The following is a 461,373-nucleotide window of genomic DNA, read 5'->3' on the forward strand; positions in this document are numbered from 1 at the left end:
AGAACGGCGGGACCGAGAACGGCGGGACCGAGAACGGCGGGACCGAGAACGGCGGGACCCAGAACGGTGGCACCGAGAACGGCGGGACCCAGAACGGCGGGACCCAGAACGGTGGCACCGAGAACGGCGGGACCCAGAACGGTGGCACCGAGAACGGTGGCACCCAGAACGGTGGCGGCAACAACGGCGGTGGGAACAACGGCGGTTCGACCGGGTCCACGACCACGGGCGGCACGCACTCCGACGGCAACGGCAACACCTGCACGCTGACCGGTGAGAGCGTCGACTGCGGCAACGACACCAGCACCGACAACACCCAGCCGGTCGCGCAGGGCGACACCACGAGCCAGCTCGCCGAGACCGGCTCGAACGGCACCACGTTCCTGCTGATCGGCGCCGCGACCCTGATCGCGGGCGGCATCGGCTTCCGCCTGACCCCGCGTCTGGCGGCCGGCCGCCGCAACGCGGTCTGACACACCGAAGGGGCGGGGCCGGAACGCATCTGCGTTCCGGCCCCGCCCCTTTGCCTCGCGCTCGCTAAGGCGCGGGGGCCTGCGGCGGTACGAGCACCGTCAGATCGTCGGTGATCGTCCGCGCCACCGCTGCGTAGCCGTCGACCGACAGGTTGACGTGGTCACCCGAGTCGAAGTCCAGCGGCGCGGCCTGGTTGCTGAGCTGCTGCTCCGGGGGCGTGGCGGTGCTGGCCGGATCGTCCACGGCGACGCCCGCGTTGGCGTCCACGTAGGTCTGTCCCGGCGGGTTGCCTGCCGATACCCCGCTGATCCAGTCGTTCACCGTCTGCCGATAGGCGTCCACGGTGTCCGTGCAGGGCGCGTACCCCTCGCAGGGCGTCAGCGTCATGATGACGGTCCTGATCCCCCAGGCCTGCAACTGGTCGAGGAGCAGTTGGTAGGCGCTGGTCAGAGACGTGTCGTCGCTGCCGCCCACGATGTCCTGAAGCCCTTGGGCGATCACCACTGTCGTGACACCGGGATCGGACAGGACATGGTCGTCGAGACGCGACAGCAGCGAATTGCCGCCCCAGCCCTGTGTCATATCCGTGGCTATCCGATTGGTCGCGAGGTCGGCAGCCAGGACACCGAGGTTCGGAACGCCTTGAGTGTTGGTCTGGAGGGCGCGTGCAGTCCTACCTCCCAACCGCCATGAAGCGCCCAGCGCGTTACCACCGCCCACCCCGGTAGTGCCTGTGATGTTGGTGTCGATCAAACCGTCACCAATGGTGACGACGGTGGGCTGGTTGCCTGGCGAGACAACGTCCAGGCCGGTGACCACGTCGGTGAAGTAGCCCCACGTCACTCCCGTGCCGGTGAACGCGGTGTTTGCCACGTCCTCCGTGTGATCACCGCTGCCCACTGCGCTGATGTAGTTCACCGCCTCGGAGGCCCACGCGTGCTCGGGGATGTAGTGCACCGTGTCGGCCAGGTGGAAGCTCACCAGGACCGGTTGGTTCGCGGTGACCGACGCGCCCAGCGGATCGCTGAACAGCTCGCCTCCGGACGGAAGCACCACGCTCGTGGAGCCGCCGAACGTCATGGTGGCCGGGGTGTCGGCAGCCGCAGAACCGGCACTCCGCTGGGCAAAGGTCACGTGGTCGATGGTGAGCGGCGTCGAGTTGCCTCGATTCGACAGCTTGACCCGCACACTGGCTCCGCCGACACTCGGCGTGACCGCGAGCCTGAACGTCTGGTCCCTGTAGTCCTGACCGCCGATGAAGTTGTACGGCAGGTTCATGTTCGGCGAACTCCACGCCCCCGTCCACGAGGCCCCGCCCCCGGCGGACGTCGTGTCGCGTACCGCCATCGCCAGGATGTGCAGGCCGGGCACGAAAGCCTGCGCCTTGCTGCTCAGGTCGGGGAGGGTCACCGACGACACCTGGGCGCCCGGGGCCAGCGGGACCGCGAAGGCGTAGATCTTGTGGTTGGTCGTCGTGACCTGGCCCGTGGGGGAGTTGAGCTTGACGAAGCCGGTCGCCCCCAGCGACGAGGGACCCGTGCTCCAGTCCGGCACCGCCAGGTAGTACGACTGGGGCGCCGTGTCGCCGGCGTACGTGATCGTGCCGGAGGCCTCGCTGCAGTCGCTGTAGTGCTCGTTGTCGTAGCCGTACGAGCAGTTGGTCGCGCTGACGTCCGTGCCGTCGGGTACGTACGGGCTGCTGTGGTCGGCGGGGGCGTGGTCCGCTGCGCTGCCGCCGTATGTGGAGGTGGCCAGGAAGACCAGGGCGTTGCCCTGTTGACCGCTCATCGTGATGGTCTGGTTGGCCGCGAGCACGTTGTCGGCTGCGCCGGTGCCGAAGTCCGGCAGGGTGAAGGTCGCGCCGTCCACGGTGATCTTGCCGCCGGGCTGCCAGCCCTTGGACTGCAGTTCCTGCTTGGACAGCGAGTAGCCCTTGCCGTCGATGTCGGCGGCCGTCGGGGCCGCGTCGTCGGAGATCGCGGTGTTGTTGAAGGCGGCGGCCAGGTTCGGGTAGGTCTGTGCGGCGTGTCCCACGGACGTGAAGTGGTATTCGTGCATGGGGGATTCGTTGCCGGCCGAGTCCAGCGCGTAGACGAACAGCGTGTGCGTGCCGGGCGCGACCGGGGTCGCCGTGTACGTCGCGGTGCTGTTGGTCGCGGTCTTGGTCTGGCTCGCGGGCGCACCCGTGGTCGGGGGAGCGACGTCGAGGCCGAAGACGAACTTCGCCGCGGCGTTCTGCGTGGAGCCCGGGTCGACGTGCGCCGTGAAGGTGCCGGGGGTGCCGGCGGGGGCGCCGGGGCCGCCGTCCTTGTCGAGGTCGGGGTAGACGTCGGCGGTGACGTCCGGCTCCGCGGGGGCGCGCTGGTCGACGGTGAAGTGGCAGGTCGAGGTGCTGGCCTTGGTGTCCTTGCCGTCGGTCACCGACACCTGCCAGTTGACGGTGCTGCCGTCGGCGAGGCCCTTGATGTAGGTGAGCGGGAAGGTGGCGGGGGCGGACTGCCCGCTGGAGACGTCCTTGCTCTTGATCGTGGCCTTGGCCGCCGAGCCGACCCAGTAGGTGTACGTCGCCTGGAGTGCGTCCTTGTCCGTGTCGGAGACGACGGAGGTCAGCGAGGGCGGTGTGGTGGCGACGGTCTTGCCGAGGATCGGGTAGGGCGTCGCGGTGGCGCAGCCGTACGTCGAGGAGTTGAGCTTGACGGTCGGCGTGGCCGGCGGGTTCGGGACGTGGTTGTAGGTGATGCTCACCGACGGGTTCGCCGCGAACCGCTTGAAGTGGTAGCCGTTGGACTCGCTGCCGTTGATGAGCACGTAGGTCAGCGACGACCAGTGCCCGGCCGCCGCGCTGGCGACGGTCGAGGTGGCCGCGAAGCCGCCGGAGACGTAACTGCTGCACGCGGGTGCGAAGGAGTGGCTGTCGATCTTCGTGCCGGCGGCGGGCTTGGCGTTCCAGGTCGTCTTGGAGCTGATCGCCGAGGTCAGGTACATGGTGACGGTGCTGGTCGTGTCGCACTGCGCCGCGTACGTCTCGGTGGTGTTGATGACCGCGCTGACGATGTGCGTGCCCCAGATCCCGGAGGGAATGCCGAGCTGGAAGTACGAGCGCTCGATGCCGACGCAGCCGGAGTAGACGTTGTCGCCGACGCCCGGGTCGCCGTACTTGGTCGAGTCGTAGTTGGACGTGGTCGGGCAGCCGGACTGGACCTCGGCCCAGTGCTGGCGCGAACCGGACGCCGGGTGCGGGTTCCATGTGGGGTCGATGTAGACCGGGTAGACCGTGTCCTTGCCGGTGAGCAGGGCGCGGTCGGGGGTCAGGGCGAGCGCGCCGGCCGCCACCCGTACGCCCAGCGGCGCGGTGTGCGCACCGGGCTGCGGGGCCGCGGCGGAGGGCAGGACGGCGGATCTGGCGTGCGCGGCGGGCGACATCGTACGGGCCGGGGTCGCGCCGGCCGCCCGCGCCGAGTCCCACATGAGGGGGGCGGGGGCGCTGAAGGCGACGGCGCCGTCGGCGGTGACCGCGGCGAGGCCGTCCCGCCCGGCGTTCCTGACGGTGACGCCGGTGCCGGTGGTGGCCAGGGTCAGGGTGCCGAGCCGCGGGTCGGCCGCCGCGGCGGGTGTCTTGACGACCAGCACCTCGGAGAAGCCGCCGAGTGTGGTCGCGGTGACCTTGAGGTCCACGTCCGGCAGCACGCCGGCGTAGGTGAGGGCGTCGCCTGCCGCGGTCGGCGCGGGCAGTGCGGGCAGCGACGTGGGCCAGCCGAAGGCCAGGCGCTCGGCGCCGGAGCCCATGGCCGCCAGCGGCGCGGACGTCCCGCCGCCGGAGAGCCGGAGCGCGCCGACCGCGGCGGCCGGGCTGTAGGTGCCGTCCGCGTTGCGTACGAGGGTCGCGTCCACCGGCGTCCAGGCGCCGTTCTTGCGGACCCTGGTCGGCAGCAGGCTGGCGTTGTACGTCGTGGTGCCGGAGGGGTTCGCGGTCGTCGTGGACGTCCCGGTGGTGAGCGCGTCGACGGTGACCGGCGTGCCGTCGGCGGCGGCGCGGTCGTGCGCGGCCTGCAGGGCCTTGCGCTGCGCCGCCGTCAAGCCGTCGGCGTCGTCCCTTGGCGCCAGCGGTACGCCGGGTGTGCGGGCGGGCTCGTCCGGCAGCGGCGCCGCGGTGCCCTGCCCGCCGGACGCCGGCGGCGTGCTCGCGCTGTCCGCCGCGGCCGGTCCCGCGCCCGCGAGCGCGAACCCCGGCATAATTCCCACAACAAGAACGCCGGCAATGAAAACGGACTTCCAGCGTCCGCGCTTCCCTGAATTTTTGCAGCGCAAACTCATTCGTTGACGCATTTCCCCCACCCCTGGCCCGAGCCGTTATCGAGAGACAACCCGGAGCAAGCTAGCTGCTGTCTGTTCGATTCCACAAGTAGTCGCAAGGACGTGACGCCCAGTCACATCACGCCGATGGCCAGCGGCCTTGTGAGCCTTGTGTGACCGGCGTTGCCCCGGTGAATCGGATATGTCGCTCCTGGGCGTAAAGGGCCGCATCCCATGATTTACCCGGCAACGTCCTGCACATTTGACCTGCCCATGGTTTTTCGAAGGCCAAACCTTTGCCGTTTGTTCTCCCCGGGAAATCCCGTTCCGGGGTGCGGGTTGCTAGCTTCTGCCTTCTGCTGGTCCACGCCTTGGGGGGTTGCGGTGCGCAGTCATATCGGCATGCCTATGCGTCGTCGTTCGGCGGCGGGTGCGCGCAAATCGTGGGCCTGGGGCCTGTGGGCCGCCCTGCTCGCGCTGGTCGTGCCGTTCGTGACGGGCGGCCCCGCCGCCGAGGCCGCCGCGCCGCACTACGACGTCAAGCCGAAGAAGGAGCGGGTCGTACCCGTAGAGCCGGTCGCCCACCGCAGCGTCAAGGTCCCCGCGATGCCGGCGTGGGACCCGGCGGCGGCGCACCGCAGCTGGCCCGCCGCCGGCAGCGCCGACGTCGCGGTCACGCCGGCCGCCGCACGGGCCGCGGCCCTCCCGGTGCGCCTGGCCCAGGCGCCCCCGAGGACGCCGGTAAAGGCGCAGGCCAAGGCCCAGGGGAAGGCCGCCGCCCGGACCCCCGTCACCCCCGTCACCCACGCCCGCGTCACCGTCGCCGACCAGAAAGCCGCCCAGCGCCTGCACCTGGGCGGCCTGGTCCTGCAGGTCGCGCGGACCGACGGCGCCACCGGCACCGGCGACGTCCAGGTCAGCCTGGACTACGGCGCCTTCAAGGACGCCTACGGCGCCGACTGGGGCTCCCGGCTGCGGCTGGTGTCGCTGCCCGCGTGCGCGCTGACCACCCCCGACCTGCCCTCCTGCCAGACGGAAACCCCGCTGGCCTCCACGAACGACAGCGGCACACACGTGGTCTCCGCCGTGGTGCCGCTGTCCACGACCGCGGTGCTGGCCGCCGCCGCGGGTGCCTCGGGCGGCGGTGGCAGCTTCTCGGCCACGTCGCTCTCGCCCTCGGGCCAGTGGTCCGGCGGCGGCGCCACCGGCGACTTCTCCTGGTCGTACCCGATCGGCGTGCCCGACGTCCCCGGCGGCCTGCAGCCGTCCGTCGGGCTCTCGTACAGCTCGCAGAGCATCGACGGCCGCACCTCCACGACCTCGCCGCAGGCGTCCTGGATCGGCGACGGCTGGGAGTACTCGCCGGGCTTCGTCGAGGAGTCCTACACCGGCTGCGCCGACGACACCGCGGGCGGCAGCCCCAAGACCGGCGACCAGTGCTGGTCGGACGCCGCCGACACGGTCACCCTGTCGCTCAACGGCGCCTCCAACACCCTGGTCCACGACGACGCCACCGGCACCTGGCACCCGCAGGGCGACTCCGGCGAGATCGTCAAGGTCGCCACCGACACCGTCAACGCCGACCAGGAGCACCGCTACTTCACCGTCACCACCACCGACGGCACCACGTACTACTTCGGCCGCAACCAGCTGCCCGGCTGGTCCGACCACGGTACCGCGGCCGACGACCCGGTCACCAACTCGGTGTGGACCGCCCGCGTCTACGGCAACGACACCGGCGAGCCCTGCCACGCCTCGACCTTCACCGCCTCCGCCTGCAACCAGGCCTACCGGTGGAATCTGGACTACGTGGCCGACGACCACGGCAACGCCGTCAGCTACTGGTACACCCCGGAGACCGGCTACTACGGCCCCGACAACACCACGTCCCCCGCGCCGTACACCCGCGGCGGCTACCTGACGAAGATCCAGTACGGCCAGCGGGCCGGCAAGGTCTACGACACCGCGGGCACCCCGGCCGCCGCCCAGGTCTTCTTCGACACCGCAGAACGCTGCCTGCCCGGCACCGACTTCGACTGCGCGCCCGCCAAGCTCACCGCGGCCAACGCCGCGCACTGGCCCGACGTGCCCGCCGACCAGATCTGCGCGTCCACCGGCACCTGCAACAACCACGGCCCCGCGTACTTCACCACCCGCTGGCTCACCGGCATCCGCACCCAGGTGCTGGTCGGCACCGGCTACCAGAACGTCGACTCCTGGGCGCTCACCCACGCCTTCCCGCCGCCCGCCGACGCCAAGGACACCACCACGCCCACCGCGTGGCTGACCGGCATCACCCGCACCGGCCTCGACGGCGGCACCCTGGCCACCGAGCCCGTCACCTTCGCGGGCCAGGCGATGGTCAACCGCGTCGACGGGCTCGACGGCTACCAGCCTCTGGCCCGCTACCGGTTGACGACGATCACCACCGAGACCGGCGAGGTCGTCCAGGTCCAGTACACCGTCCCGCAGTGCCACCGGTCCGGCACCACCGTGCTGCCCGGCGCCGCGGACGACAACCACCTGCTGTGCTACCCCGTCTACTGGACGCCGCCCGGCCAGGTCGAACCGCAGCTCGACTGGTTCAACAAGTACCTGGTGCACGCCGTCACCGAGCAGGACCCCACCGGCGGCGGCCAGCCGATGGAGACCGTCTACTCCTACGTCGGCGACCCGGCCTGGCACTTCGCCGACGAGCCCGGCACCCCGGCCAAGTACCGCACCTGGAACCAGTGGCGCGGCTTCGGCCAGGTCGAGACCCGCACCGGCTCCGACACCACCGGCACCACCCTCACCCGGCTGAACTACTTCCGCGGCATGGACGGCGACAAGACGTCCGGCGGCACCCGCAGCGTCTCCCTGACCTCGGCCGGCGGCGACGTCACCGCCACCGACAAGGACTGGTACGCGGGCCAGGTCTTCGAGGCCCGCAACTACGACGGCGACGGCGGCGCCCTGCTCTCCGACGCCGTCACCGTCCCGTGGGCGAGCGCCGCGACCGCGACGCAGACCCGTACCAAGGCCGGCCTCGGGCCGGTCAGCGCGCACATCCTCGGCATGGCCCAGGAGCGCGCCACCACCACCAAGGCCGACGGCACCGCTATCACCGACGAGACCGACTACACGCACGACGCGGACACCGGCCTGGTGCTCGCCGTCGACGACAAGGGCGACCTGTCCACCACCGCCGACGACCGCTGCGAGAAGACCGCCTACGCCACCGGCGGCAGCGGGCAGCTGCTGCCCGCGCCGCGCCGCATCACCTCGCTCGGCGTCGGGTGCGGAGCCACACCCGCTTACCCCGGCGACCTGCTCAGCGACGACGTGATCTTCTACGACGGCGCCACCGACAGCACCGCCCCGGTCACCGGACCCGCCGACGTCACCAAGGTGCAGAAGGCCGACTCCGCCGCCGCCGACGGCACACCGCACTACGTCACCGCGAGCACCACCACGCTGCCCGGCACCAACACGCCCGACTACGACATCTACGGGCGGCCGCTGAGCCAGACCGACGCGCTCGGCCACCGCACCACCACCGCTTACACCCCGGCGACCGGCGCCGCACCCACCAGGATCAAGACGACCGAGCCGCAGGTCACAGGGCAGCTGCAGGGCTTCAGCTCCACCACCACCTACGACCCGGCGCGCGGCCTGCCGCTGGCCACCACCGACGTCTCCGGCTACACCACCAGCAGCACCTACGACCCGCTGGGCCGGATCACCGCCGGCTGGGACGCCGGCTTCTCCCAGTCCCTCGGCGCCCAGCCCAACGTCACCTACACCTACGGCCTGTCCAACAGCGCGCCGTCCACCGTCACCACCAGGACGCTGGTCGACAACGGCAGCGCGACCACGTACCAGACGTCCGTCAGCATCTACGACGCGCTGCTGCGCCCGCGCGAGACGCAGACCGCCACCGTCGACGGCGGCCGGGTCATCAGCGACATCGCCTACGACGACCACGGCTGGACGGTCAAGGCCAACGGCCCCTACTACACGAAGGGTTCGCCGGACGGCACGCTCGTCTACGCCCCCGACGACCAGGTCGCGAACGAGACCGCCACCTTCTACGACGGTGCAGGACGCGTCACCGCCTCGGCCGCGTACACCTTCGGCTCCGAGACCTGGCGCACCACCACCGCCTACCCCGGCTCCGACCGCACCGACGTCACCCCGCCCGACGGCGCCTCGCCCACCTCGACCTTCACCGACGGCCGCGGACGCACCGTCAAACTGCTGACCTACCACGGCACCACGCCCAGCGGCTCCGCGGACACCATCACGTACACCTACGACAAGTCCGGCCACCAGACCGGCCTGAAGGACGGCGACGGCAACGTCTGGTCCTCCGGCTACGACATGCTCGGCCGCAAGACCTCGCAGACCGACCCGGACACCGGCACCAGCACCAGCAGCTACGACCTGACCGGGCAGCAGCTCACCGCGACCGACGCCCGCGGCAGGACCGTCACCAGCACGTACGACGAGCTGGGCCGCCCCACCGCGACGTACGACACCACCGGCGGCGCCGCCCCCGGCACCGGCAACCGGCTCGCCTCCTGGACGTACGACACCCTCAAGAAGGGCCTGCCCACCTCGTCCACCAGCTACGACGACGGGCTCGCGTACACCAGCAAGATCCTCGGCTACGACAGCCACGGCTGGACCGGCTCCACCGAGACGATCATCCCGGCCGGCGACGGCAACCCGGCCGGCACGTACATCACCGACCGCACCTACACCCCGACCGGCAACCTGCACTCCTACACCGAGGGCGCCGCCGGCTCCCTCCCGCAGGAGACCGTCAGCTACGGCTACGACACCTTCGGCCGGCCCACCTCCGCCGGCGGCGACGTCGGCAGCTGGGACTACGTCGACAAGCTGGCCTGGACCGAGTACGACGAGCCCGAGCAGTTCACCTTCGGACCCTCGGGCAACTTCGCCCAGACCACGTACTCCTACGACGAGCAGACCCGGCGGCTGGCCGGCCAGCTGACCGTCACCCAGTCCGGGCACGTCCGCGCCGACAACACCACCTACACCTACAAGGCCGCCGGCCAGGTCACCCGGATCAGCGACCAGCTCGACACCGGGCAGACCGACACCCAGTGCTTCCGCTACGACGGCGCCCAGCGGCTGTCCGCCGCCTGGACCGCGACCGACGCCTGCGCGGCAACCCCGGCCGCCGGCTCCGCCGCCACCATCGGCGGCCCCGCACCGTACTGGCAGTCCTGGACCTACGACGCCATCGGCGACCGCGCCACCCAGACCGACCACGACCTCGCGGGCGACGCCGCCCAGGACACCGTCGCCACCTCCACCGACGCCAAGGCCACCGGCGGCCCCGCCCACGCCCTCGCCCAGGTCGCCACCCACGCGCCGGCCGCACCCGTCACCGACGCCGTCACCTCCTACACCTACGACCAGGCAGGCAACGTCGCCACCCGCACCACCCAGGCCGGCACCGACACCTTCACCTTCAACACCGCCGGCAAGCTCGCCAAGCTCCAGCAGACCGGCACCGCAGGCGACACCACCTACGTCTACGACGCCGACGGCAACCTGCTGGTGCGGCGGGACGCCACCGGCGCCACCGCCTACCTCGGCGACGAGGAGATCACCCTCAAGGCCGGCGCCACCGGCATCACCGGCGTGCGCTACATCTCCATCGCCGGCCAGCCCGTCGCCGTCCACTCCTCCGACGGCACCTTCGCCTACGTCGTCTCCGACCGGCAGGGCACCGGGCAGCTGCAGATCGACGCCGCCACCCAGACCCTCACCCGCCGCCAGTACCTGCCCTTCGGCCAGACCCGCACCGCCACCAGCGGCTGGCTCGGCACCCGCGGCTACGTCGGCGGCCAGCAGGACGACACCACCGGCCTGACCAACTTCGGCGCCCGCGAGTACGACGCCACCACCGGCCGCTTCCTGACCCCCGACCCGCTGCTCGCACCAGGCGACCCGCAGTCCCTGAACGCCTACGCCTACGCCGACAACAGCCCCGTCACCCTGTCCGACCCCAGCGGCAACCAGCCCGAGGACTGCCGCTACTACGAGTGCCAGATGTACAACGGGCACTTCATCTTCGGCAACAAGCGCCCCCAGCAGCCCGGCGGCGGCTCCGGCAGCAGCAGCCCCGGCAAACCCGACGCGTCCTCGACCACCAAGAAGGCCCAGGACGACGCGGCCGCCGCCCAGCGCGCAGCCGACACCGCCAGCCAGGTCGCAGCCGCCGCCCGGGCACACAAGGAAGGCCTGGTCAGCAAGATCGTCCACCTGGTGGGCGACCTGATCGGCGTCAACGACGCCATCAGCTGCTTCACCGAGGGCAACGTCATGGGCTGCATCAACACAGCCCTCGGCAGCGTCCCCTGGACGAAGGTCTTCAAGGCCTTCAAGGTCGGCATCAAAGCCTTCAAGGTCTGGCGCGAGGTCGAAAAGGCCGAAGGCCTGGTCAAGGACACCCAGGAAGCCCTGAACGTCGCGGAAGACGTCCTGGCCGCCAAACGCGAGGCCTCGTCGGCGGCAGCGATGAACGACGCGAAGGCGGCGGCCGACGAGGCCGCCAAGGAGGCCCCGAGCCCGGCGCCGACGTGCCACAGCTTCCTCGCGCAGACCCCGGTCGCCATGGCGTCAGGCGACCCGAAGGCCATCTCCGATCTGAAGGTGGGCGACGCGGTTCAAGCCACGGATCCTCAGACCGGGTTGACCCGCCCGGAGAAGGTCCAGAAGGTCATCGTCACGCACACCGACGAGGAGTTCACCGACCTCACCCTGACCACCGACGACGCCCACCCCAACGCCCCGCCGGCCCACCTGACCACCACCTGGCACCACCCCTTCTGGGACGCCACCCACCACCGCTGGACCGAAGCCCACGCCCTGACCCCGGGCACCCACCTCCGCCGGCCCGACGGCACGACGGCCACCGTCACGACAGTCCGCAACTACCACCGCCAGGCAGTCACCTACGACCTCACGGTCACGGACCTCCACTCGTACTATGTCCTGGCGGGCACCACCTCGGTGCTGGTCCACAACTGCGGTACCGGACCCACTGAGGCGGATGCAGTTGCGGCGCGAGGGCGAGCCGAAGAGCTTCAATCGCAGCGCAACGACTATCCGCATGCTGCTCAGCACGGCACTACCGCTGTCATCGGAGTGTTCAACACCAAGACGCGGCAGTGGGTCAATAAGGTGGCCATCAACGGTGATGGAGCGGCCCCCTGGGCTCTGCGAAGCGGTGAAGAGTTTGTTCAAGGGGCTGGCCACGCAGAGCAGACGATCCTGAATAGCCTGGGGTCTCACGAGGTCGTGGGATTCGGAGGGACGTCGCGTAATATCTGTAGGGATACTTGCTATGCCCTGCTGAACAGCAGGGGTATGCGCTTTGGCGGCGCAGGGTATTTCGGCGGCCGAGCGGATAAGACGCCGTTCTCGTACTTCTGGCAGGAAGGCTCGTAGGTGATGGAAAGCGTCCAGCTGACGTCAATATTCGGCTACGCCGTCGGAGACCTGGTGCGCATCTCGACCGAGGCGCTTGACGCGCAGGTCCGAGAAGTGCTCGCGCGCCGTGTTCTTGTGAATTGGTCGTGGCGTCAGGTGGATCCGGATTCGCAAAACAGCTGGGATGGCGCCATCGGTTTCCCTCGTGACCCCGATGCCTACGATTGGTGTAACACTCCGTGGCGACTCGAGCCCGACTCGTCAGAACTGAAGGTCGGTGATACATGTCTGGTAGGGATTCCGCCGACGGAGGTTCGGATTACGGGAATCGGGAAATTTGATCCGCCTGCGGACTTCGGGTTCCTGCCACGCCCCGAATATTTCCTGGAGCTTGTGCCAATCGACATGCTCGACGACGAAGAGGCCGGGTATGTTCTCTACCTCAACGGAGAGGAGCCGATCGAGATCGAGGTCCTGGAGCATGGTGAATGACCAACGCGGTGTCGGCGCGATGGTCGAGCAGGAACCTTTTCGTGGGCACGTTTGATCAGGCCTCGCTGTTTTGTAGTGGGACCGTGCCGCCCTGGTGGCTGGTCGTCGCCTCCGGCGGCTACGCCAACCCGAGTTGGACGCCCTGGACGAGCGTTTCCGCCTGGCAACGGCACCTGTCCCGTCCTCCGGTATGAGCGAGCGCGCGACGTCACCACCAGCACGGTGGTGGCGGTCCCGCTACCCGCGGCTCGTGACCAGGGATTCGACCGCGGACTTGCCGGCGACCTGGTCCCCGGCACCCACGTACATCGGCTGACGACAACCGTGGTCCACGAGGCTAGGGTCGTGGGAATGACGTACAAGGGTGTGGATCCGGCGACGATCACGCCGGAGATGGCCGTTCGGATTCGCGTATGGCGAGTCGACGAGGAGTTGTCGTGGCGCGCCGTGGCCATGGCTGCGTCCGACCTGTGGAACGCGGAATACGGAAGCAACCAGCTCTACGGCAAGGACCTCTGCGCGGCCGCGGCGAAGGTGCTGGGTGAGGACCCTCACCGGGAACCGTGGAACTGACACCCCGCCTGCGATGAATCGGAGCGAAGGGGCTGCGCTGCTGATCGAATGTGCAGTGCAGGGGCTGATTGACATCAGGACGATCGGGCGGGATGTGTCACGGGGTCTGGACGCCGACGGCTCGGCTCATGCCTGGGCCGGGGCGGAGGAGATCGGGGCGCTACTGGATGGCGAGGAAGTTCGCAAACTCCGGGCGCGGGTGGGCTGTGGAAGACGTTGACGTATCGGTCGGTCAGTACGTGGATCGCGCCGGCTTCCTGCCGTTGGTCGCAAGGTCGCTGCGATCGCCGACGTGTGCCATCGCATCCCGTTTCCCCCGGGGAACACTCCAGGCGTGAACTCGATCCAATTCCCTCGGCGTATCTCGAACGGCTGGGGTCGTAACTCGCCGGAGGGACGCGAGTGGTGCCGCCGACGGTCCGGCGCACTGTCCTACGAGACGCCCCGTTCTGTCCGTCGCGTGCTGGACAGGTAAAGGGCGAGGAGCCGTGATGGCAGGGGTCGGGCGGGATCGGGTCTTTCGCAACTGTCGAGCGGCCGATGTGAAGGTCGGTTGCGCTGCGGACGGTGATAGGGGAGGCTCGCGCGCATGGTTTCGGTAGTGCAGAACATCGCGATCGACTGTGCGGACGCCTATGGGCTGGCCAAGTGGTGGAGCGGGGTCACCGGGCGGCCGTTGCATGCGGAGGACTTTCCGGGGGATCCGGAGGCGCAGGTGCTGCTGTCGGAGGACGGACCGGTGCTGCACTTCAACCAGGTGCCGGAGGGGAAGACGGGGAAGAACCGGATCCATCTGTGCCTGCGGCCGGAGACCTCGCGCGACCAGGAGGTGGAGCGGCTGCTGGCGCTGGGCGCCGGGTTTGTCGCGGACCGGCGCAATCCCGACGGCTCGGGCTGGGCGGTGCTCGCGGACCCCGAGGGCAATGAGTTCTGCGTACTGCGCAGCACGTCCGACCGTGCCGCCGGAGGTCACTCAGGGTGACTGCGAGGTCACGCCGTGGCGTGTTCCACGACGAGGACGACGGCCAGGAGGGCCACCAGGAGGGCGATCAGGGCCGCGGGGGATATGGAGGACCAGCCGGGCTCCTGCTGCATGCGGGCGCGGTTGGCGCGGCATACGGGGCAGCGACCCTCGGCCACCGGGCCGGAACAGTTCGCGCACACCAGCCGGTCGACTGTCATCGTGGTCTCCTCACTCCGTCCGGTGAACGCTCCCGGTGGGTGAATCGTTCCCGGGAGGGACGCTCGCCAGTCCTGGGGTCGGCACTGCGTACGCACTCTCCACTGTGCCAGGTTCTGGGGAGCGGTGCGCCCGGGGAGCACAGAAGCCGTGCCGGGGCGGTAATGGGACGGCTTACCCCGTTATGCCCTGTGGGACGGCCCACCAACCCACTCCGACGACTGCGCGCGGCTTGACCCGTCGCGTAGTGTCGCCCTCATCCCCTGTCCGCTCACCCCGCAAACCCCTGGTGCGAACGTGATCCGATTCGACAACGTCACCAAGACCTACCCCAAGCAGAACCGCCCCGCGCTGCGGGACGTGTCGCTGGAGATCGAGAAGGGTGAGTTCGTCTTCCTGGTGGGCTCCTCGGGCTCGGGCAAGTCGACCTTCCTGCGGCTGATCCTGCGCGAGGAGCGCACCGACACCGGCCTCGTACACGTGCTGGGCAAGGACCTGAACCGGCTGTCGAACTGGAAGGTCCCGCACATGCGGCGCCAGCTCGGCACGGTCTTCCAGGACTTCCGGCTGCTGCCGAACAAGACGGTCGCCCAGAACGTCGCCTTCGCCCTCGAAGTGATCGGCAAGCCCCGCGGCACCATCCGCAAGACCGTTCCCGAGGTGCTGGACCTGGTCGGCCTGGCCGGCAAGGAGGACCGCATGCCGGGCGAGTTGTCCGGTGGTGAGCAGCAGCGCGTGGCCATCGCGCGGGCGTTCGTGAACCGGCCCATGCTGCTGATCGCGGACGAGCCGACCGGAAACCTCGACCCGCAGACGTCGGTGGGCATCATGCGGCTGCTGGACCGCATCAACAGGACCGGCACCACCGTGGTGATGGCCACCCACGACCAGAACATCGTCGACCAGATGCGCAAGCGCGTCATCGAACTGGAGAAGGGGCGGCTGGTTCGCGACCAGTCGCGCGGTGTCTACGGCTACCAGCACTAGCGGCCTGCCGACACGACACCCGTCCCCTTCCGAAAGGAAACCCGACCCCCATGCGCCTCCAGTTCTTCCTGTCGGAGATCGGCGTCGGCCTGCGCCGCAACCTCACGATGACCTTCGCGGTGATCATCTCCGTGGCGCTCTCGCTCGCCCTCGCCGGCGGCGCCCTGCTGGCCAACAAGCAGGTCGACTCGATGAAGGGCTACTGGTACGACAAGGTCCAGGTCACCGTCTACATGTGCAACAAGAGCGACGCGACGTCGACGCCGAGTTGCGCCAAGGGTGCGGTGACCGACGACCAGAAGAAGGCGATCCTGGCGGACCTGAAGAAGCTGCCGATCGTCGAGAAGGTCTACTTCGAGACGGCGGAGGGCGCGTACAAGAACTACGAGCAGCAGTTCAAGAACTCGCCCATGGCGGCCTCCATCACCCCGGACCAGATGCAGGAGAACTACCGGGTCAAGCTCAAGGACCCGACGAAGTTCACCGTCATCGCCAGCGCCTTCCAGGGCCGCCCCGGTGTGCAGTCGGTCGAGGACCAGCGGGCGGTGCTGAAGAACCTGTTCTCGCTGCTGGGCGGCATGACCAAGGCCGCGTACGTGGTGCTGGCCTTCATGCTGACCGTCGCGATGCTGCTGATCATCAACACCGTGCGGGTGTCGGCCTTCAGCCGCCGCCGGGAGACCGGCATCATGCGGCTGGTCGGCGCGTCCAGCTTCTACATCCAGATGCCGTTCATCATGGAGGCGGCCTTCGCCGGCCTGGTCGGCGCCGCGGTCGCCTGCGTGATGCTGCTCGGCGGGCGGTACTTCATGATCGACGCCGGCCTCAAACTCCAGGACAAGATCCCGCTGGTGTCCTTCCTCGGCTGGGACTCGGTCGTCCAGGTGCTGCCGCTGGTGCTGCTGATCGGCTTCCTGATGCCTGCCACGGCCGCATTCATCGCGCTGCGGCGGTACTTGAGGGTCTGACGCGGGCCGCCGGCGTACGGCGCAGGCGCGAAGGCCGGGTTGCCGGCAGACGACCGCCGGGGGTGTCCACGGGACCCGCCGGCGGTCGTCGTATCTTTCCGTACGACGCCGGATTCTCGCCTAGACTTCCCGCCATGTCCGGCCCGTTGCTGTTCGGGACGCCCCGCCGCATCCGCCGCGGGGCCACCCTGACGTTGGTGTTCGGCACGATGCTCGCGACCGGTGCCGCCGCAGGCAGCCTGACGGAACCGCAGCAGCGCGCCAGGCCCCGTGTCGCCGCGGCCCCCGCCGCCGACGCGCAGCGGCAGTCCGCGGACCCGGCCGGTACGGCACAGGACGCGGGCGGCGACGGCAAGAGCGGCGCCGCGCACCCGAAGGGCACGGCCGCGCAGAAGGCCGACAGCGAACGCATCGCCCAGGAGATCGCGGCGGGCAAGGTCGGCCCGCAGGCCGTGCAGCGGTTCGTCAGCCGCAGCGGCGACCGCTGGTCCTCCTTCTACACCGCCCAGGAGTACGCGGGCCTCCAGGAAGCCCTGGACGGGCGCTACGTCGGCACCGGCCTGTGGGTGCGGCGGATCGACGGCGGGCGCATCCAGATCGCCCGCGTCCAGTCCGGCAGCCCCGCCCAGCGGGCCGGCATCCGGGTCGGCGACGTGCTGGACTCCATCGACTCGGTGCGGTGCACGGGCCTTGCCGTCACCGAAGTCGTGGCGGACCTGCGCGGCGACAACGTACCCGGCAGCACGGTCACGCTCGCCGTGCAGCGCGCCGACCGCGACTGGACGGTCACCATGCAGCGGGCCACGCTCGCCACCGAGGCGGTCACGGTGAGCCACCCCGACGGCCCGGACGGCCCGACCGACATCGCCATCGACGCCTTCACGCTCGGCACCGGCGAACAGGTGCGGGCCGCGGTCGCCGCCGCTGAGCACGGTGTGCTGCTCGACCTGCGCGGCAACTCCGGCGGCCTGGTCGAGGAGGCCGTCGCCGTGGCCTCCACCGTGCTGGACGGGGGACTGGTGGCCACCTACGACGTCCACGGCAAACAGCAGGCGCTCTACGCGGCAGCCGGCGGCGACACCGCCAAGCCGCTGGTGGTCCTGGTCGACGGCGGCACCATGAGCGCCGCGGAGATGCTCGCGGGCGCGCTCCAGGACCGCGGCCGGGCGGTCGTCGTCGGCTCGCGCACCTTCGGCAAGGGCTCGGTGCAGATGCCCAGCACCCTCCCCGACGGCTCGGTCGCGGAACTGACCGTCGGCCACTACAGCCTGCCCGACGGCCGCGGGGTCGACGGCCACGGCATCGAACCCGACGTCCAGGTGTCCGGCGGCCAGGACGCGGCGGCCGAGGCGCGCGAGGTATTCGCTGGCCTCGGCACCCCCTCCTAGTGGGACAATGACGGGGCTATGGCAAAAGAGACCGGTCGCAAGATCATCGCGCAGAACAAGAAGGCGCGACACGATTACCTCATCCTCGACACGTACGAGGCGGGCCTGGTGCTCACCGGCACCGAGGTCAAGTCGCTGCGCCTGGGCCGCGCGTCGCTCGTCGACGGCTTCGGCCAGCTCGACGGCGGCGAGGCGTGGCTGCACAACGTGCACATCCCGGAGTACGTCCAGGGCACCTGGACCAACCACTCGGCGCGCAGGAAGCGCAAGATGCTGCTGCACCGGGCCGAGATCGACAAGCTGGTCCACAAGACCCAGGAGACCGGCCACACCATCGTGCCGCTCGCCCTGTACTTCAAGGACGGCCGGGTGAAGGTCGAGATCGCGCTCGCCAAGGGCAAGAAGGAGTACGACAAGCGGCAGACCCTGCGGGAGAAGCAGGACCGCCGCGAGTCCGACCGCGCGATCTCCGCGGCCCGCCGCCGCCAGCGCGCCTGACAGGCCCGGGGCACCCCCGGGACCCCGGGGAGTACGCCCCAGGGGGGAATACGCTGGCCGCGCCGCGCGCTGATCACGTACGATGGGGCCAGCGGCATCGGACCATGGTGAGTCCGGTGTGCACATTGAAAAAAACACATGGGGATGATCGGTTTCGACTGGGGATGTCGAAGCAGGGGAAGCGAGCCGAGGAAGCGGCAATGATCTCGTTAACCATATGTCGCAACCAATAATCGCCAACACCAAGCGCGATTCCTTCGCCCTCGCTGCCTAAGTAGCGACTTGCGAAGTGTCAGCCCGGGGGTGATCCCGACCCGGATCCTGGCATCATCAAGGGATCTAAACTTCCAGGACCGGTCACGGGTCCTGGGAGGAAACCAAACAGTGACTGGGCCCGTCGGCGGCTTGTCCGCGTGACTGCCGGGGCCGAGAAAAGCACAGCGGACTGCGCTCGGAGAAGCCCTGGTTCCGCACCACAGGACGCGGGTTCGATTCCCGCCATCTCCACTCATCCCATGCGCCGGACGGCGCCTCCCAGCCGGGAGGCGCCGTTCGGCGTTTCCGGGGGCTCACACCGGGCGGGTCGGGGGAATGAGAGCACGGTTGCGCCCGCGTGACCTGGTGGCACGGAGCGGTAACCCGGTGTTCCTAGGGTCGGGGCGACACCCGGCAGAGCACACAGGGAGGCGCCATGAGTCGGTGGGCGGGGCGGTGGATCGAGAGTTGGGATCCCGAGGACGAGCGGTTCTGGAACGAGGGCGGCGGCCGGCGGGTCGCGCTGCGCAACCTGGTCTACTCCGTGCTGTCCGAGCACATCGGCTTCTCCATCTGGAGCCTGTGGTCGGTCATGGTGCTGTTCATGGGGCCGGAGTACCACGTCGACCCGGCGGGGAAGTTCTTCCTGGTCGCCATGCCGACGCTGGTCGGCGGGGTGCTGCGGGTGCCGTACACCTTCGCGGTGGCCAGGTTCGGCGGCCGCAACTGGACGATCTTCAGCGCGCTGCTGCTGCTGGTCCCGACGGTGACCGCGTCCTTCGTCATGAAGCCCGGGGTCTCCTACACCACGCTCATGCTGGTCGCGGCCCTCACCGGCGTCGGCGGCGGCAACTTCGCCTCCTCCATGACCAACATCAACTCCTTCTACCCGCTGCGCGAGAAGGGCTGGGCGCTCGGCCTCAACGCCGGCGGCGGCAACGTCGGCGTGGCCGCGATCCAGCTCGTCGGCCTGCTGGTCATCGCCACCGCCGGCGCCACACACCCGCGGGTCGTCCTCGCCGTCTACATCCCGCTCATCGTGGTCGCCGCCGCACTCGCCGCGCTCTACATGGACAACCTCACCGCGGTGAAGAACGACACCGGGGCCGCGATCGACGCCGCCAAGGACCCGCACACCTGGATCATGTCGGTGCTCTACATCGGCACCTTCGGCTCCTTCATCGGCTACAGCTTCGCCTTCGGGCTGGTGCTGCAGAACCAGTTCGGCCGCACCCCGCTGCACGCGGCCTACCTCACCTTCATCGGGCCGCTGCTCGGCTCGCTGGTACGGCCGCTCGGCGGCCGGCTCGCCGACCGCTTCGGCGGCGGGCGCATCACCCTGTGGAACTTCCTGGCCATGGCCGCCGCCACCGGGGTGGTCGTGGCCGCCTCCGAGCAGAAGTCGCTCGGGCTGTTCCTGCCCGGCTTCATCGCGCTGTTCGCGCTCAGCGGGCTCGGCAACGGCTCGGCCTTCAAGATGATCCCCGGCATCTTCCACCAGAAAGCCCTGGCCAAGGGCCTGACCGGGGAGGCCGCGGCAGCACACGGGCGGCGCCTGTCGGGCGCGTCCATGGGCCTGATCGGGGCGGTCGGGGCACTCGGCGGCGTCGGCATCAACCTGGCCTTCCGCGAGAGCTTCCTGAACAGCCACTCCGGCACCCCCGCCTTCGTGTCCTTCCTCGCCTACTACGCGGTCTGTTTCGCGGTCACCTGGGCCGTATACCTGCGGCGCCCCGCCCGCACCCGCGCAGGGGAGGAGCACAGCGCCCCCACCGGTGCGGCCGCATACGCGGAGGTGTGAGCGCCTGATACGTACGTAACACCCGGGAAATCCCGGCGAACCGAACCCGTCACCCCGCCTTGGGACGATGCCGGAACCCGGCGGGGTGGCGGGACGGAACGTGGAACCTCAGCAGCAAGGTGGGCGGAGCGATGCAGGCGCAACAGGCGAGCGGGAACGGCGGACCAGAACCTGTGGCACCGCTGGCGGGCTTCACCGTCGGCGTGACGGCGGCCCGCCGCGCCGACGAACTGGGCGCACTGCTGGAACGGCGCGGCGCCACCGTACTGCGCGCACCCGTCCTGCGGATCGTGCCGCTCATCGACGACGCGGAGTTGCTCGCCACCACCAAGCAACTCCTCGACGACGCACCCGACATCGTCGTCGCCACCACCGCGATCGGCTTCCGCGGCTGGATCGAGGCGGCCGACGGGTGGGGCCTCGGCGAAGCGCTGCTGCGGCGGCTCGGCGAAGCGGAACTGCTCGCCCGCGGCCCCAAGGTGCGCGGCGCCGTCCGCGCCGCCGGGCTCACCGAAGCCTGGTCGCCCGCGTCGGAATCCATGGCGGAAGTGCTCGAACGGCTCCTGGAAGAAGGCGTCGACGGGCGGCGCGTCGCCGTCCAGCTGCACGGGGAGCCGCTGCCCGGCTTCATCGAGTCGCTGCGGGTCGCCGGCGCGCGCGTCGTCGCCGTCCCCGTCTACCGGTGGCTGCCCCCCGAGGACATCGCCCCCGTCGACCGGCTCCTCGACGCGGTCGTCGCGCGATCGATCGACGCGGTCAGCTTCACCAGTGCGCCGGCCGCCGCGTCGCTGCTCGACCGCGCCGGGCAGCGCGGGCAGCTCGACGCCGTCCTCGACGCCTTCCGGCGCGACGTGCTCGTCGCCTGCGTCGGGCCGGTCACCGCGCTGCCCCTCCAGGCGCACGACATCCCCACATTCCAGCCCGAACGCTTTCGGCTCGGGCCGCTCGTGCAGGTCATCGCCCGGGAGCTGCCCGGGCGGGTACGGCCGCTGCCTGTCGCCGGGCACGAGGTCGAGATCCGCGGGCAGGCGGCGGTCGTCGACGGCCTCCTGCGGCCGGTGCCGCCGGCCGGTATGGCGCTGCTGCGCGCTCTCGCGCGCCGGCCCGGGTGGGTCGTCTCCCGGGCCGACCTCCTCCGGGTCCTGCCCGGGGCCGGGCGCGACGAGCACGCCGTGGAGACGGCCATGGCCCGTCTCCGCTCAGCCCTCGGGGCGCCCAAGCTCATCCAGACCGTCGTCAAGCGAGGCTACCGCCTCGCCCTCGACCCCCACGCCGACAAATACGCCCCGGGCGCCGCCCTCTAACCCCCGGGGTGCCCCCGCCCCCGGCCCGGGACCTTCCCCCGGTGGTGGGCTGTTCTCGCAGTTCCCCGAGCCCCTGGGTGACTGCCACTTGCTGTGGCGTTGCCTTCTTTCCCCCCGCTGGGGCGGGGCGCGCAGTTCCCCGCGCCCCTGAAAAACGCTCACCCTCGCAGGCAGAGGGCACCCACCTGAAAAACGCCCACCCTGCAGGCAGAGGGCACCCACCTGAAAAACGCCCACCCTGCAGGCAGAGGGCAACCATCAGGGGCGCGGGGAACGGCGCGCGCAACCACCGTGGACCGTTGTGTGGGGACGGGCGATCACCACCCCAGGGGCGCGGGGGACTGCGCGCCCAGCCCGAGCGGGCGGGAAAAAGGCAACGCACCGCAAGGGGCAGGACCTCGGGGGCGCGGGGAACGGCGCGGCCAGCTACGACGGCGCTGAGGTCGAGCGCGTACCGCAAGGGGGAGGGTGGAGGGAGCCCGGGGGAGCCGGGGGTGTAAGGCTCTAGCCCCCGACGGGAGGAAACCGGCACTCTAAGGGCGAGCCGTCCGTACGGAGGGAGGGGGCGATGGGGGAGTTGAGGTTCGACGGGGGGCGGGTGTGCCTGGACCTCGTGGCGACCCGGGTGGCCCGGCCGGTGGGGGAGCGGCTGGACCGGGCCGAGCGGGTGGTCGAGTGGGCGTACGGCACCGGGCTGGTCCCGCCGGGGACCCCCGTGGACGCCGACGCCGGCTGGACGCAGGGCCTCACCGACCTCCGTACGCTCCTGGAGGCGCTGGTGGGCGCCCAGCTCACCGGCGCACCGCCGCCGCAGGACGCGGTGGCCCGGCTCAACGACCTGGCGCGGGTCGCCCCGCCCGCCCCGCGGGCGGTGCTGGCCGAGGACGGCACCCTGACCAGGGCACTCGCGGCGCCGCCGGATGCGGCAGCCCTGCTCGCGGCGGTGGCGAGGGACGCGGTGGACCTGTTCACCGACCCGGTGGCCCGCTCCCAGCTGCGCCGCTGCGAGGGCGAGAACTGCGCCCTGGTGTACCTGGACACCTCCCGGGGCCGGCGCCGCCGCTGGTGCAGCAGTGAGGTGTGCGGCAACCGCGAGCGTGTCGCCCGGCACCGCAGGCGTACCGCACCGGCGTTGCGCAACGCCTGACCCGGGGTGCCGGGTGGGCAGAAGCGCGCAGGTCGCGTACGGTTGCAGGCTGCCCCTCGCGCGGAACGGTAACCCGCGGGGCGGCGCACGACGTACACAGAAGGGGGTCCTGCGTGGCCGCGCAGACCGCAGTTCAGGACCGGCAGGGCGGCGGCGGGGTCCGGGAGCGTGAGATCGCCGTCGAGCAGCAGCATCTCGACCGGGTCTACCGCCGTCTCGAGGAGAAGATCCACGAGGCGGAGTTCCTGATGAGCGACGCCGCCAAGAAGGGCCAGGCGGGCACGCCCGGCGCGCTCGCCGAGCGGGACGCGCAGGTCTACCGGGCCGGGGTGCACCTGAACCGGCTGAACAGCGAGTTCGAGGACTTCCTCTTCGGCAGGATCGACCTGCTGCGCGGCAAGGACGGCAAGAAGGGCGTGGACGGCGCCTTCACCTCCGTGGACCCGGCCGACGACGCCATCCGCGACGACGCCACCGCGGACATCGCCGAGACCCTGCACATCGGCAGGATCGGCGTGCTCGACACCGACTACGCCCCGCTGGTCATCGACTGGCGGGCGCCGGCCGCCGCGCCCTTCTACCGTTCGACGCCGGTGGCACCCGGCCGGGTCGTGCGGCGCCGGGTGATCAGGTCCAAGGGGCGCCGGGTGCTGGGCGTCGAGGACGACCTGCTGCGCCCGGAGCTGACCACAGGGCTGCCCGTTGTCGGCGACGGCGCCCTGATGGCCGCGCTCGGCCAGGCCAGGACGCACACCATGCGGGACATCGTGTCCAGCATCCAGGCCGAGCAGGACATGGTGATCAGGGCGCCCGCCGCGTCCGTCACCGAGGTCACCGGCGGCCCGGGCACCGGCAAGACCGCGGTGGCCCTGCACCGGGCGGCGTACCTGCTCTACCAGGACCGGCGGCGCTACTCCGGCGGCATCCTCTGCGTCAGCCCGACGCCGCTGCTGGTGGCGTACACCGAGGGCGTCCTGCCCTCGCTCGGCGAGGAGGGGCAGGTCGCGATCCGTGCGGTCGGCTCCCTCGTGGACGGCGTGACCGCGGACCTCTACGACGAGCCGGCCACCGCCCGCGTCAAGGGCTCCCTGCGCATGCAGAAGGTGCTGCGCAACGCCGCACGCGGCTGCCTCGACCTGGCGGGCGGCGCCCCCGCCACCCTGCGGGTGGTGGCCTTCGGGCGGCGCATCGAACTGTCCGCGGGCGAACTGGCCGACCTGCGGCACAGCGCGCTCGGCGGCACCGCCCCGCTCAACCTGCTGCGCCCGCGAGCCCGCCGGCTGCTGCTCGACGCGCTGTGGCGCAAGACCGGGCGGCGCTTCGACGACGCGGAACTGGCCGCCGAGGAGCGGCAGGGCTTCGACGAGGACATCTCCACCGAGCAGGACTTCACCGACTTCCTCGACGCCTGGTGGCCGGTGCTCGAACCCCGCCGGGTGCTGGCGGCGCTCGCCGACGAGAAGCGGCTGGCCCGCTGGGCGCGCCGGGTCCTCACGCCGCCCGAGGTGCGGCGGGTGGCGCGGTCCCTGCGCAGGGACGGTGCGACCGCGCACGACGTGGCGCTGCTGGACGAGCTGGACACGGTGCTCGGCCCCGTGCCCAAGCCCAAGCGGCGCGAGGCCGACCCGCTGGACGAGCTGACCGGGCTCGACGAGGTCACCACCTACGCCGACCGCATGCCGGGGCGGCGCGCCCGCTCGGAGCGGCTGGACGAGGAGCGCACCGAGTACGCCCACGTCATCGTGGACGAGGCGCAGGACCTCACGCCCATGCAGTGGCGGATGGTCGGCCGCCGCGGCCGTACGGCCACCTGGACGATCGTCGGCGACCCCGCGCAGAGTTCCTGGTCCGACGTGGAGGAGGCGGCCCGCGCCCGCGACGAGGCACTCGGCAGCAGGCCCAGGCGGCGCTTCACCCTCACCGTCAACTACCGCAACCCGGCGGAGATCGCCGAGGTCGCCTCGACGGTCCTGGCGCTCGCGATGCCCGGTACGCAGTCGCCGCGGGCGGTCCGCTCCACCGGCATCCTGCCGCGCTACGAGGTCGCAGGCGACGATCTGGGCGCGGACGTACGGGCCTCGGCCGAGCGGCTGCTCGCCGAGGTCGACGGGACCGTCGGGGTCGTCGTGGCCATGAACCGGCGGGCGCAGGCCCGCGGCTGGCTCGAAGGGCTCGGCGAGCGGGTCGTCGCGCTGGGCAGCCTTGAGGCCAAGGGGCTCGAATACGATGCCACGGTGGTTGTGGCGCCGGCCGAGATCGCGGAGGAGTCCCCCGCGGGCCTTCGCGTGCTGTACGTCGCCCTCACGCGGGCGACCCAGCGGCTCACCGTCCTCGCAGGCGACCGCGACGCCCCCGACCCCCACGGCATCCCCGACCTCCTCACCCCCCTGGCCTGACCCCTGCCGTCCACCTGCGGCCGGTCGCGCAGTTCCCCGCGCCCCTTAAAAACGCTCACCCTCTCTGCGGAAGGGGGCACCCCCCCAGGAGGCGCTGGGGGTACCCCCAGGCGAAGCTCTGGGGGCGGAACTGCGCGCTCAGCCTGAGCGGGCGGGAAGAAGGCAACGCACGGCAAGGGGCAGGACCTGAAGGGGCGCGGGGAACTGCGCGACCAGCCACCGCGGACCGGCAGACGCACCGCCACAGCAGGTGGCACCCCGGAAGGCGCACCCCCCCGCCGGGGGAAGGAGGCCCGGGGCGCGCGGGGGCGCGGGGGTGGGGGTCGTGAGGCGCGGCAGGCGCCGGTGGGGGCTGCGTACAACGCAGGATTGATGAGGTTGGTGACACCGACCCGCCATGCTCGCCTCGCGGCAAGTGGGCGCTCGAAGCGCCTAAGGTTGGGCCCGGGGGCTTGGATCGGGCCGGTGCCGTACCCAGGCTAACAAACGGTCGGCGGAAGCTCTTCCCGTGCCGGGCAAAACCGGGGTGTTGCGGTGTCTTCACATCGTGGAAGTAGTCTTCCACGGGTACGAACACCCTCAGGCAGGAACCGGAAGAAGGTCGTCATGGCAACGGCGCCAAGCGTCTCTTACTCGATCACGGTGCGGCTGGAGGTCCCCGCAGGGGGGACCGCGGTCAGTGCGCTGACCACCGCGGTGGAGTCGTCCGGCGGGTCGGTCACGGGTCTGGACGTCACCGCGTCGGGGCACGAGCGGCTGCGGATCGACGTCACGGTCGCCGCCAGCTCCACCGAGCACGCCAACGAGATCGTCGGCAAGCTGCGCGGCATCGAGGGTGTGGCGATCGGCAAGGTCTCCGACCGTACGTTCCTGATGCACCTCGGCGGCAAGATCGAGATGCAGTCCAAGCACCCGATCCGCAACCGCGACGACCTGTCGATGGTCTACACCCCGGGTGTGGCGCGGGTGTGCATGGCCATCGCGGAGAACCCGGAGGACGCCCGGCGGCTGACGATCAAGCGCAACAGCGTCGCCGTGGTCACCGACGGCTCCGCGGTGCTGGGCCTCGGCAACATCGGGCCGAAGGCCGCCCTGCCGGTCATGGAGGGCAAGGCGGCGCTGTTCAAGCGGTTCGCCGGGATCGACGCATGGCCGCTGTGCCTGGACACCCAGGACAGCGACGAGATCGTGGCGATCGTCAAGGCGATCGCCCCCGGCTTCGCCGGGATCAACCTGGAGGACATCTCGGCGCCGCGCTGCTTCGAGATCGAGGCCAGGCTGCGGGAGGCGCTGGACATCCCGGTCTTCCACGACGACCAGCACGGCACCGCGATCGTGGTGCTGGCGGCGCTGACGAACGCGCTGCGGGTGGTCGGCAAGCAGATCGGCGACCTGCGGGTCGTCATGTCCGGTGCGGGCGCGGCCGGTACGGCGATCCTGAAGCTGCTGATCGCGGCCGGGGTCAAGCACGCGGTGGTCGCCGACATCCACGGCGTGGTGCACGCGGGCCGCGAGGACCTGGTCGGCGCGCCCGCGGGCTCGGCCCTGCGGTGGATCGCCGACAACACCAACCCCGAAGGCGTCACGGGGACGTTGAAGCAGGCGGTGGCCGGCGCCGACGTCTTCATCGGGGTGTCGGCGCCCAACGTGCTGGACGGCTCGGACGTCGCGGCGATGGCGGACGGTGCGATCGTGTTCGCGCTGGCCAACCCCGACCCGGAGGTCGACCCCGCGGTCGCCCGGCAGACGGCGGCCGTGGTCGCCACCGGGCGCAGCGACTTCCCCAACCAGATCAACAACGTGCTGGTCTTCCCCGGGGTCTTCCGCGGCCTGCTGGACGCCCAGTCGCGCACGGTCAACACCGAGATGATGCTGGCGGCGGCCCGCGCGCTGGCCGCGGTCGTCGGGGACGGCGAGCTGAACGCCAACTACATCATCCCCAGCGTCTTCAACGACAAGGTGGCCGGTGCGGTCGCCGACGCCGTGCGCGACGCGGCCAGGGCGCAGGGCCCCGCGGTGTCCGCCGCCGCGTCCGCCACGGCGGGCCAAGGGTTGTAGGACGGGAAAGAGCCGGATTCGTATTCCGAGCGTCGAGCAGCGGACGACAATCCGTCATCCCCGCCGTGCCGCAACGGTTTTTCCGCGACTCGCGCGGGCGGGCGATTGGCTTTCCGCCCATATATGGGGGCAGGATGCACACCTGGGCAGTGAGGCACACAGCAACAGCTTCGAGCTCGCGCCCCCATGGCAGAAAGAACACGGGAGTACAGATATGAACCGCAGTGAGCTGGTGGCCGCCCTGGCCGACCGTGCAGAGGTGACCCGTAAGGACGCCGACGCCGTTCTGGCCGCGTTCGCTGAGACCGTCGGTGAGATCGTGGCCAAGGGCGACGAGAAGGTCACGATCCCCGGCTTCCTGACCTTCGAGCGCACTCACCGTGCCGCCCGCACCGCCCGCAACCCGCAGACGGGTGAGCCGATCAACATCCCGGCCGGGTACAGCGTGAAGGTCTCCGCGGGTTCCAAGCTCAAGGAATCCGCCAAGGGCAAGTAAGTCCCCGAGCGCACAAGGGCGGCCTCCCCGGTGCGGGGGAGGCCGCCCTTGCGTTGCGGCGTCGCTGGTGGCGGCGTCAGGCGACCGCCGGGGTCTTCGCGTGCTGCGCGGGCACACCGGGCAGTTCGGTGTGCGCGCCCAGGCTCTCCAGCTTGGCGAGGAAGTTCTCGTAGCCGCGGTTGATCAGGTCGATGCCGTGCACCCGCGAGGTGCCCTGCGCGGCCAGTGCCGCGATCAGGTACGAGAAGCCGCCGCGCAGGTCGGGGATCACCAGGTCGGCGCCCTGCAGCTTGGTCGGCCCCGACACCACCGCGGAGTGCAGGAAGTTGCGCTGCCCGAAACGGCACGCGCTGCCGCCCAGGCACTCGCGGTAGAGCTGGATGTGCGCGCCCATCTGGCCCAGCGCGGAGGTGAAGCCGAGCCGGGACTCGTAGACGGTCTCGTGCACGATGGACAGCCCGGACGCCTGGGTGAGGGCCACCACCAGCGGCTGCTGCCAGTCGGTCTGGAAGCCGGGGTGCACGTCGGTCTCCAGTGCGATGGCGTTCAGCGGGCCGCCCGGGTGCCAGAACCTGATGCCCTCGTCGTCGATCGCGAAGGCGCCGCCGACCCGCCGGAAGGTGTTCAGGAACGTCATCATCGAGCGCTGCTGGGCGCCGCGGACGTAGATGTTCCCCTCGGTCGCCAGTGCCGCACTCGCCCACGACGCGGCCTCCAGGCGGTCGGGAATCGCGCGGTGCGTGTACCCGCCCAGCTTGTCGACACCGGTGATCCGGATCGTACGGTCGGTGTCCATGGAAATGATCGCGCCCATTTTCTGCAGGACGCAGATCAGGTCCTCGATCTCCGGTTCGACCGCCGCGTTCGACAGCTCCGTGACGCCCTCGGCCAGGACCGCGGTCAGCAGCACCTGCTCGGTGGAGCCCACCGACGGGTACGGCAGCCGGATCTTGCAGCCGCGCAGCCGCTGCGGCGCCTCCAGGTACTGGCCGTCGGCGCGCTTCTCGATCGTCGCGCCGAAGCGGCGCAGCACGTCGAAGTGGAAGTCGATCGGCCGGCCGCCGATGTCGCAGCCGCCCAGGCCCGGGATGAACGCATGGCCCAGCCGGTGCAGCAGCGGGCCGCAGAAGAGGATCGGGATACGCGAGGAACCCGCGTGCGCGTCGATGTCCGCGACGTTCGCACTCTCCACCCGGGTCGGATCGAGCACCAGCTCGCCCGGCTCCTCACCGGTGTTGACCGTCACACCGTGCAACTGGAGCAGCCCGCGCACCACTCTGACGTCGCGGATGTCGGGCACATTGCGCAGCCGGCTGGGTTCACTGCCGAGCAGGGCGGCGACCATGGCCTTGGGCACGAGGTTCTTCGCGCCTCTGACCCGGATCTCGCCTTCGAGGGGGGTTCCGCCATGGACAAGCAGTACATCGGCGATGTCGGTCATGGATCTCGCGATCGTCGGAACGGGTAGTGCCAGGGAGAACAGAGGAAATGGTAATGCGCCCCGCGACCCCCGCCGCGGGGCACGCACCACCGCGTACGCCGCGCCCCGGGCACGGGTCCCGCGCACGACCCCCCGCGGCGGCCCGGCATGCGGGATCATGTGGACCATGACCGAGGTGTCCTCGCTCACCGGACGACTGCTCGTCGCCACCCCGAAACTGGCCGACCCCAATTTCGACCGGGCAGTGGTGCTCCTCCTCGACCACGACGCGGAGGGGTCGCTCGGCGTCGTCCTGAACCGGCCCACCCCGGTCGGCGTCGGCGACGTCCTGCAGCACTGGGCCGCACTCGCCGTGCTGCCCCAGGTCGTCTTCCAGGGCGGCCCGGTCTCGCTGGACTCCGCACTGGGCCTGGCCGTCGTCCCCGGCGAGCCGCGGCCCGCGGAAGGCGTCGAGCTGCTGGGCTGGCGCCGCGTGCACGGGGCGATCGGCCTGGTCGACCTGGAGGCCCCGCCGGAACTGCTCGCCGCGGAACTGGGCTCCCTGCGGATCTTCGCCGGGTACTCCGGCTGGGGTCCTGGCCAGCTGGAGCGGGAGCTGGTCGACGGCGCCTGGTACGTGGTCGAGTCCGAGCCCGGCGACGTGTCCGCACCGGACCCGGAAAGACTGTGGCGCTCGGTGCTGCGCAGGCAGCGCAACGAGCTGGCCATGGTGGCCACGTATCCCGACGATCCGTCTCTCAACTAGTCTTGACTCTTATGAGCACTCTTGAGCCCGAGCGCGGGGCGGGCACCGGCACCCTGGTCGAGCCGACTCCGCAGCTCTCCCACGGTGACGGCGACCACGAGCGCTACGCGCACTATGTCCAGAAGGACAAGATCATGGCGAGCGCGCTGGAAGGCACGCCCGTCGTCGCCCTGTGCGGCAAGGTCTGGGTCCCCGGCCGCGATCCGAAGAAGTATCCGGTCTGCCCGATGTGCAAGGAGATCTACGAGGGCATGCCGCTCGGCGGCGGCGGAGACAAGGACAAGTCCGGCAAGGGCAGCGGCGGCAACGCCTGACGCCCTTCCGGCGGACAGGGGAGGCCCGTGGAAGGCGACGAGGGTGACGGAGGCGTGTTCGGTACGCCGGACGCGCCCGACGACGACTCGACCAGCGGCGAGCGCGTCCACGCGCTGGTCGCACAGGGCCGCTTCGCGGAGGCGCACGCCGTGGTCGGCGACGCCTTCGTCGAGCGCAACGGCAGCGCGGGCTACCTCCTGCGCGCCTGGGTCCTCGCCCAGGAGAAACGCGGACCCGAGGCCCGCGAAGCGGTCGACTGGGCGCTGGCCCTGGCAGGGCCAGCCGAGGCCGCGGACGTCTTCGTGCTCGCCGGTGTGGTCCTTCTCTCACTCGACGAGGCCCACGACGCGCTGATCGTCGCGCTGCGGGCCACCGGGGCCGATCCGGACGGCTGGGAGCCGGCCGTCCTGCTCTCCGACGTCTACCGGCGGCTCGGCCGCGTCCCCGACGCCGTCGCCGCCGCACGGCGGGCCGTCGACCTCGCACCCAGGGAAGCCGAGGCGCAGGTCGCACTCGCCCGCTCCCTCAGCGCCGGCCGGTCCGTCCTCGGCCGCATACCGCGCCGGCTGCGGCCCGAGCACCGCGCCGCCGTCGAGCGCTCCCTGCTGCTCGGCGCCGACCCCGGGCAGCTCCAGGCCCCCCGGGCCGGGGTGCTCACCGGCGGGCTCGCCGTCGCCGTGCTCTGGGGCATCCAGCTCTACCGCATCGAAACCGGCGACGACTGGCAGTTCATCGCCGCCGGCGTCGTCCTGCTCGCCACCGCCGCGCTGCTCGCCGTCGTCGTACGCGTCCACGCCAGGCGCACCGGCACCAGTGCGCGGGCGCGGCTGCGCGGAATCCGGGCGACCGTGCGCACCGAGCTGGCAGCCGACGACCGGCTGTGGCATGTGCGCGCCGCGCACGTCGGGGCCGCCATCCCCGTCGCACCCCTGCTCACCACAGGGCTCATCGCCGACCGGGCCTGGCGGCGCGAGCTGTGGCCGCTGTGGGCCGCGGTGCCGGTCACCGCGGCCGGGGCCGCAGGAGTCGCCCTCGCCGTGGCCGGCGTCCACTGGTGGTACGGGCCGGAATTCGCCCGCCGCGCCTTCCTCTTCTCCTGGTACGGGCGGCTCCAGATCATCCTGCCCGCGCTGCTGCTCGGGGGCACGCTTGCTGCCGCGGTGGCCGGCTCCGCCGCCCGCTCCACCTGGCGCGACCTCGCCATCGCCCACCTGGCATGGCTCGTCCTTTCCGCACTGGCGGCGGCCGCCTTCTCGTCGAGAGCCCGCTCGCTCCGAGCCCGAGCGCTCTGACCGCCCCCCGGGCGCGCCCGTCCCGACCCTGCCCCTTGCGGTGGGCGTGCACCTTCCGGTGCGTCGTGGCTGGGCGCGCAGTTCCGCCCCCAGAGCTTCGCCTGGGGGCACCCCCAGCGCCTCCTGAGGTCCTGCCCCTTGCGGTGGGCGGTCGGCTTTCCCCGGGTGGGGGCTGGGCGCGCAGTTCCCCGCGCCCCTGGTGGGCGACCCCTTGCCGCAGAGCTGGCGTTTTCAGGGGGTGCCGTCTCGCTGGGAGGGGGAGCGTTTTTCAGGGGCGCGGGGAACTGCGCGCCCAGCCATGACGCACCGGGAGGTGCAAGCTCACCGCAGGTGGCAATCACCTGCGCACCCCCCGCCGGGGGAAAGGTGACCGCGCACCGCAAGGGGCAGCTGCGGGGGCCTTCGCGCACCGGGGGAAGATGGGGGGATGGATCTCATCCCGAGGGTGCGGCGGGGGCAGGTGGCGGGAGGCCGGGCCGAGTTGGGGGCCGGGCCCCGGCTGGTGGTGGGCGCGGGCGCCGAGGGAGCCGCCCGCTGGATGCGTACGGTGCTCGCGCCGGCGACAGGTGTGGAGTTCGACGGCGAACCGGACGGCCCCGCCGTCCACCTGGCGGTGGACGAAGCGCTCGGCCGGGAGGCGTACCGCCTGACCGTCACGCCCGGCGGCGTGCGGCTCACCGGCGGTGACGCCGCCGGCGTCTTCTGGGCCGCACAGACGATGCGCCAGCTCCTCGGCCCGGGGGCCTTCCGCAAGGCCCCGCTCCCAGGGGCGGCCCCCTGGACCCTGCCGGTCTGCGACATCGAGGACCGGCCCCGTTTCCACTGGCGCGGCTTCATGCTGGACGTCGCACGCCATTTCATGCCCAAGGACGGTGTGCTGCGCCACCTGGACCTGATGGCCGCGCACAAGCTGAACGTGCTGCACCTGCACCTGACCGACGACCAGGGCTGGCGGCCGGAGATCGCCCGCTACCCGCGGCTGACGGAGGTCGGCGGGTGGCGGCACCGTACGAAGGTGGGCCTGCGCGAGTCCCCGCTGTGGGACGAGCGCCCGCACGGCGGCTGCTACTCGCAGGACGACCTGCGGGAGATCGTGGCGTACGCGGCGGCCCGGTTCATCACGGTGGTGCCGGAGATCGACATCCCGGGCCACTCGCAGGCGGCGATCGCCGCGTATCCGGAACTGGGCAACGCCGACGTCGTGGACACCGCGGCCCTGCCGGTGCTGGACCACTGGGGCGTCAACCCCAACGTGCTGGCGCCGACCGAGGCGACGGTGCGGTTCTACGAGAACGTCCTGACCGAGCTGCTCGACGTCTTCCCCGGCACCTTCTTCCACATCGGCGGCGACGAGTGCCCCAAGGAGCAGTGGCGGGCCTCGCCGGCGGCGCAGGCGCGGATCGCCGAGCTGGGGGCGGGGGACGAGGACGGGCTGCAGAGCGCGCTGATCCGGCACTTCGACCGCTGGCTGGCGGACCGCGGGCGGCGGCTGATCGGCTGGGACGAGATCCTGGAGGGCGGTCTCGCGCAGGGCGCCGCGGTGTCGTCCTGGCGGGGCTACGCGGGCGGGGTCGCCGCGGCCAGGGCGGGGCACGACGTGGTGATGTGCCCGCAGAGCCAGGTGTACCTGGACTGGCGGCAGGCCGACGGACCCGACGAGCCGGTGCCGATCTCCCATGTGCGCACCCTGGAGGACGTCTACCGCTTCGAGCCCGTGCCGGCGGAGCTGACCGCGGCGGAAGCGGAACACGTCATCGGCACCCAGGCCAACGTGTGGACGGAGGTCCTGGACTCACCGCGGGCGGTGGACTACGCGGTCTACCCGCGGCTGGCCGCGCTCGCCGAGGTCGCCTGGTCGCAGCTGCCGCCGCCCGCCGAGCGGGACTGGCCGGACTTCGAGGCGCGGATGGGCACGCACTACGCCCGGCTGGACGCCCTGGGCGTGGAGTACCGCCCGCCGGGCGGGCCGCGGCCCTGGCAGCGCCGCCCGGGCGTCCCGGGGCGGCCGCTGGAGGGTCCGCCCCCGATCGTGTGACCAATTCCGCAACTTCCGCACCAGGCCGCGGCGGACCTGGCACCGTGGACCCGTAACCGCCGTAACACACACGAAGGATGGCAATTCAGGCACTGTGCCGTTTTCCCCGGGAGACGTACGATCGCACGCGTGGCGGACGGATCGGTACTTCGTGGACCCTCGCGCCGACCCCGGGGGAAGATGTGCCAGAGTTGCCACGTCCGGGCGCTCAGCACGTACGGTACGGCTACCGCGTGACGGAGGAAGGCCGGGAAGGGGCAGCTGCGTGAGCACGTATGCACAGCAGACCGCGGAGAATGTCACGTTGCCGACCTCGCTCGACGAGGCGGTGGCGGCGCTCGCCGCCATGCCCTCCGCCGTGCCCGTCGCGGGCGGCACCGACCTGATGGTGTCGGTGAACGCCGGGCTGCTGCGCCCCGCCGCACTCGTCGGCCTCGGGCGGATCGCCGAGATCCGCGGCTGGCAGTACGCCGACGGGGCCGCGCTGCTGGGCGCGGGCCTGACCCATGCGCGCATGGGGCGCCCCGACTTCGCCGCGCTCATCCCCGCACTGGCCGCCGCCGCGCGCTCGGCGGGACCCCCGCAGATCCGCAACGCGGGCACCCTGGGCGGCAACATCGTCTCCGCCGCGCCCACCGGTGACGCCCTGCCGGTGCTGGCCGCGCTGGAGGCGAGCGTCATCCTCGCGGGGCCCGAGGCTGACCGGGAGATCCCGGTCAGCCACCTGCTGACCGGCATGGACCCGCTGCGGCCCGGCGAACTGCTGGCCTTCGTCCGCATCCCGCTGCTGCACGCCCCGCAGACCTTCCTCAAGGCCACGGGGCGCACCGGGCCCGGCCGCGCGGTCGCCTCCGTCGCGCTCGTGGTGGACCCGGCAAGACGCCAGGTGCGGTGCGCGGTCGGCGCGGTCGCCCAGGTGCCGCTGCGGCCGCTGGAGGCCGAGCAGTGGGTGGCGGGGCTGATCGACTGGGACGGCGAGCGCACCCTGGCACCCGAGGCGTGCACCGCCTTCGGGGAGTACGTGGCCGCCGCGTGCATCCCCGACCAGCCGGGGGTGGAACTGCCCCCGGCCGCCGTCCAGCTGCGCCGTACGGTGGCCGCACTGTCCCGCCGAGCGCTCGGGAGGGCACTGGCATGACCGACCAGCCGCAGCAGCCGGGCCGGCCGCCCGGCAACTCCGGGGCGTGGCAGCCCGTCCCGGGCGGCGGGGACTACGACCCCGACCAGACCATGCACGTCTCCTTCGCCGCCCAGCTCCCGCCGGAGCCGCTCCCCGGCGAGGACCCGCTGATCGCGCACGGCCCGGTCGGCGACTCCGACCCGGCCACGCAGTGGACGATCCCGGTGATAAGGGACGAGGCCGAGGGGGATTCGGGCGAGTACTCGGTCGGCGCCTTCACCTCCTCGTGGGACCGGGCGCCCTCGCCCGCCGCGCCCACCCAGTCCTTCCCCGCCGGGATGTTCGGGCAGGGCGCGGCGGCGCAGGCCGCAGCCGCCCAGGCGCCCGCACCGGAGGCGGAGCAGCCCGCCGCGGAGCCGGAGGAGGGGCAGTGGGCCGCGTTCTCCGGCGGCGAGGCGCTGCCCTGGCAGCCGGTCGACCAGGCGGCGGCCGAGGCGGCGTGGTCCGCGGTCGTGGACGAGGTGCCGGACGCGGGCGCGGAAGAGGCCCCCCCGGCGGCCGAGGACGAGGAGCAGCCCGCCGCACTCGAGGACGAGGCCGAGCTGGAGCCGGAGGCAGAACCCGAGCCCGAAGCCGAACCCGTCGAGGAGACCCGCAGCGAACACCCGCTGGCCTCCTACCAGTTGCGGGTCAACGGCACCGACCGGCCGGTCACCGACGCCTGGCTCGGCGAGTCGCTGCTGTACGTGCTGCGCGAACGGCTTGGCCTGGCAGGCGCCAAGGACGGCTGCGAACAGGGCGAGTGCGGTGCCTGCTCGGTGCAGGTGGACGGGCGGCTCGTCGCGTCCTGCCTGGTGCCCGCCGCCACCGCCGCGGGCAGCGAGGTCCGCACCGTCGAGGGCCTGTCCGCCGACGGCCGGCTCTCCGACGTGCAGCAGGCGCTGGTGGAATGCGGCGCCGTCCAGTGCGGCTTCTGCATCCCCGGCATGGCGATGACCGTCCACGACCTGCTGGAAGGCAACCACCGCCCCACCGACCTGGAGACGCGGCAGGCCCTGTCGGGCAACCTGTGCCGCTGCTCCGGCTACCGCGGCGTGACCGAGGCGGTCCGCAAGGTCGTCGCCGACCGCGACGCGGAGGAACCGCAGCCCGCGCCCCGCATCCCCACCCAGTCCGGCCCCCCGGAGGCCGCCGTATGACCCCACGAGCCGCGCGCCCGTCCCGCCCGCACCTGACAGGGGGAGGCGCGCGATGAGCGTCATCGACGGGCCTGGGGCCGTCGCAGAGAGCCTGGCCGGCGGGGGCACCCCGCACGGCATCGGCAGCTCCCTGCCGTCCGCCGACGCGCCGGCGAAGACGCAGGGCACCTATCCGTACGCGGCCGACCTGTGGGCCGAGGGCCTGCTGTGGGCCGCGGTGCTGCGCTCGCCGTACCCGCACGCGCGGATCGTGCGGATCGACACGGCGGAGGCCGCCGCGATGCCCGGCGTGCGGGCCGTCGTCACGCACGAGGACGTGCCGGGCGACGCCATGCACGGGCGGCGGGTCGCCGACCGCCCGGTCTTCGCCAAGGACATGGTGCGCCACCACGGCGAGCCGATCGCCGCCGTCGCCGCCGACCACCCGGACACCGCACGGCTGGCGGCCGCCGCCATCCTGGTCGAGTACGAGGTGCTCGAACCCGTCACCGACCCGGAGAAGGCCTTCGCGGCCGAGCCGCTGCACCCCGACGGCAACCTGATCCGGCACATCCCGCTGCGCTTCGGCGACCCCGACGCCGTCGGCGAGGTCATCGTCGAGGGCCTCTACCGGGTCGGCCGCCAGGACCCGGCCCCGATCGGCGCCGAGGCGGGCCTCGCGGTGCCGCGCCCCGACGGCGGCGTGGAGCTGTACGTCGCCTCCACCGACCCGCACGCCGACCGCGACATCGCCGCCGCCTGCTTCGGCCTGGAGGCCGACCACGTCAAGGTCGTCGTCACCGGTGTGCCCGGCGCCCTCGGCGACCGCGAGGACTCCGGCATCCAGCTGCCGCTCGGCCTGCTGGCGCTGCGCACCGGCTGCCCGGTGAAGTTCGTCGCGACCCGCGAGGAGTCCTTCCTCGGCCACGCCCACCGGCACCCCACGCTGCTGCGCTACCGCCACCACGCCGACGCCGAGGGGCGGCTGGTCAAGGTCGAGGCGCAGATCCTGCTCGACGCGGGCGCCTACGCCGACGCCTCGTCCGACGCGCTCGCCGCCGCCGTGGCCTTCGCGGCCGGCCCCTACGTCGTCCCGCACGTCTTCGTCGAGGGCTGGGCCGTACGCACCAACAACCCGCCGTCCGGGCACGTACGCGGCGAAGGCGCCCTCCAGGTCTGCACGGCCTACGAGGGCCAGATGGACAAGCTCGCCGCCAAACTCGGCCTGGAACCGGCCGAGATCCGCATGCGCAACGTGCTGGCCACCGGCGACCTGCTGCCCACCGGGCAGACCGTCACCTGCCCCGCGCCCGTCGGTGAACTGCTCAAGGCGGTCCGCGACGCCGACCTGCCGCCGCTGCCCGACGGCGACGACGAGTCCCAGTGGCTGCTGCCCGGCGGCACCTCGGGCGCCGGCGAACCCGGCGCGGTGCGCCGCGGCGTCGGCTACGCGCTCGGCATGGTCCACGTGCTCGGCGCCGAGGGCACCGACGAGGTGTCCACCGCGACCGTCCGCGTCCACGACGGCCGCGCCACCGTCATCTGCGCCGCCGTCGAGACCGGCCAGGGCTTCACCACGCTGGCCCGGCAGATCGTGCAGGAGGTGCTGGGCGTCGAGGACGTCCGCGTGCTGCCCTCCGACACCGACCAGCCGCCCGCGGGGCCAGCCGCCCGCGGCCGGCACACCTGGGTCTCCGGCGGTGCCGTCGAGCGGGCCGCCAAGATGGTGCGCACCCAGCTGCTGCAGCCGCTCGCGGCCAAGTTCGGCATGTCGGTGGAGCTGCTGACCATCGCCGACGGGAAGATCACGTCCTACGACGGCGTGCTGTCGACCACCGTCGCCGAGACGCTGGACGGCAAGGAGCTGTGGGCGACGGCGCAGTGCCGTCCCCATCCCACCGACCGGCTCGACGACACCGGGCAGGGCGACGCCTTCGTCGGCCTGACCTTCTGCGCGATCCGCGCGGTCGTCGACGTCGACATCGAACTCGGCGCGGTGCGCGTCGTGGAGCTGGCCGTCGCCCAGGACGTCGGCCGCGTCCTCAACCCCCGGCAGCTCGCCGCCCGCATCGAGGCCGGCGTCACCCAGGGCGTCGGCCTGGCCCTCATGGAGGACCTGCGCGCCCCCCGCGGCGTCGTCAAACGCCCCAGCCTCACCGGTTACGCCCTCCCGACGGCACTCGACGCGCCCGACGTGCGCATCGTCAAACTCGTCGAGGAACGCGATGTCGTCGCCCCGTTCGGGGCCAAGGCGGTCAGCGCCGTGCCCGTCGTGACCGCCCCCGCCGCGGTGGCCTCCGCGGTCCGCGCGGCCACCGGCCGCCCCGTCTCCCGCCTCCCCATCCGCCCCCAGGCGGCCATCGTCAAACCCCAGACCTGACCCGCCGGTGGCTCGGCGGGGGGCTCCCCTTCCGCAGGTGGGCACCTGACCTGCGGCTGCCGCCGCGCGGGCTGCCTCTTCGGCGGAGCCAAGCCCACACCGGGGCGCGGGTCGTCTCCGTCCGAAGGGGGCTGTTCGGTCCGTGCCGGACCACCGGCCGGTGGTGGGCTGGTCGCGCAGTTTCCCGCGCCCCTGAAAAACGCTCACCCTCTGGCGGCAGAGGGCACCCCCTCGCGGGCGCGCGGTCACATGGCGACGGACCGCCACCACATCAGGGGCGCGGGGAACTGCGCGCTCAGCCCCCACCCACGCGCGGGTCGTCTCCGTCCGAAAGGGGCTGATTCTGTCGGAGACGGACCACCGGCCGGTGGTGGGCTGGTCGCGCAGTTCCCCGCGCCCCTGCCGGGGCGCCGTCCTGCGTAAGGGTGCTGCGGGGCGGTCAGAGGGCGAGGCCGGCGGCCAGGGAGCGTACCGAGGCCAGGGCCTCGGTGTGGAGGGCGCCGCCGAAGGTGATGCGGGTGGCGCCGAGGACGCCGAGCTCGCGCGGCGAGAGGGTGCCCGGTTTGCACAGGGCGTTCAAAGGAACGCCCACCGCATCGGCGAGGATCCCCAGATGCGTCGCCGGCGCAAGGATCGGATACACGCAGTCCGCCCCCGCGGCAGCGTAGAGCCGGCCCCGGTCGACGGCTTCTGCGGGCGTCCGCCCGCCCCGCAGATACGTGTCGACGCGCGCGTTCACCACGAGCGCGGAGCCGGCCGCGGCGCGCACCGCCGCGAGGCGGTCGGCCTGCCGCGCGGGTTCGACGAGCGCGCCGGTGGCCGGGTCGGAGTCCTCCAGGTTGCACCCGGCGGCCCCGGCCTCCAGGAGGCGTTCGACCAGCTCCGCGGCGGGCAGGGCGTAACCTGCCTCGACGTCCGCGGTGACGGGCACGTCGACGGCCCGCGTGATGCGGCGGATCGCCGCGAACATCTCGTCGGGCGGTGTGCCCTCGCCGTCGTCGTAGCCGAGCGACGCGGAGACCCCCGCGCTGGGCGTGGCCAGCGCGGGAAAGCCCGCGTCCGCGAAGACCCGCGCGCTGGCCGCGTCCCACGGCCCGGGCAGCACGAGCGGGTCGCCCGGCTTCCGCCCGTGGTGCAGCGCCCGCAGCACGTCCGCGCCCGTACCGACCGGTGTGTGTTCCGTCTCCTGCGTCATGTGCCCGACGGTACGGGCTCGGGAGCCGCCGCGGCTGTGCCACTCGGCGGCCGGATATGTGGGCCAATCCTGGAGGCCGTGACCGGATTCGAACCGGTGTGTCTCGCTTTGCAGACGAGTCCCTGAACCACTCGGGCACACGGCCGTGTGCGTCGTGGTTCGACGATGGCGGGTGCGGGGCGGCGCCGTCAACGGTGCGGGCAGGCGTGCCACATGACTGCCATACGCCGTTCACAAACGGCGGAGGTCGTAGGACGGAAGGCCGACCGGGGTACGGTCTCGCGGCAGGGGTGAAATGCCGTGTTGCCCCTTACGCTGGGCCGGTGACCGTAGCTGATGAGGAGACCGCGAAGCGCCTGCTGCCCGAGGAGGGGACGGGCGGCATCCTGGACCGCGAGTACCGCGCGCTGACCCTCGGGATCGTGTCGGTGGTGCTGCTGGTGGCGTTCGAGGCCACCGCCGTGAGCACCGCGATGCCCATCGCGGCCCGCGAACTGCACGGCCTGGGGCTGTACGCCTTCGGCTTCTCCGGCTACTTCACCACCTCGCTGCTTGCCATGGTCGTCAGCGGCCAGTGGTGCGACCGCAGCGGGCCGCTGGCGCCGCTGACCGCCGGGATCGCCGCCTTCGCGGCCGGGCTCGTGGTGAGCGGAACGGCCGGCGCGATGGGGGTGTTCGTCCTGGGTCGCGCCGTGCAGGGCTTCGGCGGCGGGCTGGTGATCGTCGCACTGTACGTGGTGGTGGGCCTGGCCTACCCCGAGCGGCTGCGGCCCTCGGTGATGGCCTCCTTCGCCGCGTCCTGGGTCGTGCCGTCGATCGTCGGGCCGCTGGTGTCGGGCACGGTGACCGAGCAACTCGGGTGGCGCTGGGTCTTCCTGGCGATCCCCGTGCTGGTGGTGCTGCCGCTCGCGGTCATGCTGCCCGCGGTGCGCCGCACGGTGGCCGGGCCCGGGCGCGAGGCCGCCGGGCCGCGGCCCGGCATGGACGGGCGGCGGCTGTGGCTGGCCGTCGCGCTCGCCGGGGGAGCGGCGCTGCTGCAGTACGCGGGCCAGGACCTGCGGCCGCTGTCCGCGGTCCCGGCAGCGGCCGGGGCCGCGCTGCTCGTGCCGGCCGCGCGCCGGCTGCTGCCCGCAGGCACCTTCCGGGCGGCCCGCGGGCTGCCCGCCGTGGTACTGATGCGCGGGCTCGCGTCCGGGACCTTCGCCGCCGCCGAGACCTTCATCCCGCTGATGCTGGTCACCCAGCGCGGGCTGTCCGCGACGATGGCCGGCCTGTCGCTGGCCGGCGGCGGGCTCACCTGGGCGCTGGGCTCGTACCTGCAGGCCAGGCCGCGGTTCGCGCCGGTGCGCGAGCGACTGGTGCCGGTGGGGATGGGGCTGACCGCCACGGCCATCGCGCTGGTGCCGCTGGTCCTGGTGCACGCGGTGCCCGTGTGGGTCGTGGCCGCCGGATGGTGCCTGGCCGGCATGGGCATGGGCATGGTCATCGCGACGCTGACGGTGCTCATGATGGGCGTGTCACGCCCGCAGGACACCGGTACGAACTCCGCGGCGCTGCAGGTGTCCGACGCGCTCGGCCAGGTCGTCTTCGTCGGCGCGGCGGGAACGGCCTTCGCCGCGCTCGGGGGCGGCTCCCTCGCCTCTTCCGCCCACGCGGCCGTGACCCACCACCCTGTTGCCTTCGCCGGCGTCTTCCTCCCGGCCGCCGCACTCGCCTCGGCGGCGGCCCTCATAGCCACCCGCCTCCGTCCCCAGGGCGCCATTGCCCCCGAGGGCGAGCGTTTTTAGGGGCGCGGGGAACTGCGCGCTCAGCCCCCACCCACGCGCGGGTCGTCACTGTCCCGAAGGGGCTCTTCGGTCCGTGCCGGACCACCGGCCGGTGGGGGCTGGGCGCGCAGTTCCTCCCCCAGAGCTTCGCCTGGGGGTACCCCCAGCGCCACCTGGATGTGGTGGCGGTTTCGTCGCGACACGACGGCCGGTGGGGGCTGGGCGCGCAGTTCCCCGCGCCCCTGATGGCTGGCCCAGCCGCGGAGGCGCCCCGCGCGCCTGGTGGTTCGGTCCAGCCGCGGAGGCGCCCCGCGCGTGCACGCGGCGTCAGCCGCAGATCAGGTGCGGCCCCGCGCGCCTGTGGGTTCCCCCCTTGCCGAAGGGGAGCCGTACAGCCGCCGCGGGCGGCGGAAGTGCGACCTCTGCGGAAGAGGGGCCGTGTGAGATGCATCGCAGCCCCGCCGAGGCGGGGCGCGGCGGCGGGCCTTGCGGCCCGCTGCCGGTAGGCTGAGGCGGTTTTCGTACGGGCCGTGCCGCCGGGACGTGGGGGCGGCCGCCGCCCTACCCTCACCGGAGACCGTGACTACCACCGCCTCGCACCCCCACCATTTGTCTCCCGCCTTCCCGGGCCGCGCGCCCTGGGGTACGGCCAACAAGCTGCGGGCCTGGCAGCAGGGGGCCATCGACGCCTATGTCGCGCGCCAGCCGCGGGACTTCCTGGCGGTGGCGACCCCTGGCGCGGGCAAGACGACGTTCGCGCTGTCGCTCGCGTCGTACCTGCTGCACAACCACCTGGTGCAGCAGATCACCGTGGTCGCGCCGACCGAGCACCTGAAGACGCAGTGGGCGGATGCGGCGGCGCGGATAGGGATCCGGCTGGACCCGCAGTACAGCGCGGGTCCCGTGGGGCGCGAATACCACGGCGTCGCGGTGACGTACGCCGGCGTGGGGGTGCGGCCGATGCTGCACCGCAACCGGTGCGAGCAGCGCAAGACGCTGGTGATCCTGGACGAGATCCACCACGCGGGGGACAGCAAGTCGTGGGGTGAGGCGTGCCTGGAGGCGTTCGACCCGGCGACGCGGCGGCTGGCGCTGACCGGGACGCCGTTCAGGTCGGACACCAACCCGATCCCGTTCGTGGCGTACGAGGAGGGCAACGACGGCATCCGGCGCAGTTCCGCGGACTACACCTACGGGTACGGCAACGCGCTCGCGGACGGTGTCGTCCGCCCGGTGATCTTCCTGTCGTACAGCGGCAACATGCGCTGGCGCACCAAGGCGGGCGACGAGATCGCGGCCCGGCTCGGCGAGCCGATGACGAAGGACGCGACCGGCCAGGCGTGGCGCACCGCGCTGTCGCCGACCGGCGACTGGATCCCCAACGTGCTCAAGTCGGCCGACCAGCGGCTGACCGAGGTCCGCAAGGGCATTCCGGACGCGGGCGGCCTGGTCATCGCCACCGACCAGGACTCGGCCCGCGCGTACGCGAAGCTGCTGCGGGAGCTGACCGGTCACAAGCCGACCGTGGTGCTGTCGGACGACACGGGCGCGTCCAAGCGGATCGAGGAGTTCAGCGCCTCGGACGACCGCTGGATGGTCGCGGTGCGGATGGTCTCGGAGGGCGTGGACGTACCGCGGCTCGCGGTCGGGGTGTACGCGACGACGATCTCGACGCCGCTGTTCTTCGCGCAGGCGGTGGGCCGTTTCGTACGGTCGCGGCGGCGCGGCGAGACCGCGTCGGTGTTCGTGCCGACGATCCCGATGCTGCTGGAGTTCGCCAACGAGATGGAGGTCGAGCGCGACCACGTGCTCGACAAGCCGAAGAAGGGCGGCGAGGAGGACCCCTTCGCCGAGGAGGACCAGCTGCTGGCCGACGCGGAGAAGGCCGAGGACGAGGCCACAGAGGACGACCAACTGCCCTTCGAGGCACTGGAGTCCGACGCGGTCTTCGACCGGGTCCTCTACGACGGGGCCGAGTTCGGCATGCAGGCGCACCCGGGCAGCGAGGAGGAGCAGGACTACCTCGGCATCCCCGGGCTGCTGGAGCCCGACCAGGTGCAGATACTGCTGCAGCGGCGGCAGGCCCGGCAGATCGCGCACAGCAGGAAGAAGCCGGACGAGGAGGCGGACCTGCTGGAACTGCCCGCGGACCGGCGCCCGGTCGTCTCGCACCGCCAGCTGCTGGAGCTGCGAAAACAGTTGAACACCCTGGTGGCCGCGTACAACCATCAGAGCGGCAAGCCGCACGGCGTGATCCACACCGAACTGCGCCGGGTCTGCGGGGGACCGCCGAGCGCCGAGGCGACCGCGGGGCAGCTCGGCGAACGGATCAAGAAGGTGCAGGAGTGGGCCACCCGAATGCGGTGATTTCCGCTGTGTTACACGGATATGACAGGCGACCACGCGTCACCGGACCGCCCGGATTGTGGACGGCCTCTTCCGCTGAGCGGTACATCCTCGCTACCGTGCCGATCACGCACGCGCCGTGGCAGAGCCGCCGCGGAGCGCAGCCGGTAAGCCGACAACCGGCGGCCTCTCCGCGCACTGCCGCGGGACCGGTGGTGCGTCGTCTCCGTGACAAGCGCCGCCGATTCTATGAGGAGGGGGCGTCGTGACCGCGGAGACGTCTCAGACACTGGACCGGGGCCTACGGGTCCTGAAACTGCTCGCCGACACCGATCACGGCCTGACCGTGACCGAGTTGGCGGCCAAACTCGGGGTGAACCGGACGGTCGTCTACCGGTTGCTCGCCACCCTGGAGCAGCACTCGCTGGTCCGCCGCGACCTCGGCGGCCGGGCACGGGTCGGGCTCGGGGTGCTCGGACTCGCCCACCAGGTCCACCCGCTGCTCCGTGAGGCGGCGCTGCCCGCGCTGCGCTCGCTCGCCGAGGACATCGGCGCGACCGCCCACCTGACCCTGGTCGACGGCAGCGAGGCGCTGGCCGTCGCCGTGGTCGAACCGACGTGGACCGACTACCACGTCGCCTACCGCACGGGCTTCCGCCACCCGCTGGACCGGGGTGCGGCGGGCCGGGCGATCCTGGCCGGCCGCGGAATGCAGCCGACGCCGGACGGCAGCCGCTGGGAGCGCTTCGCGGACGCCCACGACGGCACGGGCGACGACCTCGACGGGCGCGACGGGCGCGAGGGCACCCAGGACGTGCTGGAGGACGACGGCCGCTCCACGGTCAGGATCGGCACCGCGTCGGTCGCCACGAGCCTGGCCACCGACCAGGTCCGCTACGTCCTGACCCACGGCGAGCTGGAGGCCGGCGCGAGCGGCGCCGCAGCCCCGCTGCTCGGGGTGCCGGGAGTGGAGGGCAGCGTCGGTGTGGTGATGCTCGCCGAGGCCGTACCCGAGCGGGTCGGGCCGCGGGTGGTGGAGGCGGCCACCGAGGTCTCCGACGCACTGCGCTGAGCGGGCGGGGGAACCCGCGGTTTCCGGGCGGGGCCGGCGGTGAAATAGGGTCGGGCGCATGCCTACGCTCTCCCGCCGGTCCCTGACCCTCGCCGTGTGCGCGGCGGTCGTGGCCGCAACCCTGGCCGTGGCCGCCTTCGCGCCGCTGCCGGTGTCCATCGTCCAGCCGGGGCTGACCGCGAACGTGCTGGGCTCCAACGCGGGCACCCAGGTCATCACGATCAGCGGGACACCGGTGCGCGCCACCAGCGGGCAGCTGCGCATGGTCACCATCCAGGCGACATCACCCGACACCACCGTGCACTTCATCGACGTGGCCAGGGCCTGGTTCAACACCAAGGAGGCCGCGATGCCGCGCGACTCGGTGTACCCCAGCGGCGGGTCGGTCAAGGAGATCGAGAAGGCCAACCTCAAGGAGATGACCGACTCGCAGGAGGCGGCCACCACCGCGGCCCTGAGCCATCTCGGCCTGTCGCCGCAGAAGGTGAAGGTCGACCTGCGGCTCGCCGACGTCGGCGGCCCGAGCGCGGGCCTGCTGTTCACCCTCGGCATCATCGACAAGATCCAGGGCAACGGCCGCGGCGGCGACCTCACCGGCGGCCGGAACATCGCCGGGACCGGCACCATCGACGGCAAGGGCAACGTCGGCGCGGTCGGCGGCGTACCGCTCAAGGAGCTGGCGGCACGCAAGGACGGCGCCACCGTCTTCCTGGTGCCGCGCGCCGAGTGCTCCGACGCCACCGCCCAGCTCCCCGGCGGCCTCCGGCTCATCCCCGTCGAGACCCTCGACGGCGCCCTGGCGGCGCTGTCCGCACTGGACGCGGGCAAGAAGACCCCGACCTGCTGACCGCGTCCCTCAGGTGCTGCTGGGCGCCGCCACCCGGGGAGCGGGGGCCGCGGGGGTGTCCCAGGAGCGGAAGGCGGGCAGCACCAGCGGGCTCAGCGTGGTCAGCAGGTAGACCGCGCTGACCGCTGCCATGCCGGTGCGCAGGCCCGCGTACTGCACGACGTAGCCGCCGAGCAGGCCGCCCAGCGGCACCGCGACCAGCACGCCCGAGGTGACCGCGCCGAAGACCCGGCTGCGCAGCCGCTCGGGCACCAGCCGGACCATCTCGGTGCCGATGATCGGGTTCAGCACCCCGGCGAAGACCCCGGACACCGCGCACACCGCGATCAGCGGTGTCAGCCCCGGCAGGAAGGCGGCGACCGCGGACTTGGGGAAGCCGCAGGCCAGGAAGGCGCCGATGAACAGGCCGCGCTGCGGCAGCCGGTGTCCGAACACCCCGTAGAGCAGCGAACCGGTCAGCGCCGCTGCGGCGAAGGTCCCGGTGACCAGGCCGATGCTCGTCGCACCGCCCAGGTGCTCGCGCGCGTCCACCGGCAGCATCACCGCCGACCACGCCTGGTCCAGCGCGTTGGTCACCATCACCATCACCACGACGGCCAGCAGCAGCCGGGCGCCCAGCAGGTAGGCGTACCCCTCGCGCAGCTCCGCCAGGTAGCCGCGGCCCGTGACGGGGGTCCCCGGGCGCTCCGGCGCGGGCTCGCCGCGTACGCCCAGGCCGATCAGCAGCGCCGACGCCGCGAAGGTGCCCGCGTCCACCAGCAGCGCGTCGGCGGCGCCGGTCAGCGAGATGAGCAGGCCCGCGAGCGGCGCCCCCAGCATCCTGGCGCCGCGCTGCGCGCTCTCGTACCCGCTCGACGCCCGCGCCACCGTGGTGCCCGCGCGGGCCGCGAGCCGCGGCATCAGCACCTCGCGGGCGGTCTCGCCGGGTGCGTGGAAGAGCCCGCTGACCGCGACCAGGGCCAGCAGCGACCCGTAGGAGAGCGCGCCGGCCATGTGCAGCACCGGGATCGCGCCGACCGCGGCCGCGCACACCGCGTCGGACACGACACTGCTGACGGTCTGCCCGAGCCGGTCGATGAGCGGCCCGCCGAGCAGCGCGGCCAGCACGATCGGCAGGGTCGCGGCGAAGGCGACCAGCCCGGCCCTGGCAGGGCTGCCGGTGGTCTGCAGGACGAACCAGGGCACGGCGACGGCGGTGAGCATGTTGCCCGTGACGGATATGACGTTGGCGGCCAGCAGGACCGCCAGCGGGCGGCGGTCGCGTGCGGTGTCGGACATGGTTTCCCCCCGTGGGAAGTCGTGCGGGCGGCGGCGTGCGGGATCAGTCCGCGCGGCGCGGGAAGGCGTGCAGGTGGATGCGGACCCGGGCGGCGGAGTCGGTGGGCTCCGGCAGCCGGTCCCGGTAGGACTGGATGAGTTCGTGCACCCGCCGGTCCAGTTCCCGGGCCAGCTCAGGGGTCAGCCGGATGGTGAAGTCGCTCATGTCCCAGGCGCTCTGCCACTCCTGCGGCCACTCGTGCATGGTGCCGAGCCAGGTGGCGACCTGTTCCGCGTGCGCCGCCGCGTGCTCGTAGAGGAAGGCGGTGAGCGCGCCGCGCACCTCGGGGTCGGGGTGCCGCAGGAACTCCTCCATGCTGTCCACCCGGCTGCCCCGGTGCACCGACTTCCACCAGCGCTCGCGGCCGGTGCCGCGCTCGGGGTCGTCGGTGACGAAGCCGTAGGCGGCGAGCTGGCGCAGGTGGTAGCTGGTGGCGCCGCTGGACTCGCCGAGCCGGGCGGCCAGGCCCGAGGCGGTGGCGGGGCCGTCCTCGCGCAGCGCGGCCAGCAGCCGCATTCGCAGCGGGTGCGCCAGGCCTCGCAGGGTGCGCGGGTCGAGCGGTGTGACGTCGGGGACGTCCGGTACGTCGGGTGCGTCCGGGTCGTCGGTGGGATTCTCGGGCTTCTTGTCGGGCACGGTTGCAGCCTATGAATGCAAAGCTTCCTTTGCAACGGTTTTTGCAAAGGAAGCTTTGCATTCATGGCGGTGGGCGGATTCAGACGTCGCGCGCGGCCTGCTCCACGAGCGGGATGATCCGCAGCGGCACCGGGTTCTCCATCACGATCGCGGTCGCCGCCCGCACGATCCCCTCGAAGCCCACCACCTTGTCGATCACCCGCTGCAGGTCCGCGTTCGATCTGGCCACCAGGCGGCACAGCATGTCGCCCTCACCGGTCGTGGTGTGCAGCTCCAGCACCTCCGGCACCGACGCCAGATGGGCGCGGACGTCCGCGCCCAGGCCCTGCTTGATCTCCAGCGTCGCGAACGCCGTCACCGGGTAGCCCAGCGCCGCCGGGTCCACCTGCGGCCCGAAACCGCGGATCACCCCCTGCGCCCGCAGCCGGTCCAGCCGGGCCTGCACCGTGCCGCGCGCCACCCCCAGCCGGCGCGACGCCTCCAGGACGCCTATCCGCGGTTCCCGGTCCAGCAGAGTGATCAGCCGCCCGTCCAGCGCGTCGATGCCCATCCCCGCCCGCCCGCCCTTCACCATGGTCATCCTGCACAGATTGACCCGTCGATCGTCACCCTGGCTGGGCAGTCTGTCCAGCGAAAACCGGAACTGTTGCGCACCCTGAGCGGCAGGGAGACGCTTTTGCCATGACTGAGACCAAGGACGCCAAGGACGCTTTCCCCGTCAAGGGCATGGACGCCGTCGTCTTCGCGGTGGGCAACGCGAAGCAGGCCGCGCACTACTACTCGACCGCGTTCGGGATGCGCCGGGTGGCGTACTCCGGGCCGGAGAACGGCAGCCGCGAGACCGCCTCCTACGTGCTGGAGTCGGGCGGCGCGCGCTTCGTCTTCACCTCCGTCATCAAGCCCGCCACCGAGCACGGCCGCTTCCTGGCCGACCACGTGGCCGCACACGGCGACGGCGTCGTCGACCTGGCCATCGAGGTCCCCGACGCCCGCGCCGCCTACGCCTACGCCGTCGCCCACGGCGCGCACGGGCTCGCCGAGCCCTACGAACTCAAGGACGAGCACGGCACGGTGGTGCTCGCCGAGATCGCCACGTACGGCCAGACCCGGCACACCCTGGTCGACCGCACCGGTTACGACGGCCCCTACCTGCCCGGCTACGACGCGGTGCAGCCGGTCGTCGAGCCCCCGGCCCACCGCTACTTCCAGGCCATCGACCACTGCGTCGGCAACGTCGAACTCGGCCGCATGAACGAGTGGGTGACCTTCTACAACCAGGTCATGGGCTTCACCAACATGAAGGAGTTCGTCGGCGACGACATCGCCACCGAGTACTCCGCCCTGATGTCGAAGGTCGTCGCCGACGGCACGCTCAAGGTGAAGTTCCCGCTCAACGAGCCGGCGGTGGGCAAGAAGAAGTCCCAGATCGACGAGTACCTGGAGTTCTACGGGGGGCCCGGCGTCCAGCACATCGCGCTGGCCACCAACGACATCGTCGCGTCGGTGCGCGCCATGCGGGCCGCGGGCGTCGAGTTCCTCGACACCCCCGACTCCTACTACGACACGCTCGGCGAGTGGGTCGGCGACACGAGGGTGCCGCTGCACCAGCTCCGCGAGCTGAAGATCCTCGCGGACCGCGACGAGGACGGGTACCTGCTGCAGATCTTCACCAAGCCGGTGCAGGACCGGCCGACGGTCTTCTTCGAGATGATCGAGCGCCACGGGTCCATGGGCTTCGGCAAGGGCAACTTCAAGGCGCTCTTCGAGGCCATCGAGCGAGAGCAGGCCCTTCGCGGCAACCTGTAGCCCCGGGCCTGGGGCTTCCCCTCTGCAGGGGGGTGCCCGCCGCGTCGGGCGGCGCTTTTAGGGCGCCCCTGCGGCGGGGCCGAGCCATCAGGGGCGCGGGGAACTGCGCGCTCAGCCCCCACCGGGGGCGCGGGTCGTCACCGGCCCGAAGGGGCTGTTCGGTCCGTGCCGGACCACCGGCCGCGAGCGAAGCGAGATGGGGGCACCCCCAGGCAAAGCCCTGGGGGAGGGCTGGTCCCGCCGTTCCCCGCGCCCCTGTGTGCTCGGCCCCGCCGAAGAGGCACCCACGCGGCGCCAGGCGCGGCCCCGCGCCCCTGGTGGGGGCACCCGGGAGGGTGCCAAGGTGGGGGGATGGGTGATGTGGTGGAGATGTTGGGGGCGGGGCTGGCCCCGGGGGTCGTGGTGACCGACCCGGAGGTCATGGCGGCCTACGCCAGGGACATGGCGAGCTTCTCCGCGGTCGGCGACCCCCTCGCCGTCGTGATGCCGCGGACCGTCGAGGACGTGCAGCACGTCATGCGGACCGCGACGGCCGCGCGCGTGCCGGTCGTGCCGCAGGGCGCGCGGACCGGCCTGTCCGGCGGCGCCAACGCCGTGGACGGCTGCATCGTGCTGTCGCTGGCGAAGATGGACCGCATCCTGGAGATCGACCCGGTGGACCGTGTCGCCGTGGTCGAGCCGGGGGTCGTCAACGCGGTGCTGTCCCGCGCGGTCGCCGAGCGCGGGCTGTACTACCCGCCGGACCCGTCGAGCTGGGAGCAGTGCACCATCGGCGGCAACATCGGCACCGGCGCCGGCGGCCTGTGCTGCGTCAAGTACGGCGTCACCGCCGAGTACGTGCTCGGCCTGGACGTCGTGCTGGCCGACGGCCGGCTGCTGAGCACGGGGCGGCGTACGGCCAAGGGCGTGGCCGGCTACGACCTGACGCGGCTGTTCGTGGGCTCCGAGGGCACCCTGGGCGTCGTGGTGAAGGCGGTCGTCGCGCTGCGGCCCGCCCCGCCGCAACAGCTGGCGCTGGTCGCCGAGTTCCCCTCCGCGTCCGCCGCGTGCGCGGCGATCTGCACGATCATGGAGCGCGGCCACGTACCGTCGCTGCTGGAGCTGATGGACGGCACCACCATCCGCGCGGTCAACGCGATGGCGCAGATGGGCCTGCCCGAGTCGACCGAGGCGCTGCTGCTTGCCGCCTTCGACACCCCCGACCCCGCGGCCGACCTGGCCGCGCTCGGCGAGCTGTGCACCGCGGCCGGGGCCACCGAGGTGGTGCCCGCGCAGGACGCGGCGGAGTCGGAGATGCTGCTGCAGGCCCGGCGGCTGTCGCTGACCGCACTGGAGCGGGTGTCGACCGCCACGATGATCGACGACGTGTGCGTTCCGCGCGGGCGGCTCGGCGAGATGCTCGACGGGGTCGCGGCGATCGCGGCCGAGTACGACCTGACCATCGGGGTGTGCGCGCACGCGGGGGACGGCAACACCCATCCCGTGGTGTGCTTCGACGCGCACGACCCCGACGAGTCCCGGCGGGCCAGGGAGTCCTTCGACGCGATCATGGCACTCGGCCTGGAGCTGGGCGGCACGATCACCGGCGAGCACGGCGTGGGACTGCTCAAGAAGGACTGGCTGGCGCGTGAACTCGGCCCCACCGCCCTGGAGTTGCAGCGCGGCGTGAAGGCCGTCTTCGACCCGCTCGGGCTGCTGAACCCGGGCAAGGTGTTCTGACCGCCGCAGCGGCGGCTACGCACTGGCGTCCGGGGTGTCCTGCCCGGGCGCGGGCTTGCCCAGCCACAGCTCGTCGCCCGCCGCGGGCGCCAGCAGCCGGCTCAGCCCGTCGTCCATGCCCAGCTGCTCGTGCTCGCTGCCCGGCGGCACCACCCGCAGGGTGCGCTCCAGCCAGGCCGCGACCGGCGAGCACGGCGCTTCCAGCAGCGCCTCGCCGTCGGGTGAGCTGAGCGCCATGCACAGCACGCTGCGGCCGCCCACCTTCGTCGGCCAGATCCGCACGTCGCCGTGCCCGCACGGTCTGAACACCCCTTCCACGATCAGCTCCCGGGCGAACGTCCAGTTCACCGGCGCGTCGGAGCCCACGTGGAAGGTCACGTGCACGGCGAACGGGTCGTCCGCGCGGTAGACCAGCTTCGCGGGTACGGGGATGCTGCGTTCGGGCGACAGCACCAACTGCATTTCGAGTTCGCGTTCCACCACGGTCTGCATCGAGTCGACGTCCTTTCCTTGGCGCGGCGGCCCCTCGTTGCGGGTTTCGCGATCGGGGCCTGCACCTGGAGAGAGCGCGTGCCTCTCCCACCATTACGCGGCTTCGCGGGATTGGGTTCAAATTTCCCGAAGAGGGGGCGCACGGGCGGAGGGGAGGGTAAGGACGTGGGGGAGAGTGGTGTGCGGCGGCGCGGTCCCGCCGGGTCCGCCGGTCTGGTATTCCTGGACGCTGCACCCCCGGCCGAGCAGATACGGAACCTGTGAACCATGAGCGCACCTCCTTCTGGCTCCTCCGGTTCTTCGTCGTCCGCGTCCCCGGCGCCGGGCTACTACCCGGACCCGTCGATCCCGAACTACATCCGCTACTGGAACGGCTCCGCCTGGGTGCCCGGCACAAGCCGACCCGCGCCCGAGGGCGTGCAGACCGCGCCAGCGCAGGCGGTGGACGAGTCGGGGCCGATGTTCCTGGACGCCGATCCCGGTGCGCCCGCCGCGGTGCAGGGCGTCCCGGAGGTGCCGGCCCCCGCGCCGGCCCCCGCGCCGTCGCCGGCCCCCGCGCCTGCCCCCGCGCCGCCGCCGGCCGTGGAGGCGCCGCCCGTGTGGCCCGCGCCCGCCCAGGCCGGCAGTGACCTGCCGCCGATCTCCTGGGGTGCGCCCCCCGAGGCCGGGCAGCGCTCCGCGCCGTACCAGCAGCCTCGGATCACCCCGCAGCCGGCGCCCCCGCCGGTGCCGTCCTGGACCCAGCCCGCGCCGCACGGCGAGCCGCCCGCGCCCGCCCCCGTGCCCCCGCAGTCCGGGCCGCCGCAGCCCGCGCCCTGGGCCGAGCAGGTGCACGAGCTGGCCCGCGAGGGCGTCACGCCCTGGCGCCCGGTCGCCGACGACCCCTTCGGCAGCGCCCGGGCGCAGGACCGGCCCGGCGGGCTGCTGCGGCGGTTCGCCGCGCGGGTCGTGGACACCGTCGTCTTCGCCGCGGTCACCGGCGCGGCGGCGCTGCCGCTGGGGTCGGCCGCCTACCACCACGCCAAGGACAAGGTGGACGCGGCGAAGCTGACCGGGGAGACGGTCAAGGTGTGGCTGCTCGACGCCACGACGGGACTCGAACTGGGTGCCGTGCTTCTGGTGGCCGTCGTCGCCGGCGTGCTCCTTGAGGTGCTGCCCACCGCCAAGTGGGGGCGCACGCTCGGCAAGAAGCTGACCGGGCTCAAGGTCCTCGACATCGAGGCCCAGCAGCCCCCCGGCTTCGCCGCGAGCCTGCGCCGGTGGCTCCTGCGCTCGGTCCTCAACCTGCTGGCCGTCGGCCTGATCGGGGTGGCCTGGGCCGCCTTCGACCGGCCGTGGCGCCAGGGCTGGCACGACAAGGCCGCACGCACCTTCGTCGCGGCGACCTGACCTCGCCCTTGCGTCTGGCCGCCCCCTCCACCGGCCCCGGTGGCTCGGGCGGTTCCCCTTCCGCAAGGGGGTGCGTTTCCGCGGCCGCGGGCTGGGGGTGCCTCTGCGTCGGGCGGTGTCTTCCGCGGGCAGCGGTGGCTTGGGCGGTTCCCCTTGTGCAGGGGGGCAACCATCAGGGGCGCGGGGAACTGCGCGCTCAGCCCTCCCCCAGGGCTTTGCCTGGGGGTGCCCCCACTAGCTTCGCTCGCCGGCCGGTGGTCCGGTACGGACCGAAGAGCCCCTTTGGGTCGGTGACGACCCGCGCGCCGGTGGTGGGCTGGTCGCGCAGTTCCCCGCGCCCCTGAAAAGCACCGCCCTACGCAGAGGCACCCCCTCAGCCCCCGCGGCCAGCCGATGGCTCGGCCCCGCCGCAGATTAGGTGCAGCCCCGCGCCCCTGGGGGTTGGCCCCTTACCGAAAGGGGGGTCGGGTCGCCCGGATGGACAGGGGTGGGGGGCGCTCGGGTCGTGGGGGGGATTAGCTCGGGGTATGACCAGTGATCAGACGCCGCCCCCCGGGAACCCGTACGGGTCTCCGCCGCCTCCGCCGGCCGGGGGGAATCCGTACGACCCGGGCTTCGGCGGCGGAGGCGGCGGACAGGACCCGCTGGCGGGGATGCCGCCGCTTGCCGCCCCGGGCAAGCGCGTGCTGGCCCGGATCATCGACCTGGTCATCGTGCTGGTCCCGGCGGGCCTGCTGGACTGGGCGGCGGGCGGGGTCAACGGCAACGACTTCAGCTACGGCCGGTCGGCCATCGGCGGCGTGTTCACGGCCGCGCTGGGCTTCCTCTACGAGTGGTGGATGACGCAGTCCACCGGCCAGACGGTGGGCAAGAAGCTGATGGGCCTGCGGGCGGCGATGCTGTCGGACGGCAGTGTGCCGCCGCAGAACGCCGCCGCGGCGCGGGCCGCGATCCTGTGGGTCCCGGCCTTCTGCTGCAGCTGCTTCTGGTTCCTGATCATCGGGATCACCGTGGCGTTCGACAAGCCGTACAAGCAGGGGCTGCACGAGAAGGCGGCCAGGACCGTGGTCGTGACCGCCGTCTGATGGCCCGCACCGGGGCGTCAGCGCCGCAGCGAGCGCTCACCGACCCGGGTCGGGGTGCCGCCGGACACGCGGGAGCGCGGGACGGGCACGGCGGCGGGGGGCAGCGGGGCCGGGCCGAGGGAGGCGCGGCGGCGGGCGGCTGTCGGGGCGCTCAGGCTCAGGGCGACCAGCAGCCCGAGCAGCAGCCCGCCGGCGGCCACGGCAGCGACCGCGGCGCCGGAGCGTACGTCGGCCAGCAGCAGCGTGGCGAGGGTGAACAGGACGACGGTCAGGGAACCGTAGGCGAGTTGCGGGGTCGTCGGACGTGGCATCGGGGGAACCGTCCTCGGGTACGTCGAAGCGGGGGCACGCTGACGGGTGGTTCGTGTTCGGCATGCCCGGGCCGAACGCCTGGTAAGCGTGACCTAACCCACGGTGCGGTGCACGAGGGGGCGCACGGGGTCGCACGCGCGTCCGGTTGCCGCTGTGCGGCCGTACCGCCGTGGCACGTCAGGGCACTGACGTCCGGTCAGCGGAGCCGGGAAACCGGTAAACGTACTGTCCTGCCATGCTCAAGTCAAGGTCTGTTTTTTCCTGCGTCACTCCGATGCAATGGCCTTTCCCAAGGGGAGGTCAAATAATCTTGAGATATCAGCGGAGGTTCACCAAACCCGCCGCCCTGGCCGTGGCAGTCGCCGTACTCGGCGTGCTTCCCACCGCCACCGCGGCGGGCGCGTTCGCGGCGGAGCCGGGCCACACGCCCGGCACCGTACCCGCGGCCACCTCGCACGACCCGGCCGAGAGCCAGGCGCACGACCTGCCGGGCCCGTTCACCAAGCAGCAGGACGCCGAGCGTTCCGCCGCGCTGCAGCAGGTCGTCGCGGGCCAGGCGCAGGTCCAGCAGATCGGCGCCTCGAAGGTCGTCCAACTCGGCTCGGGCAAGGGCAAGAAGAGCAAGTACGTCGAGCTGGGCCGGGAGAAGACCGACAAGATCTTCACCATCCTCGCCGAGTTCGGCGACCAGGTGGACAGCACCACCACCTACGACCCGGACGGCCCCGACGGCCCCGAGGCCCCGGTGACCAAGTACGGCGGCACCGCGGGACCGGCGCACAACACGATCGCCCAGCCCGACCCGGCCGCCGACAACAGCACCGCCTGGCAGGCCGACTACAACCAGCAGCACTTCCAGGACCTGTACTTCTCGCACAAGGCGGGCCAGGACTCGCTGGCCACCTACTACGAGAAGCAGTCCTCGGGCCGCTACTCGGTCGACGGCGAGGTCTCCGCCTGGGTCAAGGTGCCCTGGAACGAGGCCCGTTACGGCTCCAACTACTGCGGCAGCACCATCTGCTCCAGCGCCTGGGACCTGATCCGCGACGCCACCACGGCCTACGTCGCCGACCAGAAGGCGCAGGGCCGCACCGACGCGCAGATCAAGGCGGACCTGGCGCAGTACGACCAGTGGGACCGCTACGACTTCGACGGCGACGGCAACTTCAACGAGCCCGACGGCTACATCGACCACTTCCAGATCGTGCACGCCGGCGAGGACGAGTCGGCCGGCGGCGGCGTCCAGGCCACCGACGCGCTGTGGGCGCACCGCTGGTACGCGTACGGCACCGACGCGGGCCGCACGGGTCCGGCCGACAACAAGGCCGGCGGCACCCAGATCGGCGACACCGGCATCTGGGTCGGCGACTACACCCTGCAGCCGGAGAACGGCGGCCTGGGCGTCTTCGCGCACGAGTACGGCCACGACCTCGGCCTGCCCGACGAGTACGACACCACGTACATCGGCGAGAACAGCACCGCCTTCTGGACGCTGATGTCGTCCGGCTCGTGGATGGGCACCGGCAAGAACGCCATCGGCGACCGCCCCGACGACATGAACGCCTGGGACAAGCTGCAGCTGGGCTGGCTCAACTACGGCACCGCCAAGGCGGCGACGCGCTCGACCACCAAGCTGGGCGTGGCCGAGTACAACACCAAGGACAAGCAGGCGCTGATCGTCTCGCTGCCGGACAAGACCGTCACCACCACCGTCACCGCGCCCGCCGAGGGCAGCAAGCAGTGGTGGTCGGGCAGCGGCGACAACCTGTCCAACACCCTGACCCGCTCGGTCGACCTGACCGGCAAGTCCTCGGCGTCGCTCACCCTCAAGGGCTGGTGGGACATCGAGGAGAACTACGACTACCTCTACACCGAGGTGTCCGCCGACGGCGGCGCCAGCTGGACCGCGCTGGACGGCACCGCGAACGGCAAGTCGCTGCCCAGGGACGGCGGCGACGCCCCCGCGCTGACCGGCACCAGCGGCGCGTACGAGGACCTGTCCTTCCCGCTGGACGCCTACGCGGGCAAGCAGATCCAGCTGCGCTTCCGCTACCTCACCGACGGCGGTGTGGCGCAGAAGGGCTTCACGGCCGACGCGATCACCGTGACCGCCGACGGCGCAGCCGTGGTCACCGACGGCGCGGAGACCGACGACAACGGGTGGACCGCCAAGGGTTTCACCCGCATCGGCGCGTCCTTCACCAACGACTACCCCGAGTTCTACATCGCGGAGAACCGGCAGTACGTCAGCTACGACCAGACGCTGAAGACCGGCCCGTACAACTTCGGCTGGCTGAACAGCAAGCCCAAGCAGGTCGAGCACTTCTCCTACCAGAACGGACTGCTCGTGTGGCTCTGGGACACCTCGCAGGCCGACAACAACGTCGGTGTGCACCCGGGCTCCGGTGAGATCCTGCCGGTCGACGCCCACGCCACGCCGGAGAAGTGGTCGGACGGCTCGGTGATGCGCAACCGCATCCAGGCCTACGACTCGCCCTTCAGCTGGTACCCGACGCAGGGCTTCACCCTGCACAACAACGGTGCCGCCGCCAAGCTGGCCCCGAAACTCGGCTCGCCGGTCTTCGACGACCACTACGGCACCTACTGGTACGACAGCAACCCGTACGGCAGCGTGCAGGTGCCCGACACCAACACCAGGATCACCATCCTGGCCGAGCCGATCGACGGCAGCACGATGACCGTCCAGGTCGGCCCGTCGCACCGCTGACGCAATCTGCTGTTCGACCTGCGGTAATGCTGCGTTCGGCCGTCGCCTGCTGGTGGGCGGCGGCCGGACCGCCGATGATGTGACCATGGCGGTCGGAGGCTTCACCAAGCTGCCGAGCGGAACGGTCGTGGTGGCCCTCGCGCTGCCCCACCCTGCCGACCCGGCGCACACCGTACGGGTCGTGGTGCACGCCCTGAACCGGCAGCGCGCGCTGACCCGGCTGAGCAACCTCGGCTTCCGCGGCACCCGGCTGACCGGCAATGCCGAGCCGCCCACCCCGGACGAGATCACCGCGGTGCTGCACCACCCGGACGGCCTCATATGGCGCGACTACCACGCCAGGTCGTCCGACCCCTGGCACCCCATATCGACCCTGAACCGGGTCTAGGCGCCCGCCTAGGCGCCCACGACCTCCACGCCCGCCGCGCTCATCTCCTCCAGCGCCCGCTGCGTGGTCTCCCGCGCCACCCCCGCGGTCAGCGGGACCAGCACACGGGTGGTGAAGCCCGCCTTGGCCGCGTCCAGGGCGGTGGCGCGCACGCAGTGGTCGGTGGCGATGCCCACCACGTCCAGCTCGCCGACGCCGCGCCCGCGCAGCCAGTCCGCCAGGCCCGCGCCGTTCTCGTCCTGGCCCTCGAAACCGCTGTAGGCCGCCGCGTACGCGCCCTTGTCGAAGACCGCGTCCACCGCGCCCGAGGCCACCGCGGGGGCGAAGTTCGGGTGGAAGCCGACGCCCTCGGTGCCCGCGACGCAGTGCACGGGCCAGGAGGTGACGAAGTCGGGGTCCGCCGAGAAGTGGTCACCGGGGTCGATGTGGTGGTCGCGGGTGGCCACCACGTGCCGGTAGCTGCCGGCCGACTCACCGATGAGGTCGGTGACCGCGGCGGCGACGTCCGCGCCTCCGGCCACCGCGAGGCTGCCTCCCTCGCAGAAGTCGTTCTGGACGTCGACGACGATCAGTGCGCGGTGCATGGTGCCCTTCCGGCGGATGTGTGGATACGGCCCGAGCGTAGGGATTCTCCCCCCGCCCGGGAAGCCCTGCACGCCCCCGCGTGCACCAGCGTCCCCTTCCGCGGGGGCTGCACGGCTCCCTTGCGCCGGACGGCGCCCCTCAGGGGCGCGCGCCCCTGAGGGGCGCCGTCCGGCGCAAGGGGAACGTCACAGAATCTCCGTGGGGAGCACCGGCTCGCCGCGGGAGAGCTGGGTGGCCGACAGCGGCAGTCCCGCGCGGGCCTCGATGTGCCGCAGCCGGGCGGCCTCCAGCGGTTCGCGGCCGACGATCTCGCCGCCGCGCACCAGCGGCACCAGCAGCCTTCGGCCGGCCAGGTCGTCGGGGACCGGCCCGCTGCCGACGACCTCCGCAGAGGCGACCCCGTCCTCGTCGACCCGGCGGGCGGCCCACTTGCGCCCGCCGACACTGGTCTTGCCGCCCATCGACTTCTTCGCCACCGGTACGAGTGAGCCGTCGTCCGCCTCACGGGCGACCAGCTTGTAGACCATCGAGCAGGTGGGGTGCCCGCTGCCGGTGACCAGCGAGGTGCCGACGCCGTAGGAGTCGACGGGGGCCGCGGCGAGCGAGGCGATCGCGTACTCGTCCAGGTCGGAGGTCACCACGATCTTGGTGTTCTTCGCCCCCAGGTCGTCCAGCTGCTGGCGCACCCGGTGGGCCAGCAGCAGCAGGTCGCCCGAGTCGATGCGGACCGCGCCCAGTTCGGGTCCCGCGATGTCGACGGCGGCCTTCACGGCGGTCGCCACGTCGTAGGTGTCGACCAGCAGCGTGGTGCCGCGGCCGAGCGAGTCGACCTGCGCGGTGAAGGCGTCCCGCTCGGTGTCGTGCAGCAGCGTGAAGGCGTGCGCGCTGGTGCCGACGGTGGGGATGCCGTAGCGGAAGCCCGCCGCGAGGTTGGAGGAGGTGCGGAAGCCGCCGACGTAGGCGGCCCGGGAGGCGGCGACCGCCGCCAGCTCGTGGGTGCGCCGGGCGCCCATCTCCACCAGCGGGCGCCCGCCGGCGGCGACGGCCATCCGGGAGGCGGCGGCGGCGATGGCCGAGTCGTGGTTGAGGATCGACAGGACCACCGTCTCCAGCACGACAGCCTCGGCGAAGCTGCCCTCGACCCGCAGGATCGGGGAGCCGGGGAAGTACACCTCGCCCTCGGGGTATCCCCAGATGTCGCCGGTGAAGCGGTAGCCGGCCAGCCACTCCAGCGTCTGGTCGTCCACGACGTGCTCGCGGCGCAGGAAGTCCAGGACGGGCGCGTCGAAGCGGAAGTTCTCCACCGCGTCCAGCACACGGCCGGTGCCGGCGACGACGCCGTAGCGGCGGCCCTCGGGCAGCCGGCGGGTGAAGGCCTCGAAGACCGAGCGGCGCTGTGCCGCGCCGCTGCGCAGGGCCGCCTGCAGCATGGTCAGCTCGTAGCGGTCGGTGAAAAGCGCGGTGGAGGGCACGTCCACCGGCAGTCCCAGCTCTGCTGTGCTCATGACCGGGATGCTACCCGCTATCTCGTCAAACTGACGAGATGTGGTGGGTGTGCGCGCCCTCACACCGCGCCCCCGCACCGCGGCCCGCCCGTCGGTACTCCTGCGGCACCCCCCGTGTGCACGCCCATTTGTGCGAGACCCCACAACAGCGGCAGCATGGAACCTGTGAGTGTCGCCCCAGTGGAGCCTGTCGAGACCGAACGCACCGAGTCGAGCGAAGCGCCCTCCGCGGTACCCGAACCGGACGTTCCGTGGGTGACGATCGTGCACAACGACCCGGTCAACCTGATGAGCTACGTGACGTACGTCTTTCAGACGTACTTCGGCTATTCGAAGGGCAAGGCCACCAAACTGATGGAGGACGTCCACTACAAGGGCAGGGCCGTGGTCTCCAGCGGCACCCGCGAGGAGATGGAACGCGACGTGCAGGCCATGCACGGCTACGGCCTGTGGGCGACCCTGTCGCAGGACCGCTGATGGGCCGCAGGCGGAGCCGCCCCGGCTCCTTCGAGGCGGTCAAGGGCGGCGGCGCCAGCATCGAGCTGGACGCGGGCGAGATCTCCATCCTGCGCTCCCTGGTCGTGCAGCTGCTCGAACTGGTCGGCCCGGGGCCGGGCGCCGCCGACGCGGACGCCGACCCGCTGGCCGAGCTGTTCGCGGAAGGCCCCAGCAAGCCGCCGGAGGACCCGGCGCTGGCCCGGCTGTTCCCCGACGCGTACGAGGAGCAGGCCGACGCCTCGGAATTCCGCCGCTTCACCGAGAACGACCTGCGGGCGCGCAAGCGCGACGACGCCCTGGCCGTGGTGCGCTGCCTGGACCGCGGCGGCCCGGTGCTCGACCTGACGCCCGAGGAGTCGCGGCAGTGGCTGGGCACCCTCAACGACCTGCGGCTGACCATCGGCGCCTACCTCGACATCACCGAGGAGGACGACCACGGCCTCTACCACCTGCCCGACGACGACGAGCGCAAGCCGATGGTCGTCGCCTACCTGTGGCTCGGCGCGCTCCAGGAGTCGCTGGTCGAGACGCTGATGCCCTGATGCCCTGATGCCCTGATGCCCTGATGCCCTGATGCCCTGACGCCCTGCGGTCCTGCGCCGCCCCTCGGGTGGCGCAGCCGGGATTTCGGGGCCGCGCCCGCGTGGTACGAATCCGGGCATGACGGACGTGAAGGGCGCGACGCCCGAAACCGGCCCGGAAAGCGGTCAGGCAGCCGGCTCCGACGCGGACTACCAGCGGGGCCTGGGCAGCCGGCAGATCCAGATGATCGCCATCGGCGGCGCCATCGGCACCGGCCTCTTCCTCGGCGCGGGCCGCGCCATCCACCAGGCGGGCCCCAGCCTGATCCTGATGTACGCGGTCGCCGGCGTCGCCGTCTTCGCGATCATGCGCGCGCTGGGCGAACTGCTCACCTACCGCCCGGTGTCGGGCTCCTTCGCCGACTACGCCCGCGAGTTCCTCGGCCCCTTCGCCGGCTACGTCACCGGCTGGACGTACTGGCTGATGTGGGTCGTCACCGGCATGGCGGAGGTGACCGCCGCGGCCACCTACCTGGCGTACTGGTGGCCGCAGGTGCCGCAGTGGAGCGCCGCGGCCGGCTTCCTGCTGGTGCTGTTCGCCGCCAACCTGATCTCGGTCAAGCTCTTCGGCGAGGTCGAGTTCTGGCTGTCGATGATCAAGGTCACCGCGATCCTGGGGATGATCCTCATCGGCGTCGGGGTGCTGACGCTGGGGCTGTCCGCGGCAGGTGACACCGCGTCGGCCGGCCACCTGTGGCGCGACGGCGGCTTCTTCCCCAACGGCGTCGGCCGCTCGCTGCTGACCCTGCAGATCGTGATGTTCGCCTATGTCGCCGTCGAACTCGTCGGCGTGACCGCGGGGGAGGCGCAGAACCCCCGCGAGACGCTGCCGCGCGCCATCAACACCCTGCCCTGGCGCATCGCGCTGTTCTACGTCGGCGCGCTGACGGTGATCCTGTGCGTGGTGTCCTGGACCGAATTCCGGCCGGGCGTCAGCCCGTTCGTGGCCGCCTTCGCCAAGATCGGCATCCCCTTCGGCGCCGGCATCGTCAACTTCGTGGTGCTCTCCGCCGCCCTGTCCTCGTGCAACTCCGGGATGTACTCCACCGGCCGGATGCTCCGCGACCTCGCCGTCAACGGCCAGGGGCCGCGCGTCTTCGGCCGGCTCACCGGGCGCCGCACCCCCGCCGCCGGCATCCTCGCCTCCGTCGCCGTCATGGGCATCGGGGTGTGGCTCAACTACGTCGACCCCGAAGGGGCCTTCACCTACATCACGGCCTTCGCCACCGTCGCGGGCGTGTGGACCTGGGGCGTCATCCTCGGCTCGCACATCCGCTACCGGGCCGCCGTCCGCGCCGGACGTGCCGCCCCCGCCTGGTTCACCGCGCCCGGCGGCGCCGCGGCCAGCTGGGCCGCCCTGGCTTTCCTGGCCGCGGTGCTGGTCCTGATCGGCGCCGACAGCCAGGCGCGGATCTCGCTCTACGGGGTACCGGTGTGGTTCGCCGTGCTGGCCGCCGGCTACCGGGTGCTCAAGCGGCGCGATCCGGCCGCCTTCGCCCGCCGCGCCCACCTGCCGCCCGAGCCGGCCGGCCCCGTCCCCGGCGGGCCGCAGGCAGCACCCGACGCCGCCGCGCTGTGAGGGGAAGGGCCCCTGTTACTTTTCCCGCATGCTGACCATCACCCAGGAGCTGCACGACGCGATCGTCGCCCACGCCCGCGCCGACCACCCCGACGAGGCCTGCGGGATCGTGGCAGGGCCGGAGGGCAGCGACCGCCCGGAGCGGTTCGTGCCGATGCAGAACGCGGCCCGCTCACCCACCTTCTACGAGTTCGACTCCACCGACCTGCTCAGGCTCTACCGGGAGCTGGACGACCGGGACGAGGAGCCGGTGGTCGTCTACCACTCGCACACCGCGACCGAGGCCTACCCCTCGCGCACCGACATCAGCTACGCCAACGAGCCCGGCGCCCACTACGTCCTGGTCTCCACCGCGGAGGATCTCCCCGAGCCGCAGTTCCGCTCGTTCCGCATCGTGGACGGGACCGTCACGGAGGAACCGGTCAAAGTAGTGGCTTCGTACGCATGACGTCCCGGATGCCGAGACGGGCGCCTCGGCCCGGTTCGGGGAATCGATACGATGAGCCCATGGTTCCCTCCGACGTGAGCGACAAGGCGCCGGGCACGCTGCTCGTGGCGCGGCTGCACGTCGACCTGTGCCGCCGCACCAGTGCCGCGTGTACGCACGCCTGACGCACCCGCCCGCACAGCACCGCAGCCCCGCCCCGCGGCACGGACCCACCCCGGGTCCGCGCACGCCCCCGCAACCCCCGCACCCACGCACTCACTGGAGCGCAGACATGGCCATCGAGGTCCGCATCCCGACCATCCTCCGCACCTACACCGACGGCGAGAAGTCGGTCCACGGTGCGGGCAGCACCCTCGACGAGCTGCTCGCCGACCTCGACACCCGGCACACGGGCCTGCGCGAGCGGGTGGTCGACGGCGGCGAGCTGCGCCGCTTCGTCAACGTCTACCTCAACGACGAGGACGTCCGCTTCCTCGACGGCATCTCCACCAAGGTCGCCGACGGGGACAGCATCACGATCCTGCCCGCCGTCGCCGGGGGCATGGCCTGATGCGCTACGACAGCCCGCTGGCGGCGGTCGGCAACACCCCGCTGGTCCGCCTGCCGCGCCTGTCACCGTCCGACGCCGTCAGCGTCTGGGCGAAGCTGGAGGACCGCAACCCCACCGGTTCCGTCAAGGACCGCCCGGCCCTGCACATGGTCGAGCAGGCCGAGGCGGAGGGGCGGCTCACCCCCGGCTGCACCATCCTGGAGCCCACCTCGGGCAACACCGGCATCTCGCTGGCGATGGCCGCCCGGCTCAAGGGCTACCGCATCGTCTGCGTGATGCCGGAGAACACCTCCTCCGAGCGCCGCGAACTGCTCACCATGTGGGGCGCCGAGATCATCTCCTCGCCCGCGGCCGGCGGCTCCAACACCGCCGTGCGGGTCGCCAAGGAGCTGGCCGCCGAGCACCCGGACTGGGTCATGCTCTACCAGTACGGCAACCCCGCCAACGCCGGCGCCCACTACGCCACCACCGGCCCCGAGATCCTCGCCGACCTCCCGACCGTCACCCACTTCGTCGCAGGCCTCGGCACCACCGGCACCCTCATGGGCGTCGGCCGCTACCTGCGCGAGAAGGCCCCCGGCGTCGCGATCGTCGCCGCGGAGCCGCGCTACGACGACCTGGTCTACGGGCTGCGCAACCTCGACGAGGGCTTCGTGCCCGAGCTGTACGACGAGGCCGTGCTCACCACCCGCTACTCCGTCGGGTCGCAGGACGCGGTTTGCCGCACCCGCGAACTTCTGCAGCAGGAGGGCATCTTCGCCGGTGTCTCCACCGGCGCCGCACTGCACGCGGCCCTCGGCGTCGCGGCCAAGGCCGAGCGGGCCGGCGAACGGGCCGACGTCGTCTTCGTCGTCGCCGACGGCGGCTGGAAGTACCTGTCGACCGGCATCTACACCGCGCCCAGCACCGAGGCCGCGGTCGCCGCACTGCACGGCCAGCTCTGGGCCTGAGCCCTTCGGGCCTGAACCCTCGCTGCGGACGCCGGACGGACACCTGCCCGTCCGGCGTACCGCTGTTCGCACCGGCAGGCCGCACGGCGACCACAAAGCGCCAAGTGCGGCCGAAGGGGCCGTAAAAGACCCCCCGGACTGGTGATTCCGCCCACAACGGGGCGCCGTGGAGGCCCAGCACACCGCCTTGCGCTTTACCCTCGCAAGACACGGCGGACAGCTATCCGCCAATCCCCCCACCCCACCAGGAATGGGGTGGATGCGGCCTGCCCACGGAGGTGTTTCCAGCAATGAAGCTCACCGTCGTCGGCTGCTCGGGGTCGTTCCCGTCCGCGGACTCGGCTTGTTCGAGCTATCTCGTCGAGGCCGACGGCTTCCGGCTGCTGATCGACATGGGCAACGGAGCCCTGGGCGAACTGCAGCGCCACGTAGGGCTCTACGACCTGGACGCGGTCGTGCTGAGCCATCTGCACGCCGACCACTGCATCGACATGTGCGGCTACTTCGTGGCCCGCTACTACCGGCACGACGGCGGCCCCGCCGCCGCGATCCCCGTGTACGGCCCGGCCGGCACCGAACGCCGGCTCAACATCGCCTACGGGGACGTACCCGACGAGAAGTGCATGAGCGAGGTCTTCGACTTCCGCACCCTGCAGCCGGGCACCTTCCGGCTCGGCCCCTTCGACATCGCCACCGACCTGGTCAGCCACCCCGTCGAGGCCTACGGCTTCCGGCTCGGCTACCAGGGCCGCACCCTGACCTACTCCGGCGACACCGGCCCCTGCCAGGCACTCGACACCCTCGCAGAAGGCGCCGACCTCTTCCTGTGCGAGGCGTCCTTCACCGCGGGCAAGGAGGACATCCCCGAGCTGCACCTCAACGGCCGCGAGGCCGGCGAGGTCGCCGCCCGCGCAGGCGCCGGCCGCCTGGTCCTCACCCACATCCCCCCGTGGACCAGCCCCTCGGCCAACCTCCGCGACGCCCGGGCCGCCTTCGCCGGTCCGGTCGACCTGGCGACGGCGGGCGCGGTCTACGAGCTGTGACCGCGGAAGGCCCGGGAGCCCGGGCGCTTTCGCGCCCGGGCTCCCGGGGCCGACCCGCCGGACGCGGACTCAGCGAGTGACGTCCTCGACCTCTTCCTCGGGCTCGCGGCCCGGGGTCTTAAGGTCGAACTTCGTGATCGCGAAGCGGAAGACGACGTAGTAGATCACCGCGAAGCACAGGCCTATCGGGATGATCAGGTACGGCTTGGTGGCCAGGTTCCAGTTCATCGCGTAGTCGATGAAGCCCGCGGAGAAGGTGAAGCCCGCGTGCACGCCCAGCGCCCAGGTGACCGCCATCGATATCGCGGTCAGCACCGCGTGGATCGCGTACAGCAGCGGCGCGATGAACATGAACGAGAACTCGATCGGCTCGGTCACACCGGTGACGAACGAGGTCAGCGCGAGCGAGATCATCATGCCGAGCACGGCCTTGCGGCGCTCGGGACGAGCGGAGTGCGCGATGGCCAGGGCGGCGGCCGGCAAGCCGAACATCATGATCGGGAAGAAGCCGGACATGAACTGGCCGGCGCCCGGGTCGTGGGCGAAGAAGCGGTTCAGGTCGCCGTGCGCCACCACGTGGTGGGCCGTGTCGTTGAAGTCGCCGATCTGGAACCACGCCACGGTGTTGACGAACTGGTGCATGCCGATGGGCAGCAGACCACGGTTGATCAGGCCGAACAGTGCGGCGCCGAACCAGCCGAGCCCGGTCATCCACTTGCCGAAGTGGGTGATCTGGTCGCCGATCGGCTCCCAGCCCGCGACGACCAGCACACCCAGCGCGGTGCCGGTGAAGGCCATGATGATCGGCACCAGGCGGCGGCCGTTGAAGAAGCCGAGCCAGTCCACCAGCTTGGTGCGGTGGAAGCGCTGCCACAGCACCGCCGTGAGCAGGCCGAGGATGATGCCGCCGAGCACGCCGGGGTTCTGGAAGCTGGCAGTGACGACCGTGTCGCCCTTCTGCCAGAAGCCGCCGCCGAGCCCGCTGCCCGTGTACGTCATGCCGGGCGTGCCCGGGTCGATCGGGAACTGGTGGATCACGGCGTAGTACGTCAGGAAGCCGACGATCGCGGCGAGCGCGGTGGAGCCGTCCGCCTTCTTGGCGAAGCCGATGGCCACACCGATGCAGAACAGCAGTGGCAGACCGAAGGAGGCGTCGAGCAGCGCGCCTCCGGCGCCGGCGAAGACCCGCGTGACGTCGGTCGGCAGGTGGAGCTTGTCGTGGATGTCCGACTGGCCCAGCCGGAGCAAGATGCCTGCCGCAGGCAGGACCGCGATCGGCAGCTGCAGGCTGCGGCCGACCTTTTGCAGGCCCTGGAAGAGGCCGGAGCCCCGCTTCTTTGCGGGCGGCGCCGGAATGGCGTCGGTGGCCGTGGCCGTTGTCATCGAAATCCTCCGTGGTCTATACCACTCAGTGGTGTAGACCTGTTGTAGCACGTCAGGTACGCGTAAAGGAATCCGCGATTCCGCGTGCGCTGCGTCACACCGCTCACGCACAGCGAAGACCCCCTGGTTCACTGGCCAGGGGGTCTTACGTACGGTGGGCGCGGCCGCTACCGTGGGTGGCGGCTACTTGATGTTCTCCTTCTCCATCTCCTCGCCGAGTTCCCCTGGCTCGCGGCCCGGGGTTTTCAGGTCGAAGAAAAGGATCACGAAGCGGAAGAGCAGGTAGTAGAGCAGTGCGAAGCCCGCGCCGACCACGAGGATCAGCCAGGGCTTGGTGGCCAGGTTCCAGTTGATGACGTAGTCGATCAGGCCCGCCGAGAAGCTGAAGCCGTCCTTGATGCCCAGCGCCCAGCACAGCGCCATCGACACACCCGTCAGCAGCGCGTGGATCGCGTACAGCGCGGGCGCGATGAACAGGAACGAGTACTCGATCGGCTCGGTGATGCCGGTCACGAACGAGGTCAGCGCCACCGACAGCATCATGCCGCCGACCTCCTTGCGGCGGTCGGGGCGTGCGGTGTGCGCGATCGCCAGTGCCGCCGCGGGCAGCGCGAACATCATGATCGGGAAGAAGCCGGTCTGGAACTGGCCGGCCGTCGGGTCGCCGGCCAGGAAGCGCGGGATGTCGCCGTGCACGACCGTGCCGTCGGGCTTGGTGAAGTCGCCGAACTGGAACCACACGAAGGTGTTCAGGAACTGGTGCAGGCCCACCGTGAGCAGCGCCCGGTTGGCCACACCGAAGATGCCCGAGCCCCACGAGCCCAGGTCGACCAGCCTCTTGCTGAAGCTGGTCAGGCCGTCGCCGATCGGCGGCCAGATCCACAGGCACACGATCGCGAAGACGATCGCGACCCCGGCCATGATGATCGGCACCAGGCGGCGGCCGTTGAAGAAGCCCAGCCAGTCGGGCAGCTTCGTGCGGTGGAAGCGCTGCCACAGGTAGGCGGTGAGCAGGCCCATCACGATGCCGCCGAAGACGCCGGGCGTCTGGAACTCCGCCAGCGTCGTCGTGCCGTCCTTGAGGGTGCATGCGCCGGCCAGCTGCCCGAGCTGGGTGAAGGTCGCGCCCTGCGGGCACTCCTTGGGGAAGCGGGTGAGGATGCCGAAGAAGACCAGGTAGCCGGCCACCGCGGCCAGCGCCGTCGAGCCGTCGGACCTCTTCGCCATGCCGATGGCCACGCCCACGCAGAACAGCAGCGGGAGGCCGAAGTTGCCGTCGAGCAGTGCGCCGCCCGCGCCGACGAAGACCTTCGACAGGCGGTCCCAGCCCAGGCCGTCGCTGCCGAAGACGTCCGGCTGGCCGAGCCGGTTGATGATGCCGGCCGCCGGCAGGACGGCGATGGGCAGCTGCAGGCTGCGGCCCATCTTCTGCAGGCCCTGGAAGAACCGGCTGCCCCAGCTGCGGCGCGGCCGCCCGGCGGTGGCCTCGGCGGCGCTCACCCGGGGCCGCCGCGGGTGGACTGGTCGCGTACAGTGGTGTAGACCACTTGGGGGTGCGGGAGACCGGCGTCCATGATCGACATGGTGGTCCACCGGGCGGCTGACCGCCCGTGAAGTTGGGCCAACCGTGGGTTACCGTGACATAACGGACCCGCGGTGGGTCGGAGACACAGGGAGACTCAGATGGCCACCAAGGCAGAGAAGATCGTCGCCGGGCTCGGCGGACTCGGCAACATCGAAGAGGTCGAGGGCTGCATCACCCGGCTCCGCACCGAGGTCGTCGACCCCTCCCTCGTCGACGAGGCCGCCCTCAAGGCCGCCGGCGCCCACGGCGTCGTCAAGATGGGCACCGCCATCCAGGTCGTCATCGGCACCGACGCCGACCCGATCGCCGCCGACATCGAAGACATGATGTAGCCACCGGGGGGCGGAGCCGGGGCCGGGTCACCCGGATAGGCTCGGGGGATGTCACGTTTTGACGGCCGCAGGCCGGATCAGCTCCGCCCCGTCACCATCGAGCGCAGCTGGAGCAAGCACGCCGAAGGCTCCGTCCTGGTGTCCTTCGGCGACACCAGAGTGCTCTGCACCGCCAGCGCCACCCAGGGCGTCCCCCGCTGGCGCAAAGGCAGCGGCGAAGGCTGGGTCACCGCCGAGTACGCCATGCTGCCGCGCGCCACCAACACCCGCGGCGACCGCGAGTCCGTCCGCGGCAAGATCGGCGGCCGCACCCACGAGATCTCCCGGCTCATCGGCCGCTCCCTGCGGGCCGTCATCGACTACAAGGCCCTCGGCGAGAACACCGTCGTCCTGGACTGCGACGTCCTGCAGGCCGACGGCGGCACCCGCACCGCCGCCATCACCGGCGCCTACGTCGCCCTCGCCGACGCCGTCGGCTGGATGCAGGCCAACCACTTCATCAAGGCCAAGTCCCGCCCCCTGACCGGCACCGTCGCCGCCGTCAGCGTCGGCATCGTCGACGGCGTACCGCTGCTCGACCTCGCCTACGAAGAAGACGTCAAGGCCGAGACCGACATGAACGTCGTCTGCACCGGCGACGGCCGCTTCGTCGAGGTCCAGGGCACCGCGGAAGGCCAGCCCTTCGACCGCGCAGAACTCGACGCCCTGCTCGCCCTCGCGGTGGGCGGCTGCACCGAACTCACCGCGGCACAGCAGGCCGCACTGGCCGCCACCCAGGCCTGACCGCCCCGGCCGGGGTGCCCGGGCAGGGCACCCCGCCGGGATAATCGGCCCATGACCCGCCGCCTCGTACTCGCCACCCGCAACGCCCACAAGGTCACAGAACTCCGGGCCATCCTCACCGGCACCGGGCTCGACGTCGACCTCGTCGGAGCCGACGCCTACCCCGACATCCCCGACGTCAAGGAGACCGGCGTCACCTTCGCCGAGAACGCCCTGCTCAAGGCGCGCACCCTCGCCGAGGCCACCGGACTCCCGGCCGTCGCCGACGACTCGGGCCTGTGCGTCGACGTCCTCGGCGGCGCCCCCGGCATCTTCTCCGCCCGCTGGGCCGGCCGCCACGGCGACGACGCGGCCAACCTCGCCCTGCTCCTCGCCCAGCTCGCCGACATCGACCCCCCGCACCGCGCAGCCCACTTCGCCTGCGCGGCCGCCCTCGCCCTCCCCGACGGCACCACCCGCGTCGCCGAAGGCCACCTCCGCGGCACCCTCCGCCACACCCCCGCCGGCACCGGCGGCTTCGGCTACGACCCGATCCTCCAGCCCGACGGCATGACCCGCACCTGCGCCGAACTGACCCCCGCAGAAAAGAACGCCATCAGCCACCGCGGCAAGGCCTTCCGCGCCCTCGCCCCCTCAGTGGCGGAACTCCTCGCCTGACCACACCGAAGGCCCGCGCCCCCAGGGGAAATCGCGGGCCTTCACCGTGCGGCGGAAGGGATTCGAACCCTCAAGCCCGATCAAGGGCCACAGATCCTAAGTCTGCTGCGTCGCCATTGCGCCACCGCCGCTGGTCGCACGCGCCATCGTACCGGTGCGCCGCGCCGCCGTGCCGCGGGATTTGCGGGGCCTCAGACCTTGAGGTCGCGGAGGAGTTTGGCCACATGGCCGGTGGCGCGGACGTTGTAGAAGGCGTGGGCCACCTTGCCGGACTCGTCGACGACGATCGTGGAGCGGATGACGCCCATGATCTTCTTGCCGTAGTTCATCTTCTCGCCGAAGGCCGCGTAGGCGGTCAGGGTCGTGCGGTCCGGGTCGGAGAGGAGGGTGACGCGCAGGGACTCCTTCGTGCGGAACTTGGCGAGCTTGTCGGGGGAGTCGGGGGAGATGCCGAGAACGTCGTAGCCGGCGGCGGCCAGCTGGTCGAGGTTGTCGGTGAAGTCGCAGGCCTCCTTGGTGCAGCCGGGGGTCATCGCCGAGGGGTAGAAGTAGACGATGACCTTGCGGCCGCGGTGGTCGGCGAGGGAGACCTGCTTGCCGTCGGCGTCCAGGAGGGTGAAGTCGGGGGCGGGGTCGCCGGGTGACAGGCGCTCGGCCATGGGAAAGCTCCTCAGTCAAACGGGGGTGCCGACGAGGCGCGGGCCGCGTCGTACTGACAGACTGTCCGAACGCTACCTAATCAGGCGATGGAGGAGACGCGGTGTCGGACGACGTCAGGACGCCCGCTCAGATCGAGGCGGAGATTGCCCGCAGGCGGCAGGACCTCGCGGAGACGCTGGACGAGCTGGCGGTCCGGGTGCACCCTGCGACGATCGCGCGGGATACGAAGGCCAAGGCCGTCTCCGCGGTGGACCGCACGGTCGGGCAGGCGTATGTCGCGGTGAACCGCGCGGTGGGCCGGGCCAGGTCGCAGTTCGTCACCGCGGAGGGTGCGCTGCGCCCCGAGCGGGTCGCGCCCGCGGCGCTCGCGGTGGTCGGGATCGTCGCAGCGGTGGCCAGTCTCTCGGTCCGCAGGCGCCGCCGGTAACGTCGTGCGGGTGAGTTCGAACAGTGAGCACGACAAGCTGCCCATCCGGATGCTGCACGACCGGGTCCTGGTGCGGCACGAGGCCGGCGAGGGCGAGCGCCGCAGCGGCGGCGGCATCCTGATTCCGGCGACCGCCGCCGTGGGGCGGCGGCTGGCCTGGGCCGAGGTCGTCGCGGCGGGGCAGAACGTGCGGACCGTGGAGGTCGGCGACCGGGTGCTGTACGACCCGGAGGACCGGGCCGAGGTCGAGGTGCGGGGTGTGGCGTACGTGCTGATGCGCGAACGCGACCTGCACGCGGTGGCTTCCGAGCGCCTCAAGGGCACCGACGACTCCACCGGCCTGTATCTCTGAGGCCGCCCGCGCTTCCGGCTATCCGCCGCCGGGGCCGCCGCCTCCGCCGGGTCCGCCGGTCGCCGCGCCGGTGAGGCCGCCGAGCGGGTCGAAGGTCTGGGTGGGCTCACCGGTCGGTTCCGTGGTGGGCGGCTCGGACGTCGGCCCGGTCGGCGTGGTCGGCTCGGTGGTGGGCGGGCTGCTGGTCGGCGGCCGGGTGCTGGTCGGGGGCAGGCTGGTGGGCGGCTGGGACGTCGTGGGCGTGTCGGTGGTGGGCTCGTCGCTGGCCGGGGAGGTCGGCGGCAGGTCCTTGCTGACGTCGAGGTCGAAGTCCTGGACGGGTACGCCCCGCAGGGCGGCCGCGGTGTAGTCGGCCCAGACCTGGCCGGGCGGGCCGCCGCCGTTGATCCGGTCCTGGTGCAGGGCGTGGTAGAGCTTCTCCTGCTTGCCGGTGTCGGGGTTCATGCCGAGGACCGCGACCACGCTGGCCAGTTTCGGGGTGTAGCCGGCGAACCAGGCGGCGATGTCGTTCTCCGCGGTGCCGGTCTTGGCGGCGGAGGGCCAGTCGGAGTCCTGGGCGACCCGCGCGGTGCCCTTGGGGCCTTCGACGACGCTGCGCAGCACCGAGGTGACGGTGTCGGCGGTGTCGCGGGGCACGGTCTGCTTGGGTTCGCGCTTGGGCAGCGTGAGGTCGTTGCCGTCCTTGGTGACCTTGAGCACCAGGGTGTAGGGGACCTGCTTGCCGTGGTTGGCGAGGGTGGCGTAGATCTGCGCCATGTCCAGCGGGCTGGCGCCGAAGGAGCCGAGGGCCATCGCGGGGGTGGTGGGGATCTTGACGTCGTCGGGCATGCCCAGTTCGTGGGCGGTGTCGATCACCTTCTGGGTGCCGACGTCCTGCGCCATCTGAGCGTAGACGGCGTTGACGGACTGGTCCATGGCCTCGGTGACGTTGATCCGGCCGAAGGTCCTGTTGTCCTCGTTCTCCGGGGCGTAGCCGACGGGGCCGTCGGGGCCGACGACGGGGCGCTTGTTCTCGCCGTCGTAGACGGTGGAGGGGGTGATGTCCTCGCCGTCCTGGGTCTGCGAGTGGTGCTGGAGCGCCGCGGCGAGCACGACCGGCTTGAAGGTGGAGCCGGGGGGATAGGTGCCGTTGGTGGCACTGCTGACGTACTGCTTGGTGTAGTCGATGCCGCCGTAGAGGGCGACGACGTCACCGGTCGCCGGGTCGATGGAGGCGCCGCCCGCCCGTACGTACTTGTCGGCAGCGGTGTCGCCGAGCTTGGCGTAGATGTCGTTCTGGGCGGCGGTGACGAAGGCGTCCTCCTTCGGCTTCTGGATGCTGGTGACGATGCGGTAGCCGCCGAGCCGCAGCGAGTCGGAGTCGACGATGTGGTTCTCGTCGAGGTACTGGTTGACGGCCTCGATGATGTAGCCGCGCTGGCCGGCCTTGCTGGCGACCGGCTTGGGCTTGCCGATGGCGGGGAACTGCGTGGCATTGCGCTCCGAGGCGGTGAGCCAGCCTTCCTTGACCATGCCGTCGAGCACGTAGTTCCAGCGGGCTTTGGCCGCGGGTGCGTTCTCCGGGTGGGCGGCGAGGTCGTACTCGCTCGGCGCGTTGAGCAGGGTGGCGATGTACGCGCCTTCGGCCGTGGTCAGCTGTGCGGCGTTCTTGTCGAAATAGGCCTGCGACGCGGCCTGGATCCCGTAGGCGTTGCGCCCGAAGTAGCTGGTGTTGAGATAGCCCTCGAGGATCTGGTCCTTCGACTCGTTGCGATCGAGTTTGATCGCGATGAAGAATTCCTTGACCTTGCGGGACGCGGTCTGGTTCTGGTTGAGGTAGTAGTTCTTCACATACTGCTGCGTGATGGTCGAACCGGACTGCCTGCCCTTGCCGGTCGCGGTGTTCCATGCGGCGCGCAGCATCGCCTTCGGGCTGACCGCGGACTCGTGGTAGAAATTGCGGTCCTCTGCGGAGAGCACCGCGTGCTGCGCGGTTTCCGCGACCTCGGACAGCGACACGTTCTGCCGGTTGACGGCGCCGTCGCGGGCCAGTTCGGTCTTGCCGTCGGCGTAGTAGTAGACGTTGCTCTGCGCGACGGCCGCCGCATTGGGGTCGGGGATGGACACCAGGGCGTAGCCGAGGAAGAAGCCGCCGAGCAGCAGCACCAGCACGGCGAGCACCGTCCCGGTCACCACCCGCCAGCTGGGCACCAGCCGCCGCCACCCGGTCCTGCGGGGCCGGTCGCCCCCGCTGCCGCCGCCGGCCGCCCCGTACTGCACGTCGCTCATATCTGTAGGGACTCCTCATCCGCCGCCAGGGTTGGGTCCGCGGCGGAAAAACCGGGCCGATCGGCACGGACACGCACGTAGGCGGAGGTACACCCCATGCGTGTCCACCTTCCACACTGTCGCATCATCCGCCCGCCCGGATCAGGCGGCGCGCATCCGTGACAGGGCTGTGACAGGCCGGACGGCCCACCCGCGTCACCCGGCGGGCGGAAAAGCAGTGGAGTCCGCCGCGTGCCGCGCACTAGGCTCGGCCGCTTGTGTTCCGGGCGGTTACCGGGGTTCCGGACGGCTGTTCCAGACCGTGGTTCCGGGCAGTGGTTCCCGGCGGCGGTCCGGGATTCCACCCGGGATTCCCGGCAGAGAGGCGGTGGGAATGGGCGGCTTCTACGCTGCCGTCGCGGTCCGCGGATTCCGGCGCTATGCGACATATCGCGTGGCGACCGCGGCCGGCGTGTTCACCAATACGGTTTTCGGCCTGATCATCGCCTACACCTATATCGCCCTGTGGGACCAGCGCCCGCACCTCGGCGGCTACACCGAGGCGCAGGCGCTGACGTACGTGTGGGTCGGGCAGGCGCTGCTGGCGGCGATGGCGCAGATGGGCGGCGGCTTCGAGACCGAGCTGATGGGTCGGATCAACTCCGGCGCGATCGCCGTCGACCTCTACCGGCCCGCCGACCTGCAGGCCTGGTGGCTGGCCGCCGACCTGGGCAGGGCCGGCTTCCAGCTGCTGGGCCGCGGGGTGCTGCCCATGGTGGCCGGCGGGCTGGTCTTCGACCTGGCGCTGCCCGCCTCCCCGCTGGCCTGGCTGCTGTTCGCCGCCGCGGTGTGCCTGGGCACGGTGGTCAGCTTCGCGATCCGCTACCTGGTGGGGCTGAGCGCCTTCTGGCTGCTGGACGGGACGGGGGTGGTGCAGATCTCGTGGATCGTGGGGCTGTTCTTCTCCGGGATGCTGCTGCCGCTGAACGCCTTCCCCGGTGCGCTCGGCGACGTGGCCCAGGCGCTGCCCTGGTCGGCGATGCTGCAGGTGCCGGCCGACGTGCTGCTCCAGCGCCGGCAGGGCGCCGACGCGCTGCTCGCGCTGGCCTTCGAGGCGGGCTGGGCGGCGGCACTGCTGGCCGCGGGGCGGCTGGTGCAGAACCTGGCCACGCGCAGGGTGGTGGTGCACGGTGGCTGAGGCGGCGGCACAGGCAGAGCCGCGTACGCCCGCGGAGCGCACCCCCGGCACCCTGGCCGAGTCGGTACGCGCCTACCGGCTGGTCGTCGGCATGTGGATGCGGTCCACGACGGTCTACCGGGCGTCCTTCGTGATGACCGCGGCCGGCAACTTCGCCGCGACCGCACTGGACTTCGTCACGATCATGCTGATGTTCTCGCACATCCACGCGCTCGGCGGCTTCACGCTCAGCGAGGTGGCCTTCCTCTACGGCACCGCCAGCACCTCCTTCGGGCTCGCCGACCTGCTGATGGGCTCCATGGACCGGCTGGGCGAGCGGGTACGCGACGGCACGCTCGACACGCTGATGCTGCGCCCGGCGCCGGTGCTGGCCCAGGTGGCCGCAGACCGCTTCGCGCTGCGCCGGCTCGGCCGCCTGGTGCAGGGCCTGCTGGTGCTCGGCTGGTCGCTGCCGCGGGCCGGGGTGGACTGGACGCCGGTCAACCTGGCGCTGCTGCCGCTGACGCTGCTGGTCGGCGCCGCGATCTTCGGTGCGGTCTTCGTCGCGGGCGGCGCCTTCCAGTTCTGGGCGGGCGACGCGGCGCAGCTGCAGAACTCCGTGACGTACGGCGGCGCCACGCTGCTGCAGTACCCGCCCGCGCTGTTCTCGCGCGAACTGGTGCGGGGCGTCACCTTCGTGGTCCCGCTGGCCTTCGTCAACTGGCTGCCCGCGCTGCACATGATGGGCAGGCCCGACCCGCTGGGCCTGCCCGGCTGGGTGGACTTCGCGGGGGCGCCGGTCGCCGCCGCGTGCTGTGCGCTGTCCTGGCTGGTCTGGCGGGCCGGCGTCCGTTCCTACCGCAGTACCGGGAGTTGAGGGCACGTGACCGTGAACGGCAGCGCAGAACCCGTGATCGCCGTCGAGGGCGTGGAGAAGGTCTTCGACGTACGCCGCAAGGCCGCGGGCACTCTGCGCAGGGAGCGCCACCAGGTCAGGGCGGTCGACGGCATCTCCTTCACCGTGCCGCCCGGCGAGATGGTCGGCTACATCGGCCCGAACGGCGCCGGCAAGTCCACCACCATCAAGATGCTCACCGGCATCCTCACCCCCAGCGGCGGCCGGGTACGGGTCGCCGGCATCGACCCGTCCCGCGACCGCACCCGGCTGGCCCGCAGGATCGGCGTCGTCTTCGGGCAGCGCACCACCTTGTGGTGGGACCTGCCGCTGCGCGACTCCTACCAGCTGGTCCGCAGGATGTACCGCATCGAGGACGCCCGCTACGCCCGCAATCTCGATGCGTGCGTCGACCTGCTCGACCTCGGGCCGCTGCTGGACGTGCCCGTACGCCAGCTCTCGCTCGGCCAGCGGATGCGCGGCGACATCGCCGCGGCCCTGCTGCACGACCCCGACGTGCTGTACCTGGACGAGCCCACCATCGGCCTCGACGTCATCAGCAAGGCCAAGGTCCGCGACTTCCTGCGCACCGTCAACGCCGAACGCGGCACCACGGTGCTGCTCACCACCCACGACCTCACCGACATCGAGACGCTGTGCAGCAGGGTCATGGTCATCGACCACGGCAGGCTCATGTACGACGGCGGCCTCGACGGGCTGCACGCCGTCGGCGAGTCGGAACGCACCCTCGTCGTGGACTTCGCCGCAGAACTGCCGCCCGTCCAGGTGCCCGGCGCCCGCTGGGTGCGCAGCGAAGGCCCGCGCCAGTGGCTGGCCTTCCCCGCAGGCGACAGCGCGGCGCCCCTGGTCACCGCGCTCGCCGCCAGCCACCCGCTCGTGGACCTGTCCGTACGCGAACCCGCCATCGAAGATGTCATCGCCCGGATGTACGGGGCGGCGTAACATCCCCGGAACAACCGGGGACCCGAGACAAGGAGTTCACGTGCGGGAGGACTTCACCGTCGCCGAGGCGACAGCGGCGGACTGGGACGAGGTCGTGTCATGGACCGAGGCCGAGGGCTGGAACCCCGGCCACGGCGACGCGGCCTGCTTCCGGCCCACCGACCCGGCCGGCTTCCTCGTCGGCCGGCTCGACGGCCGCGTCGTGTCGGCCTGCTCCGTCGTGGCCTACTCACCCGACTACGCATTCCTCGGCTACTACCTCGTCCACCCCGATTACCGCGGCACCGGCCTGGGCCTTGCCACCTGGAAGGCCGCGCTGCCCCACGCGGAAGGGCGCGTCATCGGGCTCGACGCGGTGCCCGCGCAACGCGACCTCTACATACGGTCCGGCTTCACCCCGGCCTACGACAACGTCCGCTACACCGGCACCCCGCGGACGCTCCCGGCGGCGGACGGCGCCGGCACCGTCGGCTCCGTGACGCCCTACCACCTCGACGCGATCAGCGCGTACGACAGCGGGTGCTTCCCCGCCGAACGGCACGCGTTCCTGAGCCGGTGGCTCACCGCGGACCGGCACACCGCGCGGGTCCTGCTCGACGACAACGGGCACGTCACCGGTTACGGGGTCGTCAGGCCCGCGCACCACGGGGTGCGCATCGGGCCGCTCTTCGCCGACACCGCCGAGGGTGCCGGTGCGCTCTTCGCCGCGCTCGCCGCCGGCTTGCCGGCGGACGTCCCGCTCTCCCTCGACGTCCCCTCCCACAACGACGCGGCCACGTCCCTGGCGGTCGCCGCCGGCCTCACCGAGTCCTCCCGCTGCACCCGCATGTACTCGGCCCCGCCGCCGGCGACGCGTTCCCAGGCGGTCTTCGCCACCACAACCCTGGAACTGGGCTGACACCCGCCCTCCGACCCGAGCCCGTTCGCCTTCCCCCCGGGCGGAGGACGCAAGGTGATTGCCACTTGCTGTGGCGTTGCTGTCTTTCCCACTCCTCGGGCTGGGCGCGCAGTTCCCCGCGCCCCTGATGGTTGCCCTCTCAGCGAGAGGGTGAGCGTTTTTAAGGGGCGCGGGGAACTGCGCGCGCAACCCGCCACCGGGGGGGCCGACCGCCCGCCGGGAGGGGCAGGGACCTGCGGGGTCACCGCAAGGGGGAGGCGGCCGGCCTGGCGAGGGCGTCGCGGAGGGCGGTGAGTCGCGAGATCTCCGCGGTGAGAACCGCGATGCGGCGGTCCACGATCCCGCCGGGCGCACAGGCAGGGCGCGGCACCGCCAGAAGCATGGGAAGCCGCGCAGCGCACTCGCGGAGGTCCTCCACCGTCAGGCCCTGCGCCAGCAGTTCACGGATGAGCCGGATCACGGCGACGTCCCGGGGCGTGTAGAGCCGCTGCCCGGCGGCCGTCCGGGCGGGCGCGGCAAGCAGCCCCCGCGCCTCGTAGAAGCGCAGCGCCCGCGGCGTCGTACCGGCCGCCGCCGCGGCTTCACCGATCTTCATCGTGCCCCCTTGCTTCCTACGGTTCGACCACGACCGTCCCGACGTGCCTGCCCTCGATCAGGTCCTGCAACGCCTGGGGTGCCTCGGTGATGCCCGCGACCGCGGTGTGCGGGAAGCGGATGGCGCCGGAGCGCAGCCACTCGCCGAAGCGGGCGGGCCATTCGGCGGCGACGTCGGGGTGGTCGGCGCCGGCGTAGCCGCGCAGCGAGATGCCGCGCAGGACGACCTGGAAGGCGTCGATCTCGACGGATGCACCGCCGGCCCGGTTCCGGGAGAGCTGTCCGGAGAGCGTACCGACGAGTGCGAAGCGGGCGCCTTGCCGGGCCGCGCCGAGAGCGGCGGTCAGCTGGTCGCCTGCGACGTTGTCGACCAGGACGTCGATGCCGTCGGGTGCGGCGGCGGCGAGCTGGGCGGCGAGCGGTTCCGCGCCGCGCAGGACGACCGCGTCGTAGCCGAGTTCCGAGGTGAGCCGGTGGGCCTTGGACGGGGACCCGGTGCTGCCGATGACGCGTGCGGCGCCGAGGAGCCGGGCGATCTGCCCGGCGAGCGAACCGACGCCGCCTGCCGCGCCGGTGACGAACACGGTGTCGCCCGGGCGGACTCCGGTGAGCCGGGTGAGCGCCCCGTAGGCGACGGAGCCCTGCGAGAGGTGGGCGACGGGGTCGGGCAGCGCGTCGCCCAGCGGGGTGCAGGCGTCGGCGGGGAGGAGGGCGTGGTCCCGCCAGCCGGCCATGTGCCGTACGAGGTCGCCGGGGCGCAGGGCGCTGCCGGGGGGTGCGGCCAGCACGTCGCCGACGGCGGGGCCGAAGAGCGGGTCGCCCGGTTTCAGCGCGGGCAGCGGCATGTCGTCGGCGCCGCCGATGAGGCTGCACAGGGCGGCGAAGACCAGGAACGCGCGGTTCCTGACCAGCACCTGGCCCGGCCCGGGCGCGGGCAGCGGGGTTTCGACGACACGGAAGTCGGCGCGGGTGGGCAGCCCTGCGGGCAGTGCGGAGAGCACGACCTGCCGTGCGGTGCGCGGCAGGGAGCTGGGGGTGGCCATGCGGAGTCCTTCGCGGAAGTCGGGGAGCCGCGGCAGCCGGACGCCGCGACGGCCCGGTGACGCTAACCCCTGCCCCGCACGTCAGGGTCAACTCCCGACCCGTGCCGAAGAGACGCGGGCGGTCGACGCCCAAGTCAGCCGCACGGAGTCGGCGCGGGCCGCTGAGTCCCGTTCAGTGCGGGGATCCCGGGGCCGGGTTGGTCCGTCGCGGAGGCGTGCGAGGGCAGCGGCACGGAGTCGGCGCGGGCCGCTGAGTCCCGTTCAGTGCGGGGATCCCGGGGCCGGGCTGGTCCGTCGCGGAGGCGTGCGGGGAGGCCGCAGACAGTGGCGGTCGGCGCCCGTTCAGTGCCGGGGCTGCAAGGCCGCGGTGGTTCACCGGGGACGGCCGCGGAGGGGGCGGCGCCCCCGGTCACCGCAGGGAATCCAGGGCCGCCGCGACCTGGGCCACCGTTGAGGTGGGGGTCGAGGCGTGGGGGGAGAGGCGGAGGGAGTCGGGGCGGACCGTGGGGGTGATCGCGTGGGCTTGGAGGGCCTTGGCCACGGTCGCCGTGGGGATGCCGGGGAGGCGGAAGGAGACGATGCCGGCCCGGCGGGCGGGGGCGGTCGCGGAGAGGATCTCGCCGCCGCAGCCGCGTACCGCCGTGATCAGGCCGTCCACCAGCGCGGCCACCCGCGCCTCGATCGCGGCGACCCCGACGCTCTCGACGACGTCGAGGGCCGCGGCGAAGGCGGCGGCGGCGACCGGGCTGAGGTTGGTGATGCTCAGCCGGGCCGCACCGGCGGCGGCGGGGTGCTCGGCGTCGTCGAAGAGGGCGACGTCGTCCACCCCGGTCCACCCGGTGAGGGTGGGCGCGAGGCGTTCCAGCGCCCGGTCGGAGAGCGCCGCGAACCCCGTGGACCAGCTGGCACGCAGCCACTTCTGGCCGCCGGTGACGACGACGTCCGCCGCCTGCCAGGGCAGTTCGGCCACGCCGAAGGCCTGCATCGCGTCGGTGACGAGCAGCCGGTCGGGGCCGATGACGTCCCGCAGCGCGGCGAGGTCGGCGCGGTAGCCGGTGCGGAAGTCGACCGCGCTGATCGAGAGCGCCACGACGTCGTCGGTGAGCGCGCCCCGTACCGCCTCGGGCGTGGGCGGCCCGGGCAGCCAGCGCGGCTGCGCGAGGCCCGCGGCGGCGGCCCTGCGCCAGGGGTAGTGGTTGGCGGGGAAGTCCGCCGCGGGCACCAGCACGGTGCCGGCGGGGATGCCGAAGGCGGCCTGGAAGAGGCCGGTGGAGGCGTTGGGCAGCAGCACGGTGTGCTCGGCGTCGGTGCCGGCCAGCCGGGCGGCGGCCTGCCGGGCGCGCAGGTCGGCGCGCATCAGGTCGTTGACCGTGTCGTGGTCGGCGCGCGCGGAGCGGCCGAGCGCGTCCGCGGTGGCGGCCAGCACGTCGCGCGACGGGGGGCCGTAGCGGGCGAAGTCCAGGTAGCCGGGGGCGGCCTCGAAGTGCTCGGCGTAACCGGGCAGCCCGCCGTCGTCCCCACCGCTGTGCGCCATGCCGCTCCTGCCCGCGGGACCGCGTCCGCGCCACCGGGAGGCGCCGGGAACCCGCCGTACGTTCCAAGATTGTCAGCGGCGGCAACAATACGCAGGTGGATATGCGGGTGAAGCAGGTGGAGGCGGGACCGGCCGGCGCCCCGGGGGCTGTCGACCCGGATGCGGAGCGGCGCCGCGGGGTGCGCCGGATGAAGCTGATCGCGACGGGCTTCCTCGCCGTCGCGACGGTCGTCTACGTCCTGGCCAAGTGGGCGGACTCGCAGGACGCGGGCGCCTGGGCGGCCTACGTGGCGGCCGCGGCCGAGGCGGGCATGGTCGGCGCGATGGCGGACTGGTTCGCGGTGACCGCGCTCTTCCGCCGCCCGCTGGGCCTGCCCATCCCGCACACCGCGATCATCCCGACGAAGAAGGACGCGCTGGGCGCGAGCCTGGGCGACTTCGTCGGGGAGAACTTCCTGTCGGCCGACGTGGTGCGCACCCGGCTGCGGGCCGTCGGCATCGGCTCGCGGCTCGGCACCTGGGTGGCCGAACCCGCCAACGCCGACCGGGTGACCGAGCAGGCCGCGGCCGCGCTGCGCGGCATGCTCACCGTGCTGCGCGACTCCGACGTGCAGGCGGTCGTCAGCGAGGCGATCACCCGGCGGGCCGAGGCCCAGGAGGTCGCGCCGGGCCTGGGCAAGCTGCTGGAGAAGGTCGTCGCCGACGGCGGCCACCGCAGGCTGGTGGACCTGGTGTGCGTACGCGCCCACGACTGGCTGGTCGAGCACGGCGACTCGGTGATGGTCGCCGTCCAGGGCGGCGCCCCCGGCTGGACCCCGCGGTTCGTGGACCGCAAGGTCGGCGAGCGGGTCTACAAGGAACTGCTGCGCTTCGTCACCGAGATGCGCGACTCGCCCGGCCACCCGGCCCGCGGCGCCGTCGACCGCTTCCTCGGCGACTTCGCGGCCGAGCTGCAGTCCGACCCCGACACCCGGCAGCGCGTCGAACGCCTCAAGAACGACCTGCTGGCCCGCCCCGAGGTCCAGGACCTGATCGCCTCGGTGTGGGGTTCGGTGCGGGCGATGATGGTGGCCGCGGCCGAGGACGAGCGCAGCGAGCTGCGGATGCGCACCCGGGCGTCGCTGCTCAGCCTCGGCGCCCGGATGGCCACCGACACCCGCCTGCAGGCCAAGGTCGACAGCTGGCTGGAGGACGCGGCCACGTATCTGGTCACCACCTACCGCGACCAGATCACCTCGCTGATCAGCGAGACCGTGGCGGGCTGGGACGCCGAGCAGACCTCCCGCAAGATCGAGGCGCACGTGGGCCGCGACCTGCAGTTCATCCGCATCAACGGCACGGTCGTCGGTGCGCTCGTCGGTTTGCTGATCTTCACGGTGTCCCGCCTCGCGGGCAGCTGACCGCCCGTGCCGCTCCGACCTCTGCGGTACGGGCGAGGCGCCCGCCCGCCGGAGACCGGCCGAGTCCACTGACTGAACAGGGCTTGCGCCGCGAGGGGCTGCGATTGGAGGATCGGACAGACATCCGATGACATCCGTGGACCGTCCGCCGCGGATCACTGACGTACGGAGTACCACGTGAAACTGCTGCGAGTCGGCCCCGCAGGGGCGGAGCGCCCCGCCCTGCTCGACCAGGACGGCGTCGTACGGGACCTCAGCGGGCTCGTCACCGACATCGACGGCGCGACTCTCGCCGACGCCGGCGCCATGGCCCGGATCGCCGCGGCCGCCGCCGACGGCTCCCTGCCCGCCGCCGACGCCTCCCTGCGCGTCGGGCCGCCGCTCACCCGCATCGGCAAGATCGTCTGCATCGGCCTCAACTACCACGACCACGCGGCCGAGACCGGGGCGCAGGTGCCGGGCGAGCCCGTCGTCTTCATGAAGGCGCCCGACACGGTCGTCGGCCCCACCGACACCGTGCTGGTGCCGCGGGGCAGCACCAAGACCGACTGGGAGGTCGAACTCGCCGTCGTCATCGGCCGGGAGCTGCGGTACGCGGCCGACGCCGACGAGGCCATGGCCGCCGTCGCCGGGTACGCCGTCGCGCACGACGTCTCCGAGCGCGAGTTCCAGATCGAGCGCGGCGGGCAGTGGGACAAGGGCAAGAACTGCGAGACCTTCAACCCGCTCGGGCCGTGGCTCGTCACCGCGGACGAGATCCCCGACCCGCAGGCGCTCAGCCTGCGGCTGTGGGTGAACGGCGTCCTGCGCCAGGACGGCTCCACGCGCGACCAGATCTTCCCGGTCGCGGAAGTCGTCCGCTACCTCAGCCACTTCATGACGCTCTACCCGGGTGACGTGATCAACACGGGGACCCCTGCCGGGGTGGCTCTCGGGCAGCCCGAGCCCCGTCCCTACCTCCGCCCGGGCGACGTGGTCGAACTCTCCATCGACGGCCTGGGCCGCCAACGCCAGGAGCTTGCCGCAGCGTAAGGGGGTACGCCCCCTGGGGTGCCCTTTGCGGCGGGCGGCGCGTCTTTCCCCCGGCGGGGGCGCGTCAGGTGGTTGCCCGTTGCGGTGGCCGGTCGCCGTTCCCCCGGCGGTGTGTTGCGCGCGAAGTTCCGCCCCCAGAGCTTCGCCTGGGGGTACCCCCAGCGCCTCCTGAGGTCCTGCCCCTTGCGGTGCGTTGCTTGCCTGCGGCTGCGTCGTGGCTGGTCGCGCAGTTCCCCGCGCCCCTGATGGTCGCCCTCTCCCGCAGAGCGGGCGCTTTCAGGCGGCGCCCTCTGCGCAGGAGGGTGAGCGTTTTTCAGGGGCGCGGGGAACTGCGCGACCAGCCACAACGTACCGAAGGAAAGCAACGCCGCAGCAAGTGGCAGTCACCCCAGAAAACGGCTGAGGGCACGCACGACGAGGGCGTGGTCCTCTGTCTGGGGGAGGCCGGAGACGGCCACGACGCCGATGACGCCGGCCCCGGCGACCCGCAGGGGAAACGCCCCGCCGTGCGCGGCGTAGAGCGCGGGGTCGAGAAAGGACGCGGCCTCGAAGGTCGTGCCCTTGGCGCGGAATCGCTCCCCGACGGCGAGCGACGACGCACCGTAGCGCAGGACGACCCGCGCCTTGCGGTCGAGCCACGCGTCGTTGTCGGGTGTCGTGCCCTCAAGGGCGTAGTGGAAGAGCTGCTGCCCGCCGCGGCGGATGTCGACCGTGACGGCGGCACCCTGCTCGCGGGCGAGCTCGACCAGCAGGCACCCGAGCCGCCAGGCGTCGTCGTGGGTGAAGCGGGGGAGGACGAGGTCCCGTTCCTGCTGGGCGAGGACTTCCGGGTCGGCGAGCCGGCCGGGGGTGGCGGCGCTGGTCACAGGACCACCGTCCGCCCGGTCGTCGCGGACTGCCTGGCCGCCTCGATGACCTCGACCGCGGCGGCGGCCTCCAGCGCGGTGACCGGCGGTGGCGTGCCCTCGCGCAGGGCTGTTTCGACGGCCGCGTAGAAGGCGGGGTAGTCGCCGGGCAGCGAGGGGACGGGCCGTACGTTCTCGTCGGTGCCCGCGGTGCCCCACGCGGATTCGGGTTCCGCGCCCCACGCCGCTCCTTCGCCGGGCCGCAGGCCTTCGCGCAGGGCGGCTTCCTGCGAGTCGAGGCCGTAGCTGACGTAGCCGCCGGTGCTGCCGAGCACCCGGAAGCGCGGCCCGAGCCGGGAGGCGGTGGCGCTCATCCACAGGTGGGAGCGGACGCCGCCGGCGTGGGTGATGGCGATGAAGTCGTCGTCGTCGGCTGCGGCGCCGGGCCGCCGTACGTCGGACTCGGCGTAGACGTGGTGGGCCGGGCCGAAGAGGGTGAGGGCCTGGTCGACGAGGTGGCTGCCGAGGTCGTAGAGGAGGCCGCCGATCTCCGCGGGGTCGCCGGACTCGCGCCAGCCGCCCTTGGGCTGGGGGCGCCACCTCTCGAAGCGGGACTCGAAGCGGTGGACCTCGCCGAGTTCGCGGCGTTCCAGCAGGGCGCGCAGGGTGCGGAAGTCGCTGTCCCAGCGGCGGTTCTGGAAGACGGTGAGCAGCAGGTCGCGCTGCTCCGCGAGTGCGGCCAGCTCCCGGGCTTCGGCCGCGGTGGCGGACAGCGGCTTGTCGACGACGACGGGCAGGCCGGCCCGGAGTGCGGCGGTCGCGAGCGGGATGTGGGTGCGGTTGGGGGAGGCGAGGACGACGAGGTCCAGGTCGCCGGTCCGCGTCCACAGCTCGTCCGCGGTGCCGGCGAAGGCGACGCCGGGGTGTTCCGCGGCGGCCTGGGCGCGGCGTTCGCGGTTGCCGGTGACGATGGTGTCCAGGGCCAGGCCCGGGGTCGCGGCGATCAGCGGTGCGTGGAAGAAGGAGCCGGCCGGGCCGTAGCCGACCAGGGCGACGCGGAGGGGTGGCGTACCGGTAGGGCTCATGCGCCCTACTTTGGCAACAGTGTTGCCAAAGTGCAAGCGCGCGGGACAATGGCCGAGTGACCCCGCCTACCGCCGCCCAGGAACCGCACCAGGCCCCCGTGCCGGGACCGGGGGTCAACCTGCCCGGTCTGCGCAGCCACAACGCGGCGCTGGTGCTCGGCCTGCTGCGGGACGCGGCCGGGGCGGCGGACAGCGGCGGGATCAGCCGGCCCGAGCTTGCCGAGCGGACCGGGCTGACACCGCAGGCGGTCAGCAAGATCACCGCCCGGCTGCGCGCAGAAGGCCTGGTGGAGGACGCCGGGCGGCTCGCGTCGACCGGGGGCAAGCCGCGCACCGAACTGCGGCTCGCGGCGGGGGCCAGATGTGCGGTCGGCGCGCACCTGGACGGGGAGGTGCTGACCGCGGTGGTCGCGGACCTGGCCGGGCGTACGGTCGCCGAGCACGCGGCGCCGCTCGACCTGGCACTGCCGGTCCGCGAGGGCGTGGCCGCGATGGTCCGCGAGCTGCGGACGGCCGTCGGCCTGGCGCCCGCACCGGTGCTGGGCCTGGGGGTGGGCATCCGCGGCCCGCTGGACCACCGCACCGGCACCCTGCACGAGGTGACCGGCTTCCCGCACTGGTCGGGCTGCCCGCTGCGGGACGAGCTGACCGCTGCGCTCGGCCTGCCGGTGGCCGTCGACAAGAACACCAACGCGGCGGCCCTCTCGGTCCTGGCCGAGCCGCACACCGACCGGGCCGCCGGCTCCTTCGGCTATCTGCACCTGGGGACGGGCCTGGGCGCGGCGCTGGTGCTCGGCGGCCGGCCGCACCGCGGCGGACGGGCCGGGGCGGGGGAGTTCGGGCACCAGGTGGTGCAGCTCGACGGGCCGCCTTGCAAGTGCGGCAAGCGCGGCTGCCTGGAGGCGCTGTGCCTGGCGGCGGTGGCCCGCGGCGACACCGCGGGCGCGGCCCGCCTGCTGGGCGTGGGCGCCGCGAACCTGGTGGCGCTGCTGGACGTCGACCGGATCGTGCTGGGCGGGCGCACCGTGCTCGCCGATCCCGGGGTCTTCCTCGACGGGGTCGGGGCGGCGCTCGGCCCGGTCCCTGTGGCTCTTGCGGCGGCGGGCGCGCACGCGGTCGCCGAGGGCGCCGCCCTGCTGGCGCTGGCCCCGCTGTTCGCCCGCGCGGCCCTGGGCTGACAGCCGGCGCCCAGCACGCGAGACGGCCGGGGCGGGGCAACTCCGCCCCGGCTACGCTGGGGCACACGCCCAGGTACGGGCGCCAGGCACGACGACAGGAGAGCGACCGGTGTCGACCCGCAGGCCCATCGACTCGTGGCTGACCGACATGGACGGCGTGCTCATCCACGAGGGCACCCCGATCCCCGGCGCCGACGCCTTCATCAAGGGCCTCAAGGACTCGGGCAAGCCCTTCCTGGTGCTCACCAACAACTCCATCTACACCCCGCGCGACCTGCATGCCCGGCTGTCCAGGATGGGCCTGGACGTGCCCGTCGCGAACATCTGGACCTCGGCGCTGGCCACCGCCAAATTCCTCGACGACCAGCGCCCCGGTGGCACCGCCTACGTCATCGGCGAAGCCGGCCTGACCACCGCGCTGCACGACGTCGGCTACGTCCTCACCGACGCCGACCCCGACTACGTCGTCCTCGGCGAGACCCGCACCTACAGCTTCGAAGCCCTCACCAAGGCCATCCGGCTCATCCGCGGCGGCGCCCGCTTCATCGCCACCAACCCCGACGAGACCGGCCCGTCCCCCGAGGGCGTCCTGCCCGCGACCGGCTCGGTCGCCGCACTGATCACCAAGGCCACAGGCCAGGAGCCCTACTTCGTCGGCAAGCCCAACCCGCTGATGATGCGCGCCGGTCTCAACGCCATCGGCGCGCACTCCGAGACCAGCGCCATGATCGGCGACCGGATGGACACCGACGTGCTCGCCGGGCTCGAATCCGGCATGACCACCTTCCTCGTCCTCACCGGCCTGACCGCCGTGCCCGACATCGAGCGCTACCCCTTCAAACCGTCCCGGGTCGTGGAGTCCATCGCCGACCTGGTGGCCGAGATCTGATCACCCTCCGTAGCGGGCACGTCACCCTGATGGGTCACCGAGCGTGCACGCCGGGCCGGTCACGGGGATCTTCGTAAGCACCGGGAGCGAGTCCCCGCCCCGGCCGAGCGGAGGTCCCCATGTTTGGTCTGAAACTCCCCGTCATCGCCGCGGCCGGCGCCCTCGGCGTCCTCGCCGTCGGCGGGGTGACCGGGCTGCCGAAGCAGGCACTCGCCGACGAGGGGGGCGGTGGATCGTCCTCGTCCAGCTCGTCCTCCTCGTCGTCGGCCTCGTCCAGCTCCGGCATGGACATCTCACCCGCGACCGTCGCCCCCGGCGGGGTGGTCAGCCTGCACCTCAAGGCCTCCTGCAAGTCCGGAGCCAAGGCCAAGGCCAGCGCCGAGGTCTTCGTCGACGCGGTCACCCTCGCACCCTCGGGTGACGGCTCCGACGGCTGGGACGGCACGGCCTTCATCAAGTCCGACGCCGTCGACGGCTCCTACGCCGTCTCCGTCGAGTGCAACGGCTCCACCAGCTCCGCGTCCGCCACCGTCACCGTGACGTCGGGCAGCACCCCGCTCGTCCCGGTCAACCCCGTCCCGGCCGGCGGCGGCGGCACCGCACAGCTCGCCGCAGGCCCCGCAGCCGCCGGCACCAGCACCGGGCCGCTGCTCGCCACCGGCGGCGCCGCCGCAGCCGGCCTGGCCGGCCTGGTCATCCGCCGCCGCACCGCCGCCCGCGGCTGACCGGCATGGCGGTGGGGGCCGAAGAACCAGGCGCCGACAGCGGTGCCGGCACCGGCAGGACCTGGGCGGCCGTCGTGGTCGGCCTGGTCCTGCTGGCCGCGTACCTCCTCGGCCACGGCGGCCACCTGCCCGCCGCGCCGCCCCCCGGCGCCCGCAGCCTCGCCGCCGCGGCCGCCGACCGGCCGCCCCAGGTCTACGCCCCCCACGTGCCGCTGCGCGACGCCGTACCGCTGCACATCGACATCCCGTCGGTGGGCATCCACGCGCCGCTCGTCGGCCGCGGCCTCAAGGACGGGGCGGTCGACCCGCCCCCCTACTCCACCCCCGACGTCGCCGGCTGGTACCGCGACGGCCCGCCCCCAGGAGCGTCCGGCGCGGCCATCATCGTCGGCCACGTCGACACCGAGACGCGGGCCGCGGTCTTCTACGGCCTCAGCACGATCCGGCGCGGGGCGCTGGTGGAGGTCTCCCGCTCCGACGGCACGGTCGCGGAATTCTCCGTCGAGGCGGTCGAAGTCGTCGAGAAGGCCCACTTCGACGCCAACCGCGTCTACGGGTCAGCGGGCCGACCCGAACTCCGCCTCATCACCTGCGGTGGGGCTTTCGACAAACAAGCGCAGGCCTACTCGGCCAACGTGGTGGTCTTCGCCGCACTCACGGGTTCCCACCCCGCCCCCTGACTCCCCTTGCGCGGGGCCGCCGCCCTTCCCCGGCGGGGGCCCCGCGCAAGGGGGGGAGTCAGGGGGGCGGGGGGAGGGTGGTGGAGCCGGAGAGGATGGAGGTCGCCAGATCCGCGATGCGGATCTGGTGGTGGCGGGCGTGCGCCCGCAGGAGGGCGAAGGCGTCGTCGAGGCTGACGTGCCAGCGCTCGGCGAGAACGCCCTTGACCTGCTCAACGGCTATGCGCGAGTCCAGCGCGGTCTGCAGCTGCGCGGCCAGCAGCTGGTGCCGCCGCCGGGTGCGCCGCTGGAGGACCCCGATCGCGGCGGCGTCGGCGAGTGAGCGTGCGACCGCGGCGGAACGTTCTGGCAGCGGCCCGGGCGCAGCCCGGTAGAGGACGAGGGCGCCGAGGACCTCTTCGCGGTGCCGCACCGGCACCGCGAAGACGGCGGCGTAGCCGCTGGCCCGCGCGCGGCGGACGAAGTCGCGGGGGAGGGGGCCGCGGTCGCGGCCGAGGTCGGCCACGGCGACGTCCGTGCCGCTGCGGAAGCAGTCCGGGCCAGGACCCACCGCCGAGAGCAGGCGGGCCGGCTCGCAGGACGCGCCGACCACCCGGATGTCCCCGCCCTCCTCGGCGAGCAGCAGCCCGGCCGCGGCGACGCCGGTGAGCCGTACCGTACGGCCGGCGAGCCGCCGCAGCGGCGCGTCGGGCTCGCCCTCGTCGCCGAGGGTGTCGGCCAGCTCGACCAGAGTGTCGGCCAGCAGCCCTCCTGCGGCTGTTGACCCGTCCGGCAGATCCCCGTGCACGCCGTTCCCCTTCCCCCGTCGGACCGGCTCCTGCCGTGAAGTATTGCCGGTGACCGGCGGCTTTCGCCTCCGTCGCAAGTCGGAGAAGATCGCCCGGGAGCCGCCGCGGGGCGTAGGGCGGCAGGCGGAGCACCGCGCACCGCCACCTGCTGGGGCATAGGTTGGCGATCGGTATGTTTCTCCGCCAGGTCTGGCCCCCCGCCCGCGGGGGACCGCCGCCGAGGAGGTCCCGATGCCTGTGCACGATCCGAAGGGCGGTGCCGCGCTGCGGCCGGTACCCGCGGGGGAGGCCGCGCCGGACCGGGTGGAGGAGACCAGGGCGGGCGGCACGCCTGCCGCGCTGCGGACGGGTCTGGTGCGGCTGCTGGGCGCGGACCGGGTCCTGGGCGACCTCACGGACCTGGTGCGCTACGCGTCGGACGCGAGCCCGTACCGCTTCGTACCGCAGGCCGTGGTGGTGCCGCAGAGTGTGCAGGACGTGGTGCGGCTGCTGGCGTACGCGCGGGCCGAGCGCCGCCACCTGGTCTTCAGGGCCGCGGGCACCAGCCTGAACGGGCAGGCGCAGGGCGAGGACATCCTGGTGGATGTGCGCCGCCATTTCAGCGGCGTGGAGGTCGAGGCGGGCGGCGCCCGGGCGCGCATCCTGCCCGGCACGGTGCTGGCCCGGGCGAACGCGGCCCTGGCCCGGCACGGCCGGGTGCTCGGCCCCGACCCGGCCAGTGCGGTGGCCGCGACCGTCGGCGGGGTCCTGGCCAACAACGCCTCCGGCATGACCGCGGGCACCACGAGGGACTCCTACCGCACCGTCGCTTCGCTGACGGTGGTGCTGCCGTCCGGCACCGTCGTGGACACCGCGGACCCGGACGCCGACGCCGGCCTCGCCGCGGCCGAGCCGGACATCTACCAAGGGCTGCTCGACCTGCGGGACGAGATCGAGGCGGACCCCGAGCTGACCGCCAGGATCCGCGCGAAGCACGCCATCAAGAACACCAACGGCTACCGGCTCGACGCCTTCCTCGACGCGGACAGCCCCGCCCAGATCCTGCGCGGGCTGATGATCGGCTCGCAGGGCACCCTCGGCTTCGTCGCCGAGGCCGTCTACGACACGCTGCCGGTCCGCCCCGCCGCCACCGCGGGGCTGCTCTTCTTCCCCACGCTGCCCGCCGCCGCCGCGGCCGTACCGCACTTCGCACAGGCCGGCGCCGAGGCCGTCGAGCTGATGGACGGCAACGTGCTGCGGGCCGCGACCGCCGTACCCGGGGTGCCGGGGGAGTGGGCGGACCTGCCGGAGACCTGCGCGGCCCTGCTGGTCGAGTTCAGGGCCGCGGACGACACGCAGCTGGCGGCGTACGAGCGGGCCGCCGAGCGGATCTGCGCCGACCTCGGCCTGATCACCCCGCCCCCCGCAGGCGAGGGCTACGGCGGCCTCACCCGCGACCGTGAGCGGATCGCCGCACTGTGGCGCATACGCAAGGCCTTCGTGACCGCGGTCGGCGGCGCCCGGCCGCCCGGCACCACCCTGATCACCGAGGACTTCGCGGTGCCGCCCGACCGGCTCGCGGAGGCCTGCACGGAACTGCTCGACCTGCAGCGCAGGCACGGCTTCCAGGCCGCCGTGGCCGGCCACGCCGCCCACGGCAACCTGCACTTCCTGCTCACCTTCGACGCCGGGCGCGCCACGGACGTCGAACGCTACGCCGCCTTCATGGCGGACTTCTGCCGCACCGTCACCGAGCGCTTCGACGGCTCCCTCAAGGCCGAGCACGGCACCGGCCGCAACATCGCGCCCTTCCTGGAAGCCGAGTGGGGGCCGGCCGCCACCGCCCTGATGTGGCGGATCAAGGCACTGCTCGACCCGGACGGCATCCTCGCCCCGCGCGTCGTCCTCGACCACGACCCGCGCGGCCACCTGCGCGGCCTGAAGACCATCCCGGTCATCGAACCGGTCGCCGACCCCTGCATCGAGTGCGGCTTCTGCGAACCCACCTGCCCCAGCCGCGACCTGACCACCACCCCGCGGCAGCGCATCGTGCTGCGCCGCGAGATGCTGCGCCAGCCGGCCGGCTCCCCCGTGCTGCGCGAACTGCTCGACGCGTACGGCTACGCCGCCGTCGACACCTGCGCCGGCGACTCGACCTGCAAACTCGCCTGCCCCGTCGGCATCGACACCGGCGCGATGATGAAGGACTTCCGGCACGCCCGGCACTCCCGCACCGAGGAGCGGGCCGCCGGCTCCGTCGCCACCCACTGGCGCGGCGCCGAGCGCGCCGCCCGCGCCGCTGTCGCCACCGCCGACGCGGTACGCCGCCGGGCCGGCGACCGGCCGCTGACCGCCGCCACCGGGCTCGCCCGGCGGGCGCTGCGGCCCGAACTCGTCCCCGACTGGCTCCCCGAGATCCCCGGCGCAGCCCCCCGCGCGCTGCCCCGCACCGAGCAGGACGGCGCCGCCGCCGTCTACTACCCGGCCTGCGTCAACCGCATCTTCGGCCCGCCCGAGGGCCGTTACGGCTGGGTGCCGCAGTCCCTGGTCACCGTCTCCGCCCGGGCAGGCCTGCCGGTGTGGATACCCCCCGACGTCACCGGCACGTGCTGCGCCACGATCTGGCACTCCAAGGGGTACGAGGCCGGCAACGCGGTCATGGCCAACCGCATCGTCGAGCACGCCTGGGGCTGGACCGGCGGCGGGCGGCTCCCCCTGGTGGTCGACGCCACGTCCTGCACGCTCGGGCTCGCCCGGGAGGTTGTGCCCTACCTCACCGACGCCAACCGCGAACTCCACGGCGAGCTGACCGTCCTGGACGCGACCGTATGGGCCGCGGACCACGTCCTGCCCCGGCTCACCGTGACCGACCCCGTCCCCTCCGCGGTCCTCCACCCCACGTGCTCCGCACACCACCTCGGCCGGCCCGACGCCGCACTCGCCGAACTCGCGGCGGCCATCGCCGAGGACGTCGTCGTGCCCGACGACGCCGGGTGCTGCGGCTTCGCCGGCGACCGCGGCATGCTGCACGCGGAACTCACCGCCGCGGCCACCCGCCCCGAGGCGGAAGAGGTCGCTGCGCGGGGCTTCTCGACGTACCTCTCTGCGAGCCGCATGTGCGAAGTCGCGATGGCGCGCGCCACGGGCGAACCGTACGAATCCGTTATCACGGCGCTGGAACGCGCCACCCGCTAGGCCGTGTTTTGGAAGTAGGGCCGTCCGCCCACGGGGCGGGCGGGACTTCCAAAACACGGCCTAGCCCGGTGGGGGCGCCCCGTTGTGACGTCAGCCATGAACGCCGGGGCCGGTCGAGTTCTTGCTGTCCTTGACCGAACACGCGGAGGACCCGCGTCCTCGGGGGGAGGGAGGACGCGGGTCCCTGTGGGGTCAGTGGGGTGACCCCGGTGGGCGGGTCAGCAGGCGCCGAGGTCCTGCCAGACGCCCCATTCACCGGTCGTGCCGGGCTCCTCGTTGGTGGTCCACCACTTGGCGTTCCAGTTGTGGCCCTTCCAGGAGACCTGGTTGCCGCCGACGTAGACCGCGGAGGCGGACCAGGACGGCAGGGTGCAGGTGCCGCCGGGCGGGGTGGTGGGCGGAGTGGTCGGGGGCGTCGTCGGCGGGGTGGTCGTCGGCGTCGTGGGCGGGGTGGTGGGCGGAGTGGTCGGCGGGGTCGTGGGGTTGCTGCAGCTGGACGCCGAGCCGTTGGTCGCGGTCACGATCTTGTTGAAGAGGGTGGCCGCCGGGTCCAGGTCGAGCAGCGAGTACATCATCGAGCCGCCGAGGCCGTGGCAGTGCGCGTAGTCGGCCTTGGCCTGGATGCCCTGGGCGCCGAGTCCGGTCCAGAACTCGTTGCCGTTGTAGAAGTAGTTGGACTGCGAGGCGGAGTCCCAGAAGGTCGTCGAGGCGTTGTCGACGATGCCGCTCAGTTCCTTGTAGTACGCCGTCCCCGCGACCTGGCTGATGCCGCGGGCCTGGGCGGCGCCGGTGGCCGGCTGGTAGAGGCCGTGGTTGCTGCCGGCCTGGACCCCGCTCCACCCGCGGTAGTACAGCGGGTAGCCCATGGTGATCTTGCTGGCCGGGAAGCCGCCGGGGATGCCGTAGGCCGGGTCACCGGTGGTCCACGCCTTGATCGCCTCGTCGGTGCTGTACTTGGCGCTGCCCGGGGCGATCGGGTTCGACGGGTCGTTGGGCGACTGGTACGTCGGGTCCTGGTTGTTGGTCGGCCCTGTGGCGTCCCAGGCGCCGTGCATGTCGTACGTCATGATGTTCGCGTAGTCGAGGTACTGCCCGAGCTTGTCGGTCTCGACGGTGGCGATCTTGTCCTGGCCGGACGGCAGGGCCGCGGTGAGCAGCATCTTGCGCCCGCCGTTGGCGGCGCCGTAGGCGTCCAGCTCGGTGCGGAACTCGGCGGCCAGCTTGGTGAAGTTGGCCTTGTCGTTCGGGCTGTAGTGGTTGCCCGTGTGGCCGTTGGGCGAGCCGGGGTACTCCCAGTCGAGGTCGAAGCCGTCGAAGATGCCGGCCGCGGCGCCGGTGCCGCCGAAGCCGCCCTGGACGGGCAGGTTGCCCTTGATGAACATGTCGATGCAGGAGCTGACCAGCTTCTTGCGGCTGGCGTCGGTCGCGGCGGCGTCGGAGAAGTACTTCGAGTACGTCCAGCCGCCGATCGAGGCGACGATCTTGAGCTTGGGGTACTTCGCCTTGAGCTGCTTGAGCTGGTTGAAGTTGCCGACCAGCGGCTGGTTCCAGGTGTCGGCGGTGCCGTTGACGCTGATGTCGGCGCCGAAGGACTTCTGGTAGTCGGCGAAGGCGTCGCCCGCCCCGTCGCCGGCGTTGGGGTTGGACTCGTTGGTGGAGTCCGACGCCTTGGTGGCCTCGAAACAGGTCAGGTTGACCGGGTCGATGTTCTCGAACGAGTAGTTGAGGATGTCCAGCTTGCCGGCGATGCCCTCGGTGTCGAGGTTCTTGGGGTAGAAGGCGTTGCCGTAGATGCTCCACTGGTCGTAGTACGCGATCTTGACGCCGCCGCTGCTCGCGGTGGCGGCCGCTGCGGCCGGTTTGGCAGCGGCGGTCTCGGCCTGGGCGGTGCCCACGCCCGCGACGAGCGCGGTGAGGCCGCCGATGGCGAGCGCGGCGCTCGTGGCGGCGGCCACGAGCGCTCTCTTCCTGGACTGCACAAGAACCTCCGGGGGGAGAGGGAGGAACAACAGGGGGCTGTGGGGTATGGATAGCCCTCTGATCAAGTGCACGTCAATGGTCTGAACCAAAGCCAGGACTAGACCAATTTGCGGCTCCTGGCGGCCCGCCGATCGTTCACGACGTGAGCAAAGCCGCTCGTCAACCGGGTGACGAGCGGCTTTAACCCCTGGTTAAGGCATGGCCCGTGGTCGGTCCAAGGTTGGACCACCGGGTGCCGGGAAACGGGTATTTAACCGGCGGCGACGTCCTTGGGGAAGCCGTAGGCGTCGGCGATCAGGTCGTAGGAGCGCAGCCGGACGGCCGGCGTGTGCGCGTTGGCGGTGATCACCAGCTCGTCGGCGCCGGTCCTGCCCACCAGTTCGTCCAGCCCCGTCCTGACCGTCTCCGGGTCGCCGTGGACGATGTTGGCCAGCCACGAGTCCACGAAGTCCCGCTCCATCGGACTGAAGGGGTGGGCCGCGGCCTCCTCCGGCGTCGGGATCAGCCCGGGGCGGCCGGTCCGCAGCCGCAGCATGCCCAGCGCCCCCGCCATCACCTGGCGCCGCGCCTGCTCCGGGTCCTCCGCGGCCAGCGCGGCCACCCCGATCGAGGCATACGGGCGGTCCAGCACCGCCGAGGGGCGGAAGGACTCGCGGTAGAGGGCCAGCGCGGGAACGGTGTTGGCGGCCGAGAAGTGGTGCGCGAAGGAGAAGGGCAGCCCCAGCGCACCCGCCAGCCGGGCACTGAAGCCGGACGATCCGAGCAGCCAGATGCTGGGCCTGGCCGCCGACTGCACACCGCCCGCCGTGCTGCCCTGCACAGGCCCCGGCACCGCGTGGATACGGGCGTAGCGGTGTCCTTCGGGGAAGTCGTCGTCCAGGAAGCGGGTCAACTCGGCCAGCTGCTGCGGGAATTCGTCGGCTCCCTCGTGCAGGGACTCGGTCCTGCGCAGCGCCGCGGCGGTCGCCCCGTCCGTGCCGGGCGCGCGGCCCAGTCCCAGGTCGATGCGCCCCGGCGCCAGCGCCTCCAGGGTGCCGAACTGCTCGGCGATCACCAGCGGCGCGTGGTTGGGCAGCATCACACCGCCGGAGCCGAGCCGCAGGGTGCGGGTGAAGGCGGCCAGGTGCGCCAGGATGACCGCGGGCGAGGAACTGGCCACGCCGGGCATGGAGTGGTGCTCGGCCACCCACATCCGGTGGTAGCCGCGCGCCTCCGCGGTCCTGGCGATCTCGACGCTGTTGCGCAGCGCGTCCCCCGCCGTCAGGCCGGCGCCGACGCCCGCCAGGTCGAGCACCGACAGCGGTACGGGAGCGCTGCCGCGGACGGTGCCGCGGATCCCGTCGCCGGCGCTGCCGCCATTGCCGCTGCCGCCGTCCCGAGCCACGTCGTCACCCACAGCTAGCGCCTCCTTGATCGTTCGCCCGCGTGCCCGGCACGCGGAATATTCCGGGAATGCACAACCGGAGCGGGCGTCCGCTTATTCCCGTGGTCAATTCGGCGGTTTTCCCAATCGGGCAGTGACCTTGGCATATGCCAGAGTGGCCCCTTCCTGCATATACGCCTGCGGCGCCCGGAAGAAGTGCTCAACCGCCTCTACCGGCAACGGTATTGGGGCTATCGTGGAATCCGGTCAAGCTGCCGGTTGGGACCCTACCGAGCCCCAACCGTGACCAGCAGCGACAACCGGGACGCAAACGGTCACACCTGCAGGGGGCTACCGTGGCGCTAGAGCACCGTCAGACCGCGCCGGTCTACGCGGTCCAGCATGCACTGCGCGTGCTGGAATCCGTCGACTCACACCGGCACGGCGTCTCCGCCGAGCAGCTGGCCCGGGAGATCGGGGTACCCGTCGGCTACCTCTCCCAGCTCCTGACCATGCTGCAGCAGGAACGCTATCTGGGATTCCTGCCCGGCGGCGGTTACGTGCTCGGCGAGACCCTGGTGCTGCTCGGCGCCGCCAACCACGACGACGCCCTGGCCGAAAAGCTGCGCACCATTCTGGTGGAGCTGCGCGACGAGGTCGGCGCCGCGGTGTATTTCAGCCGCTACGACGACGGCGAGGTCCGCATCATCGACTTCGCCGACGGGCCGAACGCGCCCAAGGTCAACGAGTGGGTCGACTTCCGCTCGGCCGCGCACGCCAGCGCGGTGGGCAAGTGCCTGCTCTCCCAGCTCGACCACAACTCGCGGCTGGAGCACCTCTCCCGGCACCGCCCGGCCCGGCTCACCTCCCGCACCGAGATCGACGACCGGGCGCTGCTGACCAAGCTCGAACGCCAGCCGGCCAGCGTCCCCACGCTCGACCTGCAGGAGTACGCGGTCGGCACGGTGTGCGCGGCGATCCCGGTCACGATCGGCAAGACGGTCGCCTGCCTGGCCCTGTCGATGCCGCTGGCCCAGGCCCACCGCCTCAAGCCGGCCGTCGACACCCTCAACCAGCGGGCCGCGCCGGTGCTGCTCTCGATGAGCATCTGACCAGGCACCCGGACCCCCGGGGGGGGTGCCCCCGGGGTGGTCACGAGCACCCGCTCGGAGGCCGTATAGTTGTGCACGCAGGCGCCGCTAGCTCAGTTGGTTAGAGCAGCTGACTCTTAATCAGCGGGTCCGGGGTTCGAGTCCCTGGCGGCGCACCTCGCAGGGTGAGAAGGCCTCCCACGGCATGTGGGGGGCCTTCTTCGTGTCCATCTTCATGTCCGCCGCCACGATCGTGTCCTTCGTCACGTCCAGTGGCCCGGGCGGGCCAGGCCCGCCGGGAGGCGGGTGGCTCCGTCGCCGGCCGCCGCGGCCAGCTGCGGGGCGGTCAGGAAGAGCGCACCGCGCAGGTCGGCGCCCGCCAGCCGGGCGCCGCGCAGGTCCGTGCCCAGGAGGTCGGCGCCGCGCAGGTCGGCCCCGCGCAGATCCGCGCCGATGGCCAGGGCGCCCCGCAGGTCCGCCCCGCGCAGGTCGGCGCCGCGCAGCCGGGAGCCCATCAGGTCGGCGCCGCGGTGGTTCCTGCGCCGGGGGAAGCCGGCGCGGGCCAGCGCGGAGGCGGCCAGCAGCAGGTCGCCGACCCGGGCGCGCTCGGCGGCGACGTCCAGGGCGAGCAGCTCGTCGCCGCTGCCCAGGCTCAGCGCCTCGATGTGCGCGGCGGCCTCGGCGGCGGCCCCGTCCAGCTCGGCCGCGGCCGGCAGGGCGCGGACCTCGGCGAGGTGGCGGAGCAGTTCGTGCAGCTGCCGGACGACCGGCAGCACCGCGAACATCGCCCGGCCGCCGTCCGCCGCCTGCCGCCAGTCCTGGCCCGCGAAGGTGTGCCGGGAGACCTTCTGCCCGGCGCCGAGGCAGTCGTAGACGGTGCAGCCGGCGTACCCGCGCTCGCGCAGCCGGTCGTGGATGCCGCAGCGGTGGTCGGCGCCGAGGTGGCCGCAGGGCTCCCCCGCGGCCTTGTCCCGGGCGAAGTCGGCGGACCGGGTGAAGGCGAGGGCGACGCAGCACAGCCCGAAGCAGTTGCCGCAGTCCGCGCGCAGTTCGCTGTCCGTCATCGGTGGTCGTCCTCCCGGCTCCGCCCGGGTCCATGGTGCCGTATCAGCCGGGCGTCACCCGCCGGGGAGTACGGCGGGCTTGGCCGGGGTGTACAGCCAGGTCTGGAAGAAGCCGCCCAGGTCCTTGCCCGACAGGCGCTCGGCCAGGGCGCGGAACTGCGCGATGGTGCCGTTGCCGTAGCGGTGCTGCGCGGGCCAGGCCTTGAGCAGCGCGCGGAAGGCGGGCTCCCCGACGGTGATGCGCAGCGCCTGGATGGCGACGGCGCCGCGGTCGTAGACGGCGTCGTCGAACTGCTTGGCCGGCCCCGGGTCGCCCGGCTCGACCGTCCAGAAGGGGTCGTCGGCCGGGTGGGCGTCGTAGGTCTGCCGGGCGATCTGCTGCACGGTCGCGGTGCCCTGGTGCTCGGCCCACAGCCAGCTGCCGTACGTCGCGAAGCCCTCGTTCAGCCAGATGTCGGACCAGCGGGCGAGCGAGACGTCGTCGCCCCACCACTGGTGGGACAGCTCGTGCGCGACGGTGCCGATGCCGTCGGTGGTGGCGAAGACCGCGGGGCTGTAGAAGACCCGGGTCTGCGCTTCGAGGGAGAAGTGCGAGGGGACGTCGGGGACGTAACCGCCGGCCGCGTCGAAGGGGTAGGGGCCGAACCAGCCGCTGAGGAAGTCGATGATCTCGCCGGTGCGCTCGACGCCGGCCCGCGCGTTGGCTGCGGTGGCCGCGGGCAGCGCCGTGCTGTAGGCGTTGATGACCGGCACGCCGGTTCGGGTGCGGCTGCGGGTGATGTCGAAGTGCCCGAGGGCGAGCGTGGCCAGGTAGGTGGCCTGCGGCCGGTCCTGGTGCCAGTGGTAGGAGCTCCAGCCGTCCGCGGTGTGCTGCGAGACCAGCAGGCCGTTGCTGATCGCCTGCTCGCCCGCCGGGACCTGCACGTCGACGTCGTAGGTGGCCTTGTCCAGCGGGTGGTCGTTGCTGGGGAACCACCACCAGGCCGACTCGGGCTCGTTGGCCGCGACCCCGCCGTCCGCGGTGCGCTGCCAGGAGGTGAAGCCGTAGCGCTCGACGCTGGAGGGCACGCCGGAGTAGGTGACCGCGACGGTGATGCGGTGGCCGCGCGGGATCGCCTTCGCCGGGGTGACGACCAGCTCCTGTTCGCCGCTGGTGGCGAAGGCCGCGGGGCGGCCGTCCACCGTCACCTTGCTGACCGTCAGTGCGAAGTCCAGGTCGAAGCTGGTCAGGCCCTGGGTGGCGGTCGCCTGCAGGGTGGCGGTGCCGGACAGGGTGTCGGTCGCGGGCTGGTAGCGGAGGTCGAGGTCGTAGTGGGAGACGTCGTAGCCGCCGTTGCCGTACGTCGGGTAGTACGGGTCGCCGATGCCGGGTGCTCCCGGTCCCGCGTCGGCGGCGGCTGCCGGGATCACCAGCAGGAAGCCGAGGGCGGCGGCAGCGGGTGCGATCAGTCTGAGGCGCACAGGGTCCTCCAGCGCGGGGCGGTCCGCCCCATGGGTGGCAGGTACACGACGACCCTAGGAAGATCCGGCCGCCACAGCCACCCCGCGGCCCCCCGCTGTCGCAGAAACTTCACCCGGCGCAACAGTCGCGGCGAAACCTTGCCGCGACACCCCGCCGCAGCACTCCCGCCGGCACCGGCCGCGCACACCGGGAACGCCGCCGCGGGCCGGACCGTTTCCCGCTCGGACGGAGTCGATCACCCGGGCGAGCGGCTGACGCGACGGGTGCGGGCGGATAGGTTCACCATGTGAAGAATGTCTGGCTGACCAGAGCCCTCCAGCGGGTGGAGGGGGAGTATCTGGCGCGCATGGGCCTGTCGCTGCCGCTGGCATCCATCGCCCTGGTCATCATCGCGGACCTCATCGCGGGCCGGGACCACTTCCTCACCCCCGGCATCGTGGTCGCGCCCCCGCTCGCCGCGATCACCGTGACCTGGCGCAAGACGCTCTTCATCGGAGTGTTCGGCCTCTTCGTGCAGGCCGCACTCGCCCCCTACGACGGCATCACCGACATCCCCGACCACGACGTCTTCTTCGGCCAGGCCTTCGCCTACGCCCTCGTCACCCTCTTCAGCGTCTACATCGCCTGGCGCCGCGAGACCGGGGCCAGGGCCTTCACCGCCATCGCCTCCGTCGCCGAGGCCGCCCAGCACGCCCTGATGCGCCCGCCCGACCCGCGCGTCGGATCCGTACGGCTCGCCGTGCGGTACGTCTCCGCCGCCGACGCCGCGCAGATCGGCGGCGACCTCTACGCGGTCATCGACACCCCGCACGGCGTAAGGGCGCTCATCGGCGACGTCCGCGGCAAAGGGCTCGCCGCGGTGCAGACCTCCGCGGTCGTCCTGGGCGCCTTCCGCGAAGCGGCCTTCGACGAGGGCGGGCTCGACACCGTCGCCCGCCGCGTCGACACCAGCGTCGGGCGGCACGTCACCACCGGCGACTTCATCACCGCGCTCTTCGCACAGTTCGACGAGCCCGGCAGCGTCGAACTCCTCCACTACGGCCACGTCGCGCCGCTGCGGGTCTCCCGAGACGGCGCGGTCGAGACGCTCGACCCCGCCGAGCCGTGGGTGCCGCTCGGGCTCGCCGACCTCGTGTCGGGCGGCCCGACCGCCTGGCGCGTGCCCATGCTTCCCGGGGACGTGCTCGTGCTGTGCACCGACGGGGTCATCGAGGCGCGCAGCCCGCTCGACAACACGTTCTATCCGCTCGGGGAGCGGGTCGGCCCGCTCGTGGCCGGAGCGGGCCGTGACCTCGACGCGGCGGTCGAGCGGGTCTACGAGGACCTCCTCCGGCACGCCGGCGGTTCCCTCTCGGACGACGTCGTCCTCCTCCTGCTGTCCCCCCAGCCCGAGGCCCTCCCGGCCCACCCCCAGGACCCGCCCCTCCTCGGCGACGCCATCTGAGAGGTCATTCAGCCAAATCTGCCAAGAATTGCGCTAGGCGTTCCGGGCAACCTTGACACCGGTGGGCCCGTCACCAAGGATGACCCTGCCATATAGGCGCCTGGTTTACGTGGGGGGATTTGATGGGTGGGGTTCGGCATGGGCTGCGTCGCGGGATTTGCGGATTACTGGCTGCTGCATTCTTAACGGCGGCACTGCCCGGGGCCGCCGTTGCCTCCGACGAGAAGGAAATCCCAAAAACGAAGACGGCAATAGGTCAGGATTCTGGTGGAGTACGGCCCTTGAAACCTGCGAAACCGATGACGCTCAAGGAGCGGCATGACCAGGTTCAGAAGGACGACTTCATCCGGAGGTTGCCGCTTGGTCTCCGCCGTTCTGTGGAGAAGTCTCCGCGGTTGACTCTGCCCGCAGGCAAGCGGCCGGCCAGCACATCACGGAAGACGCCGATGACTTCACTCTCGGCGGCCGATCCGTTCGAGGGAGCCATCTGGGGATCCACCTACGAGAATTTTCCACCGCCTACTGACGACGGCAAGGTGACAGACGTTTCCGCCGGCGTCCCCGTCTCGCCTCAGCTCTTTGTTGATGCCCAGCCCGGCGAGACCACGTGGGAGGTAAACGCCAGTGGATCTTTGACCTTCCCGCCCTCCTATACCCGGATCGAGCTGTACAACGCTTCGACGAACGCCCTGGTGTCCACTCGCATCACCAACCACCAGACCTCCACGGACGGGGATACGCTGGGCGTCTGCCTGCAGTGGCTGTACAGCGGCCTCATGAATCAGTGCGCCTGGATCGTCACGGATGGTGCGATAGCGGGAACCGCTGGAACGAAGTACTACGCGAAATTATCCTTCGCAACACAGCAGACCCTTCATTACTACCAAATCTCAGACACCATATATCAGGAGTACTGGCTCCCGACGGCCTGGACGACTCCGGTCACGACGGCCTCGGGACCTGCTGTGCACACACCAGGAATCCCTGGTGGCATGGACGGTCAGTGTTCGTGCTCTCACCAGACAAACCGTGCTGATCCGGTGAACACCGCGACCGGGACGGTGACGGAAACGGTGACAGATGCAGCGGTTCCGGGGAAGGGTGTGCCGCTCACTCTGCAGCGGTCATACCGGTCCGATGCCTCGGCGGCAACCGGGTTGCTGGGGAAGGGTTGGTCGCTCGGGCTCGAGTCGTCGCTCGCTCCGGCCAGTGATCAGGCGACGCTGATCGACGCCGACGGCGCGAAGGTGGTGTTCACCAAGAACTCCGACGGCACCTTTTCGGCACCCAAGCCCGTTCGGTACATTCTGTCGGCCGTTTCCGGTGGATTCACGGTCACTGCCCTTGACCACAGCACTCGCACTTTCGACACCGCCGGGCGACTCACCGCGGTGAAGGACAGCGACGGGAGCGGTCTTTCACTCGGTTACGCTTCTGGTGTACTCAGCAGTATCACCGATGCCGCGGGCCGCACCGCTTCCCTTACGGTCGACAGCGCGACGGGCCGGCTCACAGCGGTCACCTTGCAGGACGGCCGGAGTGTCGGATACGCCTATACGGGCGGTCAGCTGACGAGCGTGACCGGCATGGACGGCGGGGTGACGAAGTACACCTACGACGGTACCGGCCGACTGGCGACGATTGTGGACGCCAACGGCAACACGGTCACGCAGAACACCTACGACGCGACGACCGGCCGGATCGCTAAGCAGATCGACGCGGGCGGCAAGGAGATCCTCTTCGGTTGGACGCCCACGGAGGGTGCACCCGGCGGTTCCGGGGAGTCGGATATGACAGCCCCGAATGGCGGCATCTGGACGGATGTCTATCAGGCGGGTGTCCTGATGAGCAGCTCGGACCCGCTCGGCCACGGTCCCAGTCGCAGTTACGACCCGTCGCTGAACATCGCCGAGCAGGTCGACGCCAATTTCGAGTCGGCGGACATGACATACGACGCTCATGGCAACGTTCTCACGGCGACCGCGGGTGGGAAGACCGAGAAGTGGCAGTACGACAGTGCGGACAGGCTGACCAACCACACCGACGGCCTGGGACATACCACGACGTACACCTACGACGGCGACAGCGCCCGGCCTCTGACGGAGAGCGGGGCCGCGGGGACCACCACCTACACCTACAACTCCAGCGACCTGGTGGAGACCGAGACGTCACCTGGCGGGAATGTCACCACCTACGGCTATGACGCCGCCGGCAACCTCACATCGACCACCACGCCCGAAGGCAACACATCGACGACCACGTACGACGATGCGGGCCGGGTGACCAGCGAGACCGACCCCCGCGGCAACCTGCCAGGGGCTGATCCCTCCAAGTTCACCACCACTTACGACTACGACGCCCAGGGGCGGCTGAAGACCCAGACGGATCCGCTGGGGCACACCACGTCGTACACGTACGACGGCAACGGGAACCAGCTGACCGTCACCGACGCCTTGGGGCAGGTCACCACCTACGGGTATGACACGTTCAACCGCCGCACCTCGGTAAAGGGTCCGGACGGAAAGACGTCGACGACCGAGTATGACGCGGCGGGCAACGTCACCGCGACTGTCGACCCATTGGGCAACCGCACCACGAGCACCTACGACACAGCCAAGCGGCTGATCTCGACCACGTCTCCCCGCGGCAATGAAACGGGGGCCGACAAGGCGAAGTTCACCACGACCTACGCCTACGACGGCGTGGGAAACCGCACCGACGTCGTAGACCCCGCGGGCGGCGAAACCGTCACAGAGTACGACGGCTTGAGCCGCGTGACCTCGGTGACCGACCCGCTGGGCCACAAGACGCTGACCAGCTACGACGATGACGGGAACATCGCCACGACGACGGACGCGCTGGGGAAGGTCACGACGTACACCTACGATGCGGCGGATCGGCAGAAGACGGTCACGGATCCGCTCGGCAAGGTCACGTCCTACGGGTACGACGCCGAGGGCCACCAGACGTCCCAGACGACGCCGCTGGGATTCACCACGTCCTGGACGTTCGACGATGACGGCCGGATGATCACGCAGGTCGACCCGCGCGGGAATGTCGCCGGGGCGGACCCGTCGAACTTCACCACGACCTTCGGCTACGACGCTGCCGGCAACAAGACCACGGTCACGGACGCACTGGGCAAGACAACCACCACCGCCTACGACGCCAACGACGATGCGACGTCGGTGAAGGACCCCCTCGGGCGGGAGACGACGACGCGCTACGACGACCTGGGCCGGATCGACAAGGTGACCGCTCCGGACGGCGCCGCGACCATCTACTCCTACAACGTCACCGGAACCTTGGCTACCCGCGAGGATCCCAACGGGCACACCACGACCTACGGGTACGACGATGCCGGACGGCAGACCTCGGTGACCGACCCGCTGGGGCGCGTACGGACCGTGGGCTACGACGCGGACGGCAACGCCGCCACGGTCACGGACGCGCGCGGCATCACCACCACCACGGCATTTGACGGCCGAGGGCTGCCGTCGGGAACGGCGTACAGCGACAACACTCCGGCTGTCGGCTACTCCTACTTCGGGGACGGAAAGCAGAAGACCATCACCGACGGAACCGGCACACGCACCTTCGGATACGACGCGGACGGCCGACTGGCCTCGGTGACCCCGTCGGCCGGCAAGGGCGCGTTCTCCTACACCTACGACGACGACGGCCGGATCACCAGCCGTACTGAGGACTACAGCGACGGCGCTCCCCTGGACTGGTCAGGCGCAGTCCAGACCGTGAGTGCAGACCTGAACGGCGACGGCACGACGGACGTAGTCCGAACCGACTCCAAGGACGGCATCCGCACCTACCTCGGCCACCCAGACGGCACCTTCACGCCTGGAAGCACGCTGACCGGCACTGGGACCGGGTTCACCCAGGTCGTGCCCATCGAACTCACCAGCGACGGCAAGACCGACCTGCTCACCATCGACAAGTCCACCGGCCACATGCTCCGCTACAACGGCGACGGCTCCGGTGGATTCGCTGCAGCGGCCAACGTCGGCGCAGGCTGGAGTGCGATGACCCTGACGCCGGGGGACTTCACCGGCGACGGCAAGCAGGACTTCCTGGCGTTCAACTCGTCCGAAAACCAGATGTACCTCTATCCCGGCAAGGGCGACGGCACCTTTGGCACCCGCAGCGTCTTCGGCTCGGGTTGGGCGACGTACCGGCCGATCTCGCTGGACTTCAACGGCGACGGCAAGATCGACCTCCTCGCCATCAACGATGCCGACGGGAAACTGTACTTCTATCCCGGAAAAGGCGACGGCACCGTTGCCACCCGCGTCCAAGTCGGCACCGGATGGACCACCTTCCACATCGCCCCCGGCGACTTCAACGGCGACGGCAAACTCGACCTCCTTGGCCGGGACACGGTGGGCAACAAGCTCTACGTGTACCCCGGCACCGGATCAGGCACCGTGAGCGCTCGGATCACCGAAGCCGATTCCTGGACCGGCTACGGCGACCCCGTCATGGGCCGCTTCGACAACAACGCCACCCTCGACATCGCCGCCACCGACACCACCGGCCACCTGCGCGTGTGGACGAACGACGGCGCCGCCCACCTGACCGGCGCCGTGCCCGCCGCAACGCCGGCCTCGGGCCAGAAGACCACCTACGGCTACGACGACGACTCCCGCCAGACCTCCCAGACCGGACCCACCGGGACCGTTGCCTACGCCTACGACCCGGCCGAGAACCTCACCACGACCACCCTGCCCGCAGCCAACGGCTATACCGAGAAACGAGGCTACGACGCGGATGGCCGCTTGACGTCGATCGGCAGCACCAAGGACTCCAGCACCCTGGCGGACTGGCAATTGAGCCTCGACGCCGTGGGACAGCCCACCCGCATCGACGCCACCCGTACCGGCAAGGCGACCGCCTACCAGTACTACACCTACGACAACGCCGGCCGACTCCTGACCGACTGCACCTCGGCAGCCAAAACCACCGCCTGCCCCGCAACCGACCTCGCCGCCGGAACGACCTATACCTATGACGGCGTCGGCAACCGCACCACCGCCACCACCAACGGCGCCCTGACCACGTACTCCTACGACGCGGCCGACGAGCTCACCGAGAGCCTCACCGGCACAACCACCACCAGCTACAGCTACGACAAAAACGGCAACCAGACCGGCGACGGCACCAACACCTTCAGCTACGACGCCGGCAACCACCTCACCACCCTCACCAGCGGAAGCACCACCTACACCTACGGGTACGACGCCGCCGGCAACCGCACCACCGCCGCCAAGAACGGCACACGCCAGCGCAGCACCGTCTGGGACACCAACTACCAACTCCCCCAGGCTGCAGCCGAATACGGGGCCTCGGGCGCCCTGACTGCCGACTACCAGTACAACCCGCTGGAGCAGATCCAGTCCCAGACCACTCCGACCGGGAGCGCCGTCTACTACCACCACGACCAACTCGGGTCCGTCACCGACCTCACCGACAACACAGGCAACCTCCAAACCAGCTACGCCTACACCGCCTACGGCCAGACCACCCGAACCAACACCGGCACCAACCCACCGGCCAACCCCTTCACCTACACCGGCCAGTACGAAGAACCCACCACCGCAGCCGCCGGCCTCTACCTCCGCGCCCGCAACTACGACCCCACCACCGGCCGATTCACCGCCACCGACCCGCTGACGATCCAAACCGGCACCCCAGTCACCGCGCCCTACGTCTACGCCAGCGACGCGCCCACCCGGCTCGTGGACCCATCGGGCAAGTGCTCCGTGTGGGAGGCCGCCAGCTGGCCAGGCTGTGACCCCAAGAACCTGACGGGAGGGCTGCTCGAAACCATCTCCGAAAACTTGGAGTGCCAGTACGAGAATTTCGTAGGGCCGTCTCAAGGGCGGCTCGCAGGCGAGGCGAGATTCGCTAAGGAGGAGAGCTTTATCTTCGGCGAGATGATGCGGAATGTGAATTCCCCTGTAGTGAAATCAATTAGAGCCGTTAATTCCACAACGCTCGACGTCTTCGGAGTTCCGCTGGGGTCTCCTCAGAGTGGGTGGCCCTTCACCACGGCTGGCGCAGCCGCCACTTGGGCTGCGATGGTCAGGCCCGGCGGCCCTTGGGACCACAAGGGGGTTCTCCAGCAGATCGCCGGTGGCAAACTCTGGAGCCAGGTGCCCGGTAAGGAATTGGAAGTATTCTACGACATCTGGTCCAACATCCATTACGGGTATGTTGGCCGAAGTGCCAAATTCAGCCGACTTGAACTCAAGTACGGTCAGCAACTGCCCGGCACCGGCCATACCGACAAGGGTGACATCCTCACCTCCGGGCTGGGAATGGATCTGTGGGAAGCGTTCGGCTCAGGACTGACTATCCGCGCATTCCACCAGTCCACGGAGCGCCTCATCGGACGAATGTCCAAAACGGCGGATGTATCACAAGTAAGGTATGCGGCATGGTAAAAGAACCCGCGATTCGGATAGTCAACTGCGCTGCAGTGTGCTTCGTCTCGCTGTGCCTCACGGCATGTGGGAATGAGATGGGTGGCGGACAGCAGCCGCCCACCATGCTGATAATCGACGGTCCGCGGGGGGCGGGTGAATGGCATCCAATTCGCCTGAGCGGGCAGGACAACGGCTCGGAAGCTTCGAGGAGATGGCTTCAGCGGATCGATGACTTCACGGAGACGGTCCGCATCTACCCCTCCGACAAGGTTGCTGCAAACGCATTCAGAACAAGCTCGCCAGAGAAGACGACGGACACCTACGTGGGGGCCGAGGAGTACTCCATAGGGGCGCGGCTGATGGGTGCGGACCAGGTTGACTACAAGTGCGGGACCTGGGACGAGCGGGCGCAGTGCATCACATGGTGGGCCTGGGCGCGCTACGGTCGGTACACGGTGGAATTGACCTACCGGCGTGCCGACGGCAGCACGACCAGCCTGACGGACCCCCAACTGGCAGTGATGGTCACCAATGCCGGAACTGACGTAGCGGAGAAATACCGCGCGATCAGCTGATCCGGGCGCCGGCTGATGGGCACTCGGAAGTATCCGAGGATTCACGTTCCGCGGCCCGAGGCCGGGTCAGGCCAGCAGGCCTGAGATCGCGTCAGGTCCCACCGGGCGGGAGTAGTGCCAGCCCTGGCCGGTGTCGCAGCCGATGCGGCGCAGGCGCTCGGCCTGCTCGGCGTTCTCCACGCACTCGGCCGTCACCGTCAGGCCGAGCCGGTGGGCGAGGTCCACCAGGGCCTCGACGATGGTCTCGTCGGCCGGGTTGGGGTGCTCGGCCGAGCGGAAGCCCTGGACGAAGGAGCCGTCGAGTTTGAGCGCGGAGACCGGCAGCCGGCTCATGTAGGCCAGGTTCGAGTAGCCGGTGCCGAAGTCGTCGATGGCGATGCGTACGCCCATCTCGTGCAGCGCGTGCAGCGCCTGCAGCGGCCGCCCCGCCGAGCCCATCACCGCCGACTCGGTCAGCTCCAGCTGCAGCAGCCGCGGCGGCAGCCCGGTCTCGGCCAGGATCCCGGCGACGTCCGAGACCAGGTCGGAGTCCCACATCTGGCGGACCGCCACGTTCACGCTGACCACCAGCGGGGCCGCCGGGTGGGCCAGCTGCCAGGCGCGGGCCTGCCGGCAGCCCTCGGCGAGCACCCAGCGGCCCAGCTGCACGATGGAGCCGTCCTCCTCGGCCAGGCCGATGAAGCGGTTGGGGGCCAGCCGCCCGAAGTGCGGGTGCTCCCAGCGCACCAGCGCCTCGACCCCGCGCAGCTCGCCGGTGTCCAGGGCGACCAGCGGCTGGTAGTCCAGCACGAACTCGCCGCGCTCCACGGCCTGCCGCAAGGTGCGCGACAGCGCCTGCCGGGTCATCCGGTGCTCGTTGCGCTCGGGGTCGAAGAGCGTCCAGCGGGCCTTGCCGTCGGCCTTGGCCCAGTACAGCGTGGTGTCGGCGGCCTGCATCAGCCCGGTGGCGGAGCTGCCGGGCGCCTCCCGCTCCACCACCCCGATGCTCGCCGAGACCGCGAGGCGCTGCCCGGCCACGTCGAAGGGCTGCTGCAGCGCGGTCAGCACGGACTCGGCGAGCGCGGTGGCCTGCCCGGTGCCGGTGGAGTCCCGTACCAGCAGCGCGAACTCGTCGCCGCCGAGCCGGGCCACCAGGTGCCCGCCGGGCTCGGCGCAGGCCAGCAGCCGGCGGGCGACGGCGGCCAGCAGCTCGTCGCCGACCCGGTGGCCGAGGGTGTCGTTGACCGCCTTGAAGCCGTCCAGGTCGAGGTAGCACAGCCCGATCCGGCCGGTGCCCCGGCCGGGCGCGCTGTCGCACGCGTCGGTGAGCCGCTCGAAGAACAGCGCCCTGTTGGGCAGCTTCGTCACCGGGTCGTGCATGCGCAGGTGCCGCAACTGCTCGCGCAGCGCGTCCCGTTCGCCGACGTCCTCGACGGTCAGCAGCAGCGGGCTCGCCCCGGTCCGCGACAGCGTCACCTCGGCAAGCAGGGCCGCGCCGTCCTGCCGGGTGATCCGCCGGGTGCAGCGCAGCCGGTCGCGGCGGCCGGTGAGCACGTCGTGGAAGGCGGCCCTGGCGTGCGGGTCGCCTGCCAGGCCGAGCAGCGCTCCCGCGCCGACCGCCGCGAGGCGCTCGGGTGCGGCTCCCAGCAGGGTCGCAAGCGCCGGGTTGGCGGCCAGCACCTCGCCCTCGGGCGACAGCAGCGCCATCGCGGACCTGGCCACCGCGAAGGCGGCCCGGTAGTCGCGCAGCTCGGCTTCGTCGCGTGCCCCCGTGCCGCGCGGGCGCGGGGCAGAGCTGTGACTCTGTGTGATGACCTGTGCTGTGCTGTCGGGGTCGACGCCGGGGCCGCCCGCGGGTCCGCCCATGGCCTGCTCCCCGTGTCGCGCTCGTCTCGCACGCGATCATATGGGCTGGCGGAGCAGGCGATCCAGCGTCGCCGTGGTGATTCTCCGCACGGCCCCCCGGTGGCCGACCGATTCTGCGCGAATGGGCACCGGTCCTGATCGCCTCACCAGTGCCGCTACGGAACGTAATGTCGTCGCCCGTCCAGGTGTTCGCCGTGCCCCGGGGTGCCGGAACCACCCGGGCGGAGCAGCCGAACTCCGCATACCACCGCAATCCATAGCAAGGTGGTTGAGGTGTCCCGAACGGGCTCGCGAACCCTCCCCGGAGGTCCATGTGCGGCGGTCAGGCATCTCGGCAGGTGATACGCGGGGCGCTGGAGGCGTTCGGTACGCGCGTGGCGCCGGCGCCGCGCCCGGGCGCCCGCGCGGGGGGCGTTCAGCGGCGTCCGGGGCCTTCGTGCTGGGTGCGCTGGTCGCCTGGACGCTCGCCACCGGGCCGACCGCGCACGCGGCGCCCGCCTCCGCCGCCTGCCTGCTGCCGCGCACCCAGGTGCATCACTCCGAGGGCGTGGACACCGCCCCCGCCGGCTACGCCAAGGCGCAGGGCGACGTGCAGGCGCTGATGGTCTTCCTGTCCTTCCCCGACACCCCCCCGGCGCTGACCCCGCAAGAGGTGGCGGCCGACCACTACCCGGCCACCTCCGACTTCTACGACCAGGCCTCCTACGGGAAGTTCCGGCTGCACCTGCACACCGTGGACCGGTGGGTACCGATGCCGCACTCGGCGACCTCGTACGCCATCAGCCGCGACTGGGCGGCCGCCGACCGCACCGCCTACCTGCGCGACGCCCTGACCGCGGCGGACCCCGTGGTGGACTTCCGCGGCTACGACGTGGTCTACCTGGTGGCCGACCCCGACGCGCCCGGGGTGGACTCCGACGCCACGAAGGTGGTCAACCTCGCCTCGCCCGTCACCCTGGACGGCAATCCGCTGGCCCGCATGGTGACGGTCTTCGAACGGCACCCCCCGGACCGCAACGTGCTCGCCCACGAGACCGGCCACGTCTTCGACCTGCCCGACCTCTACTACCGCCCGCCGGTGGGCAGCACCGCCGACTGGGACACCCACGTCGGCGACTGGGACCTGATGGGCAGCCAGTTCGGCCTGGCCCCCGAGCCCTTCGCCTGGCACAAGTGGAAGCTCGGCTGGCTGGAGCCCGGCCAGGTCGGCTGCATCACCGGCACCGGCACGACCTACCACGACCTCAGCCCCGACGAGACCCCCGGCGGCACCAAGCTGCTGGTCGTGCGCACCGGCGCGGACAGCGCGCTGGCCATCGAGGCCCGCAGCGCCACCGGCAACGACGCCACCGCCTGCCGGGAGGGCGTGCTGCTCTACCGGGTGCGCTCCGACCGCGAGTCGGGCGACGGCCCCATCGACGTACTCGACGGACACCCCGGCCACTCCGCCTGCGCCGCCACCTCGGTCTACCCGCCGCTGGCCGACGCGCCGCTGGGGGTGGGGGAGTCCTACGCGCTGCCCGACGGCACCACCCGGGTCACCGTCACCGGGCACGAGCCGGACGGCGCCTGGGCGGTCAAGATCACCGAGAGCGCGCCGGGCGGTGACGGTGCGGGCCGCCCGGGGTAGCGCGGCAGGACGGCCCGGCCACCTGCGGCGGTTCGCCGCCAGGGGTGCCAGGACGGCGGCGATCGGCGCGGCCGGGCTGCTGGCCGTGGGCAGTTCGGTCTCCGCGGGCTCCGGGCCGCCCGCGCTGCCCGCCAACCCGCCCGCCGCCCGGCCCTGCGCGCTGCGGGCCGTGCCCGGCGTCGCCATGTCCGAGGGCTTCTCCGACACCACCGCCCGCGGCCCCGACGCCGAGTTCGCCCCGAGCGTCGGCACGGTCCACGCGCTGACCCTGCTGATCGACTTCCCCGACGCGCCCGCGCCCTACAGCGCCCGCGAGCGGTACGCCGAGTTCTTCCCCGCGGTCAAGCAGTGGTACGCGGCGGCCTCGTACGGCAAGCTCGACTACGAGTCCACCCCGGTGCTGCGCTACATACGCATGCCGCGGCCCTTCAGCGCGTACGGCATAGGCCGCGGCTACGGCTGGGACGCGCACACCGCGATGATGCGCGACCTGCTCAAGGCCGCCGACGCCTCCATAGACTTCCGCGGCTACGACCTGGTCAACGTCCTGGTCACGCCGAACGCGGGGCCGCCCGCCGACGAGGCGGTGCTGTCGGTCACCTGGACCGGGGCCTCCGCCGCGACCACCGACGACGGCGCCCACCTGAACAAGGTCTCGCTCATCTACGGCCACGACCAGTCGGGTTCACGGGTCCTCAGCCACGAGAACGGCCACGCCTTCGGACTGCCCGACCTCTACTCCGCCGACGACTTCCAGCGCACCGACGGCCTCGCCGGGCAGTGGGACACCATGTCGCTCGACTGGGGCCTGCAGGGCGACCTCTTCGCCTGGCACAAGTGGCGGCTGGGCTGGCTGACCGACCGGCAGATCGCCTGCGTCACCTCGCGCGGCAGCGCCACCTACCACCTCAGCCCGGTCGAGACACCCGGCGGACGCAAGGCCGTGATCATCCCCTACGGCCCCACCCGGGTCTTCGTGATCGAGGCCAGGGCCGCCGTCGGCGACGACCACGACGCCTGCCGCCAGGGCGTCCTGGCCTACACCGTGCGCACCGACATCGACTCGGGGCAGGGTCCCGTCACCGTCGTGGACGGCCACCCGGGCAGCTCCGCCTGCGACTTCAGCAGCGGCGCCTTCAACTCCCTCAACGACGCGCCCTTCACCGCAGGGCAGACCTTCACCGACGACGCGGCGCACGTGGCCTTCACGGTGCTGGGCCGGGACGCGGCGGGCGACTGGTCGATACGCGTCACCCGCCGCTGACTTCCAACGGCTGCGATCAGCTGAGCAGTTCGGCCTCAAGGGTGATGTTCACGCCCGCGAGCGCCTTGCTGACCGGGCAGTTCGCCTTCGCGTCCTGCGCCGCCGCCTCGAAAGCCTCGGCGGTCAGACCGGGCACCCGGGCCTTCACCGACAACGTGATGCCGGTGATGCCCTCACCGGGCTGGAAGGTGACGTTCGCGACGGTCTGCACGGTCTCCGGCGGGGTGCCCGCACCGGCCAGGCCGTGCGAGAGCGCCATCGAGTAGCAGGAGGAGTGGGCCGCCGCGATCAGCTCCTCGGGGCTGGTCTTGCCGTTGGCCGCCTCGGCGCGGGACGGCCAGGAGACCTCGTAGGTGCCGACACCCGATGTGTCGAGCGAGACGGTGCCGGCGCCGCCGATCAGCGCGCCCTTCCACTGGGTGGTCGCGGTGCGGGTGGTTGCCATGGTGAAAGCCTCCATCGAGTACGTACCGTCGGTCCGCGGCTCCCGCCGCTCTCCGAACGCTACCCGGTCCGGTCCCCTGCCCGGCGCCGCCCACCGCCCCGCGCCCCCGGCCCGGTTGCCGTCCGGGCTGGGCCGTGTTTTGGAAGTAGCGCCGTCCGCCCACAGGGCGGGCCCCGCGGCGTCTGGTGCGTGCGATCGCAAGGCGGAGGGTCGTCCTCGTAGTGGGCCTGCTCGGACGACTCCGACAACGCAGCGAGCGTGCGTGCCAGACGCCGCGGGGCAGGCGGGACTTCCAAAACACGGCCTAGCCCAGGTGGCCCGTGTCGTTCCAGCGCTCGATCGCCGGCTCCCCGTACGCCCAGCCGAGGACCGACAGCGAGGCCGGGTCAAGACGCAGCGACGCGCCGAAGGACGGCGGCAGGCCCAGCCAGCGGGCGCCCAGCGTGCGCAGCACATGGCCGTGCGCGAAGACCAGCACGTCCCGCGGCGCCGAGCGCGCCCAGGCCACCACGTCGTCGGCGCGCACCGCCACGTCGTCGGGCGACTCGCCGTTCGGGACGCCGTCCCGCCAGATGTTCCAGCCGGGCCGCAGCTCCTGCAGCTGCGCCGGGGTGCGGCCCTCGTAGTCGCCGTAGTCCCACTCCAGCAGCGCGTCCCACTCCTTGGCGCCGGCGAAGCCCGCGGCGCGGCAGGTGTCGGCGGCCCGCCGCAGCGGGCTGGTGCGCACCTCGGCGTCCCGCAGGCCCTCCCACGCCGCGCCCGCCAGCCGCTCGCCCAGCAGCACCGCCGTCCTGCGGCCCTCGTCGGTCAGCGGGATGTCGGTACGCCCGGTGTGGCGGCCGGACAGGGACCATTCCGTCTGGCCGTGCCTGACCAGAAGGATGCGCGCAGCCATGCAGGGCGGCCTCTCGTGCGGGGACGGGAAACCCCCATCATCGCTCAGACCTGCGCCGTACCGCCCAGCAGCCCCCGCAGCAGCCCGTCCAGGCCGTACTCGAACTGGCCCGAGCCCTCGCTCTGCGTGCACAGCAGCTCGGGCGCCAGCGCGACCAGCGCCGGGTAGGCGTCGCTCGGCAGCGCCGCGATCCTGGCCCGCACCCGGTCCCGGGCGCCCTCCTGGCACAGCGCCCGGGCGCGCCGGGTGTTCCACAGCGCGGAGCCCACCGTGTACTGCATGAGGGCGACATGCGCGTGCGCGGCGTCCGCGGGGGTGAGCCCGGCGCTGCGCAGCAGCCCCAGCATGCGGTCGATCAGCGCTATCGCGTCGTCGCCGCGCAGCGGCCGGTCCGCCAGCAGCTCCAGCGCCGAAGGATGCTCGGTGAACAGCCGGTACACCCCGACGCACACCTCGCGCAATTCACTTTGCAGATCGCCCGAACCGCCCGGCGGAAGCTCTATCGTGTCCAGCAGCCGCTGGGCGACGGCGTCACTGATCTCGTCCTTGCCCCGGAAGTGCGAGTAGACGGCCATCGTGCCGACACCGAGCTGCTGGGCGAGGCCGCGCATGGTGAAGGCCTCGGCGCCGTCGCGGTCGAGCAGGGTCAGTGCGGCATCGAGGATACGGTCGGGGTTGAGCGAGTTGCGCGGGGCGCGGCGCCGTGGGGGGCGGACCGGCTGGGTCACGGACATCCGATTCTCTTGTTCTCGTCCTTCGCTGCTGTGCGCGGCCTGCTGCTGCGGTGCGGTGTGTGCCGGGTACGAGGCAACCCGGGGCGGTGCCCCGGGCGTCCTTCGCCTTGCATACCCCCACCACGGGAAGGTTGAACACCGTACGAGCGTTGAACACCGGGGAAAATCGGGGTTCGCGCGCTACCGCAGGGGTGGTGTGCGTACGGTTTAGCGTACGTCGTACGGTAGAGGGTACGCGACAAGTCCATGACCGCCACCTGCGGCCCGCGGAGAACCTGGAGAGACGCCCGCATGACGATCACCGCCACCGCGCCGCGAGCTGCCGCCTACCGTGGCAAATTGCGCTGGTGGACCGAGCTGCCGCTGATTGCCGTGGTCTATGGCCTGTACTCGGGCGCGCGGCTGCTGGTGCGCGGGGACGTGGACGACGCGGTGGACACCGGCGCGGACATCCTGCACTTCGAGCAGCTGACCCACCTCGACCCCGAGCGCTGGTTCAACCACCTGTTCACCGAGCACGCCTTCCTCGGCGTGCCCGCCGACTTCGCCTACGCCTCGCTGCACTACATCGTCACCCCCTCGATCCTGGTCTGGCTCTGGCTGCGCCGCCCCACCCACTACCGGCAGGCCCGCACCTGGCTGCTGATCTCCACCCTCATCGGCCTGATCGGCTTCACCCTGGTGCCCACCGCCCCGCCCCGGCTGCTGCCCGGCGCGCACGGCTTCATCGACACCATGGCGCAGTACGGCTCCTACGGCTGGTGGGGCACCGACGCGAGCGCCCCCCGGGGCCTGGGACACCTCACCAACCAGTACGCGGCCATGCCGAGCCTGCACGTCGGCTGGTCCCTGTGGTGCGGCATCATGCTCTTCCGCTACGGCCGCAACGTCGTCGTCCGCACTCTCGGGGTGCTCTACCCGCTGACCACCGCACTGGTCGTCATGGGCACCGCCAACCACTACCTGATGGACGCCGCGGCAGGCGTCGCCACCATGGGCGTCGGTTTCCTGCTCGCCGCGCCCGCGCTGCGGCTCGTCGACCGGGTCCAGGCCCGCGTCACCGGCGCGATCGCCGCCCGGCGCGGCAAGAGCGGCGGCCAGACCGTCGTCGCGTCGAACGTCGCGAACGGTGCGAACGCGGCCGGCGGTGCCAAGGTCGCGAACGGTGCCAACGGTGCGAACGGTGCCGGCGGTGCGAAGGTGCCGTCGCCGCGGACCGTCCCGGTGCCCGACGACGCCGACCGCGACCCCGGCGCACCCGGCGGAAACGCGGCAGGGCGCGGCGAGCGCAGCCGGATGTCCTAGCCGGGTGCCACACTTTCGCGGGTGAGCACTACGCACCACACACTGCGGGAGCAGCTGGCCGCCCTCCGCGGCCAGGACACGCCGCCCCGCCCGCTCGACGCGCGCGCACTGGCCGCACTCGCCGCCAACCCCGGCTGCCGGCGCCGCGCCCTCCTCGACGCCGCCGGCGTCGACAAGGGCGCGGTCGCCGAAACCCTCGGGGCGCCCGCCCGCTTCGGCCAGTCGCGGTTCGCCTTCTCCCGCGGCCACGCCTTCGAGGCCCGCGTCAAAGCCGACGGCTGCGCCGAACTGCTGCGGCTGCTGGGCGCCGACGGGGCGCACGCGGAGGTCCCCGACCTCGCCGCGGCAGGCCCCGAGGGGCGGGCCGCCCGCACCAGGCTCGCCCTCGACCAGGCCACACCCGGCGCCTGGACCCTGCTCGACCACCCGCTGCTCACCCTCGACGTCGCCGGGTCCACCGTCTTCCTCGAACCCGACGCCGTCGCCGTCGCGCCCGACGGCGCATGGACCGTCGCCGAGATCAAGTCCTTCCCGATCCTGGACGGCGGCGCCGACGCGATGAAGGTCGGGGCGGCGGCCCGGCAGGCCGCGGTCTACGTCCTCGCCCTCGACGCCCTCACCCCCGGGCGCGCCCGCACCGACGTGCTCCTGGTCTGCCCCAAGGACTTCTCCAACCTCCCCACCGCCGAACGGGTCGACGTCCGCAAACAGCTCGCCGTCACCCGGCGGCAGCTCGCCCGGCTCACCCGGATCGAGGAGATCGCCGCCACCCTCCCCGATGGCACGTGCTTCGACCCCGGCGCACCCCGGGAGGCGCTCACCGCCGCGGTCGACTCCGTCCCGGCCGCCTACGCGCCGGAGTGCCTCGCGGACTGCGAACTGGCCTACCACTGCCGGGACCGCTCCCGGGCCGCGGACTCCGTCGACGCGCTCGGCCGCGGCCTGCGGTCCGACCTCGGTGCGCTCACCACGGTCGGCTCGGTCCTCGCGGCCTCCGCCGCCCCCTTCACGCCCGACGCGGACCCGGCGGTCGCGGCTCTCCGCCGTGCGGCACGCCTCCGGGCGGAGGCCCTGGCCCTCCCCCCGACCTCATGACCCCCCGCCCTGCCCAACCCCGCAGTTCCCCGAGCCCCTTGCGGCGGTCGGTCGCCTTTCCCCGGGCGGTGGGTTGCGCGCGCAGTTCCCCGCACCCCTTCAGGCCCTGCCTCTTGCGGTGGGCGGTCGCCTTCCCCCCGGTGGTGGGCTGGTCTCGCCGCTCCCCGAGCCCCCGGGTGGGTGCCGCGTCCTGTCGCGTTCACAGTCCCGGTGCGTGGTGGCTGGCCGCGCAGTTCCCCGCGCCCCTGAAAAACGCTCACCCTCCTGCACAGAGGGCAAGCCAAAAGGGGCGCGGGGAACTGCGCGGCCAGCCCGAGGAGTGGGAAAGAAGCAACGCCACGGCAAGTGGCAATCACCTGGGGGCGCGGGGAACTGCGCGACAAGCCCACCGCGAGGGGTACTCACCGGGGATGGAGGGTGACGCGTGAGCGTCATGAGTGTGTTGGCCAGGGCGGAAGCCGTGGCCCGGGGGCGGGCCGTGCCCGCGGCGACGGTGCGGCACCGTTGGGTGGCGCCCCGCCCGCTCGTTTTCGTGCCGCTCACCACCGCGGGTGAGGCCGGCGCCCCCCTGGGCGCAATGATCGGGACGGACCGGGCGGAGCCCACCGTCCTGGTGGTGCCGCAGCCACTGGACCGCACCCTGCGCTTCGACTTCTTCGCGGGCCTGGCCGCGGCCGTTCTGCCCGTGGTGGAGGAGTACGCCGACGCCGTCGAGACGGAGCCGGCCACGCGCAACCGCGAGGAGACGGAGGTCTGCTCCGACGCACCGCAGGTGATCGTGCCGAACGGCGCCGCCCTGGAGTACGTGCGGCTGCTGGGCCGCTCGACCCGGTACCTGCGCACCGTCGAGGACCCGGACGCCCCGCACCCGGTGCCGGTCCCGGTGCCGCTGCTGGGGCGCTGGCTCACACACTGGGCCGAGCGGGCGCGTACTCCGGGCAGTGCGCTGCTGGTGGCGATGACCGATCTGCTGACCCGGCACTGGGCGACGGGGCAGAGCGCGATGGAGGACCAGCACCTGGGCGGGCTGCTGGGGTGGATCGACCCGCCGCAGGGGTGGGACGGGGCGGCGGCCGCGGCCCGGGCGCAGACGGGGCGGGACCGGGACGGCCTGCTGTTCAGCCCGCCTGCGGGTCCGGCGACGGACCCGGTGTTCGACAACCGCGTGCTGGCCCCGGCGCTCGAGCGCTACGACGCGGCGAAGGCGGCGGGCGCGACGGGTCCGCTGCGGGTCGCGGAGGCGGATGTGCGGCGGCTGGTGGCGTCGCAGTTGCAGCCGACGTGGGACGACGTGTGGCACGGTGTGGACCTGCTGCGGGCGCTGCCGGAGGGCGCGCATGTCGCGGAGCGCTGGAAGCGGGACCGCTGGTCGTTCACCGGCCACCGGGACCGGGTGCGTGCGGGGGAGCCGCCGCAGCCGAAGCGGGACGACGCGGTGACCGCGGCCCAGAAGCTCGCGGGCCGGGAGACGGCCCAGGCCAGGCTGCTGGCCCAGGAGGCGCTCGACGACCCGCTGGTGATGGCGGGCCGGCGGCTGGCGGGGGAGGCGTTCGCCGGCACGGTGCTGGCGGTGGAGATGACGTACTCCGAGGGCCGCCGGCCGATGCCGCGCCCGCTGCTGACGCTTGCCACGTCCGACATCCCGCAGGCGGAGCCGGGTACGAAGGCCTACCGGGCGGTGCCGGATGCGAAGTCGGCGCAGACGGCGGAGGTGGTCTCGGTCGCGGAGGCGCCGGGCAGCGGTGTGCTGCCTGCCCAGCGGGGCGGTGACGAGCCGGGGCGGACGGTGGTCGTCAGGCTCACCGGCGGGATGGGTACGGGGAAGGTGCCGCGGGAAGGGTCTGTGCCGGAGGTGGGGGAGCAGGTGCTGTTCACGTTGTTCGCGCACGAGCCGCGCAGCGGCCCCGCGCTGCCCGACCCCGAGGAGACGCCGTGGACGCACGGCGGCCCGCCGGGGGCCGCCGTGGCGGACGTACCGGACACCGTGACCGCGGAGGACTTTCTGTGACGCAGGACGGTTTCGACCCGGGGGCGGAGGCCACCGCGGCGACCGAGGCGATCCTGGCCAGCACCATGCACGGCACCGCACGCGGTGTCGTCGTGGACTCGCCGCCCGGCGCGGGCAAGTCGACCCTGGTGGTGCGGGCGGCCCGCGAACTGGCGGCGGCCGGTGAGCGGTTGATGATCGTCGCGCAGACCAACGCCCAGGTGGACGACCTGGCCGACCGGCTGGCGACCGCCGACCCCGCCTTGCCGGTGGGCCGGCTGCACGGCGCAGACTCGCCACCCGACCCGGTGCTCGACCGGCACCCGGAGGTGGCCAAGTCCGCGTCGGTGGCCGATCTCAGGGACCGCGCGGTGGTGATCGCGACGGCGGCGAAGTGGGCGTACGTCAAGGACGTCGAGCCGTGGCGGCACGCGATCGTCGACGAGGCGTACCAGATGCGCTCCGACGCGCTGCTGCAGGTCGCCGGGCTCTTCGAGCGGGCGCTGTTCGTGGGCGACCCGGGCCAGCTCGACCCCTTCAGTGTGGTGGGCGCCGAGCAGTGGGCGGGGCTGAGCTGGGACCCGTCGGCGAGCGCGGTGGTGACGCTGCTGGCCCACAACCCGGGTCTGCCGCAGCACCGCCTGCCGGTGTCCTGGCGGCTGCCCGCCTCCGCGGCGCCGCTGGTCTCACGGGCCTTCTACCCGTACACCCCGTTCAGGAGCGGCACGGGCCACGGGGACCGGCGGCTGGCCTTCGGGGTGCGGGGGGACGGCGGCGGGGTCGACCGGGTCCTCGACGAGGCCGCCGCGTCCGGCTGGGGCCTGCTCGAACTGCCCGCCCGGCACACCCCGCGCACCGACCCGGAGGCGGTACGGGCGACCGCCGCGGTCGTACGGCGGCTGCTGGACCGCGGCGGGTCGGCGTACTCCGAGCGCGGCGCGGACCCGGCGCCACTGACCGCGGACCGGATCGCCGTCGGCACCGCGCACCGCGACCAGGCCGCCGCGGTCCGCAGCGCACTGGCCGACATCGGGGTGCCGGCCGGTGCCGGCGGGGTCGCGGTGGACACCGCGAACCGGCTGCAGGGGCGGGAGTTCGACGTCACCGTGGTGCTGCACCCGCTGTCGGGGCGCCCGGACGCGACCGCCTTCCACCTGGAGACCGGCCGGCTGTGCGTCCTGGCTTCCCGGCACCGGCACGCCTGCATCGTGGTGTGCCGGGCGGGCGTGGCCGACCTGCTGGACGAGCACCCGTCGTCGGAGCCGGTGCGCCTCGGCGTCACGGTGAAGTTCCCCGACGGCTGGGAGGCCAACCACGCGGTGCTCGCGCACCTCGCGGAGCACCGTGTGAGCTGGCGCCCCTGAGCTGCGGTTCCACCTGCGCCAAGGGGGACTTGCGCGGGCGCGGGACAATGGAAGGCGGAACCGACCCCGGAGGTACCGCATGTCCGAGCCGCAACCGGCTCGCCCGTCCCGCGAGTCCCGTGAACAGCACGGGTCGCGCGCCGACCGGCCCAAGCGCCCCGCACCGCTGCTCTTCGAACCCGGTATGCCCTTCGACGCCGACGGCGACCGCTTCTTCGAGCTGGAGTCGATGGACGACCCGCGGCAGCTGCTGGCCCGGGCCACGGAACTGGAGCAGGCCTTCCGCACCGCGGCGGACCGGGCCGGCGAGTTCCAGGCCATCGCCGCCGCCCAGCTCACCGACCCGCGCCGCTTCGACCGGCTCACCGCGGCCGACCTGGCGGAAGCGGCCGGCTGGACCGAGGACTACGCGAAGAAGATGGCCGAGTACGGCCAGGGCCTGATCGCCGGCGGCGGTGTCACCCCGTAGCGGTGCCGTCGCCGTGGGTGCGGAAGGGTACGCCTCCGCTTGTCCGCTGTCCCGTCTTCGACGGATTTACCGGGACGCCCCCCGTACGCCGAGTACCTGTAGATGCCATGGATGAATGGCAGGGGAGCACCAGCGTCGTGGGCATTGTCACCGAGGCCCAGCGACGGCAGCACACTGCGTTTGTCACGGCAGAAGGCGCCGCCTGGCTCGCCTCCGCGAGCGCCTTCCCGCGCAGCGTCGAGGCCCTGTGGTCGGCCCGCCCGGCCGCCCCGAGCGTCCTGCCCTGCGGCAGGGCCTTCGACGTGGTCAACCTCACGGCCCTCTTCGGCCGCCGGGTGCTGGAGCAGCTGTGGTCGGCGGGCCCCGGCAGCGGACCGGTCGCCGTGCACCACGGCAGGGTCCTGCTGCTGGTCGCGCCCGGCACCGCCCAGCGGCTGCCCGCCCTGCTCGGCTGGGAAGAGTGGGCCGACGCCGTACCGCCGATGCTGTGCCACGGCAGCGGCGACGCGGTCACCGTCCCCGCGCTCTACCAGGACCCGTCGGCCGCGCCCCGGGACAGCGCGGGCATGTCCCGCTGGGTCGTCGCCCCCGACACCCGGCACCCCTGGCTGCCGGGCGCGGACGTGCTGCTGTGGGCCTGCCTGCGGGCGGTCAGGAGCGGCCCCGCGCCGGCCCGCACGGCACTCGCCGGGGTGCCGGGAACGGCCTGACACCAATCGATTTTCCAGGTCGCGGGGGTGGGTGCTAATGTCTACGACGTCAGCCGGCGCCGCTAGCTCAGTTGGTTAGAGCAGCTGACTCTTAATCAGCGGGTCCGGGGTTCGAGTCCCTGGCGGCGCACCTGAGACGAAGGCCCTCCGTGATCCACGGGGGGCCTTCGGCGTGTGACCGCGGCGCGGCCGTACGGCGTGCCGCGCCGTCCGGCACCGCCGCGACCAGCACCCTTGTCCCATGGGGCACTGGTCGCTGACCGACGCGGTCCGGGTGGAGATCTCCGGCACCGGCGGGCGCACACCGCTGTTCCTGCTGCTCGCCGGGCTCCTCGGGTCCTTCCTCTTCATCCGGCTCAGCACCCGGATGATCCGCGCCCAGGTCTCCTGGTGGCCGGGCAACGTCCAGCCCGGCGGCCTGCACATCCACCACGTCGTCTTCGGCCAGGCCATGATGCTGATCGGCGGCGTCGGCTCCTTCGCCGTCCATGGCGGCCCGCTCGCCCACAACATCCTCGCCGTCGTCTTCGGTGTCGGCTGCGGCCTGGTCCTGGACGAGTTCGCGCTCGTCCTGCACCTGGAGGACGTCTACTGGCGCGAGGAGGGCCGGCAGTCCGTCGACGCGGTCATCCTCGCCGTCTCCGTGATCGGCCTGCTGCTCATCGGCCAGGCCCCGCTCGGCGGTTACGTCGGCGGCACCAAGTGGACGACTTACGTCGTCGCCGCGGTGATCCTCGGCTTCGTCGTGCTGTGCATGGCCAAGGGCAAGATCTGGACCGGGCTGCTCGGGGTGATGCTGCCCTTCCTCGCCGTCGTCGGCGCCCTGCGGCTCGCCCGCCCCGCCAGCCCCTGGGCGCGCTGGCGCTACGGCAGCAGGCCGCGCCGGATGGCCCGCGCGGAACGCCGCGAGGAACGCATCCACCGGCGCATGGTCGACATGAAGACCCGCGCCATGGACGCCGTCGCCGGCGCCCCCAGCCCGGTCTCGCTCACCAAGCAGCCGGCCGCCCGCCCCACCATCGTCGACCTGCCGCCCTCCCGGCTCGAAGTGCTGCTCGGCCGGGTGCTGCGCCCGCTCCGGGACCCCGGCGCCGCCGCCGCCGTCTGGTACCTGCGGCTGGCCACCGCCGTGAACGTCGTCACCGGCCTGATCGCCCCCTTCCGCGACCGGGTGCGGGCCGCCACCGACGGCGAGTACGTCACCGCCTTCCTGGTCAGCCCCGGCTTCACCGGCGCCGCCCTCGCCCTGGTGCTCTCCATCAGCCTGCGCCGCCGCAAACGCGCCGCCTGGATCGTCACGACCGTGCTCGCCGCCGGCTACACCCTCGTCGTCGCCGGCACCCTCTCCGCGGTCCGCGAGTCCCGCGGCCACCCCTTCAACTGGGTCTCGCTCGGCCTCACCCTGCTCTTCGTCACCGCCCTGCTGGTCTCCCGGCCGCTGTTCAACGTCCGCGGCGAACGCGGCAACGTCGCCCTCGGCCTGACCAGCCTGGTCATCGGCGCGGTCGTCGCGGTCGGCGTCGGCACCCTGCTGGTGCACGCCACCGACCAGGCACCGCCCCGGCAGTGGAGCGCCAGCCTGCGCTACGCCTCCGTCCGCGTCCTGACCGTCTCCGGGCTCTTCGACCTGCCGGGCGTCACCGTGCCCGGCTGGACCGACCTCGCCATCAACGTGCTCAGCGTCGCCCTCATGCTCGTCGTCCTGCTGGCCTTCTTCCGCCCGCCCCGCGGGCGGGCGCGCCTCCTGCCCGCCGACGAGCAGCGGCTGCGCGCCCTGCTGCGCGCCGACGGCCGCCGCGACTCGCTCGGCTACTTCGCGCTGCGCCGCGACAAGTCCGTGTGGTGGACGGGGGAACGGGACGCCGCGATCCTCTACCGCGTCGTCGGCGGTGTCGCGCTGGCCACCGGCGACCCCCTCGGCCCGCGCGCCGCCTGGCCCGCCGCCGTCAGCGGCTGGCTCGACCACGCCCGCACCCACGCCTGGGTGCCCGCCGTCGCCAACGCAGGACCCGACGCCGCCGTCGCCTACGAGTCCGCCGGCTTCCACGGCCTGTCCTCCGGCGACGAGGCCGTCGTCGACGCCGCCGCCTTCGCCGCGGGCGGCGGCCACGCCCTCGACGCCCACCGCATGGTCGCCGACGCCGGCTACGCCACCGCCTTCCGGCGGCAGCGCGACATCGACCCCGGCGAGCTGCGCCGGCTCGGCCAGCTCGCCGACGCCTGGCGCCGGCACCCCGCCGGGCTCCCGGCCGGGCTCGGCCGCATCGGCGACCCCGCCGACGGGGACTGCCTCCTCGCCGAGTGCCGCGACCCCAACGACCGCACCTGCGCCCTGCTGCTCCTCGTGCCCTGGGGCGCCGACGGCCTCACCCTCGACCTGCTGCGGCACGACCGCGACTCCGGCCGCGCGCCCGTCGACCACCTGCTCACCGACCTGCTGCTGCGTGCCGCTGGTGGCGCCGACCCCGCCCTCGCCGGTGTCGCCCGCCTCTCCCTCAACATCGCCCCCGCCCGCCCCTGGCCCGCCGCCACGGAGCGCCGCCGCCTCCTCACCGCGTACGCGCCCCGCTGGTACCCGCGCTTCCTGCTGTACGAGCGCCGGCTCGACCTGCCGCGGGTCGCCGCGGCCGCGCTGCGGGGGTGAGGCTGGGGGGCTGGTGCGCTCCGGCGCTTGGCTGCTGGTGCGCTGCGCGCTTGGCTGCCGGGTGCCGGGGTGCCGCGCTTGGCTGCTGCGGTGCCTGATTGCTTGGGCTGCTGCGGTGCTGCGGTGCTGCGGTGCTGCGGTGCTGCGGTGCGCGGTGCTGCGCTGCCGTGCCTGGCTGCTGCGGTGCCTGACTGCTTGGGTGCTGCCGCGGTGCCGTGCATGGCTGCAGTGGTGGGGTGCCGTGTTTGGCTGTTGCGGTGCGCGGTGCGCGGGGTGCTGTGTGCGCCTCAGCACACCGCCTTCGTGGGGGGCATCGCTCCGTCGATCAGGTACGCCTCCACCGACTTCACCACGCATGGGTTGTGCGCGAAGTACGCCCCGTGGCCCTCGCCCCGGTACGTCAGCACCCGGCTGCCGTTGCCGAGCGCCGCGGCCATGTGCGCCGCCCCCGGGTACGGTGTCGCCGGGTCCGCCGTCGTACTGACCAGCAGCGCCTCCGGCGCCGTCGGTGCCGCCACCCGGCGCGACGCCGCGTCTCCCGGCGGCCACCCCGAGCACGACAGCAGCGTCGCCTCGATCGACGAGCCGAACACCGGGGACGCCGCCGCGAAACGCGCGTCCAGCGCGTGCACGCCCGCCGCGGTGTGCCGTTCCGGGGTGTCCCGGCAGTCGATCGCCAGCTTCGACATCTCGTAGTTGTCCGGCGTCGACCACGAAGGGCCGCGGGCGGGGCCCGAGGCCACGCCCAGTTGCCCCGGGTAGGCCAGCTGCATCATCAGCTCGCCGTCACCGTCGCGCAGCGCACTCAGCGCCTCCCGGAGGAAGGGCCAGTTGTCCTTGGAGTACAGCGCGTTCTGCACGCCCTGCAGGTAGCCGGCCCGGTCCAGTTGCCCCGACACCGTCGCCAGCCCGCCAGCGTCCAGGCCGCGGCCGGTCGCCCCGATCCCCGCCACCACCTGCGCCGCCGTCCGGCCGGGCACCGGGCAGCCGCGGGCCGCGCAGTCCGCGGCGAAGTCGTTCAGCGCGTGCTGGAAGGCTGCCGCCTGGGCCAGCGCGGTCTGCGTGTCGTCCAGCGTCGGGTCCGGTACGCCGTCCAGCACGACGCGGCCCGTGTGCTGCGGGAACTCGTGCGCATAGACCGAGCCGAGGCGGCCGCCGTAGGAGAAGCCCAGGTACGCCAGGCGGTCGTCGCCCAGCGCCGACCTCACCACGTCCAGGTCCCTTGCGGCATTCGGGGTGCCCACCCAGGGCAGCAGGGCGCCGGAGTGCTCGCGGCACGCCTGCGCCACCTGGCGCGCTTGCGCCACCGGGTCCGTGGCGGTCACGTCCGAGAGGTCGCCGCAGTCGACGGGGGTGCTGCGGCCGGTGCCGCGGGGGTCGAAGCCGATGAGGTCGTAGCTGCGGTTGAGCCGGGACAGCTCGCCGGCCGCGGTGCGTTGCGCCAGTTCGGCGATGCCGGGGATGCCGGGGCCGCCGAAGTTCACCACGAGCGAGCCGAGGCGCGGGCCTGGGCCCGTCGCCGGTATCCGGCTGACCGCCAGGTCCAGGTCGCCGTGCCGCGGCTCGGCGTAGTCGTGCGGCACGGTGAGCGTGCCGCACTCCATCGACGCCGGCCCCTGCACACCCGAGCACCCGGTCCAGTCGATGCTCTGCCCGTACGGATCGGCGGCGGCCGACCCCGTGGCGTGCGGCGGAGCGGCCAACGCGGTGCCTGCGAGCACCGCCACAACGGCGGCAGCGGTTCTCATCCGGGCCATGCCCTTAACGTAAGCGCGCTTCCCCCGGTGCGCCTGCCGTGCGTCTGTGGGGTCGGTGCCGCTTCGGGGGTATCTCCCCGGCCTGCGCGCCTTACCTCTTCCCGAACGAGGCGGCGGGAGTCGCGCGCATGCCTGCGGGGACACCCGAATCGTCCCCTCGGCCCGGTTTGGCGGCTTGCGGTGAGCTGTCAGTCCTGCGCAGGCATCCTCGTCGTCGCGTAGGCCGTGTCGGCGGCTTGCGGTTGTCGTCTGCGGGGTGGGCTTTGGTACGTCCTCGGCTGCGGTAACCGCTGGCGGTTCGCCGGGGGGTATCGGCGCGCAGCCGCCGATGGCGGGGCACCGGCCACGGGGAGGCCTGCACACGACATCGCATCTGCACGGGTCTGGGGGCACCCCCACGCGGAGCTGTGGGGGAGGGTGGGGAAACGAACCCGCGCCGGCAGGCGCGGGGGCGGGGGTCAGAGGGTGGTGAGCATCGTGTGGACGCGGGTGGAGCGGAGGGTGGGGAGGAGGCGGCGGGCGGAGCCCGCCACGGTGGCCGCCTCGGCGCGGGAGCCGGCCCGGTGCAGGTTGATGGCCAGCTCGGCCTGGTAGAGCGCGAGGTTGCGCACGAAGTGCGGGTCCTGCAGGCGCACCGCGTGCCGGGCGGCCCCGGCAGCCCTGGCCGGTCGGCCCAAGGCCGACCAGGCCTGCGCTTCGAGCCCCGCCAGCTCCGCTTCGCCGAAGAAGCTCATCCACCCGGGATCGGCGTCCCGGGCACCCTGCCCGAAGAGCGTGTGCGCCCGTGCAAGAGCGAGTTCGCAGCGCCGCCGCTCGCCGAGCCCGGCGAGCCCCCCGGCTTCCCGCAGCGCGAGCAGCGAGAGCAGCCGCGCGGACCCGAGGTCGCGGGCGAGGACCTGCGCGGCCTGGGCGGCGCGCACCGCTTCGCGGTGCCGCCCGGCGTCGCGGGCGAGGAAGGAGGTGTTGCAGAAGGCGTGCACTTCGAGTGCGGGGTCCCCGGCCATGCGGGCGGTGGCGAGCGCTTCTGCGTAGTGGGAGCGGGCTTCGGGCAGCCGCCCGGAGTCGTGGGCGAGCCATCCGACGGAGATGGCGAGTTCCCCGGCCCCGGAGGCCAGCCCGGCTCCGGTCGCGGAGCTGTGGCTGGTGTCGTCGAGGAGCCGGTAGGCGCCGCGGAGGGCGCCTGCGGCCTGGGTGTAGAGGCCGTCGCCGCCGTGCCGGTCGTCGTGCAGCCGGATCTGCCGTACCGCGTCGTGCACGGCGGCGACCTCCGCGGCGCCGGCCCTGGCGGGCGCCTCGGCGCGCTGCTGCGGCAGGAGTGCGGTGGCGAAGGCGGCCGGGCCGCCGGTCATGAACGCGCGACGCTGCACGTCGCTCTCCTCGTACGTCGGTTCGAGCGGGGCGGCAGGCGGTGCGGTGGTGCGCCGGCCGCGCACCGCCTGCCGGGGTGCGAAGCCGAGGTCCGCGGGGGTGAGCCCGGGGAACATGTGGCGGAAGACCCGCTCGTAGGCGTAGTTGGGGCAGCGGATCTCACCGGATTCGAGCCGTCCGACGTAGCGGGCGTCGCAGCTGACCTGTTCGCCGATCTCGCGGGCGGCCCTCCGTACGGCCGCGGCGAACTCGGCCGGCGAGCGGTCGCCGCGCAGCCGCCGGATCGCGGTGTTGGCGGGCGGGGCTGTGGAGGCAGGGGACGGCAGCATGGCGACTCCCACGACGGTCGGTACCGCTCGGCGGCGGGACGAACGTACCGGCCGCAAGGAAGCTCCATATGCCGAATTTGGCTACAAACCGGATATCTCACGCACTATCCGCCATGAAACGCCACCCCTTACGGCGTGAAACGCACGTAGCCGTTGACGCCGTCCCGCGTTGTACCGGTGTGGCACAAGCACAGCGTGCGCCGATCCCATCGTGAGGAGCGTTTGCCTTGTTGGACACCAGCGGTACGCATACGTCGGGTCCGAGCCGGGAGTGCAGCGAACTGCCGCCACCGTGCGATCTGGTGACCGTGCCGACCCGGCAGGGTCTCGAAGCGGTCGACCTGCTGCGGCACGGCAGCGGGGTCGGCCCGGTGCTGCACGACAACACCGGCGCCAGCCTGGGCTTCCTCGTACCGCCCGGCACCGCCGACTGCTGGGACGTGCCCGGCAGCTCCTGTACCAGCACCGACGGCCGCGGCCTGGTCCTGGACGGTGCGCCGCCGGTCGCCGACACCGGGTGGCTGGTGCCGCCGCACACCGACACCGAGGTGACCGACCCCGCGGTGCTGCGGGCGGCACTCGGCCAGGCCGCCCGCACCATCGAACTGGTCGACGGCTACCAGGGCCTGCGCGCGGTCTAGCCGCTCTGCCCCGATAATCGGCGCATGGCAGGCAAGAGACAGCGCGGCGGCCGCGCCCGCACACCCGACGCGGTCACCGCGCAGGTCGCGGGCGGCGCCGCGGCCCTCGTACCCGACCGGGAGCGCCCCAAGGCCTGGGCGCTGGTCGTCGAGGGCGCCCCGCAGTCCCATGTCGACCTGGCAGAGCCCGACCACCTCGGCTTCTCCTACCAGCGCAGGCTGGGCCACGTCATCGACCTGGTCGCGCCGCCCGGCATGCCGCTGCGGGTCCTGCACCTCGGCGGCGGCGCGCTGACCCTGGCCCGCTACACCGCCTACACCCGGCCCCGCTCCACCCAGCAGGTCATCGAACTCGACTCCGCCCTGGTCGACCTGGTCAGGACCCACCTGCCCTGGGACCGCGGCTGGCGCATCAAGGTACGCAGCGGCGACGCGCGCGCCGGGCTCGCGAAACTCCCCGACGGCTGGGCCGACCTGGTGATCGCCGACGTCTTCGGGGGTGCCCGCACCCCCGCGCACCTGACCAGTGCGGAGTTCCTCACGGACGTGCGCAGGGTGCTGAGGCCCGGCGGCGACTACGCCGCCAACCTCACCGACGGGGGTGCGCTCACCTTCCTGCGCGCGCAGGTCGCGACGGTACGGGCCGCGTTCGCGGAGGTGTGCCTGGCCGCGGATCCCGCGGTGCTGCGGGGGAAGCGGTTCGGCAACGCCGTGCTGTGGGCTGCCGACCACGACCTGCCCGTCGCCGATCTCACCCGGCGGGTGGCGACCGACCCCCACCCTGGTCGCGTGGACCATGGCCACGCGCTCTCCTCCTTCGCCGCGGGCGCCCCCGTCACCACCGACGCGACGGCGACCCCGTCCCCGCCTCCACCCCCTCACGCCTTCGGCTGACCGCGCCCCCGCCTCCGGCGAGAGGTGACTGCCACCTGCGGTGAGCGTTCGCCTTCCGGCCGGTGGTGGGCTGGTCGCGCAGTTCCCCGCGCCCCTGAAAACGCTCACCCTCCGCCCCAAGGGCGAGGCCCCTGGCCGGGGCCATTGCTGAGCGGATGAGGACGCAGGCCAAAGGGGCGCGGGGAACTGCGCGCCCAGCCTGAACGGCCGGGAAGCAAGCAACGCCACAGCAAGTGGCAATCACCTCAGGAGGCGCTGGGGGTACCCCCAGGCGAAGCTCTGGGGGCGGACCTGCGCGCCCAGCCACGAGGGCGGGAAAGGCGAGCGCCCACCGCAAGGGGCAATCACCTGGTACCCCCCCCGGCGCCGCAGGGCTATTCCTCGTAGGTCTGGACGGACGGCGCGTGTCCGTTCCATGTGGAGATCACCGTCGAGGCCGACCCGCCGGAGGCGGAGGTGAAGGTGACCCGGAGCCACCCCTGCTCCGGCCACACCTGCATCTTCCAGCCGGAGTTGGGGACCGCGGAGACGAGCGTGGCCGCGGTCGGGCCGAGGGCGAGGACGACGCGGCCGCCGCGGAGGGTGTAGCCGTGCACCGTGGAGGACGGGTGCGGGCGGGGGGTGGGGGAGGAGCGGGCGGGGGCGCGGTGCGCCGGGGTGGGGGCCGGGGGGCGCGAGGTGGGTGCGCCCACCGCGGGCGCGGTGACGGGTAGCGCGTGCGGCGGGTCGTACGCGGTGCCGCGCAGCACACTGTGGACGCCGAACCAGGACAGCGTCGCCGCCGCCGCGGTGGTCAGCGCCCAGGCGCAGATGTGGAGCAGCCCTCGGTGCACAACGGCCATAGTGCCGCACCACGCGGCGGCGTAACGCGCTAGGTTGCCGCGCATGGCAAGTGTGCTCGTGGTCGAGGACGACCAGTTCGTGCGCTCGGCCCTGATCCGGCACCTGACGGACGCCTCGCACACGGTGCGCAGCGTGGGCACGGCGCTGGAGGCGCTGCGGGAGGTCGCGCAGGTCGGGTTCGACGTGGTGATCCTGGATCTCGGGCTGCCCGACCTGGACGGTTCCGAGGCGTTGAAGATGCTGCGCGGGCTCAGCGACGTACCGGTGATCGTGGCGACCGCGCGGGACGACGAGGCGGAGATCGTCCGGCTGCTGAACGCGGGCGCTGACGACTACCTGGTGAAACCGTTCTCCGTCGAGCACCTGTCGGCCCGGCTGGCGGCCGTTCTGCGGCGGTCCCGCAGCCGGTCGGCGGCGTCGTCGGTGGACGCGGTGATCGCGGTGGGCGGGCTGACCATCGATGTGCGGCGCCGCCTGGCGGTGCTGGACGGGGTGGCGCTGGACCTGACGCGGCGGGAGTTCGACCTGCTGAGTTTCCTGGCGGCGCGGCCGGGTGTGGTGGTGGCGCGGCGCGAGCTGCTGGCGGAGGTGTGGCAGCAGTCGTACGGGGACGACCAGACGATCGACGTGCATCTGTCGTGGCTGCGCAGGAAGTTGGGGGAGACGGCGGCCAGGCCGCGGTATCTGCACACGTTGCGCGGGGTGGGGGTCAAGCTGGAGCCGCCGGTATGAGGTGGTCCCTGATCCGGGTCTCGCTCGCGGTGACGGCGATGGTGGTGATCGCCTTCGCGGTGCCGCTGGGCCTGGTGGTCAGGGAGCTGGCCAGGGACCGTGCGCTGACGAACGCCGAGCGGCAGGCCGCGGCGATCGCCCCGGCGCTGGCGATCACCACGGACCGCGGGCAGTTGGAGGGGGCGGTGGCCACGACGCAGGCGGGGGCGCTGAAAAGGATCGCGTTGCGCATCCCGGCGACGCCGGGCCGTGCGGAGGTGCGGATCGGGCAGCCGCATGCGGACGCGGCGGCGCTGGCGGCGGCGTCGGCCGACGGGGAGGCGGCGACGGTGCGGGTCGCGGGCGGCTATGCGCTGCTGCGGCCGACCGCGGTGGGGGCCGGGACGATCGCGGTCGTCGAGGTGTTCGTGCCGGACGGCGATGTCACGCGGGGGGTGGCGACCGCGTGGCTGGTGCTGGCGGGGGTGGGGCTCGGGCTGATCGTGGGGTCGGTCGCGGTGGCCGACCGGCTGGGCAGCCGTATGGTGCGGCCCGCGGTGCAACTGGCGGGGGCGGCGCACCGGTTGGGTGAGGGGGACCTGGGGGTGCGGGTGCCGGAGGCGGGGCCTGACGAACTGCGGTCCGCGGCGGCCGCCTTCAACGCCATGGCCGACCAGGTGGTGCAGCTGCTGGCGGCGGAGCGGGAGTTGGCGGCGGACCTGTCGCACCGGCTGCGTACCCCGCTGACCGTGCTGCGGCTGAACACCGCCTCGCTGGGCGAGGGTCCGGCCGCCGACCAGACCAGGGCGGCGGTCGCCCAGCTGGAGCGGGAGGTCGACCAGATCATCAGGGCCGCGCGGGAGCAGCGCGTACCGGCGACGGCGGCCGGGTGCGACGCGGCGGAGGTGATCAGGGAGCGGATGGCGTTCTGGTCGGCGCTGGCGGAGGACGAGTCCCGCGAGGTGCGCACGGCGGGCGCGGACCGGCCGGTACGGGTGCCGGTCGCGCGCGGTGAACTGGTCGCGGCGCTGGACGCGATGCTCGGGAACGTCTTCCGGCACACCCCCGAAGGCACCGCCTTCGCGGTGGACGTGCACCGCGCGGACGACGCGGTCATCGTGCTGGTCTCGGACGCGGGGCCGGGTGTCGCGGACCCGGCGGCGGCGGTGCGCAGAGGGCACGGCGACGGCGGGCAGGGGTCGACGGGGCTCGGCCTGGACATCGTGCGCAGGGTCGCGGAGTCCACGGGCGGCGACATGCGGGTGGGCCGCAGTGTGCTGGGCGGTGCGGAGATACGGCTGTGGCTCGCGCTGGGCGGCGCCCCCGCCCCGGTGGCGGCGGGCCACAAGCGGCGCGGCAGGGCGGCGGGCCGCGGCCACCTGTGAGGGCCGCCCGCGCACAGCCCGGTGCGCGGGCCATCTTTAACGGGTCCCTTGCCGTTGCTTAAGCGCGCCATAAGAAGCCGCCCCGGCGCCCTGAACAGGGCTTTCGTCCGACCGCCGGCGGTTAGCGTGCAGCGCGTCACCACCTCCCCCAACACCGAGGCAGGCAGCACATGGCACGCACGCACCGCCGCCGTCCCAGCCGCAAAGTCCAGTTGACCGTCGCCGTCGCCGTCGCGGCGGCACTCGCGGGCGGCGGTTTCGCCCTCGCGGGTTCCGCGAGCGCGGCCACTGTCGGGGCCGCGTACTCCAAGACAAGTGACTGGGGCAGCGGTTACACCGGGCAGTACGTGATCAGCAACGGCACGGGCAGCACGCTCGACGGCTGGACGCTGACCTTCCAGCTGCCCGCGGGCACCACGATCAGCTCGCTGTGGAACGGCACCTTCACGGTGTCGGGGCAGACCGTCACGGTGAAGCCGGAGAGCTGGAACTCCTCGATAGCCCCCGGCGGCATAGTCCAGGTCGGCTTCGTCGCGGGCGCCGGCGGGACCGCGGGCGACCCGACCGGCTGCCTGATCAACGACAGCAAGTGCTCGGTGGACAGCGGCCCGACCGCGACGCCGACCGGCCACCCCACGGCCACGCCCACCGCGACCCCCACCGCGACGCCGACACCGACCGCCACCCCGACCGCGACCACCGACCCGGGCAGCGGCTCCGCCACAGGCGGCGGCTTCTCGCCCTACGTCGACACCTCGCTCTACCCGGCCTACGACCTGGTCGGCGCTGCCAAGGCCGGCGTCAAGCAGTTCAACCTGGCCTTCGTCGTCTCCGGCGGCGGCTGCGTCCCCAAGTGGGGCGGCGTCTCGGACCTGGGCAGCGACGCGGTGGCCGCCCAGATCGGCGCCCTGCGCGCGGCCGGCGGCGACGTCCGGGTCTCCTTCGGCGGCGCCAACGGTACGGAGCTGGCCGCGGCCTGCTCGTCTGCGGGCGACCTGGCCGCCGCGTACGGCAAGGTGATCGACCAGTTCGGCCTGACCAAGGTGGACTTCGACGTCGAGGGCGGCGCGCTGCCCGACACCGCCGCCAACACCCGCCGCGCCCAGGCGATCGCGCAGCTCCAGCGCGCCCACAGCGGCCTTGAGGTCTCCTACACGCTGCCCGCGATGCCGACCGGGCTGACCCAGGACGGCATCGACCTGCTGTCGAACGCGAAATCCAACGGCGTGGACGTGCACGCGGTCAACATCATGGCGATGGACTACGGGGCGTCCTTCTCCGGCGACATGGGCCAGTACGCGATCGACGGTGCCACCGCGACCCAGGCGCAGGTCAAGAGCGTGCTCGGGCTCTCGGACGCCGCCGCGTGGCACAAGGTCGCGGTCACCCCGATGATCGGCGTCAACGACGTCAGCTCCGAGGTGTTCACCGTCGCCGACGCCTCGCAGCTGGCGGCCTTCGCCAAGACCAAGGGCCTGGCCTGGCTGTCGATGTGGTCGGCGACCCGCGACAGGAGTTGCGCGGGCGGCGCCCAGAGCTGGGCGGACGCGAGCTGCAGCTCGATCACCCAGAGCGCGGGCGCCTTCGCCCAGGCCTTCGCCGGCTACACCGGCTGATCCCCCCGGGGCACGGTCCTCTCCCACCCCCACGGGGGAGGAACGTCAAGGAGCGGTACGGCAGCACCCTCGAACTGCCGTACCGCTCCTTTTTCTCCGTCCCTTCAGGACTTCCCGTCCTCCTCCGGGAGGTCCTGGAGGACGTTCGCGCGCGCCACCGAGGCGTACCAGTGCGCGCTTTGCTTGGGGATCCTGCGCTGCGTGCCGAAGTCCACGTAGACGGCGCCGAAGCGCTTGCTGTACCCGTAGGCCCACTCGAAGTTGTCCATCAGCGACCACAGGAAGTAGCCGCGGACGTCGGCGCCCGCGCTCACCGCCTGGTGCACCGCGGACAGGTGGCCGTGCAGGTACGCGATCCGCTCGGGGTCGTTGACCTGGCCCTCGGGCGAGATGTAGTCGTCGTACGCGGCGCCGTTCTCGGTGACCATCATCGGCAGGCCCGGGTGCTCCCTGGCGATCCGCTGGATCAGGTCGCGCAGGCCCGTCGCGTCGACGGCCCAGCGCATCGCGGTGGTCTCGCCGGGCGGCAGGTGGAAGGCGACGTGCTCGGAGCCGGGCCACGGCGAGAAGTCGCTCGCCCCGTGCCCGTCGTTGCGCGGCGCCGCCGGACCGTCGGTCTGCACCCGCCCGTCGGAGACCAGCGTCGGGGTGTAGTAGTTCAGGCCCAGCAGGTCGATCGGGCGGCCGATCTCGGCGAGGTCGCCGTCCTTGACCAGCGACTCCCAGTCGACCAGGTGGGCGGTGTCGTCCAGCAGGTCGGCGGGGTAGCCGTCGCCGAGGATCGGGCCGAGGAAGACCCGGTTGCCGACCGCGTCGATGCGGCGGGCCGCGTCCAGGTCGGCGGCGGAGTCGGTGAGCGGGCGGATCTGGTGGAGGTTGAGGGTGATCGAGGTCTGCGCTGTAGCGGGGAGAACGGAACGCAGAACCCCGATCGCCCGGCCATGGGCGAGGTTGAGGTGGTGCACGGCCTTCAGCGCCGACTCGGGCTCGGTGCGCCCGGGGGCGTGCACCCCCGAGCCGTAGCCGAGGTAGGCCGAGCACCACGGCTCGTTGAGCGTGGTCCAGTACGGCACCCGGTCGCCGAGCGCGCCCGCCACGATCTCGGCGTACTCGGCGAAGCGCTCGGTGGTGTCGCGTACGGTCCAGCCGCCGACGTCCTCCAGGTCCTGCGGCAGGTCCCAGTGGTAGAGCGTGGCCACCGGGGTGATGCCCTTGTCGAGCAGCTCGTCGGTCAGCCGGCGGTAGAAGTCGAGGCCGCGCTGCACGGCGGGGCCGCGCCCGGTCGGCTGGACCCGGGACCAGGACACCGAGAAGCGGTACGCGCCCAGGCCCAGGTCCGCCATCAGCGCCACGTCGTCGCGGAAGCGGTGGTAGTGGTCGGCGGCGATGTCGCCGGTGTCCCCGTTGCGGACTCGGCCCGGGGTGTGGCTGAAGGTGTCCCAGATCGAGGGCGTACGGCCGTCCTCGGCTGCGGCGCCCTCGATCTGATAGGCGGCGGTGGCCGCCCCCCAGACGAAGCCGGGGGGGAAGCGGAGCGAGGCCGAGCTGGCAGAAAGCTCAGTGCTCTCTGAACGGACAGCTGTCATAACGGGGGACTCCAGGGGAATCAGGGGGTAGTCGGGGGAGAAGGGGGCTCCCTTATCAGGCGGTCTTCCTGTTCACTCGCTGCGCGGACGGCTTCGTTCCTCAGCCGCCCACTTCGCGAGCTCAGGCGTCAGCCCGCTCCGCTGACCCGCGCGGCACAGGGGTTGCGGCCCCGCGGGCAGGGAGTTCAGCTCTTGACGGCACCCGCGGTGATACCGCCGACGATGTGCTTGCCGAGGAAGGCGAAGACCAGCAGCAGCGGCAGCGTCGCGACCAGCGCGGCGGTGACGACCGCGGCATGGTCGATGGTGTGGTTGCCGGCCCCGACGCCCGCCAGGGCGACCTGGACGGTCGGGTTCTGCTGGTTCAGGGCGATCAGCGGCCAGAAGAAGTCGTTCCAGGCCTGCACGAACACCAGCATTCCCAGCACGGCCATCGCGGGCCTGGCGATCGGGAAGACCACGTGCCACAGGATGCGCAGGCTGTGCGCCCCGTCCACCCGCGCGGCCTCGATCAGCTCGATGGGCAGCGCCTCGGAGAGGAACTGCCGCATGAAGAACACACCGAAGGCGGCGACCAGTGAGGGCAGGATGACGGCCTGCAGGTGGCCGAACCAGCCGACCTTGGTGATGATCTGGTAGAGCGGGATCACGCTGAGCTGCGGCGGGATCGTCATGGTGGCGACGACGATCATCAGCAGCGCGTTGCGCCCGCGGAAGCGCAGCTTGGCGAAGGCGAAGCCGGCCAGGGTGGCGAACAGCACGGTGCTGATGGCGACGCAGCCGGCCACCACGGTGGAGTTGATCAGGGCCGTGGTCATGTCGACCTCGTCCCACACCACCTTGATGTTCTCCACCAGGTGGCTGCCGGGCAGCAGGGGGGTCGGCGGCTGGGTGATGTCGGTGTCGGTGTGCGAGGCGGCGACGACCGTCCAGTAGAGCGGGAAGAGCGAGATCGCCGCGGCGATGATCAGCAGGATGTACGCGATGGGTCCCGCGTGCTGCTGCTTGCCCGCGCCGCCTGCCTTCACGCGCCGGCGGCGGGCCGGCGCAGCCGAGGAGTGCCGCGGTCCCGCGGTCTTGGCGGCCTGAGTGAGTTGCGCCATGGTCAGGCCCCCAGCTTCCGTCGGTTGGAGCGTGCGATCAGCAGGTTGACGGCGCCGATGAGCAGCAGGATGAGCAGCATCACCCAGGCCACGGCGGAGGCCTGGCCGAGTTCGCCGACGTTCCAGCCCTTGTCGTACATGTAGAGGCTGAGCGTCTGGTACTGGTGGTCGGTGCCGCCCGTGACGCCGACGCCGCCGCCGAACATCAGCGGCTCACCGAACAGCTGGGTCGCGCCGATCGTGGACACGATGATCGTGAACAGGATCGTCGGCCGGATCGACGGGATGGTGACGTTGACGAACTGCCGCCAGCGCGAGGCGCCGTCCAGCGCCGCGGCCTCGTAGAGGTCGGCCGGCACGGCCTGCATCGCGGCCAGGTAGATCAGCGCGTTGTAGCCGGTCCAGCGCCAGGTCACGATGGTCGAGATGGCTATCTGCGCGGGCCACTTGGACGATTCCCAGTCGACGTGGCCGAACCCGAGGTGGCCGAACAGCTGGTTGATCATCCCGTAGTCGGGGTTGAACATCTGGATGAAGACCAGGGTGGCGGCGGCCACCGAGGTCGCGTACGGCGCCAGCACCGCGACCCGGAAGAAGCCCCGGCCGCGCAGCTTGTAGTTGAGCAGGTGTGCGAGGCCCAGCGCCATCAGCAACTGCGGCACCGTGGAGAGCACGCCGAGCGTGAAGGTGTTGCGCAGCGCCTTCCAGAAGAACTCGTTGTCCCACAGGCCGGTGTAGTTGTCGAAGCCGACCCACTTGGCGTGGGAGCCCAGCTCGACCTGGTGCAGCGACAGCCACCCGGTGTAGATCAGCGGGAAGAGGCCGAAGGCGGCGAAGAGGATGAAGAAGGGCGCGACGTAGGCGTACGGGGAGGCCTTGGTGTCGAACCGGTAGAGCCGGGTGCGCCAGCCGGGAGGGCGGCTGCCGCGCTGGTCGGACGTGCTGGGGGCGGGCCGGGACGACGGCGGGCTGCCGTCGGACGTCGCCCTGACGGAGGTGGCCACGAGTGGCGTCCTTCCCGTAGGGGTGCGGGCGGTGGACCGGGGGAGGGGGGGAGGGTTGGTTCACAAGTTGTAGGGGCCTGGGTCCGGTGCGTTCACTTCTCGCAGCGGACCCTGAAACGGGCCGCCCGGCAGGTGGGAGACACTGCCGGGCGGCCCCGCCTGGGTACTACTCGACGACGGTGTCCTTGATCTGCTTCACCGCGTTCGACCACGCCTTGTCCTTCGACGTGCCGCGCTTCTCCATGTCGAGGATGCCGTTCTTGGTGATGATGTCCTTCACGTTGCCGTCCCACGGGCCGATGGGCGCCGGGGTGATGTTCTTGGCGGCGGTCGCGAAGATCTTGCCCATCGGGGTGTCAGGGAAGTACGGGTTGACCAGGTTCTGCACGGCCGGGTCGTCCAGGGCCTTGGTCGAGGACGGGATGTTCCCGAACTTCTGGAAGACCTTGATCTCCTGGGCCGCCGAGGTCAGCCACTGGGCCAGCTCGGTGGCCTCCTTGACGTGCTTGCCGGACTTCGGCACGGCCAGGAACGAACCGCCCCAGTTGCCGACCTGCGGGGGCGCCGCGACGTCCCACTTGCCCTTGCCCGCGTCACCGGAGTTGGTGGCCACCAGGCCGACCATCCAGCTCGGGCAGGTGACGGTGGCGAACTTGTTGGTCTTGAACGCCGCCGCCCACGCGTTGGCCGGGTCCAGCTGCTGGTAGCCGGCCGTCAGGCCCTCCTGCACGGCCTCGGTGGCGATGTTCCACGCCGTCTGCACGCCCGCGCTGGTGTCGTAGATCAGCTTGCCGCTCGCGTCCGAGTACTGCGTCGGCTGGCTGGCGAGCACCGCGTTGAACAGACCGCTGCCGGAGTCGGAGAACTTCATGCCCTTGGGCGCGGTCTTGCTGGCCGCGAACTGCTTGCCCAGGTCGATGAACTTCTGCCAGTCGCCGTTCCAGTTGGCCGCGAGGGTGTCGCGGTCGGTCGGCAGGCCGGCCTTCTGGAAGGCGTCCTTGTTGTAGCAGATCGCGGTCGGACCCGCGTCCGTGCCCACACCGATGACCTTGCCGTCGGAGGTGGTGGCCTGCTTCTCCTTGTACGGCAGCCAGTCGTCGGCGTTGAAGCCGGCGACCGTCTTGAAGTCCACGAACTTCGACGCGAGGTTCGGCTGGATGGCCAGGCCGATGTAGCCCACCTCGATGGCCTGGATGTCGTCCAGACCGCTGTTCTGCGTCAGGTGGAGCTTCAGCGAGTTCCAGTACTGCTGGCCGTCGGAGACGGCGTCCTCAACGATCGTGATGTTGGGGTGCAGCTTGTGGTACTCGGCGTAGAGGGCTGCGCCCGTCTTGTCGTCGTAGCCGAACGAGCCGAAGTCGCCGACGTGCAGGGTGATCTTCTCGGTGGACGACGAGCCGCTGGAGGTGCTCTTCGGGTCGTCCTTCTTGTCGCTGCTGCAGCCGGTGATCAGGGTCGCGCAGGCTGCGAGACCCGCGACCGCGATGACGGCGGCCTTGCGGGTTCTGCCGGAAGTGCGCATTCCACTCTCCTTGTCAGGGTGGGTCAGCGTGCGGGTGGTGCGTGGGTCCCCGGGGGCGTACGAACGGATGGCGCTGTGGGAGCGCTCCCACGTAGGCTTTCCGGAACATTCACGCCTAGGAGGGGTCAGTGTCAAGATGTGAAGTCCATTTCGTTGCCGGAACGTGTCCGGAGCTGACTCTTGATTACTTCTTGAACGGAAGCTCCTGCCTGGGGCTTGTAGTGTGGGAGCGCTCTCAAGAACCGCTCCTGCTGGGAAGGACCGGGCGCTAAGGTGGCGCGAAATGAGTACTGGAGGCGGCAGTGGCCATGAACGGGCGGCACAGCGGACGTCCCACCCTTGAGGAGGTGGCGCTGCGCGCCGGAGTCGGGCGGGGAACGGTCTCCCGGGTGATCAACGGATCACCCCGGGTGAGCGACCGTGCGAAGGCCGCCGTCGAGGCCGCCATCGCCGAACTGGGGTACGTCCCCAACCGGGCGGCCCGGGCGCTCGCGGGCAACCGCACGGACGCCATCGCGCTGGTCATCCCGGAACCGGAGACCCGGCTGTTCGCCGAGCCGTACTTCTCCGACATCATCCGCGGCATCGGCGCGGAGCTGGCAGACACCGACATGCAGCTGCTGCTCACGCTGATCCGCACCCCCAAGGAGCGGGCGCGCTTCGCGCAGTACCTGGCCGCCCACCGGGTCGACGGGGTGCTGCTGGTGTCGGTGCACGAGGACGACCCGCTGCCGGACCTGCTGGAGCAGCTGGAGATGCCGGCGGTGCTCAACGGCCGGCGCAGCGACCTGGAGTCGGTCTCCTACGTCGACGCCGACAACGTCGGCGGGGCGCGGGCCGCGGTCGCGCATCTGATCGCCCGCGGGCGGCGCCAGGTCGCCACCATCACCGGGCCGCCCGACATGTACGTGGCGCGCAGCCGGCTCGACGGCTACCGGCAGGCCGTGGAGGCCGCCGCGGGCGGCCTGGACGCCGGCTTCGACACCGCGCTGGTGGCCCGCGGCGACTTCACCGAGGAGGGCGGCAGGCGGGCCATGCGCGAGCTGCTGGTGCGCCGCCCGGGCATCGACGCGGTCTTCGCCGCCTCCGACGTGATGGCCGCGGGCGCCAGGGCGGTGCTGCGCGAGAGCGGCCGCCGGGTGCCCGACGACGTCGCGCTGGTCGGCTTCGAGGACTCGGCCATCGCCCGGCACATGGACCCGGCGCTGACCAGCGTGCGGCAGCCCACCGAGGAGATGGGCCGCACCATGGCCCGCGTGCTGCTGGAGGAGATCGCGGAACGCGAGTCGGTGCGCCGCCACGTGGTGCTGGCGACGGAACTGGTCCAGCGGGACTCGGTCTAGGGCCGGTCTGGCCGCGCCGCGCCCGGAGCCGGATGCGGTCGCGCCGCCCGCTGGGAGCGCTCCCGTGCCCGGCGGGCGGACGTCCGAACGCCCGCGCCCGGGGAACCGGGGTGCGGGCGCCGGGCGTTGCAGGGGCATGCGGAACTCCCGGACCGGCCTGCTGACATACGCCGCCGTCGTCATCGCCTCCCCCGTCCTGCTGGTCGCCGGCGAGCCCCTCGCACAGGCCGCTCTGCGCCGCGCACGCGCCCGGGCGACCCCGATGCCCGGCGGGGGCTTCGTCACCCGCCACAGCGGCCCTCGCGGCCTCCTGGACGCCCATACGTTCTTCTTCAACCCCCTCGCCATCGCCCTGACCGCCCCCAGCCGCTGGGTCGGCGACCGGCTGCGCCGCTGAGGCCGCCGCCGGGAGCCGGGGAGGGCGTGGGGAGGGCCGCCGGAAAAGCACACCGCCGGGGGCGGGAGCCGGTGCGCGTGGGGCGCGTACCGGGTCCGCCTCCGGCGGTGCTGTGGGGGGATGTGGGGGGATTCCGGGGAAGCTCGGGGAAGCGCCGGCGCTCAGAAGCCGACGGCGACCTCCATCCACTGGGGGTTCTGCTGCGAGGCGTAGGCGGCCTGGCCGGCGACGTCGTCGTACGGGAAGCCGTAGGCGAGGTGGTTGATGCCGTGGTCGTGCCAGTACTTGGCGTACCAGTTGGCCGGGTCGCCGCCGTAGAACTTGCTCGGGTCCTGCTGCTGGTCGGTGGGCAGGGTCGCGGTGTGCCGGTTGAGCGCCGCGCACTCGGCGGCGTCGGCGGCCAAGGAGCCGGCGCAGCCGAAGATGTTCGAGGTGGGCTCGTTCACGCCGACCGACTGGGCGTATGCCGTGTAGTAGTCGGCGTTGACGCCGCCCGCACGGAAGCTCGGGTCGCTGCCCGGGGCGATGATCCGGTAGGGCGCCTGGGTCTGCGCGAGCACCTTGAACTGCTGCGGCACCGCGTTCTGGAAGGACTGGAAGACCTGGTCGCGGCTCATCGTGAACAGGTCCTGGCTGTCACCGAGCTGGATGTCCTCACCGCTGTGCGAGTGCAGCCGGATCGCCAGCGGCAGCGCCCAGGCGTCCACCCGGGTGGTGTTGCCGTTGAAGACGGTCGCGCCGATGGTGAACTCGATGAAGTCGTTGTACTGGCTGTTGGGCGAGCCGACGTAGAAGTACATGCGGCCCGAGGAGTTGGCCGGCATGTCGAAGTACGGCTGCTCGGCGATGGAGTGCACCTGGCCGTTGAAGCTCCAGTAGACCTGGCTGTCCGGGTAGGCGCCGTTGGTCCTGTTGAGGATCTTCAGCTCCATCACGTTGTGCGCGGCCGGGATGTCGTCGGTGGTGCCCCAGAAGGAGTCGGGCGGGTTGGTGGTGCCGCCGGTCGTCCCGCCCGTGGTGGTGCCGCCGCCGGCGGTGTGCACCTGGAACTCCCACAGCGAGTCGCCGTAGGCGGTCGCGCGGGCGGTGGCGTAGACGCGGATGTAGCGGCCGGTGCCGTTCACGTCCAGGTTCTGTACGCCGCCGGTGCCGGTGGTGGTGGAGTAGACGGTGGTCCAGGTGCCGCCCGGGTTGTCGGTGACCTGGATCTGGAAGGCGGTCGCGTAGGCGGCCTCCCAGTTCAGGCCGACGCCGCAGACCTGCTGCGAGGAGCCGAGGTCGACCTGCAGCCACTGCGGGTCGCCGAAGGCGCTGGACCAGCGGGTGCCGGTGTTGCCGTCGACGGCGGCGGATGCGGGGGTGCCGGCGTTCTCGGTGGACGAGGCGGTGGCCGTCTTGCCCTGTGCGGTGTTCGCGGTGCCGCACGCGGCGGGGGAGGTCGAGCCGCCGGCGCCGTAGACCTGGAACTCCCACAGCGAGTAGCCCCACTGGGTGGCCCGTACCGTCCCGTTGACCCGCACGTAGCGGCCGGAACCGTTTACGGCCAGGTTCTGCACGCCGCCGGTGCCGGTGGTCGTGGAGTAGACGGTGGACCAGGTGGTGCCGTTGTCCGAGGTCTGGATCGTGAAGGCCTTGGCGTAGGCCGTCTCCCAGTTGAGCGTCACCTGGCTGATGGCCTGGCTGCTGCCGAGGTCGACCTGGATCCACTGGGGGTCGGCGGCGGCGCTGGACCAGCGGGTGCCGGTGTTGCCGTCGACGGCCGCGGATGCGGGGGTTCCGGCGTTCTCGGTGGAGGACGCGGTGGCCGGCTTGCCCTGCGAGAGCAGGGTGCCCGCGGCGCGCGCCGGGGACTGCGAGGTCACCACGAGGACGAGCCCCGCGAGCAGGGCGAGCAATGCGGTTAGGACCAGATACGGCTGGCGTCCGCGGTGGCGCCCTGGCCGTCGGCGCACCAGCAGGGAAGTGCTGCCTGACATGTGTTCTCCTCAACCGGGTGGGGGTCCGTGACGGAGGCCGCCAGAGCGCGGTGAGAGCGCTCTCTTGGCGAGGTGATGTTTACAAGGCGCGTACTTCCGCGTCAATAAGTTGTTCAATAATGGCCAGTTGAGACTTCGAGCGACTACGAGACTCGAACGGACCTGCACCCGCCCGCCGTGCGCTCAGCCCCTGCTCAGACGCCAGATCACGAAGGAGGGGCGGGCCCGTGCACGCCATCCATGCACGGGACCGCCCCCGTTCTCGGGGTGCCGCCGGGTCAGCCAAGCGACGCCAGGTGGTTCTTCAGGCCGAGGCCGTAGTTCGTCGCGGTGCCGTCGTAGGAGGAGATCAGCGAAGGCCCGGAGGAGCAGTCCCAGGTGTTCCAGGTCCACCCCAGGTAGGACAGCTGGTGGCTGTCCAGCCAGCTCATGAAGCTGTCGGTGAAGGAGTGGGCGCAGGTGTTCTCGCCGATCTCACCGGCCACCAGCGGCACCTTCGCCGCGACCGGCGCCAGCTGGGAGTCCCAGCAGGAGCTGTTGGCGCATGAGTTGAAGTTGTATACGTGAACGGCCGCCGCCAGGTTGCCCGTCGGGTCGGTCGGCTCGTGCGCCGGCCACCCGGTCAGGTCGTTGGAGTAGGCCAGGCCGCCCATCAGGACGACGTTCTGCGCACCGGTTCCGCGCACCGCGTCCAGCATGTCCTGCATACCCGCCACCTGGTAGCCGATGCCCGGGCAGGTGCCGCCGTCCCGCCAGCAGGACCAGGCCTGGTCGCTGGTGGAGGTGGCGCGGTCCGGGTACGGCTCGTTGAACAGGTCGAAGACGATCGAGGTGTTCGACTTGAAGGTGTTCGCCACGCTGGTCCAGAACGGGATCGCGTACTGCGCGTCCGGCATCGGCTTCTGGCAGGTCGCGTTGACGTCCGTGCAGCCCGCGGAGTTGCCGGTGTAGGTGCCGTGCGACCAGTGCAGTTCGACGATCGGCGTGATGCCGTGCGCGACCAGCCGGTCGACCCAGCCGGTGATCGCCGCGATGTAGTTGGCCCCGCCGTCGGCGGAGGGAACGTAGCTCAGGCCTTCCCAGCAGTCCTCGTTGAGCGGGACGCGGACCGCGGTGACGCCCTTCCAGCTCTTGATCGCGTCGATGGCCGCGTCGTCGACCGGGCCGTCGAAGATCCCCTTGCCCTGCGCGCAGGCGAACTCCGTGCCCGAACGGTTCACACCGTGCAGGACCACCTGCTTGCCGGTGGAGTCGACCAGCTTGTTTCCGGCCACGTGCAGCTTGGGCGGCGCGGAGTCGCCGGTGGGCGGCGTGGTCGGCGGCGTCGTCGGCGGGACGGTCGGCGTCGGTGTGGTGGGCGGGGTCACCGGGGTGCTCGGCGGAGTCTCGGTCGGCTCGCCGACCTGCGCGCAGGCGGCGCCGTTGAGGGTGAAGCCGATCGGGATCGCGTTCTTGCCCGACCAGCTGCCGAGGAAGCCGGCGCTGACGGTGCCGCCGGTCGCGATGGCCCCGTTGTACGACATCGAGGTGGCGTGCACGGTCGTACCCGACTGCGCCCAGGTGGCGTTCCAGCCCTGGGTGACCTTCTGGCCGTTGGCGAAACTGAAGCTCAGGTCCCAACTGGTCGTCGGTGCACCGGTGTTGGTGATGACAACGTTGCCCTGAAAGCCCGCGTCCCACTGGTTGGTGACGGTGTAGAGGACCGAGCAGGTCGGCGCGGCCCCGGCCGCGGCGCTGCTCAGCGCGGGGAGCAGCGCCGCGGCAGCGGCCGCCGTGGTGACGGCGGCGATGGTGACCGCCACGGTGCGCGTGGGTCGTCGCATGTGCGACTCCTCGTGTGGTGGGGGGATCGAGAAATCGAGTGAACGAGAAGAGTGGACGCGCTCCCACTGGTCCGCCGCAGACCTTAGCGCCAAGTCCGGTCCGACGGTAGAGGGGCTGTCGCGCCCGCGGGCGGGCTCCATCGACTTCTGCAGACGAGGCCCCGTCAGCAGGCGGTTCTGATTCACCTCTTGACAGTTCTTCGTCAACGCCTTGATGGTGGGAGCGCTCCCACTGGTTCACAGCTGAATCGCAGGACCCATCCCCCCACAAGAACCGCGAGGAGGACCTCTCGCATGCCCAGAGGAAGACCGTTCGCAAAGCGGACCAGGCGACTGCTGACGGCGCTGGCCGCCGCACTCGCGCTGCCGCTCGGCCTGACCGTGGCCACCGGCGGCGGCGTCGCGCACGCGGCCGGACTGCAGTGCAGCGTCGACTACTCGACCAATGACTGGGGTTCCGGTTTCACCGCGAACGCCAAGATCACCAACCTCGGCACGGCCGCGATCGACGGCTGGACGCTGACGTACTCCTACACCGGCAACCAGACGCTGCAGAGCGGCTGGAACGGCACCTGGTCGCAGTCGGGCAAGGCCGTCACTGTCAAGTCGTTGGACTGGAACAAGACAATCGCGCCCAACGCGAACGTCACGTCGAGTGCCAACTTCAACTACAGCGGCACCAACACCGCACCGACCAGTTTCAGCGTGAACGGCACGGTCTGCGGGGGTGCCCACCAGCCTCCGCTGCCGGTGCTCACCAGCCCGTCGGCGGGTGCGACCTTCAGCGCGGGCGCCACCATCCCGCTGGCCGCGACCGCGGTCGCCGCGGACTCGGCGACCATCACCAAGGTGGAGTTCTACAGCGACACCACGCTGCTGGCCACCGACACCACCTCGCCGTACTCCTTCGACTGGAGCGCGGTCCCGGCGGGTGACTACTCGGTCTACGCCAAGGCGTACGACAGCCTCGGCGCGTCCGCAGAGTCCACCCCGGTGGGCGTGCACGTCGCGACCGGCCCGGCGATCGTCGCCTCGCCGACCACCGTGTCCGTGCAGCAGGGCAAGACCGGCACCTTCGGTGTGAAGCTCTCCAGCGCTCCGTCGTCGAACGTGACGGTCGCCGTGGCGCGCACCGCGGGCAACACCTCGCTGAGCGTGCAGTCCGGTTCGAGCCTGACCTTCACCCCGTCGAACTGGTCGACCGCGCAGACCGTGACGGTCGCCGCGGCGTCCACCGGCTCGGGCTCCGCGACCTTCTCGGCCACCGCGACCGGCTACAGCACCGCGGCTGTCACGGTGAACGAGATCAGCGCGACCGGCGGCGACTACGCGGCCCGGTTCCTGTCGCTGTACGGGAAGATCACCGACCCGTCCAGCGGCTACTTCTCGCCCGAGGGCATCCCGTACCACTCGGTCGAGACGCTGATCGTCGAGGCGCCGGACTACGGTCACGAGACCACGTCCGAGGCGTACTCGTACATGATCTGGCTGCAGGCCATGTACGGCCAGGTCAGCGGCGACTGGAGCAAGTTCAACGCGTCGTGGGCGACCATGGAGAAGTACATGATCCCCACGCACGCCGACCAGCCGACGAACAGCTTCTACAACCCCAGTTCGCCGGCCACCTACGCCCCCGAGCACCCGCTGCCCTCCGACTACCCGTCGCAGCTCGACAGCAGTGTGAAGTCCGGCGTGGACCCGATCGCGGGCGAGCTGAAGTCGGCCTACGGCACGGACGACATCTACGGCATGCACTGGCTCGAAGACGTGGACAACATCTACGGCTACGGTGACACGCCCGGTGGCGGCTGCGAGCTCGGCCCGACGGCCGACGGCCCCTCGTACATCAACACCTTCCAGCGCGGTGAGCAGGAGTCGGTGTGGGAGACCGTGCCGCAGCCGACCTGCGACGCGTTCAAGTACGGCGGCAAGAACGGCTACCTGGACCTGTTCACGGGTGACTCCGCCTACTCGCAGCAGTGGAAGTACACCGACGCCCCCGACGCCGACGCCCGCGCGATCCAGGCCGCCTACTGGGCCGACCAGTGGGCCACCGCACAGGGCAAGAAGTCGGACGTCGCGGCGACCGTCGCCAAGGCCGGCAAGATGGGCGACTACCTGCGGTACTCGTTCTTCGACAAGTACTTCAAGAAGATCGGCAACTGCACCAGCCCGACCGCGTGCCCGGCCGGCACCGGCAAGGACAGCGAGCACTACCTGCTGTCCTGGTACTACGCCTGGGGCGGCTCGTCCGGCTCCGGCGGCGGCTGGGCCTGGCGTATCGGTGACGGCGCCTCGCACTTCGGCTACCAGAACCCGCTGGCGGCCTACGCGCTGACCACCGACACGGCCATGGCGCCCAAGTCGGCGACCGGCAAGCAGGACTGGACCACCAGCCTCGGCCGGCAGCTGGAGTTCTACCAGTGGCTGCAGTCCTCCGAGGGCGCCATCGCCGGTGGTGCCACCAACAGCTGGGGCGGCGCCTACGGCCAGCCCCCGGCCGGCACGCCCACCTTCTACGGGATGGCGTACGACTGGGAGCCCGTCTACCACGACCCGCCGTCGAACCAGTGGTTCGGCATGCAGGCCTGGTCGATGGAGCGCGTCGCGGAGTACTACCAGCAGACCGGTGACGCCAAGGCCAAGGCCATCCTCGACAAGTGGGTCGCCTGGGCGATCTCCGAGACCACCATCAACGCGGACGGCACCTTCAAGATCCCGTCCGACCTCCAGTGGACCGGTGCGCCGGCCACCTGGAACCCGACCAGCCCGGCCCAGAACACCGGGCTGCACGTGACGGTCTCGGCCTACGGCAACGACCTGGGTGTCGCGGCGGCCTACGCCAAGACGCTGTCCTACTACGCCGCCAAGTCCGGCAACACGGCGGCGAAGACCACCGCCAAGGCGCTGCTCGACGGCATGTGGGGCAACTACCAGGACCCGCTGGGCATCGCCACCCCGGAGACCAGGACCGACTTCAACCGGTTCGACGACCCGGTGTACGTGCCGTCCACATTCTCCGGCACGATGCCCAACGGCGACAAGATCAACTCCAGCTCGACCTTCATCGAGCTGCGGTCCTTCTACAAGAACGACCCCAACTGGTCCAAGGTGCAGGCCTACCTCGACGGTGGGAACGCGCCGAGCTTCACCTACCACCGCTTCTGGGCGCAGGCCGACATCGCGATGGCGATGGGAGCCTACGGTCTGCTCTTCGGCGAGTGATGAGGTGATCCGCACCACCGGCGGGAGCCGGGGCGGGGGATGACCCGGGTTTCCTGACAGTCACCCGGCCCGCCCCGTGCCCCCGCCGGACCCGGGCCGCGGCCCCGCACCCTCCAGGCACTCGGAGGGCGCGGGGCCGCGGTATGCGTGCTGCGGGCCTGCCTTTACGCAGGCCGTCCGCCTCTTCGCGCTGGCCTCAGTGGGGGATGGCCTCGATGATCTCCGCCGCGCCCTGCCGCAGCAGTTCCGCGCAGGCGCGTGCGCCCAGCGCCGCCGGGTCCTCGCCGGGCTCCCCGCGAAGGCGGGCCTCCACGAAGGCCGAGCCGTCGGGCGTGAAGACCATGCCGCGAAGAGACAGCAGCCCGTCCTGCCCGGTCGCGCAGTAGCCCGCGACAGGGCTGTTGCAGTGGCCGCGCAGGCCCTCCAGCATCGCCCGCTCGGCCGTCACCTCGGCCATCGTCCGCTCGTGGTTGAGCCGCCCCAGCAGCTCCGCCACCGGCCCGTCGTCCTCGCGGCACTCCAGGGCCAGCACCCCGGCGCCGACGGCCGGCAGCAGCTCGTCCACCGAGAAGACCTGGCGGCCCCGGTGCGAGAGCCCGAGCCGTTCGAGCCCCGAGGCGGCCAGGACCGCCGCGTCCGCCGCGGTGTCGCTCTCCCGGGTGCCGTCGAGCTTGTCGATCCGGGTGCCGACCGCGCCGCGGACCCGTACCACCGCCAGGTCCGGCCGCACCCGCTGCAGCTGCGCCCTGCGCCGTACGGCCGAGGTGGCCACGGCTGCGCCCACCGGGAGGTCGTCGAGGGTCTGCAGGTCCGAGCCCTGCGGGAAGACCAGGACGTCCCGCACGTCGTCCCTGGCCAGGACCGCGGCGAAGACCAGCCCCTGCGGCAGGGGAATGTCCCCCGGCACGTCCTTCATGCAGTGCACCGCCATGTCCACGGAGCCGCCCTGGACCATGGCGTCGATCTGCTTGACGAACAGTCCCTTGCCGCCGACCTGCGCGAGGTCCCCGTGCCACCGGTCGGCCTGCGTGGTGACCGGCACCAACTCCACCCGTATCCCCGGCTGCTCCTTGCGCAGCAGCCCGGCCACCATGGTGGCCTGCGCCATCGCCATCGGGGAGCTGCGGGTGCCGATCCGCAGGGTCCGGTCGGCCGGGAAGTCGCTCATCTGCCAGCAGTCCTCTCGTCACAGCGAAAAGGCCCCGCCCCTGGTTTCCCGGGGGCGGGGCCTCTTCCACGAGGGTGAGTGACGGGACTCGAACCCGCGGCATCCTGGACCACAACCAGGTGCTCTACCAGCTGAGCTACACCCACCATGAGCGGCGCTTTCCCGGCTGATCATGCTGCTGGGGTGGCGCCGCCTCGAAAAGTGTACAGGGTGGCGGGGGGTGGTCGCGCCCTCGATTACCGCACGACGTGGCGGGCCGCGATCGTGCGGGCCGTGTCCGTGTCGGGGCCGGGCTGCGGCACGAAGACCGCCTCCCGGTAGTAGCGCAGCTCGGCGATCGACTCGCGGATGTCGGCCAGCGCCCGGTGGTTGCCGTTCTTCTCCGGGCTGTTGAAGTAGGCCCGCGGATACCAGCGGCGGGCCAGCTCCTTGACCGAGGAGACGTCCACGATCCGGTAGTGCAGGTGCTGCTCCAGGGTCGGCATGTCGCGGGCCAGGAAGCCGCGGTCGGTGGACACCGAGTTGCCGCACAGCGGCGCCTTGCGCGGCTCGGCGACCTGGCCGCGTACGTAGTCGAGCACGATCTGCTCGGCCTCGGCGAGCGCCACCCCGCCGGCCAGCTCCTCCAGCAGGCCGGACGCGGTGTGCATCGCGCGGACCACGTCCGGCATGGTGTCGAGCGCCTCGGCGGGCGGGCGGATCACGATGTCCACCCCGTCGCCGAGCACGTTCAGCTCGGAGTCGGTGACCAGGGCCGCCACCTCGATCAGCGCGTCGTGCGCCAGCGACAGGCCCGTCATCTCACAGTCGATCCACACCATCCGGTCGTTCATGTGTCTCACCCTACGGGGCGATCGCGCGGGCCCGGCAGTGCGGCGCCCAGACCGCGCCCCGCACGCAGCCTGCTGCGCCCCTGGGCGTCCGCGTCGCCGCCCCTGCCGGGCTGCTCGGGCACCCGGGAGGCGAAGGCGTCGCCGTCGGGCTTGCCGGGCGCCGTCAGGATCTGCGAGACCGGCCCGTGCGCGGTGACCGGCACCCCCGTGGTGCGGCGCAGCGCCGCCAGGTCGGCAGGCGCCGGCGGCCGCTCCTGCTCGTCCTGCGGCCTGCGGGCGCGGTAGGCCGCCCGGTAGGACGCGGGGGAGGAGCCGAGCTGCCGCCGGAAGTGGCCGCGCAGCGCCACCGGGGAGCGGAAGCCGCAGCGGCCCGCGACCTCGTCCACCGAGTAGTCCGACGTCTCCAGCAGCCGCTGTGCCTGCAGCACCCGCTGGGTGATCAGCCACTGCAGCGGTGCGCTGCCGGTCAGCGACCTGAAGCGGCGGTCGAAGGTCCGCCGGCTCATGTACGCGCGCGCGGCCAGCGCCTCGACGTCGAACTGCTCGTGCAGGTGCTCCAGCGCCCAGGCGACGACCTCGGCCAGCGGGTCGGCGCCGATCTCCTCGGGTAAAGACCTGTCCAGGTGCCGCTGCCCGGTCTGCCAGTCGGCCCGCCGCGGCGGTACGACCAGCCGCCGGGCCAGCGCGGCCGCGGCCTCGCCGCCGTGGTCGGTGCGCACCACATGCAGGCACAGGTCGATTCCGGCCGCGGTGCCGGCCGACGTCAGGACGTCGCCGTCGTCCACGAACAGCTCCCTGGGGTCCACGTGGACCGACGGGTAGCGCTTGGCGAGGGTGGGCGCGTACATCCAGTGCGTGGTGGCCGGCCTGCCGTCCAGCAGGCCTGCCGCCGCCAGCACGAAGGCGCCGGTGCACAGGCCGATGATCCTGGCGCCCTCCTCGTGCGCCCTGCGGATCGACTCCAGGGCCTCGGGCGGCGGCGCCTGGGAGATCGAGCGCCAGGTCGGCACGACCACCGTGCCGGCCCGGGAGAGCGCCTCCAGGCCGTAGGGGGCGGTCAGTTCGAGGCCGCCGGTGGTGCGCAGCGGCCCGTCCTCGCCGGCGCAGACCAGCAGCCGGTAGCGGGGGACTCCCGCGTCCTGGCGGTCTATGCCGAAGACGGACAGCGGTATGGAGCTCTCGAAGATCGGGCCACCGCTGAAGAGCAGCACGGCCACCACTTCGGGCCGCCGGCGCGCGGAGAGCTTACGGATGGCGCGAGGTGATGCCGATGCTGCTTGCGACGGGCTCTCCGTCGCCGTACCGGAACCGGACTCCTGGCTCATGGAGCTCAAGCCCCCCTCGAATCGACGCGTCGTCACCTCGGTCCTGCACGTTTCCCCCGCGAGGCCACCCATGATCAAATCTACTGCGTCAGGTGGGGCGTCAGTGACACCTTTGGCACCTGACGCTAAGTCGACAAGACAACGTGGCGTAAAGCATTCGATCACGAAGCGTTTCACTCGTGGCGCCCGGAGGGAAGTACGCCTCCCGTCACTTCGGCCACGCAGTGCGTCATCCGCGACACGCCGCATCGTAGAACCGCAGGTGGCAGAGGTGTTAGCGGGCGGGAATCCGAACGGGGGCGCAGGGCCGAGAAGTTGGCCGAAAAACGCCGTTCAGGAGCTGGATGCGCGTAAAAGGCGCCGGGGGGTGCGCCGGGCGTCCGTACGGTGGTCGCACAATCGTGCGGCCGAAGGGTTCATTCCGGTGGATATCCCGTGGTCGCAGTGGGTATGAGCCGGTTGCGGCGCGCGGCCGCCCGCGGGTGACTCCGATGCGCCCCCGGGATGCTCCGGTGCGCCGCGGCGTGCAGCCGGTTGGCGGGATGGCGTTGCGCTCTCGCCGCCGCTCCGGCATTCTCCTGGGAACTCCGGGTACGCGGCCTGTGAAGCGACCGCCGGATCTGTGCAGGCGGACGTGGCAGCCGTACTCTGGAGGGAGTGGGACGGGAAGTGGCGAACTGGCCCAAAACGGCCGATCCGGCGTCCCGCCCCGCACGCACCGTCCTGTCCGCTGCTCGGCGCGTCAGCGCCGCCCTCGCCGAGAATCCGCATCATGGCCGGTCATGACTTCCCCGAGCCCGCCGATCGCAGGCCGCTCGCCGAATCGGCGGCTCTGCCCGAGCAGGCCCCAGCCCTGAGCCACGCGTGTGACCCGGCGTTCCGGCACGGCGTGGTGGTGGGCTTCGACGGTTCCGTTTCCAGCGAGCGCGCGCTCTCGTACGCCATCGGCATGGCCCGCAGGACGCGTTCCGCGCTGATCATCGTGCATGTCGCCAACCGGCTGCCGGCCACCGTGTGGGCGGGCTGCGAACCGCCGGTCTTCGTCGACGTCCCCGACCACCGCACCGAGGTGCTGGGCCTCGAACTGGCCTGCGCCGACCACCTCGCCGAGATCTCCTGGGTGCTGGTCGAGCGCGGCGGCGACATCTGCCACGAGCTGGAGGAGGTCGGCCGGGAGTACGAGGCCGACGCCATCGTCGTCGGCGGCACGCACGGGCTCGCGGGCCGGATCTTCGGCTCGGTCGCCGGGCGGCTGGCCCGGCGGGCGCAGCGGCCCGTGGTGGTCATCCCGTAGCGGGCCGTTTCTTCTTCGGAAAGTGAAGGGTGGGGGCCGGTCCTGAGACCGGCCCCCACCCTTCGGTGCGGCTGCTCGTCCTCGGCTGCGCCGAGGTGCCCTACTCGACCGTGACGGACTTCGCCAGGTTGCGCGGCTTGTCGATGTCGCGGCCCAGGGCGAGGGCGGTGTGGTAGGCGAAGAGCTGCAGCGGGATGCCCATCAGGATCGGGTCCAGCTCGTCCTCGTTCTTCGGCACCACGATGGTGTGGTCGGCCTTCTCCTGCTCCTGGTGCGCCACCGCCAGGATCCGGCCGCTGCGGGCCTTGATCTCCTCCAGGGCGGCGCGGTTCTTCTCCAGCAGGTCGTCGTCCGGCACGATCGCCACCGTCGGCATCGACGGGTCGATCAGCGCCAGCGGCCCGTGCTTGAGCTCGGAGGCCGGGTAGGCCTCGGCGTGGATGTAGCTGACCTCCTTGAGCTTCAGCGACGCCTCGCGGGCCACCGGGTAGCCGCGCACCCGGCCGATGAAGAGCATCGAGCGGGCGTCGGCGTACGCCTTCGCCAGCTGCTTGATCTCCGGCTCGGTCTTGAGGATCTCCTCGATCTGGGCCGGCAGCTTGCGCAGCCCCTCGATGATCCGCTTGCCGTCGGTGACCGACAGGTCACGCACCCGGCCCAGGTGCAGCGCCAGCAGCGCGAAGGCGACCACGGTGTTGGTGAAGCACTTGGTGGACACCACGCACACTTCGGGGCCCGCGTGCACATAGGTGCCGCCGTCGGCCTCGCGGGCGATGGCGGAGCCCACGACGTTGACCACGCCCAGCACCCTGGCGCCCTTGCGCTTCAGCTCCTGGACGGCCGCCAGCACGTCGTAGGTCTCGCCGGACTGGGACACGGCCACGTAGAGGGTGTCCGGGTCGACCACGGGGTTGCGGTAGCGGAACTCGGACGCGGGCTCCGCGTCCGCGGGGATACGCGCCAGCTCCTCGATCAGGCCCGCGCCGATCTGGCCCGCGTGGTAGCTGGTGCCGCAGCCCAGGATCTTGATCCGCCGCACGCTGCGCGCCTCGCGCGCGTCCAGGTTCAGCCCGCCCAGGTGCACGGTCGCGAAGCGGTCGTCGATCCGCCCGCGCAGCACCCGGTCCACGGCCTCGGCCTGCTCGAAGACCTCCTTGTGCATGTACGTGTCGTGGCCGCCCATGTCGTACGACTCGGCCTCCCACTCCACCGTGGTCGGCGTCGCCGTGGTCTGCGAGCCCTCGGTGGTGTACGTGCGGAAGTCGTCGGCCTTGAGGGTGGCCATCTCGCCGTCCCCGAGGGTCACCACCTGCCGGGTGTGGGCGACCAGCGCGGCCACGTCCGAGGCGACGAACATCTCCTTCTCGCCGATGCCCAGCACCACCGGGGAGCCGTTGCGGGCGACGACGATCCGGCCGGGGAAGTCCTGGTGCAGCACCGCGATGCCGTAGGTGCCCTCGACCGACCGCAGCGCCTCGCTGACCTTCTTCTCCAGCGTCTCGGCGGCGGACCTGGCGATCAGGTGGGCCAGCACCTCGGTGTCGGTCTCCGAGGCGAAGACGACGCCCTCGGCGGACAGCCGGATACGCAGCTCGGAGGCGTTGTCGATGATGCCGTTGTGGACGACGGCGACCTTCTCGTCCGCGTCCAGGTGCGGGTGCGCGTTGAGGTCGCTGGGCGCGCCGTGGGTGGCCCAGCGGGTGTGGGCGATGCCGGTGGTGCCGGCGAAGCGCTTGGGGATACGCGACTCCAGCTCGCGCACCCGGCCCTTGGCCTTGACCGTACGCAGCTCGCCCGACTTGCCGGTGATGACGACGCCGGCCGAGTCGTAACCGCGGTACTCCAGTCGCTGCAGCCCTTCGAGCAGCAGCGGCGCCACGTCACGCTTGCCGATGTATCCGACGATTCCGCACATGTGCCGTCCGTCCCTCTCCGTCGTCCTCTGGCGGCCCGTAGGCCGGGTGTGCCCTGTCCTGCTGTCCTGTCCTGCTGCCCTGCGGCTCTTGTGCTCCTCAGCCGTAGACGATGCGGCGCAGCTGCCGCTGGGAGAGCGCGGCGGGGGCGACCGCCCGGTGCGGCAGCTCCTCGCCGATCCGCTCGAAGATCTCCGCGTTGACCAGGCCCTTCGCCTGGAGCTCGCGGTGTCTGCGGCGGACGTACTCCTCGGTCGTCTCGTCGAAGTACGCCAGGACGTCCAGCACCACCCGGGATGCCTCGCCGCGGTGCAGCGGCGTGGTGCGCACCAGGTGGTCGATCAGGTCTTCGTAGGAGGTCCGGCGTTCGAGCACCCGTTGATACTGGTGTGATGATCTTCGGTTTGCAAGAATCCTGCCCGATTCCGGGCAGGACGACAGGTCAAGAACGGCCAAAGGGGTGACGCCCCGCTCGCGGCGCTGGGCGCTGCGGGCGGGGCGTCGGGCGGTTCGGGTACGGCGGTGGGGGTGCCGGCCTGGGGTGGGCGGGGCCGGCCGGGGTGGGCCGGGGTGGGCCGGGAGCGGTCAGCCGGTGAGCCCCAGCTCGCGGGCGATGAGCATCCGCTGCACCTCGCTCGTGCCCTCGCCGATCTCCAGGATCTTCGCGTCGCGCCACATCCGGGCCACCGGATACTCGTTCATGAAGCCGTAGCCGCCGTGGATCTGGGTGGCCTCGCGGGCGTTGGTCACCGCGATCTCCGAGGAGTACAGCTTCGCCACCGCCGCCTCCTTCTTGAACGGCTCCCCGTGCACCAGCCGGGAGGCGGCGTCCCGCCAGGTCAGCCGGGAGGTGTGCGCCCGCATCTCCATGTCGGCCAGCTTGAACTGGATCGCCTGGTTCGCGCCGATCGGCCGCCCGAAGGCCTCCCGGCTCCTGGCGTACTCCAGCGACTCGTCAACGCAGCCCTGCGCGAGACCGGTGGCCAGCGCCGCGATGGCGATGCGCCCCTCGTCCAGGATGCGCAGGAACTGCGCATAGCCGCGGCCCATCTCGCCCAGCAGGTTCGCCGCGGGCACCCGGCAGTCGGTGAAGGACAGCTCCCGGGTGTCCGAGGCGTTCCACCCGACCTTGCTGTACTTCTTCGACACGGTGAAGCCGGGGGTGCCCGACGGCACCATGATCGACGAGATCAGCGGGCGCCCGTCGTCGGTGCGGCCGGTCACCGCCGTCACCGTGACCAGGCCGGTGATGTCGGTGCCCGAGTTGGTGATGAAGCTCTTGGTCCCGTTGATCACCCACTGGCCCGCGGCCTCGTCCAGCCTGGCCGTGGTGCGGGTGCCGCCCGCGTCGGAACCGCAGTCCGGCTCGGTCAGCCCGAAAGCGCCCAGCATCTCGCCCGAGCACAGGCGCGGCAGCCACTCCCGCTTCTGCTCCTCGGTGCCGAACCTGAACACCGGCATCGCGCCCAGTGACACCCCCGCCTCCAGGGTGATCGCCACCGAGGAGTCCACCCGGGCCAGCTCCTCCAGGGCGATGCACAGCGCGAAGTAGTCGCCGCCCATCCCGCCGTACTCCTCGGGGAAGGGCAGCCCGAACAGGCCCATCCGCCCCATCTCCCGCACGATCTCGTACGGGAACTCCTCCTGCTCGTAGAACCCGCCGATCTTCGGCGCGATCACATCCCGGGCGAACTCCGCCACGGTGGCGCGCAGCGCCTCGTACTCCTCGGACAGACGGTGGTCGATCGGCATGGCTACTGCTCCCGGTGGGTGAGGGCGCGGACGGTACGGGACGGGCTGGGCCGCCCCAACTGCTCCGCCATCCAGACGCTTGTGGCGCTGAGGCGGTGGAGGTCGACCCCGGTGTCGATGCCGAGGCCGCTGAGCATCCACACCAGGTCCTCGGTCGCGAGGTTCCCGGTGGCGCTCTTGGCATACGGGCAGCCGCCGAGCCCGCCGGCCGAGGCGTCCACGACGGTCACACCGCGCTGGAGCGCGGCCAGCGTGTTGGACAGCGCCTGCCCGTAGGTGTCGTGGAAGTGCACGGCCAGGTGCTCCACCGCGATGCCGCCGCCGGCCGCGGCATCGGCCGGGCCGCCGGTCAGCTCGTCCAGCAGCGCCGTGACCTGCCCGGGCGTCGCCACCCCGATGGTGTCGCCCAGGCTCAGCTCGGTGCAGCCCATCGCGTACAGGCGGCGGGCGACCGCCGCGACCTGCCCGATCGGCACCGGCCCCTCCCAGGGGTCGCCGAAGCACATCGACAGATAGCCGCGGACCGTCGCTCCTGCCGCCCTGGCCCGCGCCACCACCGGCTCGAACATCGCCAGCGACTCGTCCACCGTCCGGTTCAAATTCGCCCGCGCGAAGGACTCGGTGGCGCTGCCGAAGACCGCGATCTCCCGCACCCCCAGCTCCAGCGCCCGGTCCAGGCCCCGCTCGTTGGGCACCAGCACCGGCAGCCGTACGGCGGCGCCTCCTGCCCCCTCGCCGATGCCGGCGAGGTCGGCGAGCAGCGGCATCAGCTCGGCGGCGTCCGCGAGTTGGGGCACCCACTCGGGGTGCACGAAGCTGGTCGCCTCGATCGTCGTCAGCCCCGCGTCGGCCAGCCGGTGCACGAACTCCGCCTTCACCGCGGTCGGCACGGTCTGCTTCTCGTTCTGCAGCCCGTCGCGCGCGCCCACCTCGTGGATACGCACCCGCCGCGGCAGCCCGTCCGCCGGCACGGCCGCGGGCAGACCCAGGCCGAGCACCTCGGGCACGTCGGTGCCGCCGGCTGTCCCGGCCGAGGCGGCGGTCGCGGCCCCGGTCTGCGCCCCGGTCCGTGCCGCGGTCATGACGCCTCCCCGGGGGTGCCGCCCGCCGGGTCCTGCATGGCCGCGCCGGGCGGGTCCGCGGGGGTGACCACGGCCAGCACCTGGTCCATCGCCACCGTCGACCCCGCGCTGACGTCGATCTCGGTCACCGTCCCGTCGTGCGGTGCGGTGATCACGTGCTCCATCTTCATCGCCTCCACCACCAGCAGGCTCTGCCCGGCCGTCACGTCGTCGCCCTTGGCGACCTTCACCACCGTGACCGTGCCCGGCATCGGCGCGGTCAGGGCGCCGCCGCCCGCGCCCAGCGCCGCACCCCGCAGGGCCGCGGCCACCGGGTCGTGGGGCTGCACCCACCAGCTCTCGCCGTCCCGGCCCAGCCACTGGCCGGCCCGGAAGAAGGTGTGCACCAGGTCACCGGTGTGCAGCTGCGCCCGCGGCCCGTCCAGGGTGATCCGGGCGGCTATGGCGGGGGCGTCGCCGATCCGCACCTGGCCCTGTCTGACCCGCACCGCGACCGGCTCGTGGCCCGGCACCCGCAGGTGGTGCACCGTCCAGGCCGCCTCGCCGCCGAGCCGCCAGCCGCTGGGCACCGAGAAGGGGTCGGTCCAGCCGCCTGCCCCGGGAGCCGGGGCCAGCGCCTCCTGCCGCAGCAGCGCAGCGGCCGCGTAGACCTCGTCGGGCACGCCGTCCGGCAGCAGCGCGGCGGCCTCCCGCTCGATCAGCCCGGTGTCCAGCTCGCCCGCCTCGACCGCCGGGTGCTCCAGCAGCCTGCGCAGGAAGGCCGTGTTGGTGTCGAGCCCCAGCACCACCGTTCCGGCCAGCGCGGCCCGCAGCCGCCGCAGCGCCGTCGCCCGGTCCGGCCCGTGGGCGATGACCTTGGCCAGCATCGGGTCGTAGGCGATGCCGACGTCGGTGCCTTCCCGCAGCCCCGAGTCGACCCGCACCCCCGGCCGCCCCGCCGGCTCGTGCAGCGCCAGCACCGGCCCCGCCGAGGGCAGGAAGTCCACCCGCCCGTCGGCCGCCCTGGCGGTCTCCGCGCAGATCCGCGCCTCCACGGCGTGCCCGTTCAGCCGCACGTCCTGCTGGCCGAAGTCCAGCCGCTCGCCGGCCGCCACCCGCAGCTGCCAGGCCACCAGGTCGAGTCCGGTGACCAGTTCGGTGACCGGGTGCTCGACCTGCAGCCGGGTGTTCATCTCCATGAAGAAGTACGCCGACGGGTCCGCCCCCGGCACGATGAACTCGACCGTCCCCGCCCCGGTGTAGCCGCAGGACCTGGCCGCCTGGACCGCCGCCTCGCCCATGGCCGCCCTGGTCGCCGGGTCGAGCAGCACCGAGGGCGCCTCCTCGATCAGCTTCTGGTGCCGCCGCTGCAGGGAGCACTCCCGCTCGCCCAGGTGCACCACCTGGCCGTGGGCGTCGGCCAGCACCTGGATCTCGATGTGCCGCGGCCGGTCGATCCACCGCTCGACCAGCAGTGTGTCGTCGCCGAAGGACCCCAGGGCCTCGCGCCGGGCCGCGGCGATCTCCTCGGGCAGCGCCGCCGGGTCCCGCACCAGCCGCATGCCCTTGCCGCCGCCGCCTGCCGACGGCTTGAGCAGCACCGGCAGCCCGATCTCCCGGGCGGCCTCGGCCAGTTCGGCGTCGGACAGCCCGCTGCCGCTGGAGCCGGGCACCACCGGCACACCCGCGGCCCGCACGGTCTGCTTGGCCCGGATCTTGTCGCCCATCAGCTCGATCGCGGCGGCCGGCGGCCCGACGAACACCAGTCCCGCCTCGGAGCAGGCCCTGGCGAAGCCGGCGTTCTCGGCCAGGAAACCGTAGCCCGGGTGGACCGCTCCCGCGCCGGCCGCCACGGCGGCCCGCACCAGGTCGGCGGCCGACAGATAGCTTCCGACCCGCACCGCGGTGTCGGCCTCCCGTACGTGCCGCGCGCCGGCGTCGGCCTCGGTGAAGGCGGCGGCCGAGCGCACGCCCAGCTCGCGCAGGGTGCGGATGATCCGGACGGCGATCTCGCCGCGGTTGGCGACCAGGACGGTGCCGAAGGGGGCGGCCCCCGTGGTGGGTGTACTGCTGGTCATCACGGCCCTCACATCCGGAAGACGCCGTAGCCGGGCGCGGCGGGATCGGCGGTGGGCAGCGGCGCGTTGGCGCAGGCGGTGAGCGCCAGGCCCAGCACGGTGCGGGTCTCCAGCGGGTCGATCACCCCGTCGTCCCACAGCCTGGCGGTGGCGTAGTAGGCGTTGCCCTGGGTCTCGTACTGCTCGCGGACCGGCTGTTTGAAGGCCTCCTCGGCCTCCTCGCTCCACTTCTCGCCGGCCGCCGCGAGCTGGTCGCGCTTGACGGTGGCCAGCACCGAGGCGGCCTGCTCGCCGCCCATCACCGAGATCTTGGCGTTGGGCCACATCCACAGGAAGCGCGGGCTGTAGGCCCGGCCGCACATCGAGTAGTTGCCGGCCCCGTAGGACCCGCCGATCACCACGGTGAGCTTGGGCACCCGGGCGCAGGCCACCGCGGTGACCATCTTGGCGCCGTGCTTGGCGATGCCGCCCGCCTCGTACTGCCGGCCGACCATGAATCCCGAGATGTTCTGCAGGAACAGCAGCGGGATGCCGCGCTGGTCGCACAGCTCGATGAAGTGCGCGCCCTTGAGGGCCGATTCCGCGAAGAGGATGCCGTTGTTCGCCACGATCCCCACCGGGTGGCCCTGCAGGTGGGCGAACCCGGTCACCAGCGTCGTGCCGTACTCCGCCTTGAACTCCGCGAAGCGGCTGCCGTCGACCAGCCGGGCGATGACCTCGCGCACGTCGTAGGGGGTGCGGGAGTCCACCGGCACCGCCCCGTAAAGACCCGCGGGGTCGACCGCCGGCTCCTCGGCCGGCTGCAGCGTCCAGGGCGGGGCGCCGCGGGCGGGCAGGGTCGCCACGATGTCCCGGACGATGCTCAGGGCGTGCGCGTCGTCCTCGGCGAGGTGGTCGGTGACGCCGGAGATCCTGGAGTGCACCTCGCCGCCGCCCAGCTCCTCCGCGGTGACGACCTCGCCGGTGGCGGCCTTCACCAGCGGCGGGCCGCCGAGGAAGATCGTGCCCTGGTTGCGCACGATGACCGCTTCGTCGCTCATCGCCGGGACGTAGGCGCCGCCCGCGGTGCAGGAGCCGAGCACCGCGGCGATCTGCGGGATGCCGCGGGCCGACATGGTGGCCTGGTTGTAGAAGATCCGCCCGAAGTGGTCGCGGTCGGGGAAGACCTCGTCCTGCCGGGGGAGGAAGGCGCCGCCGGAGTCGACGAGGTAGACGCACGGCAGCCGGTTGTCGAGGGCCACCTCCTGGGCACGCAGGTGCTTCTTCACCGTGATCGGGTAGTAGGTGCCGCCCTTGACGGTGGCGTCGTTGGCGACCACGACGACCTCCCGCCCGGCGACCCGGCCGATCCCGGCGATCACCCCCGCGGCCGGCGCCTGCCCGTCGTACATCCCGTCGGCGGCCAGCGGTGCCAGTTCGAGGAAGGGGGAGCCGGGGTCGAGCAGCCCGTCCACCCGGTCCCTGGGCAGCAGCTTCCCGCGTGCGGTGTGGCGGGCTCTGGCCTTCTCACCGCCGCCGAGGCGTGCGGCCGCCAGCTTGTCGCGCAGTTCGGCGCTGAGCGCGGTGTGTGCCTGCGCGTTGACACGAAACGCCTCCGACGCCGGGTCCGCGGCGCTGGACAGGGCGGGTGCTGCCATGGTTCGGCCCCCCGGTGGTGCGAGTGAGGATGTTAGCGAGCGTTAACTGATGACACTACGTTAACGCTCGCTAACCGGATTGTCTAGACTTGATCTCATGAACTCGACGAACACGGCGGTCAGCCGGCGCGACCAGATCCTCAGGGAGGCCGCCCGGCTGTTCGCCGAGCGCGGTTTCCACGGTGTGGGGGTCGACGAGATAGGCGCCGCGGTCGGCATCAGCGGCCCGGGGCTCTACCGGCACTTCGCGGGCAAGGACGCCATGCTCGCCGAGCTGCTGGTGGGGATCAGCGGCCGGCTGCTGACCGCGGGCAAGCGGCGGGTGGCGGAGGCGTCCGGCCCCGAGGCGGCGCTCGACGCGCTGATCCGCGGCCACATCGACTTCGCGATCGACGACCGGCCGCTGATCACCCTGCACGACCGCGAGCTGGACCGGCTGCGCGAGTCCGATCGCAAGCTGGTCCGCCAGCTGCAGCGGCAGTACGTGGAGGAGTGGGTGGCCGTGGTCGGCCGGGTCCACCCCGGCGCCACCGAGCGCGAGGTGCGGGCCGCTGTCCACGGCGTCTTCGGCCTGCTCAACTCGACCCCGCACCTGGGCGCCCAGTCCAGCCTGCCCGGCCGCGCGGAGATGTCGGAGCTGCTGCGCCGCCTGGCCCTCGGCGCCCTGGGCGCCCTGGACAGCGCGGCGGACTGGCGGGTAACTTACTGAGCGCTTGCTTACCAGCAGGGAGCAGCGGTCAGTCACCACTCGCCGACGGGAGGCGCGCTGTGCGTCGTACGGTGTTCAACGAGGACCACGAGGCATTCCGCGAGACGATACGCGCCTTCATCGAGGCCGAGGTCGTCCCCGTCTACGACGAGTGGCTGGCGGCAGGCCAGGTGCCGCGCGACTTCTACCACAAGCTCGGCGAGCTGGGCGTCTTCGGCATCGAAGTGCCCGAGGAGTACGGCGGCGCCGGCGAGGAGAGCTTCAAGTTCCAGGCCGTCCTCAGTGAGGAGTGCGCCCGCGCCGGGGTCACCTTCGGCGGCAGCAGCGTGCACGCCGGACTGTGCCTGCCGTATGTGATGGCCTACGCCACCGACGAGCAGAAGAAGCGCTGGCTGCCCGGGTTCGCCAGCGGCGAGACCATGTTCGCGATCGCCATGACCGAACCCGGCACGGGCTCCGACCTGGCCGGCATGAAGACCACCGCCAAGCTCTCCGCCGACGGCACCCACTACGTGCTCAACGGCGCCAAGACCTTCATCACCGGCGGCGTCCACGCCGACCGCGTCATCGTGTGCGCCCGCACCGCGCCGGCCACGCCCGAGGACCGCAGGGCGGGCATCTCGCTCTTCGTCGTCGACACCGCGTCCGAGGGCTACGCGATCGGCCGCAAGCTGGACAAGCTCGGCCTGAAGGCGTCCGACACCGCCGAGCTGTCCTTCTCCGACGTGAAGGTGCCGCTGGAGGACCTCCTCGGCGAGGAGGGCAAGGGCTTCTCCTACCTCGGCCAGAACCTCCCCCAGGAGCGGCTGGCCATCGCGGTCAGCGCCTATGCGCAGGCCGCGGCCGCGATCCGGTTCGCGCAGGAGTACGTGCAGGAGCGCACCGTCTTCGGCCAGACCGTCGCGTCCTTCCAGAACACCAAGTTCGAACTGGCCGCCTGCAAGGCCGAGGTCGACGCCGCCCAGGCCGTTGTGGACCGGGCGCTGGAGGCCCACGACCTGCGCGAGCTGACCGCCGCCGACGCCGCGTCCGCGAAGCTGTTCTGCACCGAGGTCGCCGCCCGGGTGATCGACCGCTGCCTGCAGCTGCACGGCGGATACGGTTACATGAACGAGTACCCGATCGCGCGCCTGTACGCCGACAACCGCGTCAACCGCATCTACGGCGGCACCAGCGAGGTCATGAAGTCGATCATCGCCAAGTCGATGGGCCTGTGAGCGAACTGAACGAGCCCCTTGAAGCCCTGCTCGCCCTGCTCGACCTGGAGCGGATCGAGCAGGACATCTTCCGCGGGATCAGCCGCACGGCGGTCGTCCCGCGGGTGTTCGGCGGCCAGGTGGCCGCACAGGCGCTGGTCGCGGCCGGCCGCACCGTGCCCGCCGACCGCGGCGCGCACTCGCTGCACGCGTACTTCCTGCGCCCCGGCGACCCCGGCGCGCCGATCGTCTACCAGGTCGACCGGATCCGCGACGGCCGCTCCTTCACCACCCGGCGGGTCGTCGCGATCCAGCACGGCCAGCCGATCTTCCACCTCTCGGCGTCCTTCCAGACCGCCGAGGAGGGCCTTGAGCACCAGGAGCCGATGCCGCAGGCGCCCGACCCGGAGACCCTGCCGGAGGCCGCGGAGCTGCTGCCCGTCCACGCCGACAAGTTCCCCGACCCCCGCGTGATCGACCGGCTGCTCGAAGCCCGCGCCGCCGTCGACCTGCGCTACGTCGAGGACCCGCCGTTCCTGACCGCGGGCACCGCGCGCGAGCCCCGCTCGCAGGTCTGGTTCCGCACCCGCGGCAAGCTCGCCGACGACCCGCTGCTGCACGTGTGCCTGGCCACGTACGTCTCCGACATGACGCTGCTGGACTCGGTGCTGCTCGCCCACGGCCGCGGCGGCTGGGCGGTCGGCGACGTGGTCGGCGCCAGCCTGGACCACGCCATGTGGTTCCACCGGCCCTTCCGCGCCGACGAGTGGCTGCTGTACGACCAGCAGAGCCCGTCCGCGTCCGGCGGCCGGGGCCTGGGCACCGCCCGCATCTACACCCAGGACGGCCGGCTGGCCGTCTCGGTGATCCAGGAGGGCCTGGTCCGCATCCCGCGCACCTGACGGGCGGGTGCCGCCGGGACGACCCGGCCGTGGCACGTCTCCAGGTTCGGCGGCGCGACCCCGCCACCGATCGGGCCGGGACCGGACCGTCAGGGCGGGGAAGGCTGCGTCCCTGACGCCCGCCCGCGCACCTGAGGGGCAGGCGCACCGCGGGGACGACGCGGGGCCGTGCTCCAGGACGGGCAGGCTGCGGCATGGCGCCCGGAATCGCGTTCAGGCCGCCTCGGTCGCCGGGGTGACCGGCAGGGTGGCACGGACCAGGAAGCCGCCGGAGGCGGCAGGCAGCGCGTCGAAGTCGCCGCCGAGCTGCACCGCCCGCTCGCGCAGGCCCGCCAGGCCGTGGCCGCCGGACGGCAGCGCGGCGGGGGCGGCCTGCGAACCCGGGCCGTTGCGCACCTCGACCAGCAGGACGCCGCCGGCCCGCCGGACCAGCACCCGGGTCCGCGCGCCAGGCGCGTGCTTGCGCACATTGGTGAGCGCTTCCTGCACGATGCGGTAGGCCGCGTGCTGCACCTCGGCGGGCGGCGCGTCTCCCGCCTGCCCGTCGGCCAGCCCGGCCAGCTCACCGCGTGTCTGCGGCCCCGCCGCGGCCACCAGCGCCGGAATTCCGGCGAGCCCGGGACCGGCGGCCAGCTCCTGCCCCGAGGTCACCGACAGCCGCAGCAGGCCGACCATGCGGCGCAGCTCGTCCAGCGCGTCCCGGCTCAGCTCGCGCACCGCCCCGGCCGCGGCCCGCGCCCGCGGGCCCTCGGCCGTCACCTCCAGCGCGCCGGACTGCACGGCGATCAGGCTGAGGTGGTGCGCGACCGTGTCGTGCATCTCGCGGGCCAGCCTGGTCCGCTCCCGTACGACCGCCTGGTCGGCCGCCAGTGCGTGCTCCCGCTCCCTGCTGGCCGCCAGTTCGTCCAGCCGCCCGCCCAGCTCGCGCCGGGAGGCGGCCAGCAGCCCCAGCGCGGTCGGTGCGACCGCGAGCAGCGCGGACAGCATCACCGCCAGGATCGTGTCGGACAGGGTCCAGGAGACGGGGTCGCGGAAGGGCCAGGGGACGAAGTTCACCACCGCGGCGACCAGCGCGCAGCCGCCGGTCAGCGCCGCCCGCGCGGTCACCCGCCAGGAGGCGGGCCACCGCGTATGCGCCGGGGAACGGCCCGTGCGTCCCGCGGCGATCTCGTAGAGCGCGCCCATCGGCGAGAACCAGATGTAGCCGAGCGCCAGGGCGGGCAGCGTGGCGGCGAAGGCCGCGAGCGGGAAGCGGTGCCGGACCGGGAGCGCGGCCGTGCCCAGGCAGGCGAAGCCGAGGGCCACCGGGCCGCCGAAGGAGCGGGTGGCCCACACCTCGGTCGCGGACAGGGCGAGCAGCGCGGCGTCGGGGGCCGTGGAGCGGAGCTTCACGGGCGCTCCGGCAGCCGGGCCAGACCCGTCTGGTGGGCGACGACGGCGGCGGCCACCCGGTTGGGGGCGCCGAGTTTGCGCAGCACGGAGCGGACGTGGTCCTTCACCGTGCCCACGGATATCCGCAGCTCGTCGGCTATGGCGGCGTTGGGCTCGCCCGCGGCGAGCAGCCGCAGGACCGAGCGCTCGCGGTCGGTGAGCGTGGCTATGGCGGCGTCCCGCGCACCGGTCACCGCATCCGGCGCGGCATCGGCAGGCCCCTCGCCCAGGTAGCCGTCGACCACCGCACGGCCGACCGTCGGAGTGAAGACCGTGCCGCCGGCCGCCAGGATGCGCACGGCGTCGATCAGCGTGCCGACCGCCGTGTCCTTGAGCAGGAAACCGCTCGCCCCCGCCGCCATCGCGGCCCGCAGATGCGCACTGGTGTCGAACGCCGTGAGCATGGCGACCGCCGGCGGGTCCTGGAGCGCCCGCAGCGCCCGCAGCACGCTCAGCCCGTCGTCAGGCCCCGGCATCACCGCGTCGAGCAGCACCAGGTCCGGGCGGGCCGCGGAGACCGCTGCCAGTGCCTGGTGGCCGTCACAGTCCGCGACGACCCGGATGTCGCCCGAGGATTCGAGGATGCTCCGCAGGGCGGCCCTGACCAGCGCTTCGTCGTCGACGATCGCTACCTGGACCACAGTGCCCCTGCCTTCCTCGGCTTCCTTCACTGATCGTAACGAGGGATCGGGGACACGTCAGGTCCGCGCGGACCCGCGGGGGACCTCAGGCGGGCAGCGGCAGGCCCGCGGCGGCCAGCAGATACGCCGTCATCGGCGCGTAGTGGTGCGGCGGCACATTGTCGTCGAGGGGCACCGTCACCAGGAGGCTGCCCTCGGCCTCGCCGACGAAGAGCGCCGGGTCGTTGCAGTCGGCGAAGCCGACCGTGTCGATGCCGCGGCCGCCCGCGCAGCCCGCCCAGCCGTGGTCGGCGACCACCAGGTCCGGCGGCGCCTGGCCGTCCCGCTCCAGCGCGGCAAGGATCTCCCGCATCGGGTCCGGCGAGTGGGTGTGCACCAGGCCGCCCGCCCGGTGCAGCATGGAGACCGCCCCAAGGTGGCGGATCTCGCCGCCGTCGGCGTAGAGGTGTTCGGCCGGTGTGATCAGGGTGCAGCCCGCCGCCCGCAGCGCGGCGGCCAGCGCATGGTGCACGGCGTACAGCCCGGCGGGGTGCCCGGTCGCCAGCAGCACCCGGGAGCGGTTCTCCACCGCCTTGTGCAGCACGACGGCCATCCGGTCCAGCGCGTCGACCGTCAGTTCGGGGTCGATCGTGTCCTGCCCGCTGCGATGCCCCGCGTCCGGCACCACACCGCAGCGCTCGGCCATCAGCTCCAGCACGTCCGCCCGGTCGGTCCAGCGGCTGCCCAGGTCGAGCCCGAACCAGTAGTAGCGGTTGCCCTCCGCCAGCTCGCGATAGTGGTCGAGGTTGTTCTCCCGGCTGGTGGCGACGTCCCCGGCGATCCGGGTGCGTATCAGGTGGGAGACGAGGGCGCGGCGAGTGGGCGCGGCAGCGGCGGCATCCTTGGGCATGGGGACATTGTCCCGCCCCGGCACGCCCACGTGCGACGTCCCGCGGATCGACGCCGAGGCGTAATAGACACCGCCGATGCGCGGAAACGTACATTTCGGGGACTTCCGGCGGCGGCGTACGGTCGGCCGGAGCCGCACCGCACCCCGGTGAGCCAGGCACGAGCCACGCACAAGCCACGCATCAAGCCACCACGAAAGGCAGCCACCATGAGCAGCGCAGAGCCGCGCGGCCCCGTCGACTCCTCGCGCATCCCGCGCTACGCAGGCCCCGCGACCTTCGCCCGCCTGCCGCGCCTGGACGAGGTCGGCGCCGCCGACGTCGCGGTGGTGGGCGTCCCCTTCGACAGCGGGGTCTCCTACCGGCCGGGCGCCCGCTTCGGGGGCAACGCGATCCGCGAGGCCTCCCGGCTGCTGCGGCCGTACAACCCGGCGCAGGACGCGTCGCCCTTCGCGCTGGCCCAGGTCGCCGACGCCGGCGACATCGCGGTCAACCCGTTCGACATCGGCGAGGCGGTGGAGACGATCCAGGGCGCGGCCGACGACCTGCTCGGCACCGGCGCCCGGCTGATGACGCTCGGCGGCGACCACACCATCGCGCTGCCGCTGCTGCGGGCCGTCGCCCGCAGGCACGGCCCGGTGGCGCTGCTGCACTTCGACGCCCACCTGGACACCTGGGACACCTACTTCGGCGCTGCCTACACCCACGGCACGCCCTTCCGGCGGGCCGTCGAGGAGGGCATCCTCGACACGTCGGCGCTCAGCCACGTCGGCACCCGCGGCCCGTTGTACGGGCGCCAGGACCTCGACGACGACGAGCGGATGGGCTTCGGCATCGTCACCTCAGCCGACGTCATGCGGCGCGGGGTGGACGAGGTCGTCCAGCAGCTCCAGGAGCGCATCGGCGACCGGCCGCTGTACGTCTCGGTCGACATCGACGTCCTCGACCCCGCCCACGCGCCCGGCACCGGCACCCCGGAGGCGGGCGGCCTCACCTCGCGCGAGCTGCTGGAGATCCTGCGCGGCCTGGCCGGCTGCCGGCTGGTCTCCGCCGACGTGGTCGAGGTCGCACCGGCCTACGACCACGCCGAGATCACCTCGGTCGCGGCCTCGCACACCGCCTACGAGCTGACCACGATCATGTCCCGGCAGATCGCCGCCGCCCGCTGACACCGCCGCCGGATCGGGCGCCGGCATCCGTCGGCGCCCGCCGGCACCGAATCACCCGAAGGGATTACGACCAATGTCGCACTCGTGTGCGACCTTGGTCGTTGGTTTGTTGCAGGAGGATGAATCGTGCGGCCGGGCGCGTTGCAGCGTCCGAGCGGGACAGCACCAGGTTCCGGGCAGCGAACGCAGCGAGCACACAGTGACGGACGACCGACGATGGGGTGGGAGGACCGCGTGACGACGGCGAAGCCGGTGACGGCGGCGAGGGACGGCGGCCAGGAGCAGGGGTGGCTCCGACGGCTGACGGCGTACTGCTGGCGGTACAGAAGCGCCGTGCTGCTCTCGCTGGGCGCCTCGCTGGCCGGCATGGCGGTCACCGCACTGGTGCCGCTGGTCCCCAAGCTGATCATCGACGACGTGATCGTCAAGCACGACAAGCCGCTCGCCCCCTGGGCCGTCGCGCTGATCATCGCCGCGGTCGTGGTCTACGCGCTCACGTACATGCGCCGCTACTACGGCGGCCGACTCGCCCTCGACGTGCAGCACGACCTGCGCCAGGAGATGTTCCGCACGATCATGCGGCTCGACGGCCGCCGCCAGGACGAGCTGAGCACCGGGCAGGTCGTCGGCCGCGCCACCAGCGACCTGCAGCTGATCCAGGGGCTGCTGTTCATGCTGCCCATGGTCATCGGCAACCTGCTGCTGTTCGTGCTCTCGCTCGTGGTCATGCTGGTGCTCTCGCCGCTGCTCACCCTCGTCGCCCTGGCCGTGGCGCCGGCCCTGTGGTTCATCGCCGACCGCTCCCGCAAACGGCTCTTCCCCGCCACCTGGTACGCCCAGGGGCAGGCCGCCGCCGTCGCCGGGATCGTCGACGGCTCGGTCACCGGCGTCCGGGTCGTCAAGGGCTTCGGCCAGGAGCAGCAGGAGATGGGCAAGCTGGCCGCGGTCAGCCGCCGGCTCTTCGCCGGGCGGCTGCGCACGGTCCGGCTCAGCGCCCGCTACACCCCCGCCCTCCAGGCGGTGCCCTCGCTCGGGCAGATCGGGATGCTGGCGCTCGGCGGCTGGATGGCGGCCCGCGGGCAGATCACGCTGGGCACCTTCGTCGCCTTCTCCACCTACCTGGCCCAGCTGACAGGCCCGGTGCGGATGCTCACCATCGTGCTGACCGTCGGCCAGCAGGCCAGGGCCGGCGTGGAGCGGGTCTTCGAGCTGATCGACACCGAGCCGACGCTGGAGGAGGGCAGCAAGGAGCTGCCCGCGGACGCCCCCGCCACCGTCGAGTTCGACCACGTCACCTTCGGCTACAGCAAGGACCGCCCGGTCCTCGACGGCTTCGACCTGTCCCTCGCCCCCGGCGAGACGGTCGCCGTCGTCGGCGCCTCGGGCTCGGGCAAGTCCACCGTCTCGCTGCTGCTGCCCCGGCTCTACGACGTCACCGAGGGCGCCGTCCTGGTCGGAGGCACCGACGTCAGGGAGCTGACCTTCGACTCGCTGCGGTCGGTCATCGGCATGGTCCCCGAGGACAGCTTCCTGTTCTCCGACACCGTCCGCGCCAACATCGCCTACGGCCACCCGGACGCGACCGAGGAGCAGATCCTCGCCGCCACCCGCGCCGCCCAGGCGCACGACTTCATCACCGAGCTGCCGGACGGCTACGACACGGTGGTCGGCGAGCAGGGCCTCACCCTGTCCGGCGGCCAGCGGCAGCGCGTCGCACTGGCCCGCGCGATACTCACCGACCCCCGGCTGCTGCTGCTCGACGACGCCACCTCGGCGGTCGACGCCCGGGTCGAGGCGGAGATCTTCGACGCGCTGCGCGAGGTCATGCGCGGCCGTACGACGCTGCTGATCGCCCACCGCCGCTCCACCCTGGCGCTCGCCGACCGCATCGCGGTCCTCGACGCGGGGCGGCTGTCCGACATCGGCACCCACGAGGAGCTGCAGGAGCGCAGCGCCCTCTACCGCGCCCTGCTGACCGACCCGGACGCGCTGGGCGCCGACGTGGTCGAGATCGACCCGGCCGGGGCACTCGCCCGCGCCGCGGAGCCGTCAGCGGCCGACGCGGAGACGGCGGAGGGCGACGTCACCCCCGAGCTGTGGCCGGCCGACCGCCGTCCCGCGGACGACGAAGGGGCCGGCGCCCCGCCGTCGGGCGCCGCCGCGCAGCCTCGCCCGGTGGCCGGACCCGGCGCGATGGCCGGCGCCCTGGCGGGCATGCCCGCCACCCCGGAGCTGCTCGCCAAGGTCGCCGCCCTGCCGCCGGCCGACGACACCCCGCGGGTCGACGAGGAGCAGGCCGCGCAGGCCGACCACGGCTTCGGCCTGCGCAGCCTGCTGCGCGGCTTCCGCACCCCGCTGCTGCTGAGCCTGCTGCTGGTCGCGGTCGACGCGCTCGCCGGGCTGCTGCTGCCGGTGCTCATCCGGCACGGCATCGACGCCGGTGTCCGGCGCCAGGCGCTCGGCGCAGTCTGGGTGGCGTCCCTGCTGGGCCTCGGCCTGGTGCTGGCCCAGTGGGCGGCGGAATGGGGCTCGACCCTGCTCACCGGGCGCACCGGCGAACGGGTCCTCTACACGCTGCGGGTCAAGATCTTCGCGCATCTGCACCGGCTCGGCCTTGACTACTACGAGCGCGAGCTGACCGGCCGCATCATGACCCGCATGACCACCGACGTGGACGCGCTGTCCACGTTCCTGCAGACCGGCCTGGTCACCGCCCTGGTCAGCGTGCTCACCTTCGGCGGCATCCTGGTGGCGCTGCTGGCCATCGACGTCGAACTGGCCCTGCTGGTCTTCGCCACCCTGCCGATCCTGGTGGTGGGCACCTGGGTCTTCCGCCGCAAGTCGGTGCAGGCCTACGAGCTGGCCAGGGAGAAGGTCGCGGTCGTCAACGCCGACCTGCAGGAGCACGTCGCCGGGCTGCGCGTCGTCCAGGCGTTCCGCGGCCAGCGGCGCGGCGCCGAGCGCTTCGCGCAGCGCAGCGACGAATACCGCAGGGCGCGGGTGCGCGGGCAGTTCCTGATCTCGGTGTACTTCCCGTTCGTGCAGCTGCTCTCCAGCGTCGCCGCCGCCCTGGTGCTGATCGTCGGCGCGCACCGGGTGAGCGCGGGCACCCTGACGGCCGGCGCGCTGGTGGCGTATCTGCTCTACATCGACCTGTTCTTCTCGCCCGTGCAGCAGCTCTCGCAGGTCTTCGACGGCTACCAGCAGGCGTCGGTCTCGCTCGGCCGGATCCGCGAGCTGCTGCGGGAGCCGACCACCACCCCGGCGGCCGCGGAACCCCGCGAGGTCGGCCCGCTGCGCGGCGAGATCACCTTCCGCGACCTGCACTTCCGCTACGGCGGGCCGCAGGCGGACAACCCCGAGGCGCTGAGCGGGATCTCGCTGCGGATCCCCGCAGGCCAGACGGTGGCCTTCGTCGGCGAGACCGGCGCGGGCAAGTCCACGCTGGTGAAGATGGTCGCGCGGTTCTACGACCCGACCGACGGTGCGGTGCTGGTCGACGGCGACGACATCCGCGAACTCGACCTGACCGGCTACCGGCAGCGGCTCGGCGTCGTCCCGCAGGAGCCGTACCTCTTCCCCGGCACCGTGCGCGACGCCATCGCCTACGGCAGGTCGGACGCGACCGACGCCGAGGTGGAGGCCGCCGCCCGGGCGGTGGGCGCGCATGCGATGATCGCCACCCTCGACGGCGGCTACCTGCACCAGGTCGCCGAGCGCGGCAGGAATCTGTCGGCAGGACAGCGGCAGCTGATCGCGCTGGCCCGCGCCGAACTGGTCGACCCCGCGATCCTGCTGCTGGACGAGGCGACGGCCGCGCTGGACCTGGCGACCGAGGGGCTGGTCAACCAGGCCGCCGACCGGCTCGCGACCCGCCGCACGACCCTGGTGGTCGCCCACCGGCTGAGCACCGCCGCACGCGCCGACCGGGTCGTGGTCCTCGACCACGGCAAGGTCGTCGAGGACGGCACGCACGAGGCGCTGCTGGCCCGCGGCGGGCGGTACGCCGAGCTGTGGCGCACCTTCACCGGCGAGGTGCGGGCGGCCGCCTGACCAGCCGTCCGCCCGCATCTGCCGCCCTGTCAGTAGTCGAGGCCGTAGCCGATCGGGTAGAGCGGTGTCGCCGGGTCGTCGGCCCGCGGCACCGCGACCGGCAGCCGGCCGGCCGGTCGCGCCTTGCCGGCGATGACCCGGGCGACGGCGCGCATCGAGACGTCGGTCCAGCCGTAGGTGGCGAGCGAGGCGGACACCTGCGGCAGGTAGGCGATGTCGTAGGGGTTGCGGATCGCGACCGTGACCACCGGGACCGATGTCGCGGCCAGTGCGGTGACCAGGGCGATCTGCGAGGGCGAGGCGGACGTCACGTTGTAGGTGCAGACGACCACCGCGTCCTTGCCCGCGGCTGCCGCCACCGCCTGGGCGATCACCGCCTGCGACGGCGCGGTGCCGGTGGACAGCGCCGTTGCGGGGTGGCCGAGGTCGGTGAGGGCCTTGGCCAGCACACCGGTGGGCGGGCCGCCGGTGCCCGAGGGCGCCGCCGGGTCGGCGCCGACCACCAGCAGGTTGCGGTGCGAGCGGCGGGGCAGCGGCAGCGTCCCGCCGTCGTCGGCCAGCAGGGTGATGCCGCGTTCGGTGATCCGGTCGGCGGTCGCCAGATGCGAGCGTGTGCCGACCACCCGGTCGACCCCGGCGTGGGTGACGAACGGGTTGCGGAAGAGGCCTTTGCGGAACTTCAGTGCGAGGATGCGCTCCAGCGACACCTCGATCCGCTCCTCGGTCAGCTCGCCCGAGGCCACGGCGTCCATGACGCCCTGGTAGGCGACGGGCAGCAGCGGCGGGTTGAGCAACTGGTCGACGCCCGCCTTGAGCGCGAGCACCGGGACCCGGTCGTCGCCGTACTTCTCCCGCACCCCCGCCATGTCGAGCGCGTCGGTGACCACGACGCCGTCGTAGCCGAGCTGTTCGCGCAGCACCCCGGTGAGGATGGGGTACGACAGCGTCGCGGGGTCGCCCGAGTCGTCCAGGGCGGGCACCAGGAGGTGCGCGGTCATGATCGAGTCGATGCCGGCCGCGATCGCCGCGCGGAAGGGCGGGGCGTCGATGGTCTGCCACTGCTCCAGCGAGTGGGTGATGACCGGCAGTGAGAAGTGGCTGTCGGTGCCGGTGTCGCCGTGCCCGGGGAAGTGCTTGGCAGTCGAGGCGATGCCGGCGCTCTGGTAGCCCTTGACCTGGGCGGCGGCCAGCGCGGCGACCGCGGTGGGGTCGGCGCCGAAGGAGCGCACCCCGATCACGGGGTTGGCCGGGTTGATGTTGACGTCGGAGACGGGGGAGTAGTTCTGGTTGACGCCCATGGCGGCCAGCTCGGTGCCGATCACCCGGGCGGCGGTGCGCGCGTCCGAGGTGCTGCCGTCGGCGCCGAGAGCCATGCCGCCGCCGAAGAGCGTGCCGGGCGCGCCGATCCTGGCGACGGCGCCCTGCTCCTGGTCGGTGGAGATCAGCAGCGGTACGGGGGTGCCGTGCGAGAGCGCGGCGCGCTGGATGCCGTTGGACAGGTCGGCGATCTGGTGCGGGTTCTGCGTGTTGTGCGCCCACGCGAAGTAGATGATGCCGCCGACGTGGTAGGTGGCGAGCAGCTCCGCGGCGTTCGCGACGCCGATCTCGGCCTGGTTGGCGGCCACGTCCGCGGGGTCGGGGTCGGTGGCCGAGGCCCCGTAGATCCGCATGACGAAGAGCTGGCCGACCTTCTCCTCCAGGCTCATCCGCTGGATGATCGCGCGGATTCTTCGGCGGTCCGCGCTGCTCAGGGCGGACCCGGAGCCGGCGGCGACGGCGGGCGCCGCGCCGGCCACGGCGACGGAACCGGCGGCGGCTGCGGTGATGACACTGCGGCGGGACGGGTGGTGGTGCAAGACGGACTCCTTCTGGACGGAGGAGAGTGCACACGATGAAAGTAATTTCCAGATGTACACGGATAGCGTGGAAGTTTTCGCCAGTCAATGGCCTGGGCGAACCCTTCGCACGAGCCGCCCTGCGGTATCTGTCCTTCCGCCCGGCCGCCGCTCGGCAGCCGACCGCCCGTCAGCCGAAGACGGGCTGCGCCGGCATGCGCTCCTTCGCCACCCGGAAGACCACCGAGACCCGGAAGGCCATCACGCACTCCGGGGGCGGCTTCGGCTGGCTGACCTGCAACGCGACCCGGTCGCCCGACACGGTGAGCGCCGCGGAGGTGGCCGCGCTGCACCCGGTCGTCGCCGTCCAGCCGACCAGCACCTGCCGCGTGAAGTCGGTGGCCCGCCCCGCCGCCGCGATCTGCGCCTGCGCCTGCGGGTCGCGCGCCGCGAACCGCGCGGCGTACCGGTCGGCCTCGGCCCGGTCGTGCAGCACCTGCTGATCGTCCGTCGGACCCTTCGGTGTGGTGGAGAAGTACACCACCCGGTCACCCGCGGCCCCGCCGCCTGTGCCCGCCGTGCCCGGCCCGGAGCCCGGCGACCCGTCCGGCCCGCCCGTTCCCGACTGGCCCGCGCACCCGGCACCCAGCCCCCCGAGCGCCGCGGCCAGCGCCGTCCCCGCGACCGCCCTGCCCACCGCCGTCATCCGTCCCATGCCCCTGGGACGGACGTCAGCCCGCTCCGGTTCCGTACGCCCGCACGGCGGCACCCGTCCGGGTCGACCCGCCCCCACACCCCGTCAGCCGTCCGCCGGCCAGTGCGCCCGCAGCGTGTCCACCGCCACCCCGATCGACGGCCTGCGGGAGGCACCCGCCCGCCACAGCGCGTACAGCCGCCGCACCGGCGCCGGTTCCAGCCGCAGCACCCGCACCCCCGCGGGTATCTCCCCGCGGCCGAGCCTGGGCACCAGCGCGATCCCGAGGCCGGCCTCCACCAGCGCCACCTGGGTGCGGTACTCACCCACCTGATACGCCATGTCGGGCTCGGTCCCCGCCTCCCGCAGCGTCCTGACCAGCCAGTCGTGGCAGACCGAACCCGGCGGCTGGCAGATCCACCGCTCCCGCGCCACGTCGGAGCGCAGCAGCCCCTCCCGGTCCGCCAGCCGGTGCCCGGCCGGCACCAGTACGTCGCACCGGTCGTCGCCGACGACCGCCCGCTCCACGCCCTCGGGCGCCGGAAGCGGGGCGATGTCCCAGTCGTGCGCCACCGCCAGATCCACCACACCGCGGGCCACCAGGTCGACCGACAGATGCGCGTCCACCTCGACGAGCCGCAGGTCGAGCGACGGGTGCTTGGCCGCCAGCTCCGCCAGGACCGGCGGCAGCAGCCCGCAGGCCGCCGTCGGGAACGCCGCCACCGTCAGCCGCCCCGACGGCCTGCCGCGCTGCTCCTCCAGCGCCACCTCCGCCCGCTCCACGATCGACAGCAACTGCTCCGCCGTGGTGACCAGCAGATGCGCGGCGTCGGTGAGCGCCACCCCGCGGCCCTGCCGCTCCAGCAGCACCGTGTGCGTCTCCCGCTCCAGCTTGGAGATCTGCTGCGACACCGCAGAGGGCGTGTAGCCGAGCGCGGTGGCCGCAGCGCCGATCGAGCCATGGGTGTGCACCGCGTGCAGCGCCTTCAGGCGCCCCAGATCGAGCATCCGCCCCTCCTCCTCGCTCTCCTCGCCCCCGGCAGGCCTGTATGACCGCGGCCGCCCCTGACCCGCGCCGGCCCGGACGACCGCCGCTCGGCCCCCGCGCCGGGTCAGGTCGGCCCGGGTAGAGCCGACCTGGCCAGGTCGGCCTCCCTCAGGCCGACTCCGTCAGCAGCCGCGTCAGGTGGTCCCGTGCCGGCCCCAACAGCGCCGGCAGCTCCGCGGCCTGCGGATACCACCGCTTCTCGTACTCCCAGCACAGCCAGCCGTCCCACTCGGCCCGGCTGAGCACCTCGACGGTCTCCGCCAGCGGCAGCACTCCCGCCCCCAGCGGCAGCGGCGTCGTGTCGGCGGCCGAGGCGATGTCCTTGACCTGGACGTAGCCGAGATAGGGCGCCAGCGCCGGGAAGGTCGCCGACGGCTGCTCGCCGGCCAGCCAGGTGTGCATGACATCCCACAGCCCGCCCGCGGCGACATGCCCCACCCGCCCGAGCACCCGCGCCACGTCCGCGCCGCCGCGGTGCGAGTCGTGGGTCTCCAGCAGCACCCGCACCCCCAGGTCCTCGGCCGCCGGCGCAGCGGCGGCGAGCCGCCGCGCGGCCAGCCCGTCGGCCTCCTCCCGGCCGAGCCCGGCGCCCCCGGGGAAGACCCGCACGAACGGCGCCCCCAGGTCATGGGCGAGCTGCACCGCCGCGCCGATCTCGTCCAGCACCGGCCCGTCGTCACCTGCGGCGGCGACCTTGGCGTAGCCGGCGACCGTCAGGATCTCGACCCCCGCCTTGTGGAACCCCGCCGCCACATCGGCGCGTTCGTCGGCGGACAGCCCGGTGTGCACCGGGCCTTCCGGGCTCGCGCGCAGCTCGACGCCGTGGAAGCCGTTGTCCGCCGCGAGCCGGGCCACCTGCTCGACGGGCAGTTCGGGAACACCGAGGGTGGAGAAGGCGAGTCTCATTCGCCGGACACTAGGCACCCGATCCGACCAGGTCAACCGCGATCCGCCCGGTGCCGCGCCTCGTGCACGCCCCGCCGGCAGGGCTGCCGGCTACAGCGCCAGCCGCCAGTCCTGCCCCACCAGGTCCTTGCCGAAGCTGTGGTGCGGGCGGCTTTCCACCAGCTCGAATCCGGCCCGCTGGTAGATCGACCGGGCGCCGGCGAGGACGTCGTTCGTCCACAGCACGAGATCGCTGTAGTCCGCCGATCGGGCGAAGGATATGACCGTCTCGACCAGTTGCCTGCCTATGCCGTGCCCCCGTGCGGCCGGGTCGACCAGCAGCAGCCGCAGCCGCGCGGTGCCGGGTGCCTCGTCGCGCACGCAGAAGACGCAGCCAGCCCTGAGCCCGTCCAACTCCGCTATCCACACGGCCTCCCGCTCCGGGTCGTGCTCGGCGGCGAAATCGGCGACGATCCGGGCGACCAGCGCCTCGTATTCCTCGTTCCACCCGAACTCCTCGGCGTAGACCGCCGCGTTGCGCTCCACGACCCACCCCAGATCGCCCGGGCGCGGCCCCCGCAGGGTGACCTCGCCGGCGGCAGGGTGGACCGGCCGCCCGTCGCGCAGTATGTCCTGCACGGTCCGCATGGCGGCGGTCAGCCGCGGCCGGTCGCCCGGCGCTATCCGGCCCACGAGCGAACCCACGGCCTCCTGCGACCGCTCCTCGAGCAGGCCCGCGGCCTCCCGCCCGCGTGTGGTCAGCTCTATCCGCTGCCGCCGTGCGTCTTCCTCCGAGGGCCGCCGCGTCACCAGTTGCTTCTGCTCGAACCCGGCGAGCATCCGGCTGAGGTGGCCCGCGTCGATCGACAGCGCCGCCCGCAGGTCGGCCGCGTCGGTGCGGCGGCTGTGCGCGAGCTCGTACAGCACCCGCGCCTCGGTGAGCGTGAAAGGCGTGTGCAGGTGGCGGCTGTAGTCGAGCGCCCCGATGAGGTTGGTGTAGAAGCGGTTGAACTCGCGGATCTCCCTGACGGCCATGGTCCGCCCCCCGTTCTGCCGTTCGTCGAATCTTTGCCTGAGTCAAAGGTAGGCCGACGGCGGCGCCGGAGGGAAGGGGGATTCTCCGGCCTGTGGATAACTTTTCCGCCCACCGTGGGCGTGCGGTTGATCGGGACCGGTGGTGGGCGCGTGGCGAGGAGAGGGCCACGGCATGGCGTTCTCCGGCGCTGCGTTGTACCGTTCGGTACAGTTGCTGTACCGAACGTTCCATTGATGCCGAGGAGCAGCCATGACGTCCACCCCCTCATCCCCTGCCGGCGGCGGCTCCGGGCGTGGCGGCGAGCAGCAGGACGTACTCGTCGAGCTGTACGCCGGGCCTCGCGGGGACCTGCGGGACCTGTTCGAGCTGGCCGAGGACTCGGCGGTGCAGCTGGACGCCTACCTGGACGAGGGTCGGGTCCTGGTGGCGGCCGTGCCGGGCGTCCGGGCGGCGGGGCACCTGCAGCTGGTGGACGCAGACGGTGCCGGCACTTTCGAGCTGAAGAACATGGCCGTACGCGAGGATCTGCAGGGCCGCGGTATCGGCCGGCGGCTCGTCGAGGCGGCCGTGGAACTGCTCACCGGCGAAGCCGCCACGATGCTGCTCGTGGCGACGGCCGCGGCTGATATCGGGAACCTGCGCTTCTACCAGCGGATGGGTTTCCGGATGCGCTCGGTCGAGCGCGACGCCTTCACCCCGGCCACCGGTTATCCCGACCCCGTCGTGATCGACGGCATCGTGTTGCGGGACCGGGTCTGGCTCGACCGGCCCGTCGGGAGCGCGGAGTGACGGGCCGGCCCTCGCCGCCCGGCGGTGCGGCGGCAAAGGAAGCCGCCGGCGCGGCAATGGAGGCCGCCGACGCGGCGCAGGAGGCCGTAGCGGGACCGGCGTACCATCGCGCCATGAAGTCGGTCCCCGCCACCGATCGCGGACGTGCGTCGCTGGAGCGCATTCTGGACACGGCCTGCGAGTTGTTCTACGTGCAGGGCGTAAGGGCCACGGGGCTCGACCAGATCGCCAAGGCGTCCAAGACCGGCAAGGGCCAGATCTACCACTTCTTCACGGGGAAGACCGATCTGGTCCTCGCCGTCGTCGAGCGCCAGACCGAGCACGTGCTGACCGCCCAGCAGCCGTATCTGTCCGCGATGTCGACGGCGGGTGACCTCCTGGGCTGGGCGGACTTCCTGGTCCGGTCCCACGGTGCCGACGACGCCCCGATCCGCTGCCCGCTCGGTGCGCTCGCGGCCGAACTGACCGAGGACGAACCGGCGCTGCGGTCTGCCCTGGCGAACGCGTTCAGCCGATGGCGCGACGCCATCGCCCAAGGACTGGCCGGTCTGGCCCGCGGCGGAGTTCTCCCCGCCGACTCGGACGTGACAGCTCACGCCGAACTGCTCCTGGGCGCATATCAGGGCGGTGTGCTGCTCTCCCGGGTCCAGGGCAACACCGAACCCCTGCGCCTGCTGCTGCAGGGCGCAATTTCGCAGGTGCTCGACCGGAAGGAAGAGCACGGGCTGTCACCCGGACTCGCCTGACGCGTTCCCCGGCCTCCCGTTTCCGCACGGCAGACGGACCACGACGGACGCGGGCCACCCGCCGGCCATGCCGGCGGGTGGCCCGTCTCGCTGGGGCGGTGTCAGCTGGTGAAGACGCCCAGTTGCCGGCCGGGGAGGGTGGTCCAGGCGGTGGAGGGCGGGGTCGGGACGACCGCGTCGATGGTGCCCCCGACCCTGTCGGGAACACTGTTCCGCAGGACGCTGCCCGCCGAGTTCGTGCCGATCATCTGGACAGCCCCGCTGCTGCCGGCCTCGTTGCCGACGGCGATGTGGCGGATGCCGGCCGGGACCTGGCCCCAGTGGGTGAAGTCGGCGTCCGAGAAGGTGTCGGTCAGCTTCATCGCCTCGAACAGCTGGAAGCTGTCGGTCAGGCCGGCGAGGAAGAGCGCCCTGCCCGTGGCCGGGGCGGTGGTGACCGAGATCTCCCGCAGGTGCGCGGGAGCGTGGTTGACCGGCGCCCACTCGCTCCAAGTGCCCGCCGTCGAGGGGTCCGTGGCGTTGGGCTTCAGCTGCTGGCGCTGGAAGAGCACACCGCCGATGCCGAGTCCGAACAGCTCGATGCGGCCCAGGCTGTTCGTGGCGGCCGCGACCTGGCTGATCCAGCCGTTCGTCAGCGCCGCCCAGGGGGTCCAGGTGTCGACTGCCGGCTTGGGGTTGGCCGGAGTCGGGAAGGTGTCGCTGCTGAGGACCTGGGTGCGGGTGAAGACCTGGCCGGAGGCGTTGGAGGCGAACACCTGCAGCGCGCCGTTCTGGTTGCGGGCGACGGACACGCTGACGAAGGCGGAGCTGTCGAACTTCGCCCACGGCGAGAAGCTGGAGTCGGCGCCCGCGACGATCTGGAACCGGTGCCACAACTGGCCGATACGGTCGATGGCGAAGACCTCGACCCGCCCGTCGACGTTCACCCCGGTCGCCATCGACCTGAACTCGTGCAGCGTGTCGAAGCCCGTGAACGGGACGAAGACCGCATTGCCCGGATGCGCGGCCTCAGGGTTCAGATGCGCGCGGAAGGCGTCGCCCGGCCCGTTCGTCCCGACCACGCCCAGCGGCGCGCCCGCCTGGTTGGCGGCGGTCTCGGCGGTCAGCGCCACCGGTGCGCCCTGCAGGGGTTCGGCGTGTAGACGCCGCACGTGGGCGTGAGCCGCTGCACGATCTTCTGGTTCGCCGCGATGATGTCCGCGCGCAGGGTGGTGGTGGACTGGCCGGCCTTCGCGGAGGCCGTCAGGGCGATCGGGCCGATGATGTTCAGGTCGAAGGCGAGTTCGTCCACGGACGCCGGCGACGACACGTTGTTGATCTGGGCCTTGGCCACCTCGACGACATCGACGGCGTCACGTACGAACGCCTTCAGGGCGTCGCCGTCGCCGAGGGTGTCGAAGCTCTCGAACTGCTCGATGACGGTGCCTGCGTGGCCGGTCGTCTCGGCTGCGGCGTCGGCGTCGACCTGGTTCTTGATGTCCGTGGACGACGCCTGGATCAGCGCCTGGATCTGCTGGATCAGGGCGGGGTCGTGCGCGCTGAACACGTACTTGTCGGCCAGGCCGTAGGCCGTCTGGGCGTAGCTGACGAACGGGATGATCTTGCCCAGGACGCCGAGCACCGGCCCGGCCGGGGTGTCCGCCCGGGCCGGCTGCGCGGAGGGCAGCGACGCCATCGTCATCGCGGCCGTCGCGGCCAGGGCCACTGCCGTGGCCCGGGCCTTGAAGCCCCGTGGCGGAGCCCGCAAGGACCCTCCGGGCGGCAACTCGATACCTGCACTCATGCTTCTCCTCGCGCACCACATATGTCAAAGCTCATGATTTCGGACAAGATCCACGAAATCTGCTGTCCACAGGTGATACGTGCCGGGGTTACGCCCCGACGGCTCTCTGGGCGCCGTCGGGGCGTAACCTGGGTGTTCGCGCAGGTCGGAAGGGTGCGGAGGATCAGGCGACAGGGGCGCCGTCGATGTGGAAGGGAACCTGCACCACGTCCGACGCGATGCCGAGGCGCTGGAGGTCGGCGGCGTTGACCACGCCGTCGTGGTTCGCGTCGGGAACGACACCCGGAGCGTCGTCGTAGACACCGTCGTGGTCGAGGTCGTCGACGACCGCCACCGTGAGGACGCTGTCGGTGTCCGTGCCCGCGATGGGGTTGCCCACGATCCAGGTGTCCGAGATCCGGGTCTCGTGCGCCGTGCGGTGCGTCACCCCGGTCAGGTTGAAGAGGTTGGCGAGGTTGGTGCCCGGGCCGGCGAAGGGGGCCTGGGAGGTGACCGTGGAGTCCAGCACCACCAGACCGGGGAGCGACTCGTCCTGGCCGGGTGAGAAAAGGCCGGGGAATGGCGCCGTGTTGTTGTGCGCTCCGGGACCGGTGAGCTGAGGGGCGGTGAAGCCCGTCCGGTGTATCGCCTTGTCGTGGAAGACCAGCTCCAGGTCGACGAACCATCCCTTGCCCTCGGCACCGGTGTTGTCGCGCCGCTCGGGCGACAGCACATGGACGGTGACCGGCTGGGAGCGGTGGCCGCGGTCGGCGGGAGAGGAGGCGTTCGCGCTGGGCAGGGCCGTGACCGTGAAGGCGGCGGCCGCAGCGAGGGCACCTCCGGCGAGCAGCCAGCGCTTGGTGGTTTTCCTGGCCTGATGCATCGAGTACTCCTTCGTCCTTCGCAGATGCGCCCGCCCACCGGTACGAGGGGAGGGCGCGGACCGTTCGACGTTTCAGGAGTGCCGGTGGAAAGGCATGAGTGGGGCGGTGTGGTCTCGACAGGGGATGTGATGAACCACACCGCCTTGCCCGCGTGTTCCTCCGCTGGCAGGAACAGTGTGCGGCCGCGACGGCGCCGGTTTCGCGAGTAATGGGTACTCAATAAGGCTGCGCTCCGCAGCAACCCGTCCATCGTCGTCAACGCCTCATGAACCGGCCGCACCGCCGCAGGCGTAACCTGTCCGGCTATCTTCCTTTACCGAGATCAACCACGCCGGCCAGCGGCTGCTGGTCCACGGCGGGAAACGATCGTGAAGGACGCCTCTCATGAACGACAGCCGGACCTCCCTCTTCTGCGACCTCGACCTGGCCGCCCGGATCGAACGCGCGGAATCACAGTTCATGGCGGAGTGCACTCGCGCCGTCGGCGGCCGCACCGGCGGAAACAGTTTCTCCATCCCCCTCGCCGGTGGTGTCGCCTCCTTCGCCGAGGCCGACTCGCCGTACAACAAGGTCGCCGGTCTCGGCTTCGACGGAGTGCCCACCGCCGCCGAGCTGGACGAGGTGGAGCGGGCCTACGCCGCCTGCGGCGCACCCGTCCAGGTCGAGCTGTCGAACCTCGCCGACCCGGAGACCCTGGACGTCCTCACCGGCCGGGGCTACCGCCTGGTGTCCTTCGAGAACGTCCTCGGCAGGGCGCTGGCCGGGGGTGTCGAGCCGGCGGTGCCGCTCGGGATGGAGGTCCGGCGAACCCGTGAGGAGGAGTTCGAGGACTGGCTGGACGTGGTGGTGCGGGCCACGCTGCACCCCGACACCCAGGGGGTTCCCTGGTACGAGGACTTCCCGCGGCACATTCTGGAGAACGCGGAGCGGGACGGCGCGGCAGCCGGTGTCGTCCACTACAGCGCACTGCGCGACGGGGTCATCCTCGGCGGCGGCGGGCTGCGGGTCGCGGACGGCATCGCGCAGATGGCGGGGGCGGGGACCGCGCCCGAACACCGGCGGCAGGGCGTCCAGACCGCGCTGACCACGGCCCGGCTCGCCGACGCCGCGGCGGCAGGGTGCGACATCGCCGTCGTGACCACGCAGCCGGGCTCCAAGTCCCAGGAGAACGTGCAGCGCCAGGGCTTCGGTGTGCTCTACACCCGCGCGGTCCTGGCCAAGCAGCCCTGACGCCGGCCGCGCGGTCAGCGCGGCCGGTCCACCCTGCGCTCGTCCCAGACGGGCTCGCTGGTCTCCCTGACCGTGCCGTCCGATCCGAACACGAGATAGCGGTCGAAGCTCCTGGCGAACCAGCGGTCGTGCGTGACAGCGACGACCGTTCCCTCGTAGGCCTCCAACCCCTCCTGCAGCGCCTCGGCGGAGTCCAGGTCCAGGTTGTCCGTGGGCTCGTCGAGCAGCAGGGCCGTCGCACCCGACAGCTCCAGGAGCAGGATCTGGAAGCGGGCCTGCTGGCCGCCGGAGAGCCGGTCGAACGGCTGGTCACCCTGGCCGTCCAGTTCGTACCGGCGCAGGACCGACATGGCCCCGCCCCGGTCCTTGGCGTACTCCGACCACAGAACGTCCACCAGGGCGCGGCCCTGCAGTTCCGAGTGGTCGTGGGTCTGGGCGAAGCGGCCGGGCACGACGCGAGCCCCCAACTTCCAGTGACCGGTGTGCGTTACGCCCGTGTCGCCGGTCAGCAGCCGCAGGAAGTGCGACTTCCCCGACCCGTTCGACCCCAGGACGGCAACGCGCTCACCGTAGAAGACCTCCAGCGAGAACGGCTTCATCAAGCCGGTCAGTTCCAGATCCTCGCAGGTCACAGCTCGTACGCCGGTCCGCCCACCGCGCAGCCGCATCCGGATGTCCTGCTCGCGCGGGGGCTCAGGCGGCGGGCCGGCCTCCTCGAACTTGCGCAGCCGCGTCTGCATCGCCCGATACCGCGACGCCATGGCGGGACTGATGGCCGCCTGCTGCCGCAGCCTGGCCACCAGTGCCCTGAGCCGTTCGTGCTCCTCGTCCCAGCGCCGTTTCAGCTCCTCGAAGCGGGAGAACCGCTCCCGTCGCGCACCGTGGAACGTCGCGAAGCCCCCGCCGTGCACCCATGCCGTCGAGCCGGCGGGACCCGGCTCGACGGCGACGATCCGCTGGGCGGTCCTGGCGAGCAACTCCCGGTCGTGTGACACGAAGAGCACGGTCTTACGCGTCTGCTGTATGCGCTCCTCCAGCCACCGCTTGCCGGGGACGTCCAGGTAGTTGTCCGGCTCGTCGAGGAGCAGGACCTCGTCGGGACCGCGCAGCAGTGCTTCGAGGACCAGGCGCTTTTGTTCACCGCCGCTGAGTGTGTCCACCGCACGCAGACGCGCCGAGTCGTAGGGCACACCCAACGCCTCCATCGTGCACATGTCCCAGACGGTCTCGGCCTCGTAGCCCTGCACCTCGGCCCAGTCGCTGAGCGCCTGCGCGTACCGCATCTGCGCCTTGGCGTCGTCGACCGTCATGATGAGGTGCTCGGCTTCGTCGACAGCCCTCGCCGCCTCCTGGATCCGCGCAGGTGCCACCGAGACCAGCAGATCGCGGACCGTTCGGCCGTCACGCACCGAACCGATGAACTGCGGCATCACACCGAGCCCTCCGCTGACCGTGACCGTGCCGGCGTGCGGCCGGAGTTCGCCGGAGATCATCCGCAGCAGCGTCGTCTTGCCCGCGCCGTTGGCACCGACAAGGGCGGACACGGCACCCTCTCCCACACGGAAGGAGATATCCCCGAACAAGGGCCTTCCGTCGGGCAGGTAGTACTCCAGGTGTGCGACCTCGACATGTCCCATGACCAGAATCCTCGGATCGAGAACGGCGAAACGCAAACCTTTTCTCCGGTATCGGATGAGTAGCAATTACTCTTCCCGGCGCGGCTGCTCACTTTTCCGTCAGCGAGCGGTGTGCGGGGCCAGAACCGTAAGGTTTCCGTAGGGTTTCAGTGCCTGCGCGGTGTCCCCCTTCGCGTTTCCGAGAACGTGGTCGAGGAAAGCGAGGGTGGCCCCGGCGGTGGTGTGCAGGCTTCCCGTCCGGCCGAGTCCGCCCACGATCGGGGAGTACGGCGGCAGGTACAGGGGCGCGTCGGTGAAGGTCAGATGGGACGAGCCCGGTATGACGAGGCGGTAGCCGGTCGTGGTGCTGAGCCCGAGCACTTCGGTGATACGGGAGTGGTAGTCGGCGGTGCTGCCGCCGATGGTGTGGATGAGCGCGAGGGCGGGCTGGTGGTAGGGGGCCGGCGCCGGGTCGTGCGGGTAGCCGTCCAGATCGATCACGGCGGCAAACCGGGGATCCTGCCGGGCCGCCTGCAGGGCCGCGCTGCCACCGTAGGAGTGGCCGGTGACCGCGGCGCGGGTGACGTCCAGGCGTCCCGCGAGCGGTCCGGGGACCTGGCCTCGCGTCATCTTGCCCAACTCCGTGAGGACGAAACTGAGGTCGGCGGCCCTGATCGCCGTCGCTGCGGCGGCCGCCTTCGCGCCTTCGGCGGCATCGCTCGTCGAGGCGAGCTTGGATCGGACGACCCGCCCGTCGTCGAGCAGCACGGCCGTGGAGTCGTAGGGATGGTCGAGACCGGCGACGACGTAGCCGTGGCTGGCGAGTTCCTCCGCCCAGGCGGTGTTCTGGGTGCGGACCCCGCCGGCGCCCGGGGAGAACAGCACGACGGGAAAATGCTGGTGGCCGGGAACCGGCGGGACGTCGAGGTAGGCGCGGCTCCGCGCCTGCGGCAGTCCGTCCAGCACGAATCCGGGAACGCCGACGGAGCCGGCCAGGGCGTCGGAGACGGTCCGCGACTCGGCTCGCGTGCGTCCCAGATACGGAGCGCGCCGTGCGTGCGGGGTGTTCCGCGCGGCGGGGTACCAGAGTTGGACCACCACGACGCGATGGTCGCGGGGATCTGCCGTGGCGGTTTCCGGGCGGGACATGTCGGTCCACTGCACGACCGTGGTGCCGACCGGGTAGCGGCCCGACGGGGCGGGGAAGTCGGGCCTGGGCAGTGCCCAGGCCGCGGCGGGACCCGCCGCTATCAGGCCCAGGCACACGGCCGATCCCGGAAGGGCGACCCACCAGCGGGCACGGCGGGCCTGCCGGCCGCTGCGCCTGGGCAGCAGCGGAGCGACCGCGAACGGCAGCGCGAGGAGTCCCCCTGCCAGGACCGGCACCGACTGCCAGCGCATGCCGGCCACGCACAGCACCGCCGAGGGGAGAACGACAAGAGCGGCCCCGGAGAACGCCATCGGCCGGCGGGCGGCCGCAGGGAACCAGCGAGCCAGCGCCAGGACCGCGGCCCCGCACACGAGAAGAATTTCCAAGAAGGACATCTGGAGTCCCGGGAGAATGTCAGTCACAAGGGAAATGCTCCTCGAAATGATGGCCCCCGGTCGTCAGTCCCCGGGATCTTTCGTCCTGCGACTGGGGTATGACAAAGGTCAACTCCCCGCCAACTCGGGGCGGATACGCAGGCGTATCACCGTCCCTCGGGATGTCCGCCGCTGCGGAATCTGTCATGCCTCCGCGGGAGAATGCGGCCCGGGGGCGTAGACCTCGATGTCGCCGAGGCGTTCCCGTACGGGAATGCGGGGGAGGGGCGGCAGTGAACCCGGTGTGCGGTAGCCGGAGGCGGGCTGCGGGGCGCCGGCCAAGGTGAAGGCGGCCCCGTGGCAGGGGCAGACGAGCATGCTGCGTGCGGCGTCGAGGCCGAGCCTGCAGGCCTGGTGGGTACACGTCGCGGACACCGCGCGCAGACGTCCCGAGGACCGGTGGAGGTAGCCCGCCATCGACCCGAGGTCGAAGTCCATGACCGCGCCCTCGGCAAGCTGCGCACTGGTGGCAACCTTGTGCCACGTCCCGTGGACCGGCCGGACCTCCTCCTCGGGCTCTTCGGGCGCCCCCTGCCCCCCGCCGGTGCGGGTCCTGCGGAAGAGCAGCGGTTCGGTGACCAGGCCCGTACTGAAGGCGGCAGCACCGATGAGCCCCGCACGTACGAAACGGCGGCGGCGTGCCGACACCGCCGCAGCCGGCTGCGGGATGAGCACCCGGGACTGCTCGGCGGCGAGCCGCTTGCGCAGGCAGCTGACGAACGCTTCGGTCGGCCGGGCGTGGTCGGCGCGGAAGGCCGCCAGTTCGATGGCCGTGCTGATCTGCGCGACGTCCTCGTCGGACGCGGCGAACGGCTTCGGGCGCTTCCCGTCGGACAAGCGGGTCAGGTAGCGGTCCAGGGCGCTCGTCATCTCGGCCCCCCCTGCCCGGCGTACACATCCATCCCGGCCGCCTTCCGTATGGCGCGGTGCTGCAGGACCTTGGCGTTGGCGACGCTGATGTCCATCTCGGCGGCTGCCTCGCGGATGCTGTAGCCGAGCATGAAACGCAGCACGAGGATGCGCCGGTGGCGTTCCGAGAGCCCCGCCAGGATGTGCGTGGCGTGCTCGCCTGCGCGGCTGGCCGGCTGCGCGGCCGGCGGCTGGGCGTACTCGTCCAGGTCCGCCGCGTCGACGTCGATGACGGTGACCTGCCGGCCCAGGGTGCGCTGCCAGTGACCGGCCAGCACCGTGCGGGCGGTGGCCAGGAGGTAGGCACGGACCTCGCCGACGGTGGCCGTGGTCCGCAACGACTTCAAGGCGGTCACGAACACCTGGGAGGTCAGGTCCTCGGCGTCCGGCCGGTTGCCGACCTTGCCGTACATCAGCCGGTGGATCCTGGCCACGTTGTCCTCGTAGATGGCCTCCCAGCCGGGGTACACCGCGGTCGGCAACTGCACGGGCTGGGTACCGGTGCCGTCCTTCCCCGCGGCCTGCACCGGTACCCCTCCCTCCTCCGGGCGGACCTGGTCCACAGGTCCATCCGGAAACTCCTCGCTTCTCAGCCGCAGCCTTCGCATCCAGGAACCGCCTCGCGTGTTTCTCGTGGGCCGTCGCACCCTGCCTCGCCCAGCCCGCGCGCGAGACGGCGGGAGAGCCGGTGGGACCAGCGGGCCTCGGCCGAACGAGCCGGGCCGGTCACCTGTGAGATAGGCGAGGGGGTTACACGCGGGCATCGGCACGCCGACCCGTCCGGGTAACTAGCCCTGCCATCGATTGTCGGCACCCGGGGCGGCCGCGGCGTGAGCAAAAAGTACTCATGCCGCCGGGCACGGCCGCCAGGACGGGGGCGCCGTGCTGCGGCGATCAGGACGTACTCGAACCCGCCACCGGCCGAGCGCTGTAACCCAGCGCCCTATTCCCAGGGCAGGACCACAGCTTCAGAACGGACCGAGCAGATGAGAGTCAGAAAGCGAGCCGCCGGATTGGCGGCGGCAGCAGCCCTCCTGGCCACTGTCGGCCTGGGCGCCTCCTCGGGCACGGCGCACGCCGACGGGCTCTTCCTCCTCAAGGGATGGGGGACCGGCCAGTGCCTGTCCACCAACCGCACCACGCACAGCGTGATCGTGGACAGCTGCTCCAAGGCGGACCGCTGGTTCACCACGGGCACCCTGCACCGTGACGCGGACGGCTTCGGGGAACTCCAGATCGTGAACTTCCCGAACACCAGCATGTGCCTGCAGGCGGCGGACATCGCCAAGCGCGGCGCCAACCGCCTGGCCCCGTGCAATCCGGACGACCTGACCCAGGTCTGGGACAACACCAACCACTACGACGAGCTGAACCAGCTCAAGCTGGGGGTCCCCGGTACCAACCTGTGCCTGGACCGGCCCACCGAGACGCACTTCGACGGTGAGGCCATGCAGCTGTGGACGTGCGCGTCCCCGCACACCGCCGTCTTCGGCGACGACCACCTCGAACAGCGCTTCGCCTTCGTCGAGTAGTCCCCCCGTCAGAATCTGAACGCAACCCAGGGAAGAACCATGAGATTTCGGCGCCGAACGGGTCTCCTCGCGCTGTCCGCCGCCGCAGCCGCCCTCGCCGGCCTGGGCGTGGGCGCAGGCACGGCCCAGGCGGAGACCGGCTTCACCATCAACGGATTCGGCACCGGGCAGTGCCTGGTGAGCGATGCCGGCAACACCTTCGTCCAGGTGACGACGTGCAACAAGCTGGCGCCCAACCAGCAGTGGAAGGTGCTCCCCAACATCGGGAGCGGCCTGATCACCCTGGAGAACATCGGCACCCAGAAGTGCATGGGCGTCGACAACAACCTCAACCGCGCGTCCATCCTGCTGCTCCCCTGCGACCTCGGCAAGGTCGCGCAGGGCTGGCAGAAGATCACCACCTCCCAGACGGGCCTGGTGATGCTCAAGTCCGGTTTCGGCGGCAACAAGTGCCTTGACAGGCCCACCGAGTTCACCCGTGACTTCGAGCCCATGCAGCTGTGGGACTGCTCCGACCCGCACGACAGCATCTTCCACTCGACGCACGACGAACAGCGGATGAAGTTCGGCAGCTAGCGTTCTGAGCCAGGTGTTCCGTACCCACCCGGCACGAAGCACACCCGGCACGAAGCACACCCGGCACGAGAGCCACTCGGCACGAAGCCCGGCAGGGGAGACCGCACCGTCTCCCCTGCCGGGCTTTCACGGCCCAGCCGAGGCCGAGTCGGCCGGCGGGGCGGCCGGCGCGGGCCGCTGCCGCCGCACGAGCAGGGCGAGGACGAGCAGCACGCCGACTCGCAGTGCGACGTCCGCGAGGTTGAAGACGGGCGGATAGGGGGCGACGTGCACCCAGTCGACCACCGCCCCGCGCCCGGCACCGGGAGACCGGGCCAGGCGGTCGATGCCGTTTCCTGCGGCGCCTGCCGTGACAAGACCGAGGGCGAACGCCCGGCCCCGGCTGCGCACGCGGCGCCCCGTGACCAGGAGCACGACGACAGCGGCCAGCGTCAGCGCGGTGATCCAGGGCGTCAGACCACGGCCCATGCCGAAGGCCGCACCGGGATTGCGGCTCACCTCGAAGCCGACGGGACCCGTGGCAAGCGTCGAGCCGTCCCCGAACCGTGCGACCGCCCAGAGCTTTCCGCACTGGTCGACCAGCGCGCCGGACGCGGCGGTGGCGAGGTAGAGGCCCTGGTGGGAGTGCACCCCGCGGCCAGGGGGACGGCGATCACGACGCATGGTGAGTCCTCAGGATGCGAAGAGCAGCAGCAGGCCGCCCAGGGTGAACGCCACCAGGAGCGCGAGCAGGGGGAGTTGGCCCAGCACCGCGTCCCGGCGGGGGAGGACCCGGACCGCGCGTTCGTGGGCCGCCACCGTGGCCAGGACATGGCCGGCGACGACGCCCAGGACCTGGACCACGGCGATGAGGTGCACGGAGACGAGTGCGTAGTCGACATGGCGGCCTGCCGTGCCGAAGAGGTCGGCGCCCGTGCCCAGCGGGTCGGAGGCGAGGATGAAAGCCTGCTGGCCGTTGAACACCAGGAAGGAGAAGTAGTGGGCGATGGCGTAGCCCACCGCTATGGGGACGAGGGAGTGGGCGAACAGCGCCGCGGGACCGGCCGTCCCGGCAGGCGTACCCGCCACGCGGCCGGCCAGTCTCAGGGCGGCGGTGACGGCGAGGGACACGAGGACGACGGTCACGGCAAGGCCCACGGTATTGGCCGTGGCCGGGCCGAGCGGCCCCGACTGGGCTCTGTCGGCCCAGGCGGTGGACGCCGCCGCACCGTCGAAGGCCGTCGAGCCGAAGAGCACCGACACGGTGGCCACCAGGCCGGGGGCCGCCCGGACGCTGTCGAGACCGCTCAGCGGGCGGCGCAGGACGAGCCGGCCGTCGCTGCTCCGGCGGCCGACGACGGCCAGATGGGCGGTGAGCGTGGAGTACACCTCGAAGCCTTCGCACCGGTCGAACCACAGCGATCCGTAGACGGCGGCAGCGGCCAGGTGCACGACGGCGTACGTGCCGAACCACACGATCAGCGTGGTCCTGGCGTCGGGGTCGGGGGTGGCCAGTTCCAGCCAGGTGAAGGCGAGCAGTGACACCCCCGCCGGCCAGTAGCCGACGGCGGCCGGCAGGGTGCGCGCGCCTTGCCGCGGGTCGCGGCCGAGCACGGCGCACACGAGGTGGTGGACGGTCCGCAGCGGACTCATCAGGCGGACCACCGGGCCCAGCAGCAGCGAGGCGGGAACCAGGCCGACCCAGAACAGGACGAAGACCAGGGACCCGGTCGGATTCAGGTCGTCGTCGCGCCCGAACAGGGCGCCGGCCGCGGTGAATCCGGTGAGGAGGAGTCCGAGGACGCGCAGCGCCCACCGTGTCCCGGAGGCGTCGGCGACGGCGGCCGGCCGGCTCGGCAGGGGTACGCCCGCTGTGGCGCCGTCCAGGCGGCTTTCGGGCCTGAGCCACACGAGGACCGCGAAGGAGACGAGTACGGCGAGACCCCCGCCGAACAGCAGGTAGCCGAAGGGGAGGGGAAGGTCGCGCCGACCCCCCACGCCGTGCGCGAGGACGACCGCCGTCTTCATCGGGTCCTCGGCGACTCGCAGCCCGCGTCGTCGGCCGGGGCGCTCACGGCGGTCACGGCGGTCACTCGGCGGGAGTTCCGATGCCGCCGGTGCACGGCGCTCCGGGCTCCGGCGTCTGGGGTCCCTGGCGGTATGCGGAGACGAAGGCGGCCAGCCGAGGGTCGTCCGCCTTCTGCAAGGCAAGCTGCTTGCCCCACGCCGATATGACGATCGGCGAGGGGAGGCCCGGATAAGGGCTGAGGTCGACAAAGGTCGTCTTGCCCGCCGTCGCCTTCAGCGCCGCCAGCTGCGCGGCGGGAAGACCGGGCCGGTAGGTGATCCAGACGGCGCCGTGTTCCATGTCATGGACGGCGTTCTCGTTCGGTACGGGCTTGTCGTAGATACCGCAGTTCAGCCAGATCGGGCTGTGGTCGCCGCCGGCCGGTGGATTCTGCGCGTATTTGACGGTGCCCTGGACATGGTTGCGCGACAGGTGGCCGAAGGACCGCACTCCGTCGATCTTCGCCGTGCTGCCGCCGCCTCCGGCCGCAAGCGCTGCCGCCGTGAGACCCCCGGCTGCGACCAGAGCCGAGGCCGTGATCAGGCCGGACCTGATCAGACGCCTGCGGCGCTCCTGCTGCCGGGCCTGCGCCCGGGCCTGCGCGGCTCGCTCGCGCCGCCGCATCGCCTCGACCTTGTCGACCATCTTCAACAGCCGTTCTCATAGGGAATTCCCGTGGAATTCCTGCCCCCGGCTGAATGGGAGCCTATATGGTCCCGGGGCGGTCGGAGAGGGCGGTGCCGGTGAATGAGTAATGATTGCTCTTCGGGCGCGCGGTGCCTTTTCCTAGGGTGGCGGTCATGGCGATGCGCCGACGGAGTTCCGTCTCCCCGTCGTGCCGCCTCGTCCCAGCGGCCCGTGCCTCCGGCCGCTGCCCGCGGGCGACAGGGAAGCTCGCGGGGTGAGGCGGGACCGGGATTTTCGCGCCCCCGGGATCCGGTCCCGCCCTGAATCAGGACTCCAGTTCCTTCCGCAGTTCCCTGCGGGACGTGACTCCCAGTTTCGCGTAGACATGCTGGAGATGGTTGTTGACGGTCCTCACCGACAGGTGGAGAGTCTCGGCGATCTCCCTGCTCGCGGTTCCTGACGCCGCGAGCAGGGAGATCTGCCGTTCCCGCTCGGTCAGGGCGGCCGGTGTCCGGACGGTGGTGAGCAGTTCGAGGGCGGGAGTCCGCGCGCCCTCGCAGTGGGCCAGCGCCTCCGACGCCTGATGGGCGGCGGCCACGGCCTGGCGGTGCTCTCCGTCGCGGTGCAGCCGGTGGGCGAGTTCGGCCAGGGCCTCCGCGGCGTAGAGGTCGGCCCCCGCGCCGCGGAAGACCTCGGCGGTCCGGGCGAGGAGCTGGACGTCGTCCTTCGCCAGCGCGCGGGTGTAGTCGAGCTGGGCGTTCATGAAGGCGCCCTCGACGGGCACGTCCCAGAAGGGTGCGGCCGCGGCGGCGACACCGAGCCTGCCCATTGCGTGCACCGCCCAGACGGCGTGCAGGTACTGCTCCCGTTCGCGGCTGTCCGCGGCGGCCTGCACGAGCAGGTCCCGGACGCGCTGCCGGTCGTGGTGCACCGAGGCGTGCCAGGCGCGGGCGATGCGGTTGTCGCAGGCCTCGATGGTGTCCTCGACGGGGGGCAGCAGCTGCACGTAGCGGTCCATGGCCTCCGTCCTGCGGAGGACCGCGGCGCAGATGACGGCGTCCGCCTGCGCCCACTGCGTGAACAGGCTCCAGTGGATCTCCCGGGTCACGACCGGGTGGAGGATGTTGAGCGCGGTGCGGACCTTGCCGCGTTCCAGCAGGATGAAACCCAGGGCGACGGCGTTGATGGCGCCGCTCTCGTGGCGGGCCACGTCCCTTTCGTACTTGCTGGTCACGATGCGTTCCGCCGAGGGCAGATCGCCGCTGATCACGTGGGCGTGCGCATGGACGTGCTCCAGGTACTCGGCGTAGAAGGTGTTCTCCCGCTCGGTCGGTGGGGCGGCCAGCAGCCGCAGCATCGGCTGGAAGACCTCGGCGGCTTCGGCGAGGGCGCCCCGGCGCAGCAGGCAGGACGTCGCAAAGGTCGTCGCGTCCTGGGCCACCGCCGGGTCGCTGCTGGTCAGCAGGGGGCGGCTCATCTCAAGGCTGTCGCGGAAGCGTCCCCGGTAGTACAGGACGGTCGCCATGGCCAGCCGGCTGCGCGGATCGCGGCGGCCCTCCAGCAGTTGCTGGGCCTCACGCAGGCGGCCCTGCAGGATGTGGTTGTCGAGCCGCGCCTGCAGCAGGCGGTGGCGGTCCTCTTCGGTGATGACGTCCTCGACCTGCCGCAGGACCAGGTCCGCCTCGTCGTGGCGGGCGAGGTTGATCAGGGCGCGCGCGTAGGCGAGGCCCACGTGAGCGCTCTGCTCCTCGCGCCAGGCGGCCTCGGTCAGGTCGAGCGCTTGGCGGTGGTCGCGGGCGTGCTGGGCCAGCCCGGCAGCCTGGACCAGCAGACCGGGGTCGGCCTTGCCGGTGGCGGCCAGGCTCCAGGTGGCCAGGTGCAGGGTGTCCTCGCGTCGGCGCGCACCGTTTCCGCTGACCCGTTCGCACTGCTCCAGCAGCAGCTCGCGCCGGTGCAGCAGCGGCATGTCCCGGCGCAGCGCCTCACCGTACAGCGGGTGGCTGAGGGTGATGGTGGTGCGGCGTCCCTCCAGGCGCGCCCGGATCAGGCCGTCGGCCTCCAGCGCGCGCAGGGTCCGCGCCGGTCCCGCGTCGGCCGAAGCCAGCGGCTCGCACAGCGCCAGGAGTTCGAGTACGCGGCGGGCGGCCGGCTCCGCGGCTTCCAGGCGCGCGGAGATGAGCTGGAGGAGCCGGGGTGTGCTGGGCAGTACTCCCTCGGTGAGTTCCCAGATGTCCCCGTCGCGGGTGAGTGCTCCCCGCATCCGGGCACCGTGCACGAGTTCGCGCAGGTACAGCGCGTTGCCGCCGGAGACGCGGTGCAGGATGTGGACCGTGCGCCTGCCGACCGGACCGCCCAGCGTCGCCTGGAGGACCTCCTCGACCTCCCCCTGGTCGAAGGGGACGAGGTCGATGCGGTGCAGCGTGTCGCCCAGCGCGAGCGCCGCGACCGACTCGGTGACGGACTTCCCGGCGCGGATGGTCGCGATAAGCCGGATGGCTGACGCGTCGAGCAACTGCTGCAGGAGCCGGGCCGAGGCCGCGTCCAGCAGGTGCAGGTCGTCGACGAACACGACGTGCCGCCGTCCGTCACCGGCGAGGGCGTGGGCCACGGCCTGGTATCCGCGCACGGGATCGGACAGGTCGGTGCCGGGGGGAATCAGGTGCGCTACGGCGCCCAGCGGTACGGCTCCGGCGACCGCGGAGGCCGTCGCCCGGCTGGACCTGAAGCCCTTGCCCACCGCCCTGGCCAGGAACTCTTCGGCCAACCGGGTCTTGCCGACCCCCGCGGGGCCGTAGATCGCCAGCCCTCGGCAGCGGCTTTTCGCCCAGGCTGCCTCGAAGGCGGTCAGTTCGTCGTCCCGGGCCACCAGGGGCGGGGACGTGGTTGTCTGCGCGTTCACGTAGTGTCCCTCGGCGGCCCCGGGATCAGCAGGCCGGCGCTGAGCAACCGAGACTGCCACCGCTCACATGGTAGTGGCATATGCCCGGATCCGGTCGCTTGGACGGAGTACGGGACGCCGTCGAAGGCTGGGCAATACGTGCTCACACCCCTGCGGGGACCGGTACACGGCTCACGGTTCCAGCAGCCGCTGCAGCTCCTGCCGACTGGAAACGCCGAGCTTCTGGTAGACGCGCTGGAGGTGGTTGTCCACGGTGCGCGGCGACAGGAAGAGGTGCGCGGCGATGTCCTTGCTCGTCGTACCGCGCGCGGCCAGGCGGGCGACCTCCCGTTCGCGGACCGTCAGCGACTGCGTCGGTGCGGCGCCGCCGAGCAGCGGCGTCGACAACCCCTGGCACGACGCCCTGACAGCCGCGGCCAGGTGAGCGGCGGACGTCGCCTCCCGTACGCGCCCCGAGTCGTGCAGCGACGACGATGCCGCCGTGTACGCCTCGGCCGCCAGGGCCGCCGCGCCCATCCCGCGCAGGTCGTCGCCCGAGGCGATCAGCGCCTGCGGCTCCTCCGAGGCGAGGGCGTGTACGAAGGTCTGCCGCGCGGTCGCGAGGCGGCCGCCGCACCGGCCGGCGTTCAGGTCGATGGGCGCCAGCACCTCCCGCGCCCCGCCGAGACGTGCGGCCTCGGTGAGGAGCATGGCCTCGCTCGCCAGGTGGTTCGCGACGCGGGCGCGGGCCGCGGCAGCGATGAGGCTGTGCCTCGCGGCGGCGCCCCGACCCTCCGCAGCCGCTGCCCACGCACGGCCCAGGGCCTCCTCCGCGCCGGGCAGCAGCCCGGCGTCAGGGTCGTGCCAGGTGCTGCCCAGCCGGGTGAGCATCGCGCGGGCGGCGGCGACGTCACCGGTGGCGGCCAGGCACGCTGCAGCGCCGCCGAGTGCGATACGCCGGACGCCGCTGTCCTTGGCGGGGCCGGTACCGGACAGCGCCTCGGTGAACCACCGCCTGGCGTCGAGAACGCGCCCGGCGAGCCACTCCAGGCGGCCGAGCAGTACCGCGGTCCAGCGGCGGAAGTCCGGCGGCCCGCCGTCGACGACGCGCTCGAACGCCGCGTGGCCCAGCGCGCGCGCCTCCTCCAGACGCCCGGCCTCGGTGAGTGCCAGAACCGCCGCTCCCCCTTGCAGGCCGGGGTCTGTCCCGTCGGGCGCCGCCTCGCCCGTGCCATCAGCAGCGGCATCGGCACCGCGGCCGTCCGCCCCCTGCCAGGGGCCGAACACCAGGTTGCCGCTCCGCCTCCGGTCGAGGTCCCACACGCCGTCGCGACGGACCAGCTGTCCGCGGTCGAGGGCGCTGAGGACCTGTTCGCGCAAAGCGCGCGCATTGCCCCCGCTCAAGGTGAACAGATGCCGGACGCAGCCCTTGCCGACATGGTGCCCGAGCACGGCTTCCAGGACTTCCTCGACCGAGCTTTCCGTGAAGGACGGCAGTTCCAGCCACGAGACCTCCCCGGCGTGCACCAGGGCGTCGGAAGGCTTGCTCCCGCGCAGACCCGCCCGGGCGGTGGCGACGACGCGCACCAGGCCCGCGTCCAGCAGCTGGCGCAGCAGGATCGCGGAGGCCGGGTCCAGCCAGTGCACGTCGTCCACCACGACGAGCCGCCGGCCGTCGGCGGTCCGCAGGCCGCGGGCCGCGTGCGCGAAGCAGGACACGGGGTCCGCGGGGTCGGCGTCCGGCGGCAGCAGGTGCGCCGTCGCACCGAAGGGGACCGCCGACTTCTCCCTTCGCGCCACGACCCGCTCACCGCGGCAGCCCTGTGCACCGCACAGCGCCAGGTACTCGTCCGCGAGCCGGGACTTGCCCACGCCTTCCGCCCCCGAGACGAGCACCGTGTCCGTGCGCCGGTCCTCGGAGAGTTCTGCCAGCGCCGCCAATTCCCCCGATCTCCCGGCGAACGGCCAGTGGCCGAGGTCGGGCGCGGTCATGCCGAGCGGGATCCTTGAGCGCCCTGGTGCGACGTCCTGCCCGATGTCCAGAGCTGCGGCCGGGTCGAATGGGGGTGTCATTGCTCGCTCCTGTCCACTGCCGCCTTGCCGATCGCGCGGCACGGTCATGAGTAACTACGTGAGCAGTCCGATATGCGTTCAGAGCCCCGCAGCCGTAAAGAAAACCCGATTGGGCACTGATTGCTCACGCCCCTGCGGCGGGGGCGGGGTTTGCTGGAGACATCGCAATTCTCAGACCACTTCCAAGGAAGCGTGGGTGCTCATGAAAATCGCAGCGGACGCCATGTCCCCGCGGTCGCACCCGGAGGCCTCCGAGCGGAGCCTGCTCGACCTGCACCTGGTACACGGGTCGACCGCCGCGTGTACGGCACGTCATGTGCTGCACAGGATTCTCAGCTGCCAGGGCGTGGCCTCTGACGATATCGACGACGCTCTGCTGGTGGTTTCCGAGCTGATCACGAATGCCGTGACGCACGCCCATCCACCGGTCTCGCTGCATGTGCGCCTGTGTCCCGCGGCAAGAACTCTCACGGTGAGTGTCGCGGACGGCGGAGCGTGTCCCGCCGGCGCCGCGACGGCGGGAGCCGCTCACGAACACGGGCGGGGCCGGAAGGTCATCGCGGCCATTGCCGCGGCAATGGGGTCGACGAGCGCGGGGCCGGGAAACGGGAAAGTGCACCACTGGGCGGCCCTGGACCTGAGGTGACCGTACGAGCCTGCGGGCCGCGTGTCATGCCGCCGTTTCCGCCGGGCAGTAGACCTGCACATCGCCCTGGAATTCACGCACCGCGAGCCGGGGCAGGGCCGGCAGCGGACGCGAGGAACGGAAGTTGTGCAGCGGAGCCCCCTGCACCGAGAAGGTGGCGCCGTGGCAAGGGCACACGAGGGTGTCCCTGCCGTCGTTGAGACCGAGGCGGCACGCCTGGTGGGTGCAGACGGACGAGACGGCACGCAGCCGGCCGGACTCGCGGCGCACCACGCCGACCACGGCCCCCAGATCGAAGCTCTGGACGGCGCCGTCGGCCAGTTCGCTGCTGGGCATCACGGTCTTCCACTCACCGGCCGTCGGGACGATGGCGCCTCCGTCCGCCGCGTCGTCGGCCCCGGGGGAGTCCCCGTCCCGGCTGCGGTCCACGAAGACGCCCGCGATGAAGCCCGCAGCCGCGACCGCCGCTGCCTGCAGCATCCGGCGGCGGGGCGCCCGTGCGGGCCGGGACCGGGCGGGGGCGGGGGCAGCGGGCGGTGTCTGCCGCTCGGCGCCGGCCAGCCGTTCGCGCAGCTGGTCGACGAACTCCTCCCGCGGCCGGTCCGCGTCGGGGCGGGCCGCGGCCAGGGCGATGGCCGTCCGCATCATCTGGACGTCCTCGTCGTCGGGCCGGAATGCGCGCGGCCGGCGCTGCCGCACCAGGCTGTCCACGAACCGCATCATGTTGCGCTTCATCCGGCCCTCCCTCCGCCCGTCTCGCCTGAGGTCACACAGCTTGCCGAGGCGGCGGCCCCGACTCTACATCGGCTTTCCGACATGGCACTTCCTCCCGGCATGTGCACGTGGCCGCTGCTCCTCACCAACAGATAGCGGTGCGGGTTACGGTCCTGCCGGCAGTCCTTTCGGCGGCCCGCGCGGCAGCCGGGCAGGCACCCCGCGGGCCGCGCGCACGGCGGCGGCTACCGGTCGTGCATGAGCCGGGCCAGTTCCCTGCGGCCGGCGATGCCGAGCTTCTTGTAGACGCGTTGCAGGTAGTTGTCGACGGTCCGCACCGACAGCGACAGCGACGCCGCGATCTCCTTGCTGGGGGCGCCGGTGGCCGCGATGAGGGCGATCTCCCGCTCCCGCGCGGTCAGGACATGAGCCGCTTTCGTCGTCCGCAGGCCCGGGGTCGCCGCTCCCTGGCACAAGGCCCTCGCCTCGTCCGCCTGCGCGGACGCGAGGTCTGCCTGGCGGCCGTCGCCCGTACGCGCGAAAGCCGCGGCCGCCAGCGCATGCGCCTCGGCGGCGAGCAGGTGCGCCCCCATCCCTGCGAGTTCATGGCCGGTCGCGAGCAGCTCCGCCGGACTGCCGTCCGCCGCGGCGCGGACGAAACGCAGGCGCCCGGCTGCCAGAGCCCCGTCGCAGGAGTCCGCCACCTCCTCCGCCCGCGCCAGAACGGCTTTCGCGCCCCCGAGCCGGGCTGCGTCGGTGAGCAGCAGCGCCTCGGCGTTCAGGTGGCCGGTGCAGCGCGCCGCCGCGGCGGCCTGTGTCAGGACGCTGCATGCCGCGCCGAGATGGCCCTGTACGGCGAGCAGCCAGGCTTCGGCGAGGCGTTCCTCGCGGGTCGAGAACAGCCCCGACGCGGTCGTGGCGCCCTCCTGGAGCCGGGCGAGCGACCGGCGTGCCGAGTCCAGGTCACCGGTGAGCGCGGAGCACGCGGCGCTGCCGCCGAGGGCGAGCCGCCGGGCGCCCAGGTGATCGGCTTCGCGTGCGAGTGCGAGTGCCTCGGAGTACCAGCCGCCGGCGTCGGCGACATGCCCGGCCAGCCATTCGAGCCGGCCCATGTGCACGGCGGCCCACAGGCGCGGACCGGTCATGCCCGCCTGCAGCAGGTCCTCGTGCGCGCGCAGCCCCGCGGCCCGTGCCTCGGCCAGGCGCCCGGCCTCCGTCAACGCCGGGACGAGGGCCAAATGCCGCGTGCCCGGGTGGGAGAACAGCGCGGTGTCCCCGTCCGGCGCGGGACAGGCAGCGTCAGCCGCCATCCGTGCCCATGCCACCGCGTCGCCCGCCCGGCCCAGCACCGAGAGTCCCACTGCCTTCACGGCGGCCGCCCGGATCCACGTGTCGGCCGACGGAAGACCCTCGGGACCGCGCGGGAGATCCTCAAGGGCGCGGACGCCGGCTGCGGGCCGCCGGGCGGCGATCAGCGCCACACCCTTGTTGCATCGCAACTGCGCACGCCGTGCCGGATCGGACGCTTGGTCCAATGCCGCCTTGTTGACGCGCAGGGCGTCGTCGGCGCGGTCCTGCCACAGCAGGTTGGTGACTCTCACGTGGGCGGCCGCGACAGCCTGCCCTTCGTCCGCCACGGCCTGCTGGGCCAGCACCTCCTCGACAGCGCGGAACCGCCCGAGGTGGAAACGGGACTGCGCCAGGCGCAAGCGGCTGTCCGCGGTCCAGTCCGCTGCCGGTATCAGCTCCAGCAGTTCCGCGGTCCGCGCGTAGTCGTGCGCACGGAAGGTGACGGCGGCGGCGCCGTCGAGCAGCGCCGGCTCAGCCGAACCCGTTGCCTCGACCTGGCCGGCGGCCAGCCGCAGCAGGTCGTCCCCGCGGCGGGCACCCAGAGCCAGGACCCGGTCTCCTTCCGCGGCCAGGACGGCCCTGCGGCGCAGCAGCATCGTCTGCGCCCGCAGCACCGCACCGTAGAGGGGGTGTGCCAGGCGGATCGCCGAGCGCCGTCCTTCCCGCCCGGCCGTGACGAGACCCCGCTCCTGCAGCTGCGCGAGCGCCGCCGAGGTGCCTGCCTGCCGGAGTGCAGAGGCGGGCAGCGGCTCGGTCAGGGCCAGCATCTGGAGCATGCCGGCGCCTTCGTGGCCGACGCCGGCCAGGCGCCGTTCGACGAGGTCGGCGAGCCAGGGGGTCCCGGACAGGTCGCGGGTGGTCAGGACCCAGCTGCCGTCCCGCAGGAAGAGGTGGCCGTCGCGCAGCGCGCCCAGCACCAACTCCCGCAGGTAGAGCACGGTGCCGCCGCTGAGGGTGAACAGCCGCCGCACCGCCTCCAGCGTCACATGGCACCCGAGGACGGAGCCGAGCAGGACCCGTACGTCCTTCTCGGCCAGCGGGGCCAGTTCCTGGTGCAGCATGCCGCTGCCGCCCAGCAGGGTGGTGGTCGCCCGTGTGCTGGGAGTCCCTGAGCACAGCGTCGCGATCAGGCGGACGGCTCCGCTGTCCATGAGGCGGCGCAGCAGCACCGCGGACGCGGGGTCCAGCCACTGCACGTCGTCGACGAGCACGGTCCGCCGTGCCCGGCCGGGGCGGGCGCCGGCGCGGAGGACGGATTCCAGCCCGGCTTCGGGGTCGGACCAGTCGACATGGGCGGGAAGCAGGTGCGCGATGGCCGCGAGCGGGACGTCGGCGGCTGCCGCGGTCGCCACCGCGCGGCCGACGGCGCTGCCCTTGCGGGCGGCGCGCGCCAGGTAGGCGTCGGCAAGGCGGGACTTGCCGACCCCGGCGGGTCCGTGCACCAGGACCCCGGCCGTCCGGATGTCGTCGAGTGCCTGCTCGGCGGCGGCGATCTCCTGGTCGCGCCCCACCAGGGGCCAGCGGCGGGACGCACAGTCGGCGCATCCGCCCTGATCCGGCCGTTCCCCCGGCTGCGGCGCAGCGGGCGGCGTCACGGATACGCCTTGTCCCGCTGCCAGGGGCCTTGATGCTCGTGCATCTGTCTCATCCCGACTCGGTGGTGGTGTGCCGGTCCGCACGGGACCGGACAGCCGGCCGGCCGTACGACCGGCGCCTCACAGGCAGATAGCGCCGCCGGTTACACCGGGACGTGGGCGCGGATTTCCCGGCCGGGGCGCGGGCGGGTCGGCAACCGGAATGAGTAGGTATTGCTCACGTATCTCCGCCGCGGTCCCTCCTCCCCTCGGCTCACCGCTGCTCGTGCCCCGAGCGGTTACCCCTCGCGACCGGCTTCGTATGAGTCCGGCGTGGAAACGGAACCGGAAAAGACATGGTGCGTTTTCTTGTGCGACGAGCGGTGAACTACCTCGTTCTCGTCTTTCTCGCCGCGACGATGACCTATTTCATTGCCGCGTCGGCGCTCGAACCGATCGTCAACTACCTGCAGAAGCACCCGCAGCCGCCGACGAGCACCATCCACAACCTGCTCAGGGCGCAGAACCTGGACCCCGACACACCCATCGCCGTCCGCTACTGGCGATGGCTGACCGGCGTCCTGCACGGTGACTTCGGCACCACGTACACCGGGGACTCAGTGCGGGCCGGAACTACTCCCGGCTGGGCTCGCCCGCCCTCGACGCGCAGATGCGCAAGGCCGGTACGGAGATCGACCACAAGGCGTACCTGGACGACATCACGGCGGCCGACTGCTCTGGGAGCTGGCCGTCAACCTGCCGCTCTACCAGCGCCCGGCCATCGAGGGCACCAAGTCCACCCTGGCCAACTACGGTGACTTCGGCTTCCAGGACACCGACTGGACGAAGATCGGCTTCACCGGCTGACCTTCCGTCCACCCGCGACGGCGCTGCGGCCGGGGCCGGCCCCGGTGCGCGGCGCCGCCCGGGCGTACGCGGCGTCGAGGATCGCCGAGGGCCGGCTGCCGTAGCGCAGCACCGCCCCGAGAGCCTGCGCCGCAGGACGGTCGAGGCAGTTGCTGACCAGCCAGGGGCGCGTCAGCTCCAGGGCATGGGCGGCCCATGGCGGCAGGAGGCTGAGCGCCCCGTTGAAAAGAATCCGGACGGCGGCGTTCTCAGCGGGCCCGTCACCGAACCGGCGCAGGAAGCGTGTCGCGGACAGGGCCGCTTCTGTGGGGGCGAGTTCCCTGCGGATCCCGGCGAAGTAGGCGCGGACTTCGCGAACCGATGCGGGTACGTCCTCGGCGCCCAGGCGGCGGGCCACCGTGGCCGCCTCCGCCAGGTACCGGTCCTGCTCGGCGGGCGTGAGGGGGGCGGATCCGAAGACCTGGTAGCCCCTGAGGAAGCTGGTGGCTTCCGCCGTGTGCACCCAGGTCAGCAGGTGCGGGTCGGCTGCGGAGTAGGGCCTGCCGCCGGGCGCGATGCCGGATATGCGCGAGTGCAGTGAGCGGACGCGGGCGATGGCCTCCTCGGCCGCCCGGGTGGATCCGTAACTGGTGACCGAGACGAAGCCCGCCGTGCGGTTGAGCCGGCCGAGCGGATCGCTGCGGAAGTCGGAGTACTGGTCGACCGCCGCCATGGCCAGCGGGTGCAGGCACTGCAGGAGCAGCGCCGCGATCCCGCCGGTCAGCATCCCCGGGGTGTCGCAGTGGACGCGCCACAGCACACTGCGGGGGCCGAACAGGCCCGGGTCCCCTTCCGGTTCCCGGTAGTGCTCGAGGCGGAGGTCCTCGCCGTGGACGGTGGCGTTCAGCCTGGCGCCGATGCGCCGGCGCAGCGACGGGCTGCTGGTGTCGTCGAGAGCAGTGAACAGGTGCGACACCGGCCGGCCTCCATCATCGTGCGGTCACCAGGAGATAGGCCTTCGCGTTACACCGGCGCCTTGCGGCGTTCGCGCCACAGGCGGAAGGCCAGGTGGAGTCCTGACAGGCCGAACAGCACGCCGGTGACGGCCATCCAGCGGGTGCGGAAGACGCCGGCGTCGAGCAGGGTCGCGTAGCGGAGCTGGGCGCCGCTGTCCTGGGAGATCAGGGGCCAGTAGACGAGCAGCAGCATCAGGGAGACGAAGGCCGGCACCCGGATGTGGTTGACCACGGCGATACGGCGGGGCGAGCGCGGGCGGGAGCCGCGTACGGCCCTGTGCAGGAGCCAGTCCGCGCTGCCGTACAGCGGGACCGCCACCAGGTCGTGGACGACCGCGGCGCCGACGGCCCACTCCAGCACGCCCCGCCAGTCGCCGGCCAGCAGCTGGGCCATGGCGTAGCCGCAGAGCGCGAAGGAGGCCAGCAGGGTGGCCAGGTGCCACCACGGTTCGCCGTAGAGGAGGTGGAAGAGCCGCCGCACGACCGGCTTCCTGTCCGGTGATGTCATGTCCGCTCCGGGAAGTCGGTCGCTCCGAAGGTCAGCCGCCCGACCCACTTGGTGTTCATCACCCCGGGCGCGCCGGGGATGATCACGCGGGCCGGGTAGCCGTGGTCAGGGGTGAGATCGGCGCCGTTGACGCGCAGGGCCAGCAGCGTTCTGCCGTCCCGGACCTGGCCCGCGCTCAGTGCCACCGCGCGGAAGGAGCCGGTGAGCTGGATGGACTCGACGAACACGCCAGGGGGGTCGTCCGGGTGCCCGACCAGGGCGGCCAGATCACGCAGCCGCACGCCTTCCCAGTGCTGGTCGCCGGTGGACCAGCCTTCGACGCAGGCGATGGGCAGGGCAGCGCGGGCCTGGGCCATGCGCTGCAGCTCCGCGAGGCCCAGCCGGACGCTGCCGCCGGCGCCGCTGACCGTCAGCTGCCAGTCGGCACCCACGTCCTGCGGCCGGATGTGCGCGCCGGCCGCGGTCTTGTTCACCGGAAAGCCTCCCGGGCCTGTGCCCGGCGACCGGCCGTGGGGTGCGAGCAGCGCCGTGCCGCGCAGGGGGCCGCCGATGCTCTGCCCGGCGGTCACCACCGCGAGCGCCAGCGAACCCAGGCCGACCATGCCGAGCAGGCCGCGCCGGGAGATCGTCGGGTCCGCCGGGCGGGCCGCGACCAGGCCGCCGCTGTCGGGGGGTTCCGGCCGGGTGCGTGACGTCGGGGTGCGCAGCTCGGCGCGGAAGTCGCGGCTGCGCAATGCCCGCACGGCCGTGGGGAGTCTGAGCGCCACATGGGCCAGGACCGCGCCGACGAACACCCACGCACCGTAGAAGTGCAGCGGATAGAACGAGCCGGGGAAGACGTAGTCCAGCTGTACGTTGAGGATGCCGGTCACGAACTCGAAGAAGCCGCCTCCGACCAGGAGCAGCAGCGACAGCCGCTCCAGGGCGTGGCCCACCGAGCGCACCGGCGGCAGCGCGAACAGCTTCGGCACCACGGACCACAGCTTGGCCAGCAGCACCGGCACCAGCACGATCCCCAGCGTGACGTGCACACCCTGGTTGAGGCGGTAAAGCCAGTAGGGATGCGTGGGCCAGGAGAACAGGTAGAAGCCGAGCAGCCCCTTGCCCGGCGTCTTGTCGTTCACGTGCGACAGGTTCGGGTTGTACGCGGCGTACGACAGCAAGCCGGTGACGAACAGCACCGGGATGCCGACCAGCAGGACGGCGCCGAGCACCGACGTGAGCCAGGGGCCGCGCAGCGGGCTGCGCCACAGCTCGTTCGGGCGGGGGAGGGGGACCTTCATGCCCGCCGACCCTAGGGGCGAAAACCGCCCGGGCGACCGGATCGACTCATGACGGAATTGTGACGTCGTCCCGGGGCGCGGGCAGTCCTTGCGGAAGTCTGACGTGCGGGCGAGCGGCCGTGACCGCGGCGCTCCGGGTGCCTAGGGTGCCGCAGGTGAGCCCCTTCTCCGCGAGCCCGCCGAGTCCGCCGAGTCCGCCGAGCCCCGCAGGCAACGCTGCGGCCGCAGGACCCGCGGCCGTGTCCCCGAGCGGCCACCTGCCCCGCCTGCCGGGGCGCACGTCCCGCCGCCGGGACGTGGCGGCAGCCGGCGCGGCACTGCTCCTCTTCGCCGTCCTGGCGGGGATCGGCGCCTGGCTCCAGCGCGACAGCCCCGTGCTCAGGTCCCCCCTCCCGCCCCTGGAGGCGTGGTGGCGTCCGCACACCGGCCCCGGCACGCCCCTGGCCGTGACGGTCGCCGTCCTGGTCGTCGCGTACGGCCCGCCGCTGGCGGTGCGACTTCCCTGGCGCGGGCTGCTGTGGTCGGGGTGGGCCGCCGCGATGGCGTGGACCTGGTCGCTGGCCCTGGTGGACGGCTGGCGTCGCGGCATCGCAGGGCGGCTCGACGAGACCGGCGAGTACCTGACGCAGCTGCACCGCTTCGACGACCTCGGGCCGGCACTGCGGACGTACACCGACCACATCCTGATCGGCTCGCCCCAGAACTGGACCACGCACATCGCCGGCCACCCGCCCGGCGCCGTGCTGACCTTCGTCGGTCTTGACCGGATCGGGCTGGGCGGCGGCACCTGGGCCGCCGCCTTCGTGATGACCGCCGGCACGTCCCTGGTCGTCGCCGTGCTGGTCACGCTGCGCCTTCTGGTCGGCGAGCAGGCGGCCCGCGCCGCGGCGCCCTTCCTGGCCCTGGCGCCAGGCGCGGTCTGGGTCGGAGTGGCCGCCGACGGCTACTTCGCGGCCGTGGCCGCCTGGTCGCTGGCGCTGCTCGCCGTGGCCGCGACACGGCGTTCACCGGTGATGTGCGCGGTCGCCGGGTTCGGCGGCGGGCTGCTGTTCGGCGCCTCCTGCTACCTGTCGTACGGCCTGGTGCTGCTCGCCGTTCCGGCGGCCGCGGTGCTGGTGTGCGCCCGCACCGCCCGCCCGCTGCCGTACGCGCTCGCCGGGGCGGCCGTCGTGCTGGCCGCGTTCACCGCCGCCGGTTTCGACTGGTGGGAGGCGTACGGGCTGCTGCGGACCCGGTACTACCAGGGCTACGGCGGCGTACGCCCGTACAGCTACTGGTTCTTCGGCGACATCGCGACGGCCGTCGCGGCAGCCGGGATCGCCTCGGCCGCGGGGCTGCGCCGAGTGCTGACGGCAGCGCCCGGCCTGCTGCGGACCCGGGCGTGGGAGAGCCGGCCCGCGGTCGCGGCGGTCCTGCTGCCGTGCGGCTTCCTGCTGGCGATGCTCGCCGCGGACCTGACCGGCATGAGCAAGGCGGAGACCGAGCGCATCTGGCTGCCGTTCACCCTGTGGCTGCCCGCCTTCGCCGGTTTCCTCCCCGGCCGCGACCACCGCGGCTGGCTGGCGGTCCAGGCGGTGACCGCACTGCTGCTCAACCACCTGCTCCTGACGGCCTGGTGACGGCTGCCTGCCCCGACTGAGGACTCCCGGCCCGTTCGCCTTCTTGCCCGGCGACGGAACGACGTCGTCACCAGGCCGGGCCGTACCGCGGCCCTATGCGCGACGGCTGTATGCGACGGCTTTCAGGCGCGGGCGGCCGCGGGCGGCGCCGTGGACCCCCGGACCATCAGCTCCGTCGTGATCGTGGCGACCCCGCCGGGCGGCGGAGTGATGCGCCCCATCACCAGCCGGCCCGCCCGCGCGCCCGCCTCCTGCAGGGGGATGCGGACCGTGGTCAGCGCGGGCGAGGCGTCCGCGCTGAAGGGCAGGTCGTCGAAGCCGGCCACGGAGACGTCGCCGGGGATGCTCAGCCCGCGGTCGCGCAGCGCGGCGCACACGCCGAGCGCCACCGTGTCGTTGGCGGCGACGATCGCGGTCACCCCCACGTCCCTGCGCAGCAGTTCGAGTGTCGCGTCGAAACCGGCGTCGCGGTCGTAGCCGCCGTGCACGATCAACTGGTCGGCGTCCGCGCCCGCCTCGGTGCCCGGCCCCATTCCGTGGGCCTCCAGCGCCGCCCGGTGGCCGGCCAGCCGGTGCCCGGTGGTGCTGCGCTCTGCGGGACCCGTCACGTAGCCGATCCTGCGGTGGCCGAGGGAGAGCAGGTGTTCGGTCAGCCGTCGGGCGCCGCCGTGGTTGTCGAAGGCCAGGGTGGTCAGCGGGCCGCTGTCGCCCGGCAGGGTCAGCGGCGGCCGTCCGCACAGCACGATCCGGGTGCCGGACGCGGACAGCCGGGCGAGCCGAGCGACCACGGCCTCGCTGTGCGCCGAGCTGTCCACCGCGCCGCCGGTCAGCACCACCCCGGCGGCCCGCTGGCGCTCCAGCAGCGTGAGGTAGGTCAGTTCGGCCTCTGGCGACCCGCCGGTGTTGCACACCACGGTGAGCTTGCCGCCGGGCTCCGCGGCACCCACGCCGACCTCGGCCTGCAGCGCGCTGGCGATGAGGCCGAAGAAGGGGTCGGCAACGTCGTTGACGAGCACACCGACCAGGTCGGAGGTGGCCGCGGCCAGCGCACGCGCCTGGCCGTTGACGACGTAGTCCAGCTCGGCCACGGCGCGCTGGACCCGTTCGCGGGTGCTGCCCGCCACCGGGTAGTTGCCGTTGAGCACCCGGGAGACCGTGGCGGACGACACCCCGGCGCGTGCGGCGACATCGGCCAGTGTCACTGCCATCTCGCTGCGGTCCTCCTCCGTCTTCCGCGGTTCCTGCGGTTCCGCGGATCGTGCGGGTCGTGCGGATTCCGCGGGTCATGCTCTCATCCCGGCCGCCCGGCGTCATCGCGAGCGTACGCGCAAGCGGCAGCAAGCGCTTACCCCATCACCTGGGCGAGTCTTGCCCGAAGGGAGACCGGCGGGTTAGCGTGATGCGGAAAGAAAGCGCTTGCTGTACGCCTTGCTGCGGCGCTCGCCATCCGTTGCCGCCACGGCTCCGCTCACCGGGGCCCCGCCGAACCACCGAGAAGAGGACCCCACGTGACACGCAGGACTGTGCGGATCGCCATGAACGGCGTCACCGGACGCATGGGATACCGGCAGCACTTGGTCCGCTCGATCCTCAGCCTGCAGCAGCAGGGCGGGCTCGACCTGGGCGACGGCACCACGCTGTGGCCCGAGCCGGTCCTGGTGGGCAGGAGGGAGCACGCGCTGCGGGCCATGGCCGAGCAGCACGGCATCGAGCACTGGTCGACCGACCTGGACGCGGTGCTCGCCGACCCCTCGGTCGAGATCTACTTCGACGCCCAGGTCACCTCCGCCCGCGAGGACGCGGTCCGCCAGGCGATCGCCGCGGGCAAGCACATCTACTGCGAGAAGCCCACCGCCACCTCGCTCGACGGCGCCCTGGAACTGGCCAGGCTCGCGGTGGCCGCGGGCGTCAAGCACGGGGTGGTGCAGGACAAGCTCTTCCTGCCCGGCCTGCAGAAGCTCAAGCGGCTGGTCGACGGCGGCTTCTTCGGCCGCATCCTGTCCGTCCGCGGCGAGTTCGGCTACTGGGTCTTCGAGGGCGACTGGCAGAGCGCCCAGCGGCCGTCGTGGAACTACCGGGCGCAGGACGGCGGCGGCATCGTTGCCGACATGTTCCCGCACTGGGAGTACGTCATGCACGAGACCTTCGGCCGCGTGCGCACCGTCCAGGCGCTGGCGACCACCCATGTGCCGCAGCGCTGGGACGAGCGCGGCAAGCCCTACGACGCCACCGCCGACGACGCCGCCTACGGCATCTTCGAGCTGGACGGCGGCGCCGTCGCGCAGATCAACTCGTCCTGGACAGTCCGCGTCAACCGCGACGAACTGGTGGAGTTCCAGGTGGACGGCACATACGGCTCCGCCGTCGCCGGGCTGCGCAATTGCCGCGTCCAGCACCGCTCTGCGACCCCCAAGCCGGTGTGGAACCCCGACCTGCCCGCCACCGAGGCCTTCCGCGACCAGTGGCAGGAGGTCCCGGACAACACCGAGTTCGACAACGGCTTCAAGGCCCAGTGGGAGCTGTTCCTGCGCCATGTCGCCCTGGACGAGCCCTGGCGCTGGGACCTGACCGCCGGCGCCCGCGGCGTCCAGCTCGCCGAACTCGGCCTGCGGTCCTCCGCGGAGGGCCGCCGCCTCGACGTCCCGGAGCTGTCCCTGTGACCATCCAGCTGCCCGACGCGTCCGGCGGACTGCGCGGATATGTGCCGCGCCCGGAACCCGCCGCCCTGGCCACGGAACTCCCGCTGCGCAGCCGTGTGGTGTATTCCGCCGCCCATGTGGTGGCCGACCCGCTCCGCACCGCCGCGGACGAACCCGCCGCGGTGGACTGGGACACCACCCTGGCATTCCGCCGCCACCTGTGGGCGCACGGCCTGGGCGTCGCGGAGGCCATGGACACCGCCCAGCGCGGCATGGGCCTGGACTGGCCCGTCGCCGCCGAGCTGATCCGCAGGTCGTCCGCCGAGGCGCGGTCCGCCGGCGGCCGGATCGCCTGCGGGGTCGGCACCGACCAGCTCACAGGACCCGCCGCCACCCTTGCCGAGGTCACGGCCGCCTACGAGGAGCAGCTCGCGGTGGTCGAGGCGGCCGGCTCACAGGCCGTGCTGATGGCCTCCCGGGCGCTCGCCGCCGTCGCGAAGGGGCCCGAGGACTACCTCCAGGTCTACGGGCACCTGCTGCGCCAGTCCGCCGACCGGGTGATCCTGCACTGGCTGGGGCCGATGTTCGACCCGGCGCTCGAAGGCTACTGGGGCAGCGCCGACCTCGACGCGGCCACCGAGACCTTCCTCGACGTGATCGCCGCCCACCCCGACAAGGTGGACGGCGTGAAGATCTCGCTGCTCGACGCCCGCCGCGAGGTGGAGCTGCGCCGCCGCCTCCCCGACGGCGTGCGCTGCTACACCGGCGACGACTTCAACTACCCGGAGCTGATCGAGGGCGACGCCCGGGGCTTCAGCCACGCCCTGCTCGGCATCTTCGACCCGCTCGCGCCGCTGGCCGCCGCCGCGGTCAGCACCCTGGACACCGGGGACGCAGCCGGCTTCCGGCGGCTGCTCGACCCGACCGTGGAGCTGTCCCGGCACCTCTTCTGCGCCCCGACGCGCTTCTACAAGACCGGCGTCGTGCTGCTCGCCTGGCTGGCCGGTCACCAGCGGCACTTCACCATGGTCGGCGGGCTGCAGTCGGCCCGCTCGCTGCCGCACCTCGCGCGCGCGTACGAACTGGCCGACCAGGTGGGGCTGTTCCCCGACCCGGCACTCGCCGAGGCCCGGATGCGCGGGCTGCTGACCCTGCACGGAGTGGACGCATGACCGGTATCGAGCCGCAGGAACCGCATGAGCCGCATGAGCCGAAGGAACCGCACGACCTGACGCGGCTGAGCATCAACCAGGAGACCGTCAAGCAGTGGTCGCTGCCGGAACTCGCGGCCGGGTGCACGGCCGCGGGCATCGGCTCGGTCGGCCTGTGGCGGGCGCCGGTCCAGGAGTACGGCGTGGAACGCGCCGCGCGCCTGATGCGGGACAGCGGGCTCACCGTGACCTCGCTGTGCCGCGGCGGCTTCTTCACCGCCCGGGACCCGGAACTGCGCGCCCGCGCGCTCGACGACAACAGAGCGGCCATCGACGAGGCCGCGGAGCTGGCGACCGGCACCCTGGTGCTGGTCTCCGGCGGGCTGCCGGCCGCAGACCGGGACATCGCCGCGGCCCGGGAGCGGGTCGCCGACGCCCTCGCGGAACTGGCCCCGTACGCCGCCGAGCGGGGTGTGCGGCTGGCGCTGGAGCCGCTGCACCCGATGTACGCCTCGGACAGGTGCGTGATTTCCACACTCGGTCAGGCGCTGGACATTGCCGAGCGTTTCCCGGCCGAGCAGGTCGGAGTCGTCGTGGACACCTACCACCTGTGGTGGGACGACCTGGCGCCGGCGCACACCGCCAGGGCGGGCGCCGGCGGCAGGATCGCCGCCTTCCAGCTGGCCGACTGGGTCACGCCGCTGCCCGAGGGCGTCCTGCTGGGCCGCGGCCAGCTCGGTGACGGCTGCATCGACCTGCGCGGATGGCACCGGCGGGTGGACGCGGCCGGCTATCGGGGGGCCGTCGAGGTGGAGATCTTCAACCCCGCGCTGTGGGCGCGGGACGGCGCCGAGGTCCTCGCGGAGGTCGCCGAGCGGTACGTCCGGCACGCCCTCTGAAAAAATCTTGAGAAATTCGGCGCTCGTAGGACAACCCTCACGGTGGGTGGCCGGTCGTATATGGCATCACGGCTCCCGGGAGGGGTTCAGGGAGCCGGCAGGAAATGCGCCCGAGGGGGGCTTCGGGGGTAGCAGGGGGAGCGCGAGAGGGGTCCGGCATCCGGCCGGGCCCCTCTCGGGCGTTTTACGGCACCTTCCCGCGCCCGCAGCCGCCGGGTCAGCCCGCGGTGCAGCCGGGTTGTCCACAGGCCGGGAACGCGGTGTCCGCCCCGGCCGGTACCTTCGGAGCAGATCGACTCCGGGGAGGAGGCCGGGCAATGCCGGACGGTGGGCTCGCGGTGCTGGAAGGTGTCCTGGAGCGGATCACCTACGCCAACGAGGACAACGGCTACACGGTCGCGCGGGTGGACACCGGCCGCGGTTCCGGCGACCTGCTGACGGTCGTCGGCGCCCTGCTCGGCGCGCAGCCGGGCGAGTCCCTGCGGATGCACGGCCGCTGGGGCTCCCACCCGCAGTACGGCAAGCAGTTCACGGTGGAGAACTACACGACGGTCCTGCCCGCCACCATCCAGGGCATACGCCGCTACCTGGGCTCCGGCCTGATCAAGGGCATCGGGCCGCGCATCGCCGAACGCATCGTGGACCACTTCGGCACCGGAACCCTGGAGGTCATCGAGGGCGAGCCGAAGCGCCTGATCGAGGTCCCGGGCCTCGGGCCGAAGCGCACCAAGCTGATCGCCGCCGCCTGGGAGGAGCAGAAGGCGATCAAGGAGGTGATGGTCTTCCTGCAGGGCGTGGGCGTCTCGACGTCCATCGCGGTGCGGATCTACAAGGGGTACGGCGACGCGTCGATCTCCGTGGTCAAGAACCAGCCCTACCGCCTGGCGGCCGAGGTGTGGGGCATCGGCTTCCTGACCGCCGACCGGATCGCGCAGGCCGTCGGGATACCGCACGACAGCCCTGAGCGGGTGAAGGCCGGGCTGCAGTACGCGCTCTCGCAGGCGACCGACAGCGGGAACTGCTTCCTGCCCCAGGAGCGGCTGATCGCCGACGCGGTCAAGCTGCTGCAGGTGGACACCGGCCTGGTGATCGACTGCCTCGGCGAACTGGCGGACGAGGAGGGCGTGGTCCGCGAGAGCGTGCCGGCACCGGACGGGGACGGCGAGCCGGTCACCGCCGTCTACCTGGTGCCCTTCCACCGGGCCGAGATCTCGCTCGCGGCGCAGGTGCTGCGGCTGCTGAAAGGCCCCGAGGACCGGCTGCCCGCCTTCCGGGACGTGGACTGGGACAAGGCGCTGACCTGGCTGGCCGGGCAGACCGGCGCCGACCTGGCCCCTGAGCAGCAGCAGGCGGTGCGCCTCGCCCTGACGGAGAAGGTCGCCGTCCTCACCGGAGGACCCGGCTGCGGCAAGTCCTTCACGGTGCGCTCGGTGGTCACGCTGGCCAGGGCGAAGAAGGCCAAGGTGGTGCTGGCCGCCCCGACGGGCCGGGCCGCCAAGCGGCTGTCGGAGCTGACCGGCGCCGAGGCGTCCACCGTGCACCGGCTGCTGGAGCTGAAACCCGGCGGGGACGCCGCCTACGACCGGGACCGCCCGCTCGACGCGGACCTGGTGGTGGTCGACGAGGCCTCCATGCTGGACCTGCTGCTGGCCAACAAGCTGGTCAAGGCGGTGCCGCCGGGCGCCCACCTGCTCTTCGTGGGGGACGTGGACCAACTGCCGAGCGTCGGGGCCGGCGAGGTGCTGCGCGACCTGCTCGCGGACGGCGGCCCGGTCCCCGCGGTACGGCTGACCCGGATCTTCCGGCAGGCCCAGCAGTCGGGGGTGGTCACCAACGCCCACCGGATCAACTCCGGGCTGCCACCGGTCACCCAGGGGCTCCCCGACTTCTTCCTCTTCGCCGAGGAGGACTCCGAGGAGGCGGGCCGGCTCACCGTGGACGTGGTCGCGCGCCGCATCCCCGCCAGGTTCGGCCTCGACCCGCGGCGGGACGTCCAGGTGCTGACCCCCATGCACCGCGGCCCCGCCGGCGCCGGCGCGCTCAACGGCCTGCTCCAGCAGGCCGTCACCCCGGCCCGTCCCGACCTGCCCGAGCGCAGGTTCGGCGGCAGGACCTTCCGGGTCGGTGACAAGGTCACCCAGATCCGCAACAACTACGACAAGGGCGCCAACGGCGTCTTCAACGGCACCGTGGGCGTGGTCACCGCGCTGGACGCGGTCGAGCAGCGGCTCACCGTGCGCACGGACGAGGACGAGGAGATCGGGTACGACTTCGACGAGCTGGACGAGCTGGCCCACGCCTACGCGGTGACCATCCACCGCTCGCAGGGCAGCGAGTATCCGGCGGTGGTGATCCCGGTCACCACGGGGGCCTGGATGATGCTCCAGCGCAACCTGCTCTACACGGCTGTGACCAGGGCGAAGCGGCTGGTCGTGCTGGTCGGCTCGCGGCGGGCGATCGGCCAGGCGGTGCGCACCATGTCGGCGGGCCGGCGCTTCACGGCTCTCGACCACCGGCTCTCCGTGGGCGCAAAATAGGCACTCCGTGCCACTTTTCGGCCCGATGGCCGACCCCGAGTGCACGCGTGCGCGCCAAATGGGGGACAGTGGACGTAGTCAGGGCACCTCGAAGAAGAGGCAAAACCGTCGGTGAGGGAATGACGTGAGCGACAACTCTGTAGTACTGCGGTATGGGGACAGCGAGCACAGTTACCCGGTGGTTGACAGCACGGTCGGCGACAAGGGCTTCGACATCGGCAAGCTGCGCGCCGATACGGGCCTGGTCACGCTCGACAGCGGTTACGGCAACACCGCGGCCTACAAGTCCGCGATCACGTTCCTCGACGGCGAGGAAGGCATCCTCCGCTACCGCGGATATCCGATCGAGCAGCTTGCCGAGCGCGGGACCTTCCTTGAGACCGCCTACCTGCTGATCAACGGCGAACTGCCGACGGTCGACGAGCTGGCGGAGTTCAAGGGCCAGATCACCCAGCACACCCTTCTGCACGAAGACGTCAAACGGTTCTACGACGGCTTCCCGCGCGACGCCCACCCGATGGCGATGCTCTCGTCGGTGGTCAGCGCGCTGTCGACGTTCTACCAGGACAGCCACAACCCGTTCGACCCCGAGCAGCGCCACCTGTCCACGATCCGGCTGCTCGCCAAGCTGCCGACGATCGCGGCGTACGCGTACAAGAAGTCCGTCGGCCAGCCGGTGGTCTACCCGCGCAACGACCTCGGCTACGTCGAGAACTTCCTGCGGATGACCTTCTCGGTGCCCGCCGAGGAGTACGCACTCGACCCGGTCGTGGTCAGTGCGCTGGACAAGCTGTTCATCCTGCACGCCGACCACGAGCAGAACTGCTCGACCTCCACCGTGCGCCTGGTGGGCTCCTCGCAGGCGAACCTGTTCGCCTCGATCTCGGCGGGCATCAGCGCGCTGTGGGGGCCGCTGCACGGCGGGGCCAACCAGTCGGTCCTGGAGATGCTGGAGGGCATCCAGGCCACCGGCGGCGACGTCGACTCCTTCATCCGCAAGGTGAAGAACAAGGAGGACGGCGTCAAGCTGATGGGCTTCGGCCACCGCGTCTACAAGAACTTCGACCCCCGGGCGAAGATCATCAAGGCGGCGGCGCACGACGTCCTCTCGGCGCTCGGCAAGTCCGACGAGCTGCTGGACATCGCGCTCAAGCTGGAGGAGCACGCGCTCAGCGACGACTACTTCGTCTCGCGCAAGCTCTACCCCAACGTGGACTTCTACACCGGTCTGATCTACCGCGCCATGGGCTTCCCGACCAGCATGTTCACCGTGCTGTTCGCGATCGGCCGGCTGCCCGGCTGGATCGCCCAGTGGCACGAGATGATCAAGGAGCCCGGCTCCAGGATCGGCCGTCCGCGGCAGATCTACACCGGCGTCGAGATCCGCGACTACGTCTCGGTCGAGGCCCGCTGACGCAGGCCGCTGCCGCGCCCCTGAGCACAAGAGAGCGCCCCGCGCTGGATCCCCCCACGGGTCCGGCACGGGGCGCTCCCGTTCCCCGGAACGGATCCCCCCACGGGTCCGCCCGGGCGCTTGTGGCGACTGCGCCGTTGCCGGGACGAAAACGGCCCGGGAGGGCCGCTCAAGCTCCCCGGGTATCGCCCCGGCGACGCGTTCCGGACCGTCCCCCAAGACGGTCCGACCTACAGCCCCCCACCGGCTCCGCCGGGAGCGCGGTGCTCAAGACATAAGACCCGCCAACCACTGTAATGGTTACGTTCTCCGCCATGTGATCTACGTCTCTTCAAAAAAGGCTGTTTCCGCAGGCTACCCCGCCCGCGGCCGGTTCGGGGGGATCCCGTAGCGTGCTGTCTCTTCTCGAGGGGCGGAGCACATGGCACAGAGCGGGGCAGCGGTGCGCAACATCGTGGTGACCGGCGGCGGCACGGGCATCGGCCGGGCCGTCTCGCTGCGGTTCGCCGAGGACGGCCACCGGGTCACGATCGTCGGCCGCCGCCGCGAGGTGCTGCACGCGACCGTCGAGGAGATCCGGGCGGAGCGCGGGCTGGACATCACCCCCGTGGTCTGCGACCTGGCCGACCCCGACGACGTCGAGGCGGCCCTGTCGCAGCTGCCCGACCGGGTGGACGTCCTGGTGAACAACGCGGGCAGCCGGGAGCTGGCCGTGGGTGCGGGACCGCACGGGGTACTGGCCCGCTGGCGCGGCGACTTCGAGCGCAACGTGCTCACCGCGGTCCTGATCACCGAGTCGCTCCGCGACCGCTTCACCACCGACAGCGGCCGGGTGGTGACGGTGACCTCGGTGGCCGCGCTGCGCGGCGGCGGCTCGTACGGCGCCTCCAAGGCCGCGCTGCACGCCTGGAACCACTCGCTCGCCGCGCAGCTCGGCCCGCAGGGCGTCACCTGCAACATCGTGGCGCCCGGCACGGTGGCGGGCACCGAGTTCTTCGGCTCGCGGCTCAACGACGCCGAGCTGACCCGGCGCGCGGGCCGCACACTGGTCGGCCGGGTGGGCCACCCGGCGGACGTGGCGGCCGCGGTGCTCTTCCTCGCCTCGCCCGAGGCGGGCTTCATCACCGGCGAGATCCTGCAGTGCAACGGCGGTGAACTTCTCGGCCGGTGATCTTCTGGCCGTTTTTCCGCCCGGCCGGCGCGGCACACCCCACGGCGGTGACCTCAGGGTGCGTCCTACTACCTGAGGTGTAGACCTGCTGAAACCTCAGGATGAGCTTTCTTGTGAATAGGCCGAAGCCCGGCTAACCCGCTTGCCGTCCCGGTCCACCGCTGTCAGCGTTGGATAAAGGGCAGGGAAGAGGGGCGGTGGGATGGACGTTGCACTGAGTGTGTCGTCACTGGACTTCACCTCCGGACTCGCCGAGTACCTGAGGGGTGGGCACGTCATCTGGGCGTACGCGCTGCTGGCCGTGACCACGGCCCCGCCGCTCGTGCCCAACTCGGTGCTGCTCGTGACCGGCGGCGTGATGGCCGCGGAAGGGCACCTCAACCTCGCGCTCGTGCTGCTCGTGGTCGCCGGCAGCGCGGTGTTCGGCGACCTGGTGATGCACAGGACGGGACAGGTCATCAGTCCCCGCGTGCTCAGCCGCATGCACCGCAGGCCGCGCCGTGAGGCGCTGCTGAGGTGGACGGCCCTGCGCATACAGCGGCACGGTGTGCCGTTCGTCATCGGAGTGCGGTTCCTGCCCAGCGGCCGGATCATCGGCGGCCTCGCGGCGGGCATCGTGCGCTATCCCGCACGCCGCTACGCGATCGGCGCAGGCGTGGCCGAGTCGGTCTGGGCGTCGTATTCGGTGGGCGCCGGCTACATCAGCGGCCGGGCGGCCTCCAACTCCCTCTACGCGCTCTCTCTGGGGCTCGGCATCTCCCTGGCGGTCGCCGGGGTCGGCACGGTCGCGCAATGGGCCTCACGGGCCAGGGAGCGCCGTCAGGGCACCGGTGTGACACGGCCCTCGGCCGTGGTGGCGTCCTCGGTGGCCAATAAGGGCGGCGCGGCGGCCCTGGGACCCGCTGGAACGCCGGGCGCGGGCGGCACACCGACGATCGGACCGCCCGCGGCCTCCCGGGACGGGTACGGCGACACCTTCAGCTGCTCGTCGGCAGGGCGCGAGAAGTAGCCTCCGCGCCCGCTCCACGGGGATCGTGCGCCCTCTCGGCGGCGGTGGCCGCACGTTCCGCCGCCGCCGCGACCACCGCCGCATGCGCCGCGGACGTCTCGGCCTCGCCGATCGTGACCGGTCCTGTGCCGACGTAGGGCGCGAGGTAGCGGTAGAGCATCCCCTTCAGCTCGCGTGCGTAGGCGGCCCGTTCCTCGCCCTCGCTCTGCACGACCAGGTCGAGTGCGGCCTTGAACATCGCGAAGGACATCTGGGCGACCAGTGTGCGCTCGACGGTGGACAGCGCGGGCCGGCGCAGGGCCAGCATCCAGGACACGCCGTCGAGGAACCGCGCGTGCAGCGTGTCGTGCTCCTCGGTGACCCGGCCCGGCGCGTCGGGGCCCTTGATGAGGGCGAGGAAGGCGGGGTTGGCGCAGTTGAACTCGATGAAGGGGCCGGCCACCGCGTCGATCAGCTGGTCCAGCGGCAGCCGGGCGTTCTCCGCGGTGAAGACGCGCCCGTGCGCCTCCTCCATCTCCTTGATCAGCCTGCCGCCCAGCTCGACGGCGATGGCCTCCTTGTTCGGGAAGAACTGGTAGAGCGTGCCCGGGGACACGCCGGCCTCGCGCGCGATGGCGTTGGTGCTGGACGCCGTGTAGCCCTGCGTGCAGAACACGCTGGCGGCAGCCTGCAGCAGCTGGCTGATACGCCGCTCGCCGCGCGCCTGGCGCCGCCTCGGTCTCTCGTCCGCCTCGGACACGTGTACTCCCAGGGGGGATTGACAAACGCGAGTGCCCGCTCGCATTCTTGAAACGCGAGCGGTCGTTCGTGTTTGTGATTTTATGTCGTTCTAGGGGGAGAGGACACCTCTGTCATGTCCGATGTCAACCGTGCAGGGGCTGTCGGGGGGTGGACGCGGGTCGTGACGGCCCGACCGCGGCTGACCCTGCTGCTGGCACTGGTCTTCACCGCGCTCACCGTCGTGGCCGGAAGCGGCGTCGGGGACCGGCTGTCCAGCGGCGGCTTCGAAGCCCCCGGTTCCCAGTCCTCGTACGCCACCGCGGCCCTCGCCGACCGCTTCCCCGACTCGCAGCCCAACCTCGTCCTGCTGGTCGACACCCGGGGCGCGGACCTGGACAGCGCCGCGGTCGCAGCCCAGGGCCGGCAGCTGGCCCGCAGGCTCGCGGCCGATCCCGACGTCGTCGGTGTCAGCTCGTACTGGGACACGCGCGCGCCGGTGCTGCGCGCCAAGGACGGCGGATCGGCGATGATCGCCGCGCGGCTGCGCGGGGACGACGACGCCGTCGCCAAGGAGGTCAAGCGCATCGCCCCGCTCTACCGGGGCGCCCGCGGGCCGGTCCGGGTGAGCGTCGGAGGCAATGCCGAGGTGCTGCACGAGATGCAGACCACCATCCAGCAGGACCTGGTGCGGGCCGAGATGATCGCCCTGCCGATCACCCTGGTGCTGCTCGTCATGGTCTTCGGCAGCGCCGTCGCCGCACTGTTGCCGCTCGGCATCGGCATCATCGCGATCCTCGGCACCAGTGCGGTGCTGCGCGGCATCACCGGATTCACCGATGTGTCGGTCTTCGCCGAGAACCTGACCACCGCGCTGGGCCTCGGGCTGGCGATCGACTACGCCCTGTTCATCGTGCGCCGCTTCCGCGAGGAGCTGGCCGCCGGGGCCGCACCGCGCTCCGCTGTGGCGACGACCCTGCGCACCGCCGGCCGCACCGTGCTGTTCTCCGCGCTGACGGTTGCCGCCGCACTGTCCGCGATGCTCGTCTTCCCGCAGTACTTCCTGCGCTCCTTCGCCTACGCGGGCGTCGCCGTGGTGCTGCTGGCCGCCGGTGCGGCACTGATCGTGCTGCCTGCCGCCCTGGTGCTGCTCGGCGACCGGGTCAATGCGCTGGACCTGCGTGTGCTGATGCGCCGCCGCCGCGGCCGGTCGGAGGGCCTGGCCGACGCGGAGCCCGGCGCGCGCTATGCGGCGCTGGCCCGGCTGGTGATGCGCAGGGCGCCCGCCTTCGCGGTCGGTGCGGTGGCCGCGCTGCTGCTGCTCGGCCTGCCCTTCCTGCAGGTGCAGTTCGGGACGGCGGACGACCGGCAGCTGCCGAGCGCGGCCGAGTCGCACGTCGTGCAGCAGCACCTCCGGGCGGACTACGCCGGCAGCCCGGTCGGTGCCATCACCGTGCTCGCCGAGCACGCCGACTCCGCAGGCCTTGCGGACTACCGGCGCAAGGTGGCGGCCCTGCCCGGCGTGGTGCGGGTGGAAGGTCCCGTCGCCGCCAAGGGCGACGCGGGCAGCGCCTATCTGACGGTGATCCCCGCCGGGGCTTCCGTGGACTCCGGGCCGCAGCACCTGGTCGGCGAGATCCGTGCCCTGCCGACGGACTTCCGGGCCTCGGTCACCGGGCAGGCAGCGGTGCTGGTGGACACCAAGCACGCCATAGCGCAGCGACTGCCCTGGGCGGCGGGCATCATCGGCCTGGTCACACTGCTGCTGGTGTTCCTGCTGACCGGCAGCGTGCTGGTCCCGGTGCAGGCGGTGCTGCTCAACGCCCTCAGCCTGACCGCGATGTTCGGCGCTGTGGTCTGGGTCTTCCAGGACGGCCACCTGTCCGGGCTGCTGGGCTTCACCTCGACGGGCAGCATCGAGACGACGCTGCCGGTGCTGATGTTCTGCGTGGCCTTCGGGCTGTCCATGGACTACGGGGTCTTCCTGCTGTCACGGATCAAGGAGGAGTACGACAGGACCGGCGACCACCAGGCGTCCATCGTTTTCGGGTTGCGCAGGACCGGCGGGCTCATCACGGCCGCCGCGGTCATCCTGGCGGTGGTGATGGTCGGCGTCGGAATGTCCCGGGTGACCAACACCAAGATGCTGGGACTGGGGATCGCGCTCGCGGTGCTGATGGACGCGATGGTGATCCGTACGCTGCTGGTGCCCGCGGTGATGCGGCTGACGGGCCGGGCCACCTGGTGGGCGCCGCCGGTGCTGCGCCGATTCCACGACCGGTTCGGCATATCCGAGGGCGGCGGCCCGCAGCCGCCGGCCGGCGCGGAGAAGGGCGCGGCCCCGCACTCCGGAGAGATGCGGGACCCCGAGCCTGTGAGCAGCACCTGACGGTCAGTCCGAACCCCGGCGGCCGCGGTTCCCCGGCCGCCGGGCGCTCCACGCCCTGATGGTGTCCGCGTACCAGTAGGGCTTGCCCCCTTCCACGCGGTCGGGATCGGGCAAGTGCCCGTGCTTGCGGTAGGAGCGCACGGTGTCGACCTGCACGCGGATATGTGCCGCGATGTCCGCGTACGACCACAGGGTCCGGTCCGTCATGTCGGCTACCTCCGAGCATTCGTGACTGTCAGTCAGCACACTCGTCCGGTCAACGACAGGTATATGAGCGCCGCATGGGCTTGTTGATCATCTGTGACACGGAACCCGCGTAACGGTGACAAAAGTCGCGAACGGGTAACAGTGCGGTCAGGCGGGGGAAGGGGCGTGGGAGACGACATGGAGGAGGTGGCGGGCGGTGTCGGTCATCGCGTCCCGGGCCGGTCGCAGATAGCGGCGCGGGTCGACCACGTCCGGGTCGGCGGCCAGATACGCGCGGACGGCGGAGGTGAAGGCGACATTGAGGGCGGTGCCTATGTTGATCTTCACCATGCCGGCCGTGACCGCCTGCCGCAGTTCGTCGTCGGGCACACCGGAGGAGCCGTGCAGGACCAGCGGTACGCCGACGGCCGCCCGCAGCCGGGCGATCAGAGCGTGGTCCAGGCGGGCGGTGCGCAGGGTCATGGCGTGCGAACTGCCGACCGCCACCGCGAGCGCGTCCACCCCGGTGGCGGCGGTGAAGGCCGCGGCCTGGGCCGGGTCGGTGCGCACACCGGGGGCGTGGGCGCCGTCCTTGCCGCCGACCGCGCCCAGTTCGGCCTCCACCCACACCCCCTGGGAGTGCGCCCATGCGGCGACCCGGGCGGTGGAGCGGACGTTCTCCTCGTAAGGCAGCGTCGAGGCGTCGTACATGACCGAGGACACCCCGGCGGCGATCCCGGACCGCAGTAGCTCCTCGTCCTGGACGTGGTCGAGGTGGACGGCGACGGGGACGGCGGCCGCGCCGGCGAGGGCGACCGCGGCGGCCAGGACGGGGGCGGGGCGGCCGTGGTGGAAGGCGACGGCGTTCTCGCTGATCTGCAGGATCACCGGAAGGCCCGCGGCCTCGGCGGCGGCGGTGATCGCCTCCGCGTGCTCCAGGGTGATGACGTTGAAGGCGGCGACGCCGCGGCCGGCCGCGCGGGCGGCGGTGACGAGGTCGGCGGTGGTGGTGGCGGTCATACGGGTCCCTCGGATTCCTGGGAGGCGGCGGAGGCCGGGTCAGCCGAGGACGACCGAGCGGGTCAAATTGCGCGGGCGGTCGGGGTCCAGCCCCTTGCGCTCGGCGACGGCGACGGCGAGCCGCTGGGCACGCACCAGGTCGGCCAGCGGGTCGAGGTCCTGCCGGGCCTCCAGGGTGCCGCCGACCGCGGCGACGTCGTCGGCCAGCCCGGGCGGAAGCGCGCCGAAGGCCCAGACCGTACGGCCGGGTCCCGTGATGCTGACCGGGCCGTGGCGGTACTCCATCGCCGGATAGCTCTCGGTCCAGGCGCCCGCGGCCTCGCGCATCTTCAGTGCGGCCTCCTGGGCCAGCCCGTAGGTCCACCCCGTACCGAGGAAGGTGGTCTGCTCGGCGGCGGGCAGCGCGCCCGGCAGGTCCGCGGTCACCGCGGTGCGGGCGTCTGCGACGGCGGCGGTGAGGTCCTCGCCCAGGTGGACGCGCAGCAGTGCGAGCGCGGTGGTGGCGAACCTGGTCTGCACGACGGAGCGTTCGTCCGCGAAGTCCAGCACGACCAGCTGGTCCGCGGCCTCCTGCACCGGGGTGTGCGGGTCGGCGGTGATCGCCACGACCGGTACGCCGGCCGAGCGCAGGCGGGTGCCGGCCCGCAGGACTTCGGTGGTGGTCCCGGAGCGGGTGATGGCCAGCACGCTGTCGTAGGTGCGGCCGAAGGGGAACTCCGAGGCGGCGAAGGCGTCCGTGACCCCGTGCCCGGCCTGTTCGCGCAGGGCCGCGTAGGACTGGGCCATGAACCACGACGTGCCGCAGCCGACGACGGCCACGCGTTCACCGCGCTGCGGCAGCCGGCCGGCCGCAGCGGCGGCGATGTCGGCAGCGCGCAGCCAGCAGTCGGCCTGGGAGGCGATCTCGGCGGCGGTCAACGACTCGGACATGCGGTGCTCCTCGATGCAGGGGAGGGGGCGGTGCCGACCGGCCCCGGATGGGGCCTCCTCTGCAGTGTAGGTGAGCACTCTTGCGCGAAACCACCCCCGAATGAGCAGAAGTGCTCACCGTTCGTGTCGGGAGCGGCCTGAGGTCAGCGGCCCTGGTCGGTGTCCGGGCTCGGGGGCGGGACGACGCGGGAGAGCTTGTCGGGGTTGGTGACCAGGTAGATGCCGGTGACCTGGTCGCCGGGGGCGCTCAGGTCCATCACCAGTACGGCGTAGGGGGAGTCGCCGTCGAAGACGACCGCCGACGGGTCGCCGTTGACATGCCGGTAGTGCACGTCGAGCCCGTGCGGGGAGTGCGATGCCGCATAGCCGCTGAGGGACCGGGCGACCCGCTCCCGCCCGGCGACCGGCCGCAGCGCCGAGCGGACCTTGCCGCCGCCGTCCGTCCACATCGTCACGTCCGGCGCGAGCAGTTCCAGCAGCGCGGCCATGTCACCGGCCATCGCAGCGGCGATGAAGCGCTCGGTCAGCCGCTGCTGGACCTGCGGGTCCGCGGGATAGTGCGGGCGGCGTGCCTGGACGTGCTCGCGTGCCTGGTGCGCGAGCTGGCGGACCGTGCCCGGGTGGCGCCCCAGGATCTGGCCGATCTCGGCGTAGGGGTAGCCGAAGACCTCGTTCAGGACGAAGACCGCCCGCTCCAGCGGCGGCAGCGTCTCCAGGACCACCATCAGCGCCATCGGCGCCGACTCGCTCCGCAGCCCCGGCCAGGCGCTGCCGTCGGTGTCCGCGGGCAGAGCGGCGGGGGCTTCCGGCCCCGGGCCGGTGACGAGCGGCTCCGGCAGCCAGAGGCCGACGTAGGCCGCGCGGCTGCTGCGGATCGCGGTCTGCCGGGCGAGCCCGCGGCCGACCGCGATCCGCAGCAGCCGCGCGCACAGGTCGGAGCCGGCCCGCACGTCGCCGCCCTCGCCGTCCACCCAGGCCAGCCAGGTGTCCTGGAGTACGTCCTCGGTGTCCGACACGCTGCCGGTCATGCTGTACACCACGGAGAACAGCAGTTCGCGGTGGACGGCGAAGACCCTCGTGGCCGTGTCGACCGGCAGCTCGGCGGGGTCGTCGGACATACGCGGCCTCCTCGTTGACGCACTTGTCAACTGAGATGAGGGGCCTCGCAGAAGTGTGACATCACCGCCGGCCGCCGCCGGACGGGTGCGTCAGCTGTCGGCCAGTTCGTCGGTCGCGATCCGCCCGGCGCGTGCTGTTCGCAGCAGGAAGTCGGCGATCAGCACGAGTTCGTCGTCGTCGTACTCGGCGCAGATCCCGTCGACCGCGGTGTTCAGGCCGGACAGCAGATATGTCACCTCGGCGGCGCGCTCCTTGACCACCTGCACCAGTACGGCGCGGCGGTCGGTCGGATTGGGCGTGCGGACCACCCAGTTGCCGCGCTCCAGCCGGTCGAGCACGCCGGTGAGGGTGGCCGGGTGCATGCCGGCGCGCTTGGCCAGGGCGGTAGGGCCGATCGGCCCGTAGCGGCTGATCAGGTCCAGGCATTCGAGATCGGTGTCCCGCAGATCGAGATGCATACCGATCTGGTGGTTCAGCAGCGCCAACTGGACGCTCAGATCGCGCAGCCCTTCCCTGATCCGGTGGTTCAGCCGCCTGCGCCGCCGCGCCGCCGACGCGGCCGACGTGGCCCCGGGGAGTGTGGAATCCATACGCAAACGATCCTCGCATCGATAGCACGCGGAGAGAGCAAACTACCCCATGGCCGCGACCCGACTGCCGGGCGGCCGTCTCTTTTCGGGTCGCTTACCTGCGGTCAGGCAGAGGGTGACTACGGCGCACACCATCTCACAACCCCATAAGAGACTCGTACGACTTCCGCAAAACCTCGCCACCCTCGCCGACCAGTGTGGCGAGCGGGGGTGGCGAGGCTGCAGGTGCAGTACACGTATCTTCTCGGGCGGTGGGGGCCATTCAGCGCAGAGGACTCGGCCGATTCGGTTCTCGGCCGGCCCCCGGCGGGTTGCCGGCCATTGTTCGGGCGGCCCGCGCAGCGGGGTGGTTCAGCCCGCGGCGATGCCTTCGCCGCCGACCGCGCCCGGCACGGTGACCGAGCCGATCGGGGTGAGCGAGCCCCCGTGGCCGACCCGGAATTCGTCCACGATGCCCTGCGCGCCGGTCTGCACGTAGACGGTGCGGCCGTCGGAGGAGGCGGCGGCGTCCACCGTGCCGCCGTCGGTCGGGGTGGTGCCCAGCGGGGTGAGCGGGCCGTGCGGCTCGACCCGGTAGCCCGACAGGGTCGCGCTGCCCGCGTTGGAGGCATAGAGGTGGTCGCCGGTCGCGACGATCCAGCAGGTCGCCATCTGCCCGGTGGCCACCTGGCCGACCTGGTGCAGGGTGCCGTCCCGGTGGACGGTGAAGGTGGCCACCGCGTTCGGCCCGGCGTAGGTGACCTGGAGCCGCCCCGCTTGGTCGAAGGTGAAGCCGAACGGCACCGCGTCGGGGGTCGGGGTGACCACCGGGCGGGCGGCGGGCGCGCCGGCGGAGTCGAGCGGGAAGACCTCGATGCTGTTGTCCGCCGCCTTGGTGGTGACGACCAGATTCGAACCGTCCGGCGTGAAGCCGACCTGGCCGGGGGTGTGGGTGAACTCCGGGGAGGCTTCGGTCAGGTGCAGCTCGCGGTGCCGGCCCGGGGCCTGCACCAGCCGGCTGCCGATCCAGACATAGCCCTGGACCGAGCCGCCGCTGCGGGCGTTCAGTACGTACACCTGGTCGCCGTGCGCGGTCACGCTGACCGGGAAGTCGCCGCCGGAGGGGAGGACCTGGAGGCGCTCCAGCCGGTCGCCGTGGACGGCGAAGACGGTCACGCTGTCGCTGCCGGCGTTGACCGCGTAGAGCAGGTGGCGGTCGCGGTCGTAGGTGAGCGAGCCCTGCGAGGCGAGGTGGTCCACGACCGAGCCGTCGAGTACACCGCCCCGGCCGCCGGTCGGGTAGACCTCGTGGCCGCCGAGCGAGCCGTCGCGGTTGCGGTGGTAGGCGACCACGGTGTTCGCCGTGGGGTTGTCGCTCTGGACGAACACCGGGGCGCTGTCGCGCACGGTGGCGTGCTGCGGTGCGGCCGCGCCGGCCGCGGGGGCGGCCATGACGGCCGCGGCGGCCACCGCGGCGCCGATGGCGGCGGCGCGGGTCGTGCGGCGGGTACGACCCGGGCGGGTCCTGCGGGCGATGGACGGCATGCGGATCTCCTCGTGCAGGTCAGAAGGCTGTCAGGGCTGCCGGCATGCCGAGGCAGCCCTCAACTCGTCTGTGGCACAACGGAGTTGACGGCACGGAGATCGGCGGCCGGACTGCTCGTCACGCTAACTCGCGCATCATGCCACCGTTGCGACGAAACGGTCATTTCGCCTCACCGTCCGGGCTCCGTAAGAAATGCCGGACGGGGCATGGGGGGCACGGAGCCGGGTGCGGCGGGGTGCGTGCCGCCGGAGCCGGGCGGTCCTTACGTCGTCGCTACGTGGCTGCCGCTACATTCCAGCCGACCCGTGATTTCGGCGGCGGTCGGCAGACGGTCGACCCCGACAGCGGCGGCCGACATCCGTATCGGTCGTCGGCCGCGTGGCGGCGCCCCCGGCAGGACTCGAACCTGCGGCCAAGCGCTTAGAAGGCGGCTTGACCTCAACCCCGCGTTGCTGTGACAAACGCCGAGCTTAGAGCGGTGGATAGACCCGGTCAATCGAGTGTTGGCACTGCTAAGCACCTGACCATGTACCCGCTGGAGCAGGTGCTTAGCTGCGGAGACGTGGGTACGGGCACCCTGAAACGAGCGGCCAGAATGCCGTTCCCATCGAGCGCTTGCCTGGCTCCCGTGGGCTCCGTCCGGGGGGATACACCCACCCCCACTCGCACACACCCGCGAGACGGACCAATCCTCTAATCCCTGACCTCTGTCCCACACGCCGCCGAAGAGCGACGCTCACCCTCTGCCCGCGTCTCTGTGGCTGCCCACAGTCGCCCACTCTCAGTGTCACCCGCTCGTAAGTTACTCACGAGTTCCTATGTAGTGACAGATTTTTTATCACCTGTAGGTCGGTCTTATACGCGTATGAGAACAACCTACAGATGACAGTTTTTTTGTCACGGTACGGTACTCGCAAGTAGCCACGCGCCAAACGAAACGGCGAGCACTCACCCGCCCAGTGCCCGCCGTCTCCAAGGGGATCACGTCACAGTTCCTGGAGCTCCTCCGCTTCCTCAGCAGGGACGGCGATCACCTCGAACTCACGAGCTAGGACCCCGCCGTACTGCGGCGTGAGCCGGATGCCGATGAGCACCGCGCCCAGCTTGCCGCTGCGGCCCTCCGTCACGTTCCCCGTAGACAGGAGCTTGTCCTTCACCCAACTGGGCGTGTATAGACCCGCCTTCACCTCGTTGTGGCCCCGCCACTTCTTCAACTGGGCGTTGAACTCCGAGCGCAGGACGCGGTGACCCTCCGAGAACTCGAACAGGTCGCCGATAAGGAGCCGAAGCGGGTCCACTCGCTCCTTGTGGTGCTCCGTGGCCTTGACGACGCTCTCAGCGTCCTTCAGGCCCTTCTGGTAGAAGCGCACGGCTCCGCGCACGACCCACGCGGCGACGCCCTCAGCCTCCGGACCCTGGATCGTCGGCTCCAGCTCAGGGTCAGTACGGCCAGCGAACGACACCCCGAAGTGGATGGCCTTGGTGCGCGCCCACAGAGCGGCACCACCCGCCGAGAACTGGGGCAGGTTGTTGGTCACGAGGACCAGCGTGAACGTGGGCTCAAAGTCGAATTGCTTGCCGTGCAGGTGCCGCGTGCTGATCCGGTCCCCACCGCTGAAGTTCTTGAGGAGCGCGGTGTTCATCGGGGTGCCCTCGTTGCCCTCCTGCGCGACGACCATCCGAGCGCCCCGCAGACCCGCCACCAGCTCCGTGTGCGGCTGCTGTCCCCTCACGTTCTCGAACATGGAGAACGGCACCTCACGGATGATCCGGGGGCCGAACACCTTCTGGAGCGTGCGCACCGTCACGCCCTTGCCGTTGCGCCCAAAGTCGCCGTACCAGACGCCCAGGACGTGATCCTTGACCTCGCCGGTCACGGACATGCCGATCCACGTTTGGTAGTACCGCTGGAGCTCCTCGTCGCCGGGGAAGATCTCTTCCACGAAGCGCAGCCAGCGCGGGCACTCGGCATCCGGCACGTAGTCGACCTGGGTGCACTGGGTCAGCATGTGCTCGGGGCGGTGTGGCACAAGCTCACCCGTGCGGAGATCCACCGTGCCGTTGCGGAACGTCAGGAGGTACCGCTTCGCGTCCATCTCATCCACGGTCGCGTGGAGCTGGGGCAGCACGGCCATCTCCGCCACGATCTTCCGGCGCACGTCGTTGACCAACATCTTGTTGGACGCAGGCACGCACCACGCGAGATCCGAAGGGTTGTCGGCAGCGCGACGGATGAGAGCGCCCGACGCGTCCGTCACAGCCTGGTAGGCGGCTCGAAGGTCGCCGGTCGCCTCCCAGTACCGCCCGTTCCACTTGAACCAGCCGACGCCCTGAACATGCCTCAGCTCACGCCCGCACTGGTCGGCCACGAACTCGGCGAAGTGGACGTGCCGAACCTCGGCGGTGATGTCCAACCGCTTCTGCTGCTGGTCCCAATACGCGGTCCCAAACCGCGAGTCGGGAGCCGCAGATATCGCGCTAGTCTCGTCCACGAGTGAGCGTCCTTTCTCGTTTTGCCGCGTAGGTGAGGACTCATCGGAACGGCCTGCTTGCCCGAGCGGGCCGTTCCTCTCTCCTCGGGTTCCATCTCCCTCGGTTCGCTCTCCGCCGTTGCCCCCGCCGCCTTCGTCGCCGCTCCCATCACTCCGGCTCTGGGTCGCGGCCTCGCGCTCCGCCTTCGCGTACACCCGCGCCACGTCGTTGGCGATCTGCGCAGGCGTCCACTTGTCCAGGGCGGCCAGGCATCCAGGAGTCGGGCTGTCCTCGACGCCGAGACCCAGCACCACACCCAGCGCCTCGGCTTCGGTGATCCCCCTCTTCCGCAGGTCCCTGACGAGACCGGCGGCGAGTGTGTGCCGCCTCCCGTGGTTCCCGGCCTCGAACATCTGGTTGGCCTTGCGGAGAAGCGGCCGAGCGGCCCCGTACTTCTTGAACGTCTCAGCGGCGCTCACGGCGCTCTCTACGGCGACAGACGCACGCTGATACTCGCTCGCATCCAGAAGCTCCGTACGGAGCGCTGAGACAGCGTCAGGGACGCTCACACGCTGACTCGCGTACGTCTCGACAGACACGAGACGACCGATGCCGTCCGCGTCGCGGTTGACCGGCTTCCAGTTCCGCGTGCCAGGCAGGCGCAGGATCACGCCCACGCTGGTCTTGCTGTCGCCTCCGAGCCGCTTGGACAACGCCTGGTTCAGTTGCTCGACCTCGTGATGGGCGGGTGTGGAACGGGTGACGTCCAGCGGCAAGTGCACGTGGTAGCGCGGGACTTCCCTGCCGGACTCGGTCAGTACCACACCGCCCGAGCGCACGAGGCAGGCTCCCTGCCGTCGCAGCCAGGCGAGCGTACGAGCCGGTAGGGCGCTCTTGTCCACGTCGGCGTAGATGGTGCGAGGCACGCCGGCGTTCTCTGCCGACGGGTCACCCTTGGCGCTGCGAGGCACCGGGGTGAAGAAGACCTCCATGCCGTCGCGGTCGGACACGCGGACGATCTTGGCAACGTTCTCGTCCGTCAGGCGGAGGCAGTAGGTCATGCGCCCTGCCCAGTCCAGCTTGCCGTTATCGGTGCCGTCGTCCAGCCGCTCAGCGACCACGACGGTAAAGCGAAGGGTCTGGTAGTCCTCGCCGTAAAGAGCCGTGAGGGACTGCCGCATCATTCCTTCGCGTGCGGAATTCGAGAGTGCTACGCTCACGAATGGTTCCTTTCCTTTCTCGTGCCTGTGGTTCATTCCCTGGAAAGCCCCGTGCTGAATTGCGCCCAGCACGGGGCTTTCCTCGGTTTACGCTCGCTGGTACTTGCGCGGCTTGCCCACCTTCGCCGACCAGTACGGGCGGCCGTAGTGGACCCTCTCGGCGATCCGACCGTTACGCGTGACGCAGGGTTCGCCGCGCCCCGCACCACACTTCGGGCACTTGCTCCGCTGGTGCTCTGGGTTCTGCATGGCTCATGTCGTCCATTTCCTCCCTCGGTTCCCGGTGGTTGTTGATGGCGGTTAGGCGTGGTCCACTTCCGCGATTGCATACGCCTCTTCGCCTTCGAGGTCGCTCACATCGGCCGCAATGAACGCGTGCCCTCCCATTGCCATCAGGTGGCGCATTCGCGCCCGCTGGGCCTCGTCGAGGATGTCCAGCTCGTCCTGGAGTCGCGTCATCACTCGTGGGTCCTTGGTGGCCTGGACGAGGAATTCACTCACACCGCTCACTGCCCCACCCCATTCATGACGGGGAGGAACTGGAACACGGCAACCTTCTGGTCCTCGACCTTGTGCCGAAGCCGGAGGTCGTTCTTCTTCGCGTAGGCACGGGCGGCGGCCAGGAATGCTCGGGGCTCCACGTCAAAATCCTCGCCGCGCCTGGCTTCCCAGACATTCCCATCCGCCCAGTCCCAGAACGGGTACTTGGACTGCTTGCCTGCGAGGCGGGACTTTTCCACCTGCTGCGCCATAGTCGGCTCCTCCTTTCTGCGCAATTCACGCTTACAACATCGACTTTACGATGTGTGAAAAAGGCGTGGCTAATGACAGAATGAACGGCATGGATAACGTTTCGATCACGCTTTTGAGGTGCCTCTGAGGCGGAATTGAAGCGAGCCGCGTACGCGTTGGCAAGTCTCGACCGTGACCGTCCGTAATCGAGAAAGTGTCACGTGGTCGTTAACGATCGTTAGCTGCGCAGGTCAGGGCGTCGAGTGATATGTGCCACACCGCCCCGTCTCGCGTGACGCGCACCGACGCGCAGCCAGCAGAGATGACAGATTTTCTGTCATCTGGAGCAAGTCGCTAAACGCGTATGAGAGCTACCTACAGATGACAGTTTTTCTGTCACTGCGCAGGCGTCGGCATCGAGAGCGACGCACGGGGCGGTGTGGAACACGTGTCGGCAGCTCGGCGCGCGTACGTGTCGTGACTCGACACAGAGCACGCGTTAGGGCACCCAGAAGCGCCTGTACGGCGCTGAGCAGTGCTCGCCGACAGAGAGAGACGCACGAGACGCGAGAGCGCCCTAGCGGCGCACAGAGCGATTCAGGGGCTCAAGAATTCCAGCCGCTTCTAGGTCGCCAGCCGCCATGACCTGGCTGAGAGCCGGTCGACCACCTGAGCGGGGGAATGCCTAGGCAGAACTTGACCCCGCGCGGAGTCCTCTGGAATGAGAGGCGGAACTCAGGATGCCGTCTCGTGTGGCTGCGCAACATGTTCCGGAACTGCTTAACCTGCGTGTATCCGTAGACGTCACGGATCGTCTTTAGGGCGACCTCGTAAACCTCGCCGTCGGCAAAGTCACGCGCCTTCGGTCGGGCAGGTTCTGGCTCCGTGGCCGGGGCACTCTCTTCCGGCTCCTCTTCCGAGTCTTCCTCGTTGTCGGAACAGGCAATCCACGCCGTAGCAGTCTTGCCATTGGCGAGGGGGAACACGTGGCGCTCTGCCGTGAGCTGGTTCATATAGGGATACACGCGGCGGATGTCGCCAGCAAAGAATAGCCGGGCTACCACGTCACGATTGGTATTCCCCCGCTCCCGGACATGGGCGAGGATGCGCCGCAAGAGTTCAGGGTCAGGCTTAATCACGCATCACACCCCCGACACTGCCGCCTTGACGGGCATGTCCAGCCGCTCGATCTTGCCCTGGATCACGAGGAGTTCCAAGGAATCCTCCACGAGATCCCGGTAGTTGGCCAGGAGATGTGGATAGTGGGAATTCACCCACTCGTAGGTGAACCGGTACCAACCCTTATGCTCCCGGTCATTCTTCATCCGCGCGTGGATATAGCGAGCCAACTGGTAGACCGTAGGGCCATGGCCCATCCGGTCAAAGCCGACATGAGTCCGCCATCCGTAGAGCTTGCCCTCGGCTTCCAGTCGTTCACGCGTCTCCTTGCGCCGCTCCGCGTTCCGCTCTCTGATCCCATCCATTGGGTTGTATTCGCCGACCTCTTCCTCGGCGGCGGCGCAGTGCATTTCGACCTGGGTCAGCCACTGCTCAGTCATGGCTAGCGAGATCTCGTCGGCCAGCTTCTCTTCTGACGCCCTGAGCTTTCGCGCTGCATAACGCAGCCGGTTTCGCTCGTTCTTCGCGGCCCGCTGCTCTTCCAGGGTCCGAGTTACACGGGCGGGTCGGAGCTTTGCGCGTTCCTCTTTCCGCTCGGCCTTACGCTTAGCCCTACGGCACTCCGTCTGTTCGGCCCTGGTGTTCTCGTGGATGCAGTGGACATGTCGGTCTCGCTTCTGAGACCGAGGCTTGGCGGGAGTGGGCCGCTTTGCTCGTTCCTCCTGCCGCTTCTCCCGCGCTTTCCTCGCTCGTCGTTCCAGCTTGGCTTGCCTCTGCTCCTCCGTGAGGCGCGGGCCAGGGCGGCCAACTGGCTTGGGAGTGCGGGCGGCTAGCTCGGCCTCGGTGACTTCCACACCAGCCAATGACCACCAGAGGTACTTACCCCGGCGGGTGCTCGTGATCTGCCCCTCAGACTTCAGCGCGGAAAGGTAGCGCCGTGTCTGGTGTCCATCCCCGTTGAAGAACTCTCGCCCGATGTCAGAGGAATGGGCGGCTTCCTTCTCCCGGATGAATGCCACGATCTGAGGCTTTAGCTCGGGCTTGTAAAGAACCCTACGGGTCGCTATGTAGGTCTCACTCCTGGCCCGACTCATGACCGCACTCCCGTTCCACGGATTCGGATATGCAGAACGGGGGGTGTGGCACAGGTCCGAGGGCAGACCCGCGTACCACACCCCCCGCTCGTGTTCCCGGGGGCTCACGTCCGGGAGTCCCCGACCGGCCAAGGGGAGGAGTCGGGAGTTCAAGGCTGGTGCGAGGGGCGGACAGAGGGATTTATGAATCCCCTCGCACCAACCGGCTTAGAGGCTGGCGTGGGAGAGGTGGATACACCACGCGAGCGAAGGAGGGCCCTGCTTACCCACTCCGTGGACCGCTCCCACGCCAGCCGGTCTCAGACGGCCAGGTCGGCCTGAATGCCGGCGAGTGCCGGGCGGGTCACGTCGGGGCCGTGGGTCGTCGCGTGCGAGCGGTCCGGAAGCGACTCCTTGCCGTTCGCGGCGCGGAGCAGGTTCAGGAGATCCAGGGCGACCGAGCGGTCACGGATGCCCGCCTCGATGACGGTCTCCAGCTCGGTGGTGTTCAGGGGAATGGCAGCCATTAGCTTTGCCTCCTCGGCGTTGGTTTGCTGGCTGGTGTGGGACAGGGGTCAGGCGGAGCGCTGGTTCAGCGGTGCGCGCCGGTGATGGCTTGCAGCTTGGCCACCAGGGCGGCGTCCGCCTCCGCTCGGCGGTCCTGGTGCTGCTCCTTCTCGTACTCGTTCCAGACGGTCGCGTCGGCTCCGTGGTACTGCGCCATCAGACGCTCGGCCGTGCGGTCGCGGCGCTGTCCGACGCCGTCACCGTCGGGCGTGACGTACGGCGCTCCGGGCTCGGGGGCACGGTTCGCACGAAGCGGCCGGTTGGCTCGGGCCTCCCACTTCGCCCGCTCGCGGTCACGCTCGGACGACTGGCTCATGGCCTCGAAGACCTGGTGCCGACGCTCGGTCTCCGCGCTCTGCTGTGCCTCTCGCCGGATCTGCTCACGGGCCGTCGCCTCCGGGTGCGGCACGTTCTGACTGGCGAGCGCACGAGCACGGGCACGGACGTCCCGCTCGTGCTGCTGCTGACCCTTGGCGTTGTCCTCGTGGACGCTGCTGTAGTCCGTCCGGCCACGCATGGCGCGCATGATCTTGACGCTGGTGGAGTCCGGCATCTCGTCCAGGTTCCGCGTCTCGTTCGACACGTTGCCGCGCATCTGGGCCAGGATCTGTGCCGCCCTGTTGTCGGTCATTCCATCTCCTCGAACTCCGGCACGGCGTCGCCGTAGCCCTCGCGTACGTCTTGGGTGTGGAGCTCCCTTGCCTGCTCGGCTCGACCCCAACGGATCTGCTCCGCTAGCTCGGGGTCGAACTTGAACCACGAGGGCGGGAGTTGCTTCCTTTTCTGCGCGTCACGAACCGCGTCCGCGTATCTCGTGCGCTTGCGGAGCTCGTCGTCCGACAGCTTCCGCGTCTTACAGGACTCGGGTTCTGGGGCAGGAATGCCCAGCCGTTCACGACCTCTCCGGGCCATCTCGGCTAGTTCCAAGTCCGCCCGAGTCACGATGGAATCGGGATTACCTCGGTCCGGGTGCTTCTTGCAGGCGGGGCCGTGGGCAGTGCACACCTGGACGCCAGCCTCAGCGCGTTGCCGGAGAATCCGGGCTGACCTGAGGGGCATTAAAGATCACCGTCTCCCCATACCGGATCGGGCTGGAGGTGGAGGAGCTCTAGAGCCTTCTCCATCTCAAGAGTCACCTTGGCAGGCATCTCCAGACCGAGGAGCTTGGCGACCTTCATATTCAGGTCCGCGATGGTACGGATAACCGCGTTCTTCTCGGCAACCGTCTCGGCCTTGTCGAGGTTGCGGTAGGACTCACGGATCATGTCGGCCAGGCTCGATTCACGATCCGTACGCATGTCGGCGAGGGAATCCTCACCCAGGTTCTTCCGAGCCCGGGAGAGTCGCCGTTCGACCACATCCGTGGACATTCCGAGAGCGCGGCCAATGGCCTGCCTGCTATTGCCTCGCTTGAACAGTCGGTAAACCTTGTCGGCTTCCTTGTCCAGCTCGGCGGGTGTCAGTGTTCCCGCTCCCAGCGGCTTATCGCCAGCCATGCTTTCCTCCCTTCATACCTCAGACTTGAACCATTCATCGGTAATTCGAGAATGACATACTCTTGACAAAACGGCAAGGAATCGTATATGGCGTCGAATTCCGCCTATCCGACGCGGATTTATTGACCGGCCCCCGTAGCTCAGTGGATAGAGCAAGCTGGCACGAAGTGACAGCGTGGGCGCCTTTCCAAGCGCGGCATCGAATTACCCGCCAACCCTGTCGGGGTGGTGTGGTACAGCCCGGATATGTTCCACACCGCCCCGTGTCGAGTGCGCGCCGGCATACGCTGACCAGCCACGATGTCTGAATTGCGGGGCGGAATCGCTGAGAGTGCGTCTAACGAGATCGGTTGTCGAGTGCGTCTCTTCTATCGCGCTTGCTCTGCTGGGAGCCGAGAGACGCGATTCTGTCGCCCTAACGCACAAGAGAGCGCGTGACGTTCGCTCGCACTCACGAGACAGTGAACTCACGAGACCACGAGAAAGCCCGGTCACTCTCACGGGTGCCGGGCTTCTCTGCTGGCGCTGGATTACTTCGCGGCGTCGTCGGCCTTCGGCTCGACAGCCTTCGCGGGAGCGGGCGTTGCCTTCTTCGCGGGGGTCGCTCGGGTGGGCGACTTCTTCGCGGCCGGAGCGGCAGCGGGCTTAGCGGCGGTCGCGGCCTTCTTCGCGGGCGTCGCCTTGGCAGTGCCTGCGGTCGGTGCCTTCGACGCGGCGACAACAGGCTCAGCAGCGGCGCGGAGAGCCTTACGGCACGCGGCGCGTCCCGCCTTCGTGGAGGGGTGTGCGCAGTTCGCGTGGGAGAAGCGCTCGCGGGTCATGTCGTGCTCCTTCGTGGGTCGTTGTCTTGCTGGCAGGACGACACTCCCAAGAGCACGCGAGCAGTCCGAAGGGGCGAGACGGCTTTCCGTGGTCAATCGTCGGCTGTTCGTAACGTTGGTGTGTGGGCGTCAAGTTGAGGCCCCGTCCGACCATTAGTTCTAAACCAGCAGGTCAGACCCACTGCGTTGACGCAATCAAAAAATCAGACCACCATGAGGCCTCGGCTGCTCGCTTCTGGTGCGAGCGCACCCCGCGAGAGGAAGTGCCGTGCCGAAGGGTCACAAGTGTCCGGTCTGTGACAGGAACACGCTTCAGCCGTACACCACCAACCAGTTGAAGTGCTCCCAGTGCCAAACGATCGTGAAGAAGGACCAGCTCCGCTGAGCTGCAAGGATCTGCCTCGCGACCGCGGCCAACCCAGTAGAGAAGCCCGGCACTCGTCATGAGTGGCCGGGCTTCTCTACTGGGCTCGGGGGTGTGGTGACTACTCCTCGCTCTCCCCGCCCTCGTACGGCGGGATGCGCTGGCCTCGTGACTCCGCGATGGTCAGGAGCTCGGTCAGGCTCTCGATCAACCGCCGAGCGACCCAGCGGAGCTCACTGGCCGCGAGGTTCGCGCTGTCCTCAACCATCGGCTTGGCCAGGCCCAGGACCACGGCGGCCGTCTCGATCTGCTGCTCCTCGACCCGGTCGGCGAGACGGGACAGGAACGTCTCCGTGTTGCGGGTCGAGAGGTACGCGGGCTTGCCTTCCTCGGTCCACGGCAGGAGACGGAGATGCGAAGGGACCGGGTTGGTCTCGGGCTGGGCGCTCATGCCGTCACTCCGTGGATGTCGAGGCTGAGGGTCGGGAAGTCGATGCCGAGGGTTGCGAGAGCGGCAGCGGTGCGCCGGTCCCGCTGTCGCCGCCGCTCCTGCTCTCGCTCGTGGGCGACGAGATACGGCCGGATGAGCGGGGTGTCCTCGCCTCGCAGATACGCGGGTGGACGAGGGGAGCGGTGTGAGGGGAGTTCCACACCCACCGCTGCGCGCGTGATCGTCAGCCGTCGTGTCGGCTCGTCCGTCAGGTGCGGTGTCGGCGTGGGCGGGGTAGCGCGGCGCTTGCCGGTCGATGGCATGAGCCACGAGAGGATCAGGGCCAGTAGGCTTCGCACGTCGGTCACTCCTTGGGTGATCGGCCATGCCCCCGGACTGTTCGCGCAGTCGCGGGGGTCTTCCGTTGGGGCGGTGCTGGTCGTGCTGTCGAGGTCCTGCGCCATCGAGCATACGCGCATTCGCGTATACGCGGTCGCGTGATCACGCAGATACGCGGACGCTAAGAGCCATGGATCTTGACCGCAGCAAGCCGGTATGGCCCCAGGTAGCGGCGGAACTGCGCCGACGCCTCGATGCTGGGCAGTATCCGGCTGGCGAGCGCTTCCCCGCCGTGAACGAGCTGGCCGCCGAGATGGACGTAGCCCCGTCCACGGTGCAGAAAGCTGTGGCCGCCCTCCGCGAGGAAGGACGGCTCTACACCGTGCTCGGGCAAGGCTCGTTCGTGAAGGGCGACGAGTAGGGGTGCAAACACGGTCTGCCGCTACCCTCCTCGCAGAAAATGCGGCGTAGTGCCGCAAGCGTGCTGGGGAGCGCGCTGCAAAGGGTGGGGTGATCTTGGTGCGTCCGCGAAGACTTGGCGTGACCCTGATGGCGGGCTTGGCGTTGGCTGCGTGCACATCCAGCACTGACACCGCCCTGGCCGATGTGCAAGCCGCGTGCACGGAGATGGGCTACGAGGACGGCAAGAGCAAGGAGTCCGACTCCTCGGACACCACGTGGACGTCCGACGACTGGGCGGACACGGCCGATCAGTACGACGACATAGCCAACCGCGTCGCCAGCGCCGCGCGTGACGATGGCCGCTGGAACCGGCTGTCCAACGCGCTCACCGACTGGCAGGCAGCCATGGAGAAGATGGTCGTCGTCCAGGACGAGACCCTGCCGCAGGCCGAGCGAGACGCCGCCCAAGCCGAGATCGATCAGTTGGGCGTTCAGTCCACATACCAGGTGGTCAGCCAGGAGTGCCGTAAGGCCCAAGCGGATTAGCTCCGCGTGAGAACGAGGGGGGTGTGGGACATCCATCGGGACGTTCCACACCCCCCGTCGTCACCCAGTGCTTAGCCGGCGATCTACCGTCCGTGACGGCTGCGCGTCAGTAGCGGTCGCCCATCCGCTTCACGGCGGTCACTGCTCGGGTCGTCGCCATGTCGGCCGCGTACCGCCTGAGCATTGACGGGTCCTTCCATCCGGCGATGGTCATCACGTCGCCCTCGGAGACGCCAGCCGACAGAAGGTCATCGGCCATCGTGTGACGGAACTGGTGCGGGTGGACGATGCTGTGTGACTCGGGGTTATCCGGGTTGCCGTACCCGGCGTCAGCCGCCCGACGGTTCAGCAGGCGGTACAGACCCGAGTACGTGAGCTGGGGCCTGCCTCGCGTCCCGAGCCACAACCAGTCCGAGTAGTTGGGTGAGTTCGGGTTCGCTCGCGGGTGGCTCTCTCGTGCGCGCAGGTACCGCGTGATCGCCACGACGGTCTTGGGCTGGAGCGGGATGATCCTGCCCTCACCCGACGCGCGTGCCTCCTTGAGTGGGGTCACGGGGCCGAGTAGCCCGTCAGCCAGGTGCAGGTGGTCGAGTCGGAGGGACAGAAGTTCCTCGGCTCGCAGACCCTCCGTGAGTACCCGGATGATCGCGTGGTCCCTGACCTTCTCGAATGCGCGGACCCGAGGATTGCCCCCGCCCGTGACCTGGAGCAGATCACGGATGAACTCCTCGGAGAGGGTCTGAGGACGTACGTCCTGTGGGTGCGCGTAGCGCTGTAGCCGTGGGTCGTCCCAGGGGTTCGCGTGGTCGTATTCGACTTCCAGCCATTTGAAGAAGGGGCGCAAGTTCCGCTGGAGAGTGTGGGTGCCGCCCTGTCGCTCGCCGTCTCCGCCGTCGTAGTGGGCGCGGAAGAAGACGTTCAGGGCCGGGGCGTCGCACTGGATGAAGTCGGTGAGTACCACACCCGCCGCGCTGAGCTGCGACGATTCGCCCGGCGTGTCGGCGAGCCCCGTCATCCAGCGGTCGAGAGTGCGTGCCGCCTTCGTGTACGCGGTGACCGTCTTCTCGGCGTACGGACGGCCGCGCTTGTTGTTGCTGGCCCGGAGATGCGTCGCGTAGTCGCTGAGCGTGTGAGCACGAGACGCAGCGGCGTCCTCACGTGCCTCTGGGGACGGTACGGACGTCAGACGACGTGCGCTCTTGCTCGTGCTCTGCTGTGCACGCAGAGGACTCCGTGTCATGCCTGTGGCTCTCTCTGTGAGAGCTGGGCAAGAGTGAGTCGGCGACTCACCTTGTCCAACTATCGGACGGGTGAGTCACAGCGCTTTGGGGAGAGAGCCTATCCGACGTTTTCGCAGGTCAGATAGTGAAGCGCCCCCGGCAGGACTCGAACCTGCGGCCAAGCGCTTAGAAGGCGCCTGCTCTATCCGCTGAGCTACGGGGGCCGGACAGTGGTCGCGGCTGTCTTCGCCCCTGGCTGGTTCCGTGACCTGTACCGAGGTCAAGGATAGGGCGCCGCGTCCGTGCTGCTGTCTGCTTCACTCGCGTGACACGTTGTGGAGGTTCGGTGAAGCGGTCCGATAATCGCAGGCAGGCGCTGAAGTCGCATCGCTTTTGACGGGTCGCAACACTGCTGTTGTGCACTCGTTATGCCGGTGGCTCGTTCTGGCCCCTGCGTATCATCCGACACCCTCGACCAGCGGTTCCTTGGTGTTCTGCGGCCTTGTTGTGATCATTGCGCGATCATTGTGCGGGCCTTGCGCGGCGGTCCCGGTCCGCCTGGCGGTGCCGCGGCGGGCCGCCGCCGGTTGGGCGTTATCCGGGCTGAATGGGGCTAATTAGCCGAAATGCGCTTCATAAATGCTCCAATATGGGGCATTCTGCCGTCGTGGCGATCTTGGACGTACGGCCAGAGTTGATCGACGCGCTGTCCGCGCTGCGCGACCGCGTCGAGGCCGCGTGCTTCCCCTTCCCGCTGCCCGGAGCGGGGCGCGCCGAGCGGACCCGCCAGGAACTGCTGACCCAGCTGGACGACTACCTGGTGCCCCGGCTCACCGCCCCGGAGGCGCCCCTGCTCGCGGTGGTCGGCGGATCGACGGGCGCGGGCAAGTCGACGCTTGTCAACTCACTTATCAGCCGTCGTGTCAGCGAATCCGGTGTGCTGCGACCCACCACCCGCACCCCGGTGCTGGTCTGCCACCCAGAGGACCGCGCGTGGTTCGCCGACCCGCGCGTGCTGCCCGGCCTGACGCGGGCCTGGGCCGTGCGCCAGCGGGTCAGGGGCGACGACGACGCACCCGACCGCAGCGAGCCCGCCCGGGCCGAACTCCGGCTGGAGTGCGACGACTCCCTGCCCCGCGGCCTCGCCCTGCTGGACGCCCCGGACATCGACTCCCTGGTCAGCGGCAACCGCGAACTCGCCGCCGAGCTGATCTGCGCGGCCGACATCTGGATCCTGGTCACCACCGCCTCCCGCTACGCCGACGCCCTGCCCTGGCACCTGCTGCGCACGGCCAAGGAGTACGACGTCACGCTCGCCACGGTTCTCGACCGCGTGCCGCACCAGATCGCCGACGACGTCAGCCGGCACTACGCGGCCCTGCTGGCCAAGGCCGGCCTGGGCGACGTGCCGCGCTTCACCGTCCCGGAACTGCCCGAGTCCGCGGGCGGCGGCGGGCTGCTGCCGCAGACGACCGTCGCCGGGCTGCGCGAATGGCTCACGCACTGCGCCCAGGACCCCGCCGCCCGCCAGCACGCCGCCCGCCGCACCGCAGAGGGCGTCCTGGACTCGCTGCGCAGCCGGCTGCCCGCCCTCGCCGCGGCCTCCGCCGCCCAGCACGCCGCGGCCCTGCGGCTGGCCGCCGCCGCAGAAGGCGCCTACGAACTGGCCGCCGAGCACATCGACACCGCCGTCCGGGCCGGCGCCCCCCTGGCCGGCGAGGCGCTGGCCCACTGGCAGGGCTACCCCGCCTGCGGCCCCGAGGCCCTGCAGCACGCCCTCGCCGAGGAGTTGGCGGCGCTGCTGCGCACCGAGACCGACGCCGCCGACGAGCGCATCGCCGACGTCTGGACCCGCGACCCGGCAGGCGCTGCACTCCTCGGCGACCCGGCATCCCGCCCCGACCGGGACCGCGTGGCGGTCGCCGCCCGGATCGACAAGGGCGTACGCCGCTGGCGCCGCACCGTGACCGACCTCGCCTACGCCCAACTGCGGGCGGCCCGCGACACCGAACGCCCGCCCGCCGACCCGGAGGACGTCGCCGCCCTGCTGGCCACCGCCCTGCTCGGCGGCCGGCGCGGGCGCACCGCGGGGGAGCGGCTCGCCGAGACCGTCGGCGCCCAGGCGGCCCTGCGGATGCGCGACGCCGCCCGCGACCGCCTCGCCGACGCCGTCGCCGGACTGCTCGACGGCGAACGCGACCGCAGGCTCGCACCCGTCGACGCCCTCGACGTCACCGCAGGCCAGCAGGCGTCGCTGATCTCCGTCCTGTCCCTACTGCAGAAGGAGCGGTGACCCGGTGCGCCACACCGCCACGTCCACGACGAGCACGACGCCCCCCGCCGACCCCTCGGCCGCGGCCCGGCAGCCGGGACGAGGGCGCCCCGCCACCGCCTTCACCCAGCCGGGCCACGGCCCCGCGCCCGTGCCCGCCCCGGGAGCGGGGCAGCCGGGAACCGCTCCCGGGAGTGCGGCAGCCGATCCGCTGAGCGCCCGGGTGGACGCGCTCGGCGAACTGCTCGGCCTGTCCAGGACCCGGATCAGCCCCGACGCCCTCGCCGAGACGAGCGAGCTGCTGGAGCGCATCAGCGAGCGGCGCAGGCTCTCCCTGGACCACACCGTGGTCGCCCTCGCCGGTGCCACCGGAAGCGGCAAGTCCGCGCTCTTCAACGCCCTGGCCGGACTCCCGCTGTCCGAGACCGGCATGCGCCGGCCGACCACGGCCCGCCCGATCGCCTGCGCCTGGCCCCCCGAGCGGGCCGCGGGGCTGCTCGACCGCCTCGGCATCGCCCCGCAGGACCGCTACACCCGGCGGCACGCCCGGATCCCCGCCCCGGCCGGCGGCGCCGAGCGCGGCGCATCCGGCGGCGCGGACGTCCTGCCTGGCGCCGAGGAGCTGCACGACGCGGTGCACGATCTCGGTGCGGTCCGGCCGGGCAGCACCGCCCACCCGGCCGGCGCCGATCCCCGGGATTCCGCGCCCGCGCCCGTGCCCGTGCCTGCGCCCGCCGCCGACGGCTTCGGCGGCGCCGCCGGCATCCCGGTCGGCGACGAGGGGTGTCCGGCTGGTTCACGACTTGACGACCTCGGTGGTGAGTGCTCGGAGCGCGCCGCCGCCGACACGGTGAGCCTGGACGGGCTCGTCCTGATCGACCTGCCCGACCACGACTCCGCCGCCCCCGGCCACCGCGCGCAGGTGGACCGGCTGCTGCAGCTCGTCGATGTCGTGGTCTGGGTGCTCGACCCCGAGAAATACGCCGATGCGGCGCTGCACGAACGGTATCTGCGCCCCCTTTCCGGCCATGCCGATGTGACGGTGCTGGTGCTCAACCAAGTGGACCGGCTGCCGGGGGACTCGGCAGACCTGGTGCTCGACGACTTGCGCCGGCTGCTGGACGAGGACGGCCTCGCCGTGGGGGAGCACGGCGACGCCGGCGCCGTCGTGCTCGCCGCCTCGGCGCTGACCGGGCATGGCGTGCCCGATCTGCGCGGGGTGCTGGCCCAGATCGTCGCTGAGCGGACCGCCTCCGGCCGCCGGCTGGCTGCCGACGTGGACCGCACGGCGCGACGTCTGCACCCGCTCTATGTGGGAGAGGGCGGCGCCGGGCTGACCGACCCGGCGCGGGAGGAGTTCGTCGACCGGCTGGCGGACGCGGTGGGAGCGGCCGGTGCAGGTCAGTCGGCGGAACGGGAGTGGGCGGCTGCCGCCCGTGCGGCGTGCGGCACACCGTGGGGGCGGTTGAGAGGAGAACGGACCGCCGCGGGCGCCGGTTCCCCCGCAGCGCGCGAGACGCCGACTTCACCCGTACGGCGCAACGGCCCGGGAGCCGGGGCCGGCGCCCCGGGTCCCGTGGCGTCCCGGCCGCTGGTCGGTGAGGCGGTGCGCGGGCTGGCCGCCGACGCCGCCCGCGGTCTTCCGGCCCCCTGGGGGCAGGCGGTGCGCGAGGCCGCCCGGCGCGGCGGGGAGGGCCTGCCGGCCGCCCTGGACAGCGCGGCGAAACGCGCCGAGCCCGGGTCCCCCGAGCGGCCCGGCTGGTGGTCGGCCGCCCACGTGGTGCAGTGGCTGCTGATGGCGCTGGCCGTCGCGGGCGCGGTGTGCCTGAGCGCGCTCGCCTTCGGCTCGATCGAGCTGAGCTGGTGGGTGCCGGTCGTGATGGCCGCGTCCGGCGGGCTCGGCGGCCCGGCGGTCTCCGCCGGCTGCCGGGTCGCGGCCCGCGGTCCCGCCCGCCGCTACGGCCAGGCCGCCGAGCGGCGGATGCGGGACGCCGCCGCCGACTGCGGCAGGGCCAGGGTGCTCGAACCCGTCGCGGCCGAGCTGATGCGCTACCGCGAGGTGCGCGAGCAGTTCGCGGTGGTCGCAGGTACTTCCCCGCGCGCGCCGCACGCGCGTGATTCCCGGTCGGCGACTTCCCATTCTCATTCGTCCGAGTGACGGGTTATCCACAACAGGGAGGTTATCCACAGATTCGAGATGGTCTTTCCTTGACCGTCCGAATTTGAGGCACGATGTTCTCAGGACGTCCCACCGCGGGATGCTGTGGAAAGTGAGGACCGTGCAATGAACGAGACCTTGGTGACCGTCGTGGGGAACGTGGCGACGGAGCCCGAGATGTACACCACCGCGACGGGCGTGGGGGTCACCCGGTTCCGGCTGGCGACGACCGCGCGCCGGTGGGACTCCGAGCGCGGGTCGTGGACGGACGGCGCGACCAGTTTCTACACGGTGCGCGCCTGGCGCACGCTGGCGGGGCACGTCAAGGAGTCGGTGGGGCTCGGCGAACCGCTGGTGGTGCAGGGGCGGCTGAAGATCCGTGAGGACGAGCGCGACGGCCGCCGCTACACGGCGGCCGAGATCGAGGCGGTGGCGGTCGGGCACGACCTGGCACGCGGGGTCGCGCGGTTCAGCCGGACCTCCGCACCCCCTGCGACCCTGCCGGAGCCGTCGGCGCCGCCACCGGTTCCCGCGGTGGCTGTGCCCTGATTCCGCGGAGTATCCGTATTCAGCGGTATTTCCGGGGATCAATTACGCCGGGGACTTGTCGACAATCACGGAAACATGCGCACAAGCGGGTAACGATTGGGATGCGAAAAGGGGCGGGCGGCGACCCTTTCGGTGCTGATGTTGCGCGTGGTTCCTAGGATTCGGCACTGACACACGGGGGCTCGGAGCTGCAGGCGAGGCGACCCTCTTTCCACCGACCCGCCTCGCCCGGAGGGGAAAACCAACCATGTTCACCACCTACAGGCGGAGCGCTGCCCGCATCGCGGCGGCCGGTGTTGCCACCGGCCTGCTCGCCGCGGGCGCCTTCGCCGGCGCGGGAAGCGCGGTCGCCGACGACGCGGCCACTCCGTCGTCCAGCGGTGCGACGGCCGTTCTCGAAGGCATCCAGAGCGATCTGTCCGATGTCGCCACGGTCGCCACCAAGGACGGCGGGACCAACACCCACGAGGCCGCCGGCCTGTTCAAGATGGATCTCGGCGGCGGCAAGAGCATCTACACCTACTGCATCGACCTGTTCAACTCGACCAAGCCGAAAGCGCACTACCAGGAGGTCCCCTGGAGTGCGACCTCGCTCTACCAGCAGGGCAAGGACCGCGCCAAGGCGGGGAAGATCGCCTGGATACTCAACCACTCCTTTCCGCAGGTCGACGACCTCGGCGCGCTGGCCACGACGGCAGGGGCGGGGCCGCTGACCAAGAAGACCGCCGCCGCGGGCACCCAGGTCGCCATCTGGCGGCTCTCGGACGACCCGACGGCCAAGGCCAACGACCCGGCGGCCGAGCAGCTGGCCGACTACCTGTCCAAGACGGCCGTCGCCGTCGCCGAGCCCGATGCGTCGCTGACCCTGGACCCGCCCTCGGTCTCGGGCAAGTCCGGTGACCGCATCGGCCCGGTGACCGTGCACACCAACGCGAAGTCCGCGGATGCGGAGATCGCCGCGGACGCGGCCGGCGTCAAGCTGGTCGACGCCGACGGCAGGCCGGTGACCACCGCGAAGGACGGCAGCAAGCTCTACTTCGACGTCCCCGCGGGCACCAAGGACGGCAGCACCTCCGTCAAGGTGACCGCCACCACCACGGTGCCGATCGGCCGGGCCTTCACCGGTTTCGGCGCCAACGACGTCGCGAGCCAGACCCAGATCCTGGCGGGCTCCGACACCACCCCGCTGACCGCGCAGGCCACGGTCACGTGGGCGAAGAAGGGCGCGATACCGGCGGTCAGCGCCGCGGTGAACTGCGCCAAGGGCGGGGTCGACGTCACCGCCGCCAACAAGGGCGACGAGGACCTGGTCTTCAGCCTCGGCGGCAAGGACTACACCGTCGCCCCGGGCGCGTCGCAGACCGTGCTCGTCCCGGTCGCGGAGGACCAGCACTACAAGATCGACGTCACGCTGCCGGACAAGTCGGTGAAGTCGTTCGAGGGCGTGCTGGACTGCAAGAGCGCGACCACCGTGCCGACCACCCCGGCGAACCAGCCGAGCCCGGCCGGCAGTGACCAGGACCTGGCGGCGACCGGCAGCAGCAGCGCCACGCCCATGATCGCGGGCATAGCCATCGCCCTGGTCGTCCTCGGCGGCGGCGCGGTGTTCTTCTTCCGCCGCAAGAAGAGCGCCACCGGCACGGAGTGATCCACCGGGTCCCGGCGCCCCCGCACCCGGCGCCGGGACCCATTCGCCCCGTGGGGTGGACGTACGGCAAGATGGGGTGTTTCTCATCCCAGCGCGACATGAAACGACCCCTCACCAGCGGTTTCCCGTTGATGAGGGGCCGTCTCACGCGGCGTGGGCCGTCTCTGGGCCGTCATGAGCGTGACCGGCGGCCCGGTACATCGCGCTGATAGCGCTCCGGGTCCGGGTCTCACTACTCGGCATCAGGTGCGTGTACACCCGCAGCGTGAACCCCGGGTCGCTGTGCCCGAGGTACAGACTCAGCGCCTTGACGTTCTCTCCGGCGTCGAGGAGCACCGAAGCGTAGAAGTGCCGCAACGCGTGCATACCGTGCTCTCGGGCAGCTTCGTAGCGCTTCCCCTTCTCCGGTACCGGGATGATCCCGGCGGACGCAAGAGCGGGCTTCCACGCCTGATCGTTGAAGGCGTTGCTCCAGACCGCCGAGCCCGCACCGCTGGTGAAGATCAGACGATGCGTCACCTTCGGTCCGGTCGGCGTGAGCCAGGGCAAGGTCACATCGACCGGCGGGAAGCGCTTCATGTGCTCGGTCAGCGCAGCAGACACCTCGGGATCGAGCGGAACGTCACGGATCTTGCCCCGCTTCGGAGGCGCGAACACGAGGCCGCCCCGGAGCTTCTTGATCTGCTGTCGCACGTACAGCCACCCGAGATCCCCGATGTTGTCGACGGCAAGGCCGAAGATCTCGCCCTGCCGGAGACCGCAGCCCCCGCCGACATCTGCCGTCGCCCAGTAGCGATCCGGCAGCCCCTCGCGTACTGCGAACACCTGCTCCGCCGACCACGGGTGCACTCGGGTCGGAGCCGGACGAGGAGCCTTCACCGACCTGGCACGGCAAGGATTCATCGGCAACAGCCTGTCGTCCACAGCCGCATTGAGCACGGAGGACACCGCGTCGAAGATCAGCCGCCGGTACGACGCGGCGGCGACGGAGTCTTCAAGGTCACGCAGCCACTCGCGCACGTGCTCCGGCTGGAACGACCCGATCGGACGGCTGCCCAGGTACGGCAGGGCGTGAAGGCGCAGACGCCCCTCAAACGCGGCCCGACTGGTGAGGTCGGTCGTCAGCGCGGCGAGCCAGCGTTCCGCGTACTCCCGGAACGTGATCCGAGACGTACGAGGGTCGATGTACTGGCCCCGGCTCATGTCGGCTTCCAGGTTGGTCAACCAGGCTTCAGCCGCGCGCTTCTGCCGGTCGGGGAAGCTCTTGCTCTTCTCCGTACCATCCGGGCCAACGTACCGAGCGCGGTAGCGCAAGCCGAGGCCGTAGCGGTCGGACTTGACCTTGACGGGCTTGCCGTCCGGACCCTTCTCCGTCTTGTACCAGCGGTCTTGAATGTGCCCGGCCATCAGGCAACCTCCCCCATCAGACCGGCGATCCAGCGGCGGACCTCTTCGGGGTCGTAGCGAAGGTGACGACCGACGCGGAAGCCGCGCGGACCGGTGTGCTTGCGCCGCCACTGGTAGATGGTCTCCAGCGGCACACCGAGCAGATCGGCCAGGTCCGGCGGGGTCAAGAAGCGATCCGGCAGCGCACTATTCATGGTCACCACTCCTCTTCCTCGCTGATCTCTGCGCGTGCTTGGCGTGCGGCGTCGCGGGTTTGGGCGATGTCGCGGTGGATCTGTTGGGCGAGCCAGGATTCGCCGGGGGTGTGGCCGTGTCCGGCGTAGGCCCAGTGCGCGATCACGAGCGTGGTGGCCTCTGGGTCGGTGTCGGGATCGGGTAGTCCGCGTTCGCGTCGTTCCTGGTTGGCGCGGTAGTCGGCGCGGGCTTGTCGGAGTGCTCCGAGGGTGGTGGAGTAGCGGCGGGCTTTGGTGGAGAAGTGGCCGCGGAAGCCGAGCATGTGTGCCCAGGCCCACAGCCGCCGGTCGGGGTAGATCCCGTCGAGGTCCCAGCAGGCTTGGATGAGGCGCCGGGTGTGGGCGGGCAGGTCGGGCAGCTTGTCGAGTTCGGCGAGTTCGCCGATGCGGCGGTCTACGGTGCCAGTGGTCTCGGCGGCTTTGGTGGCGTACTTGGCGACGTAGGAGGCGACGGCTTGTTCGGTCAGTTCCTCGCCGTGCCCGAAGGCTCCGATGGGCTGCACATCGAGCTGTGTTCCCCAGTGCAGGACCCGGACGGGCTCGTCACCAGCGGCGGGCACGGTCACCGTGGCACGGGCGGCAGCGGCGCGTAACGCGTCGGCGAGCAGGCCAGCGGTTGCCCACGCGGGGGGTGGGGTGTCGGGTCCGTCGGGTCCGTCGAAGCGGATCACGGCGTGGAAGTGGATCGCGCCGCGCTTCTGGTACTCGGCGACCTTGCCGTACGACACCCGCAGCCGTTCCCGGAGTTCGCGTTGGGTGATGCCGACTCGGGCAGCGATTTCCCGGGGCAGGTAGATGGTGATGTAGCGCCACAGGTCTGAGGCGTGGTTGTTCCACAGCACTGCGCCTGCGTAGTCGTACGTCTCCGGGTCCAGCGGCGTGCCCAGCTCCGGTGCCCCGTCTGGGTGGGCGGTGCGGCAGCGGCAGTGGCCACGGGCCGGGCGGTTGTGGACGGCGCCGAAGGACGGGGCGGTGAGGGTGGCGAATACGCGGGGGTGGTCGGTCACGGTTTCGGGGACGCCCTTGCCGCCGGTCAGGCCGGAGAGGATGAGTTGGTAGGTGTCACCGGCGTAGGTCCAGGCGCAGGCGGGGCAGCGCGAGGCGCGGCGGTTGCCGCAGGCGACGCGGAGCCTGCCGCCCGGCTCGGCGCTGGTGTCGTAGGAGTAGAGGACCTGCCCGGTTGCCGGGTCGAGAGTGGTGGTTGAGCCGATCAGGTGGATCGGGTCGGAGCAGCCGCCGGTGCGGCGTACTTGGTCGTTCCAGCGGTCGAAGCCGTCGGTCCCGGCCACCCGTAGGAAGTCCTGCCAGGTGGTCGGGTCCAGGCCCGCCGGGAGTTCGGCGGTGAGTTCCATCAGCGGCCCGCCTCGGCGTGGCTGGCCTTGTGGTCGCTGTAGGCCTCGACCAGGGCCTTGACCGCGGTGGTGCCCTTGGCGCTGTCGGTGGCGCCGCAGTGGCAGGCGTATTCGCCGGTGGGGGCAGTGGAGTAGGAGCCGCCCTTGATGTGCAGGCCGGGCGACGTGGCGGACGGGCGAAGACCTTCACTCATCGCAGTCACCGCCCGACAGCGGCGAGGGTGCGGCGGGCAGGGGTGGTGCCGGTGCCCTTGCAGGCGGGGCAGGTGACAGAGATGGTGCGCAGGGTGCCGTCGAGCCGCCGGTTTCCGGTGGCGATGTGGACGACGGGGAAGCCGTCGCAGTGGCCGCAGACGTGGCCCGGGGCGCGGTTGTGCTGGGGCATGATGGTGAGTCCCTTTCGGGTCCGTTGGATCAGGAAGAGGTCAGGCGCCCGGGGCGGTCGTGTTTGGCGACAGGTGCCGCCCCGGGTGCCGGTCAGCGCTTGCGCGCGAGGTTGATCGAGACGCTGGCGCCGCCGACAGTGGGCACGGCGGCAGCCGCAGCGGCAGCGGCGGTCTGGAAGGCGAAGGCCAGGACGACGATGACCAGCGCGGTGCCGCCGCTGATGGCGATGGTGAGCAGGATGCGTCCGGCGTAGGACGGGCCAGGTGCCTGGATGACGACGACCTGTCCGGGGTGGACGCCGGGCGGGATCAGTTCGGCCGGGCGGTGGTTGGCGGAGAGCTGAGCGGTCGGGTGTCGCACGGGTATCCACTCCTTCCGGGATCAGGTGGTGCAGGTGTGGGTGCGGGCGGCGAGTTCAGCGGCGGCGCGGCTGGTGTAGTCGTTGGACCAGCCGCAGCGCGGGGCGGTGCAGGCCGCGATGGTGGCGTTGCGGCCGTGCCGGTCGCGGTGGTCGCCGACTTCCACGGGGCCGATCCGCGCGGTGTTGGCGAAGCGTTCGAAGCGGGCCACGGGTTGTTTCCTCCTCTCGTGATCTCAGTCAGGCGAGCTGTGCGGCGATGGCGTCCGCCAGAGCCGGGGGGACACCGAGCCGGGTGCGCAGGGTGTCGGGGTCGATCGGCTGTCCGGTCGCGGACTGGTGGGAATCGGCGATCTTCCGTGCGTGCTCAACCAGCGCAGCCGGAACCGCCACCAGCGGAGCAGCAGGAGCCGGAGCAGGGGCGGGGGGAAGCTCAGGGACAGGCATCGGATCGGGGACGGGCGCGGGGGCGCGGTCGAGGGTGACCGGGTCGGGTTCAGTCGGCGCATCGGTCACCTCGTTGGCCGGCGTGGGGGTGGGGAGGCTGTGGGCGAGGAGGGTGCCGCCGAAGAACGCCAGGGCGGGCCATCCGGCGACCAGGACGCGCAGCACGGCCGGGACGTGGTGCATGTCCAGGAGCCCGGCGGTGGCGACGTTGGCGCCCAGGGACGCCGTCAGCGCGATGACGAACCAGGTCCACGCGGCACGGGCAGGGCGGCCGGTGGCCCGCAGGGTGCGCATGCGGTGCCAGGCGGCGACCAGCAGCAGGTCAACGCTGATGGGGTAGGCCCAGGCTTTCCAGCCGGTCTGTCCGGCGGCGTCGGCGATGTCGTGCAGGTGCGCGAAGGACAGCGAACCGGCGATCACGGCTTGGATCAGGATCGGGTCCACACGCAGGACGCGGGCCATGGGGGTTCACCTTCTTTCTCGGGGATCAAGCCCGGGGCCGGGCGGGTAGATCCGGCAGCCCCGGGCGGTACGGGGTTTCGGGCATGGAGCGGGTAGGGACCTGGCGTGAAAGCGGTCACGCCGACCGGTGGAGCAGGGGGTGTCAGGCGGTGGCGGGTACCGGCTCGGGGGCCGGTCCGGTGCCGGTCGGGAGCGGGGGCAGAACGGGCCGGAAGGCGTCCAGCGCGGAGATGTCGGGGGTCAGGGCTGCGTACTGGTTGCAGGTGGCCACTGCAGCGCGCAGCGACGTGTGGGGGGTGCGGATGCGGGACCAGCCGCCGGATGTGTCGGCAGCGATGGCGACGCCCGGTTGATCCGGTGCGATGGCCAGGACCGAGGCCAGCGCCTCAGGGGCGATGTCGCCGAAGGCCATCTTCGCGGAGGCTTCGTCGTTGACGCGGTGGCAGACCCGGCCGGTGAGCTGGGCACGCAGCATGGTCACGCCCTCACCCAGTTCCGAGCCGAAGCGCTGCCCGCACACCTCCAGGTAGATCCCGGCAGCACGCGAGAGCTGACCGAGCCGGACCAGAGCGGTGATGATCCGCTCGCGCCGCTTCTTCTGCGCAGCAGCCGAGACGAGGAGTAGTTCGGCGACCTCATCGATCATGACCACGATCGGCACCGGACGGATCTTCTCCGGCAGGCCCCAGATGTCGGAAGTGATCTCCGCATCAGGGGTGTCCGCGCTGATCCGCTGCGCGGCCCGGATGACCTCGAAGCGTTCGCCCATCTCCTCAACCAGTGCTTCCAGGAGATCGGCGGCAGCCTCCGGAGTGTCGGCCATGGCGGAGAACCGGCGCGCCAGCGGAGCCAGTTCGACTCCCTTCTTGCAGTCGATCCCGACCAGCGCGACCGCCTGAGGGGCGAGTTCCCTGATCAGACCGCGCTGATACACAGACTTGCCCGACTCGGTCGCGCCCACAGTCAGACAGTGCGGCACCTTCCGGAAGTCCCGGTAGTGCACCGTTCCGTCAGCGCGCAGCGCGACCGGCACCCGCAGGGCCGACCTTTCGGCACGGGCAGGCATGTGCACACGGCTGAGTACGTCATAGCCGGTCATCGACAGTTCCAGGACCCCGGAGCGGACTTCCTTGACCGCGACCTGGTGAAGGCGCCAGGAATGCCGGAGCCGGTCGGCGGCCGAGATCACGTCGAAGGCATCCTGCCCCGGCTGGAGCCGGATCCGCGCGACCAGGCCGGTACGGGTGGTCTTCATCCGCAGCAGCTTGGGCGGGCGGTTCGCGGGCATCTCCCGGCGCATCACCTTCGCCAGCGCGACACGTGCCCGGGACGGGGGAACCGACAGGCCGCAGGCGTCCATGACCGAGGCGTACGACCAGGTCACCCGGATACGGGCCGCAGGGCCGCCGACGACCATCCAGTACAGGTCGGGGCGGACCCGGCGCAGGATCAGCACAGCGGCGATCCCAGCGCCGGTCAGCACCAGAACAGTAACGCCCACGGCCGGTCAGCCCTTGCCGTTCGAGGCAGCCGCCGGAACCAGAGACGTGACGGCCACCGCGCGGAAGCTGATCCCGTGCCGCTTCTGCCCGTTGAACTCGTTCTCCCAGTCCCGCGCCCGCAGCCCCGTCACAGCCACCAGCGTGCCCGGCGTCAGCGTCGAGTCGATGCCCGTCTCCGGGATCGTCACCTGGAACAGGTCCCCCTGCCCCTCATCTGAGACCAGCAGACCCACCGTCTTGAGCGGCGCACCGGTCTCACGGTCGATCGCGACCTCGCCGGTCTGCTTGTTCACCAGCTTCGGAACGGGCGGGGTGGCCACGAACACCGTGGCGGTCGAAAGGTCGATCTTGAACGAAGCCATACGACAACTCCAGTGCTTGGTGAAGGAGTAGAGGTCTCCCCCACGAGCCGAGTAGCTTGTATATCCAAGCTGTGCTACCACCGTACGGGCATCAACTTGGATATGCAAGTGGGGAGTTGAAAGAGGAGAGCCCGAAGGCTCTCCAGTAGGTGTGCAGTTGATCAGGGAACGTCGATCACGTACCGGAAGACGTGACGATCACACGGCACCCGGGAGTCAAGGACTTCCACGGTCTGACCAGCAGAAGTGTGTGCCGTACGGAGTACTCGTGCGAGCGGTACGCCGGGTGGGATCTTGAGTGCGTCAGTCTCTACCGGTGTGGGCATGCGGATCTCAAGATCCTCCACAAACTGCGTGATCCGCTGGCCAATCGGCCCCTCTGGATCTTCGATCAGCCGACTGACGCCACCGCGAATCCGACGTGGTTGAGCGACTTGGGTGCCGCCGAACAGGTCGGCCGGGTAGTAGCCGTCAACGAGCTGCATCGGTTCGTCGTTCACGAAGAATGCTCGGCGCCGGACGATTACCTCAGTGCCGTCGGCGACGCCAAGCCGCTCCGCCACGTCGGCAGGTGCGGGCACTGTCTCTACAGACGCGATCCGTTGTTCGGGCCGCAATCCCTGTGCCGCAGCCTCTGCGTTGAAGTTGCTGACGCCCGTGTCCCGGCGAGCGCGGAAGTTCGCCCCGGTCGTGAGCATCTGCACGTTGGGGCGGGGTCGCACGAAGACCCCTCGGCCTTGCTCGCTGATGAGCAGACCGTCGGCCTTGAGAAGCGCTAGAGCCTTCCGGACTGTGACGCGCGTCGTTCCGTACTGATCTTTGAGTTCGTTCTCCGACTGGAGCTTTTCGCCTGCGCGCAGCTTCCCGGACAAGATCCGGTCGCGCAGCTCGTCGGCAATCTTCCTGAACGGAGGAAGATCCTTCTCGGCCATCTAGGTCACCTCGACTTGGCTATGCAAGCCAGCGTACGCCCTGGTGCCGACAAGAGTCATCCTGCGAACGCCCAACCGGTCCAGCCGTCCACGTGGATGACAACGACAGGCCCTTGAGGGGGGTGCTCGGCGTACTGGTCGTACTTCCGCTGGAGCAGTTCCACAGCCTTACGGTAGGTAGCACCCTCGTTCAGGATCTCCGCCCGGCCGTCAGCCCGAGCCCACCACAAGGTGTTCCAGTCGTCTGCGTAGTGGTCGGCCATGACCGCCACGGACGGGTTTTCGGAGATATTCCGCAGGCGCCGCAGATTGACGGAACGCTTCGGCTTGTAGTCGATCGCGAAGTAGATCACGTCACCGTCTGCCGCGAACGTAACGGGTACGACGTGCGGTATCCCGGCCCGATCGGCCGTTGCCAGCCGTCCGACCGGCGAAGCCGCGAAGCGCTCACGGGCCTCAGTCTCGGAGAGGTTCATACGGCGAACGTACCCAGCGTGCGGCGCGCAATCGACGTCTGCCCGAGTGTGTTGTTACAGGTTTCTCTACCTCATCAAGGCACCCGGCTCCGCTACCGCTCCGCCGGGCGCGCGTCCGGCGTCCGGCCGCGCCGCCGCTCCTGTCTCCGCCCCGCTCCGGCTCGGCCGCGCCGCGCGCGCCCGCGATGGGTCAGCCAAGGGCATGAGGTGATACCGCACGGCCGAGGCCAAGGCGATGCCTCCGGCGGGGGCGCTCCGGCTCCGAGATGGCCCCAACCCGCTGGCGACCGCGCGTTCATCGTGGTGAGGGTGGGGCTCCCATCCCATCTGCCATCGACCCGGGCAAGCCGAGCAGTCGCGGCCCAGGGCGTCAAGGTCGTTCGTACAGTGGCGCGCTCCACCTTGACGCCCTGAACCACGCCCGCTCCACAAGAGTGCGGGCCGACGGCAGACGGGATGGGAGGAAGGATAGGTTCCGGCTGAGCCGAGTGAGGACCAGGAGCCCGGAGTGCGGCTCAGAAAGTCTCAGCCAGCGGGAAGTCTTCATAGCCCGCGTACATAGCATATCCGGCATAATTAGCATACTTAGTGTAAAGCGACCCTCGAATCGGACCAAATGCGGGCTTGGCCCAAGCCTTCTTGGACTTGTGGGTGATCAGTCGATCGTCGTTCATCACTTCGCCGAGGTACCGGCCATCAACGCCGTAGATCTCCTCGCCGTAGAACTTGCCGACGTGCTGGCCGCGATGGGTGTACAAGTTGTCTCCGCTGCGGTAACCGAAGAACTTGCCGCGCCAGGTCCAGAAGTGCTGAGTGGCCATGGTCATCTCCCTTTTGAGGCGAGAGTATGCCTGCCACCACCGACATCGCAGCTTTCCGCAGGGGGAGCTAGCCGTGGGAGTGCTGGGCCGTCTGTGGGCCGTGCGAGGGTGACCGACGTTGACCGAGGATGACAGGCGGTCACGGAGGGTCGCCGGACGGACCGCAGGTCAGGGGCGGGGGAGGGGGCGCTGAGGTACCCATTCGCCCCGTGGGGTGGACGTACGGCAAGATGGGGTGTATCTGCCCTCACGCGGCGGAGCCGCACATTGGCCCTCTCGATCTGCCGGACGGTTTCTCTTGGCTGAGTACATCTACACGATGCGCAAGACGCGCAAGGCGCACGGCGACAAGGTCATCCTCGATGATGTGACGCTGAGCTTCCTGCCGGGCGCGAAGATCGGTGTGGTCGGCCCGAACGGTGCCGGTAAGTCCACCGTGCTCAAGATCATGGCGGGTCTGGAGCAGCCGTCCAACGGGGACGCGTTCCTGTCGCCCGGCTACAGCGTCGGCATGCTGCTGCAGGAGCCGCCGCTGGACGAGTCCAAGACCGTCCTGGAGAACGTGCAGGACGGGGTCGCCGAGGTCAAGGCGCAGCTGGACCGGTTCAACGAGATCGCCGAGCTGATGGCGACGGACTACTCCGACGCGCTGCTCGACGAGATGGGCCAGCTGCAGGAGAAGCTCGACCACTCCAACGCGTGGGACCTGGACGCGCAGCTGGAGCAGGCGATGGACGCGCTGGGCTGCCCGCCCGGCGACTGGCCGGTGACCACGCTCTCCGGTGGCGAGAAGCGCCGGGTGGCGCTGTGCAAGCTGCTGCTCGAGGCGCCCGACCTGCTGCTGCTCGACGAGCCGACCAACCACCTGGACGCGGAGTCCGTGCAGTGGCTCGAGCAGCACCTGGCGAAGTACGCGGGCACCGTCGTGGCCGTCACCCACGACCGGTACTTCCTGGACAACGTGGCGCAGTGGATCCTGGAGCTGGACCGCGGCCGGGCGATCCCCTACGAGGGCAACTACTCCACCTACCTGGAGAACAAGGCCTCGCGGCTCAAGGTCGAGGGCCAGAAGGACGCCAAGCGGCAGAAGCGGCTCAAGGAAGAGCTGGAGTGGGTGCGCTCCAACGCCAAGGGCCGGCAGGCCAAGTCCAAGGCGAGGCTGGCGCGCTACGAGGAGATGGCGGCCGAGGCCGACAAGATGCGGAAGCTGGACTTCGAGGAGATCCAGATCCCGCCGGGCCCGCGGCTGGGCGCCATCGTGGTCGAGGTCCAGCACCTGAACAAGGCCTTCGGCGACAAGGTGCTGATCGACGACCTGTCCTTCACCCTGCCGCGCAACGGCATCGTGGGCGTGATCGGCCCCAACGGCGCCGGCAAGACCACGCTGTTCAAGATGCTCCAGGGCCTGGAGGAGGCCGACTCGGGGACCATCAAGGTCGGCGAGACGGTGAAGATCTCCTACGTCGACCAGGGCCGGGCCAACATCGACCCGAAGAAGACGCTGTGGGAGGTCGTCTCGGACGGCCTGGACTACATCAACGTCGGCCAGGTCGAGATGCCCTCGCGGGCGTACGTGTCGGCGTTCGGCTTCAAGGGCCCCGACCAGCAGAAGCCCTCGGGCGTGCTGTCCGGCGGTGAGCGCAACCGGCTGAACCTGGCGCTGACCCTCAAGCAGGGCGGCAACCTGCTGCTGCTCGACGAGCCGACCAACGACCTCGACGTGGAGACCCTGTCCTCGCTGGAGAACGCGCTGCTGGAGTTCCCCGGTGCGGCCGTGGTCGTCTCCCACGACCGGTGGTTCCTGGACCGGGTGGCCACGCACATCCTGGCCTACGAGGGCAACTCCAAGTGGTTCTGGTTCGAGGGCAACTTCGAGTCCTACGAGAAGAACAAGGTCGAGCGGCTCGGCCCCGACGCGGCCCGGCCACACCGCGCCACGTACAAGAAGCTGACGCGCGGCTGATGGCACGGCACATCTTCCGCTGCCCGCTGCGCTGGGCGGACATGGACGCCTTCGGGCATGTCAACAACGTGGCCTTCCTGCGGTATCTGGAGGAGGCCAGGATCGACTTCATGTTCCGCCTGGCGCCGGGCGAGGGGAGTGCGTCCTTCACCGGCGGCTCGGTGGTGGCGCGGCACGAGATCGACTACCTGCGCCCGCTGGTGCACCGGCACGCCCCGGTCGACATCGAGACCTGGGTGACCGACATCTCGGCCGCGTCCATGACGGTGCGCTACGAGGTGAAGGACGAGGAGACGGTCTACGCGCGGGCGTCGACCGTCGTGGTGCCGTACAACCTGGCCATGGGGCGGCCGCGGAGGATCACGGCGGAGGAGCGGGCCTTCCTGGAGAAGTACCGCGACGACGACGGGTCAGTCGCCGTATGACCGCAGTCCGGCTGGTTCTCGGGCACGAGGGCGGCGGCGACAGCGCGGGGGAGGCGGCCGACCTGGCCGCCTTCCTCGGGCGGCTGGTCCGCTGGGACAAGGCGGCCGTGGTGCGGCTGCGGTCCGCGGCGGGAGAACCGGCCCTCGGCGTCTTCGGGCACCCGCCGTTCGGCGGTGTCCTCGCGGTGCGCAGCACGGCGGTGCACGGCGCCGCCGCGACGGGGGCGGCGGTCGACGCCACGGTGTCGGCCGGCCAGCTGCTCGAGGCGGTGTCCGCGCACGAGCAGGGCTTCGAGCTGCCGCCGTCCGTGACCGGCCCGGCCTGGGCGGGGCTGCTGCCGCCGCAGGGCGGGTGGCGGCGGACGGCGGAGTTCGACCCGGGGCAGGTGCGGAAGGCGGCGGTCGAGGCCGTCGCGGAATTCCGTTCCCGCACCGAGGAGTTGCCGCCGCAGGGCAGGACCAGGGCGGCGCTCGACGCGCTCGCCGAGGAGCTGTGGACCCGGCCCTACCAGGGCACCACTCTGCGGGTGGTGCACGCGGCCCATGCGCTGGGCTTCCTGCGCGGGGACGGCGACGAGCCCGTTGCGCTGCTGGTGGCCGGGCCGTGGACGCGGCTGCGCACCGGATACGGCTCGGTGGCGGTGCGGCGGGAGTCGGCCGCGGCCGGCCTGACCTTCTCCCCGGCCTGAAACACCGGCGGCGGCCTGACGCACCGGCGCCCCGAGGCGCCGCTGCCCCCGGTCAGTCCTGCTGCTGGGCGGGGTGGTCGTCGGGGCGGACGGTGATGTGGTCCTGCTGGAGTTCCAGCAGCACGCGGCGGCGGATCTCCAGGGCCTCGGTGTAGTCGCGCGGCAGCTGGAGCCGGCCGGCCCGGTCGACGGTGGCGTACTCGCGGGCCACCACCGACTCCTGGCCGTGCTCGTCGATCTCGGTGCGCCGGACGACCTCCGAGGCGGTGCGGCCGTCCCTGATGGCGACCGTGCGGTGCACCGCGTCGGCGACCGACTGGTCGTGGGTGACGACCACGACGGTGGTGCCCAGCTGCTCGTTGGCGGTGCGGAAGGCGCCGAAGACCTGTTCCGCGGTGGCGGAGTCGAGTTCGCCGGTGGGCTCGTCGGCGAGGACGACGTCCGGGTCGTTGGCCAGGGCCACCGCGATGGCGGCCCGCTGCTGCTCGCCGCCCGACATCTGCGCCGGGTGCCGGTCGGCGCAGTGCGAGACGCCGAGGATGCCGAGCAGTTCGGCGGCGCGGGCCGTGCGCTGCCGCTTGTGCCGCAGCCCGCCGCGGCCGGACAGCTGCATGGGCAGGACGACGTTCTGGGCGGCCGTCAGGTACGGCAGCAGGTTGCGCGCGGTCTGCTGCCAGATGAAGCCGACGACCTCCCGGCGGTAGCGCAGCCGGGACTTGGCGTCCATCGCGAGCAGGTCGTAGCCGCCGACCGAGGCGGCGCCCGCGGTGGGCACGTCGAGTCCGGCCAGGATGTTGAGCAGGGTGGACTTGCCGCTGCCCGACGCGCCGACCAGCGCCATCAGTTCGCCCTTGCCGACGAGCAGGTCGAGGCCCTGCAGGGCCTGTACCTCCACACCGTCGGCGGTGAAGATGCGCACCAGCCGGTCGCAGCTGATCAGCGAGTCCTGGCCGTACGCCGGTCCGTCGCGCCGCTCGGCGACCTGCCGCTCCAGCTCCGCGAGGCTGGCCGGGGCGGGGGCCTGGCCGCGGGTCGTGGGCGTACCCCCGGCGGAAGGCTCCGCCGTACCCGCAGTGCCGGAGCCCGGCTCCTCCGTCGTCCCGTGTGCGCTCATGTCGTCCGGTCACCCGCTCTCAACTCGGTGCTTTCACGGCGTCGCCCGCTCGCCCAGGCCTGCCCCAGCAGCACCGCGCAGGCGAGCAGCAGCAGACCGGCCGACGGCAGGGCGAGGGACCAGGGGTCGGCGCGCAGGCCGACCCCCGCGGAGGGCGACGGTGTCGAAGTGCGCGCGCTGCCGCCGAAGGTCAGGGCGTGCAGGTCGATGCCTGGGCCGAGCAGCGGGACCACCGCGAGGCCCACCAGCACCCCGCCCACGGCGGCCAGCAGCACCTGCGGCAGCATCTCCAGCAGCACGAGCCGCCGGGACTGCCGCTGCGGCATCCCCAGGGTGCGCAGCCTGGCCAGCAGCGCCCGCCGCCCGGGGGCCGCGGCCATCAGCGACAGCAGCAGTGCCAGCACGCTGTAGCCGGCCCCTGCCGCGACCGCCGCCAGGTAGAGCTTGCGGGCGCCGCTCTGCAGCGGGCTGTCGGACAGCACCGCCCGGGTCTGGCTGCGCAGTTCCACCGTGGCCGGGCTGCTGCCGCTTGCTGCGACCTTGCGCAGTGCGGCGGCGTCGATGTGCCGCCCGGACGCGGTGGTGGCCAGCAGCGTGGTCGGGCCGCCGTACTGGGGGAGCGCGGCGAGCCGCGGGTGCTGTGCGTGGAGCTGCCGCCCGGAGACGATCACGAAGTCGCCGTCGCTGTCGCTGTCGGCGGGGGTGGACCGCAGGGTCGCCGCCGCCCGGATGCCGGTGGCGCCGACTCCGGTGTCGACGGGCTTGGTGTCGCCGCCGATCAGGTCGGCGATCTTCGGCGAGACCACGGCGGGCAGCGGTCCGTGCGCGCCCGCGGCGGCCCCGGCGCCGAGCGCGTCCGCAGGGAAGGTGGGCATGCCCACGGAACGTGTGATGCGGGCGTACAGGGCCGGGTCGTCGACGATCAGCAGGTCGAAGTTCAGCGGGATGTCCTGGCTGGCTGCGTGCGGCTCGACCCGGATCGCGGCCACCTCGCCGACCCCCGGCACCTTGGCGACCTCGCCGGGCAGCCTGGCGTCCAGCGGGTAGATCGAGTCGACCCTGGCGTCGGCGCCGACGGCCACCGCGGCGGCCCGGTCCCTGGCGTGGCCGATCCCGGCGAGCACCGAGCCGCCGAAGGACGCCACGGTGAGGGCCACCAGCAGCGCGAGCAGCGGCAGCCGGCCGCCGGACGAGGCCCGCCCGGCGCGCGCGAGCCCCAGGTGCGTCACCGCGCCCCGCAGACGCGCCGCGGGGCGGGCCAGCCGGCGCAGCGGCAGCGGGTAGATCCGCAGCAGCACCAGCGCGGCGGCCACCGCGACCAGCACGGGCGCCGCGGCCAGGAAGGGGTCGGAGCCGTCGGCGGTGCCGCGCCGCCGCAGCGCGGCCACGGCGGCGGCGACCAGCACCGTCACCGTCAGCTCGATGACCAGCCGGCGCCGCGAGGGCCGCTGCGCCACCAGGTCCTCGCGCTCGGCCGGCCGTGGCCTGCGGGCGGCCAGCGTGGCCCGCAGCGGCATCGCCAGCGTCCCCGCGGCGGTGACCAGCGCGCCGAGCAGCACCGCCGTGGCGGAGCGGCCCGTGGGCAGCACCAGCAGCGCCAGGACCGTACCGGCGGCCCCCGCGGGCACGGCCGCCGCGCCGGTCTCGGTGACCAGCCGGCGGAAGATGCCGCGCAGTGAGCCGCCGCGCGAGCGCAGCAGCGACATCTCGCCGCGCCTGCGGTCCGCGGCGAGGCCTGCGGCCATCAGCAGCACCGCGAAGGCGGTGGTGCCCACGCCCACGGCGGCGATGAGGACCAGCGGCTCCGATGCGTCGCGGTCGTCGGCGAAGTTGTCGAGGACCGCGCCGACGCCGGCGGAGGTGTGGAGTGATGAGGAGCCGGTGGCGGTGGCCAGCCGGGTGGCCAGCGGCCCGCTGCCGAGCGCGGCCAGTTCCGCGCGCAGGCCGGGCACGTCGTGCGCGGTCAGCTGTCCGGTCTGCAGCGGGTGGTGCCAGTACAGCGAGGCGCCCGTGCCCAGCAGCGGCATGGAACGGGCCGCGGTGGGGTCGACCAGGACCGTGAAGTGCCAGTACGTCCGCGGCGGGTCGATCGGAAGGTGCGGCGGGTAGCTGACCAGCGGGGCGAGCATGTCGTCGTCCATGGTCCAGTAGCCGGCGGCCGGGTCGCGGGGCGCCACGATGCCGCTGATGCGCACCGCGAGCGGCTTGGCGCCGAACTTCATCATGTGGACGGTCTGACCGACCTTCAGGTGCAGCACCTGGGCGGTCTTCTCGGTGACCACCCCGTCGAAGGCCAGTGCGGCGGGACCTGCGGGCTCGGGCCTGGGCAGTTGGCCCGCGACGACCTTCACATGGTCGGCGAGGGCGGCCTGCGCGACCAGGACGGCCCCGGGCGCGTGGTCGGAGGTGCGGGGCAGTTCGGGGTCGGGGACCTCGGCCTCGGCGCCGGAGCGCACGCCCTGGACGACCTCGGAGGGGTCGATGCGCAGCGGTGGCCGCAGCAGTGCGCGGAAGTCGCGTTCGACGCCGCTGATGGTGGCGGGCTTGAGCTTGTCCTCGCCCGCCGGGTCGTCCGAGGTGCGGTAGTCGTCGGAGATCGACACCCCCCGGTCGCGGGGGGCGGCGCTCGCGACGGCCTTGCGCAGGGCGCGGTCCTCGTAGCGGTCCACGGCCCGCGGCAGGGCCGCGGCGAGGAAGGCGGTGACCATGACCAGGGCGGCCAGCGCGAGGGCACTTGCGGGGGCGGCGCGCAGCCGGGTCCGCAGCCAGGAGTCGGTGAACGGCATGTCAGTCCTCCGCCTGGTGACGCAGGGCCGCCGCGGGTTCGCCGCGCCGCACGGCGGTCACGACGAGCACCAGCAGCGGGGCGGCGAGCAGCACCGCGACGAGTTCGGCCAGCCGGCCCACCGGCAGTTCGATCACCAGCGGCGGCACCGGCCGGGTCGCCTGCCCGGTCAGCACGATCAGCGGGGTGATCAGCCGGGTCAGGAAGGTGCCGAGCGCCAGGCCCACGGCGAGCGAGACCAGCACCAGCAGGCCCTGTTCGGCGGCCAGCATCCGGGTGAGTTTGCGCCGCGGCGCCCCGAGCGCCCGCAGGACCGCGAATTCGGTGCGGCGTTCGCGGGCCGCGCCCATCGCGCCGACGGCGAAGCCGACCGCGGCGAGCACCGCCGCCGCGATGACCGCGGCGGGCAGCGCGGACTGGGGGCCTGCGCCCAGCGGGTCGGCCCGCAGTTCCGCGGCGGCCGCGGCGCGGTCGAGCACGGTGTCCACGTCGGCGCGGGCGCGCAGCGCCGCCGCGGCCCGGCCCGCGGCGCCGGGGGCGGTGCCCAGCCACCATTCGGTGGGCTGCATCGGCAGTGTGTCGCCTGCGGCCAGCACCTGGTTGACGGCCCGCAGGTCGAGCAGCAGCGCGCCCGAGTCGTCCGTCTCGCCGGCGTCCGCGGTGCCGGGCAGGGCGTGGACGGCGGAGCTGATCTTCACGGGGGCGGTCACATTGCCGAGTTGTACCTGCACGGTGTCGCCGACCTTGGCGCCGGCCGCCCGCAGGTAGCCGTCGGTGGCGATGCCGGTGAGCTTGGCGGGTGTCCGGCTGCCGGCCAGGACCCTGACGGTGCCGGTGTCCTGCTGGAAGGTGCCGGTGCCGTTCTGCTGGAAGGTGCCGTCGCCGCCGCCGGAGAAGGTGCCGGTCTCGTAGCCGAAGGAGAGCAGTGCGGCGCCGCCGGACTGCATGCTGCCGGCGCTGGGGGTGACCGCGCCGGGGACGGCGCCGAGCGAGGCGTCGTCGAAGCCGGCGCTGCCCACCCAGGACTGCCCGTCGGGCATCCGCAGCGGCTCGACCGCCCCGTCGGCCCGGGTGACCTGCGCGGAGGTCAGGACCAGCTGCCGGGTCTCGGAGGGGCCGGGCGGCACCTGGTAGGAGGACTCGAACCGCACCAGCCGCAGCGGCCCGGCGGGGGCGCCCTTGCCGGCGGCGGTGGCCAGGTCGAGGGTCAGGGTGTGCGGGCGGCCGTCGGGCGGCAGGTCGCCGAGCGCGAAGTCGTAAGCGACGCCCTCGGCGTCCACGACGGCGGCACTGACGTGGTCGGGCTGGTCGCCCGCCCCCGCGGGCCTGCCGCCGCGTGCCGCGGTCAGGGTGGCCTGGAAGGCGACCTGGCGTGCGGTGCCGTCGACGGTGAGGCCCTGGTCGTCGGGTGCGGTACGCAGTGGTGCCAGCAGCGCGGGCAGCGGGCGGCCGTCGGTCAGGTCGGACCTGATGCGCATCGCACCGGCCGCCTTGGTGGTGTCGATGACCAGGGCGGTGGCGTACTTGTCGCCGGACAGCAGCAGGGTCTCGCGGGCGGCGGGCGCGGCCGAGGTGACGCCCGGTGCGGCGGTGAAGATGCCGGCCTGGCCGAAGGGCGGTGTCGTCATCCCGGTGACCCGCAGGTCGGCGCCCACGGAGAAGTCCGCCTGGTCGCGCTGCGAGCGGTCCCAGCTGGCGCTCTGCCCGATGGAGAACATGCCCATGGCCACGGCGAGGACCAGCAGCAGTGCGGCGGCGGCGCCCCGCCGCGGGCGCCGGGCCAGCTGCCATCCGGCCAGTGCCAGGGCAAGGCCGCTGCCGCGGGCGGCGCGGCGCTCGCCGAGCCGGGCGGCGGGCGGCAGCAGCCGCAGCACCAAGACGGTGCCGGCCAGCAGGCACAGCGCGGGCGCGGCCACCAGGACCGGGTCGATGCCGAGGCCGCCGGACTTGTCGGAGCTGAGCGCGCCGCTGCCCGAGGCGCGGCGCTGCAGCTGCCAGTAGGCGACGCCGGCGATGACCAGCAGGCCGACGTCGGCGCCTGCCTGCAGTGCGCCGGGCAGGCCGCCGCGGCGGGTGCGTGCGGTGGTGCCGGTGGAGCGCAGTGCGGGCACGACCACGGCGAGGGCGCAGGCCAGGGCGGCGGCTCCGGCGACCAGCCAGGCGCTGCCCGCGCCGCCGCCGTCGAGGGTGACCCCGGTGCGGGCCATGGCGCCGGTTCCGGCCAGCAGGTGCGTGACGGGTCCCGAGAGGAGCGGCGCGACCACTGCCGCGGGCAGGGCGAGCAGCAGTGCCTCGCCGGCGGCGAGCCGGGCCACCCGGCCGCGCGAACCGCCGCGGGCGCGCAGCAGCGCGGTCTCGCCCGCCCTTTCCTCGGCGAGGAGCTGGGCGACCAGCAGCAGCGCGAAGGCGGCCAGGATGACCAGCTGGAAGGCGCCGATGAGCAGGGTGGAGCGGGTCACCAGCAGGCTGCGGCGCAGACCGTCGAGCAGGTCGGGCAGTCCTGTGGTGGCCTGGGCGGCGCCGGTGGCCTTGTCGGTGCGCAGCCCGGCGGTGGTGTCCTTGACGGCGGTTTCGAGGGTGTCGATGTGCCCTGCGGCGGCCTTGCGGAAGTCGCCGGTTGCCTGCCAGGACATCTCGTCGGCGGCGACCCGGCCGGAGTCGAAGGTGCCGGGGTCGGCGAGCAGGGGGCCGTAGGTGGTGAAGGCGAGGGTGTGGATGCCGCGTCCGGCGAGCGGGTCGAGCTGCCAGTAGGGCGAGGCGGGGTCTGCGGGGCGGTAGACGCCGGTGATGTCGACCTTCAGCGGGGGGCCGCCGAGCCGGTCGGCGAGGGTGATCTGCCGTCCGGCGGCGATGTGCAGCGCCCTGGCGGCGCTTTCCGGCACCGCGGCCTGGACGGTGGCCGCGCCCTTGGTGGCGGGGGCGGGCCAGTGGCCGCCGACGAGCGCCAGCTGCGAGCGGTCGAAGGTCGCCAGCAGTGTCAGGTCGGGTTCGGTGTTCTTGGGCGCGCTCGCGGGCCGCAGCGCCAGGGGCAGGCCGTAGGGGCCGGACCTGGTGCTGGCCTTCACCTGCGCGGGCAGGTCGCCGAAGGCCCGGTCGAGCCGGCTGCGTACCGCGGTGTCGAGGGCCGCCTTGTCCTTGCCGGTCAGCGAGGCCTTGACGTCGAAGGTGGAGCGGTCGGCGGCCTGGTGCTGGAGGGTGCGGCGCAGGGCCGCGTCGCCTATCGCGCCGGTGTAGGAGGCGAGGGTGGCCAGCACACAGGTGGTGAGCACCACGGTCAGCAGGGCGGCAGCAAGGAGCAGCCGATGGGCGCGGACGCGCATCAGTACGAATCCGGTCACCCGTGCCGCCCCCGTCCTCTCACTGATCGGATGCTTTCAACACAAGGGGGCGTGCGGAAACATGTCGAGGATTGTCGCAATACGATCGTGACCCGCCCCGCGGCGGCCCGGTTCAGCCCGGTGTGTTCACCATCGAAGCGGCGGCATACACCAGGTAGTCCCACAGTTGCCGCTCGTGATCCGGTGCCAGTTCCAGTTCGTCGACGGCCGTGCGCATGTGGCGCAGCCACGCGTCGTGTGCGGCTTTGTCGACCTGGAAGGGCGCGTGGCGCATCCGCAGCCGCGGGTGGCCGCGCTGGTCGCTGTACGTGCGCGGGCCGCCCCAGTACTGCGACAGGAACAGCCGCAGCCGCTCCTCGGCCGGGCCGAGATCCTGCTCGGGGTACATCGCCCGCAGCTCGGGGTCGTCGGCGACGCCCTGGTAGAAGCGGTGCACCAGGCGGCGGAAGGTGTCCTCGCCGCCGACCAGCTCGTAGAACGTCTGCTGCTCGACCGTGCCGTGCGGGATGTCAGTCACCCCACCATGGTCGCAGACGGCCCGGCGGAGGACCCGGGTCGTAGGACCCCTGCCGCGGGCGGAGGATGAAGGCATGGCCGGGTCGGTTCAGGACCAGCGTCTCCGGGCCGCGGCAAAGGCGCTGCGGCACCGGATGGTGCGGCGCATCGTCGCGGGCGGCGGGCTGAAGGACCCGGCATGGCGGGCGGCCTTCGAACAGGTGCCGCGGCACCTGTTCGTGCCGGTGTACTACCGCGGGGAGACGGGCGAACCCGGGCACGGGCGGTACGCGGCGGACGACCCCGACCCGCGGCGGCGGCTGCGCTGGCTGACCGGTGCCTACAGCGACCAGCCGATCGCCACCCATGTCGCGGGCGGCGAACTGGTCTCCTCCAGCAGCCAGCCGTCGCTGATGGCGCTGATGTGCGAGGCGCTCGGCGTCCGGGAGGGCCAGCGGGTGCTGGAGATCGGCGCGGGCACCGGCTACAACGCGGCGCTGATCGCGCACCGGCTCGGCGGTACGGGCGCGGTGACGACCATGGACCTGGACGCGGCGATCACGGCGTCGGCCCGCGCGAACCTGGCCGCGTACGGCACCCCTGAGGCCCTGTCGGTCACCGTCGTCACCGGCGACGGGGCGCTCGGGCACCCGCAGGGTGCGCCCTACGACCGGGTGATGGCCACCTGCGAGCTGCCGTCGGTGCCGCCCGGCTGGACCGAGCAGTGCCGGCCGGGGGCGCGGATCCTGGCGCCCTTCGCGTCGGGCCTCGTGCTGCTGACCGTGCTCGGGCCGGGCAGGGCCGAGGGGCACTTCCTGCCCGGGCCCGCCTACTTCGTGCCGCTGCGCGGCCTCGGCGCCGGCGTCGGGCCGCCCGGCGTGGGCGGCGAGCCCTGGCTGCCGGACCGGCACCCGGCGCGCACCCGCTTCGGGCTGAGCGTGGACGGCCGTCGCCAGTGGATCTGGCTGGACTCCCCGGACGGCCCCGACACCTGGCCGGTGCCGACCGCGTCCGGCTGACCGGGCGGCTGTCAGATCCGGCGGATGGTGATGGTCGTCCAGGCGCCGACGTGCACCCGGTCGCCCTCGGCGAGCGGGATCGGGGTGTACGCGGGGATCGGGTCCTCGGCGAGGTTGACGGTGGTGCCGTTGGTGGAGTCCTGGTCGACCACCGACCAGGAGCCGTCGGGCTGCTGGACCAGCACCGCGTGCTTGTGCGAGACGCCCGGGTCCTCGGGGGAGCGCGACAGGTCGATGTCGGGCGACTCGCCCGTGCTGTGCCGCTGTCGGCCGATGGTGATCTGGTTGCCGGTCAGCGGCAGCTCGAACTCGGGCGAGAAGGCGGGGAAGTACAGCCCGCTCGCGTCGGGGCCGCTGCGGGCCATGACCGCGGTGAAGTACTCCCGGTCCGCGGCGATCACCGCCAGCCACGCGCTGCCCGTGCGGGGAGCGGCCGGGTGGGCCGTACCGGCGGATGAGGTGCCGGGTGCGCCCGGCGCCGCGGTCGCCGAACTCGGCGGGTCCAGCAGGAAGTCCCCCGAGCCCGAGGTCACCGTCACCGATTCCGACGGCAGCGGCTCCGCGGGCCGGTTCACCCGGGACGGCCGCGACAGCTGGGAGTCGTAGCGCTGGTAGGGCGGCCGGTCCGGCGCGGTCGGTGTGATGTGCGGGGCCGGCGGTACGAAGGTGGTGGCCGAGTGCGTCTGGAAGTTGTAGCGGCACTCCTCGCAGAACAGCGCCATCCCCTCCCGCGGCGTCCCGCATGCCGGGCACAGCTGCGCCGCTCCTGCCCCCGCGGCGCCCGCCCCGGCCGGGTCGTAGCCGAAGGCGGGCTGGGGCGAGACCGGCGGCGTCGAGGAGGAGGACGCAGCCGACGACGGGGGCCGCGTGCTGTACGACGAGGACGGCGGCGCGGGCATCCGCATACCGCAGGTCTCGCACCAGTCGGTGGCCGCGGACTCGTGGCCGTTAGGACAAAGCATCGTGCCGGCTCCCCCTCCGCCCCCCGAGGGCGGTTCTACAGGTTGTGCGCGAAGCTACTGCGTGACGCCGTCGCTGCGGCGTCCCTCCTGCGCTATTTCTTCACCCGCACGGTCTTCGTCGACCGTGTCTCCAGGGTCATCTCGTCGGCGTCCGCGACGCGGGCCTTCAGTCGCACAGTACCGCTCGGCGCGTCGACGACGTCGACCACCTTCGCCAGCAGCTTGGCCGTGTCCTCGTTGCCGAGCGCGCTGGCCAGCTGCACCGCGCGGCCCAGTTTGGCCGTGGCGCCGTCCATGTCACCGGACTTGCGGGCCTCCAGGCCCTGCTGGATGGCCTGCGCCAGCTCCGCCTGGCCCGTGTAGTGCGCGACCTGCGGGTTGATGCGGGTGGACGCGGCCATGTCGTCGGTCCACAGCGCCCGCACCAGGCCCTGGGCCAGCACCTGAGGGGTGCCGTCGGGCTGCGGCAGCACCAGCGACATGCGGGCGGCGAGCATCTCCTGCCCGACACCGGCGTTGGGCACGCGCACGCACACGTGGTAGTCGCGGGACTCGTCGCCCCACGATCCGGTCGGGTAGTCGCCGGCCCGCGGCCCCGCCTCGCTGCGCCGGGCGGTCAGGTCCTCCACCGCCGGTGCGACCTGCTTGACGAAGACGATCTCGGAGCCCTGCGGGGTCCACAGCCGCAGGCTGACGTCCGCGACCTCCTTGCCCATCGCCTTCTCCATCATCGCCTGGAAGTCGGCGGCGAGGCCCGCCGGGTCGGCGACGATGTCGACAGAGCCCAGCAGCGCCGAGGCGATCCCGGTCAGCTCCTTGACCTCCCAGTCGGTGCCCACACCGCGCGCGTCGCAGGTGAAGCGGCCCGCACAGGTGTCGAGGGCGGACTGCAGCTCCTCGGGCTTCTCGTGCTCGTTGCGGCCGTCGGTCAGCAGGATGCCGTGCCGGATCGCGGCGTCGCCGGACGACAGCAGCTTGTCGGCCAGCCGCAGCCAGGTGCCGATCGCGGTGCCGCCGCCCGCGGTCAGCCGGCGCAGCGCCTGCTTGGCCTGGGCGCGGGTCGCCGGGTCTGCCACCGCCAGGCCGCCGTTGGCCGGGTAGACCTCACGCGCCACATGGGTGCCGCCGATCACCGCGAAGGCGACGCCGTCGCGTATCGCGTCGATCGCGACGGCCGTGGCGTCGCGCGCGTTGCGCATCTTGGTCGGCGGGTACTCCATCGACCCCGAGCAGTCGACCATGATCACCACGCCCGCGCCCGCCGTGCTCCCGCTGCCCGCCGCGGCACCGGGCATGGGGTGGCCGCCGGTCGTGCCGCCGCCGGTCGAGGTGACCGTCACGATGGCGTTGACCTCCCGGCCGCCCTCCGGCAGGTACTCGTTCTGGTAGACGTCGACCGAGAACTGCGGCACGTTCGGTTTCGAAAGAATGGCCATCGCTTCCTGCACTCCTTAAAGCCATTGCACAGCCCCGCCCAGCTTTTCCGGAAGCTACGCGGATGGAAATCCTGCCCGGGACACGGCGGCCGGGAACGGCAGCACCGCGACCGTTACGTTGTCGTGGCCGCCGCCGTCCAGCGCGACGCCCAGCAGGGTCCGCGCGCTGTGCAGCGGGCGGACGCGGGCGTCGGCCGGGATCGCCTCGGCCATCTCGGCGGCGGACTCGGCGTAGTTCCACAGCCCGTCGGTGCACACCACGATCACCCCGGGCCCCTCGGGCTGGAAGGCGGCCACGTGCGGGTCGACCTCGATCGCGTCGGCGCCCAGCCAGCCGGTGATCGCGTGCGCGCGCTCGTCGGCGTACGCCTCCGCCTCCGACATCAGGCCCGCGGAGACCATCCTGGCCGCCCACGAGTCGTCCTCGGTCAGCCGGGAGGCCGGCAGGGTGCGGTCGTCGGGGATCCAGTACGCGCGGCTGTCGCCGATCCAGCCGACCGTGAAGACCGGCCCCGTCACGACCGCGCTGACGCAGGTGCAGGCAGGGGCGTTGTGGTGCGGGACGCCGCCGGGCGGCTCCTCCTCGGCTGCCAGCGCCGTCACCGCCTCGAAGGCCGACATCAGGGCGGCGCGCATCGCGTCCTCCGCCGGGGTGCCGCGCTCCAGCGAGGCCAGCAGCGACTCGCGGCCCGCGGTGGACGCGGCGGCCGACGCGTCGTCGGGTCGGTAGGCGGTGGACACCCCGTCGCACACCACCGCGGCCACCGCGGGGGTGCCGTCCGGCAGCGAGGCGGTGGCCACCGCGAAGGCGTCCTCGTTGCGGTGGTGGCGCAGCCCGCGGTCGCTGACCGCGGCCACACCCTCCAACTCCTGCTCCTGGTGGTCGCGCTGGCGCGGCTGGGCGTGCCCGCAGTGCTCGCAGTAGCCGTCGTCGTCGACCCCGCCGAGCCCGCACGCCACACACACAGGACCCTCGGGGGCCGGCGGCTCCTCGCGCGGGTCGGACAGCCGCGCGCCGGGCAGCGCGACGCCGAGCGCGAGGGTCTCGCCGCCGGCTTCCTGCGCGGCCCCGGCGGGCTTGGGCGGGGCCAGCACGAACGCGTCGGTGGCGGGACCCTCCTCGGGCCGCTCCGCCGCGGGAGCCGGCGGGGCGGCCGGCGGCGCCTGTGCGGCAGGGACGGGCGCAGGGGCGGGGACTGGCGCGGCCAGGTCGTGGCCGCAGCTCCCGCAGAAGCGGTCGTCCGCGTCCAGCGGGTCCGCGCAGTTGGGGCAGAGCGCCGGCGGGGCGGACTGCGCCGCCCGCGCCGACTCGGGGAGTGGTGGCATCTGGTTACACCCACGTCCTGGGGCGGAAGCGGTTGGCGCGTTCCACCAGTTCGATCCTCGTACTGCCCTGCTGGGCGAGCCTTGCCAGGACCCGGTACGAGCGTTCGAGGCCGAACCGCAGGCCCCGCTCGGTCAAGTCGGCACCCAGCACTGCATGGTTGCCGGATGCCGACGACGGTACGCCCGCGAGCGCCGCCTGGTGCTCCCCGACACGTCCTGCGAGCACCCAGTCCAGGGCGCTGCCCAGCACCTCGGTCGCCAACTGCTCGCGCCTGTCGGAGTCCAGGCCCTGCCGCTGCAGCGCCTCGACCTGCAGTCCCGCCGCCCGCAGGTCCGGCAGCAGCGGCTCGTGCGGCGAGCGGTCGCGCAGCCTGGCCCTGATCGCGGCGACCCGGGCGGCCGTGTAGTGGATGGACGACTCGGGCACCGACTCCAGCGCGGCGACCGCGCCCGCCCGGTCGCCCGAGGCAAGCAGCACCCGCGCCAGGCCGAAGGCGGCGCTGACGTAGCTGTGGTCGCCGGTCCACACCAGCCGGTAGTACTCGGCGGCGTTGTCCAGCTGGCGCAGCACCTCGGCGCACACGCCGAGCGCCAGCTTCGGCGCGGGCTCGCCGGGGAAGGCGTCGTAGACCGCGTCGAAGCTCAGCGCGGCGGTCTCGTGGTCGCCGGTGCACAGCGCCGCCATGCCGCGGTGCCACACCACCCGCCAGTCCGCGTTGTCCGCGGGGTCGGCGAGCGAGCCGAGCACCTGCTGCGCGCCGGCCGCGTCGCCCAGCTCCAGCCGGGCGCGGACCTCGCGCAGCCGCCGCTCGACGGAGTCGACCGGTGCCGACTGGAGCGCGGTGACCAGCTCACCGGGGGCGGCCGCGGAAAGCCCGGCCAGGAAGCCCGCGTTGGGGTCGCCGGGGTCGACGTGCGGAACGGGCAGCGCCAGGACGGCCGCGGTGGTGTCCAGGCGCGCGACGACCGGCAGCGGCGGTGTCCAGGCCGGCGCGGGAGCCGCCGGATACCCGCCGGGACCCGGCAGTTGGGCGGGCACCGCACCGGGCGGAAGAGGCCGGCCCATTCCCGGGGCGCCTGGGGCTGCGCTTATTGCCGAGCCGTTCGGGCCTGCGCCTATTGCCGGGCCGTTCGCGCCCGCACCGTTCGCCCCGCCTTGCGCAGCCGTTCGCGCGCCCGCCTTGTCGCGGCGCCTCGCGGCCTTCTCCAGCGCCCGGTCCGCGCCGAGCGCCGAGGTGTCGCCGGCCACCGCGCGCACCAGATCGGTGTCGACCACCCGCAGTTCCGGGCCGAACAGCGTGGACAGGGCGGGCCGCTGCACCCCGGTCTCCAGGGCGACGATCTCCCGCAGCACCCCGAGCAGCTGGTCCGACATCTCCTCGGCGGAGGCGAAGCGCTTGTCCGGATCGGGGTCGGTGGCCCGCACCAGCAGCCGGTAGAAGGACTCGTAGCGGGAGAAGACCTCGATGTTGCCCGGGTCGGGCAGGCTGTCGACGAAGACGTTGGTGTAGCCCTGGAAGTCGAAGGTCAGCACGGCCAGGGTGCGGGCGACGGTGTAGAGGTCGGAGGCGACCGACGGGCCGACCTCGGCGACCTCGGGTGCCTGGTAGCCGACCGTGCCGTAGATCGCCGACTCGGTGTCGTCCATGCGGCGGACCGCGCCCATGTCGATGAGTTCCAGCCGGTCCTCGGTCTGGATGGCGTTGTCGACCTTGAAGTCGCAGTAGAGCAGGTTGCGGCTGTGCAGGTGGCCCAGTGCCTCCAGCGCCTCGATGGCGAAGGCGATGGCCTGCGCGACCGGCAGCGGCTCGCGGCGGCCGTCCGCGGTGCGCCGCTCGTTGGCGATCTCCTTGAGCGACTTGCCGCCGACGTAGGCCATCACGATGTAGCCGTCGAGGGTGCCGGTGCGCTGGTCCAGGTGCTCGACGAAGTTGTAGATCCGCACGATGTTCGGGTGCTCGATCTCGGCCAGGAAGCGCCGCTCGGAGACCGCGGCGGCCAGCGCGTCCTCGTCGCCGGTGTCCAGCAGGCCCTTGAGCACCACCCAGCGGTCGGAGACCGCGCGGTCCACCGCGAGGTAGATCCAGCCGAGCCCGCCGTGCGCCAGGCAGCCCACCACGTGGTACTGCCCGTGCACCACGTCGCCGGGGCGCAGCTTGGGCGTGAACGAGTACGGGTGCCCGCACTTGGTGCAGAAGCCCTCGGTGCGCCCGGGGCGGTCGCCGCGGCTGCGGCCCACCGGGGCGCCGCAGTCGCCCTTGCTGCAGAACCGCTTGCGCTCAGGCACCTCGGGGTTGGCCAGCACCGCCGCGGCCGGGTCGGGCCGCGGCACGGTGGGGACGGCGACCAGGCCCGCGCCGAGCTTGCCGCGCCCGGAACCCGAAGACCCGGAGCGGCTGCTGCGTACCGACACCGACCTGCCGGTGGCCGAGCCGGTCAGCCCCTGCGAGAGCCGCCCGGAGACCGAGCGCCGGGAGGCCCGCGAGGAGGACTTGGACGAACGCGAGGAGGTGGAGGTCGAGGTGCTGCCCGAGTCGGCGCCCGCCGAGCGCGGCGGCGGCCCGGGAGGCGTGGCGGGCGCGGGCGGCACGGCGGCGGGCAGCGGCGCGAGGCCGCAGGTGTCGCAGTACAGGTCGCCGCCGCCCATGTCCTCCAAGGTCCCGCCGCAGCCCGGCCGTTGGCACTTGCTCACTGTGTCCCCCTCAGCCTTTCCCCTGGTGTGCCACGTACCGGCTACGACGGTCGTACCGTACGCGGCGGTTGCGAATCGTGCGGGAACAGCGGGGGAAGCCCGGGGACAACCCCTTCACCGCCGGTCCTGCGGCGGGCGCTGGGTGCCGAGTTCGGCCACCGCCTGCTGGTAGCGCTGCACGGTCCGCTCGGCCGCCGCCAGGTCGCAGGGCGCGCTCCACAGCAGCCGCCGGGCCTGGTCGTAGCGCTCGATCAGCAGCGGATCCTCGGCCATGCCGAGCCTGGCGACCTTCGCACGGTAGGCGTCGAGCCGGCCGCGCAGCTCGGCGCGCACCGCGAGCGGCGCGGTCACCGCGGTCAGCGACTCCCTGGCCCGCAGCAGCTCGTCGTCCGCGTGCTGCTCCAGGCTGTCCAGCAGCGGCGAGAGCCGGTGCCACTGCGCGGACCTGGTGAAGTCCTCGGCCGCCGCGAGCTGTTCGTGCAGCGCGGACGCCGGGCCGCTGACGGCCGGCACGTCGGAGGCGAGGATCTTCGAGAGCACCTCCACCCGGGCGCTGCGCGCCTCGGTCAGGGTGCGGTCGGCGCGCGAGAGCACGTCGCGCAGCCGGCTCAGCCGGTGCTCGGCGTCGTCCCTGACGTGCATCACCGCCTCGACCTCGCGGCGGATGCCGTCCAGCCGGCGGCCGGCCGTCTCGTAGCGCGAGGTGTCGGGGCGCCCCGGGGTCGGCCTGGCACGCCAGAAGGCCAGCGGGTCGGACACGGTCTGCGCGCGCAGCTCGGTCAGCTCCGCGACCAGGTCCTCGATCTCGTCGCCCGACGGGTGCGCGCCGGGGCGTACCCCCACCGAGTGCGCGAGCGAGCGCACCCGCTGGGTCTCGGCGGCCAGCAGGTCGATCCTGGCGGGCAGCGCGGACCACACCGAGTCGGCCGCGGCGACGGTCTCCATCGCCTGGTCGTACCAGCCGTTCATCCGGGTGAGCAGCTGGTCGAGGCTGAGCTGCTCGGTCAGCTTGGCGGGGCCGGTCAGCGAGCGGGCGGCGTCGGGAACCGCCGCGCCGGTCACGCTGACTCCCTCGCCGCGCAGCAGTTCCGTCAGCCGCCGCAGCTCGGTCTGGGTCGGCCAGCGGCGCCGGGCGCGGATCTCGCGGGCGGTGGTCAGGGCGTCGGTGTACGCCTCGAAGTGCGTCCACAGGGCGGTGATGGCCGCGTCGGTCTCGGCCCAGCGCTCCTTGGTGACCCCGGTCAGCTCGGCGCCTTCCAGCAGCCGGCGGCCCGAGTGGTCCTGGAGCGAGAGCAGCGAGGACTCGATCGCCTCGTGCTCGGTGGCGAGCCGCGCCAGGGCGCGGTCGACGTCCTCCCGCCCCATCACCGGTCCGGATGGTCCCGCGACCGCCATCACGCCCTCTCTTCCCACCCTGCCCCTGACCTATTTGTACAACGGTGCGGGCGGCTGGATGCCGGGCAGCACGTCCTCCAGCCAGTTGTGGTACGAACGCTGCCACGAACCGTCGGCACGATAGGTGTTGAGCACCTTGTTGACCCGCCGCACCAGGTCGGTGTCGGACAGCTTCATGGCCACACCGTACGGCTCCTTGGTGACGGTACTGCCCACCAGGTGCACGGTCGGGTCCTGCGCGGCCTGTCCGGCGGCCAGCGCGTTGTCGGTGAAGACCGCGTCGGCCAGGCCGAGTTGCAGCTGCACCAGGCAGTCGAGCTGGTTGGCGACCCGCATCACGTGGGCGCCGTGGGCGCCCTTGGCGAGTTCGTCGTCGCCGGTGGAGCCGAGCGCGGTGCAGACGGTCTTGTCCTTGAGCGAGTCGTCGAAGCCGGTGATCGGGGAGTCGTCCGAGGTCAGTATCTGCTGGCCTGCGGTGAAGTAGGCGGTGGAGAAGGCGACGTCCTTGATGCGGGCGCAGTTGATCGTCATGGTGCGGACCACCATGTCCACGGTGCCCGCCTGGATGTCGGCGATGCGGTCGGCGGTCGGCACCGTCAGGTACTGCACGGCGTTCTCGTCGCCCAGGATGTCCTTGGCGATGGCCTTGACGATGTCGATGTCGAACCCGGCGAAGTCGCCGGTGGCCGGGTCGCGGAAGCCCCACAGGTAGCTGTTCTGGTCGACGCCGACCTTCAGCTTGCCGTACTTCCTGATCCTGGCCACCGCGTCGCCGTCGTCGGTGCCCGAGGCCGGGTTGAGGCTGCGTTCCGGCTGGGTGCAGGTGCCGGAGTCGTCCTGCGCGGTCGCGTAGTGCGCCTGGACCACCGGTCCCGGGTCGGCCGCGGCCACCGGGGCCGGGCCGTCACCCAGCGGGACGAGCGCGCCCGCCAGTGCCAGTGTGCAGGCCGCCGCCATCGTCGCGACGCCGCCCCAGCCGCGCCGGAATACGCCCACCGTCCGTCTCCCTCCCGCTCGCGCCGCGCCCCTGCGCGATATCTCCGGCATACCGCGTCCTTGCAGTCCCGGCATCCCCGTCACCGGTATTCCGACAGCCGGCGGCCGATGCCGAGCACCGCGCCCGCCGCGGCGAACACCGCCAGCAGCGCCGCACCGTAGGGCAGCAGCGCCAGGGCGCCGCGGCCGCTGTCCGCCGCCGACTTGAACTCCTTCTGCTCCTGGTCGACCGCCTTCTGCAGGCTCGCGTCGACCGCGTCGAAGCAGCTTCCCGTCGTCTGCTCCACGGTCTTGCCGCTGCTGTCCTTGCCGCCGATGACCTGGGCGACGGCCGTGGTGTAGTCGCCGTCCTTGTCGCTCCTGCGTTCCGCCGTGTGCCGGGTACGCCAGGTCTGCACGCTCTTGACGGCGGCGTTGACGGGGTCGCTGCCCGCTGAATTGTCCGCCAGTTGCAGCGCCTGCGCCAGCACACCGCCGACGCCCTTGGGGTCGGCGCCTGCCAGCGTGGTCATGCCGTTGGCGAAGTTGGTCTCGTAGTTGTCGCCGGAGCCGCGGGCCACCAGCGTCAGGTTCTCGTCGCCGCGGGCCTGCAGCACGCTGATCCGGGCGTTGTTGAGCACCTGCATGGAGCGGGCGCCGTGCTGGTAGGAGTGCTCCAGCTGGGAGCGCGCCACGGTGTGCCCGGCGACCAGCCACAGCAGCACCACCGCGGAGGCTGCGCTGGCGGCCAGCATGCCCTGGTTGAACACCCGGTTGGTACGCCGGTAGTGGCGGCGCTGCGCCCACAGCAGGGCGCCGAGCGCGACCGCGCCCACCGCCCAGGAGACGTACGGCAGCGCCTTGGCGTCGCTGTAGTCGCTGCCCAGGCGGCCGGTCTCGATCTCGTAGAGCTTGTCGGCCGCCAACAGCAGGCCGCCGGGCTTGCGCATCTGGCTGTTGGCGTAGCGCAGGTAGGCGCCGCCGACCGGCAGGCCCTGCCGGTTGTTGGTCTGGGCCGCCGTCACCAGCTCGACGTACTTGGGCAGTTGCTCGTTGAGCAGGGCGATCTGGGCGCGGGCCTGCGGTGAGCCCTGGCTGTTGGCCGCGGCCTGGGCTATCAGCTTCGAGGCGTTGGAGATGTCGCCCTCGTAGCGGTCGGAGACCTTCTTCGGCTGCTGGCCGCCGACCAGGAAACCGCCGGTGACGGTGGCGTCGGCGTCGGCGAGCGAGCGGTAGATCTCCGCGGCCGTCGCGCTGAGCGGGGCGCTGTGCTTGACGACGTTGTCCGCCGCGGTGGAGCGGTCGGTGACCTGCCAGGCGGTGACCGCGCCGAAGGCCACCACCAGCAGCGCGAGGCCCGCGCCGATGATACGCAGCCGGCCCGGCTCCGTGGTCGCCGCGGCCCGCATCCTGGCCGCGGACTCCACCCAGGCGCGGCGCCTGCCGGGGTCGGGGGCGCCCGGCGGCGGTTGCGGCACGCCGCCGCGCGGTGCGGGCCGGCCCGCACCCATGCGCACGTCAGGGCGACCCGCGCTCCCCGTCGGCGTGTGCGTCACATACCCTCCCCCGAGTCCGACTTGCCGCAGTTGCGGAAGTCACGCTGTCAGCCAGCAGTATGGCCGCAGCCGATGCCAACCTCCAGCGGCCGTGTGATCTTGACCGGTCACTACCCGCCCCCGACTGGTCACACGCACCCCGTAGGAGTTCGGTTCCCGCACCCGCCCTTCCGCACCCGCCCATGCCCGCGACCGCCGCCGCACGCCCGCCCCCCCGCCGGGCGCTCAGCCGTAGTGCGCCCGCAGCGCCGCGTGCGCCTGCGGCGGCGCCGCCAGCTGGTCGAGGCCCAGCAGGGCCGCGCCCAGCACCGGCGGTGCGGTCACCACCCGGGTGCGCGCCTTGGGCGCGCGGGCGGTGAGCGCCTCGGCGAGGGTGTCCATCAGGTACGGGTTGCGGGCCGTCATCACCCCGCCGCCGAGCACCACGTCGGCCTCCTCGTCGAGCAGGTCCAGGCGGCCGAGCGCGACCGCGGCCAGCGCCGCGATCTCCTCGGCCTGCCGGGCCAGGATGCTCCTGGCCACCGCGTCGCCGGCGTCGGAGGTCGCGAAGAGCACCGGCGTCAGCTCGTACTTCCGCTCGGGCGCCAGGTGTTCCAGGTGCAGCGCCTCGATCAGCGCGTACATCGAGCCGAGGCCGAAGTGCGCGGGCAGCGTACGGGCCAGCTCGGTCGGCACCCCGCGGCCGTCCTCGGCCCTGGCGGCGTACCACAGGGCCTCGTCGGCGAGTCCCGAACCGCCGCCCCAGTCGCCGGAGATCTTGCCGATGGCGGGGAACCTCGCGGTGCGCCCGTCGGGCAGCATGCCGACGCAGTTGATGCCCGCTCCGCACACCACCGCCACCCCGCGCGGCTCGTCCACACCGGCCCGCAGGATCGCGAAGGTGTCGTTGGCGACCCGGGTGGTGTGCGCCCAGCCGCGCTCGTGCACGGCCGCCTCCAGGCGCTGCTCCTCGACCGGCAGGTCGGCGTTGGCCAGGCAGGCCGAGGTGTACGCGGCCAGCGGGGCGCCGTCGCCCGCGGCGATGTCGAACCCGGCGTCGGCCGCGGCCCGCGCGACGATCTCGGCCACCACGGCGACCGCGGGTCCTATCCCCACCGCCGGCGGCTGGAAGCCGCCGCCGCGGGCGGCGCCGAGCACCCGCCCGTCGGCGGCGACCAGCGCCACGTCGGTCTTGCTGTTGCCCGCGTCGACGGCGAGCACGCCGCCGGGTACGAGCGGCGGCCGGGGGACCTTCCCGGGACGCGGGCTCCGGGAGATGTTCAGGCCCACGCGAAGTGCTCCCGGTTGTGCGCGATCAGACGGTCGGTCAGCTGCTCCGCCAGGTCGTACTGCCCGACCAGCGGGTGGGCGAGCAGCGCGGTGAAGACCCGGTCCCTGCCGCCGCGCAGGGCCGCGTCCAGCGCCAGGTCCTCGTAGGCGGTCACGTTGGCGATCAGCCCGGCGAACAGCGGCTCGACCGGCGGCACCGGCAGCGGCTGCGCTCCGTCGCCGCCGACGGCCGCGGGCACCTCGATGACCGCGTCGTCCGGCAGGAAGGGCAGGGTGCCGTTGTTGTACGTGTTGACGACCTGCACGTCGCCGTCCGCGGGGATGTGCGAGGCCCGCAGCAGGGACGCGGCGAGGGCGACCGCCGCCTCGGAGTAGAAGGCGCCGCCGCGCTTGGCCAGCAGCTCCGGCTTCTCGTCCAGCGCCGGGTCGCCGTACATCTCCAGCAGCTCGCGCTCCATCGCCGCGACCTGGGAGGCCCGCGAGGGGGAGGTCTGCAGCTCGCGGACGACCTCGTCGTGGGCGTAGTAGTAGCGCAGGTAGTACGACGGGACCACGCCGAGCCGGTCCAGGACCGGGCGTGGCAGGTGCAGGTCGGCGGCGATGGAGTCGCCGTGCTCCGCGAGCAGCTTGGGCAGCACGTCCTCGCCCCCGGGGCCGCCGATGCGCACCCCCCGCTCCCATGTCAGGTGGTTGAGCCCGACGTGGTCGAGGTGGACCTGCTCGGGCGCCACGCCGAGCTTGGCGGCGAAGCGGCGCTGGAAGCCGATCGCCACATTGCACAGCCCGACGCTCTTGTGGCCCGCCTGGAGCAGCGCCCGGGTGACGATGCCCACCGGGTTGGTGAAGTCGATGATCCACGCGTCGGGCGCGGCCCGCCGGACCCGTTCGGCGATGTCGAGGACCACGGGGACGGTCCGCATCGCCTTGGCCAGGCCCCCGGCGCCGGTGGTCTCCTGGCCGATGCAGCCGCACTCCAGCGGCCAGGTCTCGTCCTGGTTGCGCGCGGCCTGCCCGCCGACCCGCAGCTGGAGCAGCACCGCGTCGGCGCCCGCGACCCCCGCCTCCAGGTCGGAGGTGGTGACGACGCGGCCCGGGTGGCCCTGCTTGGCGAAGATCCGCCGGGCGAGCCCGCCGACCAGCTCCAGGCGGTGCGTGTCCGGGTCGATCAGCGCCAGCTCCTCGACGGGCAGGCTGTCGCGCAGCCGCGCGAACCCGTCGACCAGCTCGGGGGTGTAGGTGGACCCGCCGCCCACGACTGCCAGTTTCATCCCTTGACTCCCGTCAGGGTCACGCCTTCGATGAAGGCCTTTTGCGCGAAGAAGAAGACCACGATCACCGGCGCCATCACCAGGACGGTCGCGGCCATTGTCAGGTTCCAGTTGGTGTGGTGCGCCCCCTTGAAGGATTCGAGGCCGTAACTGAGTGTCCAGGCGGCCGGGTTGGAGCTGGCGTAGATCTGCGGGCCGAAGTAGTCGTTCCAGCAGTAGAAGAACTGGAAGAGCGCGACGGCGGCGATGGCCGGCCGGATCATCGGCACGATCACCGTGACCAGGGTGCGCAGTTCACCGCAGCCGTCCACCCGGGCCGCCTCGGTGTACTCCTTGGGGATGGTCAGCAGGAACTGGCGCAGCAGGAAGATGGTGAAGGCGTCGCCGAAGGCCATCGGGATGATCAGCGGCCACAGGGTGCCGTCCATGCCGAGCTGCTTGGTCCAGAACAGGTACATCGGGATGATGACCACCTGCGGCGGCAGCATCATCGTGGAGATGACCAGCACCATGATCAGGTTGCGGCCGCGGAAGCGGAACTTGGCCAGGGCGTAGGCCACCGGCAGTGAGGACACCACGGTCAGCACGGTGCCGGACACCGCGTAGACGAGGGTGTTGCGCCACCAGGTGAGGAAGCCCGGGGTGTCCCACACGGTGCGGAAGTTGGACCACTGCCAGGGGTGCGGCCACAGGTCCCTGGTGAGGGCCTGGTTGTCGCTCATCACCGCGGTGAGGAAGACGAAGGCGAAGGGCAGCACGAAGAAGGCGGCGGCGGCCAGGCCGAGCGAGTGCACGGCGATCCAGTGCAGCCGCGCCTTGCGGCGGGCGGTGCGCCGGGCACGTGCGTCGGCCGGGTGGCCGGTCGCGGGCGTGGCGGGAGCGGTAAGAGTGGTCATGGGCGTCAGTCCACATCTCTAGTGGTCGGACTTTCTCCTCGCTCCCTTCGCGGACGGCCTCGTTCCTCGGCCGGCCACTGCGGGAGCTCGAGCGTCAGTCCTCCGCCGACAGGAAGCCGTTGCGCCGGCGCATGAGCAGTGCGGTGAAGGCCATCGCCAGGACGAAGAGCACCAGGGCGATGACGCAGGCGGAGCCGTAGTCGAAGCGCTGGAAGCCGCGCTCGTAGACCAGTTGGGGCAGGGTCAGGGTCGACTTGTCGGGGTAGCCGGGCTCGAACTGCTGGCCGGAGTTGCCGATGATCCCGGAGGCGACCTTTCCCGCCACCAGCGGCTGCGTGTAGTACTGCATGGTCTGGATGACCCCGGTGACCACCGCGAACATCACGATCGGCGAGATGTTCGGCAGCGTCACGTAGCGGAACCGGACCCAGGACCCGGCGCCGTCCAGCTCGGCGGCCTCGTACTGCTCCTTGGGCACGTCGAGCAGCGCGGCCATGAAGATGACCATCAGGTCGCCGATGCCCCACACCGCCAGCATGGTCAGGGCCGGCTTGGACCAGTGCGGGTCGGTGAACCAGCCCGGCGTCGGGATGCCGATGTCGCCCAGGATGTGGTTGACCGGCCCCGTGCCGGGGTTGAGCAGGAAGACGAAGGCCATCGTCGCGGCGACCGGCGGGGCCAGGTAGGGCAGGTAGAAGGCGGTGCGGAAGAGTCCGGCGCCGGTCTTGATCCTGGTGATCAGCAGGCCCACGCCCAGGCCGAAGACGACCCGGAGCGTGACCATCACCACGACCAGCCACAGGGTGTTGCGCAGCGCCGGCCAGAACAGCGGGTAGTCCCTGAAGACGTAGGACCAGTTCTTGGTGCCGGTCCAGGTCGGCGGGTTCACCCCGTTGTAGTGCATGAAGGAGAAGTAGACGGTGGACAGCAGCGGGTAGGCGAAGAAGACGCTGAACCCGACGATCCACGGGGACAGGAAGGCGAGGTTGCGCAGCGCGGCCTTGCGGCGTCTGGCCCTCAGCAGCGGGTGGACGGCGGCGCTCATCACTTGGCCTGCGCGATGTCCTTGTCGACCTGCGTGTCGACGCCCTTCAGCCCCTGGGTGAGGTCCTTGGCCTTGCCCGACTCGTAGGCGTAGCCGAAGTCCTGCAGCGTCACCTGGTAGGCGCCGCCGTTGACGCTCGGCGGGGTGGTGGTGCTGTTCGGGTTCTGCGCGATGTCCAGGAAGGTCTTGAAGGACGGGTCCTGGTCGAGCTTGGGCGACTTCAGCGCGGCCAGCGTCGAGGGCACGTTGTGGATCGCGTTGGCGAAGGAGACGACCGCGTCGGTGTCGGTGGTCATGAACTTCACCAGCTCCCAGGCCGCGTTCTTCTTGGCGCTGGTGTTGGCGATGCCGATGATCGTGCCGGACAGGTAGCCCTTGCCGTAGGTGGCGGCCTGGTCGTCGGGCACCGGGAAGGGCGCGACGGCCAGGTCGTTCATCCCGGCGTCCTTGGCCATGCCGGCCCGCCACTCGCCGTCGATGCCCATGGCCACCTGGCCGGTGTGCAGCGGGTTCTTGGCGCCGAACTCGTCACCGAAGCCGGAGCGGAACTTCTCCAGCTTGGCGAAGCCGCCGAGCGCCTTGACCATGTCCTGCTGCCAGGTGAACATCGCCGCGAAACCGGGGTCCTTGGCGACCTGGGACTTGCCCGCCGCGTCGAAGTACTTCACGCCCCACTGGGCCGCCACGTGCATGGGCGTGGACTCGTAGCCGTGGAAGTCCGGCATGAAGCCCAGCTGGGAGTAGGAGTCGCCGCTGGACTTGGTCAGCTTGACCGCGTCCGCCTTGAACTCGCTGAGGGTCTTCGGCGGCGCCGTGATGCCGGCCGCCGCGAACTCCTTGGTGTTGTAGTACAGCCCGTACGCGTCGCCCAGCAGCGGCAGCGAGCAGCGCTTGCCCTCGAACTGGGTGTATTCGAGCATCGGTTTGGGGAAGGTCGCCGCCGGGTCGATGTCCGACTTCTGCAGGAAGGGCGCCAGGTCCGCGAAGGTGCTGGAGGAGCAGAACTGGCCGACGTTGTCGGTGGTGAAGGAGGACACGACGTCGGGGGCTTTGGAACCGCCCGCCCGCAGTGCCTGGTTGATCTTGTCGTCGGTGATGTTGCCCTGCACCTTGACGTGGATGTTGGGGTGCGCCTTCTCGAACCGGGCGACGTTGTCGTTGATCGCCTTCAGCTCGCCCGGTGCCGACCAGCCGTGCCAGAAGGTGATGGTGACGTCCTTGCCGGCGTCGTCGTCGGCCGAGCCGCTGCTCTGGCCGGTGCACGCGCTCGCGAGCAGGGTGATCGCGGCGCTCGCCGCCACGGCTGTGGCTGCCTTACGTATACGGGACACTGCTCTTTACCTCCGGGGTACGAGGGTGGGCGAGGGCGTGCGGTGCCGTCGGGACGGCGGTACGGCACCGTTCCGTCGGTCGGTGGGGGTGATGCGGTCAGCGGGAGGTGTCGAACACCTCGTCGCGGGTGGTGGCGAGCGCGCTTTCCAGGGCGCCGCTCAGGACGGGGTGCATCTCGACGGTGCCGAGCACCAGCCGGGGCCTCGGGACCGCCAGCTCGGCCAGCTCGGACTGGATGAGGGTGCGCAGCGGTTCGCCGCCCGCGACGGCGACGTTGCCCGCCAGGACGATCAGCTCCGGGTCGAGGACGGCCACGACGGAGGCCAGGCCCACCGCCATGCCGGTGGCGCAGCGGGCGAGCAGGTCGGCGTACGGGCCTTCGCCGCCCTGCTCGCACTCGTCGTGGATGGCGGCGGCCTTGCCCAGCACCATGGCGGCGGCGTCAGGCAGCGGGGCGTCGGGGATGTCGATTCCCAGCTCGGCCGCGTGCCGCAGGACGGCGTTGCAGCCGGCCAGCTCCTGGAAGCCGCCGTTGTTGGTCCTGGTCACGTTGCGGACCAGCGGGGTGCCGGGCACGGGCAGGAAGCCGACCTCGCCGGCGCCTCCGGTCCAGCCGCGGTGCAGCCGGCCGCCGATCATCAGGGCGGCGCCGATGCCCTCCTCGTTCCACAGCAGGACGAAGTCGTCGTGGCCGCGGGCCGCGCCGATCCGCTGCTCGGCGACGGCGGCGAGGTTGACGTCGTTGTCGTACTCCAGCGGCATCGGCAGGGCCGCGGCCAGCTCGTCGAGCAGCGCGGGGGAGTGCCAGCCGGGCAGGTGGCTGGCATAGCGCAGCCGCCCGGTGCTGGGGTCGAAGGCGCCGGGGGTGCCGATGACGACGCGGTGCAGGTCGGAGCGGCTGAGCCCGGCCGCCTTGACCGCGCCGTCCAGCGCCTGGACGACCTGCTCGACGGTGCTGCCGGTCCTGTGCTGCGGGGTGGGCAGGCGGTGGGAGCCGACGGTGCGGCCGGTGATGTCGGCGACGGCGGCCCTGATCCGCTCGGTGTTCACGTCGAGGCCCGCGACGTGGGCGGCGGCGGGGTTGACCGAGTAGAGCTGGGCGTTCGGCCCCGGGCGGCCCGCGGTGGTGCCGGTGGCCAGGACGAGGCCGGCCGCCTCCAGGCGGGCAAGCAGCTGTGAGGCGGTGGGTTTGGACAGGCCGGTGAGCTTGCCGATCCGGGTCCGGGAGAGCGTGCCGTGCTCCAGCAGGAGGTCGAGCGCGGCGCGGTCGTTCATGGCGCGCAATACGCGCGGCGTACCAGGGGTGCCAGCCATGCGCGCCATCCTCCCTCAGTTCACTGTTAGGAAAGTTTCCTATTGGCAACGAAAGGTAGGCCTGCCGTCGGGGGAGCGTCAAGGGGTGCACAAGGCCGTGCGGCCAAGTCGTTATCTGCCCGCGTGCGCACCCGCGTGCGCACCCGCGTCCGCGCCTACGGATGCGGCTGCGGATGCGCCTGCGGAAGGGCCGGCGGACACGCCGGTGGGGGCCGTCCGCGGACAGCCCCCACCGGTACGGGTGATCTTGTACGGCCTACTGCTCGCCGGCCGCCGGCGGCGGTACGGACGCGGAGCGCTGCACCGGCGCCGGGCCGTTGTCCTCGGCGCCCTGGGCGACCGGGGCGCCCTCCGCGGCCACCGCCGCGGGGTCGGTCACCGTGGCGGCAGGTGCGCCCCCGGTGATCACGATGCCCTCCCGGTCGAAGGCCCGCTTGATCCGCCAGCGCAGCTCGCGCGCCACCGGCGCCGCCTTGCCCGGCATCGTCCTGGCCTGCACCTGCAGCACCACGAACTCCGAGCCGACCGACTCCAGGCCGAGCATCTGCACCGGCTCCCACAGGAACTCGTCCCAGGGGTCTTCCTTGCTCATCGTGTCGGCGGTCTCCACGATCACCGCACGCGCCCGGTCCAGGTCCTCGTGCACGCCCACCTGGACGTCCACCACGGCGGTCGCCCAGCCCTGGCTGAGGTTGCCGATCCGCTTGACCTCGCCGTTGCGCACGTACCAGATCTCGCCGTTGTCGCCGCGCAGCTTGGTGACCCGCAGGCCCACCTCGACCACGGTGCCGGACGCGACGCCCGCGTCGATGACGTCGCCGACGCCGTACTGGTCCTCGAGGATCATGAAGACGCCGGACAGGAAGTCCGTCACCAGGTTGCGCGCGCCGAAGCCGATCGCGACACCCGCGACACCCGCGCTGGCCAGCAGCGGCGCCAGGTCGATCCGCAGGACCGACAGGATGGTCAGCGCAGCGGTGCCGAGGATGACGAAGGACGCCACGCTCCTGAGCACCGAGCCGATCGCCTCGCTGCGCTGCTTGCGCCGCTCCGCATTGACCAGCAGCCCGCCCAGCGCGGTCGCCGCGGCGGCCTCCGCGCCCCGGTTCATCCGGTCGATCAGCCGGCTGATCGTCCGCCGCACCACCGAGCGCAGCACGATCGCGATCACCAGGATCAGCAGGATCTGGAGCCCTGCGTTCAGCCAGTCGGCCCAGTTGTCGTCCACCCAGCTTCCGGCCTGGGACGCGGTGCGGGACAGGCTGTCTGGGGTGGCGGCGGCGGGGGGCGTCGCGGTGGACACGTGCGGGAACCTCCGGAGTGTTCGAAGCCTCCACAGTAACGAAGGACCGATGCTGTTCCGTTGCCCCGTTCGAGGGGCGGAACGCCGCGGGACGGGGGAGAAAGGGGAAGGGAGGGCTGATGGAGGAGCAGCCGTGTGGTCCAAAACACTCTCGGTCCGTTACCCGGGCATGGTGGCGCGGCGCCCCGCCTTCCGGAGAGACTGAGACAGATCGTCCCGGCGCGAGCCACGCGCCGCCGGCGTTAAAGGAGGCATCCGTGCCGCATGTCCTGGTCCTGAACGCGTCGTACGAGCCGCTCGGCGTCGTACCGCTCCGCCGCGCGCTCGTCCTCGTGCTCAACAACAAGGCCGTATGCCTAGAGGAATCCGGCGCCTATCTGCACAGCGAGTCACAGGCGCTCCCGGCGCCCAGTGTCGTGAAGCTCACCAAGTTCGTCCGCGTCCCTTTTCGCGGCACCGTACCGCTGACCCGCAGGGCGCTCTTCGCCCGGGACGGCGGCCGGTGCGCCTACTGCGGGGCCGCCGCCACCAGCGTCGACCATGTCATCCCGCGCAGCCGGGGCGGCCAGCACGCCTGGGAGAACGTGGTCGCGGCCTGCAGACGCTGCAACCACGTCAAAGCCGACCGCCATGTCGCCGAGCTCGGCTGGCGGCTGCGCCACCAACCGGCCCCGCCGTCCGGCCTCGCCTGGCGGATCATCGGGACCGGCCACCGGGACCCGCGCTGGCTGCCATACCTGCAACCCTTCGGCGCGGATGACGCCCTGGCCCGGATCGACGGCATATCGGCCTGAGACCCGGGCCTTCGTGCGTCACGGGGCGCCCCGCCGGCCGGCCGGGGCACCCCGTGCCGGCGTGCGCCCGCCACCGGGGGATTCCGCGTGGTCCCAGGGCGACATGCAAGGATGGGCGTCTCACCTGACGAGAAGGAGTGGGCCACCGTGCCTGGTACGAACCTCACGCGCGAGGAGGCCCAGCAGCGGGCCGCTCTGCTGACCGTGGACGGCTATGCCATCGAGCTGGACCTGAGCGGCGCCCAGGAGGGCGGCACCTTCCGGTCGCGTACGACGGTCCGCTTCGACGTCGCCGGCGACGGCGGCGCGAGCTTCATCGACCTGGTGGCGCCGCAGGTGCACGAGGTGGTGCTGAACGGCACCGCGCTCGACCCGGCCGAGGTCTTCAAGGACTCGCGGATCGCCCTGGACGCGCTGCCCGGCGGGCGCAACGAGCTGCTGGTGGTCGCGGACTGCGCCTACACCAACACCGGTGAGGGGCTGCACCGGTTCGTGGACCCGGTCGACAAGCAGGCATATCTGTACACCCAGTTCGAAGTACCGGACGCGCGGCGGGTCTTCGCCAGCTTCGAACAGCCCGACCTCAAGGGCACCTTCGCCTTCACGGTGAAGGCGCCGCAGGGCTGGACGGTCATCTCCAACTCGCCCACCCCCGAGCCGTCCGACGACGGCGTCTGGACCTTCGAGCCCACCCCGCGGATGTCGTCGTACGTCACCGCGCTGATCGCCGGCCCCTACACCTCCGTGCACGGCAGCTGGGAGGGCGACGGCCGCAGCGTGCCGCTGGGCATCTACTGCCGCCCCTCGCTGGCGGAACACCTCGACGCCGAGGCGATCTTCGAGGTCACCCGGCTCGGCTTCGACTGGTTCCAGGAGAAGTTCGACTACGCCTACCCCTTCGCCAAGTACGACCAGCTGTTCGTACCGGAGTTCAACGCCGGCGCGATGGAGAACGCGGGTGCGGTCACGATCCGCGACCAGTACGTCTTCCGGTCCAAGGTGACCGACGCGTCCTACGAGATGCGCGCCGAGACGATCCTGCACGAGCTGGCGCACATGTGGTTCGGCGACCTGGTCACCATGGAGTGGTGGAACGACCTCTGGCTGAACGAGTCGTTCGCCACCTACACCTCGATCGCCTGCCAGGCGCACGCCGAGGGCTCGCGCTGGCCGCACTCGTGGACGACCTTCGCCAACACCATGAAGACCTGGGCCTACCGGCAGGACCAGCTGCCCTCCACCCACCCGATCATGGCGGAGATCAACGACCTGGAGGACGTGCTCGTCAACTTCGACGGGATCACGTACGCCAAGGGCGCCTCGGTCCTCAAGCAGCTCGTCGCCTACGTCGGCATGGACGAGTTCTTCGCCGGTGTGCAGGCCTACTTCAAGCGGCACGCCTGGGGCAACACCCGGCTCACCGACCTGCTCGGCGCACTGGAGGAGACCTCGGGCCGCGACCTGAAGGCCTGGTCCAAGGCGTGGCTGGAGACCGCGGGCATCAACGTGCTGCGCCCCGAGATCGGGGTCGGCGCGGACGGCACCGTCACCTCCTTCGCGGTACGCCAGGAGGCCCCCGCACTGCCCGCGGGCGCCAAGGGCGAGCCGGTCCTGCGGCCGCACCGCATCGCCGTCGGGCTCTACGACCTGCAGGACGGCGTGCTGGTGCGCACCGACCGCATCGAACTCGACGTCGACGGCGAACTGACCCAGGTGCCCGTCGCCGCCGGCACCCGCCGCCCCGACGTGATCCTGCTCAACGACGACGACCTGTCCTACGCCAAGGTCCGCCTCGACGAGCAGTCGCTCGCCGTGGTCCGCGACCACGTCGGCGACTTCACCGAGTCGCTGCCCCGCGCCCTGATCTGGGCCTCCGCCTGGGACATGACGCGGGACGGCGAACTGGCCACCCGCGACTACCTGGAGCTGGTGCTGCACGGCATCGGCAAGGAGTCCGACATCGGCGTGGTGCAGTCCCTGCACCGCCAGGTCAAGCTCGCCCTCGACCTCTACGCCGACCCGGCGTGGCGCGAGACCGGGCTCGCCCGCTGGACCGAGGCCGCCCAGCAGCACCTGGCCGCCGCCCCCGCGGGCAGCGACCACCAGCTTGCCTGGGCCAGGGCCTTCGCCGCCACCGCCCGCACCCCCGAGCAGCTGGACATCCTCGCCGGGCTGCTCGACGGCACCGCCGGCTACGACGGTCTCGCCGTCGACACCGAGCTGCGCTGGGCGCTGCTCAACCGGCTGGCCGCCACCGGACGCGCCGACGAGAAGGCCATCGACGCGGAACTGGCCCTCGACCCCACCTCGGCGGGCGAGCAGCACGCCGCCGCGGCCAAGGCCGCCAGGCCCACCGCGGCCGCCAAGGCCGAGGTCTGGGCGAGCGTCGTGGAGTCCGACAAGCTGCCCAACGCCATGCAGGAGGCCGTCATCGGCGGCTTCGTGCAGACCGACCAGCGCGAGCTGCTCGCCGCGTACAGCGAGCGCTACTTCGCCGCGGTCAAGCAGGTCTGGGCCGACCGCAGCAACGAGATGGGCCAGCAGATCGTCGTCGGCCTCTTCCCGACCCTGCAGGTCTCCCAGGCCACGCTGGACGCCACCGACGCCTGGCTCGCCGACGCCGAGCCGGTCCCGGCCCTGCGCCGCCTGGTCGTGGAGTCCCGTGCCGGCGTCGAGCGCGCCCTGCGCGCCCAGGCCGCGGACGCGGCGGCCGGCTGACCGCACCGGCCCGGGCCGCCCGGTCGCGCGCGGATGCGCGCGCCGGGCGCCCGGGCGCCGCGGCGGCGGCAAGATGGGCTCGTGGCCGAGACCTTCGTACGAACCGTGCACACCGCCGACCTGACCCCCGCCCAGCGCGCCCAGATCCGGGTGCTGCTGGACGGCGCCTTCGCCGGGCACCCGGACGGCGGCTTCACCGACGCCGACTGGGACCACACCCTCGGCGGCCTGCACACGGTGGTCCTCGAAGGCGACGAGCCCATCGGCCACGCCTCTGTCGTCCAGCGGCGCCTGCTGCACGGCGATCGCGCGCTGCGCACCGGATACGTCGAGGCCGTCGCCGTACGCTCCGACCGCCGCGGGCAGGGCCACGGGGCCGCGGTGATGGCGGTGTCGGAACGCATCATCCGCGACGCCTACGACCTGGGCGCCCTCGGCTCCGCCACCGACGCGACCGGCTTCTACGCATCCCGCGGCTGGCACCGCTGGCCGGGCCGCACCAGCGCCCTGACCCCCACGGGAGTCGTCCGCACCCCCGACGAGGACGGCGCGATCTACGTCTACCCGGTGACCCCCCTCGACTTCACCGCCGAACTGATCTGCGACTGGCGCGACGGCGACGTCTGGTGACCCCGCCACCGCCCCGACGCTCCGGCCCGGGGGCTGCCGGTCCCGCCCGACGCCGGGCGGGACGGTGCGTCCGGTGAGCGGGCCTGTCGCTGCCGTGCCCCGGCCCTGGCGGGGGTTGCGTTGTGCTTTCCGGTCCGGGCGGTCGGCGACGGCTGGTGAGCGCGCCTGTCGGGGCCGGGTCTTGGCCCGGCGGGGTGCTTTGTGCGTTCGGGTCCGGGCTGTCTGCGACGGGCGGGGTGGGGGCGTCCGGTGAAAGGGCCTGTCGCTGCCGTGCCCCGGTCCCGGCCGGGCTGCTGGTGCGCCCGGCGCTGGGCGGCGTGCGGGGGGGTCAGGTGTGGGGGACGGGCTTGGGGGAGGGCTGGTTTGTCGGGCGGGGCGAGGGGTGCCAGGTGCGGGGGCGGGTGGGGAGGGCGACGGCCTCGGGTGGCAGGACGCGCTCCAGGCGGAGCAGCAGCGCCGCGGCGCTCAGTGTCGTGCCGACCAGCAGCAGCCAGGGGAGGGCCGCGCCGGCCGCGGTCAGTGCGGTGAAGAGGGACGGCGCCAGGATCGAGGCCAGCGACCAGGACAGCTGGTAGGCCGCCATGTACCGGCCGCGCAGCACCTCGGGCGCCGCCGCGACGGCCAGCGAACTCGCCGCCGGATTGTGCACCGTCTCGGCCACCGTGTAGAGCGTGACCAGGGCGAGCAGCAGGGCCACCGCCACCCAGCCGGCGTGCGGCCGTACGGCCGCGAGCACCGCGAGCCCGGCGAAGGCCGCGGCGAACAGCACCGCCCCCAGCGCGGCCGACCGGGTGCGGCGGGCACCGCCGCGGCGGCTCAGCCGGGCGACGTGGACCCCGCCGACCGCGCACAGCACAGTGTTGACGGTGAAGGCCGCGCCGGTCAGCGACTGCGGCCCGTGCAGCGAACCGGCGATGAGCAGCGGGAAGAGCACCGCCAGCGCCGAATAGCCCAGCGCGATCAGGAAGTTGGCGCTGGTCAGGCCGAGGAAGGGGCGGTCGGCGAAGACCACCCGGTAGCCCCCGCGGCCGCCGGCCGCCTTGGGCGCGGCCGGTGCGGCCTGCGCGGCCGGACGCGCAGGCGCCTGCACGCGCCGCATCAGCAGCCAGGCGACTCCGAAGCTCGCCGCGTTCAGCCAGGCCGCCGCGACGAAGCCGCGGTCACCGGCGAGGGTGACCACCAGCGAGGCGAGCAGCGCGCCCGCGCCGAGTCCACCGTTGCGCAGCGCGCGGGCGGCCGCCTGCAGCCTGTCCCGGTCGGCGCCCGCCGCGACCTCGCCGATCCAGGACTGCTGCACGGCGGGGAAGGCCCGGTCGCCGAAGGCCGTGCCGAGCGCGACGGCGGCGAAGGCGGGGAGCGCGGTCGCGAAGGGGTACAGCGCGAAGCCGGCGCCGCGCACCCCGTAGAGGACGAGCTGCACCCGCCGGGCGCCGTAGCGGTCCACCGCCGCACCCGCGAGCGGCAGTGCCGCCATGCCGACCAGGCCCACCGTGGTGAGCACCGCGCCCACCACGGCGAAGGACAGGCCGGTGATGTGGTGGAAGAACACCAGGCTGAACGGGATGTACATCCCGGAGCCCACCGCGTCCACGGCCATCGCGCCGAGCATGGACCTTTCGCCTGGCAGGCGGGTGCGCTCGCTTCGGCCAACGGGGGAGGCGGTGCGTTGCTTACGTGACGGCAGCATGAAAGCAGCTTAGCGCTAAGCTACTTAGAGTCAAGCAAGTTTCTTGCGACAGAGCGGTCTCGGGCCGATACTGGGCGGATGGAAACGGATGCCGTGGATGCGATCACCGGGCAGTGGGCCGCGGAGCGGCCGGAGCTGGACACCCTCGCGATGGCCGTCTTCGGGCGGGTCTACCGCATCGCGCGGGCGATGGGGGACCGCATGGAGGCGGAGTACCAGCGGTACGGCATCGGGCGGGGGGAGTTCGACGTGCTCGGCACGCTGCGGAGGTCGGGGGCGCCCTACACGCTCTCACCGCGGGAGCTGTCGGCGACGCTCATGCTGACCACCGGGGGGATGACGGGGCGGCTCGACAAACTGGAGCGGGCCGGTCTTCTGGTGCGGTCGCCCGACCCGCACGACCGGCGGGGCTTGCGGGTCTCGCTCACCGAGCGCGGTGTGACTGTCGTCGACGACGCGCTTGTCGCCGGGCTCGCGGTCCAGCAGTCCGCGCTCTCAGCCCTCGACCCGTCCGAGGCGGAAGTCCTCACCGGACTTCTCCGCCGCCTCCTCGCCGCTTCTTCCTAGCGCGGCTCCCCGTGCCCGGGGGAGGGTGCCCCTTGCGGTGGGCGGTCGCCTTTCCCCCGGCGGGGGGCTCCAAGGTGATTGCCACTTGCTGTGGCGGTGCTTCCTTCCCGCTCCTCGGGCTGGGCGCGCAGTTCCCCGCGCCCCTTAAAAACGCTCACCCTCTGCCCGAGAGAGCACCCCCAGGGGCGCGGGGAACTGGGCGGCCAGCCCCGGTGCACCGGAAGGTGCAAGCTCACAGCAAGTGGCAATCACCTGGGCACCCCCCGCCGGGGGAAAGGCGAAAGCTCACCGCAAGGGGCACCCCACCTGCGCACCCCCGAAGGGAAGCGCATCCGGGGGGAAAGTGTCAGCTCGGGTGTTTGCGGGTCTTGTCCGTCGCCATCACGCAGCCCGCGATGATGCCGAAGAGGACGAGGGGGATGGCGACGAAGAGGCCGAGGGTCTGGATGACGCTCAGGCCCGAGCCCGGGTCGTCACCGTCGTCGCGGGTGAGCGCGAACGCCGGGGACGACACCAGCAGCATCACGGTGGTGGCCGCGGTGACGACGCCCGCGCGCATGACCTTCTTGTTGAGCTTCTTGTCCACGTGCCCAAATGTAGTGACCGCCCCGGAGGGCCGCGCGCCCGGGGGTGCTTTAGGGTTCGCCGTCGGGCGAGAGGGCGCGGCGGACCTCCTCGGCGAGTGCGTGCAGCCGCCTGGACGCGGCGAGCTGTTCGAGGGTGAGGGCCTTGCCGTCGGGGTCGGCGACGGGGAGCCGCCAGTTGGGGTACTGGTCCCATGTGCCGGGCAGGTTCTGCGGGCGGCGGTCGCCGACTGCGTCGGGGAGCCAGACGCCGATCATGCGGGCGGGGGTGGCGGCCAGGAAGCGGTGCACCGCCCTGACCACGGCTTCCTCGTCGGCCGCGCCTTCCGGCAGCAGGCCGAGGCGGCCGAGCAGGGCGATCCACTCGGCGACTTCCGCGGCGTCCTCGGCCTGTTCCTCCTCCAGCGGGCGGGTGAGCAGGCCGAGCCGGTGCCGCAGTTCGACGTGTTCGCCGGTGAGGCGGGCGGCGGTGCTGGGCAGATCGTGGGTGGTGGCGGTGGCCAGGCACGCCTCGCGCCAGGCGTTGGGGCGCAGGGGGCGGCGGTCGGCGTGCTCACCGTCGTAGTTGCGCTCGAACCACAGCACGGAGGTGCCGAGGATGCCGCGGTCGGCGAGCTGGCGGCGTACTCCGGGTTCGACGGTGCCGAGGTCCTCGCCGATGACGACGGCGCCGGCCTCGTAGGCCTCCAGGGCGAGCAGCCCGAGCATGGCGTCGGCGTCGTAGCGTACGTACGTGCCCTCGGTGGGCGGGCGGCCCTCCGGCACCCACCACAGGCGGAAGAGGCCCATGACGTGGTCGATCCGCAGGCCGCCTGCGTGCCGCAGCATGCGGGCGATCAGGTCGCGGTAGGGGGCGTAGCCGGTGGCGGCGAGGGCGTCGGGGCGCCAGGGCGGCAGGCCCCAGTCCTGGCCGCGGGCGTTGAAGGCGTCGGGGGGCGCCCCGGTGGACATGCCGCGGGCGAGCACGTCCTGCATGGACCAGGCGTCGGAGCCGGCCGGGTGCACGCCGACGGCGAGGTCGTGGACGACGCCGATGGGCATGCCGGCGTCGCGTGCGGCCCGCTGGGCGGTGGCGAGCTGGCTGTCGGTCAGCCAGGTCAGCCAGCAGTGGAAGTCGACCCGCTCCAGGTGCCGGCTGCGGAGCCTCGCGACCTGGGCGGAGCGCGGGTTCTGCAGTCCTGCGGGCCACTTCTGCCAGTCGGGGCCGTGCAGTTCTGCGAGCGTGGACCAGGTGGCGTGGTCGTCGAGTGCCTGCCCCTGGGCGGCGAGGAAGTCGGCGTAGGCGGCCCGCCGGCCGGGGCTGAGCGGCACCTGCCGCAGCAGTTCCAGCGCCTGCGCCTTCAGCTCCCAGACCGCGTCCCGGTCGATGAGCATGTCCTTGAGCAGCACGTTGTCGCGCAGGGCCGCGGCCTTGGCCAGCAGCCGCCCGGCCTGCGCGCGGGCGTCCCTCGACAGGTACGCGTACTCGGGGACCTCCTCGATCCGCAGGTAGACGGGGTCGGGGAAGCGGCGCGAGGAGGGGCGGTAGGGCGAGGGGTCGGTGGGGTGCCCGGGGACGGCCGCGTGCAGCGGGTTGATCTGCACGAAGCCGGCGCCCAGCGCGCGCCCTGACCAGGCGGCGATCTCCGCCAGGTCGCCGAGGTCGCCCATGCCCCAGGAGCGGTCGGACAGCGTCGAGTACAGCTGCGCCATGAAGCCGAACGACCGCTGCGGCGGCCCGGCGATCCGCTGCGGTGCCACCACCAGGTCGCCGCGTGCGGTCCTGCCGTCGGGGGCGGCCGCGCGCAGGACGTAGCGCCCAGGCTCCCGCGGCACCGCGGCCAGCCGGTCGCCCGCGGCGGTCTCGACGCTGATCTCGGTGCCCTCCGGCAGCCCGGTGAGCGGCTGCCCGGAGCGCAGCACCGTGCAGGGCGCCAGCAGCCGGTGGGCGGTGCGCAGCTCGTGCGCGGCCAGCGCGTCGCGCACCGCGTGCGGTGTGGAGGCGTCCACACCCAGGGCGGCCAGCACGGCCACCACGGTCTCCTCGGAGACCTCGACCTCCTGGCCCGGCGCCGGTTCGTACGTCACATCCACGCCGTGCAGTGCCGCCAGCCGTGCCCGGTCCATCAAGCCTCCGCCTTCTTGCGGTTTCTTCCGGTCGATCCCAGAGCCCTACCCCTTCCGGGGTGTGCCACACCCGGTGCGCTCGGTGATGGTGGGGTTGTCCCCACCTCCGGGAGGCCGGTGGACGCCATGGTTCACCCGGTCGGCACTCCGTAGCGTCGAGGACATGGCGACAACCGGCACCCCAGCTGTGGAGCTGCGCTCCCTGACCCGCACCTACGGCCGCGGCGACGCGGCGGTCCGCGCGCTGCGCGGAATCGACCTGGCGCTGCCCCGCGGCAGCTTCACCGCGGTGATGGGACCGTCGGGCTCGGGCAAGAGCACCTTCCTGCAGTGCGCCGCGGGCCTCGACCGGCCCACCGGCGGCGAGGTGCTGCTCGGCGGCGAGCCGATCACCGGGCTGAACGAGAACCGGCTGACCAAGCTGCGCCGCAGCCGTATCGGCTTCGTCTTCCAGTCCTTCAACCTGCTGCCGTCGCTGACGGTCCAGCAGAACGTGCTGCTGCCGCTGCGCCTCGCGGGAGTACGCCCCGACCGCCGCCGCGCGCAGGCGCTGCTCGCCGAGGTGGGCCTGGACGGCTACGGGCGGCGCCGCCCCGGGCAGCTGTCCGGCGGGCAGCAGCAGCGGGTTGCCATCGCGCGGGCGCTGATCACCCGGCCCGAGGTGATCTTCGCCGACGAGCCGACCGGGGCACTGGACACCAACACCGCCCGCGCCATCCTCGACCTGATGCGGCGGGCCGTCGACACGATGGGCGCCACCGTGGTGATGGTGACGCACGACCCGGTCGCCGCCTCCCGCGCCGACCGGGTCCTCTTCCTCGCCGACGGCGTGCTGGCCGGCGAACTCCACGCCCCGACCCCGACCGCCGTCGCCGACCGCATGGTCGCCCTGACCGCCCGCCCGCAGACCGGCCCGACGCTGGGAGCGGCGGCATGACCCGCAGCACCGCCGTACCCGCCACCGCTCCCGGAGGAGTCCCCGCATGAACGGGCTGGCCCGCGCGTCCGTACGGTTCCGGCCCGCTTCCTTCGTGGGCACCTTCGTGGCGCTGTTCTTCGCCGCCGCCGTCGTCATGGCCTGCGGCACACTGCTGCAGACCGGGCTGACCGCCCATGTCGCGCCGGTGCGGTACGCCCATGTGCCCGTCGTCGTCGCGCCCGACCCCGACGCGCGCATCACCGTCGGGCACGGCGAGGACCGCGACACCGAGGCGGAGCCGCTCACCGACACCCCGCGGCTGCCGGCCGCCCTGGCCGCGCGCGTCGCCGCGGAGCCGGGCGTGGCCGCGGCCGTACCCGACATCGCCTTCCCCGTGCAGGGCGCCGGGCTGTCCGCGCTGACCGGCCGCAACTGGGACGCGCGCCTGGTCGAGGGCGCCACCGCCGCACAGGGCCACGCGCCCGGCGCGGGCGAGGTTGTCCTCGACCCCGGCAGCGCGAAGGCCGCGCACACCGGAGTCGGACGCACCGTCACCCTCACCGCGCCCGGCGGCACCGCCGCCTACCGCGTCGCGGGACTGACCGCGCCCGGCACCGCACCGGCCGCGTACTTCGCCGAGTCCGCCGCACCCCGCCTGTCAGGGCACCCCGGGTACGCCGAGGCCGTCGCCGTACTGCCCCGCGCCGGTGTCACCACCGAGCAGGCCGCGGACCAGGCCAGGCACGCCGTGGGCCACGCCGCCCAGGTCAGGACCGGTGACGGCCGCGGCGCCGCGGAACAGCCGCGGCTCGCCGGCGCCAAGGAGATGCTCATCGCCATCGGCGCCTCCTTCGGCGGCATCGCCGCCGCCACCGCGGTCTTCGTCGTGATGGGCACCGTCGCACTCGCCATCGGTCAGCGCGCCCGGGAGATCGCCCTGCTGCGCGCCATCGGCGCGACCCCGCGGCAGATCCGCCGCACCGTCGCCACCGAGGCACTCCTGGTCGCCCCGGTCGCGGGACTGGCCGGCATCCTGCCCGGCATCGCCCTGGCCCGCTGGTGGCTCGGCCAGCTCGTGCACAAGGACGCCGTGCCGCACGGGGTGACCGTGGCCGCCGGCTGGATCCCGATGGTCGCCGCGGTCGGCGCCGGGCTGCTGGCCGCCCTCACCGCGGGCCTGCTCGCCGCCAGGCGCCCGTCGAAGGCCCGGCCCAGCGAGGCGATCGGCGAGGCGGCGGTGGAGCGGCGCAGGCCCGGCGTGATCCGCACGGTGCTCGGCGTGGCCGCCGTCGCCGGGGGAGTCGTACTGGCCGCGGTCGCCGCGCACACCACCGGCGACGACGCCGCCTCCGTCGCGCTCGGCATCGTCTTCTGCCTCATGGTCGGCGTCGCCTTCCTCGGCCCCGTGGTCGCCTGGCTCGCCTCCGCCGTGCTCGGCCTGCCGCTGCGGGCCGGCGGCGCCGCCAGTGTGCTGGCCGCCGCCAACACCCGCGCCAACGCGCGCAGGCTCGCCTCCGCGATCACCCCCATCGTGCTCGTGACCGCCTTCGCAGGGACGCTGCTGTGCATGCAGAGCAGCGTGCAGCACGAGTCGTCCCGGCAGGTCAGGGACGGCGTCGTCGCCGACCAGGTGCTCGGCTCCGACGTCGGCGGGCTCCCCGCAGGCACCGCGGCACGCGCCGCACAGGTCAAGGGCGTCGACGGGGCCGTCGGCGTGCTGCGCAGCGGCGCCCTCTACCGCGCCGGCGGTGCGCTGAACTCCACGAGCGTCCTCGGCGTCGACGGCGACCCGGCCGCCCTGCCCGGCGTCCTCGCGCTGGGTGTGCGCACCGGCTCGCTCGCCGACCTCACGGGCGACGGGCGCACGGTCGCCGTCGACACGCTGCTCGCCGGTACGGCCAAGGTCCACGTCGGCGACCGCATCTCGCTGTGGCTCGGCGACGGTACGACGCTGCGGCCCACCGTCGTCGCCACCTACAGCCGCGGGCTCGGCCTCGGATCACTGCTGCTGCCCCGGGCCGCCGTCGCACCGCACGCGGCGAACGCCTTCGACACGGAGGTGCTCGTGCACGACGGGCCAGGCGCCGACGCCGCCGCCGTCCAGCGCGACCTCGGGCGGCTCGGCGTCCCCGGGATGCGGGTCACCGACCGGGCCGGGTACCGGGCCGAGGCCGACCGCGACCTCGAACTCAACGCCTGGGCCAACCGGGTGATGGCCGCGGTCCTCGGCGGGTTCGCGGCGGTGGCCGCCGCCAACACGCTGGTCATGACGGTCTTCGACCGCCGCCGGGAGGTCGCGCTGCTGCGGCTTGCCGGGACCACCCGGCGGCAGGTCCTGCGGATGCTGCGCCTTGAGGCGGTGCTCGTGGCCGCGGCCGGGCTGGGTATCGGCACGGTGATCGCGTGGGTGACGCTTGTTCCCATCGCCCGCGGTCTTACTGGGGCGAGCCCCTATGTTCCGGCCCCCATGGCCCTCGCCCTCCTGGCGGCTACCCTCACCCTGACCCTGGCCTCCACCACCCTCCCGGCCCGCGCCATTCTGCGGCGTGCAACGTAAGGCCTCCCTCTGCGGGGGTGCGTAGGTGATTGCCCCTTGCGGTGAGCTAGCACCCTTCGGAGCATGGGTGATTGGGCGCGCAGTTCCCCGCGCCCCCGGCGGGCGCCCTCTTCCGCAGAGCCGGCGCTTTCAGGCGGCGCCGTCTGCCTGCGAGGGCGAGCGTTTTTCAGGGGCGCGGGGAACTGCGCGCGCAACCCCGCCGGGGGAAAGGCGACCGCCCACCGCAAGTGGCAATCACCCAGGGGCGCGGGGTACGGGTCGAGTGGACCCGTACCCCGCATTGAGAAGCCCCCCCGGCTAGGGGGTCGTGGAGGTGATCAGGACACTGCCGGTGCCGGCAGCCGTGCCGCCCGCGTCCAGCAGCTGGACCTGCCCGAAGAGCTGCCGGCCCGCCGGGGCCTGGGCTGCGGCCAGGACGGACGCCGAGACCGTCGCGGACGCCCCGTGCGCGAGGTTCACGGGGGCCGAGGTGTCCACGGACACCTGGCCCAGCGCAGCGGAGTAGTACACGTCCTCGTAGGAGTAGGTGGTCGTACCCGACGGCACGGAGTACCCGTCCACCTCGAAGGTGTACGTACCGGGCGCGGGGTCGGCCAGCGACACCGCCTCTTCGGCGTCACCGTCGGCGGACTGCGCGATGAGCACGCCGTCGCGGTAGACGTACAGGTCGAGGTCGGCCTGCTGGTCGGAGGGCGAGCCGATGGAGACGTCCAGCCGGGAGACCCCGGACCCGAGCGTCAGCGAGGTCGTCCGGGTGTCGCCCTCGGCGATGGTGGGTGTCGAGGTGAGTGCGGAGCCGAGGGGGCCGCCGGCCAGCCGGCCGCCGCTGATCGCGGCGAAGCCGTTGGTGACGTTCCAGCTCACCGGCGCGGGTGTGCCGACCTTGGCCTCGGGCAGGGTCTGCACGGCCGGGTCGAAGGCGGCGCCGAGGACGGAGACGGTCAGCACGTACGGGTTGTCGAGCTGCGGCGAGGTGCGCCGGGCCTCGACCTCGATCTCCCAGACGCCCGGCAGCGGGTCGGCGTAGGAGCGCAGGTCGGGCCGGCAGGTGTTGGCCGGGTTGTCGTAGTTGGGGTAGCAGTCGGGGGTCTGGGTGGAGTCCATGGGCACGCCGTAGGGGTGCATGGACACGAAGCGGGTCTGGCTGCCGGGCTTGAGGCCGCCCATGGCGACTTCGAGCGAGGTCGCGCCGGCGGGGACGGTGAAGAAGTACGAGCGGGTGCTGTCCCGCTGGATCGTCCCCGTGCGGGTGAGCGTGTAGGAGGGTCCTGAGACCGGGGTGGAGACGACGGTGGCGGCCGGGATCTGCGTGTCGGTGCCGTGGGTGAGCGGGTCGTCGACGTTCAGCAGTGCGCTGTGGACGCCCGCGGACCGCGGCTTGGCGGTGATCTTCACGGTGACCGGCTTGTTCAGCGGCAGCACCACCACGGGGCTGGCGACGGAGAAGGTGCCGTCGTTGTGCGCCCAGCTGAGGGTGTGCAGCTGCGCGTGGGCGGGACCGCCGGTACGGGTCACGGTGACGGCGTAGGTGCGCTGCTGACCGGTGGTCAGGCCGCCCTCGCGGTCGTAGACGCCGGTGCCGTAGCCGGGGGTCTGCAGGTAGCTGGACAGGGTGGTGTCGACCGGCGCCTTGACGGTGTAGGTGTCGGTGGTGCCGCCGCGGCGGAGCAGGTTCCATGCGGGGCCGACGGCGACGAGTCCCGCGCCCTGGTCGATGGTCTGGAAGCCGGGGATGGTCTTGGCGGTGCTGATCAGCGCGGTGCGCAGCTGGGCCGGTGTGACGTGCAGGTGCTGCCCCTTGGCGGCGGACAGCAGCAGCGCGGCGGCTCCGGTGGCCTGCGGTGAGGCCATCGAGGTGCCCTGCAGCATGGCGTAGCCGGGCGGCAGGTCGTAGCCGGCCTCGGCGACGGGCGCCCCGGGCTCCCAGGTGGGCACGGAGTTGATGGCGGCGCCGGGTGCGGTGATGACGGGGGCGAGGCCGCCGTCCTCGCGCGGGCCGCGGGCGGAGAAGGGCAGCAGCGAGTACGGCACGGTGGTCTGTGAGCCGTAGTTGGCCGCCCAGGTCTCGCGGGAGATGGACGCGCCGACGCTGAGGACGTGGTCGGCGAGTCCCGGGTCGCTGATGGTGTTGACGCCGGGGCCGTCGTTGCCCGCGGAGATCACCAGCTGCACCCCGTAGGTGTCGATCAGCTGCTGGTAGAGCAGGTCGCGGGCGCTGGCGCCGTCGTTGAGCGCGCCGAGTCCGCCGATGGACATGTTGACGACGTCGACGTGGTGGTTGACGACCAGGTCGGTCATGCCCTCGGTGAGCGCGATGTTGGTGCAGCCGCCGGTCCAGGTGCAGGCCCGGGAGGAGACGATCTTCGCGCCGGGTGCGGCCCCGTTCATCTTGCCGCCGAAGAGCCCGTTGGCGGAGGTGATGCCGGCGACGTGGGTGCCGTGCTCGGACTGCACGAGGCCGATGTTGACGAAGTCGGCCGTCTTGCCGACCCAGGTGCCCCCGTAGGGGTCCATCGGGACGTCCTTGCGGATCTCGACGGTGAAGGGGATCGACTCCGAGATCGCCGTGGCCGGGTTGTCGGTGCCGAAGTGGCCGATCTGGAAGCCGTCCTTGTACGGCTTCATGGCGGTGTCGTCGCCGAAGTCGCCGTCGTTGTCCAGGTCCACCCGGACGGTGCCGGCGGCCGGGTCGTAGAGCACGCCCCACACGTCGGTGGTGTCGCCGTCGCGGTTGAGGTCGCCGAGCATGTCGCCGCCCTTGGTGGCGGCTTCGGCGAAGGTGCTGAAGAGGTAGTTGCCGGCCGGCGCGGTCCAGGTGCGCTGCGAGGCGGTGAAGGACGGACCCGAGACGGCGGTGACCATGGGCCGCCAGGTGGCGTCGCCGTCGAGTATCGGGTCGGTCGAGGTGACCCAGTCCACGATCTTCCGCTCGCCCGTGGTGGTCTTCTGCAGGGCGGGGTGGCCGACGTCGACGCCGGAGTCGAGGATGCCGATGGTGATGCCGCGCCCGTCGGCGGTCGGGTGGTCCTTGACGAAGTCGACCGCACCGGTCTCGAAGGCGGGCTGGTACGGGTTCTTGGCGGGGGTGTGCCGGTCGGGCCCCGGGTAGGTGGCGGCGGGCTTGCCGGGGTGGCGGGACGCCGTCGCGGTGGTGTCGGCGGCCGGTGTCGGGTCGTCGAGCTTGATCTCCTGCCGCAGGTCGATGGCCAGTACCGAGGGCAGCTTCTGTGCGGCGCCGATGGCCGCGTCGGCCTTGGCGGTGGGCACGGTGGCGCGGACGTAGCCGAGCTGGTCGTAGGTCTGGCCGACGCTGGCGCCCTGGGCGTGCAGCCGGGAGGTGATCTCCGCGGTGCTGCCCGGCTTGCCGGCGATCATGAAGGTGACGTTCTTGTCGCCGTCCGCCTTGGCCTTGGCCAGCAGGGTGGCGTCGGCGGAGCCGAGCTTGTCCGCCGCGTCCTTGCCGGGCTCGCCGGGGGCGTCCGAGCCGGTGGCGGGGGAGGTAAGGGCGGGGTCGGCGACCGCCAGCGCGGGGCCTGCGGCGGTGAGCGCGGCCACCAGGCCTGCGGCGAGCGCGAGCCGGGCGGCGCGTCTCTTGCCCGGTATGTGATCGAGTGGCATGGGCATCCCTGTTTCGACCGTCGGATGGGTGTGCGGAAAACGGAGCCGTACGCCTGGTCACCCTGCCGGGAAAAGCTGCCCTTTGTGGTGCGTTGACCTTCCCTTGGGTCTTCGGTGACGTGTTTCCGCCAATGCCATACCGCCATAGAACGGCACAAGTGCCGCGGGGTCGCGGTCAGCGCGGGATCACCACGACATAGGCGGCGGGCAGTTGGTCGGCCGCCGCCACCAGGGCGGTGCGCACCACGGCGGCCTGCTGCTCCTCGGCGTCGCGCAACTTGGCCGGAGTGACGTGCAGCAGCGTGATGCCGAGCGCTTCGAGCCGCTCGCGCTGCCGCACGCAGCGCGACCACACCTCGTCGTCGCCGAAGTCCGCTGCCGGGACGGGGGTTTCGCCGCGCTCGCCCGGGTGAAGGGCGTCGCCGAACGGATCGGCATAGACGTCATCCACGACCTCGCCCACCGCGTCGTCCGTTGCCGCGCCGTACGGCGTCCCGTACGCGTACGGCACGCCCGGTGGCGGCCCGGTGCGCGGGTCGATCGCCAGGGCGACGGCGTGCTCGGGCCAGTACGCGTCCACCGAGCCCAGCGGCGGCCCGCCGGGCAGCCGCAGCTCGACGTTCCAGACCGGGTCGGGCAGTTGCCGGCCGCGGACCATCGTGTAGAGCCGCTGTTCGGCCATGGTGCGGTCGGCGCGGCGCAGGGCACCGACGGCCGCGGCGACCTGCGGGCGCTCCAGCAGCCCCGCGCCGGCCAGTTCGTGCAGCACGGCCGCCGCGTCGCAGTGCCCGCCGCGTACGGCCTCGGTCAGCAGCCGCCGTACGGTCTCGGTGTCGTCCAGGTCCGCGACGGCGTCGGCCAGGGCGCGCGGCACCGGGGCGCAGGGCAGACCGGTCACCTCCTGCGGGCGCGGCAGGGTGCCGGCGCGGTGGATGGACACCTCGCCCGCGTCCCGCAGCCGGCGCTGGTGCGGCACCAGCACGTCGATCCGCGGCAGTCCGGGCAGCGGCGGCACGCAGCTGAAGCGGTGCAGGGCGAGTGCCGCCAGGCCGGTCACCATGGCCTCCCGGCCGCCGCCGCGCGGCCCGCGCGCCTGCGGGTCGCGGCCGGCGTACAGCAGCGCGGCCTGCAGCCGCTCCTGGCTGCTGGGCCGCCCAGGGTGCAGCAGGTAGACCTGGGGGAGCAGCTGCTGCCAGGGGCCGCCGGGGCGGCAGCGGGCGGCGACGGAGGCCGCGGACACGCCGTGGTCGCGCAGCTGGTGGAGGGTCAGGACCCGCTGCTGGGTGGGCAGTCGGCGGTCCAGGGCGTGGGGGGTGCGGGGGTTCGCTTTCATGGCGACGACGTTCCCGCTGCCCGCCCGGTCACTAACCGCTGTTACAGGCTCGTCGACAAAACGGGACAAGGGCGGGCTAAAGTCCAGATGTTCGGATGCCGATCAGCGGAATTCCCCTATTCGGGTGACGGGGGCCGCCCCATCAGGCCGGACGGCCCCGCACCCGGCTCAGATCGCCGCGCCCGGGCGGGCGGCGTCCGCGGCGCGGGTGTCGCACATCTGTGCGCGGTGTGCCCGGGCCAGGTCGTCACGCCCTTCGAGGACCAGGCGGCGCAGGGCGGGCGCCGCGTCGGGGTGGCCGTCCAGCCACCCGTCGGTCGCCGCCAGCGTCTCCTGCGCGTCCTGGAGGGCCGGAAAGAGCCCGGTGACGACCGCCATCGCGGTCTCGATCGAGCGGCTCGCCCACAGCTCTTCGAGAGCCGCGAAGTACCGCCCGGTGAACGGCGCGAGCAGCTCACGCTGCCCGGCCTGCGCGAAGCCCGCGATGGTCGCCTCGACCAGCGCGTTGGACAGCGCGTCGGAGTCCACCACGTCGGCCCAGGCCGCGCCCTTGACCTCGGCGGAGGGCCGGGCCGCGAGGCAGCGCACCTCGTGCCGGTGCCCGGAGGCGGTGTCGTCCCTGGCCCGCTCGGCGGCGATCGCCGCGGTGTCCGCCGCGCCCTGCGCGGTCAGCGCCCCCAGCAGGGTCCAGCGCAGCTCCTGGTCCACCACCAGGCCGTCCACCTTCGCGGTGCCGTCCAGCAGCCCGCGCAGCAGCTGCAGGTCGGCGGCGGAGGTGGCGACCGAGGCGAAGAAGCGCGCCCAGGCCAGCTGGTGGCCGCTGCCGGGCTCGGCGAGCCGCAGCTCCTGCAGCGCGCCCCTGGCCAGTTCCGCCGCCGCCAGGTCGCGGCGGTCGGGCGCCACGTAGTGCGTCAGCGCGGTCCGCGCCTGCAGGTGCAGCGACTGCAGCACCCCGATGTCGCTCTCCCGGCCCGCGAACAGCAGCACCAGGCCCAGGTAGTCGCCGGCCGGCATCACCGCGTCCCTGGTCATGCTCCACACCGCCGACCAGGCGAGGGCCCGCGCCAGCGGGTCCGACAGGTCGCCCAGGTGGGAGCGCAGCGTGTCCAGCGAGTCCTGGTCGAAGCGGACCTTGCAGTATGTCAGGTCGTCGTCGTTGACGAGCACCAGGTCCGGGCGCGGCTGCCCGGCCAGTTCCGCGACCACGGTGACCGGACCCGCCACGTCCGTCTCGGCCCGTGCATAGCGCTCCAGCGCGCCGCCCGGGACGCGCCGGTAGAGGCCCACCGCGACCCGGTGCGGGCGCAGCTGCGGGTGCGCCGGGTCGTCCGCGGTCTGCAGCACCGCCAGTTCGGTGATCCGGTCCTCCGCGTCGTGGACGACCTGCGGCGTCAGCGAGTTCACCCCCGCCGTCTCCAGCCACGCCCGCGACCAGGCCGGCATGTCGCGGCCCGAGGTCTCGGTGAGCACCGACAGCAGGTCGGCCAGCTCGGTGTTGCCGTATGCGTGCCGCTTGAAGTAGCGGCGGGCCGCCTCCATGAAGGCGTCCTCGCCGACGTAGGCCACCAGCTGCTTGAGCACCGAGGCGCCCTTGGAGTAGGTGATGCCGTCGAAGTTGAGCTTGGCGTCCTCCAGGTCGCGGATGTCGGCGACCACCGGGTGCGTCGAGGGCAGCTGGTCGGCGCGGTAGGCCCACGACTTGCGGCGGTTGGCGAAGGTGATCCAGCCCTCCGTGTACTGCGTCGCCGCCACCTGCGAGAAGGCCGCCATGAAGTCCGCGAAGGACTCCTTGAGCCACAGGTCGTCCCACCAGCGCATGGTCACCAGGTCGCCGAACCACATGTGCGCCATCTCGTGCAGCACCACGCTGGCCCGGTGCTCGTAGGACGCCCGCGTCACCTTGCCGCGGAAGACGAACTCCTCGCGAAAGGTCACGCACCCCGGGTTCTCCATCGCCCCGATGTTGTACTCCGGCACGAAGGCCTGGTCGTACTTGCCGAAGGGGTAGGGGTAGTCGAAGGCGTCGTGGTAGAAGTCCAGGCCCTGCTTGGTCACCGTGAAGATCTCGTCGGCGTCGAAATGCCGGGCCAGCGAGCGGCGGCACAGCGCGCTCAGCGGGACGTCGAGCGTCACCTTGTCGTCGAAGGTGCGCGAGTAGTGGTCCCGTTCGACGTGGTAGGGGCCGGCGACGACCGCGGTGATGTACGTCGGGATCGGCAGCGTCGGCCGGAAGCGGGTCGTGGCCCCGCCGCCGTCGGCGGCGGCCGGCTCGCCGTCCGGCTCGGCGTTGGACAGCACCGTCCAGCTCTCCGGGGCGGTCACCTGGAAGGTGAAGGGCGCCTTGAGGTCGGGCTGCTCGAAGTTCGCGAAGACCCGCCGGGCGTCGGCCGGTTCGTACTGCGTGTACAGGTAGACCTCGCCGTCCTCGGGGTCCTCGAAGCGGTGCAGCCCCTCGCCCGTGCGGCTGTACGCGCAACGCGCGTCGACCACCAGCGTGTTGCGCTCGGCCAGCCCCTCAAGGGCGATCCTGGCGCCGTCCCACACCGCCGCGGGGTCCAGCTCCCGGCCGTTGAGCCGTACCGAGACCACCTCGGAGGCGACGAGATCGGCGAACGACGAGGCGGCGGGGCTCGCGCACCGGAAGTCGATCACCGTGGTGGACCGGAAGGTGCGCTCCCCGCCCGCGGGCGCGGCACCGGCCGCGGACCGCACGTCGAGCGCCACGTCGTAGCGCTCCACCGACAGGATCGCGGCCCGCTCGCGGGCCTCCTCACGGCTCAGGTTCTCGCCGGGCACGGGCGGCTCCTTCGTCTATGACCACCGGAAACGGACTGGCAACGCTTCGCATCCTTCCACGGTGGTAGGACAGGAGAGCCGACCAGCGCGTACGGGGGCGGCGCGGGCGGGAATGCCGCCGCGCTCCCGCCGCGTTGTCGGTTGAAGGAGTGCCATGTCCCGACCCGCCCGGCGCCCGGCCTGCCCGGACGCCGACCGCCAGACGATTTCCTTACCTTCACAACCTTTCGAATCCGCACGAGGAGTACGCAGTGACGACCGCGACTGAGACCACCAAGACGCCGGCCGACTTCTGGTTCGACCCGCTGTGCCCGTGGGCATGGATGACGTCCCGCTGGATGCTGGAGGTCGAGAAGCTCCGCCCCGTCGAGGTGCGCTGGCACGTGATGAGCCTTGCCGTGCTCAACGAGGACAAGCTCGACACCCTCCCGGAGAACTACGCCAACGCCCTGCGCGACGCGTGGGGTCCGGTACGCGTGGTGATCGCCGCCCAGCAGGAGCACGGCGACGAGGTCGTCGGCCCGCTCTACGAGGCGCTCGGCACCCGCTTCCACAACCAGGCGCTGCCCAGGAACCGGGAGACCATCGTCGCCGCGCTCGAAGCCGTCGGGCTGCCCGCCGCGCTCGCCGACTACGCCGACCGCGACACCTACGACACCGAGCTGCGCGCCTCCCACAAGGAGGGCATCGACAAGGTCGGCCAGGAGGTCGGCACCCCGGTGATCGCCGTACCCGGCGCGGACGGCGAGCAGATCGCCTTCTTCGGCCCCGTCGTCACCCCCACCCCGCGCGGTGAGGACGCCGCCAAGCTGTGGGACGGCACGATCATGGTCGCGTCCATCCCGGGCTTCTACGAGATCAAGCGCACCAGGACCGCGGGCCCCAGCTTCGAGTAGGGCGCAGCGGGGCTGACGTAAGAGAACGCCGGAAAGAGAGCAGTCGCACAAGATGGCACACCTGGGTCTGGTGGCCGTCGTCGTACGGGACTACGACGAGGCCATCGCGTACTACACCGGCGCGCTGGGCTTCGACCTGCGCGAGGACACCCCGCGGGAGGACGGCGGGCGCTGGGTCGTCGTGGCGCCGCCCGGCGCCCGCGAGACCGGCCTGCTGCTCGCCCTGGCCACCACACCCGGGCAGACCGCAAGGATCGGCGACCAGACCGGCGGGCGCGTCGGGCTCTTCCTGAACACCGAGGACTTCGACGGCGACTACAAGCGGATGGTCGCCGCCGGTGTCGTCTTCGAGGAGGAGCCGCGCTACGAGCCGTACGGGGCGGTGGTCGTCTTCCACGACCTGTACGGCAACAGATGGGACCTCATCCAGCCCGCCTGAGTTGGTGGAACCGCACAGAGCGATACGGTCGGGCCGGGGACGTGCAGCCCCCGGCCCGGTCGGCTCCGGGCGTGACGTGGGTCACGCGACCTGGGCAAACGCATCCGCTGGCGGGCGCGGGAGTCTCCAAGCGGATCATCGCGGCTTTGTCGCAGTCCGACGATGATCGGCGATCGGCGGCTGGGTTAGCGTCACCGGGTCCCCCCGATCACCCTCACCCCGCGGAGAACCGATGAGCGCCACAGCTGCACCCGGCCGGGCCGGAACCGTACTCGCCGACCTGCTGCCCGCGTCCACCGCCGGGCGCGCCCGGATCAGGGACGCCGCCCTCGTCGCCGGCGGCGCCGCGCTCACCGGGCTCGCCGCGCAGCTGTCCGTCCCCGTGCCCGGGTCGCCGGTGCCGGTCACCGGCCAGACCTTCGCCGCGCTGCTCGTCGGCACCGCGCTCGGGGCCAGGCGCGGGGTCGCCTCCCTCGGCCTGTACGCCGCCGCCGGCGCGGCTGGCCTCCCGTGGTTCGCGGGCGGCGCCTCCGGCTGGTCCATGCCGAGCTTCGGCTACATCCTCGGGATGCTGCTCGCCTCCGGCGTCGTCGGCTACCTCGCGCGGCGCGGCGGCGACCGTACGGTGCTCCGCACCGCCTTCGTGATGCTCGCCGGGTCCGCCGTCATCTACGCCGTCGGCGTCCCCTACCTCGCCTGGTCCGCCCACCTCTCCGCCCACCAGGCCCTCACCCTCGGCCTGCGGCCGTACCTCCTCGGCGACGCCCTCAAGGCCGCACTCGCCATGGCGGCCCTCCCGACCGCCTGGCACCTCACCCGCCCCTGACGTCCCCCTTCGCAGGGGGGCGAGCGTTTTTGGGGGCGCGGGGCTGCATCTGATCTGCGGCCGGCGCCGCGCGGGCGCGCCCGGCCCTCCACCGGCGGGTGGTCCGTCTCCGGACCGGGGAGCCCCTTCGGTCCGGTGACGACCCGCGCGCCCGGTGGGGTTGGTCGCGCAGTTCCCCGCGCCCCTGGGGTGGTGGCGGTCGGTCGCCACACGACGGTCGTGGTGGGCTGGTCGCGCCGTTCCCCGCGCCCCTGAAGAACGCTCGCCCGCCCTGCGCAAGGGCGGCCTTGGAGGCTCGCCGCCGGGCGTAGGGGCGGCCTCGGGCGGGAGGGACTCGCGGGAGTGTGCGGGGGGAGGGGAGGTGCGGGGGCCGGGGGGACCCCGGGATGGAACACTGGAGGCATGCGTGTGTACCTCGGCTCGGATCATGCCGGCTTCGAACTCAAGAACCACCTCGTCGAGTGGCTGACGGCCAACGGCCACCAGCCCGTGGACTGCGGTCCGCACATCTATGACGCGGTGGACGACTACCCCCCCTTCTGCCTGCGCGCCGCGGAGCGGACCGCCGCGGACCCGGGCAGCCTTGGCGTGGTGATCGGCGGCTCGGGCAACGGCGAGCAGATCGCCGCGAACAAGGTGCGCGGCGTCCGCGCGGCCCTGGCGTGGAGCGAGCAGACCGCGACGCTGGCCCGCGAGCACAACGACGCGAACGTGCTGAGCATCGGCGGCCGGATGCACAGCCAGGAGGAGGCGGTGAAATTCGTCGAGCTGTTCTTGACGACGCCGTACTCCCACGAGGAGCGCCACCAGCGGCGTATCGACATGCTCAGCGCGTACGAGGCCACCGGCGAACTGCCGCCGATCCCGGCGAACCACCCGCAGCAGGACTGACCGGGCGATGCCCGAGGGCCACACGATCCACCGGCTGGCCGCCGACCACCGCGAGCGGTTCTGCGGCCGGGTGGTGCGGGCGAGCAGCCCGCAGGGCAAGTTCTCCGACGGCGCCGCCCTGGTCGACGGCCTGGCCATGACGGCGGCGGAGGCGCACGGCAAGCACCTCTTCCTCGGCTTCGGCACCGCCGGCTGGGTGCACGTCCACCTGGGCCTGATCGGGAAGTTCGGCTTCGGCGGCGGTGTGGCGCCGCCGCCGGCCGACACCGTACGGCTGCGCATCGCCACGCCGTCGCATTACGCCGACCTGCGCGGCCCTGCCGCGTGCGCGCTGGTCACCGAGCCAGACAAGCAGGCGATACACGCCCGGCTCGGCCCGGACCCGCTGCGGCCGGGCGACGACCCCGACCAGGTGTACGCCAGGATGGCCAGGTCGCGGATCAGCGTGGCCGCACTGCTGCTCGACCAGAAGGTCGTCGCGGGCGTCGGCAACGTCTACCGCGCCGAGGTGCTCTTCCGGCACGGCGTGGACCCCTTCCTCGCGGGGCGCGACCTGCCGCGGCCGGTGTGGGAGGCGATGTGGGCCGACCTGGTGGCGCTGATGCGCGAGGGCGTGCGGACCAACCGGATCGACACGGTGCGCCCCGAGCACGAGCCGGAGGCGATGGGCCGCCCGCCGCGGGTCGACGACCACGGCGGCGAGGTGTACGTCTACCGGCGCACCGGCCTGCCCTGCCTGGTGTGCGGCACCCCGGTCCGCACGCGCCCGCTGGACGCCCGCAACCTCTTCTGGTGCCCCACCTGCCAGCCGGGCACGGCGCAGGGCGCGGTCTAGAAGCCGTGCGGCAGCCACGGGTCCAGGTCGGAGCGGAAGGCCGCTGAGGCCTCGGCGAGGGCGCCGGGGCGCCGCTCGGTGACCAGGCCCGCGCCCGCCAGCGCCCGCAGCCCGTGGCCGCCGAGGTAGGCGGTGCCCAACTCCCGTACGCCCAGCGCCAGGTCCGCCGGGTCGGCGGTCCGCTCGCAGGTGGCGCCCTTGGCGTCGCCGGACAGCCGCCACCGCCCGGAGTTCCACGGGCAGAAGGCGTCCTCGACGTCGAGCACGACGTCGACGGGGGCCGCGTAAACGCGTGCCTCCAGGGCGGTCGGCAGGTCCACCAGGCGCAGGTGGAGCCCGTCGCGCCAGCCGAAGTCGCAGCGGCGGATGTCGGAGACGATCTGCTGCACCGGGTCGTCGGCGGGGCGGTTGTGGAAGACCAGCCGGGAGACCAGGTCGATGTCGGTGAGGTAGCGCCACAGCGCCGCGTACGTCACCGCATCGAGTGCTTCGACGTCCTTGAGCTTGACGCTGCCGTCGGGCACCCCGTTGGCCGTGCCGCCGGGCCTGACGCTGTAGCGGGCGTAGCCGCGCACCTCGCCGCCGACCTCGGCCAGCACGCACAGCCGCGGGCTGTAGCCGCCGCGTTCGCCGGGCGGGTCCATGAGCCCCAGCCGCTCCCACTGCGGCTGCCTGGCGAGCATGCCGGGCCTGCCGGGCGCCACGCGGGCGTACACCGCCTCGCAGGCGTCCACGCCCTCCGCAGGGGTGACCAGCCGCATCCGTACCGCCTCAGCGCCCGGCGGCACCGCCACGGAGACGCGCGTGGTGTCGATCGAGCCGTGCATCTGCCGGGTGGCGGCGCCGTAGCCGAACCGGCCGTAGATCTGCGGCTCCGAGGCGGTCAGGACGGCGACGCACTGGCCGCGTTCGCGGAAGTCGTCGAGCTGGCGGCGCATCATCGCGGTGAGCACACCGCGCCGCCGGTGCGTCGGCTGGACGCTGACCATGGTGACGCCCGCGGTGTCCAGCAGGGCGCCGCCGGGCAGGGCCATCCGGAAGTCGAAGGCGCCCGCGGTGCCGACGATCCCGCCGTCCGCCCAGGCGGTGAGCGTCCGGTCGAAGGGCAGGAGGTCCCGCCACATGGCCATTTCCGCGGGGTCCTCGATGGCCCCGCCGAAGGCCCGCCCCAAGCGCATCGCGAACTCGTCCCAGTCCGCTGCCGCCAGCACCCGCAGATCGATCGTCATGGGCTCTGCCTACCAGGCGGACCCGCGGCGGCGACACGCATTTTTCCGCGCCTCCTCCCGACGGGCCCTTCCCGGCGGGAGACACGGGCCGTCCTGGCTCACCCGTACAGCTCACAGCCGGTCCGGCCTGCACAGCAGGGCCATCCGTGGATAGGGTCGCCGGGACATGGCGAAAACGGCGGTGGACGAGGGGCCCCGGCTCCGGTGGCGCAGAAGGCTGCACCGGGCCAGGCTCGGCGTGCGCAAGTCCGCCGTGGACTACTTCCGCGGCGGCGCCTCGGACTGGGTCGGCCTGGGCGTCCTGGTGGCGGTCATCCCGATCCTGGCGTACACCACGGTCTGCACGCCCGTGTGGTGCCCGCCCAGCGCCCTGGTGCTGCCGATCCTGGCCGGCGGGCTGCTGCTGCGCCCCTCCAGCCTGCTGCTGGTCTACGCGGCCTCCGCCGTCGCGCTGATCGCCGAGTCGGCCGCGCTCGGCCCCTACCGCGAAGGCCCGGCGAGGGTCACCCCCGGCACGGTCCTCGTGGTGACCGCGGTCGCGCTGACCGGCCTGGTCATCGCGCAGTTCAGGGCCAGGGTCGGGGTGCCGTGGCGGGGCGGCCACACGATGCTGTTCGACCTGCGCGAGCGCATCCGGGTGCAGAGCAGGCTGCCGCGGCTGCCCGGCGGCTGGCACGCCGAGATGTCGCTGCGCCCGGCCGGCGGCCAGTCCTTCTCCGGCGACTTCGTCGTGGCGACCCGCAGTTCCGGCGGCCGGGTGCTCGAAGCGGTGCTGACCGACGTGTCGGGCAAGGGCATGGACGCGGCCTCGCGTTCGCTGCTGCTGTCCGGCGCCTTCGGCGGGCTGCTCGGCTCGCTGCCGCCGCACGCCTTCCTCACCGCGGCCAACGGCTATCTGCTGCGGCAGAACTGGGAGGAGGGCTTCGCGACCTCCGTGCACCTGGTGCTGGACCTGGAGAGCGGCGACTACGAACTGCTGTCCGCGGGGCACCCGCCGGGCGTCCAACTGCACGCCGGCAGCGGGCGGTGGGAGGAGAAGGCCGCGGAGGGGCCGCTGCTCGGCGTCTACGACGGGGCCGAATTCCACGGAGTGAAGGGCACGTTGCGGTCCGGCGACGTCCTGATGCTGTTCACCGACGGGCTGGTGGAGACCGCCGAGCGGGAGATCGCCGAGGGCATGGACCGGCTGATCGGCGAGGCGGACCGCTTCGTGGCCACCGGATTCCGCGGCTCCGCCTGGCGGTTGATCGAGGCGGTCGCCAAAGACGTCAACGACGACCGGGCGTTGCTCGTGGTGTGCCGCGACTAGCCCACGGGAATGGGACTATGGGCCGTGTGTCGTACGGGCGTTGATTGCCGGTCACCGGTGGCACCATGGATACGGGCGAGGCGGGGGCGCGGCGCGGTCCCCGGACCGGCAAGGAACCTGAAGAGGAAGTGATCCGCTGTGGTTATCTCCCTGTCCGCCGCACTGTTGCTCGCGATCGTCCTGGTGGTGATGATCCGGTCCAAGACGATAAAGGTGGGTCCCGCGATCGTCGCCGCCCTCTTCGGCTTCTTCCTGGCGTCCACGGACATGGCGCCGGACATCAACCGCTTCCTGAACTCAGTGGCCGACACCATCAACCAGATAAAGCTCTGACGCCGGGGCAGGCCCTGGGGCGGTGTCCAGCACCCGGCGCAGCTCCACGTCGGCCTCCTCGGCGTCCCGGACGGCCAGCAGTGTCGCGAGTACGGCGATACGGGCCTGCCCCGGCTTGAGGGTGCCGGTCAGCAGGGCGCCGGCCGCGGCCAGGTCCACGGCGCCGCCGCCGGTGTAGAGCGGTGCCACGGCGCCGGCCGCGACCCGGGTGCTGACCGCGACCTTGACCCCGGACGCGACGGCCCGGCGCACGGCGTCGGCGATCTCCGGGTTCGCGTTGCCCGCGCCGGTGCCGACCAGCACGATGCCGCGGGCGCCGGCGGCGACGGCGGCGTCGAAGAGCACCGCGTCGGCGTCGCTGTGGTGCATGACGATGTCCACCCGGGCCGCCACCGCGGTGTCGCGCTCCGGCAGCGGCAGCGGCGCCCTGCGCGGCTGCCGGCGCGCCCAGCTCACCCGGCCGAACTCGACCCGGCCCAGCGGCTGCCCGTCGGGGGCGCCGAAGGCCCGCGCGTCGACGGTGTGCCGCTTGACGGTGCCGCGGGCGGCGAAGACCTGGCCGGCGAAGACGATGACGGCGCCGATGTCCCGGCCGGAGACGGCCGTCAGCAGTGCGTCGTAGAGGTTGCCCGCCGCGTCCCCGTCCGCCGCGTCCAGCGGCTGCTGGGCGCCGGTGAAGACCACCGGGCGCCGGTCGCCGTGGAAGAGGTCGACGAAGAAGGCGGACTCCTCCAGCGTGTCGGTGCCGTGGGTGACCACGACGCCGTCCACCTCGGGGTCGGCGAGCGCGTCGTGGACCGCGTGCAGCAGCCGCAGCTGGTGGTCGGTGGTCAGGCGCGAGCTGTTGACCGTGAAGAGGTCCACGACCCGCACTTCGACGTCCTCGGGCACCGCGCCGGCTTCCAGCACTTCCTGCCCCGCGGCCTCGGCCGCGTAGCCGTCGCCCTGCCAGCGGCTGGCGATGGTCCCCCCGGTGCTGATGACCACGACGTGTCGCACGATGCCTTCGCCTCCACTGCTGATACCGGTCTCCCTGCAATGATATGCGCGTAGACCCGCCATATGATTGCTAATACCGGCTGGTATCCGAGTGAAACCTGGCTGATACTGCTGCCATGGACGCCATCGACAGAAGTATCTTGCGCGAACTCCAGGCCGACGGCCGGCTGACCAACCAGGAACTGGCCCAGCGGGTCGGCCTGACCCCCTCCCCGTGCCTGCGCCGGGTGCGCCAGCTGGAGGACGACGGGGTGATCCAGACCTACCGCGCGGTGGTCGACCCCGCGGCTGTCGGCCGCGGCTTCGAGGTCTTCGCCTCGGTCGAGGTCCACCGCGACCGCGACTCGGTGGCGGCCTTCGAGGCCGAGGTCCAGTCCACCACCGACGTGGTCGAGGCCTACCGCCTCTACGGCGCCCCCGGCTGCCTGCTGCGCATCGCGGTGGCGGACTCCGACGCCTACGAGCACTTCTGGACCGACAAGCTGATCGCCCTGCCGGGCGTGAGCGACGTGAACTCCCAGATGATCATGCGCCGCATCAAGTCCCCCCAGGGCATCCCGGTCGACTAGGCCGTGTTTTGGAAGTAGCGCCGTCCGCCCACGGGGCAGGCGGGACTTCCAAAACACGGCCTAGCCCGCCCCCGCCCCCGCCCTCGCCCCGGACAGCACGAAGCCCCCGGTGACCGGGTCGGAACCCGGGCCGGAGGCCACAGAGCGGGCGACGGGAATCGAACCCGCGTAGCTAGTTTGGAAGACTAGGGCTCTACCATTGAGCTACGCCCGCAGCGCCTAGATTCTGGCACACCGCACGGTAGTCGGTCGAACCGGATGAGCGGCGGGTGGAATAGCGGCCGCCCACGGTCGATGGTGCATGTACTCTACGTGTCGCACCAGCGGGGTGTGGCGCAGCTTGGTAGCGCGTCCGCTTTGGGAGCGGAAGGCCGTCGGTTCGAATCCGGCCACCCCGACCAGCAGTTCTGCGCGGGCCTGCGCGCGGCGTGGCGCCGGCCGGAGGGCCTCCGTCCGACCCCGCTCGGCGGGCTTTGTGGTACCGGTAGGATGGGCCGCTGGCGACCGGGCACGCGGCAAGGCCGAGTGCCGGACGTACGACTCGTACCGAAGGTCCGCCCCCATCAACGTAAAGCCCCAAGGAGACCCAACCGTGAAGAGCGCCGTCGAGACTCTGAACCCGACCCGGGTTCGACTCACTGTCGAGGTGCCCTTCGAGGAGCTCAAGCCCAGCCTCGACGCGGCGTACAAGAAGATCAACGACCAGGTCACGGTGCCGGGCTTCCGCAAGGGCAAGATCCCTGCGCGCGTCATCGACCAGCGGTTCGGCCGTGGCGCGGTCCTCGAAGAGGCCATCAACGACGCGCTGCCGAAGTTCTACACGGAGGCGGTCAACGAGGGCGAGCTGAACGTGCTCGGGCAGCCCGACGTCGACATCACCGAGTTCAACGACGGCGACGAGCTGAAGTTCACCGCCGAGGTGGACATCCGGCCGGCCATCGAGATCCCGGACTACTCCGGCATCGAGGTCACCGTCGACGCCGTCGAGGTCAGCGACGAGGACGTCGAGAAGTCCCTGGAGCAGCTGCGGGACCGCTTCGCCTCCACCAGCACCGTGGACCGCCCGGCCGCCGAGGGCGACGTCGTCGTGGTCGACCTGGAGGCCTCGGTCGACGGCGAGGTGCCCGGCGACGGCATCGCCAAGGCCGTCAGCTACACCATCGGCTCCGGCCAGCTGCTCGACGGCATCGACGAGGCCGTCACCGGCCTGTCCGCCGGCGGCTCCGCGACCTTCGCCTCCGAGCTGAAGGGCGGCTCCGCCGCCGGCAAGCCGGCCGAGGTCAAGGTCGAGGTCTCCGATGTGCAGGAGCGCGAACTGCCCGCCCTGGACGACGACTTCGCCCAGCTGGCGAGCGAGTTCGACACGCTGGAGGAGCTGCGGGCCGACAGCCGCAAGCGCCTGGAGTCGATGAAGCAGTACGACCAGGCGACGGCCGCCCAGGAGAAGGTCCTCGACGCGCTCATCGAGCTGACCGAGGTCCCGATCCCGGAGAAGCTGCTCAAGGACGAGATCGAGACCAGGACGCACAACCTGGAGCACCACCAGTTCCCGCAGATGGGGCTGACCTGGGACTCCTACCTGGAGCGCGAGGGCAAGACCCGCGAGGAGTACGACGCGGAGCTGGAGGCCCAGGCGGTCAAGGGCATCAAGACCCAGTTCATCCTGGACGAGCTGGTCAACAAGGAGAAGCTGTCGGTCAACCAGGAGGAGCTGACCGAGCACCTCATGCGGCGGGCCGCGACCTCCGGTATGAGCCCCGACCAGTTCGCGCAGGCCGTCGTGGAAGGCGGCCAGGTCCCGATGCTGGTCGGCGAGGTCGCCCGCGGCAAGGCGCTGGCCGTCGTCGTCGAGGCCGCCAAGGTCACCGACTCCAACGGTGAGGTCGTCGACCTCGCCGACGAGGAGGACGAGGAAGCGGACGCCGCTGCCGCCGAGGCCGATGAGGCCTGAGGCCTGAGCCCACAGGAGGCGCTGGGGGTACCCCCAGCGCCTCTGAATGACCGGGGCGCCCCGAGGGCGCGGGAGCCCATGCGCTCAGAGCGAAATGGTGGCCGTACAGGATTGTCGGCCACCACCCGCGCGTTAGGGTCCGTAAGGAGAAAGGGTGCAGTCCCCGGCCGGGGGCGGCACCCGGCCCAGACGAAGACCCTGTGACGGCATGTCTACCGTCCGACAACGAGCAGGTGGATACGTGACGACTCCGATGCCTTCCGCCGCCGGCGAGCCTAACCCCGGTGGACTCGGCGACCAGGTCTACAACCGACTGCTCGGCGAGCGAATCATCTTCCTCGGCCAGGCGGTCGACGATGACATCGCCAACAAGATCACCGCGCAGCTGCTGCTGCTGGCCGCTGAGCCGGACAAGGACATCTTCCTCTACATCAACAGCCCCGGCGGTTCCGTGACCGCGGGCATGGCGATCTACGACACGATGCAGTTCATCCAGAACGACGTCGTCACGATCGCCATGGGCATGGCCGCCTCGATGGGGCAGTTCCTGCTCACCGCCGGCACCCCAGGCAAGCGCTTCGCGCTGCCGAACACCCGCATCCTGATGCACCAGCCCTCCGCGGGCCTCGGCGGCTCGGCCACCGACATCAAGATCCAGGCGGAGCAGCTGCTGCACACCAAGCGCCGCATGGCCGAGCTGATCGCCCAGCACTCCGGCCAGACCTTCGAGCAGATCACCAAGGACTCCGACCGCGACCGCTGGTTCTCGGCCGAGGAGGCCCAGGAGTACGGCCTGCTGGACGGGGTCATGCTCTCCGCCGCGCACGTGCCCGGCGGCGGCGGCACCGGTGCGGCCTCCTGAGCCGCGGCCCGGCCCTGATCACTCGAAGCTCTTCATCACCAGGACGGTGGACGTGAATCCCATGAACTTCCCCGGCAGCGGCCTGTACGAGCGCACCGAGGCCGAGCGCCCCGGCGTGTTCGGCGCCGAGGCCCGCTATGTCATCCCGCGCTTCGTGGAGCGCACCTCGCAGGGTGTGCGCGAGTACGACCCGTACGCCAAGCTCTTCGAGGAGCGGGTGATCTTCCTCGGCGTGCAGATCGACGACGCGTCGGCCAACGACGTCATGGCGCAGCTGCTGTGCCTGGAGTCGATGGACCCCGACCGGGACATCTCGGTCTACATCAACAGCCCCGGCGGCTCGTTCACCGCGCTCACCGCGATCTACGACACGATGCAGTTCGTGAAGCCGGACATCCAGACGGTCTGCATGGGCCAGGCGGCGTCCGCCGCGGCCGTGCTGCTGGCCGCCGGCAGCCCCGGCAAGCGGATGGCGCTGCCGAACGCGCGGGTGCTGATCCACCAGCCGTACAGCGAGACCGGCCGCGGGCAGGTCTCCGACCTGGAGATCGCGGCCAACGAGATCATCAGGATGCGGCAGCAGCTGGAGGAGATGCTGGCCAAGCACTCCACCACCCCGATCGAGCAGATCAGGGACGACATCGAGCGGGACAAGATCCTGACGGCGGAGGAGTCGCTGGCCTACGGCCTCGTCGACCAGATCGTCTCGACCCGCAAGACCTCTGTGAACGTCTGATCCACCCGGCAGGCGGTGCCGGACGCGTGCGGTCCCCCTGGACCCGGATGAGCGAGTACGTCCAAGGGGGACCCACTCGGGGGGCGCGGCAAGGTACCGTCGATGAGAGAAGCACCAGGCTCCGTTGAAGGCCGGCGGAACCCAGGCGAAGGGGAAAGACCTCGTGGCACGCATCGGTGACGGCGGAGACCTGCTGAAGTGCTCGTTCTGCGGAAAGAGCCAGAAGCAGGTGAAGAAGCTCATCGCAGGCCCTGGTGTGTACATCTGCGACGAGTGCATCGACCTCTGCAACGAGATCATCGAGGAGGAGCTGGCAGAGTCCTCCGAGGTCCGTTGGGAGGACCTGCCCAAGCCCCGGGAGATCTACGAGTTCCTGGAGGGCTACGTCGTCGGGCAGACGCCCGCCAAGAAGGCGCTGTCGGTGGCGGTCTACAACCACTACAAGCGCGTCCAGGCGGGTGAGAACGGCCGCCCCGGCCACGACGACGCGATCGAGCTGGCGAAGTCCAACATCCTGCTGCTCGGCCCCACCGGCTCGGGCAAGACGCTGCTGGCGCAGACGCTGGCCCGGATGCTGAACGTGCCGTTCGCCATCGCGGACGCCACCGCGCTGACCGAGGCGGGCTATGTCGGCGAGGACGTCGAGAACATCCTGCTCAAGCTGATCCAGGCGGCGGACTACGACGTCAAGAAGGCCGAGACCGGGATCATCTACATCGACGAGATCGACAAGGTGGCCCGCAAGAGCGAGAACCCGTCGATCACCCGGGACGTCTCGGGCGAGGGCGTGCAGCAGGCGCTGCTGAAGATCCTGGAGGGCACCACCGCGAGCGTGCCCCCGCAGGGCGGCCGCAAGCACCCGCACCAGGAGTTCATCCAGATCGACACCACGAACGTGCTGTTCATCGTGGGCGGTGCCTTCGCCGGTCTGGAGAAGATCATCGAGTCGCGGGCCGGCGCCAAGGGCATCGGCTTCGGCGCGACGATCCGCTCCAAGCGGGAGATCCAGTCCGCCGACCAGTTCCAGGAGATCATGCCCGAGGACCTGGTGAAGTTCGGGATGATCCCGGAGTTCATCGGCCGCCTCCCGGTCATCACCAGCGTGCACAACCTGGACCGCGAGGCGCTGCTGCAGATCCTTGTCGAGCCGCGTAACGCACTGGTGAAGCAGTACCAAAAACTGTTCGAACTCGACGGTGTGGAGCTGGAGTTCGAGCGGGGCGCACTGGAGGCCATCGCCGACCAGGCGATCCTGCGGCAGACCGGTGCGCGCGGCCTGCGGGCGATCATGGAGGAGGTGCTGATGTCGGTGATGTACGAGGTGCCCTCCCGCAAGGACGTGGCCCGCGTGGTGATCAGCGCCGACGTCGTGCACTCCAACGTCAACCCGACCCTGGTCCCGCGCGAGCCGCGGATCGTCGGCAAGGGCGAGCAGAAGAGCGCGTAGCCGTACCGCGTCGGTACGGAAAAGGGGGCGCCCCGGTCGCAGCGACCGGGGCGCCCCCTTCGTGTGCCTGGCGGCCGCCTTACGTGAGCGGCACCCGGACGTCCTTGCGGACCTTGGACAGCAGGTCGGCGGTGTCCTTCTCCGACATGCTGGCGTTGCTGCCGCCCATGATGGACGCGAAGTCCAGCGGCACGACGGTGCCCACCGTGCTCTTGTCCGCCCACAGGCAGATCGTGAAGGTGATCGGCGGCTGCGAGGTGTCCTCGGTGCTGGTGACCTTGGCGCTCTGGCACTCCACGACCGCGTCGTCGGCGCCCGCCGGGTGCACGGTGTTGGCCGAGCCGACCAGCTCGGTCTTGGAGTCGCCACCGTCGTCCTTGCTCGCGCCCTGGCGCAGCTCGGCCATCATGCCGTCGGCGAGCTTCTTCGGGTCCTTCACCTCGCCGTAGGCGCCGCTGAAGGACAGCAGTGTGCCGGTCGTCTCCGAGCCCTTGACGTAGCCCTGGGTGACGCGCTGCGGGTCGGTCATGCCGAGCGCCTTGAGCTTGGTGACGTCGCTGTCGTCGAAGCCCAGGTCGTTGGCGGTGGAGTTGTCGGTCTTCTTGTAGTCGGTGGCGACCGTCTCGGGGGTGATCAGCTTGTACTTCTTGTCGTCGCTGCCGCCCCCCTTGTTCACCACGAAGAAGACGCCGGCGCCGACCGCGACGAGCGCGACGACGGCACCGATGATGATCCCGGTGCGCTTGCCGCTGCCGCCCTGCGGCGGCACCGGCGGCTGCCCGTAGCCGTAACCGGGCTGCTGCGGCACCTGCCCGTAGGCGGGCTGGCCGGGCTGCTGCGGGTAGCCGTAGCCGGGCTGCGGCTGGCCGTACGCGGGCTGCTGCGGCGGCTGGCCGTACGGCGGCTGCGCGGGCTGGCCCGGCTGCTGCGGGTAGCCGTATCCCGGCTGGGGCTGGCCGTAGCCGGGCTGCTGCGGCGGCTGCTGGCCGTACGGGTTGGGCGGCTGCTGGCCGTAAGGGTTCGGCGGCGGCTGGTTGTTGCTCATTGGAACGAGGGTCCCCTCCGTTGACTTCGTCGGCCCATACTTGCGGATGCCCCGCGTCCTCTTCACCCGGGGTTACCGGATCGGTGCCCGCAACAGGCCCTGGAGGAAGGCGGTCAGCCCGCCAGCGGCACCCGGACGTCCTTGCGGACCTTGGCGAGCAGGTCCGCGGTGTCCGCCGCCGACATGCCCGTACCGGTGCCGTTGGTCAGCACCGTGAGGTCGAAGGGCGCGACGGTGCCGACCGTGCTGTAGTCCGCCCACAGGCACACCGACAGGGTGTACGCCTTGCCCGACGAGATGTCGGTGATCTTGGCCGTCTGGCACTCCACGACCGCGTCCTCCGCGCCCGCCGGGTGCATCGTCTGCGGCTGCCCCAGGAATTCGGTCTTGCTGTCCTTGTCGTCCTTGTCGGGGTCGTCGCGCAGCGACTTCATCATCGCGTCCGCGGTCTTCTGCGGGTCCTTGACGGTGCCGAACGCGCCCTCGAAGGACATCACCCGGCCGGCGACGTCGCTGCCCTGCAGATAACCGGCCTGCGCCTTCCGCGCGTCCGGCATGCCGTTGGCCGACAGCAGGGTCATGGTGTCGTCGTCGAAGCCGTCGGTGTCCTCGAACTCCGAGTCGTGCTGGATCTTGTAGTCCGCAGCGACGGTTTCCGGGGTGATCAGCTTGTACTTCTTGCCGTCGTCCTTCAGACCGCCGCCGCTGTCGCTCTTGTTGACGACGAGGAAGACGCCGGCGCCGATCGCGACCAGGGCGACGATCGCGCCGGCGATGATGCCGGTGCGCCTGCCGCTCCCGCCGCCCTGCCCCTGCTGCGGCGGCAGCGTGCCGTAGTCGTACGGCTGCTGGGGCTGCTGCTGCTGCGGGTAGCCGTACCCGGGCTGCTGGGGCGGAACCTGGCCGTAACCGGGCTGCGGTTGGCCGTATCCCGGCTGGGGCTGCCCATAGCCGGGCTGCTGCTGCGGGTAGCCGTATCCCGGCTGAGGCTGGCCGTAACCGGGCTGCTGCGGCGGCTGCTGGCCGTACGGGTCGGGCGGCTGCTGGCCGTAAGGATTCGGCGGCGGCTGGCTGTTGCTCATGGGCTCGGGTCCCCTCCCGTGGATGCCTTGCTTCATCTTCGCCGATCCTTTACGCCCCGCTTACCCCGGGGGGGCAACCGATTCGTAACAGCCCGGCACCCCACCGTAGAATCGGCGGGTGACCGACAACACTCAGCGCCCCCACGACGGGCAGACCAGCGCCCCCGACCTGCCGACGACCTACGCGCCGGCCGACGTGGAGGGGCCGCTGTACGAGCGCTGGGTAGAGCGCGGTTACTTCGAGGCGGACGCCAAGAGCGACAAGCCGCCCTACGCCGTCGTCATCCCGCCGCCCAACGTCACCGGCAGCCTGCACCTGGGCCACGCCTTCGAGCACACGCTGATCGACGCCCTGACCCGCCGCAAGCGCATGCAGGGCTACGAGACGCTGTGGCAGCCCGGCATGGACCACGCCGGCATCGCCACGCAGAACGTCGTCGAGCGCGAACTGGCCAAGGAGGGCAAGTCCCGGCACGACCTGGGCCGCGAGGCCTTCGTCGAGCGGGTCTGGCAGTGGAAGGCCGAGTCCGGCGGGCAGATCTCCGGCCAGATGCGCCGCCTCGGCGACGGCGTCGACTGGTCCCGCGAGCGCTTCACCATGGACGAGGGCCTGTCGAGGTCCGTCCAGACCATCTTCAAGCGGCTCTACGACGACGAGTTGATCTACCGCGCCGAGCGCATCATCAACTGGTGCCCGCGCTGTCTGACCGCCATCTCCGACATCGAGGTCGAGTACGACGAGGAGGACGGCGAGCTGGTCTCGATGCGCTACGGCGACGGCGACGACAGCATCGTCGTGGCCACCACCCGCGCCGAGACGATGCTCGGCGACACCGCGGTCGCCGTCCACCCCGACGACGAGCGCTACCGGCACCTGGTCGGCAGGACCGTCCGGCTGCCGCTGACCGACCGCTCGATCCCCGTCGTCGCCGACGCCCACGTCGACCCGCAGTTCGGCACCGGCGCGGTCAAGGTGACGCCCGCGCACGACCCCAACGACTTCGAGATCGGCCGCCGCCACGACCTGCCCGCCATCACGGTCATGGACGAGCACGCGGTCATCACCGCCGCCGGACCCTTCCAGGGCCTGGACCGGCTCGAAGCGCGCTCGGCGATCGTCGCCGCGCTGCGCGCCGAGGGCCGCATCGTCGCCGAGAAGCGCCCCTACCGGCACTCGGTCGGCCACTGCTCGCGCTGCAAGACGACCATCGAGCCGCGGCTCTCCATGCAGTGGTGGGTCAAGGTCGGCCCGCTCGCCAAGGCCGCGGGCGACGCGGTCCGCGACGGCCGGGTCGCCATCCACCCGCAGGAGATGGAGAAGCGGTACTTCGACTGGGTCGACAACCTGCACGACTGGTGCATCTCGCGGCAGTTGTGGTGGGGCCACCGCATCCCGGTCTGGTACGGGCCGAACGGCGAGACCGTCTGCGTCGGACCCGACGACGAGGCACCTGGAGAGGGCTGGACGCAGGACTCCGACGTCCTGGACACCTGGTTCTCGTCCGGCCTGTGGCCCTTCTCCACCATGGGCTGGCCCGAGCAGACCCCCGCGCTGGAGAAGTTCTACCCGAACGCGGTCCTGGTCACCGGCTACGACATCCTCTTCTTCTGGGTCGCCCGGATGATGATGTTCGGCCTCTACGCGATGGACGGCACCCCGCCCTTCCACACCATCGCCCTGCACGGCATGGTCCGCGACCAGTTCGGCAAGAAGATGTCCAAGTCCTTCGGGAACGCGGTCAACCCGCTGGACTGGATGGACACCTACGGCTCCGACGCGGTCCGCTTCACCCTGGCACGCGGCGCCAACCCCGGCATCGACGTGCCGATCGGCGAGGACTGGGTCCAGGCGTCCCGCAACTTCGCCAACAAGATCTGGAACGCCACCCGCTTCGCGCTGATGAACGGCGCCACCGTCGAGGGCGAACTGCCGCCCGCGGAGCAGCTGTCGGCGGTCGACCGGTGGATCCTGTCGCGGCTGGGCAGGACCGTCGCCGAGGTCGACGCGCTCTACGACGACTACCAGTTCGCCAAACTCTCCGACGCGCTCTACCACTTCGCGTGGGACGAGGTCTTCGACTGGTACGTCGAGCTGTCCAAGACCGTCTTCTTCGCCGGCGGCGAGGGCGCCCGGGTCTCCGGGCGGGTCCTCGGCGAGGTCCTCGACACGCTGCTGCGGCTGCTGCACCCCGTCGTCCCCTTCGTCACCGAGACGCTGTGGACGACGCTGACCGGCGGCGAGTCGCTGGTGGTCGCCGACTGGCCCGCGGACAGCGGCTTCCGCGACCCGGCGGCCGAGGCGGAGATCGCCGAGGTCCAGCGGGTCGTCACCGAGGTCCGCCGCTTCCGCAGCGACCAGGGCCTGCAGCCCGGCCAGAAGGTCCCGGCCCGGCTCACCCTCGACGGCACACTGCTGGCGCCGCACGAGGACGCCATCCGGCAGCTGCTGCGGCTGCAGCCGGCCGCCGACGGCTTCCACGCCACCGCGTCGCTGCCGGTCGCCGGCGTCACCGTCGAGCTGGACCTGTCCGGCGCGATCGACGTGGCCGCCGAGCGCAAGCGGCTCGCCAAGGACCTGGGCCTGGCCGAGAAGGAGAAGGCCGACGCGGGCCGCAAGCTCGGCAACGAGGCCTTCCTGGCCAAGGCGCCCGAGAAGGTCGTGGCCGGCATCCGGGCGCGGCTGGCGACCGCGGAGGCGGACATCGAGCGGCTCTCGGCCCAGCTGGCGGCACTGCCCCGTGCTTGAGGCCGGGTGCCCCGCAGGGGTGACGGCCAGGGCTGATGCCCGAGCGTGCAGGGGGTGGCCCTGGCCGTGAGGCCGGGGCCGCCTTCCGTAGACTGGTGGGCGTGACCGACCTCCCCCCGAACGGCGACCCCGCGGACGATCCGCACCTCCACGAAGCCGACGACGACCTCGCGCCCGGCGCAGGGCCGCGCGAGGCGGACATGGCCGTCATCGAGGCCGGCAGCCGTACGCTGCGGGCCGGCATCAGCCCGGTGTCCGCGGCCGACGACGTGCCCGCACGGCCCGCCGACCCCGCCGTCGACCGCGAGCTGCGGGAGGTCGAGGAGGAGCTGCTCGGGCGCTGGCCGGAGACCAAGCTCGACCCGTCGCTGGTGCGGATGGCCGCGATCATGGACGTGCTGGGCGAGCCGCAGCGCGCCTACCCGGCGATCCACATCACCGGCACCAACGGCAAGACCAGCACCGCCCGGATGATCGAGCGGCTGCTGCTCGCCTTCGAACTGCGCACGGGCCGCTACACCAGCCCGCACGTCCAGTCGGTCACCGAGCGGATCAGCCTGGACGGCGCCCCGATCAGCGCCGAGCGCTTCATCGAGACCTACCGCGACCTCCAGCCGTACATCGGCATGGTCGACGAGGCCCAGCCGCACCGCCTGTCCTTCTTCGAGGTGCTCACCGCGATGGCGTACGCGGCCTTCGCCGACGCACCCGTCGACGTGGCCGTGGTCGAGGTCGGCATGGGCGGCAGCTGGGACGCCACCAACGTGGTCGACGGGCAGGTCGCGGTGGTCACCCCGATCGCGCTCGACCACACCGACCGGCTCGGCGTCACCCCGGGCCAGATCGCCGTCGAGAAGGCCGGCATCGTCAAGAAGGACGCCACCGCCGTCCTGGGCAGGCAGCCCGCCGACGCCGCCCAGGTGCTGCTCAAGCGGGCCGTCGAGGTGGACGCCACGGTCGCCCGCGAGGGCATGGAGTTCGGCGTCGCCCACCGCGAGGTCGCGGTCGGCGGGCAGCTGCTGACGCTGCGCGGCCTGGGCGGCGAGTACGACCAGGTCTTCCTGCCGCTGCACGGCGAGCACCAGGCGCAGAACGCCGCGGTCGCGCTGGCCGCGGTGGAGGCCTTCTTCGGCATCGGCAGGATGCACCAGCGCACCCTGGACGTGGACACCGTGCGCGGCGCCTTCGCCGCGGTCACCTCGCCCGGCCGCCTCGAAGTGGTCCGCCGCAGCCCCACCGTGGTGCTGGACGCGGCGCACAACCCGGCGGGCGCGCAGGCCACCGCCGCGGGCATCCGCGAGGTCTTCGACTTCACCCACCTGGTGGGCGTCGTGGGCCCGAGCGGGGACAAGGACGTACGCGGGCTGCTGGAGGCCTTCGAGCCGGTGTTCGCCGAGATCGTGGTGACCCGCAACTCCACCAAGCGCGCCATGGACGTGGACGCGCTGGCGGCGCTGGCCGTCGAGGTCTTCGGCGAGGACCGGGTGCAGGTCGAACCGCGCCTGGACGACGCGCTGGAGGCGGCGATCACGCTGGCCGAGGACGAGGGCGCGTACGCCGGCGCCGGTGTGTTGGTCACCGGTTCGGTCATCACCGTGGGAGAGGCCCGGCTGCTGCTGGGCCGCAAGTAAGGGGCTGGGTCCATGCGGACGCTCTGTTCGAGCACGCTGATCGGCGAGTTCTTCGTCATCGGCTTCGCCGGGCTGGTCGCGATGAAGAATCCCGACCTGTCGATGGGCACCGTGTGGACGGTGTCGGGGATCGCCATGGGGCTGTGCGTCGTGCTGTGCGGCTTCCTCAAACGGCCGGGCGCACTGGTCGTCGGCTGGGCGCTGCAGGTCGGGCTGTTCGCCAGCGGCTTCGTCGTCGGTACGATGTTCTTCCTCGGGCTGGTCTTCGGCGGGCTGTGGTGGGCGTCGATCCACTTCGGCCGCAAGGTGGACGAGGCCAAGGCGCGGAACGCGGCGCAAGCAGCCTGAGACCCGCCTTGTAGGCTCGTCGTACCAGCAGTCCCACGTCTTCACGTATCCAGCAGGAGCCGCCCCGTGTCCATGCGCACCCTCGTCCTTCTCAAGCCCGACGCCGTACGCCGTGGCCTGGTCGGGGAGATCCTCGGCCGGATCGAGCGCAAGGCGGGCTGGACGGTCGCTGCCCTGGAAATGCGCACGCTGGACCGCGGAATCCTCGAACAGCACTACGCCGAGCACGTCGGACGCCCGTTCTACGAGCCGCTGGTGGCGTTCATGGAGTCCGGCCCCTCGGTGGCACTGGTGGTCGAGGGCGAGCGCGTCATCGAGGGCGTGCGCGCGCTGGCGGGGCCGACTGACCCGATTGCCGCAGCTCCGGGCTCCATCCGGGGGGACTTCGGCACGATCGTCCGGGAGAACCTGGTCCACGCCTCGGACTCCGAGGAGTCGGCGGAGCGCGAGATCAAGCTGTTCTTCCCCGGTCTGGCCTAACACCCCCGCCGGACAGGGCATATGTCGCGGTCGATCGGGAACCAAACATCCCGACACGGCGTCACCATTACAGAGGTCCGCTGTGTGTTCTGATGACAATGACGTCGGAACCCCGACTCCGCGCCGCACCGGTCGCGACTACGATGGAATCTCCGCTCAAGCTCGGGAAGGCCAGACGTATCCTCATGGCGAACAACATGTCGTTCATCGGCCGTGACATGGCTGTCGACCTCGGGACCGCCAACACGCTGGTGTACGTCAGGGGCCGCGGGATCGTTCTGAACGAGCCGTCCGTCGTGGCCGTGAACACCAACACGGGCGGCATCCTCGCGGTCGGCTCAGAGGCCAAGAAGATGATCGGCCGCACACCCGGCAACATCGTCGCGGTCCGGCCGCTCAAGGACGGCGTCATCGCCGACTTCGAGATCACCGAGCGCATGCTGCGGTACTTCATCCTCAAGGTGCACAGGCGCCGCTACCTCGCCCGCCCCCGGGTGGTCATCTGCGTGCCCTCCGGCATCACCGGCGTCGAGCGCCGTGCCGTGATCGACGCGGCCAACCAGGCGGGCGCGCGGACCGTGCACATCATCGAGGAGCCGATGGCCGCCGCGATCGGCGCGGGCCTGCCCGTGCACGAGGCCACCGGCAACATGGTGGTCGACATCGGCGGCGGCACCACCGAGGTCGCGGTCATCAGCCTCGGCGGCATCGTCACCGCCCAGTCCATCCGGGTGGCCGGCGACGAGCTGGACAACGCGATCATCCAGCACATCAAGAAGGAGTACAGCCTGCTGCTGGGGGAGCGCACCTCCGAGCAGATCAAGCTCACCGTCGGGTCGGCCTTCGCGACCAAGGACGACGAGGAGCACACCGAGATCCGCGGCCGCGACCTGGTCAGCGGACTGCCCAAGACCGTGGTCATCTCGGCGGCGGAAGTGCGCAAGGCCATCGAGGAACCCGTCAACGCGATCGTGGACGCGGTCAAGACCACCCTGGACAAGTGCCCGCCGGAACTGTCGGGCGACATCATGGACCGCGGCATCGTCCTGGCCGGCGGCGGTGCGCTGCTGCGCGGCCTGGACGAGCGGCTGCGGCACGAGACGGGCATGCCCATCCACATCGCCGAGACCCCGCTGGACTGCGTGGCGCTCGGCGCGGGCAAGTGCGTCGAGGAGTTCGAGGCACTGCAGCGTGTGCTCGACGCCGCCCCCCGCAGATGACGCGCGGCCCGCAGACGAGCCCGGCTAGCCGGACCATCCGCGTCATGCGAACCACAGCACAGTAGCTCCGACCGGCCGCGGCCCCACCGGCGGCGGGTCCGATGAGGAAGGCACGGACTGGCGCCCGTGAGGGACACAAAGGAGAGCCGGCTGCTGCTGGTGCTGCTGGTCGTGGTCGCGTTCGCGCTGATCACCGTGGACATCAGGGGCGGTGAGAACTCACCGCTCGACCGGCCGCGGCAGGCCGCACAATCCGTGTTCGGACCGGTCGAGAACGCCGTGTCCGGTGTCGTCGACCCGGTGGGCAACGCGGTGGACGCGGTGCGCGACTCGGGCGGCCGCAGCAGCACCATCAGCCGGCTGGAACGCGAGAACGCCGCGCTCAAGCAGCAGCTCGGCAGCAAGGACATCACCCGCAACCGGGCGCAGGAACTCGACAAGCTGCTCAAGACGGCGGGCGCCGGGCAGTACGCGATCAAGGGCGCGCAGGTCATCGCGATAGGAGCCGCCCAGGGCTTCTCCTGGACGGTCACCATCGACGCGGGCAGCCACGACGGCATCGCCCGCGACATGACCGTCATCAACGGCGACGGACTGGTCGGCCGGGTCACCACCGTCGGCCCCTCCACGGCGACCGTGCTGCTCGCCAACGACCCGGACTTCACCGTCGGCACCCGGCTGGAGAACTCCATGGAGCTGGGCTTCGCCAGCGGCCAGGGCGACCGCCCGATGCGGGTCCAGCTGCTCAACGGCAAGGCCGCCGTGCACAAGGGCGACCGCCTGGTCACCTTCGGCTCCGAGGCGGGCAAGCCCTTCGTCCCCGGGGTGCCGGTCGGCAAGATCGTCGGTGTCGACCCGTCAGGCGGCAACCTCACCAAGACCCTGCTGGTGCAGCCCTTCGTCGGCTTCACCCGGCTGGACGTCGTCGGCGTGGTCGTCGTCGGCCCCCGCACCGACCCGCGGGACAGCGTGCTGCCCCCCAGGCCCACCCCGTCGCCCAAGCCCAAGCCCAAGGCGCCCGCCTCGCCGACGACCCCCGCGTCGCCCGGCAGCACCCCGACCGGCGGCGCCCTGCCCCCGGCGACCCCCACCAACACGCCCACCAGCGGCAGGGGCTGACCCATGCGCCTGAACCGGATCCTGCTCCCCACCGTCCTGGTGGTCTTCGCGATGGTCGCCCAGGTCAGCGTGCTGGCCCGGCTCCACCTGCCGGGCGCGGTGCCCGACCTGCTGCTGCTGACCGTGCTGGGCTTGGCCATAAGCTACGGACATGTCGCCGGCTGCCTGATCGGCTTCTTCGCCGGGCTCCTCGCCGACCTGGCACCGCCCGCCGACCACGCCGTGGGCCGCTACGCCCTGGTGCTGTGCGTCATCGGCTACGCCGCGGGCCTGTTCAAGCCCGAGTCCGGCCGGCTGCGGACGGCCGCAGGCCCGATGCTCGTCGTCATCGGCGCGGCGATCGGCACCACCGTGCTCTACGCGGGCGTCGGCAGTCTCGTCGGCGACACCGCGGGCGCCCATGTGGGCCTGGCCAAACTGGTCTTCACCGCCACCGTCTACGACCTGCTGCTCGCGCCCTTCGTGGTGCCGCTGGTCATGGCGATGGCCCGGCGCTTCGACCACGACCCGCTCTCCGAGGACGCCGCGGGCGGCTACGGGGGCGGGCGCAGCCGTATGCGGACCGGTATCGCCCCGCAGCGCGCGGGACTCTTCCGCGGCGGCCGGATGGTCAAGGTCGGCTCGATGGCCAGGGGAGCACGGCGATGAGCGGCAACATTCCCGAGACCGGACGCACCACCCGGATCACCATCCGCCTGGTCATCCTGCAGATCCTGGTCGTCTCGCTGCTGCTGACCCTCGGCGGGCGGCTGTGGTACCTGCAGATCCGCAACGGCCAGCAGTACGACCAGAAGGCCGCGAGCAACCACATCCAGCAGGTCGTCACCCCCGCCGTGCGCGGGCAGATCCTCGACGACCGCGGTGTGCCGCTGGCCGACAACGAGACCAAGCTCGTCGTCTCCGCCAGCCGCACCGACCTGCTCAAGCAGGCCGACGACGGCAAGGCCGTACTCGACCGGCTGGCCGGTGTGCTCGGCATGAAGCCGGAAGAGGTCTCCGACAAGGTCCGGCTGTGCGACTCCGCGACGCCCAAGCCGTGCTGGAACGGCTCGCCCTACCAGCCCATCCCGATCACCGACTCGGCCACCACCCAGCAGGCGCTGCAGATCATGGAGCGCCGCGAGGACTTCCCCGGCATCACCGCGGAGCCCACCGCCGTCCGCCGCTACGCCGCCCCCTTCAAGGCCAACGCCGCCCAGGTGCTCGGCTACCTCGGCCCGGTCACCGACGACGAGGTCAGCGCCTCGGAGAAGACCGACACCCCGCTGCTGCGCTCCGACCAGATCGGCCGCTCCGGCCTGGAGAGCGTCTACGACAAGCAGATGCGCGGCACCGCGGGCGTCACCCGCTACGAGGTCGACAACCTCGGCCGGGTCATCGGCAAGGCCGGCGACACCCCCGCGGAGCCCGGCAGCAACCTGGTCACCAGCATCGACGCGCGCGTCCAGGCGGTCACCGAGAAGGAGCTCAACGACGCGATGGTGGCCGCGCGCAAGACGTACGACACCGTCTCGCACCAGAACTACAAGGCCGACTCCGGCGCCGCCGTCGTGATGGACAACCGCACCGGGCAGATCATCGCCATGGCGAGCCTGCCCACCTACGACCCCAACGAGTGGGTCGGCGGCATCTCGTCGAAGGCGTACAACACGCTGATGGACAAGAAGTCCGACTTCCCGCTGCTGAACCGCGCCATCCAGGGCCAGTCCGCACCCGGCTCCACCTTCAAGGTGGTGTCCACCAGCGCCGCCATCAACGCCGGCTACCCGCCGGACGGCAACTACCCCTGCACCTCCTCGATGATGATCGGCGACCGGGAGTTCAAGAACTTCGAGAACGAGAGCTTCGGCGACATCTCGCTCGGCCGCGCCCTGGAGGTCTCCTGCGACACCGTCTTCTACGGCATCGCCTACAACGAATGGCAGAAGGACGGCGGGACCAACCCCAAGAAGCCCAAGGACTGGTTCTTCAAGACCGCCCACCAGTTCGGCCTCGGCGCCAAGACCGGTGTCGACCTGCCCGGCGAGGTCACAGGGCGCGTGCCCGACCGCAAGTGGGCCTCCGACTACAACGACATGATGCAGGGCTACTGGTGCCGTACCGCCGCGGCCCACAAGAACGACAAGAAGAAGAGCTTCGAGGTCCAGATCTCGATCGAGAAGTGCGCCGACCACAACGTCATCCGCGCCGGTGACTCCGTCAACTACGCGATCGGCCAGGGCGACACCCTCGTCACCCCCGTGCAGATGGCCCGGGTCTACGCGGCGCTCGCCAACGGCGGCACCCTTTACCAGCCGACTATCGGCAAGGCCGTGATCAGCGCCGACGGCAAGACCGTCACCCCCATCAAGCCCAAGGTGTCGGGCAAGCTGCCCGACACCAAGGCCACCCTGAAGTACATCGACAAGGCACTCGCGGGCGTGGTCACCGAGGGCACCGCCGACTGGAAGTTCGGCGGCTGGCCGCAGGACAAGATCCCGCTGCACGCCAAGACCGGTACCGCCGAGGTCGAGGGCAAGCAGACCACGTCCTGGTTCGACACCTACACCAAGGACTACACGATCGTCATGACGATCTCCCAGGGCGGCACCGGCTCCGGCGCCTCCGGCGAGGCCGTCCGGCGCATCTACGAGGCCATGTACGGCATCACCAAGGACAGCGGCACGATCGACCCCAAGAAGGGGATCATGCCCAAGCCCGTCACCGCGCTGCCGAAGATCTCCGCGGACGGCGTCGCCACCGCGGCGTCCTACACGCTGCCGGCCGGCGACGACCTGTTCGCACCGGCCCCGGGCGGCTCCCACACCGCGGGCGGCGCCACCCAGGTGCTCGCCGCACTCGCGCCGGGACGTCCCGAGAAACTGCTGCTGGGCAGGCGGTACTGGTCATGAGCGTCTCCGGCTACACCACGATCCGCCGCTACACCCCGGAGAAGTCCACCCTGGGCAAGCTCTTCGCCCGGGACTCGATAGTGCGCCGGATGGACTGGCTGCTGCTCTTCGCCGCCCTGCTGCTGTGCGCCATCGGCACCCTTCTGGTGTACTCCGCCACCCGCAACCGCACCAGCCTCACCCACGGCGACCAGTACTACTTCCTGCTGCGGCACGTCATGAACGCCGGGATCGGCGCCGCACTCGGCATCGGCGCGGTCGTCATCGGCCACCGCAGGATGCGCGACGTCGTGCCCTTCTACTACGCCCTCGCCATCCTCGGCATCCTCGCCGTGCTCAGCCCGCTCGGCTCCACCGTCAACGGCGCGCACTCGTGGATCGTCATCGGCGGCGGCTTCTCGCTGCAGCCCTCGGAGTTCGTCAAGGTCGCGATCATCCTCGGCATGGCCGTGGTGCTCTCCGCCCGCGTCGACGCCGGCGACCGCGAACACCCCGACCACCGCACCGTCCTGCAGTCCCTGGGCCTTGCCGCACTGCCCATCGCGATCATCATGATGATGCCGGACCTCGGCTCCGTCATGGTGCTCGGCGCCATCATCCTCGGCGTGCTGCTGGCCTCCGGCGCGTCCAACCGCTGGGTCTTCGGCCTCATCGCCTCCGGCATCGTCGGCGCACTGCTGGTCTGGCAGCTCGGCATCCTCGACAAGTACCAGATCGACCGCTTCGCGGCCTTCGCCAACCCCGCGCTCGACCCCTCAGGCGTCGGCTACAACACCAGCCAGGCGCGGATCGCGATCGGCTCAGGCGGCCTGCTCGGCAAAGGCCTCTTCCACGGCAGCCAGACCACCGGGCAGTTCGTGCCCGAGCAGCAGACGGACTTCGTCTTCTCCGTCGCCGGCGAGGAACTGGGCTTCGTCGGCGCGGCCTTCATCATCCTGCTGATCGGCGTCATCCTCTGGCGCGGCTGCGCCATCGCCCGCGGTGCGACCGACCTCTACGGCACGATCGTCGCCGCCGGGATCGTGGCGTGGTTCGCCTTCCAGGCCTTCGAGAACATCGGCATGACGCTGGGCATCATGCCGGTAGCGGGCATCCCGCTGCCCTTCGTCTCCTACGGAGGGTCATCCATGTTCGCCAACTGCGTGGCCATAGGGCTGCTCCAATCCGTGAAGATGCAACGCCCGATGTCGGCGTAACCCTCCGCCTTGAGGGCGCCCTTACGCAGGGCGGTGCGCTTCCCCGGCCGCGGCGGCTCGGGGGGTGCCCTTGCGGCGGGGCCGAGCCATCAGGGGCGCGGGGAACTGCGCGCTCAGCCCCCGACCACGCGCGGGTCGTCTCCGTCCGAAAGGGGCTGTTCGGTCCGTGCCGGACCACCGGCGGGTGATGGGCTGGTCGCGCAGTTCCCCGCGCCCCTTTTGGCTTGCCCTCTGGGCGGAGGGTGAGCGTTTTTTGGGGGGGCGGGGAACTGCGCGCCAAGCCCCCACGCACGCGCGGGTCGTCACCGGCGCAAAGGGGCTGTTCGGTCCGTGCTGGACCACCGGCCGGCGAGCGAAGCGAGTGGGGGCACCCCCAGGCGAAGCCCTGGGGGAGGTTGCGCGCGCAGTTCCCCGCGCCCCTGGTGGTTGCCCTCTGGGGGAGAAGGGGAGGTACGGTCGGGCGTATGGGCGGCCGGGTGCGGGAGACGGAGCGGAAGTACGAAGCCGGCGAGGAAGCCGGCACCGTACGTGCGGACCTGGCCGGCCTGACGGCCGGCTCGCGCGCGCTCGACACGGTCCGCCTGGAGGCGGTGTACTACGACACCGCCGGCCTGGCCCTGGCCGCCCACAAAGTGACGCTCCGGCGGCGTACCGGCGGTGACGACGCCGGCTGGCACCTGAAACTGCCCTCCGCCGCAGCGGACACCCGCACCGAGGTGCAGGCCGACCTGACGCCGGCCGCGGACGGCCCCCCGCAGGAACTGCGGCAGGAGATCGCGGCGCTGGCCCGCGGCCAGGAGCTGCGCCCGGTGGCCCGGCTGCGCACCGCCCGCCGCCGCGTCCTGCTGCTGGACGAGCAGGGCGACACCCTCGCCGAGGTGGCCTACGACCGCGTCGAGGCCCAGGCCCTGCCGGACGGCAGCGAGTCGACGTGGAGCGAGGTCGAGGTCGAGCTGGGCGAGGCGGCCGGCGGCGACCCGGCGCTGCTGGACGCCGTCGAGGAGCGGTTCGCCGCGTCAGGCCTGCACCGCTCGGCCTCCGCGTCGAAACTGGCCCGGGCGCTGGGCGGGCTGCTGGTCGCACCGCCGGCGGGGCCGCCCGCGGTGCCGGGCAGCGCGGGCCAGACCGCGGTGGGCTACCTGCACGCCCAGCTCACGGCGATCCTCGCGCTCGACCCGGCCGTCCGCAGGGACGAGGAGGACGCCGTCCACCAGATGCGGGTCGCGACCCGCAGGTCGCGCAGCGCGCTCAAGAGCTTCCGCAAGGAACTGGACCGGGCGGTGACCGACCCGCTGGGTGCCGAGCTGAAGTGGCTCGCGGCGGTGCTGGGCACAGAGCGCGACCGTGAGGTGCTGGCCGAGCGCCTGTCGGCCCGGCTCACCGAGCTGGACGCGGGCCTGGCCACCGACGCGGTGAAGGACCGGCTGCACGCGCTGGCGGCCGACACCTCGACCGCGTCGCACACCGCGCTGCTGCACACCCTGGACGGCGCCCGCTACTTCGCCCTGCTCGACGCCCTCGAAGCGCTGACAGCGGCGCCGCCGTACCGCAAGGCGGCCCGCAAGCCCGCGGCGGAGGCCGCAGCCGCGACCGTGAAGCGCGACCTGGCGCGGCTGCGGCGCCGCATCGAGGCGGCGGTCGCGCTGGAGCCGGGGCCTGACAAGGACGTCGCCCTGCACGAGGCCCGCAAGGCGGCCAAGCGCGCCCGCTATTCGGGTGAGGCCGCGCAGCCGGTGCTCGGCGCGCGGGCGAAGGCGCACACCGGCCGGATGAAGTCGCTGCAGCAGCTGCTCGGCGAGCACCAGGACAGCGTGCTGTGCAGGACCGCGCTGGCCGGGGCGGCGCGGGACGCGGCGGCCGCGGGCGAGGACCCGGCGCCCTACGACGCGCTGCTGGCGGCCGAGCGGGCGCGGGCCGCGCAGGTCGAGGCGGAGCTGCCCGGGGCGTGGGAGCGCGCGGATCTGGAGGTCTGAGCGTCCGGGTACCCTTGAGGGTCACCCACCCCTCGGGCCTCCGGCCCGGGGGCGCTCACCGCCCAGCTGATGAAAGTCGCCGAGATGCCTGTCGAGTCGGTCTTCCCGCGCTTGGAAGCACTTCTCCCGCACGTCCAGAAGCCGATCCAGTACGTGGGCGGGGAGCTGAACTCCACCGTCAAGGAGTGGGACTCCACCGACGTGCGGTGGGCGCTGATGTACCCGGACGCGTACGAGGTGGGGCTGCCCAACCAGGGCGTCATGATCCTCTACGAGGTGCTCAACGAGCGCGAGGGCGTCCTGGCGGAGCGCACGTACAGCGTGTGGCCCGACCTGGAAGCGCTGATGCGCGAGCACGGTGTGCCGCAGTTCACGGTGGACGCGCACCGCCCGGTCCGCGCCTTCGACGTCTTCGGCCTCAGCTTCTCCACCGAGCTGGGCTACACCAACATGCTGACCGCCCTCGACCTGGCCGGCATCCCGCTGCTCGCGGCGGACCGCACCCTGGACGACCCGATCGTGCTGGCCGGCGGGCACGCCGCCTTCAACCCCGAGCCGATCGCCGACTTCGTGGACGCGGCCGTGATCGGCGACGGCGAGCAGGCCGTCCTGGAGATGACCGAGGTCATCAGGGCGTGGAAGGCCGAGGGCCGCCCCGGCGGGCGTGACGAGGTGCTGCTGCGGCTGGCGAAGACCGGCGGGGTGTACGTACCGCGCTTCTACGACGTCGAGTACCTGGCCGACGGCCGGATCTCCCGGGTCGTGCCCAACCGCAGCGGTGTCCCGTGGCGGGTGTCCAAGCACACCGTGATGGACCTGGACGAGTGGCCGTACCCCAAGCAGCCGCTGGTGCCGCTCGCGGAGACCGTGCACGAGCGCATGTCGGTGGAGATCTTCCGCGGCTGCACGCGCGGCTGCCGCTTCTGCCAGGCCGGCATGATCACCCGCCCGGTGCGTGAGCGCTCCATCACCGGCATCGGCGAGATGGTCGAGGCGGGCCTGAAGGCCACCGGCTTCGAGGAGGTCGGCCTGCTGTCCCTGTCGTCCGCCGACCACAGCGAGATCGCCGACATCGCCAAGGGCCTCGCCGACCGCTACGAGGACGACAAGATCGGCCTGTCGCTGCCGTCCACCCGGGTCGACGCCTTCAACATCGACCTGGCCGACGAGCTGACCCGCAACGGCCGCCGCTCGGGCCTGACCTTCGCCCCCGAGGGCGGCTCGGAGCGCATCCGCAAGGTCATCAACAAGATGGTCTCGGAGGAGGACCTGATCCGCACGGTCGCCACCGCGTACGGCAACGGCTGGCGCCAGGTGAAGCTGTACTTCATGTGCGGCCTGCCCACCGAGACCGACGAGGACGTGCTGCAGATCGCCGACATGGCGAAGAAGGTCATCGCCAAGGGCCGCGAGGTCACCGGGCAGAACGACATCCGCTGCACCGTCTCGATCGGCGGCTTCGTGCCCAAGCCGCACACCCCCTTCCAGTGGGCGCCGCAGCTGGGTGTCGAGGAGACCGACGCGCGCCTTGAGAAGCTGCGCGACGCGATCCGCGGCGACCGCAAGTACGGCCGCAACATCGGCTTCCGCTACCACGACGGCAAGCCCGGCATCATCGAGGGCCTGCTCTCCCGCGGCGACCGCAGGGTCGGCGCGGTCATCCGCGCGGTCTACGAGGACGGCGGCCGCTTCGACGGCTGGCGCGAGCACTTCAGCTACGACCGCTGGACGCGCGCCTGCGAGTCCGTCCTGCCCGCCGAGGGCCTGGACCTGGCCTGGTACACCACCCGCGAGCGCACCGCCGAGGAGGTCCTCCCCTGGGACCACCTCGACTCGGGCCTCGACAAGGACTGGCTGTGGGAGGACTGGCAGGACGCCCTCGACGAGACCGAGGTCGACGACTGCCGCTGGACCCCCTGCTTCGACTGCGGCGTCTGCCCGCAGTTGGACCTGGACATCCAGATCGGGCCGACGGGGAAGAAGCTGCTGCCGCTGACGGTGACGAACTCGGCGGGGCGCGGGGCGGCGGGCTGACCCCGGGTGGGGGTGGGCTCGTCCGGCGGCGGCCGGGTGGCGGGACCGGGCGGGGCGGGCATCCTGGGGGAGGGGCGCCACGCGAGCTGTGAGGAGTCGGTCATGAAGCTGCGGCAAGCCCCGCCCCGTGCGGCCACCGGGGTGTTCGTCCTGCACTCGGGGCTGCAGAAGTGGAAGGGTGACGACGCGAGCGCCGAGGTGCTGCACGGGATGGCCTGCGGGGTGTACCCGGTGTTCAAGAAGCTCACCCCGCAGCAGTTCCAGCGGCTGCTGGCGTGCGGGGAGATCACCACGGGCTCGCTGCTGCTGATGCCGTTCGTGCCGGCGGCGCTGGCCGGTGCCGCGCTGACCGGCTTCTCGGCCGCGCTGCTGGGCCTTTACGCGCGCACCCCGGGCATGCGGCAGCCGGGCAGTGTGTGGCCGACGCAGGACGGTATCGCGCTGGCGAAGGACTCCTGGATGTTCGGCGTCGGCCTGGGGCTGCTCGCCGACGCGGCCGACGAGCGCTGCTGCCGCGGGTAGCCGCGGGCGGGCCGGGGTCAGGACGACGGCGGCTGGGACAGCGCGTCCATCAGGCTGCGGACGGTCGGCACCAGGTCCTTGCGGAAGGCGGAGGTCTTCGCGATCGGCGGCAGCAGCATGCTCCGGTCGCCGTTGGTGTCGTCCCGCTCGCTGAAGCCGAAGAGCGTCAGGGAGAAGACCGCGCCGCCGTGCCGTACCGAAAGCGACTGCCGGTAGACCCCGGTGGTCATGTTCGCCCGGTCGCCGATGCCATCGGGGTGCGTGGTCACCTCGTGGTCGTCCATGTAGGAGAAGACCAGCCCCTGGTCGCCGCCGGGCACGGCGATCTCGGCAAGGCTGCGTGCGTCGAACTCCGCCTTGGGGTCGGTCTTCTTGTGCAGGTCGACGGTGACGCTCATCGTGTACGTCGTCCGCCACCCGCGGGACCCGCCCGCCATTCCGATCAACTCGCAGCTGGCACGGTCGAGTACGGCGGTCCTGGTGATCACCGGGGTGCTCTGGACGAAGCCCGTCACGGCCAGACTCCCGGCCAGAGGCTGCAGGTTGAGGTTGGTGCAGGGGTTGCTGCCGTCGATGTGATAGCCGTGCAGGTCGGGTTGCGCGGTCTGCCCGTAGCCGGTGCCCTTGAGCACACCGGCCCACACCGCGGAGGTCACCACGACCGCGCCGAGCGCCCACATCCACGGCTTGGCGGTGAACCGCCCCAGCAGCGGCGGCCGGTCGGTGTGGCTCACCAGGTCCAGGGGCTCGCCCGGGTCCCCGGTGTCTTCCATCTCCGGCTCGCTGATCATGCCGACCCCACCTCCCCAGTCCCGGCCTACCCGGGACACCTTATGGGGGTCAGGCGACCGCGGAGCCCCGGGTGCCGGACGCGGTGGCGAGCAGGCGTTCGGCGGCGCGCAGGCCCTGCCACGCCTCGGCCGCGCCGAACTGGCCGCAGAAGCGGACGACCGCCAGCACGTCGGCGGGGGACGCGCCGACGGCCAGCGCGGCGGAGACGTGGAAGGCGAAGACGCCGTCGAGCACGCCGTGCAGGACGTCGGCGGTCAGTGCGCCGAAGGTCCGCTCACGGGCCGTCAACCGGACGCCGGGGGTGCGCAGATGGCGCAGCAGCGCCGGGTAGTCGCCCTGGAAGACGAGCAGTTCGCGCAGCGCGTCACCGGACAGGTTGTGGGTGAGCCCCATCGTGCCGTGCGTCTCGAACGGCATGCCCAGTGTCTGCCGGCAGATGTCGGCGACGACGCACAGGGCGAGCTTCTCGCGGTCGGTCAGTTCGGGGAAGTCCTCCCAGCCCTGGTGGTAGGTGAGGGTGTCCACCGGTGTCTCGACGGGCATGTCCCTGCTGCGCTCCATGGGTGCCTCCACGGTGTGGACCTGACCGAACGGCCGTAGGGCTACGACTGTAGTCCTACGGGCTGTGCCCATACAATCGCAATCATGGATGCGACCCCTGCACCCCGGAGCGGAGCCCGGAGCCGCAACAACCCGCGCGGCCAGGGCGAGCGGCTGCGGGCCGACATCATCACGACGGCGACCAAGATGCTGGACGTGCTCGCGGACGACCAGGCGCTGTCGATGCGGGCCGTGGCCCGCGAGGTCGGCATCGCCGCCACGTCGGTCTACCTGCACTTCGCCGATCGCGACGCCCTGGTGCTGGCGACGCTTGAGCACTGCCACCGCGACATCATGCGGGCGATGGAGGCGGCGGACGCCGCCGCGGCCGACCCCGCGGACGCGCTCAGGGAGCGCACCCTGCTGCTCGGGACCTGGGCGCAGGAACACGCCGGCCTGTACAAGGTCCTCTACGAGAGCACCCTCAACCAGCGGGTCGAGATGCGCTTCAAGCAGGACTTCCGGGAGAGCTGCGTCGCCGCGGTCGAGCGCTGCGTCGAGGCGGGCCTCGCCTCGCCGTGCGACCCGCGGGCCATGGCGCTCGACCTGATGGCGGCCGTCCACGGCAGCGTGTCTATGCGCATCAACCGCTGCGACACCCCGTGGCCCCCCTTCCCCGACCAGCTCGACCGCTTCCTCCAGGGCCTGGTGGGCCTGCGCCCCGGCGGTTAGTGGCCGCGCCTGCGTGCGACGGCGAGCGTTTTTCAGGGGCGCGGGGAACTGCGCGCCCAGCCCAGATCGAGGGCAGAGAAGCAAGGCCACAGCAAGTGGCACTCTCTCGGGGTCAGCCGGGAGGTCCGAGAGATAAGTTCTGGCCATGACATACCAGGGGGAGGCCCGGCGCCCGGCGCCGGAAGGGGAAGGAGGGGGAGGCGACGGCTGCCTGGCCGTCGCGGTACGGCTCCCCGTACGCGTCGTCGCCTTCGTCGTCGTCCTGCCGCTGCGCCTGCTGTGGGACCTGCTGGCCGCGGTCGGCCGCGCCGGCAGGACCGGCTTCCTGTGGGTGTGGCGGAACGTGCTGGCGCCGCCGCTGGCCTTCGTGTGGCGCTACCTGGTCGTATGGCCGCTCGCCACCCTCTACCGCTACGTCCTCGTACCGCTCGGCAGGGCGCTGGCCTTCCTGTGGCGCTACCTCGTCGTATGGCCGCTCGTCGCCCTGTGGCGCTACGTGCTCGCGCCGGTCGGCCGGGTCCTGATCCTGCCGGTGGCGCGGGCGCTCGCGGCCGCGGTCGCCTTCCTGGTGCACTACCTGCTGGTGGTGCCGCTCGGCTTCCTGTGGCGGTACGTCGTCGTGCCGGTCGCGCGGGAGGTCGGGGCGGCGCTGGCCCTCGCCTGGCGGGGGACGGCGTACGTCTCGCGTGCGGTCGGGCGCGCGATCGGCTGGGTGTTCCGGGTGCTCGTCGCGATCCCGGTGGCCTTCGTGTGGAACCTGACCCTCGGCCCGGTGCTGCGCTGGTGCGTGCGGGCGGTCCTGCGGCCTGCCGCGGAAGCCGTCGCCGAGGTGCGGCGCACCGTACGCCGGGTGCTGCTCGGTGCGCCCGCGCACCGCCCGCCGCCCGTACCGCCGCACCGCACGCCCGCGCCCCCGCCCGCAGGGCAGCGGCCCGACCCCCGCAAGGACTTCGGGCGGGGCGACGGCGACAGCGGGGGGCGCACACCGCCCGCGCACCCCTGAGCGCGGCGGCGGTCAGCTGCGGCGCGGCGTAACCTTGGACCCGACGACGTACCCCCGAATCGCACGTAGGGACTGAACGACACTGGGCAAGCGACAGCCCGAAGGCCCGCCGCCCGCACCCGCGGTGCAGCGCATCCGTCTGCGCTACACCAAGCGCGGCCGCCTCCGGTTCACCAGCCACCGTGACTTCCAGCGCGCCTTCGAGCGGGCACTGCGCCGAGCCGAGGTGCCGATGGCGTACTCGGCGGGCTTCACCCCGCACCCCAAGGTGTCCTACGCCAACGCCGCACCCACCGGCGTCGGCAGCGAGGCGGAGTACCTGGAGATCGGCCTGGCGCAGGTCCGCGACCCGGAGCTGCTGCGGGCGCTGCTGGACGAGTCGCTCCCCGCAGGCCTCGACGTCATCGAGGCCGTCGAGGCCCGCACCTCGGGCCTGGCGGAACGCCTCGAAGCGTCGGTGTGGCAGCTCAGGCTCGACGGCGTACAGCCGGACGAGGCCAGGCGGGCCGTCGCGGCGTTCCTCGCCGCGGACACCGTGGAAGTACAGCGCAGCACCAAGAACGGCATCCGCACCTTCGACTGCCGGGCCGCCGTCACGCGGTTCGAGGTCGTGGAGGGCGACGGAGCCCTCGACGCCACCGGTGACGCGACGCGCCAGGGTGCCGATAGGCCACAGGACCAGGCCTGTGCGATACTGCGGCTGGTTGTGCGACACCTGACACCTGCCGTACGACCCGACGACGTACTGTCCGGCCTCCATGCGACGGCCGACCTCGCGCCGCCGGTCCCCGCAGCGGTGACCAGGCTGGCGCAGGGGCCGCTCGACGAGGACACCGGAACGGTCACCGACCCGCTCGCGCCAGATCGCGACGCCGTGGCGGTGCCCGCCGGTTCCGCGTAGCCACGTCGTCACGCGTCGCCGACGCACCAGGGAGCCACCCGGGTCCGGCGCCGCAGACCACATGAGACTTTCGTCGGCCCCCGCACGGGCGGCCGACGAGCGACACAGCAGCTCCCGTGCGGCGCCCGCGCCCCGGAGGGCGGCCCCGCGATCCAAGCGGCCTGCCCCCTCCGACCTGGACGCGGCGCCCGGGAGCTCGACGGGAGCACTGCCCGAATGCCCGACCAGACCGATTCGCACACCACCGCAGCCGACACCCCGGCGGAAGCCGCACCGGCCCGCCGCCGCCGCGCCGCCTCCCGCCCCGCAGGCCCCCCGGTCGGCGTGGCCGCGGAAGCCGACACCGGCACCGGCTCCGCTGACGCGCCCGAGGCCGCACCGGCCCGGCGCCGTACGCGCAAGACCGCGGCCTCCGAGGCCGCCGCCACCGACACCGCAGCCGAGACCGGCGAGACCGCGGCGCCCGCGCGCCGCCGGGCGACCCGCAAGGCCGCCGCAGCGCCCGCCGCCGAGGAAGCCGCCGCGGACGACGCGGCACCGGCGCCCGCCCGCCGCCGCGCCACGCGCAAGGCTGCCGCTCCTGCTCCGGCTGCCGAGGAGACCGAGGCCGTGCAGGCCGCGCCCGAGGCTGCTTCTGACGACGCTGCTCCGGCCCGTACCCGCCGCCGGGCGACGCGCAAGGCTGCCGCTCCTGCTCCGGCTGCCGAGGAGACCGAGGCCGCGGAGGCCGCGCCCGAGGCTGCTTCTGACGACGCTGCTCCGGCGCGTACCCGCCGCCGTGCCACCCGCAAGGCCGCGGCTCCTGCCGCCGCGCCCGAGGAGACGACCGACGCCGCCGAGGAGCCCGTCGCCGACGACGCCGCCCCGGCGCGTACCCGCCGCCGCGCCACCCGTAAGGCGACGGCTCCCGCCGGTTCGCCCGCCGTCGCGGAGGAGGCTCCCGCCGACGCGGAGGCCCCGGTCGAGGAGGCCGCTCCCGCCGAGGACGCGGCTCCCGCGCGTACCCGCCGCCGTGCCACGCGGAAGGCGACGGCTCCCGCCGGTTCGCCCGCCGTCGCGGAGGAGGCTCCCGCCGAGGCGGAGGCCCCTGCGGAGGAGCCCGCGGGGCGCACGGCCCGGCGGACCCGTAAGAAGGCGGCGCCCGCCGCGACCTTCTCCGCCTCCGGCGGCGACGGATCGCGCCGGCTCAAGCCCGGTGCGCTCGCGCCCCAGCCTGAGGCCGCCGACGCGTCCGCGGCTTCCGGCCCGGCGACCGCGTACACCGGCAAGGCGCTGCGCGACGGCGACGGCTGGGCCGTCGAGGTCGACGACGCCTACGAGATCCGCGGCTACGGTGCCACCCCCGAGGACGCCGCCGCCCAGGCGGTGGCCGCGCTCGCCGACGCTTTCGGCATCGCCGCCGAGTCCGTGACGCTGGACGTGCGCACCGAGGAGGCGCCCGCCCGCGGCCGCCGCCGGGTCGTGCAGCCGCCGACCGCCGTCTTCCAGCCGCCGGTCTTCGGCGCCCCCGCGCCCGCCGCCGAGGAGGTGGAGGAGGCCGAGCCCGAGGCGGAGGCCGAGGAGCACGAGGGCGGCAGCTCGCGCCGCCGCAGGCGCCGCAGGGGCGGTGCCGCCGCCGATGCCGCGGCCACCGAGGCCGCGGAGAGCGCCGAGGCGGAGGCGGAGGAGCCCGAGGCGGAGGCCGAGGGCGACGCGGACGGCGAGGACCGCCCGTCCTCCCGGCGCCGCCGGCGCGGCGGCCGTCGCCGCCGCCGTGGCGAGGCCGCGGAGCACGACGAGAGCGCGTCCGGTGACGACGAGGACGAGGACGAGTCGCAGGAAGGCGACGAGGCCGAGTCCGCCGACGAGCACGAGGACGAGCACCCGCAGGGCGGCGGGTCCGGCAGCACCAGCAGCCGTCGCCGTCGCCGCCGCCGTCGCCGCGGTGGCGACTCCGGCGCGGACGACACGCACGGCAGCGACGTGGACGACCCGGAGCGTACGGTCGTCAAGGTCCGCGAGCCGCGGCAGAGCCACGAACCGCTCGGCACCGGCGCCGACCAGGTGCAGTCCATCAAGGGCTCCACCCGCCTCGAAGCCAAGAAGCAGCGCCGCCGCGAAGGCCGCGAGCAGGGCCGCCGCCGCGTCCCGATCATCACCGAGGCCGAGTTCCTGGCCCGCCGCGAGGCGGTCGAGCGCGTCATGGTGGTCCGGCAGAACGGCGAGCGCACCCAGATCGGCGTGCTGGAGGACAACGTCCTCGTCGAGCACTACGTCAACAAGGAGCAGGCCACCAGCTACGTCGGCAACGTCTACCTGGGCAAGGTCCAGAACGTGCTGCCGTCGATGGAGGCCGCCTTCGTCGACATCGGCAAGGGCCGCAACGCGGTGCTCTACGCCGGTGAGGTCAACTTCGAGGCGCTCGGCCTGTCCGGCGGCCCCCGCCGCATCGAGTCCGCGCTCAAGTCCGGCCAGCCGGTGCTGGTCCAGGTCACCAAGGACCCGATCGGCCACAAGGGCGCCCGGCTCACCAGCCAGGTCAGCCTGCCCGGCCGCTACCTGGTCTACGTGCCCGAGGGCTCGATGACCGGCATCAGCCGCAAGCTGCCCGACACCGAGCGCGCCCGGCTCAAGACGATCCTGAAGAAGATCGTCCCCGAGGACGCCGGTGTCATCGTCCGCACCGCCGCCGAAGGCGCCAGCGAGGACGAGCTGCGCCGCGACGTCGAGCGCCTGCAGGCGCAGTGGGACGACATCCAGCGCAAGGCCAAGAGCGGCGGCGGCTCCAACGCGCCGACCCTGCTCTACGGCGAGCCCGACATGACCGTCCGGGTCGTCAGGGACATCTTCAACGAGGACTTCTCGAAGGTCATCGTCAGCGGCGACGAGGCGTGGGGCACCATCCACGACTACGTCTCCCACGTCGCACCCGACCTGGCCGACCGGCTGTCCCGCTGGACCTCGGAAGTGGACGTCTTCGCGACGTACCGCATCGACGAGCAGCTGCTCAAGGCGCTCGACCGCAAGGTGTGGCTGCCCTCCGGCGGCTCGCTGGTGATCGACAAGACCGAGGCGATGGTCGTGGTCGACGTCAACACCGGCAAGTTCACCGGGCAGGGCGGCAACCTGGAGGAGACCGTCACCCGCAACAACCTGGAGGCGGCCGAGGAGATCGTCCGCCAGCTGCGGCTGCGCGACCTCGGCGGCATCGTCGTGGTCGACTTCATCGACATGGTCCTGGAGTCCAACCGCGACCTGGTCATGCGCCGGCTGCTGGAGTGCCTGGGCCGCGACCGCACCAAGCACCAGGTGGCCGAGGTCACCTCGCTCGGCCTGGTCCAGATGACCCGCAAGCGGGTCGGACAGGGCCTGCTGGAGTCCTTCTCCGAGACCTGCGTCCACTGCAACGGGCGCGGCGTCATCGTCCACATGGACCAGGCGACCACCACCGGCGGAGGCGGCGGCAAGCGCAAGCGCCGCGGCGGCAAGGCCGCGGGCGGCGAGGGCCACGAGCACATCGCCGACGTCGAGGTCGAGACCGAGGCGGAGGCGGAAGCCGAGGAGCTTCCCGAGCTGGAGCCGATCGAGGTCGGCGAGTCCGACCTCGTCCCGGCGGTCGGCGACCCCGAGGAGGAGTGGTTCGGCAGCGCCGCCGAGGCCGAGGCCGCAGCCAATTCGTCCCGCGGCCGCAACCGGCGCCGCGGCGCCCGCAAGGCGACCGCCCCCGCCGGGGCGCCCGCCGCCGCGGCGGGCGAGGTCGAGCAGGCCTTCGTCGTCGTGCCGGTGAGCGAGCCCGACGTCGAGCCGCTGCCCGAGCCCGAGGTCTCCACGGAGCCGCCGGCCCGTACGCGCCGGCGGGCCACCCGCAAGGCCACGGCTCCCGCGGGCTCGCCCGCGGCGGCGGAGGAGGCGGCCGTCGTGGTCGTCGCCGCCGAGGCGCCCGCCCCCGCGGCGGCAGCGCTGCCCGAGCCCGAGGTCTCCACCGAGCCGCCGGCCCGTACGCGCCGGCGGGCGACCCGCAAGGTGGCCGCTCCCGCGGGGTCGCCTGCGGCGGGCGGCGACGCCGAGATCGTCGTGGCCGCGGCCGCTCCGGTCCCGGCCGAGGCCGAGCCCGAGGCCGTCTCCGCCCCCGCCTCCGCGGAGGAGGGCGCCGAGCCCAAGAAGCGGGCGGCCCGCAAGGCGCCCGCCAAGAAGGCGGCGGCGAAGAAGACGGCCAAGAAGGCTGCGGCCAAGAAGACCACGAAGAAGGCTGCGGCCAAGAAGTCCACAGCCCCCGCCGAGTAGCCCCTTCGCGCCCAGAGGGCGCCCCCTCAACCGGGGGGTGCCCTCTTTCGGCGGTGCCGAGCACCCAGGGGCGCGGGGAATGGCGCGCCCAGCCTCCCCCAGCGCTTCGCCTGGGGGTGCCCCCACTCGCTTCGCTCGCCGGCCGGTGGTCCGGCACGGACCGAAATGCCCCTTTCGAACGGTGGTGATCCGCGCGCCCGGTGGGGGCTTGGCGCGCAGTTCCCCGCGCCCCTGGAGTGGTGGCGGTCCGTCGCCACGTGACGGTGGGTGAGGGCTGGGCGCGCCCGCGCGGCGCCAGCCGCAGATGAGATGCAGCCCCGCGCCCCCGAACGCTCACCCCCTGCGTAAGGGGGGCCGGGGGGCGATTTGACCGGGGTCAAGGGCCTACGTAAAGTTGAGCTTCGGCGTTTCACGCCTTCTCCTGAGCACATTCCTCCCGGTCAGCCGGGAGAGGCCCCCCGGGTTGTTGGGACGGCTGGCATCAGGGGTCCGAATCGAGCAGAGAGTGAGTTCCGCGTGTACGCGATCGTGCGTAGCGGTGGCCGCCAGCACAAGGTGGCCGTCGGCGACATCGTCGAGGTCGACAAGATTCCCACCGGCAAGGTCGGCGACGCCGTCGAGCTGTCGACGCTGCTCGTGGTGGACGGCGAAGCCGTCACCAGCGACCCGTGGGTGCTGGCCGGTATCAAGGTCGAGGCCGAGATCGTCGACCACCACAAGGGCCAGAAGATCGACATCCTGCGTTACAAGAACAAGACCGGTTACCGCCGTCGCCAGGGTCACCGCCAGCAGTACACGGCGCTGAAGATCACTGGCATCCCCGCCGCGGCTGCGAAGTAAGGGACTGAGGAGAGATGGCACACAAGAAGGGCGCATCGTCCACCCGGAACGGTCGCGACTCCAACGCTCAGCGGCTCGGCGTCAAGCGCTTCGGCGGCCAGGTCGTCAACGCCGGTGAGATCATCGTCCGCCAGCGCGGCACGCACTTCCACCCCGGTTCCGGCGTGGGTATCGGCAAGGACGACACGCTGTTCGCGCTGTCCGCCGGTGCTGTCGAGTTCGGCACGAAGCGCGGTCGCCGCGTCGTGAACATCGTTCCGGCTGCCTGAACGGCACGCTGAGGGCTTTTCCGAGGGCGGACCCGCTTCCCGGCACCAGGGAAGCGGGGCCGCCCTCGGCGTGTTATGACTGCGCGTGAATGCGCGCAGACCCGTATGTATCTGGAGGAAACGCCATGACCACCTTCGTGGACCGCGTCGAACTGCACGTCGCCGCGGGTAACGGGGGCCATGGCTGCGCCTCCGTGCACCGGGAGAAGTTCAAGCCGCTGGGCGGCCCCGACGGGGGCAACGGCGGCCGGGGCGGCGACGTGGTGCTGGTCGTGGACCAGGACGTCACGACGCTGCTGGAGTACCACCACAGCCCGCACCGCAAGGCCACCAACGGCAAGCCGGGGGAGGGCGGCAACCGGTCCGGCAAGGACGGTACGGACCTGGTGCTGCCGGTGCCGGACGGCACGGTCGTGATGGACAAGCAGGGCAATGTGCTGGCCGACCTGGTCGGCCAGGGCACCACCTTCGTGGCAGGGCAGGGCGGCCGCGGCGGCCTGGGCAATGCGGCGCTGGCGTCGGCCCGCCGCAAGGCGCCCGGGTTCGCGCTGCTGGGCGAGCCCGGTATCGCGCGGGACGTGGTGCTCGAGCTGAAGACGGTGGCGGACGTGGCGCTGGTGGGTTACCCCAGCGCCGGCAAGTCCTCGCTGATCTCGGTGCTGTCCGCGGCGAAGCCGAAGATCGCGGACTACCCGTTCACCACGCTGGTGCCGAACCTCGGTGTGGTGACGGCCGGTTCGACCGTCTACACGATCGCCGACGTGCCGGGGCTGATCCCCGGCGCGAGCGAGGGGCGGGGCCTGGGGCTGGAGTTCCTGCGGCACGTCGAGCGCTGCTCGGTGCTGGTGCACGTGCTGGACACCGCGACACTGGAGTCCGACCGGGACCCGGCCACCGACCTGGACGTGATCGAGGCGGAGCTGCGGGCGTACGGTGCCGGGCTCGCGGACCGGCCGCGGATCGTGGTGCTCAACAAGATCGACGTGCCCGACGGGCGCGACCTGGCCGAGATGATCAGGCCCGAGCTGGAGTCCCGCGGCTACCAGGTCTTCGAGGTCTCCGCGGTCTCCCACGAGGGCCTGAAGGAGCTGTCCTACGCCCTCGCGAAGATCGTCGCCGACACGCGCGCCGCCCAGCCGGTCCAGGAGTCCACCCGGGTCGTCATCCGCCCGCAGGCGGTGGACGACGCGGGCTTCACGGTCACCGCAGAGGAGGACGGCCTCTTCCGGGTCCGCGGCGAGAAGCCCGAACGCTGGGTCCGCCAGACCGACTTCTCCAACGACGAGGCCGTCGGCTACCTCGCCGACCGCCTCAACCGCCTCGGCGTCGAGGACGAACTCCTCAAGGCCGGCGCCAAGCCGGGCGACGGCGTCGCCATCGGCCCCGACGACAACGCGGTCGTCTTCGACTGGGAGCCCTCGATGGCCGCCGGCGCCGAAATGCTCGGCCGCCGCGGCGAGGACCACCGATTCGACGCCCCCCGCGCGGCTGTCACCCGTCGCCGGGACAAGCAGGCCGAGCGTGACGAGGCGGAACAGGAGTTCCGCGGCTTCGACCCGTTCGAGTAGCCCGGGTGCGCCCGGTGCCCGGGTGGAGCCCGGGGCAGCCGCCCGATGCCGGTGAGGCCCCCTTGGGGCCGAGGCGTGCGAGGGGGCGTGGAGAGGATTCTGCCCACCGATTCGACGCCCCCCGCGCGGCTGTCACCCGTCGCCGGGACAAGCAGGCCGAGCGTGACGAGGCGGAACAGGAGTTCCGCGGCTTCGACCCGTTCGAGTAGCCCGGGTGCGCCCGGTGCCCGGGTGGAGCCCGGGGCAGCCGCCCGATGCCGGTGAGGCCCCCTCGGGGCCGAGGCGTGCGAGGGGGGCGTGGAGAGGATTCTGCCCGCGGCTTCGACCCGTTCGAGTAGCCCGGGTGGTGCCCGTGGGTTGACCCGTTCGGGCGGAGCCCGGGGTGGGGGGAATGTCACCGTCTGTCATCTTCTGGGGTGTGGTGCTGCCGTCGGATGAATGCTCGGCAGATATGATGTGAACAGTCAGAGCCCCGGTGGAGAGAGGTCGACGGATGGGACGCGTCAGCGTCGTAGTGGTCGTCTACAACGACGCAGAACGGCTCCCGACCGCCGTGCAGTCCGCACTGGACCAGACGCTGCCCGACGTCGACGTCGTGATCGTCGACGACCACAGCCCCGACCGCAGCTTCGAGGTCGCGCAGGAACTGTCCGCCGCCCAGCCGGGCCGGGTCTCGGCCTACCGGCTGGCGGAGAACAGCGGTTCGGGCGGCGGTCCGCGCAACCGGGGCATGGCCGAGGCCACCGGCGACTACGTCATGTTCCTCGACAGCGACGACGTCCTGCCGCCCACCGCGGCCGAGGTGCTGCTGCGGGCCGCGCAGGAGCACGGCGCCGAGGTGGCCACCGGCAAGGCGGTGCGCCGCGAGCTGCCCGCGGGCCGCACCACGGTGTGGGCGCCGGGGCTGTACGACACCGACGCCGGCGCCGTCCTGCCCGGCTCGGTGCTGCACGGCATCGGGGCGCACCCCGAGATGCTGATGGACACCCTGGTGGTCAACAAGCTCTACCGGCGGGACTTCCTCAAGCGCACCGGCCTGGCCTTCCCCAGCGGCATGCTCTACGAGGACTTCGTCTTCACCGGCCGGCTGTACGCGGCCCAGCCGGTGATGGCCGTCATCGCCGACCCGGTCTACGTCTGGCACGTGCGGCGCGCGGCGGCCAGCCTCTCGGTGTCGCTGCACCGCGCGGTGATCGAGAACTGGCGGGACCGGGTGGCAGCCCACGGCCTGGTCGTGGAAGACCTGCGCTCCGCGGGCCTGGGCGAACTGGCCGAGGAGGCGCAGGCCAAGTTCGTCGACTACGACCTGCCCATGTACCTGCGGGAGCTGCCGCAGCGCAGCGCCGAGTACCGCGCGGCCTGGTGGCGTATCACCCGCGAGCACCTCGCGGGCTTCGCCGCGTCCGCCTTCCCCCGCGCCAAGGCGCCTTACCGCTGGCTCGTCCGGTCGGTCATGGCGCTGCCCGAGCCGCCGGCCCCCGCCCTGCTGGGCAGGCTGGTGGAGTTGGCGGCGGCACCCCCGCGGCTGGTCCCGCCGTACGACGGCGACCGGGACCGCCCGCTGCTCGGCGACGGCCCCACGGCCGTACCGCTGGACGGGCTGGCGGCACTGCCCGCGGAGGAGCTGCCGGTGACCGTGGAGGGCACGGTCACCGCCGGCGCGACGGTGCGGGTCTCACTGCTGCTGCACGAGCTGTACGGGCGGCTGGCCGAGCTGGACCCGCGTACGGTCAGGGTCGAGCTGACCGAGCGCTCAGGGCTGCGCCCGCCGCTGGTGGCGCACGCCCCGCTGTCGGCGGTGAACGGCGGCTGGGCGGCGGAAGTGGCCTTCCCCGCGGGCGGCCTGGGCTCCCCGCGGCAGCTGACGTCGTGGTCGATGCGTGCCGAGATCGGGCACGCGGACGGTTCCGCGAGCACCACCGAGGTGCGTGCCGCCGAGGCGCAGCGCAGGCGGCGGGACACGGTCCTGCTGCCGCCCGGCCGGGTGCTCCTGGTGCGTACGCATGTCTCCGAGCGCCGTGCGCTGATGCTGCGCTGCGCGGGCGGACTGGCCGGCGCGCGCCGGGCGGCGGGTTCTGTCCGGCGCAGACTGGCCGGCCGCTGACCGGTGCAGATCATTGCCGCGTGTTCGATTTTTTTTGTCACTTCCCACCCGCCGGATCCGGCGGCCCGATGGTCCGGCAGGCCGATGGAGGCGCTTCAGTACGATGTCCGCAATGATGGATAACCGTGATCCTGCAGTCAGCGTGATCGTCATCGTCTACAACGATGCGGACCGCCTTCCGACCGCCGTGCGGTCGGTATTGGACCAGACGCTGCACAGCGTCGAGGTCGTGATCGTCGACGACCACAGTCCTGACCGCAGTTTCGAGGTCGCTCAGGAATTGGCCGCCGCCCATCCGGACCGCATCCGCGCCTATCAGCTGCCCGAGAACAGCGGTGCCGGCGGTGAACCCCGCAACCTTGGCATCACCAAGGTCAGGGGCCGCTATGTGATGTTCCTGGACAGCGACGACGTGCTGGAGCTGAACGCCTGCCGCAACATGCTGGAGGCGGCCGAGCGGACCGGCGCCGACATGGTCTCCGGGCTGTGCGTGCGCACCTTCCTCGACAGCCGGCACGGCAAGATCGACAAGTGGTACGAGTGGCTGTACCGCACGACCCGGGTGCTGGACTCGGTCCTGGAGCTTCCCGACCTGTTCGTGTTCGACACCCTGTCGACCAACAAGTGCTACCGCCGGGACTTCCTGCTCGACAACGACCTGCGGTTCCCCAAGGGCCTGCTCTACGAGGACCTGCTGTTCGCCGCGCGCGCCTATCTCGCCGCCCAGCGGATCACGCTCATCCCGAACGAGGTCTACTACTGGCACGTCCGGGAGAATGCCAAGAAGAAGTCGGTGACCAACCGGCGCCATGAGATGAGCAATTTCACCGACCGCATCGAGATCCACCGGCGGATCGACGCGCTCCTGCGCGAGCGCGGCTACGACGAGTTGCGGCTCGCGAAGGACGTGAAATTCCTCAAGCACGACCTGGTCCTGCATCTGCGCGACCTGCCCTTCCGCGACCAGGAATTCCGGCACGAGTTCGCGCGTATCGCCCGCGGTTATCTCGCGGGAATCGACGACTCCGCCTACGACGCGCTGCTGCCGATCCACGCGATCTGCGCGTACCTGCTGCTGGAGGAGGACTGGCCGAACCTCGCGACGGCCGTGGACACCCTGCTCAACCGCAGCAAGCTGTCCTCCCCGCTCGCCGAGCGCGACGGCCGCATCTACTGGTGCTCCGACCACCTCTACGACGAGCGCGCGCGCCGCATCCTCGACGTCACGGAACTCGGCTACCACACCAAGTCGATCGACGGCCTCTTCCTGCGCAACGCCCTGACGTCCTACGACCAGGACGCCAAGGGCATCCGGGTGGCGGGCAGTATCGTCAACCCGCTGGGCGTCATCCCGCCGGACGCGAAGCTCAGCGCGACGCTGGAGTTCAAGGCGCGCCGCAAGTCGCTGCAGCAGTTCAGCTTCCCCGTCGGCCGCATCACCCACGCGGGCGACCACCTCGAATGGTCCGCGGAGGCGCCGCTGGCCAGCAAGCTGCGCCCGCTGGGCTTCATCGACGCGCTGTGGGACGTGCGGCTGATACTGAAGGTCAACGGCAAGAAGACCAACACCCGTATCACCGTGGGCGACGTTCCGCTGGAGGGCAGCGGCCGGCTGCGCGCCCGCCCGCGGCTGACCCGGCTGGTCTCCGACACCCTGGAGCCCGAGGTCTCCGCCCGCGGGCACCTGGCCTTCCAGCTGGTGGCCGCCGGCGCGCTGAGCCGCAGGAGCCGCGCGCTGATAGACCAGGCGCTGGAGGGCGCACCCGGCACGGTCGCCAAGGCGGGGGTGCGCAAGGCCAAGAAGGTCCGCCGCAACCTCAAGTCGGGCGACACCAAGCTGCGCGCCTACCACGAGATCTTCATGAAGCTGCCGGTCCGCAAGCGCACCGTGGTCTTCGAGAGCCACCTGGGCCGGCAGTACAGCGACAGCCCGCGGGCGATCTACGAGGAGATGCGCCGGCAGGGCCTGGACTTCACCGCCGTCTGGTCCTACGACAAGAGCCCCGAGGGCTTCCCCAAGGACGCGGAGCTGGTCAAGCGCTGGTCGTGGCCGTATCTGCGGGCGCTGGCCCAGGCGGAGTTCTGGGTGGACAACCAGAGCTACCCGGTGCGGCTGGCCAAGCGCAAGGAGACCACGTACATCCAGACCTGGCACGGCTCGGCGCTGAAGAAGATGGGCTTCGACAGCCCGGAGTTCCGGACCAAGACCAAGGCGCAGCAGGCCGACCAGCAGCGGGTGCTCGACCGCTTCGACCACTTCCTGGTGCGTACCGAGCACGACGTGCGGACGCTGGTGCCGGCCTTCCGGCTGCCGGACTCCAAGATCGTCAGGTCCGGCTACCCGCGCAACGACTCGCTGGTCGCGGCGGCCAAGGCCGAGGCGGAGGGCGGCGGGCGGGTCCGCGGCGCCCTCGCGGAAAAGCTGGGGATACCCGACGACCGGAAGATCCTGCTGTATGCGCCGACCTTCCGCAGCAGCCCGGACGGCGCGGTGCAGAAGTTCGAACCGCCCTTCGACGTCGAGGAGTTCGCCGAGCGGTTCGGCGACAGGTACGTCCTGCTGATGCGGTCGCACTACCTCAACAACGTGGTGCTGCCGCCCTCGGTGCGCGGCCGGGTCATCGACGTCAGCGGCATCCACGACGTGACGCCGCTGTATCTGCTCGCCGACGCCCTGATCACCGACTACTCCTCGGTGATGTTCGACTACGCGCTGCTCGGCCGGCCGATGCTGTTCTTCGCCTACGACCTCGACGACTACGTCAACGGCCTGCGCGGCACCTACTTCGACCTCGTCAAGCACGCGCCGGGACCGGTGGTGGAGCGGACCGAGGAGCTGTACTCGGCGCTCGACGACCTCGACGCCGTCGACAGGGACTGGGCCGACGCCCGCAAGCGGTTCGTCGCCGAGTTCGGCGAGTACGACCGCGGCGACGCGGCCCGGCAGATCGTCGACACGTTCTTCCGCCGTGGGGGCCAGAAGTGAATCGGGACATCTTCATCGTCTGCAACAGCGTGGACGAACTCGGCGGCATCACCACCTGGTCGCACCAGATCGCGGGCCTGTTCGCGGCCCGCGGCCACAAGGTGCACCTGGTCGGCATCACGCCGTCCACGGTCAGCCACGAGCTCGACGACGACCTGCCGTACGACACCACGACGCTCTACGACGAGCACCCGGTGCCCGGCTGGTCGCCGCGCAAGTTCACCGACCGGGCCAACATCAAGGCCAGGCGGCAGCAGGCGCAGCGCCGCCAGGGCATGCAGGACCAGGCCGACAAGCTCTCGGCGATGTTTCGCGCGACCGGCTCGGGCGGGATCATCATCGTGACCCAGGTGTGGGCCATGGAGTGGGTCAACCTGGCCGACACCGCGGGCCTGAAGGTCATCGGCATGAGCCACGAGTCCTTCGAGGCCTGCAAGCAGTCCTCCCGCTTCGGCCGGGTGCAGCGCCACTACCGCAACGTGGACCGGATGCTGCCGCTCACCGCGGAGGACGCGGACCTGTGGATCCGGCAGGGCATGAACAACGTGGGCTTCATGCCCAACCCGCTGCCCTGGGTGCCGGAGCGGACCTCGCCGCGTACCGAGAAGGTCGTCACCACCGTCGCCCGGCTCGCACAGGAGAAGGGCATCGACATGCTGCTCGACGCCTGGGCGGTGGCGGTCGCGGCCCACCCGGGCTGGACGCTGCGGATCTACGGGGCGGGCGAGGACGAGCAGATCCTCAAGCAGCAGTCCGCGCGGCTGGGCATCGACGGGTCGGTGGAGTGGATGGGCCGCACCGGCGACGTGCCGGGGGCGCTGTACGGCGCCTCGATCTTCACCCAGCCGTCACGCGCCGAGGGCTTCCCGCTGACGCTGCTGGAGGCCATGGTCACCGGGCTGCCCTGCGTGGCCTTCGACGTGGCACCCGGCGTCCGGGAGATCATCCAGGACGGCGTGGACGGCCTGCTCGCGCAGCCGGGCAACATCCAGTCCTTCGCGCAGCAACTCGGCCGCCTGATGGGCGACATGCAGCTGCGGGACCGGATGGGCGAGCGTGCGGCGGAGAACATCCAGCGCTACTCCACGGACGAGATCGTCCGCCGCTGGGAAGACCTCTTCGCCTTCCTGGAGCTGTGACAGCCGGCTTCCGGCAGATGGTGCGGGACCCCGCTGATGCCGCGGCCGAGGCCGTGGCGCCGGGCGGGGTTCACCAAGCGTTCACATTTTACCTTCCGGCGGGGAACCGGGGGCGGGGCACGGCCCTCTGAGGGGTCGACAGGTCGGGGCGGAGCCGCCCCGGAGGGGATACCGCTGCGCGCGTGCGCTGAGCCGTGCGCGCGGCGGTGACAGGGGAACGAGCGCACATCTTGGACATCACGCGACGCGCCGTGGTCGGCGGGGTCATGGGGGCGGGGGCCACGGTGCTGGCCGCCGGGTGCACACCGCACCCGCAGTCGGTCAGCACCCGCAGGACGGGCAGCCCGGTCACCCGGGAGAACTCCGCCACGGGCACCCCGCACTGGAAGGCGGGCAAGGCGTCCGGCACCCGCCAGGCCGACGACCTCACCCAGCAGATCAAGGCCTTCGCCTCGACGACCAGCGCGGCCCACGGCGAGCGGATCGCCTTCCACGTGGCGACGGCCGTACGCCAGGACTACACGGTCGCGGTGCACCGCATGGGCTACTACCGCGGCGCGGGGGCACGCCTGATGTCCACGAGCCCGCGGCTGCGCGGCACACCGCAGCCGCCGGCCTTCGAGGACCCCAGGACCGGCGCCGTCCGCTGCGACTGGCCGGCGAGCTACTCGATGGAGGTGCCACCGCACTGGACGTCCGGCCTGTACACGGCGTCCTTCACCACCGCCGACGGCTACCGCACGTCGGTGCCCTTCGTGGTCAGGGACGCCACCCGGCAGAGCGAGTTCCTGGTGGTGCTGCCCTTCACCACCTACCAGGCGTACAACCTGTACCCGATGGACGGCGTGCACGGCCGCAGCCTCTACTACGGCTACCTGCCCTCGGCGCACGCCCCCGCCGTGCACGAGAAGGCCCCCGACGGCGAGGTCTACCCCGTCCGCGTCGTCCCCAGGAAGACCTATGTGCTGCACTACCCGGAGCGCTCGCGCACGGTGTCCTTCCAGCGCCCGTACTCCGGCGACGGCACACCCAAGGTCTTCGACATCGACCTGGACTTCATCACCTGGGCCGAGAGCCAGGGCCTGGACGTGACCTACGCCAGCAGCCTGGACCTGCACAACGGCACGGTCACCCCCGCGCACCACAAGGCGCTGCTGTTCAGCGGCCACGACGAGTACTGGTCGGTGCCGATGCGGCGGGCCGCCGAGCGGGCGGTGGCCGGCGGCACCGGGATGGCACTGTTCGCGGCCAACAACGTGTACTGGAAGGTCCGCATCGACAACGGGCCCGCCGGCTTCCCCGTCATGACCTGCTACAAGACCGACCCGGACCCCGCCGCCGACCCCACGGGCCCGACCACCATGTGGCGCTCGACCGCCCCGCACGGCGCGGACGCCGAGCAGGGACTGCTCGGCAGCCAGTACAACGGCATAGTCAAGGGCAGTGCGCCGCTGGTGGTCACCGAGCCGGCACACTGGTTCTGGGCCGGCACCGGGCTCACCGCGGGGCAGCGGATCGAGGGCCTGGTCCGCGGCGAGGCGGACGGCATGATGGCGGGCATGCCGCGGCCCACCGCCGCGGAGCACGTGCTGCTGTCCGCCTCCCCCTTCCACTACGGCGCGCACAAGAAGCCGGTGCAGAACACCAGCCTCTACCGGGCCGCCAGCGGCGCCTGGGTCTTCGACGCGGGCACCTTCGGCTGGAACGCGGCGCTCGGCGGCGGTCCGGGCCTGCGGGACCCGCGGATCCAGCACGCCACCGGCAATCTGGTCCGCCGCCTGCGCGCCTAGGCCGTGTTTTGGAAGTCCCGGCTGCCCCGCGTCGCCTGGCACGCACGCTCGCTGCGTTGTCGGAGTCGTCCGAGTAGGCCCACTACGAGGACGACCCTCCGCCTTGCGATCGCACGCACCGGACGCCGCGGGGCCCGCCCTGTGGGCGGACGGCGCTACTTCCAAAACACGGCCTAGCCGCACGCCGTATGCTCGGGCCGTTCAGGGAGAGTTTCCGAAAGGTACACCAGTGGATTACTCGGTCAAGCCCACGGCCCAGGTCGACCCGTCGGCGGACATCGGCGCCGGCACCACCGTCTGGGAGCTGGCGCAGATCCGCGAGAAGGCCAGGCTCGGCCACAGCTGCGTGATCGGCCGCGGTGCCTACGTGGGCACCGGGGTGCGCATCGGCGACAACGTCAAGCTGCAGAACTACGCGCTGGTCTACGAGCCCGCGCAGCTCGGCGACGGCGTCTTCGTCGGCCCCGCGGCGGTCCTCACCAACGACCAGTACCCGCGCTCGGTGGACCCCGACGGCAAGCAGAAGCGCGGCGGCGACTGGGAGGCCGTCGGGGTGACCGTCGGCGAGGGCGCCTCGCTGGGCGCCCGCTCGGTGTGCGTGGCGCCGGTGGCCGTGGGCCGCTGGGCGCTGGTGGCCGCGGGCGCGGTCGTCACCCGTGACGTCCCCGACTTCGCCCTCGTCGCCGGGGTGCCCGCCCGCCGCATCGGCTGGGTCGGCAGGTCCGGCGTCCGGCTGGTCGAGCGCGACGGCGAACCCGGCGTGTGGGAGTGCCCGCAGACGGGCGCCCTCTACCGGGAGACCGACGGGGTCTTGGTCGAGGCATGACCGCCGCCATATCAGGCGCCGGCCAGGCCCCCGATGCCGCGGAGGGCGGCGGCGGGGCGCAGGCCGTCCCGCTCACGGCCTTGACCGCCCCGCCCCGGACCCGCTCCCGCCTCCTGGCGGCCCTGACGGGGCGGGCCTGGCTGCTCGGCCTGCTCGTCGCCGCCGGCTACGTCGCCCTGCAGCTCACCGCGAGCGCGCAGTGGTCCCTCTACCCCGACTCCTACCGCTACGCGCGCGCCGCGGAGCAGTTCACCGGAGTCAGCCGGGAGCAGGCGCACCGGGACGCCCTCGCCGCGTTCTGCACCACGCGCGCGAAGGCGGCCCACGAGACCACCCGGCTCTCGCCGGTGCCGGTGCACGGCCTGCCGCTCGGCACGATGACGGCGAAGAGCTGCGAGGCGCGCTGGGCGCAGTCCCGCGACATCACCACCGACGACCCGCGCTACCAGGCGATCTTCTCCTCGCGGCCCGGATACCCGCTGCTGGCCGCGCCGTTCGTGTCGGCCTTCGGGGTCACGGACGGCATGCGGGTGCTCGGCCTGGTCACCACCGCGGGCGGCGCGCTGATGGTGGTGGGGCTGCTGCGCTCGGCCGGGCTGCCGCCGGTGGCCGCAGTGTCGGGCCAACTCGTCTTCCTGGCCACCCCGTTGGCCCAGTGGGGCCTGCAGGCGCTCAGCGAGGGCCTGGTGACGGTGACCGTGCTCGGCACGGTCTGGGGCGCGGTGCTGCTCAGCCGGCGCAGACCCGCCGCGGGGGCGCCGCTGCTGCTCGCCTCGCTGGCGGTGTGCGCGGTCACCCGGTATTCGACCGCGCTGGTGCTCGCCGTGCTCACGGCGCTGGCCGCGGCGGCCCTGTGGGGCGGGGTGCGCGAGGCGCGGCACCGCTGGACGGGCGTCCTGGCCGCACTGGCCGCGCTCGGCGCCGGGGTGACCGCGGCGGTGATGTCGGCGATGGCTCTGCCGTCGGCCACCACGACGCTGCAGGACACCTTCACCGTGCACTTCTCGCAGCCGCTCGTCCCCGACCCCTGGCACCGGCTGGCCGAACTCGACGGGCACTTCTGGGCGCACTGGATCGGCCGGCAGGCGACCCTGCCGACCCTGCTGGTGCCCACCCTGCTCGCCGCGTGGGCGCTGTGCCGGTACGGCCGCGGGCTCGGCTGGTTCGCGCTGGCCGCGGCGCTCACCGGCGCCGTCCAGGTCGTCGCGCACCCACTGGCCCAGGAGGCCGACCGGCTCGGGGTGCTGATGTGGCTGCCCGCGGTGCTGGGGCTGCCGCTGTATGTCGCCAGGGCCGGCCGCCGTACCACGCAGCCGGGGGAGAAGGCGGAACCGGCGCAGGCAGCAGGAAGGGCGGGGACCGCGGTCCCCGCCCTTCCCGACACCGGCACCGGCACCGAAGCCGAGCCCGACGCCGCGGCCGGCTGACCGGGCGCGGAGCCCGGTCGGCCGGCGCAGGCCGCCTCCGCGGTCCGCGCCGCCTCAGCCGCCGATGACCACGCGCCGCACCCCGGCCCAGCGGGCCGGGTCGGTGGTGCGCCGGCCGTCGACCAGGACCCGGACGTCGGGCAGGTCGGCGGCGGTCAGATCGCGGTATTCGGCGTGGTCGGCCTGCAGCACCGCGGCGGTCACCGGCTCACCCCGGTGCGGCGGCAGGCCGTGCGCGGCCAGCTCCTCCGCGGTGTACATCGGGTCGGACACGTAGGGCACCGCGCCCCTGGCCCGCAGCGCCTCGACGGTGGGGAAGACCCCGGAGAAGGCCGTCTCCTTGACCCCGCCCCGGTAGGCGGCACCCAGCACCAGCACCGAGGCGCCCGTCAGGTCGCCGTAGGCGGCGGCCAGCAGGTCCACGGCGTACTCCGGCATCGCCGCGTTCGCCTCGCGCGCCGAGCGCACCACCGTCGCCTCCGGGTCGTTCCACAGGTACATCCGCGGGTAGATCGGGATGCAGTGGCCGCCGACGGCGATGCCCGGCTGGTGGATGTGGCTGTACGGCTGGGTGTTGCAGGCCTCGATGACCTTGGTGACGTCCACGCCCGCGCGGTCGGCGAACCGTGCGAACTGGTTGGCCAGGCCGATGTTCACGTCGCGGTAGGTGGTCTCGGCCAGCTTCGCCAGCTCCGACGCCTCGGCAGAGCCCAGGTCCCACACCCCGTTGGGCCGGGCCAGGTCGGGCCGCTCGTCGAAGTCGAGCACCGCCTCGTAGAAGCTCACGCCGTGCGCGGCGGACGCCTCGTCGATGCCGCCGACGAGCTTGGGGTAGCGGCGCAGGTCGGAGAACACCCGGCCGGTCAGCACCCGCTCGGGGCTGAAGACCAGGTGGAAGTCCTCGCCCGCGGTCAGGCCCGAGCCCTCGGCGAGCATCGGCGCCCAGCGGTCGCGGGTGGTGCCGACCGGCAGCGTCGTCTCGTACGACACCAGGGTGCCCGGCCGCAGCCCGGCGGCGATCGCCTTGGTCGCGGCGTCCATCCAGCCGAAGTCCGGTACGCCCTCGGCGTCCACGAACAGCGGCACCACGACGACGACGGCCTCGCACTGCGCCACCGCGGCCGCGGTGTCCGTCGTCGCGGTGAGCAGCCCGGCCTCGACGGCCTCCTTGAGCCTGACGTCGAGTTCGGCCTCGCCGGGGAAGGGCTCGACACCGGCGTTCACCAGCTCGACGACCTTCTCGTTGACGTCGGCACCGATCACCCGGTGCCCCTTGGCGGCGAACTGCACGGCGAGCGGCAGCCCGATCTTGCCCAGGGCGACGACACAGATCTGCACTGTCTACTTCCTTCCGATGGCCCGCAGCCGGCGCAGGCGTTGAGCAATGATCCGGCTCAGCCGGATGGGGGAGATCACCAGCGTCAGCAGGCCGTCCGGCTGAGCGGTCGCGGTGAGGCGGAGAAAGCGGGCGCCGCGCCGCACCCGCAGCGTGGCCGTACCGGACACGGCGGTGACGGCGACGCGGTGCGGCCCCGTCGCGGTCGCCAGGTGCAGCCGCAGCGACCACTTGCCCGGCGCGTACGGCAGCAGGCCGTCGAGCGGCACGCGGGCGGCCAGCCGGACGCCGCCGCCGTCCGCGGTGAAGCGCACGGCAGGCGTCGACCCGCCCGGGCCGCCCTCGCCCTTGGACACCCGGACCCACTCCAGGGAGGAGCCGGTCACCAGGTCCTGGTAGTCGGCGTGGGGGCTGCTCGCGGTGACTTGCAGCGCGGGGGTGCCCCCGGGGACCAGAGCGGCGCTGCCGCCGAGGCTGCGCAGGACCTGGGCGGTCCTGTCGACCTGCGCGGCGACGTCGGCGAAGTCCGGGTCGCCGACGAAGGGGTAGGCGATGTGGGCGCGGCCGTCGGCGAACCGCAGCGGCAGGGCGTCCGGGTCGGTGCCGTGCTCGTCCTCGAACCGCAGCGCCGCCAGCAGCGCGTCGGCAGCACCTGCCTTGGCGAGCATCAGGTGCACGCGGTCCTGGAGCGGCAGCCGGCCCAGCAGGGCGTCGGTGGCGAAGTCCGCCAGCAGCGGCCGCGCCCGGGTGACGATCCGCTCGGCCGTCTCGGGGCCCGCCTTGAGCAGGCCGGCGCCCAGCACGTGCGACATCTCGGTGGTCAGGTGCCTGCGGTTCAGCCCGTACCGCTCGTCGGTGGTGTGGGTGAACCGCTCCGTGAGACGCATGATCCGCTCGGTGCCGGCGAGCCGGTCCTCCAGGTTGCCCCGGTAGGTGACGTTGCCCTCGTCGCCGCGGCGGACCGCGTAGTAGTAGTCGTAGTCGGCGAGGATCGAGATGCCGGCGGCCCGGAAGCACGCTTCGAGGGTGAAGGGCTGGTCGCTGAGGATCGGCAGGTCCTCGGGGTAGCGCAGCCCGTGCTCCTCGATCAGCGCGCGCCGGAAGAGCTTGGTGTTCGACAGCGCCCACGGCAGCGGGCAGTTGCGCAGGGTGGCGTCGTGCCGGGTGCGCTCGAAGACCGCCTGCGGCACCCAGCGGCCGTTGACGCCCACCATCTTGCCGACCACGACGTCCGTGCCGTGCTCGTCGGCGGCCCCCACCATCCGCTCCAGGGCTTCGGTGCCCAGGTAGTCGTCGGACCCGACGAAGAAGACGTAGCGGCCGGTCGCCGCGTCCAGGCCGCGGTTGCTAGGCGCGGCCGGGCCGCCGGAGTTGGCCTGGGTGATGACCGTGAAGACGCCCGGGTGGAGCGTGGCGAACCTGGCCAGCTCCTTGGCGCTGCCGTCGGTCGAGCCGTCGTCCACCGCGACGACCTGCAGGCGGTCGAGGCCGATGCTCTGGTCCACCAGGGAGTTCAGGCACTCCGTGAGGTAGGGCATCGTGTTGTAGACCGCGACGACCACCGTCACGTCGGGCACGCCGGCGGTGGTCACGCCTGCGCCCCGGTGACGGCGGGCACAGCGGGCGCCGCGGCCTCTTCCGCGGTGCGGGGGCGGCCCAGCAGCGTGCTGTACAGCCCGTCGAGGATGGCCGCCTGGGCCTCCCAGGTCCACTCGTCCAGCAGCCCCGGCTTGTCGTACACCGAGCGGTAGCGGTCCGGGTCGGTCAGCACCGACTTGACCGCGCGCACGAAGTCGGCCAGGTCCTCGGCGCGGAAGACCTCGCCCTGGCCGGTGGCCTCGGTGACGCCGCCCATCGTCTTGACGTCGCTGACCACCAGCGGCAGCCGGGCGTGCGAGTACTCCATGAACTTGGTGATCAGCGCGATCTCGTGGTTCAGGAAGTGGTGGATCGGGATGACGCCCGCGTCGGCCGCGGCCAGGAAGCGCGTCACCTGGTAGTGCGGCACGTACGGCAGCACGTGCACCCGGTCGGCGACGCCCAGCTCCTCGGCCCGCGCGACCAGGCTCCGTACGTACGCGCTCTCGGGGCGCAGCACCACGAAGGCGGAGTGCACGCCGTCCAGCTGCGGCAGCGCCTCGACCATGATGCCCAGGCCGCGCTGCGGCGCCGCGGCGCCGCTGTAGACGATCAGCGGTTCGTCGGCCGATATCCCGCACAGCTCGCGCAGGTCGGGGACCGGCTCGGCGGCCAGCTCCGGGTCGATCTCGGCGTCGGGCGCGTTGAGTACGACGGTGGGGCGCGCGGGCAGCTTGTGGTCGTTCTGCAGCATCTCCGCGAGCGTCTCGGAGACGGTCACGACGGCGTCCGCGTACGGCGCGTACTCCCGCTCCATCGCCACGCACGCCGGGTGCCAGCGTGCGGTGTCCTTCCACGGCTTGATGCCCGGCAGGAACTCGTGCGCGTCCCAGACCAGCTTGACGTCGCGGCCGCGGGCGCGGGCGCGCATCATGGCGCGGGCGCCGACGCTGAGCATCCGGAAGTCGTTGGCGTGGATCAGGTCCGGCTTGAGCCGGTCGATCTGCGGGCCGTAGGCCAGCTCGAAGTCCCACAGGCCCGGCTCCAGGCGGCGCCAGGCGCGGTCGCCGCGCAGCGCCTTCTGCACCTTGGCGACCAGGCGGTCCAGCCGGGTGTTCTGCGAACGCCGGGCGCGCTGCATGGCCTCGGTCTGCCCGCGGCGGAAGTCCACCCAGCGCTTGGCGACGAAGGCGCCGGTCCTGGGCAGCAGCAGATACGCCTTGGCCGCGGCGATGCGCATCTTCGACCCGCCGGTGCGGCCGGCGACGGCCAGCCGCGCCCTGCGCTCACGCAGGCTCGCGTGCCAGGCGGCGACCTGGCTCGTACGGTGCCGGGACACGTGGTAGGGCGGGTAGGCGAAGGGCTTGCGCAGCCAGGCCCGCCGGAAGTACATGGGGTTCATGTCCAGGAAGGCGTCCATCGCGATCAGCCGCACATCGGCCTCGCCGAGCCGCCACGACGCGACCCGCCCCTCGGGCGCACGTCCCAGCAGGGTCACCTCCCAGCCGGCGTCCGCCATCGACCGGGCCTGCTTCTGCACGCGGGAGTCGCCGTTGACCCCGTTGTCCACCAGCATGACGACTCGTCCGCGGCGCTCCCGCGCCTCGGAGCCGCTCTCAGCGTCCATCTGCTGTATCTCGCCTTTCCACGTGCCTGCGAAGTGGGGTGTGTGCATTGTGCCGTAGGCCCGTGGGGCGGGTGCTCCCACGGGCCTGTGGCACGACGGGAACACGCGCCCCCACGGGCGCGGCCACGGGTGCGGTGCCGGTCAGACCGCCGCCGCGTCGTGCGCCGGCGCGCAGTCGACGGTGCGGCCGCTGTGCGCGGACTCCAGGACCGCGGCGGAGACCTCCACGGTCCGCAGGCCCTGGCGCAGGGTCACGATGTCGGACTCCAGCCCCAGTACCGCGTCACGGAAGCGCTCGTGCTCGACCTGCAGCGGCTCGCGCTTCTGGATCGCGTACCGGATCATGTCGCCCTCGGAGACCCCGCGGAAGGCGCGCAGCGCCTCCCACTCGGTGTTGACCGCGCCGTTGGCGTAGAAGGTCAGGTCGGCGGTGAGGGTGTCGGCGACGAAGCAGCCGCGGTCGCCGGTGACGACGGTGGAGCGCTCCTTGAGCGGGCTCAGCCAGTTCACCAGGTGGTTGACCATGGTGCCGTCGGTGAGCTGTCCGACCACGGCGACCATGTCCTCGTGCAGCCGGCCGCTCTTGGACACCACGCGCGCGGCGACCGAGGCGTAGTCGCGGCCGGTGACCCAGCCGGTCAGGTCGATGTCGTGGGTGGCGAGGTCCTTGACCACGCCGACGTCGGCGATCCTGGCCGGGAAGGGACCCTGCCTGCGGGTGACGACCTGGAAGACCTCGCCCAGCTCGCCCGCCTCCAGGCGCTGGCGCAGGCTCTGCAGGGCCGGGTTGAACCGCTCGATGTGGCCGACGCCGGCGACCAGGCCGCGCGACTCGAACGCGTCCACCAGCCGGACGGCCGCCTCGACCGAGTGCGCGAGCGGCTTCTCGATCAGCGCGCAGACGCCGGCCTCGGCCAGTTCGAGGCCGACCGGCTCGTGCAGCGCGGTCGGGCACGCGATGACGGCGTAGTCGACGCCCTTGGCCACCAGGTCGGAGACCGCGGGGACCACCGGCACGTCGTGCGGCGCGGAGCCCGCCGGGTCACCGGCCGGGTCCACGACCGCGACCAGCTCGACACCGTCGAGACCCGCCAGCACACGGGCGTGGTGGCGGCCCATGGCGCCCACGCCGATCAGCCCGGCGCGCAGCGTCCTTCCCGTGGCTGTGGTCCCGCTCACCGGGCCACCTCCAGGGTGTTCACGGCGGCGACGATGCGCTCGATCTCACGCGGCGTCAGCGACGGGTGCACCGGGAGCGAGACGACCTCGGCGGCGGCCCGCTCGGTCTGCGGCAGGTCCCACTCGCGGGTCGACGACGGGCCGGACGTGGCGTACGGGGTGAGCCGGTGGATCGGCGTCGGGTAGTAGACCGCGTTGCCGACGCCCGCCTCGGTCAGGCGCTGCTGCGCCGCGTCGCGGTCGCCGTGCACCCGCACCGTGTACTGGTGGTAGACGTGCTCGGCGCCCTCCGCGACCGGCGGGGTGACCACGGTGGTGATCCCGGCGTCCAGCGCCTTGGCGTTGGCGCGGCGCTGCTCGGTCCAGCCCGGCAGCTTCTTCAGCTGCTCGCGGCCGATCGCCGCCGCGACGTCCGTCATGCGCATGTTGGCGCCGACGATCTCGTTGGCGTAGCGCTGCTCCATGCCCTGGTTGCGCAGCAGCCGCAGGGTGCGGGCCAGCGCCGGGTCGGCGGTGGAGACCATGCCGCCCTCCAGGGCGTGCATGTTCTTCGTCGGGTAGAAGCTGAAGCAGCCGGCGGAGCCGAAGGCGCCGACCTGGGTGCCGTGCAGGCTCGCCCCGTGCGCCTGGGCGGCGTCCTCGACCACGGCCAGGCCGTGGGAGTCGGCCAGCGGCTGCAGGCGGTCCATCGCGGCCGGGTGACCGTACAGGTGCACGGGCATGATCGCGGCGGTGCGCGGGCCGATGGCCGCGGCGGCCGCGTCGGGGTCGAGGCAGAAGCTGTCCGGGTCGATGTCGGCGAACACCGGCTCGGCCCCGACCAGCCGCACCGCGTTGGCGGAGGCGGCGAAGGAGAACGACGGGACGATCACCTCGTCGCCGGCGCCGATGCCGAGTGCCAGCAGGGTCAGCTGCAGTGCCGAGGTGCCGGAGTTGACGGCGACGCAGGCGCGACCGCCGACGAGCGCGGAGAACTCCTCCTCGAAGGCCGCCACCTCGGGGCCCTGTACGACCCGGCCGCTGCGCAGCACGCGCACCGCGGCCTCGATCTCCTCCTCGCCGATCACCGGTTTCGCGGCTGCTATCGGCTCGATGTCCTGTCCCTGCACCGGGGGTCCCTCCTGTGACGGCGGGTCCCCCCGCCCACTACGGCTCAGCCCCCGCCGTACCGACCGGTGGACGGGGCCGGAGGCCGCCGTATACGCGTCGTCGCGGGGTACCACCCCCGGACAGCGCACATTCGTGTCCGAAGGGGATGAGGATCCGGCGTGTCTCCCGAAGCTGGATCGGGCGACAGCCTATAGCAGGTTTTCCCTTGGGCAACCGCCTGCTGCCCGTAGTGACGAATTCAGTACATGTGGTGTTCATCAGGGTCCCGGGTCCGTCAGGGGCATGACAAAAAGGCCTCCGTGATCCCACCTGCGCGAGGGCCGGACGGGGCCGAGGCCGGGCAGGTGGGACGGGGTCAGACGGTGGCGGCGGTGCCGGTTTCTGCGGCGGTTTCGGCGACGGAATCGGCGGAGTGGTCGCGGGTCAGGATGCGCCGCGACAGCAGGTAGGTGAACGGGATCGCGGCGGTGGCGGCCACCAGCGGCGCGATCGTGTCGTTCATCCCCGCCCATTCCACGAAGACGTACACGCCGATGCTCGTGATCACGTAGTTGGTCACGTTCGTCAGCGGGAAGAGCAGGAACTTCCGCCAGGTCGGCCGGGTGCGGTAGGTGAAGTAGGTGTTCAGGAAGAACGAACCGGTCATGCTCAGCACGAATGCCGCGGAATAGGCCGCGAAATACGGCATCAGGCCGTGCAGGGCCAGGTAGAAGCCGTAGAAAGTCGCCGTGTTGACGCCGCCGACCAGCGCGAAGCGGACGATCTGCATCATCTGCGGGGACAGCTTCACAGGATCTCCCGGCTGGTGGGAACCCGGTGGGCCTGCGCGACCGCTTCCTCGTGCGCGCGGAAAGCGAAGGACCCGTCGGTCTCCTTGACCAGGAAATGCGGGCGGCGCTTGGTCTCGTAGTAGATGCGCCCGATGTACTCGCCTATCAACCCGAGCATCATCATCTGCAGACCGCCGAGGCCGACGATCGCCACGAGCAGGGTGACGTAGCCGGGGGCGCTCGGACCCTGGATGGCCGCCATCACGGTGATCACCGTCGCGTAGGCCGCGGCCACCGCGGACAGCGCTATACCGGCGTAGATGGCCAGTCGCAGCGGGCGGTTGTTGAACGAGATCAGCCCGTCCATGCCGTAGTTGACCAGCGACCCGAAACGCCACTTCGTCTCGCCGGCCTCGCGGGCGGCGTTGCGGTAGTCGAAGGTGACGGTGTCGAAACCGATCCAGGAGAACAGGCCCTTGGAGAAGCGGTTGTACTCCTGCAGCGACAGCAGCGCGTCGACCGCCCGGCGGGAGAGCAGCCGGAAATCGCCCACGCCGTCGGTCAGCTCGACGTCGACCCACTTGTTGATCATGCGGTAGTACAGCCGGCTGACGGCGGTGCGCAGCTTGCGGTCGCCCTCGCGGGTGCGCCGGGCGATGACCTGGTCGTAGCCGCTGGCCTGGAGCTCCAGCATGCGCTCGATCAGCTCCGGCGGGTGCTGCAGGTCCGCGTCCATCAGCACCACGGCGTCGCCGGTGGCCTCGCGCATCCCCGCGAGCATGGCCGATTCCTTGCCGAAATTACGGCTGAACGACACATAGTGCGTGCTGTCGCCGCCGCGCTGGGCGAGACCCCGCAACTTGCCCAGGGTGTCGTCGGCACTGCCGTCGTCGACGTAGCAGATTTCGTAGTCGATTCCCTGGGCGTCGAGGGTTTCCCGAATCCGCGCGTCGAAGAGTTCGATCACGGCTTCCTCGTTGTAGCAGGGAACTACTATCGACAGTCGCATCGTGGTCACTTTCGGCGCGGGACGCTGAGCAGGGCCATGGTAGACAGAACCAAAGTCGCGCCGGGGACCCATCAAGGTCAAGACGGCGGAAGTTCAGTCGGCCGCCCAATCCGAGTAGAACGGCGTACATGCGTCCGTAACCCGTACGGCGGGTGCCTGCCAGGGCGCGTGGCGGAGATCACAGGCCGGGCGGGCGTACACGGCAGGGCGCCCGCCCCGGAGAGACCGGTGCGGGCGCCCTGTCGTGCGTGTCGTGCTGCGGTGCGTGCCGTCGGACCGAGGTCAGAACAGCCGGCTGTAGGTGTTCCAGCCGTTGCCCAGCGACGTCTTGGCGCCGAACTTGCCGTTGCCCAGCGAGCTGAAGCGGTACATCGTGCCGCCCGAGCTGATCGCCAGCAGGTCGGCCAGGCCGTTGCCGTCGATGTCGCCGGCCGTGGCCAGCTTCGGGAAGGCGGCGGGGGTGAAGCCCGCGCCGACCTTCACCCGGGCCGAGAACGGCGCCGTGGCGCTGCCCGTGCCCTTGTACAGGTACAGGCTGCCGTCGCCGGCCCGGGCCAGGATGTCGGCACGCCCGTCGCCGGAGATGTCGCCGGCGCCGATGACGGCGCTGTAGGTGTTCCAGCCCGCGCCCAGCAGCTTGCCTGCCGCGTAGCCGGTGCCGGTGCCCGTGCCGGGGAAGAGGTACAGCTGTCCCGAGGAGTTCCGGGCTAGCAGGTCGCTCTTGCCGTCACCGCTGACGTCGCCGGGGGCGACCATCATGTTGTACGTCCAGCCCGCGGTGATCTTCACGCCGCCGCGGCTGCCGTTGTACAGCACGTTGCCGTAGCTGAAGAGCAGCTCCGGGTCACCGCTGTCGGTCGGCGAGACGCCCAGGGCGAAGTTCGTGACCCCCGCGAACTCCTTGGAGTCGCTGGCCGCGTCCCGGGAGAAGAACGTGCCCTTGTTGTTCGGCACGTAGCCCCACAGCGTGCCGGCCGTGTCGACGCCCAGCAGCCACTTCTTGCCCCAGTTCTGGACGCCGCCCATGCCGGCCATCACGTCGAAGAACTGACCGCCGGTGAACATCTTCTGGGCTGCCTTGAAGCCGCCGGTGCCGTTCGGCGCGTAGCCGTACATGTCGCCGTTGAAGGCGCGGGCGAACAGGAACCCGGTGCCGTTCTCGCTGTTGCCGAGACCGATGACCTCGTTGTACGTGTTCCAGCCGGAGCCGATCAGCACCTTGCCCTTGTAGGGCGCGGACGCGTTGCCGGTGGCCTTGTAGAAGTACAGCTTGCCCGTGGTGTCGCGCGCGACCAGGTCGCTGATGCCGTCACCGTCGAGGTCGCCCGCGCCGGCCAGCTGGTCGTAGACGGCCCAGCCGGAGCCGATCAGCAGGCGCGTCTTGTACGGCGCGCTGCCGTTGCCGGTGCCGGGGAAGAGGTACAGGTGGCCGTCGAAAGTCCGCGCGGCGATGTCGGGGATACCGTCCCCTGTGACGTCGTCGACCGCGAAGACCTTGTTGTAGATCGTCCAGCCGGAGCTGGTCCAGCCGGGGTAGTTCGGGAAGTTCGACCCGCTGAACGCCTCCAGCTTGCCGCTGGCGGTCAGCCCCAGCACGTCGGGGCCGGGGACCCCGTCGATGTTGCCGGGGGTGACGACGTCCGTGAACTGCGGGTTGGACGTGCCCAGGTCCTGGTCCTCGGTGGCCAGCGAGTTGTACCAGTGGTAGTCCCCACCGCGGTACAGCTGGTCGGCGACGCCGTCGCCGTCGATGTCGTAGCGGACGGGCGCCGGGGTCTGGACCGCGGCGTTCGCCGTGAGCTTCGACTTCTGCACCGTCTTCGGTGCCGTGAGGTGCGGTGCCTGCTGTGCGGCGGCCGAGGGCCGCTGCGGGGTCGGGCGTGCGCCGGGCTCTGCGGCCTGGGCACCCGTGCTCAGCGCGAAGGCGCCGAGCGAGAGGATGCCGGCCGTGCACGCCGCCACAAGACGCCGGCGGCCGTTGGGCCTCGCCGGCTTGTTTTCTGACACTAATCCCCCCATGGGATCTCAAACAGTGAATCCCGAACCTGGACTTCCGATCTATTTTGATGATCCATCCGGTTCCGGTGGCGGGAGTCTATCCCCCGGGTACGACACCCGGCTCGGGGGTTTACCCTCCGATCGTTAGACTTCCGGCCATGACCTGGATGATTACCGGCGGCGCCGGCTACATCGGTTCACACGTCGTCAAGGCCCTCGTCGCCGACCGGCAACCCCTCGTGGTCCTCGACGACCTGAGCACCGGTGATCCGGAACGCCTTCCCGCCGGTGTCCCGCTGGTGCACGGCAGCGTCCTCGACCGGCCGCTGCTCGACCGGGTGCTGCGCGAGCACGAGGTGCGCGGCATCGTGCACATCGCCGCGAAGAAGCAGGTCGGCGAGTCCGTCGAGCGCCCGCTGTGGTATTTCCGGGAGAACGTCGAGGGCCTGCGGACCGTTCTGGAGGCGGCCGTCGACGGGCAGGTGGACAGCTTCGTCTTCTCCTCCTCCGCGGCCGTGTACGGAATGCCCGACGTGGACCTGGTCACCGAGCAGACCCCGTGCGAGCCGATGAACCCCTACGGCGAGACCAAACTGGCCGGGGAGTGGCTCGTCGGCGCCGTCGGCCGGGCGCACGGCATCGCCACCGCGTCGCTGCGCTATTTCAACGTCGCCGGCGCCGCCGGCCCCGAACTGGGCGACCCCGGCGCCACCAACCTGGTGCCGATGGTCTTCGAGCGGCTCGGCCGCGGCCAGGCCCCGCTGGTCTTCGGCGCCGACTACCCCACCCCCGACGGCACCTGCATCCGCGACTACGTGCACGTCGAGGACATCGCCTCCGCGCACGTCGCCGCCGCCCGCCGGCTCGCCGAGGACCGCGACGCGCACCTGGTGCTGAACATCGGCCGCGGCGAGGGCGTCTCGGTGGCCGAGATGGTGGCGATCATCCAGGAGGTTTCGGGCCACACTGGGACCGCCCCCGAGGTGGTCGCGCGCCGCCCCGGCGACCCGGCCAGGGTCGTCGCGTCCGCCGAGGCGATCAGCAAGGAACTGGGCTGGTCGGCCTCGCACGACATCCGCGACATGATCACCTCGGCCTGGGCGGGCTGGCAGCTGCGCCACCCGCAGTAGCCGCGGCAGCGGCGGGCGCGGCGGCAGCGCACACCCCGACACGAGGGACGGACGTACGGTGACGACGGCGGCACGGCAGGACGTGGTGGAGGCCCGCAGAGTCGTGGTCAAGGTCGGCTCCTCGTCGCTGACCACGGCCGCCGGCGGCCTGGACGCCGACCGGGTGGACGCCCTGGTCGACGTGCTGGTCAAGGCGCGCGAGGACCGGGAGATCGTGCTGGTCTCCTCCGGCGCCATCGCCGCCGGGCTCGCCCCGCTCGGGCTGCCCCGCAGACCCCGCGACCTGGCGCGGCAGCAGGCCGCGGCAAGCGTCGGGCAGGGCCTGCTGGTCGCCCGCTACACCGCCTCCTTCGCCCGCTACGGCATCCGCGTCGGCCAGGTGCTGCTCACCTCCGACGACGTCAGCCGCCGCGCCCACTACCGCAACGCCTACCGCACCCTCGACCAGCTGCTCGCCATGGGCGCCCTGCCGGTCGTCAACGAGAACGACACCGTCGCCACCGACGAGATCCGCTTCGGCGACAACGACCGGCTCGCCGCCCTGGTCGCCCACCTGGTGCGCGCCGACCTGCTGGTCCTGCTCTCCGACGTCGACGGCCTCTACGACGGCGACCCGCGCACCCCGGGCACCAGCCTGATCGCCGAGGTCACAGGACCCCGCGACCTCGAAGGCGTCTCCATCGGCAGCGCCGGGAAGGCGGGTGTGGGCACCGGCGGGATGGTCACCAAGGTCGAGGCCGCGGCCATCGCCACCGGCGCCGGCGTCCCCGTCGTGCTGACCTCCGCGGTGCACGCCGCCGACGCGCTGGCCGGCCGCCCCACCGGCACCCACTTCCACCGCACCGGCAAACGCTCCGCCGACCGGCTGCTGTGGCTCGCCCACGCCTCCGCCCCGCGCGGCATCCTCCGGCTCGACGCCGGCGCGGTCCGCGCGGTCACCCAGCGGCACAGCTCGCTGCTGCCCGCGGGGCTCACCGGGGTCGAGGGCGACTTCGCCGCGGGTGACCCGGTGGACCTGGTCGACGAGTCCGGCGTCGCGGTGGCCCGCGGCCTGGTCAACTACGACGCGCGCGAGCTGCCCAGGCTGCTCGGCCGCTCCACCAGGGAGCTGGCGGCCGAGCTGGGGGCGGCCTACGAACGCGAGGTCGTGCACCGCGACGACCTGGTGCTGCTGAGGCGCCAGGGGCTCACGGGCTGACCTCGTCGGGGGCTTCTTGCGGAAAACGCCCCCGCCGCCAGCCGGAGCCTGGTCAACTTTGATGAGGATGCGATGCGCAGGTACGTCCCTGCCACCGCCCGGATCCGTGCCCGCAGGCACGGGCGGGGCGGGCGGCGGCGGACGCAACCCACAGGGAGACCGCCGGTGAAACGAGGGCGCCCAGGGCCATTGACCAGGACTTCGTCGGAGCGCGCGCTGGTCAGCGTCGACCGCGCGGCACCGGACGGCGCGGTGGTGCCGCACCAGTCGCGGCCGCAGGACCGGCCCGCCGCCCGGCTCTGGCACGTCACGCTCAGCGTCTCGGGACCGCTGACCCCGCTGCCGGAACTGCGCCGCGGCCTCGAACAGCTCGCCCACGACCACCCCTTCCTGCTCACCAGCCGCTACGCCCCCGACCACGCGGAGATCCGCTACTGGGAGGAGGCCAGGGACGTCCACGACGCCGCTGCGCTGGCCCTGCGGCTGTGGGGTGAGCACCGCTCCTCCGCGGGACTCCCGCCCTGGGAGACGGTCGGTCTCGAAGTGATCGACCGCGAGACCTACCACCAGCGCCTGGCCGCCGGCCACGCCCCCGCCCCCACGATCCCCGCGGGCGTCCACCCCTTCTGACCCCCTGCGGGGGGCTGCCTCTTCGGCGGAGGGCAAGCGCTTCCCCTGCGGGGGCCGCCCTTCCCGCGCCCCTGGGTGGCGCCGTCCGGGCGGGAGGGCGCCTCCCGCGAGGGGTGTCCGGGGGCTGGGCGGACGGGGCGCGGGCAGTTCGCGGTCAGTACGCTACTGACATGGATCTGCTGTCGCCGCTCCCGAAGTCCCCCGTCCTGCTCGCGGCCTACCGCGCCAAATCCGCCGCGGCGGATCTGGCCCCGCTCGCGCGGGCCGCGAAGGACGACGCGCTGCTGGCCATCGCGGACGCGCTGATCGTCCGCACGCAGGAGATCGTCGCCGCGAACGCGGAGGACGTGGCGCGGGCGGAGGAGGCAGGGACCAGCCCGGCGATCATCGACCGGCTGACGCTCACGCGCGAGCGCGTCGCCGCGATCGCCGCCGACGTGCGGCACGTGGCGGGGCTGCCCGACCCGGTGGGTGAGGTGCTGCGCGGCTCGACGCTGCCGAACGGCCTCGACCTGCGCCAGGTCAGGGTGCCACTCGGGGTGGTCGGCATCATCTACGAGGCCAGGCCGAACGTGACCGTGGACGCCGCCGCGCTGTGCCTGAAGTCGGGCAACGCGGTGCTGCTGCGCGGCTCGTCCTCGGCGTACGCGTCGAACACCGCCCTGGTCACGGTGCTGCGGGACGCGGTCGGCGGGGCGGGGCTGCCCGCCGACGCCGTGCAGCTCGTCCCGGGCGAGAGCCGCGAGTCGGTCACCGAGCTGATGCGCGCCCGCGGCATGGTGGACGTGCTGATCCCGCGCGGCGGCGCGGCCCTGATCCGTACCGTGGTGGAGGGCTCCACCGTCCCGGTGATCGAGACCGGCACCGGCAACTGCCACGTCTACGTGGACGCCGACGCCGACCTGGACATGGCCGTGGAGATCCTGGTCAACTCCAAGGCCCAGCGGCCCAGCGTGTGCAATGCCGCGGAGACGCTGCTGGTGCACCGGGACATCGCCGAGCGCTTCCTGCCGCGCGCCCTGGAGGCGCTGGCCGGCGCCGGGGTCACCGTGCACGGCGACCCGCAGGTGGTGGCCGCGGCCGAGGCGGCCGGCAGCAAGGCCACCGTCGTGCCGGTGACCGCGGAGGACTGGGAGACCGAGTACCTGTCCTACGACATCGCCGCCGGTGTGGTGGACTCGCTCGACGCGGCGGTCGCGCACATCCGGCTGTGGTCCTCCGGCCACACCGAGGCGATCGTGACGTCCTCGCAGCCCGCGGCCCGCCGCTTCACCCAGCTGGTCGACGCGGCCGCGGTGATGGTGAACACCTCGACCCGCTTCACCGACGGCGGCCAGTTCGGCTTCGGCGCGGAGATCGGCATCTCCACCCAGAAGCTGCACGCCCGCGGCCCCATGGGGCTGCCCGAGCTGACCTCCACCAAGTACATCGTCACCGGCGACGGCCACACCCGCTGACCTGCGGCGGGCCGCCGCCCGCCGGGGTTGGGCCGTCCGGGTGCACAGGAAGCCCACAGCCAACCGGGATTCCCCTGCCCAAAGGGCCAACTTCCGCATTACTCTGGACAGATGCCGGACGATGACGAATTCGCCTCCGTAGTCCTCGACGAAGAATTCGTACGGTCTGCTCTGTTCCACGAGCCCACGGCCCGGGAACGGATGCTGGCCGTCGCCGAAGGTCCCGCGCTACCGCCCGGCTGGCCCGGGCGGCGCAGAAACCCGCGCTCGGCGGTTCCCGAGGCGGGCGACGACGCCGACTTCCCGGAAAGCGACCCGCTGTATGCCGCGGGGCACCCCTACCGGGGCAGCAGCACCCGCTGGCACCGCCCGGTGGCCTGGGCTCTTGCGGTGGTCATGGGCATCGGAGTGGTCGCCCTGACCTTCGCCGCGGTCTACCGCGGCGCGGGCGGCGCCACCCGGCAGCCGGCCGACCCGCCGCCGTCCAGCGGCAGTCCGGTCGGCAGCCAGCTGATACCGCCGGTCGCCAGCACCCCGATTCCCTGATCTCGTGTCAACTCGGCCGGTACCGGGGAGTTTATTCCCGCGCCCGCGGACTTAACCTTGTGATATGAGCGGGCCTGGAGACCCTCCTGAGGGCACGCCCGAGGGCGCCTCAGGAGGCGGTGAGGACGAGTACCGATCCGTCGTCTTCGACGAATCGTTCGTGAGAGCTGCCCGGATCCAGGAGTACTCGGCGCGTGAACGCGAGGACGACGCGTCCCATCCGGTCAGGATCCGCCATGTGCTGCCGCGCGGCCTGGCCCGCCAGGCGGTGGCGCTGATCCTGCTCATCGTGCTGGCCTTCGGCTTCGCCATCTACATGGGCGTACGCCACCCCTACAAGGCCCGCGACGCGGGGACCGGCGAGCAGCTGCGCGTCACGGTCGTCCCGCTGGTGCCGGGCGGCACCGTGCCCGCGGTCTCCCCGAAGGCGCCCTTCACCGGCACCGAGGCGGCCGGCTACTCCACCGGGGTCGCCGGGCTGAACGTGCCCAAGGACATGCACCGGATCGGCGGATACTCCGAGAGTGAGGTCACCGAGGGCTACGACACGGCCGTCGACTTCATCACCGAGTCCGCCCTTGAGGCGCAGACCGTCACCGGCGGCGACGTGGGCGAGGTGCGCGCGCTGCTCGACCCGAGCCAGATCGCCCAGTTCGACCGCAGCCTCAGCGACCCGGCGGCCGACGGCTCGCGGGAGGTCACCGGCTGGATGGTGCGCTTCGACCCGGACCCCGCGGTGCGGGTGGAGCTGGCAGGCGGCGACGCGGGCATCCGGGTGAACGGCAGCTGGGCGGCGTCGCAGACCGGTGACGACCATCTGGAGATCGTCGCCGACCACACCTACGTCTACGCGATCAGCGGCTCGTCCGACCCGGACCGGACGGTGTCGCTGTTCACCGTCCGGCGCAAGCTGCGCTTCCACTTCGACCACCAGGAGCTGACCCGGCACCGGATCGAGGTGGTGCAGGCGGACGTCGCGGCCGGGCCGCTGGCCTGCTCGGCGGAGGTGCAGAGCTACTTCCAGCCGATACTGGCCGGCCAGTCCGCGCCGGACGCGGTCGCCGGTGCGGACCCGTACAACCGCGACCACCCGCCGGGTGCGGTGTGCGCGCCGCTGACGGATGCGACGGGCGCTCCCGCCCCGCCCGCGACGGCCACGACCCCCGCCACGGCGACGGCGACGGCTACGGCAGCGGGCTCTCCGGCTGCTCACCTTCCGGGTCCTGGTCGGAGTCCGCTGCTGACCCCGCAGGCCGTTCCGCAGTCGCCTGCGACGTACCGCCTCCTGTGAAGCGGTCCCTGAGCTTGCCGCCGACGTCGCCTGCGCCGTTGGTGATGTCGCGGATCAGGCCCATCAGCGGGTCCTTGGACTTCTTCACCGTGTCGGCGTAGTGGGTGGCCGACTCCCGGAAGGCGTCGGAGACCGAGGCGTCCTTGTCGGCGGTCCGCCGCGGGTAGTGGCCGTCCATCAGCCGCTGGTACTCCCGGGTGGCCGCCCAGCGGCGCAGCTCGGCGGCCCTGACGGTGGTGAAGGGGTGGCTGCGCGGCAGCACGTTGAGGATCTTGAGCACCGAGTCGCGCAGGTCGCCGGCCGCCTCGTACTCGTCGGCCTGCTTGAGGAAGGCGTCCACGTTCATCTCGTGCAGGTGGTTGCCGCCGGCGATCTTCATCAGGCCGCGCATCGAGGCCTGCAGGTCCTGGCCGACCAGCAGCCCGGCCCGGTCCGCCGACAGCTCCGACTTGCGGAACCACTCGCGCAGCGCGGTGATGATCGCCAGCACCGCGAGATTGCCCAGCGGTATCCAGGCCACGCGCAGCGCCAGGTTGGTCAGGAAGAGCAGTATCGTCCGGTAGACCGAGTGGCCGGACAGGGCGTGGCCGACCTCGTGTCCGATGACCGCGCGCATCTCCTCTTCGTCGAGCAGCTCGACCAGGCCGGTGGTGACCACGATGATCGGCGCGTCCATGCCGATGCACATGGCATTGGGCTGCGGGTCCATCGTCACGTACATCGACGGGACCTTCTCCAGGTCCAGGATGTAGCAGGCGTCCCGCAGCATCGCGTTGAGGTGCGCGAACTGCTCGTCGCTGACCCGGACGGAGTCCGACAGGAACAGCAGCCGCAGGCTGCGCTCGGGGAGCAGTCCGCTGAGCGACTTGAAGACGGTGTCGAAGCCGGTGAGCTTGCGCAGCGCCACCAGGGCGGACCTGTCCGCGGGGTGCTCGTAGGCGCGTGAGGAGATGTCAGGGAACCGCTTGCGGCTGCGTCCGGGCAGCTTCTCGGTGCTCACACGACCGTCGTTCGGTCCGTTCGACTCGGACATACTGGCCCAACCCCCTGGTAGCCCACCGGTACATACTCTGGACGCGCAGAGCCTGCGCGAAGTTCCCGCAGGGCCGCCCGTACGATGTCCGCAGAGTCTTCCCGCCCGTCCCCGACTTCGCAAAGGGTTCCGCTGACATGTCGCCCCTCGCAGTCTCCGCTCTGACCACCCTCGCCGAGGACAACGGCGGCAACCACCCGAGCCTGAGCCCGTACCTGACCGGGTTCGGCGCGCTGGGTGCCCTGCTGATCCTGCTGTGGCTGGTCACCCGCTTCAACCGGGACTGACCGGCGCCATGTCCGACAGCAAGCGCCGCATCGGTGTGATGGGCGGCACGTTCGACCCCATCCACCACGGGCACCTGGTGGCCGCGAGCGAGGTGGCGAGCCTCTTCCACCTCGACGAGGTGGTCTTCGTGCCGACCGGGCAGCCCTGGCAGAAGAGCGACCGGCAGGTGTCCGCTGCCGAGGACCGGTATCTGATGACGGTGATCGCCACCGCGTCGAACCCGACGTTCTCGGTCAGCCGCAGCGACATCGACCGTGCGGGCACGACGTACACCATCGACACCCTGCGCGACCTGCGCGCCGAGCACCCGGCGGCGGAGCTCTTCTTCATCACCGGCGCGGACGCGCTGTCGCAGATCTTCTCCTGGCGCAATGCCGAGGAGCTGTTCTCGCTCGCACATTTCATCGGGGTGACCCGTCCTGGGCATACGCTGTCGGACCCGGGCTTCCCCGAGGGCGGAGTGTCCCTCGTGGAGGTCCCGGCGCTGGCGATCTCCTCGACGGACTGCCGCCAGCGGGTGGCCAAGGGGGATCCGGTCTGGTACTTGGTTCCGGACGGGGTGGTGCGCTACATCGACAAGCGCGCGCTCTACCGGGACGCTTCCGGGTAGCAGGCGCCGCGAAACGAAGCACGTGAAGGGGTTCCTCGTGAACGACGCAAACCCCCGTTGGCAATATGCCGAGGGTGGACCCGACGACGAGAGGGACCCTTACCCGCAGGACCCCTATTACCAGCAGCAGTCCTACGGTTACGACCAGTACGGGAACCCCCGGCAGCCGCCGCCGCCGCAGGCCCCCCAGGTGCCGCAGCAGCCCGGCTACCAGGACCCGTACCAGACCTACGGCGGCCGCCCCGTCCCGCCGCAGCCGCCGCCTCCCGGCCGGGAGGCGGGCTGGATCCCGCAGCAGCCCCAGCAGCCGTACTACGACCAGCAGCAGCCGCAGTCGTACGACACGGGCGGGCACGCGGTGTACGACACCGGACAGCAGCCCGCGTACGAGACGGGCCAGCAGCCGGTCTACGACACCGGCCAGCACGCGGTCTACGGGACCGGCCAGATGCCGGTGTACGAGACGGGCCAGATGCCCGCGTACGAGACCGGGCAGATGCCCGCCTACGACACCGGGCAGCACGCGGTCTACGAGACCGGCCAGATGCCCGCGCAGAGCGGCGCCGCCGAGGAGCCGGCCGCGGCCGGCGGTGCGGCGGGGGCCGGCGGGCGCTCCGGCTACCAGACGGAGATGTTCTCCTTCGTCGACGAGGAGTCCGAGCAGTCGGAAGAGGTCATCGACTGGCTCAAGTTCTCCGAGTCGCGCACCGAGCGCCGCGAGGAGGCCAAGCGGCGCGGGCGCAACCGCAAGACCGGCCTGGTCGTGCTGCTGGTGCTGGCGCTGCTCGGCGGCACCGGCTACCTGTGGCAGGCGGGCAAGCTGCCCGGGCTCGGCAAGACCAAGGCGGCGCAGGCCGCGGCGACCGGGCCGCAGAAGCGCGACGTCATCGTCGTGCACCTGATCCCGGTCGACGGCGGCCCCAGCGACACCGCCCTGCTGGTGGACAACAGCACCAAGGGCCGCGGCACCACCCTGCTGCTGCCGAACACCCTGTCCACCACCTCGGACGACGGCATGGCGGCTCCGCTGGACAAGGCGGTCGGCGACGGCATCGGCCCGGTCAGGGACTCGCTGAACACCCTGCTCGGCGCCGACATCAAGGGCAGCTGGCGGCTGGACAGCCCGTACCTGGAGCTGCTCGTCGACGCGCTCGGCGACATCTACGTCGACACCGACACCACGGTGAAGGGCACCGGCAAGGACAGCGCGAAGACGCTGGTGCAGCAGGGGCAGCAGCAGGAGCTGACCGGGCAGGCGGCCGTCGCGTACGCCACCTACCGGGCCGCGGGCGAACCGCAGACCAAGCAGCTCAGCCGCTTCGGGCAGGTCCTGCAGGCGGTGCTGAAGAAGATGCCCAGCGACGCCACCGGCGCGACCAGGACCGTGCAGTCGCTCGGCCAGATCCTCGACCCGTCGCTGACCGACAAGCAGCTCGGCGCCTCGCTCGCGCAGCTGGCCAACCTGGCCAAGACCGGCGCGTACAGCACCACCCTGCTGCCGGTGCAGAAGGACGGCACCCTCAGCCAGGACACCGACACCCTGGTCAAGGACGTGCTCGGCGGCACCGTCAAGCAGTCCGCGGGCACCACCCAGCCGCGGGTCCTGATCGCCGACGCGACCGGCAATTCCAAGGCGGCCCCGCTGGCCCAGGCCGCGATCGTCAACGGCGGCACCTACACCTACGTCGCCGGGGGCAAAGCGGCGAGCACCAAGAGCACCTCCGAGGTGCTGTACGCCGACCCGGCACGGCTGGCCGCGGCCAAGGACGTCGCCGCGACACTCGGGCTGCCGCCGACGGCGGTCAAGAAGGGCAAGGTGCCGGCCAACGCCGACATCGCGGTCACGCTCGGCAAGGACTACAAGCCGCCGACGCAGTGACGGCCGCGGCGTGATCGAAAACCGGTCGGGGGCTGTCGGAGGGTCGTGAGACCCTTGAAGAAGTCCAGCCCCCGACCGGAAAGCCGTTTCTGTGACCGCCACTGACCGTTCCATCGAGCTGACCCGCACCGCCGCCCAGGCAGCCGCCGACAAGCTCGCGCACGACATCATCGCCTACGACGTCAGCGACGTGCTGTCCATCACCGACGCCTTCCTGGTCGCGTCCGCGCCGAACGACCGGCAGGTCAAGGCGATCGTCGACGCCATCGAGGAGACGCTGCTCAAGGAGCTGGACGTCAAGCCGGTCCGCCGCGAGGGCGAGCGGGACGGCCGCTGGGTGCTGCTCGACTACATCGACATCGTCGTGCACGTGCAGCACTCGGAGGAGCGGGTCTTCTACGCCCTGGAGCGGCTGTGGAAGGACTGCCCGGAGATCGCGCTGCCGGACGACGCGGTCGCCACCCGGGGCAAGGGCAAGGAGCATGCCGCGGCCACCGCCGCTGCGGACGAGGACGGGGAGCCGAGCTGAACGGGCAGCGCAGCGGTCGGCACAGCGGCAGGGGCCGCAGGATCGTGCTGTGGCGGCACGGCCAGACGGCGTGGAATCTGGAGCAGCGCTTCCAGGGCAACACCGACATCGAGCTGACCGAGACCGGCCTGGCCCAGGCCCGCCGCTCCGCCCGCCTGCTGGCCGCGCTGTCGCCCGACGCCATCGTCTCCTCCGACCTGCGCAGGGCCGCGGCCACCGCCGCCGAGCTGGCGGCGCTCACCGGGCTGCCCGTCACGCACGACAAGGGGCTGCAGGAGACCTATGCCGGGCACTGGCAGGGACTGACCCACGAGGAGATCCTGGCCTCGTACGGCGAGCAGTACGCCGCCTGGAAGCGCGGCGAGCCGGTCCGCAGGGGCGGCGGCGAGCTGGAGACCGAGGTCGCCGACCGCGCCGCACCCGTGGTGCTCGCCGCCGCGGACGAGCTGGCCGACGGGGGAGTGCTGGTCGTGGTCAGCCACGGCGGCACGATCCGTACGACCATCGGCCGCCTCCTCGGCCTCGACCCGCTCACCTGGGAGTCGCTGGGCGGCCTGTCCAACTGCTGCTGGTCGGTGCTCGGCGAGGGCGCGCGCGGCTGGCGGCTGACCGAGCACAATGCGGGCACCCTGCCCGAGCCGGTCCTCGGGGACGACGCGTAGCCGATTTCGTTTCCGGTCCACCCACCGGCTATGCTTCTTCACGTCGTCAGGGGAAACCCGGGCGCACGCGGGGCTGTAGCTCAGTTGGTAGAGCGCTTGCATGGCATGCAAGAGGTCCGGGGTTCAATTCCCCGTAGCTCCACAGGTGAGAGGGCGGGACCTGTCCGCGGAAAGTGCGGACAGGTCCCGCTGTCTTCTTTCTGCTCGGCTTCGCCTCGCGGGGCGGGGGTTTCGCCACCCGCACCCCCCTCGGGCTCGCCTTCCGGCGTTTCCGGGCCTGGGTCTGGTTCTGGTCAGGCCGACTTGTCGCAGTCCTGGGTGGCCGCCGCGGCCTCGCGTTCCGCCATGATCACCGACAGCGGGCGGCCGTGCAGGGAGCAGCCGACGATGGGGTCGTCGAGCTGCCGCAGCTGCTCGATGCGCAGCCTGTCGTCCTCCGTGACCGGGGTGTAGACCACGAAGCGGTGCTCGGCCATGCCGTCCACGCTCAAAGACATCGAGGTCATGTTGATCACCCCGATGCCCTCGTGCCGGAAGGCCTTGACCCGCTTGCCGGGCGCCGCGACATTGCCGCTGGCCCACAGCTGGGCGAAGGTCGGGCTCTCCTTGACCATCAGCGCGATGAAGGACTCCCACGCGGGCTCGCCGACGTGCCGCCCGTAGCTCCTGCGCACCTGGGCCACCATCCACGGCAGCTCCTCCGCGCTGTTGACGAAGGTCAGGCAGCACTCCGGCACCGTGAAGAGCTTGTAGAGGACGTTGCGCTCCCAGCGCGCCACGATCGAGGTCATCGGCCACAGCGCCCGGTAGGTCGCGTTGGTGGCGCGCACGTCGTAGCGGGCGTTGTAGATCGCGGCAGGCAGCGGGTTGAGGGCGTCCAGGATGCCCTGGCACTCCACGCCCACGGCCTCCACGTCCGAGACCGGCTCGGTCACGAAGGGGATGCCGGCCAGCCGGTAGAGGTGCTCGCGCTCGGTGGTGTCCAGCTGTAGCACCCGGGCCACCGCGTCGAGCACCTGCACGCTGGCGTTGATCGGCCGGCCCTGTTCGAGCCAGGTGTACCAGGTCACGCCGACCCCGGCGAGCTGCGCGACCTCCTCGCGGCGCAGGCCGGGCGTCCGCCGCCGCAGCCCGGGCGGCATCCCGACGTCCTCGGGGGTGATCCTGGCCCGGCGGCTGCGCAGGAAGGCGGCCAGTTCGGTGCGGCGGGCGGCGCCCTGCTGCCTCCCGGTGCCGGCGGGCACGTCGTGTCGTCCGGGCCCGTCGGGCTCGGCGGGTGTGGACCGGGTGGTGCGCGCTGCCGGAGTGCTGGGCATACGGTCATACTCCCCAACGGGCGGCACGCCTGCCAGGTGCTGGCAGTACCAGGATCACCGGGCTCTCGTTACCGGTATCGCGCCGCCCGCAGGATCATGCGTATGACACAGCCCGTGCTGAACGGCGCCACCGCGCCCGCCCACCGCCCCGCCGTCGATCCCGGCACCACGAAACCCGGCAGGGCGGGGCCGCGGCCCGGCCTGCTGCTCGCCACCATCCTCATCGGCCAGTTCATGGCCCTGCTCGACGTCTTCATCGTCAACGTCGCCGCCCCGACCATCCGCACCGACCTGGACGCCTCGGGCGCCGCACTCCAGCTGATCATCGCCGGCTACACCATCGCCTACGCGGTGCTGCTGATCACCGGGGCGCGGCTGGGCGACCTCTTCGGTCACCGCCGGCTGTTCGTCACCGGCCTCGCGCTCTTCACCGCCGCGTCGCTGGCCTGCGGACTCGCCCAGAACACCGGTGAGCTGATCGGCTTCCGCTTCGTCCAGGGCACCGGGTCCGCGCTGATGATCCCGCAGGTGCTCAGCCTGCTCCAGCTCACCTTCAGCGGTGAGGCCAGGACCCGCGCGATGAGCGTCTACTCCGCCGTCCTGTCCTCCGGTGCCGCGCTCGGCCAGTCGCTGGGCGGCATCCTGGTCAGCGCCGACCTCTTCGGCACCGGATGGCGGCCGGTCTTCCTGGTCAACGTGCCCATCGGCGCGGTGATGCTGGTGATCGCCCCCCGGGTGCTGCCCCAGGACGGGCGGCGCGACCCCGCACGGCGCCGCGGCCTGGACCTGCCGGGCCTGACCGCGCTGGCCGCGGCTGTGACACTGCTCACGGTCCCGCTGGTGCTGGGGCAGGAGGAGGGCTGGCCGGTGTGGGGCTGGGTCTGCCTCGGGCTCAGCGTGCTGCTCTTTTGCCTGTTCATGCTGCTGGAGTCGCGGCTCGCCCGGCGCGGCGGCGCCCCGCTGGTGTCGGGGCGGGTCCTGCGGGCGCCCGGCATGCTGCGGGCCGTCATCGTGATCATGACGACCATGGCCGTCAACGCCGGCTTCCTCTTCGCGGTCGCCCTGCACCTGCAGACCGGCCTCGGCTTCAGCGCCCTGCGCACCGGGCTGACCTTCGCTGTCGCCGCGGTCTCCTTCGGCGGCGTCGGCCTCAACTGGCGGCGGCTGCCGGTGTCCTGGCGGCCCTGGCTGCCCGCGGCGGGCCTGCTGGTCGCCGCCGCGTCCTTCGCCGGCCTCGGCCTCGCGCTGCGCGGCGGCGGGGACGGCGGTGCCGCGCTCTACGTGTCCCTGCTCGCCCTCGGCGCGGGCCTCGGCCTCGGGTTCAGCCCGACCTTCACCCTGGCGCTGTCCACGGTGGCCCCGCAGGACGCGGCCGACGCCAGCGGGCTGCTGGCCACGGTGACACAGCTGGGCCAGCTGATCGGGGTGGCCGCGCTCGGCACGCTCTTCCTCAACCGGCTCGACCTGCCCGGCGTCCACCCCTCGGCCCACGCCTTCGCGGTGACCGCCGCGGCCCTGACCGCGGTGTCCGTGGCGGGCGCGGCGGTGGCGCTGACACGGGGCCGGGGCCGTACGGCCTGACGCTCCGGGGACGCTTCCGCCGGGTGCCCGGCGGCGGTCTGCGGCTCTACGGCTGCGGCTGCCGCCGCGTCTCCAGCGCCGGGTAGTCGGTGTAGCCGCGGTCGTCTCCGCCGTAGTACGTCGCCCGGTCCGGGGTGTTGAACGGGCCGCCCGCGCGCAGCCTTTCCGGCAGGTCGGGGTTGGCGAGGAAGAGGGCGCCGTAGGAGACGAGGTCGGCGGTGCCGTCCTCGACCAGAGCCAGCTCTTCCGGGCCCGACAGGCGGCCCTGCGTCCTGGCGTTGAGTATCAGCGCCCCCGCGAAGCGCTTGCGCAGTTCCAGGGTCAGCGAGCGCTCGCCCGTCTCCACGATGTGCAGGTAGCCGGGGCCGACCGGCTCCAGGGCGCGCAGCAGCGCCGTGTACGCCGGCTCCGGGTCCGGTTCGTCGATGTCGCCCAGCGGGTTGCCCGGCGAGATCCGCAGGCCCGTGCGCTCCGCGCCGATCGCTTCCGCGACCGCCGTCACCAGCTCCACCGCGAAGCGCGCCCGCCGCTCGGGCGAGCCGCCCCAGCCGTCGGTGCGCAGGTTGGCGTTCGGCGCGAGGAACTGGTGGGCCAGGTAGCCGTTGGCGGCGTGCACCTCGACGCCGTCGAAGCCGGCCGCGACCGCGTTGCGTGCCGCGGCCGCGTGCTCCTCGACGGCGCGCGCGATGCCCTCCTCCGTCAGCTCCTGCGGCTCCTCGAACTCCCGCGGCCCCTGCGCGGTGTAGACGCTGCCCTTGGGCCGTACCGCGGACGGGCTCACCGGCCGCAGCCCGTCGGGCAGCAGCGAGCGGTGCCCGATCCGCCCGGTGTGCATGAGCTGCGCGAAGATCCGCCCGCCCGCCTCGTGCACGGCGTCGGTCACCCGCCGCCACCCGGCCGCCTGCTCGGCACTGTGCAGCCCCGGCGTGTCCGGGTAGCCCTGCCCCCCGGCCGACGGCTGCGTCCCCTCGGTGACGATCAGCCCGGCGGACGCGCGCTGCGCGTAGTACGTGGCGGTGCTCGCCGTAGGACTGAGCCCCGGCCCGTACGCCCGGCTGCGCGTCATCGGCGCCATCACGATCCGGTTCCGCAACCGGCTCCCGCCCAGGTCAATCGGATCGAACGCGGTGGTCACAGCGGCCTCCCCCCGTCTCGTCCAGTCGGCCCCCGCCACCGTAACCCGCCAAGTCCTCCCGTTTTGTTGCCGGCGCATGAACACCCCCGCCGCCCGCGGACCGCCCGCCAAACGATTTGCAGCCCCTCCCCGTCCAGCGTGTAAAGTAACCCCAGGTCGCCGCCCATACCGGCACCGCGCGGGGCTGTAGCTCAGTTGGTAGAGCGCTTGCATGGCATGCAAGAGGTCCGGGGTTCAATTCCCCGTAGCTCCACAGATCAGAAGGCGGGGCCTGACCGCATTTTTGCGGCCAGGCCCTGCCTCCTCTCTGCCGCGGCGAGGGGCTCCCTCAGCTTGGTCAGCTCGCCGCCCCGCCCCCCCGGGCTGGAAGAGACGGGGCAGGCGCTTAATCGGATGTGAGTGCGGTGCGGGGCTGTTAGGTTCGCCGTGTGCCGAAGCTGAATCAGATCATCGCAGTCGAAAAGGGCGTCAAGTCCAAGGCTCTCCAAGAGCTCACCCAGGCTCACCAGGACGTGCAGAAGCCCGCCCTGCTTGCCGGTATCTCCCGGACCTATCAGCCCAAGGACGAGGAGGGCGAGCAGTTGCCGCCCGAGTCCACGCGGGTGCAGATCAAGGCCGAGGACGCTCTGCGGACGACCGCCGGGACGCTGACGCGGCTCTTCGACGTGACCGCGACGAAGGACTGGGCGAACCGGTCCGCGGCCGCGGACGTGGTGGTCGACGGTACGGTGCTGCTGCCCCAGGTGCCGGTCCCGTACCTGCTGTTCCTGGAGAAGCAGCTCACCGATCTGCACACCTTCGTGCGCAAGCTGCCGGTGCTCGACGCCTCCGAGTCGTGGAATCTGGACCCGTCGACGGACTCGTGGAAGACGGACCCGGTGCGGACCATCCGCACGAAGAAGGTCCCGCGCAACCACGTGAAGGCCGAGGCCACGGAGAAGCACCCGGCGCAGGTCGAGGTGTACTACGAGGACGTCCCGGTCGGTTACTGGACCACGGTGAAGTTCTCCGGCGCGCTGCCCGCCCGGCGGGTCAACGAGCTCCTCGACCGCGTGGAGAAGCTCCAGCAGGCCGTCAAGTTCGCCCGCGAGGAGGCGAACAACACCGAGGTCACCGACCAGCGGGTCGGCGACGCGGTTTTCGGCTACCTCTTCCGGTAGCCGCCACATACGCCCTCCGTCGCGAGGCGGAGGGTGCGCGATGAGCGCAAGCTGAAACTGATGTTGAAGCTGATGAAGGGGTGTCAGTTGGGGGTTCGAATCCCTCTCCCCGCACCACGTGCGGGGGTGGCCCAAGCCTGGCAGAGGCGGCCCCGTGAAACTCAGATTCTCGCTCCAGTCTCAGTATTCGCCGCCGAACACCGGATCGACCGAGCGTGGGCGAACATCGACGGACGGGGGTTCAAGTCCCCCCGGCGCCTCTCTCGTGGCGCTGTAGTTCAAAGGCAGAACACGTCGATCTCAACATGACCCGCGGCTCTTAAACGCCGTCGGTGTGCGCAATTGGGTGGCAAGCTGGAGCCCGGGAGCTGGACATGCTCCCGGGCTCCGTCACACTGCCGCGCGGGCGGTCGGGGGGCGGGGGGTCAGGAGGGTGGCGAGGGCTGTGGTCGTCAGGAGGACTGCGGTGGCCGCTGGGAAGGCGGGGGCCGGGCCGTAGCGGGCGATCAGGATGCCGGCGGCCGCTGAGCCTGCCGCGCTGCCGAGGTTGTAGGCCGTGTTGATCCACGCGCTCGCCTCCGTGCGGGAGCCGGCCGTCACCAGGGTGTCGACCTGGAGGTAGGCGGTGATCAGCAGCGTGTCGGAGCAGGCGCCCGCCAGGAGGAGGCCGAGGGCGACGGCGGCAAGGGCCGGGGCCGCGGCGGGCAGGGCGTAGCAGGCGGCGGCGAGTGCGCCCAGGGCCAGCAGGCGGGTGCGGGCTGAGGCACGCCACCGGGTGCGGCCGTAGAGGAGGCCGCCGGCGGCGCCGCCGACCGCGCACACGGCCATCAGCGGACCGGCGACGGCCGCACCCCTGGCGGCCACGACGCCCACCTCGGCGAGCGCCAGCGCGCTGCCGCTGCCCAGGACCATCAGCAGGAGCGTGCCGAAGCCCGGTGCGGAAGGCGGCCCGAGCCTGCGGCGTACGTCCGCGGCGGCCGGCGCGTGCACGGCGGCCGGGCCGAGGACGGACGCGAAGGCGGTGAAGCCGACCACGGCGACGACCGCGGTGGCCGCGAGCGCCAGCGGTGCCGAGGTCGCGGCGGTCAGCAGGCCGCCGAGGACCGGGCCTGCGGCGAAGACGGTGGACTCGGTCACGGCGTCGAGGCTCAGCGCGGTCTGCCGCTGCTCCTGACTGCCGGTCAGTTCGCCCCAGCGGGTCCGCATCAGCGGCCCGACGGGCGGCGGGAAGACCCCGGCGGCCACCGCGAGCGCCACCGCGAGCCACGCCTCCATGCCGAGCGCGGCCCCGGCGGCCAGGCAGCCGAGGAGGGCGCCGTAGAGCAGGGTCAGGGCGGGGAGTGCGGCGCGGCGGTGTTCGACCAGCCGGGAGCGGTACGGGCCGAGGACGGCCGAGGCCAGGCCGAACAGCCCGGCGGCGGTGCCGGCGACGGCGTAGGACCCGGTGCCGTCGCGTACGGCGAGCAGCAGCGGGAGCGAGAGCAGGCCGTACGACATGCGGGCCAGCGTGGCGGTGGCGAAGAGCGCGCGGGCGCGCGGCAGTGCGAGGACAGCGCGATAGGACGCGCTGCCCGGGGCAGGGCGGGACATGAGGGGTCTCCGGAGTCGGGCGGAAGGTGAACGACCGGGCGTCCGGGCGCATTGCGCGGCGGACGGCGGGTCGTTCAGTGGGGTCCGGAGATCATGGGGGCAGTGTAGTGCCGGGATTGTCCCCGGTACAGGTCCCGGGTCACGGTCGGCGGTCCCGTGCGCCGGCAAGGAGATCGCCGGTGGAGCCGGTACGGCCGGTGGCGCCGGCAGAGGTCGTGGTCTACGGATCGGAGGTCGCCGTGAGCGTTCGCCGTGTGGTGCCCAACGTGCGGTCGGAGGACGTGGCGGCAAGCCGCGGCTTCTACGGGCTGCTGGGGTTCGAGGAGGCCATGGACCTGGGGTGGATCGTGACGCTCGCCTCTCCCGTGGCGCCGGGCGCGCAGGTCAGCTTCATGGCGGCCGACCTGACGGCGCCGGTGGTCGCCGACATGAGCGTCGAGGTGGACGACGTGGACGCGGTCTACGAGGCGGTGCGGGGGAGCGGGGCCGAGATCGTGCACCCCCTGCAGGACGAGGAGTGGGGTGTGCGGCGCTTCTTCGTACGCGACCCGCACGGCCGTGTCGTCAACGTGCTGTCCCACCTGTGACAGGCGCACGGGTGAGCGCACGATTCGGGCCGCGCCCCGCACATGACGCCCGCTCACCCCGCCTGGCTGTGCCGCACCAGCCGCTGCTGCATCGTCGCGTACGGCGTCGCCTTGGGCGGCGTGCGGCCGGCGCGGGCCTCGGTGGCGACGGAAACGGCGGCGTCCAGGGCGGCGCGGTAGGGGAGCGACCCGGTGCTCACCCTGCGGACGCCGAGTTCGCCCAGCTCGGCCAGGGTCAGGCCCGGCACGAGCAGGACGTTGACCGGGACCGGTGTGCCGGCGGTCAGGGCGCGCAGGTCGGCGGGCGCGGTGGCGCCGGGGAAGAAGACGCCGTCGGCGCCGGCCTCGACGTAGGCCAGCGCGCGGGCGAGGGAGGCCTCGACGCTCGCGTCCTGGCCGAGCCAGTAGGTGTCGACGCGGGCGTTGACGAAGAGCCCCGGCGCCCGGCTCTTGACGGCGGCGACCTTCGCCGCGTGCAGCGCCGGGTCGACCAGGGCGCCGTCCGAGCTGTCCTCCAGGTTGACCCCGGCCACGCCGAGGGAGGCCGCGTACTCGGCGACCTGGCCGGGCTCCGCCGCGTAGCCGTCCTCGATGTCGGCGGTCACGTACACGGGCAGGGCGGACAGCCGGCGGACGAGCGTACGGGTCGCGTCCTTGCTGGCCCGACCGCCGTCCGGTGCGCCCGCCGCGGCCACGGCGCCGAAGCTGGTGGTGCCGACGGCGGGGAAGCCCGCGTCGGCGAAGGCGAGCGCGGAGGCGACGTCCCAGGCGTTGGGCAGCAGCAGCGGAAGGTCGCCTTCGTGATGGAGCGCGTGGAATGTCATGGTCCCTGCCCTTCGCCGGCCGGCTGTGCCCGCCAGCGACGTTACGTCGTGCCGGGCCGCGGTCCGCCCCGCCTCACCGGGGCGGGGCGAATTGCCCCGTCAGGCCGGGATTTCGCCCTCTGTCGGGGCAACTTCCGCGCTGCTAGCGTCGGTTCGCCCGGCGGCCGGTGGCATGCGGAGGTGGTCGTTCCTTGACCTGCTCTTGGTGATTCCATGTCCCTGGCATGAACTGTTCAGCGAAAGAGTGTCGCTCTGCGGTGCGGCGTGTACGCATAGCGGCGACACCGCAGTGCGCGACCAACGCGAATAACGCGACAACTCGCTTCGCATGGGGGTTACATGAGATTTGAGCGCAGAAGGACGCGCGTGGGACTGGTGGCTGCCGCCGCGCTGCCGCTGGTCGCCAGCGCGCTCGCGCTTGGCACCCAGTCCGCGTCGGCCGACCCGTCCGCAGGACGCCAACTCCTTTCCGGTACCAAGCCGCAGTGGGCCACCGCCCAGGCGGACAAGGGTGCCACGGCCGACTCCGCCAAGGTGACCGTCCGGGTCTACCTGGCGGGCAAGGACGCCAAGGGCCTGGCGGCCTACGCCAAGGCGGTGTCCGACCCGAACTCGGCCTCGTACGGGCACTACCTGACGGCGGCGCAGACCCAGGCCGCCTACGGCGCGACCAAGGCGCAGGTCGCCGCGGTCACCGCCTGGCTGAAGTCCTCGGGCCTGAAGGTCACCGGCGCCAACAAGCACTACCTCACCGCCACCGGTGACGTGGCGGCGGCGGAGAAGGCGTTCGGGACCCAGCTGCACAACTACAGCAAGTCGGGCCACACCTACCGTGCCCCGACCGGCAATGCCACGGCACCTGCCTCGCTGAACGGCGCGGTGCTCACCGTCACCGGCCTGGACACGGCACCGAAGAAGTCCAGCCACGACGACGCCCTGCCGCCGCCCGACGCGGTCTTCAAGAACGCCGGGCCTTTCTCCACGTACTACGGTTCGAACACCGACCCGAAGTACCCCGACGCGTACGGAAGCAAGGCCCCGTACGCGATCAAGGGCTACACCGGTGACCAGCTGCGTGCCGCGTACGGCGCCGGCAAGTACACCGGCAAGGGCGTGACGGTGGCCATCACCGACGCGTACGCCTCGCCCTACATCGCGCAGGACGCGGCACGCTACGCCAAGGACACCGGCGGCCAGAAGTACCGCAAGGGCCAGCTCTCGCAGGTCCTCCCGGCCGACTACAACAGCACCGAGGACTGCGACGCCGGCGGCTGGTACGGCGAGGAGACCCTGGACGTGGAGGCGGTGCACGCGGTCGCCCCCGACGCGGACATCGTCTACGTCGGCGGTGCCTCCTGCTTCGACAACGACCTGCTCGACGCCCTGAACAAGGTCGTCGACAACCACCTGGCCGACATCGTCTCCAACTCCTGGGGCGACGTCGAGGCCAACGAGACGCCGGACATCGCGGCGGCCTACGACCAGGTCTTCCAGCAGGGCGCGGTCGAGGGCATCGGCTTCTACTTCTCCTCCGGCGACGCGGGCGACAACGTCGCGTCCACCGGTGTGAAGCAGGCCGACACCCCCGGCAACTCCCCGTGGGCGACCTCCGTCGGCGGCACCTCGCTGGCGGTCGGCAAGAACGACAAGTACCAGTGGGAGACCGGCTGGGGCACCGAGCGCGCCCCGCTGTCCGACGACGGAAAGAGCTGGACCGGCTTCCCCGGCCCGTACACCTCCGGCGCCGGCGGCGGCACCAGCAAGCTCTACGACCAGCCGTTCTACCAGCGCGGTGTGGTCCCCGACTCGCTGGCGCTGGCCAACGGCGGCACCGTCAAGCAGCGTGTCGAGCCCGACATCGCCGCGGTCGCCGACCCGAACACCGGCTTCCTGGTCGGCCAGACCCAGTCGTACCCCGACGGGTCGCTGCAGTACAGCACGTACCGCATCGGCGGCACGTCGCTGGCCGCACCGGTCATCGCCGGCGTCCAGGCCCTCGCACAGCAGGCCAGGCACGGCATCGCGATCGGCTTCGCCAACCCGCTGATCTACGCCAAGTACGGGACGCCGGTCTACCACGACGTCACCGACCACCCGCTGGGTCAGGGCCAGGGCCTCGCCGTGGTCCGCGTGGACTACGCGAACGCCTTCGACGCCTCCGAGGGGACCATCGTGTCCCTGCGGACGCTCGGCGCCGACGCCTCGCTGCACGCCACGGTCGGCTACGACGACGTCACCGGGGTGGGCACGCCCGCCAAGGGCTACGTCACCTCCTCGCTGCCGCCCAAGCACGCGCACTAGCGGTTCCCGAGCGGAGTGAGCAGGACCCCGCGGCCCCCGCACCGGTCAACGGTGCGGGGGCCGCACCCGCTGCGGTAACCTGGCGGCATGCGAGCCATGAGCCTCCTGCTTAGCGAGCCGCGCTGACAAGGAACCACGTCGGTGCGGCACCCCTCCTGCGCGAGGGGCTTTTTTGTTTGTGCAGGTTTGCGCGTGCAGGCAGCACTCAGGCAGACGGGCCGCAGCAGCCGTCATGACATCGATGGAGTACCGAGGACGATGAGCGACACCACCCCGGCCGCCGAGACGGCTGCGCCGCACCGCTACACCGCACAGCTGGCCGCCGACATCGAGCGCCGCTGGCAGGACCGCTGGGAGGCCGAGGGCACCTTCGCCGCGGCCAACCCCAGCGGCGACCTGGACTCCGACCCGGAGCTGGCGGCCAAGCCCAAGAAGTTCATCATGGACATGTTCCCGTACCCCTCGGGTGCGGGACTGCACGTCGGTCACCCGCTGGGCTACATCGCCACCGACGTCTACGCCCGCTACCAGCGCATGACCGGGCACAACGTGCTGCACACCCTGGGCTTCGACGCCTTCGGCCTGCCCGCCGAGCAGTACGCCGTACAGACCGGCACCCACCCGCGGGTCTCCACCGAGGCCAACATGGTCACCATGCAGGCGCAGCTGCGCCGGCTGGGCCTGGGCCACGACCGCCGCCGCTCCTTCGCCACCATCGACCCCGACTACTACCGCTGGACGCAGTGGATCTTCCTGCAGATCTACAACTCCTGGTACGACCAGGCCGCCGACCGCGCGCGCCCCATCGCCGACCTGGTCGCGCAGTTCGCCGACGGCACCCGCACCACGCCCGACGGCCGCCCCTGGGCCGAGCTGAGCGCCGCCGAGCAGGCCGACGTCCTGGGTGGGCACCGGCTGGCGTACGCCGCCCAGTCGCCGGTCAACTGGTGCCCGGGCCTGGGCACCGTGCTGGCCAACGAGGAGGTCACCGCGGACGGCCGCTCCGAGCGCGGCAACTTCCCGGTCTTCAAGGCCAACCTGCGGCAGTGGATGATGCGCATCACCGCCTACGCCGACCGGCTGCTGTCCGACCTGGACAAGCTGGACTGGCCCGAGGCGATCAAGCTGCAGCAGCGCAACTGGATCGGCCGCAGCGAGGGCGCCAGGGTCGACTTCGCCGTGCACACCGCCGACGGCCAGGCCGCCGCGGACACTGCGATCACCGTCTTCACCACCCGCCAGGACACGCTGTTCGGCGCGACGTACATGGTGCTGGCGCCCGAGCACGAACTGGTCGAGGCCATCGTCCCCGCGGCCTGGCCGGAGGGCACCCACCCGGTGTGGACCGGCGGCCATGCCACGCCCTCCGACGCCGTCGCCGCCTACCGCAAGCAGGCCGCGTCGAAGTCCGACGTGGAAAGGCAGGCGGAAGCCAAGGACAAGACCGGCGTCTTCACCGGCGCCTTCGCCGTGAACCCGGTCAGCGGCGACCCCGTCCCGGTCTTCATCGCCGACTACGTCCTGATGGGCTACGGCACCGGCGCCATCATGGCCGTCCCCGCCCACGACACCCGCGACTTCGCCTTCGCCCGCGCCTTCGAACTGCCCATGCGCTGCGTCGTCCGGCCCACCGACGGCCGCGGCACCGATCCGGCCGGCTGGGACGACGCCTTCGTCTCCTACGACGCCACGATCGTCAACTCCGCCGGCTCCGGCATCTCACTGGACGGCCTGGGCGTCGTCGAGGCCAAGGCCGAGGTCACCCGCTGGCTGAGCGAGCGCGGCATCGGCGCGGGCACCGTCAACTACCGGCTGCGCGACTGGCTGTTCAGCCGGCAGCGCTACTGGGGCGAACCCTTCCCGATCGTCTACGACGAGGACGGCGTCCCGCACGCCCTGCCCGACTCGATGCTGCCCGTCGAACTGCCCGAGGTGGACGACTACAGCCCGCGCACCTTCGACCCGGACGACGCCGACACCTCGCCCGAGACCCCGCTGTCCCGCAATGCCGAGTGGACCACCGTCGAACTGGACCTGGGCGACGGCCCGCGCACGTACCGCCGCGAGACCAACACCATGCCCAACTGGGCCGGTTCCTGCTGGTACGAACTGCGCTACCTGGACCCGCACAACAGCGAGCGGCTGGTCGACCCGGAGGTCGAGTCGTACTGGATGGGCCCGCGCGAGGGCCAGCCGGCCGGCGGCGTCGACCTGTACGTCGGCGGCGCGGAACACGCCGTGCTGCACCTGCTGTACGCCCGCTTCTGGCACAAGGTGCTGTACGACCTGGGCCACGTCTCGTCCTTCGAGCCCTTCCACAAGCTGTACAACCAGGGCATGATCCAGGCCTACGTCTACCGCGACGCGCGCCGCATCGCCGTCCCCGCGGCCGAGGTCGAGGAACAGAACGGGGAGTACTGGTACGCCGGCGAGCGGGTCAGCCGGCTGCTGGGCAAGATGGGCAAGTCGCTGAAGAACGCGGTCACGCCCGACGAGATCTGTGCCGAGTTCGGCGCCGACACCCTGCGGCTGTACGAGATGGCCATGGGGCCGCTGGACGTCTCCCGCCCCTGGGAGCCGCGGGCCGTCGTCGGCCAGTACCGGCTGCTGCAGCGGCTGTGGCGCAACGTGGTGGACGAGGCGACCGGCGAGGTCACCGTCTCCGACGCCGAGCCCGACGAGGAGACGCTGCGCGCGCTGCACAAGGCCATCGACGGCGTCAGCGGCGACATGGCGGAGCTGCGCTTCAACACCGCCATCGCCAAGATCACCGAGCTGAACAACCACCTGACCAAGGCCGCGGCGCCCGTGCCGCGCCCGGTCGCGGAACAGCTGGTGCTGCTGATCGCCCCGCTGGCGCCGCACATCGCCGAGGAGCTGTGGTCCAAGCTGGGCCACACCACCTCGCTGACCCACGCCGACTTCCCCGTCGCCGACCCGGACCTGGCCCAGGACCCCGAGGTGACCTGCGTCGTCCAGATCAAGGGCAAGGTCAAGGCCCGCCTGGAGGTCTCGCCCACGGTCTCCGAGGCCGACCTGGAGGCGCTGGCACTGGCCGACCCCGCGGTCGTCGCGGCGCTGGGCGGCGCGGCGATCCGCAAGGTCATCGTGCGCGCGCCGAAGCTGGTCAACATCGTCGTCTGAGGGCTGCGGCCTCCGCGATGGCCGTCGCCCCTTAGGGGCAGGCCGGGGGATCCACCGGATTCCACCGGCCTGCCCCGTGCGGTTACCGTGGACAGTGCAGCCCGTCGCGCCGACGACATCAGGAGGAGCCGCTCGTGGAAACCGCCGGCATCGTCGTCCTCCTGTTCCTGCTGGTCTTCGCGGCGCTGGCCACGGTCGCGACGGTCAAGACCGTGCGCGCGGTCAAACGCGGGGTGGCCCGCGGGACCGCCCAGGCCCGCAGGGTCGTCGAGGACACCCAGCTCAAGGCCCGCCGCTACACCACACCCGGCGTCGCGGGCGAGGTCGCCCAGCTGCGGATCGACCTGCGCACCGCCATCGACGCCACCTTCGCGGCGCTGGACGAGCGCCGCGAGGACGACGCCGCCCTCGCCGAGGCCGCGTCCCTGCTGGCCCGCCTCAACGACCACGCCCGCGCCCTCGACGGCGAGCTGAAACTCCTCGAACGCGAGCCGGACAAGTCCCGCATCGCGGCCCGCCTCCCCGAACTCACCACCCGCGTCCACCACGTCACCCACTCCGCGGACTCCCTCCGCTGGGCGGCCCAGGACCGCGCCCACCACGCCACGACCGACGACCTGGCCTCCCTGACCGACCAGATCGCCATCGAATCCGCCGCCCTCCGCCACTGGACCCCGACCCAGCCCCCCAAACTCCCTTCCCCCGGCGAATAGCCCCTCCGGGGCGGGTTCGCGTACGCCGCCGATTCCACCCGTCCGTGGGTGGGGGTGCCGGATCCTGCCCACCCTGGGCGCTCCTGGGCGCGGGGCCGGCGAATGGCGCGGACCAGCCGATCCAGCCCGTCCGGCGCTTGGGGACGCGCGGGGTGGTGGGCGCGGGCGTTGACGAAGGTCCCCTGTCCGCGGGTGGGGGTGGCGGTTCGAGCCCGTCCGGCGTTTGAGGACGCGCGGGGTGGTGGGCGCGGGCGTTCACCAAAGGCAGCCCGTCCGGCGCTTGAGGACCAGCCCAGCCGGCAATGAGGCGCCCCGCCGCCCAGGCCCAAGCTGTCGCCCCGACCTGCACCCCGGGTAATCTCCCGGACATGCCCCCGCACGTCGCCATCGTCACGGACTCCACGGCCTACCTAGGCCGCGACGCCCTGATCCGCCACCAGATCACCATCGTGCCCCTCACCGTGGTGATCGGCGACGAGGCCCTGGAAGAGGGCACCGAAATCTCCGCCCCCGCAGTAGCCCGCGCGCTCCAGCGCCGCCGCCCGGTCACGACCTCCCGCCCGGCCCCCCTCGAATTCACCGCCGCCTACGAAGCCGCCGCCGCGTCCGGCGCGTCGGCGATCGTCTCGCTCCACCTGTCCGCCGACTTCTCCGGCACCCACGACGCCGCGCTGATCGCGGCGAAAGACGCCCCGGTCCCGGTGCGCGTCGTCGACACCGGCATGGTCGCGATGGCCCTGGGCTTCACCGTCCTCGCCGCCGCGGAGACCGCGGAAGCGGGCGGCACCGCCGACGAGGTGGTCGCGGCGGCGGAGAAGCGGGCCGCGGACACCTCCGCGTACTTCTACGTCGACACCCTCGACTACCTGCGCAGGGGCGGCAGGATCGGCGCGGCCCAGGCGCTGTTCGGTTCCGCCCTCGCGGTGAAACCGCTGCTGCGGCTCGCCGACGGGCGGATCGAACTGCTGGAGAAGGTCCGCACCGCCTCGAAGGCGATCACCCGCCTCGAGGAGATCGTCGTGGAGCAGGCGGGCACCCGCCGAGTGGCCTTGGCGGTGCACCACCTCGCCGCGGGGGAGCGCGCCGCGACCCTCGCGGACCGGCTGCGTGAGCGCGTACCGGGCCTGGACGACCTGGTGGTGAGCGAGGTCGGCGCGGTGATCGGCGCGCACGCGGGACCGGGACTGCTGGGTGCGGTGATCTCACCGCACTGACCGCGGTTGTCCACAGGCTGTGAGTTATCCACAGGTTGCGGACCAAGATCATCGCGGTGGGTTCCGAGCGGTCCACGATGATCGGTATGAACGCGAACCCACTGGGCCAGGTCGGCCCGATCACCGTCATCCGCCCGCGCCGCAAGGCCGCCGCGCAGGCCATGGCCGCGCACACGCGTGAGCGTGCCTCCGCGATCTTCGGTGCGCGGGACGACCTGTCCCCGCCGCCGGAGCCACTGCCGCCGCCCCCACCCCCGCCCCCACCCCCGCCGCCGGGCGGCCGGCTCGACGGCCTGCGTACGTGGCTGCTGCTGCGCTGCGGGCTGGAATTCCGCACGGTGCTGGCACTGGCGGTCGTGCTGCTGGTGGCCGTAGGGCTCGCGGTACGGCATTACGTGGCGGGCCGCCCGCACGCGGTCCGCGTCCCGGCGGCGGTCCCGGCAGCCGCGGCCCCGCGCGCACCGGCCACCACCCGGCCCGCCCTGACGATCGACATCGCGGGCAAGGTGGCCCACCCCGGCCTGCGCCGCCTCCCGTCGGGCTCCCGCGTGGCCGACGCCCTGACCGCGGCCGGCGGCCCCCTCCCGGGCACGGACACCACGGCCCTCAACCTGGCCCGCCCCCTGACCGACGGCGAACAACTCCTGGTGGGCCTGACCCCACCCCCCGACTCGGCCACGACCTCGACCACCACCCCCCTGAGCCTGAACTCGGCCACGGCCCCCCAACTCGACGCCCTCCCCGGCGTAGGCCCCGTCCTGGCCCAACACATCCTCGACTTCCGCACCCAGCACGGCGGCTTCACAACCCTCGACCAACTCCGCCAGGTTCCCGGCATCGGCACCCACAAATTCACCACCCTCAAGCCCTTGGTCCACCCATGACCGACAAAGAAAGCCCCCCGAGGGCCGCGGCGAACGGCACGCCCAGCCCACCCCCGGATGTGCCGAGCCACCCCGACGTAGGGGAAGGATCCGTACGGCGGCCAGGCCCCACCAGGGGCGCGGGGAACTGCGCGCCCAGCCCGATCGGGCCGTCGGTCTCGGTGGGTGGTCGGCCACCCCAGGACGTGCCGAGCGACCCACACGTACGGGAGGAGTCCGTGCGGCGGCCAGGTCCCACCAGGGGCGCGGGGAAGGGCGCGCCCAGCCCGAGCGGGCCGTCGGTCTCGGTGGGTGGTCGGCCACCCCTGGACGTGCCGAGCGACCCACACGTACGGGAGGAGTCCGTGCGGCGGCCAGGTCCCACCAGGGGCGCGGGGAACGGCGCGCCCAGCCCGAGCGCGGCGGCAGGTGGGAGCGGGGCTCAGGAACCGCAAGGCCTGAACCCGCAGGGGCGTGCCGCGGTGCATGCGGCGGCGAAGTCGCGGCTGGGGGCGTCGGAGCCACGCCAGGAGGGGCCGCCGGACCTGAGGTTGGTGGTGCCCGCGCTGGCGGCGTGGGCAGCTGCAGCCCTGGAGCCGACCGTCGGCGCGACGGCCCTGCTCGTGGCAACGGCCCTGGCGGCAGCCGCCACGGCAGCCGCAACAGCAGCCCGCAGGCCCAGGCCCAGGCCCAGGGCCAGGGCCAGGGACAGGGCCAGGGCACGGGCACGGCCCGACGCCCCGGGCGCGAGCCCGAAGTCCGGCCACCCGGCGCGGGCAGGGCGTCGGACGCCGACCCTCCCCGCCGCGGCAGCGGCTGCGCTCCTGGCCGTCGCGACGGCCACCACCGTCGCGGCGCTGGCGGACGCCGACCGCCACCGCGGCCCGCTCCCGGCGCTGGCGGCGCGCAGGGCACCGGAACCGGTCCGGTTGGAACTGCGCATCACCGGCGACCCGTTCAGGACGAAGCCCCCGCCGGGTCCCGGCACCTCCGTCGTCGTGGTGACGGCGCAAGCCGTCCGCGTGGGCACGGACGCAGGCAAAGGCACCCGCATCCGCACCCCCGTCGTCGTGCTGGCGGCCCGCGACCAGCCGGCGTGGCTCCGCCTGCTCCCCTCGACGACCGTCGCGGTCCAGGCACGCCTGAGCCCGCCCACCGGCGGCTCAGCCGACCCCGCGTCAGCGGTGGTGCATCCCACGGGCGGCCCGCCCCGCATCCTCGCCACGCCGAGCACGCCGCAGCGCGCGGCGGCCCGGCTCCGCGCGGGCCTGCGCAAAGCGAGCGCGGACCTGCCGCCGGATGCCCGCGCCCTGCTCCCGGGGCTGGTGATCGGGGACACCAGCACCTTGCCGCCGGACCTGAAGGACGCCTTCCGGGCGACGGACCTGGCGCATCTGACCGCCGTGTCGGGCGCGAACCTGACGATCGTGCTGCTCCTGCTGATCGGGCCGCCGGGCCGGGCGATCCGGGCCGAGCGGCGCGGGCTGGCGGCGGCACTGGGCATCCCGCTGCGGCTGACGGCGGTGCTGGGCGTGGTCTTGACCGCGGCCTTCGTGCTGGTGAGCCGCCCGAGCCCGAGCGTGCTGCGGGCGGCGGCGTGCGGACTGATCACGTTGCTGGCGATCGGCACGGGCCGCCGCCGGTCGCTGCTGCCCGCGCTGTGCGGGGCGGTGCTGCTGCTGGTGCTGTACGACCCGGCGGTGGCGCGGTCGTACGGCTTCGCGTTGTCGGTGCTGGCCACGGGTTCGCTGCTGACGCTGGCGCCGCGCTGGAGTGCGGCACTGCACCGCCGCGGGGTGCCGCCCCGGTTGGCGGAGGCGCTGGCGGCGGCGGGCGCGGCACAGGCGGCCTGCGGGCCGCTGATCGTGGTGCTCTCCGCACGGCTCAGCCTGGTGGCGGTGCCGTGCAATCTGCTCGCGGAGCCCGCGGTGGCCCCGGCGACGGTGCTCGGCTTCTGCGCGCTGGCGGTGGCGCCGCTCGCCCCGGCCGCGGCGGCGGGCCTGGCGTGGCTGGCGGGCTGGCCGACGCGGTGGATCGTGACGGTCGCCCGGCATGGCGCGGCATTGCCGGGTGCGGAGATCGGCTGGCCTGCGGGATGGGCGGGCGCGGCGCTGCTGGCGGTGCTGACGGTGGCACTTGCGGTGGGCGGCAGGGTGCTGGTCGGCAGGCCGTGGCCTGCGGCGGCGGGCGCGCTGCTCCTGCTGCTGGCGCTGGTACGGCCGCTGCCGGTGCCGGGGTTCGTGGCGGCGTGGCCGCCGGGGGACTGGCGGTTTGCGATGTGCGACGTGGGGCAGGGCGATGCGCTGGCGCTCGCTGCGGGGCCGGGCAGCGCGGTGGTGGTCGACACGGGGCCGGATCCGGCGCTTGCCGACCGGTGTCTGCGGGATCTGCGGGTGACCCGCATCCCGCTGCTGGTGCTGACGCATTTCCACGCCGACCATGCGGACGGGCTTCCCGGTGTGCTGCGCGGCCGCAGTGTCGGCGCGATCGAGACGACGGTGCTGGACGAGCCGGCGGCGGAGGCGGCCGGGGTGCGGCGGCTGGCCGCAGCCGCGGGAGTGCCGGTGCTGCGGGCGGCGGCGGGGGAGGAGCGCAGCGCCGGGGGGCTGTCCTGGCGGGTGCTGTGGCCCCCGGCGGACCGCGACGCGCTCCCGGACGACGACCCGAACGACGCGAGCGTGGCGATGCTGGTCCGCACGGGCGGGCTGACGCTGCTGCTGGCGGGCGATCTGGGACCGCAGGCCCAGCAGGAGGTGCTGGACATAACGCCGGGCCTGCCGAGGGTCGACGTTCTCAAGGTCGCCCACCACGGCAGCGCCTACCAGGACCTGGCGCTGTTCGCCCGGACGAGACCGCGGCTGGCGCTGATCTCGGTGGGCGCGCACAACCGCTACGGCCACCCGGCCGCCCGTACGGTGGCCGCGCTGCGGGCGCTGGGCGCGACGGTGCTGCGGACCGACAGGGACGGGCCGATCGCGGTGGCGGGCACCGGGCCGGCCGGGCTGCGGACGGTGCTGGCGGGAGCGGGGTGATCCGGGGGAGCAGCAGACGCGCCACCCTCAAGACCTCTTTCTAAAGAAAGCCTTGTAAAGGTCCCTTTAGAAAGCTAGCTTTAGATATATGAAGGAGCAGCCATGGCAACACCAGGTCCACCTCACCGACCCGCGCGCCCTGCGCGCCTACGCACATCCGACGCGGATGAGGCTGGTCGGCCTGCTCCGCCAGGAGGGGCCGTTCACCGCGACCCGGGCGGCGGAGCTGACCGGCGAGTCCGTCGCGAGCTGCTCGTACCACCTGCGGATACTGGCCAAGTACGGCCTGGTCGAGGAGGCCGACCCGGGCGGCGCGGGGCGGGAGAAGCCGTGGCGGGCGACGGCCGCGTACACGGACTGGCCGAACTACTCGCCGGACCCCGCGGTCGCCTCGGCCGCGGAGGCGCTGAACGCGGCGGTGGCGGAGAACCAGCTCCACCGCATGATGCGGGCGCTGGAGACCCGGCACACCCTGCCGGAGGAGTGGCAGCGGGCCGAGCGCCACTCGGACGCGATGCTCTACCTCACCCCGGAGGAGCTGGTGGCGCTGGGGGAGCGGCTCGACGCGATGGTCGCGGAGTACGCCGACCGCGGCTACCACCCGGAGCTGCGGCCCGAGGGTGCCCGCCGCGTGGCGTACATGCACGTCGCCTATGTCGCCCCGGACGGCCGGGACGGCGACCCCCGGGGGGAGCACGCGTGAGCACCCCCACCCTGGTGCGCACCCTGGCCGGCCGGGCGCCCGCGCTGCTGCGCGAGCAGCAGTTCCGCCGCTACTGGACCGGCCAGACGGTCTCGCTCTTCGGCGACGAGGTCAGCTACCTCGCGGTGCCGCTGGCCGCCGTCTTCGTGCTGCACGTCGGGGCCACCGGGATGGGTTGGCTGCGCTTCGCCGGGCTGCTGCCCGCGCTGCTGTTCTCGCTGCCCGCCGGTGCCTGGGCGGACCGGCGCGGGCGCCGGCGGCAGACCATGATCGCCGCGGACCTGGCGCGGGCGGCGCTGATGGCCTCGCTGCCGCTCGGCTACGCCTTCGGGGTGCTCACCTTCGTCCAGTTGTGCGCCGTCGTCTTCGCGGTCGGCACCCTCGCGGTGGTCTTCGACGTCTGCAACGCCACGCTGCTGGTGTCGCTGATGAAGCCCGACCAGTACATCGCGGGGAATGCGCTGACCAGCGGCAGCCGCGCCTTCTCCTTCGTCGCCGGGCCGAGCGCCGGCGGGCTGCTGGTGCAGGTGCTCGCCGCACCCCTGGCGCTGCTCGCCGACGCCGCCTCCTACCTGGCCTCGGCCTGGCAGCTGGCCCGGATAGCCCCCGAGGAGCCGCCGGCGGCCGAGCCCGGCAAGGGCCGGCTCACCGAGGGCCTGCGCTTCATCGCCCGCTCACCGCTGCTGCGGGCGATCCTGGCCTGCGCGGCGACCATCAACCTGTTCAACTTCGCCTTCAACACCCTGGTGGTCCTCTACGCCGTCGACGAACTCGGCCTCAGCGCCGGGACGCTGGGCCTGGTCATCGGCGCAGGCGCGGTCGGCAGCCTGGTCGGCGCGGTGGTCAGCGGGCGGGTCGTGCGGGCGATCGGCGTCGGACCCGCACTGACGGCGGGCGCCTTCCTCTTCCCGGCGCCGCTGGTCCTGGTGCCGCTGGCCGGCGGGCCGACCCCGCTGCTCCTGGCCACCTTCTTCGCCGCGGAGTTCGCCGCAGGCCTGGGCGTGATGCTGCTGGACATAGCGTCGGGCTCGCTGCAGGCTGCCGTCATACCCAACGCCCTGCGCTCCCGGGTCTCCGGCGCCTTCAGGACCGTCAACTACGGTGTGCGCCCGCTCGGCGCCCTGGCCGGCGGCTTCCTCGGCTCGGCCATCGGCCTGCGGCCCGCCCTGTGGCTGGTCACCCTGGCCGCCACGCTGGGCGCCCTGTGGCTGCTGCCCTCACCCGTACCGCGCACCCGCGAACTGCCCACCTGACAAGGCCGCGGACGCGCCCCGGAGGGCGGCTACTCCAGCCAGCCGTCGTGCGCGGCGGCGAGCGCGTCCAGCGCATAGGCGTCCAGGTGCCCGTCCGGGTCCTCGACGACCACCAGCCACTGGGCGTCCTCGGCGTCGTCCTCCCCGGCCAGCGCGTCACGCACCACCCGCGGCTCCTCCGCCGGCGCGAAGCGGTCGCCCACTTCGGCGGCGACCTCCTCTGCGGCGTCACGGTCGGGAAGCACCAGCACATGGCGTACGTCGGTCACCGGGACATTGTGCCGCGGGCCGCCGGGGACCCCTTCGCGGACCCGCTGTCGCAGGGGCGTGGGATGCTGGGGCGCGATGGCAAGGAAGACCGCTCAAGACGACCCGCTCGCTGCGCTCACGCTCGCCGTGGGGCAGGAGGACCTGCTGCTGGACCGCGCCGTCCGGGAGGTGGTGGTGGCGGCGAGGGCCGCCGACCCCGACACCGACGTCAGGGACCTGGCACCGGACGCGCTGCAGCCGGGGACGCTGGCCGAGCTGACCAGCCCGTCGCTGTTCGCCGAGCGCAAGGTCGTCGTCGTGCGCAATGCGCAGGACCTGTCCGCCGACACCGTCAAGGACGTCAAGGCGTATCTGGGCGCACCGGTGGAGGAGATCACCCTGGTGCTGCTGCACGCCGGCGGCGCCAAGGGCAAGGCGCTGCTGGACGCGGCCCGAAAGGCGGGGGCGCGCGAGGTGGCGTGCCCGAAGATGACCAAGCCGGCCGACAGGCTCGCCTTCGTACGCGGCGAGTTCCGTACGCTCGGCAGGTCGGTGACGCCCGAGGCGGCGCAGGCGCTGGTCGACGCGATCGGCAGCGACCTGCGGGAGCTGGCCAGTGCGTGCGCCCAACTGGTCGCGGACACCGAGGGCACTGTCGATGTCGCGGTGGTCGCCCGCTACTACACCGGGCGGGCCGAGGCGACCGGCTTCGAGGTGGCGGATCTCGCGGTGACCGGGCGGACGGCGGAGGCGCTGGAGCGGCTGCGCTGGGCGCTGTCGGTCGGGCAGCCCCTGCCGGGCATCACCTTCGCGCTGGCCTCGGGGGTGCGGGCGATCGGCAAGCTCGCGTCGGCCCCGCGCGGGGCGAACCCCGGCCAGCTCGCCCGGGATCTGGGCATGCCGCCGTGGAAGATCGACCGGGTCCGGCAGCAGATCCGCGGCTGGAGCGCGGACGGCGTCTCGGTCGCGCTGCAGGCGGTCGCGGAGGCCGACGCGGCCGTCAAGGGCGGCGCGGCGGACCCGGCGTACGCCCTGGAGAAGGCGGTCGTCACCATCGCCCGCGCCGCCCGCACCCGCAGCTGAGCAAGCGCGGGCCGGCTGCTGCCGGGGAAGCCGCTACTTGAGCTTCGCCAGCGTCGCCTTCGTCGCCGACTTCACCCACTCGGTGCCCTGGCTGAGCGTCGGGCTGGCCTTGGCGTCGTCGTTGAGCGAGTCGGGGTAGTGGTACCAGGAGAGGGAGAAGGTCAGCGCCCCGTCGCGCACCGCGAGGATGACCTCCCGGCTGCCGGTCTCGCTGCCGTCCGAGTCCGTGGTGACCGAGTCCATGGTCGCCAGGTACGCCTCGTCCCCGTAGCCGTCCACCGCCGTGACGGTGTACTTGTCCTTGGCGTCGGAGCCGCCCACGACGTCGTAGCCCTTCCAGTGGTCGGCGAACTCCGGTCCCGGGTCGGACTTGCGGTGCAGGTCGGCGTCGATCGTCAGATAGGCGTCGGAGTAGGTCGAGGACTCCTGCTTGAGGCTCTCGCTGCAGTGCATCTCGGCGACGGCGGGCCGGTCGTTGGTGTACGAGGTCGGGTCGTCGTCCGGCTTGGGGTAGGCGGTCGCGAAGGCGCTCAGGTCGGCGGTGCCGCACAGGTCCTTGGTCACCTTGTAGCCGTGCAGGGCGGGCTTGCCCGAGTCCTTGCCGAGCAGCAGCACCCCGCCGCCCCACAGCGCGGACGCCACGGCGGCGCCGACCACCGCCCACAGCACCGCCTTGCCCGCCCCGCCGCGTCCCCCGGCGCCCGGCGGGGCCTGGCCCGGCTGCGGCTGGCCGTAGTAGGCGGCGGGCTGCGCGGGGCCGTAGGGGCCGGCCGCGGTCTGGGCGTAGGGGTTGAGCTGCGGCGGCACGGGCGTCCCGTACCCGCCGGCCGGCGGCTGCCCGGGCACCTGCCCAGGGGTCTGGCCGGGTATCTGCCCGGGGGGCGGTCCCGGCGGGGGCACGGCTCCGGAGCCCTGCGGGGGGTTCATGTACGGATTTGAGCCCGGCTGGTCAGGCGGCGGCATCGACATGCGGTGAGGATATCGACGCCGTCAGTGAGCCGTCAGCGGAAAAACACCGCCCGTCCGGGAATCCCGGACGGGCGGTGTGAGGCGTATCCGTGCGCCGCAGGCACGTGGCGAACGTCCGCGTGCGGCGCGGGTCTTGGGCGGTGCGGGTCCGGGCGGTAGAGGGGCCGCTGAGTCCGGTTGCCCGCCGTGCCGGCGGACCCTGGGTGATCAGCCCTGGAGCGCGGCGACCGACTGCGCGATGGCCGACTTCTTGTTGGCGGCCTGGTTCTTGTGGATGACGCCCTTGCTCACGGCCTTGTCGAGCTTCTTGGACGCGGCACGCGCGGCGGCCTCGGCCTTGGCGGCGTCACCGGCGGCGACGGCCTCACGGGTGCGGCGGACCGCGGTCTTGAGCTCGGACTTGACCGCCTTGTTGCGCAGCCGCGCCTTCTCGTTGGTCTTGTTGCGCTTGATCTGGGACTTGATGTTCGCCACGAAGGAGCCTTCTCAGGTTCGTTTACCGAAAGGATCAGCGCCCCGGGTCCTGGTTCCGGCGGTTTGCGGCCGACGGGGGCCACGAGGCACAGCGCCCCAGGTTACCAGCAGCGCCGGGCCGCTCCCAAACCGCACGGCGGCCGCCGGCCGTGGGACCATGGAGGCTACGTATCGATCCGACCAGCCAGCAGAGACCGAGTCCCGCGCGGAGCGCGGCGGTGAGCGTCTCCGAGAAAATGGACCCTGCGTGCCCGCGACCCCTTCCTCCGTGCCGGAGCCGAGCCGTACCGACCCGGCGCTGATCCGCAACTTCTGCATCATCGCGCACATCGACCACGGCAAGTCGACACTCGCCGACCGCATGCTCCAGCTCACCGGGGTCGTCGACGCTCGGCAGATGCGTGCTCAGTACCTCGACCGGATGGACATCGAGCGTGAGCGCGGTATCACCATCAAGTCGCAGGCCGTCAGGCTGCCCTGGCAGCCCACCGACGGCTCCGGCGGCACGCACATCCTGAACATGATCGACACCCCGGGGCACGTCGACTTCACCTACGAGGTCTCCCGCTCGCTCGCCGCCTGCGAGGGCACCGTCCTCCTGGTGGACGCGGCCCAGGGCATCGAGGCGCAGACGCTGGCGAACCTCTACCTGGCGATGGAGAACGACCTCACCATCGTCCCGGTGCTGAACAAGATCGACCTGCCGGCCGCCCAGCCGGAGAAGTTCTCCGAGGAGCTGGCCAACCTCATCGGCTGCGACCCCGACGACGTGCTGCGGGTCTCGGCCAAGACCGGCGTCGGCGTGGACGCGCTGCTCGACCGGGTGGTCAGGGACGTCCCCGCGCCGGTCGGCGTCGCCGACGCACCCGCCCGCGCGATGATCTTCGACTCGGTCTACGACTCCTACCGCGGTGTGGTCACCTACGTCCGGGTCGTCGACGGGCAGCTCACCAAGCGCGAGCGGATCCGGATGATGTCCACCGGCGCCACCCACGAGCTGCTGGAGATCGGCACCAACTCGCCGGAGATGCTGCCCGCCGACGGGCTCGGCGTCGGCGAGGTCGGCTATCTGATCACCGGTGTGAAGGACGTGCGGCAGTCCAAGGTCGGTGACACCATCACCACCCAGAGCGCGGGCGCCACCGACGCGCTGGGCGGCTACAAGGACCCCAAGCCGATGGTCTTCTCCGGCCTGTATCCGCTGGACGGCTCCGACTACCCCGAGCTGCGCGAGGCCCTGGACAAGCTGCAGCTCAACGACGCGGCGCTGGTCTACGAGCCGGAGACCTCCGCGGCCCTGGGCTTCGGCTTCCGGGTCGGCTTCCTCGGCCTGCTGCACCTGGACGTGATCCGCGAGCGGCTGGAGCGCGAGTTCGGCCTCGACCTGATCGCGACGGCGCCCAACGTGGTCTACCGGGTGCTCATGGAGGACGGCGCCGAGCACGTCGTCACCAATCCGAGTGAATTCCCCGAGGGCAAGATCTCCGAGGTCTACGAGCCGGTGGTAAGGGCCACGGTGCTGGCCCCGACCGAGTTCATCGGCGCGATCATGGAGCTGTGCCAGAACCGGCGCGGCTCGCTGCTCGGCATGGACTACCTGTCGGAGGACCGCGTCGAGATCCGCTACACGCTGCCGCTGGCCGAGATCGTCTTCGACTTCTTCGACAACCTCAAGTCCAAGACCCGCGGCTACGCGTCGCTGGACTACGAGCCCACCGGCGAGCAGAGCGCCGACCTGGTCAAGGTCGACATCCTGCTGCACGGCGACAAGGTGGACGCCTTCTCGGCGATCACCCACAAGGAGAAGGCGTACGCCTACGGTGTGCGGCTGGTCGCGAAGCTGCGCGAGCTCATCCCGCGGCAGAACTTCGAGGTGCCGATCCAGGCCGCCATCGGCGCCCGGGTCATCGCCCGCGAGACGGTCCGCGCGATCCGCAAGGACGTGCTCGCCAAGTGCTACGGCGGTGACATCTCACGCAAGCGCAAGCTGCTGGAGAAGCAGAAGGAGGGCAAGAAGCGGATGAAGATGGTCGGCAGCGTCGAGGTCCCGCAGGAGGCCTTCATCGCGGTGCTGTCCACCGACTCCGACGGCGACTCCAAGGCGAAGAAGTAGGGCGCGGCCCGGGAAGCCCCAGGCGGCGGCAGGGGGCTTCCCGCGGTACGGGCGGCACGACGCGCTGGCCGCACCCTCTTACGCACCGGGCCTGCGCCCTCTACTCTGATCCGACGGATAGGTTACTGGTGAGTTAAGAACGCCCGCGCGTGCCCGGAGGTTGCGGTGACCGACACACAGACGTTGCTAGAGAATCGGCCGCCCTCCGTGGCGACGCTCTTCCTGGACCGGGTGGCGGCCACGCCGGACGCGGAGGCGTACCGCTACCCGCTGCCGCCCGGGGCCGGCCAGGAAGGCCCCGACGGGTGGCGCTCGCTCACCTGGGGCGAGTCCTCGCGCCGGGTCTATGCCATTGCCGCAGGGCTGATGGACCTGGGGGTGCGGCCCGAGGAGCGGGTCGCCATCGCCTCCAACACCCGGGTCGAGTGGATCCTCGCCGACCTCGGGGTGCTGTGCGCCGGTGCGGCGACCACCACCGTCTACCCCAGCACCAATGCCGAGGAGACCGCGTTCATCCTCGCCGACTCCGGTAGCCGGGTGCTGATCGCGGAGGACGCCGCGCAGCTGGACAAGGCCAGGCAGCGCAGGGCCGAGCTGCCCGATCTGGCCCATGTCGTGGTCATCGACGCGGAAGGTGCACTGGACGAGGCGGGCGACGGCTGGGTGCTCTCGCTCGCGGAGCTGGAGAAGCGCGGCGAGGCCTATCTCGCGCAGCATCCCGGCGCCGTCGTGGACGCGGTCGCGGCGATCACCAAGGACCAACTCGCCACGCTGATCTACACCTCGGGCACCACCGGCCGGCCCAAGGGCGTGCGGCTCCCGCACGACTGCTGGTCCTACATGGCGCGCGCCATCCAGGCCATCGACCTGCTCGAACCCGAGGACGTGCAGTACCTGTGGCTGCCCCTCGCGCACGTCTTCGGCAAGGTGCTGACCGCCGGGCAGATCTCCGTCGGGCACATCACAGCCGTCGACGGCCGCGTCGACAAGATCATCGAGAACCTGCCGGTCGTGCAGCCGACCTACATGGCCGCGGTCCCGCGCATCTTCGAGAAGGTCTACAACGGCGTGGCGGGCCGCGCCCGTGCGGGCGGCGCCGCCAAATACCGCATCTTCCAGTGGGCGGCGGGCGTCGCGCGCGACTACGCCAAGGCCACGCAGAACAGCATGCGGCTCACCGGCAGCCCGTCGGCGCCGGCCGGCCTGCGGGCCAAGCACGCGCTGGCCGACAAGCTCGTCTACAGCAAGCTGCGCGAGGCCTTCGGCGGCCGGCTGCGGGCCTGCGTGTCCGGCTCGGCCGCGCTCGCCCCCGACATCGGCTACTTCTTCGCCGGCGCCGGCATCCACATCCTGGAGGGCTACGGCCTCACCGAGTCCAGCGCCGCCAGCTTCGTCAACCCCGGCGAGAACTACCGCACCGGCACCGTCGGCAAGGCCCTGCCGGGCCTTGAGGTCCGCATCGCCGAGGACGGCGAGATCATGCTGCGCGGCCCGGGCATCATGCAGGGTTACCACGGCCTGCCCGACAAGACCGCGGAAGTCCTCGAACCCGACGGGTGGTTCCACACCGGGGACATCGGGGAGCTGTCCCCCGACGGCTTCCTGAAGATCACCGACCGCAAGAAGGACCTGATCAAGACCTCGGGCGGCAAGTACATCGCCCCCGCCGAGGTGGAGGGGCAGTTCAAGGCGGTGTGCCCCTTCGTCAGCAACGTCCTGGTCGTCGGCGGCGGGCGCAACTTCTGCACGGCGCTGCTCGCGCTCGACGAGCCCACCATCCTCGGCTGGGCCGAGGAACACGGCCTCGCCGGCACATACGCGGAGGTCGTGACCTCCGCCGAGGTCCGCGAACTCATCGACGGCTACGTCCAGCGGCTCAACGAAGGCCTCCAGCGCTGGCAGCAGGTCCGCCAGTTCCGCATCCTCCCGCGCGACCTCGACGTCGAACACGGCGACCTCACCCCGAGCCTGAAGCTCAAGCGCCCCGTCGTGGAGCGCGAGTTCGCCCCCCTGATCGAGGAGATGTACGCGGGCGCCCGCGAGGCCTAGGCCCCCGGGCGGCCCGCCCTGCCCCCTGCGGTGCGTTGCTTGCCTGCGGCCGCATCGTGGCTGGTCGCGCAGTTCCCCGCGCCCCTGAAAACGCTCACCCTCGCAGGCAGACGGCGCCGCCTCTGCGAGAAAGGGCAACCACCAGGGGCGCGGGGAACTGCGCGACCAGCCCGGACGGGCGGAAAGAAGGCAACGCCACAGCAAGTGGCAATTGCCTGGGGCGCGGGGAAGTGCGCGCTCAGCCCACGGCGGGGGAGAGACGCAGCGCCACGGCAAGTGGCAGGCATGTGGTGCGCGCCCCGGGCGCCCGGGATGTTAGTGGTTCGGCCCGGTGGAAGCGGGCGGTTCGCCGGAAAGGGACCCGCTCGGGGGTCACGCAGTGCCCCCGAGCGATGGCACCCTGTAACCATGGAGTCGTGAGGCTCCCCCGTGCACACCGTGAGGGCGAGGCCCGCGACACGGCCTCGGACAAGTCCGAGGCCGTGTCGCAGACGAGTCTGCCCGGGAACCAGCAGGCCGCCGGCGCGGCCCGCAGGTTCCTGCGCGCGGCGCTGGCCGAGTGGGCCGCGGCGGGGATGCCCGCGGCCGCGGCCCTGGAGGATCGTGTCGTCGACGACGGCATGCTCCTGGTGAGCGAGCTGGTGACGAACGCCGTCGTGCACGCGGGCACCGCCGTGGATCTGGTGTGCCGGCTGGAGGCGGGGCAGTCGGGGCAGTCGCCGCCCGGAGTGGTGGTCGAGGTGTCGGACCGCCACCCGGCGCGGATGCTGCGCGGCGAGGCCGAGCCCGACCTGCCGGACGACCGCCGGGAGAGCGGCCGCGGCCTGCAGCTGGTGGCGGCGCTGTCGGACGCCTGGGGCATCAGCTACCGGCGCGACCGCAAGACGGTGTGGTGCCGATTCGACCTGCCGCAGGACGGCGCAGAGGCGCAGGTGCCGGCGCCGCGCGGCGAACCGCCCGCGGAGCTGCTGGCGCCCTTACCGCCGCCTGCGGCGGCGCGGCGCGGCGCCGAGGACTGGGTGGACCGCGGGGCGCTGTCCTTCCTCGCGGAGGCGTCGGACCTGCTGGCGGGCCAGCTGGACGAGGACAATGTGGCGTCGCTGGCGACGCAGCTGCTGGTGCCGCGGATCGCGGACTGGTGCGCGGTGTGGGTGTACCCGGCGGGGGCGCAGGCCCGGCTGTCGAGCGTATGGCACGGCGAGGAGCACCGGATCGACGGCCTGCGGGCCGTACTGGAGAAGTCGCCGCCCGCGGCCGACCTGCCGCCGGGGGCGCGGCGGACCGCGTGGCCCGCGACTGCGGACGGCGGGGTGTGCGACCTGGGCGGCGCCCTCGCGGTGCCGCTGATCGTGGCGGGGCGCTGCCACGGCACGCTGCTGCTGGGCCGGGCGGGGCTGCTGGGGATGCCGGACGAGATGACGGGCCTGGTGGAGGACTTCGCCCGCCGCGTGGCGCTGGCGATGGGCGCGGCCCGGCAGTACGCGCGGCAGGCGATGATCAGCACGGTGCTGCAGCGCGGCCTGCTGCCGCCTGCGGTGGGCCGTATCCCCGGCATCGACCACGCGGTGGTCTACGAGCCGCTGGCCGGCGACTGGGTCGGCGGCGACTTCTACGACCTCTTCCCCGCGGGCGACGGCCGCTGGTGCTTCGCGCTGGGCGACGTGTGCGGCAACGGCCCCGAGGCGGCCTCGCTCGCCGGTGTCGCCCGCCCGGTGCTGCGGCTGCTGGCCCGCGAGGGATTCGGCGTCAGCGACGTCCTGGACCGGCTCAACAAGGCGCTCGCCGACGAGGCCGCCGCGGCGCTGGCCGGCGGCACCGCGGCCTGGGAGGGCGGCCAGGCCCGCTTCCTGTCGCTGCTGTACGGCGAGATCACGCCGTACGCCCCGGAGTGCGGCGCCCATGTCACGCTGGCCTCCGCGGGGCACCCGCTGCCGCTGGTGCTGGCCGGGAACGGCAGGGTGCGGGAGGCGGCGGGGCCGCAGATCCTGCTGGGGATCTCCGAGACGCCGCAGTACACGAGCGAGTCCTTCGACCTGTCGCCCGGCGACTCCCTGCTGTGCGTGACCGACGGGGTGACCGAGCGCCGCCGCGGGCGCCGGCAGTTCGACGACGACGACGGCCTGGCCACGGTCCTGGGCGCCTGTGCGGGCCTGGACGCGGCCGGTATCGCCGAGCGGGTGCGGCACGCGGTGCACGTCTACGACACCGCCCCGCCCGGCGACGACCTGGCGGTGCTGGTCCTGCAGGCCCGCTGACGTCGCCGGGCACCGCCGGGCGTACCGGATACTGGGGTCATGCCCTCCGTACTGCCCGACGGCGAACCCGTGCCCGAGGACGGCGCCCTGCCGCCGCAGGCGCTGGCCGGTGCCGCCGCGCGCCCGCTCGGCTTCTACCTGCACGTGCCCTACTGCGCCACCCGCTGCGGCTACTGCGACTTCAACACCTACACCGCGAGCGAGCTGCGCGGCTCCGGCGGTGCGCTGGCGTCCCGCGACAACTACGCCGACGTCCTGGTGGACGAGATCCGGCTGGCCAGGAAGGTGCTCGGGGACGACCCGCGGCACGCGGCCACCGTCTTCGTCGGCGGCGGCACCCCGACGCTGCTGCCCGCCGCCGACCTGGTGCGGATGCTGGGCGCGATCAGGGACGAGTTCGGGCTCGCGGCCGACGCGGAGATCACCACGGAGGCCAACCCGGAGTCGGTGGACCCGGCGTATCTGGCGGAGCTGCGGGCCGGCGGCTTCACCAGGATGTCCTTCGGCATGCAGAGCGCCCGGCAGCATGTGCTGCGCGTCCTGGACCGCACCCATACCCCCGGCCGCCCGGAGGCATGCGTCGCCGAAGCACGCGCCGCCGGGTTCGAGCACGTCAACCTCGACCTGATCTACGGCACACCCGGCGAGTCCGACGACGACTGGCGCGCCTCCCTCGACGCGGCAATAGGCGCAGGCCCCGACCATGTGTCGGCCTATGCGCTGATCGTCGAGGAGGGTACGCAGCTGGCCCGGCGGATCCGCCGCGGCGAGGTGCCGATGACCGACGACGACGAGCACGCCGACCGCTACCTGATCGCCGACGAGCGGCTGTCCGCGGCGGGCTTTCGCTGGTACGAGGTCTCCAACTGGGCCACGGCGGAGGCCGGCAGGTGCCGCCACAACGAGCTGTACTGGACCGGCGCGGACTGGTGGGGCGCGGGACCCGGCGCACACAGCCACGTCGGCGGTGTGCGCTGGTGGAACGTGAAGCACCCCGGCGCATATGCGCAGGCACTCGCCGAGTCCCGCAGCCCGGGCGCGGGGCGCGAGGTGCTGGTCGCCGAGGACCGCAGGGTCGAGCGGATCCTGCTGGAGCTGCGGCTGTCCGCGGGCTGCCCGCTGGACCTGCTCACCGAGGCGGGCGCGAAGGCGGCGGTACGGGCGGTGGGCGAAGGACTGCTGGAGCCCGCCGCGCACGAGGCCGGGCGGGCCGTGCTGACCCTGCGCGGCCGGCTGCTGGCCGACGCCGTGGTGCGCGACCTCACCGACTGAGGCAGCGATGCGCACGGGCGCGGGCGACGCGGGCCGCCCCCAGGGTCACTCGGGCGCGGTCACGAAGCGGTCACGAAGTCGATCAGGTGCTCCACCGAGCCCAGCAGCTCCGGCTGCAGGTCCTTGTACGTCCGCACCGACGCCAGGATGCGCTGCCAGGCCTCGCCGGTGGACATGTCCCAGCCCAGCGCCCTGCACACCCCGGTCTTCCAGTCCTCGCCGCGCGGCACCCGCGGCCACCCGGCAATGCCGACGGACGCGGGCTTCACCGCCTCCCACACGTCGATGTAGGGGTGCCCGACGACCAGGACGTCCGCGCCGCTCACCGACGCGGCGATACGCGACTCCTTCGACCCCGGCACCAGGTGGTCGACCAGCACACCGAGCCGGGCGTCAGGGGCGGGAGCGAAGTCCGCGACGATCGCGGGCAGGTCGTCCACGCCCTCCAGGTACTCCACGACGACGCCTTCGACCCGCAGGTCGTGGCCCCAGACCCGCTCGACCAGTTCGGCGTCGTGCCGCCCCTCGACGTAGATCCGCCCGGCCCGCGCCACCCGCGCCTTCGCACCCGTCACCGCGACGGAACCCGACGCGGACAGCAGCGGCCCGCGCGGCGCCGGCGCGGCCTGCGGGCGTACCAGCGTGACCGTACGGCCGTCGATCAGGAAGCCGCGGGGCGTCATCGGGAAGACCCGGTGCTTGCCGAAGCGGTCCTCCAGGGTCACCGTCAGCCCCTCCGCGGTCTTCTCGCAGCGCACCACCGCACCGCAGAAGCCCGTGGTGGCCTCCTCGACCACCAGGTCGGTCTCGGCCGCCACCTCGGGAGCCGGGGCGCTCTTCTTCCAGGGCGGGGTCAATTCGGGGTCGTAACTCCTGCTGCGCATGGGGGCGATCGTAACCAGCGGCACCTTGCCGAGCCCAGGACGCGCGGCAAAGGGCGCCGCCAGTGCGCCGTCTAGTCCGCCGTCCCGAAACGCTCGGCAAGGGCGTCGCGCTGCGCCCGCACGTAACGCGCGTCGACCACGGCGCCGTGCCCCGGCACATAGCGTCCCGTCTCGCCGCCGAGTGCGAGCAGCGCGTCCAGGGTGCCCGGCCAGTGCGCCGGGTCCGCGTCCTCCCCGGCCTGCGGCTCGCCCGACTCCTCGACCAGGTCGCCGCAGAAGACCACCGTCGGGTCGCTCGGAGTGGCGCCGGGCACGACCACCACCAGGTCGTGACCGGTGTGCCCGGTGCCCGGGTGCACCAGCCGCACCCGGCGCTCCCCGAGGTCGATCTCGGTCGCACCGGCGACCGGCCGGGTCGGCAGCACCAGCTCCCGCGCCGCCTGCCCGGCCTGGCCGGGGTCGGTGCCGTGCCCCACCGCGCTCTCCCGCAGCGCTTCGCGCTCCCGGGTCAGATAGCCGGCCAGCGAGTGCTCGCCGTAGACCTCGGCACCGGGGAAGGCAGCGGTGCCGAAGACGTGGTCGAAGTGACCGTGGGTGAGGACGATGTGCGTGACGGTGCGCCCGGTCAGCGCCTCGACCTGCCCGCGCAGCTCTTCGCCCTCGGCCGGCGTCGAGGCGGTGTCCACCAGGAGGACGCCGTCGGATCCGACGACCAGTCCGATCGTCACATCGAGATGGGGCATCCGGCGCCTGGCGACCCCGGGAGCCAGCTGCTCCCAGACAGAACCGCCCGTACCCGGATTCTCCGTGCTCTCCACAGATTCCACGGGGGTGACCGTATCGCCGCCGCGGTGCCGCCCGCCGCCACCTCCCCGCACCCGGTGTGCCGCACCCTTGCCGAGCCCTTGCCGCCTCGCCGTACACTGGCTGCGGGAAAGCTGGCACTCGAAACGGCGGAGTGCCAGGCCAGGGATGTCACGGCTGGAGGTGCGCGATGCTGAGCGAACGCAGACTCGAAGTCCTGCGTGCCATCGTTCAGGACTACGTCGGCACCGAGGAGCCCGTCGGGTCCAAGGCGCTCACCGAACGTCACCGGCTCGGCGTCTCACCGGCCACCGTGCGCAACGACATGGCCGTGCTGGAGGACGAGGGCTACATCGCCCAGCCGCACACCAGCGCCGGCCGCATCCCCACCGACAAGGGCTACCGGCTCTTCGTCGACAAGATGGCCGGCGTCAAGCCGCTGTCGTCCGCCGAGCGCCGGGCGATCCAGAACTTCCTGGACGGCGCCGTCGACCTCGACGACGTCGTCGCCAGGACCGTACGGCTGCTCGCCCAGCTCACCCGGCAGGTCGCCGTCGTGCAGTACCCCTCGCTCACCCGGTCCGCGGTACGCCACGTGGAACTGCTCGCGCTCGCACCCGCCCGCATCATGCTGGTGCTGATCACCGACACCGGGCGCGTCGAACAGCGGCTCATCGACTGCCAGGCGCCCGTCGGCGACACCGTGCTCGCCGACCTGCGCGCCCGGCTCAACAGCCGGGTCGTCGGCCGCCGGTTCGCCGACGTGCCGCCGCTGGTCCAGGACCTGCCGGAGAGCTTCGACCCCGACGACCGCCCCGCGGTCGCCGGAGTGCTCGCCACCCTGCTGGAGACACTGGTGGAGCAGACCGAGGAGCGCATCATGCTCGGCGGCGCCGCCAACCTCACCAGGTTCAACCACGACTTCCCGCTGACGATCAGGCCGGTGCTCGAAGCGCTGGAGGAGCAGATGGTGCTCCTCAAACTGCTCGGCGAGGCAACCGACTCGGCCATGACCGTGCGGATCGGGCATGAGAATTTTCACGAGGGCCTCAACTCCACCTCGGTGGTGGCCGTCGGCTACGGTTCGGGCGACGAGGCAGTCGCCAAACTCGGCGTGGTCGGACCGACCCGCATGGACTACCCCGGAACGATGGGAGCGGTACGCGCAGTGGCACGTTACGTCGGACAGATCCTGGCGGAGTCGTAAGTGGCCACGGACTACTACGCCGTACTCGGCGTACGCCGCGACGCAGGGCCGGACGAGATCAAGAAGGCATTCCGCCGTCTCGCCCGGGAACTGCACCCTGACGTCAACCCCGACCCCAAGACGCAGGAGCGCTTCAAGGAGATCAACGCCGCCTACGAGGTGCTCTCCGACCCGCAGAAGAAGCAGGTCTACGACCTCGGCGGCGACCCGCTGTCCGCCGCGGGCGGCGGCGCCGGTGCCGGCTTCGGCCAGGGCTTCGGGAACTTCAGCGACATCATGGACGCCTTCTTCGGGCAGTCGCAGCAGCGCGGCCCGCGCTCGCGCACCCGGCGCGGGCAGGACGCCATGATCCGGCTGGAGATCGACCTCGAAGAGGCCGCCTTCGGCACCACCAAGGACATCCAGGTGGACACCGCGGTCACCTGCGGGACCTGCAACGGCGAAGGGGCCGCGCCCGGCACCGCCGCGCAGACCTGCGACATGTGCCGCGGCCGCGGCGAGGTGTCCCAGGTCACCCGCTCCTTCCTCGGCCAGGTCATGACCTCCCGGCCCTGCCCCCAGTGCCAGGGCTTCGGCACGGTCGTGCCCACGCCCTGCCCGGAGTGCGCGGGCGACGGACGGGTACGGTCCCGCCGCACCCTGACCGTCAAGATCCCGGCCGGCGTCGACAACGGCACCCGCATCCAGCTCGCGGGCGAGGGCGAGGTCGGCCCCGGCGGCGGCCCCGCAGGCGACCTCTACGTCGAGATCCGCGAGGTCCCGCACCAGGTCTTCCAGCGCCGCGGCGACGACCTGCACTGCACCGTCACCATCCCCATGACGGCCGCCGCGCTCGGCACGAAGTGCCCGCTGGAGACGCTCGACGGCCTGGAGGAGATCGACATCCGCCCGGGCACGCAGTCCGGCCAGTCGATCCCGCTGCACCAGCGCGGCATCACCCACCTGCGCGGCGGCGGCCGCGGCGACCTCGTCGTCCACGTCGAGGTCGTGACCCCGCACAAGCTCGACGCGGACCAGGAGGACCTGCTGCGGCGCCTCGCCAAACTCCGCGGCGAAGAACGCCCCACCGGCCAGTTCGCCCCCGGCCAGCAGGGCCTCTTCTCCCGCCTCAAGGACGCCTTCAACGGCCGCTGACGCCCCCGCACTCCCCGGCCGAGCACCCCGGGGGGGGTGCCCCTCCGCCCTGCGGCGCCCTTCCACCGCCCGCGGTGGCTGGGGGCGCCCTTCCGCGGGCCGCGGGGGCTGGGGGTGCCTCTGCGGCGGGCGGTGCTTTTCAGGGGCGCGGGGAACGGCGCGACCAGCCCTCCCCCAGGGCTTTGCCTGGGGGTGCCCCCATCTCGCTTCGCTCGCGGCCGGTGGTCCGGCACGGACCGAACAGCCCCTTCGGGCCGGTGACGACCCGCGCCCCCGGTGGGGGCTGGGCGCGCAGTTCCCCGCGCCCCTGAGGTGGTGGCGGTCCGTCGCCATGTGACGGATGTGGTGGCGGTCCGTCGGCACGCGACGGATGTGGTGGCCGTCCGTCGCCATGTGACGGTGGGCGGGGGGCGCGCCGCCCGAGGAGAGCGCATGGCAGGCTAGGCGCATGTCCGCGCCTAGTCTGACTTCGTTCTCGGAGTACCCGATCGTGCAGGCCCCGATGGCCGGCGGCGCGTCCAACCCGCGGCTGGCCACGGCGGTCGCGGCGGCGGGTGGTCTGGGGTTCCTGGCTGCCGGGTACAAGACGCCCGAGGCGATGTACCAGGAGATCCGCCAGCTCCGCGACCAGAGCACGCACCCTTTCGGGGTGAATCTGTTCATGCCGCAACCGCGGGCCACCGACCCGTCCGCGGTGGCGGTGTACGCCGAGCAGCTCGCCGGCGAGGAGGCCTGGTACGGGACGCCGCTGGGCGACCCGGACGCCAGCGCCGACGACGCCTACGACGCCAAGGTCGCGATACTGCTGGAAGACCCCGTGCCGATGGTGAGCTTCACCTTCGGCTGCCCGACCCAGGCGGTGCTGGAGTCCTTCCGCAAGGCGGGCACGTTCACGGTGGTCACGGCCACCTCCGTGCCGGAGGCGCTGGCCGCGCAGTGGGCCGGCGCCGACGCGGTGTGCGTGCAGGGCGTGGAGGCCGGCGGCCACCAGGGCACCCACCGCGACGACCCGCAGCTCGACCACGCCGGCACCGGCCTGCTCGCGCTGCTGCCGCAGGTGCGCGAGGCGGTGGACGTGCCGCTGATCGCGACCGGCGGGCTGATGCGCGGCGCGCAGATCGCCGCGGTGCTCGCCGCCGGCGCGGACGCGGCGCAGCTCGGCACGGCCTTCCTGGTCTGCCCCGAGTCCGGGGCGGACCCGCTGCACAAGAGGGCGCTCACCGACCCGGTCTTCAGCCGCACCGAGCTGACCAGGGCCTTCACCGGGCGCCCCGCCCGTTCGCTGGTCAACCGCTTCGTGCGCGAGCACGGCCCGTACGCGCCGCCCGGATACCCGCAGATCCACCATCTGACGGCGCCGCTGCGCAAGGCCGCCGCCGCGGGCGGTGACCCGCAGGCGATGGCCCTGTGGGCCGGGCAGGGCCACCGGCTGGCCCGCGAGGAGTCCGCGGGGCGCCTGATGGAGTTGCTGGTCGAGGAACTGCAGGCGGCGCAGGAGGTCGTGGCGTGACGGCACCGGTCTTCCTCGTCGAGCCCGCCGCGCTGGACGGCTCGCCCTCCCGGATCACCCTGGACGGCCCCGAGGGGCGCCACGCGGTGTCCGTACGGCGGCTGCAGCCCGGCGAGGAGGTCGTCCTGACGGACGGGGCAGGGCGGGGGGCGTACGGCAGGGTGGCCGCCGCCCGCGGCAAGGACGAGCTGGACGTCGACGTCGACGGTGTCCGGGAGGAGGACGCGCCCTCCCCGCGGATCACCGTCGTCCAGGCGCTGCCCAAGGGCGACCGCGGCGAACTCGCCGTCGAGACGATGACGGAGGCGGGCGTCGACGCGATCGTGCCGTGGGCGGCGGGGCGGTGCGTGACGCAGTGGCGCGGGGAGCGCGGCGCCAAGTCGCTGGCCAAGTGGCGGGCCACCGCCCGGGAGGCCGCCAAGCAGGCGCGGCGCCTGCGGTTCCCGACGGTCGGCGAGCTGATGACGACGCGTCAGGTCGCGGGGCTGCTCGGCGGGGCGGGCTTCGCCGGGGTCCTCCACGAGGAGGGTTCCGCGGCGCTGGCGGTTGCGCCCCTGCCGTCCGACGGCGAGCTGGTGCTCGTCGTCGGACCCGAGGGCGGGGTCGCGCCCGAGGAACTTGCCGCCTTCGCGGAGGCCGGGGCCGGCGCGTACCGTCTGGGGCCGACGGTCCTGCGCACATCGACTGCCGGCGTCGCCGCCACCGCCCTCCTCCTCACCCGCACCCACCGCTGGTCCTAGCCCCCCCGCCCCTGCGGCTCCCGGCCGCCCCGGGACCTCCCGCTGTGGTGGGCTTGTCGCGCAGTTCCGCCCCCAGAGCTTCGCCTGGGGGTACCCCCAGCGCCTCCTGGTGATTGCCGCTTGCGGCGCGCTCGTACCTTTCGGCGCGTTGTGATTGGGCGCGCAGTTCCCCGCGCCCCTGGGGGTGCCCTCTTCCCGCAGAGCCGGCGCCAGCAGGCGGCGCCGCTGCCTGCGAGGGCGAGCGTTTTTCAGGGGCGCGGGGAACTGCGCGACAAGCCCCCACCGGGGGAAGGCGAACGCCCACCGCAAGGGGCAGTCACATGGCGTGCCCCCGTAAGGGGTGAATCGGCCGTGTGGGGGATGGACCTGGGGGACGGGCCGCAGGACCGTGGAGGGATGGGAAAGGCCAGGAGAAATTTGGTGGTTGCAGCGCTGCTCGCAAGCGCGAGCGTCATCGCGGCGTGCGACCCGGCAGACGGCTTAGGAAGCAGCGCCGTGTCGGTGACGACGGACCAGTTGGCCACGCACGCCCTGAAAGCGGACAACGTCAAAGTGCAGTGGCTCTCGTGCAGCGCCCGGACGGGCACAAAGCGCGCGTCGGTGGACTGCGTCGGCCGCACGGACGACCAGCAGAAGATCTCGGTGAAGGGCACGGTGACCGAGCAGTTGGACAACACATGTGTGCGCGGCCGCCTGACCGCGACGGTCGGCACGCGCCGGGTCTTCGACGTACAGGGGCTCGGGAACTGCGGAAAGCGCACTCCTGCGGGGAGTTGATCGAAGTTAGGGTGGCCTGGTGACGCACCCGACACCGATGCAGCTGCGCGCTGACCGCCAGGCCCCGCAGCCCGCGCCCTCGTATCTCAGGCATCCGCATCCGCACGGCGGCGTGATCGCCTTCACGGCGGAGGACGACGTGTGGGCCGCACCGCTGGACGGCGGGCGGGCGTGGCGGGTGAGCGCGGACAACATGCCCGTGGGGCGGCCCAGGGTGGCGTCCGGCGGCGACCTGGTCGCGTGGACGTCGACCAGGGACGGGGCGCCGGAGGTGCATGTGGCGCCGCTGGACGGCGGTCCTTCGCGCCGGCTGACGTACTGGGGCGACGCGCGGACCGCGGTGCGCACCTGGGCGCCGGACGGTGCGCTGGTGGTGACGAGCGCGTACGGGCTGCCGTCCGCGCGCCGGGCCTGGGCGCGCACGGTCCCGCTGGACGGCGGGCAGGACACCCGGCTGCCGTACGGGCCGGTCGGCGACGTGGCGTACGGCCCGGGCGGCGCGGTGCTGGTGCAGTCGGTGCCGATGGGGCGCGAGGCGGCGTACTGGAAGCGCTACCGCGGCGGCACCGCGGGCAAGCTGTGGCTGGACCCGGACGGCAGCGGGGAGTTCGGCCGGGTGCACACCGGCCTCGACGGCAACATCGAGTGCCCGATGTGGGTGGGGGAGCGGATCGCCTTCCTGTCCGACCACGAGGGTGTCGGCGCGCTCTACTCCAGCCTCCCCGACGGCGGCGACCTGCGCCGGCACAGCGCGCTGGACGGTTTCTACGCCCGGCAGGCGGGTACGGACGGCGTCCGGGTGGCGTGGACCTCGGGCGGGCGGCTGTACCTGCTGGACGACCTGGCGGGCGCCGAGCCGCGCCCGCTGGAGATCGCGCTCGGCGGCCAGCGCACCGACCTCCAGCCGCACCCGGTGCGCGCCGCCCACCACTTGGGCGACGCCCGCCCCGACCACACCGGGCGGGGCAGCGCGGTGGAGATCCGCGGCACCACCCACTGGGTCACCCACCGCGGCGGCCCGGCCCGGGCGCTGGCCGCGCAGCCGGGGGTGCGCACACGGCACCCGCGGGTGTTCGCGCCGGGCGGCGCGGACGGCGAGCAGCACGTGGTGTGGGTGACGGACGCGGACGGCGGCGAGGACGCGCTCGAACTGGCCCCGGCGGTGGGCCTGCCTGCGGGCACGGCGCCGCGGCGGCTGGCGGCCGGGCGGCTCGGCAGGGTGCTGGAGATGGAGGTCTCGCCGGACGGGCACCGCATCGCCGTCGCCTCGCACGACGGCCGGGTGCTGCTGGTGGAGACGCAGACCGGCGAGGTGCGCGAGGTCGCCGCAAGTGACGCGGGCGACGCGACCGGGCTGGCCTTCTCGCCGGACTCGGCATGGCTGGTGTGGTCGGCGCCGGGGCCGGGTTCGCTGCGGCAGTTGAAGCTCGCGGCCACCTCCGACCTCGCGGTGACCGACGCGACTCCGCTGCGTTTCAACGACTACGCCCCGGCCTTCACCGCCGACGGCCGCCACCTGGCGTTCCTGTCGGAGCGGGCCTTCGACCCGGTCTACGACGCGCATGTCTTCGACCTGTCCTTCGCCAACGCGTGCCGCCCGTACCTGATCACCCTGGCGGCGACGACCCCGTCGCCCTTCGGGCCGCAGCGGCACGGCAGGCCGTACGAGCCGGACGAGGACGAGCAGGACGGCGGCGGCAAGGGCGAGGACGACAAGGGCCGCGACAAGGGCGAGGGCGACGCGAAGAGCGAGGGGCCGCGCACCCCGCCCACCCGGGTCGACGCCGAGGGCCTGGCCGACCGCATCGTGCCCTTCCCGGTCGAGGCGGGCCGCTACTCGGGGCTGCGCGCGGCCAAGGGCGGTGTGCTGTGGCTGCGCCACCCGCTGGTCGGCACGCTCGGCTCGGCCCTTGCCACGCCGGAGGCGCAGCCGCCCGGCACCGTGCTGGAGCGCTACGACCTGGTGCAGCTGCGCCTGGAGGAACTGGCGGAGGACGCCGACGACTTCGCGGTCACCGGCGACGGCACAAGGGTGCTGCTGACCGACGGCAGCAGGCTGCGGGTGGTGCCCGCGGACAGCAAGGCCGATCCTGACGACGAGTCCGGCGGCTCGGTCACCGTGGACCTGTCGCGCGTCCGGGTGACGGTGGACCCGCAGGCCGAGTGGCGGCAGATGTTCGCCGAGACCCACCGGCTGGCCCGGGAGAACTTCTGGCGGGCCGACATGGGCGGCCTGGACTGGGACGGCGTCGCCGACCGCTACCGCCCGCTGCTCGACCGGATCGCCACCCACGACGACCTGGTGGACCTGCTGTGGGAGCTGCACGGCGAGCTGGGCACCTCGCACGCCTACGTCATCCCGCCGGGCGGCTACCGCGACCCGCTGCACCGGCAGGGGCTGCTCGGTGCGGACCTGTCCCGTACCGAGGACGGGCGCTGGCGGGTCGACCGGGTGCTGCCGGGGGAGTCCTCCGACCCGCAGGCCCGCTCGCCGCTGTCGGCGCCCGGTGTGGCGGTCCGCGCGGGGGACGTGCTGCTCGCGGTCGACGGGCGTCCCGTGGACCCGGTGGCCGGTCCAGGGCCGCTGCTGGTCGGCACCGCCGGCAAGCCCGTCGAGCTGTCGGTGGCGGCCGCTTCCGGCGGCCCGGTGCGGCATGTGGTGGCGGTGCCGCTGGAGGACGAGGACGCGCTGCGTTACCACGACTGGGTGGCAGGGCGCAGGGCGCACGTGCACCGCGTGTCGGGCGGCCGGCTCGGCTATCTGCACGTCCCCGACATGGTCGGCAGCGGCTGGGCGCAGCTGCACCGCGACCTGCGGGTCGAGGTGGCCCGCGAGGGCCTGGTGGTGGACCTGCGGGAGAACCGCGGCGGCCACACCTCGCAGCTGGTGATCGAGAAGCTGGCCCGCCGCATCGTCGGCTGGGACCTGCCGCGCGGCAGCCACCCCATCAGCTACCCGCAGGACGCCCCGCGCGGCCCGGTCGTGGCGGTTGCCGACGAGCTGTCGGGCTCCGACGGCGACGTGGTGAACGCGGCGATCCGCGCCCTGGACATCGGCCCGGTCGTCGGGACCCGCACCTGGGGCGGGGTGATCGGCGTCGACAGCCGCTACCAGCTGGTCGACGGCACGGCGGTCACCCAGCCCAAGTACGCCTTCTGGCTGGAGGGCTACGGCTGGGACGTGGAGAACCACGGCGTCGACCCGGACGTGGAGGTGGTGTGCGCCCCGCAGCACTGGGCCGCGGGTGAGGACCCGCAGCTGGACACCGCGGTGGCGCTCGCGCTGTCCGCGCTGGAGACCACCCCGGCCAAGGTCCCGCCGCCGCTGCCGCCGCTGGGCTAGGGCCTGCGTGCCGGGCGCCGCGACGCCGCGGAGATCCAACGACAGGTCCTCGGCCGTGTTTTGGAAGTCCCGCCTGCCCCGCGACGCCTGGCACCCACGCTCGCTGCGTTGTCGGAGTCGTCCGAGTAGGCCCACTACGAGGACGACCCTCCGCCTTGCGATCGCACGCACCAGACGCCGCGGGGCCCGCCCTGTGGGCGGACGGCGCTACTTCCAAAACACGGCCTAGCCGGGACCCGCGTGGTAGCCGCCGTCGGCGAAGAGCAGGGCGGGTCCCGGCGACATGGCGTGGTCCGTCACGGCGCCGAGCAGCAGCAGGTGGTCGCCGGCCGGCAGCACCGAGGTCCTGCGGCACAGCAGGACGGCGACCGCCCCGGGCAGCAGCGGCAGGCCGTGCGGGCCGGTGTCCACCGGCAGCCCGGCGAAGCGGTCGCCGGGGCGGGTGAAGCGGGTGCACAGGTCGCGCTGGCCGGCGCCGAGCACGTTCACGGCGAAGTGCTCGGCGCGGGTGAAGGCGGTCCGGCTGCCCGACGTGGCGCTCAGGCACCACAGGACCAGCGGCGGGTCGAGGGACACCGAGGTGAAGGAGTTCACGGTGACGCCGGCCGGGCGCCCGAGGTGCCGGGTGGTGACCACGGCGACGCCGGTGGCGTAGCGGCCGAGCACGTCGCGCAGCGCCCGCTGCCCGGCGGCCGGCCCGCGCAGGGGGTGCCCCGCCGGGCCGGCCGCCCCGTGCACGGCCGGCTCGGCGGTGGTCACGCCCGGCCTGTCTTCACGCGGCAGGTCTTCAGGGCGGCGGCGACGTCCTCGTCGTCGGGCGCGAGATCTGTCGCGATCTCCAGGTCGGCCAGTGCGCTGGTCCACTCCTCGCGGGCCTGGTGCAGGAAGGCCCGGTTGTAGCGCAGTGCCGGGTCGTTCGGTGCCAGGTCCACCGCACGGCACATGTCGTCGAGGGCGGCGTCCGTCCTGCCGTTCTCGAAGCGGACCGCGGCCCGCCCGGACAGGGCGGTCACCAGGGCGGGATCGGCCGCGACGGCACGGTCGTACGCCTCCTCGGCCGCGGTGTGGTCCTCGCGCTCCGCGTGCACCTGGCCCAGGACCACGTACAGGTAGGCGTTGTCCGGGTCGAGTGCGAGACCGGCCTCGGCGTCCCGCACGGCGGCGTCGAGCCGGCCTTCGTCCAGGTGCAGCCCGGCCCGGTTGACGTAGGCGTCGACGAAGTCCGGCTCCAGGTCGATGACGTAGTCGAAGTCGGCCAGCGCGCCGGCCGTGTCGCCCTCCGACAGCAGCAGGTCGCCGCGGTTGTAGCAGATCTCGGGGAAGGGCGGGGAAAGCCGCATGGCGCGGGCGTAGTCGGCGAGTGCCTCGTCGGTGCGGCCGAGGCGGCGCAGGATGTTGCCGCGTTCGAGGTAGTGCTCGGCGTGGTTGGGGTCCTGCTCGATGACCACGGCGTAGTCGGCCAGCGCTTCGTCGAGCCGGCCCAGCCCCGCGTACACGCGCGCCCTGTTGTTCTTGAGCACCGAGCGGTGCAGGCGGTGCTCGTCGGGCTCCAGTTGCCTGTCGAGGTCGTCCACGCACTCGGTCACGAGCCTGAGCGCTTCCATGGGGTCGCCGAGATTGACCTCGACCAGGGCGCGGCCGTTTTTGTAAAACGCGCTCTGGAAGGCCCGTTCGACCCGGTCGGGCAGCAGCGACGCGGTGGCGACCGCACCGTTCAGCAGGGCTTTCGCCTTCTTCTCGTCGCGGTCGGCGGGATCGTTATGCCGGGTGTAGAGCATTGCCGTCGAATAAGAGCACGCCATATGTACGGCGGGGTCGGTGGACAGAAGTCTTGCCCGGTCGTAGATTTCCTCGGCTTCGCGGGTCCGCGACAATATCGACAGGGCCAGTCCTTGTTTAACCGCGAACTTCCACCAGAGGGTGTCGTCGCCGGTGCCGTCGAGCAGCGCGAAAGCCCGGGTGCCGTAGTCCACGACCGCGTCGTAGAAGCCGTTCACCAGGCAGTGGTCGGCGGCGGCGAGAAGTACCGGCAAGGCCGCGCCGACCGGGTCGCCGCCGCGCTCCAGGTGGTAGGGGACGGCGCCGAGGCCGTACGAGAAGTCGCCCACGGTCTGGACCTCGGCGGCCCTGCGGTCGTGCAGCGCGGCCCTTTCCGCCGGGCCGAGCGCGTCGTAGGCGGCCCGCGCGTCCGCGTCCTCGGCCAGGCACTCGCCGGCCACGTACGACCAGGCGTCGCCGCCGTAGTGTGCGGGCTGCGCCGCGGGCAGGGCGGTCTCCTCGGCGCGGGCCGCGAGCACCGAGCGCAGCCGCTCGTCCAGCGGGCCGCCGTCGCCCGAGCACACCACGACGGTGAGCCGCGCCGGGTCCACCCGCCGTACCAGGGCCGCGACGAATTCCACGTCGGTGGCCTCGGCGTGCTCGGCATTGTCCACGACCAGGGTGCGCGGCCCGTCCGGGGGCAGTGCGTCTCGGACGAACTCGGCCAGCCCGTTGGCTATCCGCTTGGTGCGCAGCCGCGCGTAATAGCGGGTGCGTTCTGCGGGGAGCGCCATCGACGTCAGCGTCTCGCGGGAGTTGGGCACCTGGTCGCCCAGTTCGGGTGCCACCGACAGCACTTCGATGTCGTAGCGCCGCACCGGGGCCGCGTCGCGCCGCAGCACCTCGGGCACCAGCGCCCGCACCACCGTGTTGGCCGCGGTGTACGGGCCGCGCAGCCGGCGGTGCGCGTCGACGGGCAGGCCGGACGGCAGGAGCGCGGGCGGAGCGGCGAGTGAGCGTACGGCGTCGGCGCGGCTGCGCCGTGAGCCTCCGTGCACCCAGTGGTGGCGGAACTCTGCCTGGTCCATGCGGCGGTCTCCTTCCACGGGCCGGCGCGCGCGGGCGGCGCGGCCGGTGCCGTCGGTCGTGGGTTGCGTGGTGCGGGGGCGCGCGGCCGCCGTGCGGCGCCGACCGGAGAGCAGGCGGTCAGGCGGCCTGTGCCGGCGGGGCGGCGGGGGCGGCCGTCCTGGTCCTGCGCCGCCAGCTGCGGGCGGCCAGGTAGCCGGCCAGGAACAGCTCGCCGAAGTTGAGGACCAGGAAGACGAGCACGTCGGCGACGTTGGCCGGCGACAGGTTCGTGTCGAGCTTGTGCACGGCCATCCGGGTCACCTTGACGCCGGTCGGGATGACGGCGGTCAGCAGTGTCGTGGTCAGGAAGACGTAGCCGGCCAGCATCAGCCACGAGTACCAGCGGGCGACGTCGCGGTCCCTGTCGGTCCAGGCGGACTCGTCGACCGCCCGCTCGGGCCTGCGCAGCAGCCGCACCGCCCGGTTGCGCAACTGCTGGCGGGCCACGGTCTGCAGGTCGTTGCAGCCCAGCACGGTGATCGCCAGGTAGTACAGGTCGGTGCGCAGGAAGAAGTAGAACTGCCAGGCCAGCCGCAGCACCACGGCGAAGGCCATGGACAGCAGCAGCCGGTAGACCACCCCTGCGGCGCCGTCGCTGCCGCGCAGCCCCGCCGCGCCCAGGGTCAGGCCGCACACCACCAGGACGTCGAGCAGCATGCCGGCCAGCATCGGCAGGTAGCGCTTGCGGCGGGGCACGGCCACCAGCCCGTCCAGCGCGGTCACGAAGACGACGTAGTAGAAGCGCCGGCCGATCGAGAGGGTGGAGCGCAGGCCGAGCCGGCGGCCCGCGAGGGCGTGGAAGGCCTCGTGCGCGAGGATCCAGGGCACCTGCCCGAGCACGATGCCCAAGGTCAGGACCACCAGCGAGGAGTGGGTGAAGAACAGGTGCGGGTAGCGCGGCAGCAGGTCGGGGGTGCGGATCACCGCGGCGACCGCGGCGGCGACCAGCAGGCCGTAGCAGGCCCAGGCCGGCGGGGAGAACAGTGCGCGCCCCAGGCGCTGCCAGCGCACCGGGCCGGTCGCCTGCGGGGCCTCCTCGCCGTCCTTGACCAGTAACTCCAGCTCTTCGAGCACTTCGAGGAATTCGGCGACGTCGACCTGCTCGCCGTACTGCTCGGTGTACCAGCGGGCGGCGGCGTTGGGTGACTCGCCGGCCTCAAGGCGGCGCAGCAGCGCGGCGCCGTCGACCGGGAAGAGCCCGTAGGAGTCGATGTCCGCGCGCCCCACGGTGACCTCGTCGCCCTCCTCCAGATAGGTCAGCGGATGGAGCCGCACCGGCTGGTCGAGGTCCGGGGAAACCGTTGCCATGTCTGCCTCCCTGCGGTGGGGTCGGGACGGTGGGCGGCCCGGACCGCCGGCCCTGGGGCAGGCGGTCCGGGCCGGCGGCTCAGCTGGCGCCGCAGCAGTAGGCCGAGGCGGCAGCCGAGGTCAGACGGACGGTGCCGGCCTTGCGGACGGTGATCTTCTTCATGGCGGACTCCTTCTCTCAGGGCGGTGCACTTCGCCGTCCGATAATTCGGAGGCGACCCGATTTCTCGGGCGACTCGGAAAGAAAAGGGAATGCGTCGGCCACTCGATGGTGCACTCACCAGTCCTTATCGGGAAACAGCGCCTTCGAACCGTCCCCGGCTCCGCCAGATTTGCATGGAACACAGAAGCGTGTCAACGGGGCACTTGGAAGGCGGCGGCGGACATCGGTTCATGATCAAAAGGTATTGGGGAAAGCCGTATTGAGCGTTCCGTGATGGGCGGGGACCGATGGACGGCGGCGCGATCCCGGTGCCATAGTCGGCGTTGGGTCCCGGAATGGACGGGGAACTTCGACGGGGAAGGCGTCTCACGTGGCTGTGTTCAATGGGAACTGTGTTTTAACGGTGTCGCATGGGATTTGATCTGGCTCAGAGATTGGTGACGGACGACTTATGGCTACTGGTGGAACCGCTCCTGCCCGCCCTCGGCTTCCGGCGCCAGGGCGGGGGCACCGCCCCGGTGGACGAGCGCAAGGTGTTCACCGCCGTTGTCTACGTTCTGATGTCGGAGTGTCCGTGGCGGCAGCTGCCGCCACGCTTCGATGTCTCGCCCGCCACCGCACACCGCCGCTTCACCGCCTGGACCAGGGCGGATCTGTGGCGGTCGCTGCAGGCCCGCGCAGAGGAGCAGCTGTCCTCCTTCCGGGAGAGGCGCTGGGTCGCCGCGATAGCGGACGCGGCCCGCGCACGGGCCATGTCCAGGGCTGCCACGTGAGACGTCCTGACACGGGCTGAATGCCCGGTATGCGGCCAGGCCGCCGCCTGGCGGCGCCGGCCCTCGCGCGAAGGTGAGGGGGCGGCCCGCACCGGAACCGCCGATCACCCGGTGTGACCAGCCGGACGCGCGGATCGGCGGATCTCGGGCGGGCCGCGGGCCGGTAGCATGCGAAGCCCGAAGCCCTTACGCCCCCGAGAAGGGAGCCCCGCGATGGCGGGAGAGCCCCAGGCCGACTGCCTGTTCTGCAAGATCGTCGCGGGGGAGATCCCCGCGACGATCGTCCGCGAGACGCCGACCACGCTCGCCTTCCGCGACATCAACCCGCAGGCGCCGACGCATGTCCTGGTCATCCCGCGGGTGCACTACCCGGACGCGGCGACCCTGGCGGCGGGCGACCCCGGCGCGGTCGTGGACGTGCTGCGGGAGGCCGGGGAGGTCGCGGCGCAGGAGAAGGTCGACGGCACCGGCTACCGGATCGTCTTCAACACGGGCCCGGGCGCCGGCCAGACCGTCTTCCACGCCCATGCGCACGTGCTGGGCGGCCGCGACCTCCAGCGGCTGGTCTGAGCGGGACCCGCGCCGCCCCCCGATGCCCGCACGCGAACTCGTCGTCCTCGGCACCGCGAGCCAGGTCCCGACCCGGCAGCGCAACCAGAACGGCTACGTCCTGCGCTGGGACGGCGAGGGCATCCTCTTCGACCCCGGCGAGGGCAGCCAGCGCCAGATGCTGCACGCCGGGGTCTCGGCGCACGACCTGACCCGGATCTGCGTCACGCACTTCCACGGCGACCACTCGCTGGGCCTTGCCGGGGTGATCCAGCGCATCAACCTCGACCGGGTGCCGCACCCGGTCACCGCCCACTACCCGGCAAGCGGGCAGCAGTACTTCGACCGGCTGCGGCACGCCACCTCCTACCGCGAGACGGTGGCCCTGCGCGAGCAGCCGGTCGCCGGCGACGGGGTGCTGGCGGTGACCCCCGGCTTCACGCTCGAAGCGCGCCGGCTGTCTCACCCGGTCGAGTCCTACGGCTACCGGCTCACCGAACCCGACGGGCGCCGGATGCTGCCGGACCGGCTGGCCGAGCACGGCATCGCGGGCCCCGACATCAGCCGCCTGCAGCGCGAGGGCGTCCTGAACGGCGTCACCCTTGCCGAGGTCAGCGAGCCGCGCCCGGGACAGCGCTTCGCCTTCGTCATGGACACCCGGCTCTGCGAGGCGGTGCCGCGGCTCGCCGACGGCTGCGACATGCTGGTGATCGAGTCGACCTTCCAGGACCAGGACGCGGCCATTGCCGAGGAGTACGGCCATCTGACGGCGGGCCAGGCCGCGGCGGTGGCCCGCGAGGCGGGGGTGCGCCACCTGGTGCTGACGCACTTCTCGCAGCGCTACCCCGAGCCCGCGGGCTTCGAGGCGCAGGCCAGGGCCGCCGGCTTCACCGGCGGCCTGACCGTCGCCGCGGACCTGACGCGGGTGCCCGTGCCCCGCCGCCGCTGAACCGGGACCGCGCCAGTCGCCGGCCGCGGGCCGCGGGCCGCGGGTCACGGGTTACCGGTTACCGGTTACGGCAGGAAGTACATCGGGTTGGGCAGCTTGAAGGACTTGTCCGCGTAGCCGCCGGACAGGTCGCTGTACTGGTCACCGAAGTTGCCGATGATGTCGTAGCCGAGCGACTCGATGTGCGCCCGGGTGCCGGACTTGTACTGGATGGTCGTGCAGGTCGAGCCGCAGCTCAGGTACGCCGGCGGGTTCACCTTGTCCTTCAGGTACAGGTGGTCGGTGTCCGGTGCGGACTTGTAGCCGACCGCGGTCAGGTTGCGTACGGTGTCGGCGCGCTGCGACTCGGGGCGGCCGGTGATCCAGAAGACCGTGACGCCCTGGTCCGCGGCCCAGTTGGCAAGGGTGTCCATGCCGAAGACCGCGGGCATGTTCTTGCTGTCCAGGTAGGCCTGGTTGCTGGCGGGGCTGTAGTTGAAGCCGACCTCCAGCTCGTAGTTGTACGTGATCACGCTGGTGTCGTCGACGTCCAGCACGATGGCCGGCTTTCCGTGGCCGCCGTGGCCGCCCTTGTGCAGCGCGTGCGCCAGGTCCGACGTGGCCTTGGCCTCTATGCCGGCCAGCTGGCGGGCGTAGCTGCTGTCGGCCGACGCGAAGTGCTCGCCCGAGGCGTCGACGGTGTCGCCGTAGTAGGCCTTGATCTCGTTGACGACGTCGGTGAGGTTGGGGATCTCCTTGTCGCTGCGCGGCACCGAGTTGTCCGCGGTGGCGGCGCCGACGCCGTAGAAGGTGGCGCCCAGGGTGACCGCGGCGGCGGTCAGTGCCAGCGAACGGCGGGACAGACGGGCACGGGACATGCTGGTGCTCCTTCAACGCTGGATGGTGCGGCGAAAGTTAGACCCCCTGATCCGGGCAGGTCAAGGATGGTCTACGCGCGTATCGTCACATCGCAGGTCAGCGGCTGTTTCCCTGATGTTTCATCAGGGGTCGACGCGAAGCCGTCCGGTGGACATCTGTGGCAGGAGCGGCGGAAGGGGCGCCCGCGGTCACCAGCCGGCCGAGTCGAGGATGCGCGAGGCCGCCGCGGGCGAGTCCACCAGCGGGTGCAGCGCCAGCGCCCGCAGCGCGGCCGGCCGCGAACCCGTCGCCGCCGCCTCGATCGCCGCCCGCTCCACCGACTTGACCGCCAGCATCAGCCCCGCCTGGTGCTCGTCGGGCGCCGCGACCGGCAGCGGGTGCGCACCGGTGGCGTTCACCCGGCAGGGCACCTCCGCCACCGCTTCCGCGTCCAGGAAGGGCAGGGCGCCGCCGGCCCGCACGTTGAGGATCAGTACCGCCGGCTCGTCCCGTGCGATCGCCCGCATCAGGGCAAGCGCCACCCGGTCGTAGCCGCCGCCGTCCAGGTCGTGCGGGTCGCGCTGCCAGCCGCCGCTCGCCGCACGGCTGTCGGCGCCGTAGGTCTCCTCGCGCTCCCGCCGCGCCCCCTGCCACAGCTCGTACGCCCGGGCCGGGTCGCGGTCCGCCGCCGCGAAGAAGGCGCCCTGCTGGCGGTCGAGGAACTCCCCGCGGGTGGACCGCGCGCCCTGCACCGCGGCCAGCGTCTCGCGGCGGAAGTAGTAGTAGTGCAGATACTCGTTGGGCAGCGAGCCCAGCGCCGCCAGCCATTCCGCGCCGAACAGCCGGCCCTCCTCGAAGGTGCCCAGCGCCGCCGGGTCGGCGAGCAGGCCCGGCAGCAGGTCGCGCCCTGCGGAGGTGAGGCGGCGCAGCCAGCCCAGGTGGTTCAGGCCCACGTAGTCGTAGCCGAAGTCCTGCGCGTCCGGGTCGGCGCCCGCCGCCCGCGCCGCCCGCCGCACCAGGCCCACCGGCGAGTCGCAGATGCCGATCACCCGCGCGCCCAGCACCCGGGACATCGCCTCGGTGACCATGCCCGCCGGGTTGGTGAAGTTGATGACCCAGGCGTCCGGCGCCAGCGCCCGTACCCGCTCGGCGATCCGTACCGCGACCGGCAGCGTGCGCAGCCCGTACAGCACACCGCCCGCGCCGACCGTCTCCTGCCCGAGCACCCCCTCGGCCAGCGGCAGCCGCTCGTCGCGCACCCGGCCCGCGGTGCCGCCGACCCGGATCGCCGAGAAGACGAAGTCCGCGCCGCGCACCGCGTCGTCCAGCCCGCCGGCGACGCGCACGGCAGGCCCCGCCGCTCCCGACCCGGCCAGGACCGCGGCCACCACCCGCAGCCGCAGCGGGTCCTCGTCGTAAAGGACCACCTCGGTGATCAGCGGGTCGCCGGCCAGCGCCCGGTGCACCAGCGGCACCCGGAAGCCGCCGCCGCCGAGAATCGTGAGCTTCACCCGTACTCCGTCCGCGCGTGCCGTACGCCCGCCGGGCGGATCCCGCGCGGCGCCGCGCTCCCGCCCGGCCCCGGCGTCCTCGTCACTGTCAGTGCCGTCGTGCACAGTGTGTCCCATGGAAGAGCAGCCCGTTCTCGACCCGCTCGGCGCCGTGCGCGCCGCGGCGGACCCGGCGACCGATGTCTACCTCACCGGCACCGTCTTCCTCGACATCATCTTCACCGGCCTGGACAGCGCGCCCGTGCGCGGCACCGAGTCGTGGGCGCGCGGCATGGGGTCGAGCCCCGGCGGGGTGGCCAACATGGCCACCGCCCTCGCGCGCCTGGGCCTGCGCACCACGCTGGCCGCGGCCTTCGGCGACGACATGTACGGCGACTACTGCTGGGACAGCCTCGCGGCGGGCGAGGGCATCGACCTCGGGCCGTCCCGCCGCATCCCCGGCTGGCACTCCCCGGTCACCGTCTCGATGGCCTACGAGGGCGAGCGCACCATGGTCAGCCACGGCCACCGGGCGCCGCCGCCCGAGGAGGCCGTGCCGGCCTGCCCGCCGCCCGCCAGGGCCGCCGTGGCCTCGCTCGGCCAGCGCGAGCGGGCCTCGGACGAGGAGCCGGCGCCCGACCCCGACCGGGAGTGGATCGGGCAGGCGGCCGCCTCGGGCACCCAGGTCTTCGCCGACGTCGGCTGGGACGACACCGGCCGCTGGGACCCCGCCGACCTGGAAGGGCTGCGCCATTGCGCCGCCTTCCTGCCCAACGGCGAGGAGGCCATGCGCTACACCCGCACCGACACCCCGGCCGCCGCGGCCCGCGCACTCGCCGAGCAGGTGCCGCTGGCGGTGGTCACCCTCGGCGCCGAGGGCGCCGTCGCGGTGGACGCGGGCAGCGGGCAGACCGCGGAGGTGCCCGCGCTGATCGTGGACGCCCTGGACCCGACCGGGGCGGGGGACGTCTTCGTGGCGGGCTTCGTCACCGGCACCCTGGCCGGCTGGCCGCTCGCCGACCGGCTGGCCTTCGGCTCGCTGTGCGCCGCCCTGTCGGTCCAGGAGTTCGGCGGCTCGCTGTCCGCGCCCGGCTGGACCGAGGTCGCCGCGTGGTGGACGCAGGCCAAGGCCGCCCCGGGCACCCCGCCCGAGGCTCTGCGGCGGTACGCCTTCCTCGACGCCCTGATCCCGCCCGCCCCGCGCCGCTGGCCGCTGCCGCGTGCGGTGCCCACCATCGGCTTCCGCCGCGCGTGAGGGGCGAGGTACGTGGCATGAGCCGCCAGGGACGTGGCACGACGTACCAGGGGGCACGTGACCCGCGGGCGCCCGGTGACAACCGCAAATCCCCTCGGCCGCCGACGGCCCACGTCGTAGGCTTGGTATCCCAGGGCCCGATCGGGCTCCTCGATCAGCAGAAAGCGGGATGAGCAGGCCCTAGCGCCGGCCCATGACTCAGACACCGACAAAGCAGCAGCCGCAGCCGCCGCAGGCGCGCGCCCACTTCGTCGTACCGGCCAAGCACCCCATGGTGACCGTCCTGGGATCTGGCGACGCTCTCCTCCGCGTGATCGAGCAGGCCTTCCCGGCCGTCGACATCCACGTTCGGGGCAACGAGATCAGCGCGGTCGGCGAGGCCGACGAGGTGGCCCTCGTCCAGCGGCTCTTCGACGAGATGATGCTGGTGCTCCGCACCGGCCAGCCCATGTCCGAGGACGCCGTCGAGCGCTCCATCGCCATGCTGCGGGCCAACGGCAGCGCCGCCGACCAGGACGCCGAGACACCCGCCCAGGTGCTCACCCAGAACATCCTGTCCAGCCGCGGCCGCACCATCCGGCCCAAGACCCTCAACCAGAAGCGGTACGTCGACGCGATCGACCGCCACACGATCGTGTTCGGCATCGGCCCCGCCGGTACGGGCAAGACGTACCTGGCGATGGCCAAGGCGGTCCAGGCCCTGCAGTCCAAGCAGGTCAACCGGATCATCCTGACCCGCCCCGCGGTCGAGGCCGGCGAGCGCCTGGGCTTCCTGCCCGGCACCCTCTACGAGAAGATCGACCCGTATCTGCGCCCGCTCTACGACGCGCTGCACGACATGCTCGACCCCGACTCGATCCCCCGCCTGATGGCGGCCGGGACCATCGAGGTCGCCCCGCTGGCGTACATGCGCGGCAGGACGCTGAATGACGCCTTCATCATCCTGGACGAGGCGCAGAACACCAGCGCCGAGCAGATGAAGATGTTCCTGACCAGGCTCGGCTTCGACTCCAAGATCGTCATCACCGGTGACGTCACCCAGGTGGACCTGCCGAACGGCACCAAGAGCGGGCTGCGTCAGGTGCAGGACATCCTCGCCGACGTCGAGGACGTCCACTTCTCCCGGCTCACCAGCACCGACGTGGTGCGCCATAAGCTGGTCGGACGCATCGTGGACGCCTACGAGCGGTACGACAACGCGGTCGCCGCGGAAGACGGCGGCGGTGCAGCCGACGGCCGCGGCGCCGGCAGCAACGGCGCACGGTCCAAGAGAAAGTAACCGACCACATCATCATGGCGATCGACGTCAACAACGAGTCCGGCTGGGAGATCGACGAGCAGGCGGTCCTCGACGCCGCCCGCTACGCCCTCCACCGCATGCGCATCCACCCGCTGTCCGAGCTGTCGGTGATCGTGGTGGACGCCGACGCGATGGAGCAGCTGCACGTGCAGTGGATGGACCTGCCGGGCCCCACCGATGTCATGTCCTTCCCGATGGACGAGCTGCGGCCCGGCAAGGAGGACGAGGAGCCCGCGCAGGGGCTGCTCGGCGACATCGTGCTGTGCCCGGAGGTCGCCAAGAAGCAGGGCGAGGAGGCGCCGACCGGGCACTCCATGGACGAGGAGCTGCAGCTGCTCACCGTGCACGGCGTCCTCCACCTGCTCGGCTACGACCACGAGGAGCCGGACGAGAAGGCCGAGATGTTCGGCCTGCAGAAGGCCATCCTGGACGGGTGGCGGGCCGAGCGCGGCATCGAGGGGCCGTCGCCGGCGCCCACCACCCACTGACGGCGGCGCGCACCCCGTGATCGTCTCCGCAGTCCTGCTCGTCATCGTCGCCTGGCTGGCCGCGTGCGCCGAGACGGCCATCGCCAGGGTCTCCCGCTTCCGCGCCGAGGACGCGCTGCGCTCGGGCCGCAAGGGCGCCGCCAACCTGCTGGCGGTGGCGTCCGACCCGACCCGCTACCTCAACGTCGCCCTGCTGGTCAGGGTCGGCTGCGAGACCGCAGCCGCGGTGCTGATCACCGTGGTCTGCGACCGCAACTTCGACCGCACCTGGCAGGTGCTCGCCGTCGCGATCGGCGTGATGGTGCTGGTCTCCTACGTGGCCGTGGGCGTCTCGCCGCGCACCATCGGCCGCCAGCACCCGATGAACACCGCGACGGCCGCCTCGTACGTCCTGCTGCCGCTGGCCCGGGTGATGGGTCCGGTACCCGGGCTGCTGATCCTGCTCGGCAATGCGCTGACGCCCGGCAAGGGCTTCAAACGCGGCCCGTTCGCCAGCGAGGCGGAGCTGCGGGCGATGGTGGACCTGGCTGAGTCGGAGTCGCTGATCGAGGACGACGAGCGCCGCATGGTGCACTCGGTCTTCGAGCTGGGCGACACCATCGTGCGCGAGGTGATGGTGCCGCGGCCCGAACTGGTCATGATCGAGCGCTTCAAGACGATCCGCCAGGCCACCACGCTGGCGCTGCGCAGCGGCTTCTCGCGCATCCCGGTGACCGGTGAGAGCGAGGACGACGTCGTCGGCTTCGTCTACCTCAAGGACCTGGCACGGCGCACCCACATCAACCGCGAGGCCGAGAGCGACCCGGTCTCCACGCTGATCCGTCCGGCCGCCTTCGTGCCCGACACCAAGAACGCCGGCGACCTGCTGCGGGAGATGCAGCGCGACCGCAACCACGTCGCGGTCGTCGTGGACGAGTACGGCGGCACGGCCGGCATCGTCACGATCGAGGACATCCTGGAGGAGATCGTCGGCGAGATCACCGACGAGTACGACCGGGAGACCCCGCCGGTGGAGGAGCTGGGCGGCGGGCGCCACCGGGTCACCGCCCGGCTCGACATCGGCGACCTCGGGGAGCTGTACGGGGTGCTGCTGGACGACGACGACGTCGAGACGGTCGGCGGCCTGCTCGCCAAGTCGCTCGGCCGGGTGCCGATCCCGGGCGCGACGGCCGTGGTGCCGCTGCCCGAGGACGGCTCGGGCGAGCGCGCGACGGTGGCGCTGCGGCTGACCGCGGAGACCCAGGCGGGCCGCCGCAACCGGATCGGCACGGTGCTGGTCGAGCCGCTGGACGCGCCGGAGCCCGCACCGGACGAGGACGACGTATGAGCGGGGCTTCTGGTTCCCAGTAGAACCAGTCCTTGGACTTCTGATCGCTGCGGCGCCACGCTGGAGACGGCACGAACCGCACGCGATCCGAGGGAGCCCGACCATGCCCGACACCCGTGAACGCGCCCAGCACCCCGAGGACATCGCCCGCCTCCTGGTGGCCCGGGTCAACGCCCGCGACCTCGACGGCATCCTGGAGCTCTTCGAGCCCGATGCCGTCGTCGCCTACCCCCTCGACCGCCCCTCCCAGGGCACCGCCGCCCTGCGCGAACTCTACGCGGGCCTGCTCGCCACCAACCCGGTCTTCGAGGTCGAGGACCCTCTCCCGACCCTGATCAGCGGCGACCTGGCCCTGACCTCGACGACCCCGAAGGACGGCACGGCCGGCCGCGTCCAGGTCGCCCGCCGCCAGCCCGACGGCACCTGGCTCCGCGTGATCGACCGCCCGGAGGCGTAGGCGGCCCGCGGGCTCAGACGCCGAGGGTGCCGAGCATGCCCAGCAGGTTGGCGCTCGCCGCGTGGATCGAGCCGGCCAGGCTGGTGTCTGCCAGGTAGAAGCCGAAGGCGCCGCAGGCGAGGGCGTGGCTGGACTTGAGGGCGCTCTTGCGTTTCAGGAAGATCGTCACGGCCGCGAGCGCGATGACGAAGGGCATGTGCAGAAGCATGCGTGATCACCTCTAACGGACACTCTGCCTAGCCACGCTAGGCGCCCGTCGCCAAATGCGCATGTTCGGACACGGAGAGCCACGCTCACCGGTACGCCCTATGATCGCGGCTATGAGCGATCAGCAGCCGGCCACCGACCTGCCGGACCCGGAAGACCGCAAACTCGTCACCCTGGCCAGGTCCGCGCGGGCGCGCAACGCCGTGCCCGAGGGCGCCGCCGTGCGCGACGAGACCGGCAGGACATATGTGGCCGGGACGGTCGCCCTGGAGTCGCTGCGGCTCAGCGCGCTGCAGACGGCCGTCGCGATGGCGGTGGCCAGCGGCGCCAGGTCGCTGGAGGCGGCCGTCGTGGTGACCGAGGCGCAGTCCGCGGACGACGCCGACCGCGCCGCGGTGCGCGACCTCGGCGGCCCGTCCGTCCCGGTCGTCGTGGCGGGACCCGACGGGTCGGTGCGCGGCACCGTCACCGCGGGCTGACCCCGGTTCCGCCGGGCGCCGTCAGAGCGCGTCGGGGCCGCGTTCGCCGGTCCTGACGCGTACCGCCGTCTCGACCTGCACCGCCCAGACCTTGCCGTCGCCGATCTTGCCGGTGCGCGCCGCCGCCACCAGCGCGTCGATGACCGCGTCGGCCTCCGCGTCCTCCACCAGGACCTCGATACGGGCCTTGGGGACCAGGTCGACGCGGTATTCGGCGCCGCGGTAGACCTCGGTGTGGCCGCGCTGCCTGCCGTAGCCGCTGGCCTCGGTGACCGTCATGCCCTGCACCCCCATCTCCTGCAGGGCCGTCTTCACGTCGTCCAGCTTGTACGGCTTGATGACGGCGGTGACCAGCTTCATCCCAGTGGGCTCCTGTCGTGGGCGGCCTGCGCTGCGGCGTGCACGGCGGCGCCGTGGGACATGCCGTGCGTGAGTACGCCGTGATCGTAGGCGGTCTCGGCGTGCACGGTGAGGTCCAGGCCGGTCCTTTCGTGCTCCTCGCTCGCCCGGAAGCCCATCACCTTGTCGATCGCCTTGCCGATCCCGTACGTCAGCGCGAAGGCGTACGCCCCCACCGCCGCGACGGCGACCGCCTGCCTGCCCAACTGCGCGAGCCCGCCGCCGTACAGCAGGCCCTCGGGGCCGCCGGTCATCGACTCGGTGGCCAGCAGCCCGATCAGCAGTGTGCCGACGATGCCGCCCATCAGGTGCACGCCCACCACGTCCAGCGAGTCGTCCACGCCCCAGCGGAACTTCCAGCTCACCGCGAACGAGCAGAGCACGCCCGCCGCCAGGCCCACCACGGCTGCCCCGGGCACGTCCACGCTGCCGCACGACGGGGTGATCGCGACCAGGCCGGCGATCGAACCCGATGCGGCACCCAGCGTGGTGGCGTGCCCGTCCCTGCGCTTCTCCACGATCAGCCAGCCCAGCAGCCCCGCACAGCCCGCGACCTGGGTGTTGAGGAAGACCGCGCCCGCGATCCCGTTGGCGCCCAGCGCGGAACCGGCGTTGAAGCCGAACCAGCCGAACCACAGCAGTCCCGCGCCCAGCAGCACCAGCGGCAGGTTGTGCGGCCGCATCGAGTCCTTGCGGAAGCCCAGCCGCGGCCCGAGCACGATCGCCAGCGCCAGCCCCGAGGCGCCCGAGCACACCTCGACCACCGTGCCGCCCGCGTAGTCCAGCGCGTGCAGGTCGGCCAGGATCCAGCCGCCGTCGGCGAACACCCAGTGCGCCACCGGGACGTATACGGCCAGCGTCCACACCACCACGAAGACCACCCACGCCCCGAACCGGGCCCGGTCCGCGACCGCCCCGCTGATCAGGGCCGCGGTGATCACCGCGAAGGTCAGCTGGAAGGTCGCGAAGAGCAGGGTCGGCACATGGCCGTGCATCGAGGTGGGGCCGATGCCGTGCATCCCCAGATGCGTGAGGTTGCCGATCAGGCCGAGCCCGCCGGCGTCATGGCCGAAGGCGAGGGTGTAGCCGGCGACCAGCCACACCATCGTGACCAGCGCGATCGAGACAAAGCTCATCATGAGCATGTTGAGCACGCTCTTGCTGCGGACCATGCCGCCGTAGAAGAGCGCGAGGCCCGGCGTCATGAGCAGCACCAGCGCGGTCGCGGCGAGCAGCCAGGCGGTGTCGGCGGCGTTCACGGCCGTCTGGTCGGCGGACAGCAGCAGCACGAGGGGGTCCCCTTCCACGGGCGGGTAGTGGAAGCGTCACGGGCTCGCGTTACCGTACGTGGGCGGGAGTGTTTCCGCGGTGTTTCGTGTTGCGTGGGCGTTTCGACACCCTCACCCCGCCGCGCGCCGCCGACCGTCCTCGGACACCCGCGCGATCGGGGAGAATGAGCACATGAGCGCTCGTACCCCCTCCGCAGCCGGTCCCGTCCACCGGTCCGGCTTCGCCTGCTTCGTCGGCCGGCCCAACGCCGGCAAGTCCACCCTCACGAACGCTCTGGTCGGCCAGAAGGTGGCGATCACCTCCAACCGGCCGCAGACGACCCGGCACACCGTCCGCGGCATCGTCCACCGCCCGGACGCCCAGCTCGTCCTCGTCGACACCCCGGGCCTGCACAAACCCCGCACCCTGCTCGGCGAACGCCTCAACGACGTGGTGCGCAGCACCTGGGCCGAGGTCGACGTGATCGGCTTCTGCCTGCCCGCCGACCAGAAGCTCGGCCCCGGCGACACCTTCATCGCGCGCGAGCTGGCCGGGATCAGGAAGACCCCGAAGGTCGCGGTCGTCACCAAGACCGACCTGGTCGACTCCAAGGCCCTCGCCCAGCAGCTGCTCGCCGTCGACAAGCTCGGCCGCGACCTCGGCTTCGAATGGGCCGAGATCGTGCCGGTCTCCGCGGTCGCGGGCGAGCAGGTCGGCCTGCTCGCCGACCTGCTCATCCCGCTGCTCCCCGAAGGCCCCGCCCTCTACCCCGAAGGCGACCTCACCGACGAGCCCGAGCAGATCATGGTGGCCGAGCTGATCCGCGAGGCCGCGCTCGAAGGCGTCAGGGACGAGCTGCCGCACTCGATCGCGGTCGTCGTCGAGGAGATGCTGCCGCGGGAGGGCCGGCCCGCCGACCGCCCGCTGCTCGACATCCACGCGAACCTCTACATCGAGCGGCCCTCGCAGAAGGGCATCATCATCGGCCCCAAGGGCGCGCGCCTGAAGGAGGTCGGCGTCAAGTCCCGCCACCAGATCGAGGCGCTCCTCGGCACGCCGGTTTTCCTCGACCTGCACGTCAAAGTTGCCAAGGACTGGCAGCGCGACCCCAAGCAACTCCGCAAGCTCGGCTTCTGAGCCGACCTTGCCCCTTGCGCTGGGCTCTCGACCTCCCGGCCGGTGGTGGTTGGCCTCGCAGTTCCCCGAGCCCTTGGGTGATTGCCACTTGCTGTGGCGTTGCTTTCTTTCGCCCGTTCGTGCTGGGCGCGCAGTTCCCCGCGCCCCTGATGGTTGCCCTCTTCCCGCAGAGGCGGGCGCCATCAGGCGGCGCCGTCTGCCTGCGAGGGCGAGCGATTTTGAGGGGCGCGGGGAACTGCGCGACAAGCCCCCGCCGGGGGGAGGTCCGGGTTCAGCGTTGCCCGGCAGGGCGGGCGGGTCAGACGCGGGCGGCACGCGCAGGGTCGAGGTAAGGGCTCGGACCCTTCAGGGTGCGGTGGATGGGCGCGGTCTCCATGCGGCGGACGCCGCGAATGGCCGCCACCGGCCCGGTGAGATACCGGTACAGCGCCCGAGCGTCACGGCACAGCAGCGACGCGTAGACGTTCGCCGTCCCCGTCGTGGCCGCGGCAAAGGCCACCTCCTCGTGTGCGGCGAGCGCGCTGCCCGCCGCCGCAAGCGCGGCCGGCTCGACTTCCAGGAGCAGCACCGCCCGCATGTCGGGCGTGAGGACCCCGGGTCCGAAGTCCAGGTCGTAGTAGAGCGCCCCGGCGGCCCGCAGCTCGGCCATGCGCCGCCGCACCGTCGTCTGCGACCAGCCGGTGACCGCGGCGAGTTCCGCCGCGGGGGTGCGCCCGTCCCGGGTGAGCGCGGCGAACAGCCGCCGGTCCTCGTCACCGAGCAGTACGGCACCGCCGTCGGCCGCGACGGGCGGCGGGCGCAGGGCGCGTACCTGCTCGGGCGCCAGCGGCCCGGTCCTGCTGAGGGGGCTGAGGTCGTGGCCGAAGAAGACGTGCAGCAGCGCGTGTGCGGTGACCTGCACGACCCGCGGTGTCGCGGGCAGCTTCTGCAGGAGCAGCGCGTCGGCGTCGGTGCCGGGCGTGGAGGCGTAGGTCAGGCAGCAGATCTCGGTGCCGCCGGAGAGCAGGCTGACCCAGCGGGTGTCGGTGCGCCGGGCGAGCGCCTCGCTGACGGAGCCGGCGGCGTCGGGGGTGCAGCGCACCCGGACGAACCACGGGGTGAGCCCGATCCGCAGCGGGTCGCTGAGCCCGAGCACCCGCAGCCCCGCGGAGGTGCGCAGCCGGGCGTAGCGGCGGGCGACGGTCTGGTCGGAGACGCCGAGCACCTCACCGATCCGCCGGAAGGGCGCCCGCCCGTCGAGTTGCAGCGCCTGGGCGACCTGCTGGTCGAGCAGGTCGAAAGAGGCCAGCGGCATCAGCAGTGCGTCGGATTCCACCCCACAAGGGTAGGCCGCGTCGGATTCCGCCGCCGAACCCCCATCCGCTGTGGGCGGGGGAATTCGTGCCGGAGTCTGGGACGGTCGCCGCGGCACCACAGGACCGCGCCGCACGAACGGAGTCCACCCGATGCGTAAATGGCTGTCCCTGGTGACGATCTGCCTGGGGGCCTTCATCCTCCTGGTCGACGTCACCATCGTGAACGTCGCCCTGCCCAGCATGGCGTCCGACCTGGACGCCCCCTTCTCCGCCCTTCAGTGGGTCGTCGACGGGTACGCCCTCGCGCTCGCCGCGCTGCTGATGGTCGCGGGCTCGCTCGGCGACCTGTTCGGCCACCGGCGCCTGTACGTCGCCGGCCTCACCGTCTTCGCCGCCGCCTCGCTGGGCGCGGCCCTGTCGCCGAACGCCGGCGTGCTGATCGCCGCGCGCGCGGTGCAGGGGGTCGGCGGGGCGGCGATGTTCGCCACCTCGGCCGCCCTGGTCGCCGCCACCTACCAGGGCCGGGACCGCGGGGTCGCCTTCGGCGTGTGGGGCGCGGTCAACGGCGCCGCCGCAGCCGCAGGCCCGATCCTGGGCGGCCTGCTCACCCAGGGCCTGGGCTGGCAGGCCATCTTCCTGGTCAACCTGCCCGTCGCGGCCGTCGCCGTCGTGATCGCCCTGCGCGCCCTGCCGCCCGCTGCCAGGCGCGGCACGGGCCGGCTGGACCTGCCGGGCGCCGCCACCTTCACGCTGGCCGCGGCGGCCCTGACGTACGCCCTGATCCGCGGCGGCGACGACGGGTGGAGCGACCCGCTGACGCTGGGTGCCTTCGCGGTGACCGCGGTCGCGGCGGTCGCCTTCATGCTGGTCGAGACCCGGTCCGACCACCCGATGATCGAGCCGGCGCTGCTGCGCCGCCCCGGTTTCAGCGGCCTGCTCGGCGGCGCGCTGCTCTACCAGGCCGCGGCCTTCAGCGGCCTGGTCTACTTCTCGCTGTGGCTGCAGGACGTCCTCGGCCTCAGCCCGATACGCGGCGGCCTCGCCCTGATGCCGATGGCCGGCACCGCCTTCGTCGTGGCGGCCGCCGCGGGCCGGCACATGCACCGCTTCCCCGCCCGCGTACCGATCGGCGGCGGCCTGTTCATCATCGGCCTGGGCTGCGCCCTGCTGGCCGTGACCGTCCACGCCTCCTCGGGCCAGGCCTCGGTCTTCGCGGGCCTTGCGGTGATCGGCGTCGGCGTCGGCCTGACCACGCCCGTCCTGGTCTCCGCGGCCGTCGACGCGGTGCCGCCGCACCGGGCGGGCATGGCGGGCGGCGCGGTCAACACGGCACGTCAGCTCGGGATGACCCTCGGTATCGCACTGTTCGGCGCGGTCTTCACCTCCCGGCTGCGTACGGTCACCGGCCATGGCGGAAGCCTGCACGCGGCCTACGCGTCGGGCCTGGACCGCATCTCGCTGTACGCGGCGGCTGCGGGCCTGGCGGGCGCGATCGCGGTCTTCGCGCTGGTCCGCCCCTCCCGCGGCGCCGACCCCGTAGCGGCCGGCACCCCGGCCCACGAGCCCGCGGCCCGCTGACCGCTTCCTCTATATAGGGGGCTCCCTCGGGGGCCGTGTATGGCGGGGGCTCTGTATATATACGGGCGCGCTCTCCCTACACTCGTGCCGTCTGGGGGGTGGGGCATGAAGCGACGTGGGGGGAGCGGTCCGGTATCTGGGCCGCTGGAGATCAAGGCCGGCGGGACGGGGTGGCAGCTGGTCTCCGTGCTGAGCAGTGCGGTCGGCGTGACGCGGCTGGCCCGCGAGCACAACCATGTCGCCGCCGTCGCCGGCTGGTGCCTGATGGGTCTGCTGCTGGCCGTGCTGCTGACCGCCGCCCGCATGGTGCGGCTGAAGGCCCAGGGCGCGCTGCTGCGGCTCGACGACGCCGGGATCACCGGCGCCGACGGACGCACGGCCGGTTGGGGCGAGATCGCCGAGGTCCGCGAGGTCAAGGGGAACGGCCTGGCCTTCCTCCCGGCGGCTCCGGCCGAGCTGCCCGTCTTCGCCCCGGTGCTCTTCCCCGCCAGTGCGCGGGGCGTGGCCCGCCGCAGGACCGAGCGCTTCGGCACCCCGCTGGTGCTCTTCCCCGTTGCCCTCGACGCCTCCAAGGAGGACATCGTCGCCGCGGTCCGCCGCTTCGGCGGCGGCATCCCGGTGACCGGCGCCGACGGCCAGACCCTCACGGCATAGCGAACCGCGGTCGTTTCGGACGTTCTTCCGTACTTCTGTCCCGATTCGACCCCGCAATTTCGGTGACCGGGGTCACATATTCTGCTCACACAAAGCGCCCCTTCATTCACGGCCTGTGCATGAAGGGGCGCCCCCTTGTGATCCCCTCGATAGGGCGTGGGTCACATACTAAGCAGCTTAGTGAATTTCCGCCCCCGTATTGCACGGGAGATCGCCGCCCGCCGCGGCCACTACGAATGCGTTCCGTAGACGGGGTCTTTGACCCGCAGAACCGCCACCTCTAACAATTCAGGGGTCCCGCTACGGAAGAGGTAAATCCCTAATGCAGCTCCCCACGATCCCGAAGAAGCTCCCGACGTTCGCGAAGTTCAACCAGATGTCGAAGAAGCACAAGATCACCGCAGCCGGCGCCGTCGCCGCAGCCGCGGTCGTGCTGACGGTCACCGGGCTGGAAGCGACCGCAGGAGCCGGTTCGGCGACCGCGGCGGGCGACCCCACCGGGTTCTCCGTCTCCGCCGGCAAGTCCGTCAAGGAACTGGACGCACAGACCGGCGTGGCGTCGCAGCACGTGATCCACGAGGCCGCCCAGCAGAAGGCCCAGAAGAAGACCGACCTGGCCGCTGCGGCGAAGAAGGCGGCCGCCGAGAAGGCGGCCAAGAAGAAGGCCGCTGCCGACGCCGCCAAGCGCGCGCAGCAGAAGTCCGCGGCCAACCGCTCCACCCACCGCGCGGCCGTCGCCCCCAAGCACACGGTCACGCACAAGGCCGCCGCTCCCAAGGTGGCCGTCAAGAAGTACGCGAACAACCTGGACGGCTGGATCAGGGAGTCGCTCGACATCATGCACAAGAAGGGAATTCCCGGTACCTACGAGGGAATTCACCGCAACATCATCCGCGAGTCCAGCGGTAACCCGAAGGCCATCAACCTGTGGGACATCAACGCCCGCAACGGCATTCCCTCGAAGGGTCTGCTGCAGGTCATCAACCCGACCTTCGACCGCTACCACGTGGCCGGTACGTCCCACAACATCTACGACCCGGTCGCCAACATCACCGCCGCCTGCAACTACGCGGCCGACCGCTACGGTTCGATGGACAACGTGAACTCGGCGTACTGATCGCCACCCCCGCGCGCTGAATGGGCGGCGCGGCCTGCGAAGGCCGCGCCGCCCTTTTCGGCGTCACGGCCGGCAGGTGCTCGAATCCGCCGAGCACAGCCACCCGTCGTTGCTCGGGTGGTCGACGTCGTGCAGCAGCCCGACCAGGCTCACCACGACGACCACGGTGAAGGCGACGCAGACCGCGAGGCCGCCCCACAGGGCGACCTTCCGCCACACCCGCCGCCGGGGCGGCGGTGCCTGCACCGGCGGCACCTCCGCCGACTCGGCACCCGCGGTGTGCCGCCCCGCATACCGCGGGCTCACAGCGTGGCCGCAATCGGATCCGAGGTCCCGCTGACGTCGAAGTCGCGGGCCTTGCCCGTGGTGTTCAGATGCGCGAGGTCGGCCTGCTCCAGGTTGATCTTGAGCGGCCCCCACCCCTGCGACTGCGTGGCGCGGTGCTCACTGGGCACCCCCCAGTCGTAGCGCTTCTTGATCTGCACCCGGTACACCACCTGGTCTCCCTGCTTCTCGCCGACCATCCGGTACTGGAAGTGGTTCAGCGAGTAGTACCAGTCCTGGTTCCCGCCGTCGGACAGTTTGGGCGCCGTCGTCTTCCAGGACGTCTCGAAGGGGCCGTCCGGCCGTTTGGCGACGTCCTGGGCGAGGGTGGTGTCCGCGTCCCGCTGGAACTGCGGGATGCCGTCGAGCAGCACCTGCGGGTCGATCTCGACCGGGTCGCCCGAGGCCCCCAGGTAGTGTTTGATCAGCCACGCTGTGTTGACCCACCCGCGCTTCGCCGCGAGCGCGCCGACGTTGTTGAGCTTGTTCCACGTCCTGCGGTCGGTGCCGTCGGGGTCGAGGATGTCGAACTGCCGGTTCTCGGACTCGAAGTTGTGCGGCGTACCGAAGATCACCTTGATGTTCTGGGCGATCCACTTGTCCTCGTCGGTGGCCTTGGCCAGCACCGCCCGCGCGCGCTTCCCGAGCGAGTCCGCCGTGCTCTGCCGCTGTGCGTGCCCCGCGGCGCTCTCCGGGATCTTCGGGTCGTACATGTCCACGAAGGTGACGCTGCCGTCGTCGTGGACCGTCATCTCGTTGTCGGCGACCTCGTCCCGCAGCCCCTGCGCCTGCACCTGGAGCTTGCGCAGACCGGTGAAGCCGCCGGCCGACTTCACCCCGTCGACCTCGTCGGTGAAGAAGGTCCGCAGGGCCTGCACCTCGGTGTCCAGGGCGTCCAGGTCCAGCTGGATGCGGTCGCAGAAGGACTGCGCCGCCTGCCCGGCCTTGCCCCGCCAGTGGTCCTGGTGCAGCGGGGTGACCACCTCGTCGTGGAAGTGGCCGCGGGCACTCCTGAGCCGCGCGTGGACGTCGCCCCAGCTCGCCACGAAGGCGTCGAGCCCGCGTACGTCCAGGTCGAGCAGCTGCGTGAAGGTCACCATCGTCCGCCCCCGGGGATGTCAGTGCCGGAAGTCGAGGTCGTCCCCGACCTCGGTGTCGGTGCCGTCGAAGGCGGCGGCGCTGTCGCGGAAGTTGCCGGCCGCCTCGGTGAGCCGCCCGGTGATCACGTCGTTCAGCGCCTCCCAGCGCGCGTGCATGTCCTGCAGGCTGCCCACGAAGGACCAGCCCGCGTCCTGCCGCGCGACCGCCCACCCGGCTTCCTCCGCCGCCCCCGTCGTGTTCCTGATACGGCGCGCGACGCCCTCGCACTCGCCGGCCAGCAGCCGCAGGTAGGACGAGGAGACCCCCACGTCCGGGTCCCCGCCCCAGACCGGCGGCGGCGCCACGGGCTTCGGCAGCGGCTCCGGATCAGGCAGGTGCGGCTTCGGCTCCTCCGGATCCACCGGCGGCCCCGAGGCCGCAGGATCCGGCCCGGAGGTCACGGAATAGGCCGACCGAGGATCGACAGGTTGAGTCAAGCTGTCCCCCCACCAAGAACACCCCGCTGTCAACCCGTCACTCTAGCCGCACCCGCCCCGCGGCACACCGCCGCAATTACGCCACAACGCGCCCGCCACGGCCGGCGGGACGCGCTTCGCGCACCTGGGGACCGTCCGGACAATCCGGGGCACCGGTGGAGCGTCACGCGATAGAGTCGCTCAGGAACTGAGGCGCTGCGTTCAGGCGATGAAACACCGCGGAGGTCGGACCGTGACGGCAGTGGGAAGGTCGTCGGGACCCAAACCCGGACCGCCGCCGGGGCCGAGGAACCAGTGGAATCAGGATCACCCCTCGCCGTACCCGTGGGAGCAGGACGCCCTCGACCACGTCCGTGCCCTGATGCCGCCGGCCGAGCCGTACCGCGCCTGGGCGACCTTCACCTTCACCGCACAGTCCGGCCGCATCAACGAGTGCGACCTTCTGATCGCCGTGCCCGCCGGCCTGTACCTCGTGGAGATCAAGAGCCACCCGGGCCGGCTGGAGAACACCGGATCGACGTGGAATTTCCACGGGCCCGACCGGATGCGGACGATCAAGAACCCGCTGCACTTCACGGACGCCAAGTCCAAGGACCTCAAGTCGCAGCTGCAGTGGGCGGGGCGCAGACTGGGCATCCGCGGTCCGCTGCCACGGATCGAGCCGGCCGTCTTCCTGTCGGCCACGGATCTCGACAGCAGGCTCGACGAGGTGCAGCGGCTGCGGGTTTTCGGCCGGGACGACGGAGCCAGCCGGCTGCCGCGGATCTGGCAGGACTTCCTTGGTCTGCCGCCCGAGCGGCCCGAGCGCCGGATCACCGCCGATTTCTCCCAGCGGGACCTGCCGCGGATGCTCAAGGAGATCGGTATCCGCCAGTCCACCGCCCACCTGCGGTTCGGGGACGCGTGGCGCATGCAGCCGCACCCCCTGGACATCGGCAGGTCGTGGGAGGACCGTCTGGCCAAGCGCGTGGACGGCCTGGTCCACGAGGAGGGCCGGGTACGGATCTACCTCGTGGGCCAGCAACCCACGGACGCCGCGAAGAAGGCCACTACGCGAGCCGCGACGCGCGAGTATCAGGTGCTGCAAGGCATCAACCACCGCGGTATCGCCGCGGCCGTGGAGATCCGCGAGCACCTCGCAGGCCCCGCCATCCTCTTCCGGCACCGTGGAACGGACCTTCGCCTCGATCAGTACCTCGACACCCACGGCGGCCACCTCACCCCCGAAATGCGCCTGGACCTGGTACGCCAGCTCGCCGAGGCCGTGCGCTACGCCCACAACCGCTCGCTTTTCCACAGGGCGCTGTCGGCCCGCTCGGTGTACGTCTCCTGCCGCCCCGACGGCTCGCGGCCGGAGCTGCGCATCACCGACTGGCAGACCGCGGCGCGGGACTTCGACACCAACGCCACTTTGCTCAGGTCGCTGGGGAATGAGTCGATCGACGGCGGTTTCATCGAGGACACCGCGCAGGTCTACCTGGCTCCCGAGTACGAGCAGCCGCACCCCGATCCGGTCGACCTCGACATCTTCGGCCTGGGCGCCGTCTCCTACCTGATCCTCACCGGCGAGCCGCCGGCCGCCGAGCGCAGCGCCCTGCGTGAGCGCCTGGCAGCGGATGCGGGGCTGCGCCTGATCGCGGTGGCCGACGGAGTGTCGGAGCAGCTGGACCAGCTGGTCTTCCAGGCCACGCAGGCCGACCCCGACCTGCGGCTGACCCCGGTGGACCGCTTCATCGAACTGCTCGACCGGGCCGAGGAGGAGAACACCGCCCCCGAGCCGTCCGCGGTCGTCGAGGTGGACCCGCTGACGGCGCAGCCCGGCCAGGCGCTGGACGGCGAGTGGTTCGTCCGCAAGACGCTGGGTACGGGGGCGACCGCGCGTGCTCTGCTTGTCGAGCGGATCGTGGAGGACGAAGAGGGCGAGACGCACGTCGAGGAGCGGGTGTTCAAGGTCGCCCTCGACCAGGAGAAGGCCGAGCGCCTGCGCGCCGAGGCGCGCGCGCTCGCGGAGGTGGGGGGCGGAAACGTCGTCCAGCTCCGTGGCACCCTGGAGATCGGCGGAAGGCCGCTGCTCGTCCTGGAGTACGCGGGCGAGCAGACGCTGGGTGCCCGGCTCCGCAGCAAGGGCAAGCTCAGTTACCACGAGCTGGAGCGCTACGGCAGCGACTTGTTCACCGCACTCGACCAACTGGCGGCCAAGGGCGTCAGGCACCGCGACATCAAGCCGGACAACCTCGGCCTGTACCGCCGCGAGGACCGCATCTGGCAGCTCAAACTCTTCGACTTCTCGCTGGCGGAGGTCTCCGACCAGGACGTGTCGGCAGGCACCCGCGGCTACCTCGACCCCTTCCTCGGCAGCGTGCGGCGCTCGCGATACGACGACTACGCCGAGCGGTATGCCACGGCGGTCACGCTGCACGAGATGGCGTCTGGTGAGAAGCCGCTGTGGGGCGGCGGGCACAGCGACCCGGTCGCCCATGAGGACGCCGAACTCACCATCGCCGACGAGCTCTTCGAGCCAGCCCTCGCCGACGGCCTGACGGCGTTCTTCCAGCGGGCTCTGCACCGCGACACCGAGCAGCGCTTCGACACCCTGCGGCAGATGCGGGACGCCTGGTACGAGGTCTTCCGGGCGGCGGACGCGCGGCGCCCGGTCACCACGCCGGACACCGTCGACACGGTCAGCGAGTCCGTGGACGCGGCAAGGGATGCGGCAGCCGAGGTCGCCACCCTGGAGACCCCCCTGGACGCTGCGGGCCTCAGCCCCCGGGCGGTGTCCGTCGCGGACGGTCTGGGAGCCACCGTCGTCCGCCAACTGATCGACATCCAGCCGTACATCATCAGCAAGGCCCGGGGTGCCGGCTCCCTGGTGCGCAAGGAGCTGAACCGGCGGCGCAAGCAGTGGGCGGCCGTGCTGCGCGACCAGCCCGTCCCGGCTGCGGTGCCGCCGGTCGCGGACGACCGGGAGGAGGTCTCCGGCAACGGGACGTCCGCGGCGGTCAAGCCCGCGTCGGTCGACGAGATGGCCGCCCGCCTCACCCCGCCGCGAGGACGGAAGAACTCGCACCGCTCGGAGGTCATCCGGCTGATACTCGGCCTGCCCTCCGTGACCGGCGACCCTTCGCCCCTCGGGCACTGGCCGATGCAGAAGCGCGTGGCCGACCGGATCGGCATCCAGCAGCAGCCGGTGTCGGACCACCACCGCAACGCCATCGCCGAGTGGCATGCGCTCGGCTGGCTCGCCGAGGTCCGCGCGTCGCTGGTGGAGATCGTCGAAGCCAACGGGCGCGTCATGACGGCGCAGGAACTCGCCGTCAAGGTGCGGATCAGGTACGGGGCCGACTCCAGCGACGAGCAGCAGGTCCTCGCGCACGCCGGTGCGGTCGTACGGGCTGCGGTCGAGGCGGAGATCTGGGAGGCGAAGGTCGGCGCCGGCTTGCACGAGCCCCGGCTGGCCTGGCACCGGCGGGAGGCGTCGGTACTGATCGCCGCGGAGTCGCTGCCCGGCACGGACGACCCGAGCCCGGCGGAGCTGGCCGACTATGCGGCGGCCCTTGGCCAGGTGGCAGAGGGCCTCGCCCACCAGGAGCCGCTGCCGGGCAGGTCTGCTGTCGTCAGCAGGCTGCGAGGGGTGTCCGCTCCCGCCGGGCTGGCGCCGCTGGCCGACACCCGCCTTGTCGAGCTGGCCGCCGCGGCTGCTGCCACGGCTGCGGCGAGCCCGCGTCTGGAGCTCTACCCGCGTGACCTGTCTCTGGAGCGTGCCCTGCGGATCTCCCAGGTCGCGGTGGGGGTCAGCCACAAGAACGGCATCACTCCCCATGAGCTGAACAGCCGGCTACGGGCGCGTTTCCCGGATCTCGGGCTGCTCACACCCGGGTCGGAGCCGACGCATGTGGAGCTGGGCGAAGCCCTGCGCGACGTGCGCTCGGCGCTGGTGTACGACCCTGAACGCAAGAGGTTCTTCCCGCCGGCGGTCGAGCAGGCGCTGACGTCCTGGACGTCCACGGGTACCAGCGTCGTCGGCAGTGCCGTCTCCGGCGTCGAGCAGGGCGAGGACCCGTTCGCCGGAACCGAGGCGCAGCTCGCCGCATCGATCCGCCGCGGGGGCTTCCTCGCCGTCACGTTGAAGGGCGTGCTCCTGCCGGGAGCCGCCCAGGCCATGGCGGCAAGGCACCCGGTGGAGCCGGTGGACGTCGGCAGCGCCTTCCTGGCGGAGTTCCGCCGCCTGGCGGAGGAGCGCAACCAGCCGTGGGAGAAGGTGCTCGGCATCGACGCGCGTTTCACGTCCACGGGCCGCATCTCACCCGGGCTTGCCACGTACGTCCGGGAAGTGTGGCGCAGGGTCGAGGCCCGGCTGCTCGCCCTGGCCGCCACTCCCCGTACCGTTCTCTTCCTGCACGACGCCGGCATGCTCGCCCGCTACTGGGACGAGGGAGGCCGCGACCTCCTCGTCGGCCTCCAGGCCGCCGCCCGCCGCCCCACGCAGGCCCCGCACGGCCTGTGGCTCCTCGCCCCGGTGGAGACCCGTAGCCAGGCCCCGAACCTGGACGGCCGCACGGTGGAGTGCATCGGTGGCGACGCGGAGCGGATCCACCTGGACTCGGAGTACGTCAAGGCGCTGCCGGCATCTGTCCGCTCGGCGGTGTGATGGGACGCCGTCCCGGCGCCGAGCGGTCAGAGCAGGCCGTTCTGCTTTGCCCAGACGACGAACTGGCCCTGCTTGCAGCCGCGCGGGTAGTACATCCCTGACGCGATCATCGCGTCCACGAGCGACGTGGCTGCATACTCCGTGGTGTGGCCGGCCCGCACCGAATCCGCGATCACGCGGAGCGAGCCCCACACCTCGACGCCGTTCCGCCTGCCGATGCGCCGGGCTTCGCTGTCGTCTATCACCGCGAGACCGCTGTGCAGGTCCGCCCAGGCAAGAACCGTGGCCTCACCGCCGTTGCGGTGGCCAGGAGCGACGCGTTCGGTCCACGTGACCAGCGTGAGGATCTCCGAGAGTGCGACGGACTCGTCGGGGTCGCTACCCAGGGCGACGACGTCGAGCCAACCGAGGCCGTCGGTGGGGAGCTTGTGGCGTTCCAACTCCCCACGGACCACGTCCGTCGTCACGTTCTTCCGCGGGAAAGTACCGCAGTTCTGTGCGATGTCGCCGAGTAAGTCGATCTTGTCCGCCTTGATGGCGTGGTGTAACGGCGATGCGTCCCAGACGAGCGGTGGGACGGATAAGTCGCCGACGTGCGAGGCCCCCGTCACGGCAGTGGCTCCTCCAGGTTCTGGCTCGGCAGTTCCTCTTCGGTGATCGCCCCGTAGAGCAACTCGACTGTCCGCGCCGCGTTGATGGCACCCTGGCCCCAGGCAGCCAGCGCTGCCTGCCGCCACCTCGCACCGGTTGTCCCGACCTCCAGATCGGCAACGGGAGTGCTGCCGTGTGCAGCCAGGAAGTCCCCTCTTTGCGGAGTGTGTGCCTTGTGTCGGCCCGCCTCCGCCTTGTCGACCAGTCCCAGCTCGCGCGCCCGGTGGACCACCGCGCTCCATGAGAGCCGATAGCCGGAGGCTAATGCGAGCAGAACTGCCCGTTGGTCCCTGTCGTCCCCAGCCTCTTCCCAGGCGTTGCTGACGTCGTCAGCGGGCAGGAGGAACTCTCCTGCGAAGCGGTCGATGCGCTCCTCCTGCTCATTGCGGCTTGCGGCTACGCCTGCATCGCTGTGGTAGGCGTCCTGGAGCAGGTGATGACCCAGCTCATGAGCGGCGGTCCAGCGTCGGCGGCCGGGATCCAGGGTGCCGCTGATCACTGCGACGCCGTAACCCTCGCAGAGCAGCGAGGCGCCTTCGGCGGCCTCGTCGACGACGGTCAGGTAGAGGCCGAGCCGTTCGACGACGTCGGCCAGCGGACCTAGCGGCCCTGATACCTGATGCAGACTCTTGCGGGCAGCCTTGGCCAGCGCCACAGGGTCCACTTCTGCCGTATCGCGTAGAAGAGACGGATCGACAGGAGGGGGAACGAGGTAACGGTTTTCGATGAGCCAGGAGGCAGCTCGAGCGTGCTCCTCCAGTCGGGCATCCAGGCGGTATCTCGCCTTGGACGCCTCGTCCGCCGTCTCTTCCAGCGCGGTGCGTCGCGCTATCAGCGCCTCAGGCGGGCGTGACACCAGGTGCGCCAGCGGGACTCCCAGTCTGTCGGCCAGCCGGAAAAGCTCCAGCGCGGTGATCCTGCGCTCGCCTGCCTCTATCCGCACGACTGCTGTCCGGTCCAGCTCCAGCTGCGATGCCAGCTCACCCTGGCTTAAGCCCGCAGCCAGACGTGCCTCGGCGATGCGCTCGCCAACTTCCGCCCAGCTCTCCACGGTCTCCATGTGTGCGATTCTCGCACAGCGTGTAGGCGGGCGTGTTCTATACGCGATTAACTCGGAGAGATTCTGCCCCTTGCTGCCACGTCCTGCGACGTTCTGGGATTGCCTACCGGGCCTGCGGGACGGTGACCGCGGAGTTCTCACGGCTGGCAGGATGGAGGCCGAAGCCTCCAGGTTTGGCACGCCATGGGGGCACCGGGATGTGCTGCGAGAGGGATGCGCGGAGTGACTACTGGTACGGGCGCAGGTACGGGCGCAGGTGTGGAGCGGGTGGGGCTGCTCAAGGACCTGAAGAAGCAGGTCAAGGCCCTGGAGGACGACCTCAGGGAGCGCAGTGACTCCGTCGATGCGTTCAGGACCCGGCTGGCAGCCGAGTACGCCCGCGCCCGTGAGGGCAAGCGGACCGCCGCGACGTACGGGGTCTGGCGCGACGAGCGCGTCACGCAGGCCGCAGCCGCATGGGCGCTCGGCTGCGTCTTCGTCCGCTTCTGCGAGGACAACCGCCTCATCGAGTGGCCCTTCCTCGCCGGCCCCGGCGACCGGCTGCGCGACGCCGAGGAACGCCACGAGGCCTTCTTCCGCGAGAACCCGCAGCTCAACAACCGCGACTGGCTCGAAGCCGCCTTCCACCACCTGGCCGCGGCCAACGAGACCGCGGCCGGCCTCTTCGACGAGGCCCACAACCCGCTGTGGGGCCTGACCCCGAGCTACGAGGCAGCGACGGAACTCCTCACCTTCTGGCGGCGCCGGGACGCGGACGGGGAGATCCTCTACGACTTCACCGACCCGTCGTGGGACACCCGTTTCCTGGGCGACCTGTACCAGGACCTCAGCGAGCATGCCCGGAAGACGTACGCGCTGCTCCAGACGCCGGAGTTCGTCGAGGAGTTCATCCTCGACCTGACGCTGGAACCCGCGATCGAGGAGTTCGGGCTGTCCCCGGAGGGCGGCCTGCGGACGATCGACCCGGCGTGCGGCTCCGGCCACTTCCTGCTGGGGATCTTCGCGCGGCTGGTGGAGAAGTGGCGTGCGGCGGAGCCGGGTACGGACGAGTGGGTCGTCATCCGGCGCGCGCTGGATTCCGTGCACGGCTGCGACAAGAACCCCTTCGCGGTGAGCATCGCCCGCTTCCGGTTGCTGGTTGCCGCGATGCGCGCGGCGGGCGCCACCTCCCTGGCGGGCGCGCCGAGCTTCCCGATCAACGTCGCGGTGGGGGACTCGCTGCTGCACGGGCGCGGGGCGGCGGGCATCCAGGCCGACCTGGACACGCTCTTCGCGGCGGAGGGCGCGGGGGGCGGCGAGGCGTTCCAGTACGTGACGGAGGACGTGGGGGAGTACGCGGGGCGCGTGGACCTGTTGGGGCGGGGGACGTACCACGTGGTGGTGGGGAATCCGCCGTACATCACGGTGAAGGACAAGCAGGAGAACGAGAACTACCGGGCGGCTTTCGACGCTTGCGCTGGCACGTACGCGCTTTCGGTGCCATTCGCGCAACGGCTGTTCGAGCTGGCGATAAAGGGCGCGGGCGGTAACGCGGGCGGCGGTGGGTACGTCGGCCAGATCACCGCGAACTCGTTCATGAAGCGGGAGTTCGGCAAGAAGCTGATCGAGGAGTTCTTCCGGCTGAAGGTCGAGCTGTCCCACGTGATCGACACGTCCGGTGCGTATATCCCGGGTCACGGGACGCCGACGGTCATCCTGGTGGGGCGGAACCGTACGCCGAGCCCTGAGCGAACGATTCGGGCGGTACTGGGTGTGCGGGGGGAGCCGTCGCAGCCTGAAAATGCTGCGGATGGGCTTGTTTGGAAGGCTATTTTGCGTCAGTATTGTGCACCGAATAGTGAGTCGAGTTGGGTTTCTGTTGAGGATGCTTCGGCGGAACGTTTTTCATCACATTCCTGGTCACTCAGTGGGGGAGAGTCGGCAAGTGTAAAGTCGAAGATCGACAGGGCTCCCGAGCTGCTCGGAGATAAGATTGAATCTCCAATCGGAAGGGCGATTAGGGCTGGTTCTGATGAAGCGTTCTCCCGACCCAGAAGGCGGGCGCTATACAAGGGGTCAGACGTCCGACTTTTGCGCCCGATTGTGCGTGGTGAAAATGTGCGTGACTGGGGACTCGTAGAACTTAACTTCACATGGTACCCATACGACACGCAGGGTGCTGTTCGTGATGACATCGCGGGAGAACTCTGGCCGCTAAGGACGCTTTTGGCAGCTCGTCGTACCTTTCAGGGTGTCATGAAGGATGCTGGCCGCGAGTGGTGGGAGTATATGCAGCATACGAAATCTGCTTACGATACTCCCCTCTCGATTACATTCGCTAATGTGGCCACTCACCTGCACTTTGTGCTTGATCGTGGCGGCAAGGTATTCGATGCTCATGCGCCAGTGATCAAGCTGCAGAAGGGTGCAAGCAATGACGAGCACCTGGAGTTGCTGGGGGTGCTCAACTCGTCGACGACCTGCTTCTGGTTGAAGCAGGTGAGCCAAGCCAAGGGCGGCACCGACAATTCCAGCGGCGGAGGCAACCGCTGGACGCCGGAGGCTTGGATCGATCGCTACGAGTTCACCGGGACCAAGCTTCAGGAGTTTCCGCTTCCCGAGCGGCTGCCGCTCGAACTAGGGCGGCAACTGGACGCGCTCGCACAGAAGATGGCGACCCACGAGCCCGCCATCGTGAGCGAGGGCACCCCTACGCGCGAGGCGCTGGACGTTGCGCGAGGTGAGCACGGCTGCGTGCGGCGGCAGATGGTTGCGCTGCAAGAAGAGCTGGACTGGCAGGTCTACGGGCTCTACGGCCTGCTCACGGAGGCGGAGACAGGCCGAGTCGTCGCGCCCACACCCGACGCGGCCAGCGTGCCGGAAGTGAAGCTCGGGGAGCGGGCCTTCGAGATCGTGCTCGCGCGGAAGGTGGCGCGGGGGGAGGCAGAGACCGCCTGGTTCGAGCGGCACGGGTCGACGCCCGTCACCGAGATCCCGGAGCGGTGGCCCGACTGGTACCGGGAGATCGTGCAGGCCCGAATCGACGTCATCGAGAGCCGCAAGGACATCGCCCTCATCGAGCGGCCGGAGTGCAAGCGGCGGTGGTCGTCCGAGCCGTGGGAGAAGAAGGAGAAGGCGGCCCTTCGCACCTGGTTGCTGGACAGGGCCGAGCGGCGGGACCTCTGGTACGGCCTGCGGGAGGGGATGGAGCAGCCCCGGACGCTGACCGTCAGCCAGCTCGCCGACGCTCTGCGGGACGACACCGACATCAACTCCGTCGCCCAGCTCTACGCCGCCGACCACATCGGCAAGCCGGACCTTCCCCTTGCCGCCGTGCTCGCGGACATCGGCGCGGACGAGCACGTGCCGTACCTCGCCGCCATGCGCTACAAGGACTCCGGCCTGCGGAACCGCGAGCAGTGGGAGGAGGTCTGGGAGTTGCAGCGCAAGGAGGACCTGACCGGGCAGCGCCTGGACATCGCGGTGCCGCCGAAGTACAGCAGCGCGGACTTCCAGAAGCATTCCTACTGGTCCCACCGTGGCAAGCTCGACGTCCCCAAGGAACGGTTCGTCTCGTACCCCGGGGCGAGTCCCGACGGGGACACCAGCCTGTTGCTCGGGTGGGCCGGGTGGGATCACAAGGACCAGGCCCAGGCGCTGTTCAACGTCATCGACGACCGGACCAAGCAGAGTGGCTGGGGGACGGAGCGGGTCACGCCGCTGCTGGCCGGGTTGCTTGAGGTCATGCCGTGGGTGAAGCAGTGGCATGGGGAGTACGACGCCGAGTGGGAAGGCGTGCCGGCCGACGAGTACCAGGCGTACTTCGACGAACTGTGCGGCAAGCACCAGGTGAGTGAGGCGGACCTGCGGGCCTGGCGGCCGGAGACGAAGACGCGGGGGCGGAAGGCGGCGGCGTCCAAAAAGGCCCCGGCCGAACAGGCGGCGCTGGACGTGGAGTAGACGAACCGGTGGCGGCCCTCGACGCGAGCGGGCCGCCACCGCGCGGGATGTCAGATGTACTCGGCCGCGTACGAGACGAAGGCCGCCCACTCGGCGGGACCGAACGCGAGCTGCGTGCCCTCGGGGTCCTTGGAGTCGCGTACGTGGACCGTGTCGGGGCAGGTGGCGACCTCGACACAGTCGGCGCTTTCGTTGCTGCTGTGACTGGACTTACGCCAGGCGATGGCTACTTCGACGCACTCAGCGCTTTCGTTGCTGCTGTAGCTGCTCTTGAACCAGTTCAGCTCGGCAGCGCTGCCAGTGGGCTCCGTCGTCATGTCTCTCCCAGGACCTTCTCGATGAACGTCAGGGACTCCCTCGGGGTGAGAGCCTGCGCTCGGATAATCCCATAGCGGGCCTCCAGCGTCCTGACCTCGTTCCTGTCAGTGATCAGACGGTCGAAGTTCTGCACCGAGATGTGGCCGAACGTCGGTCCGTTCTTCGCGTCCAGCAGGAGCAGTTGGCCGCCCATTCCCGCGTGGTCCTCGCGGTCCGTCGGCATCACCTGGATCTCCACGTTCCGCAGCCGGCCGACCTCCAGCAGCCGTTCGAGCTGCCCTCGCATGACCGCCCTTCCGCCCAGCGGGCGCCGCAACGTCACCTCCTCCTGGACGAAGCTCAGGATGGGCGCGGGCCAACGGCTGAAGATGGTCTGACGTGCCATTCGCGCGGCGACGTACCGCTCGATCGTCTCCTCGTCCAGCAATGGGCGGCGCATGTGGTACAGCGCACGCGTGTACTCCTCGGTCTGGAGCAAGCCGTGGATGTTGTGGTTGCCGTATGCGCCCATGGAAACAGCGTCGGCTTCCAGCTTGGCCAGATCGCGGACCTTGCGCGGGTATCGTGCCTGCTCCACGTCGTCCTTGAAGGCGCTCAGGAGGCCGCCCGCGTTCAGCACGTCGTCTGCTGCGTCGAGGAGCGTCGGCTTGGGTGCGCGGCGGCCCCGTTCGACCGAGGAGATGTGCTCCTCGCTGTAGCTGATGGCCTGGCCCAGTTCCGCCTGGGTCAACCCGGCCCGCTCGCGCCAGAGTTTGATCTGCCTGCCGACGGTCTTGAGGACGTCGCCCGCGCCGTCTTCCCAGTCCTGGTCGTCCATGTCGCTGGTCGTCTGCCCTGACACCGTCGTCACCGGGCTCACCTCCGCCGTTCGTGTGCGTACCGGACGGCGGCGTCCGCCGTCTCGCGGGAGTACGCACCGGACAGGGCCGGACGTACCGGGTCGGTTGCCGGACGGCTCATGTGCGTCCGGCGCTGCGTAGTTCTCAGCGTAGTAACGAACGGCGACGCTCTGTCACATGAACAGTGAAATCTCCACCCAGATCCCCACCCGAGACCCTGAGCTGGTGCTGCGGCTCTCTGCCACCCGGTGCGGGGCGCGGATCGCGCGCCACCTGGCGGTGCGTCAACTGCGCCAGTGGGGGCTGCCGTACGACGGCACGGTCGCGGAGGCCACCGCCGTGGTCGTCGCCGAACTCGCCGCCAACGCCGTCACCCACGGCCGCGTTCCCGGCCGGGACTTCGAACTCCGGCTGGTTCTCCGCCCGGAGGCGGTCCGCGTCGAGGTGAGTGACACCCGCGCTGAGCGGACGCCGCCCGCGCCCGGTGACCTCGCCGAGCCCACCGCCGACGCGGAGGCCGGCCGCGGGCTGCTGCTCGTACAGGCGCTGTCGAGGGCGTGGGGCGTGGCCCCGCGGTCCGTCGGCAAGACGGTGTGGGCCGACATCGCGCGACCCACCGCCCACGTCCCCGCCGGGGCGCGGTAAGCCACGCCCCGGTTCACCGTGCCCCGCCGGGCCGCGAGCCTTCTTGTAAGGACCGACGAAAGAAACGGAGAAAGTACCCACCCCGCCAGGCCGCTGCCCGCACTCACCCGAACGGGTGACGGGTGATCAGATCAGCGGTTCGGGTGAGGTACGGTCGGCGCTACAACAGCACACGAAATGGCCCCCGGCAGGACGGCAATCCTGGTCGAGGGCCTGACCACCAAGGAAGAAGTAGCTTCCCGATGGCTGACTCGCAGTCTAACGCGGCCCTGCCCGCGCCGCCCCTCCCCGAGGGTGCGCCACCCGCCGGAGTGATCCACGTACGGCACCGGCACGCCGACCGGTTCACGGTCGTCGGCAACCACCTCGCCCAGCACCCCCACCTCTCGGCGGTGGCGATCGGGCTTGCCGTGTACATCCAGTCGCTTCCCGACGGGGCGCCCGTGAGCGTGAAGGCGCTGGCCGCGCACTTTCCCGAGGGGGAGGTGACGATCCGCCGTGCGATGAACGAGCTCCAGGCGGCCGGTTACCTGGAGCGGCGGCGGGTGCCGCTGGGCGGCGGGCGGTTCGCGACGCGGGCCTTCGCGTACGACCGGCCCGTGAGCCCGGCGCCGACCGCGGGTCCGGGCCGCCGCGACGGGCGCGGCTCGCGCCCAGGACCCGGGCGGGGTTCCGACCCGGTGGCGCGGGGGCTTCGGAGCGGCCGTACGCACGGCGGGCGCCTCGGGAAGCCGAGGGCGGCTCTTGCGGGCGGACTTCCCACCTACCACGAGGCCGGTCCCACAGGACGCTCAGCTTCATGGCCCGCCCCGGCCGTACCGGCCGACAGCCCCGCCCATGCCGAGACCGGCGGTCCCGCCGCCTCGGCCCGTACGCGCCGGGCCGCGCCTGCCACTCTGCGCGCGACGGCCCCGACGTCGTCCGGCCCTGCCGCGGACGTCCTCGCCCGGCTGCGGCTGGCCGACCCCCGCCTGCTGCTGTCGGCCCGCGACATCGCCCACCTGGCGCCGAGCGTGGACGACTGGCTCGCCCGTGCGGTGACCCCGGCGCAGATCGCCCGCGTGCTCTCCACCGGCCTCCCGCAGATACCCGAGCCGATCCACCACCCCGCCCGCTTCCTCGAACACCGCCTCACCGCGCTGCTCCCGCCTCCGCTGCCACCCGAGGCCCCTCGCCCGGCGCCCCTGCGCACCTGCGACGGCTGTGAACGAGCCTTCCGCACTCACGACCCCGCCGCGCTCTGTGCCGACTGCCGCACGGGGCGCTGACGCTCGGCACGCTCTTCGCCCGAAGGGGATGACGTGCGGACCCGGTAATGACCCGATCACTCCATGTTGCTAGGTTCGTGTGACGGTCGTACTGCCGTTGGGGGGTGGCGGGTATGGGGTTCAGCCTTCGGGGAGCCGTCAACAAGATCGGTGACGGCGGCGAGAGGCCGACGGTGAATGAGATGACCGAGAACACGGCGAGTTGGCACCAGTGGCTGTCGGCGTACAGCCGTGTCTACGACCTCCTGCCGGAGACCTCGGACGAAGCATGCCCCAACTGCGGCGCCCGTAGTCCGAACCTCGCCTTTACCGGACTTCCCCGCGACCGTGTCGGTTACGCCTCCTTCTGGTGCGGCACCTGCATGTTCGGGATCCACCTTTCCCGAGTGCCTGTCCCCGACGACGTTCTGATGGATTCCGTCTATACCGCCCCATCCGAACGTCACGTGCAGATTCCCAATTACCGGGTGGTGCCGCAGGGCGTGGACGACGACGATGACGACGAGGACGTGGAGTCCTTCCAGTTCTGACCTCACCTCCGACACGTGCGGCGTCTGGGCTAACCCGGCCGCCGCACGCTGCCGACCGGGCACTGACGGCGGAGGGGGCCGTTCCGGACGGCGGGGGCGGGAGGAGCTGGCAGGATGGACGGAGAGGCGCGCATCCTTTGTGCGTCACAGGATGCCTGACCAGGAGAACGCGAGCCGCAGATGCCCACCAGCGAACTCTTCCTCCGCGATGTCATCGACATCAAGGAAGACGTCCATGCCGGCGACTTCAAGGTGGAGCTCTCCGGTGGCTTCACCGAGACCGACCAGCGGGTCGCGGAATACGTCGTCACCGACCAGCTGCGGAACGCCTTCAAGAGCGCCCTCGCCCTGGTGGGGGCGGCGGTCAGGACCGGCACCTCGCATGCGGCCTATCTGCACGGCTCCTTCGGTGCCGGTAAGAGCCACTTCCTCACCGTCCTGCACGCGGTGTTGCAGAACCACCCCGCCGCGCGGGCCAAGCCGCGGCTGCAGGAAGTGATCGCCGAGCACGACGACTGGCTGCGACGCAACAGATTCCTGATGGTGCCCTACCACCTGGTCGGCTCGGTCGACCTGGACTCGGCCCTGCTCGGCGGGTACGTGGCCACCGTACGGAAACTGCACCCCGACCAGCCGACTCCTGCGGTGTACCGCGCGGACGCGGCCGTCGCCGACGCCCTCCGCCAGCGCGCCTTCCTGGCGGACGACACGGAGTTCGCCCGGTGGCTGGGCAGCGGGGGCGTCGCTGTGTCTCCGAGCGGTGCCGCTGCTTCCGCGGTCGACGAGGACGATCTCGACACGACCGGGTTCGACATGGCTGCGGCGCCCGTGAACGGGTGGACGACGGCTGACCTGGACCGTGCCTTCGCAGCTCCCGCCGGCGATCCGTACCGCGAGGCACTGGTCTCGGCCCTGCTGTCGGGACCCATGGCGGCCTACGCCACCGGCGCCCGCGGCGACAAGGACGCCTTCCTGCCGCTGGAGAACGGACTCGCGGTCGTGTCCCGGCACGCGCAGAGCCTCGGCTACGACGGCATCGTGCTGTTCCTCGACGAGCTGATCCTCTGGCTGCAGGCGCACATGGGGGAGCAGGACTTCGTCCGCGACCAGGTGCAGCGGCTGGTGAAGCTGATCGAGTCGGGGGACAGCGACCGGCCGGTGCCGATCGTCTCCTTCATCTCCCGGCAGCGCGACCTGTCCCAGCTGATCGGTTCCGACGTGGCCGGGGCGGAGGTGCAGAACCTGGAGCAGCAGGTGCAGTACCTCGCCGGAAGGATCGACGTCGTGGACCTCGAGGACAGCAATCTCATCGAGATCATCAAGCACCGTGTCCTGTCGCCCAAGCCCGGCATGGAGTCGGCGCGCGAGTCCGCGTTCGCCGCGGTCGAGTCGTCCGCCGACGACGTGCGGCAGGTGCTGCTGGACGCCAGCGGACGCACCGAGGCGACCTGGGACGACTTCCGGGACGTCTACCCGCTTTCGCCGGCCTTCCTGAACGTGCTGGTCGAGCTGGCCGGTGCACTCCAGCGCGAGCGCACCGGACTCAAGCTCGTCGAGGAGACCCTGCGGCGGCGCCGCGACGACCTCAAGCTGGGCGAACTGATCCCGCTCGGCGACCTGTGGGACGTCATCGTCGACGGCACGGGAGAGGCCTTCACCGCCAGGCTCCGCAAGGAGGCCGAGACCGCCAAGCGGTTCCACGCGCGGGTCGTCAACCACCTGCTGGCCAAGTACGGGTCGACCGACGACACGCGCTTCAAGGGCGACGAGCGCCTGGTCAAGACACTGCTGCTGGCGGCACTCGCGCCGAACGTACCCGCGCTGTCCCGGCTCACCGGCGACCGGCTCGCCGCCCTGAACCACGGCTCGATCAAGGTCAGGCTCGGCAGCGCCGGTTCGCTGGCCGTCAAGCGGCTCAAGGAACTCCAGTCGGAGTTCGGCGAACTGCGCAGCGAGGGCGGGTCCGACCCCGTCTTCCACCTGCACCTGGCGGACCTCGACATCGAGCCGCTGCTCGCCTCCGTGAGCGAGGGCGAGGGGATGGGGCCATGGCGGGTGTGGGTCAAGGACCGGCTGTGGACGGCCCTGGGCATCCCCGACGCGCAGGCGTTCATCAGCGAGCGGGAGATCGTCTGGCGGGGCACGCGACGGACCGCCGAGTTCGTCTTCGGCAACGTCAGCCGGATCGGCAGCGTCAGCCTGCCCGACGAGCAGTTCCTGCCACAGACCGAAGGCAACATCCGCTT

At 72.0% G+C, this 461,373-nt stretch carries 375 protein-coding genes, 10 tRNA genes, 1 other RNA gene and 3 pseudogenes (1 of these 389 only partly in view); 211 read left to right on the forward strand and 178 right to left on the reverse strand.

Annotation, left to right across the window (positions count from 1 at the left end):
- Positions 1–473: pseudogene (locus JT723_RS00005) on the forward strand (hypothetical protein); the annotation flags it as partial.
- A 64-nt stretch (positions 474–537) separates the two neighbouring features.
- Here JT723_RS00005 and JT723_RS00010 read toward each other — a convergent pair.
- Positions 538–4,707 (reverse strand): beta-sandwich domain-containing protein, encoded by a 4,170-nt coding sequence (locus JT723_RS00010; RefSeq protein WP_205042122.1) that lies wholly within the window; start codon positions 4,705–4,707, stop codon positions 538–540.
- Between the two features lie 468 nt (positions 4,708–5,175).
- Between JT723_RS00010 and JT723_RS00015 the strand changes: the two genes are divergently transcribed.
- The 4 genes from JT723_RS00015 (at position 5,176) to JT723_RS00030 (ending at position 14,263) form a co-directional block, all read left to right on the forward strand.
- Positions 5,176–12,234, forward strand: coding sequence for an RHS repeat-associated core domain-containing protein (locus JT723_RS00015; RefSeq protein WP_240164868.1), 7,059 nt, complete (start codon positions 5,176–5,178; stop codon positions 12,232–12,234).
- A 3-nt stretch (positions 12,235–12,237) separates the two neighbouring features.
- Positions 12,238–12,708 carry a hypothetical protein gene (locus JT723_RS00020; protein WP_205042123.1) on the forward strand — a complete coding sequence of 157 codons (471 nt, stop codon included), beginning with the start codon at positions 12,238–12,240 and terminating at the stop codon, positions 12,706–12,708.
- 351 nt (positions 12,709–13,059) lie between these two features.
- Complete coding sequence (locus JT723_RS00025) at positions 13,060–13,281, forward strand: hypothetical protein (protein ID WP_205042124.1); 222 nt, start codon at positions 13,060–13,062, stop codon at positions 13,279–13,281.
- A gap of 589 nt (positions 13,282–13,870) precedes the next feature.
- On the forward strand, positions 13,871–14,263 hold the full coding sequence (locus JT723_RS00030) for a VOC family protein (RefSeq protein WP_205042126.1): 393 nt from the start codon (positions 13,871–13,873) through the stop codon (positions 14,261–14,263).
- Positions 14,264–14,271: 8 nt separating this feature from the next.
- On the opposite strand, the gene JT723_RS00035 is transcribed toward JT723_RS00030, so the two are convergent.
- Positions 14,272–14,463, reverse strand: coding sequence for a hypothetical protein (locus JT723_RS00035; RefSeq protein ID WP_033176262.1), 192 nt, complete (start codon positions 14,461–14,463; stop codon positions 14,272–14,274).
- Between the two features lie 295 nt (positions 14,464–14,758).
- Here JT723_RS00035 and ftsE point away from each other — a divergent pair, with 295 nt between their 5' ends.
- The 11 genes from ftsE (at position 14,759) to JT723_RS00090 (ending at position 27,759) form a co-directional block, all read left to right on the forward strand.
- Positions 14,759–15,448, forward strand: coding sequence for a cell division ATP-binding protein FtsE (ftsE, locus tag JT723_RS00040; RefSeq protein WP_205042128.1), 690 nt, complete (start codon positions 14,759–14,761; stop codon positions 15,446–15,448).
- Between the two features lie 50 nt (positions 15,449–15,498).
- The gene (gene ftsX, locus JT723_RS00045; RefSeq protein ID WP_205042130.1) at positions 15,499–16,416 is read left to right on the forward strand and encodes a permease-like cell division protein FtsX; all 918 of its coding nucleotides are present in this window, start codon (positions 15,499–15,501) and stop codon (positions 16,414–16,416) included.
- Positions 16,417–16,550: 134 nt separating this feature from the next.
- Entirely contained in the window at positions 16,551–17,804 is a 1,254-nt protein-coding gene (locus JT723_RS00050) for a S41 family peptidase (RefSeq protein ID WP_205042133.1), read from the forward strand.
- 18 nt (positions 17,805–17,822) lie between these two features.
- A complete protein-coding gene (gene smpB / locus JT723_RS00055) occupies positions 17,823–18,302 on the forward strand; it encodes an SsrA-binding protein SmpB (protein WP_205042136.1) in 480 nt (159 codons plus the stop codon).
- Positions 18,303–18,442: 140 nt separating this feature from the next.
- Positions 18,443–18,812, forward strand: a transfer-messenger RNA (tmRNA) gene (ssrA, locus tag JT723_RS00060).
- A gap of 181 nt (positions 18,813–18,993) precedes the next feature.
- Positions 18,994–20,358 (forward strand): nitrate/nitrite transporter, encoded by a 1,365-nt coding sequence (locus JT723_RS00065; protein WP_205042139.1) that lies wholly within the window; start codon positions 18,994–18,996, stop codon positions 20,356–20,358.
- Positions 20,359–20,489: 131 nt separating this feature from the next.
- Positions 20,490–21,662 (forward strand): uroporphyrinogen-III synthase, encoded by a 1,173-nt coding sequence (locus JT723_RS00070; RefSeq protein ID WP_205042141.1) that lies wholly within the window; start codon positions 20,490–20,492, stop codon positions 21,660–21,662.
- 568 nt (positions 21,663–22,230) lie between these two features.
- The gene (locus JT723_RS00075) at positions 22,231–22,809 is read left to right on the forward strand and encodes a CGNR zinc finger domain-containing protein (RefSeq protein WP_205042143.1); all 579 of its coding nucleotides are present in this window, start codon (positions 22,231–22,233) and stop codon (positions 22,807–22,809) included.
- Positions 22,810–22,922: 113 nt separating this feature from the next.
- Positions 22,923–25,205, forward strand: a complete 2,283-nt coding sequence (locus JT723_RS00080) for a HelD family protein (protein WP_205042145.1) — start codon at positions 22,923–22,925, stop codon at positions 25,203–25,205.
- Between the two features lie 606 nt (positions 25,206–25,811).
- Complete coding sequence (locus tag JT723_RS00085; RefSeq protein ID WP_205042147.1) at positions 25,812–27,263, forward strand: NAD-dependent malic enzyme; 1,452 nt, start codon at positions 25,812–25,814, stop codon at positions 27,261–27,263.
- A gap of 214 nt (positions 27,264–27,477) precedes the next feature.
- The gene (locus tag JT723_RS00090; RefSeq protein WP_033176253.1) at positions 27,478–27,759 is read left to right on the forward strand and encodes an HU family DNA-binding protein; all 282 of its coding nucleotides are present in this window, start codon (positions 27,478–27,480) and stop codon (positions 27,757–27,759) included.
- A gap of 76 nt (positions 27,760–27,835) precedes the next feature.
- On the opposite strand, the gene murA is transcribed toward JT723_RS00090, so the two are convergent.
- Positions 27,836–29,200 carry a UDP-N-acetylglucosamine 1-carboxyvinyltransferase gene (gene murA, locus JT723_RS00095; RefSeq protein ID WP_205042153.1) on the reverse strand — a complete coding sequence of 455 codons (1,365 nt, stop codon included), beginning with the start codon at positions 29,198–29,200 and terminating at the stop codon, positions 27,836–27,838.
- A 166-nt stretch (positions 29,201–29,366) separates the two neighbouring features.
- On the opposite strand from murA, the gene JT723_RS00100 reads away from it, so the two are divergent.
- The 7 genes from JT723_RS00100 to JT723_RS00130 all read left to right on the forward strand — a co-directional run bounded on the left by JT723_RS00100 (position 29,367) and on the right by JT723_RS00130 (position 38,265).
- Positions 29,367–29,945: a YqgE/AlgH family protein gene (locus tag JT723_RS00100; protein WP_205042155.1), complete on the forward strand. Its 579-nt coding sequence runs from the start codon at positions 29,367–29,369 to the stop codon at positions 29,943–29,945.
- An 11-nt stretch (positions 29,946–29,956) separates the two neighbouring features.
- Positions 29,957–30,259, forward strand: coding sequence for a DUF3039 domain-containing protein (locus tag JT723_RS00105; RefSeq protein WP_033176250.1), 303 nt, complete (start codon positions 29,957–29,959; stop codon positions 30,257–30,259).
- A 54-nt stretch (positions 30,260–30,313) separates the two neighbouring features.
- Positions 30,314–31,552: a hypothetical protein gene (locus JT723_RS00110; RefSeq protein WP_205042156.1), complete on the forward strand. Its 1,239-nt coding sequence runs from the start codon at positions 30,314–30,316 to the stop codon at positions 31,550–31,552.
- 427 nt (positions 31,553–31,979) lie between these two features.
- Complete coding sequence (locus JT723_RS00115; RefSeq protein WP_205042157.1) at positions 31,980–33,587, forward strand: beta-N-acetylhexosaminidase; 1,608 nt, start codon at positions 31,980–31,982, stop codon at positions 33,585–33,587.
- 265 nt (positions 33,588–33,852) lie between these two features.
- A complete protein-coding gene (locus JT723_RS00120) occupies positions 33,853–34,725 on the forward strand; it encodes an FAD binding domain-containing protein (protein WP_205042158.1) in 873 nt (290 codons plus the stop codon).
- Positions 34,722–35,906, forward strand: a complete 1,185-nt coding sequence (locus JT723_RS36365; protein ID WP_372441181.1) for a (2Fe-2S)-binding protein — start codon at positions 34,722–34,724, stop codon at positions 35,904–35,906. The genes JT723_RS00120 and JT723_RS36365 overlap by 4 nt, the downstream gene beginning before the upstream one ends.
- Before the next feature lie 52 nt (positions 35,907–35,958).
- A complete protein-coding gene (locus JT723_RS00130) occupies positions 35,959–38,265 on the forward strand; it encodes a xanthine dehydrogenase family protein molybdopterin-binding subunit (RefSeq protein WP_205042162.1) in 2,307 nt (768 codons plus the stop codon).
- A 439-nt stretch (positions 38,266–38,704) separates the two neighbouring features.
- Here the strand turns inward: JT723_RS00130 and JT723_RS00135 are convergent, their stop codons facing one another.
- Positions 38,705–39,460, reverse strand: a complete 756-nt coding sequence (locus JT723_RS00135; RefSeq protein WP_205042164.1) for an isocitrate lyase/PEP mutase family protein — start codon at positions 39,458–39,460, stop codon at positions 38,705–38,707.
- Between the two features lie 70 nt (positions 39,461–39,530).
- A tRNA-Cys gene (locus tag JT723_RS00140) sits at positions 39,531–39,605 on the reverse strand.
- A gap of 178 nt (positions 39,606–39,783) precedes the next feature.
- Between JT723_RS00140 and JT723_RS00145 the strand changes: the two genes are divergently transcribed.
- From JT723_RS00145 to JT723_RS00165, 4 genes are all read left to right on the forward strand, one after another.
- Positions 39,784–41,247 (forward strand): MFS transporter, encoded by a 1,464-nt coding sequence (locus JT723_RS00145; RefSeq protein ID WP_251512695.1) that lies wholly within the window; start codon positions 39,784–39,786, stop codon positions 41,245–41,247.
- A gap of 558 nt (positions 41,248–41,805) precedes the next feature.
- On the forward strand, positions 41,806–43,593 hold the full coding sequence (locus tag JT723_RS00150) for a DEAD/DEAH box helicase (RefSeq protein ID WP_205042166.1): 1,788 nt from the start codon (positions 41,806–41,808) through the stop codon (positions 43,591–43,593).
- Between the two features lie 244 nt (positions 43,594–43,837).
- Complete coding sequence (locus JT723_RS36020) at positions 43,838–44,644, forward strand: IclR family transcriptional regulator (protein ID WP_307794056.1); 807 nt, start codon at positions 43,838–43,840, stop codon at positions 44,642–44,644.
- A 58-nt stretch (positions 44,645–44,702) separates the two neighbouring features.
- Positions 44,703–45,491: a S16 family serine protease gene (locus JT723_RS00165; RefSeq protein WP_205042168.1), complete on the forward strand. Its 789-nt coding sequence runs from the start codon at positions 44,703–44,705 to the stop codon at positions 45,489–45,491.
- A 9-nt stretch (positions 45,492–45,500) separates the two neighbouring features.
- On the opposite strand, the gene JT723_RS00170 is transcribed toward JT723_RS00165, so the two are convergent.
- The 3 genes from JT723_RS00170 to JT723_RS00180 form a co-directional block, all read right to left on the reverse strand.
- Positions 45,501–46,769, reverse strand: coding sequence for an MFS transporter (locus tag JT723_RS00170; RefSeq protein ID WP_205042170.1), 1,269 nt, complete (start codon positions 46,767–46,769; stop codon positions 45,501–45,503).
- 43 nt (positions 46,770–46,812) lie between these two features.
- Positions 46,813–47,445 (reverse strand): winged helix-turn-helix domain-containing protein, encoded by a 633-nt coding sequence (locus tag JT723_RS00175; RefSeq protein WP_205042172.1) that lies wholly within the window; start codon positions 47,443–47,445, stop codon positions 46,813–46,815.
- 79 nt (positions 47,446–47,524) lie between these two features.
- Entirely contained in the window at positions 47,525–47,995 is a 471-nt protein-coding gene (locus JT723_RS00180) for an Lrp/AsnC family transcriptional regulator (protein WP_205042763.1), read from the reverse strand.
- 131 nt (positions 47,996–48,126) lie between these two features.
- Between JT723_RS00180 and hppD the strand changes: the two genes are divergently transcribed.
- Together hppD and JT723_RS00190 are read left to right on the forward strand one after the other, a co-directional pair.
- Positions 48,127–49,251, forward strand: coding sequence for a 4-hydroxyphenylpyruvate dioxygenase (gene hppD / locus JT723_RS00185; protein ID WP_205042174.1), 1,125 nt, complete (start codon positions 48,127–48,129; stop codon positions 49,249–49,251).
- 351 nt (positions 49,252–49,602) lie between these two features.
- Positions 49,603–50,970 (forward strand): FAD-binding oxidoreductase, encoded by a 1,368-nt coding sequence (locus JT723_RS00190; RefSeq protein WP_205042181.1) that lies wholly within the window; start codon positions 49,603–49,605, stop codon positions 50,968–50,970.
- A 15-nt stretch (positions 50,971–50,985) separates the two neighbouring features.
- Here JT723_RS00190 and JT723_RS00195 read toward each other — a convergent pair whose 3' ends face one another.
- The gene (locus JT723_RS00195) at positions 50,986–51,462 is read right to left on the reverse strand and encodes an SsgA family sporulation/cell division regulator (protein ID WP_205042183.1); all 477 of its coding nucleotides are present in this window, start codon (positions 51,460–51,462) and stop codon (positions 50,986–50,988) included.
- 267 nt (positions 51,463–51,729) lie between these two features.
- On the opposite strand from JT723_RS00195, the gene JT723_RS00200 reads away from it, so the two are divergent.
- Positions 51,730–52,851: an RDD family protein gene (locus tag JT723_RS00200; RefSeq protein WP_205042185.1), complete on the forward strand. Its 1,122-nt coding sequence runs from the start codon at positions 51,730–51,732 to the stop codon at positions 52,849–52,851.
- Between the two features lie 527 nt (positions 52,852–53,378).
- Positions 53,379–53,936: an RDD family protein gene (locus JT723_RS00205; RefSeq protein ID WP_240164869.1), complete on the forward strand. Its 558-nt coding sequence runs from the start codon at positions 53,379–53,381 to the stop codon at positions 53,934–53,936.
- A gap of 17 nt (positions 53,937–53,953) precedes the next feature.
- Here the strand turns inward: JT723_RS00205 and JT723_RS00210 are convergent, their stop codons facing one another.
- Positions 53,954–54,247, reverse strand: a complete 294-nt coding sequence (locus tag JT723_RS00210; RefSeq protein ID WP_205042186.1) for a hypothetical protein — start codon at positions 54,245–54,247, stop codon at positions 53,954–53,956.
- Between the two features lie 275 nt (positions 54,248–54,522).
- Between JT723_RS00210 and JT723_RS00215 the strand changes: the two genes are divergently transcribed.
- Together JT723_RS00215 and JT723_RS00220 are read left to right on the forward strand one after the other, a co-directional pair.
- Positions 54,523–56,976 (forward strand): immune inhibitor A domain-containing protein, encoded by a 2,454-nt coding sequence (locus tag JT723_RS00215; protein WP_205042765.1) that lies wholly within the window; start codon positions 54,523–54,525, stop codon positions 56,974–56,976.
- An 85-nt stretch (positions 56,977–57,061) separates the two neighbouring features.
- Positions 57,062–57,364 (forward strand): hypothetical protein, encoded by a 303-nt coding sequence (locus JT723_RS00220; protein ID WP_205042188.1) that lies wholly within the window; start codon positions 57,062–57,064, stop codon positions 57,362–57,364.
- Between the two features lie 8 nt (positions 57,365–57,372).
- Here JT723_RS00220 and JT723_RS00225 read toward each other — a convergent pair whose 3' ends face one another.
- Together JT723_RS00225 and JT723_RS00230 are read right to left on the reverse strand one after the other, a co-directional pair.
- A complete protein-coding gene (locus JT723_RS00225; protein WP_205042195.1) occupies positions 57,373–57,948 on the reverse strand; it encodes an isochorismatase family protein in 576 nt (191 codons plus the stop codon).
- Positions 57,949–58,134: 186 nt separating this feature from the next.
- Positions 58,135–59,454, reverse strand: coding sequence for a nicotinate phosphoribosyltransferase (locus JT723_RS00230; RefSeq protein ID WP_205042205.1), 1,320 nt, complete (start codon positions 59,452–59,454; stop codon positions 58,135–58,137).
- Positions 59,455–59,610: 156 nt separating this feature from the next.
- On the opposite strand from JT723_RS00230, the gene clpS reads away from it, so the two are divergent.
- The 8 genes from clpS (at position 59,611) to JT723_RS00265 (ending at position 65,103) form a co-directional block, all read left to right on the forward strand.
- Positions 59,611–59,931: an ATP-dependent Clp protease adapter ClpS gene (gene clpS / locus JT723_RS00235; protein WP_205042206.1), complete on the forward strand. Its 321-nt coding sequence runs from the start codon at positions 59,611–59,613 to the stop codon at positions 59,929–59,931.
- Positions 59,931–60,494, forward strand: coding sequence for a DUF2017 domain-containing protein (locus JT723_RS00240; protein ID WP_205042207.1), 564 nt, complete (start codon positions 59,931–59,933; stop codon positions 60,492–60,494). The genes clpS and JT723_RS00240 overlap by 1 nt, the downstream gene beginning before the upstream one ends.
- A gap of 118 nt (positions 60,495–60,612) precedes the next feature.
- The gene (locus JT723_RS00245; RefSeq protein WP_205042208.1) at positions 60,613–62,112 is read left to right on the forward strand and encodes an amino acid permease; all 1,500 of its coding nucleotides are present in this window, start codon (positions 60,613–60,615) and stop codon (positions 62,110–62,112) included.
- A gap of 28 nt (positions 62,113–62,140) precedes the next feature.
- Positions 62,141–62,560 (forward strand): M67 family metallopeptidase, encoded by a 420-nt coding sequence (locus JT723_RS00250; protein ID WP_205042209.1) that lies wholly within the window; start codon positions 62,141–62,143, stop codon positions 62,558–62,560.
- Positions 62,561–62,619: 59 nt separating this feature from the next.
- Complete coding sequence (locus JT723_RS36370; RefSeq protein ID WP_322974947.1) at positions 62,620–62,724, forward strand: putative leader peptide; 105 nt, start codon at positions 62,620–62,622, stop codon at positions 62,722–62,724.
- Between the two features lie 107 nt (positions 62,725–62,831).
- Positions 62,832–63,110 carry a MoaD/ThiS family protein gene (locus JT723_RS00255; RefSeq protein ID WP_205042211.1) on the forward strand — a complete coding sequence of 93 codons (279 nt, stop codon included), beginning with the start codon at positions 62,832–62,834 and terminating at the stop codon, positions 63,108–63,110.
- Entirely contained in the window at positions 63,110–64,060 is a 951-nt protein-coding gene (locus tag JT723_RS00260; protein WP_205042213.1) for a PLP-dependent cysteine synthase family protein, read from the forward strand. Before JT723_RS00255 ends, JT723_RS00260 begins: the two co-directional genes overlap by 1 nt.
- Positions 64,061–64,350: 290 nt before the next feature.
- A complete protein-coding gene (locus JT723_RS00265) occupies positions 64,351–65,103 on the forward strand; it encodes an MBL fold metallo-hydrolase (protein ID WP_205042215.1) in 753 nt (250 codons plus the stop codon).
- 69 nt (positions 65,104–65,172) lie between these two features.
- On the opposite strand, the gene JT723_RS00270 is transcribed toward JT723_RS00265, so the two are convergent.
- Entirely contained in the window at positions 65,173–66,486 is a 1,314-nt protein-coding gene (locus JT723_RS00270; protein WP_205042220.1) for a PTS transporter subunit EIIC, read from the reverse strand.
- Between the two features lie 183 nt (positions 66,487–66,669).
- Positions 66,670–67,911, reverse strand: a complete 1,242-nt coding sequence (locus JT723_RS00275; protein WP_205042766.1) for a PTS transporter subunit EIIC — start codon at positions 67,909–67,911, stop codon at positions 66,670–66,672.
- A gap of 258 nt (positions 67,912–68,169) precedes the next feature.
- Here JT723_RS00275 and JT723_RS00280 point away from each other — a divergent pair, with 258 nt between their 5' ends.
- Genes JT723_RS00280 through rdgB form a run of 3 tightly spaced genes read left to right on the forward strand, consistent with a single transcriptional unit; the run spans position 68,170 to position 69,843 of the window.
- Entirely contained in the window at positions 68,170–68,403 is a 234-nt protein-coding gene (locus tag JT723_RS00280; RefSeq protein ID WP_205042221.1) for a PTS sugar transporter subunit IIB, read from the forward strand.
- A gap of 48 nt (positions 68,404–68,451) precedes the next feature.
- A complete protein-coding gene (rph, locus tag JT723_RS00285; protein WP_205042222.1) occupies positions 68,452–69,186 on the forward strand; it encodes a ribonuclease PH in 735 nt (244 codons plus the stop codon).
- A gap of 51 nt (positions 69,187–69,237) precedes the next feature.
- Positions 69,238–69,843 carry an RdgB/HAM1 family non-canonical purine NTP pyrophosphatase gene (gene rdgB / locus JT723_RS00290; RefSeq protein ID WP_205042223.1) on the forward strand — a complete coding sequence of 202 codons (606 nt, stop codon included), beginning with the start codon at positions 69,238–69,240 and terminating at the stop codon, positions 69,841–69,843.
- 47 nt (positions 69,844–69,890) lie between these two features.
- Here the strand turns inward: rdgB and JT723_RS00295 are convergent.
- Together JT723_RS00295 and bcp are read right to left on the reverse strand one after the other, a co-directional pair.
- Positions 69,891–69,974 (reverse strand) — tRNA-Leu (locus tag JT723_RS00295).
- A gap of 60 nt (positions 69,975–70,034) precedes the next feature.
- The gene (bcp, locus tag JT723_RS00300; RefSeq protein WP_205042224.1) at positions 70,035–70,502 is read right to left on the reverse strand and encodes a thioredoxin-dependent thiol peroxidase; all 468 of its coding nucleotides are present in this window, start codon (positions 70,500–70,502) and stop codon (positions 70,035–70,037) included.
- A 101-nt stretch (positions 70,503–70,603) separates the two neighbouring features.
- On the opposite strand from bcp, the gene JT723_RS00305 reads away from it, so the two are divergent.
- Together JT723_RS00305 and JT723_RS00310 are read left to right on the forward strand one after the other, a co-directional pair.
- Entirely contained in the window at positions 70,604–70,930 is a 327-nt protein-coding gene (locus tag JT723_RS00305) for a DUF3618 domain-containing protein (protein ID WP_205042226.1), read from the forward strand.
- Between the two features lie 49 nt (positions 70,931–70,979).
- The gene (locus JT723_RS00310) at positions 70,980–71,282 is read left to right on the forward strand and encodes a GroES family chaperonin (protein WP_205042767.1); all 303 of its coding nucleotides are present in this window, start codon (positions 70,980–70,982) and stop codon (positions 71,280–71,282) included.
- A gap of 18 nt (positions 71,283–71,300) precedes the next feature.
- Here the strand turns inward: JT723_RS00310 and JT723_RS00315 are convergent, their stop codons facing one another.
- The gene (locus tag JT723_RS00315; protein WP_205042227.1) at positions 71,301–73,550 is read right to left on the reverse strand and encodes a transglycosylase domain-containing protein; all 2,250 of its coding nucleotides are present in this window, start codon (positions 73,548–73,550) and stop codon (positions 71,301–71,303) included.
- Between the two features lie 373 nt (positions 73,551–73,923).
- Here JT723_RS00315 and JT723_RS00320 point away from each other — a divergent pair, with 373 nt between their 5' ends.
- The 4 genes from JT723_RS00320 to JT723_RS00335 are packed head-to-tail and all read left to right on the forward strand — an operon-like array spanning position 73,924 to position 77,462.
- Complete coding sequence (locus tag JT723_RS00320; protein WP_205042229.1) at positions 73,924–74,727, forward strand: ABC transporter permease; 804 nt, start codon at positions 73,924–73,926, stop codon at positions 74,725–74,727.
- Complete coding sequence (locus JT723_RS00325) at positions 74,720–75,583, forward strand: ABC transporter permease (protein ID WP_372441183.1); 864 nt, start codon at positions 74,720–74,722, stop codon at positions 75,581–75,583. The genes JT723_RS00320 and JT723_RS00325 overlap by 8 nt, the downstream gene beginning before the upstream one ends.
- A 6-nt stretch (positions 75,584–75,589) precedes the next feature.
- Positions 75,590–76,564 carry an ABC transporter ATP-binding protein gene (locus JT723_RS00330; protein ID WP_205042232.1) on the forward strand — a complete coding sequence of 325 codons (975 nt, stop codon included), beginning with the start codon at positions 75,590–75,592 and terminating at the stop codon, positions 76,562–76,564.
- A 40-nt stretch (positions 76,565–76,604) separates the two neighbouring features.
- Positions 76,605–77,462 (forward strand): GNAT family N-acetyltransferase, encoded by an 858-nt coding sequence (locus JT723_RS00335; RefSeq protein WP_251512735.1) that lies wholly within the window; start codon positions 76,605–76,607, stop codon positions 77,460–77,462.
- 241 nt (positions 77,463–77,703) lie between these two features.
- On the opposite strand, the gene JT723_RS00340 is transcribed toward JT723_RS00335, so the two are convergent.
- The 3 genes from JT723_RS00340 to JT723_RS00350 all read right to left on the reverse strand — a co-directional run bounded on the left by JT723_RS00340 (position 77,704) and on the right by JT723_RS00350 (position 80,633).
- Positions 77,704–78,057, reverse strand: a complete 354-nt coding sequence (locus JT723_RS00340) for a helix-turn-helix domain-containing protein (protein WP_205042236.1) — start codon at positions 78,055–78,057, stop codon at positions 77,704–77,706.
- A 16-nt stretch (positions 78,058–78,073) separates the two neighbouring features.
- Positions 78,074–79,099 (reverse strand): MDR family NADP-dependent oxidoreductase, encoded by a 1,026-nt coding sequence (locus tag JT723_RS00345; protein WP_205042237.1) that lies wholly within the window; start codon positions 79,097–79,099, stop codon positions 78,074–78,076.
- 409 nt (positions 79,100–79,508) lie between these two features.
- Positions 79,509–80,633 carry an aminotransferase class V-fold PLP-dependent enzyme gene (locus JT723_RS00350; protein WP_205042238.1) on the reverse strand — a complete coding sequence of 375 codons (1,125 nt, stop codon included), beginning with the start codon at positions 80,631–80,633 and terminating at the stop codon, positions 79,509–79,511.
- Between the two features lie 101 nt (positions 80,634–80,734).
- Between JT723_RS00350 and JT723_RS00355 the strand changes: the two genes are divergently transcribed.
- On the forward strand, positions 80,735–82,033 hold the full coding sequence (locus JT723_RS00355; RefSeq protein ID WP_205042769.1) for a DUF445 domain-containing protein: 1,299 nt from the start codon (positions 80,735–80,737) through the stop codon (positions 82,031–82,033).
- Between the two features lie 177 nt (positions 82,034–82,210).
- Positions 82,211–83,065, forward strand: coding sequence for a fumarylacetoacetate hydrolase family protein (locus JT723_RS00360; protein ID WP_205042240.1), 855 nt, complete (start codon positions 82,211–82,213; stop codon positions 83,063–83,065).
- 383 nt (positions 83,066–83,448) lie between these two features.
- On the opposite strand, the gene JT723_RS34735 is transcribed toward JT723_RS00360, so the two are convergent.
- On the reverse strand, positions 83,449–83,931 hold the full coding sequence (locus JT723_RS34735; RefSeq protein ID WP_251512763.1) for a heme-degrading domain-containing protein: 483 nt from the start codon (positions 83,929–83,931) through the stop codon (positions 83,449–83,451).
- Positions 83,928–84,995 carry a Gfo/Idh/MocA family oxidoreductase gene (locus JT723_RS34740; protein ID WP_240164870.1) on the reverse strand — a complete coding sequence of 356 codons (1,068 nt, stop codon included), beginning with the start codon at positions 84,993–84,995 and terminating at the stop codon, positions 83,928–83,930. Before JT723_RS34740 ends, JT723_RS34735 begins: the two co-directional genes overlap by 4 nt.
- A 56-nt stretch (positions 84,996–85,051) precedes the next feature.
- Here JT723_RS34740 and JT723_RS34745 point away from each other — a divergent pair, with 56 nt between their 5' ends.
- From JT723_RS34745 to JT723_RS00380, 4 genes are all read left to right on the forward strand, one after another.
- On the forward strand, positions 85,052–86,173 hold the full coding sequence (locus JT723_RS34745) for an ROK family transcriptional regulator (protein ID WP_251512765.1): 1,122 nt from the start codon (positions 85,052–85,054) through the stop codon (positions 86,171–86,173).
- A gap of 109 nt (positions 86,174–86,282) precedes the next feature.
- Complete coding sequence (locus JT723_RS00370; RefSeq protein ID WP_205042242.1) at positions 86,283–87,062, forward strand: HAD-IIA family hydrolase; 780 nt, start codon at positions 86,283–86,285, stop codon at positions 87,060–87,062.
- Between the two features lie 119 nt (positions 87,063–87,181).
- Positions 87,182–87,787 carry a hypothetical protein gene (locus JT723_RS00375; protein ID WP_205042243.1) on the forward strand — a complete coding sequence of 202 codons (606 nt, stop codon included), beginning with the start codon at positions 87,182–87,184 and terminating at the stop codon, positions 87,785–87,787.
- Between the two features lie 5 nt (positions 87,788–87,792).
- Positions 87,793–88,467: a class F sortase gene (locus JT723_RS00380; RefSeq protein ID WP_205042245.1), complete on the forward strand. Its 675-nt coding sequence runs from the start codon at positions 87,793–87,795 to the stop codon at positions 88,465–88,467.
- Between the two features lie 58 nt (positions 88,468–88,525).
- On the opposite strand, the gene JT723_RS00385 is transcribed toward JT723_RS00380, so the two are convergent.
- Positions 88,526–89,254 carry a GAF and ANTAR domain-containing protein gene (locus JT723_RS00385; RefSeq protein ID WP_205042247.1) on the reverse strand — a complete coding sequence of 243 codons (729 nt, stop codon included), beginning with the start codon at positions 89,252–89,254 and terminating at the stop codon, positions 88,526–88,528.
- 232 nt (positions 89,255–89,486) lie between these two features.
- Between JT723_RS00385 and JT723_RS00390 the strand changes: the two genes are divergently transcribed.
- Positions 89,487–92,429 carry an FAD-binding and (Fe-S)-binding domain-containing protein gene (locus tag JT723_RS00390; protein ID WP_205042249.1) on the forward strand — a complete coding sequence of 981 codons (2,943 nt, stop codon included), beginning with the start codon at positions 89,487–89,489 and terminating at the stop codon, positions 92,427–92,429.
- Positions 92,430–92,647: 218 nt separating this feature from the next.
- Here the strand turns inward: JT723_RS00390 and JT723_RS00395 are convergent, their stop codons facing one another.
- Both JT723_RS00395 and JT723_RS00400 read right to left on the reverse strand, forming a co-directional pair.
- Positions 92,648–94,384 carry a glycosyl hydrolase family 18 protein gene (locus JT723_RS00395; protein WP_251512769.1) on the reverse strand — a complete coding sequence of 579 codons (1,737 nt, stop codon included), beginning with the start codon at positions 94,382–94,384 and terminating at the stop codon, positions 92,648–92,650.
- A 275-nt stretch (positions 94,385–94,659) separates the two neighbouring features.
- Positions 94,660–95,805, reverse strand: coding sequence for an LLM class flavin-dependent oxidoreductase (locus JT723_RS00400; protein WP_251512770.1), 1,146 nt, complete (start codon positions 95,803–95,805; stop codon positions 94,660–94,662).
- 323 nt (positions 95,806–96,128) lie between these two features.
- Between JT723_RS00400 and JT723_RS00405 the strand changes: the two genes are divergently transcribed.
- Together JT723_RS00405 and JT723_RS00410 are read left to right on the forward strand one after the other, a co-directional pair.
- Positions 96,129–96,884 carry an IclR family transcriptional regulator gene (locus JT723_RS00405; RefSeq protein ID WP_205042251.1) on the forward strand — a complete coding sequence of 252 codons (756 nt, stop codon included), beginning with the start codon at positions 96,129–96,131 and terminating at the stop codon, positions 96,882–96,884.
- A gap of 81 nt (positions 96,885–96,965) precedes the next feature.
- Positions 96,966–97,039, forward strand: a tRNA-Lys gene (locus tag JT723_RS00410).
- On the opposite strand, the gene JT723_RS35675 is transcribed toward JT723_RS00410, so the two are convergent.
- From JT723_RS35675 to JT723_RS00420, 3 genes are read right to left on the reverse strand one after another with little or no spacing between them, the layout of a single operon-like run.
- Entirely contained in the window at positions 97,005–97,130 is a 126-nt protein-coding gene (locus tag JT723_RS35675; protein ID WP_265749546.1) for a hypothetical protein, read from the reverse strand. The two genes, JT723_RS00410 and JT723_RS35675, sit on opposite strands and share 35 nt — an antisense overlap.
- On the reverse strand, positions 97,127–97,927 hold the full coding sequence (locus tag JT723_RS00415) for a pentapeptide repeat-containing protein (RefSeq protein ID WP_205042252.1): 801 nt from the start codon (positions 97,925–97,927) through the stop codon (positions 97,127–97,129). Before JT723_RS00415 ends, JT723_RS35675 begins: the two co-directional genes overlap by 4 nt.
- 54 nt (positions 97,928–97,981) lie before the next feature.
- On the reverse strand, positions 97,982–99,388 hold the full coding sequence (locus JT723_RS00420) for a M1 family metallopeptidase (protein WP_205042253.1): 1,407 nt from the start codon (positions 99,386–99,388) through the stop codon (positions 97,982–97,984).
- A 287-nt stretch (positions 99,389–99,675) separates the two neighbouring features.
- Between JT723_RS00420 and JT723_RS00425 the strand changes: the two genes are divergently transcribed.
- The 3 genes from JT723_RS00425 (at position 99,676) to JT723_RS00435 (ending at position 107,848) form a co-directional block, all read left to right on the forward strand.
- A complete protein-coding gene (locus JT723_RS00425) occupies positions 99,676–100,833 on the forward strand; it encodes a PP2C family protein-serine/threonine phosphatase (protein ID WP_251512772.1) in 1,158 nt (385 codons plus the stop codon).
- Positions 100,834–101,132: 299 nt separating this feature from the next.
- Positions 101,133–107,291: an FG-GAP-like repeat-containing protein gene (locus JT723_RS00430; protein ID WP_205042254.1), complete on the forward strand. Its 6,159-nt coding sequence runs from the start codon at positions 101,133–101,135 to the stop codon at positions 107,289–107,291.
- A 104-nt stretch (positions 107,292–107,395) separates the two neighbouring features.
- The gene (locus JT723_RS00435) at positions 107,396–107,848 is read left to right on the forward strand and encodes a hypothetical protein (RefSeq protein WP_205042256.1); all 453 of its coding nucleotides are present in this window, start codon (positions 107,396–107,398) and stop codon (positions 107,846–107,848) included.
- Between the two features lie 66 nt (positions 107,849–107,914).
- Here the strand turns inward: JT723_RS00435 and JT723_RS00440 are convergent, their stop codons facing one another.
- The gene (locus JT723_RS00440; protein ID WP_205042264.1) at positions 107,915–109,693 is read right to left on the reverse strand and encodes a putative bifunctional diguanylate cyclase/phosphodiesterase; all 1,779 of its coding nucleotides are present in this window, start codon (positions 109,691–109,693) and stop codon (positions 107,915–107,917) included.
- 436 nt (positions 109,694–110,129) lie between these two features.
- Between JT723_RS00440 and JT723_RS00445 the strand changes: the two genes are divergently transcribed.
- Positions 110,130–111,323: a M6 family metalloprotease domain-containing protein gene (locus JT723_RS00445; RefSeq protein ID WP_372441184.1), complete on the forward strand. Its 1,194-nt coding sequence runs from the start codon at positions 110,130–110,132 to the stop codon at positions 111,321–111,323.
- Positions 111,304–112,587, forward strand: a complete 1,284-nt coding sequence (locus tag JT723_RS00450; RefSeq protein WP_251512776.1) for a M6 family metalloprotease domain-containing protein — start codon at positions 111,304–111,306, stop codon at positions 112,585–112,587. Before JT723_RS00445 ends, JT723_RS00450 begins: the two co-directional genes overlap by 20 nt.
- Positions 112,588–112,603: 16 nt before the next feature.
- On the opposite strand, the gene JT723_RS00455 is transcribed toward JT723_RS00450, so the two are convergent.
- The 3 genes from JT723_RS00455 to JT723_RS00465 all read right to left on the reverse strand — a co-directional run bounded on the left by JT723_RS00455 (position 112,604) and on the right by JT723_RS00465 (position 114,661).
- Entirely contained in the window at positions 112,604–113,032 is a 429-nt protein-coding gene (locus JT723_RS00455) for an OsmC family peroxiredoxin (RefSeq protein WP_205042274.1), read from the reverse strand.
- 304 nt (positions 113,033–113,336) lie between these two features.
- Complete coding sequence (locus tag JT723_RS00460; protein ID WP_205042276.1) at positions 113,337–113,927, reverse strand: histidine phosphatase family protein; 591 nt, start codon at positions 113,925–113,927, stop codon at positions 113,337–113,339.
- Between the two features lie 44 nt (positions 113,928–113,971).
- Positions 113,972–114,661 (reverse strand): TetR/AcrR family transcriptional regulator, encoded by a 690-nt coding sequence (locus tag JT723_RS00465; protein ID WP_205042279.1) that lies wholly within the window; start codon positions 114,659–114,661, stop codon positions 113,972–113,974.
- Positions 114,662–114,952: 291 nt separating this feature from the next.
- Here JT723_RS00465 and JT723_RS00470 point away from each other — a divergent pair, with 291 nt between their 5' ends.
- The 8 genes from JT723_RS00470 to JT723_RS00505 all read left to right on the forward strand — a co-directional run bounded on the left by JT723_RS00470 (position 114,953) and on the right by JT723_RS00505 (position 124,235).
- Positions 114,953–115,966, forward strand: coding sequence for a phosphatase PAP2 family protein (locus JT723_RS00470; RefSeq protein WP_205042281.1), 1,014 nt, complete (start codon positions 114,953–114,955; stop codon positions 115,964–115,966).
- 21 nt (positions 115,967–115,987) lie between these two features.
- Positions 115,988–117,061 (forward strand): hypothetical protein, encoded by a 1,074-nt coding sequence (locus tag JT723_RS00475; protein WP_205042282.1) that lies wholly within the window; start codon positions 115,988–115,990, stop codon positions 117,059–117,061.
- A 424-nt stretch (positions 117,062–117,485) separates the two neighbouring features.
- Positions 117,486–119,069, forward strand: coding sequence for a hypothetical protein (locus tag JT723_RS00480; RefSeq protein WP_205042284.1), 1,584 nt, complete (start codon positions 117,486–117,488; stop codon positions 119,067–119,069).
- Positions 119,066–120,412, forward strand: a complete 1,347-nt coding sequence (locus JT723_RS00485) for an AAA family ATPase (RefSeq protein ID WP_251512777.1) — start codon at positions 119,066–119,068, stop codon at positions 120,410–120,412. Before JT723_RS00480 ends, JT723_RS00485 begins: the two co-directional genes overlap by 4 nt.
- 79 nt (positions 120,413–120,491) lie before the next feature.
- A complete protein-coding gene (locus JT723_RS00490) occupies positions 120,492–120,881 on the forward strand; it encodes a DUF8844 domain-containing protein (protein ID WP_205042287.1) in 390 nt (129 codons plus the stop codon).
- A gap of 137 nt (positions 120,882–121,018) precedes the next feature.
- Positions 121,019–121,591: a bifunctional DNA primase/polymerase gene (locus tag JT723_RS00495; RefSeq protein ID WP_251512779.1), complete on the forward strand. Its 573-nt coding sequence runs from the start codon at positions 121,019–121,021 to the stop codon at positions 121,589–121,591.
- A gap of 56 nt (positions 121,592–121,647) precedes the next feature.
- Positions 121,648–121,721: transfer RNA gene (locus JT723_RS00500), tRNA-Lys, on the forward strand.
- A 111-nt stretch (positions 121,722–121,832) separates the two neighbouring features.
- Positions 121,833–124,235, forward strand: a complete 2,403-nt coding sequence (locus JT723_RS00505; protein WP_205042288.1) for a phosphatidylglycerol lysyltransferase domain-containing protein — start codon at positions 121,833–121,835, stop codon at positions 124,233–124,235.
- 287 nt (positions 124,236–124,522) lie between these two features.
- Here JT723_RS00505 and JT723_RS00510 read toward each other — a convergent pair whose 3' ends face one another.
- Both JT723_RS00510 and JT723_RS00515 read right to left on the reverse strand, forming a co-directional pair.
- Positions 124,523–125,992, reverse strand: coding sequence for an alpha/beta hydrolase (locus JT723_RS00510; RefSeq protein WP_205042291.1), 1,470 nt, complete (start codon positions 125,990–125,992; stop codon positions 124,523–124,525).
- Positions 125,993–126,450: 458 nt separating this feature from the next.
- Positions 126,451–127,689 (reverse strand): NsdA family TPR-like regulatory protein, encoded by a 1,239-nt coding sequence (locus JT723_RS00515; RefSeq protein WP_205042292.1) that lies wholly within the window; start codon positions 127,687–127,689, stop codon positions 126,451–126,453.
- Between the two features lie 230 nt (positions 127,690–127,919).
- On the opposite strand from JT723_RS00515, the gene JT723_RS00520 reads away from it, so the two are divergent.
- Both JT723_RS00520 and JT723_RS00525 read left to right on the forward strand, forming a co-directional pair.
- A complete protein-coding gene (locus JT723_RS00520) occupies positions 127,920–128,330 on the forward strand; it encodes a hypothetical protein (protein WP_205042776.1) in 411 nt (136 codons plus the stop codon).
- 24 nt (positions 128,331–128,354) lie between these two features.
- A complete protein-coding gene (locus JT723_RS00525; RefSeq protein ID WP_205042295.1) occupies positions 128,355–129,224 on the forward strand; it encodes a spermidine synthase in 870 nt (289 codons plus the stop codon).
- A gap of 374 nt (positions 129,225–129,598) precedes the next feature.
- Here JT723_RS00525 and JT723_RS00530 read toward each other — a convergent pair whose 3' ends face one another.
- Positions 129,599–130,066 carry a hypothetical protein gene (locus tag JT723_RS00530; protein ID WP_205042296.1) on the reverse strand — a complete coding sequence of 156 codons (468 nt, stop codon included), beginning with the start codon at positions 130,064–130,066 and terminating at the stop codon, positions 129,599–129,601.
- A 43-nt stretch (positions 130,067–130,109) separates the two neighbouring features.
- On the opposite strand from JT723_RS00530, the gene JT723_RS00535 reads away from it, so the two are divergent.
- The 3 genes from JT723_RS00535 (at position 130,110) to JT723_RS00545 (ending at position 133,779) form a co-directional block, all read left to right on the forward strand.
- On the forward strand, positions 130,110–130,799 hold the full coding sequence (locus tag JT723_RS00535; protein ID WP_205042297.1) for a response regulator transcription factor: 690 nt from the start codon (positions 130,110–130,112) through the stop codon (positions 130,797–130,799).
- Positions 130,796–132,163, forward strand: coding sequence for a sensor histidine kinase (locus JT723_RS00540; protein ID WP_205042298.1), 1,368 nt, complete (start codon positions 130,796–130,798; stop codon positions 132,161–132,163). Before JT723_RS00535 ends, JT723_RS00540 begins: the two co-directional genes overlap by 4 nt.
- A 170-nt stretch (positions 132,164–132,333) precedes the next feature.
- Positions 132,334–133,779 carry a cellulose binding domain-containing protein gene (locus tag JT723_RS00545; protein ID WP_205042299.1) on the forward strand — a complete coding sequence of 482 codons (1,446 nt, stop codon included), beginning with the start codon at positions 132,334–132,336 and terminating at the stop codon, positions 133,777–133,779.
- Between the two features lie 104 nt (positions 133,780–133,883).
- Here JT723_RS00545 and JT723_RS00550 read toward each other — a convergent pair whose 3' ends face one another.
- The 4 genes from JT723_RS00550 to JT723_RS00565 form a co-directional block, all read right to left on the reverse strand.
- Positions 133,884–135,365: a GH1 family beta-glucosidase gene (locus tag JT723_RS00550; protein ID WP_205042300.1), complete on the reverse strand. Its 1,482-nt coding sequence runs from the start codon at positions 135,363–135,365 to the stop codon at positions 133,884–133,886.
- 185 nt (positions 135,366–135,550) lie between these two features.
- The gene (locus tag JT723_RS00555) at positions 135,551–136,468 is read right to left on the reverse strand and encodes a carbohydrate ABC transporter permease (RefSeq protein ID WP_205042302.1); all 918 of its coding nucleotides are present in this window, start codon (positions 136,466–136,468) and stop codon (positions 135,551–135,553) included.
- A 2-nt stretch (positions 136,469–136,470) separates the two neighbouring features.
- Positions 136,471–137,472, reverse strand: coding sequence for a carbohydrate ABC transporter permease (locus JT723_RS00560; RefSeq protein WP_205042304.1), 1,002 nt, complete (start codon positions 137,470–137,472; stop codon positions 136,471–136,473).
- A 166-nt stretch (positions 137,473–137,638) separates the two neighbouring features.
- Positions 137,639–138,994 (reverse strand): ABC transporter substrate-binding protein, encoded by a 1,356-nt coding sequence (locus JT723_RS00565; protein ID WP_205042306.1) that lies wholly within the window; start codon positions 138,992–138,994, stop codon positions 137,639–137,641.
- Between the two features lie 308 nt (positions 138,995–139,302).
- Between JT723_RS00565 and JT723_RS00570 the strand changes: the two genes are divergently transcribed.
- Entirely contained in the window at positions 139,303–140,337 is a 1,035-nt protein-coding gene (locus tag JT723_RS00570) for a LacI family DNA-binding transcriptional regulator (protein ID WP_205042777.1), read from the forward strand.
- A 136-nt stretch (positions 140,338–140,473) separates the two neighbouring features.
- The gene (locus JT723_RS00575; protein ID WP_205042307.1) at positions 140,474–140,734 is read left to right on the forward strand and encodes a hypothetical protein; all 261 of its coding nucleotides are present in this window, start codon (positions 140,474–140,476) and stop codon (positions 140,732–140,734) included.
- Positions 140,735–140,895: 161 nt separating this feature from the next.
- On the opposite strand, the gene JT723_RS36025 is transcribed toward JT723_RS00575, so the two are convergent.
- The 3 genes and pseudogenes from JT723_RS36025 to JT723_RS00585 form a co-directional block, all read right to left on the reverse strand.
- Positions 140,896–142,281: a beta-1,3-glucanase family protein gene (locus tag JT723_RS36025; protein WP_372441204.1), complete on the reverse strand. Its 1,386-nt coding sequence runs from the start codon at positions 142,279–142,281 to the stop codon at positions 140,896–140,898.
- Positions 142,261–142,710, reverse strand: a pseudogene (locus tag JT723_RS36375) (discoidin domain-containing protein); the annotation flags it as partial. The pseudogene JT723_RS36375 and the gene JT723_RS36025, both read right to left, overlap by 21 nt.
- A gap of 278 nt (positions 142,711–142,988) precedes the next feature.
- A complete protein-coding gene (locus JT723_RS00585; protein ID WP_205042311.1) occupies positions 142,989–144,533 on the reverse strand; it encodes a cellulose binding domain-containing protein in 1,545 nt (514 codons plus the stop codon).
- A gap of 294 nt (positions 144,534–144,827) precedes the next feature.
- Between JT723_RS00585 and JT723_RS00590 the strand changes: the two genes are divergently transcribed.
- Positions 144,828–147,758: a glycoside hydrolase family 48 protein gene (locus tag JT723_RS00590; protein ID WP_205042313.1), complete on the forward strand. Its 2,931-nt coding sequence runs from the start codon at positions 144,828–144,830 to the stop codon at positions 147,756–147,758.
- A 196-nt stretch (positions 147,759–147,954) separates the two neighbouring features.
- On the opposite strand, the gene hemC is transcribed toward JT723_RS00590, so the two are convergent.
- The 4 genes from hemC to JT723_RS00610 form a co-directional block, all read right to left on the reverse strand.
- The gene (gene hemC / locus JT723_RS00595) at positions 147,955–148,926 is read right to left on the reverse strand and encodes a hydroxymethylbilane synthase (protein ID WP_205042318.1); all 972 of its coding nucleotides are present in this window, start codon (positions 148,924–148,926) and stop codon (positions 147,955–147,957) included.
- Positions 148,927–148,999: 73 nt separating this feature from the next.
- Positions 149,000–149,072, reverse strand: a tRNA-His gene (locus tag JT723_RS00600).
- Between the two features lie 90 nt (positions 149,073–149,162).
- A complete protein-coding gene (gene orn / locus JT723_RS00605; RefSeq protein WP_205042319.1) occupies positions 149,163–149,759 on the reverse strand; it encodes an oligoribonuclease in 597 nt (198 codons plus the stop codon).
- A 5-nt stretch (positions 149,760–149,764) separates the two neighbouring features.
- A complete protein-coding gene (locus JT723_RS00610) occupies positions 149,765–151,084 on the reverse strand; it encodes a helix-turn-helix domain-containing protein (RefSeq protein ID WP_240164872.1) in 1,320 nt (439 codons plus the stop codon).
- A gap of 772 nt (positions 151,085–151,856) precedes the next feature.
- Here JT723_RS00610 and JT723_RS00615 point away from each other — a divergent pair.
- Positions 151,857–152,378, forward strand: a complete 522-nt coding sequence (locus JT723_RS00615; RefSeq protein WP_205042320.1) for a universal stress protein — start codon at positions 151,857–151,859, stop codon at positions 152,376–152,378.
- A 100-nt stretch (positions 152,379–152,478) separates the two neighbouring features.
- Here the strand turns inward: JT723_RS00615 and glmS are convergent, their stop codons facing one another.
- The 6 genes from glmS to JT723_RS00645 form a co-directional block, all read right to left on the reverse strand.
- Positions 152,479–154,293, reverse strand: a complete 1,815-nt coding sequence (glmS, locus tag JT723_RS00620; RefSeq protein WP_205042322.1) for a glutamine--fructose-6-phosphate transaminase (isomerizing) — start codon at positions 154,291–154,293, stop codon at positions 152,479–152,481.
- 97 nt (positions 154,294–154,390) lie between these two features.
- A complete protein-coding gene (locus tag JT723_RS00625) occupies positions 154,391–154,666 on the reverse strand; it encodes a hypothetical protein (protein WP_033172782.1) in 276 nt (91 codons plus the stop codon).
- A 210-nt stretch (positions 154,667–154,876) separates the two neighbouring features.
- Positions 154,877–156,043 (reverse strand): acyl-CoA dehydrogenase family protein, encoded by a 1,167-nt coding sequence (locus JT723_RS00630; protein WP_205042324.1) that lies wholly within the window; start codon positions 156,041–156,043, stop codon positions 154,877–154,879.
- Positions 156,044–156,045: 2 nt separating this feature from the next.
- The gene (locus tag JT723_RS00635) at positions 156,046–157,125 is read right to left on the reverse strand and encodes a hydroxymethylglutaryl-CoA lyase (RefSeq protein WP_205042326.1); all 1,080 of its coding nucleotides are present in this window, start codon (positions 157,123–157,125) and stop codon (positions 156,046–156,048) included.
- The gene (locus tag JT723_RS00640; RefSeq protein WP_205042330.1) at positions 157,122–159,182 is read right to left on the reverse strand and encodes an acetyl/propionyl/methylcrotonyl-CoA carboxylase subunit alpha; all 2,061 of its coding nucleotides are present in this window, start codon (positions 159,180–159,182) and stop codon (positions 157,122–157,124) included. Before JT723_RS00640 ends, JT723_RS00635 begins: the two co-directional genes overlap by 4 nt.
- 8 nt (positions 159,183–159,190) lie before the next feature.
- Positions 159,191–160,819 carry a carboxyl transferase domain-containing protein gene (locus tag JT723_RS00645; RefSeq protein WP_205042331.1) on the reverse strand — a complete coding sequence of 543 codons (1,629 nt, stop codon included), beginning with the start codon at positions 160,817–160,819 and terminating at the stop codon, positions 159,191–159,193.
- Between the two features lie 97 nt (positions 160,820–160,916).
- Between JT723_RS00645 and JT723_RS00650 the strand changes: the two genes are divergently transcribed.
- The 3 genes from JT723_RS00650 to JT723_RS00660 are packed head-to-tail and all read left to right on the forward strand — an operon-like array spanning position 160,917 to position 163,626.
- Positions 160,917–161,528: an SACE_7040 family transcriptional regulator gene (locus tag JT723_RS00650; protein WP_205042332.1), complete on the forward strand. Its 612-nt coding sequence runs from the start codon at positions 160,917–160,919 to the stop codon at positions 161,526–161,528.
- Positions 161,529–161,587: 59 nt separating this feature from the next.
- On the forward strand, positions 161,588–162,745 hold the full coding sequence (locus tag JT723_RS00655) for an acyl-CoA dehydrogenase family protein (protein ID WP_205042333.1): 1,158 nt from the start codon (positions 161,588–161,590) through the stop codon (positions 162,743–162,745).
- 5 nt (positions 162,746–162,750) lie between these two features.
- Positions 162,751–163,626: an acyl-CoA thioesterase gene (locus JT723_RS00660; protein WP_205042779.1), complete on the forward strand. Its 876-nt coding sequence runs from the start codon at positions 162,751–162,753 to the stop codon at positions 163,624–163,626.
- 213 nt (positions 163,627–163,839) lie between these two features.
- Here JT723_RS00660 and JT723_RS34760 read toward each other — a convergent pair whose 3' ends face one another.
- From JT723_RS34760 to JT723_RS00675, 3 genes are all read right to left on the reverse strand, one after another.
- Positions 163,840–165,018 carry a sensor histidine kinase gene (locus tag JT723_RS34760; RefSeq protein ID WP_205042334.1) on the reverse strand — a complete coding sequence of 393 codons (1,179 nt, stop codon included), beginning with the start codon at positions 165,016–165,018 and terminating at the stop codon, positions 163,840–163,842.
- Complete coding sequence (locus JT723_RS00670; protein ID WP_205042335.1) at positions 165,015–165,698, reverse strand: response regulator; 684 nt, start codon at positions 165,696–165,698, stop codon at positions 165,015–165,017. Before JT723_RS00670 ends, JT723_RS34760 begins: the two co-directional genes overlap by 4 nt.
- 85 nt (positions 165,699–165,783) lie before the next feature.
- Positions 165,784–166,587 carry a phosphatase gene (locus tag JT723_RS00675; RefSeq protein WP_205042336.1) on the reverse strand — a complete coding sequence of 268 codons (804 nt, stop codon included), beginning with the start codon at positions 166,585–166,587 and terminating at the stop codon, positions 165,784–165,786.
- 207 nt (positions 166,588–166,794) lie between these two features.
- On the opposite strand from JT723_RS00675, the gene speB reads away from it, so the two are divergent.
- Both speB and JT723_RS00685 read left to right on the forward strand, forming a co-directional pair.
- Positions 166,795–167,754, forward strand: coding sequence for an agmatinase (gene speB / locus JT723_RS00680; RefSeq protein ID WP_205042337.1), 960 nt, complete (start codon positions 166,795–166,797; stop codon positions 167,752–167,754).
- Between the two features lie 216 nt (positions 167,755–167,970).
- On the forward strand, positions 167,971–171,807 hold the full coding sequence (locus tag JT723_RS00685; protein WP_205042338.1) for an ABC transporter ATP-binding protein: 3,837 nt from the start codon (positions 167,971–167,973) through the stop codon (positions 171,805–171,807).
- Positions 171,808–171,836: 29 nt separating this feature from the next.
- Here JT723_RS00685 and JT723_RS00690 read toward each other — a convergent pair whose 3' ends face one another.
- The 5 genes from JT723_RS00690 to JT723_RS00710 form a co-directional block, all read right to left on the reverse strand.
- Positions 171,837–173,663 (reverse strand): glycoside hydrolase family 3 protein, encoded by a 1,827-nt coding sequence (locus tag JT723_RS00690; RefSeq protein ID WP_205042339.1) that lies wholly within the window; start codon positions 173,661–173,663, stop codon positions 171,837–171,839.
- Between the two features lie 169 nt (positions 173,664–173,832).
- Entirely contained in the window at positions 173,833–174,357 is a 525-nt protein-coding gene (locus JT723_RS00695; protein ID WP_205042340.1) for a hypothetical protein, read from the reverse strand.
- An 84-nt stretch (positions 174,358–174,441) separates the two neighbouring features.
- Complete coding sequence (locus JT723_RS00700) at positions 174,442–175,344, reverse strand: LysR family transcriptional regulator (RefSeq protein WP_205042341.1); 903 nt, start codon at positions 175,342–175,344, stop codon at positions 174,442–174,444.
- A 148-nt stretch (positions 175,345–175,492) separates the two neighbouring features.
- Positions 175,493–176,290: a sugar phosphate isomerase/epimerase family protein gene (locus JT723_RS00705; protein ID WP_205042342.1), complete on the reverse strand. Its 798-nt coding sequence runs from the start codon at positions 176,288–176,290 to the stop codon at positions 175,493–175,495.
- A 90-nt stretch (positions 176,291–176,380) separates the two neighbouring features.
- The gene (locus JT723_RS00710) at positions 176,381–177,304 is read right to left on the reverse strand and encodes a bifunctional helix-turn-helix transcriptional regulator/GNAT family N-acetyltransferase (protein ID WP_205042343.1); all 924 of its coding nucleotides are present in this window, start codon (positions 177,302–177,304) and stop codon (positions 176,381–176,383) included.
- 250 nt (positions 177,305–177,554) lie between these two features.
- Here JT723_RS00710 and JT723_RS00715 point away from each other — a divergent pair, with 250 nt between their 5' ends.
- The gene (locus JT723_RS00715) at positions 177,555–178,094 is read left to right on the forward strand and encodes a GNAT family N-acetyltransferase (protein WP_205042344.1); all 540 of its coding nucleotides are present in this window, start codon (positions 177,555–177,557) and stop codon (positions 178,092–178,094) included.
- Between the two features lie 113 nt (positions 178,095–178,207).
- Positions 178,208–178,840, forward strand: a complete 633-nt coding sequence (locus JT723_RS00720; protein ID WP_205042345.1) for a TetR/AcrR family transcriptional regulator — start codon at positions 178,208–178,210, stop codon at positions 178,838–178,840.
- A 101-nt stretch (positions 178,841–178,941) separates the two neighbouring features.
- Here the strand turns inward: JT723_RS00720 and JT723_RS00725 are convergent, their stop codons facing one another.
- From JT723_RS00725 to JT723_RS00735, 3 genes are all read right to left on the reverse strand, one after another.
- Positions 178,942–179,952: a DUF8189 domain-containing protein gene (locus JT723_RS00725; protein WP_205042346.1), complete on the reverse strand. Its 1,011-nt coding sequence runs from the start codon at positions 179,950–179,952 to the stop codon at positions 178,942–178,944.
- The gene (locus tag JT723_RS00730) at positions 179,943–180,623 is read right to left on the reverse strand and encodes a hypothetical protein (protein WP_205042347.1); all 681 of its coding nucleotides are present in this window, start codon (positions 180,621–180,623) and stop codon (positions 179,943–179,945) included. The genes JT723_RS00725 and JT723_RS00730 overlap by 10 nt, the downstream gene beginning before the upstream one ends.
- Positions 180,624–180,786: 163 nt before the next feature.
- Positions 180,787–181,485, reverse strand: a complete 699-nt coding sequence (locus tag JT723_RS00735; protein WP_205042348.1) for a hypothetical protein — start codon at positions 181,483–181,485, stop codon at positions 180,787–180,789.
- A 385-nt stretch (positions 181,486–181,870) separates the two neighbouring features.
- Between JT723_RS00735 and JT723_RS00740 the strand changes: the two genes are divergently transcribed.
- Positions 181,871–182,716 (forward strand): GNAT family N-acetyltransferase, encoded by an 846-nt coding sequence (locus tag JT723_RS00740; RefSeq protein ID WP_205042349.1) that lies wholly within the window; start codon positions 181,871–181,873, stop codon positions 182,714–182,716.
- A 14-nt stretch (positions 182,717–182,730) separates the two neighbouring features.
- Here JT723_RS00740 and JT723_RS00745 read toward each other — a convergent pair whose 3' ends face one another.
- The 4 genes from JT723_RS00745 to JT723_RS00760 form a co-directional block, all read right to left on the reverse strand.
- Positions 182,731–184,353, reverse strand: a complete 1,623-nt coding sequence (locus JT723_RS00745; protein ID WP_205042350.1) for an ABC-F family ATP-binding cassette domain-containing protein — start codon at positions 184,351–184,353, stop codon at positions 182,731–182,733.
- Between the two features lie 99 nt (positions 184,354–184,452).
- Entirely contained in the window at positions 184,453–185,904 is a 1,452-nt protein-coding gene (locus JT723_RS00750) for an alpha/beta hydrolase family protein (protein ID WP_251512783.1), read from the reverse strand.
- Positions 185,905–186,060: 156 nt separating this feature from the next.
- On the reverse strand, positions 186,061–186,786 hold the full coding sequence (locus JT723_RS00755) for a Rieske (2Fe-2S) protein (protein WP_205042351.1): 726 nt from the start codon (positions 186,784–186,786) through the stop codon (positions 186,061–186,063).
- Entirely contained in the window at positions 186,783–187,352 is a 570-nt protein-coding gene (locus tag JT723_RS00760) for an RNA polymerase sigma factor (RefSeq protein ID WP_251512784.1), read from the reverse strand. Before JT723_RS00760 ends, JT723_RS00755 begins: the two co-directional genes overlap by 4 nt.
- A 459-nt stretch (positions 187,353–187,811) precedes the next feature.
- On the opposite strand from JT723_RS00760, the gene JT723_RS00765 reads away from it, so the two are divergent.
- Together JT723_RS00765 and JT723_RS00770 are read left to right on the forward strand one after the other, a co-directional pair.
- Positions 187,812–188,357, forward strand: a complete 546-nt coding sequence (locus tag JT723_RS00765) for a ricin-type beta-trefoil lectin domain protein (RefSeq protein WP_205042353.1) — start codon at positions 187,812–187,814, stop codon at positions 188,355–188,357.
- A 39-nt stretch (positions 188,358–188,396) separates the two neighbouring features.
- Complete coding sequence (locus JT723_RS00770) at positions 188,397–188,933, forward strand: RICIN domain-containing protein (RefSeq protein ID WP_205042354.1); 537 nt, start codon at positions 188,397–188,399, stop codon at positions 188,931–188,933.
- Positions 188,934–189,059: 126 nt separating this feature from the next.
- On the opposite strand, the gene JT723_RS00775 is transcribed toward JT723_RS00770, so the two are convergent.
- From JT723_RS00775 to JT723_RS00795, 5 genes are all read right to left on the reverse strand, one after another.
- Positions 189,060–189,596, reverse strand: a complete 537-nt coding sequence (locus JT723_RS00775) for a signal peptidase II (protein WP_205042355.1) — start codon at positions 189,594–189,596, stop codon at positions 189,060–189,062.
- Positions 189,597–189,605: 9 nt separating this feature from the next.
- Positions 189,606–190,940 (reverse strand): hypothetical protein, encoded by a 1,335-nt coding sequence (locus JT723_RS00780; RefSeq protein ID WP_205042356.1) that lies wholly within the window; start codon positions 190,938–190,940, stop codon positions 189,606–189,608.
- A gap of 61 nt (positions 190,941–191,001) precedes the next feature.
- A complete protein-coding gene (locus JT723_RS00785) occupies positions 191,002–191,625 on the reverse strand; it encodes a thioredoxin-like domain-containing protein (RefSeq protein ID WP_205042781.1) in 624 nt (207 codons plus the stop codon).
- A gap of 307 nt (positions 191,626–191,932) precedes the next feature.
- Positions 191,933–194,506 carry a LuxR C-terminal-related transcriptional regulator gene (locus tag JT723_RS00790; protein ID WP_205042357.1) on the reverse strand — a complete coding sequence of 858 codons (2,574 nt, stop codon included), beginning with the start codon at positions 194,504–194,506 and terminating at the stop codon, positions 191,933–191,935.
- A gap of 171 nt (positions 194,507–194,677) precedes the next feature.
- Entirely contained in the window at positions 194,678–196,558 is a 1,881-nt protein-coding gene (locus JT723_RS00795; RefSeq protein WP_205042358.1) for a helix-turn-helix transcriptional regulator, read from the reverse strand.
- 202 nt (positions 196,559–196,760) lie between these two features.
- Between JT723_RS00795 and JT723_RS00800 the strand changes: the two genes are divergently transcribed.
- On the forward strand, positions 196,761–197,204 hold the full coding sequence (locus JT723_RS00800) for an ATP-binding protein (RefSeq protein ID WP_206247768.1): 444 nt from the start codon (positions 196,761–196,763) through the stop codon (positions 197,202–197,204).
- A 24-nt stretch (positions 197,205–197,228) separates the two neighbouring features.
- Here the strand turns inward: JT723_RS00800 and JT723_RS00805 are convergent, their stop codons facing one another.
- Both JT723_RS00805 and JT723_RS00810 read right to left on the reverse strand, forming a co-directional pair.
- On the reverse strand, positions 197,229–197,939 hold the full coding sequence (locus JT723_RS00805) for a Rieske (2Fe-2S) protein (protein ID WP_205042360.1): 711 nt from the start codon (positions 197,937–197,939) through the stop codon (positions 197,229–197,231).
- A 224-nt stretch (positions 197,940–198,163) separates the two neighbouring features.
- Positions 198,164–200,779 carry a LuxR C-terminal-related transcriptional regulator gene (locus JT723_RS00810; protein WP_205042361.1) on the reverse strand — a complete coding sequence of 872 codons (2,616 nt, stop codon included), beginning with the start codon at positions 200,777–200,779 and terminating at the stop codon, positions 198,164–198,166.
- A gap of 419 nt (positions 200,780–201,198) precedes the next feature.
- Between JT723_RS00810 and JT723_RS36380 the strand changes: the two are divergent.
- Positions 201,199–201,375, forward strand: a pseudogene (locus JT723_RS36380) (ABC transporter permease); the annotation flags it as partial.
- Positions 201,376–201,430: 55 nt separating this feature from the next.
- On the forward strand, positions 201,431–201,709 hold the full coding sequence (locus JT723_RS00815; RefSeq protein WP_205042362.1) for a hypothetical protein: 279 nt from the start codon (positions 201,431–201,433) through the stop codon (positions 201,707–201,709).
- On the opposite strand, the gene JT723_RS00820 is transcribed toward JT723_RS00815, so the two are convergent.
- The 3 genes from JT723_RS00820 to JT723_RS00830 are packed head-to-tail and all read right to left on the reverse strand — an operon-like array spanning position 201,699 to position 204,495.
- Positions 201,699–202,664: an oxygenase MpaB family protein gene (locus tag JT723_RS00820; RefSeq protein WP_251512786.1), complete on the reverse strand. Its 966-nt coding sequence runs from the start codon at positions 202,662–202,664 to the stop codon at positions 201,699–201,701. The two genes, JT723_RS00815 and JT723_RS00820, sit on opposite strands and share 11 nt — an antisense overlap.
- A 47-nt stretch (positions 202,665–202,711) precedes the next feature.
- Positions 202,712–203,212 carry a hypothetical protein gene (locus JT723_RS00825; protein ID WP_240164873.1) on the reverse strand — a complete coding sequence of 167 codons (501 nt, stop codon included), beginning with the start codon at positions 203,210–203,212 and terminating at the stop codon, positions 202,712–202,714.
- Complete coding sequence (locus tag JT723_RS00830) at positions 203,209–204,495, reverse strand: molybdopterin-dependent oxidoreductase (protein ID WP_205042363.1); 1,287 nt, start codon at positions 204,493–204,495, stop codon at positions 203,209–203,211. The genes JT723_RS00825 and JT723_RS00830 overlap by 4 nt, the downstream gene beginning before the upstream one ends.
- A 239-nt stretch (positions 204,496–204,734) precedes the next feature.
- Between JT723_RS00830 and JT723_RS00835 the strand changes: the two genes are divergently transcribed.
- Positions 204,735–206,114 (forward strand): hypothetical protein, encoded by a 1,380-nt coding sequence (locus JT723_RS00835; protein WP_251512787.1) that lies wholly within the window; start codon positions 204,735–204,737, stop codon positions 206,112–206,114.
- A 122-nt stretch (positions 206,115–206,236) separates the two neighbouring features.
- Here the strand turns inward: JT723_RS00835 and JT723_RS00840 are convergent, their stop codons facing one another.
- The gene (locus JT723_RS00840; protein WP_205042365.1) at positions 206,237–207,322 is read right to left on the reverse strand and encodes a LacI family DNA-binding transcriptional regulator; all 1,086 of its coding nucleotides are present in this window, start codon (positions 207,320–207,322) and stop codon (positions 206,237–206,239) included.
- Positions 207,323–207,622: 300 nt separating this feature from the next.
- Between JT723_RS00840 and JT723_RS00845 the strand changes: the two genes are divergently transcribed.
- The 7 genes from JT723_RS00845 (at position 207,623) to JT723_RS00875 (ending at position 216,934) form a co-directional block, all read left to right on the forward strand.
- On the forward strand, positions 207,623–208,774 hold the full coding sequence (locus JT723_RS00845) for a Gfo/Idh/MocA family protein (RefSeq protein WP_205042366.1): 1,152 nt from the start codon (positions 207,623–207,625) through the stop codon (positions 208,772–208,774).
- Positions 208,771–209,925, forward strand: coding sequence for a dihydrodipicolinate synthase family protein (locus JT723_RS00850; RefSeq protein ID WP_205042367.1), 1,155 nt, complete (start codon positions 208,771–208,773; stop codon positions 209,923–209,925). Before JT723_RS00845 ends, JT723_RS00850 begins: the two co-directional genes overlap by 4 nt.
- On the forward strand, positions 209,922–210,803 hold the full coding sequence (locus JT723_RS00855) for a sugar phosphate isomerase/epimerase family protein (protein WP_205042368.1): 882 nt from the start codon (positions 209,922–209,924) through the stop codon (positions 210,801–210,803). Before JT723_RS00850 ends, JT723_RS00855 begins: the two co-directional genes overlap by 4 nt.
- A gap of 317 nt (positions 210,804–211,120) precedes the next feature.
- Complete coding sequence (gene recD2 / locus JT723_RS00860; protein WP_205042369.1) at positions 211,121–213,340, forward strand: SF1B family DNA helicase RecD2; 2,220 nt, start codon at positions 211,121–211,123, stop codon at positions 213,338–213,340.
- 124 nt (positions 213,341–213,464) lie between these two features.
- Positions 213,465–214,754 (forward strand): citrate synthase, encoded by a 1,290-nt coding sequence (locus JT723_RS00865; RefSeq protein WP_205042370.1) that lies wholly within the window; start codon positions 213,465–213,467, stop codon positions 214,752–214,754.
- Between the two features lie 421 nt (positions 214,755–215,175).
- Positions 215,176–215,925 carry an SDR family NAD(P)-dependent oxidoreductase gene (locus JT723_RS00870; protein ID WP_205042371.1) on the forward strand — a complete coding sequence of 250 codons (750 nt, stop codon included), beginning with the start codon at positions 215,176–215,178 and terminating at the stop codon, positions 215,923–215,925.
- 202 nt (positions 215,926–216,127) lie between these two features.
- Complete coding sequence (locus JT723_RS00875; protein WP_205042372.1) at positions 216,128–216,934, forward strand: DedA family protein; 807 nt, start codon at positions 216,128–216,130, stop codon at positions 216,932–216,934.
- Here JT723_RS00875 and JT723_RS00880 read toward each other — a convergent pair.
- Positions 216,903–217,673 carry a TetR/AcrR family transcriptional regulator gene (locus tag JT723_RS00880; RefSeq protein WP_307794022.1) on the reverse strand — a complete coding sequence of 257 codons (771 nt, stop codon included), beginning with the start codon at positions 217,671–217,673 and terminating at the stop codon, positions 216,903–216,905. The two genes, JT723_RS00875 and JT723_RS00880, sit on opposite strands and share 32 nt — an antisense overlap.
- Positions 217,674–217,787: 114 nt before the next feature.
- On the opposite strand from JT723_RS00880, the gene JT723_RS00885 reads away from it, so the two are divergent.
- Positions 217,788–220,040, forward strand: coding sequence for an MMPL family transporter (locus tag JT723_RS00885; RefSeq protein ID WP_205042373.1), 2,253 nt, complete (start codon positions 217,788–217,790; stop codon positions 220,038–220,040).
- 3 nt (positions 220,041–220,043) lie between these two features.
- Here JT723_RS00885 and JT723_RS00890 read toward each other — a convergent pair whose 3' ends face one another.
- The 19 genes from JT723_RS00890 to JT723_RS00975 all read right to left on the reverse strand — a co-directional run bounded on the left by JT723_RS00890 (position 220,044) and on the right by JT723_RS00975 (position 236,063).
- Positions 220,044–220,247 (reverse strand): MarR family transcriptional regulator, encoded by a 204-nt coding sequence (locus tag JT723_RS00890; protein ID WP_205042374.1) that lies wholly within the window; start codon positions 220,245–220,247, stop codon positions 220,044–220,046.
- A gap of 147 nt (positions 220,248–220,394) precedes the next feature.
- Positions 220,395–221,246, reverse strand: coding sequence for a class II fructose-bisphosphate aldolase (locus tag JT723_RS00895; protein ID WP_205042375.1), 852 nt, complete (start codon positions 221,244–221,246; stop codon positions 220,395–220,397).
- Between the two features lie 39 nt (positions 221,247–221,285).
- Positions 221,286–222,176, reverse strand: a complete 891-nt coding sequence (locus JT723_RS00900) for an SIS domain-containing protein (protein WP_205042376.1) — start codon at positions 222,174–222,176, stop codon at positions 221,286–221,288.
- 143 nt (positions 222,177–222,319) lie between these two features.
- Positions 222,320–223,294: a sigma factor-like helix-turn-helix DNA-binding protein gene (locus JT723_RS00905; RefSeq protein WP_205042377.1), complete on the reverse strand. Its 975-nt coding sequence runs from the start codon at positions 223,292–223,294 to the stop codon at positions 222,320–222,322.
- A 90-nt stretch (positions 223,295–223,384) separates the two neighbouring features.
- Positions 223,385–223,885, reverse strand: a complete 501-nt coding sequence (locus tag JT723_RS00910) for a MarR family transcriptional regulator (RefSeq protein WP_033172803.1) — start codon at positions 223,883–223,885, stop codon at positions 223,385–223,387.
- A 351-nt stretch (positions 223,886–224,236) separates the two neighbouring features.
- Positions 224,237–225,409: a lactonase family protein gene (locus tag JT723_RS00915; RefSeq protein ID WP_205042378.1), complete on the reverse strand. Its 1,173-nt coding sequence runs from the start codon at positions 225,407–225,409 to the stop codon at positions 224,237–224,239.
- A 987-nt stretch (positions 225,410–226,396) separates the two neighbouring features.
- On the reverse strand, positions 226,397–229,102 hold the full coding sequence (locus JT723_RS00920) for a DNA primase family protein (protein ID WP_205042379.1): 2,706 nt from the start codon (positions 229,100–229,102) through the stop codon (positions 226,397–226,399).
- A gap of 87 nt (positions 229,103–229,189) precedes the next feature.
- A complete protein-coding gene (locus tag JT723_RS36540; RefSeq protein ID WP_443607951.1) occupies positions 229,190–229,351 on the reverse strand; it encodes a zinc finger domain-containing protein in 162 nt (53 codons plus the stop codon).
- 51 nt (positions 229,352–229,402) lie between these two features.
- Positions 229,403–229,603, reverse strand: coding sequence for a hypothetical protein (locus tag JT723_RS00925; protein ID WP_205042380.1), 201 nt, complete (start codon positions 229,601–229,603; stop codon positions 229,403–229,405).
- 5 nt (positions 229,604–229,608) lie between these two features.
- A complete protein-coding gene (locus JT723_RS00930) occupies positions 229,609–229,854 on the reverse strand; it encodes a hypothetical protein (protein WP_205042381.1) in 246 nt (81 codons plus the stop codon).
- A gap of 585 nt (positions 229,855–230,439) precedes the next feature.
- Positions 230,440–230,973 (reverse strand): hypothetical protein, encoded by a 534-nt coding sequence (locus JT723_RS00935; RefSeq protein WP_205042382.1) that lies wholly within the window; start codon positions 230,971–230,973, stop codon positions 230,440–230,442.
- A gap of 3 nt (positions 230,974–230,976) precedes the next feature.
- Positions 230,977–232,047, reverse strand: a complete 1,071-nt coding sequence (locus JT723_RS00940) for a hypothetical protein (protein WP_205042383.1) — start codon at positions 232,045–232,047, stop codon at positions 230,977–230,979.
- Between the two features lie 299 nt (positions 232,048–232,346).
- Positions 232,347–232,553: a hypothetical protein gene (locus JT723_RS00945; RefSeq protein WP_205042384.1), complete on the reverse strand. Its 207-nt coding sequence runs from the start codon at positions 232,551–232,553 to the stop codon at positions 232,347–232,349.
- Between the two features lie 65 nt (positions 232,554–232,618).
- On the reverse strand, positions 232,619–233,224 hold the full coding sequence (locus tag JT723_RS00950) for a hypothetical protein (RefSeq protein WP_205042385.1): 606 nt from the start codon (positions 233,222–233,224) through the stop codon (positions 232,619–232,621).
- Positions 233,221–233,520: a hypothetical protein gene (locus JT723_RS00955; protein WP_205042386.1), complete on the reverse strand. Its 300-nt coding sequence runs from the start codon at positions 233,518–233,520 to the stop codon at positions 233,221–233,223. The genes JT723_RS00950 and JT723_RS00955 overlap by 4 nt, the downstream gene beginning before the upstream one ends.
- Positions 233,521–233,651: 131 nt before the next feature.
- A complete protein-coding gene (locus JT723_RS00960) occupies positions 233,652–234,089 on the reverse strand; it encodes a hypothetical protein (RefSeq protein ID WP_205042387.1) in 438 nt (145 codons plus the stop codon).
- Positions 234,090–234,619: 530 nt separating this feature from the next.
- Positions 234,620–234,910, reverse strand: a complete 291-nt coding sequence (locus JT723_RS00965; protein ID WP_205042388.1) for a hypothetical protein — start codon at positions 234,908–234,910, stop codon at positions 234,620–234,622.
- Between the two features lie 485 nt (positions 234,911–235,395).
- Complete coding sequence (locus tag JT723_RS00970; RefSeq protein WP_205042389.1) at positions 235,396–235,725, reverse strand: hypothetical protein; 330 nt, start codon at positions 235,723–235,725, stop codon at positions 235,396–235,398.
- The gene (locus tag JT723_RS00975) at positions 235,722–236,063 is read right to left on the reverse strand and encodes a hypothetical protein (protein ID WP_251512789.1); all 342 of its coding nucleotides are present in this window, start codon (positions 236,061–236,063) and stop codon (positions 235,722–235,724) included. Before JT723_RS00975 ends, JT723_RS00970 begins: the two co-directional genes overlap by 4 nt.
- 170 nt (positions 236,064–236,233) lie before the next feature.
- Between JT723_RS00975 and JT723_RS00980 the strand changes: the two genes are divergently transcribed.
- Both JT723_RS00980 and JT723_RS00985 read left to right on the forward strand, forming a co-directional pair.
- Positions 236,234–236,464 (forward strand): GntR family transcriptional regulator, encoded by a 231-nt coding sequence (locus JT723_RS00980; RefSeq protein WP_205042390.1) that lies wholly within the window; start codon positions 236,234–236,236, stop codon positions 236,462–236,464.
- A gap of 119 nt (positions 236,465–236,583) precedes the next feature.
- Positions 236,584–236,991, forward strand: a complete 408-nt coding sequence (locus tag JT723_RS00985; RefSeq protein WP_205042391.1) for a hypothetical protein — start codon at positions 236,584–236,586, stop codon at positions 236,989–236,991.
- Between the two features lie 106 nt (positions 236,992–237,097).
- Here the strand turns inward: JT723_RS00985 and JT723_RS00990 are convergent, their stop codons facing one another.
- Together JT723_RS00990 and JT723_RS00995 are read right to left on the reverse strand one after the other, a co-directional pair.
- Complete coding sequence (locus JT723_RS00990) at positions 237,098–238,006, reverse strand: tyrosine-type recombinase/integrase (RefSeq protein WP_240164874.1); 909 nt, start codon at positions 238,004–238,006, stop codon at positions 237,098–237,100.
- A 356-nt stretch (positions 238,007–238,362) separates the two neighbouring features.
- A tRNA-Arg gene (locus tag JT723_RS00995) sits at positions 238,363–238,435 on the reverse strand.
- Between the two features lie 443 nt (positions 238,436–238,878).
- Between JT723_RS00995 and JT723_RS01000 the strand changes: the two genes are divergently transcribed.
- The 4 genes from JT723_RS01000 (at position 238,879) to JT723_RS01015 (ending at position 244,838) form a co-directional block, all read left to right on the forward strand.
- Entirely contained in the window at positions 238,879–240,504 is a 1,626-nt protein-coding gene (locus tag JT723_RS01000; protein ID WP_205042393.1) for a dynamin family protein, read from the forward strand.
- Positions 240,505–240,793: 289 nt separating this feature from the next.
- Positions 240,794–242,641 (forward strand): ATP-binding protein, encoded by a 1,848-nt coding sequence (locus JT723_RS01005; protein ID WP_417281773.1) that lies wholly within the window; start codon positions 240,794–240,796, stop codon positions 242,639–242,641.
- A 126-nt stretch (positions 242,642–242,767) separates the two neighbouring features.
- A complete protein-coding gene (locus JT723_RS01010) occupies positions 242,768–243,190 on the forward strand; it encodes a single-stranded DNA-binding protein (protein ID WP_205042395.1) in 423 nt (140 codons plus the stop codon).
- Between the two features lie 247 nt (positions 243,191–243,437).
- Positions 243,438–244,838 (forward strand): thioester domain-containing protein, encoded by a 1,401-nt coding sequence (locus tag JT723_RS01015; RefSeq protein WP_205042396.1) that lies wholly within the window; start codon positions 243,438–243,440, stop codon positions 244,836–244,838.
- A 144-nt stretch (positions 244,839–244,982) separates the two neighbouring features.
- Here JT723_RS01015 and JT723_RS01020 read toward each other — a convergent pair whose 3' ends face one another.
- The 13 genes from JT723_RS01020 to JT723_RS01080 form a co-directional block, all read right to left on the reverse strand.
- Positions 244,983–246,245, reverse strand: a complete 1,263-nt coding sequence (locus tag JT723_RS01020; RefSeq protein ID WP_205042397.1) for a tyrosine-type recombinase/integrase — start codon at positions 246,243–246,245, stop codon at positions 244,983–244,985.
- Complete coding sequence (locus JT723_RS01025) at positions 246,245–246,439, reverse strand: helix-turn-helix transcriptional regulator (RefSeq protein ID WP_205042398.1); 195 nt, start codon at positions 246,437–246,439, stop codon at positions 246,245–246,247. The genes JT723_RS01020 and JT723_RS01025 overlap by 1 nt, the downstream gene beginning before the upstream one ends.
- A gap of 2 nt (positions 246,440–246,441) precedes the next feature.
- On the reverse strand, positions 246,442–247,830 hold the full coding sequence (repSA, locus tag JT723_RS01030; protein ID WP_205042399.1) for a replication initiator protein RepSA: 1,389 nt from the start codon (positions 247,828–247,830) through the stop codon (positions 246,442–246,444).
- Entirely contained in the window at positions 247,830–248,024 is a 195-nt protein-coding gene (locus tag JT723_RS01035; RefSeq protein ID WP_205042400.1) for a hypothetical protein, read from the reverse strand. Before JT723_RS01035 ends, repSA begins: the two co-directional genes overlap by 1 nt.
- A gap of 5 nt (positions 248,025–248,029) precedes the next feature.
- Positions 248,030–248,215 carry a hypothetical protein gene (locus JT723_RS01040; protein WP_205042401.1) on the reverse strand — a complete coding sequence of 62 codons (186 nt, stop codon included), beginning with the start codon at positions 248,213–248,215 and terminating at the stop codon, positions 248,030–248,032.
- 92 nt (positions 248,216–248,307) lie between these two features.
- A complete protein-coding gene (locus JT723_RS01045; protein WP_205042402.1) occupies positions 248,308–248,577 on the reverse strand; it encodes a hypothetical protein in 270 nt (89 codons plus the stop codon).
- Positions 248,578–248,598: 21 nt separating this feature from the next.
- A complete protein-coding gene (locus JT723_RS01050) occupies positions 248,599–248,787 on the reverse strand; it encodes a mobile element transfer protein (protein ID WP_205042403.1) in 189 nt (62 codons plus the stop codon).
- Positions 248,788–248,815: 28 nt separating this feature from the next.
- Complete coding sequence (locus JT723_RS01055; RefSeq protein ID WP_205042404.1) at positions 248,816–249,484, reverse strand: DUF2637 domain-containing protein; 669 nt, start codon at positions 249,482–249,484, stop codon at positions 248,816–248,818.
- 142 nt (positions 249,485–249,626) lie between these two features.
- Positions 249,627–250,964 (reverse strand): FtsK/SpoIIIE domain-containing protein, encoded by a 1,338-nt coding sequence (locus JT723_RS01060; RefSeq protein WP_372441206.1) that lies wholly within the window; start codon positions 250,962–250,964, stop codon positions 249,627–249,629.
- Positions 250,965–250,991: 27 nt separating this feature from the next.
- Positions 250,992–251,348 (reverse strand): SCO3933 family regulatory protein, encoded by a 357-nt coding sequence (locus tag JT723_RS01065; protein ID WP_205042405.1) that lies wholly within the window; start codon positions 251,346–251,348, stop codon positions 250,992–250,994.
- A gap of 161 nt (positions 251,349–251,509) precedes the next feature.
- Positions 251,510–252,280, reverse strand: coding sequence for a GntR family transcriptional regulator (locus JT723_RS01070; RefSeq protein ID WP_205042406.1), 771 nt, complete (start codon positions 252,278–252,280; stop codon positions 251,510–251,512).
- 56 nt (positions 252,281–252,336) lie between these two features.
- On the reverse strand, positions 252,337–252,756 hold the full coding sequence (locus JT723_RS01075; protein WP_205042407.1) for a TIGR03668 family PPOX class F420-dependent oxidoreductase: 420 nt from the start codon (positions 252,754–252,756) through the stop codon (positions 252,337–252,339).
- Positions 252,757–253,271: 515 nt separating this feature from the next.
- Positions 253,272–253,577 (reverse strand): hypothetical protein, encoded by a 306-nt coding sequence (locus JT723_RS01080; protein WP_205042408.1) that lies wholly within the window; start codon positions 253,575–253,577, stop codon positions 253,272–253,274.
- Between the two features lie 298 nt (positions 253,578–253,875).
- Here JT723_RS01080 and ettA point away from each other — a divergent pair, with 298 nt between their 5' ends.
- From ettA to JT723_RS01095, 3 genes are read left to right on the forward strand one after another with little or no spacing between them, the layout of a single operon-like run.
- A complete protein-coding gene (gene ettA, locus JT723_RS01085; protein WP_205042409.1) occupies positions 253,876–255,540 on the forward strand; it encodes an energy-dependent translational throttle protein EttA in 1,665 nt (554 codons plus the stop codon).
- Positions 255,540–255,965: an acyl-CoA thioesterase gene (locus tag JT723_RS01090; protein ID WP_205042410.1), complete on the forward strand. Its 426-nt coding sequence runs from the start codon at positions 255,540–255,542 to the stop codon at positions 255,963–255,965. The genes ettA and JT723_RS01090 overlap by 1 nt, the downstream gene beginning before the upstream one ends.
- Positions 255,962–256,654, forward strand: coding sequence for a DUF8185 domain-containing protein (locus tag JT723_RS01095; RefSeq protein ID WP_205042411.1), 693 nt, complete (start codon positions 255,962–255,964; stop codon positions 256,652–256,654). Before JT723_RS01090 ends, JT723_RS01095 begins: the two co-directional genes overlap by 4 nt.
- A 52-nt stretch (positions 256,655–256,706) precedes the next feature.
- Here JT723_RS01095 and JT723_RS01100 read toward each other — a convergent pair whose 3' ends face one another.
- The 4 genes from JT723_RS01100 to JT723_RS01115 form a co-directional block, all read right to left on the reverse strand.
- Positions 256,707–257,768, reverse strand: a complete 1,062-nt coding sequence (locus tag JT723_RS01100; RefSeq protein ID WP_205042412.1) for an ABC transporter ATP-binding protein — start codon at positions 257,766–257,768, stop codon at positions 256,707–256,709.
- Positions 257,765–260,554, reverse strand: a complete 2,790-nt coding sequence (locus tag JT723_RS01105; RefSeq protein ID WP_205042413.1) for an FtsX-like permease family protein — start codon at positions 260,552–260,554, stop codon at positions 257,765–257,767. The genes JT723_RS01100 and JT723_RS01105 overlap by 4 nt, the downstream gene beginning before the upstream one ends.
- A 1-nt stretch (position 260,555) precedes the next feature.
- A complete protein-coding gene (locus JT723_RS01110) occupies positions 260,556–263,891 on the reverse strand; it encodes an ABC transporter permease (RefSeq protein ID WP_205042414.1) in 3,336 nt (1,111 codons plus the stop codon).
- A 112-nt stretch (positions 263,892–264,003) separates the two neighbouring features.
- Complete coding sequence (locus JT723_RS01115) at positions 264,004–264,408, reverse strand: globin (RefSeq protein ID WP_251512793.1); 405 nt, start codon at positions 264,406–264,408, stop codon at positions 264,004–264,006.
- Between the two features lie 73 nt (positions 264,409–264,481).
- On the opposite strand from JT723_RS01115, the gene JT723_RS01120 reads away from it, so the two are divergent.
- Positions 264,482–265,405: a methyltransferase domain-containing protein gene (locus tag JT723_RS01120; protein WP_205042416.1), complete on the forward strand. Its 924-nt coding sequence runs from the start codon at positions 264,482–264,484 to the stop codon at positions 265,403–265,405.
- A gap of 11 nt (positions 265,406–265,416) precedes the next feature.
- Here the strand turns inward: JT723_RS01120 and JT723_RS01125 are convergent, their stop codons facing one another.
- The 14 genes from JT723_RS01125 to JT723_RS01190 form a co-directional block, all read right to left on the reverse strand.
- Positions 265,417–266,367 carry an FHA domain-containing protein gene (locus JT723_RS01125; RefSeq protein WP_240164876.1) on the reverse strand — a complete coding sequence of 317 codons (951 nt, stop codon included), beginning with the start codon at positions 266,365–266,367 and terminating at the stop codon, positions 265,417–265,419.
- A gap of 92 nt (positions 266,368–266,459) precedes the next feature.
- Positions 266,460–267,803 carry a vWA domain-containing protein gene (locus JT723_RS01130; RefSeq protein ID WP_205042417.1) on the reverse strand — a complete coding sequence of 448 codons (1,344 nt, stop codon included), beginning with the start codon at positions 267,801–267,803 and terminating at the stop codon, positions 266,460–266,462.
- Positions 267,804–267,857: 54 nt separating this feature from the next.
- Positions 267,858–269,129: a PP2C family protein-serine/threonine phosphatase gene (locus tag JT723_RS01135; RefSeq protein WP_205042418.1), complete on the reverse strand. Its 1,272-nt coding sequence runs from the start codon at positions 269,127–269,129 to the stop codon at positions 267,858–267,860.
- Between the two features lie 4 nt (positions 269,130–269,133).
- Positions 269,134–271,776: a serine/threonine-protein kinase gene (locus JT723_RS01140; RefSeq protein ID WP_205042419.1), complete on the reverse strand. Its 2,643-nt coding sequence runs from the start codon at positions 271,774–271,776 to the stop codon at positions 269,134–269,136.
- 159 nt (positions 271,777–271,935) lie between these two features.
- Positions 271,936–273,216, reverse strand: a complete 1,281-nt coding sequence (locus JT723_RS01145; protein WP_205042786.1) for a hypothetical protein — start codon at positions 273,214–273,216, stop codon at positions 271,936–271,938.
- 30 nt (positions 273,217–273,246) lie between these two features.
- Positions 273,247–274,278, reverse strand: a complete 1,032-nt coding sequence (locus JT723_RS01150) for a glutamate ABC transporter substrate-binding protein (RefSeq protein ID WP_491697033.1) — start codon at positions 274,276–274,278, stop codon at positions 273,247–273,249.
- A 14-nt stretch (positions 274,279–274,292) separates the two neighbouring features.
- A complete protein-coding gene (locus JT723_RS01155) occupies positions 274,293–275,702 on the reverse strand; it encodes a GlnX family signal transduction membrane protein (RefSeq protein ID WP_372441207.1) in 1,410 nt (469 codons plus the stop codon).
- Positions 275,703–275,972: 270 nt separating this feature from the next.
- Positions 275,973–276,947: an N-acetylglucosamine kinase gene (locus JT723_RS01160; RefSeq protein ID WP_205042787.1), complete on the reverse strand. Its 975-nt coding sequence runs from the start codon at positions 276,945–276,947 to the stop codon at positions 275,973–275,975.
- Between the two features lie 59 nt (positions 276,948–277,006).
- Positions 277,007–278,284, reverse strand: a complete 1,278-nt coding sequence (locus tag JT723_RS01165; RefSeq protein WP_205042422.1) for a 6-phospho-beta-glucosidase — start codon at positions 278,282–278,284, stop codon at positions 277,007–277,009.
- Positions 278,281–279,180, reverse strand: a complete 900-nt coding sequence (locus JT723_RS01170; protein ID WP_205042423.1) for a carbohydrate ABC transporter permease — start codon at positions 279,178–279,180, stop codon at positions 278,281–278,283. The genes JT723_RS01165 and JT723_RS01170 overlap by 4 nt, the downstream gene beginning before the upstream one ends.
- Positions 279,181–279,274: 94 nt before the next feature.
- Entirely contained in the window at positions 279,275–280,225 is a 951-nt protein-coding gene (locus tag JT723_RS01175; RefSeq protein WP_205042424.1) for a carbohydrate ABC transporter permease, read from the reverse strand.
- A complete protein-coding gene (locus JT723_RS01180) occupies positions 280,225–281,556 on the reverse strand; it encodes an extracellular solute-binding protein (protein WP_205042425.1) in 1,332 nt (443 codons plus the stop codon). The genes JT723_RS01175 and JT723_RS01180 overlap by 1 nt, the downstream gene beginning before the upstream one ends.
- Positions 281,557–281,653: 97 nt before the next feature.
- On the reverse strand, positions 281,654–282,880 hold the full coding sequence (locus tag JT723_RS01185) for an ROK family transcriptional regulator (RefSeq protein ID WP_205042426.1): 1,227 nt from the start codon (positions 282,878–282,880) through the stop codon (positions 281,654–281,656).
- Between the two features lie 247 nt (positions 282,881–283,127).
- Entirely contained in the window at positions 283,128–284,174 is a 1,047-nt protein-coding gene (locus tag JT723_RS01190; RefSeq protein ID WP_205042427.1) for a mechanosensitive ion channel family protein, read from the reverse strand.
- 257 nt (positions 284,175–284,431) lie between these two features.
- On the opposite strand from JT723_RS01190, the gene JT723_RS01195 reads away from it, so the two are divergent.
- The 3 genes from JT723_RS01195 to JT723_RS01205 all read left to right on the forward strand — a co-directional run bounded on the left by JT723_RS01195 (position 284,432) and on the right by JT723_RS01205 (position 288,316).
- The gene (locus JT723_RS01195) at positions 284,432–284,968 is read left to right on the forward strand and encodes an HNH endonuclease (RefSeq protein WP_033172826.1); all 537 of its coding nucleotides are present in this window, start codon (positions 284,432–284,434) and stop codon (positions 284,966–284,968) included.
- A gap of 147 nt (positions 284,969–285,115) precedes the next feature.
- Complete coding sequence (gene pepN, locus JT723_RS01200) at positions 285,116–287,686, forward strand: aminopeptidase N (RefSeq protein WP_205042428.1); 2,571 nt, start codon at positions 285,116–285,118, stop codon at positions 287,684–287,686.
- A gap of 81 nt (positions 287,687–287,767) precedes the next feature.
- Entirely contained in the window at positions 287,768–288,316 is a 549-nt protein-coding gene (locus JT723_RS01205) for a GNAT family N-acetyltransferase (RefSeq protein ID WP_251512796.1), read from the forward strand.
- 328 nt (positions 288,317–288,644) lie between these two features.
- On the opposite strand, the gene JT723_RS01210 is transcribed toward JT723_RS01205, so the two are convergent.
- Positions 288,645–289,913, reverse strand: a complete 1,269-nt coding sequence (locus tag JT723_RS01210) for an MFS transporter (RefSeq protein WP_240164878.1) — start codon at positions 289,911–289,913, stop codon at positions 288,645–288,647.
- A gap of 168 nt (positions 289,914–290,081) precedes the next feature.
- Between JT723_RS01210 and JT723_RS01215 the strand changes: the two genes are divergently transcribed.
- On the forward strand, positions 290,082–290,570 hold the full coding sequence (locus JT723_RS01215; protein ID WP_205042431.1) for a MarR family winged helix-turn-helix transcriptional regulator: 489 nt from the start codon (positions 290,082–290,084) through the stop codon (positions 290,568–290,570).
- A gap of 346 nt (positions 290,571–290,916) precedes the next feature.
- Here JT723_RS01215 and JT723_RS01220 read toward each other — a convergent pair whose 3' ends face one another.
- Both JT723_RS01220 and malQ read right to left on the reverse strand, forming a co-directional pair.
- Complete coding sequence (locus tag JT723_RS01220) at positions 290,917–291,129, reverse strand: hypothetical protein (RefSeq protein WP_205042788.1); 213 nt, start codon at positions 291,127–291,129, stop codon at positions 290,917–290,919.
- Positions 291,130–291,205: 76 nt separating this feature from the next.
- Positions 291,206–293,260 (reverse strand): 4-alpha-glucanotransferase, encoded by a 2,055-nt coding sequence (malQ, locus tag JT723_RS01225; RefSeq protein ID WP_205042432.1) that lies wholly within the window; start codon positions 293,258–293,260, stop codon positions 291,206–291,208.
- A 163-nt stretch (positions 293,261–293,423) separates the two neighbouring features.
- On the opposite strand from malQ, the gene JT723_RS01230 reads away from it, so the two are divergent.
- Both JT723_RS01230 and JT723_RS01235 read left to right on the forward strand, forming a co-directional pair.
- Positions 293,424–294,197, forward strand: a complete 774-nt coding sequence (locus JT723_RS01230; RefSeq protein ID WP_205042433.1) for an ABC transporter ATP-binding protein — start codon at positions 293,424–293,426, stop codon at positions 294,195–294,197.
- A 46-nt stretch (positions 294,198–294,243) separates the two neighbouring features.
- Positions 294,244–296,736, forward strand: a complete 2,493-nt coding sequence (locus JT723_RS01235; RefSeq protein WP_205042434.1) for an ABC transporter permease — start codon at positions 294,244–294,246, stop codon at positions 296,734–296,736.
- Between the two features lie 297 nt (positions 296,737–297,033).
- On the opposite strand, the gene JT723_RS01240 is transcribed toward JT723_RS01235, so the two are convergent.
- From JT723_RS01240 to pepN (JT723_RS01250), 3 genes are all read right to left on the reverse strand, one after another.
- A complete protein-coding gene (locus JT723_RS01240; RefSeq protein WP_240164879.1) occupies positions 297,034–300,354 on the reverse strand; it encodes a S8 family serine peptidase in 3,321 nt (1,106 codons plus the stop codon).
- Positions 300,355–300,529: 175 nt separating this feature from the next.
- Positions 300,530–301,687 carry a hypothetical protein gene (locus JT723_RS01245; RefSeq protein WP_205042838.1) on the reverse strand — a complete coding sequence of 386 codons (1,158 nt, stop codon included), beginning with the start codon at positions 301,685–301,687 and terminating at the stop codon, positions 300,530–300,532.
- Between the two features lie 168 nt (positions 301,688–301,855).
- Entirely contained in the window at positions 301,856–304,483 is a 2,628-nt protein-coding gene (gene pepN, locus JT723_RS01250; protein ID WP_205042436.1) for an aminopeptidase N, read from the reverse strand.
- 251 nt (positions 304,484–304,734) lie between these two features.
- On the opposite strand from pepN (JT723_RS01250), the gene JT723_RS01255 reads away from it, so the two are divergent.
- The 5 genes from JT723_RS01255 to JT723_RS01275 all read left to right on the forward strand — a co-directional run bounded on the left by JT723_RS01255 (position 304,735) and on the right by JT723_RS01275 (position 308,370).
- Entirely contained in the window at positions 304,735–305,379 is a 645-nt protein-coding gene (locus JT723_RS01255) for a mycothiol-dependent nitroreductase Rv2466c family protein (RefSeq protein ID WP_205042437.1), read from the forward strand.
- A 52-nt stretch (positions 305,380–305,431) separates the two neighbouring features.
- Positions 305,432–305,818: a VOC family protein gene (locus tag JT723_RS01260; RefSeq protein ID WP_205042438.1), complete on the forward strand. Its 387-nt coding sequence runs from the start codon at positions 305,432–305,434 to the stop codon at positions 305,816–305,818.
- A 232-nt stretch (positions 305,819–306,050) separates the two neighbouring features.
- Positions 306,051–306,644 (forward strand): biotin transporter BioY, encoded by a 594-nt coding sequence (locus tag JT723_RS01265; protein ID WP_205042439.1) that lies wholly within the window; start codon positions 306,051–306,053, stop codon positions 306,642–306,644.
- A 402-nt stretch (positions 306,645–307,046) separates the two neighbouring features.
- Positions 307,047–307,535: a ribose-5-phosphate isomerase gene (locus JT723_RS01270; RefSeq protein ID WP_205042440.1), complete on the forward strand. Its 489-nt coding sequence runs from the start codon at positions 307,047–307,049 to the stop codon at positions 307,533–307,535.
- Between the two features lie 7 nt (positions 307,536–307,542).
- Positions 307,543–308,370 carry an Fpg/Nei family DNA glycosylase gene (locus tag JT723_RS01275; RefSeq protein WP_205042441.1) on the forward strand — a complete coding sequence of 276 codons (828 nt, stop codon included), beginning with the start codon at positions 307,543–307,545 and terminating at the stop codon, positions 308,368–308,370.
- Here the strand turns inward: JT723_RS01275 and JT723_RS01280 are convergent.
- Positions 308,367–309,599 (reverse strand): GNAT family N-acetyltransferase, encoded by a 1,233-nt coding sequence (locus JT723_RS01280; RefSeq protein ID WP_205042442.1) that lies wholly within the window; start codon positions 309,597–309,599, stop codon positions 308,367–308,369. The two genes, JT723_RS01275 and JT723_RS01280, sit on opposite strands and share 4 nt — an antisense overlap.
- Positions 309,600–309,765: 166 nt before the next feature.
- Between JT723_RS01280 and JT723_RS01285 the strand changes: the two genes are divergently transcribed.
- Positions 309,766–310,908 (forward strand): PP2C family protein-serine/threonine phosphatase, encoded by a 1,143-nt coding sequence (locus tag JT723_RS01285; RefSeq protein ID WP_205042443.1) that lies wholly within the window; start codon positions 309,766–309,768, stop codon positions 310,906–310,908.
- Positions 310,909–311,046: 138 nt separating this feature from the next.
- Positions 311,047–311,241: a hypothetical protein gene (locus tag JT723_RS01290; RefSeq protein WP_033172851.1), complete on the forward strand. Its 195-nt coding sequence runs from the start codon at positions 311,047–311,049 to the stop codon at positions 311,239–311,241.
- On the opposite strand, the gene JT723_RS01295 is transcribed toward JT723_RS01290, so the two are convergent.
- On the reverse strand, positions 311,206–312,240 hold the full coding sequence (locus JT723_RS01295; RefSeq protein WP_205042444.1) for an asparaginase: 1,035 nt from the start codon (positions 312,238–312,240) through the stop codon (positions 311,206–311,208). The genes JT723_RS01290 and JT723_RS01295 overlap by 36 nt on opposite strands.
- Before the next feature lie 116 nt (positions 312,241–312,356).
- Between JT723_RS01295 and JT723_RS01300 the strand changes: the two genes are divergently transcribed.
- Positions 312,357–312,809, forward strand: a complete 453-nt coding sequence (locus JT723_RS01300; RefSeq protein WP_205042445.1) for an Lrp/AsnC family transcriptional regulator — start codon at positions 312,357–312,359, stop codon at positions 312,807–312,809.
- A 143-nt stretch (positions 312,810–312,952) separates the two neighbouring features.
- Here the strand turns inward: JT723_RS01300 and JT723_RS01305 are convergent.
- A tRNA-Gly gene (locus JT723_RS01305) sits at positions 312,953–313,023 on the reverse strand.
- A gap of 110 nt (positions 313,024–313,133) precedes the next feature.
- Here JT723_RS01305 and JT723_RS01310 point away from each other — a divergent pair.
- The 5 genes from JT723_RS01310 (at position 313,134) to clpX (ending at position 317,805) form a co-directional block, all read left to right on the forward strand.
- Positions 313,134–313,210, forward strand: a tRNA-Pro gene (locus JT723_RS01310).
- 191 nt (positions 313,211–313,401) lie between these two features.
- On the forward strand, positions 313,402–314,760 hold the full coding sequence (gene tig / locus JT723_RS01315) for a trigger factor (RefSeq protein ID WP_205042446.1): 1,359 nt from the start codon (positions 313,402–313,404) through the stop codon (positions 314,758–314,760).
- A gap of 253 nt (positions 314,761–315,013) precedes the next feature.
- On the forward strand, positions 315,014–315,622 hold the full coding sequence (locus tag JT723_RS01320) for an ATP-dependent Clp protease proteolytic subunit (protein WP_051674449.1): 609 nt from the start codon (positions 315,014–315,016) through the stop codon (positions 315,620–315,622).
- A 61-nt stretch (positions 315,623–315,683) separates the two neighbouring features.
- Positions 315,684–316,358: an ATP-dependent Clp protease proteolytic subunit gene (locus JT723_RS01325; protein ID WP_033172964.1), complete on the forward strand. Its 675-nt coding sequence runs from the start codon at positions 315,684–315,686 to the stop codon at positions 316,356–316,358.
- 163 nt (positions 316,359–316,521) lie between these two features.
- Positions 316,522–317,805 carry an ATP-dependent Clp protease ATP-binding subunit ClpX gene (gene clpX, locus JT723_RS01330; protein WP_033172856.1) on the forward strand — a complete coding sequence of 428 codons (1,284 nt, stop codon included), beginning with the start codon at positions 316,522–316,524 and terminating at the stop codon, positions 317,803–317,805.
- A gap of 79 nt (positions 317,806–317,884) precedes the next feature.
- Here clpX and JT723_RS01335 read toward each other — a convergent pair whose 3' ends face one another.
- The gene (locus JT723_RS01335; protein ID WP_205042447.1) at positions 317,885–318,850 is read right to left on the reverse strand and encodes a hypothetical protein; all 966 of its coding nucleotides are present in this window, start codon (positions 318,848–318,850) and stop codon (positions 317,885–317,887) included.
- A gap of 113 nt (positions 318,851–318,963) precedes the next feature.
- On the reverse strand, positions 318,964–319,968 hold the full coding sequence (locus JT723_RS01340; protein WP_240164881.1) for a hypothetical protein: 1,005 nt from the start codon (positions 319,966–319,968) through the stop codon (positions 318,964–318,966).
- Positions 319,969–320,050: 82 nt separating this feature from the next.
- Here JT723_RS01340 and JT723_RS01345 point away from each other — a divergent pair, with 82 nt between their 5' ends.
- From JT723_RS01345 to JT723_RS01400, 12 genes are all read left to right on the forward strand, one after another.
- Positions 320,051–322,678, forward strand: coding sequence for a valine--tRNA ligase (locus JT723_RS01345; protein WP_205042448.1), 2,628 nt, complete (start codon positions 320,051–320,053; stop codon positions 322,676–322,678).
- 101 nt (positions 322,679–322,779) lie between these two features.
- Positions 322,780–324,309 (forward strand): bifunctional tetrahydrofolate synthase/dihydrofolate synthase, encoded by a 1,530-nt coding sequence (gene folC / locus JT723_RS01350; protein ID WP_251512798.1) that lies wholly within the window; start codon positions 322,780–322,782, stop codon positions 324,307–324,309.
- Between the two features lie 12 nt (positions 324,310–324,321).
- Positions 324,322–324,657 (forward strand): DUF4233 domain-containing protein, encoded by a 336-nt coding sequence (locus JT723_RS01355; RefSeq protein WP_205042450.1) that lies wholly within the window; start codon positions 324,322–324,324, stop codon positions 324,655–324,657.
- Between the two features lie 66 nt (positions 324,658–324,723).
- Positions 324,724–325,137, forward strand: coding sequence for a nucleoside-diphosphate kinase (ndk, locus tag JT723_RS01360; RefSeq protein ID WP_205042451.1), 414 nt, complete (start codon positions 324,724–324,726; stop codon positions 325,135–325,137).
- Positions 325,138–325,334: 197 nt separating this feature from the next.
- Positions 325,335–326,357: a rod shape-determining protein gene (locus JT723_RS01365; RefSeq protein ID WP_205042790.1), complete on the forward strand. Its 1,023-nt coding sequence runs from the start codon at positions 325,335–325,337 to the stop codon at positions 326,355–326,357.
- Between the two features lie 126 nt (positions 326,358–326,483).
- Positions 326,484–327,476, forward strand: a complete 993-nt coding sequence (gene mreC / locus JT723_RS01370; RefSeq protein ID WP_205042452.1) for a rod shape-determining protein MreC — start codon at positions 326,484–326,486, stop codon at positions 327,474–327,476.
- A gap of 3 nt (positions 327,477–327,479) precedes the next feature.
- Positions 327,480–328,124: a rod shape-determining protein MreD gene (mreD, locus tag JT723_RS01375; RefSeq protein ID WP_205042453.1), complete on the forward strand. Its 645-nt coding sequence runs from the start codon at positions 327,480–327,482 to the stop codon at positions 328,122–328,124.
- Positions 328,121–330,367, forward strand: a complete 2,247-nt coding sequence (gene mrdA, locus JT723_RS01380; RefSeq protein WP_205042454.1) for a penicillin-binding protein 2 — start codon at positions 328,121–328,123, stop codon at positions 330,365–330,367. Before mreD ends, mrdA begins: the two co-directional genes overlap by 4 nt.
- Positions 330,364–331,563, forward strand: coding sequence for a rod shape-determining protein RodA (gene rodA, locus JT723_RS01385; RefSeq protein WP_205042455.1), 1,200 nt, complete (start codon positions 330,364–330,366; stop codon positions 331,561–331,563). The genes mrdA and rodA overlap by 4 nt, the downstream gene beginning before the upstream one ends.
- 464 nt (positions 331,564–332,027) lie before the next feature.
- Positions 332,028–333,536, forward strand: a complete 1,509-nt coding sequence (locus JT723_RS01390; RefSeq protein WP_205042456.1) for a CYTH and CHAD domain-containing protein — start codon at positions 332,028–332,030, stop codon at positions 333,534–333,536.
- Positions 333,537–333,620: 84 nt separating this feature from the next.
- On the forward strand, positions 333,621–335,570 hold the full coding sequence (locus JT723_RS01395; RefSeq protein WP_205042457.1) for a TIGR03960 family B12-binding radical SAM protein: 1,950 nt from the start codon (positions 333,621–333,623) through the stop codon (positions 335,568–335,570).
- A gap of 102 nt (positions 335,571–335,672) precedes the next feature.
- Positions 335,673–336,092 carry a hypothetical protein gene (locus JT723_RS01400; protein ID WP_205042458.1) on the forward strand — a complete coding sequence of 140 codons (420 nt, stop codon included), beginning with the start codon at positions 335,673–335,675 and terminating at the stop codon, positions 336,090–336,092.
- Between the two features lie 17 nt (positions 336,093–336,109).
- Here the strand turns inward: JT723_RS01400 and JT723_RS01405 are convergent, their stop codons facing one another.
- A complete protein-coding gene (locus JT723_RS01405) occupies positions 336,110–336,883 on the reverse strand; it encodes a hypothetical protein (protein ID WP_205042459.1) in 774 nt (257 codons plus the stop codon).
- A gap of 49 nt (positions 336,884–336,932) precedes the next feature.
- On the reverse strand, positions 336,933–337,445 hold the full coding sequence (locus tag JT723_RS01410) for a carboxymuconolactone decarboxylase family protein (RefSeq protein WP_205042460.1): 513 nt from the start codon (positions 337,443–337,445) through the stop codon (positions 336,933–336,935).
- 84 nt (positions 337,446–337,529) lie between these two features.
- Between JT723_RS01410 and JT723_RS01415 the strand changes: the two genes are divergently transcribed.
- The 13 genes from JT723_RS01415 (at position 337,530) to JT723_RS01470 (ending at position 357,272) form a co-directional block, all read left to right on the forward strand.
- Positions 337,530–338,156 carry a TetR/AcrR family transcriptional regulator gene (locus tag JT723_RS01415; protein WP_205042461.1) on the forward strand — a complete coding sequence of 209 codons (627 nt, stop codon included), beginning with the start codon at positions 337,530–337,532 and terminating at the stop codon, positions 338,154–338,156.
- Positions 338,157–338,301: 145 nt separating this feature from the next.
- On the forward strand, positions 338,302–339,159 hold the full coding sequence (locus tag JT723_RS01420; RefSeq protein ID WP_205042462.1) for a hypothetical protein: 858 nt from the start codon (positions 338,302–338,304) through the stop codon (positions 339,157–339,159).
- Between the two features lie 124 nt (positions 339,160–339,283).
- Complete coding sequence (locus JT723_RS01425; protein ID WP_205042463.1) at positions 339,284–340,060, forward strand: TIGR03936 family radical SAM-associated protein; 777 nt, start codon at positions 339,284–339,286, stop codon at positions 340,058–340,060.
- A gap of 216 nt (positions 340,061–340,276) precedes the next feature.
- Positions 340,277–344,323, forward strand: a complete 4,047-nt coding sequence (locus JT723_RS01430) for an Rne/Rng family ribonuclease (RefSeq protein ID WP_205042464.1) — start codon at positions 340,277–340,279, stop codon at positions 344,321–344,323.
- A gap of 516 nt (positions 344,324–344,839) precedes the next feature.
- Entirely contained in the window at positions 344,840–345,163 is a 324-nt protein-coding gene (gene rplU, locus JT723_RS01435) for a 50S ribosomal protein L21 (protein ID WP_033172875.1), read from the forward strand.
- Between the two features lie 14 nt (positions 345,164–345,177).
- A complete protein-coding gene (gene rpmA, locus JT723_RS01440; RefSeq protein ID WP_031514533.1) occupies positions 345,178–345,432 on the forward strand; it encodes a 50S ribosomal protein L27 in 255 nt (84 codons plus the stop codon).
- A gap of 125 nt (positions 345,433–345,557) precedes the next feature.
- Positions 345,558–347,000: a GTPase ObgE gene (gene obgE, locus JT723_RS01445; protein ID WP_205042465.1), complete on the forward strand. Its 1,443-nt coding sequence runs from the start codon at positions 345,558–345,560 to the stop codon at positions 346,998–347,000.
- 493 nt (positions 347,001–347,493) lie between these two features.
- Positions 347,494–349,104: a glycosyltransferase family 2 protein gene (locus JT723_RS01450; RefSeq protein WP_205042466.1), complete on the forward strand. Its 1,611-nt coding sequence runs from the start codon at positions 347,494–347,496 to the stop codon at positions 349,102–349,104.
- A 115-nt stretch (positions 349,105–349,219) separates the two neighbouring features.
- On the forward strand, positions 349,220–352,090 hold the full coding sequence (locus JT723_RS34765) for a bifunctional glycosyltransferase/CDP-glycerol:glycerophosphate glycerophosphotransferase (RefSeq protein WP_240164959.1): 2,871 nt from the start codon (positions 349,220–349,222) through the stop codon (positions 352,088–352,090).
- Entirely contained in the window at positions 352,087–353,229 is a 1,143-nt protein-coding gene (locus JT723_RS34770) for a glycosyltransferase (protein WP_251512799.1), read from the forward strand. The genes JT723_RS34765 and JT723_RS34770 overlap by 4 nt, the downstream gene beginning before the upstream one ends.
- Positions 353,230–353,459: 230 nt before the next feature.
- Positions 353,460–355,019 (forward strand): N,N-dimethylformamidase beta subunit family domain-containing protein, encoded by a 1,560-nt coding sequence (locus tag JT723_RS01460; protein WP_240164882.1) that lies wholly within the window; start codon positions 353,460–353,462, stop codon positions 355,017–355,019.
- Between the two features lie 229 nt (positions 355,020–355,248).
- Positions 355,249–355,845, forward strand: coding sequence for an acyltransferase (locus tag JT723_RS01465; protein ID WP_205042467.1), 597 nt, complete (start codon positions 355,249–355,251; stop codon positions 355,843–355,845).
- Positions 355,842–357,272, forward strand: a complete 1,431-nt coding sequence (locus JT723_RS01470; protein WP_205042468.1) for a hypothetical protein — start codon at positions 355,842–355,844, stop codon at positions 357,270–357,272. The genes JT723_RS01465 and JT723_RS01470 overlap by 4 nt, the downstream gene beginning before the upstream one ends.
- Positions 357,273–357,326: 54 nt before the next feature.
- On the opposite strand, the gene JT723_RS01475 is transcribed toward JT723_RS01470, so the two are convergent.
- The 8 genes from JT723_RS01475 to JT723_RS01510 all read right to left on the reverse strand — a co-directional run bounded on the left by JT723_RS01475 (position 357,327) and on the right by JT723_RS01510 (position 367,888).
- Positions 357,327–358,610, reverse strand: coding sequence for a nucleotide sugar dehydrogenase (locus JT723_RS01475; RefSeq protein ID WP_205042469.1), 1,284 nt, complete (start codon positions 358,608–358,610; stop codon positions 357,327–357,329).
- Positions 358,611–358,613: 3 nt separating this feature from the next.
- A complete protein-coding gene (locus JT723_RS01480; protein WP_205042470.1) occupies positions 358,614–360,200 on the reverse strand; it encodes a glycosyltransferase family 2 protein in 1,587 nt (528 codons plus the stop codon).
- Positions 360,197–361,813, reverse strand: a complete 1,617-nt coding sequence (locus tag JT723_RS01485; RefSeq protein WP_240164883.1) for a glycosyltransferase family 4 protein — start codon at positions 361,811–361,813, stop codon at positions 360,197–360,199. Before JT723_RS01485 ends, JT723_RS01480 begins: the two co-directional genes overlap by 4 nt.
- 141 nt (positions 361,814–361,954) lie before the next feature.
- Positions 361,955–362,992 (reverse strand): Gfo/Idh/MocA family protein, encoded by a 1,038-nt coding sequence (locus JT723_RS01490; RefSeq protein WP_265934421.1) that lies wholly within the window; start codon positions 362,990–362,992, stop codon positions 361,955–361,957.
- Positions 362,989–364,101: a DegT/DnrJ/EryC1/StrS family aminotransferase gene (locus JT723_RS01495; protein ID WP_205042471.1), complete on the reverse strand. Its 1,113-nt coding sequence runs from the start codon at positions 364,099–364,101 to the stop codon at positions 362,989–362,991. Before JT723_RS01495 ends, JT723_RS01490 begins: the two co-directional genes overlap by 4 nt.
- Before the next feature lie 356 nt (positions 364,102–364,457).
- The gene (locus JT723_RS01500; protein WP_205042795.1) at positions 364,458–364,874 is read right to left on the reverse strand and encodes a GtrA family protein; all 417 of its coding nucleotides are present in this window, start codon (positions 364,872–364,874) and stop codon (positions 364,458–364,460) included.
- A 14-nt stretch (positions 364,875–364,888) separates the two neighbouring features.
- A complete protein-coding gene (locus JT723_RS01505; RefSeq protein WP_205042472.1) occupies positions 364,889–365,881 on the reverse strand; it encodes a glycosyltransferase family 2 protein in 993 nt (330 codons plus the stop codon).
- 282 nt (positions 365,882–366,163) lie between these two features.
- On the reverse strand, positions 366,164–367,888 hold the full coding sequence (locus JT723_RS01510) for an FG-GAP repeat domain-containing protein (RefSeq protein ID WP_205042473.1): 1,725 nt from the start codon (positions 367,886–367,888) through the stop codon (positions 366,164–366,166).
- A 149-nt stretch (positions 367,889–368,037) separates the two neighbouring features.
- On the opposite strand from JT723_RS01510, the gene galE reads away from it, so the two are divergent.
- From galE to JT723_RS01540, 6 genes are all read left to right on the forward strand, one after another.
- Complete coding sequence (galE, locus tag JT723_RS01515; RefSeq protein ID WP_205042474.1) at positions 368,038–369,009, forward strand: UDP-glucose 4-epimerase GalE; 972 nt, start codon at positions 368,038–368,040, stop codon at positions 369,007–369,009.
- Positions 369,010–369,091: 82 nt separating this feature from the next.
- Complete coding sequence (proB, locus tag JT723_RS01520) at positions 369,092–370,207, forward strand: glutamate 5-kinase (RefSeq protein ID WP_205042796.1); 1,116 nt, start codon at positions 369,092–369,094, stop codon at positions 370,205–370,207.
- Positions 370,208–370,372: 165 nt separating this feature from the next.
- Positions 370,373–370,837 (forward strand): DUF8830 family protein, encoded by a 465-nt coding sequence (locus JT723_RS01525; RefSeq protein WP_205042475.1) that lies wholly within the window; start codon positions 370,373–370,375, stop codon positions 370,835–370,837.
- A gap of 170 nt (positions 370,838–371,007) precedes the next feature.
- On the forward strand, positions 371,008–372,294 hold the full coding sequence (locus tag JT723_RS01530) for a glutamate-5-semialdehyde dehydrogenase (RefSeq protein WP_205042476.1): 1,287 nt from the start codon (positions 371,008–371,010) through the stop codon (positions 372,292–372,294).
- A 111-nt stretch (positions 372,295–372,405) separates the two neighbouring features.
- Entirely contained in the window at positions 372,406–372,840 is a 435-nt protein-coding gene (locus JT723_RS01535) for an SCO2583/SCO2584 N-terminal domain-containing protein (RefSeq protein WP_205042477.1), read from the forward strand.
- 64 nt (positions 372,841–372,904) lie between these two features.
- Complete coding sequence (locus tag JT723_RS01540) at positions 372,905–374,131, forward strand: SCO2583 family membrane protein (protein WP_205042478.1); 1,227 nt, start codon at positions 372,905–372,907, stop codon at positions 374,129–374,131.
- On the opposite strand, the gene JT723_RS01545 is transcribed toward JT723_RS01540, so the two are convergent.
- Positions 374,025–375,164, reverse strand: coding sequence for a M48 family metallopeptidase (locus JT723_RS01545; protein WP_205042479.1), 1,140 nt, complete (start codon positions 375,162–375,164; stop codon positions 374,025–374,027). The genes JT723_RS01540 and JT723_RS01545 overlap by 107 nt on opposite strands.
- A gap of 137 nt (positions 375,165–375,301) precedes the next feature.
- On the opposite strand from JT723_RS01545, the gene JT723_RS01550 reads away from it, so the two are divergent.
- The 6 genes from JT723_RS01550 (at position 375,302) to JT723_RS01575 (ending at position 379,274) form a co-directional block, all read left to right on the forward strand.
- Positions 375,302–375,451 carry a hypothetical protein gene (locus tag JT723_RS01550; RefSeq protein WP_205042480.1) on the forward strand — a complete coding sequence of 50 codons (150 nt, stop codon included), beginning with the start codon at positions 375,302–375,304 and terminating at the stop codon, positions 375,449–375,451.
- A gap of 8 nt (positions 375,452–375,459) precedes the next feature.
- Entirely contained in the window at positions 375,460–376,062 is a 603-nt protein-coding gene (nadD, locus tag JT723_RS01555) for a nicotinate-nucleotide adenylyltransferase (protein WP_205042481.1), read from the forward strand.
- Positions 376,063–376,099: 37 nt separating this feature from the next.
- Positions 376,100–377,941, forward strand: a complete 1,842-nt coding sequence (locus JT723_RS01560) for an LCP family protein (RefSeq protein ID WP_251512803.1) — start codon at positions 376,100–376,102, stop codon at positions 377,939–377,941.
- A gap of 91 nt (positions 377,942–378,032) precedes the next feature.
- Positions 378,033–378,470, forward strand: coding sequence for a ribosome silencing factor (gene rsfS / locus JT723_RS01565; RefSeq protein WP_205042482.1), 438 nt, complete (start codon positions 378,033–378,035; stop codon positions 378,468–378,470).
- Positions 378,467–379,132, forward strand: coding sequence for a histidine phosphatase family protein (locus JT723_RS01570; protein ID WP_240164965.1), 666 nt, complete (start codon positions 378,467–378,469; stop codon positions 379,130–379,132). Before rsfS ends, JT723_RS01570 begins: the two co-directional genes overlap by 4 nt.
- 69 nt (positions 379,133–379,201) lie before the next feature.
- A tRNA-Ala gene (locus JT723_RS01575) sits at positions 379,202–379,274 on the forward strand.
- Positions 379,275–379,425: 151 nt separating this feature from the next.
- On the opposite strand, the gene JT723_RS01580 is transcribed toward JT723_RS01575, so the two are convergent.
- Positions 379,426–380,448 carry a helix-turn-helix transcriptional regulator gene (locus JT723_RS01580; RefSeq protein WP_205042484.1) on the reverse strand — a complete coding sequence of 341 codons (1,023 nt, stop codon included), beginning with the start codon at positions 380,446–380,448 and terminating at the stop codon, positions 379,426–379,428.
- A gap of 102 nt (positions 380,449–380,550) precedes the next feature.
- On the opposite strand from JT723_RS01580, the gene JT723_RS01585 reads away from it, so the two are divergent.
- On the forward strand, positions 380,551–382,029 hold the full coding sequence (locus tag JT723_RS01585; protein ID WP_205042485.1) for an MFS transporter: 1,479 nt from the start codon (positions 380,551–380,553) through the stop codon (positions 382,027–382,029).
- Between the two features lie 46 nt (positions 382,030–382,075).
- Here JT723_RS01585 and JT723_RS01590 read toward each other — a convergent pair whose 3' ends face one another.
- Positions 382,076–383,164, reverse strand: coding sequence for an alkene reductase (locus JT723_RS01590; RefSeq protein ID WP_205042486.1), 1,089 nt, complete (start codon positions 383,162–383,164; stop codon positions 382,076–382,078).
- Positions 383,165–383,344: 180 nt separating this feature from the next.
- On the opposite strand from JT723_RS01590, the gene JT723_RS01595 reads away from it, so the two are divergent.
- Positions 383,345–383,417 (forward strand) — tRNA-Ala (locus JT723_RS01595).
- Between the two features lie 175 nt (positions 383,418–383,592).
- Entirely contained in the window at positions 383,593–384,324 is a 732-nt protein-coding gene (locus JT723_RS01600) for a DUF7873 family protein (RefSeq protein WP_205042487.1), read from the forward strand.
- A gap of 390 nt (positions 384,325–384,714) precedes the next feature.
- On the opposite strand, the gene JT723_RS01605 is transcribed toward JT723_RS01600, so the two are convergent.
- Positions 384,715–385,914 carry an MFS transporter gene (locus JT723_RS01605; RefSeq protein ID WP_205042488.1) on the reverse strand — a complete coding sequence of 400 codons (1,200 nt, stop codon included), beginning with the start codon at positions 385,912–385,914 and terminating at the stop codon, positions 384,715–384,717.
- 239 nt (positions 385,915–386,153) lie between these two features.
- Between JT723_RS01605 and JT723_RS01610 the strand changes: the two genes are divergently transcribed.
- Positions 386,154–386,501, forward strand: a complete 348-nt coding sequence (locus tag JT723_RS01610; RefSeq protein ID WP_205042798.1) for a VOC family protein — start codon at positions 386,154–386,156, stop codon at positions 386,499–386,501.
- A gap of 53 nt (positions 386,502–386,554) precedes the next feature.
- On the opposite strand, the gene JT723_RS01615 is transcribed toward JT723_RS01610, so the two are convergent.
- The gene (locus tag JT723_RS01615; protein ID WP_205042489.1) at positions 386,555–387,325 is read right to left on the reverse strand and encodes an isocitrate lyase/PEP mutase family protein; all 771 of its coding nucleotides are present in this window, start codon (positions 387,323–387,325) and stop codon (positions 386,555–386,557) included.
- Positions 387,326–387,664: 339 nt separating this feature from the next.
- Here JT723_RS01615 and JT723_RS01620 point away from each other — a divergent pair, with 339 nt between their 5' ends.
- From JT723_RS01620 to JT723_RS01650, 8 genes are all read left to right on the forward strand, one after another.
- Positions 387,665–389,626 carry a S53 family peptidase gene (locus JT723_RS01620; RefSeq protein WP_205042490.1) on the forward strand — a complete coding sequence of 654 codons (1,962 nt, stop codon included), beginning with the start codon at positions 387,665–387,667 and terminating at the stop codon, positions 389,624–389,626.
- A gap of 258 nt (positions 389,627–389,884) precedes the next feature.
- The gene (gene leuS, locus JT723_RS01625; RefSeq protein WP_205042491.1) at positions 389,885–392,770 is read left to right on the forward strand and encodes a leucine--tRNA ligase; all 2,886 of its coding nucleotides are present in this window, start codon (positions 389,885–389,887) and stop codon (positions 392,768–392,770) included.
- A gap of 134 nt (positions 392,771–392,904) precedes the next feature.
- On the forward strand, positions 392,905–393,483 hold the full coding sequence (locus JT723_RS01630; RefSeq protein ID WP_205042492.1) for a hypothetical protein: 579 nt from the start codon (positions 392,905–392,907) through the stop codon (positions 393,481–393,483).
- Between the two features lie 368 nt (positions 393,484–393,851).
- Positions 393,852–394,697 carry a DegV family protein gene (locus JT723_RS01635; RefSeq protein ID WP_205042493.1) on the forward strand — a complete coding sequence of 282 codons (846 nt, stop codon included), beginning with the start codon at positions 393,852–393,854 and terminating at the stop codon, positions 394,695–394,697.
- A gap of 86 nt (positions 394,698–394,783) precedes the next feature.
- Positions 394,784–395,581, forward strand: a complete 798-nt coding sequence (locus tag JT723_RS01640; RefSeq protein WP_240164886.1) for a ComEA family DNA-binding protein — start codon at positions 394,784–394,786, stop codon at positions 395,579–395,581.
- Between the two features lie 461 nt (positions 395,582–396,042).
- Positions 396,043–398,592: a ComEC/Rec2 family competence protein gene (locus tag JT723_RS01645; RefSeq protein ID WP_251512805.1), complete on the forward strand. Its 2,550-nt coding sequence runs from the start codon at positions 396,043–396,045 to the stop codon at positions 398,590–398,592.
- Positions 398,593–398,680: 88 nt separating this feature from the next.
- Entirely contained in the window at positions 398,681–399,295 is a 615-nt protein-coding gene (locus tag JT723_RS35680; protein ID WP_265749548.1) for a helix-turn-helix domain-containing protein, read from the forward strand.
- Positions 399,292–400,548, forward strand: coding sequence for an MFS transporter (locus JT723_RS01650; RefSeq protein WP_265934422.1), 1,257 nt, complete (start codon positions 399,292–399,294; stop codon positions 400,546–400,548). The genes JT723_RS35680 and JT723_RS01650 overlap by 4 nt, the downstream gene beginning before the upstream one ends.
- A gap of 29 nt (positions 400,549–400,577) precedes the next feature.
- On the opposite strand, the gene JT723_RS01655 is transcribed toward JT723_RS01650, so the two are convergent.
- Positions 400,578–400,817, reverse strand: coding sequence for a hypothetical protein (locus tag JT723_RS01655; RefSeq protein ID WP_205042496.1), 240 nt, complete (start codon positions 400,815–400,817; stop codon positions 400,578–400,580).
- Positions 400,818–400,893: 76 nt separating this feature from the next.
- Here JT723_RS01655 and holA point away from each other — a divergent pair, with 76 nt between their 5' ends.
- A complete protein-coding gene (gene holA / locus JT723_RS01660; protein WP_205042497.1) occupies positions 400,894–401,880 on the forward strand; it encodes a DNA polymerase III subunit delta in 987 nt (328 codons plus the stop codon).
- A gap of 33 nt (positions 401,881–401,913) precedes the next feature.
- Here the strand turns inward: holA and JT723_RS01665 are convergent, their stop codons facing one another.
- Complete coding sequence (locus JT723_RS01665; RefSeq protein ID WP_240165028.1) at positions 401,914–402,807, reverse strand: hypothetical protein; 894 nt, start codon at positions 402,805–402,807, stop codon at positions 401,914–401,916.
- A gap of 249 nt (positions 402,808–403,056) precedes the next feature.
- Entirely contained in the window at positions 403,057–403,323 is a 267-nt protein-coding gene (gene rpsT, locus JT723_RS01670; protein ID WP_205042498.1) for a 30S ribosomal protein S20, read from the reverse strand.
- 247 nt (positions 403,324–403,570) lie between these two features.
- On the opposite strand from rpsT, the gene lepA reads away from it, so the two are divergent.
- The 4 genes from lepA to hemW all read left to right on the forward strand — a co-directional run bounded on the left by lepA (position 403,571) and on the right by hemW (position 411,012).
- Positions 403,571–405,436, forward strand: coding sequence for a translation elongation factor 4 (gene lepA, locus JT723_RS01675; RefSeq protein WP_205042499.1), 1,866 nt, complete (start codon positions 403,571–403,573; stop codon positions 405,434–405,436).
- Positions 405,437–405,601: 165 nt separating this feature from the next.
- Positions 405,602–407,485, forward strand: coding sequence for an AMP-dependent synthetase/ligase (locus tag JT723_RS01680; RefSeq protein ID WP_205042500.1), 1,884 nt, complete (start codon positions 405,602–405,604; stop codon positions 407,483–407,485).
- A 392-nt stretch (positions 407,486–407,877) separates the two neighbouring features.
- Positions 407,878–409,740: an ATP-binding SpoIIE family protein phosphatase gene (locus JT723_RS01685; protein WP_205042501.1), complete on the forward strand. Its 1,863-nt coding sequence runs from the start codon at positions 407,878–407,880 to the stop codon at positions 409,738–409,740.
- Between the two features lie 39 nt (positions 409,741–409,779).
- Positions 409,780–411,012, forward strand: a complete 1,233-nt coding sequence (hemW, locus tag JT723_RS01690) for a radical SAM family heme chaperone HemW (RefSeq protein ID WP_205042502.1) — start codon at positions 409,780–409,782, stop codon at positions 411,010–411,012.
- A 59-nt stretch (positions 411,013–411,071) separates the two neighbouring features.
- Here the strand turns inward: hemW and JT723_RS01695 are convergent, their stop codons facing one another.
- A complete protein-coding gene (locus tag JT723_RS01695; protein WP_205042503.1) occupies positions 411,072–411,896 on the reverse strand; it encodes a DUF3097 domain-containing protein in 825 nt (274 codons plus the stop codon).
- Between the two features lie 71 nt (positions 411,897–411,967).
- Positions 411,968–412,714, reverse strand: coding sequence for an MBL fold metallo-hydrolase (locus JT723_RS01700; protein WP_372441210.1), 747 nt, complete (start codon positions 412,712–412,714; stop codon positions 411,968–411,970).
- 176 nt (positions 412,715–412,890) lie between these two features.
- Here JT723_RS01700 and hrcA point away from each other — a divergent pair, with 176 nt between their 5' ends.
- The 6 genes from hrcA to JT723_RS01730 all read left to right on the forward strand — a co-directional run bounded on the left by hrcA (position 412,891) and on the right by JT723_RS01730 (position 421,411).
- Complete coding sequence (hrcA, locus tag JT723_RS01705; RefSeq protein ID WP_205042504.1) at positions 412,891–413,907, forward strand: heat-inducible transcriptional repressor HrcA; 1,017 nt, start codon at positions 412,891–412,893, stop codon at positions 413,905–413,907.
- Positions 413,908–415,041, forward strand: a complete 1,134-nt coding sequence (gene dnaJ / locus JT723_RS01710; protein WP_033172910.1) for a molecular chaperone DnaJ — start codon at positions 413,908–413,910, stop codon at positions 415,039–415,041.
- Positions 415,042–415,489: 448 nt separating this feature from the next.
- Complete coding sequence (locus JT723_RS01715) at positions 415,490–416,551, forward strand: nitronate monooxygenase (protein ID WP_205042505.1); 1,062 nt, start codon at positions 415,490–415,492, stop codon at positions 416,549–416,551.
- On the forward strand, positions 416,548–417,291 hold the full coding sequence (locus JT723_RS01720; protein ID WP_205042506.1) for a 16S rRNA (uracil(1498)-N(3))-methyltransferase: 744 nt from the start codon (positions 416,548–416,550) through the stop codon (positions 417,289–417,291). Before JT723_RS01715 ends, JT723_RS01720 begins: the two co-directional genes overlap by 4 nt.
- Before the next feature lie 420 nt (positions 417,292–417,711).
- Positions 417,712–418,068 (forward strand): hypothetical protein, encoded by a 357-nt coding sequence (locus tag JT723_RS01725; protein WP_205042507.1) that lies wholly within the window; start codon positions 417,712–417,714, stop codon positions 418,066–418,068.
- Positions 418,069–418,105: 37 nt separating this feature from the next.
- The gene (locus tag JT723_RS01730; RefSeq protein ID WP_205042802.1) at positions 418,106–421,411 is read left to right on the forward strand and encodes a S41 family peptidase; all 3,306 of its coding nucleotides are present in this window, start codon (positions 418,106–418,108) and stop codon (positions 421,409–421,411) included.
- Positions 421,412–421,636: 225 nt separating this feature from the next.
- On the opposite strand, the gene JT723_RS01735 is transcribed toward JT723_RS01730, so the two are convergent.
- The 3 genes from JT723_RS01735 to JT723_RS01745 form a co-directional block, all read right to left on the reverse strand.
- Positions 421,637–422,170, reverse strand: a complete 534-nt coding sequence (locus tag JT723_RS01735; RefSeq protein WP_205042508.1) for a flavin reductase family protein — start codon at positions 422,168–422,170, stop codon at positions 421,637–421,639.
- The gene (locus JT723_RS01740) at positions 422,167–424,257 is read right to left on the reverse strand and encodes a tetratricopeptide repeat protein (RefSeq protein ID WP_205042509.1); all 2,091 of its coding nucleotides are present in this window, start codon (positions 424,255–424,257) and stop codon (positions 422,167–422,169) included. The genes JT723_RS01735 and JT723_RS01740 overlap by 4 nt, the downstream gene beginning before the upstream one ends.
- A 118-nt stretch (positions 424,258–424,375) precedes the next feature.
- Entirely contained in the window at positions 424,376–425,605 is a 1,230-nt protein-coding gene (locus tag JT723_RS01745; RefSeq protein WP_205042510.1) for a hypothetical protein, read from the reverse strand.
- 600 nt (positions 425,606–426,205) lie between these two features.
- Between JT723_RS01745 and JT723_RS01750 the strand changes: the two genes are divergently transcribed.
- The 3 genes from JT723_RS01750 (at position 426,206) to JT723_RS01760 (ending at position 428,039) form a co-directional block, all read left to right on the forward strand.
- Entirely contained in the window at positions 426,206–426,541 is a 336-nt protein-coding gene (locus JT723_RS01750) for a transposase (protein ID WP_205042511.1), read from the forward strand.
- A gap of 213 nt (positions 426,542–426,754) precedes the next feature.
- Entirely contained in the window at positions 426,755–427,111 is a 357-nt protein-coding gene (locus tag JT723_RS01755) for a histidine triad nucleotide-binding protein (RefSeq protein ID WP_205042512.1), read from the forward strand.
- A 22-nt stretch (positions 427,112–427,133) separates the two neighbouring features.
- Positions 427,134–428,039: a ribonuclease Z gene (locus tag JT723_RS01760; protein ID WP_205042513.1), complete on the forward strand. Its 906-nt coding sequence runs from the start codon at positions 427,134–427,136 to the stop codon at positions 428,037–428,039.
- A gap of 65 nt (positions 428,040–428,104) precedes the next feature.
- Here JT723_RS01760 and JT723_RS01765 read toward each other — a convergent pair whose 3' ends face one another.
- Positions 428,105–428,896, reverse strand: a complete 792-nt coding sequence (locus JT723_RS01765) for an HAD family acid phosphatase (protein ID WP_205042514.1) — start codon at positions 428,894–428,896, stop codon at positions 428,105–428,107.
- A gap of 189 nt (positions 428,897–429,085) precedes the next feature.
- Positions 429,086–430,387 (reverse strand): family 4 glycosyl hydrolase, encoded by a 1,302-nt coding sequence (locus tag JT723_RS01770; protein WP_205042515.1) that lies wholly within the window; start codon positions 430,385–430,387, stop codon positions 429,086–429,088.
- A 115-nt stretch (positions 430,388–430,502) separates the two neighbouring features.
- On the opposite strand from JT723_RS01770, the gene JT723_RS01775 reads away from it, so the two are divergent.
- The 5 genes from JT723_RS01775 (at position 430,503) to JT723_RS01795 (ending at position 435,193) form a co-directional block, all read left to right on the forward strand.
- Positions 430,503–431,621, forward strand: a complete 1,119-nt coding sequence (locus JT723_RS01775) for a carbohydrate kinase family protein (protein ID WP_205042516.1) — start codon at positions 430,503–430,505, stop codon at positions 431,619–431,621.
- 193 nt (positions 431,622–431,814) lie between these two features.
- Positions 431,815–432,900 (forward strand): PhoH family protein, encoded by a 1,086-nt coding sequence (locus tag JT723_RS01780; RefSeq protein ID WP_205042517.1) that lies wholly within the window; start codon positions 431,815–431,817, stop codon positions 432,898–432,900.
- Positions 432,901–432,914: 14 nt separating this feature from the next.
- Positions 432,915–433,409 carry an rRNA maturation RNase YbeY gene (ybeY, locus tag JT723_RS01785; protein WP_205042518.1) on the forward strand — a complete coding sequence of 165 codons (495 nt, stop codon included), beginning with the start codon at positions 432,915–432,917 and terminating at the stop codon, positions 433,407–433,409.
- Between the two features lie 16 nt (positions 433,410–433,425).
- Positions 433,426–434,736 (forward strand): hemolysin family protein, encoded by a 1,311-nt coding sequence (locus tag JT723_RS01790; RefSeq protein WP_205042519.1) that lies wholly within the window; start codon positions 433,426–433,428, stop codon positions 434,734–434,736.
- Between the two features lie 103 nt (positions 434,737–434,839).
- Positions 434,840–435,193, forward strand: a complete 354-nt coding sequence (locus tag JT723_RS01795) for a YybH family protein (RefSeq protein WP_205042520.1) — start codon at positions 434,840–434,842, stop codon at positions 435,191–435,193.
- A gap of 13 nt (positions 435,194–435,206) precedes the next feature.
- Here the strand turns inward: JT723_RS01795 and JT723_RS01800 are convergent, their stop codons facing one another.
- Positions 435,207–435,401: a hypothetical protein gene (locus tag JT723_RS01800; RefSeq protein WP_205042521.1), complete on the reverse strand. Its 195-nt coding sequence runs from the start codon at positions 435,399–435,401 to the stop codon at positions 435,207–435,209.
- A gap of 112 nt (positions 435,402–435,513) precedes the next feature.
- On the opposite strand from JT723_RS01800, the gene JT723_RS01805 reads away from it, so the two are divergent.
- Entirely contained in the window at positions 435,514–435,879 is a 366-nt protein-coding gene (locus tag JT723_RS01805; RefSeq protein ID WP_205042522.1) for a cytidine deaminase-like protein, read from the forward strand.
- Positions 435,880–435,900: 21 nt separating this feature from the next.
- Here the strand turns inward: JT723_RS01805 and JT723_RS01810 are convergent, their stop codons facing one another.
- Positions 435,901–436,239 carry a P-II family nitrogen regulator gene (locus JT723_RS01810; protein ID WP_205042523.1) on the reverse strand — a complete coding sequence of 113 codons (339 nt, stop codon included), beginning with the start codon at positions 436,237–436,239 and terminating at the stop codon, positions 435,901–435,903.
- Entirely contained in the window at positions 436,236–437,585 is a 1,350-nt protein-coding gene (locus tag JT723_RS01815; protein ID WP_307794020.1) for an ammonium transporter, read from the reverse strand. Before JT723_RS01815 ends, JT723_RS01810 begins: the two co-directional genes overlap by 4 nt.
- Positions 437,586–437,739: 154 nt before the next feature.
- Between JT723_RS01815 and era the strand changes: the two genes are divergently transcribed.
- Positions 437,740–438,684 (forward strand): GTPase Era, encoded by a 945-nt coding sequence (gene era, locus JT723_RS01820; RefSeq protein ID WP_205042524.1) that lies wholly within the window; start codon positions 437,740–437,742, stop codon positions 438,682–438,684.
- Positions 438,685–438,982: 298 nt separating this feature from the next.
- Here era and JT723_RS01825 read toward each other — a convergent pair whose 3' ends face one another.
- Positions 438,983–439,999 carry an Lrp/AsnC family transcriptional regulator gene (locus JT723_RS01825; RefSeq protein ID WP_372441190.1) on the reverse strand — a complete coding sequence of 339 codons (1,017 nt, stop codon included), beginning with the start codon at positions 439,997–439,999 and terminating at the stop codon, positions 438,983–438,985.
- A 130-nt stretch (positions 440,000–440,129) separates the two neighbouring features.
- Between JT723_RS01825 and JT723_RS01830 the strand changes: the two genes are divergently transcribed.
- The 3 genes from JT723_RS01830 (at position 440,130) to JT723_RS01840 (ending at position 443,328) form a co-directional block, all read left to right on the forward strand.
- The gene (locus JT723_RS01830; protein ID WP_205042525.1) at positions 440,130–441,557 is read left to right on the forward strand and encodes an MFS transporter; all 1,428 of its coding nucleotides are present in this window, start codon (positions 440,130–440,132) and stop codon (positions 441,555–441,557) included.
- A 105-nt stretch (positions 441,558–441,662) separates the two neighbouring features.
- Positions 441,663–442,211: a hypothetical protein gene (locus JT723_RS01835; RefSeq protein WP_205042526.1), complete on the forward strand. Its 549-nt coding sequence runs from the start codon at positions 441,663–441,665 to the stop codon at positions 442,209–442,211.
- A 322-nt stretch (positions 442,212–442,533) separates the two neighbouring features.
- Positions 442,534–443,328: a transglycosylase SLT domain-containing protein gene (locus tag JT723_RS01840; RefSeq protein WP_240164888.1), complete on the forward strand. Its 795-nt coding sequence runs from the start codon at positions 442,534–442,536 to the stop codon at positions 443,326–443,328.
- A 63-nt stretch (positions 443,329–443,391) separates the two neighbouring features.
- Here the strand turns inward: JT723_RS01840 and JT723_RS01845 are convergent, their stop codons facing one another.
- The 3 genes from JT723_RS01845 to JT723_RS01855 are packed head-to-tail and all read right to left on the reverse strand — an operon-like array spanning position 443,392 to position 445,061.
- A complete protein-coding gene (locus JT723_RS01845; protein ID WP_205042527.1) occupies positions 443,392–443,574 on the reverse strand; it encodes a hypothetical protein in 183 nt (60 codons plus the stop codon).
- A 56-nt stretch (positions 443,575–443,630) separates the two neighbouring features.
- Positions 443,631–444,752 carry a hypothetical protein gene (locus JT723_RS01850; RefSeq protein WP_205042528.1) on the reverse strand — a complete coding sequence of 374 codons (1,122 nt, stop codon included), beginning with the start codon at positions 444,750–444,752 and terminating at the stop codon, positions 443,631–443,633.
- A gap of 18 nt (positions 444,753–444,770) precedes the next feature.
- Positions 444,771–445,061, reverse strand: a complete 291-nt coding sequence (locus JT723_RS01855; RefSeq protein ID WP_205042529.1) for a type VII secretion target — start codon at positions 445,059–445,061, stop codon at positions 444,771–444,773.
- Between the two features lie 400 nt (positions 445,062–445,461).
- Here JT723_RS01855 and pglW point away from each other — a divergent pair, with 400 nt between their 5' ends.
- Complete coding sequence (gene pglW / locus JT723_RS01860; protein ID WP_251512809.1) at positions 445,462–449,877, forward strand: BREX system serine/threonine kinase PglW; 4,416 nt, start codon at positions 445,462–445,464, stop codon at positions 449,875–449,877.
- Between the two features lie 26 nt (positions 449,878–449,903).
- On the opposite strand, the gene JT723_RS01865 is transcribed toward pglW, so the two are convergent.
- A complete protein-coding gene (locus JT723_RS01865; RefSeq protein ID WP_205042531.1) occupies positions 449,904–450,488 on the reverse strand; it encodes a PIN domain-containing protein in 585 nt (194 codons plus the stop codon).
- Complete coding sequence (locus JT723_RS01870; RefSeq protein ID WP_205042532.1) at positions 450,485–451,588, reverse strand: helix-turn-helix domain-containing protein; 1,104 nt, start codon at positions 451,586–451,588, stop codon at positions 450,485–450,487. Before JT723_RS01870 ends, JT723_RS01865 begins: the two co-directional genes overlap by 4 nt.
- A 213-nt stretch (positions 451,589–451,801) precedes the next feature.
- On the opposite strand from JT723_RS01870, the gene pglX reads away from it, so the two are divergent.
- On the forward strand, positions 451,802–455,527 hold the full coding sequence (gene pglX, locus JT723_RS01875; protein WP_205042533.1) for a BREX-2 system adenine-specific DNA-methyltransferase PglX: 3,726 nt from the start codon (positions 451,802–451,804) through the stop codon (positions 455,525–455,527).
- Between the two features lie 50 nt (positions 455,528–455,577).
- Here the strand turns inward: pglX and JT723_RS01880 are convergent, their stop codons facing one another.
- Both JT723_RS01880 and JT723_RS01885 read right to left on the reverse strand, forming a co-directional pair.
- Positions 455,578–455,844, reverse strand: a complete 267-nt coding sequence (locus JT723_RS01880) for a DUF397 domain-containing protein (protein WP_205042534.1) — start codon at positions 455,842–455,844, stop codon at positions 455,578–455,580.
- The gene (locus tag JT723_RS01885; RefSeq protein WP_205042806.1) at positions 455,841–456,662 is read right to left on the reverse strand and encodes a helix-turn-helix domain-containing protein; all 822 of its coding nucleotides are present in this window, start codon (positions 456,660–456,662) and stop codon (positions 455,841–455,843) included. The genes JT723_RS01880 and JT723_RS01885 overlap by 4 nt, the downstream gene beginning before the upstream one ends.
- A gap of 199 nt (positions 456,663–456,861) precedes the next feature.
- Between JT723_RS01885 and JT723_RS01890 the strand changes: the two genes are divergently transcribed.
- The 4 genes from JT723_RS01890 to JT723_RS01905 form a co-directional block, all read left to right on the forward strand.
- Entirely contained in the window at positions 456,862–457,329 is a 468-nt protein-coding gene (locus tag JT723_RS01890) for an ATP-binding protein (protein ID WP_205042535.1), read from the forward strand.
- Positions 457,330–457,571: 242 nt separating this feature from the next.
- On the forward strand, positions 457,572–458,597 hold the full coding sequence (locus JT723_RS01895) for a hypothetical protein (protein ID WP_205042536.1): 1,026 nt from the start codon (positions 457,572–457,574) through the stop codon (positions 458,595–458,597).
- Between the two features lie 113 nt (positions 458,598–458,710).
- Positions 458,711–459,127 carry a hypothetical protein gene (locus tag JT723_RS01900; RefSeq protein WP_205042537.1) on the forward strand — a complete coding sequence of 139 codons (417 nt, stop codon included), beginning with the start codon at positions 458,711–458,713 and terminating at the stop codon, positions 459,125–459,127.
- 180 nt (positions 459,128–459,307) lie between these two features.
- Positions 459,308–461,373 carry the 5' portion of a DUF6079 family protein gene (locus JT723_RS01905; RefSeq protein WP_205042538.1) on the forward strand. 1,855 nt of this gene lie beyond the right edge of the window, so the window shows 2,066 of its 3,921 coding nt (coding positions 1–2,066); the start codon lies at positions 459,308–459,310; its stop codon lies off the right edge, out of view.

This window comes from Actinacidiphila bryophytorum, from assembly GCF_016916835.1.
Lineage (GTDB): Bacteria > Actinomycetota > Actinomycetes > Streptomycetales > Streptomycetaceae > Actinacidiphila > Actinacidiphila bryophytorum.

What these genes read in the sequence shown, in the direction of transcription:
- JT723_RS01470 (WP_205042468.1), top strand. Translation starts at nt 355,842, where the DNA reads ATGACCGCCGCCATATCAGGCGCCGGCCAGGCCCCCGATGCCGCGGAG.
- JT723_RS35680 (WP_265749548.1), top strand. Translation starts at nt 398,681, where the DNA reads ATGAAGGAGCAGCCATGGCAACACCAGGTCCACCTCACCGACCCGCGC.
- JT723_RS00730 (WP_205042347.1), bottom strand. Translation starts at nt 180,623, where the DNA reads ATGAGTGCAGGTATCGAGTTGCCGCCCGGAGGGTCCTTGCGGGCTCCG.
- JT723_RS00345 (WP_205042237.1), bottom strand. Translation starts at nt 79,099, where the DNA reads ATGGCCACCCCCAGCTCCCTGCCGCGCACCGCACGGCAGGTCGTGCTC.
- JT723_RS01835 (WP_205042526.1), top strand. Translation starts at nt 441,663, where the DNA reads ATGAAGCGACGTGGGGGGAGCGGTCCGGTATCTGGGCCGCTGGAGATC.
- JT723_RS00685 (WP_205042338.1), top strand. Translation starts at nt 167,971, where the DNA reads ATGGGGTGGGAGGACCGCGTGACGACGGCGAAGCCGGTGACGGCGGCG.
- JT723_RS00215 (WP_205042765.1), top strand. Translation starts at nt 54,523, where the DNA reads ATGCAATGGCCTTTCCCAAGGGGAGGTCAAATAATCTTGAGATATCAG.
- JT723_RS01325 (WP_033172964.1), top strand. Translation starts at nt 315,684, where the DNA reads ATGAACTTCCCCGGCAGCGGCCTGTACGAGCGCACCGAGGCCGAGCGC.
- JT723_RS01095 (WP_205042411.1), top strand. Translation starts at nt 255,962, where the DNA reads ATGACCGCAGTCCGGCTGGTTCTCGGGCACGAGGGCGGCGGCGACAGC.
- mreD (WP_205042453.1), top strand. Translation starts at nt 327,480, where the DNA reads ATGCGCCTGAACCGGATCCTGCTCCCCACCGTCCTGGTGGTCTTCGCG.
- JT723_RS01065 (WP_205042405.1), bottom strand. Translation starts at nt 251,348, where the DNA reads ATGGCTTCGTTCAAGATCGACCTTTCGACCGCCACGGTGTTCGTGGCC.
- clpS (WP_205042206.1), top strand. Translation starts at nt 59,611, where the DNA reads ATGGAACCTGTGAGTGTCGCCCCAGTGGAGCCTGTCGAGACCGAACGC.
- JT723_RS00775 (WP_205042355.1), bottom strand. Translation starts at nt 189,596, where the DNA reads ATGCGTCGTGATCGCCGTCCCCCTGGCCGCGGGGTGCACTCCCACCAG.
- JT723_RS00770 (WP_205042354.1), top strand. Translation starts at nt 188,397, where the DNA reads ATGAGATTTCGGCGCCGAACGGGTCTCCTCGCGCTGTCCGCCGCCGCA.
- JT723_RS01120 (WP_205042416.1), top strand. Translation starts at nt 264,482, where the DNA reads ATGGCCGGGTCGGTTCAGGACCAGCGTCTCCGGGCCGCGGCAAAGGCG.
- JT723_RS01395 (WP_205042457.1), top strand. Translation starts at nt 333,621, where the DNA reads ATGCCTGTCGAGTCGGTCTTCCCGCGCTTGGAAGCACTTCTCCCGCAC.
- JT723_RS00465 (WP_205042279.1), bottom strand. Translation starts at nt 114,661, where the DNA reads ATGTCCGTGACCCAGCCGGTCCGCCCCCCACGGCGCCGCGCCCCGCGC.
- JT723_RS00840 (WP_205042365.1), bottom strand. Translation starts at nt 207,322, where the DNA reads ATGGCAGTGACACTGGCCGATGTCGCCGCACGCGCCGGGGTGTCGTCC.
- JT723_RS01415 (WP_205042461.1), top strand. Translation starts at nt 337,530, where the DNA reads ATGGATGCGACCCCTGCACCCCGGAGCGGAGCCCGGAGCCGCAACAAC.
- JT723_RS01715 (WP_205042505.1), top strand. Translation starts at nt 415,490, where the DNA reads ATGTCCGCGCCTAGTCTGACTTCGTTCTCGGAGTACCCGATCGTGCAG.
- JT723_RS01025 (WP_205042398.1), bottom strand. Translation starts at nt 246,439, where the DNA reads ATGAATAGTGCGCTGCCGGATCGCTTCTTGACCCCGCCGGACCTGGCC.
- JT723_RS00535 (WP_205042297.1), top strand. Translation starts at nt 130,110, where the DNA reads ATGGCAAGTGTGCTCGTGGTCGAGGACGACCAGTTCGTGCGCTCGGCC.
- JT723_RS00695 (WP_205042340.1), bottom strand. Translation starts at nt 174,357, where the DNA reads ATGGGACGGATGACGGCGGTGGGCAGGGCGGTCGCGGGGACGGCGCTG.
- JT723_RS01340 (WP_240164881.1), bottom strand. Translation starts at nt 319,968, where the DNA reads ATGAAGCAAGGCATCCACGGGAGGGGACCCGAGCCCATGAGCAACAGC.
- JT723_RS01615 (WP_205042489.1), bottom strand. Translation starts at nt 387,325, where the DNA reads ATGACATTCCACGCGCTCCATCACGAAGGCGACCTTCCGCTGCTGCTG.
- JT723_RS00990 (WP_240164874.1), bottom strand. Translation starts at nt 238,006, where the DNA reads ATGACGGGGCTCGCCGACACGCCGGGCGAATCGTCGCAGCTCAGCGCG.
- JT723_RS00245 (WP_205042208.1), top strand. Translation starts at nt 60,613, where the DNA reads ATGACGGACGTGAAGGGCGCGACGCCCGAAACCGGCCCGGAAAGCGGT.
- JT723_RS00010 (WP_205042122.1), bottom strand. Translation starts at nt 4,707, where the DNA reads ATGCCGGGGTTCGCGCTCGCGGGCGCGGGACCGGCCGCGGCGGACAGC.
- JT723_RS01900 (WP_205042537.1), top strand. Translation starts at nt 458,711, where the DNA reads ATGGGGTTCAGCCTTCGGGGAGCCGTCAACAAGATCGGTGACGGCGGC.
- JT723_RS00355 (WP_205042769.1), top strand. Translation starts at nt 80,735, where the DNA reads ATGCGGGTGAAGCAGGTGGAGGCGGGACCGGCCGGCGCCCCGGGGGCT.
- obgE (WP_205042465.1), top strand. Translation starts at nt 345,558, where the DNA reads ATGACCACCTTCGTGGACCGCGTCGAACTGCACGTCGCCGCGGGTAAC.
- JT723_RS00615 (WP_205042320.1), top strand. Translation starts at nt 151,857, where the DNA reads ATGGCCGGTCATGACTTCCCCGAGCCCGCCGATCGCAGGCCGCTCGCC.
- JT723_RS01665 (WP_240165028.1), bottom strand. Translation starts at nt 402,807, where the DNA reads ATGAACCCCCCGCAGGGCTCCGGAGCCGTGCCCCCGCCGGGACCGCCC.
- JT723_RS00250 (WP_205042209.1), top strand. Translation starts at nt 62,141, where the DNA reads ATGCTGACCATCACCCAGGAGCTGCACGACGCGATCGTCGCCCACGCC.
- JT723_RS01280 (WP_205042442.1), bottom strand. Translation starts at nt 309,599, where the DNA reads ATGACGATCGATCTGCGGGTGCTGGCGGCAGCGGACTGGGACGAGTTC.
- hemW (WP_205042502.1), top strand. Translation starts at nt 409,780, where the DNA reads ATGCCCTCCGTACTGCCCGACGGCGAACCCGTGCCCGAGGACGGCGCC.
- JT723_RS01530 (WP_205042476.1), top strand. Translation starts at nt 371,008, where the DNA reads ATGGATCTGCTGTCGCCGCTCCCGAAGTCCCCCGTCCTGCTCGCGGCC.
- JT723_RS00380 (WP_205042245.1), top strand. Translation starts at nt 87,793, where the DNA reads ATGGCGGTGGGGGCCGAAGAACCAGGCGCCGACAGCGGTGCCGGCACC.
- JT723_RS00180 (WP_205042763.1), bottom strand. Translation starts at nt 47,995, where the DNA reads ATGGGCATCGACGCGCTGGACGGGCGGCTGATCACTCTGCTGGACCGG.
- JT723_RS00575 (WP_205042307.1), top strand. Translation starts at nt 140,474, where the DNA reads ATGCGGAACTCCCGGACCGGCCTGCTGACATACGCCGCCGTCGTCATC.
- JT723_RS00640 (WP_205042330.1), bottom strand. Translation starts at nt 159,182, where the DNA reads ATGACCAGCAGTACACCCACCACGGGGGCCGCCCCCTTCGGCACCGTC.
- JT723_RS00310 (WP_205042767.1), top strand. Translation starts at nt 70,980, where the DNA reads ATGCTGCACGACCGGGTCCTGGTGCGGCACGAGGCCGGCGAGGGCGAG.
- JT723_RS00630 (WP_205042324.1), bottom strand. Translation starts at nt 156,043, where the DNA reads ATGCCGATCGACCACCGTCTGTCCGAGGAGTACGAGGCGCTGCGCGCC.
- JT723_RS00915 (WP_205042378.1), bottom strand. Translation starts at nt 225,409, where the DNA reads ATGCCGTCCATCGCCCGCAGGACCCGCCCGGGTCGTACCCGCCGCACG.
- JT723_RS00720 (WP_205042345.1), top strand. Translation starts at nt 178,208, where the DNA reads ATGAAGTCGGTCCCCGCCACCGATCGCGGACGTGCGTCGCTGGAGCGC.
- JT723_RS01140 (WP_205042419.1), bottom strand. Translation starts at nt 271,776, where the DNA reads ATGGGCGGCGGCGACCTGTACTGCGACACCTGCGGCCTCGCGCCGCTG.
- hemC (WP_205042318.1), bottom strand. Translation starts at nt 148,926, where the DNA reads ATGAGCGACTTCCCGGCCGACCGGACCCTGCGGATCGGCACCCGCAGC.
- JT723_RS36370 (WP_322974947.1), top strand. Translation starts at nt 62,620, where the DNA reads ATGGTTCCCTCCGACGTGAGCGACAAGGCGCCGGGCACGCTGCTCGTG.
- JT723_RS00455 (WP_205042274.1), bottom strand. Translation starts at nt 113,032, where the DNA reads ATGGCAACCACCCGCACCGCGACCACCCAGTGGAAGGGCGCGCTGATC.
- JT723_RS01730 (WP_205042802.1), top strand. Translation starts at nt 418,106, where the DNA reads ATGCAGCTGCGCGCTGACCGCCAGGCCCCGCAGCCCGCGCCCTCGTAT.
- JT723_RS00940 (WP_205042383.1), bottom strand. Translation starts at nt 232,047, where the DNA reads ATGAGTCGGGCCAGGAGTGAGACCTACATAGCGACCCGTAGGGTTCTT.
- JT723_RS00460 (WP_205042276.1), bottom strand. Translation starts at nt 113,927, where the DNA reads ATGGCTGCGCGCATCCTTCTGGTCAGGCACGGCCAGACGGAATGGTCC.
- JT723_RS01810 (WP_205042523.1), bottom strand. Translation starts at nt 436,239, where the DNA reads ATGAAGCTGGTCACCGCCGTCATCAAGCCGTACAAGCTGGACGACGTG.
- JT723_RS01745 (WP_205042510.1), bottom strand. Translation starts at nt 425,605, where the DNA reads ATGGCAACGGTTTCCCCGGACCTCGACCAGCCGGTGCGGCTCCATCCG.
- JT723_RS01100 (WP_205042412.1), bottom strand. Translation starts at nt 257,768, where the DNA reads ATGAGCGCACACGGGACGACGGAGGAGCCGGGCTCCGGCACTGCGGGT.
- JT723_RS00780 (WP_205042356.1), bottom strand. Translation starts at nt 190,940, where the DNA reads ATGAAGACGGCGGTCGTCCTCGCGCACGGCGTGGGGGGTCGGCGCGAC.
- JT723_RS00505 (WP_205042288.1), top strand. Translation starts at nt 121,833, where the DNA reads ATGGGGCACTGGTCGCTGACCGACGCGGTCCGGGTGGAGATCTCCGGC.
- JT723_RS00030 (WP_205042126.1), top strand. Translation starts at nt 13,871, where the DNA reads ATGGTTTCGGTAGTGCAGAACATCGCGATCGACTGTGCGGACGCCTAT.
- JT723_RS00105 (WP_033176250.1), top strand. Translation starts at nt 29,957, where the DNA reads ATGAGCACTCTTGAGCCCGAGCGCGGGGCGGGCACCGGCACCCTGGTC.
- JT723_RS00195 (WP_205042183.1), bottom strand. Translation starts at nt 51,462, where the DNA reads ATGCAGACCGTGGTGGAACGCGAACTCGAAATGCAGTTGGTGCTGTCG.
- JT723_RS01420 (WP_205042462.1), top strand. Translation starts at nt 338,302, where the DNA reads ATGACATACCAGGGGGAGGCCCGGCGCCCGGCGCCGGAAGGGGAAGGA.
- JT723_RS01355 (WP_205042450.1), top strand. Translation starts at nt 324,322, where the DNA reads ATGCGGACGCTCTGTTCGAGCACGCTGATCGGCGAGTTCTTCGTCATC.
- JT723_RS01620 (WP_205042490.1), top strand. Translation starts at nt 387,665, where the DNA reads ATGAGATTTGAGCGCAGAAGGACGCGCGTGGGACTGGTGGCTGCCGCC.
- JT723_RS00905 (WP_205042377.1), bottom strand. Translation starts at nt 223,294, where the DNA reads ATGTCCGACGACCCCGCCGAGCTGCCGGTCGACACGGCCACGAGGGTC.
- JT723_RS00050 (WP_205042133.1), top strand. Translation starts at nt 16,551, where the DNA reads ATGTCCGGCCCGTTGCTGTTCGGGACGCCCCGCCGCATCCGCCGCGGG.
- hppD (WP_205042174.1), top strand. Translation starts at nt 48,127, where the DNA reads ATGACTGAGACCAAGGACGCCAAGGACGCTTTCCCCGTCAAGGGCATG.
- JT723_RS01105 (WP_205042413.1), bottom strand. Translation starts at nt 260,554, where the DNA reads ATGCCGTTCACCGACTCCTGGCTGCGGACCCGGCTGCGCGCCGCCCCC.
- ybeY (WP_205042518.1), top strand. Translation starts at nt 432,915, where the DNA reads ATGGCGATCGACGTCAACAACGAGTCCGGCTGGGAGATCGACGAGCAG.
- JT723_RS00710 (WP_205042343.1), bottom strand. Translation starts at nt 177,304, where the DNA reads ATGGCCGTCAGGGAGATCCGCGAGTTCAACCGCTTCTACACCAACCTC.
- JT723_RS01535 (WP_205042477.1), top strand. Translation starts at nt 372,406, where the DNA reads ATGCCGGACGATGACGAATTCGCCTCCGTAGTCCTCGACGAAGAATTC.
- bcp (WP_205042224.1), bottom strand. Translation starts at nt 70,502, where the DNA reads ATGGCCGAGCGCCTGTCACCCGGCGACCCCGCCCCCGACTTCACCCTC.
- JT723_RS00230 (WP_205042205.1), bottom strand. Translation starts at nt 59,454, where the DNA reads ATGAGCACAGCAGAGCTGGGACTGCCGGTGGACGTGCCCTCCACCGCG.
- JT723_RS34740 (WP_240164870.1), bottom strand. Translation starts at nt 84,995, where the DNA reads ATGAGCCCTACCGGTACGCCACCCCTCCGCGTCGCCCTGGTCGGCTAC.
- JT723_RS00220 (WP_205042188.1), top strand. Translation starts at nt 57,062, where the DNA reads ATGGCGGTCGGAGGCTTCACCAAGCTGCCGAGCGGAACGGTCGTGGTG.
- JT723_RS00490 (WP_205042287.1), top strand. Translation starts at nt 120,492, where the DNA reads ATGTCCGAGCCGCAACCGGCTCGCCCGTCCCGCGAGTCCCGTGAACAG.
- JT723_RS00260 (WP_205042213.1), top strand. Translation starts at nt 63,110, where the DNA reads ATGCGCTACGACAGCCCGCTGGCGGCGGTCGGCAACACCCCGCTGGTC.
- era (WP_205042524.1), top strand. Translation starts at nt 437,740, where the DNA reads ATGAGCGCTCGTACCCCCTCCGCAGCCGGTCCCGTCCACCGGTCCGGC.
- JT723_RS01695 (WP_205042503.1), bottom strand. Translation starts at nt 411,896, where the DNA reads ATGCGCAGCAGGAGTTACGACCCCGAATTGACCCCGCCCTGGAAGAAG.
- orn (WP_205042319.1), bottom strand. Translation starts at nt 149,759, where the DNA reads ATGAACGACCGGATGGTGTGGATCGACTGTGAGATGACGGGCCTGTCG.
- JT723_RS01090 (WP_205042410.1), top strand. Translation starts at nt 255,540, where the DNA reads ATGGCACGGCACATCTTCCGCTGCCCGCTGCGCTGGGCGGACATGGAC.
- JT723_RS01210 (WP_240164878.1), bottom strand. Translation starts at nt 289,913, where the DNA reads ATGGCCGTGGACGCGGTGGGCTCCGGGATGTACATCCCGTTCAGCCTG.
- JT723_RS01215 (WP_205042431.1), top strand. Translation starts at nt 290,082, where the DNA reads ATGGAAACGGATGCCGTGGATGCGATCACCGGGCAGTGGGCCGCGGAG.
- JT723_RS01580 (WP_205042484.1), bottom strand. Translation starts at nt 380,448, where the DNA reads ATGCCCAGCACTCCGGCAGCGCGCACCACCCGGTCCACACCCGCCGAG.
- JT723_RS01185 (WP_205042426.1), bottom strand. Translation starts at nt 282,880, where the DNA reads ATGGCGCGCATGGCTGGCACCCCTGGTACGCCGCGCGTATTGCGCGCC.
- JT723_RS00635 (WP_205042326.1), bottom strand. Translation starts at nt 157,125, where the DNA reads ATGACCGCGGCACGGACCGGGGCGCAGACCGGGGCCGCGACCGCCGCC.
- JT723_RS00825 (WP_240164873.1), bottom strand. Translation starts at nt 203,212, where the DNA reads ATGACATCACCGGACAGGAAGCCGGTCGTGCGGCGGCTCTTCCACCTC.
- JT723_RS00960 (WP_205042387.1), bottom strand. Translation starts at nt 234,089, where the DNA reads ATGGCTGGCGATAAGCCGCTGGGAGCGGGAACACTGACACCCGCCGAG.
- JT723_RS00020 (WP_205042123.1), top strand. Translation starts at nt 12,238, where the DNA reads ATGGAAAGCGTCCAGCTGACGTCAATATTCGGCTACGCCGTCGGAGAC.
- rph (WP_205042222.1), top strand. Translation starts at nt 68,452, where the DNA reads ATGTCACGTTTTGACGGCCGCAGGCCGGATCAGCTCCGCCCCGTCACC.
- JT723_RS01430 (WP_205042464.1), top strand. Translation starts at nt 340,277, where the DNA reads ATGCCCGACCAGACCGATTCGCACACCACCGCAGCCGACACCCCGGCG.
- JT723_RS01320 (WP_051674449.1), top strand. Translation starts at nt 315,014, where the DNA reads ATGCCTTCCGCCGCCGGCGAGCCTAACCCCGGTGGACTCGGCGACCAG.
- JT723_RS00135 (WP_205042164.1), bottom strand. Translation starts at nt 39,460, where the DNA reads ATGACGCAGGAGACGGAACACACACCGGTCGGTACGGGCGCGGACGTG.
- JT723_RS00945 (WP_205042384.1), bottom strand. Translation starts at nt 232,553, where the DNA reads ATGGCTGCCATTCCCCTGAACACCACCGAGCTGGAGACCGTCATCGAG.
- JT723_RS34765 (WP_240164959.1), top strand. Translation starts at nt 349,220, where the DNA reads ATGGATAACCGTGATCCTGCAGTCAGCGTGATCGTCATCGTCTACAAC.
- JT723_RS00855 (WP_205042368.1), top strand. Translation starts at nt 209,922, where the DNA reads ATGACCGGTATCGAGCCGCAGGAACCGCATGAGCCGCATGAGCCGAAG.
- JT723_RS01505 (WP_205042472.1), bottom strand. Translation starts at nt 365,881, where the DNA reads ATGCGACTGTCGATAGTAGTTCCCTGCTACAACGAGGAAGCCGTGATC.
- JT723_RS01760 (WP_205042513.1), top strand. Translation starts at nt 427,134, where the DNA reads ATGCCCGCACGCGAACTCGTCGTCCTCGGCACCGCGAGCCAGGTCCCG.
- repSA (WP_205042399.1), bottom strand. Translation starts at nt 247,830, where the DNA reads ATGGAACTCACCGCCGAACTCCCGGCGGGCCTGGACCCGACCACCTGG.
- JT723_RS00900 (WP_205042376.1), bottom strand. Translation starts at nt 222,176, where the DNA reads ATGTCCGAGTCGTTGACCGCCGCCGAGATCGCCTCCCAGGCCGACTGC.
- JT723_RS00320 (WP_205042229.1), top strand. Translation starts at nt 73,924, where the DNA reads ATGGGCGGCTTCTACGCTGCCGTCGCGGTCCGCGGATTCCGGCGCTAT.
- JT723_RS01010 (WP_205042395.1), top strand. Translation starts at nt 242,768, where the DNA reads ATGAACGAGACCTTGGTGACCGTCGTGGGGAACGTGGCGACGGAGCCC.
- JT723_RS01540 (WP_205042478.1), top strand. Translation starts at nt 372,905, where the DNA reads ATGAGCGGGCCTGGAGACCCTCCTGAGGGCACGCCCGAGGGCGCCTCA.
- JT723_RS36365 (WP_372441181.1), top strand. Translation starts at nt 34,722, where the DNA reads ATGACCGACCAGCCGCAGCAGCCGGGCCGGCCGCCCGGCAACTCCGGG.
- JT723_RS01055 (WP_205042404.1), bottom strand. Translation starts at nt 249,484, where the DNA reads ATGGCCCGCGTCCTGCGTGTGGACCCGATCCTGATCCAAGCCGTGATC.
- JT723_RS01405 (WP_205042459.1), bottom strand. Translation starts at nt 336,883, where the DNA reads ATGATCAGCGAGCCGGAGATGGAAGACACCGGGGACCCGGGCGAGCCC.
- JT723_RS01335 (WP_205042447.1), bottom strand. Translation starts at nt 318,850, where the DNA reads ATGAGCAACAACCAGCCGCCGCCGAACCCTTACGGCCAGCAGCCGCCC.
- JT723_RS01775 (WP_205042516.1), top strand. Translation starts at nt 430,503, where the DNA reads ATGGAAGAGCAGCCCGTTCTCGACCCGCTCGGCGCCGTGCGCGCCGCG.
- JT723_RS00980 (WP_205042390.1), top strand. Translation starts at nt 236,234, where the DNA reads ATGGATCTTGACCGCAGCAAGCCGGTATGGCCCCAGGTAGCGGCGGAA.
- JT723_RS01135 (WP_205042418.1), bottom strand. Translation starts at nt 269,129, where the DNA reads ATGCCACCACTCCCCGAGTCGGCGCGGGCGGCGCAGTCCGCCCCGCCG.
- JT723_RS01170 (WP_205042423.1), bottom strand. Translation starts at nt 279,180, where the DNA reads ATGACCACTCTTACCGCTCCCGCCACGCCCGCGACCGGCCACCCGGCC.
- JT723_RS01040 (WP_205042401.1), bottom strand. Translation starts at nt 248,215, where the DNA reads ATGCCCCAGCACAACCGCGCCCCGGGCCACGTCTGCGGCCACTGCGAC.
- JT723_RS01240 (WP_240164879.1), bottom strand. Translation starts at nt 300,354, where the DNA reads ATGCCACTCGATCACATACCGGGCAAGAGACGCGCCGCCCGGCTCGCG.
- JT723_RS00090 (WP_033176253.1), top strand. Translation starts at nt 27,478, where the DNA reads ATGAACCGCAGTGAGCTGGTGGCCGCCCTGGCCGACCGTGCAGAGGTG.
- JT723_RS01585 (WP_205042485.1), top strand. Translation starts at nt 380,551, where the DNA reads ATGACACAGCCCGTGCTGAACGGCGCCACCGCGCCCGCCCACCGCCCC.
- hrcA (WP_205042504.1), top strand. Translation starts at nt 412,891, where the DNA reads ATGCTGAGCGAACGCAGACTCGAAGTCCTGCGTGCCATCGTTCAGGAC.
- JT723_RS00585 (WP_205042311.1), bottom strand. Translation starts at nt 144,533, where the DNA reads ATGCGACGACCCACGCGCACCGTGGCGGTCACCATCGCCGCCGTCACC.
- JT723_RS01075 (WP_205042407.1), bottom strand. Translation starts at nt 252,756, where the DNA reads ATGAACCTCTCCGAGACTGAGGCCCGTGAGCGCTTCGCGGCTTCGCCG.
- JT723_RS00340 (WP_205042236.1), bottom strand. Translation starts at nt 78,057, where the DNA reads ATGAAGATCGGTGAAGCCGCGGCGGCGGCCGGTACGACGCCGCGGGCG.
- JT723_RS00570 (WP_205042777.1), top strand. Translation starts at nt 139,303, where the DNA reads ATGAACGGGCGGCACAGCGGACGTCCCACCCTTGAGGAGGTGGCGCTG.
- smpB (WP_205042136.1), top strand. Translation starts at nt 17,823, where the DNA reads ATGGCAAAAGAGACCGGTCGCAAGATCATCGCGCAGAACAAGAAGGCG.
- JT723_RS00070 (WP_205042141.1), top strand. Translation starts at nt 20,490, where the DNA reads ATGCAGGCGCAACAGGCGAGCGGGAACGGCGGACCAGAACCTGTGGCA.
- JT723_RS00805 (WP_205042360.1), bottom strand. Translation starts at nt 197,939, where the DNA reads ATGAAGCGCAACATGATGCGGTTCGTGGACAGCCTGGTGCGGCAGCGC.
- JT723_RS01035 (WP_205042400.1), bottom strand. Translation starts at nt 248,024, where the DNA reads ATGAGTGAAGGTCTTCGCCCGTCCGCCACGTCGCCCGGCCTGCACATC.
- JT723_RS00035 (WP_033176262.1), bottom strand. Translation starts at nt 14,463, where the DNA reads ATGACAGTCGACCGGCTGGTGTGCGCGAACTGTTCCGGCCCGGTGGCC.
- JT723_RS01870 (WP_205042532.1), bottom strand. Translation starts at nt 451,588, where the DNA reads ATGGAGACCGTGGAGAGCTGGGCGGAAGTTGGCGAGCGCATCGCCGAG.
- JT723_RS00785 (WP_205042781.1), bottom strand. Translation starts at nt 191,625, where the DNA reads ATGGTCGACAAGGTCGAGGCGATGCGGCGGCGCGAGCGAGCCGCGCAG.
- JT723_RS01365 (WP_205042790.1), top strand. Translation starts at nt 325,335, where the DNA reads ATGTCGTTCATCGGCCGTGACATGGCTGTCGACCTCGGGACCGCCAAC.
- JT723_RS01880 (WP_205042534.1), bottom strand. Translation starts at nt 455,844, where the DNA reads ATGACGACGGAGCCCACTGGCAGCGCTGCCGAGCTGAACTGGTTCAAG.
- JT723_RS01410 (WP_205042460.1), bottom strand. Translation starts at nt 337,445, where the DNA reads ATGGAGCGCAGCAGGGACATGCCCGTCGAGACACCGGTGGACACCCTC.
- JT723_RS01300 (WP_205042445.1), top strand. Translation starts at nt 312,357, where the DNA reads ATGGACGCCATCGACAGAAGTATCTTGCGCGAACTCCAGGCCGACGGC.
- JT723_RS00430 (WP_205042254.1), top strand. Translation starts at nt 101,133, where the DNA reads ATGACGCTCAAGGAGCGGCATGACCAGGTTCAGAAGGACGACTTCATC.
- JT723_RS00650 (WP_205042332.1), top strand. Translation starts at nt 160,917, where the DNA reads ATGAACTCGACGAACACGGCGGTCAGCCGGCGCGACCAGATCCTCAGG.
- JT723_RS36540 (WP_443607951.1), bottom strand. Translation starts at nt 229,351, where the DNA reads ATGCAGAACCCAGAGCACCAGCGGAGCAAGTGCCCGAAGTGTGGTGCG.
- JT723_RS01885 (WP_205042806.1), bottom strand. Translation starts at nt 456,662, where the DNA reads ATGGACGACCAGGACTGGGAAGACGGCGCGGGCGACGTCCTCAAGACC.
- JT723_RS00645 (WP_205042331.1), bottom strand. Translation starts at nt 160,819, where the DNA reads ATGGCAGCACCCGCCCTGTCCAGCGCCGCGGACCCGGCGTCGGAGGCG.
- JT723_RS00440 (WP_205042264.1), bottom strand. Translation starts at nt 109,693, where the DNA reads ATGGGCGGACCCGCGGGCGGCCCCGGCGTCGACCCCGACAGCACAGCA.
- JT723_RS00255 (WP_205042211.1), top strand. Translation starts at nt 62,832, where the DNA reads ATGGCCATCGAGGTCCGCATCCCGACCATCCTCCGCACCTACACCGAC.
- JT723_RS00950 (WP_205042385.1), bottom strand. Translation starts at nt 233,224, where the DNA reads ATGACCGACAACAGGGCGGCACAGATCCTGGCCCAGATGCGCGGCAAC.
- JT723_RS00100 (WP_205042155.1), top strand. Translation starts at nt 29,367, where the DNA reads ATGACCGAGGTGTCCTCGCTCACCGGACGACTGCTCGTCGCCACCCCG.
- leuS (WP_205042491.1), top strand. Translation starts at nt 389,885, where the DNA reads ATGAGCGACACCACCCCGGCCGCCGAGACGGCTGCGCCGCACCGCTAC.
- JT723_RS01550 (WP_205042480.1), top strand. Translation starts at nt 375,302, where the DNA reads ATGTCGCCCCTCGCAGTCTCCGCTCTGACCACCCTCGCCGAGGACAAC.
- JT723_RS00170 (WP_205042170.1), bottom strand. Translation starts at nt 46,769, where the DNA reads ATGTCCGACACCGCACGCGACCGCCGCCCGCTGGCGGTCCTGCTGGCC.
- JT723_RS00130 (WP_205042162.1), top strand. Translation starts at nt 35,959, where the DNA reads ATGAGCGTCATCGACGGGCCTGGGGCCGTCGCAGAGAGCCTGGCCGGC.
- JT723_RS00205 (WP_240164869.1), top strand. Translation starts at nt 53,379, where the DNA reads ATGACCAGTGATCAGACGCCGCCCCCCGGGAACCCGTACGGGTCTCCG.
- JT723_RS01805 (WP_205042522.1), top strand. Translation starts at nt 435,514, where the DNA reads ATGAGCGATCAGCAGCCGGCCACCGACCTGCCGGACCCGGAAGACCGC.
- ftsX (WP_205042130.1), top strand. Translation starts at nt 15,499, where the DNA reads ATGCGCCTCCAGTTCTTCCTGTCGGAGATCGGCGTCGGCCTGCGCCGC.
- JT723_RS00540 (WP_205042298.1), top strand. Translation starts at nt 130,796, where the DNA reads ATGAGGTGGTCCCTGATCCGGGTCTCGCTCGCGGTGACGGCGATGGTG.
- JT723_RS00275 (WP_205042766.1), bottom strand. Translation starts at nt 67,911, where the DNA reads ATGGGCCGCAGCCTGCAGCTGCCCATCGCCGTCCTGCCGGCGGCCGGC.
- JT723_RS00225 (WP_205042195.1), bottom strand. Translation starts at nt 57,948, where the DNA reads ATGCACCGCGCACTGATCGTCGTCGACGTCCAGAACGACTTCTGCGAG.
- JT723_RS00350 (WP_205042238.1), bottom strand. Translation starts at nt 80,633, where the DNA reads ATGGCGCACAGCGGTGGGGACGACGGCGGGCTGCCCGGTTACGCCGAG.
- JT723_RS01080 (WP_205042408.1), bottom strand. Translation starts at nt 253,577, where the DNA reads ATGGCCACTCAGCACTTCTGGACCTGGCGCGGCAAGTTCTTCGGTTAC.
- JT723_RS01265 (WP_205042439.1), top strand. Translation starts at nt 306,051, where the DNA reads ATGAGCGCCACAGCTGCACCCGGCCGGGCCGGAACCGTACTCGCCGAC.
- JT723_RS00470 (WP_205042281.1), top strand. Translation starts at nt 114,953, where the DNA reads ATGACGATCACCGCCACCGCGCCGCGAGCTGCCGCCTACCGTGGCAAA.
- JT723_RS00165 (WP_205042168.1), top strand. Translation starts at nt 44,703, where the DNA reads ATGCCTACGCTCTCCCGCCGGTCCCTGACCCTCGCCGTGTGCGCGGCG.
- JT723_RS00265 (WP_205042215.1), top strand. Translation starts at nt 64,351, where the DNA reads ATGAAGCTCACCGTCGTCGGCTGCTCGGGGTCGTTCCCGTCCGCGGAC.
- JT723_RS00700 (WP_205042341.1), bottom strand. Translation starts at nt 175,344, where the DNA reads ATGCTCGATCTGGGGCGCCTGAAGGCGCTGCACGCGGTGCACACCCAT.
- JT723_RS01765 (WP_205042514.1), bottom strand. Translation starts at nt 428,896, where the DNA reads ATGTCCCGTGCCCGTCTGTCCCGCCGTTCGCTGGCACTGACCGCCGCC.
- JT723_RS01605 (WP_205042488.1), bottom strand. Translation starts at nt 385,914, where the DNA reads ATGTCCCGCCCTGCCCCGGGCAGCGCGTCCTATCGCGCTGTCCTCGCA.
- JT723_RS00315 (WP_205042227.1), bottom strand. Translation starts at nt 73,550, where the DNA reads ATGAGCGACGTGCAGTACGGGGCGGCCGGCGGCGGCAGCGGGGGCGAC.
- JT723_RS00755 (WP_205042351.1), bottom strand. Translation starts at nt 186,786, where the DNA reads ATGACGAGCGCCCTGGACCGCTACCTGACCCGCTTGTCCGACGGGAAG.
- JT723_RS00555 (WP_205042302.1), bottom strand. Translation starts at nt 136,468, where the DNA reads ATGGCGCAACTCACTCAGGCCGCCAAGACCGCGGGACCGCGGCACTCC.
- JT723_RS00075 (WP_205042143.1), top strand. Translation starts at nt 22,231, where the DNA reads ATGGGGGAGTTGAGGTTCGACGGGGGGCGGGTGTGCCTGGACCTCGTG.
- JT723_RS00885 (WP_205042373.1), top strand. Translation starts at nt 217,788, where the DNA reads ATGTCCGATGTCAACCGTGCAGGGGCTGTCGGGGGGTGGACGCGGGTC.
- JT723_RS01500 (WP_205042795.1), bottom strand. Translation starts at nt 364,874, where the DNA reads ATGATGCAGATCGTCCGCTTCGCGCTGGTCGGCGGCGTCAACACGGCG.
- JT723_RS00715 (WP_205042344.1), top strand. Translation starts at nt 177,555, where the DNA reads ATGACGTCCACCCCCTCATCCCCTGCCGGCGGCGGCTCCGGGCGTGGC.
- rdgB (WP_205042223.1), top strand. Translation starts at nt 69,238, where the DNA reads ATGACCCGCCGCCTCGTACTCGCCACCCGCAACGCCCACAAGGTCACA.
- JT723_RS00590 (WP_205042313.1), top strand. Translation starts at nt 144,828, where the DNA reads ATGCCCAGAGGAAGACCGTTCGCAAAGCGGACCAGGCGACTGCTGACG.
- murA (WP_205042153.1), bottom strand. Translation starts at nt 29,200, where the DNA reads ATGACCGACATCGCCGATGTACTGCTTGTCCATGGCGGAACCCCCCTC.
- JT723_RS00200 (WP_205042185.1), top strand. Translation starts at nt 51,730, where the DNA reads ATGAGCGCACCTCCTTCTGGCTCCTCCGGTTCTTCGTCGTCCGCGTCC.
- JT723_RS01155 (WP_372441207.1), bottom strand. Translation starts at nt 275,702, where the DNA reads ATGGGTGCGGGCCGGCCCGCACCGCGCGGCGGCGTGCCGCAACCGCCG.
- recD2 (WP_205042369.1), top strand. Translation starts at nt 211,121, where the DNA reads ATGCCGGACGGTGGGCTCGCGGTGCTGGAAGGTGTCCTGGAGCGGATC.
- JT723_RS00115 (WP_205042157.1), top strand. Translation starts at nt 31,980, where the DNA reads ATGGATCTCATCCCGAGGGTGCGGCGGGGGCAGGTGGCGGGAGGCCGG.
- JT723_RS01145 (WP_205042786.1), bottom strand. Translation starts at nt 273,216, where the DNA reads ATGGCGGTCGCGGGACCATCCGGACCGGTGATGGGGCGGGAGGACGTC.
- JT723_RS01640 (WP_240164886.1), top strand. Translation starts at nt 394,784, where the DNA reads ATGAACGCGAACCCACTGGGCCAGGTCGGCCCGATCACCGTCATCCGC.
- JT723_RS01450 (WP_205042466.1), top strand. Translation starts at nt 347,494, where the DNA reads ATGGGACGCGTCAGCGTCGTAGTGGTCGTCTACAACGACGCAGAACGG.
- JT723_RS01850 (WP_205042528.1), bottom strand. Translation starts at nt 444,752, where the DNA reads ATGGTGACCTTCACGCAGCTGCTCGACCTGGACGTACGCGGGCTCGAC.
- JT723_RS00735 (WP_205042348.1), bottom strand. Translation starts at nt 181,485, where the DNA reads ATGCATCAGGCCAGGAAAACCACCAAGCGCTGGCTGCTCGCCGGAGGT.
- JT723_RS01800 (WP_205042521.1), bottom strand. Translation starts at nt 435,401, where the DNA reads ATGCTTCTGCACATGCCCTTCGTCATCGCGCTCGCGGCCGTGACGATC.
- JT723_RS01740 (WP_205042509.1), bottom strand. Translation starts at nt 424,257, where the DNA reads ATGGACCAGGCAGAGTTCCGCCACCACTGGGTGCACGGAGGCTCACGG.
- JT723_RS00830 (WP_205042363.1), bottom strand. Translation starts at nt 204,495, where the DNA reads ATGAAGGTCCCCCTCCCCCGCCCGAACGAGCTGTGGCGCAGCCCGCTG.
- JT723_RS00875 (WP_205042372.1), top strand. Translation starts at nt 216,128, where the DNA reads ATGGACGTTGCACTGAGTGTGTCGTCACTGGACTTCACCTCCGGACTC.
- JT723_RS00705 (WP_205042342.1), bottom strand. Translation starts at nt 176,290, where the DNA reads ATGAGACTCGCCTTCTCCACCCTCGGTGTTCCCGAACTGCCCGTCGAG.
- holA (WP_205042497.1), top strand. Translation starts at nt 400,894, where the DNA reads ATGGCAAGGAAGACCGCTCAAGACGACCCGCTCGCTGCGCTCACGCTC.
- JT723_RS00510 (WP_205042291.1), bottom strand. Translation starts at nt 125,992, where the DNA reads ATGGCCCGGATGAGAACCGCTGCCGCCGTTGTGGCGGTGCTCGCAGGC.
- JT723_RS01015 (WP_205042396.1), top strand. Translation starts at nt 243,438, where the DNA reads ATGTTCACCACCTACAGGCGGAGCGCTGCCCGCATCGCGGCGGCCGGT.
- JT723_RS01390 (WP_205042456.1), top strand. Translation starts at nt 332,028, where the DNA reads ATGGGCGGCCGGGTGCGGGAGACGGAGCGGAAGTACGAAGCCGGCGAG.
- galE (WP_205042474.1), top strand. Translation starts at nt 368,038, where the DNA reads ATGACCTGGATGATTACCGGCGGCGCCGGCTACATCGGTTCACACGTC.
- JT723_RS00910 (WP_033172803.1), bottom strand. Translation starts at nt 223,885, where the DNA reads ATGGATTCCACACTCCCCGGGGCCACGTCGGCCGCGTCGGCGGCGCGG.
- JT723_RS01245 (WP_205042838.1), bottom strand. Translation starts at nt 301,687, where the DNA reads ATGAAAGCGAACCCCCGCACCCCCCACGCCCTGGACCGCCGACTGCCC.
- JT723_RS00675 (WP_205042336.1), bottom strand. Translation starts at nt 166,587, where the DNA reads ATGCCCAAGGATGCCGCCGCTGCCGCGCCCACTCGCCGCGCCCTCGTC.
- JT723_RS00390 (WP_205042249.1), top strand. Translation starts at nt 89,487, where the DNA reads ATGCCTGTGCACGATCCGAAGGGCGGTGCCGCGCTGCGGCCGGTACCC.
- JT723_RS00740 (WP_205042349.1), top strand. Translation starts at nt 181,871, where the DNA reads ATGAACGACAGCCGGACCTCCCTCTTCTGCGACCTCGACCTGGCCGCC.
- JT723_RS01175 (WP_205042424.1), bottom strand. Translation starts at nt 280,225, where the DNA reads ATGAGCGCCGCCGTCCACCCGCTGCTGAGGGCCAGACGCCGCAAGGCC.
- JT723_RS00270 (WP_205042220.1), bottom strand. Translation starts at nt 66,486, where the DNA reads ATGACAACGGCCACGGCCACCGACGCCATTCCGGCGCCGCCCGCAAAG.
- JT723_RS00085 (WP_205042147.1), top strand. Translation starts at nt 25,812, where the DNA reads ATGGCAACGGCGCCAAGCGTCTCTTACTCGATCACGGTGCGGCTGGAG.
- JT723_RS00965 (WP_205042388.1), bottom strand. Translation starts at nt 234,910, where the DNA reads ATGACCCGCGAGCGCTTCTCCCACGCGAACTGCGCACACCCCTCCACG.
- JT723_RS00515 (WP_205042292.1), bottom strand. Translation starts at nt 127,689, where the DNA reads ATGCTGCCGTCCCCTGCCTCCACAGCCCCGCCCGCCAACACCGCGATC.
- JT723_RS00800 (WP_206247768.1), top strand. Translation starts at nt 196,761, where the DNA reads ATGAAAATCGCAGCGGACGCCATGTCCCCGCGGTCGCACCCGGAGGCC.
- JT723_RS00525 (WP_205042295.1), top strand. Translation starts at nt 128,355, where the DNA reads ATGGCAGGCAAGAGACAGCGCGGCGGCCGCGCCCGCACACCCGACGCG.
- JT723_RS01235 (WP_205042434.1), top strand. Translation starts at nt 294,244, where the DNA reads ATGAACGGGCTGGCCCGCGCGTCCGTACGGTTCCGGCCCGCTTCCTTC.
- JT723_RS01545 (WP_205042479.1), bottom strand. Translation starts at nt 375,164, where the DNA reads ATGTCCGAGTCGAACGGACCGAACGACGGTCGTGTGAGCACCGAGAAG.
- JT723_RS01070 (WP_205042406.1), bottom strand. Translation starts at nt 252,280, where the DNA reads ATGGCCGAGAAGGATCTTCCTCCGTTCAGGAAGATTGCCGACGAGCTG.
- JT723_RS01755 (WP_205042512.1), top strand. Translation starts at nt 426,755, where the DNA reads ATGGCGGGAGAGCCCCAGGCCGACTGCCTGTTCTGCAAGATCGTCGCG.
- glmS (WP_205042322.1), bottom strand. Translation starts at nt 154,293, where the DNA reads ATGTGCGGAATCGTCGGATACATCGGCAAGCGTGACGTGGCGCCGCTG.
- JT723_RS00930 (WP_205042381.1), bottom strand. Translation starts at nt 229,854, where the DNA reads ATGGCGCAGCAGGTGGAAAAGTCCCGCCTCGCAGGCAAGCAGTCCAAG.
- JT723_RS01275 (WP_205042441.1), top strand. Translation starts at nt 307,543, where the DNA reads ATGCCCGAGGGCCACACGATCCACCGGCTGGCCGCCGACCACCGCGAG.
- JT723_RS00280 (WP_205042221.1), top strand. Translation starts at nt 68,170, where the DNA reads ATGGCCACCAAGGCAGAGAAGATCGTCGCCGGGCTCGGCGGACTCGGC.
- JT723_RS00890 (WP_205042374.1), bottom strand. Translation starts at nt 220,247, where the DNA reads ATGACGGACCGGACCCTGTGGTCGTACGCGGACATCGCGGCACATATC.
- JT723_RS00025 (WP_205042124.1), top strand. Translation starts at nt 13,060, where the DNA reads ATGACGTACAAGGGTGTGGATCCGGCGACGATCACGCCGGAGATGGCC.
- JT723_RS00435 (WP_205042256.1), top strand. Translation starts at nt 107,396, where the DNA reads ATGCTGATAATCGACGGTCCGCGGGGGGCGGGTGAATGGCATCCAATT.
- JT723_RS00610 (WP_240164872.1), bottom strand. Translation starts at nt 151,084, where the DNA reads ATGAGCCAGGAGTCCGGTTCCGGTACGGCGACGGAGAGCCCGTCGCAA.
- nadD (WP_205042481.1), top strand. Translation starts at nt 375,460, where the DNA reads ATGTCCGACAGCAAGCGCCGCATCGGTGTGATGGGCGGCACGTTCGAC.
- speB (WP_205042337.1), top strand. Translation starts at nt 166,795, where the DNA reads ATGAGCAGCGCAGAGCCGCGCGGCCCCGTCGACTCCTCGCGCATCCCG.
- mrdA (WP_205042454.1), top strand. Translation starts at nt 328,121, where the DNA reads ATGAGCGGCAACATTCCCGAGACCGGACGCACCACCCGGATCACCATC.
- JT723_RS01635 (WP_205042493.1), top strand. Translation starts at nt 393,852, where the DNA reads ATGCCCCCGCACGTCGCCATCGTCACGGACTCCACGGCCTACCTAGGC.
- JT723_RS01780 (WP_205042517.1), top strand. Translation starts at nt 431,815, where the DNA reads ATGACTCAGACACCGACAAAGCAGCAGCCGCAGCCGCCGCAGGCGCGC.
- JT723_RS01270 (WP_205042440.1), top strand. Translation starts at nt 307,047, where the DNA reads ATGCGTGTGTACCTCGGCTCGGATCATGCCGGCTTCGAACTCAAGAAC.
- rodA (WP_205042455.1), top strand. Translation starts at nt 330,364, where the DNA reads ATGAGCGTCTCCGGCTACACCACGATCCGCCGCTACACCCCGGAGAAG.
- JT723_RS01795 (WP_205042520.1), top strand. Translation starts at nt 434,840, where the DNA reads ATGCCCGACACCCGTGAACGCGCCCAGCACCCCGAGGACATCGCCCGC.
- JT723_RS01830 (WP_205042525.1), top strand. Translation starts at nt 440,130, where the DNA reads ATGCGTAAATGGCTGTCCCTGGTGACGATCTGCCTGGGGGCCTTCATC.
- JT723_RS01165 (WP_205042422.1), bottom strand. Translation starts at nt 278,284, where the DNA reads ATGAAACTGGCAGTCGTGGGCGGCGGGTCCACCTACACCCCCGAGCTG.
- JT723_RS01895 (WP_205042536.1), top strand. Translation starts at nt 457,572, where the DNA reads ATGGCTGACTCGCAGTCTAACGCGGCCCTGCCCGCGCCGCCCCTCCCC.
- JT723_RS00210 (WP_205042186.1), bottom strand. Translation starts at nt 54,247, where the DNA reads ATGCCACGTCCGACGACCCCGCAACTCGCCTACGGTTCCCTGACCGTC.
- JT723_RS00550 (WP_205042300.1), bottom strand. Translation starts at nt 135,365, where the DNA reads ATGACAGCTGTCCGTTCAGAGAGCACTGAGCTTTCTGCCAGCTCGGCC.
- JT723_RS01125 (WP_240164876.1), bottom strand. Translation starts at nt 266,367, where the DNA reads ATGCTTTGTCCTAACGGCCACGAGTCCGCGGCCACCGACTGGTGCGAG.
- JT723_RS01220 (WP_205042788.1), bottom strand. Translation starts at nt 291,129, where the DNA reads ATGCGCGCGGGCGTCGTCACCGCGGCCACCACCGTGATGCTGCTGGTG.
- pglX (WP_205042533.1), top strand. Translation starts at nt 451,802, where the DNA reads ATGCGCGGAGTGACTACTGGTACGGGCGCAGGTACGGGCGCAGGTGTG.
- JT723_RS00895 (WP_205042375.1), bottom strand. Translation starts at nt 221,246, where the DNA reads ATGACCGCCACCACCACCGCCGACCTCGTCACCGCCGCCCGCGCGGCC.
- JT723_RS01485 (WP_240164883.1), bottom strand. Translation starts at nt 361,813, where the DNA reads ATGGACGCTGAGAGCGGCTCCGAGGCGCGGGAGCGCCGCGGACGAGTC.
- JT723_RS00970 (WP_205042389.1), bottom strand. Translation starts at nt 235,725, where the DNA reads ATGAGCGCCCAGCCCGAGACCAACCCGGTCCCTTCGCATCTCCGTCTC.
- JT723_RS01260 (WP_205042438.1), top strand. Translation starts at nt 305,432, where the DNA reads ATGGCACACCTGGGTCTGGTGGCCGTCGTCGTACGGGACTACGACGAG.
- JT723_RS01400 (WP_205042458.1), top strand. Translation starts at nt 335,673, where the DNA reads ATGAAGCTGCGGCAAGCCCCGCCCCGTGCGGCCACCGGGGTGTTCGTC.
- JT723_RS00375 (WP_205042243.1), top strand. Translation starts at nt 87,182, where the DNA reads ATGTTTGGTCTGAAACTCCCCGTCATCGCCGCGGCCGGCGCCCTCGGC.
- JT723_RS01020 (WP_205042397.1), bottom strand. Translation starts at nt 246,245, where the DNA reads ATGGCCGGGCACATTCAAGACCGCTGGTACAAGACGGAGAAGGGTCCG.
- JT723_RS00015 (WP_240164868.1), top strand. Translation starts at nt 5,176, where the DNA reads ATGCGTCGTCGTTCGGCGGCGGGTGCGCGCAAATCGTGGGCCTGGGGC.
- JT723_RS00795 (WP_205042358.1), bottom strand. Translation starts at nt 196,558, where the DNA reads ATGACACCCCCATTCGACCCGGCCGCAGCTCTGGACATCGGGCAGGAC.
- JT723_RS01840 (WP_240164888.1), top strand. Translation starts at nt 442,534, where the DNA reads ATGCAGCTCCCCACGATCCCGAAGAAGCTCCCGACGTTCGCGAAGTTC.
- JT723_RS01230 (WP_205042433.1), top strand. Translation starts at nt 293,424, where the DNA reads ATGGCGACAACCGGCACCCCAGCTGTGGAGCTGCGCTCCCTGACCCGC.
- JT723_RS00530 (WP_205042296.1), bottom strand. Translation starts at nt 130,066, where the DNA reads ATGGCCGTTGTGCACCGAGGGCTGCTCCACATCTGCGCCTGGGCGCTG.
- JT723_RS01890 (WP_205042535.1), top strand. Translation starts at nt 456,862, where the DNA reads ATGAACAGTGAAATCTCCACCCAGATCCCCACCCGAGACCCTGAGCTG.
- JT723_RS00190 (WP_205042181.1), top strand. Translation starts at nt 49,603, where the DNA reads ATGGGTGATGTGGTGGAGATGTTGGGGGCGGGGCTGGCCCCGGGGGTC.
- JT723_RS01130 (WP_205042417.1), bottom strand. Translation starts at nt 267,803, where the DNA reads ATGGCCATTCTTTCGAAACCGAACGTGCCGCAGTTCTCGGTCGACGTC.
- malQ (WP_205042432.1), bottom strand. Translation starts at nt 293,260, where the DNA reads ATGGACCGGGCACGGCTGGCGGCACTGCACGGCGTGGATGTGACGTAC.
- JT723_RS01285 (WP_205042443.1), top strand. Translation starts at nt 309,766, where the DNA reads ATGGCGAAAACGGCGGTGGACGAGGGGCCCCGGCTCCGGTGGCGCAGA.
- rpmA (WP_031514533.1), top strand. Translation starts at nt 345,178, where the DNA reads ATGGCACACAAGAAGGGCGCATCGTCCACCCGGAACGGTCGCGACTCC.
- JT723_RS00745 (WP_205042350.1), bottom strand. Translation starts at nt 184,353, where the DNA reads ATGGGACATGTCGAGGTCGCACACCTGGAGTACTACCTGCCCGACGGA.
- JT723_RS00565 (WP_205042306.1), bottom strand. Translation starts at nt 138,994, where the DNA reads ATGCGCACTTCCGGCAGAACCCGCAAGGCCGCCGTCATCGCGGTCGCG.
- JT723_RS00765 (WP_205042353.1), top strand. Translation starts at nt 187,812, where the DNA reads ATGAGAGTCAGAAAGCGAGCCGCCGGATTGGCGGCGGCAGCAGCCCTC.
- JT723_RS00545 (WP_205042299.1), top strand. Translation starts at nt 132,334, where the DNA reads ATGGCACGCACGCACCGCCGCCGTCCCAGCCGCAAAGTCCAGTTGACC.
- JT723_RS01685 (WP_205042501.1), top strand. Translation starts at nt 407,878, where the DNA reads ATGGCACCCTGTAACCATGGAGTCGTGAGGCTCCCCCGTGCACACCGT.
- JT723_RS00415 (WP_205042252.1), bottom strand. Translation starts at nt 97,927, where the DNA reads ATGACGGACAGCGAACTGCGCGCGGACTGCGGCAACTGCTTCGGGCTG.
- JT723_RS00870 (WP_205042371.1), top strand. Translation starts at nt 215,176, where the DNA reads ATGGCACAGAGCGGGGCAGCGGTGCGCAACATCGTGGTGACCGGCGGC.
- JT723_RS00065 (WP_205042139.1), top strand. Translation starts at nt 18,994, where the DNA reads ATGAGTCGGTGGGCGGGGCGGTGGATCGAGAGTTGGGATCCCGAGGAC.
- JT723_RS00240 (WP_205042207.1), top strand. Translation starts at nt 59,931, where the DNA reads ATGGGCCGCAGGCGGAGCCGCCCCGGCTCCTTCGAGGCGGTCAAGGGC.